At 58.7% G+C, this 461373-nt stretch carries 397 protein-coding genes, 4 tRNA genes, 8 pseudogenes and 1 riboswitch (2 of these 410 running past the window's edge); of the genes and pseudogenes, 208 read left to right on the top strand and 201 right to left on the bottom strand.

Features of this window, described 5'->3' with window-relative positions:
* From ACWGZX_RS17615 to ACWGZX_RS17590, 6 genes are all read left to right on the top strand, one after another.
* Positions 1–716 carry the 3' portion of a DUF3426 domain-containing protein gene (locus ACWGZX_RS17615; RefSeq protein ID WP_452624788.1) on the top strand. It extends 502 nt beyond the left edge of the window, so the window shows 716 of its 1218 coding nt (coding positions 503–1218); its start codon lies beyond the left edge, outside the window; its stop codon occupies positions 714–716.
* Positions 717–901: 185 nt separating this feature from the next.
* A complete protein-coding gene (dusB, locus tag ACWGZX_RS17610) occupies positions 902–1912 on the top strand; it encodes a tRNA dihydrouridine synthase DusB (RefSeq protein WP_223515170.1) in 1011 nt (336 codons plus the stop codon).
* Positions 1909–2229 carry a DNA-binding transcriptional regulator Fis gene (gene fis / locus ACWGZX_RS17605; RefSeq protein ID WP_007907419.1) on the top strand — a complete coding sequence of 107 codons (321 nt, stop codon included), beginning with the start codon at positions 1909–1911 and terminating at the stop codon, positions 2227–2229. The genes dusB and fis overlap by 4 nt, the downstream gene beginning before the upstream one ends.
* An 81-nt stretch (positions 2230–2310) precedes the next feature.
* Positions 2311–3918 (top strand): bifunctional phosphoribosylaminoimidazolecarboxamide formyltransferase/IMP cyclohydrolase, encoded by a 1608-nt coding sequence (gene purH, locus ACWGZX_RS17600; RefSeq protein ID WP_452624787.1) that lies wholly within the window; start codon positions 2311–2313, stop codon positions 3916–3918.
* A gap of 138 nt (positions 3919–4056) precedes the next feature.
* The gene (gene purD, locus ACWGZX_RS17595) at positions 4057–5352 is read left to right on the top strand and encodes a phosphoribosylamine--glycine ligase (RefSeq protein WP_452624786.1); all 1296 of its coding nucleotides are present in this window, start codon (positions 4057–4059) and stop codon (positions 5350–5352) included.
* Between the two features lie 100 nt (positions 5353–5452).
* Positions 5453–8227 carry a response regulator gene (locus ACWGZX_RS17590; protein WP_452624785.1) on the top strand — a complete coding sequence of 925 codons (2775 nt, stop codon included), beginning with the start codon at positions 5453–5455 and terminating at the stop codon, positions 8225–8227.
* Positions 8228–8249: 22 nt separating this feature from the next.
* Here the strand turns inward: ACWGZX_RS17590 and ACWGZX_RS17585 are convergent, their stop codons facing one another.
* From ACWGZX_RS17585 to ACWGZX_RS17575, 3 genes are read right to left on the bottom strand one after another with little or no spacing between them, the layout of a single operon-like run.
* Positions 8250–8891 carry a hypothetical protein gene (locus tag ACWGZX_RS17585; RefSeq protein ID WP_452624784.1) on the bottom strand — a complete coding sequence of 214 codons (642 nt, stop codon included), beginning with the start codon at positions 8889–8891 and terminating at the stop codon, positions 8250–8252.
* Entirely contained in the window at positions 8888–9616 is a 729-nt protein-coding gene (locus ACWGZX_RS17580) for a hypothetical protein (protein ID WP_452624783.1), read from the bottom strand. The genes ACWGZX_RS17585 and ACWGZX_RS17580 overlap by 4 nt, the downstream gene beginning before the upstream one ends.
* A gap of 58 nt (positions 9617–9674) precedes the next feature.
* Complete coding sequence (locus tag ACWGZX_RS17575; RefSeq protein WP_452624782.1) at positions 9675–10463, bottom strand: hypothetical protein; 789 nt, start codon at positions 10461–10463, stop codon at positions 9675–9677.
* Between the two features lie 253 nt (positions 10464–10716).
* Here ACWGZX_RS17575 and ACWGZX_RS17570 point away from each other — a divergent pair, with 253 nt between their 5' ends.
* Positions 10717–11313 carry a MarC family protein gene (locus tag ACWGZX_RS17570; protein ID WP_007945221.1) on the top strand — a complete coding sequence of 199 codons (597 nt, stop codon included), beginning with the start codon at positions 10717–10719 and terminating at the stop codon, positions 11311–11313.
* A 50-nt stretch (positions 11314–11363) separates the two neighbouring features.
* Here the strand turns inward: ACWGZX_RS17570 and ACWGZX_RS17565 are convergent, their stop codons facing one another.
* The 5 genes from ACWGZX_RS17565 to cobG form a co-directional block, all read right to left on the bottom strand.
* A complete protein-coding gene (locus tag ACWGZX_RS17565) occupies positions 11364–18482 on the bottom strand; it encodes a TcdA/TcdB pore-forming domain-containing protein (RefSeq protein ID WP_452624781.1) in 7119 nt (2372 codons plus the stop codon).
* Positions 18483–18751: 269 nt separating this feature from the next.
* On the bottom strand, positions 18752–20455 hold the full coding sequence (gene cobJ, locus ACWGZX_RS17560; RefSeq protein ID WP_452624780.1) for a precorrin-3B C(17)-methyltransferase: 1704 nt from the start codon (positions 20453–20455) through the stop codon (positions 18752–18754).
* Entirely contained in the window at positions 20455–21186 is a 732-nt protein-coding gene (locus tag ACWGZX_RS17555) for a precorrin-2 C(20)-methyltransferase (RefSeq protein ID WP_033049173.1), read from the bottom strand. Before ACWGZX_RS17555 ends, cobJ begins: the two co-directional genes overlap by 1 nt.
* On the bottom strand, positions 21186–21812 hold the full coding sequence (locus ACWGZX_RS17550; protein ID WP_310351673.1) for a precorrin-8X methylmutase: 627 nt from the start codon (positions 21810–21812) through the stop codon (positions 21186–21188). The genes ACWGZX_RS17555 and ACWGZX_RS17550 overlap by 1 nt, the downstream gene beginning before the upstream one ends.
* On the bottom strand, positions 21805–23112 hold the full coding sequence (gene cobG / locus ACWGZX_RS17545; protein WP_452624779.1) for a precorrin-3B synthase: 1308 nt from the start codon (positions 23110–23112) through the stop codon (positions 21805–21807). The genes ACWGZX_RS17550 and cobG overlap by 8 nt, the downstream gene beginning before the upstream one ends.
* A gap of 144 nt (positions 23113–23256) precedes the next feature.
* Between cobG and cbiE the strand changes: the two genes are divergently transcribed.
* The 20 genes from cbiE (at position 23257) to ureC (ending at position 43575) form a co-directional block, all read left to right on the top strand.
* Positions 23257–24468: a precorrin-6y C5,15-methyltransferase (decarboxylating) subunit CbiE gene (gene cbiE, locus ACWGZX_RS17540; protein WP_452624778.1), complete on the top strand. Its 1212-nt coding sequence runs from the start codon at positions 23257–23259 to the stop codon at positions 24466–24468.
* Positions 24461–25558 (top strand): cobalt-precorrin-5B (C(1))-methyltransferase, encoded by a 1098-nt coding sequence (locus tag ACWGZX_RS17535; protein ID WP_452624777.1) that lies wholly within the window; start codon positions 24461–24463, stop codon positions 25556–25558. The genes cbiE and ACWGZX_RS17535 overlap by 8 nt, the downstream gene beginning before the upstream one ends.
* A complete protein-coding gene (locus ACWGZX_RS17530) occupies positions 25555–26289 on the top strand; it encodes a cobalt-precorrin-6A reductase (protein WP_452624776.1) in 735 nt (244 codons plus the stop codon). Before ACWGZX_RS17535 ends, ACWGZX_RS17530 begins: the two co-directional genes overlap by 4 nt.
* 201 nt (positions 26290–26490) lie before the next feature.
* Complete coding sequence (locus ACWGZX_RS17525; RefSeq protein WP_452624775.1) at positions 26491–26889, top strand: DUF2946 domain-containing protein; 399 nt, start codon at positions 26491–26493, stop codon at positions 26887–26889.
* Positions 26890–26937: 48 nt separating this feature from the next.
* Positions 26938–27417 (top strand): copper chaperone PCu(A)C, encoded by a 480-nt coding sequence (locus tag ACWGZX_RS17520; RefSeq protein WP_452624774.1) that lies wholly within the window; start codon positions 26938–26940, stop codon positions 27415–27417.
* 20 nt (positions 27418–27437) lie between these two features.
* Positions 27438–27887 (top strand): DUF2946 domain-containing protein, encoded by a 450-nt coding sequence (locus tag ACWGZX_RS17515; protein WP_452624773.1) that lies wholly within the window; start codon positions 27438–27440, stop codon positions 27885–27887.
* A gap of 264 nt (positions 27888–28151) precedes the next feature.
* Complete coding sequence (locus tag ACWGZX_RS17510) at positions 28152–30269, top strand: TonB-dependent copper receptor (protein ID WP_452624772.1); 2118 nt, start codon at positions 28152–28154, stop codon at positions 30267–30269.
* A 130-nt stretch (positions 30270–30399) separates the two neighbouring features.
* Complete coding sequence (locus tag ACWGZX_RS17505) at positions 30400–31776, top strand: PepSY-associated TM helix domain-containing protein (protein WP_452624771.1); 1377 nt, start codon at positions 30400–30402, stop codon at positions 31774–31776.
* An 851-nt stretch (positions 31777–32627) separates the two neighbouring features.
* The gene (locus ACWGZX_RS17500) at positions 32628–32999 is read left to right on the top strand and encodes a DUF6124 family protein (protein ID WP_452624770.1); all 372 of its coding nucleotides are present in this window, start codon (positions 32628–32630) and stop codon (positions 32997–32999) included.
* A 314-nt stretch (positions 33000–33313) separates the two neighbouring features.
* Positions 33314–34579, top strand: a complete 1266-nt coding sequence (gene urtA / locus ACWGZX_RS17495; RefSeq protein WP_452624769.1) for an urea ABC transporter substrate-binding protein — start codon at positions 33314–33316, stop codon at positions 34577–34579.
* Between the two features lie 156 nt (positions 34580–34735).
* On the top strand, positions 34736–36238 hold the full coding sequence (gene urtB, locus ACWGZX_RS17490; protein ID WP_452624768.1) for an urea ABC transporter permease subunit UrtB: 1503 nt from the start codon (positions 34736–34738) through the stop codon (positions 36236–36238).
* Positions 36238–37317 carry an urea ABC transporter permease subunit UrtC gene (gene urtC, locus ACWGZX_RS17485; protein WP_452624767.1) on the top strand — a complete coding sequence of 360 codons (1080 nt, stop codon included), beginning with the start codon at positions 36238–36240 and terminating at the stop codon, positions 37315–37317. Before urtB ends, urtC begins: the two co-directional genes overlap by 1 nt.
* Positions 37314–38183 carry an urea ABC transporter ATP-binding protein UrtD gene (urtD, locus tag ACWGZX_RS17480; protein WP_452624766.1) on the top strand — a complete coding sequence of 290 codons (870 nt, stop codon included), beginning with the start codon at positions 37314–37316 and terminating at the stop codon, positions 38181–38183. The genes urtC and urtD overlap by 4 nt, the downstream gene beginning before the upstream one ends.
* A 130-nt stretch (positions 38184–38313) precedes the next feature.
* Positions 38314–39012 (top strand): urea ABC transporter ATP-binding subunit UrtE, encoded by a 699-nt coding sequence (gene urtE / locus ACWGZX_RS17475; RefSeq protein ID WP_008031204.1) that lies wholly within the window; start codon positions 38314–38316, stop codon positions 39010–39012.
* Positions 39013–39055: 43 nt separating this feature from the next.
* Positions 39056–39895: an urease accessory protein UreD gene (locus ACWGZX_RS17470; protein ID WP_452624765.1), complete on the top strand. Its 840-nt coding sequence runs from the start codon at positions 39056–39058 to the stop codon at positions 39893–39895.
* A 138-nt stretch (positions 39896–40033) separates the two neighbouring features.
* Complete coding sequence (locus ACWGZX_RS17465) at positions 40034–40336, top strand: urease subunit gamma (RefSeq protein ID WP_452624764.1); 303 nt, start codon at positions 40034–40036, stop codon at positions 40334–40336.
* A gap of 9 nt (positions 40337–40345) precedes the next feature.
* Positions 40346–40879, top strand: coding sequence for an N-acetyltransferase family protein (locus ACWGZX_RS17460; RefSeq protein WP_452624763.1), 534 nt, complete (start codon positions 40346–40348; stop codon positions 40877–40879).
* 6 nt (positions 40880–40885) lie between these two features.
* Entirely contained in the window at positions 40886–41419 is a 534-nt protein-coding gene (locus ACWGZX_RS17455; protein WP_452624762.1) for a GNAT family N-acetyltransferase, read from the top strand.
* Positions 41419–41724 carry an urease subunit beta gene (locus ACWGZX_RS17450; protein ID WP_452624761.1) on the top strand — a complete coding sequence of 102 codons (306 nt, stop codon included), beginning with the start codon at positions 41419–41421 and terminating at the stop codon, positions 41722–41724. The genes ACWGZX_RS17455 and ACWGZX_RS17450 overlap by 1 nt, the downstream gene beginning before the upstream one ends.
* 150 nt (positions 41725–41874) lie before the next feature.
* Positions 41875–43575 (top strand): urease subunit alpha, encoded by a 1701-nt coding sequence (gene ureC / locus ACWGZX_RS17445; RefSeq protein ID WP_452624760.1) that lies wholly within the window; start codon positions 41875–41877, stop codon positions 43573–43575.
* Between the two features lie 75 nt (positions 43576–43650).
* On the opposite strand, the gene ACWGZX_RS17440 is transcribed toward ureC, so the two are convergent.
* The 3 genes from ACWGZX_RS17440 to ACWGZX_RS17430 all read right to left on the bottom strand — a co-directional run bounded on the left by ACWGZX_RS17440 (position 43651) and on the right by ACWGZX_RS17430 (position 54967).
* The gene (locus ACWGZX_RS17440; protein WP_452624759.1) at positions 43651–49689 is read right to left on the bottom strand and encodes an NEL-type E3 ubiquitin ligase domain-containing protein; all 6039 of its coding nucleotides are present in this window, start codon (positions 49687–49689) and stop codon (positions 43651–43653) included.
* Positions 49690–49769: 80 nt separating this feature from the next.
* On the bottom strand, positions 49770–54725 hold the full coding sequence (locus ACWGZX_RS17435) for an NEL-type E3 ubiquitin ligase domain-containing protein (RefSeq protein ID WP_452624758.1): 4956 nt from the start codon (positions 54723–54725) through the stop codon (positions 49770–49772).
* Positions 54726–54790: 65 nt separating this feature from the next.
* Entirely contained in the window at positions 54791–54967 is a 177-nt protein-coding gene (locus tag ACWGZX_RS17430; protein ID WP_223515062.1) for a hypothetical protein, read from the bottom strand.
* Between ACWGZX_RS17430 and ACWGZX_RS17425 the strand changes: the two genes are divergently transcribed.
* Complete coding sequence (locus ACWGZX_RS17425; RefSeq protein WP_452624757.1) at positions 54966–56093, top strand: sensor histidine kinase; 1128 nt, start codon at positions 54966–54968, stop codon at positions 56091–56093. The two genes, ACWGZX_RS17430 and ACWGZX_RS17425, sit on opposite strands and share 2 nt — an antisense overlap.
* Before the next feature lie 80 nt (positions 56094–56173).
* Here ACWGZX_RS17425 and ACWGZX_RS17420 read toward each other — a convergent pair whose 3' ends face one another.
* Both ACWGZX_RS17420 and ACWGZX_RS17415 read right to left on the bottom strand, forming a co-directional pair.
* The gene (locus tag ACWGZX_RS17420) at positions 56174–56479 is read right to left on the bottom strand and encodes a chaperone modulator CbpM (protein WP_150779705.1); all 306 of its coding nucleotides are present in this window, start codon (positions 56477–56479) and stop codon (positions 56174–56176) included.
* A 23-nt stretch (positions 56480–56502) separates the two neighbouring features.
* Complete coding sequence (locus tag ACWGZX_RS17415; RefSeq protein WP_452624756.1) at positions 56503–57450, bottom strand: DnaJ C-terminal domain-containing protein; 948 nt, start codon at positions 57448–57450, stop codon at positions 56503–56505.
* Between the two features lie 293 nt (positions 57451–57743).
* Between ACWGZX_RS17415 and ACWGZX_RS17410 the strand changes: the two genes are divergently transcribed.
* The gene (locus tag ACWGZX_RS17410) at positions 57744–59018 is read left to right on the top strand and encodes an Hsp70 family protein (RefSeq protein ID WP_452624755.1); all 1275 of its coding nucleotides are present in this window, start codon (positions 57744–57746) and stop codon (positions 59016–59018) included.
* Positions 59019–59178: 160 nt separating this feature from the next.
* Here ACWGZX_RS17410 and ACWGZX_RS17405 read toward each other — a convergent pair whose 3' ends face one another.
* The 3 genes from ACWGZX_RS17405 to ACWGZX_RS17395 all read right to left on the bottom strand — a co-directional run bounded on the left by ACWGZX_RS17405 (position 59179) and on the right by ACWGZX_RS17395 (position 61583).
* Positions 59179–60192, bottom strand: coding sequence for an AI-2E family transporter (locus tag ACWGZX_RS17405; RefSeq protein WP_223515039.1), 1014 nt, complete (start codon positions 60190–60192; stop codon positions 59179–59181).
* Between the two features lie 226 nt (positions 60193–60418).
* Complete coding sequence (locus ACWGZX_RS17400) at positions 60419–60724, bottom strand: PsiF family protein (protein ID WP_452624754.1); 306 nt, start codon at positions 60722–60724, stop codon at positions 60419–60421.
* A 64-nt stretch (positions 60725–60788) separates the two neighbouring features.
* Entirely contained in the window at positions 60789–61583 is a 795-nt protein-coding gene (locus ACWGZX_RS17395) for an AraC family transcriptional regulator (RefSeq protein ID WP_452624753.1), read from the bottom strand.
* Between the two features lie 97 nt (positions 61584–61680).
* Here ACWGZX_RS17395 and ACWGZX_RS17390 point away from each other — a divergent pair, with 97 nt between their 5' ends.
* Positions 61681–62556, top strand: coding sequence for a DMT family transporter (locus ACWGZX_RS17390; protein ID WP_452624752.1), 876 nt, complete (start codon positions 61681–61683; stop codon positions 62554–62556).
* A gap of 129 nt (positions 62557–62685) precedes the next feature.
* On the opposite strand, the gene ACWGZX_RS17385 is transcribed toward ACWGZX_RS17390, so the two are convergent.
* The 3 genes from ACWGZX_RS17385 to ACWGZX_RS17375 all read right to left on the bottom strand — a co-directional run bounded on the left by ACWGZX_RS17385 (position 62686) and on the right by ACWGZX_RS17375 (position 64629).
* Positions 62686–63576, bottom strand: coding sequence for an esterase/lipase family protein (locus tag ACWGZX_RS17385; RefSeq protein WP_452624751.1), 891 nt, complete (start codon positions 63574–63576; stop codon positions 62686–62688).
* Between the two features lie 108 nt (positions 63577–63684).
* A complete protein-coding gene (locus ACWGZX_RS17380) occupies positions 63685–63990 on the bottom strand; it encodes a DMT family transporter (protein WP_452624750.1) in 306 nt (101 codons plus the stop codon).
* Positions 63991–64629: an FMN-dependent NADH-azoreductase gene (locus tag ACWGZX_RS17375; protein ID WP_452624749.1), complete on the bottom strand. Its 639-nt coding sequence runs from the start codon at positions 64627–64629 to the stop codon at positions 63991–63993.
* A gap of 120 nt (positions 64630–64749) precedes the next feature.
* On the opposite strand from ACWGZX_RS17375, the gene ACWGZX_RS17370 reads away from it, so the two are divergent.
* Positions 64750–65649 carry a LysR substrate-binding domain-containing protein gene (locus tag ACWGZX_RS17370; protein ID WP_452624748.1) on the top strand — a complete coding sequence of 300 codons (900 nt, stop codon included), beginning with the start codon at positions 64750–64752 and terminating at the stop codon, positions 65647–65649.
* A 127-nt stretch (positions 65650–65776) separates the two neighbouring features.
* Here the strand turns inward: ACWGZX_RS17370 and ACWGZX_RS17365 are convergent, their stop codons facing one another.
* A complete protein-coding gene (locus ACWGZX_RS17365) occupies positions 65777–67852 on the bottom strand; it encodes an AsmA family protein (RefSeq protein WP_452624746.1) in 2076 nt (691 codons plus the stop codon).
* Positions 67853–68239: 387 nt separating this feature from the next.
* Between ACWGZX_RS17365 and ACWGZX_RS17360 the strand changes: the two genes are divergently transcribed.
* From ACWGZX_RS17360 to ACWGZX_RS17330, 7 genes are all read left to right on the top strand, one after another.
* A complete protein-coding gene (locus tag ACWGZX_RS17360) occupies positions 68240–68584 on the top strand; it encodes a hypothetical protein (protein WP_452624745.1) in 345 nt (114 codons plus the stop codon).
* Positions 68585–68740: 156 nt separating this feature from the next.
* Positions 68741–69373, top strand: a complete 633-nt coding sequence (locus ACWGZX_RS17355) for a TetR family transcriptional regulator (protein WP_223518490.1) — start codon at positions 68741–68743, stop codon at positions 69371–69373.
* 206 nt (positions 69374–69579) lie between these two features.
* Positions 69580–70080, top strand: coding sequence for an urease accessory protein UreE (gene ureE, locus ACWGZX_RS17350; RefSeq protein ID WP_223518489.1), 501 nt, complete (start codon positions 69580–69582; stop codon positions 70078–70080).
* Positions 70077–70751, top strand: a complete 675-nt coding sequence (locus ACWGZX_RS17345) for an urease accessory protein UreF (RefSeq protein WP_452624744.1) — start codon at positions 70077–70079, stop codon at positions 70749–70751. Before ureE ends, ACWGZX_RS17345 begins: the two co-directional genes overlap by 4 nt.
* Before the next feature lie 23 nt (positions 70752–70774).
* Entirely contained in the window at positions 70775–71389 is a 615-nt protein-coding gene (ureG, locus tag ACWGZX_RS17340) for an urease accessory protein UreG (RefSeq protein ID WP_007947546.1), read from the top strand.
* A gap of 29 nt (positions 71390–71418) precedes the next feature.
* Positions 71419–71991, top strand: a complete 573-nt coding sequence (locus tag ACWGZX_RS17335; protein WP_452624743.1) for a HupE/UreJ family protein — start codon at positions 71419–71421, stop codon at positions 71989–71991.
* A gap of 343 nt (positions 71992–72334) precedes the next feature.
* Entirely contained in the window at positions 72335–73462 is a 1128-nt protein-coding gene (locus ACWGZX_RS17330) for an AGE family epimerase/isomerase (RefSeq protein ID WP_452624742.1), read from the top strand.
* Between the two features lie 22 nt (positions 73463–73484).
* Here ACWGZX_RS17330 and ACWGZX_RS17325 read toward each other — a convergent pair whose 3' ends face one another.
* The 9 genes from ACWGZX_RS17325 to amaB all read right to left on the bottom strand — a co-directional run bounded on the left by ACWGZX_RS17325 (position 73485) and on the right by amaB (position 84380).
* The gene (locus tag ACWGZX_RS17325; protein ID WP_452624741.1) at positions 73485–74252 is read right to left on the bottom strand and encodes an SDR family oxidoreductase; all 768 of its coding nucleotides are present in this window, start codon (positions 74250–74252) and stop codon (positions 73485–73487) included.
* A gap of 1041 nt (positions 74253–75293) precedes the next feature.
* Positions 75294–75599, bottom strand: coding sequence for an HdeA/HdeB family chaperone (locus ACWGZX_RS17320; protein ID WP_223518482.1), 306 nt, complete (start codon positions 75597–75599; stop codon positions 75294–75296).
* Between the two features lie 370 nt (positions 75600–75969).
* The gene (locus ACWGZX_RS17315) at positions 75970–76686 is read right to left on the bottom strand and encodes an ABC transporter ATP-binding protein (RefSeq protein ID WP_452624740.1); all 717 of its coding nucleotides are present in this window, start codon (positions 76684–76686) and stop codon (positions 75970–75972) included.
* Positions 76683–77558 carry an ATP-binding cassette domain-containing protein gene (locus ACWGZX_RS17310; RefSeq protein ID WP_452624739.1) on the bottom strand — a complete coding sequence of 292 codons (876 nt, stop codon included), beginning with the start codon at positions 77556–77558 and terminating at the stop codon, positions 76683–76685. Before ACWGZX_RS17310 ends, ACWGZX_RS17315 begins: the two co-directional genes overlap by 4 nt.
* Positions 77555–78838 (bottom strand): high-affinity branched-chain amino acid ABC transporter permease LivM, encoded by a 1284-nt coding sequence (gene livM / locus ACWGZX_RS17305; RefSeq protein ID WP_452624738.1) that lies wholly within the window; start codon positions 78836–78838, stop codon positions 77555–77557. The genes ACWGZX_RS17310 and livM overlap by 4 nt, the downstream gene beginning before the upstream one ends.
* 3 nt (positions 78839–78841) lie before the next feature.
* Positions 78842–79756 carry an ABC transporter permease subunit gene (locus tag ACWGZX_RS17300; RefSeq protein WP_452624737.1) on the bottom strand — a complete coding sequence of 305 codons (915 nt, stop codon included), beginning with the start codon at positions 79754–79756 and terminating at the stop codon, positions 78842–78844.
* Between the two features lie 241 nt (positions 79757–79997).
* Entirely contained in the window at positions 79998–81131 is a 1134-nt protein-coding gene (locus tag ACWGZX_RS17295; protein WP_452624736.1) for a branched-chain amino acid ABC transporter substrate-binding protein, read from the bottom strand.
* A gap of 364 nt (positions 81132–81495) precedes the next feature.
* The gene (amaA, locus tag ACWGZX_RS17290) at positions 81496–82779 is read right to left on the bottom strand and encodes an L-pipecolate oxidase (RefSeq protein ID WP_452624735.1); all 1284 of its coding nucleotides are present in this window, start codon (positions 82777–82779) and stop codon (positions 81496–81498) included.
* 110 nt (positions 82780–82889) lie between these two features.
* Positions 82890–84380: an L-piperidine-6-carboxylate dehydrogenase gene (gene amaB / locus ACWGZX_RS17285; protein ID WP_452624734.1), complete on the bottom strand. Its 1491-nt coding sequence runs from the start codon at positions 84378–84380 to the stop codon at positions 82890–82892.
* Positions 84381–84554: 174 nt separating this feature from the next.
* Between amaB and ACWGZX_RS17280 the strand changes: the two genes are divergently transcribed.
* Entirely contained in the window at positions 84555–85466 is a 912-nt protein-coding gene (locus ACWGZX_RS17280) for a LysR family transcriptional regulator (protein ID WP_452624733.1), read from the top strand.
* A gap of 96 nt (positions 85467–85562) precedes the next feature.
* Here the strand turns inward: ACWGZX_RS17280 and ACWGZX_RS17275 are convergent, their stop codons facing one another.
* Positions 85563–86372 carry a helix-turn-helix domain-containing protein gene (locus ACWGZX_RS17275; RefSeq protein ID WP_223518464.1) on the bottom strand — a complete coding sequence of 270 codons (810 nt, stop codon included), beginning with the start codon at positions 86370–86372 and terminating at the stop codon, positions 85563–85565.
* 177 nt (positions 86373–86549) lie between these two features.
* Between ACWGZX_RS17275 and ACWGZX_RS17270 the strand changes: the two genes are divergently transcribed.
* From ACWGZX_RS17270 to nadE, 5 genes are all read left to right on the top strand, one after another.
* Positions 86550–88007, top strand: coding sequence for an alanine/glycine:cation symporter family protein (locus tag ACWGZX_RS17270; RefSeq protein ID WP_452624732.1), 1458 nt, complete (start codon positions 86550–86552; stop codon positions 88005–88007).
* 125 nt (positions 88008–88132) lie between these two features.
* Positions 88133–88390, top strand: coding sequence for a hypothetical protein (locus ACWGZX_RS17265; protein WP_223518462.1), 258 nt, complete (start codon positions 88133–88135; stop codon positions 88388–88390).
* Between the two features lie 3 nt (positions 88391–88393).
* A complete protein-coding gene (locus ACWGZX_RS17260; protein ID WP_452624731.1) occupies positions 88394–88558 on the top strand; it encodes a hypothetical protein in 165 nt (54 codons plus the stop codon).
* Positions 88559–88682: 124 nt separating this feature from the next.
* On the top strand, positions 88683–89909 hold the full coding sequence (gene pncB / locus ACWGZX_RS17255; protein ID WP_223518459.1) for a nicotinate phosphoribosyltransferase: 1227 nt from the start codon (positions 88683–88685) through the stop codon (positions 89907–89909).
* A gap of 4 nt (positions 89910–89913) precedes the next feature.
* Positions 89914–90741: an ammonia-dependent NAD(+) synthetase gene (nadE, locus tag ACWGZX_RS17250; RefSeq protein WP_452624730.1), complete on the top strand. Its 828-nt coding sequence runs from the start codon at positions 89914–89916 to the stop codon at positions 90739–90741.
* A 167-nt stretch (positions 90742–90908) separates the two neighbouring features.
* On the opposite strand, the gene azu is transcribed toward nadE, so the two are convergent.
* Positions 90909–91355 carry an azurin gene (gene azu / locus ACWGZX_RS17245; RefSeq protein ID WP_452624729.1) on the bottom strand — a complete coding sequence of 149 codons (447 nt, stop codon included), beginning with the start codon at positions 91353–91355 and terminating at the stop codon, positions 90909–90911.
* A 344-nt stretch (positions 91356–91699) separates the two neighbouring features.
* Here azu and ACWGZX_RS17240 point away from each other — a divergent pair, with 344 nt between their 5' ends.
* Both ACWGZX_RS17240 and ACWGZX_RS17235 read left to right on the top strand, forming a co-directional pair.
* Positions 91700–92287, top strand: a complete 588-nt coding sequence (locus ACWGZX_RS17240; RefSeq protein WP_452624728.1) for an LOG family protein — start codon at positions 91700–91702, stop codon at positions 92285–92287.
* A gap of 68 nt (positions 92288–92355) precedes the next feature.
* The gene (locus ACWGZX_RS17235) at positions 92356–92544 is read left to right on the top strand and encodes a hypothetical protein (RefSeq protein WP_223518450.1); all 189 of its coding nucleotides are present in this window, start codon (positions 92356–92358) and stop codon (positions 92542–92544) included.
* Positions 92545–92766: 222 nt separating this feature from the next.
* Here the strand turns inward: ACWGZX_RS17235 and ACWGZX_RS17230 are convergent, their stop codons facing one another.
* From ACWGZX_RS17230 to rnr, 11 genes are all read right to left on the bottom strand, one after another.
* Complete coding sequence (locus ACWGZX_RS17230; RefSeq protein ID WP_452624727.1) at positions 92767–93657, bottom strand: transglutaminase family protein; 891 nt, start codon at positions 93655–93657, stop codon at positions 92767–92769.
* Positions 93657–96143 (bottom strand): circularly permuted type 2 ATP-grasp protein, encoded by a 2487-nt coding sequence (locus ACWGZX_RS17225; protein WP_452624726.1) that lies wholly within the window; start codon positions 96141–96143, stop codon positions 93657–93659. The genes ACWGZX_RS17230 and ACWGZX_RS17225 overlap by 1 nt, the downstream gene beginning before the upstream one ends.
* Before the next feature lie 88 nt (positions 96144–96231).
* Positions 96232–99507 carry a transglutaminase family protein gene (locus ACWGZX_RS17220; RefSeq protein WP_452624725.1) on the bottom strand — a complete coding sequence of 1092 codons (3276 nt, stop codon included), beginning with the start codon at positions 99505–99507 and terminating at the stop codon, positions 96232–96234.
* 375 nt (positions 99508–99882) lie between these two features.
* A complete protein-coding gene (locus ACWGZX_RS17215) occupies positions 99883–102186 on the bottom strand; it encodes a YgiQ family radical SAM protein (protein WP_033049522.1) in 2304 nt (767 codons plus the stop codon).
* A 273-nt stretch (positions 102187–102459) separates the two neighbouring features.
* Positions 102460–103854, bottom strand: coding sequence for a replicative DNA helicase (gene dnaB / locus ACWGZX_RS17210; RefSeq protein WP_452624724.1), 1395 nt, complete (start codon positions 103852–103854; stop codon positions 102460–102462).
* A 136-nt stretch (positions 103855–103990) separates the two neighbouring features.
* Entirely contained in the window at positions 103991–104437 is a 447-nt protein-coding gene (gene rplI, locus ACWGZX_RS17205; protein WP_003197251.1) for a 50S ribosomal protein L9, read from the bottom strand.
* Between the two features lie 19 nt (positions 104438–104456).
* On the bottom strand, positions 104457–105350 hold the full coding sequence (locus ACWGZX_RS17200) for a hypothetical protein (protein ID WP_452624723.1): 894 nt from the start codon (positions 105348–105350) through the stop codon (positions 104457–104459).
* A gap of 36 nt (positions 105351–105386) precedes the next feature.
* The gene (gene rpsR, locus ACWGZX_RS17195) at positions 105387–105617 is read right to left on the bottom strand and encodes a 30S ribosomal protein S18 (RefSeq protein WP_002551829.1); all 231 of its coding nucleotides are present in this window, start codon (positions 105615–105617) and stop codon (positions 105387–105389) included.
* A 28-nt stretch (positions 105618–105645) separates the two neighbouring features.
* Complete coding sequence (rpsF, locus tag ACWGZX_RS17190; RefSeq protein WP_003217491.1) at positions 105646–106068, bottom strand: 30S ribosomal protein S6; 423 nt, start codon at positions 106066–106068, stop codon at positions 105646–105648.
* Between the two features lie 306 nt (positions 106069–106374).
* Entirely contained in the window at positions 106375–107142 is a 768-nt protein-coding gene (gene rlmB / locus ACWGZX_RS17185; protein WP_452624722.1) for a 23S rRNA (guanosine(2251)-2'-O)-methyltransferase RlmB, read from the bottom strand.
* Positions 107139–109769 (bottom strand): ribonuclease R, encoded by a 2631-nt coding sequence (gene rnr, locus ACWGZX_RS17180; protein ID WP_452624721.1) that lies wholly within the window; start codon positions 109767–109769, stop codon positions 107139–107141. Before rnr ends, rlmB begins: the two co-directional genes overlap by 4 nt.
* A 226-nt stretch (positions 109770–109995) precedes the next feature.
* On the opposite strand from rnr, the gene ACWGZX_RS17175 reads away from it, so the two are divergent.
* The 4 genes from ACWGZX_RS17175 to ACWGZX_RS17160 all read left to right on the top strand — a co-directional run bounded on the left by ACWGZX_RS17175 (position 109996) and on the right by ACWGZX_RS17160 (position 113266).
* Positions 109996–110082 (top strand) — tRNA-Leu (locus ACWGZX_RS17175).
* A 166-nt stretch (positions 110083–110248) separates the two neighbouring features.
* Positions 110249–110335, top strand: a tRNA-Leu gene (locus ACWGZX_RS17170).
* Positions 110336–110690: 355 nt separating this feature from the next.
* Positions 110691–111701 carry an iron ABC transporter substrate-binding protein gene (locus ACWGZX_RS17165; RefSeq protein ID WP_452624720.1) on the top strand — a complete coding sequence of 337 codons (1011 nt, stop codon included), beginning with the start codon at positions 110691–110693 and terminating at the stop codon, positions 111699–111701.
* The gene (locus tag ACWGZX_RS17160; protein WP_452624719.1) at positions 111701–113266 is read left to right on the top strand and encodes an ABC transporter permease; all 1566 of its coding nucleotides are present in this window, start codon (positions 111701–111703) and stop codon (positions 113264–113266) included. Before ACWGZX_RS17165 ends, ACWGZX_RS17160 begins: the two co-directional genes overlap by 1 nt.
* 138 nt (positions 113267–113404) lie before the next feature.
* On the opposite strand, the gene ACWGZX_RS17155 is transcribed toward ACWGZX_RS17160, so the two are convergent.
* From ACWGZX_RS17155 to ACWGZX_RS17100, 12 genes are all read right to left on the bottom strand, one after another.
* Positions 113405–115339, bottom strand: a complete 1935-nt coding sequence (locus ACWGZX_RS17155; RefSeq protein ID WP_452624718.1) for a methyl-accepting chemotaxis protein — start codon at positions 115337–115339, stop codon at positions 113405–113407.
* Between the two features lie 150 nt (positions 115340–115489).
* A complete protein-coding gene (locus ACWGZX_RS17150; protein ID WP_452624717.1) occupies positions 115490–116782 on the bottom strand; it encodes an adenylosuccinate synthase in 1293 nt (430 codons plus the stop codon).
* Between the two features lie 54 nt (positions 116783–116836).
* Positions 116837–118024 (bottom strand): ATP phosphoribosyltransferase regulatory subunit, encoded by a 1188-nt coding sequence (locus ACWGZX_RS17145; protein ID WP_007945592.1) that lies wholly within the window; start codon positions 118022–118024, stop codon positions 116837–116839.
* 315 nt (positions 118025–118339) lie between these two features.
* Entirely contained in the window at positions 118340–119209 is an 870-nt protein-coding gene (gene hflC / locus ACWGZX_RS17140) for a protease modulator HflC (RefSeq protein WP_223520176.1), read from the bottom strand.
* Complete coding sequence (hflK, locus tag ACWGZX_RS17135; protein WP_223520174.1) at positions 119209–120384, bottom strand: FtsH protease activity modulator HflK; 1176 nt, start codon at positions 120382–120384, stop codon at positions 119209–119211. The genes hflC and hflK overlap by 1 nt, the downstream gene beginning before the upstream one ends.
* 96 nt (positions 120385–120480) lie before the next feature.
* A complete protein-coding gene (gene hflX / locus ACWGZX_RS17130; protein ID WP_452624716.1) occupies positions 120481–121782 on the bottom strand; it encodes a ribosome rescue GTPase HflX in 1302 nt (433 codons plus the stop codon).
* A 12-nt stretch (positions 121783–121794) separates the two neighbouring features.
* Positions 121795–122055 carry an RNA chaperone Hfq gene (gene hfq / locus ACWGZX_RS17125; RefSeq protein WP_007902656.1) on the bottom strand — a complete coding sequence of 87 codons (261 nt, stop codon included), beginning with the start codon at positions 122053–122055 and terminating at the stop codon, positions 121795–121797.
* A 95-nt stretch (positions 122056–122150) separates the two neighbouring features.
* Entirely contained in the window at positions 122151–123122 is a 972-nt protein-coding gene (miaA, locus tag ACWGZX_RS17120; protein WP_452624715.1) for a tRNA (adenosine(37)-N6)-dimethylallyltransferase MiaA, read from the bottom strand.
* Entirely contained in the window at positions 123122–125032 is a 1911-nt protein-coding gene (mutL, locus tag ACWGZX_RS17115; RefSeq protein WP_452624714.1) for a DNA mismatch repair endonuclease MutL, read from the bottom strand. Before mutL ends, miaA begins: the two co-directional genes overlap by 1 nt.
* The gene (locus ACWGZX_RS17110; RefSeq protein ID WP_452624713.1) at positions 125029–126459 is read right to left on the bottom strand and encodes an N-acetylmuramoyl-L-alanine amidase; all 1431 of its coding nucleotides are present in this window, start codon (positions 126457–126459) and stop codon (positions 125029–125031) included. The genes mutL and ACWGZX_RS17110 overlap by 4 nt, the downstream gene beginning before the upstream one ends.
* On the bottom strand, positions 126460–126930 hold the full coding sequence (tsaE, locus tag ACWGZX_RS17105; protein WP_452624712.1) for a tRNA (adenosine(37)-N6)-threonylcarbamoyltransferase complex ATPase subunit type 1 TsaE: 471 nt from the start codon (positions 126928–126930) through the stop codon (positions 126460–126462). It lies immediately after the preceding gene.
* Positions 126918–128417 carry an NAD(P)H-hydrate dehydratase gene (locus ACWGZX_RS17100; protein ID WP_452624711.1) on the bottom strand — a complete coding sequence of 500 codons (1500 nt, stop codon included), beginning with the start codon at positions 128415–128417 and terminating at the stop codon, positions 126918–126920. Before ACWGZX_RS17100 ends, tsaE begins: the two co-directional genes overlap by 13 nt.
* A 63-nt stretch (positions 128418–128480) precedes the next feature.
* On the opposite strand from ACWGZX_RS17100, the gene queG reads away from it, so the two are divergent.
* Entirely contained in the window at positions 128481–129545 is a 1065-nt protein-coding gene (queG, locus tag ACWGZX_RS17095; RefSeq protein WP_452624710.1) for a tRNA epoxyqueuosine(34) reductase QueG, read from the top strand.
* Between the two features lie 17 nt (positions 129546–129562).
* Here the strand turns inward: queG and ACWGZX_RS17090 are convergent, their stop codons facing one another.
* Both ACWGZX_RS17090 and orn read right to left on the bottom strand, forming a co-directional pair.
* Positions 129563–130174, bottom strand: coding sequence for a trimeric intracellular cation channel family protein (locus ACWGZX_RS17090; RefSeq protein WP_094469417.1), 612 nt, complete (start codon positions 130172–130174; stop codon positions 129563–129565).
* Positions 130175–130355: 181 nt separating this feature from the next.
* Positions 130356–130898 (bottom strand): oligoribonuclease, encoded by a 543-nt coding sequence (gene orn, locus ACWGZX_RS17085; protein WP_056746367.1) that lies wholly within the window; start codon positions 130896–130898, stop codon positions 130356–130358.
* Positions 130899–131005: 107 nt separating this feature from the next.
* Between orn and rsgA the strand changes: the two genes are divergently transcribed.
* From rsgA to ACWGZX_RS17065, 4 genes are all read left to right on the top strand, one after another.
* Complete coding sequence (gene rsgA / locus ACWGZX_RS17080) at positions 131006–132037, top strand: small ribosomal subunit biogenesis GTPase RsgA (protein WP_046028394.1); 1032 nt, start codon at positions 131006–131008, stop codon at positions 132035–132037.
* Between the two features lie 212 nt (positions 132038–132249).
* The gene (locus ACWGZX_RS17075) at positions 132250–132657 is read left to right on the top strand and encodes a TIR domain-containing protein (protein WP_452624709.1); all 408 of its coding nucleotides are present in this window, start codon (positions 132250–132252) and stop codon (positions 132655–132657) included.
* Positions 132658–132659: 2 nt separating this feature from the next.
* On the top strand, positions 132660–133619 hold the full coding sequence (locus ACWGZX_RS17070) for a caspase family protein (protein ID WP_452624708.1): 960 nt from the start codon (positions 132660–132662) through the stop codon (positions 133617–133619).
* The gene (locus ACWGZX_RS17065; RefSeq protein ID WP_452624707.1) at positions 133619–134104 is read left to right on the top strand and encodes a toll/interleukin-1 receptor domain-containing protein; all 486 of its coding nucleotides are present in this window, start codon (positions 133619–133621) and stop codon (positions 134102–134104) included. The genes ACWGZX_RS17070 and ACWGZX_RS17065 overlap by 1 nt, the downstream gene beginning before the upstream one ends.
* A gap of 252 nt (positions 134105–134356) precedes the next feature.
* On the opposite strand, the gene ACWGZX_RS17060 is transcribed toward ACWGZX_RS17065, so the two are convergent.
* From ACWGZX_RS17060 to motA, 9 genes are all read right to left on the bottom strand, one after another.
* Positions 134357–134998, bottom strand: a complete 642-nt coding sequence (locus tag ACWGZX_RS17060; RefSeq protein ID WP_452624706.1) for a hypothetical protein — start codon at positions 134996–134998, stop codon at positions 134357–134359.
* The gene (locus ACWGZX_RS17055) at positions 134999–135979 is read right to left on the bottom strand and encodes an ImmA/IrrE family metallo-endopeptidase (RefSeq protein ID WP_452624705.1); all 981 of its coding nucleotides are present in this window, start codon (positions 135977–135979) and stop codon (positions 134999–135001) included.
* Between the two features lie 253 nt (positions 135980–136232).
* A complete protein-coding gene (locus ACWGZX_RS17050) occupies positions 136233–136502 on the bottom strand; it encodes a hypothetical protein (RefSeq protein WP_452624704.1) in 270 nt (89 codons plus the stop codon).
* A 168-nt stretch (positions 136503–136670) separates the two neighbouring features.
* A complete protein-coding gene (locus ACWGZX_RS17045; protein ID WP_452624703.1) occupies positions 136671–137606 on the bottom strand; it encodes a hypothetical protein in 936 nt (311 codons plus the stop codon).
* The gene (locus ACWGZX_RS17040) at positions 137603–140296 is read right to left on the bottom strand and encodes a toxin VasX (RefSeq protein ID WP_452624702.1); all 2694 of its coding nucleotides are present in this window, start codon (positions 140294–140296) and stop codon (positions 137603–137605) included. The genes ACWGZX_RS17045 and ACWGZX_RS17040 overlap by 4 nt, the downstream gene beginning before the upstream one ends.
* Entirely contained in the window at positions 140293–140859 is a 567-nt protein-coding gene (locus ACWGZX_RS17035) for a DUF4123 domain-containing protein (protein ID WP_452624701.1), read from the bottom strand. The genes ACWGZX_RS17040 and ACWGZX_RS17035 overlap by 4 nt, the downstream gene beginning before the upstream one ends.
* The gene (gene tssI / locus ACWGZX_RS17030) at positions 140856–142949 is read right to left on the bottom strand and encodes a type VI secretion system tip protein TssI/VgrG (RefSeq protein WP_452624700.1); all 2094 of its coding nucleotides are present in this window, start codon (positions 142947–142949) and stop codon (positions 140856–140858) included. The genes ACWGZX_RS17035 and tssI overlap by 4 nt, the downstream gene beginning before the upstream one ends.
* Before the next feature lie 288 nt (positions 142950–143237).
* Positions 143238–144272: a flagellar motor protein MotB gene (motB, locus tag ACWGZX_RS17025; RefSeq protein WP_452624699.1), complete on the bottom strand. Its 1035-nt coding sequence runs from the start codon at positions 144270–144272 to the stop codon at positions 143238–143240.
* A gap of 162 nt (positions 144273–144434) precedes the next feature.
* Complete coding sequence (gene motA / locus ACWGZX_RS17020) at positions 144435–145286, bottom strand: flagellar motor stator protein MotA (RefSeq protein ID WP_223520138.1); 852 nt, start codon at positions 145284–145286, stop codon at positions 144435–144437.
* A gap of 166 nt (positions 145287–145452) precedes the next feature.
* On the opposite strand from motA, the gene ACWGZX_RS17015 reads away from it, so the two are divergent.
* From ACWGZX_RS17015 to asd, 3 genes are read left to right on the top strand one after another with little or no spacing between them, the layout of a single operon-like run.
* Entirely contained in the window at positions 145453–146997 is a 1545-nt protein-coding gene (locus tag ACWGZX_RS17015) for an HDOD domain-containing protein (RefSeq protein WP_452624698.1), read from the top strand.
* Positions 146998–147039: 42 nt separating this feature from the next.
* Positions 147040–147855 (top strand): rhodanese-like domain-containing protein, encoded by an 816-nt coding sequence (locus ACWGZX_RS17010; protein WP_452624697.1) that lies wholly within the window; start codon positions 147040–147042, stop codon positions 147853–147855.
* Between the two features lie 18 nt (positions 147856–147873).
* Entirely contained in the window at positions 147874–148734 is an 861-nt protein-coding gene (gene asd, locus ACWGZX_RS17005; protein WP_027922000.1) for an archaetidylserine decarboxylase, read from the top strand.
* Between the two features lie 141 nt (positions 148735–148875).
* On the opposite strand, the gene serB is transcribed toward asd, so the two are convergent.
* Positions 148876–150090 (bottom strand): phosphoserine phosphatase SerB, encoded by a 1215-nt coding sequence (serB, locus tag ACWGZX_RS17000; RefSeq protein ID WP_452624696.1) that lies wholly within the window; start codon positions 150088–150090, stop codon positions 148876–148878.
* A gap of 135 nt (positions 150091–150225) precedes the next feature.
* Here serB and ACWGZX_RS16995 point away from each other — a divergent pair, with 135 nt between their 5' ends.
* The gene (locus ACWGZX_RS16995) at positions 150226–151755 is read left to right on the top strand and encodes an AhpA/YtjB family protein (RefSeq protein WP_223520128.1); all 1530 of its coding nucleotides are present in this window, start codon (positions 150226–150228) and stop codon (positions 151753–151755) included.
* 246 nt (positions 151756–152001) lie between these two features.
* On the opposite strand, the gene ACWGZX_RS16990 is transcribed toward ACWGZX_RS16995, so the two are convergent.
* The 6 genes from ACWGZX_RS16990 to ACWGZX_RS16965 form a co-directional block, all read right to left on the bottom strand.
* Positions 152002–152715, bottom strand: coding sequence for a PqiC family protein (locus ACWGZX_RS16990; protein WP_223520126.1), 714 nt, complete (start codon positions 152713–152715; stop codon positions 152002–152004).
* A 176-nt stretch (positions 152716–152891) separates the two neighbouring features.
* A complete protein-coding gene (gene parC / locus ACWGZX_RS16985; protein WP_452624695.1) occupies positions 152892–155162 on the bottom strand; it encodes a DNA topoisomerase IV subunit A in 2271 nt (756 codons plus the stop codon).
* A gap of 7 nt (positions 155163–155169) precedes the next feature.
* The gene (locus tag ACWGZX_RS16980) at positions 155170–155694 is read right to left on the bottom strand and encodes a retropepsin-like aspartic protease family protein (RefSeq protein WP_452624694.1); all 525 of its coding nucleotides are present in this window, start codon (positions 155692–155694) and stop codon (positions 155170–155172) included.
* Positions 155691–156680, bottom strand: coding sequence for an esterase-like activity of phytase family protein (locus ACWGZX_RS16975; protein WP_452624693.1), 990 nt, complete (start codon positions 156678–156680; stop codon positions 155691–155693). The genes ACWGZX_RS16980 and ACWGZX_RS16975 overlap by 4 nt, the downstream gene beginning before the upstream one ends.
* Positions 156680–158584: a DNA topoisomerase IV subunit B gene (parE, locus tag ACWGZX_RS16970; protein WP_452624692.1), complete on the bottom strand. Its 1905-nt coding sequence runs from the start codon at positions 158582–158584 to the stop codon at positions 156680–156682. The genes ACWGZX_RS16975 and parE overlap by 1 nt, the downstream gene beginning before the upstream one ends.
* Before the next feature lie 54 nt (positions 158585–158638).
* Positions 158639–159247 (bottom strand): YqiA/YcfP family alpha/beta fold hydrolase, encoded by a 609-nt coding sequence (locus tag ACWGZX_RS16965; protein ID WP_223520117.1) that lies wholly within the window; start codon positions 159245–159247, stop codon positions 158639–158641.
* 316 nt (positions 159248–159563) lie between these two features.
* Between ACWGZX_RS16965 and ACWGZX_RS16960 the strand changes: the two genes are divergently transcribed.
* Positions 159564–160511, top strand: a complete 948-nt coding sequence (locus tag ACWGZX_RS16960; RefSeq protein ID WP_452624691.1) for an IS110 family transposase — start codon at positions 159564–159566, stop codon at positions 160509–160511.
* Positions 160512–160629: 118 nt separating this feature from the next.
* Here the strand turns inward: ACWGZX_RS16960 and ACWGZX_RS16955 are convergent, their stop codons facing one another.
* The 4 genes from ACWGZX_RS16955 to ACWGZX_RS16940 form a co-directional block, all read right to left on the bottom strand.
* Complete coding sequence (locus tag ACWGZX_RS16955) at positions 160630–160884, bottom strand: DUF6124 family protein (RefSeq protein WP_452624690.1); 255 nt, start codon at positions 160882–160884, stop codon at positions 160630–160632.
* Positions 160885–161724: 840 nt separating this feature from the next.
* Positions 161725–162540 (bottom strand): 3',5'-cyclic-AMP phosphodiesterase, encoded by an 816-nt coding sequence (cpdA, locus tag ACWGZX_RS16950; protein WP_452624689.1) that lies wholly within the window; start codon positions 162538–162540, stop codon positions 161725–161727.
* A 266-nt stretch (positions 162541–162806) separates the two neighbouring features.
* The gene (locus ACWGZX_RS16945) at positions 162807–163259 is read right to left on the bottom strand and encodes a DUF1249 domain-containing protein (protein ID WP_452624688.1); all 453 of its coding nucleotides are present in this window, start codon (positions 163257–163259) and stop codon (positions 162807–162809) included.
* Positions 163250–163867, bottom strand: coding sequence for an NUDIX domain-containing protein (locus tag ACWGZX_RS16940; RefSeq protein ID WP_007946986.1), 618 nt, complete (start codon positions 163865–163867; stop codon positions 163250–163252). The genes ACWGZX_RS16945 and ACWGZX_RS16940 overlap by 10 nt, the downstream gene beginning before the upstream one ends.
* 229 nt (positions 163868–164096) lie before the next feature.
* Here ACWGZX_RS16940 and ACWGZX_RS16935 point away from each other — a divergent pair, with 229 nt between their 5' ends.
* Positions 164097–164843, top strand: coding sequence for an RsiV family protein (locus ACWGZX_RS16935; protein ID WP_452624687.1), 747 nt, complete (start codon positions 164097–164099; stop codon positions 164841–164843).
* Here the strand turns inward: ACWGZX_RS16935 and cytX are convergent.
* Positions 164812–166104, bottom strand: a complete 1293-nt coding sequence (gene cytX, locus ACWGZX_RS16930) for a putative hydroxymethylpyrimidine transporter CytX (protein WP_452624686.1) — start codon at positions 166102–166104, stop codon at positions 164812–164814. The two genes, ACWGZX_RS16935 and cytX, sit on opposite strands and share 32 nt — an antisense overlap.
* 154 nt (positions 166105–166258) lie before the next feature.
* On the bottom strand, positions 166259–168148 hold the full coding sequence (thiC, locus tag ACWGZX_RS16925; RefSeq protein ID WP_416740561.1) for a phosphomethylpyrimidine synthase ThiC: 1890 nt from the start codon (positions 168146–168148) through the stop codon (positions 166259–166261).
* A gap of 168 nt (positions 168149–168316) precedes the next feature.
* Positions 168317–168422: riboswitch (TPP riboswitch) on the bottom strand.
* A gap of 193 nt (positions 168423–168615) precedes the next feature.
* On the opposite strand from thiC, the gene ACWGZX_RS16920 reads away from it, so the two are divergent.
* Entirely contained in the window at positions 168616–170055 is a 1440-nt protein-coding gene (locus tag ACWGZX_RS16920) for a TolC family outer membrane protein (RefSeq protein ID WP_452624685.1), read from the top strand.
* 45 nt (positions 170056–170100) lie between these two features.
* Here the strand turns inward: ACWGZX_RS16920 and waaA are convergent, their stop codons facing one another.
* Both waaA and ACWGZX_RS16910 read right to left on the bottom strand, forming a co-directional pair.
* Positions 170101–171378, bottom strand: a complete 1278-nt coding sequence (gene waaA / locus ACWGZX_RS16915; protein WP_452624684.1) for a lipid IV(A) 3-deoxy-D-manno-octulosonic acid transferase — start codon at positions 171376–171378, stop codon at positions 170101–170103.
* An 11-nt stretch (positions 171379–171389) separates the two neighbouring features.
* Complete coding sequence (locus ACWGZX_RS16910; RefSeq protein ID WP_223520101.1) at positions 171390–172286, bottom strand: LysR family transcriptional regulator; 897 nt, start codon at positions 172284–172286, stop codon at positions 171390–171392.
* 103 nt (positions 172287–172389) lie between these two features.
* Here ACWGZX_RS16910 and ACWGZX_RS16905 point away from each other — a divergent pair, with 103 nt between their 5' ends.
* The 4 genes from ACWGZX_RS16905 to ACWGZX_RS16890 all read left to right on the top strand — a co-directional run bounded on the left by ACWGZX_RS16905 (position 172390) and on the right by ACWGZX_RS16890 (position 175946).
* Positions 172390–172722, top strand: coding sequence for a DMT family transporter (locus ACWGZX_RS16905; protein ID WP_015093202.1), 333 nt, complete (start codon positions 172390–172392; stop codon positions 172720–172722).
* Positions 172723–172960: 238 nt separating this feature from the next.
* On the top strand, positions 172961–174136 hold the full coding sequence (locus ACWGZX_RS16900; RefSeq protein WP_452624683.1) for an NAD(P)/FAD-dependent oxidoreductase: 1176 nt from the start codon (positions 172961–172963) through the stop codon (positions 174134–174136).
* Positions 174133–174945 carry an aldo/keto reductase gene (locus ACWGZX_RS16895; protein WP_452624682.1) on the top strand — a complete coding sequence of 271 codons (813 nt, stop codon included), beginning with the start codon at positions 174133–174135 and terminating at the stop codon, positions 174943–174945. The genes ACWGZX_RS16900 and ACWGZX_RS16895 overlap by 4 nt, the downstream gene beginning before the upstream one ends.
* Before the next feature lie 32 nt (positions 174946–174977).
* Positions 174978–175946, top strand: coding sequence for a metal ABC transporter ATPase (locus tag ACWGZX_RS16890; RefSeq protein ID WP_452624681.1), 969 nt, complete (start codon positions 174978–174980; stop codon positions 175944–175946).
* Between the two features lie 108 nt (positions 175947–176054).
* On the opposite strand, the gene hldE is transcribed toward ACWGZX_RS16890, so the two are convergent.
* Positions 176055–177479, bottom strand: a complete 1425-nt coding sequence (gene hldE, locus ACWGZX_RS16885; RefSeq protein WP_452624680.1) for a bifunctional D-glycero-beta-D-manno-heptose-7-phosphate kinase/D-glycero-beta-D-manno-heptose 1-phosphate adenylyltransferase HldE — start codon at positions 177477–177479, stop codon at positions 176055–176057.
* A gap of 175 nt (positions 177480–177654) precedes the next feature.
* Positions 177655–179457, bottom strand: coding sequence for a lipid A export permease/ATP-binding protein MsbA (gene msbA, locus ACWGZX_RS16880; RefSeq protein WP_452624679.1), 1803 nt, complete (start codon positions 179455–179457; stop codon positions 177655–177657).
* A 156-nt stretch (positions 179458–179613) separates the two neighbouring features.
* Here msbA and ACWGZX_RS16875 point away from each other — a divergent pair, with 156 nt between their 5' ends.
* Both ACWGZX_RS16875 and ACWGZX_RS16870 read left to right on the top strand, forming a co-directional pair.
* A complete protein-coding gene (locus ACWGZX_RS16875; protein WP_452624678.1) occupies positions 179614–181476 on the top strand; it encodes an O-antigen ligase family protein in 1863 nt (620 codons plus the stop codon).
* Positions 181476–182693 (top strand): acyltransferase family protein, encoded by a 1218-nt coding sequence (locus tag ACWGZX_RS16870; RefSeq protein ID WP_452624677.1) that lies wholly within the window; start codon positions 181476–181478, stop codon positions 182691–182693. Before ACWGZX_RS16875 ends, ACWGZX_RS16870 begins: the two co-directional genes overlap by 1 nt.
* A gap of 62 nt (positions 182694–182755) precedes the next feature.
* On the opposite strand, the gene ACWGZX_RS16865 is transcribed toward ACWGZX_RS16870, so the two are convergent.
* The 16 genes from ACWGZX_RS16865 to ACWGZX_RS16790 form a co-directional block, all read right to left on the bottom strand.
* Entirely contained in the window at positions 182756–183640 is an 885-nt protein-coding gene (locus ACWGZX_RS16865) for a glycosyltransferase (RefSeq protein WP_452624676.1), read from the bottom strand.
* Entirely contained in the window at positions 183637–184791 is a 1155-nt protein-coding gene (locus ACWGZX_RS16860; RefSeq protein WP_452624675.1) for a glycosyltransferase family 4 protein, read from the bottom strand. Before ACWGZX_RS16860 ends, ACWGZX_RS16865 begins: the two co-directional genes overlap by 4 nt.
* The gene (locus ACWGZX_RS16855; protein WP_452624674.1) at positions 184788–186230 is read right to left on the bottom strand and encodes a PIG-L deacetylase family protein; all 1443 of its coding nucleotides are present in this window, start codon (positions 186228–186230) and stop codon (positions 184788–184790) included. The genes ACWGZX_RS16860 and ACWGZX_RS16855 overlap by 4 nt, the downstream gene beginning before the upstream one ends.
* 8 nt (positions 186231–186238) lie before the next feature.
* The gene (locus ACWGZX_RS16850) at positions 186239–187135 is read right to left on the bottom strand and encodes an antimicrobial resistance protein Mig-14 (protein ID WP_452624673.1); all 897 of its coding nucleotides are present in this window, start codon (positions 187133–187135) and stop codon (positions 186239–186241) included.
* Positions 187135–188265 (bottom strand): glycosyltransferase, encoded by a 1131-nt coding sequence (locus ACWGZX_RS16845; protein WP_223520079.1) that lies wholly within the window; start codon positions 188263–188265, stop codon positions 187135–187137. The genes ACWGZX_RS16850 and ACWGZX_RS16845 overlap by 1 nt, the downstream gene beginning before the upstream one ends.
* Positions 188249–190006, bottom strand: coding sequence for a carbamoyltransferase family protein (locus ACWGZX_RS16840; RefSeq protein WP_223520077.1), 1758 nt, complete (start codon positions 190004–190006; stop codon positions 188249–188251). The genes ACWGZX_RS16845 and ACWGZX_RS16840 overlap by 17 nt, the downstream gene beginning before the upstream one ends.
* Positions 190007–190169: 163 nt before the next feature.
* Complete coding sequence (locus tag ACWGZX_RS16835) at positions 190170–190505, bottom strand: YceK/YidQ family lipoprotein (RefSeq protein WP_452629029.1); 336 nt, start codon at positions 190503–190505, stop codon at positions 190170–190172.
* A gap of 219 nt (positions 190506–190724) precedes the next feature.
* Complete coding sequence (locus tag ACWGZX_RS16830; protein ID WP_452624672.1) at positions 190725–192176, bottom strand: lipopolysaccharide kinase InaA family protein; 1452 nt, start codon at positions 192174–192176, stop codon at positions 190725–190727.
* On the bottom strand, positions 192176–192928 hold the full coding sequence (locus tag ACWGZX_RS16825) for a lipopolysaccharide kinase InaA family protein (protein WP_452624671.1): 753 nt from the start codon (positions 192926–192928) through the stop codon (positions 192176–192178). The genes ACWGZX_RS16830 and ACWGZX_RS16825 overlap by 1 nt, the downstream gene beginning before the upstream one ends.
* Positions 192925–193659: a lipopolysaccharide kinase InaA family protein gene (locus ACWGZX_RS16820; protein ID WP_452624670.1), complete on the bottom strand. Its 735-nt coding sequence runs from the start codon at positions 193657–193659 to the stop codon at positions 192925–192927. The genes ACWGZX_RS16825 and ACWGZX_RS16820 overlap by 4 nt, the downstream gene beginning before the upstream one ends.
* Positions 193659–194465, bottom strand: coding sequence for a lipopolysaccharide core heptose(I) kinase RfaP (gene rfaP, locus ACWGZX_RS16815; RefSeq protein WP_452624669.1), 807 nt, complete (start codon positions 194463–194465; stop codon positions 193659–193661). Before rfaP ends, ACWGZX_RS16820 begins: the two co-directional genes overlap by 1 nt.
* Positions 194465–195586 (bottom strand): glycosyltransferase family 4 protein, encoded by a 1122-nt coding sequence (locus ACWGZX_RS16810; protein WP_223520064.1) that lies wholly within the window; start codon positions 195584–195586, stop codon positions 194465–194467. The genes rfaP and ACWGZX_RS16810 overlap by 1 nt, the downstream gene beginning before the upstream one ends.
* On the bottom strand, positions 195586–196647 hold the full coding sequence (gene waaC / locus ACWGZX_RS16805) for a lipopolysaccharide heptosyltransferase I (RefSeq protein ID WP_223520062.1): 1062 nt from the start codon (positions 196645–196647) through the stop codon (positions 195586–195588). The genes ACWGZX_RS16810 and waaC overlap by 1 nt, the downstream gene beginning before the upstream one ends.
* A 1-nt stretch (position 196648) precedes the next feature.
* Positions 196649–197683: a lipopolysaccharide heptosyltransferase II gene (gene waaF / locus ACWGZX_RS16800; protein WP_452624668.1), complete on the bottom strand. Its 1035-nt coding sequence runs from the start codon at positions 197681–197683 to the stop codon at positions 196649–196651.
* Positions 197684–197991: 308 nt separating this feature from the next.
* Positions 197992–200931: a bifunctional [glutamate--ammonia ligase]-adenylyl-L-tyrosine phosphorylase/[glutamate--ammonia-ligase] adenylyltransferase gene (glnE, locus tag ACWGZX_RS16795; RefSeq protein WP_452624667.1), complete on the bottom strand. Its 2940-nt coding sequence runs from the start codon at positions 200929–200931 to the stop codon at positions 197992–197994.
* Positions 200928–201320, bottom strand: coding sequence for a hypothetical protein (locus ACWGZX_RS16790; protein ID WP_452624666.1), 393 nt, complete (start codon positions 201318–201320; stop codon positions 200928–200930). Before ACWGZX_RS16790 ends, glnE begins: the two co-directional genes overlap by 4 nt.
* Between ACWGZX_RS16790 and aceE the strand changes: the two genes are divergently transcribed.
* The 5 genes from aceE to msrA all read left to right on the top strand — a co-directional run bounded on the left by aceE (position 201315) and on the right by msrA (position 211179).
* Positions 201315–203960: a pyruvate dehydrogenase (acetyl-transferring), homodimeric type gene (gene aceE, locus ACWGZX_RS16785; RefSeq protein WP_452624665.1), complete on the top strand. Its 2646-nt coding sequence runs from the start codon at positions 201315–201317 to the stop codon at positions 203958–203960. The genes ACWGZX_RS16790 and aceE overlap by 6 nt on opposite strands.
* Positions 203961–203971: 11 nt before the next feature.
* The gene (aceF, locus tag ACWGZX_RS16780) at positions 203972–205915 is read left to right on the top strand and encodes a dihydrolipoyllysine-residue acetyltransferase (protein ID WP_452624664.1); all 1944 of its coding nucleotides are present in this window, start codon (positions 203972–203974) and stop codon (positions 205913–205915) included.
* 271 nt (positions 205916–206186) lie between these two features.
* Positions 206187–207581 (top strand): alkaline phosphatase D family protein, encoded by a 1395-nt coding sequence (locus ACWGZX_RS16775; RefSeq protein ID WP_452624663.1) that lies wholly within the window; start codon positions 206187–206189, stop codon positions 207579–207581.
* Between the two features lie 192 nt (positions 207582–207773).
* Positions 207774–210461, top strand: a complete 2688-nt coding sequence (locus ACWGZX_RS16770) for a putative bifunctional diguanylate cyclase/phosphodiesterase (protein WP_452624662.1) — start codon at positions 207774–207776, stop codon at positions 210459–210461.
* A 70-nt stretch (positions 210462–210531) separates the two neighbouring features.
* Positions 210532–211179: a peptide-methionine (S)-S-oxide reductase MsrA gene (gene msrA, locus ACWGZX_RS16765; protein WP_452624661.1), complete on the top strand. Its 648-nt coding sequence runs from the start codon at positions 210532–210534 to the stop codon at positions 211177–211179.
* Positions 211180–211358: 179 nt separating this feature from the next.
* Here the strand turns inward: msrA and ACWGZX_RS16760 are convergent, their stop codons facing one another.
* The 7 genes and pseudogenes from ACWGZX_RS16760 to putP form a co-directional block, all read right to left on the bottom strand.
* Complete coding sequence (locus ACWGZX_RS16760; protein WP_452624660.1) at positions 211359–212198, bottom strand: 23S rRNA (adenine(2030)-N(6))-methyltransferase RlmJ; 840 nt, start codon at positions 212196–212198, stop codon at positions 211359–211361.
* A 307-nt stretch (positions 212199–212505) separates the two neighbouring features.
* Entirely contained in the window at positions 212506–212829 is a 324-nt protein-coding gene (locus tag ACWGZX_RS16755) for a hypothetical protein (protein WP_452624659.1), read from the bottom strand.
* Positions 212830–213187: 358 nt separating this feature from the next.
* Complete coding sequence (locus ACWGZX_RS16750) at positions 213188–213931, bottom strand: DUF4123 domain-containing protein (RefSeq protein WP_452624658.1); 744 nt, start codon at positions 213929–213931, stop codon at positions 213188–213190.
* A gap of 22 nt (positions 213932–213953) precedes the next feature.
* Positions 213954–214343 carry a hypothetical protein gene (locus tag ACWGZX_RS16745; protein ID WP_452624657.1) on the bottom strand — a complete coding sequence of 130 codons (390 nt, stop codon included), beginning with the start codon at positions 214341–214343 and terminating at the stop codon, positions 213954–213956.
* Between the two features lie 9 nt (positions 214344–214352).
* Positions 214353–214724 (bottom strand): hypothetical protein, encoded by a 372-nt coding sequence (locus tag ACWGZX_RS16740; RefSeq protein ID WP_452624656.1) that lies wholly within the window; start codon positions 214722–214724, stop codon positions 214353–214355.
* 1037 nt (positions 214725–215761) lie between these two features.
* Positions 215762–217771: pseudogene (locus tag ACWGZX_RS16735) on the bottom strand (type VI secretion system Vgr family protein); the annotation flags it as partial.
* 339 nt (positions 217772–218110) lie between these two features.
* The gene (gene putP / locus ACWGZX_RS16730) at positions 218111–219595 is read right to left on the bottom strand and encodes a sodium/proline symporter PutP (RefSeq protein ID WP_452624655.1); all 1485 of its coding nucleotides are present in this window, start codon (positions 219593–219595) and stop codon (positions 218111–218113) included.
* Between the two features lie 462 nt (positions 219596–220057).
* Here putP and putA point away from each other — a divergent pair, with 462 nt between their 5' ends.
* A complete protein-coding gene (gene putA / locus ACWGZX_RS16725; RefSeq protein ID WP_452624654.1) occupies positions 220058–224011 on the top strand; it encodes a trifunctional transcriptional regulator/proline dehydrogenase/L-glutamate gamma-semialdehyde dehydrogenase in 3954 nt (1317 codons plus the stop codon).
* A 239-nt stretch (positions 224012–224250) separates the two neighbouring features.
* A complete protein-coding gene (locus ACWGZX_RS16720; RefSeq protein ID WP_452624653.1) occupies positions 224251–226053 on the top strand; it encodes an acyl-CoA dehydrogenase in 1803 nt (600 codons plus the stop codon).
* A gap of 127 nt (positions 226054–226180) precedes the next feature.
* Here ACWGZX_RS16720 and ACWGZX_RS16715 read toward each other — a convergent pair whose 3' ends face one another.
* From ACWGZX_RS16715 to ACWGZX_RS16700, 4 genes and pseudogenes are all read right to left on the bottom strand, one after another.
* On the bottom strand, positions 226181–226888 hold the full coding sequence (locus ACWGZX_RS16715) for a methyl-accepting chemotaxis protein (protein ID WP_452629028.1): 708 nt from the start codon (positions 226886–226888) through the stop codon (positions 226181–226183).
* Between the two features lie 204 nt (positions 226889–227092).
* Positions 227093–227971: pseudogene (locus ACWGZX_RS16710) on the bottom strand (cache domain-containing protein); the annotation flags it as partial.
* Between the two features lie 263 nt (positions 227972–228234).
* The gene (locus ACWGZX_RS16705; protein ID WP_150778964.1) at positions 228235–228537 is read right to left on the bottom strand and encodes a cell division protein ZapA; all 303 of its coding nucleotides are present in this window, start codon (positions 228535–228537) and stop codon (positions 228235–228237) included.
* Positions 228534–228764, bottom strand: coding sequence for a hypothetical protein (locus ACWGZX_RS16700; RefSeq protein ID WP_007947124.1), 231 nt, complete (start codon positions 228762–228764; stop codon positions 228534–228536). The genes ACWGZX_RS16705 and ACWGZX_RS16700 overlap by 4 nt, the downstream gene beginning before the upstream one ends.
* A gap of 468 nt (positions 228765–229232) precedes the next feature.
* Between ACWGZX_RS16700 and ACWGZX_RS16695 the strand changes: the two genes are divergently transcribed.
* Genes ACWGZX_RS16695 through selO form a run of 3 tightly spaced genes read left to right on the top strand, consistent with a single transcriptional unit; the run spans position 229233 to position 235872 of the window.
* Positions 229233–230975, top strand: coding sequence for a potassium/proton antiporter (locus tag ACWGZX_RS16695; RefSeq protein ID WP_452624652.1), 1743 nt, complete (start codon positions 229233–229235; stop codon positions 230973–230975).
* Between the two features lie 34 nt (positions 230976–231009).
* The gene (gene mscK, locus ACWGZX_RS16690; protein ID WP_452624651.1) at positions 231010–234360 is read left to right on the top strand and encodes a mechanosensitive channel MscK; all 3351 of its coding nucleotides are present in this window, start codon (positions 231010–231012) and stop codon (positions 234358–234360) included.
* A gap of 48 nt (positions 234361–234408) precedes the next feature.
* Positions 234409–235872: a protein adenylyltransferase SelO gene (gene selO / locus ACWGZX_RS16685; protein WP_452624649.1), complete on the top strand. Its 1464-nt coding sequence runs from the start codon at positions 234409–234411 to the stop codon at positions 235870–235872.
* A 6-nt stretch (positions 235873–235878) separates the two neighbouring features.
* Here the strand turns inward: selO and ACWGZX_RS16680 are convergent, their stop codons facing one another.
* Both ACWGZX_RS16680 and ACWGZX_RS16675 read right to left on the bottom strand, forming a co-directional pair.
* Positions 235879–236280 (bottom strand): helix-turn-helix domain-containing protein, encoded by a 402-nt coding sequence (locus tag ACWGZX_RS16680; RefSeq protein ID WP_452624648.1) that lies wholly within the window; start codon positions 236278–236280, stop codon positions 235879–235881.
* Positions 236277–236573, bottom strand: coding sequence for a type II toxin-antitoxin system HigB family toxin (locus ACWGZX_RS16675; protein ID WP_452624647.1), 297 nt, complete (start codon positions 236571–236573; stop codon positions 236277–236279). The genes ACWGZX_RS16680 and ACWGZX_RS16675 overlap by 4 nt, the downstream gene beginning before the upstream one ends.
* 196 nt (positions 236574–236769) lie before the next feature.
* Between ACWGZX_RS16675 and trxC the strand changes: the two genes are divergently transcribed.
* Positions 236770–237204, top strand: coding sequence for a thioredoxin TrxC (gene trxC, locus ACWGZX_RS16670; RefSeq protein WP_452624646.1), 435 nt, complete (start codon positions 236770–236772; stop codon positions 237202–237204).
* A gap of 132 nt (positions 237205–237336) precedes the next feature.
* On the opposite strand, the gene ACWGZX_RS16665 is transcribed toward trxC, so the two are convergent.
* Entirely contained in the window at positions 237337–238107 is a 771-nt protein-coding gene (locus tag ACWGZX_RS16665; protein ID WP_223520015.1) for a ParA family protein, read from the bottom strand.
* Positions 238108–238463: 356 nt separating this feature from the next.
* Between ACWGZX_RS16665 and ACWGZX_RS16660 the strand changes: the two genes are divergently transcribed.
* The 22 genes from ACWGZX_RS16660 (at position 238464) to ACWGZX_RS16555 (ending at position 258092) form a co-directional block, all read left to right on the top strand.
* Complete coding sequence (locus ACWGZX_RS16660) at positions 238464–239189, top strand: beta-ketoacyl synthase chain length factor (protein WP_223520013.1); 726 nt, start codon at positions 238464–238466, stop codon at positions 239187–239189.
* The gene (locus ACWGZX_RS16655) at positions 239165–239974 is read left to right on the top strand and encodes a lysophospholipid acyltransferase family protein (protein WP_452624645.1); all 810 of its coding nucleotides are present in this window, start codon (positions 239165–239167) and stop codon (positions 239972–239974) included. The genes ACWGZX_RS16660 and ACWGZX_RS16655 overlap by 25 nt, the downstream gene beginning before the upstream one ends.
* Entirely contained in the window at positions 239955–240215 is a 261-nt protein-coding gene (locus ACWGZX_RS16650) for a phosphopantetheine-binding protein (RefSeq protein WP_452624644.1), read from the top strand. The genes ACWGZX_RS16655 and ACWGZX_RS16650 overlap by 20 nt, the downstream gene beginning before the upstream one ends.
* Before the next feature lie 9 nt (positions 240216–240224).
* Positions 240225–240479, top strand: coding sequence for an acyl carrier protein (locus tag ACWGZX_RS16645; RefSeq protein WP_007992314.1), 255 nt, complete (start codon positions 240225–240227; stop codon positions 240477–240479).
* Entirely contained in the window at positions 240476–241021 is a 546-nt protein-coding gene (locus ACWGZX_RS16640; RefSeq protein ID WP_223520008.1) for a COG4648 family protein, read from the top strand. Before ACWGZX_RS16645 ends, ACWGZX_RS16640 begins: the two co-directional genes overlap by 4 nt.
* Positions 241018–242697, top strand: coding sequence for an AMP-binding protein (locus ACWGZX_RS16635; protein ID WP_452624643.1), 1680 nt, complete (start codon positions 241018–241020; stop codon positions 242695–242697). The genes ACWGZX_RS16640 and ACWGZX_RS16635 overlap by 4 nt, the downstream gene beginning before the upstream one ends.
* Positions 242698–242860: 163 nt before the next feature.
* Positions 242861–243595, top strand: a complete 735-nt coding sequence (locus tag ACWGZX_RS16630) for a glycosyltransferase family 2 protein (protein WP_452624642.1) — start codon at positions 242861–242863, stop codon at positions 243593–243595.
* Entirely contained in the window at positions 243592–244539 is a 948-nt protein-coding gene (locus ACWGZX_RS16625; RefSeq protein WP_452624641.1) for an LpxL/LpxP family acyltransferase, read from the top strand. Before ACWGZX_RS16630 ends, ACWGZX_RS16625 begins: the two co-directional genes overlap by 4 nt.
* Complete coding sequence (locus ACWGZX_RS16620; RefSeq protein WP_452624640.1) at positions 244520–246064, top strand: HAL/PAL/TAL family ammonia-lyase; 1545 nt, start codon at positions 244520–244522, stop codon at positions 246062–246064. Before ACWGZX_RS16625 ends, ACWGZX_RS16620 begins: the two co-directional genes overlap by 20 nt.
* Positions 246057–246482 (top strand): acyl-CoA thioesterase, encoded by a 426-nt coding sequence (locus ACWGZX_RS16615; RefSeq protein ID WP_452624639.1) that lies wholly within the window; start codon positions 246057–246059, stop codon positions 246480–246482. The genes ACWGZX_RS16620 and ACWGZX_RS16615 overlap by 8 nt, the downstream gene beginning before the upstream one ends.
* Positions 246479–247138 carry an outer membrane lipoprotein carrier protein LolA gene (locus ACWGZX_RS16610; RefSeq protein ID WP_452624638.1) on the top strand — a complete coding sequence of 220 codons (660 nt, stop codon included), beginning with the start codon at positions 246479–246481 and terminating at the stop codon, positions 247136–247138. Before ACWGZX_RS16615 ends, ACWGZX_RS16610 begins: the two co-directional genes overlap by 4 nt.
* Positions 247122–249464: an MMPL family transporter gene (locus tag ACWGZX_RS16605; RefSeq protein WP_452624637.1), complete on the top strand. Its 2343-nt coding sequence runs from the start codon at positions 247122–247124 to the stop codon at positions 249462–249464. The genes ACWGZX_RS16610 and ACWGZX_RS16605 overlap by 17 nt, the downstream gene beginning before the upstream one ends.
* Positions 249461–250621 (top strand): cation:proton antiporter, encoded by a 1161-nt coding sequence (locus ACWGZX_RS16600; RefSeq protein ID WP_223519995.1) that lies wholly within the window; start codon positions 249461–249463, stop codon positions 250619–250621. The genes ACWGZX_RS16605 and ACWGZX_RS16600 overlap by 4 nt, the downstream gene beginning before the upstream one ends.
* A complete protein-coding gene (locus tag ACWGZX_RS16595; protein ID WP_452624636.1) occupies positions 250608–251855 on the top strand; it encodes an NAD(P)/FAD-dependent oxidoreductase in 1248 nt (415 codons plus the stop codon). The genes ACWGZX_RS16600 and ACWGZX_RS16595 overlap by 14 nt, the downstream gene beginning before the upstream one ends.
* A 49-nt stretch (positions 251856–251904) precedes the next feature.
* Positions 251905–252387 (top strand): hypothetical protein, encoded by a 483-nt coding sequence (locus ACWGZX_RS16590; RefSeq protein WP_223519991.1) that lies wholly within the window; start codon positions 251905–251907, stop codon positions 252385–252387.
* The gene (locus ACWGZX_RS16585) at positions 252384–253580 is read left to right on the top strand and encodes a beta-ketoacyl-[acyl-carrier-protein] synthase family protein (RefSeq protein ID WP_452624635.1); all 1197 of its coding nucleotides are present in this window, start codon (positions 252384–252386) and stop codon (positions 253578–253580) included. Before ACWGZX_RS16590 ends, ACWGZX_RS16585 begins: the two co-directional genes overlap by 4 nt.
* Positions 253577–254038 carry a hotdog family protein gene (locus ACWGZX_RS16580; RefSeq protein WP_452624634.1) on the top strand — a complete coding sequence of 154 codons (462 nt, stop codon included), beginning with the start codon at positions 253577–253579 and terminating at the stop codon, positions 254036–254038. Before ACWGZX_RS16585 ends, ACWGZX_RS16580 begins: the two co-directional genes overlap by 4 nt.
* On the top strand, positions 254035–254763 hold the full coding sequence (gene fabG, locus ACWGZX_RS16575; protein ID WP_452624633.1) for a 3-oxoacyl-ACP reductase FabG: 729 nt from the start codon (positions 254035–254037) through the stop codon (positions 254761–254763). The genes ACWGZX_RS16580 and fabG overlap by 4 nt, the downstream gene beginning before the upstream one ends.
* On the top strand, positions 254763–255989 hold the full coding sequence (locus ACWGZX_RS16570; RefSeq protein ID WP_452624632.1) for a beta-ketoacyl-ACP synthase: 1227 nt from the start codon (positions 254763–254765) through the stop codon (positions 255987–255989). Before fabG ends, ACWGZX_RS16570 begins: the two co-directional genes overlap by 1 nt.
* 127 nt (positions 255990–256116) lie before the next feature.
* A complete protein-coding gene (gene queC / locus ACWGZX_RS16565; protein WP_452624631.1) occupies positions 256117–256818 on the top strand; it encodes a 7-cyano-7-deazaguanine synthase QueC in 702 nt (233 codons plus the stop codon).
* Positions 256819–257389: 571 nt separating this feature from the next.
* Positions 257390–257764 carry a DUF6124 family protein gene (locus ACWGZX_RS16560; RefSeq protein WP_452624630.1) on the top strand — a complete coding sequence of 125 codons (375 nt, stop codon included), beginning with the start codon at positions 257390–257392 and terminating at the stop codon, positions 257762–257764.
* A gap of 37 nt (positions 257765–257801) precedes the next feature.
* Positions 257802–258092, top strand: a complete 291-nt coding sequence (locus ACWGZX_RS16555; RefSeq protein ID WP_452624629.1) for a hypothetical protein — start codon at positions 257802–257804, stop codon at positions 258090–258092.
* Between the two features lie 359 nt (positions 258093–258451).
* On the opposite strand, the gene ACWGZX_RS16550 is transcribed toward ACWGZX_RS16555, so the two are convergent.
* Complete coding sequence (locus ACWGZX_RS16550; RefSeq protein WP_007943750.1) at positions 258452–258739, bottom strand: addiction module antidote protein; 288 nt, start codon at positions 258737–258739, stop codon at positions 258452–258454.
* Positions 258740–258886: 147 nt separating this feature from the next.
* Positions 258887–259789 carry a LysR substrate-binding domain-containing protein gene (locus ACWGZX_RS16545; protein WP_452624628.1) on the bottom strand — a complete coding sequence of 301 codons (903 nt, stop codon included), beginning with the start codon at positions 259787–259789 and terminating at the stop codon, positions 258887–258889.
* 118 nt (positions 259790–259907) lie between these two features.
* Between ACWGZX_RS16545 and ACWGZX_RS16540 the strand changes: the two genes are divergently transcribed.
* Entirely contained in the window at positions 259908–261182 is a 1275-nt protein-coding gene (locus ACWGZX_RS16540) for an MFS transporter (protein WP_452624627.1), read from the top strand.
* Between the two features lie 184 nt (positions 261183–261366).
* Here ACWGZX_RS16540 and hemE read toward each other — a convergent pair whose 3' ends face one another.
* The 11 genes from hemE to ACWGZX_RS16485 all read right to left on the bottom strand — a co-directional run bounded on the left by hemE (position 261367) and on the right by ACWGZX_RS16485 (position 277432).
* On the bottom strand, positions 261367–262434 hold the full coding sequence (gene hemE / locus ACWGZX_RS16535; protein WP_452624626.1) for a uroporphyrinogen decarboxylase: 1068 nt from the start codon (positions 262432–262434) through the stop codon (positions 261367–261369).
* A gap of 222 nt (positions 262435–262656) precedes the next feature.
* Positions 262657–264075 (bottom strand): FAD-dependent oxidoreductase, encoded by a 1419-nt coding sequence (locus ACWGZX_RS16530; protein ID WP_223519965.1) that lies wholly within the window; start codon positions 264073–264075, stop codon positions 262657–262659.
* 33 nt (positions 264076–264108) lie between these two features.
* Entirely contained in the window at positions 264109–268554 is a 4446-nt protein-coding gene (gene gltB / locus ACWGZX_RS16525; RefSeq protein ID WP_452624625.1) for a glutamate synthase large subunit, read from the bottom strand.
* Between the two features lie 615 nt (positions 268555–269169).
* The gene (locus ACWGZX_RS16520) at positions 269170–270780 is read right to left on the bottom strand and encodes an AAA family ATPase (protein WP_452624624.1); all 1611 of its coding nucleotides are present in this window, start codon (positions 270778–270780) and stop codon (positions 269170–269172) included.
* Between the two features lie 10 nt (positions 270781–270790).
* Positions 270791–271891: a 3-dehydroquinate synthase gene (aroB, locus tag ACWGZX_RS16515; protein WP_084323151.1), complete on the bottom strand. Its 1101-nt coding sequence runs from the start codon at positions 271889–271891 to the stop codon at positions 270791–270793.
* A 151-nt stretch (positions 271892–272042) separates the two neighbouring features.
* The gene (gene aroK, locus ACWGZX_RS16510; protein WP_223519958.1) at positions 272043–272561 is read right to left on the bottom strand and encodes a shikimate kinase AroK; all 519 of its coding nucleotides are present in this window, start codon (positions 272559–272561) and stop codon (positions 272043–272045) included.
* A 4-nt stretch (positions 272562–272565) separates the two neighbouring features.
* Positions 272566–274644 (bottom strand): type IV pilus secretin PilQ, encoded by a 2079-nt coding sequence (pilQ, locus tag ACWGZX_RS16505; protein ID WP_452624623.1) that lies wholly within the window; start codon positions 274642–274644, stop codon positions 272566–272568.
* Positions 274645–274657: 13 nt separating this feature from the next.
* Positions 274658–275185 carry a pilus assembly protein PilP gene (locus ACWGZX_RS16500; RefSeq protein ID WP_452624622.1) on the bottom strand — a complete coding sequence of 176 codons (528 nt, stop codon included), beginning with the start codon at positions 275183–275185 and terminating at the stop codon, positions 274658–274660.
* Entirely contained in the window at positions 275182–275805 is a 624-nt protein-coding gene (gene pilO, locus ACWGZX_RS16495; RefSeq protein WP_452624621.1) for a type 4a pilus biogenesis protein PilO, read from the bottom strand. The genes ACWGZX_RS16500 and pilO overlap by 4 nt, the downstream gene beginning before the upstream one ends.
* On the bottom strand, positions 275802–276368 hold the full coding sequence (locus ACWGZX_RS16490) for a PilN domain-containing protein (protein WP_452624620.1): 567 nt from the start codon (positions 276366–276368) through the stop codon (positions 275802–275804). The genes pilO and ACWGZX_RS16490 overlap by 4 nt, the downstream gene beginning before the upstream one ends.
* Positions 276368–277432, bottom strand: a complete 1065-nt coding sequence (locus ACWGZX_RS16485; RefSeq protein ID WP_452624619.1) for a pilus assembly protein PilM — start codon at positions 277430–277432, stop codon at positions 276368–276370. The genes ACWGZX_RS16490 and ACWGZX_RS16485 overlap by 1 nt, the downstream gene beginning before the upstream one ends.
* Positions 277433–277651: 219 nt before the next feature.
* Between ACWGZX_RS16485 and ACWGZX_RS16480 the strand changes: the two genes are divergently transcribed.
* Positions 277652–280093 (top strand): penicillin-binding protein 1A, encoded by a 2442-nt coding sequence (locus ACWGZX_RS16480; protein ID WP_452629027.1) that lies wholly within the window; start codon positions 277652–277654, stop codon positions 280091–280093.
* Positions 280094–280363: 270 nt separating this feature from the next.
* On the opposite strand, the gene ACWGZX_RS16475 is transcribed toward ACWGZX_RS16480, so the two are convergent.
* The 3 genes from ACWGZX_RS16475 to rpmE all read right to left on the bottom strand — a co-directional run bounded on the left by ACWGZX_RS16475 (position 280364) and on the right by rpmE (position 282860).
* The gene (locus ACWGZX_RS16475) at positions 280364–281632 is read right to left on the bottom strand and encodes a malic enzyme-like NAD(P)-binding protein (protein WP_201115270.1); all 1269 of its coding nucleotides are present in this window, start codon (positions 281630–281632) and stop codon (positions 280364–280366) included.
* Positions 281633–281814: 182 nt separating this feature from the next.
* Positions 281815–282615, bottom strand: a complete 801-nt coding sequence (locus ACWGZX_RS16470) for a thermonuclease family protein (protein WP_223519944.1) — start codon at positions 282613–282615, stop codon at positions 281815–281817.
* Positions 282616–282629: 14 nt separating this feature from the next.
* Positions 282630–282860 (bottom strand): 50S ribosomal protein L31, encoded by a 231-nt coding sequence (gene rpmE, locus ACWGZX_RS16465; protein ID WP_007899231.1) that lies wholly within the window; start codon positions 282858–282860, stop codon positions 282630–282632.
* Positions 282861–283150: 290 nt separating this feature from the next.
* On the opposite strand from rpmE, the gene ACWGZX_RS16460 reads away from it, so the two are divergent.
* Positions 283151–285370, top strand: a complete 2220-nt coding sequence (locus tag ACWGZX_RS16460) for a primosomal protein N' (protein ID WP_223519942.1) — start codon at positions 283151–283153, stop codon at positions 285368–285370.
* Between the two features lie 106 nt (positions 285371–285476).
* Here ACWGZX_RS16460 and ACWGZX_RS16455 read toward each other — a convergent pair whose 3' ends face one another.
* On the bottom strand, positions 285477–285599 hold the full coding sequence (locus tag ACWGZX_RS16455) for a hypothetical protein (RefSeq protein ID WP_263288380.1): 123 nt from the start codon (positions 285597–285599) through the stop codon (positions 285477–285479).
* Here ACWGZX_RS16455 and argS point away from each other — a divergent pair.
* The 9 genes from argS (at position 285598) to ACWGZX_RS16410 (ending at position 296213) form a co-directional block, all read left to right on the top strand.
* Positions 285598–287334, top strand: a complete 1737-nt coding sequence (argS, locus tag ACWGZX_RS16450) for an arginine--tRNA ligase (protein WP_452624618.1) — start codon at positions 285598–285600, stop codon at positions 287332–287334. The genes ACWGZX_RS16455 and argS overlap by 2 nt on opposite strands.
* Position 287335: 1 nt before the next feature.
* The gene (locus tag ACWGZX_RS16445) at positions 287336–288046 is read left to right on the top strand and encodes an SPOR domain-containing protein (protein WP_223519938.1); all 711 of its coding nucleotides are present in this window, start codon (positions 287336–287338) and stop codon (positions 288044–288046) included.
* Positions 288047–288277: 231 nt separating this feature from the next.
* On the top strand, positions 288278–288808 hold the full coding sequence (gene hslV, locus ACWGZX_RS16440) for an ATP-dependent protease subunit HslV (RefSeq protein WP_046031180.1): 531 nt from the start codon (positions 288278–288280) through the stop codon (positions 288806–288808).
* Between the two features lie 55 nt (positions 288809–288863).
* Entirely contained in the window at positions 288864–290204 is a 1341-nt protein-coding gene (hslU, locus tag ACWGZX_RS16435) for an ATP-dependent protease ATPase subunit HslU (protein ID WP_452624617.1), read from the top strand.
* A gap of 119 nt (positions 290205–290323) precedes the next feature.
* A complete protein-coding gene (locus tag ACWGZX_RS16430; RefSeq protein ID WP_452624616.1) occupies positions 290324–290701 on the top strand; it encodes a gamma-butyrobetaine hydroxylase-like domain-containing protein in 378 nt (125 codons plus the stop codon).
* A 258-nt stretch (positions 290702–290959) separates the two neighbouring features.
* On the top strand, positions 290960–292639 hold the full coding sequence (phaC, locus tag ACWGZX_RS16425) for a class II poly(R)-hydroxyalkanoic acid synthase (RefSeq protein WP_452624615.1): 1680 nt from the start codon (positions 290960–290962) through the stop codon (positions 292637–292639).
* A gap of 229 nt (positions 292640–292868) precedes the next feature.
* Positions 292869–293729, top strand: a complete 861-nt coding sequence (gene phaZ, locus ACWGZX_RS16420) for a poly(3-hydroxyalkanoate) depolymerase (RefSeq protein ID WP_223519930.1) — start codon at positions 292869–292871, stop codon at positions 293727–293729.
* Positions 293730–293850: 121 nt separating this feature from the next.
* The gene (gene phaC / locus ACWGZX_RS16415; RefSeq protein ID WP_452624614.1) at positions 293851–295533 is read left to right on the top strand and encodes a class II poly(R)-hydroxyalkanoic acid synthase; all 1683 of its coding nucleotides are present in this window, start codon (positions 293851–293853) and stop codon (positions 295531–295533) included.
* 59 nt (positions 295534–295592) lie between these two features.
* A complete protein-coding gene (locus ACWGZX_RS16410) occupies positions 295593–296213 on the top strand; it encodes a TetR/AcrR family transcriptional regulator (RefSeq protein ID WP_452624613.1) in 621 nt (206 codons plus the stop codon).
* Between the two features lie 192 nt (positions 296214–296405).
* Here the strand turns inward: ACWGZX_RS16410 and ACWGZX_RS16405 are convergent, their stop codons facing one another.
* The 3 genes from ACWGZX_RS16405 to ACWGZX_RS16395 form a co-directional block, all read right to left on the bottom strand.
* Positions 296406–297221: a phasin family protein gene (locus tag ACWGZX_RS16405; RefSeq protein WP_452624612.1), complete on the bottom strand. Its 816-nt coding sequence runs from the start codon at positions 297219–297221 to the stop codon at positions 296406–296408.
* 10 nt (positions 297222–297231) lie between these two features.
* A complete protein-coding gene (locus tag ACWGZX_RS16400) occupies positions 297232–297654 on the bottom strand; it encodes a phasin family protein (protein ID WP_007948966.1) in 423 nt (140 codons plus the stop codon).
* A 229-nt stretch (positions 297655–297883) separates the two neighbouring features.
* On the bottom strand, positions 297884–298159 hold the full coding sequence (locus ACWGZX_RS16395; protein ID WP_452624611.1) for a polyhydroxyalkanoic acid system family protein: 276 nt from the start codon (positions 298157–298159) through the stop codon (positions 297884–297886).
* Between the two features lie 155 nt (positions 298160–298314).
* Between ACWGZX_RS16395 and ubiE the strand changes: the two genes are divergently transcribed.
* The 11 genes and pseudogenes from ubiE (at position 298315) to ACWGZX_RS16340 (ending at position 306507) form a co-directional block, all read left to right on the top strand.
* A complete protein-coding gene (gene ubiE / locus ACWGZX_RS16390; protein WP_007948968.1) occupies positions 298315–299085 on the top strand; it encodes a bifunctional demethylmenaquinone methyltransferase/2-methoxy-6-polyprenyl-1,4-benzoquinol methylase UbiE in 771 nt (256 codons plus the stop codon).
* Positions 299085–299708 (top strand): ubiquinone biosynthesis accessory factor UbiJ, encoded by a 624-nt coding sequence (locus ACWGZX_RS16385; protein ID WP_452624610.1) that lies wholly within the window; start codon positions 299085–299087, stop codon positions 299706–299708. The genes ubiE and ACWGZX_RS16385 overlap by 1 nt, the downstream gene beginning before the upstream one ends.
* Entirely contained in the window at positions 299705–301309 is a 1605-nt protein-coding gene (gene ubiB, locus ACWGZX_RS16380) for a ubiquinone biosynthesis regulatory protein kinase UbiB (RefSeq protein WP_452624609.1), read from the top strand. The genes ACWGZX_RS16385 and ubiB overlap by 4 nt, the downstream gene beginning before the upstream one ends.
* 81 nt (positions 301310–301390) lie before the next feature.
* Complete coding sequence (gene hisI, locus ACWGZX_RS16375; protein ID WP_452624608.1) at positions 301391–301792, top strand: phosphoribosyl-AMP cyclohydrolase; 402 nt, start codon at positions 301391–301393, stop codon at positions 301790–301792.
* Positions 301785–302117, top strand: a complete 333-nt coding sequence (locus ACWGZX_RS16370; protein WP_007899279.1) for a phosphoribosyl-ATP diphosphatase — start codon at positions 301785–301787, stop codon at positions 302115–302117. Before hisI ends, ACWGZX_RS16370 begins: the two co-directional genes overlap by 8 nt.
* Positions 302118–302142: 25 nt before the next feature.
* Complete coding sequence (locus ACWGZX_RS16365) at positions 302143–302415, top strand: twin-arginine translocase TatA/TatE family subunit (RefSeq protein ID WP_452624607.1); 273 nt, start codon at positions 302143–302145, stop codon at positions 302413–302415.
* A gap of 10 nt (positions 302416–302425) precedes the next feature.
* Positions 302426–302869 (top strand): Sec-independent protein translocase protein TatB, encoded by a 444-nt coding sequence (gene tatB / locus ACWGZX_RS16360; RefSeq protein WP_452624606.1) that lies wholly within the window; start codon positions 302426–302428, stop codon positions 302867–302869.
* Complete coding sequence (gene tatC / locus ACWGZX_RS16355; protein ID WP_452624605.1) at positions 302866–303660, top strand: twin-arginine translocase subunit TatC; 795 nt, start codon at positions 302866–302868, stop codon at positions 303658–303660. Before tatB ends, tatC begins: the two co-directional genes overlap by 4 nt.
* Positions 303657–304364, top strand: coding sequence for a 16S rRNA (uracil(1498)-N(3))-methyltransferase (locus tag ACWGZX_RS16350; protein WP_452624604.1), 708 nt, complete (start codon positions 303657–303659; stop codon positions 304362–304364). The genes tatC and ACWGZX_RS16350 overlap by 4 nt, the downstream gene beginning before the upstream one ends.
* Before the next feature lie 226 nt (positions 304365–304590).
* Positions 304591–305601 (top strand): annotated as a pseudogene (locus ACWGZX_RS16345) (methyl-accepting chemotaxis protein); the annotation flags it as partial.
* A gap of 33 nt (positions 305602–305634) precedes the next feature.
* On the top strand, positions 305635–306507 hold the full coding sequence (locus tag ACWGZX_RS16340) for a methyl-accepting chemotaxis protein (protein WP_452629026.1): 873 nt from the start codon (positions 305635–305637) through the stop codon (positions 306505–306507).
* A 157-nt stretch (positions 306508–306664) separates the two neighbouring features.
* Here ACWGZX_RS16340 and ACWGZX_RS16335 read toward each other — a convergent pair whose 3' ends face one another.
* The 19 genes from ACWGZX_RS16335 to hutC form a co-directional block, all read right to left on the bottom strand.
* Complete coding sequence (locus ACWGZX_RS16335; RefSeq protein ID WP_452624603.1) at positions 306665–307399, bottom strand: amino acid ABC transporter ATP-binding protein; 735 nt, start codon at positions 307397–307399, stop codon at positions 306665–306667.
* Entirely contained in the window at positions 307392–308351 is a 960-nt protein-coding gene (locus ACWGZX_RS16330) for an amino acid ABC transporter permease (RefSeq protein ID WP_452624602.1), read from the bottom strand. The genes ACWGZX_RS16335 and ACWGZX_RS16330 overlap by 8 nt, the downstream gene beginning before the upstream one ends.
* Before the next feature lie 143 nt (positions 308352–308494).
* On the bottom strand, positions 308495–309292 hold the full coding sequence (locus ACWGZX_RS16325; RefSeq protein WP_452629025.1) for a transporter substrate-binding domain-containing protein: 798 nt from the start codon (positions 309290–309292) through the stop codon (positions 308495–308497).
* A gap of 192 nt (positions 309293–309484) precedes the next feature.
* Complete coding sequence (gene mdoH / locus ACWGZX_RS16320) at positions 309485–312055, bottom strand: glucans biosynthesis glucosyltransferase MdoH (protein WP_452624601.1); 2571 nt, start codon at positions 312053–312055, stop codon at positions 309485–309487.
* Entirely contained in the window at positions 312048–313862 is a 1815-nt protein-coding gene (locus ACWGZX_RS16315; RefSeq protein ID WP_452629024.1) for a glucan biosynthesis protein, read from the bottom strand. The genes mdoH and ACWGZX_RS16315 overlap by 8 nt, the downstream gene beginning before the upstream one ends.
* A 321-nt stretch (positions 313863–314183) precedes the next feature.
* Positions 314184–314621 (bottom strand): D-aminoacyl-tRNA deacylase, encoded by a 438-nt coding sequence (gene dtd / locus ACWGZX_RS16310; protein WP_452624600.1) that lies wholly within the window; start codon positions 314619–314621, stop codon positions 314184–314186.
* A complete protein-coding gene (gene pip / locus ACWGZX_RS16305; RefSeq protein WP_452624599.1) occupies positions 314618–315589 on the bottom strand; it encodes a prolyl aminopeptidase in 972 nt (323 codons plus the stop codon). The genes dtd and pip overlap by 4 nt, the downstream gene beginning before the upstream one ends.
* Before the next feature lie 242 nt (positions 315590–315831).
* Positions 315832–316635, bottom strand: a complete 804-nt coding sequence (gene hutG, locus ACWGZX_RS16300; RefSeq protein ID WP_452624598.1) for an N-formylglutamate deformylase — start codon at positions 316633–316635, stop codon at positions 315832–315834.
* A 10-nt stretch (positions 316636–316645) separates the two neighbouring features.
* A complete protein-coding gene (gene hutI, locus ACWGZX_RS16295; RefSeq protein ID WP_452624597.1) occupies positions 316646–317851 on the bottom strand; it encodes an imidazolonepropionase in 1206 nt (401 codons plus the stop codon).
* 17 nt (positions 317852–317868) lie between these two features.
* Positions 317869–319278 (bottom strand): amino acid permease, encoded by a 1410-nt coding sequence (locus ACWGZX_RS16290; protein ID WP_452624596.1) that lies wholly within the window; start codon positions 319276–319278, stop codon positions 317869–317871.
* Between the two features lie 110 nt (positions 319279–319388).
* Positions 319389–320921, bottom strand: a complete 1533-nt coding sequence (gene hutH / locus ACWGZX_RS16285) for a histidine ammonia-lyase (RefSeq protein ID WP_452624595.1) — start codon at positions 320919–320921, stop codon at positions 319389–319391.
* Positions 320922–321055: 134 nt separating this feature from the next.
* The gene (gene hutH, locus ACWGZX_RS16280; protein WP_452624594.1) at positions 321056–322579 is read right to left on the bottom strand and encodes a histidine ammonia-lyase; all 1524 of its coding nucleotides are present in this window, start codon (positions 322577–322579) and stop codon (positions 321056–321058) included.
* 142 nt (positions 322580–322721) lie between these two features.
* The gene (locus ACWGZX_RS16275) at positions 322722–323552 is read right to left on the bottom strand and encodes a quaternary amine ABC transporter ATP-binding protein (protein ID WP_452624593.1); all 831 of its coding nucleotides are present in this window, start codon (positions 323550–323552) and stop codon (positions 322722–322724) included.
* Entirely contained in the window at positions 323549–324400 is an 852-nt protein-coding gene (locus ACWGZX_RS16270) for an ABC transporter permease (protein ID WP_223519887.1), read from the bottom strand. Before ACWGZX_RS16270 ends, ACWGZX_RS16275 begins: the two co-directional genes overlap by 4 nt.
* 70 nt (positions 324401–324470) lie before the next feature.
* On the bottom strand, positions 324471–325439 hold the full coding sequence (locus tag ACWGZX_RS16265) for an ABC transporter substrate-binding protein (RefSeq protein WP_007948994.1): 969 nt from the start codon (positions 325437–325439) through the stop codon (positions 324471–324473).
* A gap of 69 nt (positions 325440–325508) precedes the next feature.
* Complete coding sequence (locus ACWGZX_RS16260) at positions 325509–326981, bottom strand: purine-cytosine permease family protein (RefSeq protein WP_452624592.1); 1473 nt, start codon at positions 326979–326981, stop codon at positions 325509–325511.
* A gap of 133 nt (positions 326982–327114) precedes the next feature.
* Positions 327115–328803, bottom strand: a complete 1689-nt coding sequence (gene hutU / locus ACWGZX_RS16255) for a urocanate hydratase (protein ID WP_223519881.1) — start codon at positions 328801–328803, stop codon at positions 327115–327117.
* A 459-nt stretch (positions 328804–329262) separates the two neighbouring features.
* Entirely contained in the window at positions 329263–329832 is a 570-nt protein-coding gene (locus tag ACWGZX_RS16250) for a HutD/Ves family protein (protein ID WP_452624591.1), read from the bottom strand.
* A 9-nt stretch (positions 329833–329841) separates the two neighbouring features.
* Positions 329842–330552 carry a histidine utilization repressor gene (hutC, locus tag ACWGZX_RS16245; protein ID WP_178082336.1) on the bottom strand — a complete coding sequence of 237 codons (711 nt, stop codon included), beginning with the start codon at positions 330550–330552 and terminating at the stop codon, positions 329842–329844.
* 304 nt (positions 330553–330856) lie between these two features.
* Here hutC and ACWGZX_RS16240 point away from each other — a divergent pair, with 304 nt between their 5' ends.
* Complete coding sequence (locus ACWGZX_RS16240; protein WP_452624590.1) at positions 330857–332221, top strand: formimidoylglutamate deiminase; 1365 nt, start codon at positions 330857–330859, stop codon at positions 332219–332221.
* 123 nt (positions 332222–332344) lie between these two features.
* On the opposite strand, the gene ACWGZX_RS16235 is transcribed toward ACWGZX_RS16240, so the two are convergent.
* Together ACWGZX_RS16235 and ACWGZX_RS16230 are read right to left on the bottom strand one after the other, a co-directional pair.
* Positions 332345–332914: a lipocalin family protein gene (locus tag ACWGZX_RS16235; protein WP_223519875.1), complete on the bottom strand. Its 570-nt coding sequence runs from the start codon at positions 332912–332914 to the stop codon at positions 332345–332347.
* A 31-nt stretch (positions 332915–332945) separates the two neighbouring features.
* Positions 332946–333200 carry a hypothetical protein gene (locus ACWGZX_RS16230; RefSeq protein ID WP_059406430.1) on the bottom strand — a complete coding sequence of 85 codons (255 nt, stop codon included), beginning with the start codon at positions 333198–333200 and terminating at the stop codon, positions 332946–332948.
* Positions 333201–333483: 283 nt separating this feature from the next.
* On the opposite strand from ACWGZX_RS16230, the pseudogene ACWGZX_RS16225 reads away from it, so the two are divergent.
* The 4 genes and pseudogenes from ACWGZX_RS16225 to ACWGZX_RS16210 form a co-directional block, all read left to right on the top strand.
* A pseudogene (locus ACWGZX_RS16225) lies at positions 333484–334470 on the top strand (cache domain-containing protein); the annotation flags it as partial.
* A 141-nt stretch (positions 334471–334611) separates the two neighbouring features.
* Entirely contained in the window at positions 334612–335376 is a 765-nt protein-coding gene (locus ACWGZX_RS16220) for a methyl-accepting chemotaxis protein (protein ID WP_411741868.1), read from the top strand.
* A 223-nt stretch (positions 335377–335599) separates the two neighbouring features.
* Positions 335600–335872: a type II toxin-antitoxin system Phd/YefM family antitoxin gene (locus ACWGZX_RS16215; protein ID WP_223519872.1), complete on the top strand. Its 273-nt coding sequence runs from the start codon at positions 335600–335602 to the stop codon at positions 335870–335872.
* Positions 335869–336201 carry a type II toxin-antitoxin system RelE/ParE family toxin gene (locus ACWGZX_RS16210; protein ID WP_223519870.1) on the top strand — a complete coding sequence of 111 codons (333 nt, stop codon included), beginning with the start codon at positions 335869–335871 and terminating at the stop codon, positions 336199–336201. The genes ACWGZX_RS16215 and ACWGZX_RS16210 overlap by 4 nt, the downstream gene beginning before the upstream one ends.
* Before the next feature lie 18 nt (positions 336202–336219).
* Here ACWGZX_RS16210 and ACWGZX_RS16205 read toward each other — a convergent pair whose 3' ends face one another.
* From ACWGZX_RS16205 to ACWGZX_RS16185, 5 genes are all read right to left on the bottom strand, one after another.
* Positions 336220–336822, bottom strand: a complete 603-nt coding sequence (locus tag ACWGZX_RS16205) for a DUF924 family protein (protein ID WP_452624588.1) — start codon at positions 336820–336822, stop codon at positions 336220–336222.
* Positions 336823–336825: 3 nt separating this feature from the next.
* Positions 336826–337836: a class 1 fructose-bisphosphatase gene (locus ACWGZX_RS16200; RefSeq protein WP_223519866.1), complete on the bottom strand. Its 1011-nt coding sequence runs from the start codon at positions 337834–337836 to the stop codon at positions 336826–336828.
* A 155-nt stretch (positions 337837–337991) separates the two neighbouring features.
* The gene (locus tag ACWGZX_RS16195; RefSeq protein ID WP_452624587.1) at positions 337992–339365 is read right to left on the bottom strand and encodes a DUF3999 domain-containing protein; all 1374 of its coding nucleotides are present in this window, start codon (positions 339363–339365) and stop codon (positions 337992–337994) included.
* On the bottom strand, positions 339362–342940 hold the full coding sequence (locus ACWGZX_RS16190) for a DUF2339 domain-containing protein (protein WP_452624586.1): 3579 nt from the start codon (positions 342938–342940) through the stop codon (positions 339362–339364). Before ACWGZX_RS16190 ends, ACWGZX_RS16195 begins: the two co-directional genes overlap by 4 nt.
* A gap of 218 nt (positions 342941–343158) precedes the next feature.
* Entirely contained in the window at positions 343159–345609 is a 2451-nt protein-coding gene (locus ACWGZX_RS16185; protein ID WP_452624585.1) for a glycogen/starch/alpha-glucan phosphorylase, read from the bottom strand.
* Between the two features lie 259 nt (positions 345610–345868).
* Between ACWGZX_RS16185 and ACWGZX_RS16180 the strand changes: the two genes are divergently transcribed.
* The gene (locus ACWGZX_RS16180; RefSeq protein ID WP_452624584.1) at positions 345869–346309 is read left to right on the top strand and encodes a YkgJ family cysteine cluster protein; all 441 of its coding nucleotides are present in this window, start codon (positions 345869–345871) and stop codon (positions 346307–346309) included.
* A gap of 254 nt (positions 346310–346563) precedes the next feature.
* Here ACWGZX_RS16180 and typA read toward each other — a convergent pair whose 3' ends face one another.
* Both typA and thiI read right to left on the bottom strand, forming a co-directional pair.
* Positions 346564–348384 carry a translational GTPase TypA gene (gene typA / locus ACWGZX_RS16175; RefSeq protein WP_452624583.1) on the bottom strand — a complete coding sequence of 607 codons (1821 nt, stop codon included), beginning with the start codon at positions 348382–348384 and terminating at the stop codon, positions 346564–346566.
* Positions 348385–348523: 139 nt separating this feature from the next.
* Positions 348524–349978: a tRNA uracil 4-sulfurtransferase ThiI gene (thiI, locus tag ACWGZX_RS16170; RefSeq protein WP_452624582.1), complete on the bottom strand. Its 1455-nt coding sequence runs from the start codon at positions 349976–349978 to the stop codon at positions 348524–348526.
* 330 nt (positions 349979–350308) lie between these two features.
* On the opposite strand from thiI, the gene glnA reads away from it, so the two are divergent.
* From glnA to ntrC, 5 genes are all read left to right on the top strand, one after another.
* Entirely contained in the window at positions 350309–351715 is a 1407-nt protein-coding gene (gene glnA / locus ACWGZX_RS16165; protein ID WP_223519857.1) for a type I glutamate--ammonia ligase, read from the top strand.
* A 297-nt stretch (positions 351716–352012) separates the two neighbouring features.
* A complete protein-coding gene (locus ACWGZX_RS16160) occupies positions 352013–352522 on the top strand; it encodes a DUF4124 domain-containing protein (RefSeq protein ID WP_452624581.1) in 510 nt (169 codons plus the stop codon).
* Positions 352519–353139, top strand: a complete 621-nt coding sequence (locus ACWGZX_RS16155) for a DUF4124 domain-containing protein (RefSeq protein ID WP_452624580.1) — start codon at positions 352519–352521, stop codon at positions 353137–353139. The genes ACWGZX_RS16160 and ACWGZX_RS16155 overlap by 4 nt, the downstream gene beginning before the upstream one ends.
* A gap of 230 nt (positions 353140–353369) precedes the next feature.
* The gene (gene glnL / locus ACWGZX_RS16150) at positions 353370–354455 is read left to right on the top strand and encodes a nitrogen regulation protein NR(II) (protein WP_452624579.1); all 1086 of its coding nucleotides are present in this window, start codon (positions 353370–353372) and stop codon (positions 354453–354455) included.
* Positions 354452–355888, top strand: a complete 1437-nt coding sequence (gene ntrC, locus ACWGZX_RS16145; RefSeq protein ID WP_223518847.1) for a nitrogen regulation protein NR(I) — start codon at positions 354452–354454, stop codon at positions 355886–355888. The genes glnL and ntrC overlap by 4 nt, the downstream gene beginning before the upstream one ends.
* A 543-nt stretch (positions 355889–356431) precedes the next feature.
* Here the strand turns inward: ntrC and ACWGZX_RS16140 are convergent.
* Positions 356432–356872, bottom strand: a complete 441-nt coding sequence (locus ACWGZX_RS16140) for a hypothetical protein (protein ID WP_452624578.1) — start codon at positions 356870–356872, stop codon at positions 356432–356434.
* On the opposite strand from ACWGZX_RS16140, the gene trmL reads away from it, so the two are divergent.
* Positions 356871–357326, top strand: coding sequence for a tRNA (uridine(34)/cytosine(34)/5-carboxymethylaminomethyluridine(34)-2'-O)-methyltransferase TrmL (trmL, locus tag ACWGZX_RS16135; protein WP_223518844.1), 456 nt, complete (start codon positions 356871–356873; stop codon positions 357324–357326). The genes ACWGZX_RS16140 and trmL overlap by 2 nt on opposite strands.
* Before the next feature lie 167 nt (positions 357327–357493).
* Here the strand turns inward: trmL and secB are convergent, their stop codons facing one another.
* Genes secB through ACWGZX_RS16120 form a run of 3 tightly spaced genes read right to left on the bottom strand, consistent with a single transcriptional unit; the run spans position 357494 to position 358690 of the window.
* Entirely contained in the window at positions 357494–357979 is a 486-nt protein-coding gene (gene secB / locus ACWGZX_RS16130; protein WP_223518842.1) for a protein-export chaperone SecB, read from the bottom strand.
* A 26-nt stretch (positions 357980–358005) separates the two neighbouring features.
* On the bottom strand, positions 358006–358275 hold the full coding sequence (grxC, locus tag ACWGZX_RS16125; protein WP_223518840.1) for a glutaredoxin 3: 270 nt from the start codon (positions 358273–358275) through the stop codon (positions 358006–358008).
* Between the two features lies 1 nt (position 358276).
* Positions 358277–358690, bottom strand: a complete 414-nt coding sequence (locus tag ACWGZX_RS16120; RefSeq protein WP_452624577.1) for a rhodanese-like domain-containing protein — start codon at positions 358688–358690, stop codon at positions 358277–358279.
* Between the two features lie 153 nt (positions 358691–358843).
* Between ACWGZX_RS16120 and gpmI the strand changes: the two genes are divergently transcribed.
* The 4 genes from gpmI to ACWGZX_RS16100 all read left to right on the top strand — a co-directional run bounded on the left by gpmI (position 358844) and on the right by ACWGZX_RS16100 (position 364103).
* Positions 358844–360373 carry a 2,3-bisphosphoglycerate-independent phosphoglycerate mutase gene (gene gpmI, locus ACWGZX_RS16115; RefSeq protein WP_452624576.1) on the top strand — a complete coding sequence of 510 codons (1530 nt, stop codon included), beginning with the start codon at positions 358844–358846 and terminating at the stop codon, positions 360371–360373.
* Positions 360374–360675: 302 nt separating this feature from the next.
* Entirely contained in the window at positions 360676–361974 is a 1299-nt protein-coding gene (locus ACWGZX_RS16110; protein WP_452624575.1) for a murein hydrolase activator EnvC family protein, read from the top strand.
* A 31-nt stretch (positions 361975–362005) separates the two neighbouring features.
* A complete protein-coding gene (locus ACWGZX_RS16105) occupies positions 362006–363325 on the top strand; it encodes a S41 family peptidase (RefSeq protein WP_452624574.1) in 1320 nt (439 codons plus the stop codon).
* A gap of 1 nt (position 363326) precedes the next feature.
* Positions 363327–364103: a divergent polysaccharide deacetylase family protein gene (locus tag ACWGZX_RS16100; protein WP_452624573.1), complete on the top strand. Its 777-nt coding sequence runs from the start codon at positions 363327–363329 to the stop codon at positions 364101–364103.
* Between the two features lie 121 nt (positions 364104–364224).
* Here ACWGZX_RS16100 and ACWGZX_RS16095 read toward each other — a convergent pair whose 3' ends face one another.
* The 7 genes from ACWGZX_RS16095 to ACWGZX_RS16065 form a co-directional block, all read right to left on the bottom strand.
* Positions 364225–364980, bottom strand: coding sequence for a substrate-binding periplasmic protein (locus ACWGZX_RS16095; RefSeq protein ID WP_452624572.1), 756 nt, complete (start codon positions 364978–364980; stop codon positions 364225–364227).
* A gap of 77 nt (positions 364981–365057) precedes the next feature.
* The gene (gene hisF / locus ACWGZX_RS16090; RefSeq protein WP_007949037.1) at positions 365058–365828 is read right to left on the bottom strand and encodes an imidazole glycerol phosphate synthase subunit HisF; all 771 of its coding nucleotides are present in this window, start codon (positions 365826–365828) and stop codon (positions 365058–365060) included.
* Between the two features lie 9 nt (positions 365829–365837).
* Positions 365838–366575 carry a 1-(5-phosphoribosyl)-5-[(5-phosphoribosylamino)methylideneamino]imidazole-4-carboxamide isomerase gene (gene hisA / locus ACWGZX_RS16085; RefSeq protein WP_010464588.1) on the bottom strand — a complete coding sequence of 246 codons (738 nt, stop codon included), beginning with the start codon at positions 366573–366575 and terminating at the stop codon, positions 365838–365840.
* Between the two features lie 42 nt (positions 366576–366617).
* Entirely contained in the window at positions 366618–366875 is a 258-nt protein-coding gene (locus ACWGZX_RS16080; protein WP_050682512.1) for a DUF2164 domain-containing protein, read from the bottom strand.
* Positions 366876–367514, bottom strand: coding sequence for an imidazole glycerol phosphate synthase subunit HisH (gene hisH / locus ACWGZX_RS16075; RefSeq protein ID WP_223518823.1), 639 nt, complete (start codon positions 367512–367514; stop codon positions 366876–366878).
* Positions 367514–368107: an imidazoleglycerol-phosphate dehydratase HisB gene (gene hisB / locus ACWGZX_RS16070; protein ID WP_003218037.1), complete on the bottom strand. Its 594-nt coding sequence runs from the start codon at positions 368105–368107 to the stop codon at positions 367514–367516. The genes hisH and hisB overlap by 1 nt, the downstream gene beginning before the upstream one ends.
* 254 nt (positions 368108–368361) lie before the next feature.
* A complete protein-coding gene (locus ACWGZX_RS16065; protein ID WP_452624571.1) occupies positions 368362–370026 on the bottom strand; it encodes an OFA family MFS transporter in 1665 nt (554 codons plus the stop codon).
* 221 nt (positions 370027–370247) lie between these two features.
* Between ACWGZX_RS16065 and ACWGZX_RS16060 the strand changes: the two genes are divergently transcribed.
* From ACWGZX_RS16060 to ACWGZX_RS15975, 18 genes are all read left to right on the top strand, one after another.
* Entirely contained in the window at positions 370248–370661 is a 414-nt protein-coding gene (locus ACWGZX_RS16060) for an acetyl-CoA sensor PanZ family protein (protein ID WP_452624570.1), read from the top strand.
* A 71-nt stretch (positions 370662–370732) separates the two neighbouring features.
* Positions 370733–372964, top strand: coding sequence for an AsmA family protein (locus ACWGZX_RS16055; protein ID WP_452624569.1), 2232 nt, complete (start codon positions 370733–370735; stop codon positions 372962–372964).
* Positions 372961–374028, top strand: coding sequence for an A/G-specific adenine glycosylase (mutY, locus tag ACWGZX_RS16050; RefSeq protein ID WP_452624568.1), 1068 nt, complete (start codon positions 372961–372963; stop codon positions 374026–374028). Before ACWGZX_RS16055 ends, mutY begins: the two co-directional genes overlap by 4 nt.
* A complete protein-coding gene (locus ACWGZX_RS16045) occupies positions 374025–374297 on the top strand; it encodes an oxidative damage protection protein (RefSeq protein WP_452624567.1) in 273 nt (90 codons plus the stop codon). The genes mutY and ACWGZX_RS16045 overlap by 4 nt, the downstream gene beginning before the upstream one ends.
* Before the next feature lie 103 nt (positions 374298–374400).
* Positions 374401–374476: transfer RNA gene (locus tag ACWGZX_RS16040), tRNA-Phe, on the top strand.
* Between the two features lie 174 nt (positions 374477–374650).
* Entirely contained in the window at positions 374651–375871 is a 1221-nt protein-coding gene (locus tag ACWGZX_RS16035) for a tyrosine-type recombinase/integrase (RefSeq protein WP_452624566.1), read from the top strand.
* A gap of 122 nt (positions 375872–375993) precedes the next feature.
* Positions 375994–377004, top strand: a complete 1011-nt coding sequence (locus ACWGZX_RS16030; RefSeq protein ID WP_452624565.1) for a hypothetical protein — start codon at positions 375994–375996, stop codon at positions 377002–377004.
* Between the two features lie 160 nt (positions 377005–377164).
* Positions 377165–377389 (top strand): helix-turn-helix transcriptional regulator, encoded by a 225-nt coding sequence (locus ACWGZX_RS16025; RefSeq protein WP_452624564.1) that lies wholly within the window; start codon positions 377165–377167, stop codon positions 377387–377389.
* Entirely contained in the window at positions 377390–377683 is a 294-nt protein-coding gene (locus ACWGZX_RS16020) for a helix-turn-helix domain-containing protein (protein ID WP_452624563.1), read from the top strand. It begins immediately after the preceding gene.
* Entirely contained in the window at positions 377680–378153 is a 474-nt protein-coding gene (locus ACWGZX_RS16015) for a Rha family transcriptional regulator (protein WP_452624562.1), read from the top strand. The genes ACWGZX_RS16020 and ACWGZX_RS16015 overlap by 4 nt, the downstream gene beginning before the upstream one ends.
* A gap of 302 nt (positions 378154–378455) precedes the next feature.
* Positions 378456–378656: a hypothetical protein gene (locus ACWGZX_RS16010; RefSeq protein WP_452624561.1), complete on the top strand. Its 201-nt coding sequence runs from the start codon at positions 378456–378458 to the stop codon at positions 378654–378656.
* On the top strand, positions 378656–378898 hold the full coding sequence (locus ACWGZX_RS16005; protein WP_452624560.1) for a hypothetical protein: 243 nt from the start codon (positions 378656–378658) through the stop codon (positions 378896–378898). The genes ACWGZX_RS16010 and ACWGZX_RS16005 overlap by 1 nt, the downstream gene beginning before the upstream one ends.
* Positions 378895–379203, top strand: coding sequence for a hypothetical protein (locus ACWGZX_RS16000; protein WP_452624559.1), 309 nt, complete (start codon positions 378895–378897; stop codon positions 379201–379203). The genes ACWGZX_RS16005 and ACWGZX_RS16000 overlap by 4 nt, the downstream gene beginning before the upstream one ends.
* Before the next feature lie 3 nt (positions 379204–379206).
* The gene (locus tag ACWGZX_RS15995) at positions 379207–380169 is read left to right on the top strand and encodes a toprim domain-containing protein (protein ID WP_452624558.1); all 963 of its coding nucleotides are present in this window, start codon (positions 379207–379209) and stop codon (positions 380167–380169) included.
* Positions 380156–381961, top strand: coding sequence for a DUF927 domain-containing protein (locus tag ACWGZX_RS15990; protein WP_452624557.1), 1806 nt, complete (start codon positions 380156–380158; stop codon positions 381959–381961). Before ACWGZX_RS15995 ends, ACWGZX_RS15990 begins: the two co-directional genes overlap by 14 nt.
* A gap of 253 nt (positions 381962–382214) precedes the next feature.
* Positions 382215–383081 carry a hypothetical protein gene (locus ACWGZX_RS15985; protein ID WP_452624556.1) on the top strand — a complete coding sequence of 289 codons (867 nt, stop codon included), beginning with the start codon at positions 382215–382217 and terminating at the stop codon, positions 383079–383081.
* A complete protein-coding gene (locus ACWGZX_RS15980) occupies positions 383078–383440 on the top strand; it encodes a hypothetical protein (RefSeq protein WP_452624555.1) in 363 nt (120 codons plus the stop codon). Before ACWGZX_RS15985 ends, ACWGZX_RS15980 begins: the two co-directional genes overlap by 4 nt.
* A gap of 1228 nt (positions 383441–384668) precedes the next feature.
* On the top strand, positions 384669–385421 hold the full coding sequence (locus ACWGZX_RS15975) for a DUF2321 domain-containing protein (protein WP_452624554.1): 753 nt from the start codon (positions 384669–384671) through the stop codon (positions 385419–385421).
* Positions 385422–385537: 116 nt separating this feature from the next.
* Here the strand turns inward: ACWGZX_RS15975 and ACWGZX_RS15970 are convergent, their stop codons facing one another.
* Positions 385538–385762, bottom strand: coding sequence for a DUF2188 domain-containing protein (locus ACWGZX_RS15970; protein ID WP_452624553.1), 225 nt, complete (start codon positions 385760–385762; stop codon positions 385538–385540).
* Between the two features lie 1049 nt (positions 385763–386811).
* Between ACWGZX_RS15970 and ACWGZX_RS15965 the strand changes: the two genes are divergently transcribed.
* Positions 386812–386955, top strand: coding sequence for a hypothetical protein (locus tag ACWGZX_RS15965; protein WP_452624552.1), 144 nt, complete (start codon positions 386812–386814; stop codon positions 386953–386955).
* Positions 386952–390566, top strand: coding sequence for an SIR2 family protein (locus ACWGZX_RS15960; RefSeq protein ID WP_452624551.1), 3615 nt, complete (start codon positions 386952–386954; stop codon positions 390564–390566). The genes ACWGZX_RS15965 and ACWGZX_RS15960 overlap by 4 nt, the downstream gene beginning before the upstream one ends.
* 102 nt (positions 390567–390668) lie before the next feature.
* Here the strand turns inward: ACWGZX_RS15960 and ACWGZX_RS15955 are convergent, their stop codons facing one another.
* On the bottom strand, positions 390669–390917 hold the full coding sequence (locus tag ACWGZX_RS15955) for a hypothetical protein (RefSeq protein WP_452624550.1): 249 nt from the start codon (positions 390915–390917) through the stop codon (positions 390669–390671).
* A gap of 977 nt (positions 390918–391894) precedes the next feature.
* Between ACWGZX_RS15955 and ACWGZX_RS15950 the strand changes: the two genes are divergently transcribed.
* The 4 genes from ACWGZX_RS15950 to ACWGZX_RS15935 all read left to right on the top strand — a co-directional run bounded on the left by ACWGZX_RS15950 (position 391895) and on the right by ACWGZX_RS15935 (position 395616).
* On the top strand, positions 391895–392740 hold the full coding sequence (locus ACWGZX_RS15950) for a Panacea domain-containing protein (RefSeq protein ID WP_452624549.1): 846 nt from the start codon (positions 391895–391897) through the stop codon (positions 392738–392740).
* A complete protein-coding gene (locus ACWGZX_RS15945; RefSeq protein WP_452624548.1) occupies positions 392737–393153 on the top strand; it encodes a hypothetical protein in 417 nt (138 codons plus the stop codon). The genes ACWGZX_RS15950 and ACWGZX_RS15945 overlap by 4 nt, the downstream gene beginning before the upstream one ends.
* Positions 393154–393672: 519 nt before the next feature.
* Positions 393673–394752, top strand: coding sequence for a hypothetical protein (locus ACWGZX_RS15940; RefSeq protein ID WP_452624547.1), 1080 nt, complete (start codon positions 393673–393675; stop codon positions 394750–394752).
* 72 nt (positions 394753–394824) lie between these two features.
* Positions 394825–395616, top strand: a complete 792-nt coding sequence (locus ACWGZX_RS15935; RefSeq protein WP_452624546.1) for a TSUP family transporter — start codon at positions 394825–394827, stop codon at positions 395614–395616.
* Positions 395617–395740: 124 nt separating this feature from the next.
* Here ACWGZX_RS15935 and ACWGZX_RS15930 read toward each other — a convergent pair whose 3' ends face one another.
* Positions 395741–396187, bottom strand: a complete 447-nt coding sequence (locus ACWGZX_RS15930) for a carboxypeptidase regulatory-like domain-containing protein (RefSeq protein WP_452624545.1) — start codon at positions 396185–396187, stop codon at positions 395741–395743.
* Between the two features lie 264 nt (positions 396188–396451).
* On the opposite strand from ACWGZX_RS15930, the pseudogene ACWGZX_RS15925 reads away from it, so the two are divergent.
* The 4 genes and pseudogenes from ACWGZX_RS15925 to ACWGZX_RS15910 form a co-directional block, all read left to right on the top strand.
* Positions 396452–397051, top strand: a pseudogene (locus tag ACWGZX_RS15925) (DUF1016 N-terminal domain-containing protein); the annotation flags it as partial.
* Positions 397052–397111: 60 nt separating this feature from the next.
* Complete coding sequence (locus ACWGZX_RS15920; protein WP_452624544.1) at positions 397112–398086, top strand: alpha/beta hydrolase family protein; 975 nt, start codon at positions 397112–397114, stop codon at positions 398084–398086.
* A 29-nt stretch (positions 398087–398115) separates the two neighbouring features.
* Positions 398116–398532, top strand: a complete 417-nt coding sequence (locus tag ACWGZX_RS15915; protein ID WP_452624543.1) for a hypothetical protein — start codon at positions 398116–398118, stop codon at positions 398530–398532.
* A 6-nt stretch (positions 398533–398538) separates the two neighbouring features.
* Positions 398539–398991, top strand: a complete 453-nt coding sequence (locus tag ACWGZX_RS15910) for a hypothetical protein (protein ID WP_452624542.1) — start codon at positions 398539–398541, stop codon at positions 398989–398991.
* A gap of 92 nt (positions 398992–399083) precedes the next feature.
* Here ACWGZX_RS15910 and gabP read toward each other — a convergent pair whose 3' ends face one another.
* A complete protein-coding gene (gabP, locus tag ACWGZX_RS15905) occupies positions 399084–400475 on the bottom strand; it encodes a GABA permease (RefSeq protein WP_223518800.1) in 1392 nt (463 codons plus the stop codon).
* A gap of 564 nt (positions 400476–401039) precedes the next feature.
* On the opposite strand from gabP, the gene ACWGZX_RS15900 reads away from it, so the two are divergent.
* The 10 genes from ACWGZX_RS15900 (at position 401040) to ACWGZX_RS15855 (ending at position 410221) form a co-directional block, all read left to right on the top strand.
* On the top strand, positions 401040–401813 hold the full coding sequence (locus ACWGZX_RS15900; RefSeq protein WP_007897462.1) for an ABC transporter ATP-binding protein: 774 nt from the start codon (positions 401040–401042) through the stop codon (positions 401811–401813).
* A 13-nt stretch (positions 401814–401826) separates the two neighbouring features.
* The gene (locus ACWGZX_RS15895) at positions 401827–402573 is read left to right on the top strand and encodes an ABC transporter substrate-binding protein (RefSeq protein WP_223518798.1); all 747 of its coding nucleotides are present in this window, start codon (positions 401827–401829) and stop codon (positions 402571–402573) included.
* A gap of 78 nt (positions 402574–402651) precedes the next feature.
* On the top strand, positions 402652–403347 hold the full coding sequence (locus ACWGZX_RS15890; protein WP_027922191.1) for an ABC transporter permease: 696 nt from the start codon (positions 402652–402654) through the stop codon (positions 403345–403347).
* Complete coding sequence (locus ACWGZX_RS15885; RefSeq protein WP_223518796.1) at positions 403344–404033, top strand: ABC transporter permease; 690 nt, start codon at positions 403344–403346, stop codon at positions 404031–404033. The genes ACWGZX_RS15890 and ACWGZX_RS15885 overlap by 4 nt, the downstream gene beginning before the upstream one ends.
* Complete coding sequence (locus ACWGZX_RS15880) at positions 404014–405246, top strand: methyltransferase (protein WP_452624541.1); 1233 nt, start codon at positions 404014–404016, stop codon at positions 405244–405246. The genes ACWGZX_RS15885 and ACWGZX_RS15880 overlap by 20 nt, the downstream gene beginning before the upstream one ends.
* Before the next feature lie 345 nt (positions 405247–405591).
* Positions 405592–406416 (top strand): FkbM family methyltransferase, encoded by an 825-nt coding sequence (locus ACWGZX_RS15875; protein WP_452624540.1) that lies wholly within the window; start codon positions 405592–405594, stop codon positions 406414–406416.
* A 77-nt stretch (positions 406417–406493) separates the two neighbouring features.
* A tRNA-Thr gene (locus ACWGZX_RS15870) sits at positions 406494–406569 on the top strand.
* A gap of 164 nt (positions 406570–406733) precedes the next feature.
* Complete coding sequence (locus tag ACWGZX_RS15865; protein WP_024645034.1) at positions 406734–408062, top strand: tyrosine-type recombinase/integrase; 1329 nt, start codon at positions 406734–406736, stop codon at positions 408060–408062.
* Between the two features lie 906 nt (positions 408063–408968).
* Positions 408969–409949, top strand: a complete 981-nt coding sequence (locus tag ACWGZX_RS15860; protein ID WP_452624539.1) for an integrase domain-containing protein — start codon at positions 408969–408971, stop codon at positions 409947–409949.
* Positions 409946–410221, top strand: coding sequence for a hypothetical protein (locus ACWGZX_RS15855; protein WP_452624538.1), 276 nt, complete (start codon positions 409946–409948; stop codon positions 410219–410221). The genes ACWGZX_RS15860 and ACWGZX_RS15855 overlap by 4 nt, the downstream gene beginning before the upstream one ends.
* 228 nt (positions 410222–410449) lie before the next feature.
* Here ACWGZX_RS15855 and ACWGZX_RS15850 read toward each other — a convergent pair whose 3' ends face one another.
* The 3 genes from ACWGZX_RS15850 to ACWGZX_RS15840 form a co-directional block, all read right to left on the bottom strand.
* Positions 410450–410860: a hypothetical protein gene (locus tag ACWGZX_RS15850; RefSeq protein ID WP_452624537.1), complete on the bottom strand. Its 411-nt coding sequence runs from the start codon at positions 410858–410860 to the stop codon at positions 410450–410452.
* A 353-nt stretch (positions 410861–411213) separates the two neighbouring features.
* Positions 411214–412497, bottom strand: a complete 1284-nt coding sequence (locus ACWGZX_RS15845; RefSeq protein ID WP_452624536.1) for an ATP-binding protein — start codon at positions 412495–412497, stop codon at positions 411214–411216.
* Positions 412498–412633: 136 nt separating this feature from the next.
* The gene (locus ACWGZX_RS15840) at positions 412634–413038 is read right to left on the bottom strand and encodes a hypothetical protein (RefSeq protein ID WP_452624535.1); all 405 of its coding nucleotides are present in this window, start codon (positions 413036–413038) and stop codon (positions 412634–412636) included.
* 117 nt (positions 413039–413155) lie between these two features.
* On the opposite strand from ACWGZX_RS15840, the gene ACWGZX_RS15835 reads away from it, so the two are divergent.
* The gene (locus ACWGZX_RS15835) at positions 413156–415201 is read left to right on the top strand and encodes a P-loop ATPase, Sll1717 family (protein WP_452624534.1); all 2046 of its coding nucleotides are present in this window, start codon (positions 413156–413158) and stop codon (positions 415199–415201) included.
* A gap of 721 nt (positions 415202–415922) precedes the next feature.
* Entirely contained in the window at positions 415923–416135 is a 213-nt protein-coding gene (locus ACWGZX_RS15830; RefSeq protein WP_059181808.1) for a hypothetical protein, read from the top strand.
* A 150-nt stretch (positions 416136–416285) separates the two neighbouring features.
* Here the strand turns inward: ACWGZX_RS15830 and ACWGZX_RS15825 are convergent, their stop codons facing one another.
* Genes ACWGZX_RS15825 through ACWGZX_RS15815 form a run of 3 tightly spaced genes read right to left on the bottom strand, consistent with a single transcriptional unit; the run spans position 416286 to position 417913 of the window.
* Entirely contained in the window at positions 416286–416996 is a 711-nt protein-coding gene (locus ACWGZX_RS15825) for an SDR family NAD(P)-dependent oxidoreductase (protein ID WP_452624533.1), read from the bottom strand.
* Positions 416997–417038: 42 nt separating this feature from the next.
* A complete protein-coding gene (locus ACWGZX_RS15820; protein WP_452624532.1) occupies positions 417039–417695 on the bottom strand; it encodes a DsbA family oxidoreductase in 657 nt (218 codons plus the stop codon).
* Positions 417692–417913: a tautomerase family protein gene (locus ACWGZX_RS15815; RefSeq protein WP_059406388.1), complete on the bottom strand. Its 222-nt coding sequence runs from the start codon at positions 417911–417913 to the stop codon at positions 417692–417694. Before ACWGZX_RS15815 ends, ACWGZX_RS15820 begins: the two co-directional genes overlap by 4 nt.
* A gap of 221 nt (positions 417914–418134) precedes the next feature.
* Between ACWGZX_RS15815 and ACWGZX_RS15810 the strand changes: the two genes are divergently transcribed.
* Positions 418135–418458 (top strand): helix-turn-helix domain-containing protein, encoded by a 324-nt coding sequence (locus tag ACWGZX_RS15810; RefSeq protein WP_452624531.1) that lies wholly within the window; start codon positions 418135–418137, stop codon positions 418456–418458.
* On the opposite strand, the gene ACWGZX_RS15805 is transcribed toward ACWGZX_RS15810, so the two are convergent.
* Positions 418455–418697 (bottom strand): hypothetical protein, encoded by a 243-nt coding sequence (locus tag ACWGZX_RS15805; RefSeq protein WP_452624530.1) that lies wholly within the window; start codon positions 418695–418697, stop codon positions 418455–418457. The two genes, ACWGZX_RS15810 and ACWGZX_RS15805, sit on opposite strands and share 4 nt — an antisense overlap.
* A 494-nt stretch (positions 418698–419191) precedes the next feature.
* Between ACWGZX_RS15805 and ACWGZX_RS15800 the strand changes: the two genes are divergently transcribed.
* A complete protein-coding gene (locus tag ACWGZX_RS15800; RefSeq protein ID WP_452624529.1) occupies positions 419192–419485 on the top strand; it encodes a DUF3077 domain-containing protein in 294 nt (97 codons plus the stop codon).
* Between the two features lie 706 nt (positions 419486–420191).
* A complete protein-coding gene (locus ACWGZX_RS15795; RefSeq protein ID WP_452624528.1) occupies positions 420192–421118 on the top strand; it encodes a LysR family transcriptional regulator in 927 nt (308 codons plus the stop codon).
* On the opposite strand, the gene ACWGZX_RS15790 is transcribed toward ACWGZX_RS15795, so the two are convergent.
* The 8 genes from ACWGZX_RS15790 to ACWGZX_RS15755 all read right to left on the bottom strand — a co-directional run bounded on the left by ACWGZX_RS15790 (position 421035) and on the right by ACWGZX_RS15755 (position 429205).
* Entirely contained in the window at positions 421035–421352 is a 318-nt protein-coding gene (locus ACWGZX_RS15790) for an AzlD domain-containing protein (protein ID WP_452624527.1), read from the bottom strand. The genes ACWGZX_RS15795 and ACWGZX_RS15790 overlap by 84 nt on opposite strands.
* Positions 421331–422047, bottom strand: a complete 717-nt coding sequence (locus tag ACWGZX_RS15785; RefSeq protein WP_452624526.1) for an AzlC family ABC transporter permease — start codon at positions 422045–422047, stop codon at positions 421331–421333. The genes ACWGZX_RS15790 and ACWGZX_RS15785 overlap by 22 nt, the downstream gene beginning before the upstream one ends.
* Positions 422044–422457, bottom strand: a complete 414-nt coding sequence (locus tag ACWGZX_RS15780) for a GNAT family N-acetyltransferase (RefSeq protein WP_452629023.1) — start codon at positions 422455–422457, stop codon at positions 422044–422046. The genes ACWGZX_RS15785 and ACWGZX_RS15780 overlap by 4 nt, the downstream gene beginning before the upstream one ends.
* A 46-nt stretch (positions 422458–422503) precedes the next feature.
* A complete protein-coding gene (locus tag ACWGZX_RS15775) occupies positions 422504–423253 on the bottom strand; it encodes a 2OG-Fe dioxygenase family protein (protein ID WP_452624525.1) in 750 nt (249 codons plus the stop codon).
* Positions 423254–423542: 289 nt separating this feature from the next.
* Positions 423543–423755 (bottom strand): hypothetical protein, encoded by a 213-nt coding sequence (locus tag ACWGZX_RS15770; RefSeq protein WP_223514759.1) that lies wholly within the window; start codon positions 423753–423755, stop codon positions 423543–423545.
* 245 nt (positions 423756–424000) lie between these two features.
* Entirely contained in the window at positions 424001–425107 is a 1107-nt protein-coding gene (gene aguA / locus ACWGZX_RS15765; RefSeq protein WP_452624524.1) for an agmatine deiminase, read from the bottom strand.
* 5 nt (positions 425108–425112) lie between these two features.
* The gene (gene aguB, locus ACWGZX_RS15760) at positions 425113–425991 is read right to left on the bottom strand and encodes an N-carbamoylputrescine amidase (RefSeq protein ID WP_452624523.1); all 879 of its coding nucleotides are present in this window, start codon (positions 425989–425991) and stop codon (positions 425113–425115) included.
* Positions 425992–426292: 301 nt separating this feature from the next.
* On the bottom strand, positions 426293–429205 hold the full coding sequence (locus ACWGZX_RS15755) for an aminotransferase (RefSeq protein ID WP_452624522.1): 2913 nt from the start codon (positions 429203–429205) through the stop codon (positions 426293–426295).
* Positions 429206–429381: 176 nt separating this feature from the next.
* Between ACWGZX_RS15755 and rfbB the strand changes: the two genes are divergently transcribed.
* The 7 genes from rfbB to ACWGZX_RS15720 are packed head-to-tail and all read left to right on the top strand — an operon-like array spanning position 429382 to position 436473.
* A complete protein-coding gene (gene rfbB, locus ACWGZX_RS15750; RefSeq protein ID WP_452624521.1) occupies positions 429382–430464 on the top strand; it encodes a dTDP-glucose 4,6-dehydratase in 1083 nt (360 codons plus the stop codon).
* The gene (rfbA, locus tag ACWGZX_RS15745; protein ID WP_223514745.1) at positions 430461–431336 is read left to right on the top strand and encodes a glucose-1-phosphate thymidylyltransferase RfbA; all 876 of its coding nucleotides are present in this window, start codon (positions 430461–430463) and stop codon (positions 431334–431336) included. Before rfbB ends, rfbA begins: the two co-directional genes overlap by 4 nt.
* The gene (rfbC, locus tag ACWGZX_RS15740) at positions 431333–431878 is read left to right on the top strand and encodes a dTDP-4-dehydrorhamnose 3,5-epimerase (RefSeq protein ID WP_452624520.1); all 546 of its coding nucleotides are present in this window, start codon (positions 431333–431335) and stop codon (positions 431876–431878) included. The genes rfbA and rfbC overlap by 4 nt, the downstream gene beginning before the upstream one ends.
* Positions 431875–432744, top strand: coding sequence for a dTDP-4-dehydrorhamnose reductase (gene rfbD, locus ACWGZX_RS15735; protein WP_452624519.1), 870 nt, complete (start codon positions 431875–431877; stop codon positions 432742–432744). Before rfbC ends, rfbD begins: the two co-directional genes overlap by 4 nt.
* A gap of 36 nt (positions 432745–432780) precedes the next feature.
* The gene (locus tag ACWGZX_RS15730; RefSeq protein ID WP_452624518.1) at positions 432781–434589 is read left to right on the top strand and encodes a sensor histidine kinase; all 1809 of its coding nucleotides are present in this window, start codon (positions 432781–432783) and stop codon (positions 434587–434589) included.
* The gene (locus ACWGZX_RS15725; RefSeq protein ID WP_452624517.1) at positions 434586–435977 is read left to right on the top strand and encodes a sigma-54-dependent transcriptional regulator; all 1392 of its coding nucleotides are present in this window, start codon (positions 434586–434588) and stop codon (positions 435975–435977) included. Before ACWGZX_RS15730 ends, ACWGZX_RS15725 begins: the two co-directional genes overlap by 4 nt.
* A gap of 40 nt (positions 435978–436017) precedes the next feature.
* Positions 436018–436473 carry a thioesterase domain-containing protein gene (locus ACWGZX_RS15720; protein ID WP_452624516.1) on the top strand — a complete coding sequence of 152 codons (456 nt, stop codon included), beginning with the start codon at positions 436018–436020 and terminating at the stop codon, positions 436471–436473.
* A 100-nt stretch (positions 436474–436573) separates the two neighbouring features.
* Here ACWGZX_RS15720 and cysQ read toward each other — a convergent pair whose 3' ends face one another.
* The gene (gene cysQ, locus ACWGZX_RS15715; protein ID WP_452624515.1) at positions 436574–437401 is read right to left on the bottom strand and encodes a 3'(2'),5'-bisphosphate nucleotidase CysQ; all 828 of its coding nucleotides are present in this window, start codon (positions 437399–437401) and stop codon (positions 436574–436576) included.
* Entirely contained in the window at positions 437398–437964 is a 567-nt protein-coding gene (gene nudE / locus ACWGZX_RS15710; protein WP_223514711.1) for an ADP compounds hydrolase NudE, read from the bottom strand. Before nudE ends, cysQ begins: the two co-directional genes overlap by 4 nt.
* A gap of 88 nt (positions 437965–438052) precedes the next feature.
* On the opposite strand from nudE, the gene yrfG reads away from it, so the two are divergent.
* On the top strand, positions 438053–438715 hold the full coding sequence (gene yrfG / locus ACWGZX_RS15705; protein WP_452624514.1) for a GMP/IMP nucleotidase: 663 nt from the start codon (positions 438053–438055) through the stop codon (positions 438713–438715).
* 113 nt (positions 438716–438828) lie between these two features.
* On the opposite strand, the gene lysM is transcribed toward yrfG, so the two are convergent.
* Positions 438829–439269 carry a peptidoglycan-binding protein LysM gene (gene lysM / locus ACWGZX_RS15700; RefSeq protein WP_452624513.1) on the bottom strand — a complete coding sequence of 147 codons (441 nt, stop codon included), beginning with the start codon at positions 439267–439269 and terminating at the stop codon, positions 438829–438831.
* A 136-nt stretch (positions 439270–439405) separates the two neighbouring features.
* Between lysM and ACWGZX_RS15695 the strand changes: the two genes are divergently transcribed.
* The 4 genes from ACWGZX_RS15695 (at position 439406) to ACWGZX_RS15680 (ending at position 444327) form a co-directional block, all read left to right on the top strand.
* On the top strand, positions 439406–440293 hold the full coding sequence (locus tag ACWGZX_RS15695; protein WP_452624512.1) for a LysR family transcriptional regulator: 888 nt from the start codon (positions 439406–439408) through the stop codon (positions 440291–440293).
* Between the two features lie 94 nt (positions 440294–440387).
* Entirely contained in the window at positions 440388–441227 is an 840-nt protein-coding gene (gene fdhD / locus ACWGZX_RS15690; protein ID WP_452624511.1) for a formate dehydrogenase accessory sulfurtransferase FdhD, read from the top strand.
* Positions 441224–443572, top strand: coding sequence for an FdhF/YdeP family oxidoreductase (locus tag ACWGZX_RS15685; protein ID WP_452624510.1), 2349 nt, complete (start codon positions 441224–441226; stop codon positions 443570–443572). Before fdhD ends, ACWGZX_RS15685 begins: the two co-directional genes overlap by 4 nt.
* Positions 443573–443826: 254 nt before the next feature.
* Positions 443827–444327: a glycine zipper domain-containing protein gene (locus ACWGZX_RS15680; protein WP_452624509.1), complete on the top strand. Its 501-nt coding sequence runs from the start codon at positions 443827–443829 to the stop codon at positions 444325–444327.
* Positions 444328–444398: 71 nt separating this feature from the next.
* Here the strand turns inward: ACWGZX_RS15680 and ACWGZX_RS15675 are convergent, their stop codons facing one another.
* Together ACWGZX_RS15675 and ACWGZX_RS15670 are read right to left on the bottom strand one after the other, a co-directional pair.
* Entirely contained in the window at positions 444399–444818 is a 420-nt protein-coding gene (locus tag ACWGZX_RS15675; RefSeq protein ID WP_452624508.1) for an acyl-CoA thioesterase, read from the bottom strand.
* 30 nt (positions 444819–444848) lie between these two features.
* On the bottom strand, positions 444849–446075 hold the full coding sequence (locus tag ACWGZX_RS15670) for a 3-hydroxyacyl-CoA dehydrogenase NAD-binding domain-containing protein (protein ID WP_452624507.1): 1227 nt from the start codon (positions 446073–446075) through the stop codon (positions 444849–444851).
* 315 nt (positions 446076–446390) lie between these two features.
* On the opposite strand from ACWGZX_RS15670, the gene ACWGZX_RS15665 reads away from it, so the two are divergent.
* Positions 446391–446645, top strand: a complete 255-nt coding sequence (locus ACWGZX_RS15665; RefSeq protein WP_452624506.1) for a hypothetical protein — start codon at positions 446391–446393, stop codon at positions 446643–446645.
* Positions 446546–447365, top strand: a pseudogene (locus ACWGZX_RS15660) (Fic family protein); the annotation flags it as partial. The gene ACWGZX_RS15665 and the pseudogene ACWGZX_RS15660, both read left to right, overlap by 100 nt.
* 32 nt (positions 447366–447397) lie before the next feature.
* On the opposite strand, the gene ACWGZX_RS15655 reads toward ACWGZX_RS15660, so the two are convergent.
* Both ACWGZX_RS15655 and ACWGZX_RS15650 read right to left on the bottom strand, forming a co-directional pair.
* A complete protein-coding gene (locus tag ACWGZX_RS15655) occupies positions 447398–449326 on the bottom strand; it encodes a RecQ family ATP-dependent DNA helicase (RefSeq protein ID WP_452624505.1) in 1929 nt (642 codons plus the stop codon).
* A 429-nt stretch (positions 449327–449755) separates the two neighbouring features.
* Positions 449756–449908 (bottom strand): annotated as a pseudogene (locus ACWGZX_RS15650) (polysaccharide deacetylase); the annotation flags it as partial.
* Between the two features lie 248 nt (positions 449909–450156).
* Between ACWGZX_RS15650 and ACWGZX_RS15645 the strand changes: the two are divergent.
* The 9 genes and pseudogenes from ACWGZX_RS15645 (at position 450157) to ACWGZX_RS15605 (ending at position 455004) form a co-directional block, all read left to right on the top strand.
* Positions 450157–450429, top strand: coding sequence for a hypothetical protein (locus ACWGZX_RS15645; protein ID WP_452624504.1), 273 nt, complete (start codon positions 450157–450159; stop codon positions 450427–450429).
* 74 nt (positions 450430–450503) lie between these two features.
* Positions 450504–451631, top strand: a complete 1128-nt coding sequence (locus ACWGZX_RS15640; RefSeq protein ID WP_452624503.1) for a hypothetical protein — start codon at positions 450504–450506, stop codon at positions 451629–451631.
* A gap of 384 nt (positions 451632–452015) precedes the next feature.
* Complete coding sequence (locus ACWGZX_RS15635; protein WP_452624502.1) at positions 452016–452315, top strand: hypothetical protein; 300 nt, start codon at positions 452016–452018, stop codon at positions 452313–452315.
* A gap of 128 nt (positions 452316–452443) precedes the next feature.
* Positions 452444–452758: a type II toxin-antitoxin system RelE/ParE family toxin gene (locus ACWGZX_RS15630; protein ID WP_452624501.1), complete on the top strand. Its 315-nt coding sequence runs from the start codon at positions 452444–452446 to the stop codon at positions 452756–452758.
* A 2-nt stretch (positions 452759–452760) separates the two neighbouring features.
* Positions 452761–453048 carry a NadS family protein gene (gene nadS, locus ACWGZX_RS15625; protein WP_046031301.1) on the top strand — a complete coding sequence of 96 codons (288 nt, stop codon included), beginning with the start codon at positions 452761–452763 and terminating at the stop codon, positions 453046–453048.
* 65 nt (positions 453049–453113) lie between these two features.
* Positions 453114–453317: a YhfG family protein gene (locus tag ACWGZX_RS15620; RefSeq protein ID WP_452624500.1), complete on the top strand. Its 204-nt coding sequence runs from the start codon at positions 453114–453116 to the stop codon at positions 453315–453317.
* A 42-nt stretch (positions 453318–453359) separates the two neighbouring features.
* Complete coding sequence (locus ACWGZX_RS15615; RefSeq protein ID WP_452624499.1) at positions 453360–453713, top strand: DUF1493 family protein; 354 nt, start codon at positions 453360–453362, stop codon at positions 453711–453713.
* 231 nt (positions 453714–453944) lie between these two features.
* Positions 453945–454106: pseudogene (locus ACWGZX_RS15610) on the top strand (DUF1493 family protein); the annotation flags it as partial.
* Between the two features lie 43 nt (positions 454107–454149).
* A complete protein-coding gene (locus ACWGZX_RS15605) occupies positions 454150–455004 on the top strand; it encodes an EamA family transporter (RefSeq protein ID WP_452629022.1) in 855 nt (284 codons plus the stop codon).
* A gap of 62 nt (positions 455005–455066) precedes the next feature.
* Here ACWGZX_RS15605 and ACWGZX_RS15600 read toward each other — a convergent pair whose 3' ends face one another.
* The 3 genes from ACWGZX_RS15600 to ACWGZX_RS15590 form a co-directional block, all read right to left on the bottom strand.
* Positions 455067–456608 (bottom strand): phosphoenolpyruvate carboxykinase, encoded by a 1542-nt coding sequence (locus ACWGZX_RS15600; protein ID WP_452624498.1) that lies wholly within the window; start codon positions 456606–456608, stop codon positions 455067–455069.
* Positions 456609–456788: 180 nt separating this feature from the next.
* Entirely contained in the window at positions 456789–457691 is a 903-nt protein-coding gene (hslO, locus tag ACWGZX_RS15595) for an Hsp33 family molecular chaperone HslO (RefSeq protein WP_452624497.1), read from the bottom strand.
* 444 nt (positions 457692–458135) lie between these two features.
* On the bottom strand, positions 458136–458543 hold the full coding sequence (locus tag ACWGZX_RS15590) for an RNA-binding S4 domain-containing protein (protein WP_027922234.1): 408 nt from the start codon (positions 458541–458543) through the stop codon (positions 458136–458138).
* Positions 458544–458760: 217 nt separating this feature from the next.
* On the opposite strand from ACWGZX_RS15590, the gene rimB reads away from it, so the two are divergent.
* On the top strand, positions 458761–459240 hold the full coding sequence (gene rimB / locus ACWGZX_RS15585) for a retropepsin-like aspartic endopeptidase RimB (RefSeq protein ID WP_452624496.1): 480 nt from the start codon (positions 458761–458763) through the stop codon (positions 459238–459240).
* Positions 459237–460142 carry a 30S ribosomal protein S6--L-glutamate ligase gene (rimK, locus tag ACWGZX_RS15580; protein ID WP_007949201.1) on the top strand — a complete coding sequence of 302 codons (906 nt, stop codon included), beginning with the start codon at positions 459237–459239 and terminating at the stop codon, positions 460140–460142. Before rimB ends, rimK begins: the two co-directional genes overlap by 4 nt.
* Before the next feature lie 142 nt (positions 460143–460284).
* Here the strand turns inward: rimK and ACWGZX_RS15575 are convergent, their stop codons facing one another.
* On the bottom strand, positions 460285–461373 hold the 3' portion of the coding sequence (locus tag ACWGZX_RS15575) for an ATP-binding protein (RefSeq protein WP_452624495.1). It continues 225 nt past the right edge of the window; only the last 1089 of its 1314 coding nucleotides appear in the window; its start codon lies off the right edge, out of view; the stop codon is at positions 460285–460287.

The raw sequence follows: 461373 nt of genomic DNA, 5'->3' as shown, positions 1-461373 counted from the left end.
AGCCGGTTGATCTGGACGAAGAGCCCCAGGTGCCCCATCTGCGTCTGAACGACCCACTCGACGCCCCCCTCAACCACGAGCGCCTATCGGCGACCGAAGAACTCGACGACAACCTGCCATCCATCGAACCGTTGCGCAAACGTCGCGAGCGCAGTGAACCGGGCGTGCGCGCCGAGGTACTGCAGGACCTGACCGACGACCCACTGCAACTGGATTGGCAAAAGCGACGATCCCCCTGGGGCCGGCGGTTGTTCTGGTTGCTCCTGGTCTTGCTTGGCGCCGCCGCGCTTGCGGGCCAATACATTGCCTACCAATTCGACGAGCTGGCCCGCCAGGACCAGTACCGCCCCTGGTTCCAGCAACTGTGCCCGAAAATCGGCTGCACCGTGCCGTCCAAAGTCGACATTGCCAAAATCAAAAGCAGCAATCTGGTGGTCCGCAGCCACCCGGAATTCAGTGGTGCCCTAGTGGTCGATGCGATCATCTACAACCGCGCCGCGTTCTCCCAGCCTTTCCCGTTGCTGGAACTGCGCTTTGCCGACCTTAATGGCCATTTGATTGCCAGCCGTCGCTTCAAACCCGGCGAGTACCTCAATGGCGACCTCGAAGGCATGGCGGAAATGCCACCGCAAACGCCAATCCACATCGCACTGGATATTCTCGACCCGGGCGCCAAAGCGGTGAACTACAGCCTGAGCTTCCATTCCCCCGAGTGAAACGCTTTACCGTTACAGGCTTGGCGGCAGATTTCTGACTGGTACCGTCCATACCTAACTGCTGGTAATAACAGCATAACTGTTCAGATTTTGTTCAATTCAGCCTTTATCCAGTCATCGAGAGCGGGTATCATGCCAACCCTTTTTCGAACTCTAATGATCCGGCCCCACAACAGGGAAGTCCTATGTCGGCGGTACGCATCGGTCCATATACATTGCAAAACGGCTTGATTCTCGCCCCGATGGCGGGAGTCACCGACCAACCCTTTCGTCAGCTGTGCAAGCGATTGGGCGCGGGGCTGGTTGTCTCGGAAATGGTCACCAGCGACATGAGTTTGTGGAACACCCGCAAGTCGCGGATGCGCATGATTCACGAAGGTGATCCCGAGCCACGCTCGGTCCAGATCGCTGGTGGTGATGCGCAGATGCTGGCGGACGCGGCCCGGGCCAACGTCGAACTGGGCGCGCAGATTATTGATATCAACATGGGCTGTCCGGCGAAGAAAGTCTGCAACAAGGCTGCCGGTTCCGCGCTGTTGAAGGATGAAGCATTGGTCACCGAGATCCTGCAGGCCGTGGTGGCTGCGGTTGATGTGCCGGTGACCCTGAAGATCCGTACCGGCTGGGACCGGGACAACAAGAATGGTTTGACGGTGGCAAAGATCGCCGAGCAGGCAGGCATTACGGCGTTGGCGGTTCATGGCCGCACCCGTGCCGATCTGTACACCGGTGAAGCCGAGTACGACACCATTGCCGCGATCAAGCAGGCGGTGTCGATGCCGGTCTTTGCCAATGGCGATATCGATTCGCCCGAGAAGGCCCGGTACGTGCTCGACGCGACCGGTGCCGATGGTTTGTTGGTAGGCCGGGCTGCCCAGGGGCGGCCATGGATTTTTCGTGAGATCGAGCATTTCCTGCGTACCGGCGAAAAACTCCCGGCGCTGGAATTGATCGAGGTGGAACGCATTCTGCTAGAGCATTTGGCCGCCCTGCACGTCTTCTATGGAGATGTCATGGGTGTCCGTATCGCTCGAAAGCATGTGGGCTGGTATCTCGCAACCTTGCCGGGCGCCAGGGAGTTTCGCGCCCACTTCAATCGTTTGGAAGATACGGAAGCACAATGCGCCAACGTTCAGGGCTTCTTCGCTGAACGTTACAAGAGCCTGACAGGGGACGGAGAAGGGGTGGCCGCATGACGATGATGACCGAGACTTTAGTGAGTGGAACAACACCCGTGAGCGACAACGTAAATTTGAAACAGCACCTCAATACGCCCAGCGAAGAAGGCCAGACCCTTCGCGGGAGTGTCGAGAAGGCGCTGCACAATTATTTCGCCCACCTTGAGGGCGCTGCCGTCACGGATGTGTACAACCTGGTGCTCTCCGAAGTCGAGGCTCCCCTGCTCGAGTGCGTGATGAACTACGTCAAGGGCAACCAGACCAAGGCCAGCGAGCTGCTAGGGCTCAACCGAGGCACGCTGCGCAAGAAACTCAAGCAGTACGATTTGCTGTAAGCATTCAATCAAACCAGAAAGGCGCCCGCGTAAAACCGGTCGCCTTTTTTGCTGACTCCTTTGCTTTTGATGGAAATTGAAATGACCGACCAGACTACCCGCCTGCCGATCCGCCGCGCCTTGATCAGTGTTTCCGACAAGACCGGGATCCTCGAATTCGCCAAAGAGCTTGAAGCCCTAGGCGTAGAGATCCTCTCTACTGGCGGGACGTTCAAGCTGCTGAGCGACAACGGCGTTGCCGCAGTGGAAGTCGCGGATTACACCGGTTTCGCAGAAATGATGGACGGCCGGGTGAAAACCCTGCACCCGAAAATCCACGGCGGGATCCTCGGTCGTCGCGGTATCGATGACGCAATCATGAGCGAGCACGGCATCAAGCCGATCGACCTGGTCGCGGTCAACCTGTACCCGTTCGAAGCCACCATCAACAAGCCTGGCTGCGACCTGCCGACCGCGATCGAGAATATCGACATCGGTGGCCCGACCATGGTCCGCTCGGCGGCCAAGAACCACAAAGACGTGGCCATCGTGGTCAACGCCAGCGATTACGCCAGCGTTCTGGAAGGCCTCAAGGCCGGCGGCCTGACTTACGCTCAGCGTTTCGACCTGATGCTCAAGGCCTTCGAACACACCGCCGCCTACGACGGCATGATCGCCAACTACATGGGCACCGTGAATCAGGCTGCTGAAACACTCAGCACTGAAGGTCGCAGCGAGTTCCCGCGCACCTTCAACAGCCAGTTCGTCAAGGCTCAAGAAATGCGCTACGGCGAGAACCCGCACCAAAGCGCGGCGTTCTACGTGGAAGCCAAGCCTGCCGAAGTCGGCATCGCCACCGCAACCCAGTTGCAGGGCAAAGAACTGTCGTACAACAACGTGGCCGACACCGACGCCGCGCTGGAATGCGTGAAGAGCTTCGTCAAGCCGGCCTGCGTGATCGTCAAACACGCCAACCCGTGCGGCGTAGCCGTGAGCCCGGACGCCGAAGGCGGTATTCGCCAGGCCTACGAACTGGCTTATGCCACCGACACCGAATCGGCCTTCGGCGGCATCATCGCCTTCAACCGCGAACTGGATGCTGAAACCGCCAAAGCCATCGTCGAGCGTCAGTTCGTCGAAGTGATCATCGCCCCGAGCGTCAGCGAAGAAGCCCGTGCCATCGTGGCGGCAAAAGCCAATGTGCGCCTGCTGGCCTGCGGCGAATGGTCGGCTGATCGCGCCGCTGCCTGGGACTACAAACGCGTCAACGGTGGCCTGCTGGTGCAGAGCCGTGATATCGGCATGATCGGCGCCGATGACCTGAAAGTCGTGACCAAGCGCGCACCGACCGAACAGGAAATCAACGACCTGATCTTCGCCTGGAAAGTCGCCAAGTACGTTAAGTCCAACGCCATCGTCTACGCCAAGAACCGTCAGACCATCGGTGTTGGCGCAGGCCAGATGAGCCGTGTGAACTCCGCCCGTATCGCTGCGATCAAGGCCGAACACGCCGGTTTGCAGGTGCAGGGTGCAGTCATGGCATCAGACGCCTTCTTCCCGTTCCGCGACGGCATCGACAATGCGGCCAAGGTCGGCATCACGGCGGTGATCCAGCCAGGCGGCTCGATGCGTGATAACGAAGTGATTGCTGCAGCCGACGAAGCCGGCATCGCCATGGTATTCACCGGCATGCGCCACTTCCGTCACTGATAACACGCCCACTGTAGGAGCCGGCTTGCCGGCGAATGCGATCCGTCAGACAGACCGGGGCGCTTCGCTGGCAAGCCAGCTCCTACAAAAGCATCCCATGGGATGCTTTCCGAATTAGCGTCATCCGAGGTTTTTGAAATGAATGTTTTGATCATTGGCAGCGGTGGCCGTGAACACGCACTGGCCTGGAAAGTGGCTCAAGATCCGCGCGTGCAGAAAGTATTCGTGGCCCCCGGCAACGCCGGCACCGCCATCGAAGCCAAGTGCGAGAACGTCGCTATCGACGTGCTGGCCCTTGAGCAGCTGGCCGACTTTGCCGAGAAAAACGTTTCCCTGACCATCGTCGGTCCGGAAGTGCCGCTGGTTGCAGGCGTGGTCGATCTGTTCCGCAGCCGTGGCCTGGACTGCTTCGGTCCGACCGCTGGCGCTGCCCAGCTGGAAGGTTCGAAAGCCTTCACCAAGGACTTCCTGGCGCGCCACAAGATCCCGACCGCCGACTACCAGAACTTCACCGAGATCGAGCCAGCCCTGGCTTATCTGCGTGAAAAAGGCGCACCGATCGTGATCAAGGCCGATGGCCTGGCCGCCGGCAAAGGTGTGATCGTTGCCATGACCCTGACTGAAGCCGAAGACGCCGTGCGCGACATGCTCGCGGGCAACGCGTTCGGCGACGCCGGTTCGCGCGTGGTCATCGAAGAGTTCCTGGACGGCGAAGAAGCCAGCTTTATCGTCATGGTCGACGGCAAGAACGTGCTGCCAATGGCCACCAGCCAGGACCACAAACGCGTCGGCGACGGCGACACCGGCCCGAACACCGGCGGCATGGGCGCTTACTCCCCTGCCCCGGTCGTGACTGCAGAAGTGCACCAGCGGGCCATGGACCTGGTGATCTGGCCGACCGTTCGCGGCATGGCCGAGGAAGGCAACGTCTACACTGGCTTCCTGTACGCAGGTCTGATGATCGACAAGGCTGGTAACCCAAAAGTCATCGAGTTCAACTGCCGTTTCGGCGATCCTGAGACCCAACCGGTGATGCTGCGTTTGCAGTCGAGCCTGGTCTTGCTGGTTGAAGCCGCTCTGGCGCAAGCACTGGACAAAGTCGAAGCGCAATGGGATCCACGTCCGAGCGTCGGTATCGTGCTGGCCGCTGGTGGTTACCCGGGTGACTACGCCAAAGGTGTGGCCATCAACGGTCTGGATGCAGCCGCCGCGCTGGAAGGCAAAGTCTTCCACGCGGGCACTGCGCTCAAGGACGGTCAAGTGGTGACGGCCGGTGGCCGTGTACTTTGCGCCACCGCCATGGGCGCCAGCGTCGATGCGGCTCAGCAGCAGGCTTACAAGCTGGCGGCCAAGATTGATTGGGAAGGCTGTTTCTACCGCAATGACATTGGCTACCGTGCCATTGCCCGTGAGCGTGGCGAGAGCCAGGAATAAGGCCATTCATTCGGCCAGGCAAGGGCCGCTGGTCCTTGCCGGACTATTCCGGCACCGCGCATAGTTATAATCTGGCATCAACCTACGAAGGGATTTCGCCGTGCGCTGGCTCAGGATTGCCATAAGCCTCACCGTCACTCTGCTGACCTTGCTCTGCATGCTCCCGGCCCAAGCCGCGCAAGGCAGTGGCTGGGCGGTATTGCTTGATGAACAGGGCGACCTGCAGCTCAGCGACATCCGTTCCGCTCGCTACACCAATCAATTCAGCCCCATCGAACTCGATCGCCTCACGGCGGCCGAGCCCGATGGCGCGTTATGGCTGCGTTTCAGGCTGGCCCCCGGCAAGCATGAACAATTGCTGCGGGTGTTCGCACCCGATCTGTCGGCGCTCAACCTGTATGTACTCGACGGCGACACGCTGATCGATCATTTGAACACCGGTACCGGGCAGCCCCAGGCTGACCGCCCCCTGCCCAGCAGCGACTTCATGTTGCCGCTGCCGCAAAGTGACAACCCCCTCGACGTTTACCTGCGTCTGGTCTCCAACCATCAGTTGCGGCCTTACATCACCCTGCAATCGGCGATCACGACCGCGGCCGATCAGAACCAGACGTTGATCTACGGCCTGCTGTTCGGTTGCCTCGGCATGCTGATCCTGTACAGCTTCGTGCGCTACGCCTACACACGTTCGCGCAGCAGCCTTTGGCTGGCCTGGTGTGAAGGGTTGTTAATGCTTAGTCTGCTATTGCTGCTGAACCTGGCCGGACCATGGTTGCCGAACTGGCACGCCATCCAGGCGCCGGGCGCCTACATCGCGTTGTTGTTGACTGCGCCGAGCGGCCTGATGCTTGCCTGTCGCTTCTTCGCCCCGCTCGGCCCGCACCCGCTGAACAAACTGTTGCTGGCGGACATTCTGCTCATCGTCGCCTGCGGCCTGCTGTTGTTGTTCGTCAACACCTTGCCGCTGAACATCATTACCTACGCCCTGGTTGCTCTGGCAGGCCTGAGCATGTTGTTCGTCAGCGCCTATCACTGGCAAAAAGGCTATCGCCCGGCACGGTTTTTCGTCGCTGCGATGGTGGTGTTCAACATTGGCACCCTGATCATCCTGCCCGCCCTGTTGGGACTGACCCTGGTCGCCCCGCAAGGCCTGATTACTACGCTTCTGGTGTTCACCTGCATCAGCGGCCTGCTGATGAGCATCGCCCTGAGCGAACGTCAGCGCAGCATCACTGAAGATCGTTTCAGTGTCAGTCGCGACCTGGCCGCCAGCAACGCCGAGATCAACGCCAAGGCTGAATTCCTGGCGAAAATCAGCCATGAAATCCGTACACCCATGAATGGCGTTCTGGGCATGACCGAGCTGCTGTTGGGCACTCCCCTGTCGGTCAAACAACGCGATTACGTGCAAACCATCCACAGCGCCGGCAACGAACTGCTGACACTGATCAACGAGATTCTCGACATTTCCAAGCTCGAGTCAGGGCAGATCGAGCTGGACGACGTACAGTTCGACCTCAACGCCTTGATCGAAGACTGCCTGAGTATCTTCCGCGCCAAAGCCGAGCAGCAGAATGTCGAGCTGATCAGCTTCATCCAGCCGCAAGTGCCGCGCGTCATCAGCGGCGACCCTACACGCCTGCGCCAGACCCTGCTGAGCCTGCTGGAAAACGCACTGAAGAAAACCGACGAAGGCGAAATTCTGATCGTCGTCGCCCTCGATGAACGCAGTGCAAAACCGCGGCTGCGCATCGCCGTGCAAGACAGCGGTGTGCCGATGGAGGCCGAAGAGTGCGATGCCCTGATGCATGCCGAACTGCACAGCAAGCATTTCCTCTCGGCAACGAGTCTGGGCGGTAATCTCGGGCTGGTGATCGCTCGTCAGCTGATCCGTTTGATGCACGGTGAGTTCGGCATCAAGACCGGCGCCAACCAGGGCAGCACGTTGTGGCTGACGCTACCACTGGACCCAGACCGACTGGAGCACCCTACCAGCGACCTCGATGGCCCGCTGCAAGGTGCGCGCGTGCTGGTGGTGGACGATAACGACACCTGCCGCAAAGTGCTGGTGCAACAGTGCAGCGCCTGGGGCCTGAACGTCAGTGCCGTGTCTTCCGGCAAAGAAGCCCTGGCGTTGTTGCGCACCAAGGCCCACTTGCGCGATTACTTTGATGTGGTCTTGCTGGACCAGAACATGCCGGGCATGACCGGCATGCAACTGGCGGCCAAGATCAAGGAAGACCCGAGCCTCAATCACGACATACTGCTGATCATGCTGACCGGCATCAGCAATGCGCCGAGCAAGATCATTGCGCGCAACTGCGGGATCAAACGCATCCTCGCCAAACCCGTGGCCGGCTACACCCTCAAGACCACCCTCGCGGACGAGTTGAATCAGCGCAACAGAGGCCCGGCCGTTTCGCATCATCTGCCCACTGGCCCGACGCTTCCGGTCAAGGTCCCAAGCGATTTCCGCATCCTGGTGGCCGAAGACAACACGATCTCGACCAAAGTGATTCGTGGCATGCTCGGCAAACTCAACCTGCAACCGGACACCGCCAGCAATGGCGAAGAAGCCTTGCTGGCGATGAAAGCTCAACGCTACGACCTGGTGTTGATGGACTGCGAAATGCCGATCCTCGATGGCTTCTCTGCCACCCAGCAGCTACGCGCCTGGGAAGTCAGCAACCAGCGAACCCGCACCCCCGTGGTGGCATTGACCGCACACATCCTAGTCGAGCACAAAGAGCGTGCGCGCCAGGCGGGCATGGACGGGCATATGGCCAAGCCGGTCGAGCTGTCGCAGTTGCGTGACCTGATCGAGCATTGGGTTGCCCAGCGTGATCAGCAAAGTCGTACAGCGTCAACATTCTGAGCAACGTTGCGCAGCGAGCTCGTCAGAGTTCCAGATCGATCAGGTATTTCAAGGACTGGGATATGACCGACTGCTTCACCTTGTCCCGAAACTGGGCATAGTGAAGCGTGTTGAAGGTAATCAAAGCCATCTGTTCGATGCTGCTGTGCACGAGCGCTTGATCTTCGACAAACAGGAATCGAGAGACCTTTCGACGAATTTGAAACTGTCGGTGATAAATCCCCATATCAACTTTGTTCGGGCCGTTCATCACGCAAGGAATCATCTGGAAGTAACCGCCATCTGAGCCAAGGCTTGTCGAGTCGAAGACCTCGAGCGCCAATGCGTTGCGCTCCATCTGTGCCAGAGCCCGACTCATCGGCTGGGCGAATGCCTCGCCGAGACGTGTTGAGATACTTCGCATTGCCTGCCTGCCCATCAGACTGTCCTGTAGGGGCGATAATGTTTCAGGTTCTGGAACATCCCATCCGAGAAACCTCAGTTGATTGCGGTAGTAGTCAAACCAGTCACCCGACAATCCATCGTTAAACGCAGCACGGGTAGCGGATTGCGCAAATGCCGTGCTCATATAAATGTCTTCTCGGTGGGACGCAGGCAAACCACTGGCAAACGCCACGACGCTGCCGCCAACAACCGCAGCCGGTGGAGCAATCAATTGCGTCATGATTCAATCTCCTCAGGAACCTGCACGCCAGAACAGCTGTCGGTCAGGCTTAACAGCGCAACATTGCCCTTGAGCCTTTCCCTGACCTTCCAGGCGATAGCATCACGCGCAGGACCGTATAGGGTTTCGGACAGATAGACCCGGGCGTAACGCATGCTGACAGTGCCTTGTACATCTTCGGCCTGAAAGAGCTGTGCCAAAGGATTGGGGCTTATCTCTTGACGGGTTTTAAACTCCAGGTACACGCTTGTGACCGAGGTCGGAGCTCGCGCCAGAATTACAAGCAAACGCACGATCCTGGCTGGCGCAGGTACTTCAGTCGATTCATCTGCGGACGTTTTTTGCACATGGTTGCGCAGCAAGCTCATTGCAGGTTCAGTACCCGACACACTCGCCACCCGTGCCAATGTTGCGGCAGTATCTTGCCCTTCGTCTGGAGCACCTTTGGACATCGCAGCCGCAACCCATTCGATCACCGACTCGCCGCAGTTTTCGGTGATGAGCCTTTCCTCTCGCGCCTTTGTTTGCCGTAGCCAGAAGTCATCTAAAACTTCCACATAAGCGTCATACCAATTAATCTCTGGATCTTTTTCAACCTCTTTATTGGCAACCAATTGCGCCAGCAATACCGAATTGACCAAATCATCATGAGCTGCCAACCCATCAGCCCCAGGAACAATCACGATAGCAGCCCCAACCACCGACACTAAATAATCACAACCCATATCATTTTCTCGCCAATAGAAAAGAGCGATCGATACTCGACCGCCCTGCAAGATTCAATTAAATATCATAGTCTGCAATTTTGCCGGCGTGCACGATTAGTTTACTTGCAATAACCTCACGAGTAGCGGCAGCGACCAAATCATTTTTTTCAAAGAATGTTTCACCGCGATACAGTTTCACATCCCGAGTATCCACATCCACAAACAGCACTTTGGTCGACGTGTTAGTGCGTAAAAACCGCACCGCACCGAGGGCCATAATGGTTACGCCATTATGTTCAGTGCACGCACCGGCCGCTATTCCGCCTACGCCTTGCGCCAACAGATTTCGCTCATAAACAGTCAGTTCCGTATCACGCTTTTGCAGGGCTGCAATCGCCTCCCCCGCCACTTTCAGCATCAATGCAGTAGTCGGACCAGGCAGCGCAATGCCCGCGACCACCGAGCCAAGAATCTCCAACACCAGTTTATCCATGCGGACACTAGTTCCGCTGATGTGCAAGTCGTTGTAGTAGCTGCTGATATGCGTCCAGCCCGCCTTTCTCATGACGTCCCGAAACTCCGCATACCACTCTTTACCCTGGGACTCCTCTGGAAATGCTTTGTTCGCAACAAGGCTCGCAAAGAGAAAAGCATTCTGCGCATCCGAGCGATTCACACCACTGAGGCCACCGCTGAAAGACAATATACCTTCACCGACAATAGAGCCTTTCGACGGTTCTTCAACGGTGTCACCTAGCGTAAACATACTACGAGGGCGAATAGTAACCGCATCACTCAGCTCATATTCCTTCAGACTTTTAACACAGGCAGCAATATACTGCTCACTAACTACTAGGTTATTCATAACAAATTCCTTATTTACATTAAAGCAAGCTCTTCATGAACTCGCCGGAAAAACAATAACCAAATAATCGAACACTAACAAACCAAAATATGTAACACCATATCCGCCAACCTATAACAACCAACACCAAACACTTAGTTAAAAACACTCAAATAAAGACAAACAACAACCCGATCTTTGAAAGCCGATTCCCACACGCAATTGATCGACTGATAGACTTCACCTCACCCCTCTTTTGAAGCGAGCCAAAACCATGCTCCAAGTGTTATTCAGCGTTTACCTGAAGATGCTGGTGCTCTACAGCCCGTTCTTCGTGTTGTCCTGCTTCATCAGCTTGACCCGCGGCTATTCGCGCAAAGAACAACGACGCCTGGCTTGGAAAGTAGCGGTCGCCACGCTGGTGTCCAGCGTTTTGCTATACCTGTTCGGGCGGGTGATTTTCAGCGTATTCGGTATTACTGTGGATGCGTTCCGCATCGGCGCCGGCAGCGTACTGTTCATCTCGGCGCTAGGCATGGCCCAAGGCAAGTCGGCAGTGCAAACCGACAACGTGCAGCAGGACGTGACCATCGTCCCGCTGACCATTCCCCTGACAGTCGGCCCCGGCACCATTGGCGCATTGCTGGTGATGGGCATAGGCCAGCCGCATTGGGACGACAAGCTCACGGCCATACTCAGTATTGCCCTGGCGAGTTTCACCGTGGGCGTCGTGCTTTATCTGGCCAACCACATCGAGCGTATTCTCGGCGACCAGGGCTTGCAGATTGTCAGCCGTTTGATGGGGTTGTTCGTCTGCGCCTTGGCGGCGCAGATCATCTTTACGGGCGTGAAGGGCTATCTGGTTCCCTGACATTCAAGGCCGCAGATCTGAAAAGACCTGTGGCCTTGTGTCAACCGGACTCAGCTAACCCCGTTGTCGGAAACCTCCTCTGCGGTCGCAATCTCGATGCGCTGCGCCGGTACAAGCTCGCTCAGCAAGACGTTGTCCTTGTTTCCTTGCTTGATCAGCAAAGCGTTCACCAACGTGGACACGGCAAAGGATCGATACCCTTCTACGGCCAGGAACATTTCACCGCGTATGGTGACGTCCGCCGAGAACACGTCGCGAAGGATCAGGCTGTGCCCACAGTCAGGATCGACAATGACCAAGTGTTCCTGAACCTTGCTCAGCGTCAGTTTTTCCGAGGTGTCCAGCGCCCAGATCAACTTGCCGGGAACTGACACCGCACGTCCTGGTATCGGTCGGCAGTCGACAATGACCGACTCCAACCTGAACCAGGCGGCCTTCGATAAACGGTAAGTAACGGCACCCTGCCCCAGTCGAAGGATCAACGTGTTCACATCGTCAGGAATCAACGGCATCAGGTCACTGACTACCATCTGCCCTTCGATTGTCAGCACTTCAGCATTGCGCTGAACATAACGCACGGGCCCGGCCAGCTCCATGCCCGGGTAGATATGCAGCAACCCGCCCTTGCTTTCATGAAGCAACACATTGGTTTGCTGCTGGGTACCCAAGAGTTCGAAGTCGTCGGTTATCGACGCTTTCGAAACTCGAATCAATCGTCCGGTTTCGGACACATACCATTGCAGGCTCTCGGGCTCCTCAACCGAAAGGAACGCCGCGTGCCGGTGGTTCTCGACCAGCTTCTTAAGGCCGTCTTGCAACCGACCGTTCTGAACAGCCACCCATTGGCTATCGACCCCGGTGATCAACACCGGCTCCTGATAGCGCAACTCCACGTTGATCCCCTCAAGCGTTGTTGCGCGAAATCCTGCGCCTTCTGCCTTGACGTCGGCAAACCGCCAGGGCGCCCACTCACGCACAGGTGCCGGTATCGCGTCGGCCTGCAACAATCGTGAGCCCTGGCCAAATGCACTGGCGAGTTGCGCAGGATCGATAAAGGCCTGGCGATAGATTTCACCGGTTGAAAGCTCCAGCAACCAGGCACCAGTGTTGTCCGGCGTAACGCTCAGTAAGCGCACTTCCCCACCACGGCCCAGATCGGATAACAGCAACCGATTGTTCACGTACCAGGCACTTAGCCGCAGATGGCCCTGCAAGTGGGTCAATCCCACAATGGCAAAACTCGCGACGGGGTATTGGCCAGCTACTGTTTCGAGCGCCAACCACCAATGTGCTCGATCCTTGAGCCAGTCATCCGTCAGGCCACCCAACTGCAGGCGACCTTCGGCGGTCACATTGAAGAACAGGCCTTTATCTGTCAGCGCCAGATATTCCTCTTCAACGGCAACCACATTCACCAGCCCTTCGGGTTCAATCGGTTCAACGGACCAGGTCCCGTTGATTCGTTGCTGCCGAGACAGTCGCTTGGCAACCTTGTCGTAGACGACGAACACCTCACCCTCATTGTCCGCCGGCGGGACAAGTGTGAGTTCTTGCAGATTCTTGATCGAGTCCGGCCAGCCTCGTTCCCGGTGTCGCAGCGCGGTGGGGCGGACAATCAGGCGGTCACTGCGGCGAATCCAGGCCAGGTCGCGCAGCGTCGAATCCACCTTCCAGCAAATCGAGACGTACACCGCAGGCTGCCAGTCGACAGTGGTCACAACACCGTTTACCGGCGTAGGCGCAAACACAACATGCTCACCCAATACCTGAGCCCAGTCGCCGAGTGTCTCGTTTTTGCTCACGATCGCTTCCAGCGCCGGGTCCAGGTCTCGAGTCATCGAGCTCAAGAACACTTCGTCGTCATGCAACTGGTAGACAAACTCATCCACCGTCAGGTCTTTGCGAGTGACCTTCTGCACGAGGGTGATCACCCCGTGCGTCGTCTCTTTGAAGTGGGTAATGAGACTTTCGGCGGCCTCAGCGAGCAACAGTCGATAGCGTCGGTTGAGCAGGCCCGTCACTGCATCGACTTGCCAGACAAGGTAATTTCGCGGGTGATAGAAGTACGCATAACCGTCTACCACTGCGCCCAACAACGCCTCATCGGCTTCCCCCCGCTCATCGTCGCGAATGTATAGAAAGCGATCGACAGCCGAGTCGTACCAGGCGCTCGTGAACCTCGGTTCATCGGGTTTTTCGAACGGGACCGGAAACTGATGAACTGGCGTGTAGGGCATGCCCAGGCGATGGGCTCGGGCCAATGCCTTGAAGTGATCCTGCAATACTTGGGCATCCATGCCCGGGGTCGCGTCCTGCTCGATAACCGTCAATGTCGTCTTGGCAAAATCGACCTTGAAGACTTGATTCTTGCCGACCTTTATCAAGACCTCATGGCGCCCCCTGCCGCTCAATTCCACTTTGATGGCGCCAATAAAGAGTCCGCCAAAAGGCGCCACTCGAATATCGCTTTCCTTCGCCCACAAGGCTTGCAGCAACCAATGTGAGGTCTCCTGGCTCGGTGACTCCAGTTCAATCTTCACTCCGGGATTGAGCACGAGCGAGCAGTTCGCACCGGCGCCCTCGATTTTATAAGTGATCTTGCCGTGCCACGATTTCGGCAGCGCGGGCACCACCAGCGTACGCGCAATCGCGTCCAGCCGAACAGTGATCACCGTAGGCTGATAGACCGGGTTCAGGCGATAGACAATGTAGTCACCGGGAAACGAATAGAACGAAAACAGAAACTGACGCTGGTCATCCACTTTCCTCTTCTCCAGGCGGCGCGCCGTATCAAACCCGACATCGTGGCGCAGCGTCGAAAAAGGCAGCCATTTGTATTCATAACCGAACACCGTTTTAGGCGTGCATGGCAGCACGATGGGCTGACCGGCAGCGGGGGTAAACGCGGCGCGCCCTGGCAAACCGAGTTCGCGGCGAATATCAATCGCTCGCTCATAATCCACATCAAAGTCGGGGACCCCGAAATGATCACGCAGGGGGAACAGTTCAGGGCTGCCGAATGCCAGGGTTCGCGCCTTCAGGTCCAGCGTCTGGAAGACCACAGCCGATTGAGGCAACCAAGCGCTGGCCGCCTCATCAAACCGATAACCGCTTTCGCGATACGCTCGTTCCAACCCGTCAAAAAACAACCCTACCTGCTTGACCTCTTCGGCAATGACAGCAAACCCCTGGGCGAGCGCTGCTGCACCAATCGCCAGGCCTCCCAGAATCACACCGGCACCACCCAGCACTGCGGCCGCGGTGCTCGCCCCCACCACACCGGCACCGATCCCGGCCCCTGCCAGCAACACGCTGGCGGAATCGAATGCCAGTTGAGTACCGTACTGCGCACGCTCAACGTCGTTGTCGGCGGTGGACAATTGGTAAATATCGAAACCTGCGTTAGCCAGACCTAATACCGTACCCACGCCTTCATTGGCGACATGTCCCAACGCTTCGCCCACCACCGGCGCACAGGTTTGAGCGATCACCTTTTCTTCAGCCAGCGCTTGTCGTACCAGTTTGACCAGCCCCAGCACATCGACCACGTTGCCATGTACCAACTGCGCGTAATTGACGTAGGCGTGCAACCGAACAGCCATCGTCAATGGTCTCCCGGCACCTTCCTGATTGCGCAACGCGTTCATCAGCGCCTGTATTGTGAAACCCGCGTTCAAGGTATGAACGCTGCCGGCGCCTGTCGGATCCGGTTCATTGACCGGCGCCCGGGGTTTTGTGGCCAGCGCAGAGAATTGCTCTGACAGATACGTTTTGATGCGCAGGAAGCGCTGATCGTTGGTGATGACTTGCACCAGGTGCTCAGGCTTCTGGGGATCGATCAGGCTCAAGCGATACTCGCCGATCGGGGTAATTTCCAGTGTCTCGAACAACGGGACAAGCTCATGCGCCAGTTGATTTTTTTCCAGGAGCTCAGTGGTTGCCTCGTGTATCTGCTGGCTCCACCCATAGCTGTCGAGCTCCAGCAGGCTGCTGCCCAGCCGCGGATTGCTCATCAGCGATTCGCCGTAAGCACTGGTCAGACGCTGCCTGACCGCAGGCAGTGACTGTTCCTTCAACGGGCCTGGTTGCAGCAACTCCGACACACGAATACCGGAAGGCAACAACGTTGCGGACAGACGAGTACCGTCCAGTTCGATCAGGTCAAATGTAGGTCGGGATACCTCGCCATAGGCGGCGTATTGTTTGGCCATTTCATGTTGCAGAAAGAACTGCTCCAACGCTTCGCGAAACAGCAGCGGTTGCTCAAACTCGAACACACCGAAGTTCGGATCGTAAAAGTGATAGAGGCCGCGCTCGCCGACAAAGGTTTTCGCCACCAGCATCGAGTGGTTGTTGGAGTTAAGCATCAAGGTACTGGTGGAGGTCTTGGCTTCCAGTACCGCCACCATCTGCGCCACATCCGAGCGAGCGAGGGCGGTGCCCATTTCGTTGAGCTGCACGCCGCGCATTTCTTCCACGGCGTGCAGAAAGACCGCGGAGTCGTTTTCCTCAGGGTCAATCACCCCGAGGTAGAAACGTTCCCGCAGGGTATTGGCGGCGGCAGAACCGTGGACCAGCGCCGCGGCCATCGCCAGCGTCAACGGATAACAGCGGCCACCCACCCGCTCGCCGGCCCCCTGTAGCAGCAAATCCTGTGGTACCAGTTTCGTCGTACCCGCATGGAAGCTGTCCAGAACAATGCTCACTCGCTCGACAACCCGGTCACGGAACTCAAGCTTTGCGACCTGTTGGATTCGGGCGACGTGCTGCCCCCATTGTCGCAAGGTCAACGGTTGCGCGAGGGCATTTTTCTTGAGCTCCAGTGCGTGCTCGGAAAACGCTGGCGGTTCGCCGGGCGGACCGTCCACTCCAGCCACAAAGGCCGGCGCATTGTGTTTGAAGAGCTGACGTTCAATCGCCGCATACCGCCCCGAAACGCCCAGATCGCTAAGGGTGTTGGCCAGGTTATCCAGCTCGGCACTCACCGCCTCGAAGGTACGGTTATCCAGTGCTTTAGCTCCCAACAAAGCACCGAACAACAGGCGCTGAGCGGGGCTCAATTGCGTCGTCAGGAACGAGCCGCTGGCGATTCCGGTCAAGATTTCATCGACTGATAAACGTTGCGTCATCGTGTCGCTCAGCGAAGCAGGAGGTAGCGTTTTTGCGTCCTGGGCGAGGATCAATTGCCGGTCATCAAAGCTCAAAGGCACCGCCTTTTCAAACGTCACCGTATCGCTGCGCTGTTCATTCATCGTCTGCAGAAACGGCTCACCGAGTTCATCGGCCAAGTGCTGCAACAGACCGGTCGACAACACATGGCGCCCTTCGATGACCGGCCAGCCTTCCTCGAAATCAATGCTCTGAACCTTCAGTAACTCCCCCATGTCACCCATGAAGCGGTTTTTGAATCGCCCCTCTTGCCAACGCTTTTGCTCACTGATCAACCATTGGGAGGTGTCACTCGCGTTTTCTTTCCAGGAGTGATCCAGTTCCTCCTCGGTCGCCCGGTTGACGGTCGCGATGGGGGCAATAGCGACGTCCTCTCGCCAGACGTCAGCCGCCTGAGGGGTGAAGTGCATTCTGACGTAGGCCGTGATCGCATCACGCATCGCTGCAGGCCCGGTCAGGTAGATCGTCACTTCGCTCTGGGGGCGAATCCCATCGCTGAAATAGGTAGCTGCCGCTTCAATCAGAAAGCCGAGCGACAGATCTTCTTCCTCTGGCAGTTCGCGCAAGGGACCGAATTTTTTCTCGACGACCTCCTGCGCAATACCGCTCATGGCTTCGGCATCGATCAATGCAACCTTTCTCTGCATGGCCAACCGGGCCGTGGCATAGACAACTTCATAGTTGAGCCTGAAACGTTCGATAACTGCGTTCAGCATCGCCGAGTCGGGATGAGCCATCAGAAACGCATTACTCAAACTGCTTTGTTCAGCGACGGCTCGCAGTCCGCTCGCACGAACGAGGCGCTCGGTGGGCGGGCGAAAAACGCTGGTCAACGCAGGACGACTTTTGGCAAAACGTTCCAGCGCCGGACGATGCTCCAGGGGGATCACCTCAACATAGCTTGTGTACTTGCTGCGCAGCGCCTGGCGGCCCGGCATCCATTCGGGATTATGATCAAGCAACAACTGCAGCACGCCCAAGCGCGCATCAGTGCCAAAATGGCTGATGTTCACCTCACCCAGCACTTCCAGAAGAGGCGGCAGGTTATCGACATCCGCGTAACTGCCGCCTTCAGCGAGCAAGGCCTCGAGGCGTACAACATCGGAGGCGGCGGCAAAGTTGCCGCGCAGTCTGACTTCTCGGTCGTAAATAGCCTGCAAGCGTAGCGGCGTGCCACTGTTCGCCAGATCACGAAGTTCAAGAGCGCCTTCGGCCAGTGACGAAAGGCTCTCGCTGTTTTTTACCTTCAAGGCTTTCAAGTGCGCTTCGTTCTGCCCATAAGCGCGGACCAGAAGATCAATTCGTGCATCGTCGGCTTTTTCGCCGCGTTTTACCGCGCTAGTGATATGCGCGCTCATCTGCTGCTTGAGGACAATGGCTCGCTCTTCGTACTTGTCACCCAGTTCAAACGCTGTCTTGCTGGTCGCCCCGCCGTTGATCATCGCATCAGCCTTCGCGGCCTCGACAATGATCCGGTTGGTTTCGTAGGCCAGCAACGCGTCGCTGTCGTACCAGAGTTTGAGGTTATAGCCTTCCCCCGCGAGAGCCTGTTTCCAGACATTGATGTAATCGCGCTGGATATCCCCGACGCCACCGCCAAGCCATACAAAGTGCAGGTTCTTGGGCACTTCGGTGGGGGCGACCGTTAACTGTTCAACACTGTTGGACAAGCGCGTCTGAAAAGCTTCAACCCGGTCGAGAATATCCGTCAGGGTGGGGGACTGACCTTCACCCGGTTCGGCCAGCACCTTCACTTCCGCGGAACGTCGGCGTCGTCTTGTGGGTTCTATAAAAGATCCAAGTGCCTGAAGCAGCAATCCAAGCGGCACCCGCATCCGCGGAAAATCGAGTTGGCCAATACAACCGAAGTAATACCGAAACACCGCGTCGTATTCATCGGTGCCTTTATGTTCATGTAACGCCTGTTCAAGATCAGACAACTTGAAAAGATCGATAAAACTTACATACCCGTCAGTATGATGCTTATCTTGCTCATGCATAAATACACTTCCCTGTAGAGTAACAATTGACGATTAAATTAAAGCGTTAAATCAACACTAACCGAATTGATTTTCAGCCTCAAAAAATAAAACAGACAATTGATTACCAACAAAACATTCAGAAATGCAAGAGCACCGAAAACGACTAGATACGCGCAACCATTAAAACATCAACTTACATCAACACATGTAAAAATACCGTTGCAAAAATTTGATATTAATTAAATAGCGACAGATATAGAGCGGCCTCAGTACGAGGCCGCTGACTATCAGGAAGTTGGCTTGTCGCCATACCAGCGCGGCGTATAGACCCACTCGCCACCCTCGGCACGCGGGAACACACAGGTGGTAGAGGAGCCGATCAGCACCATGGTGCGCATGTCCACCTGATCCGGGGTCAACTGCCCCAGTGTGGTGACACGCAAGGTCTGGCCCGGGCGCCCAATGTCCCGCCCCAGCACCACGGGCGTTTCTGCGGTGCGGTGTTGCGCGACAATCTCCAGTGCCCGCCCCAACTGCCAGGGACGCGAACGCGAGATCGGATTGTAGAACGCCAGCGCCAAGTCAGCCTGAGACGCCAGATCCAGACGTTTCTCGATGATTGCCCAAGGTTTGAGGTTGTCCGACAGGGACATCACGCAGAAGTCGTGCCCCAACGGCGCACCGGCCTGAGCCGCTGTTGCCAGGGACGCAGAAACGCCCGGAAGGATCTCCAGATCAACGCTGTGCCACGTTGGCTCACTCGATTCGTGTAATGCTTCCAGCACCGCGGCCGCCATGGCGAACACGCCGGGATCGCCGGACGACACGACCACCACCGAGCGCCCTTGGGCCGCCAGTTCGAACGCATGGCGAGCGCGCTGCATTTCCTCGCGATTGTCGGTGCAGTGCAGCACCTGATCGTCGCGAAACGGCCCGGCCATGCGCACGTAGGTTTCGTAACCGAGCACATCATTGGCGCGCGCCAGCTCGGCCTTGACCGCCGGCACCATCAGCTCGGCAGCGCCAGGGCCCAGGCCGATCACCGCCAGGCGACCACGCGCACGACCGATCCGGGCAAGGTCCAACGGTTGGCTGGCCACGGCAATGGCAAGAACGGTGTCCGCCGAAACAACGGTAGCCTCCGGCACGGTGTGGCGGGCCAGTTCACTGACGCCGCCGCAATCCGACGCAAACCGCAGCGGCACACCCAGCTCAAGCGCCGCTTCGCGCAAGGCCGGGTTAGTCATGTGCAGATCGCTGGCCAACAGGCACGCCACCGATTGCACGGCGATTTTGGCCTGATGCAGCGCCGCGCGAATCGCATTCGGCAGATCCGCCACATCGGCGTTCACCGCCACCAACACACTGCGCGGGTAAATCAGCAACTCATTGGCCGCTGGCGTGCGTTCAGCACTGCCGACATGGATCGACAATTGCGCCTCGGGATCTTCCGGCAACTGAGCCTGCGCCAGCCACGGCGCCGCGCCTTCTATCCGCACGCTTTGACCGGCGAGCAAATCCGAGACAAAACGCTTACCCAACTCCAGATCAGCGAGTGCGTATCCACTCGGCGGATTAAGCAGGCAGGTGCCAAAGCGCAATTCACCGCTGGTGGTTATCGCCGCAGCGACCTCAAGACCGGCGGCAATCTCCCGAGCCATGACGTTCACGCCGCCCAGCCCGCCGAGCAGCGGCACCACGGCGCTGCCGTCTTCGGCCACGGCCAGCACCGGCGGCTCGGCGCCTTTTTCCAGCAACAACGGCGCCAGCGTGCGAATGACAATACCGGCTGCACACAGCGCGATGATCGGTGTGTCCTGCTGATAGAGCTCACGCAGGGTGGCACCAAACTCCTGATAAACAAGGTCCGCACTTTCAACCCGTTCGGCCAGGCCATGGATCATCGCACCGGGGTACAGCTGCTGGATCTTGCGCGCGGTCGCGAGGCTGCCATTGCCCAGAATGACAATCGCCGGAACTGGACGGGCCATCAGCCTTGCCACCTTTCGCCCGGAACGATGATCAACGAGAAGTACGGCGAGGACATCGGCTCGACCTCATTGAGCGGCACTATTTTCTGATTGGCCATGGTCGCGCGCTCGACATACAGCGCGCGCTCCGCCAGACCGAGTTCTTCCAGCACCTGACGGACTTTAGGGAAATTGCGCCCCAGCTTCATGATCACCGCCGCATCGGCATCGGCCAGTCGACGCTTGAGGTCGTCGTGAGGCAGCACGCCAGACAGCACCGACAAACTCTGATTGCGATACACCAGCGGCGCGCCCAGCACCGAAGCACCGCCGAGCATCGAGCACACGCCCGGCACGACTTCGGCTTCATAGCGTTCGGCCAGACGATCATGCAGGTACATGTAAGAACCGTAGAAGAACGGATCGCCCTCGCAGATCACCGCCACGTCACGACCCGCGTCCAGATGCGCGGCGAGTTCTTCGCCGGCCGCATCGTAGAAATCGCTGATCACTTGCTCATACGATAGCGGCGCCGGCAGTGCTTCGGTGGTCACCGGGTACACCAGCGGCAGCAGCGTTTGCGCGTCCTGCAAATGTGCTTCGATAATGCCGAAGGCATTGCCCTTTTTGCCCTTGGCGACGAAGTACGCCACCACCGGCGATTCTCGCAGCAGGCGCAGGGCTTTGACGGTAATCAGTTCCGGATCACCGGGGCCGACGCCCAGGCCAATCAAGCGTCCAGGTTGCTGCATCATTCGATCTCCGTGGCGAGGGCGTTAACGGCGGCGGCAGCCATGGCGCTACCGCCGAGCCGGCCTTGCATGATCACAAACGGCACACCGCGACTGTTGGCGGCAAGCGCAGCCTTGGATTCGGCGGCGCCGACAAAGCCCACCGGGAAGCCGAGGATAAGGGCGGGTTTCGGCGCGCCGGCGTCGAGCATTTCCAGCAGATAAAACAGCGCGGTCGGCGCGTTGCCGATCACCACCACGCTGCCTTCCAGGTGCGGGCGCCACAGTTCCAGCGCTGCGGCGGAGCGTGTGTTGCCCAACTCGCGGGCCAGGTCCGGGACGCTGTCATCGCGCAGTGTGCAGATGACTTCGTTGTTGGCAGGCAACCGCGTGCGGGTCACGCCTTCGCTGACCATCCGCGCGTCGCACAGAATCGGCGCGCCGGCGGCCAGCGCCTCGCGCCCGGCCTTGCCCGCACCTTCGGAAAACTGCAGGCCGTCGATGGCATCGACCATGCCGCAGGCGTGGATCACACGCACCGCGAGTTTCTCCAGATCAGCGGGAATTCGCGCCAGGTTGGCCTCGGCACGAATGATCGCGAAGGAGTTGCGATAGATCTCCTGACCGTCGCGGATGTAATCAAGCATCTAGGGAGCTCCGTGAGCGGTCGTCGAGCAAAGCTGCGACCGCTTCAATAGTAAGGTTGCGTGCGTGCAGCGCGCCGAAACCGGGCTGTGCTGCGTCGCGAAAATAGAGGTCGTAATGACCGACAGAAACCGCCAACAAGGTGATCGGCGCGATGTGCGCCGCCGCGCAGGAACGCGAGCAACCCGACAGGTGAACGTTCAACGCACGCCCGTGATGTTGCAGCAGAGCGGCCAGTTGCCGGGCATCGCCCTTGGTGTCGGCCATGCCTTTGCCGCAACCGGTGGAGCCGGTGCAGGCGATCAGTTGGGCCAAAGCATCATCGGCCGAGCAGCGCAGGCCGAGTTGTTCAAGGTTGTGGATAACGTGCGCTGCATTGTCGGCCTGCACACTGGGCAGCAACAGGCTTTGCCACGGCGTGAAACGCAGGCAGCCGTCGCCCTGCTCCCGGGCCAGTGTTGCGACACCCCGCAGCATCGCGGGATCAAGACGACCCAGTGGCGGCACTGCGCCGATGTACACACGTTCGGCGTCACGCTGCGGATGCGCGCCGATGTGAAAGAAATCCGGACCCGCGCTACGCTGCCAACCATCGATGGGGATCAGCGGCACACGTTCGGCCAGTCGAGCGAGAAACTCGTCGAGTGAACATTCGGCGAGCAGATGGCGCATGCGGGTCTGATCCGGGCGCGCTTGTTCGAGAAACAACTCAAGCACTGCAACGACCAACGCATGGCCTTGATCCAGCGACACCGAACTGGCGGGGACGTCTGTCGGGCACCCGGCCAGACCGAACGCCCACCGTTGTTCGCCGTCTCGCTCGACCGCTGAAAGCCACAGGTCATGCGGATGTTCGAGCATCGCCAGGCCTTCGCCGCCATCGAGCTGCACGGCAAATTTGGCGCTGAGGTCGTGCAAGCGTGCATCGCTTTGCAGCGTGGCGAGAATCTGCTCGGCCAACGGACGCGTGTCGAGCAGCCTCTGCCGATCGATCCCGGCGCTCGGGCTGAGCATCAGGTTGCGCACGTCATCACCAGCGGCGCTGCTCGGGCCCAGACCGGCCGCCATCAGGCTGTCGATCAACGTCGCGTGTTCACTGCCGATCCCGCGAATTTGCAGGTTGGCGCGATTGGTCGCCTCGATCACCCCCCCGGCGAAGTGTTCGGCGGCATCCGCCACCGCTTCGGCCTGATCGGCGCTGATCGAACCGCCATTCAATTTGATACGACAGATACCACCGTCCAGCGCCTGAACAATACGCAGCAACCCCGGGCAAGCCGAGGGGCGTAAGGCAGTGGACATCGGACGTTCGTTCAAGGGGGCGACCGGCTGTGTGGGAAAGGCGCTTCGCGGGCGAAGGCGCGGTATTATGCCTGCTTTGTCAGGCGGCATGAAAAGCCTGCCCGTCGGAACCGTCCGATTGAGGACTATTTTTAAGGACTGCAGATGTCACCCTGGCTGACAGTAGTGGGAATCGGTGAAGACGGCTTCAAGGGCCTGGGCAGAAACGCCCGGCACGCGCTGCTGCGTGCTTCGCGGATTATTGGCGGTCAGCGGCAACTGGATTTGCTGCCGGTGTGCATCCGTGGCGAACGTCAGCTATGGCCCAGTCCTTTTTCCCTTGAGCCGCTGTTGGCCCGACGCGGTGAGCTGGTGTGCGTACTGGCCAGCGGCGATCCGATGTTCTTCGGTGTCGGCGCCAGCCTGGCGCGGCAAGTGCCGGCTGATGAAATGCAGATCCTGCCGGCGCCCTCCTCTTGTTCGCTGGCAGCCGCGCGAATGGGCTGGCCGTTGCAGGATGTGGTGACGCTTTCAGTGGTTGCCCGGCCGGTCGCGGCCCTCAATGCGCAGCTGTTCAGCGGCGTGCGTCTGTTGGTACTGAGCAACGACGGGCAAAGCCCGGCTGCGATTGCTGCACTGCTGCGCGAACGCGGTTTTGGGCCGAGCCGCCTCACAGTACTGGAACATTTGGACGGTGCCGCCGAACGGCGCATCGATGGCGTCGCCAATGACTGGAACGATCCGCTGATCGCCGATCTGAACCTTGTCGCCATCGAGTGCATCGCCGAGCCGAACACGCCGAGCCTGTCACGACTGGCCGGGTTGCCCGATTCGGCCTTCAGGCACGACGGCCAACTGACCAAGCGTGACGTGCGCGCCATCACCCTGGCGCGCCTCGCGCCGGTGCCCGGTGAGCTGCTGTGGGATGTCGGTGCTGGCAGCGGTTCGATTGGCATCGAGTGGATGCGCGCGCACCCGACTTGCCGCGCACTGGCCATTGAAGCCGATGAAGGTCGACAGCTGCTGATCGAACACAACCGCGACGCCCTCGGCGTTCCCGGCCTGCAACTGATTCGCGGTAACGCGCCACAGGCCCTGGCCGGGCTCGAACGCCCGGACGCGATCTTCATCGGTGGCGGTGTCACTCGCGAAGGCGTGCTCGACACCTGCTGGGCGCAACTCAAACCCGGTGGCCGATTGATAGCCAACGCGGTCACGCTGCAAAGTGAAATGACCCTGATGGCCTGGCGCGAACGCCACGGCGGTGAACTGACCCGCATCCACATTGCCCAGGCGCAGCCGTTGGGCGAGTTCGACACCTGGCGTCAGGCGCTGCCCATTACCTTGCTGGACGTGACGAAGCCCTGCGATGCGTGACGAAACCGCCGAGCAACCCGCCCCGCTGCGCAGCGGCCTGACGACGGGCAGTTGCGCCACCGCCACCAGTCTGGCGGCGGCACGTCTGTTGTTGGCCGGTGTGGGTGCTGACGCGGTCGAGATCGTTTTGCCCAAGGGCAAGCAGGTGCAGATGCGCCTGGAGTTTTGTCGCCTGACCGACGACGGCGCCGAAGCCGGGACCATCAAGGACGCCGGCGATGACCCTGACGTGACCCACGGCGCCCTGCTGTACACACAAGTGCGCCTGAGCGCCGAGCCGGGCATTCGTTTCAAGGCCGGGCGCGGTGTCGGCACGGTGACGCGCCCCGGATTGGTGCTGGCCGTCGGCGAACCGGCAATCAATCCGGTGCCGCGCAAAATGATCACCGATCACCTGGCGTTGTTAGCCGCTGAACTCGGCTACAACGGCGGCTTCGAGGTCACCGTCAACGTCGAGGACGGCGAAGCTCTGGCGCTGAAAACCATGAATCCACGCTTGGGGATTCTCGGCGGGCTATCGATTCTTGGCACCAGCGGCATCGTCCGACCATTTTCCTGCGCGGCCTACATCGCCTCGATCCACCAAGGCATCGACGTTGCCAAAACCAACGGTTACCTGCACATCGCCGCCTGCACCGGCAACGCCAGCGAAGACACCATGCGCCGGGTCTACAACCTGCCGGAAATCGCCCTGATCGAAATGGGCGACTTCGTCGGCGCGGTGCTCAAACACTTGCGCAAAGTACCTGTGGATAAACTCAGCCTGTGCGGTGGCTTCGGCAAGATCAGCAAACTGGCGGCCGGGCACATGGATTTGCACAGCCGGCACTCCAGCATCGACCTGCCGCAACTGGCCGAATGGGCGGCGGCGGTCGGTGCTGACGAAGCGCTGCAACAGGCCATTCGCGAGGCCAATACCAGCCAGCAAGCCTTGGCGATGGCCAGTGCGGCGGGCATCGCACTGGGTGATGCGGTGTGTCAGCACGCCCTGGAATTTGCCCGCAGCGTGGTGCCGGCACAGGTTCAGGTCGAAGTGTTTGCTATTGATCGTCAGGGCGGGATTGTCGGCCATGCGGGAGTTTTTCAATGAAACGCGTTTTGCTGCTCGGTGGTGTGACGGAAGCGCTGGCCATCGCTCGAACCCTTGGGCCGCAACACATCTACAGCCTGGCCGGCGTGGGTCGCGTGCCGACCGATTTGACCTGCCAGGTGCGCGTCGGTGGCTACGGCGGAGCTGAAGGCTTGGCGCAATTCATTCGCGATGAAGGGATTGATCTGCTGCTGGACGCGACTCATCCCTACGCCGCACAAATCAGCCACAACGCCGCCACCGCCGCGCAATTGACCGGCATTGCCTGCTGGGCGCTACGACGGCCGGCCTGGCAACCTCAGTCTGGAGATGACTGGCGCGAAGTCAGCGACTGGGCCGAGCTGATCGAAACCCTGAAACCCTTCCACCGCCCCTTGTTCACCCTCGGCCGCGAACCCTTGCAACACCTGCACGAAATTCCGCCAGAGCAATTCTGGACCTTGCGTGCGCTGGACGCTTACCCCGGCAACGAACGCTGCGAAGTCATCGGCGCGCGTGGGCCGTTTGTGACCGAGGATGAGCGAGAGCTGTTTGAGCGTCGGCAGATTGATGTGCTGATCAGCAAGAACAGCGGCAGCACCGCGACGGAGCCGAAGCTGGAAGTCGCGCGGGAGCGTGGGGTGCCGGTGATTGTTTTGAAGCGGCCGGTGTTGCCGGGGGTTGATCGGGAGTTTGGGGCGGTGGCAGATGTGTTGGCAGCCCTGACAGCACAAACACCACATAACCCGTAGCAGCCGGACGCAGGCTTCGCCAGCTGCTACAAAAATGTACGCGACCTCAGCTGGACGGCAATGGCAATCTGAAATTCACGACTATCATGAGGTTTATGAAAGCGTGGCACTGCGACACCACACCGCACGCCGCTTTTTTACTTATCGGCCCTGATCAGGCTAAATAGCCGCGCTTGATCGCCCACCCAAACGGATTTCCCCATGTCCCGACATCGGCTTGCAATTGCCTGGATCGCCTGCTTCGCAGTGCTGTTCAACATGCTCGCCATGCCGATGAGCAATGCGATGGCGCAGTCGGCGAAATCGCCTGCCGAGCAATTGTTGTGGGGCAGTTTTTGCACCTCCAGCGGCACCAAGATGGTGGCGACTTCCCTGGGCGATATCGGGCAGAAGGCGCCGCAAGGCGACGATCATTCCAACATGCAGCATTGCTGGTGTTGCTCGGGCTCCGCCCCCTTGGTGGCACTGACAGGGCATGAGCCGCAGCTGTATTTCGCGCACTTCGAGAGTAATCGAAACCTGCCTGCCGCCACACTCGATACCCCCACACCGCGCCAGCAATGGCCGAGTCTCAACCCCCGCGCGTCCCCTCTGGTGTGATTCCTTCTCGCAATTGACCTGCGTTTTGAATCGTTCCGGAGAACTGCCATGTTGAACAAACTCATCGTTCTGGCTGCGTTGCTGCTGCCTGCCTGCTTTGCCAATGCCCACGAATACAAAGTCGGCGAGCTGGAAATCGCGAACCCGTGGTCGCAGGAGTTGCCGCCCAATGCGCCAACCGTTGCCGCCTATTTCGTGATTCACAACAGCGGTAAAACCGCTGACCGCCTGCTCAGTGTCGACTCGCCAATTTCGGGCGAGGCGCAGTTGCACGAGCACGTGATGCAGAACGATCTGATGAAGATGCAACACGTGCCGAGCGTTGAGATTCCCGCCGGCGGCAACGTCACGTTTGCGCCGATGGCCTATCACGTGATGCTGCTGGAGCTGAAAGATCGCAGCCTGCTGAGCGACGGCAAACACTTCCCGCTGACGATGCATTTCGAAAAGGCCGGTGATGTGACGGTCGAAGTCGCCGTGCAGAAAAAACCGCCTGAAGACACGCAGATGCACGTTCACACCCAGTAATTCGCTGAGCAGAAGCCGCCATGCGCCCGCTTAGCGCCAGGTCATCCGCGTCACGTCGTCAGTCATTGAGCCTGACGCGCGGCAGCTGGATCAGCCTGTTCGCCATGTTGATGATCTTTATCGGCCCGCTGATTTCTCAGTCGATGCCGATGGATCAACGCGCCTCTGCAATGACCATGAACATGTCGATGGACATGAGCATGGACATGTCGGCCATGGAGCACGCCGACCACGGCGCGCAACCCGCCGCCGAACACTGCCCGCCCAAGGCCTCACACCACGCGATCTGGGAAAAATGCGGCTATTGCAGCCTGCTGTTCAATTGCCCGGCACTGACCGGCGGTGTTTCGTTCACAGCCTTCAACACCCCGCCCGCCAGCACATTCACTACCCCGTCTCCCCGCCTGGGCCACGCCCGGCAACCTTTCTTCCCCGGCGCCCGAACCCGCGCCCCGCCCATCGTCGCGTAAACACCCACCTCTGATCTCACACGGTTTACAAGCCAGCCAGGCAAACCTGTGGGAGACAGCTTTTGTGGCGAGGGGGCTTGCCCCCGTTCGACTGCGTAGCAGTCGTAAAACATTGCACGCGGTGTACCTGATACACGGCGACTGCAGGTTTGGGGCCGCTTCGCAGCCCAACGGGGGCAAGCCCCCTCGCCACATAGCTCGCTCCCACAAGGATATTGCCTCGGCTGCCGGCCGTGTCGTTTATGCCGTTCGATGGAAATTGTCATGTCCAGGTTTTCTGCTGACTCACGCTTGCGCCCTGCCCAAGCTTCTTTAACCCTGAACGAACCCAGTGTTCGATTCAGGCACGCCACCGCATTCCTGTGTGGCGCTCTAATGACACCGCTGGCGTTGGCCGATGAACATTCCGGCCACAGTGAAGAACTGAGCCCGACGGTCATCACCGCGATCGCCCCCAGCTCCCCGCTGACCATCGTCACCAACCCCAAGGACCCGCGCCAACCGGTGCCGGCCAGCGACGGTGGCGACTATTTGAAAACCATCCCCGGCTTCGCCCTCGTGCGCAACGGCGGCACCAACGGCGACCCGGTGCTGCGCGGCATGTTCGGCTCGCGGATGAACATCCTCACCAACGGCGGCCAATTACTGGGCGCATGCCCTGGCCGGATGGACGCGCCAACCTCGTACATCTCGCCGGAAACCTACGACAAACTCACCGTGATCAAAGGCCCGCAAACCGTACTGTGGGGGCCGGGCGCGTCCGCCGGGACCATCCTCTTCGACCGAGAGCCGGAGAGTTTCGGTGAACTCGGCACCCGGGTGAATGCCAGCGTGCTGGCCGGCTCCAACGGCCGCTTCGACAAACTGGTGGACGCCGCTGCCGGCGGGCCGTTGGGCTACGTGCGGGTGATCGGCAACACCGCACACGCCGACGACTACCGGGATGGCAACAACGACACCGTGCCCTCGCGTTACGACAAGTGGAACGGCGACGTCGCGCTCGGCTGGACCCCGGATGCCGACACCCTGCTGGAACTGACCGCCGGCAAAAGCGATGGTGAAGCGCGTTACGCCGGGCGTGGCATGGACGGTTCACAGTTCCTGCGCGAAAGCCTCGGCCTGCGCTTCGAAAAATCGAACGTCGGCGACGTGCTGGATAAGATCGAAGGCCAGATTTACTACAACTACGCCGACCACGTGATGGACAACTACACCCTGCGCACGCCGTCCGGCACCGGGATGATGTCCGGCCCGAGGGCGTCGAACGTCGACCGTCGAACCATCGGCGGCCGGGTCAAAGGCACCTGGCGCTGGGGCGTCGTGCAGCTGATCAGCGGCATCGACGTGCAAACCAGCGAACACCGCCAGCGCGGCAGTGCGGGCATCAATACCTATAAGGACCTGCCGTACACCGAGGACGCCGACTTCCACAACTACGGCGTCTTCAGCGAACTGACCTGGTACGCCGCCGACCAGGACAGGCTGATTACCGGTGCGCGCCTGGACCGCGCCTCTGCCAAGGATTACCGGCAAACCATCGGTTCAGGGATGACGAAACGCCCTAACCCGACCGCCGACGATACCCGCGCCGACACCCTGCCAAGCGGCTTCGCCCGTTATGAGCATGACCTGGCCGACAGCCCGACCACCCTGTACGCAGGCCTCGGTCACACCGAACGATTCCCGGATTACTGGGAGCTGTTTTCACCCAAGAGCGGCCCCGCCGGTTCGGTGAATGCCTTCGATTCGATCAAGCCTGAGAAAACCACCCAGCTCGACTTCGGCCTGCAATACCGAACCGAAGACCTTGATGCCTGGGTCTCGGGTTACGTCGGGAAAGTGCACGACTACATCCTGTTCAACTACATCCCGACCCCGACGGGAACTCTCTCCCAGGCAAAAAACATCGACGCCCGCATCATGGGCGGCGAACTCGGTGCGGCCTACCGGTTGACCAACAACTGGAAAGCCGACGCGACCCTGGCCTACGCCTGGGGCAAGAACAGCAGCGACGGCAACCCACTGCCACAAATGCCGCCACTGGACGCGCGTTTCGGTCTCACCTACAGCGAAGACAACTGGAGTGCCGGGGCGCTGTGGCGGGTGGTCGCCGCGCAAAACCGCATCGATTTGAACAAGGGCAACGTCGTCGGCAAAGACTTCGACAAGACCCCGGGCTTTGGCGTGTTCTCGCTCAATGGTGCCTACCGGATCAACCAACACTGGAGGGTCAGCACCGGCGTCGACAACCTGTTCGGCAAGGCCTACGCCGAGCACTTGAACCTGGCCGGCAACGCCGGTTTTGGCTACCCGGCCCAAAACCCGCAGGCCATTAAAGAACCGGGGCGCACGCTCTGGACCAAGGTTGACATGAGTTTCTAACAAGAAAAGTCAAAAGATCGCAGGCTACGCCAGCTCCTACATTGTCACGCGTACACCCTGTAGGAGCTGTCGAGTGAAACGAGGCTGCGATCTTTTACAGACAATTGAATCGCCAAGCGGAGCACAACCAATGAAACAGCCCAAACCGAATTTCTACAACCTGGCCTGGCGCTGGCACTTCTATGCCGGTCTGTTCGTGGCGCCCTTCATGGTGATGCTGGCCCTGACCGGCATCATTTACCTGTTCAAACCGCAACTCGATCCGATGATGTACGGCAGCCTGATGAACGTCCCGGCCGGCCACCACACGGTGTCCGCCGACGACCTGCTCAAGCGGGTCAAAGAAGCGTATCCCCAAGCCACCATCAAGCAGTACCTGCCACCGGTCAACGCCGAGCGCAGCGCGCAATTTGTCGTGATCAATGCCGGCACCGAGCTCAACGTGTTCATTGATCCCTACCAGGGCGACATCCTCGGCGAGCAAGACGCGAAGAAGAACCTGCAAGCGGTTGCGCGATCGATTCATGGTGAGCTAATGATCGGCACCGTCGGTGATCGACTGATCGAAATGGCTGCCGGCTGGGGCATCGTGCTGGTCGTGTCCGGGGTGTTCCTGTGGTGGCCGCGCGGCCAGGCGGCGGGCATTTTGTGGCCGCGCCTGACCAGTCGCGGTCGTGTGTTGTGGCGTGACCTGCACGCGGTGACCGGGTTCTGGGGCGCGTCGTTGCTGCTGGTGATGTTGCTCAGCGGCATGACCTGGACCGGGTTCTGGGGTGAGAAATACGCAGGCGTCTGGAACGTGTTCCCGGCCGCCATGTGGGACAACGTGCCCAAATCCGATGTCGAGGCCCGCAGCCTCAACACCGCCACTCGCCAGACCGTGCCTTGGGCGATGGAAAACACGCCGATGCCGATGTCCGGCGACCACGCCGAACACATGGCCCACGACGGCACGCCAACTGGCCCGGCCGCGCCGACCATCAGCCTGCAAGACGTGCAGAACATCGCCGTACAACGCAAGGTCGAGCCGGGTTACAGCATCACCTTCCCGAAAACCGCCACCGGCGTGTTCACCATCGCCGTGTTCGCCGACGACCCGCGCAACGACGCCACGCTGCACGTCGATCAATACACCGGCGACGTCCTCGCCGATGTGCGTTACGAGCAATACGGCACCGTCGCCCGCGCCACGGAAATCGGCGTGATGTTGCACGAAGGCAAGATGTTCGGTGTGTTCAATCAGATCATCGTGTTGCTGATCTGCCTGATGATCCTGCTCAGCGCCGTCAGTGGCGTGGTGATCTGGTGGAAGCGTCGGCCACAGGGCAAATTCGGTGTGCCGCCGCTGCGCCACGACCTGCCGAAATGGAAAACCGCGATGGTCATCATGTTCGCCCTGGCGGTGATGTTTCCGCTAGTGGGCGCATCCTTGGTGGTGGTCTGGGTGCTGGATCGCGTGTTGTTGTCGCGCTTCAGCCGACAAACCGAATCGGCCTCAACTTTGTGACCACATTCTAATGTGGGAGCGGGCTTGCTCGCGAAGATGGCGGCACATCCAGCATCGATGTGACTGACCCACCGCTTTCGCGAGCAAGCCCGCTCCCACACGGGGTTATCGTCGTTCACTGATTCTGCATGCGCCATACATCCACTGTAGGAGCTGGCTTGCCAGCGAAGACGGCGGCACATCCAGCATCGATGTGTCTGACCCACCGCTTTCGCTGGCAAGCCAGCTCCTACAGGGGGGGTATCGTCGTTCACTGATTTTGCATGCGCCATACATCCACTGTAGGAGCTGGCTTGCCAGCGAAGACGGCGGCACATCCAGTATCGATGTGACTGACACACCGCTTTCGCTGGCAAGCCAGCTCCTACAGGGGGGTATCGTCGCTCACTGATTCTGCATGCGCCATACATCCACTGTAGGAGCTGGCTTGCCAGCGAAGACGGCGGCACATTCAACATTTTTGTGGCTGATACACCGCTTTCGCTGGCAAGCCAGCTCCTACAGGGATTGTGATTCTGGGGTTGTTTATGTGTGTTTATCTGAATGTGAAATGACCGGACGTTTCCCACGACTTTTTCAGGTTGTTCGTCGGACGTGGGCTGTCTAGTCTGGGGCTGTCACTGCAAATCAGTGATCGGGTGTGAGAACCCGGCAGCCCCTGTTAATCCAACATCAGTACCACCATAATTGCCGCCGGCTTATCCGCTGCCTGCAATGCTCTATGGCGGCTGTGTGCGGGCGGACTTCGGTCCGGCCGGGTTCGGGGTTACCGGTTTCTCACTCCGCACATAGCTGCCACCCCTTTATCGTGTGAGAACGATAGGTGGTGGCCCCAATTGAGATGACCCCAAATGAGCAAAAAGATTGTTCCAGATCCACCCATCGACACCACCACCCCCGATCCCGAAACATCTCGCGACGAAGACCTGCTCAGAGACCGCGACGCCATCAAGCGCGCCCTCGACTACTACCTCGATCCCCCGGCCCAATACACCGAAAAACCCCGCCGCCCCAGCACCATGTTCATGATCGCCCCAAACAACGACACCGAAAGCCTGTTGGTCAATGCCTGTGAATCCTTGGCATCAGCCAGTGTCCTGGCCAGCGATTTCGCCACCGAGTTGATCGGCCCGCAACGCCATAAGGCGATGGCGATTCAGCAGGTCATCATGCTCGCGGAACTGGCCGTGAACCGCGCGGTGGATAACGTCGTCCCCACCTAGAAACACTGCAGAAAAATGTGGGAGCGAGCCTGCTCGCGAAGACGGCAGCACATCCAGCATCAATGTGACTGGCATACCGCTTTCGCGAGCAGGCTCGCTCCCACAGGAGATCACCGTTGCTCGCCCCAATGTGGAGCACCTCGTCGCACCACCGCGCCGACCTCGTCCTTTCATGGTGCGCTGCCAAAACCGCACAACCGCTCTAACCCGTCATTTCCACGACTTTTGCCAACCGGGCACAGCCCTTGCAAAACACCCTTCAGTAGTCCGCATCTGCCAACCAAGAAAATTCATAAGTTCATGGAGATCGCACAATGAAGCGTCGTAGCTTGATCAAGGCTTTCACACTCTCGGCAAGCATTGCCGCGATGGGCATGACCTGGACTGTCCAGGCCGCCGAGACCATCAAGGTCGGTATTCTGCATTCGTTGTCCGGCACCATGGCGATCTCCGAAACATCGCTCAAAGACATGGCGCTGATGACCATCGACGAGATCAACGCCAAGGGCGGTGTCAACGGCAAGATGCTGGAGCCAGTGGTGGTGGACCCGGCGTCGAACTGGCCGCTGTTCGCGGAAAAGGGCCGTCAGCTACTGACTCAGGACAAGGTGGCCGTGGTGTTCGGTTGCTGGACCTCGGTGTCGCGTAAATCGGTGTTGCCGGTGTTTGAAGAGCTCAACGGCTTGCTGTTCTACCCGGTGCAATACGAAGGCGAAGAGATGTCGCCAAACGTGTTCTACACCGGCGCCGCGCCGAACCAGCAGGCTATCCCCGCCGTTGAATACCTGATGAGCGAAGAAGGCGGCAGCGCCAAGCGTTACTTCCTGCTCGGCACCGACTACGTCTACCCGCGCACCACCAACAAAATCCTGCGTTCGTTCCTGCATTCCAAAGGTGTGGCCGACAAGGACATCGAAGAGGTCTACACCCCGTTCGGCCACGCCGATTACCAGACCATCGTCGCCAACATCAAAAAATTCTCGGCGGGTGGCAAGACTGCCGTCATCTCGACCGTCAACGGCGACTCCAACGTGCCGTTCTATAAAGAACTGGCGAACCAGGGCCTGAAAGCCACCGACGTTCCGGTCGTGGCGTTCTCGGTGGGCGAAGAAGAACTGCGCGGCATCGACACCAAACCGCTGGTGGGCAACCTCGCGGCGTGGAACTACTTTGAGTCGGTCGAGAACCCGCAGAACAAGAAGTTCGTCGCGGACTGGAAAGCCTACGCCAAGAAACACAACCTGCCGGGCGCCGACAAAGCGGTGACCAACGACCCGATGGAAGCCACCTACGTCGGCATTCATATGTGGGCGCAAGCGGCTGAAAAAGCCAAATCCACCGACGTCGACAAAGTTCGCGAAGCCCTCGCCGGCCAGACCTTTGCCGCACCGTCCGGCTACACCCTGACCATGGACAAGACCAACCACCACCTGCACAAACCCGTGATGATCGGCGAGATTCAGGCCGACGGTCAGTTCAACGTGGTGTGGCAGACCGAAGGGCCGATCCGCGCCCAGCCGTGGAGCCCGTTCATTCAGGGAAACGACAAGAAACCGGAGTATGCGGTGAAGAGCAACTAAGCCCCGCGATGCCGGGCCCGGACGCTCACCCTGGGCCCGACACAACACCTGTAGGAGCTGGCTTGCCAGCGAATAGCATCACGCGGTTTGCCTGATGAACCGCCTTCGCTGGCAAGCCAGCTCCTACAAGGTCCGCGTATGACCAGGACGTTCGACATGCTCACTGCCCTTTACCGCTTCATTCTCGCCATCGCGCTATTGCTGCCGATGGCCACCCACGCCAACGAGGCCGAAGACTTCGTCGCCGCGAACCCCGTGCAGCAAGCCAAACGGCTGGAAGCCTGGGCCGCACAGCCCGACCCGGCCCGTATCGAGCTGATCAACGCCCTGCAACAAGGCGAACTGACCGTCGATGGCCAACCGAAAACCCTGCGCCTGAACAATCGCCTGCGGGGTCTGATCGACACCGCCTTGGCCAGTCACCAACTGTTCTCCGCCGACGCCAAAACCCGTCTGGCCGCCGCGCAGCAATTACAAAAAAACGCCAAACCCGCGCAGCTGAAATTCCTCGACCAGCAACTGGCGGGCGAAAAAGACGAAAGCGTCCACGCCGCGCTCAGCCTCGCATTGGCCAATCTGCAACTGGTCGACACCGACCCGGCCGTGCGTCTCGCTGCTGTGCGCTTGCTCGGTGAAACCGGCGACCCACTGGCCCGCACCCGCCTCGAAAGCCTGCTGGCACCGGGCGTCGAAGCCGATACCACGGTGCGCACCGCCGCCGAAACCAGCCTCGCCCAAGTCAAACGCAAACTGCTGATCGGTGAGCTGCTCGGTCAGGCGTTCAGCGGCATGTCCCTCGGTTCGATCCTGCTGCTCGCCGCCCTCGGTCTGGCGATCACTTTCGGTCTGCTCGGCGTGATCAACATGGCTCACGGCGAGATGCTGATGCTCGGCGCCTACTCGACGTATGTGGTGCAGATGATATTCCAGCGCTACGCCCCTCAGGCCATCGAGTTCTACCCGCTGATTGCATTGCCGGTGGCGTTTTTCGTCACCGCCGCCATCGGCATGGCGCTGGAGCGCATGGTGATTCGTCACCTCTACGGCCGCCCGCTGGAAACCTTGCTCGCCACCTGGGGCATCAGTTTGATGCTGATTCAGCTGGTACGCTTGTTGTTCGGCGCGCAGAACGTTGAAGTGGCCAACCCGGCGTGGTTGTCGGGCGGGATTCAAGTGCTGCCGAATCTGGTGCTGCCGTATAACCGCATCGTCATCATCGCCTTCGCGCTGTTCGTGGTGGTGCTGACCTGGCTGCTGCTGAACAAGACCCGCCTGGGTTTGAACGTGCGCGCCGTCACCCAGAACCGCAACATGGCCGCGTGCTGCGGCGTGCCGACCGGTCGCGTGGACATGCTCGCCTTCGGCCTCGGCTCGGGCATTGCCGGCCTCGGTGGCGTGGCGCTGAGCCAGATCGGCAACGTCGGCCCGGACCTCGGCCAGAGCTACATCATCGACTCGTTCCTGGTGGTGGTGCTCGGCGGTGTCGGCCAGTTGGCCGGTAGCGTGCTCGCCGCGTTCGGCCTCGGTATCGCCAACAAAATTCTCGAACCGCAGATCGGCGCCGTACTCGGCAAGATCCTGATCCTCGCGCTGATCATTCTGTTCATCCAGAAGCGTCCGCAAGGCCTCTTCGCACTCAAAGGACGGGTGATCGACTGATGAACCAGCCCCTGCTCGTTACCGCCACCCAAAAAGCCGGCCCCAAAGCCACGATTGCCGTCGGTGCGGTCATCCTCGTTCTGTTGCTGGCATTGCCGCTGCTGTCGTTGCTGCCGGCAGACAGCACGTTGCATATCTCGGCGTACACCCTGACGCTGGCGGGCAAGATTCTTTGCTACGCCATCGTCGCCCTGGCACTGGATCTGGTCTGGGGTTACGCCGGTTTACTGTCCCTCGGCCACGGCCTGTTCTTCGCCCTCGGCGGTTACGCCATGGGCATGTACTTGATGCGCCAGGCCTCGGGCGATGGCTTGCCGGCGTTCATGACGTTCCTGTCGTGGACCGAATTGCCGTGGTACTGGACCGGTACCAGTAGCTTCCTCTGGGCCATGTGTCTGGTGGTATTGGCGCCGGGATTGCTGGCGCTGGTGTTCGGCTTCTTCGCCTTCCGCTCGCGGATCAAGGGCGTGTATTTCTCGATCATGACCCAGGCCCTGACCTTCGCCGGGATGCTGCTGTTTTTCCGCAACGAGACCGGATTTGGCGGCAACAACGGCTTCACCAACTTCCGTAGCATTCTCGGTTTCGGCATCACCGAACCCGGCACCCGTGCGGTGTTGTTTTTCGCCACGGTGGTGTTGCTGGTGGCGAGCCTGTTCATCGGCTGGCGCCTGGCGCAGAGCAAGTTCGGTCGGGTGCTGACGGCGCTGCGCGATGCGGAAAACCGCCTGATGTTTTGCGGCTACGACCCGCGCGGTTTCAAGCTGTTTGTCTGGGTGTTGAGCGCGGTGTTGTGCGGCTTGGCGGGTGCGTTGTACGTGCCGCAAGTCGGGATCATCAACCCGAGTGAAATGTCGCCGACCAACTCCATTGAAGCGGCGGTTTGGGTGGCCCTCGGTGGTCGCGGAACCTTGATCGGCCCGCTGCTCGGCGCCGGTGTGGTCAACGGCATGAAGAGCTGGTTCACCGTGGCGTTCCCGGAATACTGGCTGTTCTTCCTCGGCGCGCTGTTCATCATCGTGACTTTGTATCTGCCTAAAGGCGTGATCGGTCTGCTGAAAAAAAGGGGTGAGCAATGAGAGTTACTGCGACGGCTGAATTCATGCTCGAACCGGCCTTTTTCCCCGTGGAACCGAATAAGGACGCCGGCACCAGCCGCGATGCCATCAGCCACGGCCAACGCGTCAGCCCCGGCCTCGATACCCGCCACGGCACGATCCTGACCCTGGAAGACATCAGCGTCAGCTTCGATGGCTTCAAGGCACTGAACGACTTGAATCTGTACATCGGCGTCGGCGAACTGCGCTGCATCATCGGCCCCAACGGCGCGGGCAAGACCACGCTGATGGACGTGATCACCGGCAAAACCCGCCCGAGTCACGGCAAAGCCTGGTTCGGTGAAACCCTGGATCTGACGCAGATGAGCGAAGTGCAAATCGCCCAGGCCGGCATCGGTCGCAAGTTCCAGAAGCCGACCGTGTTCGAGGCCTTGAGCGTGTTCGAGAACCTGGAGCTGGCGCAGAAAACCGACAAGTCGGTGTGGGCCAGCCTGCGGGCGCGCCTGAGTGGCGAGCAGAAAGATCGCATCAGCGAAGTGCTGGAAACCATTTGCCTGACGACGTCGGTCAATCGCCCGGCGGGGTTGTTGTCCCACGGTCAGAAGCAGTTTCTGGAGATCGGCATGCTGCTGATGCAAGACCCGCAATTGCTGCTGCTCGACGAGCCCGTGGCGGGCATGACCGACGCCGAAACCGAATTCACTGCCGAGCTGTTCAAAAGCTTGGCGGGCAAGCATTCGCTCATGGTGGTGGAACATGACATGGGGTTTGTGGGTTCGATTGCCGACCACGTCACCGTGTTGCACCAGGGCAGCGTGCTGGCGCAAGGGTCGCTGGAACAGGTGCAGGACAATGAGCGGGTGATTGAGGTGTATCTCGGTCGCTGAACCTGCATAAGAACAACCTGTAGGAGCTGGCTTGCCAGCGAAAGCGATGGACCTGTCAGCATTGATGTTGAATGCGCTGACCTCTTCGCTGGCAAGCCAGCTCCTACAAGGATTTGAGGGGAATTTGAACATGCTGCAAGTCGACAAGCTGCACCAGTACTACGGCGGTAGCCACATCCTGCGCGGCCTGACGTTTGACGTGAAAGTCGGTGAAGTCACCTGCCTGCTCGGGCGCAACGGTGTGGGCAAAACCACATTGCTCAAGTGCCTGATGGGTTTGCTGCCGGCCAAAGAAGGCGCAGTGAACTGGGAAGGCAAGCCGATCACCACGTTCAAGCCGCACCAGCGCGTGCATGCGGGGATCGCGTATGTGCCGCAGGGTCGCGAGATTTTCGGTCGGCTGACCGTGGAAGAGAACCTGCTGATGGGCCTGTCACGCTTCCCCGGCAGCGAAGCCAAGGAAGTCCCGGCGTTCATCTACGAGTTGTTCCCGGTACTGCTGCAAATGAAGCAGCGGCGCGGCGGTGATTTGTCGGGTGGTCAACAGCAGCAGCTTGCTATCGGCAGGGCTCTGGCCAGCCGTCCACGGTTGCTGATTCTCGACGAGCCTACCGAAGGCATCCAGCCATCGGTGATCAAGGAGATCGGCGCGGTGATCAAGAAACTGGCGGCCCGGGGTGACATGGCGATTTTGCTGGTGGAGCAGTTCTACGATTTCGCCGCCGAACTGGCCGATCAATACCTGGTGATGTCCCGCGGCGAGATCGTGCAGCAAGGTCGCGGCGAAAATATGGAAGCCGAAGGTGTGCGTGGGCTAGTCACTATTTAAGGCTACGATCTAATTTGTAGCGTCCTAACGATAATTAGAAATCATGAATTTACCTGCCCCTATTGTCCTGTTTACGCCGAGCTGGCACGCCGAGCTGGAGCTGGGCTACGCCCGATTCGGCGACAGCACGCGCCCGGTCCAGCGCCGCCATAAAGGCCCGCTGCGGGTGCAAAAGCACCTGTATGCCGAAGGCCCCGAGGTGTGCCAGCACATTATCATTCACCCGCCCGGAGGGATTGCCGGCGGTGATCGGTTGGACATTTCGGCCAGCGTCGGCACCAACGCCTGGGCACAAATCACCAGCCCCGGCGCGGCCAAGTGGTATCGCGCGGCGGGCCCGGCCTACCAGACACTTGATTTGAGGGTGGCTTCGGGCGCGACACTGGAGTGGTTGCCGCAAGAGACGATTATCTTCAGTGATGCGCAGGCCGAATTGAGCACCTCGATTGAGCTGGAAGGCGATGCGCGGTTGTTCTACTGGGACGTTGTGGCGCTGGGTCGACCGGCCAGTGGCGAGCGTTTTAACCTCGGGCATTTTCAGGCGCATCTGGATATCCGCCGTGACGGCCAGTTGCTCTGGCACGAACGCCAGCGCATTGTCGGGAATGACGGCTTGCTGGATTCGCCCATCGGGCTGGACGGGCAACCGGTGTTTGCGACATTGCTGGTGACCGGAGAGATCGACAGTGCGTTGCTGGAAACCTGTCGTTCGCTGCCCAATGATGTACGCGGGGATTTGACCCAGCTACCGGGGCTGTTGGTTGCACGTTGTCTGGCCAGTGAAGCGCTATTGGCGCGGGGCTGGTTGATCGATTTGTGGCGACTGCTCAGGCCGGCACTGCTCGGTCGCGAAGCCGTCCCCCCCAGAATATGGAGCACCTGAACACCGTCCCCCTGTAGGAGCTGGCTTGCCAGCGAAGCCTTTGGCGTCAGTGAGTACGCCTTCGCTGGCAAGCCAGCTCCTACAGGTTTTGTATTTACAGATCCGAATATTTTTTATCTGCCCAGATGGATTCCAACAATGGACCTGACCCCACGCGAAAAAGACAAGCTGCTGATCTTCACCGCCGGCCTCGTGGCCGAGCGTCGTTTGGCACGCGGCGTGAAACTCAATTACCCGGAAGCCATGGCCTACATCTCCGCTGCGCTGCTCGAAGGCGCGCGGGACGGCCAGACCGTGGCCGACTTGATGCACTTCGGCACGACCTTGCTGACCCGCGAACAAGTCATGGAAGGGATCGCGGAAATGATCCCGGAGATCCAGGTTGAAGCGACGTTCCCCGACGGCACCAAACTGGTCACCGTCCACCAACCTATCGCCTGAGGCCCCGCCATGACTTACCACATTCGCGAAGCGGTACTGGCCGACCTGCCGGCGATCCGCGACATCTACAACGACGCCGTGCTCAACACCACGGCAATCTGGAACGAACAAGCCGTAGACCTCGGCAACCGCCAGGCCTGGTTCAGTGCCCGGCAAGCTCAGGGCTACCCGATTCTGGTGATCGTCGACGCTGACGACAGTGTGCTGGGTTACGCGTCCTTCGGTGACTGGCGGCCGTTCGATGGCTTTCGCCACACCGTTGAGCACTCGGTGTATGTGCGCAGCGACCAGCGTGGCAATGGACTCGGCCCGCAACTGATGACGGCGCTGATCGAACGCGCCAAAGGCTGCGACAAACACGTGATGGTCGCGGCCATCGAAAGCGGTAACGCGGCCTCTATTCGTCTACATGAACGCGCCGGTTTCATCACCACCGGGCAAATGCCCCAGGTGGGCACCAAGTTCGGTCGCTGGCTGGACCTGACCTTCATGCAACTGACCCTCAATCCTGGCGCGGAGCCGCCAATCGCCCGCAAGGAGTAACTCCGGATGAACGCCGCCCAGCTACGCCGCGTCAATGTTGAAAGCTTTGCACACTACCGTCAGGGCTTGATTGATCTGCTGCTCGACGCAGTCGGTTATGGCGCCAGCGTCGGGTTCATGGCTGATCTTGATGCCACCCAGGCCCGCGCCTATTTCGATGACGTTCAGGAGAACCTGAACAAGGGCAACGTGTTGCTGTGGGTGGTGGTCAAGGACGAACAAGTGCAGGCCAGCGTACAACTGACCCTGTGCCAGAAAGCCAATGGCCTGAACCGCGCCGAAGTGCAAAAACTCCTGGTTCGCGAACACGCACGTCGGCGGGGGCTGGGCCAACAGTTGATGAGCGCTTTGGAACAGGCCGCTCTCCAGCACAAGCGCGGCATGCTCTACCTCGACACCGAGGCGGGTTCACCCGCTGAAGATTTCTACAAGGCGCTGGGTTACACCCGGGCGGGGGAAATCCCCGACTACGCCTGCGACCCGAGCGGCCGCTACAAACCGACTGCGCTCTACTACAAAATTCTGCAAGGAGCCCACTGATGATTCCCGGTGAATACCAGATCCAGCCCGGCGATATCGAACTCAACGTAGGCCGCCGCACGGTCAGCCTGAAAGTGGCCAACTGCGGCGACCGGCCGATTCAGGTCGGCTCGCATTACCACTTTTTTGAAACCAATGACGCCCTGACTTTCGACCGCGCCGCCAGCCGCGGCATGCGCCTGAACATCCCCGCCGGCACCGCCGTGCGCTTTGAACCGGGGCAGAGTCGTGAGGTCGAGTTGGTGGATCTGGCCGGGCATCGCCGGGTGTTCGGGTTTGCCGGGCGGATCATGGGTGACCTTTAAGTTTTGTGGCGTCTGAACCGGCCCCTTCGCTGGCGAGCCAGCTCCTACAGGAGATCGCATGTGGATGCGATTCCCCTGTAGGAGCTGGCTTGCCAGCGAAAGCGAGCTACGCGAGCGGTCTCAAACCCAATTGAATCCCAAGGCAAGCACATGAAAATCTCAAGACAAGCCTACGCCGACATGTTCGGCCCCACCGTCGGCGACAAGGTTCGCCTGGCCGACACCGAGCTGTGGATCGAAGTCGAAAAAGACTTCACCACTTACGGCGAAGAAGTGAAATTCGGCGGCGGCAAAGTCATCCGCGATGGTCAGGGCCAGAGCCAACTGTTGGCCGCCGAGGTCGTCGACACCGTGATCACCAACGCGCTGATCATCGACCACTGGGGCATCGTCAAAGCCGACGTCGGCCTCAAGGACGGCCGCGTCGCCGGCATCGGCAAGGCCGGCAACCCGGACGTGCAGCCGAACGTGACCATCGCCATCGGCGCCAGCACCGAAGTCATCGCTGGCGAAGGCATGATCCTCACCGCTGGCGGCATCGACACGCACATCCACTTCATCTGCCCGCAGCAGATCGAAGAAGCGTTGATGAGCGGCGTCACCACCATGATCGGCGGCGGCACGGGACCGGCCACCGGCACCAATGCCACCACCTGCACGTCTGGGCCATGGCATCTGGCGCGCATGCTACAGGCGGCCGACGCGTTCCCGATGAACATCGGCCTCACCGGCAAAGGCAACGCCAGCCTGCCGGAGCCGTTGATCGAGCAGGTCAAGGCCGGCGCCATCGGCCTCAAGCTGCACGAAGACTGGGGCACCACTCCTGCGAGTATCGACAACTGCCTGAGCGTCGCCGACCAGTACGACGTGCAGGTGGCGATCCACACGGACACGCTCAACGAATCCGGTTTCGTCGAAACCACCCTCGCCGCCTTCAAGGGCCGCACCATCCACACCTACCACACCGAAGGCGCGGGCGGCGGTCATGCGCCGGACATCATCAAGGCCTGCGGCTTTACCAACGTGCTGCCGAGTTCCACCAACCCGACCCGCCCATTCACCCGCAACACCATCGACGAACACCTCGACATGCTGATGGTCTGCCACCACCTGGACCCGAGCATTGCCGAAGACGTGGCCTTCGCCGAAAGCCGCATCCGCCGCGAGACGATTGCCGCCGAAGACATCCTGCACGACCTCGGCGCGTTCTCGATGATCAGCTCCGACAGCCAGGCCATGGGCCGCGTCGGTGAAGTCATCACCCGCACCTGGCAGACCGCCGACAAGATGAAAAAACAGCGTGGCCCACTGCCCGGTGATGGCGAAGACAACGATAACTTCCGCGCCAAACGCTACATCGCCAAGTACACGATCAACCCGGCAATCACCCATGGCATCAGCCATGAAGTGGGTTCGATCGAAGTCGGCAAATGGGCCGATCTGGTGCTGTGGCGCCCGGCGTTTTTTGGGGTCAAACCGACGCTAATCCTCAAGGGCGGTGCCATCGCGGCCAGCCTGATGGGCGATGCCAACGCCTCGATCCCGACACCGCAACCGGTGCACTACCGGCCGATGTTCGCCAGCTACGGCGGCTCGCTGCATGCCACCAGCCTGACCTTTATCAGCCAGGCCGCTTCGGACGCCGGGCTGCCCGAAGCCTTGGGCCTGAAGAAGAAAATCGCGGTGGTGAAAGGTTGCCGTGAGGTGCAGAAAACCGACCTGATCCATAACGATTACCTGCCGAACATTGATGTCGATCCGCAGACGTATCAGGTCAAGGCCGACGGTGTGTTGCTCTGGTGTGAACCGGCAGATGTGTTGCCAATGGCGCAGCGCTACTTCCTGTTTTGATCGCTTGAGCGGCACAAAAAAGGCCTGGATGCTTGCGCAGATCCAGGCCTTTGTTCATCGGTTAGCAGCGTTTGTTTAGATCGGGTGTTTGACCAACTCCTCGCGAGAGAACTTCTCGATCAGCACAGCTTCCTCAATCTGCAACTGAGCATCCAGGTCAGCGGATTGCACTTTGAATTGCGCCTCTGATAATTCGCCTGCCTGCTGGCGATCACGCAGACTGGCCAGGCGAGCCTGATAGGGTTCGCGCTGTGCTTCAAACCGCGCCCGGTACTTGTTGGTGACGAAGTCTTTCCAGAAGTCTTTTGCTACCAGCGACTGAAACTCTTCAGGCGAACCGTCCAGCGCCACCACCTTGGCGCAGGCCTGATCAAGCATCGCGGGGGTGACTTTGCCCATGTGGACGAAACGGACTTGTCGAGGCTGCCCCGGTAATTCGAGCCGGTCCTTGAGCCCGTAGCGATAGGCGAGTTTGATCTCGACCTCTTCCAGAAATCTGAGCTGCTGTGTCTTGAGGCCTGCCGATAAACCCGGCGTGTTATTGATTGCGATTTTGCGGTGCTCGATATCGGCCAGCGCGATTTTCTCGAGCTCGTCCAGCCGGAACAAGCCTCTGGACAGTTTCAGCAGGGCTGCACTCTGCTCGCCGTCCATGGCCAGCGTCCGCGCCCGGTACACCAGCGCCATGATTTCCAGGTTGCTGAATGACAACGCGGCACGATCACAACAGGCAGGCCTGCCGGCCCACTCGAACATCTCCTGACGTAACGCCACTGACTCGGGGTTGACCTCGGTGAGGGTGTCGATGACCTCCCATACGCGTCGCTGAAGGTCAGCATGGCCGGCGCCGGCATTCTCGAGATCGTTGAGCACGTGGAAAAACCCTTGGGACCCCTCCTGTGCGGACAGTGATTGCCATTGCACCTGCCTGTCCGGAATCTGGTCAGCGGGCAGGTCTTTGAGCCAGCGCTGAAGCGAGGTCAGTTCCCGACCTCCCACTGTCGCGCGTTCGGCTGGGGCTTGATACTCAAAGACTCTCGGTCGCATGGCACCCTCCCCATCCAGACCCTCACGCTCAAGTCGACTCCAATAATCGCGCAATTGTTGCTGGGCGACCTCGGACAGCGGGTTGCCGCCGATATGGATGAGGTTGTTGCGGCGCGCCACCCGTGCCAGCTGTTCAGCAGGCGGTGCGATAACCGCCTCCGGGATCGTCGTGATCCGGTTGTTTCTCAAATCGACGACATCCAGCAAAGGCTGTGCCTCCAGCCCCTCCGGCCACGTTTCAATATCGATCGAATTCAGGCCGAGCGAACGCAAGTCCGTAATTTGAGTGAAGTCCGGCGCCATGCCCAACGGATTTCGCCCCAGGTTGATCGCCCTGAGGGTTGTCCGTCGCGAAAGGATCCCCGCCGTTTCCGGCGTCAGGCGAATACGGTTGCGCTGCAAAAACAAACGCGTCAATCCGTGCATGTCGTCCAGCGCCGGTGGTATCGCCGTCAGCTGGTTGTTCGACAGGTCCAGCCAGCGCACGCCTTTGAAATGCGCCAGAAAACCCTCCGGCGAAACGCTCAGGCCCATGTTGTTGAGTTTTAGCGAACCCACATGACTGAAATCGGCCTCAAGGTCCGGCACGCTGTCGAGCGTCTGGCCACTCAAGTCGAGCTCAAAACCGATCGGGCTACCGTCGGCCGCGTTCCTTTGCGGGGATTGCCGCCGCCAGCATTCTCGAATACGGTCTGCGGCGGTGTAACGCTCTGCCCGCTCAGACAAACCAGCGGCCATCTGCCCCGCCCGAATATAGCGCGAACGTGCGCCGCCCCCGGAAAACGCCCAGGCCGACAGCTGCTGATTCAACGTTTCGTACTCACGCTCGAGGCGAGCCAGCTCGGTCTGGGCCGCGAGCCCGTGGGTTTGCAGAAATTCCTCAACATCGAATTCGTCGAAGCCGGGGTACAGCTGGCGAACCCTGGTGCTCATTGTGTCCTGAACTTTGAAGGCATCCGGCAGGCTTCCCTCCAGGAGCTCAGGCCTTAGCACTTGCAGACGATCCCGATAGTCCTTGAGCTGCTGCCAGCCCTGACGAGTAAACGGGTTGCCCTCAAGAAGGGTGACGCGATTCACCCTGGCGTTTGCTTCAAGATGATCATCCGCCGTAGAGAGCATCTCTTGGGGCAGTTCGGTCAGGTGGTTCTCGCGCAAGTCCAGCACTTGCAAATCGGGCAGATTCTCCATGCCCAAGGGCCATTGGTCGATGCCCGTGCCGCTGAGGTTGATGTTTTTCAATCGAGTCATGGTGCTGAAGTCAGGTGCGATACCCAGCGGGGTTTTCAACAAGTCGAGCGTCTCAAGCGCACTCAATTTCCCGAGCACGGCAGCCGTGTGTTCATTCCATCGAACCCTGCTGCCTCTGAGGCTCAAGCGGGTCAGACCTTGCATTTCACCGACTGTCTCGGGCAATTCGCTGAGCCGGGACATGCCCTCCAGACTCAACGCCTTGAGTTCGGTGAACCCCTTGAGAAACGCATTGAGGTTACGCACACCTGTACCGGTCAGCGCGAGCGTCTCGACATGCTCGAATCGGGCACTCAAGGACGGCAGCTCAACGGTCGAGTCTATCCTCAGTGTCGAGCCAGTCTGCCGACGCCAGCAGCGGGTGATATTGCTGGCTATCTGGCGCTCACGCGCACCCGGGAACCGCCCAGCTACAGCGGGGCTGCGCTCTGCCGTGACGCGGGACTGAACCCAGGTATCCAACTCTTTTTTGAGGGTTGTGCACTCGGCTTCACGTCGAGTCAATCCACCACGAACGTCGTCGCCCAATGAGCGCAGGACGGATTCGACCTCGGCCTCACTGAAGTCCGGATAGAGCTTGAGCACCCGCGCACGCGGCGTGCGGAAAAAACTGGCCATCTGCTGCCCCGACGGCAACGGGCCAACGCCACCAAGCAACTTCATGCCTGGCTCGACACTTGGCTTGAGCACTCGGTGCTTCTGAAGCACCGCCCGCAACTGATCTCGCGGCAACGGCGAATGTTGCACCGTCATTTTCAATCGTTCGGCCTCTTGCAGCGTGAAGCCCAATGCCTGGCGTTCCTCTGCCGTCAGGGCCTGCAATACAGACGAATAGAGGCTTGCAGAAGTCGATTGAGCAAACCGGGTGTTCGCATCAACCGCCATCACCGCTCGGACCGGACTCTGCACAGGACCGATTGCGTCCAATAATTTCCCTTGTGCCCCGTACTCGCGCAGCTCGAAATGCGCGTCCTTCGGCCAGCCAGGCAGCGCTTCAAGACTGTGCAGGGCCAACCGTTCGCTGTCGATGCTGGAGGAGGACTCGATATAGAGGCCTTCATAGGCATGAGCCACACGCAGCTCCTGCCGGGCCCGTTCGGCCTGCTCGTAAAGGCGCTGAGGCAAGGGTCCGGGTTTGTCCAGGGCCAGCCGTTCTGCCTGAGTCGCGCCTTGCAGTATCTCTTGCACAACGACGCTGGGCAGCTGCGGGAAAAACACCTTTAGTCGCGCCTTTAAACCCTGGGCGTTGGCATCCTGTTCTCGATACAGAGACTCGAACAATGAGTATTTCCTGTTCTGCACGGCGCGTGAGATTTCCTTGCGCAACTCAGCGGCGCGTTGTTCCAGCGTCAAATCCGCTGTTCCCGGAACACGTACGATATCGACCCGTTGCGCTTTGAACAGGTCCAGCAGCGACGTGAGCACCGTGCCGTTCGCCACTTCGCGATCACTCACGACGAACGTCAACCGGCGTGATTGCCCGGCGCCTGTTACCGGGTCTTCCCAGATAGTTTTTGCCTTGCTGTCCAGGACTTTGATCGAGGGTGTAGCGGGCAACAACTCCTGACTGCGCATGAGCCTGAATTGCAGGCGTAGATCAGCCTTGGCGTAAACCTCAGGGTCATCGCTGCCGATCTGTTCCCCGAAGCTTTCAATGTCCCGGTCGATTCGAAAACGCGTGAGGGTGTCGGACAGCTGCGCCCCTGGTGGCTGTTGTTCGACATGCAGGCGACGCAGCTGATCGTGCTCAACGCCACTGGCGATGCGCACCTGCTCCAGTTGCGCATCCGTGAAGACCTGCGTGCGATAGCCCAACCGCCGCATCAGGACCGAACCGTCCCAGCTCAAGGGTTCTTCACCTTCGTGGCTCCATGCGCCCGCACCGTTATGGTCCAGGTGCGGTGCATAGGCCTCGGGCCGGCGCGGGTGCTGGATGCAATATTCACCGCTGGCGGGATCTTGCCTGACCAAAAAGCGCGCCTCATCGAGCGGCAGAATGACCTGGCCGTTGACCGAGTGCAGCCCCAGTCCGTCAGGCTGCGAATCCGCCGGTAACGTAATGGCAGACTTGTAAGGGCCAAGGTCCGGTTTCCACAGCCGTTCTTGCCCTGTGGGCAGCGTGACCGGTTTCAACTCCTCGACCACGGGTTCGGGCTTCACCGCTGCCAGTTTGCCCAGGCCTTTTCCCGCCCCGTGCAGCACGGCAATCAGCGCGAGGTTTTCCGCCACGTCGGTCAGGTGAGCCCAGGCGGCCTTGCGATCACCTTCGCTCCACTCAATGACCCCTTCGAATGTCTCGTACAGCATCTGGCCGGCCATTACCCCCATCATCACCTCACCCAGCACCGGTACGAACATCGAGGCGACGTTCAATACCAGCATGCCGACTTCAAGCAAATGGGCGATTTTTTCCGCTCGGACCCTGGCATCGACATCGGCAGAGGGAACTGCGTGACTGCGGGCATCGGCAATTATTCTGTCTCGATGTTTTGTGTAGGTATCCTCCCAGAGATCGATATTCGGAGCCCATAATCCCCGCGGCGTTCTGCCCGTTACATGCAGATAGGGATCGTCGATCGGCACTTGCCGGCCCGGCGGCCTGGGAGGCAGCTCATTGGGTTTGGTAAAGACCGAAACCGGGTTGAGCACTTCAAATATTGCCCCAAAGGGAGAACGCAGAATTGCCAGAGGGTCACGCGGTGAATCGGCTGATGGCTGCGTGAACTGACTGAAGTAATACGGTCGATCGGCATAGGCGACGAACCGGCTGAAAAAGCGTTGATAAGCCGTCGGGCCGCCATCGCCGGACAGTGAAGCGTCTGCGGCCATGAAACGGCGTTTGAGGGATGCCTCCATCTCGCGGCTGTTGTAGCGCTTTAACGGATGTTCCGGATCATGGGGAATGTAGAGAATGACTTCATCGGTGTATCGATACTTCTCGCTGATCACAAACAAGATGCAGCCGGTCATGGTGCACTTCATCAGCCCCATGTCGCGAAACCAGACTTGCTTGTTGCCCATTCGAGGATTGATTTCTCCATCAATGACCGAAAGGATCATCGAGTAATCCTTCGGTTCGATGTCCTTCTTCAGCAAGGCGAGCTCGGCAGCCGCGCGCATCGCATCCTTTTGACTGTTCACAAACCGCTTGCGCAGCACGGCTTCGGCCACGGGATCCGACGGTTGCAAAAAGTCCTTCAGGTACGCCTGATACTTCGCACCGATGTCCAGCTCCCGACACAGCTTCAGGTACTGCATCACCGTCAAGGCAGTAGTCACCTTGCTGAACTGGCCCGGGTTCGATTCGACAACAAAGCCTGAGGAAGAATGAAAGTGCGCGGGAGCACACTCCTGCTCTTCGAAGTTGTGCAACGCGGCTTGCAGCATAGGCAATTTCAACACCTCGAAGGTGCCGACCTCTATGTCGAAAATGCCCAACTCCAAGGGCTTTATCAGTTGCAGGAAAGTTTTTTTGACGTCCAACTCAACGGCGAACTGATCCTTGAGCGCCTTGACCAGTAACGGCTGCGCAAAAGCATCAATGTCCTGCAGGCGCGACATGGTTTTATCCAGCAGGTTCTGCGACGTCACACTCGCCACAAAACTCGCGTTCAAGGCCTGACGCTGCGCCTGCGATGCCGCCAGATACCAGTCGGGAAGAATCAGCGGAGCGTTTTTCAGCGCCTCTCGCCGTTCGGACGAAGCATTCACCAGCCAGGCCGGAATGGCATTGGCGATGAATTCGGCGTGAGCACTTTGTAGCTCGGCAGCGGGTGATTGCGCTGCATTGTTGTCGTTGCTTTCGTGTTTGTTTCGCAAGGTACATATCCTTATGTACGAGGTAATAGGCGGGCACGAAAACCGTCGGTTTTCGTGCCGTAGTCAACATCCAGGTCGATTCAGGTTTCCAGAGTGAGAGGGGTTTCGACCCGCTGCAGTTTTGCCCGGTCCATCGCTTGCCGGGTCAGCGTCTTAAGCAATGTTTGCGTCTGGGCATTGAGCCGGCTCATTTCGCTTTCATACTCTTCGGCGCTCATGACACGTCCCGGGGCGAACTCGCTTTCCGGTAGGCCAAGCTCGGCGGCGAGTACCCGGATCTCTTCTTTTAATTGCGCTTTTTCCGGCAAGGAAAGTGATGGGGTTGCCCGTTTTTCCAGCGCCATGTAAAAATCGGTGGTCGCATCGATACGGCGCCGGATGGCTTTGAATGCACGACGGTTGGAGCCCTGGATATAAGAAGCCCAGAACGGCTGTTCGCTGATCGAATCACGCAGCAGCTCCCCGGCCTCCAGATCCAGCACACGCTGGCAAGCTGCTTCGATCATCTCTGGCGTGACCGCGGCGATTGCTCTGAACTGCATTTTTCGAGACTGCCAAGGCAGTTCCAGTAGGTCGGCCAGGTCCGTCATGTACGCCAGGTGCACCTCGACTTCATCAATGGTGCCCGTGACTTCACCCGTCGCATTGACACGCCTGAACTGCTCGCCCTGGCTCGTTCGCTCACCAATGACCCTGTGGGCGATTTTGCTCAGTTCATCCAGACGGGATTTTCCCTGCGCCAGCTGCACCAGCTCGGCTTCAACCAGATTCGGACTCGTCAGTTCATAGGCTTCGTGGATCAGCACTTCCACACCCATGGCATTGAACAGTTGAGCCCCGCCATCGACACACTGCGTAGGCGCCGTGGACATCGTAAACAGTTTTTCTCGCAGCACAGTGTCCTTGGCCATGGCGTCGAGCATGCGCCAGACCTTGGCGGTCATGTCCACTCGAAAGGCGATGTCGTGTTTGAAGTGATACGACTCGGTCAGTTTGCGGATCTCGTTGAAAAACGGCACTGAACCGAACTCATCTTCAACCTCATTCCATATCTGCTGCCGGGCGACCCACTCAGGTCGAGTCAGCCCTTGCTCCCAATCGAGGCTATCGCGTACGCCACGGGGCGGATAAGGTCGATCAGGGTCCATACCCACGGACTGAATGTATTCGCGCAGCGTTTGTAGATTGGCCTCCGGTAACCACCGCGGATTGCGACTCAACACCGTGCGCGCCAACAGTTCCGCGTCGACGCTGCCACGCGCAACCGAAGGGACCTCGAGGATCCGGTTGTATTGAATATCCAGATAAAAATGCCGGAACCTGGGCAGCGAAAACAATCCGACGGGCCAGGTGAAAATGCCCGTATCAGTCAACAGCAGCGTATGCAGCATGGGCATGCGGCCGATATCGGGGACGCGTCCCAAAGGGTTGCCCATCAGGTCCAGGCTTTCCAGGCGCACAAGCCCGCCCAGATCGGCCACCGACGGTGCATCCAGCACGATTCGATTGCCACGCAAATTCAACTCCGTCAGCCCGCGCATCCGGCCCACCACGCGAGGAAACTGCGTGAGCAGGTTGCCGTTGAGGTTCAGGTGGCGAAGCCTGGGAAAGTGATCGAGCAGCGACACCTGAGCATCGGCCAATTCGGTGCTCATCAGATTCAGGTGGGTGACATGTCCGAAATCCCCCTCCAGGGCAGGCATCGTCGCCAAATGCCTTCCCAATGACATACCGTTCAGGTCCAGTGTTATTCCGTGCACATTGCCGAAGACATCCACATCCCTTGGCCCGGTGTGCTGCCAGCATTGCCTGATCGCGTTGTATAAGGCGTTTCTTGACTGCCATTCGGCTCTTCCTGCGGCGCTGAACCTGAAAGTGTCGGTGGGTGAATTCAGCCAGCGCTGGAAGTTGGCGTTGAGTCGATTGAACTGCGACTCAAGTTCACTGGCCCGCTGCTGCGGGCTGCCTTCGCGACCGGCGCCCTCCAGATAGACCCGGGCCTCGGCGTCTGTCCAGCCGGGACGCACACTCCTGACCCGTTCCAGCGGGGTCAATTGTCCTGTGAGGCGTTGAAGGCCTTGCGCAGCACCGGGCATGCCACCGCGTAGTTTCATCGTTTGGGGGGCATAAAACGGCTTGCGAATCGGGTTGTCGGCCAGCATCGGCAGCAACCTGTCCCGCGCCAGTGGTGTCCTTTGAACCGCCTGCCTGAGTGCGTCTCCTTGATTGATCTCATAACCGAGCGCGTTACGTTGCGCGTCGGGCAGCGCATGCAGCACCGAAGCAAACAGATTGTCGGCACCATGCAGATGATGATCGGCAGCGTCCCGCGCTTGATAGTCACCGTCGCCACTCACCAGCACTTTTCGCACGCTTGCGTGTTGCGGGCCAATGCTGTCTCGCAGGGGACCTGTGAATGAATGCTCACGGATTTCGATGCGCACATCGCCAGGCCAGTTCGGCAATGTTTCCAGGGTGTGCAACGCCAGTCTTTCGGTATCCGCCGTGTGCAGAAACTCAAGGAAAAGCCCTTCATAGGCACGCGTCGTACGCACCTCCAGTAAGGCTGCACGTATCTGTTCCTTGAGCTTCAAGGGAAGACGTTTGTTCTGCGCAACTACACGCAGGTCTTCAGGCGCGGCGGCGGCCAGTAACTCTTCGGCAAGGTTGGCCGGGCAGTGCGAAAAGGCGTCCTGTATCACCCGCACACCGGCATGCTCTGAAAGTTGATGGGCGTTGTAGAGCGCATCGAAACGGGTCTTGCGTTGCAGATAGGTCAACGGGCCTTGCTGTTTTTCGGTTTCAGCCCATGCCTGGAACCGTCGTATCGTATCGACGAGTAACGCCGGTGGTGCGGCGTTTTCCACCTGCAATCTGCGCAGTGCGTTTTCTTCGACACCACTGGCAATTCGGATTTGTTCCAGCGTCGCCTGATCAAAACCGTCGACCATCGGCCCCAGACGTCGCATAAGGTTGGTCTTGTCCCATTCGACAGGGCGGTCGAGTTCGGTCTGCCAGGCACCGACACCGTTGTGTTTCATTTTCGGTTGGTAGGCCGTCGATCTATTCGGGTGCTGCAACCGCGGCTGGCCGGTCTGCGGATCCTCGGTGACCGCGAAGTGCCTGCCCTCCCGTGAAAGAAAGTCCCTGCCATTGTGTCGATGAAGGCCTCGCTCGTTCGCCACCGCCTCCTGGGGCAGGGAAACCGCGTGCTCATAGGGTTTCAGGTCGGGGTTCCAGAGACGGGTAGCCCCATCGGGGAGCTCAACCTTTTTCAGCTGATCGACAAACGACGATGCCTTGACCGGCGTCGGGAGGTGTACAGGCAATACGTGCCCGGCCATCATCAGTGCCAGTTGGGCCGCATTGATCATGACCCCGACCAGCAGACCCGATGCTTCCTCCCGGTCCCCTTTGCTCCAGTCTTCAATGCCCTCCATGGTTTCGAGCAGCATTTGCCCGACCATGATGCCCAGCATGGCTTCGCCCAGCCCCGGCACCAGCAGGGCGCCAAAATTGAACACGTTCCAGCCCAGACTCAAGTAACTGGTCAACCGCGCCCAGCGAGCGGCAGCATCTTCATCATCAGTGGGCACGGCAATTTGTCGCGCGTCGGCGATGGCTTTCTCTCTGCGACAGCCTGAGATATGACGCCAGATATCGCCCGTGACGGGGTTGGTGATCGGCTCCGCATCGGGGTTTTCCGTGGCGGTTTCCCTCCACCACGGGCCCATGTCCAGAGGCTCGCGTTGATGCCAGGTAAAGGTAGTGAGCCGTTCGTTGACTCGCGAGAAGAAACGGCCTTTGTCTTTTTGCGCCACGAACCGGCTGAAAAACTGTTGATAGGCCGGCGAACGCAACTGGCTGACCAGCGCCTTCATGAAATCAGTGAACGATGCATATTCCTTGAGCGGGTGCTCAGGGTCGTCCGGTACATAGGCGATCAATGTGCCGTCCAGACGATTTTGCTGGTAGATATCATCCCGACGAAGCATCTCATCAAACACGCCATTGGGGCCGTTGGCGAAAAACGCCTCGAGCAGCTTGAACTGCTCAAACTCCTGGCCCGGCAATATCGACAGGCGCTGAGACCAGTCCGTCAACAATCGCTGGTGCGCCGGAATCAGACTGTCATAGGTTCTTTTAACCAGCGAGGGGTCCGCCACCGCACTGAACAATACAATGCCGGTCAGCTTGAATCCCATGAGTGACAAGCGATGACATTGCAGCGGTCGACTGCCCAACATGATGTTGCTTTTACGATCCCGCACGTCCTGCAACTTGCCATATGAATAGTAAGAAATGTCGTTCTTTAAATACGCAATGAGTGCTGATTCATTGAAAGCCGCTATTTCGCAGGCGACGGCATGCTGTTCAAGCGTTGTCCTGATATCAACGGTTGCTGGCTTGAGCTGTTCGGTGATGTGTTTCTGATACTGTGCGCCGATATCCAGCGTCCGGCACAGGACAGCAAACCGCTCGACTGTCAGCGCCTGGCGTTGCAATTCCCCCGCGGCATCCTTGGTGAAAATACCGGAGCCATCGCGAAAGGCGCCAGCCTGTGTTTCCGGCTCTTCAAAGTTGTGCAGAGCCGCCTCCAGCAACGTGTGTTGTCTGAATCGACTGGCGTGAGTATCGATGCCAAATGTCAGTGTGGCGGGAACATAAAGCCGCACTAACGTTGTATTAACGTCCAGTTCAAGATCCAGCTGATCTTTCAGGGCTTGAACAAGTAACGGTTGCGCAAACGCCTTGATGTCCTGTTGCAAATCATTGAGTGTCTTTTCCAAAGGGCCCTGCAATCGCCAGCGCTCATCGATAAGCCCTTTCAAGTACTGGCGATCCATGGCGCGCGCACGGCCATACCACTCGGGAACAGCCGGGCTCTGGTTGACGAATGATTCAAGCCTGTCAGCCGGCACGGTCTTTATAAACGCCGGGACTTTTTGTGTGAGGTATTCCAGATAGATGTTCTCCCCCTCATCGGACACCGCTGGCGATGTTTCCAATACAGTTCCTTCTGATGACGCTTCCATTTCGAAAAAATCCCTATGCGACGACAAGAGCAACCAGCTTATGCAACGACGAAAAAAACAAAAGATTAAATAACTGCTGACAAACCGCTTGAAAACAGCGACTCACATTCAACTTTAAAACCTGAAAAATAATTAATTACCACCCTGACCGTCTCGCCCTCTGAACCTGCGCGTGAACGGTAGTATTGGGCCGCCGTCAAAAAGACTAAGCTGCCCAGACCTTCAGTCAGGAAACCGGCCATGCGCTTATCCGAATTCATCAGGCAACACGTGGACCGTATCGTCGATGAATGGGAGCAGTTCGCCAGAACCATTACGCCGGCGGCTGAAAATATGGATCGTGCGGCCTTGCGTGATCACGCCAAGGCAATCCTGTTAGCGGCAGCGCGGGACATGACCACTGCGCAAACCGCCGACGAACAGAGCGCCAAGGCCAAGGGGGAAGGGCCGGAGAAAACGCCAAGCCTGGACGAGGCCGGCGCCAGCCATGGTGAACTGCGCCATACCGTGGGCTTCGATCTGGTGCAGATGACAAGCGAATTCCGCCACCTGCGAGCCTGTGTGATTCGCTTGTGGGTCAACAGCCTGGAATCACCGGACCTGACCTACTTCCAGGACATGATCCGCTTCAACGAAGCCATCGACGAAGCCCTTGCCGAATCCACTGCGGCCTATGCCGAGCGGGTCAATCACTCACGGGACATCTTTCTCGCAATCCTCGGGCATGACCTGCGGGCCCCGCTGCAAGCGGTGAGCATGTCTACCGAACTGTTACTGCGCAAAGCCGCGCTTGAAGGCGATGCACTGACCTGCGCGATCAACATAAAGCGTGGCGCACGACACATGGCGGTGATGGTCAGCGATTTGCTGGAGCTGGTGCGCAGTCGTTTGGGCAAGAACCTGCCCATTGAACCGGCACCCATGGACCTGGCGGATGCAGCCCATGCCGCGATTGCCGTAGCCTGCGCCGGTAACCCGGAGTGCGATCCAACGGTGAACGTCGTGGGCGATACCCGAGGCGTCTGGGATGCAGGACGACTTGATCAGCTGCTACAGAACCTGATTGGCAATGCGTTGCAGCACGGTTTAAACAAACAGGATGTCAACGTCACCGTGAGCGGCGAGCCGGACGCGGTTCGCCTGACGGTGCACAACTTTGGCGTTCCGATTCCCGAGGATGCCATCGGCACCATCTTCGACCCGCTGGTGCGCAGCGCCGACGAGGAACTCGGCCAGCCAACGACCAGCCTTGGCCTGGGGTTGTTTATCGTCAAGGAAGTGGTGAATGCGCATGGCGGGACGATAGAGGTCAGCTCCAGCGAGGAAGATGGGACGCTGTTTACTGTGGTGTTGCCGAGGAAGATGTGAGAAAGGGAGACCGCGTTACCGTTCTTCGCGAGCAGGCTCGCGAATGCTGCCTCACAAACACCACAAAAACCTCAAACCAACTACTCAACCACCAACCGCCCCAACCGTTGCTTGAGCATCCGGTTCTCGGCCCGCAGTTGCTGCACCTCTTCCAGCAGGTCCAGCGCCAAAGCAACGCCTTCCCATTCCAGTTCCAGGTCGTGCCGTAGCTTGGCGGCGCGCTTGGCCAGCGCCAGTTCGTAATCGTTGAAGCGCCAATCCTTGGGCTGTGTGCCCTGAGGTTCGAGGATGCCGTGTTCGACGATTTCGATCACGTAGACGTCCGACAGGTCGGTCGCCTCACAGAATTCTGCCAGGTCCAGGTGAACGATCAGGGGGTTGCTCATGATGGGCTACTCCGTCTCTTGGATCAGAAATGTACTCTCGGGTTGAACTCAGCTTTTTTCGCCAGTTCCTGCCACAACGCCTTGACTTCATCGCTCGACGCTTTTGGCATGACGGCCTTGAGTTGAACGAACAGGAAGCCACGCTCGCCCGTCTTGTTCAGCAAGCCATGGCCCTTGGCGCGCATGCGCTGGCCGTTCTGGCTGCCGGCCGGCACCTTGAGGTTGATCTTGCCGGTCAGGGTCGGCACGGCAACTTCTGCGCCCAGCGCCAGCTCCCACGGCGCCAGAGGCAACGTGATGATCAGATTCTCGCCTTCGACATCGAATTTGGGGTGCGGCGCAAAACGGATCGTCAGGTACAAGTCGCCATTGGCACCGCCACCGACACCTGGAGCCCCCTGGCCTTTGAGGCGGATGCGCTCGCCGTCGGTCACGCCGGCCGGGATTTTCACGTTCAGACTTTTGCTGGTATTGCTGACATGCTGGCCGGCAGCGTTGTACTGCGGCACCTGGAAGGTGACCTTCTTCGATTCGTTCGAGAGGGTTTCTTCCAGAAAAATCCCGAGTTCCATTTCCACGTCTTGCCCTCGACGTCCGGTGCTGCGACGCGACTGTCCACTACTAAAACCAGGGCCACGATTGCCGAAAATCGAACTGAAAAAGTCCGAGAAGTCGCCCGCGTCCTGACCACCACCGAAACCGCCTGCGCCACGCCCTTGCCACCCTGGCGGGCCCTGGAACGGTTGGCCGTGCTGGCCATATTTGCGCAAATCGTCATATTCGGCGCGCTTGTCGGCGCTTTTCAGCGCTTCATAGGCTTCCGAGGCGTCCTTGAACTTGGCCTCGGCGTCCTTTTCCTTGCTGACATCGGGGTGGTATTTGCGCGCCAGCTTGCGATAGGCGGCCTTGATCGCCTTATCGTCAGCAGTCGGCTCCACACCGAGAATCTTGTAATAGTCTTTGAAGTCCATCTAAGAATCACCATCCGTTATCAAATCGCGTCGCCAGCCACAGCATGCTCTTGTTTGCAGCGTTTGGTTTGACCGATCTCAATTTTGTGACCGGGCAGCGCGTCAGAAGTTTATCGGCAGCGGACGACGGTTCTTGCGACCGCCGGTTGGCTACCAGGCCCATGCCAGCAAGTTTGGGGCAAAGCTGAGTCTTTCAAGCGCTAATGCCTGCGAATTAGCAGATAGTCGGCCTTCGATTATTCGTCGCACTGGCATACACTGCGCGGCCGTTTTTTAACCGGAACTTGAAAGACATGAAAAACGCATCTCCAGCCCGTGCCTGTGGTATCGACTTTGGCACGTCCAACTCCACCGTCGGCTGGCTGCGCCCCGGCATGGAAACGCTGATCGCGCTGGAGGACGACAAGATCACCCTGCCCTCGGTGGTCTTCTTCAATATGGAAGAACGCCGCCCGGTGTACGGCCGGCTGGCGCTGCACGAGTACCTGGAAGGCTACGAAGGCCGGCTGATGCGCTCGCTCAAGAGCCTGTTGGGCTCCAAGCTGATCAAGCACGACACCAGCGTTCTCGGTACGGCGATGCCGTTCAAGGACCTGCTCGGGCTATTTATCGGCCAGTTGAAGAAGCGCGCCGAAACAGCCGCTGGTCGGGAGTTCGAGGAAGTGGTGCTGGGCCGTCCGGTGTTTTTCGTCGATGACGATGAACTGGCCGACCAGGAAGCCGAAAACACCTTGGTCGACGTGGCCCGCGCCATTGGCTTCAAGGATGTTTCGTTCCAGTACGAACCGATTGCGGCGGCATTCGACTATGAGTCGACCATCGAAAAAGAAGAGCTGGTGCTGATCGTCGACATCGGCGGTGGTACGTCCGACTTCTCGCTGGTGCGTCTGTCGCCTGAACGCCGCAACCAAGACAACCGTCACGACGACATCCTCGCCACCGGCGGCGTGCACATCGGCGGGACCGATTTCGACAAGCAACTGAGCCTGCAAGGCCTGATGCCGCTGTTCGGCTACGGCAGCCGCATGAAGAGCGGCGCCTACATGCCCACCAGCCACCACATGAACCTGGCGACCTGGCACACCATCAACTCGGTGTACTCGCAAAAGTCGACCCTGGCCTTGGGCAGCATGCGTTACGACATCGAAGACACTGGCGGCATCGATCGCCTGTTCAAGCTGATCGACCAGCGCGCTGGCCATTGGCTGGCCATGGAAGTGGAAGAAACCAAGATTCAGCTGACCCACGCCGATAGCCGCCATGTGCCGCTGGACCGCATCGAGCCGGGGCTGAGTGTTGAACTGAGCCGGGCGTTGTTCGAATCCGCCATCGAAGCGCTGCTGGAGCGCGTGCGCACCAGCGTGACCCAAATGCTCAACGACGCGGATGTGCGGGTCGATCAGGTGGATACGGTGTTCTTCACCGGCGGTTCAAGCGGGATTCCAGCCTTGCGCAATAGTGTTTCGGCGATGTTGCCAAATGCGCGGCATGTGGAAGGGAACATCTTCGGCAGCATTGGTAGCGGGTTGGCGATTGAAGCAGCCAAGCGTTACGGCTCGATGGACTGATCAGAAACCCTGTGGTGAGGGGGCTTGTCGGAACGCCGCATCGCCCCGTTGGGTCGCGTAGCGGCCCTTTGCTCCAAAAAGGAGGGGGACTGCTGCGCAGCCCAACGGGGCGATGCGGCGTTCCGACAAGCCCCCTCACCACAATCAGATCAACAGCAGATCAAACCATCCCCACCTGCTTCAACTCACTCTTCAAATACGCGTAATAAATCGGCCCCGCCACCACTCCCGGCAGGCCAAACGCGGCTTCGAACACCAGCATCGCCAGCAGCAACTCCCACGACTTGGCACTGATCTGCCCGCCGACAATGCGCGCGTTGAGGAAGTATTCGAGCTTGTGGATAAAAATCAGATAACCCAGCGCTGCCACCGCGACCCAGATCGACAGCGACAAGCCAACGATGGTGATCAGGGTGTTCGACATCAGGTTGCCGATCACCGGCAGCAGGCCGAGCAGGAAGGTCAGCACGATCAGGGTTTTGGTCAGCGGCAGCTTGATGCCAAACATCGGCAGGACCACCGCCAGGAAAATCCCGGTGAAGAAAGTGTTCAGCAGCGAAATCTTGATCTGCGCAAACACGATGTTACGAAAAGCCTGGACCAGCAGGTGCAAGCGGTCGAACAGTGCGGCCGCCAGAGGCTTGCGCTTGGTCACGTCCGGCGCACGCTGCAAGGCAATGATCGCGCCCAGCACCATACCGATCAGCAGCGTCACAAACATGTGCGCCGCATCCTTGCCCACCAGCTGCAAGTCGCTCAAGTGCTTGCTGATCCATTCGCCGATGGCCACGCGGAATTCACCGGCACTGGCGGGCAGATAGGCGTCGATAAACGGCGGCAATTGCCCGCGCGCCCGGTCGACCACACCCATGAATTTATCGAGGGAAGCGCCGGGGTTTTCCGCTTCGTGCAGCAGGAAACTGAAGGCGCCGGCAAAGATCAGCGCCAGCACACTCACCACCAAGGTCCCGAGCAACGCCACCGCCAGCCAGCGCGCACGCCGCCCTTCGATCAGCCGCTGCAATTGCGGCGTGAGCATATTGACCAGTTCGAACACCAGCAGACCGGCCAGCAGGCTTGGCAACAAGCGCAGCGGGATCACCAGTAGCAAACCACCAAAAATGATGAACCAACTGATCAGCAGCAAAACGTGGCGTTGAGAAAACGTTGGCATACAGCCTCAAAACGAACAGCGTAAAAGGATTGGCAGTCTGCCAGCGTTCCGGTGGCAGCACTAGGAATTGTGTAGCTCGACTTTGGTCGGGGTTCCGCGTTTTTTTGCAGTGCCCTGACTGACCCCTTCGCGAGCAGGCTCGCTCCCACTTTGGTCCTGCGAACATAGATCCATTGTGGGAGCGAGACTGCTCGCGATCAGGCCCCCACATTTCCCGAACCGGGACTTAATTGTTCCTCAGGCAATCACTCATGAACGCCTTGCGCTCATCACCTTTGAGTAATTTGGTGGTGGCATCGGCGTTGCAGGTTTTCATTTTCTGTTGCTGAGGGGTCAGGGTTTTTATGTCAGGGACGGCCGGCTCGGTTTTGAGGCAGTTACTCATGAACATTTTGCGTTCATCACCTTTGAGGCTTTTGGCCGTCGCATCGGCGTTGCAGACAGTCATCTTTTCCTGCTGGGGTGTGGTCGCGAAGCTTTGGAAGCAGAGCAGCAAGCCGATCATCAACAAAGGGACACGCAACATCGTCATGGAGTTTTCTCCTTGTTGCCGTACCGATGGGCACGGCCTCGTTCTGGAGTGTAGACAACCCCTGTCACACCTTCCTGCTCTGCAGGTGACTGCGTCGGTACTGCTCCGGTGTACATCCGGCCTGGCGTTGAAACATTGCGATAAAGGCCGAACCCGTGCTGTACCCCATGTCGAAGGCAATGTCCTGAATGCTTCGATGGCTGTCCAGCGCCTCAATCGCCGCGAGGAACCGCAGCCGTTGCCGCCACTCACCGAAACTCATGCCCAGCTCGCGAACAAACTGCCGCGCCAGGGTGCGTTCGCTGACGTGGATCTGCGTCGCCCAGTCGGCCAAGGGCCGGTTGTCTCCGGGCTCGGCTTGCAACGCTTCCAGTATCCCCAACAGTCCCGGACTGCTGGCGTAGGGCAAATAGCATTCATGCACCGGCGCCAGTCGCAGTTGATCCACCAATACCTGACCTAAACGAATGTCTGTCTCGTGCTCGGGAATCTTCACGTCTCGCGTAGCAAAGTCCTTGAGGATCGCTTTGAGAATATCGCTGATCGCCAGCGTGCAGGCCTGTTGCGGCAACTCGCGGCACAGCGACGGCGCCAGGCAAACCGCACGGTAGTTGATCGGCTGGTTGCTATAGAAGCTGTGCTCGGTCTCGGGCGGCACCCACACCGCGTATTGCGGCGGCGACATGAAACGGCTGTTGCCGATTTCCATGTGCAACACGCCGTTGGCCGAATACTCGAGCGTGCCCCACGGATGCCGGTGAGCCGAGGCGTACTCATGGGTGTTGAAATCGGCGTAGCGGAAATAGACCGGGGCCGGCAGCTCGGCGAAGTCCAGCAGGTCAATGTGTTTACTGTTCATGCTGTCCGTAATCTGGGGCAGGTTGTCTGGATCGAAGTATAGGCTTGCATCCAGACAAGCGGATAATTGCCCCTCATTAACGTTCTGGTTTTTTCTGATGCAATACGCTTATCCCCTGCTGGCCATTTTCATCTGGGCTGGCAACACCGTGATCACCAAAATGTCAGCCGGGGCGATCTTCCCCGCCGAGATTGGTTTCTACCGCTGGTTGCTAGCCGGGATTCTGTTCACGCCGTTCATGCTCAAACCGGTGATCGCGCATTGGCCGCTGATTCGCCCGAACCTGGGCAAGATTTTTGTCCTCGGCGTGCTGGGCATGGCGGTCTATCAGAGCCTGGCCTACTTCGCCGCGGCACTGACCTCCGCCACCAACATGGGAATTATCCTGTCGCTGATGCCGTTGATGTCGCTGGCCATGGCGATTGTCAGCCTCGGCCAACGCCTGACCGCCGGCGCATTGGCCGGCGCGGTACTGTCGTTTGCCGGCGTATTGGTGGTGGTGTCGTCCGGCAGCCTCGGCGCGTTACTTGAACACGGCGTGAACATGGGCGATGCGATGATGCTGGTCGCCACCCTTGCCTATGCGATTTACAGCACGCTGCTGAAAAAATGGCAGCTGCGATTGCCGCCTCTGGTGTTGTTGTATTTGCAGGTGTTGGTGGCGGTGGTGGTGCTGTTTCCGCTGTTTGTCGCCTCGCCGAAGATCGGTCCGACACTGCAAAACATTCCGCTGGTGCTTTACGCCTGTCTGCTGGCTTCGATGCTGGCGCCATTGGCGTGGATGCAGGCGGTGGTGCGCTTGGGGCCGAGTCGGACCACACTGTTTTTCAATTTGCTGCCGTTGATTACCGCGCTGATTGCGGCGGTGGTGCTGCATGAGCAGTTGGCGATGTATCACCTGGTGGGCGGTGTGTTGACGTTGGGTGGGGTGGTGCTTTCGGGGCGTTGGACCACAGTCTTGGGCCGTACTTGATTCCTTGTGGCGAGGGGGCTTGCCCCCGTTGGGCCGCGAAGCGGCCCCGGCAATCTTTCAGGTTCACCGAGTTAACTGGTTTTACGACTGCTGCGCAGCCGAACGGGGGCAAGCCCCCTCGCCACAGGGTTAAACGCCGGCCGCTTTAAGCCGGGCCGCATGCTCTACAAACAACCGGATCGGCTCGGCGCCCTTCCCGACCAGTCCCAGCGACTGATTGACGATGTCGAAGTGATCCAGCGGATACTCATCGCCAATCACCGTCCCCAGGTGCGAGCTGTACCGCCCGACCATCCCGTCGCAATGCCCGACTTCGTTCACAAAGGTTTTGGCAAACAGTCGGCAACTGCGATTGGTCCCGTCAAACAGGTTGCGCCCACTATCCGTCTTGCCCGGCTGCAACGTCCCGGACCACGAGTAATAGCGCACGCCGTTAACCTCTTCCGGCCCGTGCCCGCCCCAGGTTTCAGGCAGGCCCTGTGGATAACGCTGATTGAACAGCGCCACACCTTCGGTGGTGAGTGAATGATGGGATGCGTGGATATCCACCGGCAGCTTCGGCCCGCGATAACCGGTTTCGAGCAAGCTCATCAACGCGGCGATTATCCGAAACAGAAAGCTCAGCAACCGGCCCTTGGCGCTGTCATGCGGATAGTGTTTGTGCAGGTAATCGGCCAGCTCCGAGCCGTGATTCGGCCCGGCCACCGAGGTCACCGACGCCACGAGGTCCGGGCGTTTGGCCGCCGCATAGCGGGCAGTGAGCGACCCCTGGCTGTGGCCGAACAGGTTGACCTTCTCGGCTCCGGTCTCGCGCAGGATTTCCTCGATCCGCGCCAACAGCTGTTCTCCGCGCACTTCACTGGAATTGAGCGGCGAGACCTGCACCGCAAACACGGTCGCGCCACCTTGGCGCAACGCCGAGACGATACCGTACCAGTACGGATAGAGCACAAGACGGATAAACCCGAGCATCCCCGGGACCAACACCAACGGGTAACGCGTGGCGGAACCTTGCGACATGGGCGAACGTCCTTGTGATCGGTGAGATGAAGCAAGGCGCGATGCAAGACGTCAGCCGAGCATCGTCACCGAAGATGACAACTCGACGACCAGTCTATGACATCCACCCTACTTCAGCCCCACTACTCCCGCCACGATCAACCCGACCGACGCCAGTTTGATCGCCGTCAGGCTTTCGCCCAGCAGCACAAACCCCAGAAACACCGTGCCCAGTGAACCGATGGCGGTCCAGATCGGGTAAGCAATGCTCACCGGCAGCTCGCGCATGGCCAGGGTCAGGAAGTAAATCCCGCCCACGGCGGCGACCACGGTGATCAGCGACGGCCAGAGCCGGGTGAAGCCTTCGGCGTATTTCATGCCCATGGCAAAGGTGACTTCAAACCCGGCGGCGATCAGCAGAAACAGCCAGGCCATCTAAAACTCCCTGGCCAGCGCCAGCAGGCGCTGCTCGGCCTCGGCGGCAGAGATCTGGAACGTGCGCGCCTCGGACTCTTCGCCCTCGGCGGCCACTACGGTGATGTCGGTGATGCCGATGAATCCCAGTGCCGTGCGCAGCAATGGATCAGCGTGGTTCATGGCTTCCAGCTCACCGCCCGGGCCGAAACCGAAACCGCCGCGACTGGTGACGATCAAGGCTTTTTTGCCTTGAACCAGCGGTTCGTACTGGGCTACGCCATTGTCCAGGGTGTGATTGAACGTAAGGCCGAGCCGCACAATCTGATCGATCCAGGCCTTGAGGCCGCTGGGTACGCTGAAGTTGTGCATCGGCGTGGAAATCACCAGCAGATCATGGCCGAGCAACTCGCCCACCAACTCATCGCTAAAGGCCAGATCAGCCTGCATCGTCAACGGTCGCGCATCGGGCTCGGGGTAAAACGCGGCGGCCACAAAGGCTTCGTTGACCGGCGGAATCAACGCCCGGCCAACTTCGCGACGAGTCAATTGCGAATGAGGATTGCGCGCCTGCCAGGCCGAAAGAAACACTTCGGCCAAACGGCGGGAGTGCGAGCGCTCGCCACGGGGGCTGGCGTGAATGGCAAGAATTTTACTCATCTGAATCTCCTTGGGATTACACTCAAACGACTTGTGGCTTGCAGCTTGAAGCTCACAGCCAACCGCTTCAAATGAGCAGAAATCAGTCTGGATGAATCTATTTCATCCATGGAGAATTGAATGTTTGCCTCACTGCCGCTGACCGCCCTGCGCGCTTTCGAATCCGCCTCGCGCCTGTTGAGCTTCAAGGCTGCGGCCGAAGAGCTCTCGGTGACGCCGACGGCGGTGTCCCATCAGATTCGCTCCCTGGAAACCTGGCTCGGCGTGCCGCTGTTCGAGCGATTGCCACGGCAAGTGCGCCTGACCGAGGGCGGTGAGCGGTTATTTCACAGCCTGCACGGCGCCTTTCTGGACGTAGCGCAAAGCGTCGACACCTTACGTCCGCAACGCAGTGGCACCAACCTGACGGTTTCCACCACTGCTGCGTTCGCGGCCTTGTGGCTGGTGCCGCGCCTCGGGCGCTTTTACGCGCGCCACCCCACCATCAGCCTGCGCCTGGACACCCACTGCGAAGTCATCGATTTGCATCAGGACGCCAGTGTCGATCTGGTGCTGCGCTACAGCCTCGACACCTACCCCAACCTCTATGGTTTGTGCCTGTTCGATGAGTCCTTCGGCGTGTACGGCTCGCCCGAGCAAGTCACGCTGGCGGCCACTCACACGCCAACGCTGATCAGCGTGCACTGGCACAACTCCAGGCTGTACGCCCATGGCTGGGAGGCGTGGTGCGCGCAGTCAGGCGAGTCATGGTTGGCGGGCAAACCGGCGGTTCGTGAATACGACGAAGAGCATTACGCCCTGCAAGCGGCGATTGCCGGTCAAGGCTTGGTGCTGGCGAGCAATATTCTGGTGTCGGAAAGCGTGGCCAGCGGTTTGCTGGTGGCTTATCGCGGCGAGATTCAGGTCGATGGCGCCGGTTACAGCGCGCTTTGCGTGCCGGGGCGCGAGCGACATCCGCCGGTCCGGGCGTTTTTTGCGTGGTTGCGCGAGGAGGCGTTGCTGTCCGGGCATACATTCTGAAAGATCTGTAGTGCCTGTCACGCCGTCTTCGCGAGCAAGCTCGCTCCCACATTGGTCCTGCGAACAATGATCCATTGTGGGAACGAGCCGGCTCCGGGCGGCGTTCCGACGAAAGCGTCGCCGCAATTTATCGGGTTGGTTTAACAGTCACTGGCGCCTTCCCCGCCTTCATCTGTTCCAGCAACGGCGCACACTGATTTGGCTCACCACCACTGGGCGCTATCAGCGCCAGCAACCCCGCCGCCGGTGCCGCAATCACGCCCAACGCCACCATCCCCGCCCCACGCAGCATCAGCGGCACGGCTTTCACACCGGCATCCGGCTTGATGAACTTGCCCCGCACGTAGAGTGGCGAGCGCAGCGAAATCAAGCGCCAGCCTTTCGACTCCGGCGTAATGGTCAGGTCCAGTTGTTCGGTCGCCATGTTCACGGTGCCATCAATGTAGACAATCGCGTTCTCGGTATCGAAGACGAACAGGCGCGTGGTCGCCAGCCCGGTCTTGATGTCGAAGTCGGCCGCCGCACAATTGATCTTCACTTCCTTGTCGCCAAAGATTTTGCCGACCACATAGTTACCGACATTCAGCCCGGCCAGCTCCATCAACTCGCGGCTGATCGCGCCGTCGTTGATGAGCATTTTCAGAGTACCGTTGGCGCTGCCCAACAGCTTGCCTACTGAGTTGCCGCGCCCCGAAATATCGGCATCGCCATTGAGCTCGCCGAAGCTGGTTTTCATCGGTTCGAAGGTCGGGAACAGTTGCTTGAGCTTGAATCTGCGCGCGGTGAGTTTGGCCTGGCCTTCCAATGGTTCGGTACGGCCATTCAAGCGAATCTGTGCCTCCAGATTGCCGCCCGCCACGCCAAAGCGCAGCGGTTCCAGGCTGAGCACGCCGTCGTTAAGTATCAGGTGCGTAAAGAGGTCGTTGATCGGCAGTTTTTCGCTGTGGACGATGCGCTTGCCGGTGAACTCGACGTCGGCGTCCATGTCACGCCAGCGTTCAGTCTTGAACTCTTCAACCGGCAACACTTTGTCCGTCGGCTGCTTGCTGTCGCCGCCACGGGCCTGTTGCCTGGCGTTGGAGTCGGCGCCAATCAGCGGCGCCAGGTCGGCGAACAACAGTTGCTCGGAGAGTAATGAACCATTGAGTTTCGGCCTTGGCTGACTGGCGACGTAAGTCAGGCTGCCGTGAATGTCACTCTCGCCGATCGTGCCGTTGAACGCTTCATAGCGGAACACCGCGCCACTGGGCTCATGCAGCTTGGCAATCAGGTGCCCGTCGGTTGCGTACGGCGATGTGTCCGGCAGTATCACACCGGTCAGCGGATAGAGATTGCCCAGGCTGCTGCCCGCCAACTTCAGTCGCAAGTCCAGCGCGCCAAGGTTCAGGGGATCGGTCAGGGTGCCGGCCAGCTCTATGCGGGTGTCGGCAATATTGACCTGAGCCTGCAGCGGAAACGGCTTGGCCGCGTCCTGCAGCGCCAACAAGCCGCCGATCTTGCCGGTGCCTTCGAGTTTCTGCGCGTGGTATTGGCCTTTGACCTTGAGGGCGAAGGCGTAATCCTGTGGTGCACCACCCTTTTCCAGCGCGGTTTTCGCCGCCTTGTCGCCGACGATGTCGCTGAACGGAATCGGTTTGCCCAGCGGATCGATGAGCACATCGAGCTGTGTCTTCAGGTTCTGATCGTCAAGGGTGACGTGGCCCTTGTCGAAGCCGATGGCGCCGATGTCGACCACCCAGTTCGACGGTTCGGCGTTGGGGTCTTTCGGGTCGAATTTGAACGTCCAGTTGGCGCGGCCATCAGCCAGACGCTGAAGGTCGGCGTTCGGTTCGGTCAGGTCGATGCGCGGGATCACCACCCGCTGAGTCAGCAAGGCCAGCGGTGAAATACGCAGTTCGACGCGTTTGAGGGTGACCATCTGCGGCTGTTTCGACCAGTCCGGGTTGCCGAGGCTCAAGTCTTCGGCCACCACGTGCGGCCACGGCACCCAAGCCCGCCAGCCGCCCTCGTCAGGCTCGCGCTGCCAGACCACCGCTAGGTTGCCATTGATGGCGAACGGACGGTGCAGCTCTTCGGAGACTTTGGTATTAATCGTGGGTTTGATCCGGTTCCAGTCGAAAAACACAATGATCAAAACGAGTATCGCCAGCAGAACAACCAGACTGGCAAAGCTCCAGGCAAATATCTTTGGGGTGCGCGTCATTGCACAGGACTCCTGAATACGACTGCGCGCCCTGACTGCGACGCACGTGTGAAACGTTAGGCCAGAACCGACCTGCCATGACACCTAGGACTGGGAAAAAGCGCGCAGGTTTAACCGAACAGCCCATTAACGTTCAAATAATCGATCGGGGTCACCGTGCTCACTCCAGACAGCGTTACCGAACGGTTTTTTTGTGCGGCGCGAGTGGGTCAAAACCACCCATTCCAGGGCAAAAATACTCGCCGAAAACGCCCGTTCTAGAGCCGCTCAGCAGAACAATCAATTCTGTTGATTATTACCATTGCGTTTATGAACTTTCATATCGACTTATCGAGAGTAGCATTGCTCTCGTACCCACTTGATCGCCCTCCCAAGGAGCAACCCATCATGAAACGCCAACTACTGCTTAGCCTGACCCTCTCGATGCTAGCCAGCACTGCTTTCGCTCTGCCAGCCCCTGATCAGACCGCTCCGCAAGTCAAAGACAGCCACTCGGCGTTCAGCCAAACCGTCGCTGAAGGTGGTTCCGACCGCACTCCACAAGGTCAGACGCTTGCCGAAGGTGGTTCTGATCGCACTCCACAAGGCCAAACTCTGGCTGAAGGCGGCTCCGACCGCACTCCACAAGGCCAAACTCTGGCTGAAGGAGGCTCCGACCGTACCCCACAAGGTCAAACCCTTGCCGAAGGCGGTGGTGACCGTGTGATCGAACGCAACAGCACTACGAGCTAAGCCCCATGGCCGCCCTGAAAAAAGCCCGATCCCCGGATTGGGCTTTTGATTTATACAGAACTGCATTTCCCCGCCTGATCCCCCGATAGTCGTTCGACGCCAGCGAAGCCGATTTGCTAGAGTGCGCCGCTGTCCTGTCCAGAAAACACTCTTGCGATGCTGCCCCGCGCCGAACAGAAACAACAAACCCGCAACGCCCTGATGGACGCTGCTCGCCATCTGATGGAGTGCGGCCGAGGATTCGGCAGCCTCAGCCTGCGCGAAGTGGCGAGAACCGCCGGCATCGTGCCCACCGGTTTCTACCGGCATTTCGCTGATATGGATGAACTGGGCCTGGTGCTGGTGAGCGAAGTCGGTCAGACCTTCCGCGAAACCATTCGCCTGGTGCGCCACAACGAATTCGTCATGGGCGGCATTATTGATGCGTCGGTGCGGATCTTTCTCGACGTGGTCAGCGCCAATCGCTCGCAGTTTCTGTTTCTTGCCCGCGAACAGTACGGCGGATCGCTGCCGGTGCGACTGGCGATTGGGCGGTTGCGAGAAGACATCAGCTCGGATTTGGCGGCTGACTTGTCCTTGATGCCAAAGCTTCAGCATCTCAACATCGCTGGTTTGAGCGTGATGGCTGATCTGATCGTTAAAAGTGTGTTCGCGACCTTGCCGGACATTATCGATCCGCCGGCCGAGGCGCTGCCCGAGCATTTGACTCCTCAAGCAAAGATCACTCAGCAGTTGCGCTTCATCTTTATCGGCCTCAAACACTGGCAAGGACTCGGCAGCACCGAGTAACCGTGTGGGAGCGAGCCTGCTCGCTCCCACAAAAACCTGTCAGCGCATCAATTCGGTGCAACTCAAACATCCTCGCACCACTCCCGCTCAAAATTCTGCAATAGCCCGAAACCCCCACCAAGCTCCGAAAGGTATTTCCTACGTATCGCCCGATTGGCAAGCCCCTTGCTCTAGCCTGAGCATTGTCCATTGCTGGAAGCCTTCCGATGCTGGTGATTCATCGCAGAATCGACCCTCAACCCGTCTGGGCCGCCGTATTGCTCCTGACCTTCGAAGCCCGGAGTAAAAGCCGTTTGCGCTGTTTCAGTGCCGAAGGTGAAGACGTCGGGTTGTTTTTGGAGCGCGGTCAGCCGCCTCTGTATGACGGCGAATGCCTGCAAGCCGAAGACGGACGCATCGTGCGCGTCTGCGCCCGCCCCGAACAATTGCTGCACGTCACCTGCGCCAATGCCTTCGAGCTGACACGGGCCGCGTATCACCTCGGCAACCGTCATGTCGCCCTGCAGATCGGTGATGGCTGGCTACGCCTGCTCGACGATTACGTGCTTAAAGCCATGCTCGAACAGCTGGAAGCCAAGGTCGAAAACATTGAAGCGCCCTTCCAGCCGGAACACGGTGCCTATGGTGGCGGCCATCACCATTCGCGACACGGCGACGAAGACTTCAACTACCCGCCGAAACTGCATCAGTTCGGCGTCCGACTATGAACCCGGCCTGGGCGCTGCTGCGTCTGGCCAGCCCGCAACTGCCGATTGGCGGCTACAGCTATTCCCAAGGCCTGGAAATGGTGGTGGATAACGGTCGAGTGTGCGATTCGGACAGCGCACGACGCTGGATCAGCGATCAGCTACTGCTGAACCTGGCACGGTTCGAGGCGCCGCTGCTGCTCGCCCATTGCACGGCGGCGGCCGAAGAAAACTGGCCAACATTGCTGCAGCGTTGCGAGGAACACCGGGCCAGTCGGGAAACCCGCGAGCTGCATCAGGAAAGCCGGCAGATGGGTTATTCGTTGCAGCAACTGCTCAACGGCTTACCGGAGCTGGATGCGCCCGCCCGCGCCTTCCTCGAACAACTCCCCGAACCGCACCTGGCCCTCGGCTGGGCGCTGGCCGCCCGGGCTTGGGGGATCAGTCCGCTGGATGCGTTGGCGGCGTGGCTCTGGAGCTGGCTGGAAAACCAATTGGCGGTGTTGATGAAAACCTTGCCACTGGGCCAGCAAGCCGCTCAGCGCCTGACCAGCGAACTGCTGCCGCTGTTGCAACAAGCCCAGCAGGACGCCACCCGAATCAACCCCGAACACTATGGCAGCGCCGCGTTTGGCCTGTCCCTGGCGTGCATGGCCCATGAGCGCCAGTACAGCCGCCTGTTCCGTTCCTAGGGCCTTTTAATTTGGAGAACCACATGAACACACAACCCCTGCGTGTCGGCATCGGCGGCCCGGTCGGTTCCGGTAAAACCGCTCTTACGCTGGCCCTGTGCCTGGCCCTGCGCGAGCGCTACAACCTGGCCGTCGTCACCAACGACATCTACACCCGCGAAGACGCCGACTTTCTGGTGCGCAACGAGGCCCTGGCGCCCGAGCGCATCATCGGTGTGGAAACCGGCGGCTGCCCACACACGGCGATCCGCGAAGACGCCTCGATCAACCTCGAAGCCGTGGATCAACTGAACCGCCGCTTTCCGGGGCTGGACCTGATTCTGGTGGAGTCCGGTGGCGACAATCTGTCAGCAACGTTCAGCCCGGAATTATCCGACCTGACCATCTACGTGATCGACGTTTCGGCCGGCGACAAACTGCCGCGCAAGGGCGGGCCCGGTATCTGCAAATCCGATTTGCTGGTGATCAACAAAGTCGATCTCGCACCGCTGGTGGGGGCGTCGCTGGAGATGATGGACAGCGACACCAAACGCATGCGCAACGGCAAACCGTTTGTCTTCAGTAACCAGAAAACCGGTCTCGGACTGGAGGAAATCATCGCCTTCATCGAACGCCAGGGCCTGCTGACAGCGGCCTGATCACGACTTATCAACAAGGAAGCTTACCCATGACACTGAAACGCATTCTGGGCGCCGTGGCCCTGCTGCTGACCCCGGCCATCGCCTTCGCCCATCCGGGTCATGGCAACAACGGCTTGATCGCCGGCATCAGCCACCCGATTGGCGGCCTCGATCACTTGCTGGCGATGATTGCGGTCGGTCTGTGGGCGGCACAGCAAAAAGGCGCAGCGCGCTGGGCGCTGCCGTGCACGTTCGTAGGCACGATGCTGATGGGCGGGTTACTGGGGTTTGAAGGGCTGAACCTGCCGGCGCTGGAAGGCGCGATTGCCGCGTCGGTGCTGGCGCTGGGCCTGGCGGTGGCGCTGGCAGTGCGTCCGCCGTTGAGCGTAGCGATGGGGGCGACTGCGTTGTTTGCGCTGTTTCATGGTGTGGCGCATGGATTGGAATTACCGGACATGTCGAGCCCTTGGGCGTATGCGGCCGGGTTTGTGGCGGCGACGGCAGCGTTGCATGGATTGGGTTATGCCGTGGTGCGGGTGTTGCCGCAAGCGGCGGTGCCGTTGGTTCGACTGGCGGGTGCAGCGTCGGCGGCGACTGGCGTGTGGTTGTTGGCGGGCTGATTTTTTATCGCCTGTGATGGCCTCATCGCGAGCAAGCTCGGCTCCCACAGTGGAATGCGTACTCCTGTGGGAGCCGAGCTTGCTCGCGATAGCGGCCTGACAGACATCGCATCTCTCCGGCCGGCCTCTCTCCCACAGTGGCATGCGTACTCCTGTGGGAGCCGAGCTTGCTCGCGATAGCGGCCTGACAGACACCGCATCTCTCAGGCCGGCCTCTCTCCCACAGTGGCATGCGTACTCCTGTGGGAGCCGAGCTTGCTCGCGATAGCGGCCTGACAGACACCGCATCTCTCAGGCCTGCTAACATGTCGCGCAATCAACCCTGCCGTGACGACGCCAGCCAATGCCGCCTGTTTCCCGCTCCGCCTCCCTGCCTGAATTGACCGCCCTGTTCGCCTCGGTGCAACAGCACTTCCAGGACGTGATCGTGCCGCTCTGGCAAGGACCCGGCTGGAATGCCAACATGGCACTGCCTTATGAAGCACTGGACGCGGAACATCAACCGCTGGCCCCTCAACGCTACCGGGCCATGGCCTGCGCACGGCAGCTGTATGTGTTCTCCAGCCTGATTGGCCAGGTTCCGGCTGCCCAAGAGCGTGCTGCTGCGCTATTCCGCTCCCTGCAGCAGCATTTCCACGATGCTGAACATGGCGGCTGGTTCTACAGCATCGACCCCCACGGCGCACCGCTCGATCAGCGCAAAGACCTCTACACCCACGCGTTCATCCTGTTTGCCTGCGCCCATTACTGGGACAAGGTGCGCGAGCCGTTGGTGGAATCGGCCCTCAATGCGACGATGGAAGTGATCGCTCAGCGTTTCGCGACAGGCGACGGCCTGTACGAAGCCAGCCTCGACCGTGACTGGTCATCGCTCAACTCCGGGCCGCTGCAAAATCCCCTGATGCACTTGGCCGAAGCCTTCCTCGCCACCCTGTCGGTGCGCGAAGACATCGCCGTGCAGCGCGCGCTCGTTGAGTTATGCACAGCCATGCAGAAGCGCTTCATCGACCCACAACAGAGCGTGTTGATGGAGAAACCGCTAGGAGCTGTGGATAACTGGTTTGAACCGGGGCATCAGTTCGAGTGGTATTTCCTGCTGGAGTCTTCGCCGTTGCTGCGCGATTCCACACTGCATGCTTCGCTTGAGCGTGCATTTGCGCTCACCGAGCAACTGGGCGTTGATCCATGCACCGGTGCCGTCGTGGCGATGCTTGATCTGGATGGCTCTGCAAAGGATGCCACCCAGCGCATATGGGCACAGGCTGAATACCTGCGCGCCCTGACCTTGCGGCCAAACAGCGAGGCCTCTGTGCAGCGCCAGTTGCAGGCGCTGCAACAGCGCTTTTTGCATGCGGGCGGCTGGTATGAGTGTCGCGATGAACAAGGCGAAGTGAGCCGCAAGGACATGCCGTCGACCACGCCTTATCACTTGGCGACCTGTTATCGCGGGTTGGTCGACTATCTGCGCTGACTGACAGATTGCTATCGCGGTCTTAAGCCTTGGCATTACGCTCGATTGAGAAACCAGCCCAGGTCTGACTCACCGGCATCAACTCCAGGCTGTTGATGTTGATGTGCGCCGGCGCGTTAAGCACCCAGAAAATGGTCTCGGCGATGTCTTGCGGCTGAATCGGCTCGGCCCCCGCGTATGTCGCGTTGTAACGCTCCTGGTCACCGGCGAAACGCACCAGCGAGAACTCGCTCTCACACAGGCCCGGCTCGATGTTGCTGACACGCACGCCAGTGCCTTGCAGGTCGCAGCGCAAGTTCAGCGAAAACTGTTTAACGAATGCCTTGCTCGCGCCATACACGTGGCTGCCCGGATACGGATAGTTGCCGGCGATAGAACCGAGGTTAACGATGCCGGCGCCACGGCCATGGGCAATCAGGCGCGGCAGCAACAAACGGGTGCTGTACATCAAGCCTTTGATGTTGGTGTCGACCATGGTGTCCCAATCGTCGAGATCGCACTTCGGCGCAGGATCCACACCGAGTGCCAGGCCGGCGTTGTTGATCAACCCGCGCAGCTTCGAGAAGGACGGTGGCAGGTTGGCAATCGCTTCCTCCATGGCTTTGCGATCACGCACGTCGAGCACCAGGCCATGTACCTCGGTCTGCTTCGACAACTCGGAGCACAGGGCAGTAAGGCGCTCTTCACGACGGCCTGTCAGCACCAGTTTCCAGCCAGCCTCGGCAAAACGGCGGGCACAGGCTTCACCAAAACCGGAAGTCGCGCCGGTAATAAACAGGGTGTTGGACATCGTGTTCTCCTTGCTTCGGCTGACGGGCAGCCCTTGGAATTGAAAGTCAGCTGGCAGCATGCCCGGCCTTGCTCACAGCGGCAACCACCGCAAAGCTGTGCAAAAAACAACCAACGCTGTTAGCACCATACGCCCCGTGGCTTGCAGCCATGTACACGCACGTTATCCACAGGTCGGTCCACAGTTTCCGGGGGCAAGTGGAAATGCTGGAGGCCGCTGTGTACAAGGCTTTGCGGGGAGTTTAGAAAGTTTTTCGCTTGACCCTCGCAGGCTCACTGTGTAGCCCAGGGCATTTTGCACGATTGACCCCGCAAACCAGCGATGGCGCCAAGCCAGTAACGACGGCCCTTAGCCGAGTCTTTCCAGAGTTTAACCACAGACTTATCCACAGGCCGCTACTGCCCGTTTCACCCTGCTTTAATCGCCAATAAAAAGGTTGACAACGCCGTCCTCCAGCCTCGCAAAAACGACTGATCAAAAAACAACCACGCCGCTGCAAGCCACGTATTTAAAGGCGTACAGCCAGCTACTCCCACGTTATTCACAGCCAGTTCCACAGCAAACGGGGACAAGTCAAAACAGTGACAAAACAACAATTTACAGCGGCTTTATGTCGCGCTTTGAGAGCTTGTGAATATTGTTTTCCACAATTTCAAGAATGCGCCCGACAGTCCCTGTGGGAGCGAGCCGGCTCCGGGCGGCGTTCCGACGAAAGCAGTGGGTCAGAGAAAAGCTTGCCAACTGACACTTTGCTATCGTCGGAACGCCGCCCGGAGCCGGCTCGCTGCCACAGGGAATGGTGGTGAATTGGGAATCGATCATGAGGTGATTTACATCCGCCGTCCTAATTACACCCGGGATGACCACGGAGCGCACACCTTGTGGGGGGATACTCGCCGGCCAGCAACCGGTTCTTGAGAATCGGACCAGAGAAATGGTTCAACCAACTATGCGCATCATACTAATCGGACTCAAAAAAACGGCAAAACGCTCGCCGGCATTAAAATACCGACAAGCGCCACTAGTTCGTGATTACATTACTCAGAACAACTTCTTCAGTTCCTCTGAGAAACCAGATACTTTTTTCTCGGGGTTCTTCTGGCAAAGTTTTACAAACTCTGGAAGAACCTCTGCTTTAACTTTTTCTTTAGTGAAAGAACCCCCATTTGAATTAATATTCTCGTCGACTGAAACCCAAAGCAAAACTGGGGCCTGAGCTGGAGGGGGCGTTACAAGGAACTCCTTACACGTCATATCATCGGTACTAGTCGACGCGGCATAAACACCGCTGACAGATGAGAGAATCAAGCTAGCCAGGGCCATTTTGCAAAAGGCTTTATGAGTCATTTTAAGCATCTCCACAGACTTTGATTATACCTCTGTATATAAGAGGCAATATCGTGTATTGATTTGCGCTAAAAATAAGAACTTAATTTTAGCGGCATTACAAGCGACACGCCGGATGAGTATAGACGCTTTCACGCGGTGTCAATGTCTATTTTTAGCACATGACAATAGCGCAAAAAACAACCAAATAGCGCTTGTAATCAAGATTGATTTTTCTGCACTAGCTTAGAGCCAACTTATAGTTTCACCGTCTAATATCAGATTTGCGCGGGCCCGCGCCTGAACACTTAAAATTCAACCAACACTTCTCTTTCCAACACAAAAAAGCCCCGGCGATTGCGCGCCGGGGCTTGTGCATAACAACGCAGACTCAATGGCCGCCGAGATAAGCGTTACGCACCTCTTCGTTAACCAACAGCTCCTTGCCGGTGCCCGTGAGGCGTATCTCGCCGTTGACCATCACGTACGCCCGGTCCGACAACCTGAGGGCATGGTTGGCGTTCTGCTCCACCAGGAAGATCGTCATGCCGGTCTTGGCCAACTCCCGCAGTGTCGCGAAGATCTGTTTCACCACAATCGGCGCCAACCCCAGGCTTGGCTCGTCAAGCAACAGCAGCTTGGGCCGGCTCATCAGCGCGCGTGCGATGGCGAGCATTTGCTGTTCGCCGCCAGACATGGTCATCGCCCGCTGGTTGCGCCGCTCTTCAAGTCGCGGGAACAACTCGAACATGCGTTGCATGTCTTCCTTGGCGTACTTGTCACCGATAGGGATGGTGCCCATCTGCAGGTTTTCTTCGACAGTCATGTCGGGGAACACCCGCCGGCCTTCCGGCGATTGCGCGATGCCGTTGGACGCGATGTAGTGCGATGACTTGTGGGTGATGTCCACGCCCTGATAGATGATCTGCCCGTCAGCCGCGCGCGGCTGGCCGAAGATAGACATCAGCAGGGTCGACTTGCCGGCGCCGTTGGAGCCGATCAGGCTGACCGTTTCACCTTCATTGATGTGCAACGAGACTTTCTTCAGGGCCTGGATCGGCCCGTAAAACACGTCCAGTTCCTTGAGTTCGAGGATCGGTTGACTCATAACACCACTTCCTCTTCATCGGCGCCCAGATAGGCCGCAATCACTTTCGGGTCGTGGCGGATCGCGTCGGGGCCGCCCTCGGCAATGACGATGCCGTGGTCCAGCACCACGATGTGGTCGGAAATACTCATTACCATGCCCATGTCGTGTTCGATCAGCACCACGGTCAGATCGTGCTCGTCACGCAGCAGCCGGATCATCGCGCTCAGCGCTTCGGTTTCCTGAGGGTTGAGGCCGGCGGCCGGTTCGTCGAGGCAGATAATTTGCGGACGGGTGCACATGGCCCGGGCGATTTCCAGGCGACGTTGCTGACCGTAGGACAGTTCACCGGCCAAACGGTTGGCGCAATCCACCAGGTCCACCACTTCCAGCCAGTAGAAAGCGTGGTCCAGCGCATCGCTTTCAGCCTTGCGGTAGCCCTTGGTGTTGAGGATGCCCGCCAGCATGCTGCGGTTGACCCACATGTGCTGTGCCACCAGCAGGTTTTCCAGCACCGACATTTCCTTGAACAGGCGAATGTTCTGGAAGGTCCGCGCCAGGCCGGCACGGTTCACCAGGTGGGTGCCGCCGAATGCCTTGTAGAACAGCCGACTGGCGAAGGATTTCGGCGAAACGAAATCGGTCGGTTTGAACGGTTCGCCCAGCAATTTGATGACGTTGGTCTGTTGCCCACGGATGTTGAGTTCGATCTTGCCGCCCGAGGCTTTATAGAACCCGGTCAGGCAGTTGAACACGGTGGTTTTGCCGGCGCCGTTGGGGCCGATCAGGGCGAAGATCGAATTGCGGTGGACTTTCAGGCTGACATCGTTCAGCGCCTTGATGCCGCCGAAGTGCATCATCAGCTTCTCGACCGAGAGTACGACTTCGCTCATGGCGCTACTCCTTTACGCGGGGTCACACCGGTACGGCTGATCCGAATCAGGCCGCGCGGTCGCCAGATCATCATCAATACCATCAGGATGCCGAACAGCAGCACGCGGTATTCCGCGAAACCGCGCAGCAGTTCCGGTGCGACGGTCAGCACAAAGGCTGCAATCACCACGCCGATGGTCGAGCCCATGCCGCCGAGCACCACGATGGCGAGGATCAGGGCCGATTCGAAGAAGCTGAACGAGGTCGGGTTGACGAAGCCCTGGTAGGTGGCGAAGAACACACCGGCCAGACCGGCCGTCGAAGCACCGATAGTGAACGCCGAGAGCTTCACCAGCACGTGGTTCAGGCCCATGGAGCGGCAGGCGATTTCGTCTTCACGCAAGGCTTCCCAGGCGCGGCCGACCGGCATACGGGTCAAGCGGTGCTTGATGTACAACACGGCCAGCACGACCATGAACAATACCGCGTAAATGAAGTAGTACTTCACGTCGGGGTTGTAGGCGATGCCGAAGAACTCGTGAAACGGCACACCACCGTCTTTCGCCCGTTTGCCGAACTCCAGACCGAAGAACGTTGGCAGCGGCGCCGGCATCCCGTTCGGGCCACCGGTCAGTGACAGCCAGTTGTTGAGGATCAAGCGGATGATTTCACCGAAGCCCAGGGTCACGATTGCCAGGTAGTCACCGTGCAGACGCAACACCGGGAAGCCGAGGATGCATCCGGCAAGTCCGGCAGTGATCGCCGCCAGCGGCAGCACCGTCCAGAAGCCCAGGCCGAGGTACTGGTAACCGAGCGCCAAACCGTAGGCACCAATGGCGTAGAACGCCACATAACCCAGGTCGAGCAGGCCGGCCAGGCCGACCACGATGTTCAGCCCCAAACCCAGCAGCACGTAGATCAACCCGAGGATGACCACGCCCAGCAGGTAGGAGTTGGAGAAAAACGGAAACACCACGGCAATGACGATCATCAGCGGGATGATCCAGCGCAAGCGGGATTTGTAATCGGGTGGCAGTACATGAACCCCGGAGCCCGTGGTTTCAAACCCTTCGAGAATTCTCAACCCCTTGGGTGTTTGCAGGAACAGGCTCAGAGCAAAGCGGCCAGCCATGACGATGGCGACAATCCACGCCACTCGCGTTGGTTGCAGATTGAAGCCATAGCCGTCGAGGACGATGCCGACAATCGGACCAAATACGATGAGCGCTACAAGGCCGGCAAGAATCGCGTCAACCAGGCTTCTTTTGATATCAATGGTTTTTTTAGTGGTTGAAGACATCGCTTACACCTTCGACACAAGAGGACGGCCGAGCAGGCCTTGAGGCCGAAAGACCAGAACGAGAACCAGCAACGAGAAGCTGAAAACGTCTTTGTAGTCGGAGTTGACCAGACCGGAAAACAGCGACTCGGAGATCCCCAGTATGATCCCGCCAAGCATCGCACCCGGCAGCGAGCCGATCCCGCCGAGTACCGCTGCGGTGAACGCTTTGATGCCGATGACGAAACCTGCGTAGAAGTCGAACGTGCCGTAGTTCATGGTGATCAGCACGCCGGCCAGGGCCGCCATCGCTGCACCGATGATGAACACGTAGGAAATGACGCGGTCGGTGTTGATCCCCAGGATCGAGGCCATCTTGCGGTCTTGTTGGGTCGCGCGGCACATGCGGCCGAGCTTGGTGTACTTGATGACGTAGGTCAGCAGGCCCATCCCGACAAACGCGGCGATCAGAATGAAGATCTTGGTGTAGGTGAGCTGGACGAAGCCAGTGCCTACATCAACGCGCCATGCACCGGTCAGCAATGTCGGAACACCTTGTTGGCGGGCGCCCTGAGCGATCTGTGCATAGTTTTGCAGGATCAGGGAAATACCGATGGCGCTGATCAGCGGTGCCAGTCGAGTGGAGTTACGCAGCGGCTTGTAAGCGACGCGCTCGATGACCCAGCCATACACCGCCGTGACGATGATGGTGAAGATCAGTGTGCCGAGCATCAGCAGAGGGAAGGATTCAATACCGAAGTAAGCCAGCAGAGCCAGACTGATTGCCGCGAGGTAAGCGGAAATCATGTAAACCTCGCCGTGGGCGAAGTTGATCATGCCGATGATGCCATAGACCATTGTGTAGCCGATGGCGATCAGGCCATAGACCGACCCGAGGGTCAGGCCGTTGACCAGTTGCTGCAGGAAAATACCATCCATAACGCAATCTCACGCAATGAGAACCTGCACACCTGTGGGTGTGCGGTTCTTCTAGGAAAATACAGATATACGTAGGAGCAATGTCAACCACGATCAGGCATGCCACCACCGCCCCCTGTAGGAGCTGGCTTGCCAGCGAAAGCGGTGTATCAGCCAACATTGATGTCGACTGATCTGGCGCATTCGCGGGCAAGCCCGCTCCCACAAGGGATCTATGGGGATCACCTCATCGAGTCAGCCCTTACTTCTGCTTTTCCAGCTGGTGGTATTTGCCGTCCTTGTCCCACTGGTAAACCACGTAGTCGGAGACTTTCAGGTCGCCCTTGCCGTCCCAGGTCTTCTCGCCCATCACGGTTTTTACCGGATTTTTCTTCAGCCACTCGGCAGCTTTTTCGCCACTGTTGGATTTGGCGCCATTGAAGGCTGCAGCCAGGGTTTGAACCGAAGCGTAGGCGTACAGGGTGTAGCCTTCAGGCTCGGTACCGGCCTTGCGGAATGCGTCTACCACGGTCTTGCTGTCTGGCAGCAGACGTGGGTCGGCACCGAAGGTCATCAGCACGCCGTCAACGTATTGCGGGCCGCCAGCGGTGGTCACCAGTTCGTCGGTCACGATGCCGTCGTCGGACATGAATGTCACGTCTTTGAGGCCTTCGGTACGCAGTTGTTTAACCAGTGGACCGGCCTCTGGGTGCAGACCGCCGAAGTAGACCACGTCGGCACCGGCCGCACGGATCTTGGTCACCACGGCGCTGAAGTCTTTCTCGCCACGGGTCAGGCCTTCATACAGCACTGGTTTTACGCCGCGTTTTTCCAGTTGCGCCTTGGTGGCGTCAGCCAGGCCTTGGCCGTAGGTGTCTTTGTCGTGCAGCACGGCGACTTTCTTGCCCTTGAGCACGTCGACGATGTAGTCGCCAGCCACAATGCCTTGCTGGTCGTCACGCCCGCACATACGGAACATGGCGCTCAGGCCGCGCTCGGTCACCTTTGGGTTGGTGGAACCCGGGGTGATCGTGATGATGCCCGCTTCGTCGTAGATCTCGGAGGCCGGGATGGTCGACGAGGAGCAGAAGTGACCGACCACGCCAGCGACTTTCTGGTTGGTCAGGTCCTTGGCGACCGTCACAGCCTGTTTCGGTTCGCAGGCGTCATCGCCCTTGACCAGTACGATTTTTTCCCCGTTTACGCCGCCCGACGCGTTGACCGCGTCGGCTGCAGCCTGTGCACCCTTCATGTACTGCTCACCAAATGCCGCGTTGGCACCTGTCATCGGCCCCGCCACACCGATTTTCACATCAGCCTGTGCAAACGCAGAAACACCCAACGCAGCTGCCACTGCGAGGGCCAGAAAGCCTTTCTTGTAAAACGTCTGGGACATGAGGTGGTGCTCCAAGGTTTTTTTTTAGTTGGCACTGCGATTTCTCTGAATGCTCAGAGCAAGGGCCGTGCCATCGGTTTTTTATTCTGAAAAAAGTCGCTGCCTTATTGTTTTTTCGACTGTTTCGATCCCATTTTCATTGGGTGTGCAACCGTCTAAACCGCGGAAGGTAAAACCATTTATTTTTAAAGGCGCAACCCGCATGCGCCATCATTGCAACCGCGGCGTCAAACGACGTGCAACCAGCCTGTAACACCGTTCGTCACCGAAGTGCACACTGCTGGTGCGGGACTGCTACAACCCGCACCATCACAGGCTAGACGCTGCGCCGAAAAACGCCGCTTCCAGCAACAAATTTCAACAATCAAATAACGATCCGCAAGCACTGGCCTGCGTGATACAGCGAGAATCCAGCCTCATAAAGACAACTGCGCAACCCTACTCCCGCCAGGGGCTGCATCGGTGCGAACGGAATCGGCAGCGCTTGAGGATTTCCGTTACACAAATAATCGGCAAAGGCTTTGCCGACTACCGTACCCGTCGTCACGCCACGACCGTTGTAACCGGTAACGGCCACTAAACCGGGCGCTGGCTCGAACAGACGCATCAAATGGTCAGGTGTGAAAGCGATGCGACCGGTCCAGGTGCATTCCCATTCCACCGGTTTAAGGTAGGGAAAATAATGCTGCTGAACGCGATCGGCCCACGCTTTCAGGAACCAGGCCGGCTTCTGATTGCCATTACCGAGACTGCCGAGCAACAGACGCCCGTCCTTGTCGCGTCGAATGCTGCTGAGCACCTGGCGGGTGTCCCAGGAACCCTGGCCACCGGGAAGAATCTGTTGCGCGGCGTCTTCGGTCAGCGGCACCGAAGCCACTTGATAGTAGTAACCGGGGAAAAAGTTGCGCCGCAGTTCCGTCCAGTCGCCTTCGGTGTAAGCGTTGGAGGCGATCACGACTTTCTCGGCCATGACCGAACCCTGAGCGGTTTGCACCGACCAGCGTTGACCCTGACGTTCGAGCCGGGTGACCGCAGAATGATCGAACAGTTGGCCGCCCAGGCCGATGGCCGCGTTGGCCAGCCCGGTGGTATAGGCCATTGGATTGAGGGTGCCGGCACGTCTATCGAGCAAGGCGGCGGCAATTTTTTTAGTGCCCGTCGCCTGCTCGCAGGCTTGCCCGGTCAAGAGCTCGACCGGCGCTCCGCGACGTTTCCATTGTTCTTCACGACTGCGCAAATCCGCTTCGCCGCGGGCGTTATGCGCCATGTGCAACGTGCCTTCACGGCGTAATTGGCAATCGATGTTGTATTTGTCCACAAGGCTGAACACCAGGGACGGTGCCGCGCCAAGCATGCGATTGAGCTGACTGCCCACCGCTTCGCCGAATCCGGCCTCGATGTCGTCCGGCGCAATCCACATGCCGGCGTTGACCAATCCGACATTGCGCCCCGAACCACCATGGCCGGCGCGATGAGCTTCCAGTACACACACCGATTTACCTTGCTCCAGCAGATGCACCGCCGCCGACAAACCGGTGAAACCGGCGCCGATGACGCAGACATCGACTGTCACTTCACCCTTGAGCGCCGCGTTGTCGGGCCTTTGCGGCGTCAGTTTTTCCCACAGACACTCTTCGCGTAACGGCATTGCCAGACTCCAACAGAAACCTAACAAACAACAAGAGCTTCGCTGGCAAGCCAGCTCCTACAAAAGTTTGCAATGCTCTGTAGGAGCTGGCTTGCCAGCGAAGGGGACCATCAGTCGAACGTGATGCCCTGAGCCAACGGCAGCTCCAGCGAGTAGTTCACGGTGTTGGTCTGGCGACGCATGTACCCGCGCCACGCATCGGAGCCTGATTCACGACCACCGCCGGTTTCTTTCTCGCCACCAAACGCGCCACCGATTTCTGCGCCACTCGGGCCGATGTTGACGTTGGCGATGCCGCAGTCGCTGCCCACCGCCGACATGAATTGCTCGGCTTCACGCACATCGGTGGTGAAGATGCAGGACGACAGGCCTTGTGGCACGGCGTTGTTCAGGCGCAGGGCTTCGTCGAAATCCTTGTAACCGATCACGTACAGAATCGGTGCGAAGGTTTCGTGGCACACCACGTCGCTCTGCTCCGGCATTTCAACAATGGCCGGCGCGACGTAGTAAGCATTAGGGAATTTGTCTTCCAGTTGGCGCTTGCCGCCAAACACTCGGCCGCCTTCGCTCAGGGCCTGCTCCAGCGCGTCCTGCATGTTTTCGAAGCTGTGTTTATCGATCAGCGGACCAATCAGGTTGCCTTCCAGCGGATGGCCGATGCGCACTTTGGAATAGGCGGCTTTCAGGCGGGTGACGATCTCTTCCTTCACCGATTCGTGCGCGATCAGACGACGCAGCGTGGTGCAACGCTGACCGGCGGTGCCGACGGCGCTGAACAGGATGGCGCGAACGGCCATGTCCAGGTCGGCGCTTGGGCCGAGGATCATCGCGTTGTTACCGCCCAATTCCAGAATGCTACGGGCGAAACGCGCGGCGATTTTCGGCGCCACTTCGCGGCCCATGCGGGTGCTGCCGGTGGCGCTGATCAGCGCGACACGCGGATCATCGACCAGTGCTTCGCCGGCATCGCGGCCGCCGATGATCACTTGGCTCAGGTGTGGCGGTGCATCGCTGAAGTTTTTCAGGACGCGATCGAACAGCGCCTGGCAGGCCAACGCGGTCAGTGGGGTTTTCTCCGACGGCTTCCAGATCACCGGGTTACCGCACACCAGCGCCAGCGTGGTGTTCCAGGCCCAGACTGCGACCGGGAAGTTGAACGCACTGATGACGCCGACGACACCCAGCGGGTGCCAGGTTTCGCGCATGTGGTGGCCAGGACGCTCGGAAGCGATGGTCAAGCCGTACAACTGACGGGACAGGCCGACGGCGAAATCGCAGATGTCGATCATTTCCTGAACTTCGCCCAGGCCTTCCTGAGTAATCTTGCCAGCTTCCCAAGACACCAGTTCGCCAAGGTCGGCCTTGTATTCACGCAGGATGTCGCCCAGTTGGCGCACCAGTTCGCCACGACGCGGCGCCGGGACTTTGCGCCACAGTTCGAACGCATGATCGGCACGACTGATGTGCTGCTCGACTTCAGCAGCACCTTCCCAATTTACGGCAGCGATCTGGCTGCCATCGATTGGCGAATGCACCGGCACTTTGCCGTTCTGGTACAGGGCCGGGTTTACACCAAGACGATCAAGCAATGCGGCAACCATGGGTCACTCCTCAAGCAAAAAACAGAAAACGTGCAGCCGCAATATCACGGCTGATCAGACCTGTAGTTTTAGCTCCCCGGAGGTTACCCAACAAACGACGATTAAGAGAGATATCATTCCGTTTATTCATGCTGCGAATTGCTGAAAAGAAAGAAACAAGAAAAAGGACAGACAATGCTGAATAAACGCTACCTGCCGTCGATCACAGCACTGCAGTGTTTCGAAGCCGTGACCCGGCATTTGAGCTTCACCCGGGCCGCCGAAGAGCTGAACCTGACCCAGAGCGCCGTCAGTAAACAGGTCGCGCAACTTGAAGAATTGTTGCAGCACTTGTTGTTCCGCCGCGTGCGCCGACGCCTGCAAATGACCCCGGCCGGTGATTTGTACCTGGTGGAAGTACGAAAAATCCTCACCCAAGTCGAGATGTCGACCCATTACCTGCGCTCCTACGGCGGTGAAACCGAAGTCTTACGCGTTTCGACCCCGCCGACTTTCGGTGCGCGCTGGCTGGTGCCCCGCCTGAAAGGCTGGCGCCTGCGTCATCCTTCGATCCATCTGGACCTGTGCAGCGAGCAGGAAGCCGACGATTTACTGCAAGGTCGCAGCGATCTGGCGTTCTACTTCGGCCAGGGTTCACGGCCAGGCACCGAATGCCTGAAACTGTTCAGCGAAGAGCTGGTGCCGGTCTGCGCACCGGGCAGCCTGCCGGACACGCCGTTCACCGATCCGACGCAACTCACCGACCTGGTCCTGCTGCAAAACGCCTCCCGCCCACAGGCCTGGCACGACTGGTTCGATAGTCAGGGCTACCACACCGAGCACAGCTACCACGGCCCGCGCTTTGAAACCTTTTACATGTGCATACGCGCCGCTCAGGTCGGCTGCGGTGTAGCCCTGTTGCCGAAGTTTCTGGTGGAAGAGGAATTGGCTGACGGCAAACTGGTCATACCGTGGAAACACGCGATGCCCAGCACGGATGCCTATTACCTGGCGTATCCCGAGCATTCGGCGGAAGTGCCCAAAGTGCGCGATTTTGTGAAGTGGATGCTGGAGCAGATTGATAGCCCGGACATGTCACAAATTTAGGAGCGCGCTCAGTCCCTGTGGCGAGGGAGCCTGCTCCCGCTCGGCTGCGCAGCAGCCCCAAAACCGGCAACACGGTTTATCAGGCTCTTCATGGCGTCACGCAATAACAAAGAGGCCATCAACGACTTTGGTTTGAGCGAGGCGCCCGCGCAGATCATCATCAATGGCGGGATCATCGATGTTGTACAGTCGCAACCTGCGATATGCATTTATTCGATTGATCTCCGGCCCGAGATACTCCCAAACAACCCTCGAACAGGCAGGAGTACGATAGTCCGCAGCGGAAACGCCCATTTTCAAGCCATTAAGTCGAGTAATGCAGCTTTTGAAGCTCGGGATAAGAATGGTTTGGCTAATCTCGTTGGACGTCAGCGATTCGTAATCGATGAGAAACAAGCGATCCTGTAGGTAGTAGGCAACCCCCACATATCGATACCGCTCAAATTCCCCATCCGTCCCAGCTATCTGCAGGCGTTCATTTCGTTCGTATACGAAATGCTCCCCCTCCTCGTGTATATGCACCAGGGAACACAGAATGGAACCTGGCTCTGTCATTGCATGGTAGTACTCGTAGTAGTAGCCCGTGTGAGCTCTGAGCTGCGACGAAGACTGTTGACGAAGGTGATCAAGCATCCGCTGCGGTGCCGTCATCTCGTTGGCAGGACTAATTCGTCTCGTTTTAACACCAATAAGAATGACGAATTGATCTGTCGGCAAAAATATTTCTAATTCTTCCACTCCAAAAAAATCACAAATCCTCTTTAGGTTAAAAGCCGTGGGGACGCTACTTCCACATAGGTATTTATTAAATTGGCCACGATTAATCCGAAGTTTCCTACAGACCTCAGAGACCGATCGGTAGTGACTGCATAACAGTCTTAGGTTAGCAGGTAGAAAATTGTGCATATCAACCCATCACAACAGCGTCAGGAGGCACAACCATAGCAGCAACTCGCATCACATTTAAGCAACTTGCGAAATTGCGCAAATTGATAGATGACTTGATATTACGGGACCTGAAGGATTTCAGGATCTTGTACACCCTCGATTCGCCAGCACTCTTAAAACAGCAAGGAGCTTTGAATGCTTGACGTCATCAATGACTTTCTCTCTGGAAAGGTTTTGATACCTTTGGTTCTTGGACTTGGAACCTACTTCACCATCCGCTCGCGATTTGTACAGTTTCGATACTTCGTACACATGATTTCTGTTTTACGTGGCAGTTCGCACACCGGCAATAACCACTTGAGTTCATTGCAGGCATTGACGCTCAGCCTGGCCGGACGGGTCGGAACCGGCAATATCGTGGGCGTCGGCATTGCCTTGAGCATGGGCGGACCCGGTGCAGTGTTCTGGATGTGGATGACCGCTCTGTTGGGGATGTCGAGCAGCTTTTTCGAATGCTCACTGGGTCAACTCTACAAACGCTGCGATGCAAACGGTCAATATCGAGGGGGCCCATCCTGGTACATCCAACATGGTCTGGGCAAACGCTGGCTCGGCACGATTGCTGCGCTCCTGCTGTTGGTGACCTTTGGGTTTGCCATCAATGGCCTTGAGTCTCATGCCGTATCACACTCTCTCAACAATGCCTTTGGTTTATCGACGACGTGGTCCGGATTCACGCTGTCGTTGTTGCTGGGCATAGTGTTCGTGGGCGGCATAAAGCGAATAGCGGCCGTAGCCGATCTATTGGTTCCCCTTAAAGTTATCGCCTACATCGTCGTGACGCTTTACGTCATCGTGTTGCAAATTGACCAGGTCCCCGGCGTGCTGATCAGTATTGTCAAAAGCGCTTTCGGACTGGATCAGGCGTTTGGCGGGCTCGTCGGCAGCGCAATCATTATGGGGGTGAGGCGCGGTGTGTTCTCCAATGAAGCAGGACTAGGCAGTGCGCCTAACGTCGCATCCACGGCAAAGATTGCCCATCCGGTGGCACAAGGCGTGGTGCAGGCGTTCAGTGTCTTCATCGATACCATCGTTATTTGCACGTGTACTGCGCTGATCATTTTGCTTTCCGGTTTTTATGCCCCCGGTTTCGAAGGCGACGGCATTGCGTTGGCACAAAACTCGCTGGCTGCGGTGGTAGGTGATTGGGGCCGGATGTTTATCAGCGTGGTACTTGCACTGTTTGTGTTCACGGCAATGCTCTACAACTACTACCTGGGAGAGAACAGCTTACGGTTTATCATTGCTGCCCCTCGTAAATCATTAATTGCGTACCGCGCATTAGTATTGACGCTGGTCTTTTGGGGTTCGGTTGAAGACCTCTCAACGGTGCTTGCGTTTGCCGACATCACCATGACACTGCTGGCCCTAGTCAACCTGATAGCGATGACATTGCTATTCAAAGTCTGCATGCGAATTCTGGGCGACTACGACGAACAACGTCGCGATGGCAACAAAACGCCCATTTTTGACTCAAGCAAATTCAGTGATCTGGATCTCGACTTGAGGGCCTGGCCTGCGGTGACAGCTCCTCTTCCACCAATGAGTCCTGTATGTGCGGATCGCCGCCCAGCTAAAGTACAGGTCGCGTAAATTCCGAATGAACTCTGAACCATTGCGCATCTGCGATGGTTCAGCCCTTAAGCAATGCCTTCGCACCATCATCAGTAAAAAGTACTCGCGCCTTCCAAACCCAAGCGCGCTCAAGGAGTTCGTCTGTGAATCGCTATCAACCGCTTAAAGCCAACGCATCAAACAATCCAACTTTCTATATAGACACGCATGCTGCACCTCATCTGTTATTTGAAGATGCTTGTTTCAGAATACGCGCTGCCACCAGCCTTTTAGAGACACTGACGTCCGTAACCCTTAAGCATACTAATGACGCTGACTTTTTCCGGCTGATACTTCCAGCCTATTTATTGTTACAGGACGGTGTCGACGCACTGGATCAAATAACATTTAAAGGACTGTAAATCATGGCCAAATCAGCGACCCATGAAATGATAAAAGCGGCAATGATCAAGGCAATTGAAACCGGGCTTATTCCCCGCCACCCCCACCTTGATGGCTATGTAAAAAGTTGGGAGAGCCTGGCGCTTGTCATCCAGGCGGCGCTTGAAGCAACGTCCGGTAACTCATGAACCACAGGCGTTTGCGTTTGAGGGTCCGGTAACATGTGATTAATCCATCATGAACGCAAAAAAAACTGGCAATTCACACCACCGATATGCGCCACTATCCCCATTCAATGCGGAGAACCCCGTTATGAGCGAGAGCGTGTTTGGCGATCGCATCGTGCAGAACCTGCTCGACACCGACTTCTACAAACTGACGATGATGCAGGCGGTGCTGCACAATTACCCGAACGTCGAAGTCGAATGGGAGTTTCGTTGCCGCAACAGTGAAGATTTACGCCCGTACCTGGCCGAGATCCGTTTCCAGATCGAGCGCCTGGCAGAGTTGAGCCTGAGCGCCGATCAACTGGGTTTTCTGGAACGCATCAGTTTTCTGAAGCCGGATTTCCTGCGCTTTCTCGGGCTGTTCCGTTTCAACCTGCGTTACATCCACACCGGCATCGAAAACGGCGAGCTGTTCATCCGCCTGCGTGGGCCGTGGCTGCATGTGATTCTGTTCGAAGTGCCGCTGCTGGCGATTGTCAGTGAAGTGCGCAACCGCTATCGCTACCGGGAAATAGTCCTGGAGCAGGCGCGAGAACAGCTTTACCGCAAGTTCGACTGGCTGACCGCCAACGCCAGCAGCGACGAATTGTCCGAGTTGCAGGTCGCCGATTTCGGCACGCGCCGTCGCTTTTCGTACCGCGTACAGGAAGAAGTGGTGAACGTGCTCAAGCACGACTTCCCCGGGCGCTTCGTCGGCACCAGCAACGTACACCTGTCCCGAGAACTGGACATGAAACCGTTGGGCACCATGGCCCACGAATGGATCATGGCCCACCAGCAACTGGGGCCACGGCTGATCGACAGTCAAATTGCCGCGCTCGACTGCTGGGTGCGCGAATACCGCGGCCTGCTGGGGATCGCCCTGACTGACTGCATCACCATGGATGCCTTCCTCGGTGATTTCGATCTGTTTTTCGCCAAACTTTTCGACGGCCTGCGCCACGACTCGGGTGATCCGGTGGTATGGGCGGAAAAAGCCATCGCCCACTATCACAAGCTCGGTATCGACCCGTTGAGTAAGACGCTGACATTCTCCGATAGCCTGACACTGCCCAAGTCACTGGAGATATTCCGCGCGCTTCGGGGTCGGATCAATGTCAGCTTTGGCATCGGCACTAACCTGACGTGTGATATTCCAGGTGTTGAACCCATGAGCATCGTGCTTAAAATGGCAGCCTGCAACGGTCAGCCCGTCGCAAAAATTTCCGATGAGCCTGGCAAGACTCACTGCAAAGACCCGAATTTCGTCGCCTATTTGCGACACGTTTTCAAAGTACCTGCCGCCCTTTCAAGCACATCTAGCAAGGAGTGAATTCATGCAAGCCGTACAGCGTGAGATTGCTGAGCAGCTCAAGGTTCAACCGCCGTTTGCCGACGAGGCCGCCCTTGAGGCAGAAGTCGCTCGGCGAGTCAGCTTCATTCAGGATTGCCTGGTCAATTCCGGACTCAAGACCCTGGTGCTGGGCATCAGCGGTGGCGTCGACTCGCTGACGGCCGGCCTGCTGGCCCAACGCGCCATGCGCGAATTACGCCAACGCACCGGTGACAAGAGTTATATATTCATCGCGGTACGTCTGCCGTACGAGACCCAGTTCGATGAGCACGACGCTCAGGCCTCGGTGGATTTCATCGCCCCGGACGAGCGCCACACCGTGAACATCGGCCCGGCGGTCAAATCCCTGGCCAATGAAGTCGCCGCCTTCGAAGGCAAGCACGCGGTCTCGGTAGATTTCGTGCTCGGTAACACCAAAGCACGGATGCGCATGGTCGCTCAGTACACCATCGCGGGCGCCGCCCACGGACTGGTGATTGGCACTGACCACGCGGCGGAAGCGGTGATGGGGTTCTTCACCAAGTTCGGTGACGGCGCGTGCGACCTGGCACCGTTGAGCGGACTGGTAAAAAACCAGGTTCGGGATATCGCTCGCAGTTTCGGTGCGCCGGAATCGCTGGTAGAAAAAATCCCCACCGCCGATCTGGAAGACCTGTCGCCGGGTAAACCGGACGAAGCGTCACACGGCGTGACCTATGCCGAGATTGATGCGTTTCTACACGGCGAAGCGGTGCGTGAGGAAGCGTTCAAGATCATTTGTGATACGTATAAAAAGACTCATCACAAGCGGGTGATGCCGTTTGCGCCTTGATTTCAAGCGGCGTTCTTACGGGCGCCATCGCTGGCAAGCCATGCTCCTACGGTTCACGACGCCAACCCTGTAGGAGCAAGGCTTGCCCGCGATGAACGATGACTCGGTTTAATGCCGGGCACAAAAAAAGCGTCCCCAGCGGACGCTTTTTTATGAGCTCGATTTGATTACTTCAGGGTAACCGTACCTTTCATCATCGAGATGTGGCCCGGGAACGAGCAGAAGAACCCGTAAGCTTCACCCGCCGCCAGCTTCGACACGTCAAAGGTCACCGAATCTTTTTCGCCAGCACCGATGATTTTGGTGTGAGCGATGACGCGCGCATCACCTTCCGGCAGGTAGTTCTTGTCGATGCCTGCGGCCAGGCCAGCGGTAGCAATCGGCTGCATGTCAGCCTCTTTGCTCAGGACCCAGTTATGGCCCATGACGGTTTTCGGCAGGCTGCCAGAGTGGGTCAGCTCAACGGTGAAGGTCTTGCAGCTCTTGTCGATTTCAATGGCCTTGCTGTTGAAGGACATCTGATCAGTGGAATCGATAGTTGTCTTGCACTCGGCAGCCATCAATTGACTGCTGGCCAGTGTCAGCAGGGATACCGCAACAAGTTTGGCGAACATGGTGAATCTCCAAGGCAGGGTTAACAAAAGTGCGAATGGACAGAAGACTGCCTGAAATCTTCGCAAGTTCCTATGACCTGAATCAAAAATTGTATACAACTTTTGGGCTATGACCCCTATCGAAACAATCTACCAGCCAGGCGTCTGGCACGGCCCTATCATCAGGCCGTCATCCTTCATATGGAGCGCCTCTCATGTCCATGAATAGCCTGTTGTGCAGTTTGCTTGCCGCCTACGCCTGTGGCGCCAGCGGCACCTGTGAAACACCCCAGCGCGAGGTTTAACCCTTGGAGCGTAGCTGACCTGCCTTTATTCTGTTGGCCATCCTGACCCTGGAGTAAGGCATGTCTTTATCGTCTGTTTGTGTATTTTGCGGCGCCAGCACCGGCACCCACCCAGCTTATCGTGAAGCGGCTGTGGCCTTGGGGCGCGCCTTGGCCGAACGCAAGTTGACCCTGGTTTATGGCGGCGGTGCCGTGGGCTTGATGGGAATTGTTGCCGATGCTGCGCTGGCGGCCGGCGGTGAAGTGATCGGGATCATCCCGCAAAGCCTCAAAGACAAGGAAATCGGCCACAGCGGCCTGACGCGTCTGGAAGTGGTCGATGGCATGCATGCGCGCAAGGCGCGGATGGCCGAACTCAGTGACGCGTTCATCGCTCTGCCCGGAGGCCTGGGTACCCTGGAAGAATTGTTCGAAGTCTGGACCTGGGGCCAGCTCGGCTACCACGGCAAGCCGCTCGGTCTGCTGGAAGTAAACGGGTTCTACAGCAAATTGACCGGTTTTCTTGATCATATCGTCGGCGAAGGCTTCGTTCGCGCACCGCACCGTGACATGCTGCAAGTGAGCGAATCACCGCAAACCCTGCTCGATGCACTGGACGCCTGGAAACCCTCGGTCCTGCCAAAATGGACCGATCAAAAACCCAGCTAACGGCTCGGCACCGATACAGGGCAGAATATGCGCCGCTCAACCTCACCTTCGACCCCAGAGGATCGCCCATGGCTAAACCTAATTATTCCTTCGCCAAACGTCAGAGAGACTTGGCCAAGGAGCAGAAGAAAGAGGAAAAGCTTCAGCGCAAGAAAGCTACAGCTGAAGAAGAAGCAGCAGCACTGAACCCGGATGCTGAAGGCGACGTGGCTACAGACGAAACTGAAGCACCGAAAGATCAGGCGCCCGACGCCTGAGACCCTCAGGGCCGGATGATCTGATCAGGCCCACCGGATCTGTGTCCAGGGTCAGCAGTCACTTTGCTGACCCTCACAGTCCCCTCTGAAATATCCCTATCTGAAGAACGCACACAGTCCCCTGTGGGAGCGAGCCTGCTCGCGATTGCGGCGTTACATCCAACCTCCATGTGACTGTCAGATCGCTATCGCGAGCAGGCTCACTCCTACAGTGGATCTTTGTTAATCCAGTGGCATCACGGTGACGCTGACTTCCGGGTCATTATTGCCCCCTCCCAGAATCACCCCCCGCAATGGCGAGACATCGGAGAAATCCCGGCCCCAAGCCAGGGTGATGTGTTCGAGTGCCGGTTGTACGTTGTTGGTCGGGTCGAAATCGACCCATCCCAGCGCCGGGCAAAACACCGAGACCCAGGCATGGGACGCGTCCGCGCCGATCAACCGGGGCTGCCCGGGCGGTGGCTGAGTCAGCAGATAACCGCTGATGTAGCGAGCGGCCAGACCACGGGAACGCACGCACGCAAGCATCAGGTGAGCGAAGTCCTGACAAACTCCGCGTCGGCGCTCCAGCACTTCCACCAAAGGCGTCGCCACTTGGGTCGCTTCGGCGTCGAAGGTGAACTCGCTGAAGATCTTCTCCATCAAAGCCTGAACACCCCACAGCAATGGCCGCCCCGCCGGAAAGCAACTCTCGGAGAAGTCGACGAAGTTGCGCTTCAAATGCACGTAAGGCGATTCGAACCGATACCGACAGGCTTCAAGAACTTCGGGTGACAGCGGCAGGCTGCTGTAGGTCAGCGCGTTGCGGGTGTCTTCCCAGGCCGGCGATTGATTGAAATCCAGCGTGGGCCGGGCGAGGACTTCGACTGTGAGGCTGGCATTGACCAGCAACTCATCGTGCGGGCGCTCAAAGGCCAATCGCGTGAGCGGATTGCCAAACACATCCAGCTCATCCCGGCGCACGGTCGGGTCGGGACTGATCTGCAATTGTCGAGCGGTGCAGCGCTGCCACGCGCAGGGCCGCGGCCAGAGATGCGCGAGCTGCTGGGCCAAAGAGACCGGACTGTCATAGTGATAGTGGGTGTCGTGGGAAATCTGGTAGTGAGCACTCATCAGACGGATACCGTGCGCTGGCTGACATCATCGACATGGGCGAAATGGCGCAAGGCCAGGCGATCCGACACTTGCCCGCTGGCGTCGGCGATTTCTTGCAGCAAATCGGCCAGCCCATTGAGCGCGGCGCGGACGCTGGTTTCGCCGAACAAAGCGTTTTCCAGGCAACCCAGATCGAATTGCGCCAGTCGCTCCACCAACAACGGCAAACCCGCTTCGCGAGGCACACCAAAGTCGTCATTCAAGCGTTTCAGGGTTCGAGTCACCAGCTTCAACTGGAACAGCACGGCGTGAGGGTTTTGCTCATCGAGCAGCAACAGGTCCAGCACCGGCAGCAGTTGCGCCACCGCCAGATACCGCGAACGGTAGGTGATGCTGCTGTTGCCCAACTCCAGCAGCCATTCCAACCTGGCCTGATCGAAGGCCCCGGCGCCGCGCAAAAATGCTGCCAGACTGCCGCTGAGAAATTGCAGGCGTTCGATCCGCCGCCCGATCATCAGGAAACGCCAGCCTTCGTCACGGGTCATGTCGTCCAGGGCGAAGCCAGAAAGCGCCGCCAGCGACATCACCAGACGGTTGAGAAAATCCAGCAGCTCGCCGAAATCCGGCTCTTCGGTTTCCAGCTCCATGGCCTCGCGCTGCAACTCCACCAACGCCTGCCAGTTTTCCCGCGAGAGTTTGCCGCGCACTTGCGAGGCCGCCCACTGCAAGCGCTGCAGATTGGAGCGAAGGCTGAATGGCCAGTCTTCGCCGAGCAATGCGGCCAACAGACGCTCTGGCAACTCGCCTTCATCAGGCAACAGGTTCAGTCGTTCACCGAGGTCGACAGCCGCCTGCAAGGCTTGCGGATCGTCGCCGTCCACGTAGCGCGCCAGCATGATGCGCAGCAGTCGCGCGCTGTCATCACAGCGCTCGCAATAGCGGCCGAACCAGAACAGGTTTTCCACCACCCGCGAGGGCAAATAAGGATCTCGCCGAACCAGGTCATGCACACCAATCGTGCGCTGGGTTTTCCATTGCTCGCCGCTGGGCGGTCGATCACCCAGCACCCACGTGTCCTTGCTCGCACCGCCGCGCTGCATCGACACCACTTCGGCGTCTGCCTCGGCGGCCACTCGGGTCAAGCCGCCCGGTAAAACCCGGTAGCCGTCATGGCTGGCCACTGCGTACACGCGCATGCCGATGGCACGCGGTTGCAACTGACCGTCCTCGGCCTGCCAGATCGGCGCCTGGGACAACTGAGCCATTTCTTGCGCAACATAGGCATAAGGGCGTGCCTGCATGCGCGACGCAAGGGCCAGGCGCTGTTTTTCACTCAAGTCACGGCCAAACACCGGTGCAAAGCTTTGCGACGGGAAAGCCGGCTTGATCAATAGCTCCGGCAGTTTTTCCAGCGCTTGAGCCAGCACCGGCGCCTCACCGCACCACCAAGTAGCGATAGATGGGAGGAGCAGTTCTTCGCCAAACAGGAACTGATTGATCTTCGGCAAAAAGCCCAGTAACCCCGGCGACTCCAGCACGCCGCTGCCGAGAGCATTGGCCACCAGCACCCGGCCCTGTCGCACGGCTTCGAGTAGCCCCGGTACGCCCAATGCGGAATCGGTGCGCAATTCCAGCGGGTCGCAGAAATCATCATCGAGCCGGCGCATGATCGCGTGAACCCGGCGCAATCCGCTGAGGGTCTTGAGGTAGACCGTGGCATCCCGCACCGTGAGGTCGCCGCCTTCCACCAGCGGGTAACCGAGCTGACGCGCCAGATACAGGTGTTCGAAATAGCTTTCGTTGAAGCGTCCCGGCGTGAGCAACACGATTAGCGGTGCTTCATCATCGCGGGGCGCCTGACCAGCCAGTGTTTCCTGAAGCGTGCGGAAGAACCCGGCCAGATGCTGCACTTTTAAATCGCGATACAGCTCGGGAAAGGCCCGGGAGACGATGGTGCGGTTTTCCAAAGCGTAACCGGCGCCGGACGGTGCTTGAGTACGGTCCGCCGTGACCCACCAACGACCATCGGGCGTGCGCGCCAGATCGACGGCATACAGATGCAGAAACGCCCCGTCGGGCGGTTTGATGCCCTGACAAGGCCAGAGGAAGTTGTTGTGACCGAATACCAGTTCTGCCGGCAGCAGACCTTCGGCGATCAATCGTTGCGGGCCATACAGATCCGCCAGTACCGCGTTCAACAGACGCGCCCGTTGAGCGATCCCGGCGGATAACTGCGCCCACTCATCCGCGGCAATCACATGCGGAAGCAGGTCGAGTTCCCACGGCCGGTCTGCGCCCTTGGGGTCGGCATAGACGTTGTAGGTCACGCCGTTTTCCTGGATCTGCCGGGTCAACAAGGCCTGACGCTGCACCAACTGCGATGGCGTACTGCGCTGCAATTGGTCGATCAACCGACGCCAGTGCGGGCGTACGCCGCCACTGTCGTCGAGCAGTTCGTGATATGTGCCCGCCGTCAGCGGGTAGCGATCAAGCAGATCAGGCATGGAAAGCTCGGCAGACTGCAAAGAACGGTCAGACTAACGCACGCTCATGACACCCGGATATACGAAAAATCCGAGCGTCGCGTACGATTTAGAAACGTCGCAAATCGAGCGTCATCGGTAGCTCGTCGTTAATTTCCATCTTCGGCACAGGAAGCTTCCCCGGCGTGTGTCCGATGCGGAAAAACCGCGCCATTCGCCGGCTCTCGGCCTCATTGGCGTTCACCGGCAGGCTGTCGTAGTTGCGCCCGCCCGGATGGGCCACGTGGTATTGGCAGCCGCCCAGCGAACGTTGCATCCAGGTGTCGAGCAGGTCGAACACCAGCGGTGCATGGACCGGGATGGTCGGTTGCAGGCAGTTGGCCGGTTGCCAGGCGCGAAAACGCACGCCGGCGACAAACTCGCCGACCCGCCCGGTGGGTTGCAACGGCACCGGAACGCCGTTGCAGGTCAGCAAGTAGCGCTGGGGTGGCAGGCCGGTGAGCTTGACCTGCAAGCGCTCCAGCGACGAATCCACATACCGCACCGTGCCGCCGACCGCGCCCTCCTCGCCCAGCACATGCCAAGGCTCCAGTGCCTGACGCAATTGCAGCTCAATGCCACTGACTGCGTAATCGCCCACCTTGGGAAAACGGAATTCCAGATGCGCGGCGAACCACTCGGCCCGAACCGGATAACCGGCCGCATTGAGATCAACGATCACATCGGCGAAATCTTGCTCAATGAAGTGCGGCAACAAGAAGCGATCATGCAATTCAGTGCCCCAGCGCGCCAGTTTCGGCGGCGCGTAAGGCTCACGCCAGAACCGCGCCACCAGCGCCCGCAACAACAACTGTTGAACCAGGCTCATGCGCGCGTGCGGTGGCATTTCGAACGCACGCAATTCCAGCAAACCAAGGCGTCCGGTTGCACCGTCCGGCGAATAGAGTTTGTCGATGCAGAACTCGGCGCGGTGCGTGTTGCCGGTCACGTCGATCAGCAGATTGCGCAGCAGCCGATCCACCAGCCATGGCGCGCATTCCTCGCCAGGTTCTGGCATCTGAGCGAAAGCGATTTCCAGTTCATACAGCGCATCGTTGCGCGCTTCATCGACGCGCGGCGCCTGGGACGTCGGGCCGATGAATAGTCCGGAAAACAGGTAGGACAAGGATGGGTGGTTATGCCAGTAGCTAATCAGGCTGCGCAGCAAGTCGGGACGGCGCAGAAACGGTGAGTCGGCCGGAGTCGCGCCACCCAACACAAAATGATTACCGCCGCCGGTGCCGGTGTGCCGACCGTCGATCATGAATTTTTCGGTGGTCAGTCGGGTCTGGCGCGCTTCTTCATACAGAAACTCGGTGCGTTCGACCAACTCGTCCCAGGTCGCGGACGGCTGCACGTTGACCTCGATCACGCCCGGATCCGGGGTGATACGGAAGTTGCTCAGGCGCGGATCGCTCGGTGGCTCATAGCCTTCCAGCAACACCGGGCAATGCAGTTCCTGAGCGGTGGCCTCGATAGCGGTGACCAGTTCCAGATAGTCCTCGACCCGCTCCAGCGGCGGCATGAACAGGTACAACCGCCCTTCCCGGGCTTCGGCGCAAAACGCGGTGCGCGTCAGCCAGTCGGCGGACTCGTCAATTTTTGGTTCACGCTCCACCGCTTCGGCTGGCGTGCCCGGACTGTTCAACGCAATGGTGTCGGGCAGAGCGGCGAACGCCTGATTCGGATCATTGGGATGAATGAACGGATATTCCGCCGCTTTCACCCAAGGCTGCGAGCCCAGCGGCAAGCGATAACCCAGTGGCGAATCCCCCGGCACCAGCCGGCAATGCTCGTCACGCAGATACCAGCGCCCGCTTTGCCATTGATCACTCTTGGCGGTGCGCGCCAGCGGCAGGACCTGACCGATGACTTTATCCAGACCCTGGCTGAAGACTTTACGCAGACGCGCACGCTCCAGCGGTTCTTCCAGACGTGAGTCTTCGGCGCTGACGTTCTGCGGCAACGTGCCTTCGCGCCAAAGGTAATAGAAATTGTCTTCGTAGGCTGGGAACACAAAGCGTGTAGGAATCTTCAGCCGTTCGGCGACACTTGCCAGAAAACGCCCGGCCAGTTCGCCATCGGCGCCGTAGTCTTCCTGCTCATCGGCGATAAGGGCGCTGTTGTGCCAGATCGGCACGCCGTCGCGACGCCAGTAGCAGTTCAGTGACCAGCGCGGCAATTGCTCGCCGGGGTACCACTTGCCCTGACCGAAATGCACCAGGCCTTTGGGGGCGTAGTGTTTACGCATGCGCTGGAAAAGTTCGGCGGACAGTCGACGTTTGTCCGGTCCCAATGCGGCAGTGTTCCATTCGGCGCCGTCCGGGTCGTCGATAGAAACAAAGGTCGGCTCGCCGCCCATGGTCAGGCGCACATCGTCTTCCAGCAGGTCGGCATCGATCTGCCGGCCCAGCGCCTGAATCGCCTGCCACTGATCTTCGGTGTAGGGCTTGGTGACGCGCGGAGCTTCCCAAATCCGCTCCACGGACATTTCGTGGGTGAACTCGCACTCGCACGGTTCCACCAAGCCACTGATGGGTGCCGCAGAGCCGGGATCGGGGCTGCACGCCAACGGAATGTGACCTTCACCGGCAAACAGCCCTGACGTCGCGTCCAGGCCGATCCAGCCGGCACCGGGCAAATAGACTTCGCACCAGGCGTGCAGGTCGGTGAAGTCCACGTCAGTGCCCGACGGACCGTCGAGGCTTTTAACGTCGGCGGTCAGCTGGATCAGGTAACCGGAGACAAAGCGCGCGGCCAGCCCGAGGTTACGCAGCAGTTGCACCAGCAACCACGCCGAGTCGCGGCAGGAGCCGGAAGCCTGTTCGAGGGTGTGCTCGGGCGTCTGCACGCCCGGCTCCATGCGGATCAGGTAACCGATGTCTTCGCTCAGGCGCTGGTTGAGCGCGACGAGGAAATCCACGCTCGGCAGCGGCGTGCGGTCGATGCCGTCCAGATAGGCCTTGAACGTCGGCGTCAGGGGCAAGGTTTCCAGATACGGCGCCAACTCCTTGCGCTCGTCCGCGGCGTAGGCAAACGGGATCTTTTCCGCGTAAGGCTCAAGAAAGAAGTCAAAGGGATTGAAGACCGCCATCTCTGCCAGCAGATCGACTTCGATCCGCAGCTCATCGGTTTTTTCCGGGAACACCAGCCGCGCCAGGTAATTGCCCTGGGGGTCTTGTTGCCAGTTGATGAAGTGCTGCTCGGGCGAGACTTTCAGCGCATACGACAATATCCGCGTGCGACTGTGAGCGGCCGGACGCAGGCGAACGATCTGCGGACCGAGCTCGACAGCGCGGTCGTAGCGGTAATGTGTGACGTGGTGCAATGCGACATGAATCGACACGGCGTGCCTCCTGCGAGCCCTAAGCGTTATCGAAAGCGCGCAAGACTTATGCCATCGCGGCAACGCTGGCGCTTTCTCCGTTTGCTTGAGGCAGTACAGCACCAAAATCGGGCGATGCGAGAAATTGGTTGGGGGCAGTTGCACGCAAATGTTGCGAGCGGGGGGCTGCCAGCCGGGTTTTGTAGCGGCTGAATTGGCCTCTTCGCGGGCAAGCCCGCTCCTACAGGGATCTGCTGTGAACACAGAATCCGGGCGCGATCTCGCGAAGAGGCCAGTTGCCCCAACACAGCTTCCGACTCGGCGCCCCGTTTTCTGTGGCTCAGAAACGCAAAACGCCAACCCGAAGGTTGGCGTTCTGTTCAGCTCAAGCGAAGCTTAGCGCGGTACAACCGGCTTGCGGGCGGGTTTAGGGCCTTTGCCTTTGGCCGCGTCCTTGCGCTCCTTGGCCGCTTGCTGGTTGCGGGCGAACGCCGCAGCCTTGGCTTGTTCACGCTTGTCCCACGGGTTACCGCCATCGCTGGCACGCGGCGGCAAGCCGGTGTGCTGGGTCAGGATCTTGGTGGTCTTTTCCCCTGCAACCTTGTGGCTGCCGGCCGGTGTCGAGTTCTTGCGGCGGGCGCTCTGGTAGCTGTCGGTCGCTGGCTGATGCAGCGGGATCAACTGGTTCTTGCCCGGCCCGATCAGGTCGGCGCGGCCCATGCGGGTCAGCGCTTCACGCAGCATCGGCCAGCCTTTCGGGTCGTGATAACGCAAGAACGCTTTGTGCAGGCGACGCTGCTCTTCGCTCTTGACGATGGTCACGGCGTCGCTCTTGTAAGTGACCTTACGCAGCGGGTTTTTGCCCGAGTGATACATCGCGGTGGCGGTGGCCATCGGCGACGGGTAGAACGCCTGCACCTGGTCGGCACGGAAGCCATTGCCCTTGAGCCACAGGGCCAGGTTCATCATGTCTTCGTCGGTGGTGCCCGGGTGGGCGGCGATGAAGTACGGAATCAGGTACTGCTCTTTCCCGGCTTCCTTGGAGTACTTCTCGAACATGCGCTTGAACTTGTCATAGCTGCCGATGCCCGGTTTCATCATCTGGTTGAGCGGACCTTCCTCGGTGTGTTCCGGGGCGATCTTCAAGTAACCACCGACGTGGTGGGTCACCAGCTCTTTGACGTATTCCGGCGACTCGACCGCGAGGTCGTAGCGCAGGCCGGAAGCAATCAGAATCTTCTTCACACCCGGCAAGGCTCGGGCACTGCGGTACAGCTGAATCAGCGACGAGTGATCGGTGTTCAGGTTCGGACAGATGCCGGGGAACACGCACGATGGCTTGCGGCACGCGGATTCGATTTCCGGGCTCTTGCAGGCGATGCGGTACATGTTCGCTGTCGGGCCGCCGAGGTCGGAAATGACGCCGGTGAAGCCTGGGACCTTGTCACGGATCTCTTCGATTTCGCGAATGATCGACTCTTCGGAACGGTTCTGGATGATCCGGCCTTCGTGCTCGGTGATCGAGCAGAAGGTGCAGCCGCCGAAGCAGCCACGCATGATGTTCACCGAGAAGCGGATCATGTCGTAGGCAGGGATCTTTTCCTTGCCGTACGCCGGGTGCGGAATGCGCGCATAAGGCATGCCGAACACGTAGTCCATTTCTTCAGTGGTCATCGGAATCGGCGGCGGGTTGAACCAGACGTCGACTTCGCCATGCTTCTGCACCAGCGCGCGGGCGTTGCCCGGGTTGGTTTCCAGGTGAAGTACGCGGTTGGCGTGAGCGTAAAGCACCGCGTCGCCACGGACTTTCTCGACCGACGGCAGACGGATCACGGTCTTGTCGCGCGTCATCTTCGGGCTGGCGAGGATCTGCACGACCTTGGCTTCAGTCGGATCCTCAACCGGACCTTTTTCCTGCTCGATTGCGCAGGCCTGGGTGTCTTGGGTGTTCACGTACGGGTTGATGATCTTGTCGATCTTGCCCGGACGGTCGATGCGCGTGGAGTCGACTTCGTACCAGTCTTTCGGCGTGTCACGACGGATAAACGCGGTGCCGCGCACGTCGGTGATGTCTTCGATCTTGTGACCATAAGACAAACGCTGGGCGACTTCGACGATTGCACGCTCGGCGTTGCCGTAGAGCAGGATGTCGGCGCAAGCGTCGATCAGGATCGAGTTGCGTACCCGGTCCTGCCAGTAATCGTAATGAGCGATGCGGCGCAGGGAGGCTTCGATGCCACCGAGAACGATTGGCACGTTCTTGTAGGCTTCTTTGCAGCGCTGGCTGTAAACCAGGCTCGCGCGGTCCGGACGTTTGCCCGCCAGGCCACCAGGGGTGTAGGCGTCATCGGAACGGATTTTCTTGTCGGCGGTGTAGCGGTTGATCATCGAGTCCATGTTGCCGGCCGCGACACCGAAGAACAGGTTCGGCTCACCGAGCTTCATGAAGTCGTCTTTGGACTGCCAGTTCGGTTGGGCAATGATCCCGACGCGGAAGCCTTGCGACTCCAGCAGCCGACCGATGATCGCCATACCGAACGACGGATGGTCAACGTACGCATCACCGGTGACGATGATGATGTCGCAGGAATCCCAGCCAAGCTGATCCATCTCCTCCCTGCTCATCGGCAGGAATGGCGCTGGACCGAAGCATTCGGCCCAGTACTTGGGATAGTCAAATAACGGCTTGGCTGTTTGCATGACGATGACCGGTGTTGAGATGAAAAATCGCGGGCGCGGAATATAGCACAAAAAATAACCAATTCCGACGGCTATGGTCGGAAATTGGTCAGCTTATCCCAAGGAAAAATTCTGGGGCTTGATACAACCCATGTGGCGAGGGGGCTTGCCCCCGTTCGGCTGCGAAGCAGTCGTAAAACCTGAGAGCTTGTTTCAACTGGATAAATACTGGGGCCGCTTCGCGACCCAACGGGGGCAAGCCCCCTCGCCACAAAAGCTCGCTCCCACAGGTTTTTATTCGTCGTCGAAGTTATAGCTACCCGGTGCGAGGTTTTCGAAGCGGGTGTATTTACCGATAAACGCCAGTCGTGACGTGCCGATCGGGCCGTTCCGCTGTTTACCGATGATGATTTCGGCGATGCCTTTATGCTCGGTTTCCGGGTGATACACCTCATCCCGGTAGACGAACATGATCACGTCAGCATCCTGCTCGATCGCTCCGGATTCCCGGAGGTCGGAGTTGATCGGGCGTTTGTTCGGCCGTTGCTCCAGGGAGCGGTTGAGCTGGGACAACGCCACCACCGGGCAGTTGAATTCCTTGGCCAGGGCCTTCAAGGAACGGGAGATCTCGGAAATCTCGTTGGTCCGGTTGTCGCCGCCGGAACCTGGAATCTGCATCAATTGCAGGTAGTCGATCATGATTAGCCCGACATCGCCGTGCTCTCGCACCAAACGTCGAGTCCGAGCACGCATTTCCGATGGACTGATGCCCGCCGTATCGTCGATAAACAGCTTGCGATCATTGAGCAGGTTGACCGCCGAGGTCAGGCGCGGCCAATCGTCGTCATCCAGGCGACCGGCCCGGACCTTGGTCTGGTCGATACGGCCCAAGGACGACAACATACGCATGATCAGCGATTCACCTGGCATCTCCAGCGAGTAAACCAGGACGCATTTGTCGCTGCGCAACACGGCGTTTTCCACTAGGTTCATCGCGAACGTGGTTTTACCCATGGACGGACGACCAGCGACGATAATCAGGTCGGACGGTTGCAGGCCGCTGGTCATGCCGTCCAGGTCGGTGTAACCGGTGGACAAGCCGGTAATCGCATTGTCGGTGTTGAACAAGGTGTCGATGCGGTCGATGGCCTTGGTCAGCAGGTCATTCACGCTCACCGGGCCACCGGTTTTTGGCCGGGCCTCGGCGATCTGGAAGATCTGCCGTTCAGCTTCGTCGAGAATCTCTTCTGCCGTGCGGCCTTCCGGATTGAAGGCGCTGTCGGCAATCTCGGTGGCGATGCCGATCAACTGGCGCAACGTCGCCCGTGCACGAACGATCTGCGCATACGCCTTGATGTTGGCGACGGACGGAGTATTTTTCGCCAGTTCGCCGAGGTAACCGAGGCCGCCGACCTGCGAGGTCTGACCTTCCTTGTCCAATTGCTCGGCAAGGGTCACGACGTCAATCGGGGAGTTCTGGTCGGCGAGCTTGGCGATAGCGCGGAAGATCAGGCGGTGGTCATGCCGATAGAAATCGCCATCCGACACTTGATCGAGCACGCGTTCCCAGGCGTTGTTGTCCAGCATCAAACCACCGAGCACGGCCTGTTCGGCCTCGATGGAGTGCGGCGGCACCTTCAGGGAAGCGGTTTGCAGATCGTATTGCTCGGGTGCGGAGATATCGTTCATGGCCACTTGGTTATTTTAAAAAAAGCAGGGGTTATGAAAAGCAGGGGGTACAGAAAGACAAAGGGCACGACCTGTAAACAGGATCGTGCCCGATGTTACCGGCAAGCACCCGAGGGTGCCAGCCGACAAGTACTACTTAAGCTGCTACCACGACAACGCGTACGGTGGCTTCAACTTCGGCGTGCAGGTGCACGGCTACGTCGAATTCGCCTACGTTGCGGATGGTGCCGTTCGGCAGACGAACTTCGCTTTTTGCAACTTCAACGCCAGAGGCGGTCAGTGCATCAGCGATGTCGTGGGTGCCGATCGAACCGAACAGCTTGCCTTCGTCACCGGCGGTGGCAGTGATAGTCACTTCCAGCTCAGCCAGTTGGGCGGCACGGCTTTCAGCCGAAGTTTTACGGTCTGCTGCGGCTTTTTCCAGCTCAGCGCGACGCTCTTCGAACGCAGCCAGGTTGGCAGCGGTCGCAGCGGTAGCTTTGCCGTAAGGCAGCAGGTAGTTACGACCGTAACCAGCCTTAACGTTCACTTTGTCACCCAGGTTGCCCAGGTTGGTGACTTTTTCCAGAAGGATCAGTTGCATGTGAAAATCCTCTTAACTTTTAACCTTCACCGTTCGCGTTATCGGCATCTTTCGGTGCCGAACGACCGCGAAAATCAATCAGGCTGTCGACGATGGCCAAGACCACCAGCAACGGATAGATCAGCTGCATGAACAGCAACAGCGTGACGTACAACCCCACCAGCCAGAACCTGGCCAGTCGCTTTTGCGCCACCAGCCCGTGAATCAGGGCCAGCCCGGCGAACACCAGCGGTACGCTGCACAACGGCGTTAACATGGCCATCTGTGGACCGATGTTCGGCCCCAGAAGCATGCACGCCAGCAGCAACATCGCTGGCAAAAGCGGGAATCGGATGGCGCGAAACTCGCGACCAAAACCACCCGGGTTGTACAACAACGCCTGCCAGTAGCGCCCGACAAGCAGGCTCAGCACACTGACGATTTGCAACAACGCCGCAATCAGGCCGGTCAGGACCGGTGCAATCAGGGACGCAAAATGCGCTTGCTCGTCTGCCGATAACTTCTCGTAGACATCACCGAGTAGCGACGGCATGACTTTTATCAAAGCCTGCGCCAGCATCTCGATTTGAGGAGCAAAAGTCGCCCCCAGCACCACTGAAAACACCACTCCCATCGCTATGCTGACCAGCAGCACGCGGACCCAGGACTCGCTTGCGCGCAAAACCAACGCAAGGCTCGAAGAACCCAACAGCACCAGAAGTGCCCGAGGGTCGTCCGAGTAAAGCCACCAGATCAACGCCGGCAGCATTCCCAGGGCAAGAACGCCAAGGGCGTCCTTCAATCCGCGCCGCAGAAGCACAAGGCATCCAGCGGCAGCACCCAACCAATACAACAACGGCAATATTACGCATCCAGCCACTACGAGAGTGGCCTGCATACGGCCGCGCATGATGAACTCAGCTATGGCACGCATGCATTCAATCCTTTGCTACGAGTCGACTGCCCGGTCTCAGCGGCCGTGGCTGTCGGTGTAGGCCAGCAGGGCCAGGAAGCGGGCGCGCTTGATAGCGGTGGCCAGCTGACGCTGATAACGTGCTTTGGTACCGGTGATGCGGCTTGGAACGATTTTGCCGGTCTCGGATACATAAGCTTTCAGAGTGTTGAGATCTTTGTAATCGATCTCTTTCACGTCTTCAGCGGTGAAGCGGCAGAATTTACGACGACGGAAGAAACGTGCCATGTAATAGGCTCCTCAAAAGGTCCGTGGATTACTCGTCAGCGTTATCGCTGTTGTCGCTGTCATCACTATCAGCGCTTTCAGCGCCTTCGTGCTCAGGACGGTCGCGACGCTCACGGCGCTCACTGCGGTTTTCTTCAGCCTTGAGCATCTCGGATTGGCCGGTAACGGCTTCTTCGCGACGGATGACCAGGTTACGGATCACTGCATCGTTGTAGCGGAAGTTGTCTTCCAGCTCGGCCAGGGCCTTGCCAGTGCACTCAACGTTCAGCATCACGTAGTGAGCCTTGTGAACATTGTTGATTGCGTAGGCCAGTTGACGACGGCCCCAATCTTCCAGACGGTGGATTTTGCCGCCGTCTTCTTCGATCAGCTTGGTGTAACGCTCAACCATGCCGCCGACTTGCTCGCTTTGATCCGGGTGGACCAAAAAGATGATTTCGTAATGACGCATGAATGCTCCTTACGGGTTGTAGCCTGCCGCTCAAAAGCGGTCAGACAAGGAGTGAATGACACTTATGGACTTGCTTGCGATAGACACATGCGTGCCTGCCGTCACAGCAAGGGGCGCAATTGTAGAGAAGGGACAGGAGAGGCGCAAGGCAATTGGTGATTATTTGAACAATCATCGATCTTTGCCCAAGGCACAAAACACTGTGGGAGCGAGCCTGCTCGCGAAGGGGGCATAACTTTCAACATTGATGCTGAATGTTACTCCGCTTTCGCGAGCAGGCTCGCTCCCACAGGGGTTGCGTACAAATCAGGACTTTTTGTTGGTCCCGGCTGCTTTAACGCTGCGCTGACGCTGCGCCTCGAACAGGCAAACACCGGTCGCCACGGACACGTTGAGACTGCTGACGCTGCCAGTCATTGGCAAATGCACCAGGTAGTCGCAAAGATCGCGGGTCAGGCGACGCATGCCACTGCCTTCTGCGCCCATGATCAGAATGGTCGGGCCGGTCATATCTTGCTGATACAGACTCTGCTCAGCCTCGCCCGCCGTACCGACAACCCACAAACCACGCTGCTTGAGTTTTTCCAGGGTGCGCGCCAGGTTGGTCACGGCGACCAACGGAATCACTTCCGCCGCGCCACAGGCCACTTTACGGACCGTCGGGGTCAGCGTGGCTGACTTGTCCTTCGGCACGATCACCGCCAGCGCACCGGCCGCATCGGCCGAACGCAGGCAAGCGCCGAGGTTGTGCGGATCGGTCACGCCGTCGAGCACCAGCAGCAGCGGTGCGCCTTCAGTACGGTCCAGCAGTTCGTCGAGCATCGCCTCACCCCAGACCTGGCTAGGACTCACGTCCGCCACCACGCCCTGGTGAACACCCTCAACCCACGCATCCAGCTCACGACGCTCGGCCTGACCGACCGCAACGCGGTTCTGGGCGGCGAGTTCGATCAGCGTTTGCACGCGAGGATCACTGCGACCTTCCGCCAGCCAGATCTGCTTGACGCGTTTCGGGTGGTGACGCAGCAATGCTTCTACCGCATGCACGCCGTAGATCTTTTCCAACTGACTCATGGTTTGGCCTTAGGTTTACGCGCCCCGCCGCTTCTGCCGGCTGGAGCAGCACCCGCTTTTGGCGGGCCTTTACGATGTTTGCTCGGTTTTGCTGGCTTGCCGCCGGGAGCCTTGTCAGGCGCCGACCGCCCGGCCTTTCCCCCAGACGCCGCTTTACCGCCGCTTTTCGCTTCAGACAGCAACGCCTGCTTCATTTCACGACTTTTACGCAGTTCGGCATTTTTCGCCGCGGCATCGCTTGGACGATAGGCTTCGACAGCCTTTTCCTTGGCAGGACGACGACCGGTTTTTGCCGGTGCCGGTTCTGCGGCGGTTTTAGCGGCAGGAGCGGTTGTTTCGGCTCCGCGCTTCTTGCGGCCAATTGGCGCGCTGATGGTTTTTTCAGCCATCTCGAAGTCAATCTTGCGTTCGTCTAGATCAACGCGCATCACGCGCACTTCAACGGTATCGCCCAGACGGAAGCTGCGACCGGTACGTTCACCGGCCAAGCGGTGGTGCACAGGATCGAAGTGGTAGTAATCGCCCGGCAGCGCGGTGACGTGCACCAGGCCTTCGACGTAGATATCGGTCAGTTCGACGAACAAGCCAAAACCGGTCACGGCGGTGATCACACCCGGGAACGATTCGCCCACGCGGTCTTTCATGAACTCGCACTTGAGCCAGTTCACCACATCGCGCGTGGCCTCGTCGGCACGGCGCTCGCTCATAGAGCACTGCTCGCCGAGTTGCTCCAGCGCCGCTTCGTCGTACGGATAGATGCGCGCTTTCGGAATGGTCATCGCGCCAGCACGGCGAACGTGCGGCGTGTTCTGCTTGGAATGGATGACGCTGCGGATCGCCCGGTGCGTGAGCAAGTCCGGGTAGCGGCGGATCGGCGAGGTGAAGTGGGTATAGGCTTCGTAATTCAGGCCGAAGTGGCCCTGGTTATCAGCGCTGTACACCGCCTGGCTCAACGAACGCAGCATGACGGTCTGGATCAGATGGAAATCCGGACGGTCCTTGATGCTTGCCAGCAAGGCCTGGTAGTCCTTCGGCGACGGGCCATCCTTGCCTTTGTGCAGGGACAGGCCGAGCTCACCCAGGAAGGCGCGCAGTTTTTCCAGACGCTCCGGCGGCGGACCATCGTGGACGCGGTACAGCGCCGGGATTTCATGCTTTTTCAGGAATTCGGCGGTGGCCACGTTGGCCGCCAGCATGCATTCCTCGATCAGCTTGTGCGCATCGTTACGAACGGTCGGGCGGATTTCGGCAATCTTGCGCTCGGTCCCGAAGATGATCCGGGTTTCCTGCGTTTCGAAGTCGATCGCGCCACGCACGTGACGAGCGGCCAGCAGCACTTTGTACAGCGCGTAAAGCTGCTTGAGGTGCGGCAGAACGTCGTTGTACTCGCCACGAAGCTGACGCGCCTCGGTGAGTTTCGGCGTTTCCAGCATCGCGCTGACTTTGTTGTAAGTCAGGCGGGCGTGGGAGTGAATCACCGCTTCGTAGAAGCAGTAGTCGGTCATTTCGCCGGACTTGGAGATGGTCATCTCGCAAACCATGGCCAGACGATCGACGTGCGGGTTCAGCGAGCACAGGCCGTTGGACAGCTGCTCAGGCAGCATCGGCACAACGCGCTCGGGGAAGTACACCGAGTTGCCGCGAACCTGGGATTCGTTGTCCAGGGCCGAACCGATTTTCACATAGCTGGAAACGTCGGCAATCGCCACGTACAACTTCCAGCCACCGGAGAACAGGCGCAGCTTGCCCGGCTTGGATTCGCAGTAAACCGCGTCATCGAAGTCGCGCGCGTCTTCACCGTCGATGGTCACAAACGGCAGATGACGCAGGTCGATGCGCTTCTCTTTGTCTTTCTCTTCGACTTCCGGCTTGAGCTTGGCGGCTTCTTTCAAGACCGCTTCAGGCCAGACGTGAGGAATGTCGTAGGTGCGCAGGGCGACATCGATTTCCATGCCCGGCGCCATGTAGTTGCCCACGACTTCGACCACGTCGCCTTGCGGCTGGAAGCGTGGTGTCGGCCAGTGAGTGATCTTCACCTCAACGAATTGACCGATCTGGGCATTGGCATTGCGGCCCGGGGTGACCAGCACTTCTTGCTGGATTTTCGGGTTATCCGCAACGACGAAGCCGATGCCGCCTTCTTCGAAGTAGCGACCGACGATGGTCTCGTGAGCACGGGAGACCACTTCGACAATCATGCCTTCGCGGCGACCGCGACGGTCGAGGCCGGAGACACGGGCCAGGGCACGGTCGCCGTCGAATACCAGGCGCATTTGCGCCGGGCTCATGAACAGGTCGTCACTGCCGTCGTCCGGAACCAGGAAGCCGAAGCCGTCACGGTGACCGCTGATGCGGCCCAGGATCAGGTCGAGCTTGTCCACCGGCGCATAGGTGCCGCGACGGGTATAGATGAGTTGAGCATCGCGCTCCATGGCGCGCAGGCGGCGACGCAGGGCTTCGATCTGGTCTTCTGTGGTCAGACCAAACTCTTCGACCAGCTGCTCGCGGTTAGCAGGCGAACCTCGATCAGCAAGGTGCTGAAGGATCAGTTCGCGGCTAGGAATAGGGTTTTCATATTTTTCCGCTTCACGAGCGGCCTCGGGATCGAGGGACTGCCAATCGGCCATTAGAGAGTTTTCACCTTGTCTATATGCGGGTTAGTTTGGCATAGGCGTAATGAAACGGGAAATTTCAAGCTATGACAGCCCTTCTAAAGCCCTTTATCGACATCGCAACGCTGATTTGAAGACCACTGGCGAAATTTTCCAGGTTTTTTTGATATCGGGGGTTTACAGTTAAAAAGACGCTCCGTATAGTGCGCGCCATCGACGACGCAGACGCGCTGCCGATACTGCCCAGATGGTGAAATTGGTAGACACGCCAGCTTCAGGTGCTGGTGACCGCAAGGTCGTGGAAGTTCGAGTCTTCTTCTGGGCACCAATTTCGAGCTTGAGATTAGTTCAATTTCAAGGCTCACACAAAAACCCGCGAAAGCGGGTTTTTGCATTCTAAGCATCTGATTTAATAAATCTAAATCAGGGGTTTACAGATCAAAACGCTCTCCGTATAGTGCGCCACATCAACAGCGGCAACGCTTGCGATGAATGCCCAGATGGTGAAATTGGTAGACACGCCAGCTTCAGGTGCTGGTGACCGCAAGGTCGTGGAAGTTCGAGTCTTCTTCTGGGCACCAATTCAAATTCAAGGTCACGATCTTGAATTTCACAGAAACCCGCGAAAGCGGGTTTTTGCGTTTCTGGCTTCCGAAAACCAATCCCCCTCTTAAGAAACACACGACCTGTAACAGCTGGCGAAGCCTGCGTTCGGCTGCGCAGCAGTCGTGAAATCAGGCGATGCGGTGTTTCAGGAAATCCGCGCATTCAGGATTTACGACTGCTTCGCAGCCGAACGCAGGCTTCGCCAGCTGCTACAGGTGCTGCGCCTGCCGCTCTAGCAGACACTTCCCAGGCCAGCAAGGCGCACTTGAGAAACAATATCGTTTATCATTGTTGCAAGTTTTTGCAATGCGACAGTGAGGAACCTTGCGAATGATGTTTCGAAATACCCTGCGCCGCGGCCTGACCTTCACCCTCCTCGGCCTGGTACTCGCCACTCCCCTCACCCAGGCTGCCGACCCGGTTTCCCTGACACTCTATAACGGTCAACACAAGGAAGTCGGTGACGCCATCGCCAAGGCTTTCGAAGCCAAGACCGGCATCCACGTCAACGTGCGTAAAGGCAGCAGCAACCAGCTCGCCAGCCAGATCGTGGAAGAAGGCGATCGCTCCCCCGCCGATGTGATTTACACCGAAGAGTCGCCGCCGTTGAACAAACTGGGCGAGCAAGGCCTGCTGGCCAAGACTGACGACGCCACACTGGCGGTTTTACCCAAGGAATATGTAGCGAGCAACGGCACCTGGATTGGCATCACGGCTCGGGTGCGGGTCGTTGCGTTTAACCCCAAACTAATTGATGAAAAGGACCTGCCCACGTCGGTGATGGATTTCTCCAATCCAAAATGGCAAGGCAAGGTCGGCTTCGTGCCTACCAGTGGCGCCTTTCAGGAACAGGCCGTCGCGATCATCAAAGTGCACGGCATGGATGCGGCCGAAGAATGGCTGACCGGCCTGCGCGCGTTCGGCAAGACCTACAGCAACAATATGGTCGCCCTGAAAGCCGTGGAAAATGGTGAAGTCGCCACCGTACTGGTGAATAACTATTACTGGTTCGCCTTGCAGCGCGAGAAAGGCCAGCTCGATTCGAAACTGCATTACTTCACCGGCGGCGACGTTGGCGGGCTGATCACCGTTTCCAGCGCGGCCGTGCTGAAATCCAGCAAACACCCACAAGAAGCCCAGCAATTCCTCGCCTATATGGCCAGCGAAGAGGGTCAGCGGGTAATCACCCAGACCACCGCGGAATACCCGCTGCACAAAGGCATGGAATCGGATCGCGGCCTCAAGCCGTTCAGCGAACTGCAAGCACCGAACGTCACGCCAGCGGATCTGGGCAATGCCGAACAAGCCCTGGACCTGGAACGTGACGTTGGCTTGAACTGATGAGCGCATCGTTATCTACCCCCGCCTCGCGCGGGGGTTACGTGCCACGGCGCAAGCGGCCATCAATCTGGCTGCTGCTGCCGGTTCTGCTGCTGGTCGTGCTCAGTCTGTTGCCGCTGATGTACGTCGGGCTAAAAGCCTGGCAAGCCGGCTGGGCCGAGGCGCTGCATCTGCTGTGGCGGCCTTATGTGTTTGGACTTCTGCGCAATACGTTGGCACTGATGGCCGGCGTGACACTGGCCTGCGGCGTGATCGGCCTGTCACTGGCCTGGCTGCTGGAACGCAGCAATCTGCCGGGACGGCGTTTGTGGGGTGTCATCCTCTGCTTGCCGTTCGCCGTTCCGGCGTTTGTCAGCAGTTTTACCTGGGTTTCGCTCAGCGCTCACTTCGAAGGCCTGGGTGGGGCGATTCTGGTGATGACGCTGTCCAAGTACCCGCTGATCTTTCTGCCGGTTGCGGCAACGTTACGCAACCTTGATCCCTCTCTTGAAGAGTCCGCCCGCACGCTTGGACAGAATCGCTGGGGCGTGTTTTTCAGAATCACACTGCCGCTGCTCTGGCCATCATTGCTGGCGGGTTCACTGCTGATCGCACTGCACATGCTGGTGGAGTTCGGCGCGTTGTCGATCATCGGCTTGCAAACCTTTACCACGGCGATTTATCAGCAATTCGAACTGGAATTCAGCAACGCCAACGCGGCGATGCTTTCGGCGGTGTTGCTGGCGCTGTGCCTGGTATTGCTGTGGCTGGAACTGCGGGTACGCGGCAAGGGCCGGCATGTTCGTACCGGCCAAGGCGCGGCGCGGCAGGCGGAACAGGTTCAATTGGGTCCTTGGGCAGGTGTCGGACAGCTTTACTGCCTGACCCTGGCGATCATCGGCAGCGGCATACCACTGGGAATGCTGGCGTACTGGCTGGCGGTCGGTTCCTCAGCCGCGTTCCCGGTAGCCGCAATCAGCGAGGCGCTGCTGTCATCTCTTGCGCTCTCCCTCGGCGGTGCAGCGCTATGCCTGGTGTTGGCCGTGCCGGTGGGATTGCTGGTGGTGCGCTACAAAGGTCAATTGGCGATCTGGGCCGAGCGTTTGCCGTATCTGCTGCATGCGCTGCCGGGCCTGGTGATTGCGCTGACGCTGGTGTATTTCGCGCTGCACTATGTGCCGGCGCTGTACCAGACATCGGCATTGCTGCTGATCGCTTATGCACTGCTGTTTCTGCCGCTGGCACAGGCGCCGATTCGAACGGCCTTGAACAAGGCTGCGCCGCAATTGGAAGAGGCAGCGCGCACGCTGGGGGCTACGTCGTTCACTGCGTTTTGCCGGATTACGCTGCCGATTATTTTCCCAGCGTTGGGCGCCGCGTTTGCGCTGGTGTTTCTGGATGCGATGAAGGAGCTCACGGCGACGCTGCTCCTGAGTCCGACCGGGCTCAATACCTTGGCGACTGAGGTTTGGGCGCATACCGCGAATGTGGAGTTTGCGGCGGCGGCGCCTTATGCGGCGCTGTTGATTTTGGTGTCTGGAGTGCCGGTTTATTTGTTAACAACTCGGATGTATTTGAGCCGTTGAGACCGCTTTCGCGATCAGGTCGAATCGTCGCACCGTCGCCCCCACAGTGGTTGTTGGTGAACACAAAATGTGTGAACACCTCAATCAACTGTGGGAGCGAGCCTGCTCGCGAAGGGGCCAGACCAGCCAATACAAATCTTACGCCCTGAACTGCCCCAGGCTCGCCTTCAATTGCGCCGCCAGCCCATCCAGCACCTTACCACTGGCCGTGGTTTCCACCACCGCCTGAGCAGCCTTTTCAGCCTGTGCATGAATGGTTTCAACCCGCCCCCGCACCGCCTGCGCGCCTTGCGCTTGATGCGCAGCGGCCTGAGTCGCCAGACCAATCGCCGCATGCACCTGCTCGACCGACGCCTGCACCGACTGCTGCAACCGCGCACTGTCGCGCAATACCAGCAAACCTTCGCTGGCCTGGCGTCCCGCCTGACCAATCGCAGCCACCGCTTCACGCGCGCCTTGTTGCAAGGCAACGATGTGCGCCTGAATGTCGCCGGTCGAACTCTGGGTCTTGCTCGCCAGCGCCCGTACTTCGTCAGCCACAACGGCAAACCCGCGACCGGTCTCGCCCGCACGCGCCGCTTCGATGGCTGCGTTCAGTGCCAGCAGGTTGGTTTGCTCGGCGATCCCATGGATCACCGTCAACACCACTTCAATCTGCTCACTCTGCTGCGCCAGCCGCTCGATGACTTTCGCACCGGTATCGACCTGCCCGGCCAACGCTTCGATCAGGCTGCCGACTTTCGCCGAGGTCCGGGTGTTTTCATCAGTGGCCGAACGAATGTCCACCACCTGCTGCAACGCAGCCTGCATGGCGTGGCTTTCAGACAGGGCTTCATCAGCCATCCGCGACAACGCGCGTAAACTCTCGGCCACTTCATCGCGCTGCATGCCCGCCGCCTTATCAGCCCCGGCATTACGCAGGGTCATGGCGCCGATTTCCACGCCGGTACGCTGAGCCACATCGCCCGCTTCGCGCACAATCGGCTGCAACTTATCCACAAAGCGATTGACCGCCGAGGCCATGTCGCCGATTTCGTCCTTGCTGTTGATCTGCACGCGCTTGGTCAGGTCGCCCTCGCCCGCCGCCAGGTCATCCATGGCGCTGATCAGCAGCTTCAAGCGGTTGACCACTCGACGTCCCAGCACCACGGCCAGCAACAGCAGCACACCGCAACCGACCAGCGCCAGGCCCATGCCGATGCGCCAGCGCAAAGTCGCCGCCGCTTCCTGCACAGTGCTCGCGGTATTGGCTTTCATTTCAGACGCCGTGGACTGCGCCGACTGCAAACGCGCGCCCATGGCCGCGGCACTGTCTGCGGCCGCACCCTTGAGGCTATCGCCGACCAGTTGATCACTGCTGGCAATCAGCGCCGAGAAACGCTTGTCCAGGGCCACCAGGTCGGTTTCCACCGAGGCGGTGGAGACCCCCATCACAACCTTGCCGATTTCCACGCCATTAGGGTTGATCGAAGCCTCAAGGTAATAAACCGATGGATCGTTCTTCGCCGCATCCAGCACCTTGTCCAGCGCGCGCTCGCCCTGACCTTTTTCCAGCAAGGCCTTGTTGATCGGGTTTTCGCGATTCAGATAACGCGTCAGGTGCTGCCCCGCTGCATCGTCGTAAACCACGAACAACACATTGGGATTACGCTGTGCCCGACGGGCAAATTCAGACAGGGTTGGAACGTCGCTGTCCCACATGGCGCGGGGGGCGACCGAGGCCAGAAGCTGCGCCATATCATTGGCGGAGTCCTTCAGGTCTTTTTCCAGCATGGCACGCAACTGCGCCTGTTCATCCTTCAAACGCGAGGACAAACCGGCCGTGAGGCGTTGACGCGTGCTGCTCGAGAGGCTGTCGAGGCTCGACGTGACTTCACGCCCTGCCTGCTCAAGCTCGCCAGAGAGTTTTTGACTGTCGGCGCCAAGGCGCACACCCAGATCGGCTTCCAGCGCAGTCACTGTGCTCCGGGTCAGGGCAACTGCCACCAGCACCTGCACCAAAAGGGCGATACCCAAGGTAACGAACACAGGCCGCAACAAACGGCTTTGTAACAATGAGAGAACGGCTGACACTTAAAATCCCTCTGCTTGGGCGCCATTAAATTGATGGCGCGCTGGAAGCGATGCTTTTAATCAAGATCACAGCAAAGGTCATGCCGTCCGACAGGCATAAACGACAAAGGCCCCAATTAAGGGGCCTTTGTGTTGTACATCAACGACTTATCAGGCGAACGGGTGACGCAGAACGATGGTTTCGTTGCGGTCCGGGCCCGTCGAAATAATGTCAATCGGCGCACCGACCAACTCTTCAACGCGTTTGATGTAGTTGCGAGCGGCTTGCGGCAGCTCTTCCAGCGTCTTGGCACCAACGGTGGATTCGGTCCAGCCCGGCATCACTTCGTACACCGGCTCCAGGCCGATGTAGCTGTCGGCGTCAGTCGGTGCGTCGATCACTGCACCATCCTGGTTCTTGTAGCCAACGCAGATGTTGATGGTTTCCAGACCGTCCAGCACGTCCAGCTTGGTCAGGCACAGGCCCGAAATGCTGTTGACGTCGATAGCGCGACGCAGGATGACGGCGTCGAACCAGCCGCAACGACGGGCACGGCCGGTGGTAGCACCGAACTCGTGGCCACGCTTGGCGAGGAACGCGCCAACGTCATCGAACAGCTCAGTCGGGAACGGACCCGAACCGACGCGAGTGGTGTAGGCCTTGGTGATGCCCAGGATGTAATCCAGGTACATCGGACCAAAACCCGAACCGGTGGCGATGCCGCCCGCAGTGGTGTTGGAGCTAGTGACGTACGGGTAGGTACCGTGGTCGATGTCCAGCAGGGAGCCTTGAGCGCCTTCGAACATGATGTCTTTGCCAGCGCGGCGCAGCTCGTGCAGCTCGGCGGTGACATCGAGCATCATCGGCTTCAGCAGCTCGGCGTACTCCATGCACTCGTCCAGAGTCTTCTGGAAATCGATCGCTGGCTCTTTGTAGTAATTGACCAGAACGAAGTTGTGGTAATCCAGCAACTCGCCCAGCTTGGCGGCGAAACGCTCACGGTGGAACAGGTCACCGATGCGCAGACCGCGACGTGCAACCTTGTCTTCGTAAGCCGGGCCGATGCCGCGACCGGTGGTACCGATCTTCAGCTCGCCACGGGCTTTTTCACGAGCCTGGTCCAGCGCTACGTGGTAGGACAGGATCAGCGGGCAGGACGGGCTGATACGCAGGCGCTCGCGCACCGGTACGCCTTTCTCTTCCAGCTTGATGATTTCCCGCAGCAGAGCGTCGGGTGCAACCACCACGCCGTTACCGATCAGGCACTGCACGCCTTCGCGCAGCACGCCAGACGGGATCAGGTGCAAGACGGTTTTCTCGCCGTCGATCACCAGAGTGTGACCAGCGTTGTGGCCACCCTGGTAGCGCACTACGGCGGCAGCATGTTCGGTCAGCAGATCAACGATCTTGCCTTTGCCCTCATCACCCCATTGGGTGCCCAGGACTACGACATTCTTACCCATAACACTTGTCCTCATTCGCGCAAACTTGGTGCCGGCGGCGGCCGGCAGGAAAACTCAAGAAGCCAGCGGCAATACTTGCCAAAGCCCGTTCTGCTGAATCAATTGCCGGTCGCAGTCCGCTTCACGGGCGGCGGCCAATGGTTGCCCAGGCAATGCCTGAACGACACGCTGACCCTCACTGCGCAACTGGCAAACCTGCTGCCAGAGTGCCGCATCCGTACTGTCAGGCATCCAGATACCGCCAGACGGTAGCTCGATTTCAGCACGCCCCAGGGTCACCAGGGTTTTCAAATCGGTAGAGAAGCCAGTGGCCGGACGAGCGCGACCGAAGTCGGCGCCGATGTCGTCGTAACGACCGCCCTGGGCAATGGACTGGCCAACACCCGGCACGAACACCGCGAATACCACACCGGTGTGGTAGTGGTAACCGCGCAACTCACCCAGGTCGAAGTACAGCGGCAGTTCCGGGAAACGCACGGACAAACGTTCGGCAATCGCCAACAGGTCGTCCAGAGCAGCCAGAACAGGGGCCGGCGCATTCGCCAGACGCTCGCGGGCAGCGCTCAACACTTCACGGCCGCCACACAAATCAACCAATGCGCGCAGCATGCCCGACAGATCGGCAGGCAGGCCTTCGGTCAAGGTAATGACCTCGTCGATGGCCTTACGTTGCAACGCATCAAACAATTGTTGCTCGACTTCGCCGGACAAGCCGGCGGCGCGGGCCAGGCCACGATAGATGCCAACATGGCCGAGGTCCATGTGCACATCCGGCACATCGGCCAGTTGCAGCATAGCCAACATCAGGCTGATGACTTCCACATCGCTGCTCGGGCTGCCATCGCCATACAACTCGGCACCCAACTGGATCGGGCTGCGCGAGGACGACAATGCGCGAGGCTGAGCGTGCAGCACGCTACCGGCATAGCACAGACGGCTCGGGCCTTCGCGGCGCAAGGTGTGCGCATCGATGCGCGCCACTTGCGGCGTGATGTCGGCACGGAAACCCATCTGCCGGCCCGATTGCGGGTCGATGACCTTGAAGGTACGCAGATCGAGGTCCGAGCCCGCGCCGGTCAGCAGGGATTCCAGGTACTCGATATGGGGAGTCACGACAAACTCGTAACCCCAGCTCTGGAACAGATCCAACACCTGACGACGCGCCACTTCAATGCGCGCCGCTTCTGGTGGCAGTACTTCTTCGATGCCATCTGGCAGCAGCCAGCGGTCTACCGTTGCCATTACGCCATTCCCCTATGATCCGGGCGGCAAGCCGTCGGGCGAGCCTTGAGTGAAGCAGAAAATGATCGGTTCATGTGCAAACCACGCGCATGAACAACACGGCGAAAAGCCTCAAACCGGCTTCGCCAACCACTTTCCTCGAAAATCCTGTCGAGTCATTCAACTCGGTCTTCTGCCTGAAAACAGCAATCAAACGTGCAGACGCAAAAAAGCCGGGAATTTCCCGGCTGCCGCATCATACACACGTTTTCCCAAAGGATCACCCCGCCCGAGGCTTTAGCCGCCAGGCGGGGGATGATTCAGGTCAACGCGGTATCAAGGCTTGGCTTTTTCCAGGTAACGGAAGAAGTCGCTGCTTGGGTCCAGGACCATGACGTCGGATTTGTTCGCGAAACTTTCACGGTAGGCACGCAGGCTACGGTAGAACGCGTAGAACTCCTGGTCCTGGCCGTAGGCCTTGGAGTAGATGGAAGATGCCTGGGCATCACCGTCACCTCGAACCTCTTCAGATTCACGATAGGCTTCAGCCAGCAACACGCGGCGCTGACGATCGGCGTCGGCACGGATGCCTTCTGCCAGCTCGTTACCCTTGGCGCGGTGCTCGCGAGCTTCACGCTCACGCTCGGTGCTCATACGCTCGAACACGCTGCGGTTCACTTCTTTCGGCAGATCGATGGCCTTGACCCGAACATCGACGACTTCGATGCCCAGTTCTTTTTCCGCCATCTTGTTCAGCGAAGCGGTGATGTCAGCCATCAGCGCGTCACGCTCACCAGAAACCACTTCATGCAGCGTGCGCTTACCGAACTGGTCACGCAGGCCCGATTCCAGACGACGGGACAGACGCTCGTCGGCGATCTGCTTGAGCCCGGAAGTTGCGGTGTAGAAGCGCTCGGCGTCTTTCACGCGCCACTTGGCGAAGGCATCCACCATGACGGCTTTCTTTTCCAGCGTCAGGAAGCGTTGCGTCGGTGCATCCAGCGTCATCAGGCGTGCGTCGAATTTACGCACCTGGTTAACGTAAGGCACTTTCACATGCAGGCCCGGCTGAACATCGGCCTGAACCACGCGACCGAACTGCAGCAACACCGCACGCTCGGTCTGAGCCACGATGTAGAAGCAGTTCCAGGCCGCGATCGCCACGACGACGCCGACAATAAGGGCGATCAGCGATTTATTGCTCATCAGCGACTCTCCCTGGTACGTGCTTGCTGTTGTTGCAGATCAGCTGCTGCACGCGTATTCGCTTCATTGCTGCTGGCTGCCGCGCCCGAAGCCGGAGCGCTGCTGGTGGTGCGACCACTTTCGACCATCTTGTCCAGCGGCAAGTACAGCAGATTGCTCTGGCCATTCTTGTTGCCGGTCACGAGTACCTTGCTGGTGTTGGTGAAGACTTCCTGCATGGTGTCCAGGTACAGACGCTCGCGGGTAACTTCAGGAGCCTTGCGGTATTCATAGACCAGTTTGGTGAAGCGATCAGCCTCACCCTTGGCGCGCGAGACGGTTTCGTCACGGTAACCATTGGCATCCTCGAGGATACGCTGGGCCTGACCACGGGCTTCCGGCACGACGCCGTTGGCATAGGTCTCAGCCTGGTTGCGCGAACGTTGCTCGTCTTCACGGGCACGGATCACGTCATCGAAGGCTTCCTGGACTTCACGCGGTGCCGCTGCGTTCTGAACGTTGACCTGGGTAACGGTGATACCGGTGCGATAGGTATCCATGAAGCGTTGCAGACGCTCCTTGATCTCGCTGGCCATCAACTCACGACCTTCAGTCAGTACCTGGTCCATGGCGGTAGAACCCACCACGTGACGCAAGGCACTATCTGTCGCTTGCTGCAGGCTGATTTCCGGCTGATCGACATCCAGTACGAAATCCTGCAGGTTGCTGATCTTGTATTGCACGGTCAGCGGCACTTCGACGATGTTCTCGTCTTCGGTCAGCATCTGCCCCTGCTTGGTGTACGAACGCTCACGCGTAACGTTTTCCAGGTACTTCTTGTCGATCGGCGGGAAATAGATGTTCAGGCCCGGGCCGACGGTTTCGTAGTACTTGCCGAAGCGCAGCACCACGGCTTGCTCCTGCTCGTCGACGACGTATACCGCGCTGTACAGCCACACGGCCGCCAACACGACAAGGCCGATGCCAAGAATGCCGCCGAAGCCGCCGCTCTTGCCCGAACCACCGCCGTCATCACCGCGTTTCTTACCACCACCGAACAACCCGTTCAGGCTTTCCTGCAGCTTTCGGAAGGCCTCGTCGAGATCCGGTGGTCCCTTGCGGTCGCCGTTATTGCGGCGCTTGCCACCCCAAGGATCCTGATTATTCGAGTTGCCACCCGGCTCATTCCAAGCCATAGCGCTCTCCATCTGATAAAGCAAAGACGCACCCACGGCGCGCCGACCAATGCTACAGAATGCCTGTCACCACGACACAACCGCTTTCTCAGGCTTTTATTGCAAAGTGTGTTGCTCGATGAAGTCATTCGGCTGCAAACCTTCGCGGCTCACCAATCGATTCAATTCGATCCGTGGCAAGCGAACGGCCAGCAAGCTGATGCCTTCTTCGTCGTGTTCTTCTTTCTGTACCGCACCGACTTCAAAAAATTGTGCACGCAGTCGAGCAAAACGTTGCGGCAAGCGCAAGGTACCAACAAACAAATCATTCCCAAGCAACTCGGCCAGGGCCTGCTTGAGCAGGTCCAGGCCTGTACCGTCCTTGGCCGACAACCAGACCCGCAGCGGTTTGCCATCGGCATCGCGCTGGATCTGCGGCTCTACGCCCTCGAGCAAATCGAGTTTGTTGTATACCTCAAGGATCGGCAAGTCTTGCGCCCCGATCTCCCCGAGCACCACCATGACCTGTTCAATCTGGGCCATACGCTCGGGTTCATGAGCGTCGATCACATGCAGCAGCAAGTCAGAGTTGCTCGACTCTTCGAGCGTAGCTCGAAATGCCTCGACCAGCTTGTGAGGTAGATGACGAATGAAGCCCACTGTATCGGCCAGCACGATCGGCCCGAGGTCATCGAGCTCGAGTCGACGCAAGGTCGGGTCGAGGGTCGCGAAGAGCTGATCAGCAGCGAAGACGTCGGAATCGGTCACCGAGTTGAACAGCGTCGATTTGCCGGCGTTGGTATAACCCACCAGTGAAACCGTCGGAATGTCAGCGCGTTTGCGCCCGCGACGAGACTGCTCGCGCTGGCTGCGGACCTTCTCCAGACGCCCCTTGATTTGCCGCAGGCGAACCCGCAACAGGCGTCGGTCGGTTTCGAGCTGGGTTTCACCCGGACCGCGCAGACCGATACCGCCTTTCTGCCGCTCAAGGTGAGTCCAGCCACGAACCAGCCGCGTACTCATGTGCTCAAGCTGGGCCAGTTCGACCTGGAGCTTGCCTTCATGGGTGCGGGCGCGTTGGGCGAAAATATCGAGAATCAGACCCGTGCGGTCGATCACGCGACACTCGAACACACGTTCAAGGTTACGTTCCTGACTGGGCGTGAGGATGTGATTGAAAATCACCAGATCTACCTGCTCGGCGTTGACCAGGTCGCGTAATTCCTCGACCTTGCCACTGCCAATCAGGTATTTGGCGGTTGGCCGATGACGCGGCACGTTAAAAAACGCGACGGTCTCGGCACCTGCCGATATTGCCAATTCCTGGAACTCCTGCGGATCTTCGCGCGCCTCAGGGTCCTGACCATCCAAGTGAACGAGAATGGCTCGTTCACCACCACCGTGGCGCTCAAAGAACAAAGGAGACTCCTATCAGGCGTTACCTGGCTCAGCGTCACCTGCTTCGGATTCGGTTGCGCTAGGCAGACGAATTGGACGAACCGGCACCACTGTAGAGATAGCGTGTTTGTAAACCATCTGGCTCACGGTGTTTTTCAGCAGGATAACGAACTGGTCGAAAGACTCAATCGTGCCTTGCAGTTTGATACCGTTGACCAGGTAGATAGACACCCCAACTTTCTCTTTACGTAAAGTATTCAAGTAAGGGTCTTGTAGCGAATGCCCTTTTGACATGTGCCGCACTCCTTTAAGGATTCAAAATAAAAAAAATAGGTAAACAGATGGCTTTAGCCGTCACACCCCCTAGGATAGACGGCAATTGCAAGGTCTCACCTCAATATGGAGATGGACCCCAAGTATTTCAAGGCGCGCGGCAGATTGTCGCAATCGAGGCTGTCCAGCCAGTGTAAATCAGCCCAACTGCGCAGCCAGGTGAACTGACGTTTTGCCAATTGGCGCGTGGCAATGATTCCACGCTCCTGCATCTCGGCTTGCGTCAGCTTGCCATCCAGGTAATCCCAGACTTGTCGGTAGCCTACTGCACGTATAGACGGCAACCCGGAATGCAGGTCACTTCTCTTACGCAGGGCTACGACCTCGTCAATGAATCCCTGTTCCAACATATTCGTGAATCTTTGTTTAATTCGCTCGTGCAGTACCTGGCGATTTGCCGGAGCAATGGCCAAGTTCGCGACAGTATAGGGCAATTGTTGCAGTCCCGAAGCGGCTGCTTCAGTACTTTGCGCAGTTTGTCTCAGTCGCAGCTCGGTCATGCTCTGACCGCTGACGCGATAAACTTCCAGTGCTCGACTGAGTCGCTGCGGATCGTTCGGATGAATACGCGCCGCCGATTCCGGATCGATGACCGCCAATTGATCGTGCAGCGCTTGCCAGCCAAGGCGCGCAGCTTCTTCCTCGATCTGCGCACGCACATCCGGATCAGCCGCCGGCATGTCCGCCAGACCTTCGACCAACGCCTTGTAATAGAGCATTGTGCCGCCCACCAGCAGCGGGATTTTTCCCCGCGCAGTGATATCGGCCATCGCTTCGAGGGCATCACGGCGAAAATCAGCGGCCGAATAGCTTTCGGCCGGGTCAAGAATGTCGATCAATCGGTGCGGGAATTGGATGAGAATTTCTTTCGATGGCTTGGCAGTGCCAATGTCCATGCCACGGTAGACCAGTGCCGAATCGACACTGATCAGCTCGCACGGCAGGACTTTGCTCAGTTCGATGGCCAGGTCGGTCTTGCCCGCAGCGGTCGGGCCCATCAGAAAAATCGCTGGAGGGAGCTGGCTCATCAACGACCGCGCAAGAAGAGTTTGTCCAGATCGTCCAGGCCCAATTGGGTCCAGGTCGGTCGGCCATGGTTGCATTGACCGCTGCGCTCGGTGTTTTCCATGTCGCGCAGCAGACCGTTCATTTCCGGGATCGCCAGGCGCCGATTCGCACGAACCGCGCCGTGACAGGCCATCGTCCCGAGCAGTTCGTTCAGATGAGCCTGAATCCGGTCGCTGGAGCCGTATTCCATCAGGTCCGCCAATACATCACTGACCAGTCGATTAGCTTCAGCTTGCTTGAGCAAGGCCGGGATCTGCCGGATGGCCAAGGATTCAGGCCCCAGGCGCTGCAATTCAAAGCCCAGACGCTGGAACCACGCGACGTGCTCTTCGGCGCAATCGGCTTCGCGCTGACTGACGGCCAATGACTCGGGTACCAGCAGCGGCTGACCGCTCAGGCCTTCGCTGGCCATGGCGATTTTCAGGCGTTCGTACATGATTCGCTCGTGAGCCGCATGCATGTCCACCAGCACCAGCCCCTGGGCGTTTTCCGAAAGGATGTAGATACCTTTGAGTTGCGCCAGTGCATAACCCAGCGGCGGAATGTCGTCCTGCCCGGCCGGCAGTGCGACCGCGTTGGCCTCGGGCAGCGGTGCAAAAAACTCGCGGTAGGCGGCCTGAGCTTCGGCGACCGGCACCCCGGACTGAGGCCGCGGCGTGTATTGATACTGATAACCGGCGCCAGCGCCCGAGCCAGCCGGAGTATTGAACGACGGCTGCGCCTGAGGCTGCTCCAGCAGCGCATTGGCCGCCAGGCGCATCTCGCCCTGAGGGCCGAATTCACCGGCGTCCAGGCCGGTCGGTCGCACGATGGCCGTCGCCACCGGTGCGGCCAGATGATCTTCCGGTCGGACATCGCCCAAGGCGCGGTGCAAGGTGCCATAGAGGAAATCGTGAACCATGCGCCCGTCACGGAAGCGAACCTCGTGTTTGGTCGGGTGCACGTTGACGTCGACGCCCGCCGGATCGACTTCGAAAAACAACACGAACGTCGGATGCCGGCCATTGAACAGCACGTCGCGATAGGCCTGGCGCACCGCGTGGGCCACCAGTTTGTCGCGCACTGCACGGCCATTCACAAAGAAATACTGCAAGTCTGCCTGGCTGCGATTGAACGTCGGCAAACCAACCCAACCCCACAAATGCAGGCCATTGCGCTCGATTTCGATTGGCAGCGCCTGTTCGAGAAAACCAGAACCGCAAATGGCTGCCACACGCCGGGCACGGGCCGCGTCGTCATGGGCTTCGTGCAGGCTAAGGATGGTTTTGCCGTTGTGACGTAAATGGAACGCCACGTCGAACCGCGCCAATGCCAGACGCTTGATCACTTCTTGCAGGTGATCGAATTCGGTTTTTTCGGTCTTGAGGAATTTGCGCCGCGCCGGGGTGTTGAAGAACAGGTCTCGGACTTCCACCGAGGTGCCGACCGGGTGAGCGGCTGGTTGCACACGAGGCGCCATGTCCCGGCCTTCGGTCTCAACCTGCCAGGCCTGATCGGCATCGCGGGTGCGGGACGTCAGGGTCAGGCGCGCCACGGAGCTGATCGACGCCAGGGCCTCACCACGGAAACCCAGGCTCATGACCTGTTCCAGGTCCTCAAGGTTACGAATTTTGCTGGTGGCGTGTCGGGCCAGGGCCAGCGGCAGGTCATCAGCAGAAATACCACTGCCGTCGTCGCGCACCCGCAGCAGCTTGACGCCACCCTGCTCGACATCGACATCGATGCGTTTGGCGCCAGAATCGAGGCTGTTTTCCAGCAGCTCTTTAATCACCGAAGCCGGGCGTTCAACCACCTCGCCGGCGGCAATCTGGTTCGCCAGTCGCGGGCTGAGCAGCTCGATGCGAGCGCTATTGATCACCACCTGATTCATTCTTTAGCCGCCAACTCAGTGCCTGGAATGGTCAGGTGCTGACCGATCTTCAGCTCATCACTCGACAGGTTATTGGCGTTGCGCAGCGTCGCTGGCGACACCTGATAACGCACGGCAATCATCGCCAGGGTCTCCCCCGGATTGACCCGGTGATCACGTGGGCCCTGAGCGATTTTTCCGGAATCACGCAGCCACGCAATGTAAGTGCCCGGCGGCGGATTCTGTTGGAAGAACTGGCGTACGCCGCTGCTGATCGAACGCGCCAGCGCCTGTTGGTGATTCGATGCCGCAAGCTTTGAGGCTTCGTTGGCGTTGGAGATGAACCCGGTTTCGACCAGGATCGACGGGATGTCTGGCGACTTCAGCACCATGAACCCGGCCTGCTCCACACGCTGTTTGTGCAACGGAGTGACACGACCGATATTGCTCAGCACTTTCTGGCCGACGTTCAGGCTGGACGTCAGCGACGCCGTCATCGACAGGTCGAGCAGCACGCCTGCGAGCATGCGGTCCTTGTCATCGAGGCTGACGTTGCCGGCACCGCCAATCAAGTCGGAGCGGTTTTCACTGTCCGCCAGCCAGCGGGCAGTTTCCGATGTAGCGCCACGATCAGACAAGGCGAATACAGAAGCACCGAAGGCGGCGCTCGAAGGCGCGGCGTCGGCGTGGATCGAAACGAACAGGTCGGCGCCTTTCTTGCGGGCGATTTCGGTACGGCCGCGCAGTGGAATGAAGTAGTCGCCGGTGCGGGTCAGTTCGGCGCGGAAGCCTTTCATGCCGTTGACTTGACGCTGCAATTCGCGGGCGATGGCCAATACCACGTCTTTTTCCTTCTGACCGCGAGAGCCCGAGGCGCCTGGGTCTTCGCCGCCGTGGCCAGCATCGATCACCACAAGGATGTCGCGCTTGCCGGCCGGTGCCGGTGGAAGCTTGATCGCCGGTTCAACAGGCGTGACCGGCACTGCCGGCACCGTGGCGACCGAAGGCGTTGGTGCTGGCGACGGCGAGGCATCGGCGGCGCTATCAAACAGGTCAACCACCAGTCGGTTGCCGTATTGGGCGTTCGGGGCCAGGGAGAAACTTTTCGGGGTAACAGCCTTTTTAAGGTCGATGACCACCCGCAAGTCGGTCGGCGTGCGTTGAGCCGAACGCATGGCGGTGATGGGGGTATTGGAGGTGTTGACGTTCAGCGGCGCACCGAGTGTCGCCCCATTGATGTCGATTACCAGCCGATCCGGAGCGGTCAGGGTGAACACGCTGTGTTGCACAGGCCCGGTCAGGTCGAACACCAGCCGTGTGTTGTCCGGCGCCCGCCACAGGCGAACGCTATTGACCTTCGTGTCGGCCACAGCGTCGACGGTTACCGCCAAAAACAACAATCCTACGGCAGCTACCATCGCGCGAAAGCGCATACCAAACCCCATCATTTAATTGGTTTCCAATGCCAAAGCGGCACACCAGGCCTCGCCACGCGAGCCCTGGGATAAAATTTTCAGCGAACGCCCGCTGTCTTGCGGGCTAATGGTAATGGTCAGGTCGGGCTTTGGCAAAAAGCCTGCACCTTTATCGGGCCACTCAATCAGGCACAGGGCATCGTCGTCAAAGTAGTCGCGAATGCCGAGGTACTCCAACTCTTCCGGATCGACCAAACGGTACAGGTCGAAATGGAAGGCGCGGATCTCGCCGATCTCGTAAGGCTCGACCAGCGTGAATGTCGGACTTTTTACCGCCCCATCATGCCCCAACCCCCGGATGATGCCCCGCGACAGCGTGGTTTTCCCCGCCCCCAAGTCCCCTTCCAGAAAAATCAGACCGTGCCCTTGGGTGGTTTTTGCGATATGTGCGCCAAAGGCGGTCATCGCCTCTTCATCAGCCAGGTACAGGGTTACTTCAGACACGGTGCTTGCTCCTCCAACAACTGACGAATGGCCGGGATCAGATCACTGGCCGCCAGCCCACGGCCCTCTTTACCTTGTTGCTCACCCGCATTGGCGTGCAGCCAGACGGCCAGACACGCAGCGTCGAACGCCTGCATGCCTTGAGCCAACAGCGCACCCACCAGGCCGGCCAGTACGTCGCCCAGACCGGCGGCGGCCATGGCCGGATGACCTTGATGACACAACGCCAGACGCCCATCGGGGCTGGCTATCAGGCTGCCGGCGCCTTTCAACACCACGACAGCTGTGTATTTTTTGCTCAATGCATGCGCCGCTGCCGGGCGATCCGCCTGCACCTGAGCAGTGCTGATCCCAAGCAACCGCGCCGCTTCGCCCGGATGCGGCGTGATCACGCAATCCTTGGGCAAATTCACGCGCTCTTCGGCCAGCATGTTCAACGCATCGGCGTCCCAGACTTGCGGCAACGGTGCATTGGCGGCCGCCGACAGCAAACTTTGCCCCCAGGAAGCCTGCCCCATGCCGGGACCGACCACCAGTACGGAAACTTTTTGCAGCAGTTCCATCAGTTGGTTGGCCGATGACGTGCCCAGCACCATGGCTTCAGGGATTCTAGCCAGCGCGGCGCCGACATGCTCACTGCGAGTGGCCACGGAAACCATGCCGGCCCCGCTGCGCAGAGCGCTTTGTGCACTCAGCAGGATCGCACCACCCAAACCGCGATCACCACCGATCAGCAACACATGGCCGAATTTGCCTTTGTGGGAAGTCGGCATTCGGGGGGCAAGTTGCGGCAAGTTACGGGCCGTCAGGCGACGAGCGCTGACCAACGCGGCCTCAATTAACTGCGGATCAGCGTGTAAATCGTTGAAAACCAGTTCACCGACGACGTCTGCGGCATCACCGGTGAACAGCCCCAGCTTCAACCCGATGAAAGTCACAGTGAGATTGGCATGCACCGCCGCACCGAGGACGCGACCGGTATCGGCGCAAAGGCCCGAAGGGATATCCACCGCCGCCACCGGTAAACCGCAGGCGTTGATCGCTGCAATGGCGTCAGCGTAAGGCGCTCTCACCTCACCCGTCAGACCGGTGCCCAGCAACGCGTCCAGCACGATGCCGCGCAGTTGGGTCTGCGCAGTCCAGGACTCAATCAAGACATTCTCGGAAACGGCCTCCGCATGGGCCAACGCCGCGTCGCCCTGCAAACGCGGGGGATCACCGACCGCCAGCACCCGCACCGACCAACCTGCACGTTGGGCCAGTACCGCCACCAGATATCCGTCACCAGCGTTGTTGCCGTGACCGGCCAGCACACTCAACTCATTCGCCGACGGCCACTGCCGGACCAATGCACGCCAGGTCGCCCGCGCCGCGCGTTGCATCAATTCGAAGCCCGCAGTGCCGCCCGCAATCAGGCTCGCATCGAGCCCGCGGACCTGCGCAGCGCTATACAGCGCGTCGGGTAAATCATCTTTAGTGTGCGGCATGCGTCTTCGAGCTCCGATGTCTGGCAGAATTATACGCACCTCAGCTCCGGTTTCTCTCGTCTCATGCCTGCTATTACTACAGACCTGCCCGCCCTCGCCCAATCCATCAAGGACTGGGGACGCGAGCTGGGCTTTCAACAAGTCGGCATCAGCGGCCTGGACCTGGCCGAGCATGAGCAGCACCTGGAGCGCTGGCTCGCCGCTGGCTACCACGGCGAAATGGACTACATGGGCGCCCACGGCAGCAAACGCTCGCATCCGGAAGAACTGGTTCCCGGCACCTTGCGCGTGGTTTCCCTGCGCATGGACTACCTGCCGGGTGACACCCAAATGGCGCAATTGCTGGCTCAGCCGGAAAAAGCCTACGTGTCGCGTTATGCCTTGGGCCGTGATTACCACAAGTTGATCCGCAAACGCGTGCAACAACTGGCCGATAAAATTCAGGGTGAGATCGGCCCGTTTGGTTTCCGCGCGTTCGTCGACAGCGCCCCAGTACTGGAAAAAGCCATCGCCGAACAAGCCGGTCTTGGCTGGATCGGCAAAAACACCCTGGTTTTGAATCGCAAGGCCGGCAGTTACTTCTTCCTCAGCGAACTCTTTGTCGATCTGCCGCTGCCGGTCGATCCACCTCACACCACCGAACATTGCGGCCGTTGCACCGCGTGCCTCGACATCTGCCCGACCAACGCCTTCGTCGGCCCTTACGTACTGGACGCCCGGCGTTGCATCTCGTACCTGACCATCGAACTGAAAAGCGCGATCCCGGAAGATTTACGGCCACTGATCGGCAACCGGGTGTTTGGTTGCGATGACTGCCAAATCGTCTGCCCATGGAACCGCTTCGCCCGTCCGTCCGGCGAAAGCGACTTCAAGCCACGGCACAACCTGGACAATGCCGAATTGGCCGAGCTGTTTATGTGGGACGAGGAAAAATTCCTCAGCAGCACCGAAGGCTCGCCGTTACGCCGCGCCGGTTATGAGCGCTGGCTGCGTAATTTGGCGGTGGGGCTGGGTAACGCGCCGTCGAGCATTCCGGTGCTGGAAGCGTTGAAGGCGCGCAGGGATTACCCGTCGGAGCTGGTGCGTGAGCATGTCGAGTGGGCACTGAAACAACACGGACTCCTGTAGCAGCTGCCGTGTAGACGTCAGGCTTCGTCGTTGTAAACAAACTTCGGCATTTCCCAGTGAAAACGAATCGCCAGCAACCGCAGCAGGAAGCCACCAAACAGCGTGATCAAAATCGCCTGTTCACCAGGTAATTGCAGGTAGATGCAGAGCATGTAGCACCACGCCGCCGCGAACGAGACACTGGCGTAGAGCTCTCGGCGAAAGATCAGCGGGATGTCGTTGCAGAAGATGTCGCGCAGGATACCGCCGAATACGCCGGTGATCACGCCACTGACCGACGCCACCAGCATGCCGTGGCCCATTTCCAGCGCGGTCATGCAGCCGATCAGGGTAAACGCCACCAGACCCACGGCGTCGAGCACCAGAAATAACGAGCGCAGGTGGCGCATCCAGCGCGCAGCGAAGACGGTGAACATCGCTGCGATTGAGGTCAGCACCAGGTATTCCGGGTGTTTGACCCAAGTCAGCGGGTAGTGCCCGAGCAGCACATCGCGCACCGAACCGCCGCCCAACGCCGTGACACAGGCGATCAACACCACACCAAACCAGTCCATGCCGCGGCGGCCGGCAGACAGCGCACCGGTCATGGCTTCAGCGGTGATGGCGATCAGGTAGAGCATCAGCAACATGGCGGCGGTCCTTGCAGAAAGGCGCGCAGTCTACTCACTTCATCGACGCCCCAAAAGAGGGCGATCATTGCGCAGGACCGCGTTGCCTGTATCGCGGGCAAGCCATGCTCCTACAAAAACAGGGCACACACCGCTTCTGTAGGAGCATGGCTTGCCCGCGATGGCGTCACCCAAGGCGCTATCAGAACTTGATGAAGTGCTTGCGGTAGTGCTGCAGCTCGGCGATGGATTCGCGGATGTCGTCCAGCGCCAGGTGGGTGCTACCCTTTTTGAAGCTGTCGCGCACGTCCGGCGCCCAGCGAGCGGCCAGCTCTTTAAGGGTCGAGACGTCGAGGTTGCGGTAGTGGAAGAAGCTTTCCAGGGATTTCATGTGCGTATAAAGGAAGCGACGGTCCTGGCAGATGCTGTTGCCACAGATCGGCGACTTGCCCTTGGGCACCCACTGCTCCAGGAAGGCGATGGTCTCAGCTTCGGCTTCGGCCATGCTGATGCGGCTGTCGCGCACGCGCTGGGTCAGGCCCGAGCCGCCGTGTTGACGGGTGTTCCACTCGTCCATGCCGGCGAGGATTTCGTCGCTGTGGTGGATAGCGATCACCGGACCTTCGGCCAAGGTGTTCAAATCACTGTCGGTGACGATGGTAGCCATCTCGATGATGACGTCGGTATCAGGGTTCAGACCGGTCATTTCCAGGTCGATCCAGATCAGATTCTGCGGGTTTTGCATGTGTCGGCTCCTAGGCAATGCTGCGCAGTTTAGCCTAGGCAACCGGCGGGGCGTGCTAAACTCGCGGCCGTTTTACCTAATCGCTGCATTCTTGATACGGAACACCCATGGCCAAACGCCAACTCAATCGTCGTCAAAACTGGCGCATCGAAAAGATTCAGGGCGAACGCGCTGCCCGCGCCGCCAAACGCGAGTCCTCGGCTGTCGAGGCACTTGAGGGTGGCGACCTGGGTCCGGAGCAGACGGGCCTGGTGATCGCGCACTTCGGTGTCCAGGTCGAAGTCGAGGCCCTCGATGGCGAGCTGGCTGGCCAGGTGTTCCGCTGTCACTTGCGTGCCAACCTCCCGGCGCTGGTGACCGGCGATCAGGTAGTCTGGCGTGCCGGCAACCAGGGCATCGGCGTGATCGTGGCGCAACTGCCGCGCAAAACCGAACTCTGCCGTCCGGACAGCCGTGGCCAGCTCAAGCCGGTAGCGGCCAACGTCGACATGATCGTCATCGTCTTCGCCCCGCTACCCGAGCCTCACGCGAACCTGATCGACCGTTATCTGGTCGCTGCCGAGCACGCCGGGATTCGTCCGCTGCTGCTGCTCAACAAATTCGACCTGATCGACGAGCAAAATGCCCCGGCGCTGAATGCCTTGCTGGCGGTGTACCGCACGCTCGGTTACCCGGTGCTGGAAGTCTCGGCACATCACGGCAACGGTATGGAGCAACTTCAAGAGCAACTGGACGGACGCATCAGCGTATTCGTCGGCCAGTCCGGCGTCGGCAAGTCGTCGCTGGTCAACAGCCTGCTGCCGGAAGTCGAAGCCCGTGTCGGCCCGCTGTCCGAGCTGTCCGGCCAGGGCACCCACACCACGACCACTGCGCGGTTGTTCCACTTCCCCGGTGGCGGTGAGTTAATCGACTCCCCGGGTATTCGTGAATTCGGTCTGGGCCACGTCAGCCGTGCCGACGTTGAAGCCGGCTTCATCGAGTTCAACGACCTGATCGGCACCTGCCGCTTCCGCGACTGCAAGCACGACCGCGAACCGGGTTGCGCCCTGCTCAAGGCCCTCGAAGAAGGCCGCGTGCAGCAGCAACGGATGAATAGCTACCGCTCGATCATCGCTAGTTTGCCGGAAACCAGTTACTAAACAGACGCGCCCACCGCCCCGACACTGACGGAACGGTGGGCCGCTTGTTGCGACCTACACATGCCCCCACTGATTAAACGTCAGACACCTCTGTAAGACTTCCGCGCGCCCGCTTGAAGGACCCGTCTCTTTAACCGCGCAGGCCTTGTTGCGGCCATTCAAGTGCATACATTCAAGCCCTCTTCGCATTCCGGCGATACCGAGGGACAACCATGCAAACCTATCATTTGTTCATCAGCCATTCGTGGAACTACCCCCACGCCCACGACAATCTCGTGCGCCTGCTGAACGCCAAACCCGGCTTCACATTCAAAAATTTTTCAGTGCCGACGGACAACCCGATCACCGACGCGCAGACCGACAAACAACTGGCAGCCGCCATCGAAAACAAGATCCGGCCCTGCTCGGCGGTGCTAATCATGGCGGGGATGTATTCGACCTACAGCAAGTGGATCAACAAAGAAATCGAGATCGCCAAGCGGATGGGCAAGGTGATCATTGCGGTCAAGCCGTTTGGGGCAGAGCGGATTTCCACGGTGGTGCGTGAAGCGGCGCACGCCGAATGTGCGTGGAATACCAACAGCATCGTCAACGCCATTCGCCTGCACACGGCGGTGTAACCATGCGCAAGGGACTGTTCATCGGCATCAACCACTACACCTACGTCTCCCCATTGAGCGGATGCAATAACGACGCGATGGCCATGGCCTCGGTGCTGGAGCGCCACGCCAACGGGCGTCCGAACTTCAACAGCAAGGTTCTGACATCGGCGGAGGAAAACCTCACTCACACGAACCTCAAGCAGCAGATCCAGAGCCTGTTTTCCGGCGATTGCGATGTGGCGCTGCTGTATTTCGCCGGTCACGGCCAGTTTGATACCAGCATCGACGAAGGCATGCTGATCCCTCAGGATTTCGGTCAGGGCGTCGAAGGCATCCGCATCAGCGACATCCTCAACTGGGCGGAACACGCGACCCACATCAAGAACAAAATCATCATCCTCGACTGCTGCCAGGCCGGCGCGGCGTCCGCCATGCGCGGGTTGCGCGGTGGCAGCAGCGTGATCAGCGAAGGCCTGACCATTCTCACTGCCTGCAAAAAAGACCAGGTGGCGCTCGAGGGTCGCGGCCACGGCGTGTTTACCGACCTGTTGCTGCAGGCACTGCACGGCGGAGCCGCCAACGTCTTGGGCAAAGTCACGCCCGGCAGCGTGTATTCGTTCGTCGACAACGCGCTTGGGGCATGGGAGCAACGGCCGGTGTTCAAGTCCAACGTCTCGCAATTTGTACCGCTGCGGGAAGTTACGCCGCTGATTGCCGAAGAAACCCTGCGCAAGCTCAAGGACTGGTTCCCGGAACCGAGCTACGTGTTCCCGTTGGATCCCAGCTACGAACCAACCGAGGCCACGTTCGATCCCGACAACGGCGACATCTTCAAGCAACTGCAAAAGTGCAATCGCCACAGCCTGATCGAACCGGTGGACGCCGAGCACATGTACTACGCCGCCCTCCACTCCACCGGCTGCCGCCTGACCGCCCTCGGCGCCTATTACCGCGAACTTGCGATCAAAGGACATTTCTGATGCCTGTGTTTATCAGCTACCGCCATACCGATCGCGCCCATGCGATGGCCATTAACACACGCCTGACGCAGGCAAACATCAAGACCTACCTCGATGTGCTGGACCCGGAATCGCAGACCACTGAAGACATCACCACCGTCATCACCCGCAACATCACCGAATGCACACACCTGATGGCCGTGGTCTCGGAACAGACCGCGCAATCGTGGTGGGTGCCGTTCGAAATCGGCGAGGCCACCATCAGCAACCGCCGGATCTGCTCGTACAAGATCGGCCCCAGCGCGCTGCCGCTGTACCTCGACAAATGGCCGAAATTGAGCGGCGAGAACGACATCAACTTCTTTATCGATGCCTATCGTGAGGAGGTGGTCTCCAAACGCTCAATAGGGCTGGAGTCGTTCAGCGAATCCGTTCGCGGCACTTACCGGCGTGATGCCGAGCTGTTCCACGACCAGCTCAAGAACCGCATTCGACGGGGCTTCTGACAGGTACAAAAAAGCCGCGATCATTTCGCGGCTTTTTTGTGGGTCACTGCTTCGGTGGTTCCGCCGGTTTCGGTACCCGGTCCGCGAACGTTGTGGCGCCCAAGTGCATATATTCAAACCCTCTTAGCAGTCAGGTAATGCCGAAGAAAAGCCCTCTAGCCTACTGCTATTCTTTTGACTGATTAATTACATGCATCGAACAGGTCCTCTCAATATCTAACCTTCTGGCGGACTGTCGAGTTCGCAGACATGTCAGGGCTTGATGAACTGACCGACGGGTGCGAGATATTGAGAAAGACAGATATTAGAGTGATGCTCATCACGCCCCACACCGAAAGCCATTCTCAGAACCTTGTCATACTTTTCTGCAGCAACGAGAGCCTGTGCCTGTATCAGTTTCGTACTGATATGCGTGAAACCGTATATTTGAATTGCTTTCAAAACAATTGACTCCACACACTCCACTCGCTGGAAAAGTATTTGCTTGGCCCTATCTGACCCCGACATCAAAATACCAACGAGCGCACGCTTGTCGCCTGTAGTAAATGAGTAAGGCTGTTGATTTTTATAGAGGGAAAAAGCATGCATCAACAGCAAAAGCTCACCATCGTCGATGCTGTCGATTTGAAGCAATTCATCCATGAAGTCAAAATCTTCATCGGCAGCTCCAAGCACACGGCATGACTGGACGAGATTACAAAGTCGATCGTAGGACTGGTAGCTACCGACACGCCTTGACACGCATTTATCAGCGTCATTTAAGTAGAGAGAATGCTTGGCACTATCTAAAACGTAGCAATCACCAAGTCCGCACTGAAAAACCGCCAAAGCCTCATCAATCAAGTCACATTGAGCAAGTTTTACTAATATGTCGTTGTCGGTGAGGAGAATCATTTATGCGATAAGCTTCCGCAGCAAATGCTCGCTGTCGTGCTTTAGGTTTCCATGCAGCTGCCGAAAAACAAAGTCTGATACCAGCGACTGATCTGTGCTTTCTCCAGCAATAAGATTTGCCGCAGAGACACACAAAGGGAAAAGTCGTTTGTTGTTATGGGCGCAATTTAAAACGATATGTGTAGGATCGATCTTATGGTCTTTCCCATACTGTACAGCTTGACGTGCCAGCACAGGTGCTTTGATCAACTGCTGAAGCGTTAGATTGCCGTGAGCATTGCCAGTCAGTAACTGGATAGCAAACTGGTCCGCTGCAAGCTCATCGGTATCTTTGCCTAGATCATCATCTTTTTTGATTTCATCATCAACAATCGTTCCATTTGCGCCCACATGCCCCAAGGCAATATGCCCAAGTTCATGTGCCAAATGGAAAAGCAAGAAACCACTTTTTCGATTGTTGGAAAGGACGATCGATGGCCGGCCATTAATCGCCATGGCGATGCCATCCATTTTTCGGCCGAGTAGAGGCGTAGCCAAGTGGATGACTGGGATGCCAATGCTCCAACAATAATCGAGCAACGCAGACAAGCCCACCCAGGGAGCCCCCGACAAAAGCAAGTGCTCGCGAATCGCCAGCGCGTCCGGTGGAGGCGGAGCGAATTGAGTATCGAGTGCAGAAAGCGCGAGACGCGAGGCGCTGCGAGCCAAAGCAACCGCAAGATTCACATCTGCTTCAGAGGTTTTGGCAGACATTTTGAATCGTTTATCTGCCGGTAAGTCGAATTCAATCCGGGGAGGCGTCTCACTGAAAGGACGCATACGCAGACTCAGTGCTTTGGCCAAATAAACCTTGGCTTGTTGCACACCTGACGGTGAAGCCTCTACCTCATCTGTCCACCAGTCAGGCAGCAGAAGTGCGAGCTTTCTTTTCGAGATGCCCTGCTTGTCTAAGGCGGAGTAAAGGTTCTGAATTGTGGTCATAGATCCCTCCTCCCTAGAATGGCATCACATGAAATGGGTAGCTCTCAAGCAGTAGACATCATGTCTTACCGCAAAACTCACGGGACAGTATAGATTCTTTGTAGCAGTTGCAAGTTATGCAGAGAAGCAGACCGTGCTGCTTGTCGGGGTCAGCCAGCGCCCTCCAGGAACACAGGTTCTAGTGGCTCCGCCCCCTCATTTAGCCGGTTTCCACAGCTCAAAAAAAGCCGTGAATACCGCGGCTTTCTGGTCTTCATCGTGCGGCTTTTTCCAGCCTCCAACCCAAGGCGTCCAAGGCGTCACAGCCATCCTGAATCAATATATGTGCAGCATTGGCGAAATGCTCCAGATCGTGACCTTCGGCGTCTTTGACGCACAGGCAGGTGACGCTGTTGAGCAGATTCCGGCCGGCTTTGATTCGGTGAACGGCGGTTTCAAGAAGATCAGAAGCGCGGGCTTCTGTGTCTATGTACAGCGTCGGGCCGACGCTGAAGTTGCCTTGGAGCGGGTGGTACTTAGCCATGGGTCAAAATTCCAGATAATTTCGTGAGGTTTCATCTTTGTTTCGACCGGCTAAGATCGGTCACCAGGTTGGCAGCGACGGCGGAACTATAGGCTGATGCTTGCACGAGGGAGAACCCCAGCGCGAAAATTCAGATCGTTCCTACAGCCGTTACCAACGCCCCCCCCTTCAGACACTGTCTTTTTGCTCGCATTCAAGATCGACAAGCCGTGTGATGGGGCCATTGGCTTTCAGGCGTTCAGTGACAACTTTCGGCCACAAGTTGCGGGAGCGGCGCTTGGCGAGGCTGTAGGTGAATTCCTGGATTCGATCCTGGGGGTAAAACATTGGCTCGAGTATCAGCACTGCAACATCACTGGCGCCTAAGTAATTCTTGCCGCCCGCCTCCTTTTTCGCCTGTTTTAACCGAGCCAGTGTGTGCTTGAAGCTATCACTCATTTTGAATCGCACGGCTAACTGGCTTTTTACGAATGCATCGGACTCACTGTGATTGCCCTGTTCGTCGAAATAAGGGCCATTGTTCATATAAGAACGGATGTACTCCCAAAAGCCTTTTTGCATTGCCAGTGATTTCCCAAAGGGCGCACCGAGGCTGATCATCAGAGCCGTTTCCGGCTCTTCAAATTTCCACACCCTAATTTCCAATGAAGCGTTTTGCATGCCCCCGATTTGGGTGCCGACCAGTTGAAACTCATTGGCTACAGCAGAGATGCCATCCCACGGGGCGTGGAACAACTCGCCTTCGTGATCGAAATACACTTCGCGGGTGCGGCGGTTGAACAGAATGGGCAAAGGTAACGGGCGTAGGGTTTCCCACAAGAACGGCACCAGAAATAATGAAATCCCAAGAGCAAGCATGTAGAAATCGAAAACACCTTGCACCGCCAGCATCAAAGTAAGCCCCACCGATGCGCAGCCACCTATTCCACCCAATACGCCAGTAAGCTGTCCTCGATCAGAGTCGCCACCTGCTTGTAAAGCCAAGTAGTGCTCGGTGTGATCATCGGTAATGAACAATTCCATCGGCTGTTCACCCGTAGGCTTGTTCGCTTCAAGAATTGCCGTAGGTGTAGCACTGAAGTGCGATTGTTCTGGTGTATTCATATCCAAGCTCGTTCCATGATTTTGACCGCTGGCAGCATCAGTCCTTCTTGCGGGGAATAGATCAACTCACCCTCGATACGCTGCAGGTCCCTCACACCATCCTCATGGTACACACGACGGTAAGGCGTGGTGCCAGCTGGTACAGGAATGCGGGTGCCGCTATGGAGAGCAAAGTCCTTGCCGGTCCATTCGACCTTTTTAATCCGTTCGGAGTGGTAGCCGAGTGTATCGCCCCAGACTTCCTGTCCCTTGAAGTGAATCATGGCGTCTGTCAACGGCACATTCTCTCCGGGGAGATTCAGCATCAGATAGGTGGAGGTGACTTGGCCTTGGTAGGGGTGCATTTCTGCCAGCCGGCGGGCATCAAAACTGATGGGGAACAAAATGGGGTACAGATTCTCCATGGACAGGGCATAGCTGTTGGACCAAGTGTCGTCCGGACGGATACCAAAGTGGCTGTTTTTCACCCACTTCTCCAGCCGCGAGTCCGCAGTGTGTAGACGGGCAATGACCCCACCTACAATCACAACCGTCAGCCCCAGCAACTTGACTCCCAGGTGCGGCACTGCATTTAGTCCCTGAGCAATCGTCGCTGCATTCCCAGCTAACACCGCAGCCCGAGCGATTCGCAATGCACGAAAAGCCTCGACATGGAGCTTGATACTGGCCAGCGAAGCACCGACTACTGCCAGGTTGGCAGACATAGTGTCGAAGTCACCCGCTTGGTACGCCTCGAAGGCGTCTATCCCATAAAGTACGACGTCAAAGGCAAGGAAAGCACCTTGTGCCAGTGCAGCAGTGGCTGCTCGGCCTAACGCTCTGGCCAAAAGCAGACGAGATGAAATTGACGTGCTTCCGCTATGGCGCACAGCCGAAGCCCAGTTAACCTCTGCAACTCGCTGAACGACCGCTGCGCCCGCCGCACCAATGCCAAACGCAGCCCCAGCTGCACTAAATCTGGTTTTGAAGGTTTGCTCGTCAGACAGCTGATTCATTGACCAAACAAAGTTAACCCCAGCAACCAGCGTCACAATCGACTTGATCGGCGCCTTGCTCAGCGCACTTTTCAAATCAAACACGCTGCCCAATTCAATACCTACCACCAGATTCACCGGCAACGGCGGTAGCTTGGTGTTGGCCGGCACTAAATGCATGAAGGGGATACCGTCAGCCACCCCGCTGGCCACCGGTGCAACGTTCAAAGCAGCAGGCAATGTCTGGCGTGTCCCCATCAAATCGCTGTACCACTCGCCCATTTGGCGTGGCGTGACGCCGGAGGTGAGGATACGTTGGTCGCTGCGGGCAAGGGCTGCCGCCATGTACACCCGCCCGACGTTGCTAGCGGCGTTGTCCGCCTGATGCAATTGCAGCGCCGCGACGGGGGCGATGGCCAGAAATAGCGCTTCGAGACTGGTTGCAGGCTTGTGTTGCTTCAGTTTGTCGGCGGTTTTGTTCAGCGCATCGGCATAACCGAACGCTCTGGCGAGTTTGCTGGCGCCATCTTGCACAGCAGCCTGGTTATCGCGGGCCACATCACTGAAGTCCACAAGGTATTTGATTTCTCCAACACCCAGCCGTAACGGCAACCCAAGCAACGCCCAAAGCAACCATGGCTTACCGGCCCTGTCACCATCCAGACTGAGGGTAATGGCCTCGGCCCCGACACTGGTGCTGGCCGGTCCGAGGCAGGCTTCAGCAAAATGCAGTTCCAATGCCTCACGGGCAATCGGTTGGGTAATGTCGAAATGACCACAAGCCGTGTCCAAACTCGACGGACCAGTGACATGCTGGGTGTTGAACCACGCCACCCAGAGTTGGGCCAGGCGACGCATATCGGCGGTGTACCGATCATTCTGGATGTCTTGATCTTTCCATGCCCGCTGGAGTTCGTCATAGCGAGTGATAGACGGCAGTTGTGCACTCAGTTGCCGGTCGCCTTCGCTCAATGACTTGAGGACACTGGCCATCGCCCACTTTTCAGCGTGATGTTCCTGATAACTGTCAAACCCAGCCTTGCGAGCGCGCATCAACGCGGCAAGGTCGAGCAGTACGCCCCAAGCATCATCAATGTCGGCGTAAGCCTGTTGTTCACAACGTGCCATCTGCTTGAGTACGCTCAGCCAGTCGGGTGCGTGCTCCGTTTCAGGCTGACCGCTCCAGCCATAGCGTGTCGCATCGGTGTATTCGCCAATCTGCTCGGCGAGGGTGTCGACCTTGCCACTGAACGGTGCAACTCCCGGCACAAAACTGCGCATGATGCGTTGGCGCACGGCAGGGTCCGTTTTGGCGGCCAGATACTGCGGTTCACTCCAACGAATGGGCGACCAAACCAATCCGGCAGGATCGCCCGCTCTCAACACCAAGTGAGGTTTGACCCGATCATCAATGACCTTGCCAGCACGGGGCGTTTGCTTGAACTGAGCCACTTCGACTTGATACTCCACCAACCTGGGCGGGTTGCTTTCCCAGACGTACAACCAACCATCGCGCAGTAAGCGGCAGGTGTAATTCAGCGAGTGTTGGCTCAAGTCAGGATGACGGGGCCCGAGTTCGGGAAAGTTGCCCTCCAGCGCAGGCAAATCATAGGCACTGGTATCGACAGCGGTTGTTGGACCGAGGGCATATCGAAGTGGCAAAACGGCGGCGAAAATCGGGCAGGTTCCGAAGCGCGCGGGATCGGGGGTGCTCATGCATTGTGCTCCATGCAGGCTGGCAGGCTGAGGGCCTGCAAAAGCGCCTCGGGCAGGGTGATTTGTGCGGTCACCCCGTTATTGGCCGGCGCCAAGTCGTATTCAGCCCTTTCGTTTTTCCAAGCGCACACCGCCGAATCCGAATGCCATAACCAGACGCTATCAACGCCACACCAGAAACCCGCCGGCCACTGCGCGCCTGCCATCCAGGCACGGTTCAGTGCGGCACCATCGGCCAGACGTAACCAGAACTCCCGTTGCTGTTGATCAAAAATACGCAAGCGACGTTGCAGAACCGGAAGCAGTTGTTGGGCACTTTTAGAAGTGGCCAACCACACTCCTCGCTGCAAATCCCTACCGCCCCACCACGCGGTATAGGCGACAGTACCCAATGAGGCATTCAGTAAAAATGGCCCCGCCCTGGCAATCGGTTCGTACGCCGTACCTTTGAACAGCGATTGGGGAGTGTCCGGGCCGTAGTGTTCGCCAAGCCAATCGATAGCGTCGTCATACTGAGCGCCATCCAGTAAAAGCAGGCCCTTTTCCATAGTTTCGGCGGTCATGCTTGAGCCTCCTCGGCGTCCTGAGTCTCTTGAGCGGCATCACACACCGGACAAATCCCCGTGCTGGCTTCACGAAACACGATGTTTTGTTTGAGCAGGGTTTCGCTGGGAAGGGTGTTAATGACCAAGACTTCGGCTGCAAGGGGATTCGCTGACAGCGCCGATTGCGCTGACACACCGGCCACCGGCGCCCCACCCTGAACAATGGCCACGCTGCTGAAAATGCCGGCGGCGTTGATCACGATGTGCTGACCGCCACACTCAAGCGTCAAGCTCGAATCGCCCTTGATCACCACATGGCTGGCGGTGACATGAGCGTGAGGCCCTGCCTGAATTACCAGCGTGCCCTCTGCCGTCGTGCTGCTGTTGCCGCTGATGGTGATCAATTCATTGCCGCCGATCACGGTGTTGCGCGCACCTTCGGTGGTGTGCAACTCGTCGCCCTTGATCAGGCTGGCGCTATGGTGGTCGACCTGTTCGAAGCGGTCGTTGCTGATCAGGCTGTGGCTGTCACGGGTGATCTGTTCGCGGCGGTCGTTACCAATGTTGGTATCGCTGTCGTTGAGGATCAGTTGTTCGAGGTCGCGTTGGGCGCGCAGGTAAATCTTCTCCTGCCCGGCGCGGTCTTCGAGCGACAGTTCGTTGTAACCACCGCTGTACGGGGAGCTTTGGCTGCGCAAGACGGTTTTGGTTTTGTTTTCGGGCAAGGGGTATGGCACCGCATTGACCTTGTTCGGCGCGCACCCGGTAATGAACGGATGATCGGGATCGCCGTCCAGAAAGGTGACGACGACTTCCATGCCGACACGCGGAATCGTCATCGCGCCGAAATGTGGACCCGCCCAGTGCGTCGAGACGCGCAGCCAGCAACTGCTTTTTTCACTGTTGAGTTCGGCCCGGTCCCACGGCAGTTCGACCTTCACGCGACCATATTCATCACAGTAGATCTCTTCGCCGGCAGGTCCGGTGACGCGGGCGGTCTGGCTCACCAGCAGCGTTTTGCGTGAGCGCATCGGCGGCCGGTAAATCACGTCCCATGGCAGGACGCTGAAGCGGTTGCGATAGCCTTGGGTAAAGCCGTCTGCGGGTTGGACGTCGCTGGTGATGGCCTCTTCCAGTGACTGAGGCTGTTTTCCGCAGTGCGTCACGCTGAGCAACAGCCACAAGTCGTTGCAGGCTTTGCGGGGGTGATCGGTCAGGTCAAAAAAGTGCCCACTGCGCAGGCTCGGCTGATCGCTCCGACCCTCGATCAACTGGTAATCGGCACGGTGCCGCTCCAGGGCCTGGCGCACGAGCTGTTTGCCGCGCTGTTCGTTATCGATCAAAGCCCGGTAACGGTAGTCTTCAAGCTCAGGAGTGAACTCGGCCGTGAAGCGGTTTTCCAGCAGAAGATTCGGGCGTTGGAAGTCGTAGTGCCGGCGCGTGGTCGTGCTGGTGCGGGTGCTGAAACGCATCGAGAACTGGCTGACGACCGGTTGGTCCGCCACCATGCCGGAGTCTTGTTGATAAGCGGTTTCGCCCAGTTTGGGAAACCAGGTCTGGTCATCGGTGAACACCAGCACATGGCCTTGCGGCGAATGCTGGTAATGCCACGCGATGCCGTCTTCGGCGCACAGACGCTGGACCAGTTCGTAATCACTTTCCCCATATTGCGTGCAGTACTCGCGCTCGGGGCTGGTACTGACATGGAAGGTAAACGCATCGGCCTGAATGCCGTGACCTTTGAGCACCTGAGCAATGATTTGCGGCACGGTCAGGTGCTGGAAAATCCGTTGGTCGTAGCTGAACTGCAGATAGTGCAGCGCGGGCACCAAGGTCAGTTGATAGCGGGTCAGGCGTTTGCCGGACTCACCGACGAGCACGCCTTCGATGCGGCCATGAAGACCTTCGCCGTGATGACCGAACTCTAGAAAGGCGGGCTGGCTGAGCAGGCTCTCGAGATCGACATCCGGGTTTTCGCTGACCAACTCGACCTGGATCGCGTACAAGGCGCTGATGGCTTCGACACCGTCGAAGGCGAGGACTTTGAAATCGTTGCGAACCGTGGGGATGTGCAGCGCGAAATGCGCCGTGTTGGCCAAACCGAACATACGCTTATCCTTAAGCAAAGAGGAAATGAAGCGCGATGTCCAAACCGTCCATGGTCTGTGCACGCGAAATGGGCGCGCACGGTACCAACGGGGGGCAATGAATTGATGCCGGACAACTCCACAAAACGCGTAAGATCTTTCCCGACCTCAGATCGACGCGGGAGAATGGCCGACAATCTCCCTCACAAACGACAGGCACAAAAAAGCCGACATCACTGTCGGCTTTTTTGTACTGCTTTTCTGATCCCGATCATTTTCGTGACGCCACGAAAATGATCGGTAGCATGGTCACTGTTTCGGTGGCTCACCCGGTTTCGGTGCCGGGTTTTCGAAGATGTTCAAACGTTCGCGAAGCTCATGGGCCGGCAGCGGTTCTTTATCCGCCGGCAATGCGTTCGGATCGACTGGCTTGGTCGGCACTTCGCCCGGACCGCCCTGCCCTGGTGTTGGCGCCGGCTCTGGCGCGGGTTCTGCACCTTGCGAACCTTCGATGGCACGCTGGGCTTTCTTGGTCAGCACCACAATGTCGATCCGGCGGTTGACCGGATTGAACGGGTGCTCACGGTCGAACAGCGCCGACGAGGCATAACCGACCACCCGCGCCACCTGTTGATCCGGGTAACTGCCGGCGACCAGCGCACGGCGAGCAGCGTTGGCACGGTTGGCCGAGAGTTCCCAGTTGCCGAAGTCACCGGTGCCCGAGTACGGTTTGGCATCGGTGTGGCCGCTGATGCTGATCTTGTTCGGCACCGCTTTGATGGTGTCGGCCATGGCCAGCAGGATGTCTTCGAAATACGGCTTCAGACGCGCACTGCCGGAATCAAACATCGGGCGGTTTTCGGCGTCCATGATCTGGATGCGCAAACCGTCTTGAGTGATCTCGAACAGGATCTGGTCCTTGAATTTCTGCAACTGCGGATTTTCATCGACCTTGTTCTGCAACTCTTGCAGCAACAACTCCAGGCGCTCTTTCTCAACCTGCTCGGCCAAGCCTTCGACCTGTTCGGTGTCGATGGTGACGCGGTCTGGCTGCGGCTGCGACTTCACTTCGGGGTTGAGGGTTTTCTCTGGCGCCAGGGTCGGCGAGCCGCCCAGATCGATGATGTACGGCGTGCCACTTTCGGTAAAGCCGACCGGGTCTTTGAAGTAACCGGCGATGAGGATTTTCTGTTCCGGTGTTGCGGTGGACAGCAGCCACAGCACCAGGAAGAACGCCATCATCGCCGTCGCGAAGTCCGCGAAAGCGATTTTCCAGGAACCGCCGTGATGCCCGCCCGCGTATTTCTTGACGCGCTTGATGATGATCGGCTGGTTATTTTCCATACAGAGTGCTCTGTCTCACAAATACTGTTCCTTTTTGACGGTGCCTGTTGTCGCCATACGGCGTTGCCGCTCCTCGCCATAGCGAGCTATGACTCGTCGCGGCGCCTTGTCTGGCAACAACAGTCACTCGCCAAAAAAGGAACGTATTTGCAAAACAGAGCACTATCGACCGCGAACCGCTTGTTCCAGCTCAGCGAAGCTAGGACGGTGCGCCGGGTACAGAACCTTGCGACCGAATTCCACGGCCAGCGATGGTGGCATGCCGGACGCCGAGGCCACCAGCGACGCCTTGATGGCTTCGTAGACGTTCAGCTCTTCCTTGGCATCGTGGGCCAGAGCATGGGCCAGCGGGCCAAAGAATCCGTACGCGGCGAGAATACCGAAGAAGGTACCTACCAGTGCCGCACCGACGTGCACGCCGATCATTTTTTGATCGCTATCACCCAGGGAGGCCATGGTCACCACGATACCCAGTACCGCCGCGACGATACCGAAACCCGGCATGGCGTCAGCGATGCCGTTTACCGCGTGGGAAGGGTGATCCAGATCTTCCTTGAGGCTGGTCAGTTCCATGTCGAACAGGCCTTCGAGCTCATGGGGTGCCATGTTGCCGGAGGACATGATGCGCAGGTAATCGCAGATGTACGCGGTCATGCGTTCATCTTTGAGCACCGCCGGGTACTTGGCGAAGATCGGGCTCGCCGCGGCATCTTCGATGTCGCCTTCGATGGCCATCATGCCTTCGCGGCGGCTTTTGTTGAGGATCTCGTAAATCAACCCCAGCACTTCAAGGTAGAAGGTGTGGTTGAAACGCGAACTGAACATCCCGAAGGCTTTCTTCAGAACGTGCTTGACCATATGGCCAGGGTTGGCCTGCAGGAATGCGCCCAGGGCCGCACCACCGATAATCATCACCTCGAAAGGCTGAATAAGGGCGGCAATCTTGCCGTGGGAGAGCACGTATCCGCCAAGCACGCTTGCGAATACGACGATGATGCCGAGAATTTTAGCCATAGGTAGGAAAACACTTACTGAGTCGGGTTCAAGGTCATATTCGGAAGTTGAAAAATCTCTACTTCTCCTTATCGGCAAAACTGCGCCAGACTATAGCCCGTTCAAGCGAAAAGCTAATTTAGCCTACTCCGGGCATAGGTAAGGCAGACGATGATTGCGTCCAACCATGGCTAACCAAACGAACATTGCAACTCAAAAACCGACCACGCTTGAAGGCTGGGTCAAGCTTCTCGATGGCGTGCGCCTGCCGGTTCCGCAAGTCAGCCATGACCGTGTCTGCAAGGCCATCGCCGATAACCGCAGCTCGCTTCGCGATATCGCAGAGCTCATGCAAGACAGCCCGGCCCTGGCCTTGAGCATCATTCGTGAAGCCAATCGCCACACCCATGGCAGCATGACCGAGCCTGCGGAAAACCTTGAAGTAGCGATCAATCGCCTCGGTTTGAAGCGCACCGAAGAACTGCTCGCCCGCCTGCCCGTAGAGCCCCTGTCACAGATCCCGATTGCGTTGCGCCAGTTGCAGTTGCAGTTGATCAGCCAGCACGCGACGCAACAGGCCAATGGTTTTTTTGCCAGTCGCCTGGCGCGGCTGTGGCAGGACATTCACTGGGGCAGCCTGCTGTTTCTCTCGCCACTGTGGCCCATGGCGCTGACCCATCCGCAATTGCTTGAAGAGTGGGAGCTGCGGGTCATCCATAAAGGCGAATCGGCACGCAACGTCGAAAAGCAGTTGTTTGGTGTGCGCCTGCTGGATATTTGCCAGACCCTGGTGAGCCTCTGGCGCCTGCCGATCTGGGTGGAACAGGGTTATCGCCTGCTGCTGACCGAGCAGCGCGAGCTGGTCAAAGTCCTGCGCATCGCCCGCGACAGCGATCATCCCTTGCGCCAGCAAAACCGCCTCGATGACGATCCGACTCTGCGTCGCTGGCTCAATCAGCCGGCCAATACCGTGCTATTGGCCAACGGCCTGGCGCTGTCGGCACAACAGGCGTGGGACAGCCCTCACAGCGCGCGCTGGCAATACCTGACCAGCCTTTACCTGCAAATGCCCATGGCCGAGGTGCAGCAGCAATTGCACCAACAGGCGGCCAACAGCGCCCGGCTGCATGCCATGCCGGAACTGTGGCACCCCGCTGTATCGCTGCTCTGGCCGCCTGGCATGAACCGTGTCCACGCCGGGCTGCTACCAGCACCGGCGCCGACCACCGAAGACCTGGCGAAGTGGCGCAGCCAATGCGCCGAGTTGCTGGTGGAGCCAAGCCCCTTCACCAACGCCATGCACTTGACCACCTCCGCCCGGGACGCTCTGGTCGCGTGCGGCATGCGCCGAGTGATGATCTTGATGGCTGACCGCACGCACGCCAATCTGCGGGTGCATCAGATTGCCGGATTGCCGAAAGAAACGGCCGGGCTGAATTTCGTGGTGAACCAAAGCAACGTGCTGCAACGTTTGCTCTCGCAACAAGCGCAGGTGCGCCTGACACCGGCCAACAACGCCCAGTTTTCGGCCTTGTTGCCTCCCAGCCTGCGCGCGCAGTTCCGTGGCGAACACCTTTTGCTGCGCTCGCTGATCAATAATGGTCGGGTGATCATGGTGGTGGTGGCGGATCAGGGCGGCGGACCGTTCTCGGAAATCACCGTGCAAGCCTTCGGTAAAACCGCGCAGTGCATCGAGAAATCCCTGCACACCTTTAGCCACCGCGGCCAATGACGCTGCGCTACAATCTTCCCTTTTGTGCTCTGGAGACCTCACATGTCTGACTTCTCTGGCTTGCCGCTGGTGATCGAGCCGAGCGACTTGCTCCCTCGCCTTGAGTCCCGCGATCTGATTCTGGTGGACCTGACCAGCAGTGCCCGTTACGCCGAAGGGCATCTTCCCGGCGCGCGCTTTGTCGATCCGAAACGCACGCAACTCGGCCAGGCGCCTGCGCCGGGGCTGATGCCACCGAAAGCGTCACTCGAAGCGTTGTTCGGTGAGCTGGGACACAATCCCGACGCGGTGTACGTGGTGTATGACGACGAAGGCGGCGGCTGGGCCGGGCGTTTTATCTGGCTTCTGGACGTCATCGGTCACCGTAAGTACCACTATATCGACGGTGGCCTGCCAGCCTGGCTGGCAGAAGGCATGCCCATGTCGATCCAAATCCCGCCCCCCGTTGGCGGCCCGGTGGCATTGACGCTGCACGACGAACCCACCGCTACCCGCGAATACCTGCAAAGCCGTCTCGGCGCCGCCGACCTGGCGATCTGGGACGCACGCGGGCCGCTGGAGTACTCCGGCGAGAAAGTGCTGGCGGCCAAGGGCGGGCACATTCCCGGCGCCGTCAATTTCGAATGGACCGCAGGCATGGATCAGGCGCGCAACTTGCGCATCCGCACGGACATGCCGCAGATCCTCGAACAGCTCGGCATCAGCAAAGACAAAGAAGTGATTACCCACTGCCAGACTCACCACCGTTCTGGCTTCACCTATCTGGTGGCCAAATCCCTCGGTTATCCGCGGGTCAAAGGCTATGCCGGTTCCTGGGGCGAATGGGGCAACCATCCCGACACGCCCGTAGAGATTTAAGGTTTTTAAGGACAGTTAATGAATAAGCGTCTGTTTATCCTCAGCCAATACCTGTTGCCTCATCACTTGCTCTCGCGACTGGCCGGCTGCATTGCCGAATGCCGCGTGCGCTGGTTCAAAAACGCCTTTACCGCCTGGTTCGCCAAGCGTTATCAGGTGGACATGTCCCAGGCCCTGGTCGAAGACCTGACCGCCTACGAGCACTTCAATGCGTTCTTCACCCGCGCCTTGAAAGACGGCGCTCGCCCGCTCGACGAAACTCCGGGCGCCATTCTCAGCCCGGCCGACGGCGCAGTCAGCCAGCTCGGCCCAATCGAACACGGTCGCGTGTTCCAGGCCAAGGGCCACAGCTTCAGCGTGCTGGAGTTGCTGGGCGGCGACGCGGCCAACGCCGCACCGTTCATGGGGGGTGATTTCGCTACAATTTACTTGTCGCCGAAGGACTACCACCGCGTGCACATGCCGCTGGCCGGCACCCTGCGTGAGATGGTCTACATCCCGGGCCGAATCTTCTCGGTCAACCAGACCACCGCCGAAAACGTTCCGGAGCTGTTCGCTCGTAACGAGCGTGTGGCATGCATTTTCGACACTGAGCGCGGGCCGATGGCCGTGGTGCTGGTAGGCGCGATGATCGTTGCGTCGATCGAAACCGTCTGGGCCGGGCTGGTCACGCCGCCGAAACGCGAGCTGAAAACCTTCCGCTACGACGAAGCCGCCCGCGCGCCGATCCACCTGGAGAAAGGTGCGGAATTGGGTCGCTTCAAACTGGGTTCGACCGCTGTCGTGCTGTTCGGGCCAGACCAGGTGAAATGGGCCGAAGAACTGGCGGCCGGTTCGCCGGTGCAGATGGGCCAGGGCATGGGCCTGCCAAAGGCCTGATCCGCTGACCCAGAATCACTTTAACCTGTGGCGAGGGGGCTTGCCCCCGTTGGGGCGCGTAGCGCCCCCCCTAAAATCGGTGGCCGCTGCGCAGCCAAACGGGGGCAAGCCCCCTCACCACAAAGACCGACTCAGACGATTTCAGAGCTGTCCGTCGCGATCGCGGAAGCCCAGCAGATACAGCACGCCATCCAGCCCAAGGGTGGAAATCGCCTGCTTCGCCGACTGTTTCACCAGCGGCTTGGCCCGGAACGCCACACCCAACCCGGCAATCGCCAGCATCGGCAAATCATTGGCGCCGTCACCGACCGCAATGGTCTGCTCCAGTCGCAATCCTTCCTTATGGGCCAGCTCACGCAGCAAGTCAGCCTTGCGCTTCGCATCGACAATCGGCTCGACCGCAACACCCGTGACTTTACCGTCGACCACTTCCAGTTCGTTGGCAAATACGTAGTCAATGCCCAGCTTGGCCTGCAATTGCTTGGCGAAGTAGGTAAAGCCACCCGACAGAATGGCGGTCTTGTAGCCCAGACGCTTGAGTTCGGCGAACAGGGTTTCAGCACCTTCGGTCAAGCGCAGGGAAGCACCGATCGAATCCAACACGCTGACATCCAGACCTTGCAGCAACGCCAGACGTTCTTTGAAGCTCGCGCGAAAGTCCAGCTCGCCGGCCATCGCTCGCTCGGTGATTTCCGACACCTGATCGCCGACACCCGCCGCCTTGGCCAGTTCGTCGATCACTTCAGCTTCGATCAGGGTCGAGTCCATGTCGAACACCGCCAGGCGACGGTTGCGACGGAACAGCGAGTCTTCCTGAAAGGCGATGTCGACGTTCAGTTCCTGCGCAACGCTGAGGAACTCGGCCCGCAGCGCCTGCGGATCAGCCGCTTCACCACGCACGGAAAACTCGATGCAGCCCTTGCCCTTGTCAGCCGGGGTGTCCAGCGGCATGCGTCCGGACAGACGATCGATGTGATCGATGTTCAGACCATATTTGGCGGTGATCGAGCTCACGGCCTGCAATTGCCCGGCAGTCACTTTGCGGGTCAATAACGTCACGATGTGGCGTTTCTTGCCCTGATTGCCGACCCACTGCTGATAATCCTCTTCGGACACTGGCGTGAAACGGACCTGCTGATCGAGCTTGTATGCCGTGAACAGGATGTCCTTGAGCACTGACTTGCCTTGCTCGGTATCCGGAATTTCAACCAGGATGCCAAACGACAGAGTGTCGTGGATCACCGCCTGACCGATGTCGAGAATGTTCACACCACCCTGGGCCAGAACGCCGGTAATGGCCGCAGTCAGACCCGGACGGTCGACTCCCGTGATGTTTATCAGGACGATTTCGCGCAAGGCGCACCCCCGCAGGTGGAAAAAAACCGCATTCTACCCACTTTCAGTGACCATCGGGCACCGTGAGCGCTTTGACGGTCTAGGGCCTGTCGCTATACTGCGCGTCAACTCCACGGACAAAAGAGCCGAGCTCAAGTGAACCGGCCTACGCCAGTAAAAACCGACAACTTCTTTCTGCTGATCTTCCGGGCACTGCGCCACCGCCGTGTACCGATTGCATTGCGCATCGCCAGCCATAACGTGATCCTGGTCGCCCTGGCCCTGGTGATCTACGCCGGCGTGATGGGTTTGCAGTTCAAGCAGGCCATGCACGAGCAGGCAGATGCGCTGGGCGAAAGCCTGACCACGCAGACCGCCACCTCCGCTACGGAGCTGTTGGTGTCCAACGACATCCTCAGCCTCAATGTGCTGCTCAACAACCTGACCAAGAACAAGCTGGTGGCCCACGCCGCTATCTATAGCGTGGATAACCGCATCCTCGCCGAGGCCGGTCAGCGTCCCAAGCACAGCCTGCTGGGCGAAGCCGAGGGCATGTACCAGAGCAAGATCACGTTCCAGGACGTGACCGCCGGGCAACTGCGCATCAGCCTGGACATGGACCAATTCCAGCAGCCAATGACCATCAGCCTGCAAAGCATGGGCATTTTGAGTGCGATCCTGTTGGCGTTGTCGCTGGCCCTGAGCCTGCGCCTGGGTCGGCACATCTCTACGCCGCTGCTGCAATTGCGCGTATGGCTGCGCAATATCGACGAATACACCCCGGCCACTGAGCGTCAGGACGAGATCGGCGACCTGGCCCGTCAACTGCACGCCAATTTCGCACCGGAGCCCGCCGAGCCGGAACCGGCGCCGGAGCCTGAGTACGACGACAGCGATGAAGACGCGGACGACAACGAGCCGACCTTCGAAGTACGCAACTTGCGTGACCCGAGTTTCGATGAAACCAAACCGGTCGCCAGCCTGAAACCAGCGCCACGACACATTGTCAGCACCGTTGAAGACGACGATGACGATGATGCGTTTGCCGACCTGCGTGACGAGTCGGTCGCCGTCGCACCGAAACCGGCAGCAAAACCGGTGATCTCGAACGTGCCACAGCACAGCGCCGTCCTGGCCGTGCAACTGGGCGCTCAGGACCAACTGCGTCGCCTGCCCCGCACGCGCCTCGAAGAATTGCTGAAACGCTATCGCGACTGCCTTGATCAGGCTGCTTCGCTCTACCAGAGCGAACTGCACACACTGAACGATGGCAGCACGCTGATGCTGTTCCACACCGAAGACAGTGGCGACGACTACCTGACCAACGCCATCTGCTGCGGTGAATTGCTGCGAGCCTTGGGCCATCAGTTGCAGATTGAAGTCGCGGACAGCGGCATCACCCTGCAATTGCAGTTGGGTCTGACGCTGGGTGAGGAGTTGTTCGGTATGAGTCAGATCGATTTGCTGCTGACCGAAACCGCTCAGGACGCCCTGGCCCTGTCGCAACACAGCCGCAACCTGCTGCTGGTGCAGCGCAAGATCGGTGACGACGTGCTGATTCGTCAACGTGCACGGATTCGCCCTATTGCGAGCCCTGAAGGCGCTTGCTGTGTGGAGCGGTTGATGGAGCCCTATCCGTCGATGCTGGAACGGCAACTGGCGCGGATGCATGAGCGCCGGGCGTAAGCCCCCGCTGTAAAGAAGCCCGCAGACAAGAGATTGTCTGCGGGCTTTTTGTTGTCTGTTCTGGCCCCATCGCGAGCAGGCTCGCTCCCACAGGGATCTTCTGTGGACACATCCTCTGTGAGCATCAGAGATCCCCTGTGGGAGCGAGCCTGCTCGCGAAGGGGCCTTCAGCAGCGCTACAGATATCCAACCTGCTGAAACAACAAAGCCCGCACAAGGCGGGCTTTGCTTTGGATCAGTCCTGGTTTAGAACCTGAACACTTCCATATCGGTCCGGATCGGCAAAGCCATCGGGATTTTCGGCTGTTTCTCTTGCTCGGCCGCCGGCGCGACAGGTTTTGCCGCAGGTTTACGCGGCGCGTCAGCAATCGCTGGCTGGTTGGCCAATGGCTTGAGCGCCACCGACAACTGCTCCGCCAGACGCTGCAACAACACACCTTGCGCCTGAACCTGCGCCGCTGTGCTGCCCGCGTGCTGTTCTTGCAGGTGAATGATGCGGTTATCGCGAACCTTTCCACGACGGTCGATCAATCGCCATTGCGCATCCAGGACTGCCGGTTGCGACACACCCGAGTCCAGGCGAGTAATCGTCAGCAGTACCTGAACATCCGGGGTAAAGCCCGCTGTGGCAGGCGCCAGCACAACGCGCTGACTGTCCAGTCGACCGGCTACCTGACGCAGCAACAGCTGATCAATGTCGGAAGACAGGCTGCCCGCCCAACGACCGTCGGTGGCAGCTTGCAGACTGCCATCGGGCTGTCGCTGCAACAGGGTTTCGCGTTGCAGGTAATCGGCAACCGTTACCGGGCCCAACAATACCGCCATGCCCGAGCTTTGCGCAGGCGCAACCGGGCTTCCGCTGTCCAGTTGATACAGCGACACCGGCTGGTGAACGCTGCAACCCGCAAGGCCTAGCAAGCCAGCGAGCATCAAAATAAAAGGAAGGCGCAGAGCAGTCATCGTCCCATCCAGGTGGCCGCCACAAGGCTAACCACAGTGAAAATACTCAATAAATATGAAGAACGCTCGACCACGCCGGCGCTTGAAAGGCCATATCATCCGTGAATATGCGTTCCGACTCCAGCGCCAAAGCGTCGATCTACGTGTTAAATCGCAGATCGACCGCTCTAGGACGCTTAATTATTGAGGTTTTCGACGAGCAGCGCATCCACCCTCTGAAAACCACGTGGCAACTTGTTACCACGACGCCCACGCTCACCTTTGTAGTGTTCGAGGTCGTCTGCTTTCAGTGACAAGGTACGTTTCCCGGCCTGCAACACCAAAGTGGCACCCTCCGGCAATACGGCGATGTCCGTCACATACTCTTCGCGATTGGCCACACGCTCACCCGTGATGCCGATGATCTTGTTGCCTTTGCCCTTACCTAATTGTGGCAGGTCGCTGATTTTGAAGATCAGCAAGCGACCTTCGGTTGTCACCGAAGCCAGCCAGTTGTTCTCGCGATCAGCCACCGGGCGCGGGAGAATGACTTTCGAGTTGCTCGGCAGGCTCAGCAGCGCCTTGCCGGCCTTGTTCTTGGCCTGGAAATCTTCACCTTTGACCACGAAACCATACCCGGCGTCGGAAGCGATCACGTACAGCGAATCGTCTTCCGGCATCAGCACGCATTCAAAACTCGCGCCCGGCGGAGGCGTCAGACGACCGGTCAACGGCTCGCCCTGGCCACGGGCCGATGGCAACGTGTGCGTCGCCACCGAATAACTGCGACCGGTGGAGTCGATAAACACCGCAAACTGGTTGGAGCGGCCGGCCGCCAAGGCCTTGAAACCGTCTCCGGCCTTGTAGGAAAGTCCAGTGGCGTCGATCTCATGCCCTTTGGCAGAGCGAACCCAGCCTTTTTCCGACAGCACAACCGTCACTTTCTCATTCGGCAGCAGATCGTGCTCGGTCAGGGCCTTGGCTTCGGCGCGCTCGACAATCGGCGAACGGCGATCGTCGCCATAGGTTTCGGCGTCCTTGATCAGCTCGGTGCGTACCAGCTTTTTCAGCTTGGCTTCGCTGCCCAGCAGGGCCTGCAGCTTGGCTTGCTCCTTGAGCAGCTCATCCTGCTCGGCACGCAGCTTCATCTCTTCCAGTCGCGCCAACTGACGCAAACGGGTGTCGAGGATGTAGTCGGCCTGGATTTCACTCAGGGCGAAACGCTCGATCAGCGCGGCTTTCGGGTGCTCCTCGGTGCGGATGATGTGAATCACTTCATCCAGGTTGAGGTAGGCAATCAACAAACCGTCCAACAGGTGCAGGCGACGTTCGACCTTATCGAGGCGGAATTGCAGGCGGCGACGCACGGTCTGCACCCGGAACTCCAGCCACTCGACCAGCAGCGCCCGCAGGTTTTTCAGCTGCGGCTTGCCGTCCAGACCAATGATGTTGATGTTGACCCGGTAGCTCGACTCCAGCTCGGTGCTGGCGAACAGATGCTGCATCAGCGCATCGTGGTCAAAGTTTTTCCGCGCACCCGGAATGATCACGATGCGGCATGGGTTTTCGTGGTCGGATTCATCGCGCAGGTCAGCGATCTGCGGCGCCTTGGATGGCTTGGCCTGCATCATCGCCGCGATCTGTTCCAGCACCTTGGCACCCGACACCTGGTGCGGCAGCGCGGTGACAATGATGTCGCCGTCTTCGATGTGGTACACGGCGCGCATGCGCACCGAACCACGACCGGTTTCGTAGATTTTCAGCAGATCGGCGCGCGGGGTGATGATTTCCGCTTCAGTCGGGTAATCCGGGCCCTGGATGTGTTCACAGAGCTGTTCGACCGTGGCTTTTGGCTCATCGAGCAAGCGCACGCACGCCGTCGCGACTTCGCGCAGGTTGTGTGGCGGTACGTCGGTGGCCATGCCCACGGCGATGCCGGTGGTGCCGTTGAGCAGGATGTTCGGCAAACGCGCCGGCAACACCAGCGGCTCGTCCAGCGTGCCGTCGAAGTTCGGGCCCCAGTCCGCGGTGCCCTGGCCCAACTCGCTGAGCAGCACTTCGGAATAACGCGACAGGCGGGCTTCGGTGTAACGCATGGCGGCGAACGACTTGGGATCATCCGGCGCACCCCAGTTACCCTGACCGTCGACCAGCGTGTAGCGATAGCTGAAAGGCTGGGCCATCAAGACCATGGCTTCGTAGCAGGCCGAATCGCCGTGCGGGTGGAACTTGCCGAGCACGTCACCGACGGTACGCGCCGATTTCTTGTGCTTGGAGTCGGCGTCCAGCCCCAACTCGCTCATCGCATAGATGATGCGTCGCTGTACCGGTTTCAGGCCGTCGCCGATATGCGGCAAGGCACGGTCCATGATCACGTACATGGAATAGTTGAGGTAGGCATTTTCGGTGAAGTCAGCCAGTGACCGGCGTTCTACACCGTCCAGGCTGAGATCAAGGGAGTCGCTCATGCGGGCCTCATTGGTTCGTTGTCTGGCGCAGCAGCATGGTGCCACCGCGCTGGGTAAATTCAAGTTTGTTCAATGCGCTCATGCCGAGCAGCACCTGTTTGCCTTCCAGGCCTGGTGCAACCAGCGCGCGAACATCACGCAACACAATGTCGCCCAGTTGCAGCCGGTCGATGCGGGTTCGATAGCCCTCGCTCAGACCATTGGCCGTGCTCAGGGTCACCCCGAAGCCTTGTTCCAGTTTCAACCCCTTGGCCACACTGGCCGGAATTGACACATCCGTTGCTCCAGTATCGAGCATGAAATCCACCGGGTGGCCGTTGATAGCACCGCTGACGACAAAATGTCCCTGGCGGTTGCTGACCAGTTTCACTTCGATAAACCCTTCACCCTGCTCCGAGGTGACGACGACATTGGGGTTTTGCTGACGCGCCTCCCATTGCCCGAAAAACCGTGTTGCCAGAAACAGCGCGGCGCACCAGGCCAATACCAGCATGACCCGGCCGGCGCGTTTGCCCGGCGTTTGCTGGCTCACGGTTTGGCGCTCCAGCCACCTTCAGGCGCGGCGAAACGCCAGACAACCGGGCGACTTTCACCATCGGCACGGGCACCGTTGTTGTTATCGACACCGATCCACGCGCCGTCAGCGTCCACGATCAATGCTTCTTCCAACCCGTAGTTCTGCGGATAACGACGGTTTTCCTGCAACAGCTCGGCCGCATACGACCAGCAGCGCTCGACTTTGGCCGCCTGCGGGTCACGGCGACAAATCTGATACGCGTTGCGCTCAAGGGTGAACAGTTTGCCGTTGAACAACGACACGTCGGAAAAATCCCGGGGCACCGGTTTGGCCTTGGGAAATTGCGGTGGCTGCATTTCCATGCCCGCTTCGCTTAGCAGCACACAGCCACCGTCGCAGTCCCACACCGTTTGTTTACGCTTGATCGTCAACAATCCGCGGCTTTGACGCTCGGCAGCGAACCACAGCTGATCACCCGCCGGATTGATCGCCAGGCCCTCAAACAGTGCATTGAATTGCAACAGCATGCCACTGGCCCGCGCTTCACGAACCAGCATTGGCGAGATTTTCAACCAGGTCGCAGGCCCCGTCAGCGGTACTTGCAGGACGGCCGCATGGGCTTCGCTGACAATGTAGCGATTGCCAGCGCCGTCACAGGTAATGGCTTCGAAATCCAGATCGCCGCCCCGCACGAACGATGCCGCCCAGGCTCGCGAACGCAAACCCCAGGGCAAACCACTGTCCGGTACCGCAGGCACACCGATGCCCACGGCTTCAGCCTGCCAGACCGTGTCGCGAGTATCGAGGCGGTAGATTTGATCGTCGTCGCGATCGGATACCGCCCACAAGTCCTTGCCGCACTGGCCAAGTCCCGACAGATTGCCGCCGCGCATGCCGTCAACCGGATGCTCGGCTACCACGCGCAATTCTGGTGCCGGTTCAGCAAACGCCAGAACCGGGGCCAGAAGTAAACAACATGCCAGGGCAAAGCCACGCGGCATCAACCAAGAACCTCGGCCAGGTTGCCCTTGGATTCCAGCCAGGATTTGCGATCACCGGCGCGTTTCTTCGCCAGCAGCATGTCCATCATTTCCGACGTCGCTTCGAAATCGTCCAGCGTCAACTGCACCAGACGCCGGGTATTCGGGTCCATGGTGGTTTCGCGCAGCTGTGGCGGGTTCATTTCACCCAGACCTTTGAATCGGGTGACCTGCGGCTTGCCGCGTTTTTTCTCGGCGACCAGACGATCCAGAATGCCATCGCGCTCGGCCTCGTCCAGGGCGTAGTAAATCTCTTTGCCCAAGTCGATGCGGTACAGCGGCGGCATGGCGACATAGACGTGACCGGCATCCACCAACGGGCGGAAATGCTGGACGAACAACGCACACAGCAACGTGGCGATGTGCAGACCGTCGGAGTCGGCGTCGGCGAGGATGCAGATTTTGCCGTAACGCAGCTGGGCGATGTCCGCCGAGCCCGGGTCGACACCGATGGCCACGGCAATGTTATGCACTTCCTGGCTGGCCAGCACTTCGCTGCCGTCGACTTCCCAAGTATTCAGAATCTTGCCGCGCAACGGCAGGATCGCCTGAAACTCTTTGTCCCGTGCTTGCTTGGCGGAACCGCCGGCGGAATCACCTTCCACCAGGAACAGCTCGGAACGCATCGGGTCCTGCCCGGCGCAGTCAGCCAGTTTGCCCGGCAGCGCCGGCCCTGCGGTGATGCGCTTGCGCTCGACCTTCTTGCTCGCCTTGAGGCGGCGGCCGGCGTTGTTGATCGCCAGCTCGGCCAGCAGCATGCCGGTTTCCGGGTTGGCATTGAGCCACAGGCTGAAAGCGTCCTTGACCACACCGGAAACAAAAGCCGCCGCTTCACGGGACGACAATCGTTCTTTGGTCTGACCGGAGAATTGCGGCTCCTGCATCTTCATCGACAGCACGAAGGCGATGCGTTCCCAGACGTCTTCCGGCGCCAGCTTCACACCACGCGGCAGCAGGCTGCGGAATTCGCAGAACTCGCGCATGGCATCGAGCAAGCCCTGACGCAAACCGTTGACGTGTGTACCGCCCTGGGCCGTCGGGATCAGGTTGACGTAGCTTTCCTGCACCGCGTCGCCACCTTCCGGCAACCACAGCAGCGCCCAGTCGACCGCTTCTTTATTACCGGCCAGGCTGCCGCAGAACGGCTCGTCCGGCAGGCGTTCGAATTCGCTGACCGCGTCTACCAGATAGGAGCGCAGGCCGTCTTCGTAATGCCACTCGACTTTTTCACCGGTGGCCTTGTCTTCAAAACTGACCAGCAGCCCCGGGCACAGCACAGCCTTGGCCTTGAGCACGTGCTTGAGGCGGCTGATGGAGAATTTCGGTGAATCGAAATATTTCGGGTCCGGGGCGAAGAACACGCTGGTACCGGTGTTGCGCTTACCGACCGTGCCGATCACTTCCAGCTCGGTTTTTTTGTAACCGTCGGCGAACGTCATCTGGTATTCGTTGCCGTCACGCTTTACGCGCACCCGGACTTCGGTCGACAAGGCGTTGACCACCGAAATACCCACCCCGTGCAGACCGCCGGAGAACTGGTAGTTCTTGTTGGAAAACTTGCCACCAGCATGAAGCTTGGTGAGGATCAGCTCGACCCCGGAAACGCCCTCTTCCTGGTGAATGTCCACCGGCATGCCACGGCCGTCGTCGCTGACTTCCAGGGAGTGGTCGGCGTGCAGGATGACCTGCACCGATGTCGCATGCCCGGCCAAGGCTTCGTCGACGCTGTTGTCGATGACTTCCTGGGCGAGGTGGTTCGGCCGACTGGTGTCGGTATACATGCCGGGGCGCTTGCGCACCGGGTCGAGGCCCGAGAGGACTTCGATGGCGTCTGCGTTATAAGAGCTAGCGCTGGGAGTGGCCATGGGGTCTCGTCGTCCGCCTGTAAAAAAAGTATTCGGTGAAATAGAGACGACGACTCACAGTGCAGTGAAATCGATCGCCTGATACAAATCTGCGCCGATGCCGGCAAAACTCAGCATGGCCGGCAGTTGCGCGGCAAACCCTTGGAAACTATGGTCGCCGCCGGCCTGGATGCGCAAGGCACAGGCCCGGTAATACTGCTGGGCCTGGCGATAGTCCAGCGTTTCGTCGCCGGTCTGCAACCACACCTGATACCGCTGCGGATCCTGGGGCGCCGGCACTTCCAGCTCGGCCAGGGCCGTCACATGGTCGTGGGTCAACTCCCAAGCCTCATCGGTATACAGGTTTTTCTGCGTTCCCAGGAACCCGTCGAACATCCGGTGCGGACTGACGGCCGGGTTGATCAGCAAAGCCTTGAGGCCATGGCGCTCGGCCAAGAGAGTCGCATAGTAGCCGCCGAGTGAGCTGCCGACCAGCAGTGGCCGTTGCAGCTCGGCAATCGCCTGCTCCAGCTGACCGATGGCCTCGCGAGGGTGGTGATGCAAGGCTGGCACGCGCAACTGATCGCTCAAACCCAGACGGTCCATCACTTGCATCAACTGCGTGGCCTTTTTCGACGCAGGCGCGCTGTTGAAACCGTGGATATAAAGGATCGAACCGGACATTTTAGCTCCCTTTGCGTCGGGTAAAGAGGCGCAGTTTACAGGGAGATGGGGGGATCGGGGATATCCTCGGGATTACAGGCGCCTGAACTGACGCTTTCGCGAGCAGGCTCGCTTGTATGGTAGGACTTGAAGGGAGGAGGAGGGACAAGGCTCGTTTCTGACTGTTGACGCAGTACAGACCGTGGGAGATTTCGCCCCTCCTCCTTTCACCCAAGCGCCGATAAAGAATGCTTCTGGCTAGACCGACGATAGGAACAAGCCTGCGCCTCTGGGTGAGCCCTTCAAGTGCTTAAAACCTTATCCCGGAGGAAATCCAATGGCAATGCCGGTTCTTGTTTCAAAGCCGATCGTGGGTGTGGATGTCGCCAAGAATGAATTGGTGATTTATCAGGCAGAGTTCGATTTGCTCGAAGAAATCCCCAACACCAAAGCGGCCATCAAGCAGTGGTTGAAGGCCTTGCCGGGGACAGTGGCGATCGCCATTGAGGCCACCAACATCTATCACCTGGAGTTTGCTGACTTGGCCTATGAGGCCGGTTGCACTATTTACATGGTGGGCGGCTATGAACTCAGTCATTACCGAAAAGGTGTCAAAGTTCGCGCCAAAACTGATGCGCTAGATGCCAAGTTACTTGCCCGTTATTTAAAGAACGAAGCTGAGGAGCTTCATCCGTGGACCCCGCCGTCACCGCTGTACCGCCAGCTCTTGAGCCTTTTCCGCCGCCGGGCGGCTTTGGTCCAGGCGCGAGTTGGCCTGGTGCAAAGCTGGGCGAATGAACCGTTGCTGAAAACCGCTTTCGCCGAGCAAGTGAAATCCATGCAGCAACTTGAAGTGCTGGTCGAAAAGACGATTAAGGACCATCTGAAAGAAGCCGGCTTGCTCGGCCAGTTAAAGCGGTGTCTGAAAGTTGAAGGTATTGGTTTTTTGACCGGAGCTCGCTTGATTGCGGCTTTTCAGCGGGGTGACTTCAGAAACGCGAATGCCTTTATCGCCTTCTTGGGAATGGATTTGCGGGGGGCGAAGTCAGGACAAAAAGATTGTCGCCGGAGTTTGAGCAAGCGAGGTGACCCAGAGGCCCGGCGCCTTTTGCACAATGCAGCGATGTCGGCCAGCCGAACGGCGGCCTGGAAAGGATTTTACGAAGCGCAAAGAGCTCGGGGCTTCAGCACCACTCAGGCGCTGGTAATGCTGGCTCGCAAGCTTGCTCGGGTTGTATTCGCCCTGCTGAACGGGCAAAGCGAATACCAACCGAAAACCAATTGAGGGCTTCCCCTCAACCATAGAATCTCCCACATTGGATCTGCGTCGCTGACAAATCCCCTGCGGGAGCGAGCCGGCTCCGGGCGGCGTTCCGACGACGAACGATGACTCGGTCTAACAGCTATGTCGGATCGACATTATCCAGCGCCCGATTCACCGCCAGTTCAGCCAGCATGACTATCTGTTGAATCGCCATCGCTGTATGCCGGTCCGGCCCATGCAGGCGCGCAGCGAAATCACTGGCCATGACACTGGCAGAGGCAAGGGACTCGCAGGAATGGGCTAACAGGCTTTCTATGTCTATGTCGGGGGCGACCATAAACATCGTGCTGGGTTTGCGGGCAGTATCTGGGGGATTTGGTGTTGGTTTGAACATGGTGACACCTCAGTTCATTGATATGGAGCCACCCCCAATTGCCGCGATGCAATGTAAGGGTGGCAGCTGTACGCGGGTTCGCGGACCGAGAACTGAGAATCGGCATACCCGAAGGTATCCCACGCACAGCCGCCATGAAACAAAACGACAAGCACTCAAAGGTGCTGTTGTAAGGCGCGGCGATTATGCCTCAGTTCAGTGGGCCGCGAAGCCCGGACGCTGAATGTGTCAGCGACAGACCAAAGGCTAGAGATGCCACGTCCGACGGGCAACCTGAAAATATCGTGGGAAGGTTCCGAAATTTCTGCTGACCATTAAACAGTGTCGTCGGTGAGGACGCCTTCGCTGGCAAGCCAGCTCCTACAGGGGAATGGTGTGCATCTGCTGGAAATTGGTCGGCTGTCAGGCCGCCTTCGCTGGCAAGCCAGCTCCTACAATAGATCGGCGTACACCCGCCGCTCTTCACCACTCAACAGGCCGAACGTTAGCTCGCCTGCAGCTTTTGATCTTGATCTACCCGCCCCTTCGGGAGGCTGAGTGGAGGTGTTCATCCGGGGAGTGGCGCGCAGCGCCGTTCGACGTAGTCGAACACGCTGCATGTAGGTCGAAGCGAAGCCGACCGGAGGGCAGTGTCCCCGGATGGATACCGGAGCGAAGGAACGCCGAGCCCAGGCGAGGGGCCGGACGCTCGGGGCGAGACCTTTGCTTCCTTTGGGGCGTTTGCCAAAGGGAGTCGACCGTCAGGGCGAAACCGCCAGCCGCCGTTACCGCAGAAACGGATATGTACCCGGCAAGCAAGAACCTGGTCGGCTATCAGGCCGCCAAGATCAAGATTAATCGTCAGTAACCGTCAGAACCGTAATCGACCTGAAAATCGAACCCGGTCACACGCTCCACGCCGGTTTCGATCCGGCCATCGGGCAACAACCGCAACCACCGATACCCCGGTGCCTGCTCCCCGACCTTGAAATCCTCGCTGCCCGGCTCGAACTGAATGCAGGTCGACGGTGAGGCAATCAGGCGCACGCCGTTTCGCACCTGATCAATCTCCTGATGCACATGCCCCCATAAAACCGCCCGCACCTGCGGAAAACGATCGAGTACCGCAAACAGCGCCTCAGGGTTGCGCAACCCGATCGGCTCCATCCACGCACAGCCAATCGACACCGGATGATGGTGAAAACACACCAGATGATGCCGCTCCGGTGCCTCACTCAGTGATCGAGCCAACAACTGCAACTGTTCATCCTGCAAATACCCCGGCACCGAACCCGGCACGGCGGAATCGAGCAACGTGACCCGCCAGTTACCGACATCCACCACCGATTCCAGCAACGCACTCTGCACTGCGGCCTCGGCCATGACCTGTGGCTCATCGTGATTGCCGGGAATCCAGCGCGCCGGCGCATCGAGCTGACGGGTCAGCTCGCGGAACTGCTGGTAGGACTCCAGCGTCCCGTCCTGAGACAGGTCGCCACTGGCGATGACCAAGTCAATGTGCGGCTGCTGAAGCTGCACCAACTCGATGACTTTTTGCAGGCTGTCCCGGGTGTTCATGCCCAGCAACGTCCCGCCCGCTTCGGCGAACAGATGACTGTCGGAGAGTTGCACCAGCAACGCCGGATCGGCGGTGGTCAATGTGGATACGCTCGGCAAGGCGTTCTCCCAGGACTGAATCACGGGTGTGGATGGGTGCTGCAATTATGCTGGGGGACGCTCAAAAGGGGAAATTTGTGAACCAGACACAGTTCACAACTAGCGCCCTATCCCCCAAATATGCTCTTTTTTTGGCGAGTGGTCATTGTCGCCAGGCAAGGCGCCGCGACGACTCATAGCTAGCTATGGGGAGGAGCGGCAACGCAGCATGGTGACAATGAACACCGCCAAAAATGAGCATATTTGGGAGATAGGGCGCTCAGCGCTCAACGCACAACGGCGTACTCGTGTCCGCAGGCCAGGCAATGGCTCAGCCATTCGCCCAGAAACATGTTCAGCTGGGCCTTTTCGTCCGGCTGATGCATCGACGCGTTCGGGTAAGGATAGATGCCGCGAAAACGCCGTGCATGTTCGGCGCTGACGACTTCGGCCATGCAGGCGTCGTGATAGACCTGCACTTCCAGCTGCGGTATCGGCAGCCAGGGCAGGCTGTGCTCCTGGCGCACTTGCAGGGTCGTGGTGTACGGACAGACCTGCAACACTTCCAGCGCCAGCACGCCGAGCATCTGTTCGCCATGGGTGACGGCAATGCGCCGCGCCGCCGGCTCGTCGCGCATGTCTGGCAGCAGTCGCATCAAGCGCGCGTAGTTCGCCTCGCAGGAAGCTTGCAGCCCCACAAGGTCCACCCTATAACGATCGCGCAGCTTGTTTACGACCATAACCCCCTCACTTCAGCACGGTTTAAAGCTAACCATTGCAAGGCAATGATGCTGGCCGCGTTGGCAATTCGTCCGTCACGTACGGCTTGCAAGGCATCTTCGAACGCCCAGACCGTGACGCGGATATCTTCAGCTTCTTCCTCCAGCCCATGCAGGCCGCCAACCCCGTTCGTGTCGCAACGCCCCAGGAACAGGTGCACGAATTCATTGCTGCCGCCCGGCGACGGGAAATACTTGATCATCGGCCAGAGCGCCCCGAACACAAGCCCAGCTTCCTCCTGCCCTTCGCGGTGAGCAACTTCTTCCGGCACTTCTTCCTTGTCGATCAGACCAGCGACCAGTTCGATCAGCCAAGGGTTGTCGGTCTTGCCCATGGCTCCGACACGAAATTGCTCGATCAGCACCACTTCGTCGCGCTGCGGGTCGTAAGGCAGCACACACACTGCATCGTGGCGCACGAACACTTCACGATTGATCTCGCGACTCATACCACCGGCGAACAGTTCGTGGCGCAAGTGCACGCGGTCGAGCTTATAAAATCCCTCATAGCACTTTTCGCGCCGAACGATATCAACGGCGGTCGGAATGGCGTTGGCAAAATCAGTCATGACAATCCTCTTTACTGCAAATCCATTACGAGGCTCCTTTTTGTTACTTGCAACCTCGACTTCGCGCCATCCTAACGCGCCTGCGACATTTGATGCAGCCCCTTTCCCGTCAGCGGGATAGACGGTGAGGGCGAAACCAACTCTAATTAGCTTAGTGGCGAACTGACTGCTTCGTTGATAGTCGAAGCGGATAACTTTTTTGCCTTCCCCTGTTTTGCAAAGGACGCCCATGTCGCTTTTTAAAATCGCCTCCGTGGCCGCTATCGCCCTGACGCTGAGCGCCTGCCAGAGCCTGTTTCAGCCCAGCTACCGGGCACCTCTGGAAACCACCCGCGACGCCACCGAAACCCTGAAACCGGGTTGCACCACATCCGAATGCCCGCTGGTGAACATCGATACAGTGCACTTTCCTGCCGAACCCGCGCTGGACGGCATCGTCGAAAAACGCCTGCTGCAATTGACCCGCACCTCACCGGACGCCCCAGTGGCACCCACGCTGACGGCCTATCGTGACGAGTTTTTGCGCACGGCCAGTCCGCGCTCCAGCAGCTACCTGCAAGCCAAAGTACGTGAACAGCATGACGGCTTGGTGATCGTCGAATTTTCCAGCTACCTGGACACCGGCGGCGCTCATGGCACACCGGGCCGCGGCTTTATCAACTATTCACGCCAGCAACACAAAGTGTTGACGCTGTCGGACATGTTGGTTCCCGGTCAGGAAGAAGCGTTCTGGAAGGCGGCGCAAGTCGCGCACAACAGCTGGCTGATCAGCACCAAGCTCGATCAGGAACCGGAGTTCGTGAAGAGCTGGCCGTTCCAGAAAACCCAGAACGTGGCGCTGACCTACGGCGGGGTGATCCTCAAGTACGAAACCAGCACTATCGCGCCTTACGCGCTGGGCCATATCGAACTGAAGATCCCTTACCCACGCCTGAACGGCATCATCAAGCCCGAGCTGTTTCCCGGCCGTAGCTGAAGGCCCGACCGAGCACCAACTGCAGCAGCCCTGCCAGAATCAACGACGGCAGGGTTGCGCCGATGTCCGGATACAGATTGGCCAACAAATGATAGGTGCTTACCCCACCCAACCAGGCGAGCAATGCCGGCCAGCGCAACGCGGCTGACGCCACTTGAGCCGAACGTTTGCGCAAGATGAAGTGATCCACCAGCACCACGCCGAACAGCGGCGCAAACACCGAACCGATCAACAGCAGGAAGTTCTGGTACTGGGCCAGCGGTGCCAGGCACGCGATCAGTGTGCAGATCACGCCGATGGCCAGCGCCAGATGCTCGACTTTCAAGCGCAACAAAATTCCGCTGGAAACGGCGGCCGAGTGAATATCGGCGAAGGCATTTTCCGACTCGTCCAACAGGATCAGCAGCAGCGGAATGCCCAGACCGGCACCGGCCAGCGCCAGCAGCAAGGCATTCACTTCACCGCTCGGCGCGAACGCCAGGGTGTAAGCCACGCCCAGGCTCATCAGCCAGAAATTACCGATAAAGAAACCTAGCGCCGTACCACCGAAGACGTTTTTCGCACGCTTGCCGAAACGCGAATAGTCGGCGATCAGCGGCAGCCAGGACAGCGGCATCGCGATGGCAATGTCGAAACCCACGGCGAACGGCATCGAACCATCACCGGCCTGCGCCCACAACGTGGCCAGATCGGCTTTGGCAAACAGGTTCCAGGTCAGCCAGATGCACGCGGCCAGCAACAACCAGATGCCCCACTTGCGCAGGATTTGCCGCACGAATGTCAGGGGACCGCTGATGGCAAGCAAGGTCGCCAAACCACCGAAGAAAATTGTCCAGAGCAGCGGATTCGACAGCAGGCTGCCTTCGCTAAATGCCCGCGCGCCCAACAGGCTGGCAGCGTCGCGCATGACTATGATTTCGAACGAGCCCCAACCGATCAGTTGCAGCAGGTTCAGCACGGCCGGCAAGCTCGCGCCACGTTTGCCGAGGCTGAGTTTGAGTGCGGCCATCGACGACAGACCGGTGTCGCTGCCGATCACGCCGACGGCGGCCAGCAGCAAAACGCCGACCAGGGTGCCGAGGAAGATCGCCAGCAACGAACCGGACAGGCCCAAGCCTGGCGCGAGCAGTGCGCCAGTCTGCAGCACCATCAGGCCGATGCCGAGGGAGAACCACAGGGAAAACAGATCGCGACCGCCGAAGACACGTTTGTCGGTCGGCACCGCGATGTCGGGTGAATAAGTACTCGGTTGAATGCTCAAGGGTGTTATCTCAGAGGGACATTTGTTGTTGTGTTGACCTTCACTTTCTGTAGGAGCAAGGCTTGCCCGCGATGGCGATCTCAAGAGCGCTATCGCGGGCAAGCCTTGCTCCTACAAAAGCTACGCCAGCCTGTAAGGACTGGCGCGGGGTCGATCAAACCTTCTTGTACAGCTGACTGCCTTCCTGTTTGAACCGTTCAGCCTGTTCCGCTAATCCCTGGGCGACCTCGGCATCTACGGTTTCGATCCGCTGGTTGGCCGCGTATTCACGGACTTCCTGAGTGATCTTCATCGAGCAGAATTTCGGCCCGCACATTGAGCAGAAGTGCGCGACCTTGGCCGAGTCCTTCGGCAGGGTCTCATCGTGATACGAACGGGCAGTGTCCGGATCCAGACCCAGGTTGAACTGGTCTTCCCAACGGAATTCAAACCGCGCCTTGCTCAAGGCATTGTCGCGAATCTGCGCGCCCGGATGCCCTTTAGCCAGATCAGCGGCATGCGCGGCGATCTTGTAGGTGATGATCCCGGTCTTCACGTCATCCTTGTTCGGTAGGCCCAAGTGCTCCTTCGGCGTCACGTAGCAGAGCATGGCGCAACCGAACCAGCCGATCATCGCCGCGCCGATCCCCGAGGTGATGTGGTCGTAACCCGGTGCGATGTCAGTGGTCAGCGGGCCGAGGGTGTAGAACGGCGCTTCGTCACAGCATTCCAGCTGCTTGTCCATGTTCTCTTTGATCAACTGCATCGGCACGTGACCCGGGCCTTCGATCATGCACTGCACGTCGTGTTTCCAGGCGATCTTGGTCAGCTCGCCGAGGGTTTCCAGCTCGCCGAATTGTGCGGCGTCGTTGGCGTCGGCAATCGAGCCCGGACGCAGGCCATCACCCAGCGAAAAGCTGACGTCGTAGGCCTTCATGATTTCGCAGATGTCTTCGAAATGGGTGTAGAGGAAGTTTTCCTTGTGATGCGCCAGGCACCACTTGGCCATGATCGAACCACCACGAGAAACGATGCCGGTCACGCGCTTGGCGGTCAATGGCACGTAGCGCAGCAACACGCCGGCGTGGATGGTGAAGTAGTCGACGCCCTGCTCGGCCTGCTCGATCAGCGTGTCGCGGAACAGCTCCCAGGTCAGATCTTCTGCAGCGCCACCGACTTTTTCCAGGGCCTGGTAAATCGGCACCGTACCGATTGGCACCGGTGAGTTACGGATGATCCACTCGCGGGTTTCGTGAATGTGTTTGCCGGTGGACAAGTCCATGACCGTGTCCGAACCCCAGCGAATGCCCCAGGTCAGCTTCGCCACTTCTTCTTCGATGGACGAACCCAGCGCGCTGTTGCCGATGTTGCCGTTGATCTTCACCAGGAAGTTACGGCCGATGATCATCGGTTCCAGTTCGGTGTGGTTGATGTTGGCCGGAATGATTGCGCGACCGCGGGCGATCTCGTCACGGACGAATTCGGGGGTGATGATTTTCGGCACGCTGGCGCCGAAGCTGTGGCCGGCGTGTTGCTGGTCCAGCAGGCCGGCGGCGCGGGCCACTTCCAGCTTCATGTTTTCGCGGATGGCGACGTATTCCATCTCGGCGGTGATGATGCCTTTGCGGGCGTAGTGCATCTGGCTGACGTTAGCCCCGGCCTTGGCGCGGCGCGGATTGTTGACGTGGGCGAAGCGCAGTTTGGTCAGCTCGGCATCAGCGAGGCGCTCCTGACCGAAGTTCGAACTCAAGCCAGGCAGGCGTTCAGTGTCGCCACGGGACTCGATCCACGGTGAACGCACATCGGCCAGACCTTTGCGCACGTCGATGATGACATTGGGGTCGGTGTATGGACCCGAGGTGTCGTACACAACTACCGGCGCATTGATCTCGCCGCCGAAATCGGTCGGAGTCACATCCAGGCTGATTTCGCGCATAGGCACGAGGATGTCGGGACGTGAGCCCTGAACATAGATTTTTTGCGAGCGGGTAAACGGCTGAACCGACTGTTGATCGACTTGGGCCGAATCACTCAGGTTCGTCGTATTTTTTAGTTTTATCGTCATCACGGGCTCTCCAGACAGCATCCAGGCAGTGGGATTTTGTCGGAGTGAACCTGTAACGAATGGACGCAGCCAATCAGCCATAACGGCGCTGTTGGTGCTGTGCTCAGTGCTCGAGGGGTGTTCGATTGTCGAACAACATCCCGGACGAAGCACAAGAGGACTCGCCGGGTGACGAGAAATCTTGTTCCCTACGCAGGCGCTAACCTGATCAGGTTCAACGGGATCCGAAATTATTCGATCTCAGCCTCATAGCAAGGCACCCCGACAAGAACCCGGCCAGTCTAGACACAACTGGCAGAGAACGCCAATACCGCTGCAAACACCATGATGAATGGCGCATTCCGGATTGTTCCCGCCCTCTTGCACAACTACACTCGCAACGCCAAGCCACGCATTGACGTGGTACGTGCCGCGCCTTAGCCTTGGCGCTCAAATTATTTGTGTAATATTTATTCTAGGGAACGCCTATGCTGCGCAAACTCTCACTGGCCATTGCCGTGTCTTGTGCGTCCAATGGAATGGCCTGGGCAGCAGAAGCGCCCTTATCGACCAAAAATGACCTGGTCAGCGTCTACCAGGAAGCGAAGGCCAACAACGCCGACCTCGCTGCGGCCATCGCTCAATACGGCGCACAGAAAGAAGTCGTGCCCCAGGCTCGTGCCGGCCTGCTGCCCAATCTTTCGGGCGGTGCCGAACTGGCTAACGTGCGCACCTCGATCGATCAGCCGTCGTCGACGGCCAATCGCGCTGCAAATTCGTATCAGGCCACCCTGGCGCAGCCGCTGTTCCGTGCCGATCGCTGGTTCCAGTTCCAGGCCGCCAAGGACGTCAACGAACAGGCTGCCCTGCAACTCTCGGCCACCGAGCAAAACCTGATCCTGCAGACCGCTGAAAATTACTTCAACGTGCTGCGCACCCAGGACAACCTGGCGTCGACCAAGGCCGAAGAAGCGGCGTTCAAACGCCAGCTCGACCAGTCCAACGAACGTTTCGATGTCGGCCTGTCGGACAAGACCGACGTGCTCAACTCTCAAGCCAGCTACGACACCGCACGCGCCAACCGGATCGTTGCACAGCGCCAGGTAGATGACGCGTTTGAAGCCCTGATCACTCTGACCAACCGTCAGTACAATTCGATTTGGGGCGTCACCCATAGCCTGCCGATCTTGCCACCGTCTCCGAACGACGCCAAAGCCTGGGTCGATACGGCGGCCAGACAGAACCTGAATTTGCTGGCCAGCAACTACGCGGTCAGTGCCGCCGAACAAACCCTCAAGCAGCGCAAGGCCGGTCATCTACCGACGGTCGACGCTGTGGCGAAATATGAAAAAGGCGACAACGACGCGCTGGGGTTCAGCAACCCGAACAACCTGCCTCAGGCGTACGGTGGCAACGTCGAGCAAACGACGCTGGGCCTGCAACTGAGCATCCCGATCTACAGCGGCGGCCTGACCACCTCCCAAGTGCGCCAGTCGTATGCACAGCTGGACCAGACCGAGCAGCAACGCGAAGCGCTGCGTCGGCAGATAGTGGAAAGCACCCGCAATCTACACCGCGCAGTGAACACTGACGTTGATCAGGTTTCGGCGCGCAAGCAATCGATCATCTCCAACCAGAGTGCGGTAGAAGCGACCGAAATCGGTTATCAGGTGGGGACACGCAACATCGTCGACGTCCTGGATGCGCAGCGTTCGCTGTACACCTCAGTACGCGACTACAACAACACCCGCTACGACTACATCCTCGACAACCTGCGCCTCAAACAGCAGGCCGGCACACTGAGCCCGGGAGATCTGGAAGACCTGAAGCGTTACCTCAAGGCTGACTACAACCCCGACAAGGACTTCCTGCCACCGGGCCTGGCGAAGGCAGCGGAAGAGCAATTAAAAGCAAGACCTGAGCAGTAACAGGTCATCACTGTGGTGAGGGGGCTTACCCTCTCACCACATTTATTAGCGATCGATCAACCGCCCCAGCCCATCCAGCAACCGCTGCAACGCCCCTTGATTGGTGCGCATCACCTTAAGCCCCGCCTCTGCCATCCGCTGCGCATCGCGCGGCAACTCGAACAGCCGCTGCACCGCCAGCGCCAGGCCTTCGGCATCCTCCACTTCCTGCAACGCCCCGGCGCTACGCAATTGCGTGGCGATTTCGAGGAAGTTGAACAGGTGCGGGCCGCTCAGGACTGGCTTGGCCAGCGCGGCCGGTTCCAGCAGGTTATGCCCGCCGTTCGGCATCAGGCTGCCCCCCACAAAAGCGCTGTCGGCCAAGGCGTAGAGAAACAGCAACTCGCCCATGGTGTCCCCCACCAGAACCGAGGTGGCCGAGGTCACTGGCTCTCCTGTAGAACGACGCAGTGTGGCAAAACCCTGTTGCTGACACAGTTCGAACACCGGGTTGAAACGCTCCGGATGGCGCGGCACCAGAATCAGCAACGCATCGGGATGATCGGCCAGCAACTGACGATGGGCCGCGAGGACCACTTCGTCTTCGCCTTCATGGGTACTGGCGGCGATCCACACCGGTCGCTCAATTGCCTGCCACTGAGTGCGCAGTTCGACGGCACGTTGCAGCAGTTGCGGGGCGATGGTCAGGTCGAACTTGATTGAGCCGGTGACCTCTACGGTTTCAGGACGCGCACCCAACTCTTGGAAGCGCTGGGCTTCGGCCTCGGTCTGTACCGCGAACAGGCTCATCTCGGCGAGCATCGGCTGCGTCAGTTTACTGAAGCGACCATAGCCCTTGGCCGAGCGTTCGGACAGCCGCGCATTGGCCAGTGCCACGGGAATCCCGCGCTTGGCACATTGGTGAATGTGGTTGGGCCAGAGTTCGGTTTCCATGATCACCGCCAGGGTTGGCCGGACCCGATCCAGGAAGCGCGCAGCGGCGCATGGCAAATCGTAGGGCAAGTAGCAGTGCTGAATGCGCGGCTCATTGGCGAACAAGGCCAGGATGCGCTCGGACCCGGTCGGGGTCATGCAGGTCACGGTAATCGGCAACTGTGGATAACGTTGCAGCAAGGCGCGAATCATCGGCGCTGCGGCAATGCTTTCGCCCACCGACACCGCGTGCACCCAGATACCGCCCGGCGTCATCACCGGCAGTCCGACGGAGAAACGCTCGCCAATACGCTTGGCGTACGCCGGCGCCTTACGCGCCCGCAGCCACAGCCGAATCGCTACCAGTGGCAGCCCCAGGTAAAACAGCGCGGTATAGAGAGTTCTATTCATGGCGGCGGAGTTTATCGGCTTTTCTCGCCGATCGCCTGCAAGTGCACGGCAAAACGTTCCGCCAGCCAGCGAGCCGCCGGGCCCAGCGGTTCATCACGACGCCATACCAACTCCACCACCAGCGCCGGCGGGGTCCATTCGCTGACCAGTTCAACCATCAAGTCCTGATACGCCGGGTATTGCACCACATGCCGTGGCAACCAGGCCCAACCGAGGCCGCGCACCAGCCATTCGGCCATCACGTAGAAGCTGTCCGCGCGCCAGACTTGTGGGCTGGCCGGTTCGCTACCGGGATAGACGCTGGACTGTGTGGACATCAGCAACTGGCGATGCTGCGCCAGAGCCTGACAATCGACGTGTGCCTGTTTCGCCAGTGGATGCCCGACGCCGCACACCGTGACCATCTCGACGCGCCCCAGTACTCGTCGCTCAAGGGCCTCGGGGATTTGGTCGTGATAAAACAGCAACCCCAGGTCGGCCCGGCGCTCCACCAGCTTGCGCGCCACATCGCCTTGGGCGGCGCTGGTCAGTTGCACTTCGAGGCTGGGAAATTTTTCGGCCAGAGCTTCGAAGCTTTCGATGATCGGCTGATAGGGCATGGCCTCATCCTGCGCCACGCGCAGACGAGCTTCCTGGCCGCGCATCATGGCCAGCGCACGGCCATTGAGGCGCTCACACTGACGCAACACTTCCCGCGCCTCTTCCAGCAAGGCATTGCCGGCCTCGGTGAGTTTCGGCTGACGGCCACTGCTGCGGTCGAACAGGCTGACGCCCAGGTCTTCTTCCAGCAGTGCAATCGAACTGCTGACCGCCGACTGCGCCTTGCGCTGATTGCGCGCCACGGCAGAAAAAGAACGCTGCTCCGCTACGCTGACAAACAACCGCAGTTGCTCAAGATCCCATTGCATAGGCCAACCCATCTTCATGGCAGATAGGTAATGACTTTACCGCATCTGAAGAGCCTCTAAAATGCCGACCTCAGAAAGCAACACTTCACACGAGGATGCACCCATGACCGCCTACTACTACCTGGCCATCGCCATCTGCGCCGAAGTGATCGCGACCGTTTCAATGAAAGCCGTCAAAGGCTTCAGCACGCCCCTGCCTCTGGTGCTGGTGATAGTCGGCTACGGCATTGCTTTCTGGATGCTGACCCTGGTGGTGCGCAGCGTTCCGGTCGGCGTCGCTTACGCGGTGTGGGCCGGAATGGGCATCGTGATGGTCAGCGTCGCGGCGCTATTTATCTATGGGCAGAAGCTGGATGTGCCGGCGATGCTGGGGATGGCGTTGATTGTGCTGGGCGTTGTTGTCATCCAGCTGTTCTCCAAAACCGCAGGCCACTAAAGCCCGAAGGTCAATCTCCTGTGGCGAGGGGGCTTGCCCCCGTTGGGCCGCGAAGCGGCCCCAAAACAGGCGACCTGATTTTGTCTGACACACCGAGACAACTGATTTTACGACTGCTTCGCAGCCGAACGGGGGCAAGCCCCCTCGCCACAGGTTGCGCGTTCGCCCTTGATCCAATAAATCCCCTCCACATTGAGTCTGTATACTGCGCCCTCGTATTGAACACTGAGGTCGCCGCATGCCATCCGTTATTTCCACCGACGTTCTGATTGTCGGCGCTGGTGTCGCCGGCCTCTGGCTGAATGCGCGTCTGCGCCGCCAGGGTTTTTCGACCGTGCTGGTGGAAAGCGCCAGCCTCGGTGGCGGGCAGAGCGTGAAGTCCCAGGGCATCATTCACGGCGGCGCCAAGTACGCGTTGCATGGCGCCCTGACCGGGGCGTCGGAAGCCATTGCCGACATGCCCCGCCGTTGGCGTGAAGCGCTGGCGGGCGATGGCGAACTGGACCTGTCCGGCGTGCGCCTGCTGTCCGAAGCCCACTACCTCTGGTCCCCCGGCACGCTCGCTGGCAACCTCACCAGCTTCTTCGCCAGCAAGGCCGTGCGCGGCCGTGTCGATCAGGTCAAGGGCGAGCAACTGCCACCGGCCCTGCAAGACAAACGCTTCAAGGGCAAGGTCTATCGCCTGGCAGAGTTGGTGGTCGATGTGCCAAGCCTGATCCAGCGCCTGGCAGATCTCGCCGGTGATGGCCTGCTCGCAGGACAGAAGATCGAACCGCTGCTGGAAGGTGGCGTACTGGTCGGACTCAAGGTCGACGAACGCGAGATTCACGCCCAGCGCATTGTCCTGAGCGCCGGTGCCGGCACGGCGGCGTTGCTCGAAGCGTTGGGGCAGAGTCAGCCCGCCATGCAGCGCCGGCCGTTGCACATGATCATCGCCAAGGGCCCGGGCCTCAAACCGCTGTACGCCCATTGCCTGGGCGGCGGCTCCAAACCGCGCCTGACCGTGACCACTCACCCGGCGGCCGATGGCCAGTGGGTCTGGTACATGGGTGGCGACATTGCCGAAGCCGAAGGCGTTGCTCGAGAACCCGCTGAGCAAATCGCTACGGCCCAGCAAGAGCTCGGACAGTTACTGCCATGGATCGACCTGAGCACCGCGCAATGGGCCACCTTGCGCGTGGACCGCGCCGAGCCGTTGCAATCGGGACTCACCCGCCCTGACAACGCTTTTCTTGCCGAACAAGGTCGCCTGCTGGTTGGTTGGCCGACCAAACTGGCGCTGGCACCGGACTTCGCCGACCGGGTTATTGCCAGCCTGTCGCGCGACGGCATCCAGCCAAGCCAGACTGAGCCGCTGCCGCCGCTGCCAAAACCACCGATGGGCGTACCCGCCTGGGATCAACTGCTGCCATGAGCCAACCAACCCTGCACGAACTGCACCGCCCGCTGGGCAGCACCGGCCTGCTGGTTTCACCGCTGGGCCTGGGCACGGTCAAACTCGGCCGCGACCAAGGCGTGAAATACCCCAACGGCTTCCAGATTCCCGACGACGACGATGCGCGCAGGCTGCTCAAACTCGCCCGCGACATGGGCATCAACCTGATCGACACCGCACCGGCCTATGGCCGCAGTGAAGAACGCCTCGGCCCACTGTTGCGTGGCCAGCGTCAGGACTGGGTGATTGTCAGCAAGGTCGGCGAAGAGTTTACCGACGGCCAATCGAGCCATGACTTCAGCGCCGCCCACACTCGACTGTCGGTGGAGCGCAGCCTGCAACGCCTGGAAACGGATTTTATCGACCTGGTGTTGGTGCACTCCGACGGCAACGATCTGGCGATCCTCAATGACAGCGAGGTCTACGCGACCCTCGCCAAGCTCAAGGCCGAAGGCAAGATTCGCGGCTTCGGTTTTTCCGGTAAAACCGTCGAGGGTGGTTTGAAGGCTCTGGAGCAAGGTGATTGCGCCATGGTCACCTACAATCTGAACGAGCAGAACGAGAAGCCCGTCATTGACTATGCTGCTGCTCACGGCAAAGCCATCCTGGTCAAAAAAGCCCTCGCCAGTGGTCATGTGTGCCTGAGTCCAGGCGTGGACCCGGTGCGCGCCAGCTTCGAATTGTTGTTTGAACATCCGGGTGTTGCCAGTGCTATTGTCGGGACCATTAATCCGCTGCACCTCGCCCACAACGTTGCGACCGTTGCCCAGGTCCTCCGTAGAAACTGATGCCGCCCGCGCGGCCTTAAGCAGGAGCCGACATGCCGCGAACGCTCATTAGAAAGAACCCGAGCAACTTCAAGACTCTGCCGTTGTACGTCGAAGCGACCCCCGAAGGCTTGAGCTATCAGAGCGTCGGGATGCCGCTCAATTTCTCCCAAACCCTGCAACGTCGCCGCCTCGTGTCGGTGGCCAACACCGAGCGGTTTGCGCTGGAACTGGCCAATCTCGGCGTCTCGGTGCGCCTGACCTTGCATTGGCAAAATCGCGATTACTGGGTGCTGGTGCGTCAGCGTCGGCAAGACCGTGGCGACGTGGTGCTCAAGCTGATCTCCGGCTACGTACCGGCCCATGAGCTGAACCTGCCACTGCACACCGCGATCCAGGAAATTGCTGAGGAATGCCTGCTGGAAACCCCGGAAGGCTGGCTCGGCGGGCGTTTCAACGACACATGGCTGCCGGCGCCCTACGCCAGCGCCCTGCATTACCGCGAGGCGCTGCCGTTTCGCCTGACGCCGTTGTCCGGTTCGGCGCGGCCGGTGCGCTGCGCCAAGCTTCAGTTGATCGAACGGCCGCGCGCTTACGTGCATCTGCCCACCGCGTCGTTGCAATTGATCTATGACTTGCGCCTGGACGTGCCTAAAGAAGCCAAATCCCTGAGTCTTTTTCACGTCGACGAGCGACTGGAAGGCGATCAACTGGTTGCCCGTCTCGACCGCAAGCGCCCGGACTTGTACCTGATGCCATTACAAGACGGCCAGCCGATGGCCGAGCTCTATACCTTGAAGAAAGATCAACTGTACCCGGCGAGTACTCGTGGCTTGTTTCTGGCGGAGAGCTTTGCCCGGCAAGAAGGCTGGGTAGTGCGTGATGAGCGGATTCGCTGGAAGGATTGGGTGCGCCAGCAAGGGTTGAGTCCACCGGGGAAGGACTCGGGTCTGGCGCGATTACGCGGGAAGGCGAAGCAATTACTGAAAAAAATCGTACCTCGTAAAAAAGTCAGCTCTTAAAGCAAAAGGTCAAAAGATCGCAGCCTCGTTTCACTCGACAGCTCCTACAGGGAATCGCATTTCAATGTAGGAGCTGTCGAGTGAAACGAGGCTGCGATCTTTTAGGCTTCACTCGGATTGGCGGATTTTTTCGACAATCGCCGTGGTCGAGCTGTTGGCCACCAGCCCCAGCACTTTCACCGTGCCGCCGTAAGCAGTCACGATGTCCGCGCCGACCACCTGGTCAATCCCATAATCGCCACCCTTGACCAACACGTCCGGCTTGACCGCGCTCAGCAGGTTTTCCGGGGTGCCTTCAGGGAAGCTGATCACCCAATCCACTGCGCCCAATCCGGCCAATACCGCCATGCGACGGTCGACGCTGTTGATTGGACGACCCGGACCTTTCAAGCGGCTGACCGAGGCATCGTCGTTGACTGCAACGATCAGACGATCGCCCTGGGCCCGTGCCTGCTCAAGGTAGGTCACGTGGCCGGCATGTAGAATGTCGAAGCAGCCATTGGTGAAGACGATCTTCTCTTTGTGCGCACGCGCATCGTCGACCGCCAGCAATAGCTGCTCAAGGCCCAACACACCGCGCTCCGACCCTTCTGCACGCTGGATGGCGCGGCGCAGTTCCGGCGCGCTGATGGCCGCCGTACCGAGTTTGCCGACCACGATGCCCGCCGCCAGATTGGCCAGGGCCACTGCGTGCGGCAATTCTTCGCCAGCGGCAATCGCGGCTGCCAGGGTAGAAATCACGGTATCGCCGGCACCGGTCACGTCAAACACTTCACGGGCGCGGGCCGGCAAGTGCAGCGCCGGGTGATCAGGGCGCAGCAACGTCATGCCGTGTTCGCCACGAGTCACCAGCAAGGCGCCGAGGTCGAGGTCGTGCATCAGCTGCGCGCCCTTGCTCACCAGCTCGTGCTCATCGGCGCAACCACCGACGATGGTTTCGAACTCGTTGAGGTTCGGGGTGATCAGGCTTGCGCCACGGTAGATCGAAAAATCCTTGCCCTTGGGATCCGCCAGCACCGGAATACCACGGGCACGTGCGGCCTGGATCAGCACCTGATGGTTTTTCAGTGCGCCTTTGCCGTAGTCGGACAGCACCAGCACCTTGATGCCTTCGAGCAATTCATCGACTTGCTCGCCAAGCGCCAACGCATCGGTGGCGAAGGGTTCTTCAAAGTCGATACGCAGCAGTTGCTGGTGACGACTCATGACCCGCAGCTTGACGATGGTCGGCTGGTGCGCAATGCGCTGGAATATCGCCCGAACGCCAGCACCCTTGAGGCTATTGGCCAGGCTGTCGGCAGCTTCGTCGTCGCCGGTCACGCCGACCAGCGAGGCCGGGGCACCGAGCGCGGCAATGTTCAACGCAACGTTGGCGGCACCGCCCGGGCGGTCTTCGATTTGCTCGACCTTGACAACCGGTACCGGCGCCTCAGGGGAAATCCGTGAGGTACCACCATGCCAGTAACGGTCGAGCATGACATCGCCGACCACCAAGACAGGGGCTTGATCGAATCGCGGCATGGACAACTTCATGGAGCAACCCACATACAAAATGAACAGGGGCGCGATATTACCACAGGGTTGGCGTGCCCTTGCGCATGGCATGAACGAGGTCGTAAAAAGCAAAAAAAAAGCAGCCTGGTCAGATTCAAAGAACCTCAGGCTGCAATTTTTTCAGGCTGTCATTAAAACTGACGGATGCCGAGGGTCAGGCGATGTCTTCAGCCGGGGCGTCGAGGCCCATGGCGTTCAAGCGGGCGTAGTAACCGTTTTGCGCCAGAAGCTCGGCATGGGTGCCGCGCTCGACAATCCGGCCCTGATCCATCACCAGGATCAGGTCAGCCTTTTCGATGGTCGACAGACGGTGAGCGATTACCAGCGTCGTCCGGCCTTTCATTACTTGGTCCAGCGCCGCCTGAATGTGGCGCTCCGATTCAGTGTCGAGCGCCGAAGTGGCTTCGTCGAGAATCAGCAACGGTGCGTTTTTCAGCAGGGCCCGTGCAATGGCCAGGCGCTGGCGCTGACCGCCGGACAGCAGCACACCGTTCTCGCCGACCTGGGTGTCCAGGCCTTCGGGCAACTGCGCGATGAAATCCATTGCGTAGGCATCTTTCGCGGCTCTTTCGATCGCGTCACGAGGTGCACCAGCCAGGTCGCCATAAGCAATGTTATTGGCCACCGTGTCACTGAACAACGTCACATGCTGGGTCACTTGGGCGATGTGCTTGCGCAGGTTCAGCAGTTTGTAATCCTCCACCTCAACATCATCAATCAGGATCTCGCCCTTGTCGTGGTGGTAGAAGCGTGGAATCAGGTTGGCCAGGGTCGACTTGCCGCTGCCGGAGCGTCCGACAAGCGCTACCATTTGCCCAGGCTCGGCCGAGAAACTGATGTCATTGAGTACCTGGCGATCGGTGCCAGGGTAGGTGAAGCTCAGATTGCGCACGTCCAGGCGACCGCTGACGGCATCGCGTTCCACAGTGCCGGTATCGACTTCAGGCTCGACGTCCAGCTGTTCGAAAATACTCTCGGCGCCCGCCACACCTTTCTGGATGGTCGAGCTGACTTCGGACAATTGGCGGATCGGTTTGGGCAACAGGCCGGCCAGGGTGATGTAGGCAACCATGTCACCGGCCGACGCATCGCCGCGCAGGAACAGCACCAGGAACATCAACACCGCCATGGCGCTGTAGATCACCAGTTGCAACAACGGCGTGTAAATGGCACCGGTGCGTGTCATGCGCAGTTGTTTGTCGGTGTTGCCCTGACTGGCTGCGAAGAAACGCTTCTCTTCGTAGGCTTCACCGCCAAAGCTGCGCACCACGCGATACCCCTGGATGGTTTCCGACGCCACGTGGGTCACGTCGCCCATGGCCACCTGGATTTTCTTGCTCTGCTTGCGGAATTTTTTGCTCGCGGTGCGCACCATGATGGCGATCAGCGGCAGGATGGCGATCATGACCAATGTCAGACGCCAGTTCATGAACAGCAGCGAGGCAAACAGGAAGATCACTGTCATGCCTTCACGGATTACGACCTTGATCGCATCTGTGGCCGCCCCGGTGACCATCGTCACGTTGAAGGTGATGCGCGAAATCAGATGACCCGAGTTATGCTTGTCGAAATAGCGATTGGGCAAAACCAGCAGGTTATTGAACAGCTGCACCCGCAAGTCATGGACGAGCCCGAGGGAAACCTTGGCCAGAAAGTAGTTGCCCAGATATGATCCGAGCCCCTGCCACGCGGCGATCAAAATGATCAGCAACGGCACAGCCTGCAACAGTTGCAGGTCGCGCAGGTAAGGCACAGTGGGGAAAAGCACTGCCTCAGGATTGGACAGGCCATCGACAAAGTATTTGAGGATGTAACCAAGCATCGGCTGGGTCGAAGCGAAAATCAAAAAGCCGACGATGCTGATCAGAAACAGACTGATGTACGGCCGGACATAGCCGAGCAGGCGGAAGTAGATTTTCAAGCTCGATGGGCTTGCGGAGAGACTGGAGTCGGCCATATCACGCGTTTGTCGATAAAAAGGACGCTGACTTTAGCACAGCTTCTTCAGGGTTCTGGCAATCGACTAAAGGCTGTTATTGTTAGGCATCGAATTGAGTATCAAATAGCCATCACCCCGGAATGCCCGATCAACTTCAGGATTGAATCTCTCAGCATGCAACTCAGCGGTTTCAATAGTGCGTCAAGTCGAGTTTTCGATTTCATCTGCCTCTGGATTCTTCCACTTGGCTATCTCTTGCTTCTATGCGCATTGTTTTTCTTGCCGGGCCGGAGTCTGCACCACAAACTTTATTATGGCCTGTTCAGCATTCCGGTGCTGATTGCCCTGTGTCTGCGTCCCCGCGAACTCAAGGAATTGTGCCGCGAGCCGATCTTCATTGCCGTGGTGGTGTTCGCGGCCTGGGCGCTGGTGAGTTTGTCCTGGGCACCGGGAAAGGATAGCTTCTTCAGTCAAGTCAAAGCGCCGCTGCATATCCTGATGCTGTTCGCTGGCTGCTACTTGCTGGTGCGCTATCGCAGCGAAATCATTCATCCCCTGCTGTTCGCCGCGGCATTGATCGGACTGGTCGGCACCGTCCATAACCTGTTCGTTTTCGCCCGCATGTACGAGCCGGGTATGCGTTTGATCGGTGGCGGTGCGTTCGACAACCCACTGCTGAGCTCTCACATCTATGGCTTTTATGCTGCCTACTGGCTGAGCATGAGCATGATCTGCAAGCGCCGCCTGATGCTCTGGTTGAGTCTTCCGGCGATGGCAATCATGTTCGCCGCCGTCATCGCCACTGGCTCCAGAACGCCTCTGGCTGCACTGACGATGGCGGGGCTCTGGCTGGGCTTCATTTGCTGGAACCGCCGCTCCGTCATATTGCTGGGCGCATTGGTTGCCAGCGGCACCGCGCTTTATGTGCTGTTTGCGCGAATGATCATCGAACGCGGCGATTCTTATCGCTTCGAAATTTGGCAACTGGCCATCAATCAAATAGCCGATCACCCATGGATCGGTCATGGTTATAGCGCCAACCTGGCCATCGACCCCGGCGTCGGCGTCAGCTTTCAGGAGCCCCACAGCTTTGTCCTGGGCGTGCTCTTTTACGTCGGTGTTGTGGGATTGCTGCCATGGTTGTTTTTCCAGGCCTGGAGTTTGCTCAGCAGTTGGCGAAATCGCGTGCAACCACTGTTCATCATCGCCTCGACCTGGCTGATATTCGGCATCGGCGCAGGCTTGACCGAGGGCGGCGGCATCATCTCCCGGCCCAAGGAGCACTGGTTTCTGCTGTGGATTCCGCTGGCGCTGATCGCCGCGCTTTGCATTAATCAACGCGCCAGACGCTTGTTGGCGATGCCCATCAAGACACTGACGCCAACGGCCCAGCAACAATTGACCGCCAATGCGCAGGTGATCGAAGAAGATGGCCTGGGCCCCAAAGTCTTGCGCCTGCTCGATGGCAGCTTCCTCAAGCTGTTCCGCTGCCGTCGCTGGTACACCTCAGGCAGTTTCAACCCCTACTCCGAACGCTTTGCCGTCAACAGCGAGCAGCTGCGCAACATGGGGGTTGCGACCCCGCCGATTCTTGACCTTTATCGCCTGGCAGACGGCAGCAGCGCCGTGCACTATTCACCGCTGCCCGGCAATACGCTGCGCCAGGTCCTGCAAGGCATAACCGCACCCGCGGTGCGTGAGGCGCTGGTGGAGCGATTCGGCAAGTTCATGGCTCAACTGCATGAACAGGGCGTCTATTTCCGCTCGCTGCACCTGGGCAACGTTCTGGTGCTTGAAGATGGCGAGTTCGGCTTGATCGATGTGGCCGACCTGCGCATTTACCCCTCTTCGTTGAGCCTGGCCCTGCGTCAGCGCAACCTGCGCCATATGCAGCGTTACACCGTAGACAAGCGCTGGCTGTTCCAGGAACACTTTGAAGCACTGCTTCAGGGCTATGCCATGACGGCATCGAAGTCCGCTGTCGATAACCTGCACAGACTAGTGCTGACCGGGAGCTCCCCGGTCAAGGCTCATTGATGACTGAAACCAATCCTCTCATTGCGCTGGCAGCTTATCTGCTGGCCATTGTGACCGCCGCCCTGCTGTTACGCGCCGTACCGAAAATCGCCCGTCAAATCGAACATTCCAGTGAAAGCCGTTATGCCAGCATTGATGGGCTACGCGGTTATCTGGCGTTCGGCGTGTTCGTACACCATGCGATCATTACCTTGATCTTCCTGCGCACGGGTGTGTTTGATTTTCCGCCGAGCAATTTCTACTCACAACTTGGCCAAGGCAGTGTCGCGCTGTTTTTCATGATCACCGCTTTCCTGTTTTGGAATCGACTACTCACCCAGGGACGTCAACACGACTGGATGGCTTTTGCAGTATCGCGGCTGTTTCGCCTGTACCCGTTGTACTTGCCGCTGATGCTGATCGTGTTTGTCACGGTGTTCTACCTGCAGAACTGGGAACTCAAGGACTCAGGGATCCAGTTCTTCGGCCAGATCCTGGCCTGGTTGACCTTCGACCGGCCGGACGTCAACCAGTACTACCAAACCGGTGTGCTGATCTCCAACGTCACCTGGACTTTGGGTTACGAGGTATTTTTTTATCTGGCATTGCCCCTCGCCGCCTTGGTATTTATCTACCGAGGCAGCTGGAAGCAAACGGTGTTGTGCCTGATCGGCATTTACGCCCTGTATGAACTGGTCGGCCTGGAGCACTCGCTGAAAAAACATTTTCTCGCGAGCTTTCTCGGCGGCATCGGCGCTGCGTACTGGGTTCGCCAACCGAAACTGGTGGCCTGGGGTCAGACTCGAATGGCGGGGATTATCGCGCTGCTGGCGTTGGCAATTGCCTTCACGGCATTCAACCGTGCTTTCAGCCCGAAGCCACTGCTGCTCATGTCGTTGTTTTTCGTGATTGTGGCGTCCGGAAACACCCTGTTCGGCGCGCTGAAACCACGCAGCATCCGTTGGCTCGGCGAAATCAGCTACAGCACCTATTTACTGCACGGCTTTGTGCTGTGGGTGTTCATCCAGCGCCTGCCGCTGGTGCTTGATCTGGATGCGCGTGACATCTGGACCTTTCTGCCGCTGCTGGCCCTGTGCAGCTGCCTGCTGATCGTCATCAGCAGCCTGACGTTCCTGTACATCGAGAAACCGGGCATAACGGCCGGCAAGAAGGCCTTGCTGTGGCTGCGCCAAGGCAAACAAGCCAACAGGATTCTGACAGAGAAGATCGCAGGCTGAAGCTGACGCATCCCTTGTAGCTGCTGGCGAAGCCTGCGGCTATAAGGCGCATGGAGGCTGGGTCAGTCTTTTTCCAGCGGCGAGAAGTACAGCCGCCCCAGACCGCGCCAGGTCTTCTTGTTCCAGGCCTTGAACGGGATCTGCGCCAGCAGTTCGCGGGCCAGCTTGCGGTCACGGTTGGCGGTCTTGAGGAACATTGAGCTGAGGAACTTGTAGCGAACCTCGTCGTACAGCGGATGGTCGCTGAACAGCGCGTAGGTACGCAGGATGCTGTCGATCATGAAGCGGTGGTTCTTGTAAGAGTTGGTGGCGTGTTTGCGATAGCGCGCCATCAGCACATTCAGTCCATCGATAAAGTAACCGGCATGGGTCACCTTCAGTTCGATCAGCAAATCTTCCAGGCGAATGTTCGGATCGAACCCACCCACCTTATCCAGCGCCTCCCGACGGATCATCAGGGTCGGGGCGGGTGGATAGGGTTTGCGCTCCAGAAACATGTCATCGAAATCCAGACGACGAAACGGCACATCACGACGCTGACGCTTCTCCGGGTACAGATTACCGTCGGCGTCGATCAGCTCGATATTGCCGGCGCAGATACCAACCTCGGGCTTGCCATCCATGTGCGCCACCTGAGTGGCGATGCGCTCTGGCAGCATGATGTCGTCAGAACCGAACGGCACAATCAGACTGCCCCTTGAACGGGCGATGGCGCCGTTGAGGGTATTGGTCAGCCCCTGGTTCTGTTGAACCCGGAAATCGAAACCGTGTTGCGCCTGCAAAGCGTTGATCCGTTCAACGCTGTTGTCGCTGGAACCGTCGTCGACCACCAACAATTCGATGTTCTTATACGTCTGGTTGAGGACGCTGAGAATGCTTTCCTCGATGTAGCGAGCGTGGTTATACGACGCAATGATGACCGTGACGAGAGGTTGCGCGGCGCTCATGGTTGTTCCTTGCGGGCCTGTTCCAGGCCGGAGTCAATCAGGTTCAGGTATTCCTGACGGAACACCTCGATGTCGTGTTGTTCCTGCAGATAACGGAAGGCCTGCTCGCCCTTGGCCTTGAGTTCGTCATCCGACAGCCCGAGGTAGTTATCCAGCGCTGCGACCAGGCTCGGCACTTCCTTGGGCGTAATCGCCAGCCCGCCCGCCCCTTCAATCAGCGGCAACATGGCGGGTACGTTGGAGGCGATAACCGGCAGATGACCGCTCATGCCTTCGAGCAGCGCCAACCCGAGGCCTTCAGCCAGGGACGGCATAGTCCAGATGTCGAAGGCGCGAATGTACTGCAAGGCGATTTCCTTGAAGCCCAGAAGGTGTGCGCGCCCGGTCAGGCCCAAGCGTTCGATCTCGGCATTCAGGCGCGACTCTTCGCGGCCGGCACCAATGATCGCCAACTGGGTATTCGGGTACTTGTCCTTGAGCGCGGCAAACGCCTGCAACAGATAGGTGTGACCCTTGACCGGTACAAGACGCCCCAGAGCACCAATCAAGCGCACCGACGGATCGATCCCCAACAATTCGCGGGCACGCTCGCGGCTATGCTGCAAACCTTCGGCCTGCTCAATGTCGATGGCGTTGGTGATCGCGTAAGTATTCTGATCGGTAAAACCGCAGTCGCAGTCCAACAGGTACTGTTTGACCGCCGGCGATACGCCGACAAAACGCCAGTGACGATCGATCAGGCGCTGGGTCTGGCGGCGCCGGTAAAACCGGTCGTACTCACCAAAACCGTGAGAAATGCCGATGCACAGCGGCACTTTCAACCAACGGTTAAGCGTCAGCATCATGTTCACGGGCTTGAAGCGGTTACAGATCACCACGTCGAATTTTTCCGCGCGGCAAAACTTGTACAGCGTCCACATCGCCCGCAAGCGCATGCCTTTGAGAGACTTGTCGGAAAACTCGAAGTACACCGAACGGTCCGCCCGGCTTATAGCCTCACCCGGCCCGGGCTTGCCGCGCAGGAACGCCGCCGTCACTTCGTAGCGATCACCGGGCAGCGCCTTGACGATCTGCTCCGCGAGGTCGGCAAAATCATGGGCTTTGACGTTGTAGTCAGGCTGCAATTGCAGAACCTTTAGCCGCTGGCTCATAACTCTCCCCGCTGCGAAGCGTTGATTGGTGTGTGCTTGAGTATCCACAAGAGCTCGTGACGCCGAACGGCCTTGCGAAAGAATTCGTTTTCACCGTAGGCCGGTGGCTTCCGCCTGGCCAGCAACCGCTGGATTAACCGGCGCAGGCGTCGCTTGAACGGCATCGACGGTTGCAGGTCATGCATCATGCCCAACGCCATGGCTTTGTCGCGCTGAAGTTCCAGCGACAGCGGCAGGCAGCAAGGCTGCATAGGCGTCGCCGCGTCGAAGGCTGGCGGCAACGCGATACCATGACCGGCATCGCCCATTGGCCAGCGGTCGTTGTCGTGCAAATGGTTGGCGTAGCCGAGCAGTGTGGTCGGCTGCCATTCCAGGCCTTTCAAGGCTTCGAGAACCGCTTGCTGGGCACAGATATGATCGGGATGCGGATCGAGGGTCGGGTGTGGCAGTACGATCACGTCAGGGCGCGCACGCAGCAGTACTGCACGCAGATCGGCCAACAGGTTGTTCCAGGTCGGCGCACCGTCGGCATCGCCCGGCAGGGCAAACGGGTTCAACTGGCGGAACAGGCGAGTGTCGCTCAAATCCGCCTCTCGCGAGGCGACCGGTTGCGTCGGCGAGGCCTGCATCGCCGCCAGTTGCAGACAGAAGTAACCCAACTGCACGCAATGAGCCTGCGGCACACCAGCCCAACGCGGCACCGCGATGCTGTCCCAAGCGCGCAAACGGCCCTTGAGCCGCGCCGCCTCGACCTTGTTCAGGCCGATCTGTTGGTAGTGTTCGGCTTCGATTTCACCGGCTGTCAGTGTCACGATCCAGGCTTCATCGGCCTGGCTGTACAAACCATAGGCAGCCAGCTCGGCGTCGTCGGCGTGGGGCGCGATCACCATCACCCGTTGCCGGCGGAAGTCGGGTTGTTCCAGTGCCCACAATACCGGCTCGCCGAACAGGCGGCAGTAGCGTCCACGCAGGCGCAACTCACCACGCGACAGCACTTGCGCATGACCACTGAGGTTCAGGTAACGCAGGCCATTCGCGCCGCGTTCAAAGGTTTGCCGGTCCGGATTGTCACCACCCGACAACTCCACCAGCGGGTCGATAAAGCGCCCCAGCCAGGTGCTTTTCACCCGTAGCGCCAACACCAGCGTGGCGTCGTCGACCAGCATCACGCCTTCGTCCAGGCGCAAGCGCTCGCCGTCCAGATGCACCTTGGGTTGTGGGGTGTAGGGCGGGAAGCTGTATTGGTAATCGTCTTTTGGGGAATAAAACAGGTGGTCAGCGAACCAGGCCTCGTGGGCAATCCAGCCCAGCACCGCACACACCAACGGCAACCACCAGGCCACCAGCACGCCGATGGCAATCAACAGCATCAGCGCGATCAACAGGCTGATACGTTTGTTGCGCCGATGGCGCTTAAGCAGTTGCTGTTTGCGGCTCATGGGTTCACTCACACGGTAAAAACCGGCACAGGATTGCACCAGCGGTCCTTGTATTCCCGGTCGGCACGACCGAAGGAAAACCGCAAAGGCTTGTCCAGGGCGCGAGCGTGTTCCCAGGCACTTTGGGTGTTGAGAAAACTCAGCACGCTACCGGGGCTGAACTCGCGGGTTTCAGGATCGACGCCACCGTTGATGTATTCAACGCTGATCCATTCCGGCGCTTCAACGCGGTAGACCAGTTGAATGGCGATCGGGGCATCGTTGAGGAAGATCACCGAGCCGATCAGCAAGTCGCGCAGCAATTCGACCACCTCGCCCATGCGCTCGGCACCCGTGGCCGGGAACCCCCAACGGCGCTGGAACAGATCGCAATAAATCGCCGCTAGCTCAGCACTGGAAAACTCGGAGACCGGACGCACAATGCCACCGGCTTCTTCCAGCAGACGCAATTCACGGCGCTGGTTGTAGCGGAATTTTTTCGACAGTTCTTCGGGCGTGCGCGCCATGGCCAGTTGTTCGGCCTGTAGCTTGATATCGGTGAATCGGCCTTCGCTCAGTGCCGACAAATAACGTCCGCGATGGCGCAGCGCTGCTTGTGCATCGGCGGCAGCCGGCAGAATCACCTCGGCATTGCCGAGGTCGAACAAGCCTTTTTTTCCACGGCGCTTGAGCACGTCTTTGGACAGCGCCAGATCGCGCCCCCAGGTCGGGATGGCGGCTTTCACTTCACCGTTCTGCTCCCAGGCCAGGTAACGCACCGGGATCTCGGCCAACTGCGCCAGGCGCTCAACCACCATGGGATGAGTCGCGACGCTACCGCCAAAACGCTGCCAGGCCTGTGCATAAGTCGAGGCGTCGACCGGCGTCCAGCCACGTTCGCGCCAGCCTTGAAATCGGTTGAGCATCAGCCCCTCGGTGCCAGTTCTGTGACGTGTGGCAAATGCCAGAAAGCATCGCGCACTGCGCGGTCGGAGAAATGCTCACGCAAGCGGTCGAGCATCATCTCGGCACACTGGTGACGTTGCTGCTCGTCCATCGCGGCCAGATGTTGCAGCCCTTGAGCCAGACGCTCGGCATCGCCCAACGGGAACAGGATGCCGACCCCTTCAACGACTTCCCTCGCGCCACCGCAAGCGGTCGCGAGCAACGGCACGCCAGCGGCCATGGCTTCCAGCAGCACCATGCCGAAAGGTTCGTGATCGGAGCTCAAGGCAAACACATTGAAGGCACGGAAGTAGCGACGGGCGTCCGGCACTTGGCCGAGGAACAGCACCCGATCACCAATACCCAGTTCGCGGGCCAGTTCCTTGAGGTCCTGTTCCAGCCGACCACTACCGAGAATCACCAGTTGGCTGTTGGCCGGCAATTGCGGCAATGCCAGGGCAAAACCGTGCAGCAGCGTGGTCTGGTCCTTGTCCGGATGCAGCCGCCCGACGTTGCCGACAATCCAGGCATCCGCTGACAGACCCAGGGTTTCCCGGGCTTCGCGAGCCGAGACCTGACTGGTCTGCATGGCCGGCACATCGATACGGTTATAGAGCGTCTGAATCCGCCCGGCCGGCCATTTCGGCAGGCAACTGCGCATGTCGTCACGCACCGCATCGGAGACCCCGAGCAGGCTGAGGCGCTTGCGGAAAATATGGGCGAACAGTTTGCGAGTGCCGCGTTGGTAATCGCCAAACGCGTGATGCACACCGATGACCGGCAGCGAGGTGCCGAGCAAGGCGATGTAGATCGGCTTGAAACGGTGGGCAATGCAGAAGCTGAAGTTGCGCGAGGCGGCGATCTTGCGCAGATCGCCGATGGCGCCCAGCTTCAGGCCACGAATGGCCTTGGAGCTGTACTCCATGAACAGCACTTCATCGGAAGCGCAGCCCGCAGCGACGTCGCTGTCGGCGGCCCCGGTCAGAAAGACCGTGGTCACTCGATAGCCAGTCCCCGCGAACAGGCTGGCGTACTGCCGGGCACAGTCCAGAAACGGGCCGTCATAGCCGTGACAGAACTGCAGCACATGGCGTTCAGCCGAGCGAGTCATATGCGTCCGCGCCCTCTTTAACCACCAGGATGTCTTCCATGATCAAGTACTGTAGATCGGAACCGAAGAACATGTTCAGGGCATCGGTCGGCGAGCAGATCATCGGCTCGCCACGACGGTTCAGCGAGGTGTTCAGCGACACGCCGTTACCGGTCAGCACTTCCAGCGCTTTCATCATGTCGTAGTAGCGCGGGTTGTACTCACGCTTGAGCACCTGGGCGCGGGACGTACCGTCTTCGTGGACGACTTCCGGCACGCGGGTCTTCCACTCTTCAGCCACTTCAAAGGTGAAGGTCATGAACGGCGCCGGGTGATCGATCTTGATCATCTGCGGAGCAACGGTGTCAAGCATCGACGGGCAGAAAGGCCTCCAGCGCTCGCGGAACTTGATCTGGTGGTTGATACGGTCAGCCACGCCGACGGCGCTAGGGCAACCGATGATCGAACGACCACCCAAGGCACGCGGACCGAACTCCATGCGCCCCTGGAACCAGGCGACCGGGTTGCCGTCGACCATGATTTTGGCGATGTTTTCCGGCATGTTGTCGAGCTTGCGCCAGACCGGTTTGCTCGGGTGACGGGCGCAGGCAGCGAGCACGTCTTCGTTGGTGTACGACGGGCCGAGGTAGACGTGTTCCATTTTCTCGACCGGCACGCCACGGGCGTGAGACACATACGCAGCCGCGCCGACTGCGGTGCCGGCGTCACCGGATGCAGGCTGTACAAACAGCTCTTTGACGTCATCGCGAGCGATGATTTTCTGGTTGAGTTTGACGTTCAACGCACAGCCACCGGCGTAGGCCAGTTTGCCGGTTTCCTTGAGCACGTCGCCCAGGTAGTGGTCGATCATCTGCAACGAGATCTTTTCGAAAAGCGCTTGAATGCTCGCAGCGTAGTGGATGTAAGGTTCGTCGGCGATGTCGCCTTCGCGCTTGGGACCCAGCCACTCGATCAGCTTCGGCGAGAAGTAGTAACCCTTGCCCTTCTCTTTGTAACGACGCAGGCCGATGACGTTGGCGTAGTCGGTGTTGATCACCAGTTCGCCGTTTTCGAACGAGGCCAGGCGCGAGAAATCGTATTTGCTGGCGTCGCCGTACGGCGCCATGCCCATGACCTTGAACTCACCGTCGAGCATATCGAAACCGAGGAACTCGGTGATCGCGCCATACAGGCCGCCGAGGGAGTCCGGATCGAAGAATTCCTTGATCTTGTGGATCTTGCCGTTCTCGCCATAACCGAAGAAGGTCGTGGCGTACTCACCCTTGCCGTCGATCCCCAGGATCGCGGTTTTCTCTTTGAAACCGGAGCAGTGGTAGGCGCTGGAGGCGTGGGCCAGGTGGTGTTCGACCGGCTCGATCTTGATTTTCTTCGGATCGAAGCCCAATTGCTCGAGGCACCAGACAATCTTGTTGCGATAGCGCTTGTAGCGACGGTTGCCCATCAAGATCGCATCGAGAGCGCGGTCCGGGGCGTACCAGTAACGCTTGGCGTACTGCCAGCGAGCCTTGCCGAACAGGCTGATCGGGGCGAATGGAATTGCTACCACGTCAACGTCGGATGGCTTGATGCCCGCCTGTTCCAGGCAGAACTTCGCCGATTCGTAGGGCATGCGGTTCTTTGCATGTTTATCGCGCACAAAGCGCTCTTCTTCAGCCGCCGCGACCAGCTTGCCGTCGATGTACAAGGCTGCGGAAGGATCATGGCTAAGGGCGCCGGACAGGCCAAGAATCGTCAATGCCACAGGGGTCTAGCCTCTTTAGTCTGCATGCAGGCGACAAGCGCCTCAAAAATTAATGTGCCCTCGCAAGCAGCGAGAGACAGCTAAAGGGCGGGATTATAGCTTAAAGATGACGGGAATGACCCAGCGCTTATTGCCTCACCTGGACGACAGCGTAACGCCCGGCTTATCCATGGCCCGCTTGCCAGTAAATACCGAGATTGCCCTCGGTAACCTGGCGGTAAAAGGTGTAGGGCAGGCAAACAGTGTCGAGGACACCGGACAAGGCCAGGTCCAGCAGTACGAAGGATGCAAGGTAGCCACCGGGTTCAGGCGGGGCATTCAAGTAGCAAAAATCGTAGGACAGGCCGCTGTAAATGCGCGGAATGGTCTGACAGTAGGTTTTTTGTTTTCTGAGACTGTGCGCTACGTCTTCGTCAGATTGCAGCACTGTGGCAGCGGTCCCGCAGCCGGTTAGCGCGAGTGAGAAAGTACTGATCGCAATAGCCATTTTTATGGTCAAAATCTGCCCTCCGTGAACGTCAGGCAAACTAGCATCGCGGCTATTCAGGGCACAGTTCATGGGCTCTGTAGATCATGTAGGACGATTCATAAAAACTTGTCCCCTAACCTCGGGTGACTGATCTGACCCCTTCGCGGGCAAGCCCGCTCCCACATTTGATCTGCTGTGAATACAGAACCAGTAGGAGCGGGCTTGCCCGCGAAAGACCAAAGGTCCGATTCAGGCAGCGCCGGAGATGTCCTTGGGAAGTCGCTGATCAATGACCTGATACAGCGCACTACTCTCAGGCCAGTTTCGCATAAACCGCGCCCGATCCCGCGCATACGCCGGAGCGAAGCTGCTCACCGAGGCATGCTGACTCATCGAATCCAGATCAATCAGCGCCCAGCGATCGTCCTGCCAGAACAGGTTGTGGCCCTTGAAGTCACCATGGCTGATGCGCTCGCCGATCAGTTCGGCAAACAGCTGGTCCAGCGCCAGCAGCTCCGCCTCAGGAGCGTCGCCGCTTTCTACGTAAGGCGAGAAGCGCTCGATGATGTCCGGCCCCGGCAAATACTCGGTCACCAGATACGCCCGACTGCGCAGCCAGAGAAAGCGCTTCTCCAGTAACGCCAACGGCTTGGGCGTGGCGATGCCGAGGAACGCCAGGCGATTGCCTTCGTGCCACGAGTGCCAGGCTCGGCTCGGGCGCCAGAAGCGCTTGAGCCAATGTGCAAAACCCTTGATGTTGTAGCGTTTGATCACCAGCGTCCGACCGTCAACCTCGACCTTTCCTACACTCGCGGCACCGCCAGTCTTGTACAGATGACCTTGATCGAGCAACGCGTCGGCCTGTTCCAGTACCGGCAACATCGCTGCTTCTTCCTCGCGACGAATCGCGCGCAAGGAAAACGCTCCGCGTTGGACGCTGAACAGCGTGCATTCGCGGCCGACTTTGATCAGGAAGTCCTTCAAACGCCAGGCGCGAACCTTGTCGATCTGCTTCTGCAAGGCTTCCATCGGCAGGGCGTGCTCGCCGTTGCTCAACAGGTAATACACCAGCAATTCTTCAATGAATGGTTCCAGCGTCTTGGGCAGCTGCGCAAAAAACACGCCGAGGTTTTCCAGGACTTTGTTTCGTGACAGCGGCTGTCCCGGCGTTTGCGCACAGACGCCGCCGCCATCGATCAGGTACAACCGACCGCGCTGGCGCAACAGGTTGTCCAGATGCAGGTCTTCCTGCCAGAGTCCCTTGCGATGCATTTGGCCGATAGCACCCAACGCCTCGGCCAGCACGGCGCCTTGCATATCCGCCAGCACCGGCAAGTGTTCGACTTGTTTCCAGGTATCCCCCAGGCTCTCGGCGCCTTCGAGGAAATCGAACAACAGCCAGCCGCCCTCGCCTTCCTTCAGGCCATCTGCCAGTAATTGCGGCGTGGTCAGGCCTTGATCGGCGAGCAAGCGCACACCGCTCAGTTCACGCTGAAAATGCCGCGCCGCTTTGCTGCCGACCAACAATTTGGCCAGCACCGGCCGGCCGCGCCAGACACCGGCACCGACGTAACGCTGCCCCGGCAGGACCCGCAACAAACTCAGCAGCTGCAAGTCGGCGGGACCCGCGGCATCGGCCAGCGAAATGTTCATCGGCAGGCTCGGGCTGCGGCCGGCGCCTTTCAGTTCGGACAAGCGCATCAACGCTTCTCCTTGTGACTGCGCCGCGCGGTCAGACGCGAAACCCAACTGTCCACCAGCGAACTGTTCTGCGACTGATCGACATAGACCGCCAACAACTCGCGCAACTGCGCTTCGGTCCATTCCGGCGCGCGGCGCAGCAAAGGTTCCAGGTCCTTGACCCGGTCACGTTGACCAAACAGCAGCGGCCGAGTCTTTTCCAGGTCGATCAACTGCGCCTGATAACCGTCGCCCGCGGCTTGCAGAAAAATATGTTTGGGATAGAAGCAGCCATGAACCTGACGCACGCCATGCAGCCGTCGCGCCAGAACGCCACAGGCTTTGAGAATGGCCGAGTGTTGCACCTCGCTCAGGCTCGACCAGCGCTGCAACAGCGAATCGAGATCATCCCAACCGTCCAGCGCGCGAGTCAGCAGCACCGCGCGGACTTCACCGTTGACTTTGCGCTCACCAAAAAACACCGCTTGCAGTGCCGGAATTCCCAGCTTTTTATAACGGCTGATGTTGCGAAACTCACGGGCAAAACTCGGCTCACCGAAGGGCGCATGAAAGGTACGCGTCAGATAGTTGCTCTGGCGCTTGAGGTAGTAACCACGACCTTCCAGATCCAGTCGAAACACGCTGCTCCAGCCACCGCCGACGGTGTTGGGCTCATCCACGGCGTCGAGCTGTTTGGCCCAGAGCGCATCGAACGTGCCGAGGCCATGGCGCTCAAGCAGTGCACGGTCTTCAGCGGCCAGAAAATCAGTCATTCGCGTCCCTCGAAAAATCTCACTACGTGCCGGATCCGTTTCTTGTCGGCGGCATTAAGCCGGTCACGCTGGCGATATTGCAGATAAAAGCGCAGGCGCTGGGTGGCCGACAGGTGGTATTTGGCTACCTTGTCGAGGCAGGCCAGGTCTTTGGTGATCCGGTATTTAAGCCAGAAACCGTGCCAGAAATCACCATTGGGGCAATCGATCAGGAACAGCCGGGCTTGATCGTCGATCAACAGATTGCGCCACTTCAAATCGTTATGCGTGAAACGATGGTCGTGCATGGTCCGGGTATAAGCGGCCAACTGCCGGCTGACCGAGTCGACCCAGGCGCGGTCCGACAATTTGGGATCGTGCCGTTCCGCGAGGGCCGACAGGTCTTCAGTCTTCGGCAGTTCGCGCGTGATCATCGCCCCACGATTGTAGGCCGCGCCGCGCCGCTCCAGCCCCCAGGCCACCACTTCGGCGGTGGGAATGCCCCACTTGGCGAAGCGTTTGAGGTTCTGCCATTCGGCCTTCACCCGGGGTTTTCCCAGGTAACGGCGCAGGCCTTTGCCGGCGCCGGTGTAACGTTTGACGTAGTAATTGACGCCGTTGCGATTGACGCGGATGACCTCGGACAACAGGTCGTGAGTCAGCCGCTCACCTTGCAGCGCGAACACCGCCTCAAGGTTGCCGAAATCTTCTGCCAGATCGCTATAAGCGGGCTCCAGTTTCCAACCCGCCATCAGAGTGCATCCCCATATCGCTGTTTACGGTCATAAAGTTTATTGGCCTTGCCTTCAAGCCAGGCGAGCAGCGATGCTTCCTGGGCCAGAATCTGGCGCAGCGGCTGCTGGAAGTAACCCTTGAGGAAACGCAATTTGTCGCGCCGGGTCAGGCCAATGTCCAGGGCCGAAAAGTACAGGGCCGCCAGATCTTTGTTGCGCCAGCGTTGAGTGATCGCCGGGCGGGTCTGCGCACGATGCAGGTCGATCACCGAGAGTTTGAAATCGTCAGCGGTTACCGGTTTGTCGGTGTGCAGAAGGAAGTGGCAGATGTAGCAGTCGCGATGGTTGACCCCGGCGCGGTGCATCATGCCGGTCATGCGCGCGACTTCGGCGATCAGCGCACGCTTGAGCTTGGGCTCGGGCGGATTTTTGATCCAGTCGATGCTGAAGTCTTCAAGGCTGACAGTTGGCGCCAGCTCTTCGGTGACGATGAATGAGTGCTGGTCCGCCGGATTGCTGCCCTTCTCGCCGTAAGCGACGGCGGTCATGGTCGGCACACCGACTTCTTTCAGGCGCTGAATAGCTTTCCATTCCTGACCCGCGCCGAGGACCGGCAGCTTGGCCGTCAGCAGGTTTTTGAAGATCTCGCCCCAGCCGATGCCACGGTGAATCTTCACGAAAAAACCATTGCCGTTCACTTCAGTGCGCAAGGTCCGGCGCGCTTCCAGTTCACGGTAAACCTCGCCTTCGAGGCCTTCGACTTCGGTGAACGCATCGCGTCCGGCCCAAAGGCTCTTGAACGGTTCAGCCAGCATCAACTTCATTAAGCGTGCTCCGCCAGAATCACATCGGCCGCGTGCTGCGGCATGCTGTAGAGGTCGGCCGTCTCGGCGAAGGCCAGACCGTTGCGGCTCCAGGCCGCCCGTGCTTGAGCGTCGTTCAACATGCCGGTCAGGTACTGGGTCAGTTGTGCCTGATCGAACGGCTCGTCCAACACCAGACCGGCGTCGGCCTCGGCGATGTAATGGGCATAACCGCACACCGCGCTGACCAACACCGGCAGCCCGGCCACCAACGCTTCGAGCAACACAGTCCCGGTGTTTTCGTTATACGCCGGGTGGATCAACAGATCGGCACCGAGCAGGAAACGCGGGATATCGCTACGACCCTTGAGGAACGTCACGTTGTCGCCGAGCCCCAAGGTGGCGCTCTGCATCTGGAATAATTTGGGGTCATCCTGGCCAATTACAAACAGCCGGGTGCGTTTCTTCAGATCAGCGGGCAATGCGGCCAGCGCCTTGAGGCTGCGATCCACGCCCTTGGTCTTGAACCCGGAACCGATTTGCACAAGCAGTAACTCATCGTCTTTCAGGTTGAATTCGTCCCGAAATCCGGCACGAATCTCGGCGGCATTGGCCGGCGCGCGACGGTCCTGGGAGATGCCCGGTGGCAGCAAATGAAAACGCTCCAGCGGCGTGTCGTAATGCTTGATGAACAGCGGCTGCTGCACTTCGGAAATCATCAGCACTTCGGTCTTGGCGTCCTTGGCGAACACCGCGCGCTCGTATTCGGCGAAGTGCCGGTAGCGGCCCCAACGGCGGTACAGCGAATGACGCAGGTTTTGCGCCTTGTCTTCGAAGCAGCCGTCGGCGGCGTAGTAAACGTCCAGGCCCGGCATCTTGTTGAAACCGATCAGGCGATCCACGGGACGCTTGGCCAGATCCGCTTCCATCCACTCGCTGAGCTTTTCATTGCGCCGATGGTTGAAGAACGCCTTGACCGGCGCCACCAGCACTTCGAAACCCGGCGGAACGTCGCCTTCCCAGATCAGCGTGTAGACGCGAATCTGATGGCCGCGCTGCTGGCATTCCAGGGCGATGCGCATGAAGTCGCGCTGCAAGCCCCCGAACGGAAAGTATTTGTACAAAACGAATGCCAATTGCATCAGCGCAGCTCCTCAGCCAGTAACAACGTGCTCAGTCGGGTCGCGACACGCTCGGGATTCAGACGCGTGAAGCACAGGGGCCACTCGCGTTTCAGGTCAAACTGACGGGCATCCTGGTCCGTCGGTTGGTACGTACATTTTTTTTGCAGGCACGGTGCGCAGGGGAAGTCGCTGGCGATGTGAATCTGCGCTTTACCATAGGCACCGGTCAGGCCCGGATTGGTCGGACCGAACAGCGACAAAGTCGGGACGTCGAGCGCGGCGGCCAGATGACCGAGTCCCGTGTCCACCGCCACGCAAGCCTGTGCGCCGGCCAATACCTTGCCGACACCGGCCAGGTTCAGTTTGGGCAGCACTTCAACATGACGCAAACCGGCGGCGATGCGCTCGGCCCGGGCCTTCTCGATTGGATTGCCCCACGGCAGCTTCACAGCAACGCCCAGATAACCGACGCGCTCGGCCAGCTCACGCCAGTAGGCTTCCGGCCAGTGCTTGGTGTCCCACGTGGTGCCATGCAGGAACAGCACATACGGATTCTTGCGCGGCAGTTCCACCAGTCGCTCGACATTCAGGCCGTAATCGCCCAAGCCTTTTGGCAAGTCGTAGCCCAACGCCAGGGCGAACAATTGACGCACCCGCTCTACCGCGTGTTGTCCACGGCCCACCGCCAGGCGACGGGAGTAGAAGCGCGCCGCCATCGGCTCACGTGCCGAATCCTTGTCCAGCCCGGCGACCGGCGCCTTGACGTAGCGCGTCAGCCAGGCACTTTTCAGCAGGCCTTGGGCGTCGATCACCAGATCATATTTTTCAGCGCGAACGCTTTGTTTGAAGCGCTTCCACTCGCCACTCTTGATGGTTTGCCAGATGTTCTTGCGCCAGCGGCGGATCGCCACCGGGATCACCTTGCCCACGGCCGGGTGCCAGGTCGGGATCTCGGCAAAGCCTTCTTCCACCACCCAGTCGAACGTGATGCCGGGAATCGCCCGTGCCGCGTCGGTCAGTGCCGGTAGCGCGTGAATCACGTCGCCCAGCGAGGAAGTCTTGATCAGCAGAACCCGCAAACTATTTGACCTCGACCACAGTGCCCTGCAACCGCTGCAAGGCTTCGTTCACGGCTTGCGGCATGAGCTGGCGCAAGCAGTTGTAATGACCGAAACGGCAAGTGCGATCGAAGCATGGGCTGCATTCGATGCCCAGGCGCACGATTTCGACGTGTTCGGCCAACGGCGGGGTGAAACCCGGCGACGTCGAGCCGTAGACCGCCACCAACGGGCGGTTCAACGCGGCAGCGACGTGCATCAGGCCGGAGTCGTTGGACACCACCGCGTCGGCGCAGGACATCAGATCAATGGCTTCGGCCAGCGAGGTGCCACCGCTAAGGTTGACCGCCTCTTCACGCAGACCGGGAATCAGCCGAGCGCGAATGTCTTCGCCCACCGCGTGATCGTTTTTCGAGCCGAACAACCAGACTTGCCAGCCTTCGCGAATCTTCGCTTCGGCGACCTTGGCGTAATGCTCGGACGGCCAGCGCTTGGCCTCACCGAACTCCGCGCCGGGGCACAGCGCCAACACCGGACGGTCGAGGGCCAGGCCGAATTTAGCCAGCGCCGCTTCACGGGTGACCGGGTCGATCTGCAAAGTCGGGCGTGGATAAGGTGTCGGCAGTTCGGCGCCAGGCTCGTACGCCAGGGCCATGAAACGCTCGATCATCAGCGGATAACGTTCTTTATCCAGCGTGCGCACGTCATTGAGCAGGCCGTAGCGGAACTCGCCACGCCAGCCAGTGCGTTTCGCAATACCGGCGAAGAACGGCACCAGCGCCGACTTCAGCGAATTGGGCAGCAAAATCGCCTGGTCGTACTGGCCGGCCAGGGATTTGCCGATGCGCCGACGGGTCGCCAGCTCCAAAGCACCGTGGCCGAGCGGAAAGCTCAAGGCCTGCCGGACTTCGGGCATGCGCTCCAGGATCGGCCGGCTCCACTCGGGGGCCAGGACGTCGATTTCGCATTGCGGGTGGCGCTGCTTGAGACACTGAAACAGTGTCTGCGCCATCACCATGTCACCGACCCAACTGGGCCCAACGATCAGAATTTTCATGTGGTTTCCAAAAACGAACCGGGGAGGCATACGCCTCCCCGCCTCGATAATCACAATGGGAACAGGGCCTCTTGCGATGGGTCATCACTTTCAACATTACTGTCGACTGTAACTCCGCTATCGCGAGCAGGCTCGCTCCCACAGGGTTTGTGCGCCAGGCCTCAAATCTACAATCAACGCCAATCTACTGTAGGAGTGAGCCTGCTCGCGATGAGGTCGTCACATCCAACATTGTGGGCGACTGACACTCCGCTATCGCGAGCAAGCTCGCTCCTACATTGGGTATTGAGTGTTGCAACTATCCTGTTTCAGCTTAGCCCCAGCTCACGCCAGATTCGCATGACCTGTCGCCGTTCATCCGCGAACTGGTCGCCTGGTATCACCCCGGCGTCCTTCTGCAAGGCCTGCCGGTGAGCGGCGGAGCGGTAGGCTTTATAGGCCTCGCGCAACAGGCTGGCGTCTTCGGCGGGCATCAGCCCTTCCTGTTCCAGCTCTTCCAGAATGCGGAAATTATCAGACCAGCGCAGCAATGACGGGCACCTTTCGGACCACGCCAGGGCCGCGTATTGCACCATAAATTCAATATCGACGATACCTCCGGCGTCCTGCTTGAGATCGAACGGCGCCAAGGCTTCGAAGGCATTTGCCCCGGTCCCGGCCGCCGTACTCTTGGTGCCAAGGTTATCGCGCATCTTCGCGCGCATCTCACTGACCTCCTGGCGCAGGATCGCCAGGTCTCGCTTCTTGCCCAGTATCGCCGCGCGAACCTGCTCGAATGCCCGGCCGACATCCTCGCTGCCCACCAGCACCCGCGCCCGTACCAGCGCCTGATGCTCCCAGGTCCAGGCCTCTCCCTCCTGATAACGGGCAAATGCACCGAGTGAACTCACCAGCAACCCCGATACACCCGAAGGTCGCAAGCGCATGTCCACTTCATACAGCTGACCGGAGTTGGTCTGGGCCGTGAGCAAGTGAATGATCCGCTGCCCGAGCCGGGTGAAAAATTGCGCGCCATCGATCGGTTTCGGTCCGTCCGTTTCTGCCAGCGGATCGCCATCGTGGATAAACACCAGATCCAGGTCCGAAACATGCCCGAGTTCCAGCCCGCCAACTTTCCCATAACCGACAATGATGAAGCCGGGATCGCACAACGTACCGTCAGTGCGCAATGGCGTGCCGTACTTGGCCACAGTCTGGCGCCAGGCCAGGGCCAGCACTTGTTCAAGAATCGCTTCGGCGAGCCAGGTCAGGTAATCGCTGACTTTCATCAGCGGCAGGCTGCCGGCAATTTCCGAGGCGGCGACCCGCAAGCGGTGCGCCAATTTGAAATGACGCAGGGCTTCCATCTGCTGTTCGAGGTCGTCCTCGGGAATCCGCATCAGACGTTCGCGTAATTCGGCTGTCAGTTCCGGCGCCAGGGGCGGCTTGAACAGCCGGCCTTCGTTGAGCAATTCGTCGAGCAGCAGCGGGAAACGGGTGATCTGCTCGGCGATCCACGGGCTCGCGGCGCACAAGGTCAATAAACGCCGCAGCGCACCAGGGTTTTCGGTCAGCAACACCAGATACGCGGATCGACGGGCTACGGCTTCAACCAGCGGCAGCACGCGTTCCAGTACCAGATCGGGATTGGCATGTTCGACGGCCTGCGCCAGCAAGCGCGGAATAAAAGCATCAAGGCGCTCACGCCCCAAACGCTGCATCGCCCGAAGTTGCGGACTGCCGCGCAAACCGGCCAAGGCTTTCAGGGCCTTGGTAGCCTCCTTGAAACCAGCCTCTTCCAACTGACGGCAAGCCGCGTCTTCGTCTTGAGCTTCTTCCCACAGCGGCAACCATTCCCCGCCCACCACCACTTCGCTTTCGGTGCCTTCTTCTTCGTCCGGATCGGCGATCACCTGAGCGAAGTGCCAGGCCACGCGGCCACGCCAATACATCAGCTGCTCATGGAAAGCGTCCCAGTCGGCAAACCCCAACATAAAGGCAATGCGCGCCTGATCTTCCGCGCCATCGGGCAACATCTGGGTCTGGCGGTCGGCAATCGCCTGGATCGCATGTTCGGTGTAACGCAGGAATTCGTAGCCTTCGCGCAACTCGCTGATCACCGCCGGCGGCAGATAGCCTTGCCCTTCCAGCGTGTTCAGTACTTTTAATAGAGGGCGTTGCTGCAAGCTCAGGTCGCGACCGCCGTGGATCAGCTGAAAGGCCTGGGCGATAAATTCGACTTCGCGGATGCCGCCGGACCCGAGCTTGATGTTGTCGGCCATGCCTTTGCGCCGAACTTCCTGCTGGATCAACTGCTTCATGGTGCGCAGCGCTTCGATTGCCGAGAAGTCCAGGTAACGCCGGTAAACGAACGGGCGCAGCATGTCCTGCAATTGCGCGCCGGCCACTTGATCGCCCGCCACCACCCGCGACTTGATCATCGCGTAGCGCTCCCAGTCGCGGCCCTGATCCTGGTAATACTGCTCCAGCGCATTGAAGCTCAGGACCAATGCACCGGCCGAACCGTAAGGCCGCAAACGCATGTCGACGCGGAACACGAAGCCATCGACGGTCATCGGGTCCAGCGCCTTGATCAGGCGTTGGCCCAGACGAATGAAGAACTCCTGATTATCCAGCGAGCGCTTCACGCCGACGGTTTCGCCGCCCTCGGGGTAAGCGAAGATCAGGTCGATGTCTGACGAAAGATTGAGCTCCACAGCGCCCAGTTTGCCCATACCGAGGACGACCATCTGCTGCGGCTCGCCGCTGCGCCGGCCGGTCGGCACACCAAACTGCTGACAATGACGCGAGTACAACCACTGATAGGCCTGATCGATACTCGCATCGGCCATGTCCGAGAGGTCGCGGCAGGTCTGGATCAGATCGCACTGACGCGTCAGGTCGCGCCAGATGATCCGCACTTGCTGGCGCGTGCGCTGACGGCGCAGGGCGCGGCCGAGTTCGTCTTCGGTTTGCGCCGCATCCACCGCCGCCGCAATCTGCCCGCACAACTCGCCGTAGGCGAAACTGCGGTCCAGTTCACCGGACTGCACCAGCGCCAGTAACATCAAAGGGTCGCGCACACATTGTTCAGTCACGAAGTCGCTGGCCGCAGTGACGCGGGCAAATTGTGCCCAGCGTTCAGGCGTCCAGGCCGACAGGCCATGGTCGTCTTCAAGTGCCGCAACGGCGGTACGGAACGACTGCTCGGCGCGGGTGACAGACGGCAGGAGAATGCCGGGCAGTTCGGCAAGCGTAGGGAGGCTCATGGTCTATCCTTGATCGGCGTGGAGACGACTGCATGTAGTGATTTGTGAAAACCCACTACCTGAAGGAGTGTCGAACAAAAGTTAGAAATAGCTGAAAATTCTTTATTTTTGGCAGCGAACATCAAGCTTTCACCTTTTGTGGTTGGCAAAAGACCAACCTTAACGATTATTCTCACAACGCAGCCGGAGGCCACAAGCCATTCATCTGTAGTTTTACTACTCGTATATACATTCGAAAGGCTGAAATGCCCGATGATTTGTAGTAAAACTACACGCCGCCGGAACAACCTCTCGGCAATCCAAGAATTTATATCGTCTGCCCACAAGGCCAGTCGCAAACTCAGGCAACCGATTCTGGAAGCCTTTCCGCCCTGGAGCAAGCCATGCAAGACCTCGATCCCGTCGAAACCCAGGAATGGCTGGACGCCCTGGAATCGGTTCTCGACAAAGAAGGCGAAGACCGCGCTCACTATCTGATGACCCGTATGGGCGAATTGGCGACCCGCAGCGGCTCGCAACTGCCTTACGCCATCACCACGCCATACCGCAACACCATTCCCGTTACCCACGAAGCACGCATGCCTGGCGACCTGTTCATGGAACGCCGCATTCGCTCGTTGGTACGCTGGAACGCGATGGCCATGGTGATGCGTACGAACCTGAAGGATTCTGACCTGGGCGGTCACATCTCCAGCTTCGCCTCCAGCGCAACCCTGTATGACATTGGCTTCAACTATTTCTTCCAGGCCCCGACCGACGAACACGGCGGCGACCTGATCTACTTCCAGGGCCACACCTCGCCAGGCGTTTACGCCCGTGCATTCATGGAAGGCCGCATCACCGAAGACCAGATGAATAACTTCCGCCAGGAAGTCGACGGTCAGGGCCTGTCGTCCTACCCGCACCCTTGGCTGATGCCTGATTTCTGGCAGTTCCCGACCGTATCCATGGGCCTGGGCCCGATCCAGGCGATCTACCAGGCACGTTTCATGAAGTACCTGGAAGCCCGTGGCTTCATCCCTGAAGGCAAGCAGAAAGTCTGGTGCTTCCTGGGCGACGGCGAGTGTGACGAGCCGGAATCCCTGGGCGCGATCTCGCTGGCTGGCCGCGAGAAGCTCGACAACCTGATCTTCGTCATCAACTGCAACCTGCAGCGCCTCGACGGCCCGGTTCGCGGCAACGGCAAGATCATCCAGGAACTCGAAGGCGTGTTCCGTGGTGCTCAATGGAACGTGACCAAAGTCATCTGGGGCCGTTTCTGGGACCCACTGCTGGCCAAAGACGTCGACGGCATCCTGCAACGTCGCATGGACGAAGTCATCGACGGCGAGTACCAGAACTACAAAGCCAAAGACGGCGCGTTCGTGCGTGAACACTTCTTCAACTCGCCAGAACTCAAGGCGATGGTTGCTGATCTGTCCGACGACGAGATCTGGAAACTCAACCGTGGCGGTCACGACCCGTACAAGGTCTACGCGGCGTACCACGAAGCGGTCAACCACAAAGAACAACCGACCGTCATCCTGGCCAAGACCATCAAAGGTTATGGCACCGGTGCCGGCGAAGCGAAGAACACCGCGCACAACACCAAGAAGGTTGATGTTGAAAGCCTGAAGCTGTTCCGCGATCGTTTCGACATCCCGGTCAAGGACGAAGAGCTGGAAAACCTGCCGTTCTTCAAGCCAGAGCCAAACAGCGCCGAAGCCCGCTACCTGAGCGAGCGCCGCACTGCACTGGGCGGTTTCGTGCCACAGCGCCGCGCGAAGAGCATCAGCGTGCCAACGCCGCCACTCGATACCCTCAAGGCAATCCTCGATGGCTCGGGCGACCGTGAGATTTCCACCACCATGGCTTTCGTGCGGATCCTCGCCCAACTGGTCAAGGACAAGGAAATCGGCTCGCGCATCGTTCCGATCATCCCGGACGAAGCCCGTACCTTTGGTATGGAAGGCATGTTCCGTCAGTTGGGCATCTACTCGTCCGTCGGCCAGCTCTACGAGCCAGTCGATAAAGACCAGGTGATGTTCTACAAGGAAGACAAGAAGGGCCAGATCCTCGAAGAAGGCATCAACGAAGCAGGCGCCATGAGCTCCTTCATCGCTGCCGGTACTTCGTACTCCAGCCACAACCAGCCAATGCTGCCGTTCTACATCTTCTACTCGATGTTCGGCTTCCAGCGTATCGGCGACCTCGCATGGGCCGCTGGCGACAGCCGTACCCGTGGCTTCCTGATCGGCGGCACCGCCGGCCGTACCACCCTGAACGGTGAAGGCCTGCAACACGAAGATGGTCACAGCCACATCCTGGCTGCCACCATCCCGAACTGCCGCACCTATGATCCGACCTACGGCTACGAGCTGGCGGTGATTATTCAGGACGGCATGAAGAAGATGACCGAAGAGCAACAGGACGTCTTCTACTACATCACCGTGATGAACGAGTCTTACCAGCAGCCAGCCATGCCGGCCGGTGCCGAGGAAGGCATCAAGAAGGGCATGTACCTGCTTGAAGAAGACACCCGCGAAGCGGCGCACCACGTTCAGCTGATGGGCTCCGGCACCATCCTGCGTGAAGTCCGTGAAGCAGCGAAGATTCTGCGTGAAGAGTTCAACGTCGGCGCTGACGTATGGAGCGTTACCAGCTTCAACGAACTGCGTCGCGATGGCCTGGCCGTCGAGCGCACCAACCGTCTGCACCCGGGCCAGAAGCCTAAGCTGAGCTTCGTCGAAGAGTGCCTGAACGGCCGTAAAGGTCCGGTCATTGCCTCTACCGACTACATGAAGTTGTTCGCTGAGCAAATTCGTCAGTGGGTCCCGTCCAAGGAATTCAAAGTCCTGGGCACCGACGGTTTCGGCCGCAGCGACAGCCGCAAGAAACTGCGTCATTTCTTCGAAGTCGACCGTCATTTCGTGGTGTTGGCAGCCCTGGAAGCATTGGCTGACCGTGGTGACATCGAACCTAAGGTTGTGGCTGAAGCCATTACCAAGTTCGGTATCAACCCGGAAAAACTCAACCCACTGGACTGCTGAGGAGAGATTCTGTGAGCGAACTCATTCGCGTACCTGACATCGGCAGCGGTGAAGGTGAAGTAATTGAACTGTTTGTGAAGGTCGGCGACCGTGTCGAAGCCGACCAGAGCATCCTGACGCTGGAGTCGGACAAGGCGAGCATGGAAATTCCTGCGCCTAAAGCCGGCATCGTCAAAAGCCTGAAAGTGAAGCTGGGCGATCGCCTGAAAGAAGGCGACGAACTGCTCGAGCTGGAAGTCGAAGGTGCCGCAGCTGCGGCCCCTGCGGCTGCCGCTGCGCCGGCGCCGGCGCCAAAAGCTGAAGCCAAACCGGCTGCCGTGCCTGCCGCCGCGCCGGCTGCTGCCAGCGTTCAGAAAGTGCACGTGCCGGACATCGGTTCGTCGGGCAAGGCCCAGATCATCGAGATCCAGGTCAAGGTCGGCGACACCGTTGCGGCTGATCAATCGCTGATCACCCTGGAATCCGACAAGGCGAGCATGGAAATCCCGTCGCCTGCCGCTGGCGTGGTCAAGGCCATCAGCGTCAAGCTCAACGACGAAGTCGGTACCGGCGACCTGATTCTGGATCTGGAAGTGGCAGGTGCAGCTGCACCGGCTGCTGCACCGGTCCAGGCTGCTGCTCCGGCACCCGCCGCTGCGCCTGCTCCTGCGGCAGCTCCGGCTGCTCCAGTGGCCGACAGCGTTCAGGACATCCACGTTCCGGACATCGGTTCGTCGGGCAAGGCCAAGATCATCGAAGTCCTGGTCAAGGCCGGCGACACCGTTGTAGCCGATCAGTCGCTGATCACCCTGGAATCCGACAAGGCGAGCATGGAAATCCCGTCGCCTGCCGCTGGCGTGGTGGAAAGCGTTTCCATCAAGTTGGATGACGAAGTCGGTACTGGCGACCTGATCCTCAAGCTGAAAGTCAAAGGCGTTGCACCTGCTGCGGCCCCGGCTCCGGCCGCTGCTGCACCGAGCGCTCCGGCCCCAGCCGCTGCGGCGCCTGCTGCTCCGGCAGCTGCCGCACCTGCCGCTGCACCGGCCACGCCGGGCGCCAAGGTTCACGCTGGTCCGGCGGTACGCCAACTGGCCCGTGAATTCGGCGTCGAGCTGAACGCCGTCGGCGCCAGTGGCCCGCACGGTCGCATCCTCAAAGAAGACGTGCAGGTTTACGTCAAAGCGATGATGCAGAAAGCCAAGGAAGCACCGGCCGCTGCTGCTGGCGTAACCGGCGGCGCGGGCATCCCGCCGATTCCGGTCGTGGATTTCAGCCGCTTCGGCGAAACCGAAGAAGTGCCGATGACTCGCCTGATGCAAATCGGCGCGTCGAGCCTGCATCGCAGCTGGCTGAACATTCCACACGTGACTCAGTTCGATTCGGCTGATATCACCGAGCTGGAAGCCTTCCGCATTGCTCAGAAAGCCGTTGCAGAGAAGGCTGGCGTCAAGCTGACCATCCTGCCGCTGCTGCTCAAGTCCTGCGCGCACTTGCTCAAGGAACTGCCGGACTTCAACAGTTCGCTGGCACCAAGCGGCAAAGCGATCATCCGCAAGAAGTACGTAAACATCGGCTTCGCCGTCGACACCCCTGAAGGCCTGCTGGTACCGGTCATCAAGAACGTCGACCAAAAGAGCCTTCTGCAGCTTGCGGCTGAGGCGGCTGCGCTGGCCGCCAAAGCCCGCGACAAAAAGCTCACCGCTGACGACATGCAAGGCGCCTGCTTCACCATTTCCAGCCTCGGCCACATTGGCGGCACCGGCTTCACGCCGATCGTCAACGCGCCGGAAGTGGCGATCCTCGGTGTTTCCAAGGCAACCATCCAGCCAGTCTGGGACGGCAAAGCCTTCCAGCCAAAACTGATGCTGCCGCTGTCGCTGTCCTACGATCACCGCGTGATCAACGGCGCCGCTGCTGCACGCTTCACCCAGCGTCTGAGCAGCCTGCTGGCGGACATCCGCACCATCTTGCTGTAACACCGACCGGCCCTTCTTCACCGAAGGGCCGTTCGCGTTCCACGTTTTCCGAGCGCCACGCTCGTACCTCAACCCCGCCAATTTGGCGGGGCTTTTTTTGCCTTGAATAAAACTTCTTCCTACATTCGTGGCTGACATCGGCCACAACTCAAGTCCACTTCCTCCCGATATTTTTCGCGACGCAGTAACTACGCTTAGTCCGACTGATATTTAATAAAACTGCATCAGTCACTTTTTGCTTAGTTAGCACTTACTTCGAATGGATTCGAACATGTTCAAACCGACTGTCGGCCCGATTATTGGCCACACTACAACTAACCACGCGCGCATCTTTCTGCGAGGCGAACTTCAAGACAATTCTTTGGTATTTGCAGGCATTCGTTATCGGTGCCTGGGTGAAGAGCGTTGGTCCCGAGGCGCGTTTGTAAAACTGACGATCTTGTGCGACATGTCCGATGTGATTGCGCTCAATGAGCTGTCCAGCGACACCGAGTACGAATACCAGGCCGGCTGGTTCAGCCCGATGAGCCCGGTGCATACCGTGGAGACGGTGCAGGAGCTACCGCTGCAATGGCCACGGGAGATTTACCGGTTCCGCACCCGTTCCAGCAAGGCCACCACGCCACGGGCGTATATAGTCGGCTCATGCCGCTACCTGCGCATGACAGCGGGCATACCGTCGGCACCGCAACAGGGCGACCGGATTTTTGCTTCGATCTCCAATCTGGCGCAGCAGGCAGACCCGCCTGTCAGCGCGATGCTGATGACCGGCGACCAAATTTATGTCGACGACCTGAACCTCATTGCTCCCGACCGGGAATACAAGGAAATACTCAGCAAGTATCGCGCATCTTTTTCCCAGCCGAACATCACAACATTAATGTCTAACCTGTCCACTTACATGATCCTCGACGACCATGAAATAGAAGACAACTGGCCAGCCAACGAAAGCAAGGGCGATACTTATTTATACAAAAACGCCATCGCGGCCTATGAGCTATATCAAGCCAGCCACAGTCCGGCGCATGAACTTCTAGTCAACGGACAAATCAGCAGAAAACTTGAACAGTATTGGTATCAGTTCGCCGAAGGCGATATTGCATGGTTTGTTACCGACAGCCGCACTCGACGCAACCTGTCGGCCGATGATCGCCGTATCCTCGATGAAGAGCAGGAACAGGCACTGCTCAATTGGCTGATCCACAGCCCGGCAAGGGTCAAATTCGTGGTCACCAGCGTGATGTTCTACCCCGACCGCAAACTCCATGGCGATGACGCCTGGAAAGCCTTCCCGGAGCAACGCCTACGGTTGCTGGAAACGATTCGAACGCAGCGCATCAAGAATGTTGTCTTCATTTCCGGCGACGTCCACGGTTCCCTGACCAGCCGCCTGACCCACAGCGAAGACCCGGACTTCGAGGTGCACACCATCGTCTCCTCGCCACTGTGCAACAGCAAACTGCTGCCATATGCCAAGGCCTCCACGTTCATCCTGGATCAGGCGTTGGCGCAAACGGCTGCGGGGGACTACCGTCATGAACTGACCAGCCAGGTGGTCAGCGAAGACAATTTTGCCCATCTGGTCGTTGACAGGGAGCACCTTCAAGTCAATTACCACGACCGGGACGGCAAGCCATTACAAACGATCAATATCCCGCTGGCTTAAGGTAATGAAGGCCAAATGCATAAGTTTTAAGCCCGCGCTGGAGAAAACTTCACGCCTGCCGACATATTCTTATAGCACTTGGCCTTCATGTCTCTTGTCAGTCGGGGCCGCAATGATGCAACCTTGCCGCAGGCAACAGTTAAGAGGGCGAGAGCCCGGCGCGATCAGCACATTCGAAGCGAGTTCCCCTCAATGAAAAGCCAACCCGATGCCGCCAGCCGTATGGTGGCCGAGGTAGTGACGCAGTTGCCTGTGCCCTCGCGGCTCGGCATGCTGCGTTTCGAACGGCTGAATGAACCTAGCTGGGCGCTACTGTTTCTGGATCCTAATTGCGAACGTCATTTCGGCTTGCCGGCCGTAGACCTGTGTGCGCTGGTCGACTCTCCCTACGCCAGCCTGATGGAGCCCGAAGCGCGCTATCAGCTGCATGACGCGGTCCAGCAGCAACTGACCGACAGTCCGAACTACCAGATCCGCTACACCTTGCACACCGCCTCGGGCGCCTTGAACCTGCTGGAACTGGGCGAAGCCTATAAACAGCACAATCGGCACTTGTTGCGCGGCTATCTGCTGGTGGTCGACGACCTGTTGGAAAGCAATCAGCTATTGCCCGACCTGGAATCCCAGAACTCGCGCCTGCAAATCGCCCTGGAACTCAATCAGCTTGCCCAGCAGGTACAACTGCAGCATCTGGAACGGGTGCGCGCCCAGCAGGACCTGATCTTGTTGCTGACTCGCCAGCGCTACAGCAGCAACAATTCCCTGCAAGAAGCCGCCGAACTGATCACCCGTAGCGCCTGCGATATCTACGAAATTGACTGTGCCAGCCTGTGGAACCTCGAAGGTTCGATGCTGGTGCCGATTTCGGCCTATCACCGCGCCTGCGGGGAATACCGGCTGCCGGAGCCGATCGACGTCAGCAGCTTCCCTGATTACCTGGAAGCCTTGCACAGCAGCCGCGCCATCGATGCCCATAACGCCATGCGAGACCCGCGCACCCGGCACATGGCCGAGAGCCTGCGCCCACGCGATGTGAACGCAATGCTCGACGCCAGCATCCGCGTCGACGGTCAAGTGGTCGGCGTGCTGTGCCTGGAACAGACCGGTGCGACCCGTGCCTGGCAGTCGGACGAAATCGCTTTTGCCGGCGAGCTGGCGGATCAGTTCGCCCAGGTCATCAATAACCACAACCGCCGCACCGCCACCAGCGCCCTGCACTTGTTCCAGCGTGCGGTCGAGCAAAGCGCCAACGCCTTTTTGCTGGTCAATTGCGACGGCGTGGTGGAGTACGTCAACCCAAGCTTCACCGCGATCACCCAGTACAGCACCGAAGAGGTCCACGGTCAGCGGCTGTCGGAACTGCCGGCACTGGAGAACCTCAGTGAACTGCTGTTCGACGCGCCCTCGGCGCTGGCCAAGAGCAACAGCTGGCAGGGCGAGTTCAAGAGCCGACGCAAAAACCTCGAACCCTACTGGGGGCAGCTGTCGATCTCCAAGGTGTACGGCGATAACCGCGAATTGACGCATTACATCGGCATTTACGAAGACATCACCCAGACCAAACTCGCCCAGCAGCGCATCGAGCGCCTGGCCTACACCGATAACCTGACCAACCTCGGCAACCGCCCGGCGTTCATCCGCAACCTCGACGAACGCTTCGCACGAGACACAGACACCCCGATCATCTTGCTGCTGGTGGACATCGACAACTTCAAGCGGATCAACGACAGCCTCGGCCACCAGACCGGCGACAAACTGCTGATCAGCCTGGCCCGACGCCTGCGCAACAGCCTGAGTCCGAGCGGCAGCCTGGCACGCTTCGCCAGTAACGAATTCGCTGTGCTGCTGGACAACACCGACCTGCGTACCGGCCAACAGGTCGCCCACCAGTTGTTGATGACCCTCGACAAGCCGATGTTCGTCGACAACCAACTGATCAGCGTCACCGGCTCCGTGGGCCTGGCCTGCGCGCCGCTGCACGGTCGTGATCCGCAAACCTTGATGCGCAACGCCGGTCTGGCGCTGCACAAGGCCAAGGCCAACGGCAAGCATCAGGTCCAGGTGTTCACAGAAGCGTTGAATGCCGAGGCCAGCTACAAGCTGTTCGTCGAGAACAACCTGCGCCGCGCACTTACCCAGAACGAGCTGGACGTGTTCTATCAGCCCAAGCTCTGCCTGCGCAGCGGCCGTCTGCTGGGGATGGAAGCGTTGCTGCGCTGGAACCATCCTGACAAAGGCATGATCCGTCCGGACCAGTTCATCAGCGTCGCCGAAGAAACCGGCCTGATCATCCCCATCGGCAAGTGGATCGCCCGCCAGGCCTGCCGCATGAGCAAAACGCTGAGCGCCGCCGGCCTGGGCGATCTTCAAGTCGCGATCAACCTGTCGCCCAAGCAGTTCTCCGACCCGGATCTGGTGACGTCCATCGCCAACATCCTCAAGGAAGAAGCGCTGCCGGCCAACCTGCTGGAACTTGAACTAACCGAAGGCCTGCTGCTGGAAGCCACCGAAGACACCCACTTGCAGCTCGACCAGCTCAAGCGTCTGGGCCTGACGTTGGCAATGGATGACTTCGGTACCGGATACTCGTCGCTCAGCTATTTGAAAAAATTCCCGATCGACATCATCAAGATCGACCGAAGTTTCATCCACGAAATCCCCGACAATCAGGACGACATGGAAATCACCTCCGCGGTGATCGCCATGGCCCACAACCTGAAACTCAAGGTCGTGGCTGAAGGCATCGAGACCGCCGAGCAGCTTGCGTTCTTGCGGCGCCACCGCTGTGACGTCGGTCAAGGCTACCTGTTCGACCGACCGATTCCCGGCGCCGAGCTGATCGAAAAGCTCAAACGCTATCCGCGTGGCCCAATCGCCTGACAGCGGCCTGACACTCGGGCAAACTGGCGGTCTGATTCCCTACATCCCAACCTGACTGAGAGGACTGATCATGGTCTTGCGCTCGGAAATCCTGGTGAACAAAAACGTGCTTCCAACCAAAGAACAAGCTCTGCCTGGCCGCGAAACACCAATGAAGCTGCCGGAAAAACATTTCGTCCACGACTCCCCGCTGCTGGGCCCGTTCCTCACCAATGTCGACTTCGCAATCTTCGGCCTGGGTTGTTTCTGGGGCGCGGAACGTCGCTTCTGGCAGCGTGAAGGCGTAGTCAGCACAGTCGTGGGTTACGCCGGCGGTTTCACACCGAACCCGACCTATGAAGAAGTCTGCTCAGGCCTGACCGGCCACAGCGAAGTGGTGCTCGTGGTCTACGAGCCGGAAAAAGTCAGCTACGACGAGCTGCTGAAGATGTTCTGGGAACTGCACAACCCGACTCAGGGCATGCGCCAGGGCAACGATATCGGTACTCAGTACCGTTCGGTGATCTACGCCACCAGCCCGGAGCAACTGGACGCCGCCGAACACAGCAAAGAAGTGTTCCAGGCCGAATTGACCAAAGCCGACAAAGGCACCATCACCACCGAGATCGACCAAGCCCCGACGGTTTACTTCGCCGAGGCGTATCACCAGCAGTACCTGGCCAAGAACCCTGAAGGGTATTGCGGGATTGGCGGCACAGGCGTGACCTGCCCGATCTGATTTCAGATGCTGAAAAGCATCGTCGGATCGCCGCCCGGACCAAGCCCACTCCCACAATGTTCCTGTGTTGCCCCGTATCTTGAGGCCAATCACAAAACCAATGTGGGAGCGGCGGTGCGACGATTCGACTTGCCCGCGAATGCGCCCTCTCAGACGCTATCAATGCATCTGACTAAAAATCAACTCTCAGCAATCAACCAATCCATCTGCCACCCACCCTGGGTTTGCCCAAGCTTCTTGGACAACCACGGCAGCAACTCACGCAGTTCCTCTTCCAGCCCCCACGGCGGATTCGCAATCGCCAACCCGGACCCGTTCAAACTGTTCGGCGTATCCAGCGGATGCACCAGCAACTCAACGCGCAACAACTTCGGCGCGCCACTGCCCGCCAGATCCTGATAAAAGCGCCGCAACATGCGCTGATCCTTCACCGGGTACCAGATCGCCGCCACGGTTTGGCGCATCCGGCCAATCGCCTCTTTGAGCGATGCCGCACAACGCTGCATCTCATCGAGCTGTTCAAACGGCGGATCGATCAACATCACCGCCCGTTTCTCCTGCACCGGCAACATCGCGCGCGGCACATGCCAGCCTTCGCCCAGATGCACCTTCACCCGACGGTCGCCGGCCATGTTGTCCTTGAGCAGCAAACCGTCTTCCGGATGCTTCTCGTTGAGCATCACCCGATCCTGCGGCCGCGTCAGACGCCGCGCCAGCTCCGGCGACCCCGGGTAATAGCGCAACTGGCCATCCGGGTTCATGTCGTGCAGCACTTTCATGTAATCGGCGGTTAGCGCCGGCAAATCCGGCTGATCCCACAGACGCGCAATACCTTCCAGGTACTCACCGGTACGGCTCGCCTGATCACCCAGCAGGTCATACAGACCAATGCCGGCGTGAGTGTCGAGATAGGCAAACGGCTGCTCCTTTCGCGACATCAGGGCGATGAGGCGGGTCAAAGTCAGGTGTTTGAACACATCGGCGTGATTGCCGGCATGGAAGGCGTGACGATAATTCATGATTGCTCCTGCGAAGGCCGGGAAGTTTACCTTGTACCGAGGCGAACGTCAGGGCTTCGCAGCCGAGCGGGTACTTACAGTCCCACAAACCCTGTGGCGAGGGGGCTTGCCCCCGTTGGGCTGCGCAGCAGCCCCAAAATATCCCGCCACATCACAAAACCTGTGGCGAGAGCTTGCTCCTGCTCGACTGTGAAGCAGTCGCCAAACCAAGCTCTTGGTACAACTGACATAACCGGATTGCAGGTTTTGGGGCCGCTGCGCAGCCCAACGGGGGCAAGCCCCCTCGCCACAAAAAGCCGTTCGGCTCTTAGTCCGAAGGCCGAGCCTGCAACCGCCGCCCAATCACATCCAGCACATCGCACCCATCGCGCAACGGGATGGCGCACAGCAAAGCGAAATCACTGAGGATGAACGACTCACACTCGACAGAACCGCGCATGGACATGTTCTCCAGCACCTGCGTGACAGCGCGAATTCGATAGTTGGCCGCGTCATACAACACATCGAGCGGCGCGTGGGTATCGACGAACAGCGTGGGCATATCGGTGCAGTTGCTGGTGAGCGCCATGAAGCGGCTTTTGGGGTGGGGAATGGGTTTTACGTAGGGTGGATCGGGTGTCAACGTCGTCATTATTTGATAGGCCTTTAGCTATTAACTCAAAAAGCTACCAACGGCCTTCCTACGGGCTTTGGGTGGCAGCCGTGCGCGGGAGTAGGAAACTGAGGGCCGTCAAACTCAGCCACGTCGAAACGTGTCCCGCACACAGCCGCCGCGAACGATATTACGGGCACGTTTTAAGTGCCGCAATCAAACGACAGTACTGATGCGCGAATGACCTTCAAGGGTTCCTACACCCTGCCACCACTTGCGCGGTGACAGCCAAAGACTATCCCTGCAACCCATTGCCCACCAGTTCACGAAAACCGACACAACTTGAAGGAAACGTCCGACGACCTTGCCCGGAAATTTCGCCTGGCCCTACACCCGATCAATCCAGCTCTGCAATCAAGTGCTCCAACAACTCAGCTTTTGGCCCAGGCGGCAGGTCAGGCGTCGCAAGAAACATCCCAACCTTCCTGCGCAAAACGCTTTCTGAAAACGCCTCGAACAGACCCGGATGCTCTTCACTCAACCACCTCACCAGATTGTTGATCAGGGTTGAAGCATCTTCAGCACCGAGGTGTTGCAGCAGGGATTGAGAAACCTCCCACCACGGGAAAACCTTCGACGTTTTCAGCGCGCTGCCACCGATGTCGATCGACTGCCCATTGATCAAACACCTCCCAATCACCGACAGCAGCTCTGCAGCTTTCACATCAGCGGACTGCAAAATCGGCAGCAAATAACGCCCATCCCAAAAACGGAAAAACACCGCTTTACCATTTGGCAGCATGACTTGAGTGAGGCTGCGCAAATGCTCAACCACCGCTTCAAGGCTCGCCGAAGACACCGCCAGCCAACCCCAATCGCGAGATTCGGTGGTGGCCACCCAATCCAGAAACCCACTGTCAGCGCCGACAACTCCCACATAGGGCATCACCGCTTCCCACTCGGAGTAAATCGTGTCAGCCCAAATCGGGCTCGGCGCTTGAGCTTTCAATGAGCGCTGCCAAGCCTTGAACGGCTCAGCCGCGCTGGTGTTGCTGAAAATGGCGAAGAGTTGTTCGGTGTTGTTAAGGGGATAGTTTTGTAGCCAGTTTCTGATGTAATCGCCGCTCAAGACAGCCTCCACCTATGTTTCCTGCAAGACAAAATCATTCAATCCACCCCATATATTTCCCACCAAATAAGAGTACAAGCATTGCTACTCCCCCTCCGAGTGCCGTGACATAGAAAAACCGAATCAACCTCAGTAATCCGCGAGGAAAATTCAAATAATCCCCTTCGTCCAGTTCACCGCACTTGATCGCCTTAGACGGCAACAGCAGGTATGAACCTATGCACACCAACATAAAGTAGGTTCCATACAGACCATCACTAAAAGGCATTCGAACCAAAACCCCTGAAGAGTTACTGAGAGAGTGCAGGATCGTCTTCATCCTAAATAAACCAAGATAAAAATGACCGGCAATTGATACAAGCGAAAGTAAAAAAAATAACCCACCGAAAGTTAAAACAAACCAGACCTCATCATCATTTGTCATATACATCAGTCAACGATACAACGCGTACATAACTGCAAGCAGCACAAACAACAGCCAAGCGGAACCATTACAAAATTGAATAAAAGCCTTTAGTCGACGCGGAAACCGCTCATAATCTTTCGCATCCAAAAGCCCCTTATGTATTGAGCGCCGAGGAATAGTCAACATCATACTCACATGCCCAAGCAGTGAAAACCTAACAAGCGGATCCAAACTTAAATTCACCGACCTGCCAATTACAGCAGGAGAATTACCCAAGTAGCCCAACACCTCTTTCATGCGAAAGTACGCAAGGTAAAACATCAAAATTACGTTCAACAAAACCAATCCAGCTAAAGCTAGCACTACCCAAACATATATATCGTCCAATCCAATTTTCATTCCATAGCCTCATACAACAGTTCGCCCACCCACTCACCTACTGCGGCCCCACCTTCCCCACCCAACAATGTACCCACGCCTGTCAATGCAATGGCGCAAGCAATCCCTCCGACCCCAACAGTCCCAATACCGATGCCGGCGCATACGACGCCGCCAGCCCAAGCGCCCCCTAAACCCCCAGCAACATTTCCCCCGAACTTTCCTGTTTCAGTAAACTTCACCTTTCTGCAAGCCTCTTCCGCTCCGACACTACAGGTTTCCCTGACCTTAAGCCCCGAAGCAGTGGCACTCAAACTGATCCCAACCCAACCACCCAACTTGATCACCTTACTGGCCTTGCTCACTCCCTCAATATGCGTGGCATACCCCGGAATCCCGCCCGATGTGCCGGCCTTGCTCCAGTGATGAACAAGGCTGCGACTGGAAACACCCAACGCGTTTTTAAGGTTCGGATGTACAGGAATACCCACTCCTTTGCGCACCAACGGGCCAAGGCTGTTATCAAGTTGCGTCATCAACTGTTTGCGCTGAGTAAAGAAGTCAGCTCCCTGGAGTTTTCCGTACTTGTCGAAGGTGCGTTTATGCAGCGTTTCCAACTCACCCAAGGTTCCTGCCAGGTTTTTCAGGTGGAAGCCAAACATCGCCGAACCAATCCCCACCCCCGTCGAACCTTGAGACAAAAACGACTGTATTTCCCCGTGATGACGCGCCATGAACTCAGCTTCCGCATCACTCAACGGCTCAAGAGCCGCGTCGACTTTTTGCGCAGCCTCCATCAGCAGGGCTTCTTCACGCGTGCATTGCGTATTACGTGGATCACTCAAGACGATCAATTGACCAGGCTTGGCGTATTGAGTGAGCTTCGGATTCAGGCTTCGAAATTTTTCCAGTACTGCCGGGGCCGGCTGTGGAAACAATATTGATTCGAGCGCAGACCGAGACATCCCCTGTTCGACAATATGGAAACCAGGTTCAACAGTTGAAGCAGGTGTAACAGATGACGCCTTGGGCGCACCGCTTAAAGTATTCGGCGTCGGACATAGTCCATCCTTACAACGCTCACACTCCTCACAAAAAGGCGCATCGCTTTTCAGGCTCATGATCTGCGCAGCACTCAGCAAAGCTGCCGGGGCGGAGGCAAGTTTCAGCGGCGTATCGGGCGACACGGGCGCAGCCGCCATCGCCGGCATCAATGCCCCGCCCACCTGAATCGGCACGCTGCTGAAAATCCCGCCCGGACCAATGTTAATCCACTGTCCACCGGCCTGAATCGTCGCGCTGGCACCGCCATCGATGACCACTTGCTGGCCGGCGCTGACGTGGAATTGCTGGCTCGCGCAGAGCACCTGACTGGTCACACGGATGTGCCGGTCGCCCACCACCACCAAGTGATCGTCGCGCTTCACTTCAGCCTGGCGCTGACCGTGGGTGATGCGCTGCTCATCAGCCTTCAACTCATGGCGAGCGGTGCCGGTGACGACGATGCTGCGCTGGTTATCGACCTGTACCTGTTGATCATTCAACACGTGCTGGGTCCAGTTTCGCTGGGCGCGCAGGTAGATTTCCTCGGCGCCTTTGCGATCCTCGATGCGCAGCTCGTTGTAGCCACCACCTCCCGGACTGCTCTGGCTGCGGAAAATGCTGCGGGTCTTGTCGGCCGGGAGGTCCAGCGGAACGGGAGTCGCCGCGTTAGGCAGGCAACCCATCACCAGTGGATTGTCGGCATCGGCGTCGATGAACCCGACCAGCACTTCCATGCCGACTCGCGGGATCAGCACGCTGCCATAACGGTCATGCGCCCAACCCGTGGCGACGCGCAGCCAGCAACTGGAATGCTCATTGAGCTGACCGTCGCGGTCCCAGGCGAGCAGAACCTTGACTCGGCCGAACTCGTCGCAATGGATTTCACTGTCGGCCGGGCCGGTGACCACGGCGGGTTGATAGCCAAGCATGCGAGGCTTTTGCGGCCCCAGCGGCGGGCGAAACGAAACGTCCCACGGCGTCGCCAGAAACGTATTGCGATAACCCTGGAAATCATCCGGGTCATCGCTGGTGGCCGACTCTTCCAGCACCTGCGGTTGGCGGCCGCGATGTTCGATTTCAGTGATCAGCCACAGGTCATTCCACGCCTGACGGGGATGCTCGGCGAGGTGCAGGAAATGCCCGCTGACCATCGCAGAATCATCACCTTTTCCTTCAGCCTGACGGAAGTCGGCGTTGTGGCGTTCGAGTGCGCGCTGAGTCAGTTGCTTGCCGTGTTCGCGATCCTTGAATTGGCCGGGAAATTGGTAGTCCTCCAACACCGGGCGTTGTTCGCTGTCGAGACGGTTTTCGAGTTGCAGGCGAGGTTTTTGAAAGTCGTAATCGCGGCGGGTGACCGCGGTAGTGCGGGTTTCCAGGCGTACGTTGAAACGCTTGATGGCCGGAGCATCCGCCACCATTCCGCTGCCGGGAAGGTATAACGTCGGCTCGGGCAGACGAGGGAAAACGGTCTGGTCATCGCCGAACACCAGCAGATGCCCGTCGGGGCTGTGCTGGAAGTGGTAGTGAATGCCGATCTCGGCACACAGCCGCTGGATAAACGCCAGATCGCTTTCGGCGTACTGCACGCAGTACTCCCGAGCCGCGTAGTCGCTGCCGAGTTGAAACTCGAATGCATCGCGCTGAATGCCATGATCCTTGAGCACCTGCGCGATGATCGCCGGTACGTTTTTGTGCTGGAAGATTCGCTGATTGATGCGCTGACCGAGGTAAGCCAGTCGCGGTACGAGGCTGATTTGGTAGCCCGTCAGACGTTTCCCGGAGTCGCTTTGTCCGACGCGAAAAATCTGACCGTGAATACCGGCCCCATGTGCATCGAAACTCAGAAAGGCCTGACGATGCAGCAGGCTTTCAAGCTCGATGTCCGGCCGATCGCTGACCAGTTCCAGGTCAAAACGGTAGGGTTGGCTGATGGCTTCCGTGCCCGTGAACTCAAGGACCTTGAGCTCATTCTGGACGCCGTCGAGGGTCAACGTGAAACGCGGTTGATTGGCAGGCGCGAACATCCGATGTGTCTCTGCAGAATGAAGGCGGGCGATTCTGCATGAGCGACAAGGGGTGTTGAGGGAGGGACAAGAAAATCAGATTCTCCCTGCTTTTTTAGAGATTTTTCCTTCAAGAATAAGTGTGTTCAGCTACAGACATATCCCTCAAAACCACCACCTACCCCTGTAGGAGCGAGCTTGCTCGCGAAAGCGGTGGGTCAGTCGCCTAATGTGTTGAATGTGACGCCGCCTTCGCGAGCAAGCTCGCTCCTACAGGGATTGGGCAAAAAAACGGCCCGCCTCCAAAAGGAAGCGGGCCGTTTTCATATTCAGCAAAAGGTCAGAGCCGAAGCTCCCCCATCACTTGTTCAGGCGGAAATCTGCCTCGGCAGCAGCGAAACGCTGCAGCATGCCGTGAGTCGGCGCGCCCAGTTTGCTGACGATGTAGATGGCCAGGCTGGCGAAGATGAAACCAGGAATGATTTCGTACAGGCCCAGCAGTTCGAAGTGTTTCCAGACGATCACGGTGATCGCGCCAACCAGGATGCCGGCCAGTGCGCCGTTGCGGGTCATGTCTTTCCAGATCACGGAGATCAGCACCACCGGACCGAACGCAGCACCGAAACCGGCCCAAGCGTAGCTGACCAGACCCAGTACGCGGTTTTCCGGGTTAGCGGCCATCGCGATGGCGATCAGGGCAACCACCAGGACCATGGCGCGGCCGACCCAGACCAGTTCGACCTGGGAAGCGGATTTACGCAGGAAGGTTTTGTAGAAGTCTTCGGTCAGGGCGCTCGAGCACACCAGCAATTGGCAGCTCAGGGTGCTCATTACGGCAGCCAGAATGGCCGACAGCAAGATACCGGCAACCCATGGGTTGAAGAGAATTTTCGCCAGTTCAATGAACACGCGCTCGTGGTTCTCGCTCACCGGCATTGCAACAGCTGGGTTCGCCGAGAAGTAAGCGATACCGAAGAAGCCCACCGCCACGGTGCCGCCCAGGCACAGGATCATCCAGGTCATGGAGATGCGACGGGCGTTGGCGATCGACTTGACCGAATCCGCCGCCATGAAACGCGCGAGGATGTGCGGCTGGCCGAAGTAACCCAGGCCCCAGCCCATCAGCGAGATGATGCCGATGAAGGTGGTGTTTTTCAGCATGTCGAAGTTGCCAGGGTCTTGCGCTTCGATGGCCAGGAAGGTGGTGTCGACGCCGCCGGTCGCCAGCAGCACGATGATCGGCGTCAGCAACAGGGCGAAGATCATCAGCGTGGCTTGTACGGTATCGGTCCAGCTCACGGCCAGGAAACCGCCGACGAAGGTGTAGGCAATCGTCGCCGCAGCGCCGGCCCACAGCGCTGTCTCGTAGGACATGCCGAAGGTGCTTTCGAACAGACGGGCACCGGCGACGATGCCGGATGCGCAGTAAATGGTGAAGAACACCAGAATCACCACCGCAGAAATGATCCGCAGCAGGCCGCTTTTGTCTTCGAAACGGCTAGAGAAATAATCCGGCAGGGTCAGGGCATCGCCGTTGTGCTCGGTCTGCACACGCAGACGGCCAGCGACGAACAGCCAGTTCAGGTAAGCACCGATGATCAGGCCAATGGCGATCCAGCTTTCGGACAGGCCGGACATGTAGATGGCGCCCGGCAGGCCCATCAACAACCAGCCGCTCATGTCGGAGGCGCCAGCGGACAAAGCCGTCACGACGCTACCCAGGCTGCGACCGCCCAGAATGTAGTCAGAAAGGTTGTTGGTGGAGCGATAGGCCATCAAGCCGATCAGCACCATTGCTGCGATGTAGATCACAAACGTGATCAGGGTTGGATTGCTTACGCTCATTAAGTGATGCCCTGGCTTTGTTTTTATGTAGCGCCAGCGTGTGAACCCGCCGACAAACGACAACGTTTGTTCAGACGATTTCGCAGCTCGCGCATTTAAGACTGATGTTTCCCCAGGAAAGCCATCAGCCGGCGCACCGGCTTTTCATCCGGTTGCACCTTGGGGCGCGAATCCTATTCAACAACACAAATAAGGTGCAACCCATTTTGTGAGAATAAGTTGCACCCAGTCGGAAATATAATTAAAAACCACGTTTTTGCTCCTTTTCGGAGCAAGCGCGAATGCCGACCGCTCTAAAAAGCACCCACCCGATGCAGCACTGCCGTACCAGAATTTATTTCCTGACGAGCTGCCTGTTATTCCGACAAAAAAAGGGTTGCACCCGGTTGCACCTCGACAGTTGCACGGCTAATCTTGCCGCCAGCTGATGCCACGCAATCGTGGCAAACATGAGGATAAAAAATGGCTACCACCACCCTTGGGGTCAAACTTGACGACCCGACCCGCGAGCGCCTCAAGGCTGCCGCGACCTCGATTGATCGCACGCCGCACTGGCTGATCAAGCAGGCAATTTTCAATTACCTGGAAAAACTCGAGGGTGGTGCAACCCTGTCCGAGCTGAGTGGTTTGATCAGCAAAGACGCTGACGACGCCGGTGAAGTCCATGCCGACCACGCGCACCAGTGCTTCCTGGAGTTCGCCGAAAGCATCCTGCCGCAATCAGTGCTGCGTGCTTCGATCACGGCCGCCTACCGTCGCCCTGAGCCGGAAGTGGTGCCGATGCTGATCGAACAGGCTCGCCTGCCGGTCGCCATGGCCGAAGCCACGAATAAGCTCGCCGCGTCGATTGCCGAAAAACTGCGCAATCAGAAAAGCGCCGGTGGCCGTGCCGGGATTGTTCAGGGCCTGCTGCAGGAATTTTCTCTGTCGTCCCAGGAAGGCGTAGCACTGATGTGCCTGGCCGAAGCGCTGCTGCGCATCCCGGACAAAGGCACCCGTGACGCACTGATCCGCGACAAGATCAGCACCGGCAACTGGCACCCACACTTGGGCAACAGCCCGTCGCTGTTCGTCAACGCGGCCACTTGGGGCCTGCTGCTGACCGGCAAACTGGTCGCCACGCATAACGAAGCAGGTTTGACTTCATCCCTGAGCCGCATCATCGGCAAAAGCGGCGAACCGATGATCCGCAAGGGCGTCGACATGGCCATGCGCCTTATGGGTGAGCAGTTCGTCACCGGCGAAACCATCGCCGAAGCCCTGGCCAATGCGAGCAAGTTCGAAGCCAAAGGTTTCCGCTATTCCTACGACATGCTCGGTGAAGCGGCACTGACCGAGCACGATGCACAGAAGTACCTGGCCTCGTACGAACAAGCCATTCACTCGATCGGCAAAGCGTCCCACGGTCGTGGGATTTATGAAGGCCCGGGCATTTCGATCAAGCTGTCCGCTTTGCACCCGCGCTACAGCCGCGCGCAGTACGAGCGCGTGATGGACGAGTTGTACCCGCGACTGCTGTCACTGACCTTGCTGGCCAAGCAGTACGACATCGGCCTTAACATCGACGCCGAAGAAGCCGACCGCCTCGAGCTGTCGCTGGATCTGCTGGAGCGCCTGTGCTTCGAGCCGCAACTGACCGGCTGGAACGGCATCGGTTTCGTGATTCAGGCGTACCAGAAGCGTTGCCCGTACGTGATTGACTACGTGATCGACCTGGCTCGCCGCAGCCGTCATCGCCTGATGATCCGTCTGGTAAAAGGCGCGTACTGGGACAGCGAGATCAAGCGCGCCCAGGTCGAAGGCCTGGAAGGCTATCCGGTCTACACCCGCAAGGTGTACACCGACGTTTCCTACATCGCCTGCGCACGCAAACTGCTGTCGGTGCCGGAAGTCATCTACCCGCAATTCGCCACGCACAACGCCCACACACTGTCGGCCATTTACCACATCGCCGGTCAGAACTATTACCCGGGCCAGTACGAGTTCCAGTGCCTGCACGGCATGGGTGAACCGCTGTACGAACAGGTTGTAGGCAAAGTTTCCGAAGGTAAGCTGAACCGTCCGTGCCGCGTGTACGCTCCGGTCGGTACTCACGAAACGCTGCTGGCGTACCTGGTGCGTCGCCTGCTGGAAAACGGCGCGAACACTTCGTTCGTTAACCGTATCGCCGACCAGTCGATTTCGATTCAGGAGCTGGTGGCCGATCCAGTGGCCAGCATCGAGCAGATGGCTACGCTGGAAGGCGGCTTCGGCTTGCCGCACCCGCGTATCCCGCTGCCGCGTGACCTGTATGGTGCCGAGCGCGCCAACTCCAGCGGCATCGACATGGCCAACGAACATCGTCTGGCTTCGCTGTCCTGCGCCCTGCTGGCCACTGCTCACAACCACTGGAAAGCCGCGCCGATGCTCGGTTGCGCTTCCAGCACTGAAACCCCTGCGCCGGTGCTGAACCCGTCCGATCTGCGTGACGTGGTCGGCCATGTGCAGGAAGCCACCGTCGAAGACGTCGATAACGCGATCCAGTGCGCCCTGAACGCCGCGCCGATCTGGCAGGCCACCCCGCCCGCCGAACGCGCCGCGATTCTGGAACGTGCCGCCGACTTGATGGAAGGCGAGATCCAGCCTCTGATGGGCCTGTTGGCTCGCGAAGCTGGCAAGACTTTCGCCAACGCCATCGCCGAAGTGCGTGAAGCCGTGGACTTCCTGCGTTATTACGCGGTGCAGGCACGCAACGATTTCACCAACGACGCCCACCGCCCATTGGGCCCGGTGGTGTGCATCAGCCCATGGAACTTCCCGCTGGCCATCTTCAGCGGCCAAGTCGCGGCGGCACTGGCGGCCGGCAATCCGGTTTTGGCCAAACCTGCGGAACAAACTCCGCTGGTAGCCGCTCAAGCCGTGCGTTTGCTGCTCGAAGCCGGAATTCCGGAAGGCGTGCTGCAACTGCTGCCGGGCCGTGGCGAAACCGTCGGTGCCGGTCTGGTCGGCGACGATCGCGTCAAAGGCGTGATGTTCACCGGTTCCACCGAAGTCGCTCGTTTGCTGCAACGCAATATCGCCGGTCGCCTGGACAGCCAGGGCCGTCCAATTCCGTTGATCGCCGAAACCGGTGGCCAGAACGCGATGATCGTCGACTCTTCAGCACTGACCGAACAAGTTGTGATCGACGTAGTGTCTTCGGCCTTCGACAGCGCCGGTCAACGTTGCTCGGCACTGCGCGTGCTGTGCTTGCAGGAAGATTCCGCTGACCGTGTCATCGAAATGCTCAAAGGCGCCATGGCTGAATGCCGCCTCGGCAATCCGGAGCGTCTGTCCGTGGACATCGGCCCGGTGATCGACGCCGAAGCCAAGGCTGGCATCGAGAAGCACATCCAAGCCATGCGCGACAAAGGTCGCAACGTGTACCAGGTGGCCATCGCCAACAGCGAAGAAGTCAAACGCGGCACCTTCGTGATGCCGACCCTGATCGAACTGGAAAGCTTCGACGAGCTGCAACGGGAGATCTTCGGTCCGGTGCTGCACGTGGTTCGCTACAAGCGCAAAGACATCGATCTACTGATCGGCCAGATCAACGCTTCCGGCTATGGCCTGACGCTGGGCGTGCACACGCGCATCGACGAAACCATCGCCAAGGTGATCGACAACGTCAACGCCGGTAACGTCTACGTGAACCGCAACATTGTTGGCGCTGTGGTTGGCGTACAACCGTTCGGGGGCGAAGGTTTGTCGGGTACTGGTCCGAAAGCCGGTGGTCCGCTGTACCTGTACCGCCTGCTGTCGACGCGTCCTACCGATGCCATCGAACAATCCTTCGCTCGTGGTGACGCCATCGCAGCGCCGGACGTTCGTCTGCGCGACGCCATGAGCAAGCCGCTGACCGCCCTGAAAGCCTGGGCCAACAGCAACAAATTTGCCGACCTGAGCACCCTGTGCGTGCAGTTCACGGCGCAATCGCAAAGCGGGATCACCCGTGTTCTGGCCGGTCCGACCGGCGAGCGCAACAGCTACGCCATCCTGCCGCGCGAACACGTGCTGTGCCTGGCGGAAGTCGAAGGTGATCTGTTGACTCAACTGGCGGCGGTGTTGGCTGTCGGTGGTTCGGCGGTGTGGCCGGAATCTGACCTGACCAAGGCGTTGTTCACACGCCTGCCGAAGGATGTTCAGGCACGCATAAAGCTGGTGTCCGACTGGAACAAGGATGAAGTGGTGTTTGATGCAGTTCTGCATCATGGCCATTCGGACCAGTTGCGTGCGGTGTGCCAGCAAGTGGCCAAGCGTGCTGGCGCCATTGTCGGTGTTCATGGTTTGTCGCAAGGCGAGACCAACATTGCGCTGGAGCGTTTGGTAATTGAACGTGCGCTGAGCGTCAACACCGCTGCAGCGGGTGGTAATGCCAGCTTGATGACCATCGGCTAATTAGCGATGCAGTCACTGTAAAATGGGCGCCCTCATCGGCGCCCATTTTTTTTGCCATACCCTGTAGGAGCCGGCTTGCTGGCGATGGCGGCGCATCAGGTAGACCGCGCTGCATTGATCGCTGGCAAGCCAGCTCCTACAGGTCGGTGTTTTTCCCTTCTATCACCGGCATCAATCATCCTGTTCAGCCTTTATTTCCACGCCTAGACTCGGTCCAATCCAAAAAAAGGTAGGCCGCCATGTCCGAGACGTTGCTCAGTTCCCGCAATCTGGCTTTCGAGCTGTATGAAGTCCTCGATGCCGAGGGCCTGACCCAGCGTGAGCGTTTCGCCGAGCACAATCGCGAGACCTTCGATGCCGCCATCGGCACCGCTCGCAATATCGCCGAAAAATTCTTCGCCCCGCACAACCGCAAGGGCGACGAGAACGAGCCGCGCTATGAGAACGGTCAGGCGATTCTGATTCCGGAAGTGAAACCGGCGGTGGATGCGTTCCTCGAAGCCGGCTTCCTCAATGCTGCGCGCAGTTTCGACGCGGGCGGCATGCAACTGCCTACCCTGCTGTCCCAGGCCTGCTTCGCGCATTTTCAGTCGGCCAACGCGGCGTCGACTTCGTACCCGTTTTTAACGATGGGCGCGGCGAATCTGATTGAAAGCTTCGGTACCGAGGAGCAGAAACAGCGCTTCCTACAGCCGATGATCGACGGCCGCTTCTTCGGCACCATGGCCCTGACCGAGCCGCATGCCGGTTCGTCGCTGTCGGATATTCGTACCCGCGCCGAGCCTGCGTCTGACGGCACTTATCGCCTCAAGGGCAACAAGATTTTTATCTCCGGCGGCGACCACCCGCTGTCGGAAAACATCGTGCACATGGTGCTGGCCAAGCTGCCGGACGCACCAGCCGGGGTGAAGGGGATTTCGCTGTTCATCGTGCCCAAGTTTCTGGTCAACGATGACGGCAGCCTCGGCAAGCGCAACGATGTGTTGCTGGCCGGGTTGTTCCACAAGATGGGCTGGCGCGGCACCACGTCCACCGCGCTGAATTTCGGCGATAACGGCGAGTGTGTTGGTTATCTGGTGGGCAAGCCGCACCACGGTTTGAGCTACATGTTCCAGATGATGAACGAGGCGCGAATTGGCGTCGGCATGGGCGCGGTGATGCTCGGTTACGCCGGTTATTTGTATTCGCTGGAATATGCCCGCGAGCGCCCGCAAGGTCGCGTGCCGGACAGCAAGGACCCGAACACCGCGCCAGTGGCGATCATTCAACACGCCGACGTTAAACGCATGTTGCTGACCCAGAAAGCGTACGTCGAAGGTTCGTTCGATCTCGGCCTGTATGCGGCGCGATTGTTCGATGACACCACCACGCTTGCGACCGAAGCCGAGCGTAAGCAGGCCCATGAACTGCTGGATTTGCTGACGCCCATCGTCAAATCCTGGCCGTCGGAATTTTGCCTGAAGGCCAACGAACTGGCGATCCAGATTCTCGGCGGCCACGGTTACACCCGTGAATACCCGGTGGAACAGTACTACCGCGACAATCGTCTGAACCCGATTCATGAAGGCACGCACGGGATTCAGTCGTTGGACTTGCTAGGGCGCAAGCTGGCGCAGAACGGTGGTGCCGGGCTCAAGCAATTGATCCGACTAATCGCCGACACCGGCGCGCGGGCGCAGGCATATGAATCCTTGACCGCGCTGCGTGAACCGCTGGAAAAACTGGTGGCACGCCTGCAAACGGTGACCATTGGCCTGTTGACTGATCTGGCTCAAGGCAAGGTCAGCAGCAGCCTGGCGAACTCCGCGCTGTACCTGAAAGTGTTCGGGCACACGGTGATTGGCTGGCGCTGGCTGGAACAGGCGATTCGTGCTGAGGAAGGGTTGGCCAAGGGTAATGCGGCGGATGTCAGCTTCTATAAAGGCAAGCTGCAGGCGGCGCGGTATTTCCTGACCTGGGAAGTACCGGGTTGCCACCATGAGCTGGCGATTCTTGAGGCGCGGGATGATGTTTGCCTGGGCATGCAGGATGAGTGGTTCTGATCCCGAACTTGTGCTGCAGCTGAAATCCATTCGCTGGCAAGCCAGCTCCTACAGGGTTTGATGTAAACGCACCGGCCTTGTAGGAGCTGGCTTACCAGCGAAGGCGTCAGCACTGCCAACGCATTTTTCAGCTCAGTTTGAAACTGCTCATCTGCCGCGCCAAATCATCCGCCAAGCGCTGCAACGTCTGACAGTCTTCACGACAAGCCCTGACCTCCCCCGCCGTCGCCCGGGCCAAATCCGAAATCCCCTGCACATTGCGGTTGATCTCTTCCGTCACCGCTGACTGCTCTTCCGTCGCCGTCGCCACCTGATGGTTCATGTCACTGATCCGCTCCACCTGCCCTGTAATCGCCGTCAACGACGCCCCGGTGCGCTGGCTCGACTCGACACCCGTGCCGGTCGCCGCTTGCCCGCTGTGCATCGATGACACCGCATTCTCCGCGCCTTGCTTGAGGCTGCCGATCATCTGTTGAATCTCATCGGTCGACGACTGCGTGCGTCGCGCCAAGGTGCGCACTTCATCCGCCACCACCGCAAACCCACGGCCCATGTCCCCGGCCCGCGCCGCTTCGATGGCGGCGTTCAGCGCCAGCAAATTGGTCTGCTCGGATATCCCGCGAATCACGGCCAACACTTGATCAATCGACGCCACCTGATTGGCCAGCTCACCCACGGCACCCGCCGCGATGCCGATTTCGTCGGACATGCTTTCAATATGCCGGATCGAGCCGCCCACCACTTCGCGAGCCTGCATCGCCTCATCGCGAGCATTCTGCGACGCGATCGCCGCGTTGCCAGCGTTCTGGGCGATTTCCTGCACGGTCAGGCCCATCTCATGAACAGCGGTGGCCACCATGTCAGTCATTTCCTGCTGACGGCCAGAACGTTCCGCGGTGTTGTCCACCACCTTTGCCACTTGGCCAACAGCGGTGCGCAGTCGTTCGCTGGTGGTCAGCACTTCGCCGATCATCTCGCGCTGGCTGTCCAGAAACCGATTGAAGCCGCGCGCCAGATCGCCCAGCTCATCGGCACGACTGGCATCCAACCGATGGGTCAAATCGCCACCACCGCTACCAATGGCTACCAGCGCCGCTGTTACCTGACGGATCGGACGCACCAAACCACGAGCCAGCAATACCACCAGCAACAGGCACACCAGCGCTACCGCCAGGCCGATGCCGCTGCTCATCCACATCGCGCGACGCGCTTCGGCGTAGATCTGCGACTGTGGCACTTCGGCCACCAGCGTCCAGCCCAGGTCCCGAAGCGGCAGGCTCAACGCGAGGAAGTTTTCGCCATCGCGCACGAAACTGCTGTTGGTGGCAGACGCTGTGGAGGTAGAGAGTTGACCCATGACGGCCTGCGCTGCCGGCGCGCCAATCTGCTCGGCGAGGGTGCGTTTGCCACTGAATTGCGCTTCGGGATGCACCTGGATCAAACCGTCGGAACGCACGAGATAGACCTTGCCGCGCGCTCCGAAGCTGAAGTTGTGGATCAGCTCCGACAACTCTTTCATGCTCAGGCCAAGCCCGGCAACGCCCACGACTTTACTGGCATGCTCGACTTTGAAGTCGATAAAAAGCGCCAATTCTCCGGTCGCCGTATCGTTATCGATATTGAGGGTGCGCGGCTGGTTGCTGTCGAGAAATGAGTAGAACCAGGCGTCCTTAGGATTGGTACGGCTGAGGGTCCGATCCAGGCCTTTTTCGGTGAAGTAATGGTTGGACGCGGTGCCGACGATAATCGCGGTAAAGGCTTTGTGCTCGGCGCGGATGCCTTCGAGATAGGTCGTAAACGTGCCGGCCTGGGCACTGTCCTCACCCCCGGCCAACCAGTCGCGCACCATGCTATTGCTGGCGATGTCCTTGGCGGCGGTGAGGGGTTGAACGAGGATGCGCTCGATGTCGTTGCGCATCGCTTCGATGCTCGACGGCAGGGCTTGTTCGACCAGATAGCTCTGGGCGAGACGGTTAACCACAAGGGTATAAATGCCCACCACGATCAGAATACTGACCAGCAGGGCGGTGCCCATGCTCAGGATTAACTGCCATTGAATACTGCGTCGCCAAAACTGCATGGAACACCCCCAAAGAATAAGAGGCTGAAACACTGCAACAGCCGTGCCGATTGTATACAACACATATCGACAATTTATTCTTTGGTTGTGCGCAAAGCCGATCAGGCCTGATTGATCGTCTTGGAGATCACTTCAACCGTGGCGCTGACTTGCTCTTGGTAACGGTCGAGTTCCTGCTTGTGCTGCTTTTGCATTTCGATCTGCTGCGAGCACAGATTCATCGCGGCCAGTACCAACAGGCGGTCACCGATCAATGTCGGGTACTTTCTTTTGGTGTCGGCCAAAGCAGCCTTCAACATCATTGCGGCGTCCAGCAGGGTTTGCTCCTCCCCGGCCGGCGCCTTGATCGAATAGTCCTCCCCCAGGATCGAGACGACTTTTACCCCTGCGGCGCCTTGATTCATGCGCTGACCGGACCGGCGCTGACGCGCTCAACCAAGGCCTGGATGCGTGCGGCGGTAGCGCCTTGTTTCTCTTCCTGTTCCATCAGGCTCAGTTGCAGGCTTTCGTTTTCATCCTTGGCCTGAGCCAGTTCTGCACTCAGGGTCTGGTTGCTGCCGAGCAGTGCCTGGTTCTGTTGCACCAGGTCATTTACCAGCTGTTCCAATTGGCTAAGGGATGCTTCCAACATTTTGATTTTCCGAGCATTTTCAAAGGGCGCGTACGATAAAGAAAAGTCACCACGCACGCCAGGGTTATTCCGGGCCAAGGCCTTGGCTTTCCTGGCGGGCAACCTTTCTCGCGAGCAGTAAAGACTATGATTGGCGGATGGGGTTCCTGCACTTCGTCGCCGGGAGCCCTTGTGCGACAAATCTGTGGCGAGGGGGCTCGCCCCCGTTCGGCTGCGCAGCAGTCGCAAATCGGCATACGCGATTCAACCGGGTAAACGCGGTTGTCGGTTTTGGGGCCGCTGCGCGACCCAACGGGGCGGTGCGGCGTTCCGACAAGCCCCCTCGCCACAGTCACTCGCACTAGCGTGACGCGACAAATCGCTCGCAAAACCTTTTTGACAGCATCACATTTCAACAGGTTAGAATCGCTGGCACGCAGACTGCATGGTCAGTTTGTGCCCGCCTTTCAGTTTTTTGGAGTAACGCCTTTGAATGCAATCACCATCAACAGCCTGTTTCTGATCGGCGCGTTGCTGGTAGGTGCGAGCATTCTGGTGAGCTCACTTTCGTCGCGCCTCGGCATCCCGATTCTGGTGATTATCCTGGCCGTGGGCATGGCCGCCGGTGTCGACGGTGCCGGCATTATTTTCGATAACTACCCCACGGCTTATCTGGTCGGTAACCTCGCGTTGGCGGTGATCCTGCTCGACGGTGGTTTGCGTACCCGGGTCGCGAGTTTTCGCGTTGCGCTGTGGCCTGCACTGTCGCTGGCCACGGTCGGGGTGTTAATAACGACCGCATTGACCGGCATGGTAGCCGCCTGGCTATTCAACCTGAGCATCATTCAGGGTTTGTTGATCGGCGCGATTGTCGGCTCGACTGACGCCGCAGCGGTGTTCTCGCTGCTGGGTGGCAAAGGCCTGAACGAACGGGTCACCGCCAGCCTCGAAATCGAATCCGGCAGCAACGACCCGATGGCGGTGTTCCTCACCGTGACCCTGATCGACATGCTCGCCAGCGGGGAAACCGGCCTGCACTGGAGCCTGCTCGTGCACTTCATGCGGGAGTTCGGAATCGGTGCCGTCGTCGGTCTCGCAGGTGGCTGGGTCATGCTGCAACTGGTCAATCGCATCAATCTGGCCAACGGCCTCTACCCGATTCTGGTGATTGCCGGCGGCCTGGTGGTGTTTGCCCTGACCAACGCCCTGCACGGCAGCGGCTTCCTCGCGGTGTATCTGTGTGGCTTGGTCATCGGCAACCACCCGGTGCGCAGTCGGCACGGCATTTTGCACATGCTCGACGGCATGGCCTGGCTGGCGCAGATCGGGATGTTCCTGGTGCTGGGCCTACTGGTCACACCGCATGACCTGCTGCCGATTGCCCTGCCCGCGCTGGGTCTGGCGTTGTGGATGATTCTGTTTGCGCGGCCGTTGTCCGTGGTGGTCGGTTTACTGCCGTTCAAGGCGTTCCATGGCCGCGAAAAAGCGTTCATTTCCTGGGTCGGCTTGCGCGGCGCGGTCCCGATCATTTTGGCGGTGTTCCCGCTGATGGCCGGTCTGCCTAACGCTCAGCTCTATTTCAACCTCGCGTTCTTTATTGTGCTGGTGTCGCTGCTGGTGCAGGGCACGAGCCTGCCGTGGGTGGCCAAACTGCTGAAAGTGACGGTGCCACCTGACCCCGCGCCGATCTCGCGTTCCGCCCTGGAAGTGCATGCCACCAGCGAGTGGGAGATGTTCGTTTATCGCCTCGGCGCCGAGAAATGGTGCATCGGCTCACCCCTTCGCGAACTGAAAATGCCCGAAGGCACGCGCATCGCCGCGCTGTTTCGTCGCCAGCAATTGCTCCATCCGTCGGGTAGTACGGTGCTCGAAGTCGATGATTTGCTGTGTGTTATTGGCCATGAACACAACCTACCGGCCCTCGGAAAACTCTTCAGCCGGGCACCGCAACGGGGTCTGGATCTGCGCTTCTTCGGCGACTTCGTGCTCGAAGGAGACGCCCAGCTGGGTGCGGTTGCGGCGCTATACGGGTTGAAAGTCGAAGGCATCGATCCGGACATGTCGCTCGGCCACTTCATCGCCCAGAAAGTCGGGGGTGCGCCTGTTGTCGGCGACCAGGTGGAGTGGAACAACACCATTTGGACCGTCGCGGTCATGGAGGGGAACAAGATCGGCAAAGTGGGCGTCAGATTCCCCGAAGGAAGTCGCCCCGGTCCGGGCCTCTTCCTCTAAACTCCATTCTTCGTCTCGTTTTCGATCGGTCTCTATGTCAACCCTGCGCACCTTTTTCATCATGGCCCTGCTGGGCCTGAGCCTCTCCATCGGCACGCTGCAAGCGGCCGAACCGCCGTCCAGCGAAGCCGTGCAGGCGAGCCTGGACAAGATCGCCGACCGCAAATTGCCGGAAGCCGATCAGAAAGCTCTGCAAGCCATTCTGCAAAACACGCTGACCCAGCTCAACAACCAGCGTGACTACGAGCGGAAACTGGCCGATGTCAAACAACAACTGGCCGCCGCGCCAAAGCAAATCATCGAGAATCAACGTGAACTGGCGCGCCTGAAGACCAGCAAAGTGCAGCCGGTGACACAACGCTATGCCAACCTGTCGATCCCGCAACTCGAGCAAATGCTCACCGAGCGCTCGACCCAGCAAAGCGATCTGCAAAGGGCCCTGACCGACGCCAACACCCTGGTGATTACCGCCCAGACTCGCCCGGAACGCGCCCAGGCCGAAATTTCGGCCAGCCAGACGCGCATTCAACAAATCAACAACGTCCTCAAGGCCGGCAAAGATGCCGGCAAAACCTTGAGCGGCGAACAGCGCGATTTGCTCAATGCCGAACTCGCCGCTCTGAACGCACTGATTCCGCTGCGTCGCCAGGAATTGGCCGGCAACAATCAGTTGCAGGATCTGGGCAACAGCCAGCACGATTTGCTGTCGGAAAAATCCGATCGCCTGGATCAGGAAATCCAGGAACTGCAAACCCTGATCAATCAGAAACGCCTGGCCCAGTCCCAGGAAACCGTGACCCAGCAGTCCATCGAGGCGCAGAAATCCGGCGGAAGCAGCCTGTTGGCCACGGAAAGCGCAGCCAACCTGAAGCTCTCCGACTACTTGCTCAAAAGCACGGACCGCCTCAACGAAGTCACCCAGCAAAACCTGCAAACCAAGCAGCAACTGGACAACGTCACACAAAGCGATTCGGCGCTGGACGAGCAGATCAACGTGCTCAAGGGCAGCCTGCTGCTCTCCAAGATTCTCTACAAACAGAAACAGTCCCTGCCGCGTTTAAGGCTCGACCGCAACCTGGCGGACCAGATCGCCGACATTCGCCTCTATCAGTTTGAAGTCAGTCAGCAACGCGAACTGCTGAGTAACCCGGCCACCTATGTTGACAACCTGCTGTCGACTCAACCGCCGGAACAAGTTACCCCGCAACTGCGCAAGAGCCTGCTGGAACTGGCCACGACCCGCGCCGACCTGCTGGACCGACTGAACCGCGAATTGAGCGCCGTACTCAACGAATCCATCACCCTGCAACTCAATCAGAAACAATTGCTGAGCACCGCGCAAAGCCTGCGCGCGACCCTCGACGAACAAATGTTCTGGATTCCCAGCAACAAGCCGCTGGACATGGAATGGATACGCGCGGTACCGGAACGCTTGCAGCGCCAGATCACTACCTTGCCGTGGTTCTCCAGCCTGAGTGAATTGAGCGATGGCCTGATTCAACGGCCACTGTTGTTTCTACCGCTGGTACTGCTGATCGGCGCCCTGCTGTGGCGACGCAAAAGCCTGTATGCCCGACTGAACAAGGTTCACAAGGACATCGGCCACTTCAAGCGCGACAGCCAGTGGCACACGCCGCAGGCCATTCTGGTCAATATATTGCTGGCAATGCCGGTCGCGCTGGGCCTGGCCTTATGCGGCCTCGCCCTGCAGATCGACGCCCGCGGGCAGAACGCCAACATGGGCGCCGCGTTGCTGCAAATGGCCCAGGCTTGGCTGGTGTTCTACACCGCCTACCGGATCCTCGCGCCGGGTGGCGTGGCCGAACTGCATTTCCGCTGGGAAAAACCTCAGGTCGAATTCCTTCAGGGCTGGATCCGTCGACTCGGCCTGGTGGTGATGGCGCTGGTGGCGGTGGTCGCCGTCGCCGAACTGCAACCGGCGACTCTCGCCGATGATGTACTCGGCATGCCGGTGGTGTTGGCCTGCTACGCCTTGATGGCCTGGCTGCTCAGCCGCTTGTTGATGCGCAGCCCGACGCACGAGAACACTTCGCTATTCCGCAAAATAGTGGGGATCCTGTTTACCGCCCTGCCGATCGCGTTGTTCGTGGCCGTGTGCTTCGGCTATTACTACACCGCGCTCAAGCTCAGTGACCGACTGATCAATACCCTTTACCTGCTGATGTTCTGGCTGGTGATCGAAGCCACTTTTGTCCGCGGGCTCAGCGTTGCAGCCCGCCGCCTGGCGTACCATCGAGCCCTGACCAAACGTCTGGCTGCGAAAGAGGCCGGTGACGGCGAAGCCGTGATCGAAGAACCGACGCTGGACATCGAGAAGGTCAACGAACAGTCCCTGCGCTTGATCCGTCTGGCGCTGCTCGGCGCTTTCATGGGCGCACTGTACTGGGCCTGGTCCGATCTGATTTCGGTGTTCTCGTACCTGGACAACATCACCCTCTACGAATACACCAGCGGCACGGGTGCGACCATGAGCATGGTGCCGATCAGCATCGGCGACATGCTGGGTGCGCTGATCATCATCGGCATCACCTTCGCCCTCGCCCGCAACTTGCCGGGTCTGTTGGAAGTGTTCGTGTTGTCCAAGCTCAATCTGGCGCAAGGCAGCGCCTACGCCACGACCACGCTGCTGTCTTACGTGATTGCCGGGGTCGGTTTCGTCACAACCTTATCCACGCTCGGCGTGAGCTGGGACAAGTTGCAATGGCTGGTGGCAGCGCTCTCGGTCGGTCTGGGTTTCGGGATGCAGGAGATTTTTGCGAACTTCATCTCCGGCATCATGATTCTGTTCGAACGTCCGGTGCGGATCGGCGACACCATTACCATCGGCAACCTGTCGGGCACGGTCAGCAAGATCCGCATCCGCGCCACGACCATCACCGACTTCGACCGCAAGGACATCATTGTCCCGAACAAGACGTTCATTACCGGGCAACTGATCAACTGGTCCCTGACCGACACCATCACCCGGGTAACACTCAAGCTCGGCGTCGATTACGGCTCGGACCTGGACCTGGTAAAAGAGCTGCTGCTCAAGGCCGCCCGGGATAACCCGCGTGTGCTCAAGGACCCGGAACCGCACGTGTACTTCCTGAACTTCGGCGAAAGTACCCTCGACCACGAATTGCGCATGCACGTGCGCGACCTTGGCGACCGGAACCCGGTACTCGATGAGGTCAACCGCTTCATCAACCGCGAGTTCAAGAAGCAGCACATCAACATCTCGTTCCGGCAGATGGAGGTCTACCTCAAGAACCTTCATGGCCAAGAATACAAATTGGTGCCGATCGAGCCAGAAAGCAAAACCATCGTGCCGATGGCCGATGGTAAACCGCTGCAAGAACCGCCAGCCGCCAAGCTCGACTAACTGCCCTATCCCTAGCAGAATGCTCGGACATTCTGCTGGAGATGGCCGTTGAAAGCCCTCGACGAACTGACCTTCGATAATCGTTTTGCCCGCCTGGGCGATACGTTTTCCGCCCATGTGCTGCCCGAGCCCATCGATAACCCGCGCCTGGTGGTGGCCAGCCCTGCGGCCATGAAGTTGCTGGACCTGGACCCGGACGTGGCCGAAACCCCGGAGTTCGCCGAGCTGTTCAGCGGCCACAAGCTCTGGGCCGACGCAGTGCCACGGGCGATGGTCTATTCCGGGCATCAGTTCGGTTCCTACAACCCACAGCTGGGCGACGGTCGCGGTTTGTTGCTGGGCGAGGTCTACAACGAGGCCGGTGAACACTGGGACTTGCACCTCAAGGGTGCCGGCCAAACGCCTTTTTCGCGTATGGGCGATGGCCGCGCGGTCTTGCGCTCCTCGATCCGCGAATTTCTCGCTTCTGAGGCGCTGTACGCGTTGAACATCCCGACCACCCGCGCACTGTGCGTGATCGGCTCCGACACGCCGGTCTGGCGCGAGAAGCAAGAACGCGCGGCAATGATCCTGCGCCTGGCACCCAGCCATGTGCGCTTCGGGCATTTCGAATATTTCTACTACACCAAACGCCCCGAGAAGCAGAAAGAGCTCGGCGAACATGTGCTGGCCATGCATTTTCCCGAATGCCTGGAACAACCGGAACCGTATCTGGCGATGTTCCGTGAAATCGTTGAGCGCAACGCCGAGCTGATTGCCAAGTGGCAGGCTTATGGCTTCTGCCACGGGGTAATGAACTCCGACAACATGTCGATCCTCGGCATCACCTTCGACTTCGGCCCGTTCGCCTTCCTCGACGACTTCGACGCCCACTTCATCTGCAACCACTCCGACGATCAGGGCCGGTACTCCTTCAGCAACCAGGTACCGATCGGCCAGTGGAACCTCAGCGCCCTCGCCCAGGCCCTGACGCCATTCATCAGCGTCGAAGCCCTGCGCGAAACCCTCGGGTTGTACTTGCCGCTGTACCAGGCCCATTACCTGGACCTGATGCGCCGTCGCTTCGGTTTCACCACCGCTGAAGATGATGACCAGAAACTGCTGGAACAGCTGCTGCAACTGATGCAGAACAGTGGCGTCGACTACAGCCTGTTCTTCCGCCGACTTGGGGATGAATCACCTGAACAGGCCGTCGCCCGATTGCGCGATGACTTCGTCGACATCAAAGGCTTCGATGCCTGGGGTGAGCTTTACATCGCCCGGGTGGCTCGCGAGGGCGTGGTTGATCAGGAACAGCGCCGAACACGGATGCACGCGGTCAACCCGTTGTACATCCTGCGTAATTACTTGGCACAAAAGGCTATCGATGCGGCTGAGAGCGGCGACTATTCAGAGGTTCGTCGGTTGCACGCGGTGTTGAGTAATCCGTTTGAGGAACAGCCGGGGATGAAGGGTTATGCCGAGCGGCCGCCGGAGTGGGGGAAGCATTTGGAGATTAGTTGTTCGTCGTGAGGCGTGTCAGATAAAGACGTCTACCGGCACATTGAATCGCTCGGCCAACCAGCGGACCTGCCGCAGGTTGAGCTGACGCTTGCCGCTCAGGATCTCGGAAACGACCGACTGAGTGCCGACGCCAGGCAGGTCGCTTTGAGTCAATCCATGTTCGCGCATCATGTAACCAAGCACTTCAGCACCCGTGGCTTCGGGCATGGGGTGATGTTTGTAGTCCCATTCCTCAATCCAGTCACCGATGATGTCCACCAGACCCATCAGAGGATGCGACTCGTCAACTCCGGTCATCTCGAGTAACTCGTCGAGTGCCTGCACCAGCATGTCATAGTCGTCTTCGCTCTTGGGTTTGCGTAGCAATGGCGATACGAACTCCCAGTGCTCGGCCGCATTTTTGATAAGAACGCTCATACTCTTCCCTCCTTCCATTTACCGCGGTCATATTCGCGGTGATCCAGCACATGCTTGATGTAGATTTTTTGATGCTGATATCGAACATAGGCGATCAGACGTAATTTGTTTCCGCCAATATCGAAAACGTGAAACTCACCGACCTTGTCGGTCGCGGGAAATGAAGATTTCATTGCCGCAAAATCACTTGGCTTGACGCGCTTTACCATTCGATACCACTGGTCCAGTGCGCTGGCCACCTGCGGCCACATTTCCTTGGCGTCCCAGATTCGTTTTTCGGAAAACACTCGCATGCAACATCCTTATCGCATTCTGCTATGGATGAGTTAATCACAGGAATTTTTTATCGCAAGTTGCGATACATCTAAGCAGACCAACGGTCTCAATCGGATCCTTTCCCTCAGCCTAGTTTCAACGTCAGCCACTGCATGATTGAAAATATGAGCAAACGTCTCCAACTAGGTGTTAGCTCCCCATTGGATCTTGCTCATGACCGACCCACTCCTCATTCCCTGCCCCCACTGCAACGGCCTCAACCGCATCCCCGCCGAACGCCTCAACGACCATCCAAAATGTGGTCGCTGCAAGGTCGAGGTTTTGCTGAGCAAGCCGTTCGAATTGAAACAAGGCGATTACGCCAGTCAGATCAAAGGCGATCTGCCGTTGCTGGTAGACGTGTGGGCGGAGTGGTGCGGGCCGTGCAAATCGTTTGCGCCGGTGTTCGAGCAGGCGGCCGGTCAGTTGGCGGGCAAGTGCCGGTTGGCGAAACTGGACAGCGAGGCGAACCCGCAGTTGTCGGCGCAGTTGGGGATTCGCTCGATACCGAGTTTGATTCTGTTCAAGAACGGCCGGGAAGTGGCGCGCCAGAGCGGGGCTTTCCCGTTACCGCAGTTGATGAGCTGGTTGCGTAGCCAGGGGATCTAAAACCACCACCATTCAAAATGTGGGAGCGAGCCTGCTCGCGAAAGCGGAGTGTCAGTCGATATCAATGTTGACTGTTACATCGCCTTTGCGAGCAGGCTTGCTCCCACAGTGGTTCGGTGGTGTTAGAAGGAATCAGGCACTTTCCAGCAGTTTGTGCAGCTCGACGAATTGCTGGGTCAGCTTGTGCCGTGGGTCGAGGTGGATCAGTGGCGTGTTGGCCTGGTGGGATTCGCGCATGCGCACTGAACTGGCCAGATACACCGGCAATACCGGCAAGCCTTCGGCAATCAATTCGTCGAGGATCTGCTGGGGCAGGCTCGCGCGGGCCTGGAACTGGTTGACCACGATACCTTCGACTTCCAGGCCTTCGTTGTGGTCTTCCTTGAGTTCTTCGATTTCCGCCAGCAAGCCGTAGAGCGCCTGACGCGAGAAACTGTCGCAGTCGAAGGGGATCAGCACACGATCCGCGGCAATCAACGCCGATACCGCATAGAAGTTCAGCGCGGGCGGTGTATCCAGATAGATCCGGTCATAATCTTCCCCCAGCTCCTCAAGCAACTTACGCAGCTTGTTGATCTTGTGTTTGGCCTCAAGCTTGGGCTGCAAATCGGCCAGCTCGGCGGTGGCGGTGACCACGTGCAGGTTGTCGAAGGGCGTTTCGTAGATGTCGACCTGGTTTTTCTTCGAAAACGGCCCGGAGGACAGGGTTTGCTTGAAGAAGTCGGCGATGCCCATCGGAATGTCACTGCCGGTGAGGCCTGTCAGGTATTGAGTGGAGTTGGCCTGGGCATCGAGATCCACCAATAGGGTGCGATAGCCCTCACTGGCGCTGACCGCCGCCAGATTGCAGGCAATACTGGATTTGCCCACGCCACCTTTTTGATTAAACACCACGCGCCGCATGTCAAAACCTCTCCGTGTATCAAAGAATGACCGAGTGTAGTGTTCCAGAGCATCGCTTAGCTACCTCGACGGAAAAGGACTACACAGTCAGTTCCAATCTCCTTATGAAAAAACAGAAATAACTTCCATCGATCCGGGAAAAGGCCGACAGCCATGAACTTCACACTGTGGATAATGGCTAATCGATACTTTTTGCCGAACCGGACGGTACATTTCATTGCGCAAAATGTAACCAGCATTTGCTACGCACCCGTAGCACCGGGATAATGCGCGCCACTCGGCGCTACGCGTCACGTAAGGTCTGTCGCTGTCTGTGCGACTCACCGCGTCAAAGAAGCCCCGCTGGGGCGGGATGTATGTCTGTGATCAACTTCAACATCGCCCAATGGCGCGCGTGGGCTCCCGGGCTCGAAAGCGTGGACGATTGGCAGGCATGGAGCCGACAGCCGGTCGTGCTTGCGAGCAGCGATGCCGCCCCCGATGTGTCGTTCCTGCCCGCCATGCAGCGCCGACGCCTCAGCCGTTTGGCGCGAATGGCATTCAGTGTCGGCTGGCCCTTGGCCGATGGCCGCCTTGACCTACCGTTGGTCTTTATTTCCCGCCATGGCGAAACCCCGCGCACGTTCGAAATCCTCAGCGATCTGGCAGCCGACCAACCGTTGTCGCCGACTCACTTCAGCCTGTCCGTGCACAACGCCGTCATTGGCCTTTGGTCGATCATGCGTGGCGAAACCAGCGAAATGACGGCCCTCGCCGCAGCCGGCGACGGGCTTGAACACGGCATGCTAGAGGCCGCGGCGATGCTGGACGAAGGCGCACCTGCCGTCCTGCTGATTGTCACCGAAGAACAGCCGCCCAGCGCCTACGAGACCTGGATCGATGATGTGCCGTTTCCCTATGCCGTCGCTCTGTTGCTGACCCCCGGTACCGACTGGCAACTGTCCCTGAACAGTACGACGCAAAGGTTGTCCAACGCCCACTGGCCCCATGCCCTGAATCTGTTGCGTACCCTGCTCGGCCAGCAAACCACCTGCCAACATGCCTGGAAGAATCGTGTATGGACCTGGCATCGCACCCGGTAACCGAAAAAAACCGCGACGCTTATTACTGGCGTCTGCTGGCCACTGCAGCAAGCTTCACCCTCTTCGGGTTGGGTGGCCTGTGCCTGCGGCTGGTGGTTTTCCCGTTGCTCAATTGGCTGCCCGGTGATGCCCAGACCCACCGTCTGCGCGCGCGACAAACCGTCAGCCGCTGCTTCTGGCTTTTTGTCCGGTTCATGGCCCGCACCGGCGTTTTGACCTACGACATCCAGGGTGCGGAAAAACTTGGTCGCCCCGGGCAAATGATTCTCGCCAATCACCCGTCGCTGATCGATGTCGTGTTTCTGATTGGCCTGGTACGACACGCCAACTGCGTCGTCAAACAAAGCCTCTGGGAAAACCCCTTTACCCGCGCCCCGCTACGCCGCACCGAATACATCAGCAACGACGGCAGCATGGACATGCTCGACGCGGCTGCCGACGCGTTGAAAAGCGGTCAGACCTTGATCATCTTTCCCGAAGGCACACGCACCCAGCCTGGCGAGGCGCCGGCCTTTCATCGGGGGGGCGCGGCAATCGCCCTGCGAGGTGCGAAAATCCTGACCCCGGTGATCATCAAGGTCAGCCCGACGACATTGACCAAGGCCGAGCCCTGGTATCGGATCCCGAAACGCCGCGTGCACTTCAGCTTCCGCGTCGGGGCCGATATAGACCCACAGGCTTTCGCCGCGAGTGGCCCGCCTCCACAGGCTTCTCGCAAGCTCAACGATTATTTGCATACTTACTTTATTAAGGAGCTCGCCGAAGATGAGCGATCTAAACCGTGACATCAAACTGCTGATCATTGATGCCCTTGGCCTCGAGGACATCGGCGCCGAGGACATCGGCGATGACCAGTCGCTGTTCGGCGAAGGCCTGGGTCTGGACTCGGTGGATGCTCTGGAACTCGGTCTGGCGATTCAGAAAAGATACGGCATCAAAATCGATGCCGACGCCAAAGACACCCGCAATCACTTCACCAACGTGGCGAGCCTTGCGGCGTTCGTCACTGCAAAACAGGCAGCTTGAGACCGGACCATGCAAACTCGTGACGACATTTTCAACACCCTGCGTGATGCCTTGGTCGAACTCTTCGAGCTGGACCCGGAACGCGTGAGCCTGGAATCGAACCTGTATCAGGATCTGGAAATCGACAGTATCGACGCCGTCGACCTGATCGATCACATAAAGCGCCAGACCGGCAAGAAAATCGCCGCCGAAGAATTCAAATCGGTGCGTACTGTCAGCGACGTGGTCGAGGCGGTCTATCGCCTGGTTCAACCTGCCGCATGAGCCGACTGATCGGCCTTGGCCTGCTGCTCGCGGGCCTGTTGTACCCCTTCGCGGTGTATTTCGGCATGGAACATTTTGCTCCATGGCAATTCGGCCTGCTGTTGGGCAGCCTGTGGCTGGCTCGGGCGTTGTTCGGCACTCGCCGTCCCGGCAGCCTGTGGATGGCGACCATCGCGATAGTTTTTTGCCTGTTGCTGGCGCTGTTCGACAGTCCGCTGTTGCTACGCTGGTACCCGGTGCTGATCAGCGCGTTCATGCTTGGGCTATTTGGCCTGAGCCTCAAATTCGGCCCGCCGATGGTCGAACGCCTGGCGCGCCTGCGTGAACCGCACCTGCCGGCCAGGGCCATTATTTACACGCGCCAGGTGACGATTGTCTGGTGTGTGTTTTTCATCTTTAACGGCTTGCTCGCCGCCGCCCTGACCCTTTGGGCGCCGCTGAGCTGGTGGATGTTGTACACCGGCCTGATTTCCTACGGATTGATGGGCCTGCTGTTTGCCATTGAATGGCTGATACGACAACGGGTACGAGGCCACTCATGAATTGGATAAAGCTTGAGCAGTTGTTGCTCAAGGCTCAGCCGGAGCGTGCCGTAACGGCAGAACCGGCGTTGAATCATGCACAACTGTGCGATCAGGCCCTGCGCCTGGCGGCCGGCCTGCAAGCCCAAGGTGTGCAGCGCATCGCCGTGCACCTTGAAGACGCCGCCGACCTGGCGATTGCCCTGCTCGGTGCCTGGCGTGCCGGCGTCAGCGTGCTGCTGCCTGCCGATCTGCAATCGCAGACGCGCCAGCGCTGGTCCGCTGAAGTCGATCTGTGGCTGACCGATCTGGCCGATGACGCACACCTGAGCGATTACCGCCATCCGCCTCTCGCGGGTGCCGCACTGGATTTAGACACCTGCCAGCTGAGCCTTTGCACCTCTGGCTCCAGTGGCGAACCCAAGCGTATCGACAAAACCCTGCGCCAACTGGCCAATGAAGTTCAGGCGCTGGAGCAGCTCTGGGGCGCGGACCTGGGCGAGGCGTGCATCATCGGCAGCGTCGCCACCCAACACATCTATGGCCTGTTGTTTCGGGTGCTGTGGCCCTTGTGCGCCGGGCGCCAGTTCGCGTGCAAGCAACTGGCGTTCCCCGAGGACTTGCAGCGCGCCAGTCGTGAACACCCGGCCTTCGCCTGGGTCGCCAGCCCGGCGCTGCTCAAACGCATGGGTGACAACCTCGACTGGCCGGCCTTGAGCGCCGTACGACGGGTGTTTTCCTCCGGCGGTGCGTTGCCTGCCGAGGCTGCGCAGAGCCTGCACCAACGCCTGCAACAATGGCCGACGGAAATCTTCGGCAGTTCGGAAACCGGCGGCATCGCCTGGCGTCAGGGCCCCGATCTCTGGCAGCCGTTTGCTGGCGTCGAGTTGAGCCAGGACAGCGACGGCGCGCTGCTGATCAAATCTGCGTACTTGCCAGCCGGCCACCTCGAACACACAGCCGACGCCGCACGAATCACCGCCAACGGCCGCTTCGAACTGCTGGGACGACTGGACCGGATTGTCAAACTGGAAGAGAAACGCATCTCGCTGCCCATGCTGGAAAAAGCGCTGATGGACCATGACTGGGTCGCGGAAGCGCGCCTCGGCGTGGTCCAGGAGAACCGCGCGTCGCTAGGTGCGCTGCTGGTACTGAGCGAATCGGGTCTGCATGCCCTGCGCAATCAGGGGCGACGCACGCTAACGCAAGCACTGCGTCAGCACCTGAGCCAGCATTGCGAAACCCTCGCCCTGCCACGGCGCTGGCGATTGTTGCGGCAATTGCCACTTAACGCTCAGGGCAAACTGCCTCAGGCCGATGTCGAGGCCCTGCTGCTGGCGCCTCGCGTCAAAGCGCCCGAAGTGCTCGAACAGGTCGAAGTCGAGGGCGAGTGGAGCCTGCAACTGGCCGTCCCGCCGGACCTCGCTTATTTCAGCGGCCACTTCCCGCAAACGCCGGTACTGCCCGGCGTGGTGCAGGTGGAGTGGGCGTTGAGCCTCGGCCACCAATTGATGGACCTGCCGGCCAAATTCGCCGGCATGGAAGTGCTGAAGTTCCAGCAACTGGTGCGCCCGGGCGACGAAATCCAGCTGCACCTGCGCTTTGACCCGGAACGCAGCAAATTGTATTTCGCTTATCGCAATGAGACTGCTACCTGCTCCAGTGGGCGGATTTTGCTGGAGGCTGCTTGTGGATAAGTTGAAGTCCCCTGTAGCAGCTGCCGAAGGCTGCGTCCGAGTGCGAAGCGCTCGCATCGACTCCACCCCCCATATTCCGAGAAACCGCAAGTACCGGTTTACGACCGCTTCGCGGCCGGACGCAGGCTTCGCCAGCTGCTACATAGGCGAGGTGTGACTCGGTATGCATAACCCCTGCGCCATCATCCCGGTCTACAACCACGAAACCGCAATCACCACGGTGGTCGACGCGCTGATCGCCAGTGGTCTGCCGTGCATTCTGGTGGACGATGCCAGCGATCAAGCCTGCGCCAGAGTCCTCGATCAACTCGCCCAACGCGAAAGAGTCAACTTGGTCCGCCTTGCCACCAACCAGGGCAAGGGCGGCGCCGTCATGACCGGCCTGCGCGAAGCTTCACGCCTGGGTTTCAGCCACGCGTTGCAAGTGGACGCCGACGGTCAGCATGACCTGCAAGACGTACCGCTGTTCATTGAACAATCACGCATCCACCCGGACGCGATTATCTGTGGTTACCCGCAATATGACGCCAGCGTGCCCAAAGGTCGTTTGTACGCCCGCTACCTGACGCACGTGATGGTGTGGATCAACACGCTGTCCTTGCAGATTCGCGACTCCATGTGCGGCTTTCGCGTCTATCCATTGCCACCCACCCTGGCGCTGGTCGACTCGGCGAAAATCGGCAAGCGCATGGACTTCGACTCGGACATCCTCGTGCGCCTGGCCTGGCGCAATCAGACGATGCAGTGGTTGCCGACCCGGGTTCATTACCCGCTGGACGGCGTCTCACACTTTCGCCTGTTTCACGACAATGTGCTGATTTCCAGCATGCACACGCGGCTGTTTTTCGGCATGTTGCTGCGGGCTCCGGTGATCCTCTGGCGACGGTGGCGAGCATGAGCAGTGACGTAGACAAGAAGCACTGGGCTGACCGCGAGGAGCGAGGCAGTTTCTGGCTGATGAAGCTCACCGCGTTCGGCGCCAAAGTTCTGGGGCGGCGGCTATTGAGTCCGATTTTGTACGGCATCGTCCTGTACTTTTTCCTGTTTGGGCGCAGCGCTCGCCACAGCGCCTGGCAATACCAACAACGTCTCGCCGACTGGAGCGCTCGCCCTGAGTTGCGCCCTAGCCATTGGCGCGTGTTCGGCCAGTTCATGGCGTTCGCCGACTCCATGCTCGACAAGCTCGACGTGTGGAACGGCAAGCTGAGCATCGACCAGATTGAAATCATCGACCCGGCACTGCTGCGCAATCAACTGCGTGGCAGCCGCGGACAGATGCTGGTGGGCGCGCATTTGGGCAATCTAGAGGTCTGCCGCGCACTGGCGGAAATCGGTGAAAAAGTCACGATGAACGTGCTGGTCCACACTAAACACGCCGAGCAGTTCAATCGTTTGCTCGGCGAGGCCGGCGCGACCAATCTGCGGCTGATCCAGGTCAGCGAACTGGACCCGGTGATCATGCTTCAATTGCATGAGCGCCTGGAACGCGGTGAATGGCTGGCGATTGCTGGCGACCGCGTGCCGCTGCACGGCGCACGCACAGTGACCGTGGATTTTCTCGGCCATCGCGCTGCGTTCCCTCAGGGGCCGTGGTTGCTGGCCGGTTTGTTGAAATGCCCGATCAATCTGTTGATGTGCCTGAAGAAACCGTCGGGTGAATATCGCGTGAGCCTCGAACCGTTTGCCGAGGCCGTGGTCTGGAAACGTAGCGACCGTGAACAGGTCATTCATCAGTGGGCGTCCCGCTACGCCGAGCGCCTGGGTCACTATTGCCTCGTAGCGCCCCAACAATGGTTCAACTTTTACCCTTTCTGGAAGACCGATGACGACGCCAACGCATGAGCCGGTAACCTTCGGCGAACTCCCTTTGCGCATCGAAGACGTACTGGCCCTGGCCAACCGTCAGGTGCCGACGCAGTTGCAGGGCGATCCCGCTTACCGCGAGCGCATCGCCAAGGGCGCGCGATTCCTCGACTCCCTGCTGGACAAGGAAGGCGTGATCTATGGCGTGACCACCGGTTATGGCGATTCCTGTGTGGTCGCAGTGCCGCTGCATCACGTCGAGGCGCTGCCACGTCATCTGTACACCTTCCATGGCTGCGGTCTGGGCAAATTGCTCGATGAACAGGCCACTCGCGCGGTGCTCGCGGCGCGCTTGCAGTCGCTGTGTCATGGCGTGTCCGGTGTGCGCGTGGAGCTGCTGGAACGCCTGCAAGCCTTCCTCGAACACGACATCCTGCCGCTGATCCCGGAAGAAGGCTCGGTGGGCGCCAGCGGCGATCTGACGCCGCTGTCCTACGTCGCCGCGACCCTGTCCGGCGAGCGCGAAGTGATGTTCCGTGGCGAGCGCCGACACGCGGCCGACGTCCACCGTGAACTCGGCTGGCAGCCGCTGGTGCTGCGCCCGAAAGAAGCGCTGGCCTTGATGAACGGCACCGCCGTGATGACCGGCCTTGCCTGCCTGGCCTTCGCCCGCGCTGATTATCTGCTGCAACTGGCCACGCGCATCACCGCGCTGAACGTGGTGGCTTTGCAGGGCAATCCTGAACACTTCGACGAACGTCTGTTCGCCACCAAACCTCACCCGGGGCAGATGCAAGTCGCCGCGTGGCTGCGCAAGGATCTGGCGATCGACGCGCCGACCGCGCCACTGCACCGCCTGCAGGACCGCTATTCCCTGCGTTGTGCACCCCACGTGCTCGGCGTGTTGGCCGACAGCCTGAATTGGCTGCGCTCGTTCATCGAAATTGAACTCAACAGCGCCAACGACAATCCGATCATCGACGCCGAAGCTGAACGCGTGCTGCACGGCGGGCATTTCTACGGCGGCCACATCGCGTTCGCCATGGACAGCCTGAAAAACCTGGTGGCCAACGTCGCCGACCTGCTGGACCGTCAACTCGCGTTGCTGGTGGACGAGCGTTACAACCATGGCTTGCCGAGCAATTTGTCCGGCGCCAGCGCTGACCGGGCAATGCTCAACCACGGCTTTAAAGCCGTGCAGATCGGCACCAGCGCCTGGACCGCCGAAGCACTGAAAAACACCATGCCGGCCAGCGTGTTCTCGCGTTCCACCGAGTGCCACAACCAGGACAAAGTGAGCATGGGCACCATCGCCGCTCGCGATGCGATTCGCGTGCTGGAGCTGACCGAGCAGGTCGCCGCCGCGACCCTGCTCGCCGCCAACCAAGGCGTGTGGCTGCGCAGTAAGGCCGAAGACGCTCGCCCGTTGCCGCCGGCCCTGGCCGACATGCACGAACAGCTGGCCAAGGACTTCCCGCCGGTCATCGAAGATCGTGCCTTGGAAGGCGAATTGCGCCTGTGCCTGAAACGAATAGCCGAGCAACACTGGAGGCTGCATGCGTAGCAAGGGAGTGCTTCACACCGATACGGAAATCCTCGTGCCGTTCTTTGACGTCGACACCATGCACGTGGTCTGGCACGGCCATTACGTCAAATATCTGGAAGTTTCCCGTTGCGCGCTGCTGGACAAGATCGGCCACAACTACACGGCGATGGCCGAGTCGGGTTACGCCTGGCCGGTGATCGACTTGCAACTGCGGTACGTGCGCGGCGCGATGTTCGGCCAAAAATTGAACGTGCGCGCCAATCTGGTGGAGTGGGAGAACCGGTTGAAGATCAACTACCTGATCAGTGACATGGAAACCGGCGAACGCCTGACACGTGCCAGCTCGGTGCAGGTCGCCGTCGACATGGCCAGCCGCGAAATGCAGCTGGCGTCACCAAAGGTCTTTACTGACGCCGTCGAAAGGACGCTCGCATGAACCTGCTGAAAACCTTATGTAGCAGCTGGCGACGGCTTCGCCGCCGGACGCAGCCTCGCGGGCTCGGCAGCTGCTACCTGTTTGTGGTGATACTGAGCTTTTCTTCGTGGGCGCAGGCGTTTGATTTGCAGCAGTTGAGTGATCAGTTGGCCAAACCCGATGTGATCCACGGCAACTTCATCCAGGAAAAACACCTGCGCGCCCTGCCCCAGCCGCTGACTAGCAAGGGCACGTTCGTCCTCGTGAAAAATCATGGCCTGCTATGGTTGCTAAGAACCCCGTTGCAACAGGATTACCGAATCACCTCCAAAGGCATCGCCCGACGTGACGTCAGTGGTTGGCAGATGCTGCCGAGCAAGAGTGCAGGCGCCGAGCAGAACCGTTTGTTCCTGGCCGTTCTGCAAGGCGACAGCAGCGGCTTGCAGCGTGACTTCGAGCTTTCATTGAGTGGCGATGCGCAGAACTGGAAGTTGACGTTGCTTCCGCATTCGCTGTTGCTCAAGCAGGTGTTCAATCAGATCAACATTACCGGTGGCGAATTGGTGAACACCATCGAGCTGCTGGAAACCCAAGGCGACAGCACGCTTTTGCGTATGCAGGACAGCACCAGCGCCCAACCGTTGAGCACTGCGGAGCAACATGACTTTGCCGAGTGAACGCAGGCTGCCATGGCTGTTCCTGATCCTGCTGCTGGCGGTGTTTGCGCTCGCCGGTTGGCAATGGCGTGACGGCGCACCGCTGTCGGCCAACCTGATGGAACTGGTGCCGGGCACGGCGCCGGACGCGCTGGAACTGCGTGCAGAACAACGCATGCAAGAACCGCTGAACCGCGAATTGCTGATGCTGGTCGGCCATAAAGATCGTGAGCAAGCCATCGCCATGGCGCAGAAACTCGGCGAACAATGGCAGGCCAGCGGTTTGTTCGAAAAGGTCCAGTGGACTCTGCAAGCCGACTTGCCCGCGCTGCGCACGCAACTGCTGCAAGGCCGATTGGCCATGCTGTCCAAGGCGGATCGCCAGCAACTGATTGAACATCCCGACGCCTTCATCCAGCAGCGGGTACAGGCACTGTTCGACCCGTTCACCGGGTTCAGCCTGGTGCCGAGCCAGGATGACTGGCTGGGACTGACCGGGCGCATCCAGAACAGCCAGCCACAACGCGGCACCGTACAACTGGACATCGGCAGCGGCGCCTTGATCGCCGATGCCGACGGCAAGAACTGGGTGTTGCTGCGGGCAAAAACCACCGGCAATGCCTTTGACATGAGCCTGCCGTTGCAAGTGGCCGACCTGCTTGAACGCAGCCGAGAACAAGCGGCTCCGTTCGACGTGCAACTGCTGGCCGCCAGCGGATTGCTCTACGCCGCCAGTGGTCAGCAACAAGCCACCCGCGAGATGACATGGGTCGGTGGCGGCGCCACGCTGGGCATTCTGGCTCTGCTATTGCTGGCCTTCCGGCGCTGGCGGGTATTGCTCGCGTTTGTTCCGGTATTGGTGGGCATGCTGTTTGGCGCCGTGGCCTGTGTGGCACTGTTCGGCCATATGCATGTGATGACACTGGTGCTCGGTTCCAGCCTGATCGGCGTGGCCGTCGACTATCCGCTGCATTACTTGTCGAAAAGCTGGAGCCTGAAACCCTGGCACAGCTGGCCAGCATTGCGGCTGACGCTGCCGGGCCTGACGTTGAGCCTGATCACCAGTTGCATCGGCTACCTCGCGCTGGCGTGGACACCGTTCCCGGCCCTGACCCAAATCGCCGTGTTCTCCGCCGCCGGTTTGCTCGGCGCCTATCTGTCCGCTGTCTGCCTGCTGCCGGCACTGCTCAAAGGCGTGGATATACGTCCGGCGCAATGGCCACTGCGCGTCTGTGAATCGTTGCTGAGTCTGCGTGAGGCACTGCTCAGTCATTTCAACACGCCGGTACTGCTGGCACTGCTGATTGCCTTCTGCGTGGGCGGTCTGCTCCAACTCGAAAGCAAAAACGATATTCGCCAGTGGATCGGCGCACCACAGCAATTGACGGACGAAGCCCGGACCATTGCGCGCATCACCGGTTTTCAACCGACCAGCCAGTTTTTCCTGGTGCGCGGTGCGAATCAGCAGGAGTTGCTGGAGCGTCAGACTGCGTTGAGCGAGCGCCTGGATCAGTTGGTCGGCCTGGAAAAACTCCAGGGTTACCTGTCGCTGAATCAGCTGGTCAGCCAGCCAAGCGATCAGCAGCAAGTGCGTGACGCGTTGAGCAAACTGCCGCAGTTCTGGCAGCCACTGCTCGACGTCGGCGTACCGGCAGAAGCGCTGCACGCAGAACTGACGAAATTGCAGGCCTTGCCCGCCGAAGACATCGACGCCGCACTGCTCGGTCCGCTGGCTGAGCCCTATCGCCCACTGTGGCTGGGGCCGACCGATGACGGTGGCGTGGCGGCGATGGTCAGCTTGCAAGGCCTGAACGACCCAAGCCTGTTACGCGTTCAAGCGTTGGACTTGCCAGGCGTCGAACTGGTCGACCGTCTCGGTGAATTGAACAGCGTTTTCGCGGCAACACAGATCAGCGCAGCAGAGCTCAAACTCGCCTCCTGCGCGTTAATCGTACTGGTGTTGATGCTGCCATTCGGTCTCGGTGGCGCCCTGCGCATCGTCGCCCTGCCATTGCTCGCCGCGCTGTGCAGCCTGGCCAGTCTCGGCTGGCTGGGGCAACCGTTGACGCTGTTCAGCCTGTTTGGCTTGCTGCTGGTGACGGCGATCAGCGTCGATTACGCGATCCTCATGCGCGAACAGGTCGGCGGCGCGGCAGTGAGCCTGCTGGGCACCTTGCTGGCGGCGCTGACCACCTGGCTGTCGTTCGGTTTGCTCGCCGTATCAAGCACGCCGGCCGTGAGCAATTTTGGCCTGTCAGTGAGCTTGGGCCTGGCCTTCAGTTTCATCCTGGCGCCGTGGGCGGGACGACATGTCCACAACGTTCCGGTCGCGGAGCCGGCAGCATGATGACCGCCCTGTTTTGGCTGATGGCCCTCGCGTTGTTCGCCGTGGCCACCCGTGTCGGTCGTCATTTCGGCCTGATCCCTATCGTCAGCCAGTTGCTGTTGGCAACTTTCGGCCTGCCGCTGCTGATGTACTTCTGGATCGAACCCGGTTGGCAGCTCAGCGGCGCTGAACTGATCTCGCCGACATGGCTGAAAAATCTCTACAGCCTGAGCTTTGCCTTGCTGCTGGGGCACATTCTCAGCGACGTGATCGACCTGCGGCTGGATCGCCAGAGCCTGAAAATCGCCCTGCCGAGCTTTTGCATTCCGTTCGCGGGCGGGCTGGCGACGGCGGTCTGGTTGCTGCCAGCACAGCCGTGGATCAGTTCATTGGCGGTGGGTCTGGTATTCGCCATCACCGCGATCCCGGTGTTGTATTTGTACCTGCGGCACATCAATTACCCGCCCGACGCCACCCGGCGCCTGGTGCAGACCGCGATCCTCATCGACCTGGCGTGCTGGACGCTGTTCGGACTCGCTCAGGGCAGCCTGCACGTGAGCAGCCTGCTGCTGCCATTGGCCGGTGCTTGTCTGCCGGTGCTGCTGCGTTTGCTCGGTTTGCGTCAGGCGTTGCTGCACAGCGGCTGCTTCTTCGCTCTGCTGGTGGTCGCCGAGCACTTCAAGCTCAATGCACTGATTTTCGGCATCGGTTATCTGCTGTGCATGGCCGCGTTGAAAGTGCCGCTGGTGTGGCCAATACCTGCGCTCTGGATGAGCCGTTTACAAACCTGGATCGCCATTCCGCTGATCCTCACGTTCGGCATCGTGCAGATCAACGTACACGCCGCCATCACCAGCCTGAGCTGGCTACAACTGGCCGCCCTGCTGCTGTTTCCGATTGCCAGCAAACTGCTGGGCAACTGGCTGGGTCTGGGTTGGGCCGGTGCCTCCTTTGAAGGCGCCAGCCGTTGGCGGGAAAGCCTGCTGCTGAATATTCGTGGCTTGAGTGAGATCGTTTTTCTGAATCTGTTGCTGCAACTACAGCTCATCAGCCCCGCGCTGTACTTTGCGCTGATGGTGATGGGCCTGATCGCGACATTACTGCCGGCACTGGCCGGCATGCACACTCCCCCTTTGAACATCGCCGCCCCGGCAAGGAGCCCTCGTGCCAACAGTTGAAATGCAACGTCGACAAGTCGTTGTCATCGGCGCGGGGCCTTCGGGTGCCATCGCTGCCGCGCTGCTCAAACGCAACGGTCACGATGTGCTGATGATCGAACGCCAGCACTTCCCACGGTTTTCCATCGGCGAAAGCCTGTTGTCACATTGCCTGGATTTCGTTGAAGAAGCCGGCATGCTCGATGCTGTGAATGCTGCCGGATTCCAGTTAAAAAACGGCGCCGCATTCGCCTGGGGCGATCAGTACAGCGCCTTTGATTTCGGCGACACGTTCAGCCATGGCAAGCCGACCACGTTTCAGGTGCAGCGCGCCGATTTCGACAAGCTGCTGGCCGATCAGGCCGCGCGACAAGGCGTGGAAGTTCGTTACGGCGAAGCCATCGTCAGCGTTGATTTCGACTTGCCGAAACCGCAACTCGACGTGCTGCGCGAAGACGGCAGCCAGTACCGTATCGAAGCCGATTTCGTGTTGGATGCCAGCGGCTATGGTCGTGTGCTGCCGCGCCTGCTGGACCTTGAAGCACCGTCGAACTTTCCGGTGCGCCAAGCCGTGTTTACCCACATCGAAGACCACATCGACAGCCCGGCCTTCGAGCGGGAAAAAATCCTCATCACCACCCATCCCATCCATCGCGACATCTGGTTCTGGACCATCCCGTTCAGCAACGGCCGTTGCTCGGTGGGGGTGGTCGCGGCCGTCGAACATTTCGAAGGCCGCATGGAGAATCTGGACGAATGCCTGCGCGGGTTCATCGCTGAAACCCCAAGCCTGGCTGGCGTACTGAAAAACGCTGTGTGGGACACACCCGCACGGACCATCGGCGGCTACTCGGCCAACGTGAAAACGCTCCACGGCCCCGGCTTTGCGTTGCTCGGCAACGCTGCGGAATTCCTCGACCCGGTGTTCTCTTCCGGCGTGACCATCGCCATGCGTTCGGCGAGCATGGCCGCTGGCGTGTTGCATCGCCAACTGCAAGGGGAAAGCGTCGACTGGCAGACCGAGTTCGCCGAACCGCTCAAGCGTGGCGTCGATACCTTCCGCTGCTACGTCGAAGGCTGGTACGCCGGGACCTTCCAGGATGTGATCTATCATCCGGGCAGCTCACCGGACATCCGCCGTATGATCAGCGCGATTCTCGCCGGTTATGCCTGGGACGAGCGCAATCCGTTCGTCAGTGAACCCAAACGTCGGCTGCGGGTGCTGTCAGAACTCTGCGCAAAAGATGTCACATGAATGACAGAACCGCCTGTTTGCGGCGCAACACCCTTGAAGGTAATGCCTGATGACCCGTTTTCTGCTCCTTGGGTGCCTGCTGTTGCTGAGCGCTTGCGCCAGCCGGGCACCGCTGCCCGAGCACCTGCCAAACCTGACGTTGCCCCTGCAAATGCACATCCAGCGCCTGGTGGCCGACCAACGTCAGGACTGGGTATTGGTGATCCAGCATGAAGACACGGGCCTTCGCTGGTCGATGATGGACTTGCTGGGCATTCCACAGGCGCGTCAGGTACTGATCGATGGCAAGTGGCAAGCCGACGGTCTGTTGCCGCCCAACCCGGAAGCCCGGGAGCTGTTCGCTGCATTGCTGTTTGCGCTGACCCCCAAAGATCAACTGGCGGGCAACTATCCCACCGCTTGGCAGCACGGCCGGCAACGTTCCCTGCCCAAGCGCTGGGATGTCAGTTATTCACAACCCATGAGCTTTGAATTGAACCTGCCCAAGGGGCCCCGGTATCAAGTCACGCCGCTGAGTGGGGAAACGCCATGACGGCTTATCTGAACGCCCTCGGTGTGATCTGCGCGTTGGGGCGTGGCAAACGCGAAGTCGCCGCCAATCTGTTTGCTGGCGATTGCTCAGGTCTGCGTACCGAAACCGGCTGGGTACCGGAGCGTGCCTTGCCAGTGGCGGCGGTGAGCGGCGAACTGGCACCAATCCCGGTTGAGCTGAAAAAGCAAAACACCCGCAACAACCAGTTGTTGCTGGAAGCCGCGCTGCAAATTCGCGAAGAGATTGACCAGGCGATCCAGACTTATGGCCGCGATCGTATCGGCGTGATTCTGGGCACCAGCACCTCGGGCATCGATGAGGCCAGCCGTGGGTTGGCCCATTACATCCGCGAACATGAATTCCCTGCCGAGTACGACTATCAGCAACAAGAGCTCGGCGCGCCGGCCAACTTCCTGGCTGACTGGCTGCAATTGAGTGGCCCGGCCTATGTGATTTCCACCGCGTGCACCTCCAGCGCACGGGCGCTGATGAGTGCCCAGCGCCTGCTCGATCTGGGCCTGTGCGACGCGGTGTTGTGCGGCGGCGTCGACAGCTTGTGCAAACTGACCCTCAACGGTTTTTCGGCCCTGGAAGCGGTGTCCGGGCAGCGCTGCAATCCGTTTTCGATCAACCGCAACGGCATCAACATCGGCGAAGCAGCCGTATTGTTTCTGATGAGCAAAACCGCCGGGGATGGCCAGGCCATTGCCTTGCTCGGCAGCGGCGCCAGTTCCGATGCGCACCATATCTCTGCGCCGGAACCGACCGGCCGGGGTGCCCTTCAAGCCATGAACAAAGCCCTGAACCGGGCCAACCTGCAACCGCAACAGATCCATTACCTGAACCTGCACGGCACCGCGACCCAACATAACGACGCGATGGAAAGCCTCGCCGTGACGGCGCTGTTCCCGCAAGGCGTGCCCTGCTCGTCGACCAAGCCGATGACCGGTCACACCCTCGGCGCTGCCGGCGCCCTGGAAGCCGCGTTCTGCTGGCTGAGCCTGAGCCTGGACAATCGCGACCACGCGCTGCCACCCCACATCTGGGACGCCCAGCCCGACCCGCGGCTGCCCGCCTTGCTCTGGGTGACCCCGGCCGATCGCCTGACGTCCATTGCACCTCGCTATTTGATGAGCAATTCCTTTGCCTTCGGTGGCAACAACGTCAGCCTGATTATCGGAGACGCACCATGATTGACTGGCCGCTCGCCGAGTTGCTACCGCACGCTGGCGACATGATCCTCATCGAGCAAATCCTGGCGTTCGATGAAGAGCAGATTCACACCCGCCTGACCGTCAGACCCGGCGGTCTGTTCAACAATTCCGATGGCAGCCTGCCGGCGTGGGTCGGAATTGAAATAATGGCCCAGAGCGTCGCCGCCTTTGCCGGTTGTCGTGCGCGCCAGCGCGGTGATGCGGTGGAGTTGGGCTTTCTGCTCGGCAGCCGTAAATTCGAATGCAACGTCGAGCAGTTCCCGGCCGGCACCGAACTGACCATCCACGGTATTCGCTCGCTGGAAGACGACAATGGCATGGGCGTGTTCGAATGCCATATCAACGCCCCCGGCATCCACGCCAGCGCTCGCCTGAACGTATATCGTCCGCCTCAGGCCGCTCAATATCTTCATGAACCCGAAGGAGTCCAGGCATGACTGAATCCGTACTGGTCACCGGTTCCAGCCGTGGCATCGGCCGCGCCATCGCCTTGCGTCTGGCCCAGGCCGGGCATGACATCGTGCTGCATTGCCGCAGCGGTCTGGCGGACGCCATCGCCGTGAAAGGTGAAATCGAAGCCTTGGGCCGCAACGCGCGCGTCCTGCAATTCGATGTATCCGACCGCGCCAGCTGCAAAGCCATTCTCGAAGCCGACGTAGAAGCCCACGGTGCCTATTACGGCGTGGTGCTCAACGCCGGCCTGACGCGTGACGGTGCTTTTCCGGCGCTGAGCGAGGATGATTGGGATGTGGTGATGCGCACCAACCTCGACGGTTTTTACAACGTGCTACACCCGGTGATGATGCCGATGATCCGTCGTCGCGCCGCCGGGCGAATTGTCTGCATCACCTCGGTTTCCGGCTTGATCGGTAACCGCGGCCAGGTCAACTACAGCGCCTCCAAGGCCGGTCTGATCGGCGCGGCCAAGGCGCTGGCGATCGAATTGGGCAAGCGCAAAATCACCGTCAACTGTGTCGCGCCCGGCCTGATCGACACCGCCATGCTCGATGAAAACGTGCCCGTGGAAGAACTGATGAAAATGATCCCAGCACAACGCATGGGCACCCCTGAAGAGGTGGCCGGCGCGGTGAATTTCCTGATGTCGGCGGAAGCGTCGTACATCACCCGGCAGGTTCTGGCCGTCAATGGAGGCCTGTGCTGATGAAGCGCGTTGTCGTCACCGGCATGGCCGGCATTACCTCGTTGGGCAACGACTGGGAAACCATCGCCGGCCACTTCGCCGCTAACCACAGCGGCATTCGCCGCATGGACGAGTGGGATCGTTTCACCGAACTCAACACGCGCCTGGCCGCCCCCATCGATGACTTCAAGGTCCCGAGCCACTGGACCCGCAAGCAACTGCGCAGCATGGGCCGGGTGTCGCGGCTGGCTGTGGGCGCTGCTGAACAAGCGCTGGCCGATGCCGGACTGCTTGGCGACGAGTCGATCAAGGACGGACGCATGGGCGTCGCATGCGGCTCATCCACCGGCAGCACCGACGAGATCAAGGCGTTCGGCAACATGCTGCTCAATTCAGTGGCTGAAGGCCTGAACGCCAATTCCTACGTGCGGATGATGCCGCACACCACGGCCGCGAACATCAGCATCTTCTTCGGCCTCACCGGTCGGTTGATCCCGACATCCAGCGCCTGCACCAGCGGCAGCCAGGGCATCGGTTACGCCTACGAGTCGATCAAGTTCGGCCGCCTGCCACTGATGCTCGCTGGCGGCGCTGAAGAGCTGTGCCCGACCGAAGCCATGGTCTTCGACGCGCTCTACGCCACCAGCCTGAAAAACGACGCCCCGCACACCAGCCCACGCCCTTATGACAAGGGCCGCGACGGCCTGGTGATCGGCGAAGGCGGCGGCATGCTGGTGCTGGAAGAGCTGGAACACGCCCTGGCTCGCGGTGCGCGTATCCACGCCGAACTCGTCGGCTTCGGCAGCAACGCCGACGGCCAGCACACCACGCGTCCGGAGCTGCTCACCATGCGCCGAGCCATGGAACTCGCCCTGGAAGACGCCGGGCTTCAGCCTTCAGACATCGGCTACGTGAATGGCCACGGCACCGCGACAGAACAAGGCGACATTGCCGAAACATTGGCAACCAGCGCGTTGTTCGGCGAACACATGCCAATCAGTTCGCAGAAAAGTTTTCTCGGCCACACGCTGGGTGCCTGCGGTGCGCTGGAGTCGTGGTTCAGCATCGAAATGATGAACCGCGATTTGTATGCACACACCTTGAACCTCGACGAGGTTGACCCGCATTGCGGCAAGCTGGATTACTTGCGCGGCGAGTTTCGGCAGATGAGTAATGAATACGTGATGAACAACAACTTTGCTTTTGGTGGGGTGAATACTTCGCTGATTTTTCGGCGGTGGTCATAAGCAACGAACAGACACAAACGGAAGGTGGAGTACTCCATTTCGGAAACGTCCCACAACCAGAATTGAGGCTTTTGCGCTAGGTTCAATGCCCCGTGATATGTCGGGGCATCACAAGGACGAACGAACCATGACTAAAAAGGCCGTTATCGTTTTCAGCGGTGGGCAGGACTCCACCACTTGCTTGATCCATGCGTTGCCGCTCTACGATGAAATCCACTGCATTACGTTCGACTATGGCCAGCGCCACCGTGCGGAAATCGAGGTCGCGCTGCAGCTGTCGAGAAAACTTGGCGTAACCGCGCACAAGGTACTGGACACTACGATGTTGAATGAACTGGCAATCAGTAGTTTGACGCGTGACAACATCCCAGTACCTGGTGTGAGTAGTTCTGGAAATAGTCTGCCAAGTACTTTCGTACCGGGTAGAAATATTCTGTTTTTAACCTTGGCCTCTATTTATGCCTATCAAATTCGCGCCGAGGCTGTCATCACAGGTGTTTGCGAGACGGATTTCTCTGGCTACCCGGATTGCCGTGATGAGTTTGTCAGGGCTTTGCACAAAGCCATTGAACTGGGCATGGACTACAGGTTGCGGATTGAAACGCCACTCATGTGGTTGAACAAGGCAGAAACATGGGCTCTTGCCGAGCAGCATGGAAAGCTTGAATTGATTCAGCATCAGACACTGACTTGCTACAACGGAATAATTGGCACTGGATGCGCGAATTGCGACGCGTGCAATCTTCGAGCGAAAGGGCTGAATGAGTTTTTGGAGAACAAGTCAGCAGTTATGAAAAGCTTGGAAAACAAGGGAAAACCTAAACTGTAAAACAGCAGGGGAAGTCAAGCCACTTCCCCTTTTTATATGTCTTAGCTGCTAACCACGCACCTTTTAAACAGGGGCCCGGCTCCAATTTTCTGCTTTTTCTTTCTTGTACATTTAACAGCCACCATTTGTTTACAATCACAAAGAGCCGCATCAGAGTTGAATACCTGTAGTCATGCTTTACTCGAAATCCGTCCTCCACATCCTAGCTGCTGTACAAATGGCAACACCGCAAACAAGATAAACACTCGTTAGATAATGTTTCGCAGTCAAAAAATCTGCAGGACTATCGACAAACTAAATAATTTTCTTACAGAAACAAAGAAGACCGAATGCGTATGATCGGCGTATTCCACACAACCAAAGTCACAAGCTTTCAACAGTGTCTTTTGCGAAAAGGCATGAGCACCCCAAAAGAATCATTTAATTAAGCAAATGTTTAATAGTTTGATTAACTAATTGAAATTTATAACAAACAGCTTTACCGGCTAGAAAACTTAAGTACAGTGACCAACCAGTTCCATTTTATAAAAATTGAATTAGCACTTTCTTAACTCTTGCAGGGAGCATCATCATGAAAAAAAACAAACCTACCTCCCAGGAATCGGCAGACCTTTCATCCGACGATTTATCCAAACTCTCCGAAACCACCGAGCGCACCGTCAGCGCGCGCCTGCGTAATCCAAACCGCCCCGACCCTGTCAGCCATGTGTTCAGCATCAACCCGAACGTCGATACGGAGTCCTTGCTCTGTCACGCCACTGAAACCCTCGCCTCGCTAAATGTGATGACCACCGACCTCGCCTGCGAGCTCGAAGGCTCGCGCCGCAACGAGGCATTGGCCATTCAGCAACTGGTCGTGCTGGCCGAGCTGATGGTCAACCGGGCCCTGGACATTCTTGACCCTCCCTGTGGGTTGTCTATGGCTCCATCCAGCAGTCACCAATAAGTAATCACGCTCTCTTACGCAATGGAGGTTTTTTGTCATGGATAGATACATGCCTATCACCGGCATCGATTGCACCATCGCATCGTTGGTGATCGACACCGAAGCACCACTGGATGTATTGCACGAAACGGCGGCCTACCGCATCCGCACTGCGACCCAGCTGCTTGAAAGTTTCGCGTTTGGCGAGGGCGTTCACAGTGAGCTAGCGCGGGTGTTGGTGACGTCATTGCGCGATGGTTGTGATTTGCTGGATGTCGTCGGGCGACGATTGCAGGGGCAGGTTTCGGCGCAGCAAAGCAAATCAAGACAAGCGCCTGCTGCGTCGTAACGGCGTCAGTGGTGTGGACACCAGCGCTTCCAACAAGTGTGAAGACGGCCCCGCGCTTAGCGCAGAGGCCGTTCAAACGCTTACCGAGCTTGAATCAACTTGCTTTCAGCAACGCCTGCGCGACCGGTCTGGTCGTCGATAACTTGCAGGCTACTTCGCGTCTTGATGAGGGGATAGGGGGTTGACTGAACCGGCTCACGCTAGAACGACAAAGGGCGCCTTTCGGCGCCCCTTCACAAACAGGTCGGCTTGTCATCGCCCTGTACCTGCCTGGCTCTGCGACGGCTGGTTACCCAGGATCCTCAGAGTCTCACAAGCCCCTTTCGGGAACGGGGGGAGTATCGCTCAAAACATTCAGTTCAGGTACTGGCATGTAGCTTCAATCCTAAAGCTTTCACGACTTTGAGGATCGTGCCGAACTCTGGATTCCCTTCCCCTGACAGTGCACGGTAAAGGCTTTCCCGAGAGAGTCCTGCATCCCGGGCGACTTGGGTCATGCCGCGAGCCCGCGCAATGGTTCCGAGTGCTTTGGCAATAAACGCTGGGTCATCTCCCGCTTCTTCCATGCACGCGTCAAGGTAATTAGCCATGTCCTCTTCGGTCTTGAGGTACTCGGCAGAGTCCCAGCGAGTGAATTGTTCGGTCATGGGTTTTGCTCCTGCCAGGCTCTTGCAATTAGCCTGGCTTGTTTGATGTCACGTGTTTGGCTGCTTTTGTCACCTGCGAATCATTCGGCGAGTGTAGCTCTTGAGCTACATCTGATCACCTAAGAATTCTGATCAGTCGATATTCAATCACGCCTTCAACGGCTCAACCTTGCGCGTCAACAACTCAACAAACGCCTTTGCCATCGGCGATTTCTGATCCTTGCGCTGCACCAGCCACACCGCCGACACCGCCGCGGGGTCCAGCAACGGTCGATACACCACACCGTCAATGCGCATCCGCTGATACGACGCTGGAAGCACCGATACTCCCAACCCCGCTGCAACCAACCCGATAATGGTCATCGCCTCGCCCGCCTCTTGCGCAAAGTGCGGACTGAAACCGGCATCGCGGGCCAGGCTGAGCAATTGTGCGTAGAGACCGCTGCCGTAGCTGCGTGGGAAAAACACGAAAGGCTCGAGTGCCAGTGCCGACAGAAACAGTCCGTCTTCGCTGTCATTAACCAGCGGATGCTTGGAGCTGAGCACCGCCACCAGTGGCTCGCGCATCAGCTCCACGACACTGAGGGAATCCGGTAACACCAACGGTCGCATGATGCCGACCTCTATCGACTCGTCGACCAATGCATCGGCGACCTGGGTGCTGCTCATCTCCCGCAGGTTCAGGTGTACCGCCGGGAAGCGCTGGCGGAAGGAAAATATCGCTTGGGGAATGGTCGAGTTGAACGGTGCCGATGAGGTGAAGCCGATCTTCAATTCGCCCAACTCTCCAAGCTGTGCACGCCGCGCCACATCGGCGGCTTTGTCGACCTGCGCCAGCGCCAATCGCGCCTCTTGCAGAAACAATCGACCGGCTTCGCTGAGTTCGACCCGACGATTGGTTCGCTCGAACAAGCGTGCGCCAACCTCGGCTTCCAGTGCCTGAATCTGCTGGCTCAGCGGCGGCTGTGAGATGCCCAGCACCTGAGCGGCACGGCCGAAGTGCAGTTCTTCGGCGACGGCGATGAAGTAGCGCAGATGACGCAATTCCATGAAAACCCCATTAGGTCGTAAAAGCTCTCAAACAGGTCGAACAATATATTGGATTGAATCATTAGGCAGCTATATGCTTTTTTCATTGCCTGACCGGCTGCGTTCTCCGAGGTCTAACGTGAAAACTGCTGTTGCCCCTCTTGCCCACGAAGTTCCGCCCGCTGCGGCGGACGAAGTCGTCGCCGAGCTGAAAGAGATTTACATCGAAAAAGGCACGCCGATGTTCATGCGCACAGTGCTGGCGCTGTTCTCCGGCGGCTTCGCAACCTTCGCGTTGCTCTACTGCGTGCAACCGATGATGCCGCTGCTGTCTCACGAATACTCGATCAACGCGGCGCAGAGCAGCCTGATCCTGTCGGTCGCGACCGGCATGCTTGCCATTGGCCTGCTGATCACCGGCCCGATCTCCGACCGTGTCGGACGCAAACCCGTCATGGTCGCCGCGTTGTTCGCCGCCGCGCTGTGCACCATGGCCAGCGCGATGATGCCGAGCTGGCAAGGCGTGCTGGTGATGCGCGCACTGATCGGGTTGTCGTTGAGCGGCCTGGCGGCGGTTGCCATGACTTACCTGAGCGAAGAGATCCACCCGCAGCACATCGGCCTGGCCATGGGTTTATACATCGGCGGCAACGCGATTGGCGGGATGTCCGGACGTTTGATCACCGGCGTGCTGATCGACTTCGTCAGTTGGCACACGGCGATGCTGGTGATTGGTGGCCTGGCGCTGATCGCGGCGGCGGTGTTCTGGAAAATCCTTCCCGAGTCGCGCAACTTCCGCGCCCGCTCGCTGCACCCGCGCAGCTTGATTGATGGCTTCACCATGCACTTTCGCGATGCCGGTTTACCGTTGTTGTTCCTTGAAGCCTTTGTGCTGATGGGCGCGTTCGTCACGCTGTTCAACTACATCGGCTACCGACTGCTGGCCGAGCCTTATCACATGGAGCAAGCCTTCGTCGGACTGCTGTCGGTGGTGTATCTGTCGGGGATCTACAGCTCGGCGAAAATCGGTTCGCTGGCTGACAAGCTGGGACGCCGCAAAGTGCTCTGGTCGACCATCGTGCTGATGCTCGCCGGCCTTGCCCTGACCATGTTCACGCCGCTGCCGGTGGTGATCATCGGCATGCTGATCTTTACTTTTGGCTTCTTTGCCGCGCATTCCGTGGCGAGCAGCTGGATTGGCCGTCGGGCGATCAAGGCCAAGGGGCAGGCGTCATCGCTGTATCTGTTCAGCTATTACGCCGGGTCGAGCATTGCCGGGACGGCGGGTGGGGTGTTCTGGCACTTGGGCGGGTGGAACGGGATTGGGGTGTTCATTGGTGCGTTGCTGGTGATTGCGTTGCTGGTGGCGTTGAAGCTGGCGAAATTGCCGCCGTTGGAAAATCTGAAGGCCTGATTTAGGTCCACCACAAAACAACTGTGGGAGCGAGCCTGCTCGCGAAGGGGCCGGTACATCCAACATTGATGCTGGCTGACCCACCGCCATCGCGGGCAAGCCCGCTCCCACAATGACCGAGTACTACCTGAAATCTCATACAAAAACGCCCGGCATAAGCCGGGCGTTTTTTATTGGGCAGCGATCACTCGTGATACTGCGCCGACAGTTCATGCACCGCGCTCAGGAACGCACCCGCATGTTCCGGGTCAACTTCCGGCGTGATGCCATGGCCGAGGTTGAACACGTGGCCGCTGCCCTTGCCGTAGCTGGCGAGGATGCGGCCGACTTCGGTGCGAATGGCTTCTGGCTTGGCGTACAGCACCGTCGGGTCCATGTTGCCTTGCAGCGCGACTTTGCTACCGACCCGATCACGGGCGCTGCCGATGTCGCAGGTCCAGTCCAGGCCCAGTGCATCAGCGCCGGCGTCGGCGATGCTTTCCAGCCACAGGCCGCCGTTTTTGGTGAACAGGATGACTGGCACTTTGCGGCCTTCATGTTCGCGAATCAGGCCGCTGACGATTTTGCGCATGTAAGCCAGGGAGAATTCCTGGTACGCCGCCGCCGAGAGGCTGCCGCCCCAGCTGTCGAAGATCTGCACCGCTTGCGCGCCGGCCATGATCTGGCCGTTGAGGTAGCTGGTGACCGTCTGCGCGAGCTTGTCCAGCAGCAGGTGCAACGCTTGCGGGTTGTCGTAGAGCATGGTTTTGGTCTTGCGGTAGTCTTTCGACGAGCCGCCTTCGACCATGTAAGTGGCCAGGGTCCATGGGCTGCCGGCGAAGCCGATCAGCGGTACGCGGCCATTCAGTTCACGGCGGATGGTGCTGACCGCGTCCATGACGTAGCCGAGGTCTTTGTGCGGATCAGGAATCGGCAGGGCTTCGATGTCGGCCATGGTGCTGACGACTTTCTTGAAGCGCGGACCTTCACCGGTTTCGAAGTACAGGCCTTGGCCCATGGCATCCGGGATGGTCAGGATGTCGGAGAACAGGATCGCAGCATCCAGTTGTGGATAGCGGTCGAGCGGCTGCATCGTGACTTCGCAAGCGAACGCCGGGTTCATGCACAGGCTCATGAAGTCGCCGGCCTTGGCACGGCTGGCGCGGTATTCAGGCAGATAGCGACCGGCCTGACGCATCATCCACACAGGGGTGACGTCTACGGGTTGCTTGAGCAGGGCGCGAAGGAAACGGTCGTTCTTCAGGGCAGTCATGTCGGCATCCGGAAAAAAAGTGCGGGTATTTTCTCAGAGCGCGACGCAAAAGGCACGGATAGAGCCAAGCCTTTTGTCTATCGGGTCAATTTGTCGCGGGTGACAGGCCACACAACCTTCTGTAGGAGCCGGCTTGCTGGCGATTCAGACGACGCGGTTTATCAGGAAAACCGCGTTATCGTTCATCGCCAGCAAGCCGGCTCCTACAGGGTCACGCGCTGATCAGACGCCCAGGTAATCCAGGATCCCTTCAGCCGCATTGCGGCCTTCGAAGATCGCCGTCACCACCAGGTCAGAACCGCGAACCATGTCGCCACCGGCGAAGATTTTCGGGTTGCTGGTCTGGTGCTTGTATTTACCTTGCTCCGGGGCCACAACGCGGCCCTGGCTGTCGGTCTGGATGTCAAACTGTTCGAACCACGGCGCCGGGCTTGGGCGGAAACCAAACGCGATGACCACGGCGTCGGCCGGGATGATCTCTTCGGAGCCCGGGATCGGCTCAGGGCTGCGACGGCCACGGGCGTCCGGTGCGCCGAGACGGGTCTCGACCACTTTCACGCCTTCGACGCGGTCTTCACCAACGATAGCGATTGGCTGACGGTTGTAGAGGAATTTCACCCCTTCTTCCTTGGCGTTCTTCACTTCTTTGCGCGAGCCCGGCATGTTCGCTTCGTCACGACGGTACGCACAGGTCACCGACTTGGCGCCCTGACGGATCGAAGTGCGATTGCAGTCCATCGCCGTGTCGCCACCGCCCAGCACCACGACCTTCTTGCCTTTCATGTCGACGAAATCTTCCGGCGACTTTTCAAAGCCCAGGTTGCGGTTGACGTTGGCGATCAAGAAGTCGAGTGCGTCATGCACGCCCGGCAGGTCCTCACCGGCAAAGCCGCCCTTCATGTAGGTGTAGGTGCCCATGCCCATGAACACGGCATCGTATTCTTCGAGCAGTTGCTCGACGGTCACGTCCTTGCCCACTTCGGTGTTCAGGCGGAACTCGATGCCCATGCCGGTAAAGACTTCGCGACGATTGCTCAGCACAGTCTTTTCCAGCTTGAACTCGGGGATGCCGAAGGTCAGCAAACCACCGATTTCCGGGTTCTTGTCGAACACCACCGGGGTTACGCCGCCACGTACCAGCACGTCGGCACAGCCCAGACCGGCCGGGCCGGCGCCGATGATCGCGACACGTTTGCCGGTCGGCTTGACCTTGGACATGTCCGGGCGCCAGCCCATGGCGAACGCGGTGTCGGTGATGTACTTCTCGACCGAACCGATGGTCACCGCGCCGAAGCCATCGTTGAGGGTGCAAGCACCCTCGCACAGACGATCCTGCGGGCACACCCGGCCGCAGACTTCCGGCAGGGTGTTGGTCTGGTGCGACAGCTCGGCGGCCTGGAGGATGTTGCCCTCGGCCACCAGTTTCAGCCAGTTGGGAATGAAGTTGTGCACCGGGCACTTCCATTCGCAATACGGGTTACCGCAACCCAGGCAGCGGTGGGCCTGATCGGCCGAATGCTGGGGTTTGAAGGGTTCGTAGATTTCCACGAACTCTTTCTTGCGTTGACGCAACAGTTTCTTCTTCGGATCTTTGCGCCCGACATCGATGAACTGGAAGTCGTTATTCAGACGTTCAGCCATTGTTAAAACCTCATCAAACTCTTCAGGCGCATATCACTGCGGGTTGGCACGGGTGCTGGAAAGCAACGATTTCAGGTTGGCAGCCTTGGGCTTGACCAGCCAGAAACGACGCAGGTAGTCGTCGAGGTTTTCAGCGAGGTTACGACCCCATTCGCTGTCGGTTTCCTCGACGTATTCGTTCAGCACGCGTTGCAGGTGGCTGCGATAGGCTTCCATCGCTTCACCGCTGATCCGCTGGATTTCCACCAGTTCGTGGTTGACCCGGTCAACGAAGGAATTGTCCTGGTCGAGCACGTAGGCGAAACCGCCGGTCATGCCTGAGCCGAAGTTGTAACCGGTCTTGCCCAGGACGCAGACGAAACCACCGGTCATGTACTCGCAGCAGTGATCGCCAGTGCCTTCCACAACCGTGTGAGCACCGGAGTTACGCACGGCAAAACGCTCGCCCGCGGTACCAGCGGCGAACAGCTTGCCGCCCGTGGCGCCGTACAAGCAGGTGTTGCCGATGATGGCACTGTCCTGAGTCTTGTAGACACTGCCCTTCGGCGGAACGATGACCAGCTTGCCGCCGGTCATGCCTTTGCCAACGTAGTCGTTGGCGTCGCCTTCCAGGTACATGTTCAGCCCGCCGGCGTTCCACACACCGAAGCTCTGACCGGCCGTCCCTTTGAAGCGGAAGGTGATCGGTGCGTTCGCCATGCCTTGGTTGCCGTGCTTGCGAGCGATTTCACCGGAGATCCGTGCGCCAATGGAACGGTCGCAGTTGCAGATGTCCAGGGCGAAGTCAGCGCCGCTCATGTCGTTGATGGCCGAAGTGGCCAAGTCGACCATTTTCTCGGCCAGCAGGCCTTTGTCGAACGGCGGGTTGCGCTCCACCTGGCAGAATTGAGGCTTGTCTGCCGGGATGTGATCGCTGCCGAGCAACGGGGTCAGGTCCAGGTGTTGTTGCTTGGCGGTCTGGCCTTCGAGGACTTCCAGCAGATCGGTACGACCGATCAGCTCTTCGAGGGAGCGCACGCCCAGCTTGGCCAGCCACTCACGGGTTTCTTCGGCGACGTAGGTGAAGAAATTCACCACCATGTCGACGGTGCCGATGTAGTGATCCTTGCGCAGCTTCTCGTTCTGAGTCGCGACGCCGGTGGCGCAGTTGTTCAGGTGGCAAATTCGCAGGTATTTGCAGCCCAGAGCGATCATTGGCGCGGTGCCGAAGCCGAAGCTTTCAGCGCCGAGAATGGCCGCTTTGATCACGTCGAGGCCGGTTTTCAGGCCACCGTCGGTCTGCACCCGGACTTTGCCGCGCAGGTCGTTGCCGCGCAGGGTCTGGTGGGTTTCAGCCAAGCCGAGTTCCCACGGAGCGCCCGCGTATTTGATCGAGGTCAGCGGCGATGCGCCGGTGCCGCCGTCGTAGCCGGAGATGGTGATCAAGTCCGCATAGGCCTTGGCCACACCGGCGGCGATGGTGCCGACGCCCGCTTCTGCAACCAGCTTCACCGAAACCAGCGCCTTCGGGTTGACTTGTTTCAGGTCGAAAATCAGCTGCGACAAGTCTTCAATCGAGTAGATGTCGTGGTGCGGCGGTGGTGAAATCAGGGTCACGCCCGGCACTGCGTAACGCAGCTTGGCGATCAAACCGTTGACCTTGCCACCTGGCAGCTGACCACCTTCGCCGGGCTTGGCGCCCTGAGCGACCTTGATCTGCAGCACTTCAGCGTTGACCAGGTATTCCGGGGTCACACCGAAGCGGCCAGTAGCAACCTGCTTGATTTTCGAGCTCTTGATGGTGCCATAACGCGCCGGGTCTTCGCCGCCTTCGCCGGAGTTGGAACGCGCGCCGAGGCGGTTCATGGCTTCGGCCAGGGCTTCGTGAGCTTCCGGTGACAGGGCGCCCAGCGAGATACCTGCGGAGTCGAAGCGCTTGAGCACCGATTCCAGCGGTTCGATCTCGCTCATGTCCAGCGGCGTGTCGAGGGTTTTGACGTTGAACATGTCGCGGATCATCGACACCGGACGGTTGTCCACCAGCGACGTGTATTCCTTGAACTTGCTGTAGTCGCCCTGCTGCACAGCGGCTTGCAGAGTGCTGACCACGTCCGGGTTGTACGCATGATATTCGCCACCGTGGACGAACTTCAGCAGGCCGCCTTGCTGGATCGGCTTGCGCGGACTCCAGGCTTCGGCAGCCAGCGCTTTTTGCTCGGCTTCGATGTCGACGAAACGCGCGCCCTTGATGCGGCTTGGCACACCACGGAAGCTCAGCTCGCAGACTTCTTCGGACAGGCCGATGGCTTCGAACAACTGCGCGCCGCGATACGACGTGATGGTCGAGATACCCATCTTCGACAGGATCTTCAGCAGGCCTTTGGTGATGCCTTTACGGTAGTTCTTGAACACCTCATAGAGGTCGCCCAACACTTCACCGGTACGGATCAGGTCGCCCAGCACTTCGTAGGCCAGGAACGGATACACCGCCGAGGCGCCAAAACCGATCAACACGGCAAAGTGGTGCGGATCGCGAGCGGTCGCGGTTTCCACGAGGATGTTGGAGTCGCAACGCAGGCCTTTTTCGGTCAGGCGGTGGTGCACCGCGCCGGTGGCGAGCGAAGCGTGGATCGGCAACTTGCCCGGGGCAATGTGACGGTCACTCAGCACAACCTGAGTACGACCGGCGCGCACGGCTTCTTCAGCCTGATCGGCAACGTTGCGGATCGCCGCTTCGAGGCCGACGCTTTCGTCGTAGTTCAGATCAATGATCGCGCGCTCAAAGCCCGGACGATCGAGGTTCATCAGCGAGCGCCACTTGGCCGGGGAGATGACCGGCGAGCTGAGGATCACGCGCGAGGCGTGTTCCGGCGACTCCTGGAAGATGTTGCGCTCGGCACCGAGGCAGATCTCCAGCGACATGACGATGGCTTCACGCAGCGGGTCGATCGGCGGGTTGGTGACCTGCGCGAACTGCTGACGGAAATAGTCGTACGGCGTACGCACGCGCTGGGACAGCACGGCCATCGGCGTATCGTCGCCCATCGAGCCCACGGCTTCGTAGCCCTGCTCGCCGAGCGGACGCAGCACCTGATCACGCTCTTCGAACGTGACCTGGTACATCTTCATGTATTGCTTGAGCTGATCGACGTCGTAAAACGCCGAACCATGGTCGTTGTCTTCCATGGTCGCCTGGATGCGCAGGGCATTCTTGCGCAGCCATTGCTTGTACGGATGGCGAGACTTCAGGCGGTTGTCGATCGCATCGGTGTCGAGGATCTGACCGGTTTCGGTGTCCACGGCAAAGATCTGGCCCGGGCCAACACGGCCCTTGGCGATCACGTCTTCAGGCTGGTAGTTCCAGACACCGATTTCCGAAGCCAGGGTGATGAAACCGTTCTTGGTGGTGACCCAACGCGCCGGACGCAGACCGTTACGGTCGAGCAGGCATACCGCGTAGCGACCGTCGGTCATTACCACGCCAGCCGGGCCGTCCCACGGCTCCATGTGCATCGAGTTGTACTCGTAGAACGCACGCAGATCCGGGTCCATGGTTTCGACGTTCTGCCACGCAGGCGGAATGATCATCCGCACGCCACGGAACAGGTCGATGCCACCGGTCACCATCAGTTCGAGCATGTTGTCCATGCTGGAGGAGTCGGAACCGACGCGGTTGACCAGCGGACCGAGTTCTTCCAGGTCCATCAAATCGTTGGTGAACTTGGTGCGACGGGCCACGGCCCAGTTGCGGTTACCGGTGATGGTGTTGATCTCGCCGTTGTGCGCCAGGAAGCGGAACGGTTGAGCCAGCGGCCATTTCGGCAGGGTGTTGGTGGAGAAACGCTGGTGGAACACGCAAATCGAAGTTTGCAGGCGCTCATCGCTCAGGTCTGGATAGAAGGCGGTCAAGTCCGCCGGCATCATCAGGCCTTTATAAATGATGGTCTTGTGCGAAAAGCTGCAGACGTAGTGGTCGACATCGGCGGCGTTGGCCACGGACGAGCGACGACGGGACGTGAACAGCTTGACGGCCATGTCCTGATCGCTCAGGCCTTCACCGCCGATGAACACTTGTTCGATCTGCGGCAGGCGCTCAAGGGCCAGACGGCCGAGGACGCTGGTGTCGATCGGCACTTTGCGCCAGCCGACGAGGGTCAGGCCGGCCGCCAGAATCTCGCGGTTCATGTTCTCGCGAGCGGCTTCGGCTTTCACCGGGTCCTGGTTGAAGAAGACCATGCCCACTGCGTATTGCTTGGGCAGTGCGACGCCGAAGGTTTCCTGGGCGATGGCTCGCAGGAACACATCCGGCTTTTGAATCAGCAAGCCACAACCGTCACCGGTCTTGCCGTCGGCGTTGATCCCACCGCGGTGGGTCATGCAGGTCAGGGCCTCAATGGCCGTTTGCAAAAGGGTATGACTGGGCTCGCCCTGCATATGGGCTATCAGGCCGAAACCGCAGTTATCCTTGAATTCATCTGGTTGGTACAGACCTGCTTTCATAGACACTTTCTCACCAGGCTGCCTCTTACCGAGGCAAATTTCTTTTCAATTCAACCACTTGCATTCCACGCCGAACGTACGCCGGCTTAGCGGGGGCAAAAGGGTGGTCATTGTACACAGCGACACAGAGGCTCACAAATTTGACGACGAAATGTCGCAAATTCATGTCGCATTTGTGAAAGGTTTAAAGCGATCTGCTGTGCTAGTCAAAACTTTTTTTAATTTTGACCGCAACGACTCAAAGACTACTGTAACGCAGACACCACAAGGCACGCGGTCGCAGGGACGGTTGGCGCTTGCTGGCGAACCGCGTTGCGCGCCAACGTGCGCGAGGCAAGGCGCGGGATGCTGCCAATGGTTGTCCCCTTGGCAAATCCCGCAACGCAGCCTCGCGCACGTTGGCACGCAACCCGAAGGGACGCGCCCCATTTTTTGCTGGGCTGCGTTGCTCGGAACTTATTTGGAAAAACCAAACTGCGTTCCTCGCGCCTTGCCCAGCAAAAAATGGGGCGGCGTCGCGGTCGTCAGCAAGCGCCAACCGTCCCTGGAGACGGCGCGCACTTGCAGAAATTTTGAGGTGCTTGGAGAGGCGGCCTGGGTAAGGCCGCCGAATCTTCAGCGAGTTGTTGCCAGTTCCTGTTGGACGCTGGCGACAGTGCGAGGCCAAGGTTTACCAGCCTGAACCTTCGCTGGCAAGGCCTTGATGGCAGAAACGGCTGCATCACGATTAGCGAAGTTGCCATAGGTGATGACATACAACGGCTTGCCGTTGAGGACTTTCTTGAAATAACGGTACTCGCCGCCCTGCTCTTTCACGAAGTTTTGCGCAGACGCTTCGGAGCTGGTGCCGAGAATCTGCACCACGTAATTGCTCGTAGGTTGTCCGGCGTACCAGGTGCCGCCAGCGGCTTTGGCTGTGGGAGCTGGCTTCTCGGCAGGCTTGGCGGCTGCCACGGCGGCAACCTTGGCTGGCGCTGGAACCGGCTTCGCGGCAGGTGCAGTCGGAGCTGGCTTGGCGGTTGCGACCTGCGTCGGCGCGGGAACAGGTTTGGTGGCCGGTGTCGGCGCTGGGCCCGGCTGAACGCCCGCTGGCGGCGCGACGGTGGTCACAGTAGGCGGTGTAGCGCTGGAACCCTCGACCGGCACGCCATCGTCGCCTTCGGTGATGCCACCGGCGGCTTCAGCCAACGGACCGCGCATGACCGGTTGCGAGTTGCCGACCAGCGGCAATGGCATCGGCTGCGAGTTACCGGCGAATTCGACGGAAGGTGCACCGCCGTTAGACTGTGGCGAACCTTGACCGAGCGGCAGCTGTGCCTGTTCGTTGGCAGGTGCGCCGGTGGTCGGTGCTTTGCTGCGACCCGGAATCAACCAGGCGGCGGCTACCGCGACCACGACAACGGCGGAAATCGCCAATACGTGTTTCTTCGGCATGTTGAACCCCATTTTTGGACGCTTCACCGCTGAGCGGCTGGCAATCATGGCTTCGATCATTGCATCGCGGGCAACCTGGTTGATGTTGCCAGGCCAACCGTCGGAGCTTTCGTGAATATCAGAGATCTGATCTGCGGTGAAAAGTTCGATACCCCGACCAGCGCCTTCGAGCCGCTGGTCCAGATATTCGCGGGTTTCTTCTTCGGTGTAAGGCTGCAGTTCGATCACGTGGAAACGCTCTTCCTCAAGGCTTAGCGCCTCAAGCTGAGCGATCAGCGACGACTCGCCAAACAGGAACACATGCGGGCGACCTTCCGGTGCGCCGGCGGCCAGGGCCATCAGGGCTTCGAGCGCGGATTCGTCGAGCTGCTCGGCGTCATCCACCAGCAAATAGACTTCCTGGCCGGTCAACGCCAGTTGCACCACTTGCGCCAGGATGGCGCCGATTTCGGCCTGTTCGACGTTCAGCGCTTGAGCCACCTGCAGCGCTTGAGCCACCTGGCGCAAGATGCCAGCCGAATCGCCAGCGCCGCGAGCGGACACCACCACGCTCTGCACCGACTGCTTGTTGGTGCTGGCCACCAGAGCCTGACGCAACAGGGTCTTGCCACTGCCCTGCGGGCCTGTGACCACCAGCAGCAACTGGCTATAGCGCGCCAGGTGATGCAGTTGCCCCAGCACCGGTTTGCGCTGGGCCGGGAAAAATTTGAAGCCAGGCACCCGTGGAGCAAAAGGGTCATGACTTAACTGGTAATGGCCGAGGAAAGCCTCGTCGGCATGCAAACTAGTCATCGGGATCTTATTAACCTTTAAGCTGAGCCAGGGCGCGGTAATCCGCTCCCAGCGTGGCCTGTAAAACCTCTTTCGGATAATCGTCGGTCACCACCGCTTCGCCCATGTGGCGCAGCAGCACCAGGCGCAAACGACCGTCGATCACTTTCTTGTCAATCGCCATGTGTTCAAGGAAATCGGCTTCGGTCATCTCTTCAGGCGGGATGACCGGCAGTCCGGCACGCTGGAACAGGCGAATACCGCGATCACGCTCTTGTTCACTGATCCAGCCCAGTCGGGCCGACATTTCCAAAGCCATCACGGTGCCGGCAGCGACGGCCTCACCATGAAGCCAGACACCATAGCCCATGTGGGTTTCAATGGCGTGGCCGAACGTATGACCGAGGTTCAATGTGGCACGAACGCCGGTCTCTTTTTCGTCGGCACCGACTACCGCAGCCTTGGCGGCGCAAGAGCGCTCAATGGCGTAGGTCAGGGCGACCTGGTCCAGAGCGCGCAGGCGATCGACGTTTTCTTCGAGCCAGGTCAGGAACGGCTCGTCGCAGATCAGCCCGTACTTGATGACTTCGGCAAGCCCGGCGGACAGTTCGCGGGCCGGCAGTGTATTGAGGGTCGCGGTATCGATGAGCACTACGTTCGGCTGATAGAACGCACCGACCATGTTCTTGCCCAGCGGATGGTTGATACCGGTCTTGCCGCCCACCGAAGAGTCGACTTGCGACAGCAACGTGGTCGGCACTTGAATGAAATCAACGCCGCGCTGGTAGCAGGCGGCAGCAAACCCGGCCATGTCACCAATCACACCGCCACCAAGGGCGATCACGGTGGTACGGCGGTCGTGCCGTGCGGTCAGCAGGCCGTCGAAAATCAGTTGCAGGGTTTCCCAGGTCTTGAAGGCTTCGCCATCGGGCAGCACCACGGAAATCACCGAGAACTGCGCCAGGCTGCGGGTCAGGCGTTCGAGGTAGAGCGGTGCAACGGTCTCGTTGGAGATGATCGCTACTTGCCGTCCGCGAATATGCGGGGCCAGCAGCTCAGGCTGATCCAACAAACCTTCGCCAATGTGAATCGGGTAGCTGCGCTCGCCTAGATCGACCTTGAGTGTCTGCATGTGTCCCCGCAATGAAGATGAAATCAGGCGTCCCGCCTTGAGTTATCGAATGTCCACGGTGCCTGCTGGTGTAATGCCGTTCGGTAGCCATCCGCCACAACCTTGAGCAGTCATGACAGGACGCCGAGGATAGCGCATTTCGCGCCGCGCATTAACGGGGAGGTAGCTGTTGCAAGCGTTCGAGAATGTCGAGCACTACCATTCGCGGCGGCCGCTCATCGGTTTCAACCACCAGGTCGGCAATTTCCCGATAGAGCGGATCGCGGATAGCCAGCAGATCCCGCAGGGTCTTGGCCGGATCGGCGGTACGCAACAGGGGGCGATTGCGGTCACGGGCAGTACGACCCACTTGCTGCTCGACGGAAGCATGCAAGTAGACCACCCGACCACCGGCATGCAACGCCCGACGATTGGCTTCGCGCATCACCGCGCCACCTCCGGTCGCCAGCACCACGCCATCGCAGCCGCACAGTTCGGCAATCATCGCCTCCTCGCGGTCACGAAAGCCTGGTTCGCCTTCTTTATCGAAAATCCACGGGATATTGGCGCCCGTGCGCAATTCAATTTCCTTATCGGAATCTTTGAACGGCAGGCGCAGCTCTTTGGCCAGCAACCGGCCGATGGTGCTTTTACCAGCGCCCATCGGTCCAACAAGAATCAAATTTCGCACAGAATCAATGACTCACAGCAATCGCCTGATTGTTCATGATACGCGGAGTGAGAAATACCAGCAGCTCGGATTTTTTCTCCGAAACCACGTCACGCCGGAAAAGGCGGCCAAGATACGGCACATCGCCGAGAAATGGCACCTTATCTACAACCTTGCTCTGAGTATTTGAGAAAACTCCGCCAATGACGATGGTCTCGCCGTCATTGACCAGGACTTTGGCATTGACCTCGTTTTTCTTGATCGGCGGCACATCCTGCACCTTGTTCAGAAAGTCCGGCTCGTCCTTGGTGACCTTGACCTCCATGATGATCCGGTTATCCGGCGTGATCTGCGGCGTGACTTCCAGCGACAGCGCGGCCTCTTTGAATGACACCGAGGTCGCGCCACTGGAGCTGGCTTCCTGGTAGGGAATCTCTGTGCCCTTGAGGATTTTGGCGGTTTCCTTGTCGGACGTGACCACCTTGGGCTGCGAGACGATTTCACCGTTGCCGGTTTTCTCCATCGCCGTCAGCTCAAGGTCCAGCAACACGTTGTCGGTGATATAGGCAATGCCGATTCCCGACGTACTGCCCGCCGCCCCCAGGTCGACAAACGGCGAGTTGGTATCGCCACTGCCCGGTGTACCTATGGTCGTCGAACCATTGCTGACCCCGGACGTGTTCCAGTTGCCCTTGTTCTGCACTGAACCACCCCAGCGCACGCCGAGGCTTTTGTCATAGTCGACGTTGGCTTCGACGATTCGCGCTTCGATCATCACCTGACGCACCGGAATGTCCAGTTGCGTGACAATGCGGCGAAGTTCATCGAGGTTGTCCTGGGTCTGGTAGGCAATGATGTTGTTGGTCCGCTCATCCACCGTGATCGACCCACGCTCGTCGTCTTTAGCCTCGGCGCTGGTCACCGACTGAAACAGCTTGGCGATGTCGGCAGCCTTGGCGTAGTTGACCTGCAAGAGCTCTCGACGCAACGGCGCCAATTCGGCGATCTGCTTCTGCGATTCCAGTTCCTGACGTTCCCGGGCAGCGATTTCATCGGCCGGCGCCACCAACAGAACGTTGCCGATCTTGCGCTTGTCCAGCCCTTTGGTTTTCAGCACCAGGTCGAGCGCCTGATCCCACGGCACGTTTTGCAGCCGCAAGGTGATGCCGCCCTGCACCGTGTCGCTGGCCACCAGATTGAGGTTGGTGAAATCGGCAATCAGTTGCAGCACCGAACGTACATCGATGTCCTGAAAGTTCAGCGAGAGTTTTTCGCCGGTGTAGGCGAAACGCTCTGCATTGCGCTTTTGCAGATCGTCGGGGGTCACCGGCCGGATGCTGACGGTCAGCTTGTTGTCGGTCTGGTAGGTCGAATAGTCGAAAGTGCCGCCAGGCTCGATACTGATCGTGGCCCGGTCGCCCGTGGCGCTGGCATTGACGAATTGCACCGGGGTGGCGAAATCCTTGACGTCCAGTCGCACGCGCAACTTTTCGGGCAATTGGGTCCTGGCGAATCCGAGAATGATCTTGCCTTCGTGTTCCTGGATGTCCGGGGCAATGGACGGATCCGATAAATCGATGACCACATTGCCTTCACCCTGGGTGCCGCGCTGGAAGTCGACGCCGCGAATGGCCTTACTCACAACAGGGTAGGTTTTTGCCGGCGCTGGGGTTGTCCGCTCGGCACGAGGTTCGCTCGCCGCCGGTTTCAATGCCTTGCCATTGGCCCCCTGCCCGATCACCACCAACAAATTGTTGCCTTCGACTTTTGCGCTATACGGAGTCAACTGCGTCAGGTTAATAATGAGCCGCGTGCGGTCCTTGGCTTCCACCACCGTTGCGCTGCGGGCATTACCGCCGCCCAGGTCGCGATTTTTACTCGCCAACTGACTGACCACGCCGGGCAGGTCCAGCGCAATCCGCGCCGGCTGTTCGGTCGTGTAACCGTGGGGCGCAGGGGGCGGCCCATCGAAAGACAACTTCAACTCGATGCGATCACCCGGCAGCGCGGCAACATCCAGCGCTTTGAGGTTGGTCGCCAGCACCATCGGAGACATCAACGCTATCCATAGCGAAATACCGAGGGTTGAGAAAGTCCTGTTCATTATTCGAGTTCCACTATGAGTGCTCTTTCAAAGGAAGGGTCCGTGGTCGCTCCAGCCAGGCACCCTCGCCATCGGGAACGATTTCGACTACATCGACTTGTGAACCGCTGATGGCGACGATCCGTCCATCGTTACGCCCCAGGTAATCGCCGACTTTCAGCCGATGCACCCCGCCCGCTCCGCGTAACAGCGCAAAGGAGCCGGTGGCATTGGAGATCGTGCCGACCATTTCAAACTGCTCGATGTTGAATCCTTCGAGGTATTGCTTGATCCGATTGTGGTCAGGGTTGACGTTGTGTGAACCGCGCTTCTGGCCGGCCAGGTCCACTCTGACCTGTCGGGAAAACGGGCTTCGCAGGTTGGCGGCGCTGTAGGTGAACGCTGGGTAAGACCGAAACGTCGGCGTTGGTTCAATTCTGCCTGGGGCACGCAGACGCATTTCGTTCAAATAGGCATCCAGGTCGCCGACATCGTTGCCACCGCCACACGCGCTCAGGCTGGCGAACAACAACACCATCGATAAACAACGGACCGGGCTCATTTCTGCACCCCGGTGTCGTTGTAGCGGTAGGTCTTGGCGAGGATGCTCATGCGCAACTTCGGACCTCCTTCAGGATTGGCCGGCGCAAGCTTGAAATCATGCAGCGTCACGATCCGGGGCAGCCCGGCCACACCGCTGACAAAGGTCGCCAGGTCATGGTAGGCGCCGGTTACCGTGATCTGGATCGGCAGTTCGATGTAGAACGGCTGGGCGACTTCCGGCAGCAGTTTGATCTCTTCGAACTCCAGCCCGCTGCCAAGGCCCGTGCGGGTAATGTCCTCCAGCAGACCGGGGACCTCGGTGTCGCTGGGCAACTGCCGTAGCAGCACGCCAAAAGAGACCTCCATTTCCTTCATTTGTTGGGTGTACAACTCCAGATTCGCCGCCATGCGGGCTTTAGTCGAGAACTGCTCCTTGAGGGTCGACTCTTCCTCGCGCTTGAGATGGAGTTGGTCCTCCAGTTCACCGAGGTGAAAGGCGTACCCGAGCGCCAACACCAGCACCATCAGCAGAACACCTGCCATCGCCTTGATCGCCGGCGGCCAGGAACCCATGTTGCTGGTGTCCAGATCGTTGATATCGACATTGCGCAGCCCTTCTAACCATCGGGACGGGCTCATTGATCGTCCCCCACGGCAGTGGGCTGCGTCAGACGAACGGTCAGTTGAAAGACATTGGCCTGATCCAGCTGACCGACGGTCGTCGCTTTGACCTCTGTAAGACTCGGGGCATCGAACCAGTCGGACGCATCCAGATTGCGCATCAAATCCGACACACGATTGTTGGACTCCGCAGCGCCAGTGATGGACAGGGTTTTGCCGAGCATTTTCACTTCGGTGAAATACACACCATCCGGCAACGTGCGCGCCAATTGATCGAAGATCCGACCACTGATCGGCCGGTTGCCTTGCAGGTCCTGAATAATGCGCATGCGTTCGACCAACTGCTGGCGACGGGCTTTCAGATCACTGATCTGTGCTATCCGCTCGTCGACCACTGCAATCTGTCTAGCGATGTAATCGTTACGGGCAACCTGCCGATCGATGGCGCGGTTAATGAACTGATCCGCGACCAGCACCGCCCCCACGGAGCACAGCAGCACGCCGACCAACGTCACCAGAAAACGCTTGCGGCGTTCTTCTCGTCGCTCCTCGCGCCAGGGTAAAAGATTGATCCGCGCCATCAGTCGAAACTCCTGAGAGCGAGCCCGCACGCAATCATCAGAGCCGGCGCATCACTGGCCAGCGCATCGGCGTTGACCTTGCTGCTCAAGGCCATGTTGGAGAACGGGTTAGCCACCTGAGTCGGCGTGCCCAAGTGCTGCTCGATCAATCGATCAAGCCCCGACACCGACGCTGTGCCACCGGCCAACAGAATGTGATCGACCTTGTTGTACTGGCCAGAGGCAAAGAAGAACTGCAACGAGCGTGAAACCTGTTGCACCAGCGCCTCGCGAAACGGTTGCAAGACTTCGCTGACGTAGTCATCCGGCAAACCGCCCTGTTTCTTCGCCAGCCTCGCCTGTTCAACCGTCAGGCCATAACGGCGCTGAATGTCCTCGGTCAGTTGCCGACCACCGAACAATTGCTCGCGGGTATAGATGATCTTTCCGTCGTGCAGCACGCTGAGGGTGGTCATGGTCGCGCCGATGTCCACCACCGCGACCGTCAGCCCCTCCTGAGAGGCGTTCAGCTGCGCTGATAGCAACCCGAAAGAACGTTCCAGTGCATAGGCCTCGACATCAACTACGCGCGCGGTCAGGCCGGCCAGGGCCAGGGCCGCTTCACGGACCTCGACGTTTTCCTTGCGACAGGCGGCCAGCAGTACCGTCACCCGCTCGGGGTTACGCGCGGACACGCCCTGGACTTCGAAGTCGATGGCGACTTCATCCAACGGATAGGGGATGTACTGATCGGCCTCGATCTTAAGCTGGTTTTCCAACTCGTCGTCGGAAAGACCGCCGTCCATCTCTATGGTCTTGGTGATCACCGCCGAGCCGGCCACTGCCACCGCCACGTTCTTGAGGCTGGTTCTGGCCTTGAGCAGCACACGAGCGAGCGCATGCCCGACGCCTTCGAGTTCGGCGATGTTTTTTTCGACCACGGCATTAGCGGGCAACGGCTCTACAGCGTATGCCTCGACCCGATAGCGGCCGCCCTGGCGGCTCAGTTCCAGAAGCTTTACCGACGTCGAACCGATGTCGATTCCCAACAGCGAGTTGGCTTTTTTATTGAAGAGTCCTAGCACTACCAATTCCCTATGACTTTCCGTGTCTTACGGACTCTGTAATATCCGTTGCGTTCATTACCTCCCGTCTTGACAGAAGCGCCCATGACGTTCCCTGCGGAAAAATGCTTATAATGCCCAGCGTTTTTTTCCGGTTTTTACTTCAAGCGCGGGCCGTTCCCTGTTTATCTGAACCCTGATGCCTCATTCATTCTTTGCCCTGGATGTCCAAAAGCCTTGATTCGTCTGCTGAAATTTTTCGGTTGGTCCATCGTCGCCGTTTTCTGCGGACTGCTCCTGGGTCTAAGCGGCGCCTTTCTCTACCTTAGTCCCGGATTACCCTCCGTGGAGGCGCTGAGAAGCATCCAGTTGCAGATTCCTTTGCGGGTCTACAGCAGCGATGACAAGTTGATCGCAGAGTTTGGCGAAATGCGCCGTACTCCGATCCGTTTCGCCGACATTCCCCCCAATTTCATTAATGCGTTACTAAGTGCTGAAGACGACAATTTCGCCAACCACTACGGCGTCGATCCCAGCAGCCTGATGCGTGCCGCCACCCAGCTGGTCAAAAGCGGACACATTCAGTCCGGTGGCAGCACCATCACCATGCAGGTGGCGAAGAACTTCTTCCTGACCAGCGAACGCAGCTTCTCGCGCAAAACCACCGAAATTCTCCTGGCCTTGCAGATCGAACGGCAGCTGACCAAGGACGAGATCCTTGAGCTGTACGTCAACAAGATCTACCTGGGCAACCGCGCCTACGGCATTGAGGCGGCAGCGCAGGTCTATTACGGCAAATCGATTCGTGATGTCAGCCTCGCCCAGATGGCGATGATCGCCGGCCTGCCCAAAGCCCCGTCGCGCTTCAATCCGCTGGCCAACCCGGCCCGCAGCAAAGAGCGCCGCGACTGGATTCTGGGGCGCATGTACAAGCTGGGGAAAATCACCGAAGCCGACTACACCACGGCGATCAACGAGCCGCTGAACGCCAGCTATCACGTACCGACACCAGAAGTGAATGCGCCGTACATCGCCGAAATGGCCCGGGCTGAAATGGTCGGCCGCTACGGCAGCGACGCCTACACCGAAGGTTTTCGCGTAACTACGACCGTGCCGAGCAATCTGCAGGAAATGGCCAACACCGCTGTTCACGATGGCTTGATCACGTATGACCAGCGCCATGGCTATCGCGGCCCCGAGTCGCGCCTGCCGGGCAAGACCCGTGAGGCCTGGGCAACCGAACTGACCAAGCAACGCACCATAAACGGCCTGGAACCCGCCATTGTCACTCAGGTCGACAAAAACGGCCTGCAAGTGATGACCCGCACCGGTGAAGGACACCTCAGCTGGGACAGCATGAAGTGGGCGCGGCCGTTCCTGAACACCAACAGCATGGGGCCCAATCCGAAGCAGCCGTCGGATGTGGCTCAGGTCGGTGACTTGATTCGCGTGCAGCGTCAGCCGGACAACTCGCTGAAATTCAGCCAAATCCCGCAGGCACAAGGCGCACTGGTTTCACTGGATCCGCAGAACGGCGCCATTCGTGCGCTGGTCGGCGGTTTCGCCTTCGAACAGAGCAACTACAACCGCGCCATGCAGGCCAAGCGCCAGCCTGGCTCGAGCTTCAAGCCGTTCGTCTACAGCGCCGCACTGGATAGCGGCTACACCGCCTCCAGCCTGGTGAACGACGCGCCGATCGTGTTTGTCGACGAATACCTGGACAAGGTCTGGCGTCCGAAGAACGACACCAACACCTTCCTCGGCCCGATTCGCCTGCGTGAGGCGTTGTACAAGTCGCGCAACCTGGTGTCGATCCGCCTGCTGCAAGCGATGGGCGTCGGCAAGACCATCGACTACATCACCCGCTTTGGCTTCAACAAGCAGGACCTGCCGCCCAACCTGTCGCTGGCGTTGGGCACCGCAACCCTGACACCGATGGAAATTGCCACCGGCTGGAGCGCTTTCGCCAACGGCGGCTACAAGATCACCCCGTACATCATCGACAAGATCGAAAGCCGTAAAGGTGACACGCTGTTCGTCGCCAACCCGCCGAGCGTTCCTCAGGGCGACGTAGCGACCAGCGGCATTGCTGTGCCGGCCGCACAGTCATTTACAGTCAACGCGATCCCGGCCGAGGCACCCGCCGCGCCGGGTATTGCACCGCCAACGCCAGCCGTTGCCGAGCGCATCATCGATGGCCGCACGACCTACATCCTCAACAGCATGCTGGAGGATGTGATCAAGCTCGGTACCGGCCGTCGCGCTCTGGCTCTGGGACGTAGCGACATCGCGGGCAAGACTGGTACGACCAACGAATCCAAGGATGCGTGGTTCTCCGGCTATAACGCCGATTATGTGACCACCGTCTGGACCGGTTTCGACCAGCCGGAAAGCCTGGGTCGCAAGGAGTTCGGCGGTACCGTCGCGCTGCCGATCTGGATGAACTACATGGCTGCGGCCCTTAAAGACAAGCCGCCGCATACGCAACCAGAGCCCGAAGGCATCCTGAGCCTGCGGGTCGACCCGGTCAGTGGTCGTGCCGCCAGCCCAGGCACGCCTGGCGCGTACTTCGAACTGTTCAAGGCCGAAGACACGCCACCATCGGCGGATGAGCTGGGTAACGGCAGTGCGCCGGGCAGCCCGCTGCCAGCGGATGAAGCGGCGCCGATCGATTTGTTCTGATCGCGTAGCGCAACGCAAAAGCCCCGCCTTCGGAAGAAGAACGGGGCTTTTTTGTGCCTGCAATCTCTACAATGTCTGTGATGGCCTCTTCGCGAGCAGGCTCGCTCCCACAGTGGATTGGGGTGTACTCCAGATTCATGTACACATCGGACAAATGTGGGAGCGAGCCTGCTCGCGAAGAGGCCATCACAGTCACCCACAAACTTGCGGACATAAAAAAGCCCCGACTCAATAAGAGCCGGGGCTTTTGGGTTGAAGCGCTACAACGGCTTAGCCGTTGAACACGTCATCCACGCTTTTCAGCGGGTAGTTCTTCGGATACGGCAGGGTCGCTACGCCGGTCTCGATAGCAGCCTTGGCCACGGCATCGGAGATCACGGTGATCAGACGGGCATCCATTGGTTTCGGAATGATGTACTCACGGCCGAATTCCAGTTTGATGCCGCCGTAGGCGTCGCACACTTCCTGAGGCACTGGCAGTTTGGCCAGTTCACGCAGGGCGTTGGCCGCAGCCACTTTCATTTCTTCGTTGATGCGCTTGGCGCGAACGTCCAGGGCACCACGGAAGATGAACGGGAAGCCCAGTACGTTGTTCACCTGGTTCGGGTAGTCCGAACGGCCGGTGGCCATAATTACGTCGTCACGGGTGGCGTGAGCCAGTTCCGGGGAGATTTCCGGATCCGGGTTGGAGCACGCGAACACGATCGGGTTGGCCGCCATGGACTTCAGGCCTTCAGCGCTCAGCAGGTTCGGGCCGGACAGGCCCACGAACACGTCAGCACCGGTCAGCGCGTCAGCCAGGGTGCGTTTGTCGGTCGCGTGAGCGAAGACAGCCTTGTACTGGTTCAGGTCGTCACGGCCGGAGTGGATCACGCCAGTACGGTCAACCATGAAGATGTTTTCGATGTTGGCGCCCATGCTCACCAGCAATTTCATGCAGGAGATGGCGGCCGCACCGGCGCCCAGGCAGACGATCTTGGCGTCAGCGAGGGTTTTGCCAGCGATTTCCAGGGCGTTGATCATGCCGGCCGCGGTAACAATTGCGGTGCCGTGCTGGTCATCGTGGAATACCGGAATGTCGCACTGTTCGATCAGAGCGCGTTCGATCTCAAAGCACTCAGGTGCCTTGATGTCTTCCAGGTTGATGCCACCGAAGGTGATCGAGATGCGCTTGACGGTGTCGATGAAGGCTTGCGGGCTTTCGGAGTCGACTTCGATGTCGAAAACGTCGATGCCGGCGAAGCGCTTGAACAGCACGCCTTTACCTTCCATCACAGGCTTGGAAGCCAATGGGCCGAGGTTACCCAGGCCGAGAATCGCGGTGCCATCGGAAATGACTGCCACCAGGTTACCCTTGCCGGTGTATTTGTAGGCCAGTTCAGGATCGCGGGCGATTTCGCGTACTGGTTCGGCTACGCCGGGGCTGTAAGCCAGCGACAGGTCGCGGGCGGTAGCGGTGGCCTTGGTGAGCTCGACACTCAGCTTCCCTGGACGAGGATGGGCGTGATATTCGAGAGCGGCAGTTTTCAGATCAGACATTTTGGCATTCCGCTTTTACTGTGGGACAGACTGGTCAGCGAGGATACGCGCCTCGCAAAATCCCCACAAGACTGACCAGTCACCCCTGTCAAGCGCCCGGCCTTACGACTTTGGGCCAAGAGCCACGGAACACAAGGGATTGACTGTTCACAATCGACAACAAAAATGTCTACAATTCTTTCTTACTGCGCCGTCTGCAACATCGACGGATCGGTCAGCGGAAGAAGCCAGCGTGCCTGTCCGGATATCAATTCGCCGTGACGCGAACGATCCAGCACCCAGCCACGCGCCTCAATCTGCTTGCCCTTGAGCTTTTCCAGCGCAGAAACATCGAATTGCCCGAGCACATTGGGTGCAACGCGCAATACAACCGAGTCCTGCAACTCGATCCAAACCCCACCGCGATTGCGCTGAACATTGCTCACACGACCGCTGAGCACGGCGAAACCAGAAACGCTGATCTGCTCCGTTTTCAGTACAGGGGATTGCCGCCATACGCCAAGGCCGGCCTCCCGGGCGCTGCGTTCGGCGGCTTGCTGGCAACTGACCAAATCAACATTGGGTGCCACCGCTACTTGAAAACCCAAGCCTTCGGCAAGCATCTGCGCTTCGAGGTTGGCACCGTCAGCGCCATAGACATGGGCCAGCGTGCGACCGTAGCGATCCTTGTTTTCTTTACCCGGCAGCAAATCGACGCGCCCATTGCTGGCCGCCACCAGCGCTTCAAGACGTTTGCGCGCGATCACGGCAAACGGCTCGTCGGAACGGCCCTGTTTGGCCAGTTCCGGTGTATTCAAGCCGATCATGCGCACACTGCGGCCATCGCTCAGGCGCAATGTGTCTCCATCCACCACCCGCTGCACCGTGACCGATGTCAGCCCGCTCGGCGTCGGGCAGAAGGCCTGGGCGCCGGTCAGCCAAATCGCAGACACAAAAAAGGCGCCCGCAAGGGACGCCTTTTTCAACAGCAAGGAAAAGCCCATCGGGCCCTTCAACCTTACTCTGCAGCAGCTGGAGCTTTCTTGCCGAAAGCGCCGAAACGGTCTGCGAAGCGCTGTACACGACCGCCAGTATCCAGAGTCTTCTGCTTACCGGTGTAGAACGGGTGGCACTCGTTGCATACGTCGATCGCCAGAGGCTTGGCCAGGTTCGAACGAGTTTCGAACTTGTTGCCACAGCTGCAGGTAACTGCGGTGATTTCGTATGTTGGATGGATATCGGCTTTCATGATGATTCCTCAGGCTAGCGTGCCGCCACTCAACACTATTGTTGAATACCGCACGTAATTAGGCCGCGGATTCTACCAGACATCGCCAATCACGCAAGCTGTCCCTCAAACCAGTCGTCTGCTAGGCTCCCGACCCAAAGCATCGTCCCTGTAGGAGCGAGCTTGCTCGCGAAGAGGGTGTGTCAGTCAGCATTCATGTCGTCTGACACAACGCTTTCGCGAGCAAGCTCGCTCCTACAAGTAATGCGCCCGGTTTTTCATTTTTTGCCCGCCCAAAGAGATCCCCCCGCGTGCCCGACGCCATTTTGCGCCTCGCCCTGCCTTCGCCCCTGCGCCGCCTGTTCGATTACCGTGCCCCGGCCGGGATCCTGCGCGCCCAGTTGCATCCCGGCATGCGCTTGCGGGTGCCGTTCGGACGACGGGAAATGATCGGGATTCTGGTGGAGGTCACCGATACCAGCGAAGTGCCGGTGGAAAAGCTCAAACCCGCGCTGGCCCTGCTCGACGCCACGCCACCGCTGCCACCGGCGCTGTTCAAGCTGTGCCTGTGGACCTCCCAGTATTACCAACACAGCCTCGGCGATACCTTGAGTTGGGCGCTACCGGTGTTGCTGCGTCAGGGCGAACTGGCTGAAGCGCGCCAGGAACGCTTCTGGTCTGCCGCGCCGGGCGCCAGCCTGGATGATCCGCGCATTGCCCGCGCACCGCGCCAGCGCGAAGCATTGGCGACGCTGGCCCAACATCCCCACGGCGTTGCTCATCAATTGCTGAGCAAGCTGATGTTGAGCAAAGACAGCCTGGATTTGTTGCTGGCCAAAGACCTGGTGCAGGTAGAAATCCGCAAACACGCCCCCGGCGCGCGTCACGAGCACTGGCTGGCGCAACCGGAATTACCGCTGAACCCGGAGCAGCGCGCGGCGTATGAAGCCATCCGCGCCGGGTTCGACAGTTATCACGCATTTTTGCTGGCCGGCGTCACCGGCAGCGGCAAGACCGAAGTCTATTTACAGCTGATCCGCGAAACTCTTGAGGCTGGCAAACAAGCGCTGGTGCTGATCCCGGAGATCAACCTCGGCCCGCAAACCCTGGCGCGCTTCGAACAGCGCTTCAATGCGCGCATCGCCTTGATCCACTCAGCGGTCAATGATCGCGAACGCCTCGAAGCCTGGCTCGCCGCTCGGGACGGTGACGCCGACATTATTATCGGCACCCGCTCGGCGCTGTTCACGCCGATGAAAAACCCCGGCCTGATCATCATTGATGAAGAACACGACGGCTCCTATAAACAGCAAGAAGGCTTGCGCTATCACGCCCGCGACCTTGCATTGGTCCGTGCCCGACAGGAAAACATCCCGATTGTCCTCGGGTCCGCCACGCCCTCATTGGAAAGCCTGCACAACGCCTACACCGGCCGTTATGGCCTCCTGCGGCTGAACGAGCGGGCGGGTGGCGCAAAGCAACCGCGCTTCCTGCGCCTGGATGTAAAAAGTCGCCCGCTGGACAGCGGTATTTCTGGGCCGATGCAGCAAGCCATCGGCCAAACGCTGGCCGCCGGCCAGCAAGTCTTGGTTTTCCTCAACCGTCGCGGCTTTGCGCCGACACTGCTGTGTCACGACTGCGGCTGGATGTCTGAATGTCAGCGCTGCGATGCGCGGATGACCGTGCACCAGCGCTCCGGCGAGCTGCGTTGCCACCATTGCGGCTACGTCGAACGCGTACCCCGGCGCTGTCCGAAATGCAGCAAAGTCGACTTACGGCCCGTGGGCGCCGGCACCGAGCGCGCCGAGGAACGGCTGGCGATTTTATTCCCGGACGTCCCGGTGCTGAGGGTCGACCGTGACAGCACCTCGCGCAAGGACGCGATGAATCAGCTGTTCGCCACCATTCAAAAAGGCCAGCCGTGCATTTTGGTAGGCACGCAAATGCTTGCCAAAGGGCATCACTTTCCACGGGTGACGCTGGTGTCGATTCTCGATGCCGACGGCGGGCTGTTCTCCGGCGACTTCCGCGCCAGCGAGCGCATGGCGCAATTGATTGTTCAGGTCGCCGGTCGCGCCGGGCGAGCGGAAGAGCCGGGCAAAGTGATCATCCAGACGCACCTGGCGGACCATCCGCTGCTGGTGCAACTGACCGAGCAAGGGTATTTCGCTTTTGCCGAGCAAGCGTTGAGCGAACGCCGCTCCGCTGGATTACCACCGTTTGCCCATTTGGCGCTGCTGCGCGCGGAAGCGCACAAACCGGGGCAAGCCGAAGGGTTTCTTGATGAAGCGTGCAGCGAGGCCGAGCGGTTATTGGCCGAGCAAGGCCTGACCGGAATCGAGCTGCTGGGGCCGGTGCCCGCACCGATGGAGCGCCGCGCCGGACGTTATCGTGCACAGTTGTTGTTGCAGGCTACGGCACGGGCGCCACTGCATCGGTTGTTGAGCAGTTGGTTGCTGGTGCTGGAGCAGATGCCGAGCGGACGGGCGGTGCGTTGGTCCCTGGATGTCGATCCGGTGGATTTGTATTGATAGAAAGATCGCTATCACCTGTAGGAGCTCGGCTTGCCGGCGATAGCACCCTCGAGATCGCCATCGCCGGCAAGCCGTGCTCCTACACGCGATAGCGGTCGATTTGTCACCACATATCCATAACCAGCCCGCTATAGTTGGCAAGCCCGTCTTCGCCACGGATAATGCCCAGTTTTTCCACCAGCGCATCGAAGCGCGTACCGCGCTTGCGGTCGAAAGAGACCACCATGAAAGACACCATTCGCCAGCTGATCCAACAAGCCATCACCCAACTCGTCAACGAAGGTGTGTTGCCTGAAGGCCTGTCGCCGGCGATCCAGGTGGAAAACTCCCGCGACAAGAAGAACGGCGACTTCGCCAGCAACATCGCCATGATGTTGGCCAAACCGGCCGGCATGAAGCCGCGTGACCTGGCGGAAAAAATCATCGCCGCGTTGCCGGCTGATGAAAACGTCAGCAAAACCGAAATCGCCGGTCCAGGCTTCCTGAACTTCTTCCAGAACACCCAGGCCCTGGCCACTCGCCTTGACGCCGCACTCGCCGACAAACAAATCGGCGTGCGCAAGGCCGGCCCGGTGCAGCGCACCGTGGTCGACCTGTCGGCGCCGAACCTCGCCAAAGAGATGCACGTCGGCCATTTGCGCTCGACCATCATCGGTGACGGTGTTGCGCGAGTACTGGAATTCCTCGGCGACGAAGTGATCCGTCAGAACCACGTGGGCGACTGGGGCACCCAGTTCGGCATGCTGATGGCGTACCTGCAGGAAAACCCGATCACCAGCGACGAGCTGTCGGACCTGGAAAACTTCTACCGTGCGGCCAAGCAGCGCTTCGACGAATCCGAAGAGTTTGCTGATCGCGCCCGTGGCCTGGTGGTCAAGTTGCAAGCCGGCGACCCGGACTGCCTGGCGCTGTGGACCAAGTTCAAAGACATTTCCCTGTCGCACTGCCAGAAAATCTACGAACTGCTGAACGTCAAACTGACCATGGCCGACGTGATGGGCGAAAGTGCCTACAACGACGACCTGATCAACGTAGTCAACGACCTCAAAGCCGCCGGCATGCTGGTCGAGAGCAATGGCGCCCAGTGCGTGTTCCTCGACGAGTTCAAGAACGCCGACGGCGACCCGCTGCCAGTGATCATCGTCAAGGCTGACGGCGGCTACCTCTACGCCACCACCGACCTGGCGGCCGTGCGTTATCGCAGCGGCAAGCTCAAGGCTGATCGCGCGCTGTACTTTGTCGACCAGCGTCAGGCCCTGCACTTCCAGCAAGTGTTCGCCGTGGCACGCAAGGCCGGCTTCGTGACACACCCGATGGAAATGGAACACATGGGCTTCGGCACCATGAACGGTAAAGATGGCCGTCCATTCAAAACCCGCGATGGCGGCACCGTGAAGCTGATCGACCTGCTGACCGAAGCCCAGGAGCGCGCCTACACCCTGGTGAAGGACAAAAACCCGGAGCTTGCCGATGACGAGTTGCGCAACATCGCCAAGGTGGTGGGCATTGGCGCAGTGAAATACGCCGACCTGTCCAAGCACCGCACCAGCGACTACAGCTTCAACTTCGACCTGATGCTGAACTTCGAAGGCAACACCGCGCCGTACTTGCTGTACGCCTACACCCGCGTCGCTGGCGTGTTCCGCAAACTGGGCAAGGACTTCACCGAAGTCGAAGGCCAGATCGTGCTGGAAGCCGCCCACGAACACGAACTGGCCGCCAAACTGGCGCAGTTCGGCGAAATACTGAACAACGTGTCCGACAAAGGCACGCCGCATATCCTCTGCACTTACCTGTACGATGTGGCCGGCCTGTTCTCCAGCTTCTACGAGAACTGCCCGATCCTCAGCGCTGACACTCCGGCGCAAATGCAGAGCCGTCTGCGCCTCGCCGCACTGACCGGCCGCACTCTCAAGCAAGGCCTGGAACTCTTGGGTCTGGAAACTCTGGAGCGTATGTAAGTTGGCTGCCAAGAAAAAACCTGCACCCAAGCGTGGCGCCAGCCGTTACCAAGCCCCTGCAAAACAGCCGATTCCGGGCTGGCTGTGGATGGCCATCGGCCTGACGGTCGGCGCGTTCATCGTCTTCCTGATGAAACTGGAACCCGGCAAAGGCAGCGACACGGTCAAGCGCGAGAAGGTGGAGCAGCAACAGAAAGCCACCAAGATCGCCGAGGCCAACAAGACCCCGCCGAGCCCGACGCAACCGGTGAAGCCGAAGTACGACTTCTATACCCTGCTGCCGGAATCGGAAGTGATCGTGCCGCCGGATGCCGTGCCGGAGAAAACCCTGCCGACGCCGCAAGTGCCGGCGATTCCGACCACGCCGGTGACGCCTGCGGAAGCGGCGAAGATCGATACAGCGCGGGCTCAGGCTGCACTGGCCGGGATTACACCGCCGCCAGCGCCACCGGTGTCGAAAGCAGCGCCAGTGACCAAGTTCTTCCTGCAGGCTGGTTCGTTCCGCAAACAAACTGACGCAGACAAGGTTCGGGCGCAGATCATTCTGCTGGGTCAGTCGGTGGCGGTTGAGTCCGGCACAGTAAAGGATGAGACCTGGTATCGCGTTTTGGTCGGGCCGTTCAGCAACCGCGAACAACTGACGACGGCGCAGAAACAACTGGCCGGCGCAGGGTTTAGCAACCTGTTGTTACAACAACGCCAGAGCCGCTGATCCCGCCAGGGATACCGCGTCATCGTTCATCGCTGGCAAGCCAGCTCCTACAGAATGTTCGTCAATCCCTGTAGGAGCCGGCTTGCCGGCGAAGGCGCCCTTCCCGACAACACATCCATCACCCGCCGCCAACCGCTCGTCCCTCGCCTCACCTCACAGTTGAAATACGCTCCACCACCCCCATATGAGTTGGCATAAGGCATTTTCGCCCCGCTGCGTGGAGACTCTCCCTTGACCACCATCGTTTCAGTTCGCCGCCACGGCAAAGTCGTCATGGGCGGCGACGGCCAGGTTTCTCTCGGCAATACCGTGATGAAAGGCAACGCGAAGAAAGTTCGCCGCCTGTACCACGGGCAAGTGATCGCCGGTTTTGCCGGGGCCACGGCTGACGCCTTCACCCTCTTCGAACGTTTCGAAGGCCAGCTTGAGAAACACCAAGGTCACCTGGTTCGCGCCGCCGTCGAACTCGCCAAAGAATGGCGCACCGACCGCTCCCTCAGCCGTCTCGAAGCCATGCTCGCCGTCGCCAACAAAGACGCCTCCCTGATCATTACCGGCAATGGCGATGTGGTTGAGCCTGAAGAAGGCCTGATCGCCATGGGTTCCGGCGGCGGTTACGCCCAGGCCGCTGCCAGCGCGCTGCTGAAGAAAACCGATCTGTCGGCCCGGGAGATCGTCGAAACCGCTCTTGGCATCGCCGCCGACATCTGCGTATTCACCAATCACACCCAGACCATTGAGGAGCAGGACTGCGCCGAGTAAGCCCGTGTTGGCCATCGCGCCACGGCTCATTCTTGCTTGAGGTCCGCTAAATACTATGTCCATGACTCCCCGTGAAATCGTCCACGAACTCAACCGCCATATCATCGGCCAGGACGATGCCAAGCGCGCCGTCGCCATCGCGCTGCGTAACCGCTGGCGCCGGATGCAGCTGCCTGAAGAGCTGCGCGTTGAAGTAACCCCAAAGAACATCCTGATGATCGGCCCGACCGGTGTCGGTAAAACCGAGATCGCCCGTCGCCTGGCCAAACTCGCCAACGCGCCGTTCATCAAAGTCGAAGCGACCAAGTTCACCGAAGTCGGCTATGTGGGCCGCGACGTTGAATCGATTATTCGTGACCTGGCTGACGCTGCGATCAAATTGCTGCGCGAACAGGAAATCACCAAGGTGCGCCACCGCGCCGAAGATGCCGCTGAAGAGCGCATCCTTGATGCCCTGCTGCCACCGGCACGCATGGGTTTCAGCAACGAAGACGCTGCACCGTCGGCTGATTCCAACACCCGCCAGCTGTTCCGCAAGCGCCTGCGCGAAGGTCAGCTGGACGACAAGGAGATCGAAATCGAAGTCGCCGAAATGGCCGGCGTCGACATCTCTGCGCCACCGGGCATGGAAGAAATGACCAACCAGTTGCAGAGCCTCTTCGCCAACATGGGCAAGGGCAAGAAGAAAAGCCGCAAGCTCAAGGTCAAGGAAGCGCTGAAACTGGTGCGTGACGAAGAAGCCGGTCGCCTGGTCAACGAAGAAGAGTTGAAAGCCAAGGCGCTGGAAGCAGTCGAGCAGCACGGCATCGTGTTCATCGACGAAATCGACAAGGTGGCCAAGCGCGGTAATTCCGGTGGCGTCGATGTGTCCCGTGAAGGCGTACAGCGTGACTTGCTGCCGCTGATCGAAGGCTGCACCGTCAACACCAAGCTGGGCATGGTCAAGACCGACCACATCCTGTTCATTGCTTCCGGTGCGTTCCACCTGAGCAAGCCGAGCGACCTGGTGCCTGAGCTGCAAGGCCGCTTGCCGATTCGTGTCGAACTCAAGGCGCTGACACCGGAAGATTTCGAGCGCATTCTCAGCGAGCCGCATGCATCGCTCACCGAGCAATACTGTGCCCTGCTGAAAACCGAAGGCCTGGGCATCGAGTTCCAGCCGAGCGGCATCAAGCGCATTGCCGAGATCGCCTGGCAGGTCAACGAGAAGACCGAGAACATCGGTGCCCGTCGCCTGCACACCTTGCTTGAGCGCTTGCTTGAAGAGGTGTCGTTCAGCGCCGGCGATCTGGCCAGCGCCCATGACGACAAGGTGATCATGATCGACGCCGACTACGTCAACAGCCACTTGGGCGAATTGGCGCAGAACGAAGACCTGTCCCGTTATATCCTGTAAGCCAAGCGACCCTCTGTAGGAGCACAGCTTGCCGGCGATGGCGCACTTGAGATCGCCATCGCCGGCAAGCCGTGCTCCTTCAGGAGTCAGACCACGCGCCTACAGACGGACTCCAGGTCATGACCCAACTCCCCACCGACATCAAACTGCACAAAGCCTCGAAAACCCTGTCGCTGAAATACGCGTCTGGCGAGGAATATCATCTGCCCGCCGAGTTCCTGCGCGTGCACTCTCCCTCCGCCGAGGTCCAGGGCCACGGCAAACCCATCCTGCAATTTGGCAAGATCAACGTCGGCCTGACCAAGGTAGAACCGGCCGGTCAGTACGCACTGAAATTGACCTTCGACGACGGCCACGACAGCGGCCTGTTCACCTGGGAATACCTTTACGAACTTGCGCGACGTTATGACGCACTCTGGGAAGACTATCTTGCCGAGCTCAAAGCCGCCGGAAAAACCCGCGATCCGAACGAATCCATCGTCAAGCTGATGCTCTAAATCGGCCCTCTTGCTCTTTAGAAGGCATTTTCTAATTTCATCTGTTTGAATGCTCGGCTCAAAGGCCAATGATTGGCCTGCTTGCGAAAAAAATTAAACTCGGGTAACCAATGGAACTGGCAAGTTCCCTGCAATGCTCTCTGAACTAAAAAGCAGCGATGCAGAATTATCGGTCACCCGAGTAGCAGTACCTGGAATTGGCTTTTTGACTATTCAGTCAACCCCAGGTACTCGTCTTAAGGCAATGGAGCGTCGTAGATGAGTAACAAGAATAACGATGACTTGAAATCACAAGCCTCGGAAAACACCTTGGGGCTGAATCCAGTCGTTGGGCTGCGCGGAAAGGATCTTTTGGCTTCTGCTCGCATGGTGCTCAGACAGGCCATCAAACAACCGATTCACAGTGCCAAGCATGTCGCCCATTTCGGCCTTGAACTGAAGAACGTGGTATTCGGCAAATCCGAGCTTCAACCGACACCCGAAGACCGCCGCTTCAACGATCCGGCCTGGACTCAGAACCCGCTCTATCGACGTTATTTGCAAACGTACCTGGCCTGGCGCAAGGAGCTCCACGAGTGGATCGGCGACAGCAATCTGTCACCCAAAGATGTCGCTCGCGGGCATTTCGTGATCAACCTCATGACCGAAGCCATGGCCCCGACCAACTCGGCGGCCAACCCGGCGGCGGTCAAACGCTTCTTCGAAACCGGCGGTAAAAGCCTGCTCGACGGCCTCTCGCATCTGGCCAAGGACATGGTGCACAACGGCGGCATGCCGAGCCAGGTCAACATGGGCGCATTCGAAGTTGGCAAGAGCCTGGGCGTAACCGAAGGCGCCGTGGTGTTCCGCAACGATGTACTGGAGCTGATCCAGTACAAGCCGACCACCGAGCAAGTGCACGAGCGCCCACTGCTGGTGGTGCCGCCACAAATCAACAAGTTCTACGTATTCGACCTGAGCCCCGATAAGAGCCTGGCGCGCTACTGCCTGCGCAGTAATCTGCAGACCTTTATCGTCAGCTGGCGCAACCCTACCAAGGAGCAGCGCGAGTGGGGCCTGTCGACCTACATCGAAGCGCTCAAGGAAGCGGTCGATGTGGTCAGCGCCATCACGGGCAGCAAAGACATCAACATGCTCGGCGCCTGCTCCGGTGGCATCACCTGCACCACGCTGCTGGGCCATTACGCGGCAATCGGCGAGAAAAAGGTCAACTCCCTGACGCTGCTGGTCAGCGTGCTGGATACCACCCTGGACAGCGACGTCGCCCTGTTCGTCGACGAGCAAACCCTGGAATCCGCCAAGCGCCAGTCCTATCAGGCCGGTGTGCTGGAAGGCCGCGACATGGCGAAAGTCTTTGCCTGGATGCGCCCCAACGACTTGATCTGGAACTACTGGGTCAACAACTACCTGCTGGGCAACGAACCGCCGGTGTTCGACATCCTGTTCTGGAACAACGACACCACACGGTTGACGGCCGCGTTCCACGGCGACCTGATCGAGATGTTCAAAAGTAATCCACTGATCCGCCCCAATGCACTGGAAGTGTGCGGTACGCCGATTGACCTGAAACAAGTCACCGCCGACATCTATTGCCTGGCCGGCACCACCGACCACATCACCCCATGGAAGTCCTGCTACAAGTCAGCGCAACTGTTTGGTGGCAAGGTCGAATTCGTGTTGTCGAGCAGCGGGCATATCCAGAGCATTCTGAACCCGCCGGGCAATCCGAAATCACGCTACATGACCAGCAGCGAGATGCCGGTCAAGGCCGAAGAGTGGCAGGAGAACTCCACCAAGCACACCGATTCCTGGTGGCTGCACTGGCAGGCATGGCAAGCCGAGCGTGGGGGCAAGTTGAAAAAGGCGCCAGCCAGCCTGGGCAACAAAACCTACTCCGCCGGCGAAGCAGCGCCAGGCACTTATGTCCATGAGCGGTAACTGACACACCTCGCGCCCCTGTAGGAGCCGAGCTTGTGTGGTGAGGGGGCTTGCCCCCGTTGGGCGCGAAGCGCACCTAAAACCAGTCAGCGCGATCTAGATTAGAACGCGGCGACGAGTTTACGACTGCTACGTAGTCGAACGGGGGCAAGCCCCCTCACCACGCAAGCTCAGCTCCTACAGGGGATCGGGGGGTGAAATTGAGATAGCGACCCACAAGGCCTGAAGCATGCCGCAACCGTTCATTTTTCGTACCATCGACCTGGATGGCCAGACCCTCCGCACGGCGGTACGCCCCGGCAAGCCTCACTTGACGCCCTTGCTGATTTTCAACGGCATCGGCGCCAACCTGGAGCTGGTGTTTCCGTTCGTCGCGGCGCTGGACCCGGACCTGGAAGTGATTGCTTTCGACGTACCCGGTGTCGGCGGCTCGTCGACACCGAGTCGACCTTATCGCTTTCCGGGCCTGGCGAAACTCACGGCGCGGATGCTCGACTACCTCGACTACGGACAAGTCAATGTGATTGGCGTGTCCTGGGGCGGCGCCCTTGCGCAGCAGTTTGCGTATGACTATCCCGAGCGTTGCAAGAAACTCGTGTTGGCGGCCACGGCAGCTGGCGCAGTGATGGTGCCGGGCAAACCGAAAGTGCTATGGATGATGGCCAGCCCACGGCGCTACATCCAGCCGTCTCACGTGATCCGCATTGCACCGATGATCTATGGCGGCGCGTTCCGTCGTGATCCGACCCTGGCGGCCAGCCACGCGGCGAAAGTCCGTTCGGCGGGCAAGCTCGGTTATTACTGGCAACTGTTTGCCGGCTTTGGCTGGACCAGCATTCACTGGCTGCACAAGATCAATCAGCCAACCCTGGTGCTGGCCGGCGACGACGATCCGCTGATCCCGCTGATCAACATGCGTTTACTGGCCTGGCGAATTCCCAATGCCCAGTTGCACATCATCGATGACGGGCATCTGTTCCTGATTACTCGCGCCGAAGCGGTAGCACCGATCATCATGAAATTCCTCGAAGAAGAACGTCAGCGTGCCGTGATGCATCCGCATCCACATCCGTCGCCGTCACGCGGTTAAAGGACGCAGGCTTTTGCCTGGTGGCCGGCAGGACGCCGCGCCGCGCAACAACCCACAACAGCGTCTATGGTGAACGGTTCAGTGTGTTTGTTTTTGGCTTGAAACGAAGGAGTGTTGAGACATGCGCGACAAACCAGCGAGAGACCATTTACCCACTCCCGCCGCGTTCATCAACGCACAGAGTGCAATTACCGGCCTGCGTGGCCGGGATCTGTTTTCGACCCTGCGCAGTGTGGCGGCCCACGGCTTGCGCAATCCGGTGCACAGCGCCCGACACGCCTTGAAACTGGGCGGTCAGTTGGGCCGCGTGTTGTTGGGTGAAACCTTGCACCCGACCAACCCGCAAGACAGTCGTTTCAACGACCCGGCCTGGAGCCTCAACCCTTTTTATCGCCGCAGCCTGCAGGCTTACCTGAGCTGGCAGAAACAGGTCAAAAGCTGGATCGACGAGAGCGCGATGTCCCCCGATGATCGTGCCCGCGCGCACTTTGCGTTTGCCTTGCTCAATGACGCGGTGTCGCCGTCCAACACCTTGCTCAATCCGCTGGCGATCAAGGAAATCTTCAATTCCGGTGGCAACAGCCTGGTGCGGGGTATCAGCCATCTGGTCGACGACCTCTTGCACAACGACGGCCTACCCCGGCAAGTCACCAAGCAAGCGTTCGAAGTGGGTAAAACCGTTGCCACCACGAGCGGTTCCGTGGTGTTTCGCAACGAGCTGCTGGAACTGATCCAGTACAAGTCGATGAGCGAGAAACAGTATTCAAAACCGCTGCTGGTGGTGCCGCCGCAAATCAACAAGTACTACATTTTCGACCTGAGCCCGCATAACAGCTTCGTTCAGTTCGCCCTGAAAAACGGCCTGCAAACCTTCATGATCAGTTGGCGCAATCCGGATGTGCGCCATCGCGAATGGGGACTTTCCACGTATGTTGAAGCCGTGGAAGAAGCGATGAATGTCTGCCGGGCGATCACCGGTGCGCGCGAGGTCAACCTGATGGGCGCGTGCGCCGGTGGGCTGACCATCGCCGCGCTGCAAGGTCACTTGCAGGCCAAACGGCAGCTGCGGCGAGTGTCCAGCGCGACCTATCTGGTGAGCTTGCTCGACAGTCAAATGGACTCCCCGGCGACGCTTTTTGCCGACGAACAAACCCTTGAAGCGGCCAAACGCAAGTCTTATCAGAAAGGTGTGCTGGAGGGTCGCGACATGGCGAAGGTGTTCGCCTGGATGCGTCCCAACGACTTGATCTGGAGTTATTTCGTCAATAACTACCTGCTCGGCAAAGAACCGCCGGCGTTCGACATCCTCTATTGGAATAACGACAACACACGACTGCCGGCGGCCTTTCATGGCGATCTGTTGGACTTCTTCAAACACAACCCTTTGAGCCATCCGGGCGGCCTTGAAGTGTGCGGTACACCCATCGACTTGCAGAAAGTCACCGTCGACAGCTTCAGCGTCGCGGGCATCAACGACCACATCACGCCATGGGATGCCGTGTACCGCTCGACACTGCTGCTGGGTGGCGAGCGACGCTTCGTGCTGTCCAATAGCGGTCACGTGCAGAGCATTCTCAACCCGCCGAGCAACCCGAAAGCCAACTACGTCGAAGGCGCGAAATTGAGCAGCGATCCACGGGCCTGGTACTACGACGCCAAGCAAGTCGACGGCAGTTGGTGGACGCAATGGCTGGAGTGGATTCAACAACGCTCTGGCGCGCTAAAAGAAACCCACACGGCCCTTGGCAATCAGAACTATCCACCGCAGGAGGCGGCACCCGGTACTTACGTGCGTGTGCGCTGACGTTCAACTCACCACGGCCGACGCTGGCCGTGGCCTGACTCGACCATTAAGAAGACTGGATGAAAACCCGCGACCGGATTCTCGAATGTGCTTTGCAGTTGTTCAATCAGAAAGGCGAACCAAACGTTTCCACCATGGAAGTTGCCAACGAGATGGGCATCAGCCCCGGCAACCTCTACTACCACTTTCACGGCAAGGAGCCGCTGATTCTCGGGTTATTCGAACGCTTTCAGTCTGAACTGGCACCGTTGCTCGACCCACCCTCCGATGTCGAACTGACACCGGACGACTACTGGCTGTTCCTGCACCTGATCGTCGAACGTCTGGCGCATTACCGGTTTCTGTTCCAGGACCTGTCGAACCTCGCCGGGCGCCTGCCAAAACTGGCCAAGGGCATACGCAACCTGCTCAATGCGCTGAAGCGCACACTGGCGTCATTGCTCGCGCGGTTAAAGGCTCAGGGGCAATTGGTCAGCGATACGCAAGCGTTGGGGCAGTTAGTAGAGCAGATCACCATGACGCTGCTGTTCTCGCTGGACTACCAGCGGATTCTTGATCGCGAGGGTGAGGTGAGGTTGGTGGTGTATCAGATCATGATGCTTGTGGCGCCGCACTTGTTGCCGCCGATCAAGGTCGCGACCGAACAGATGGCACTTCAATACCTGGAAGCACACGAATAACCCTGACTACAAATAACCCTGTAGGAGCGAGCTTGCTCGCGAAGGCGGTGTATCAGTCGACATCAATGCTGAATGATGTACCGCCATCGCGAGCAAGCTCGGCTCCTACAGAGGGCTGCGTCGCTCATTGAACCGAGTACAAACAAAAACGCCCGACCTTTGCAGGCCGGGCGTTTTTTTGAGCCCTAAAAATCAGGACTGACTGGTTGGCGTCGTTGCTGGCGCTACAGTCGGGGTTACAGCAGGGGTTGGCGCGGTAGCAGAGTTCGATGCGCTGACCGGGGCGGCCGGAGTTACCGGAGATGCCGGTTTGGCAGCAGCCACTGCTGGTTTTGGTGCGGCAGCTTTCGGCGCTGCCGGTTTTTTCACCGCTGGCTTCTTCGCGGCAGCAGGTTTTGCTGCTGGCTTGGCTGCCGGTTTGGCGGCTGCGGTTTTGGCCGCAGGTTTAGCAGCAACCGGTTTGGCCGCTGGCTTGGCTGCGGCAGTTTTGGCAGCAGGCTTGGCCGCTGGTTTAGCAGCCGCTTTTGCCAGTGGCTTGGCAGCGGTTTTAGGCGCTGGTTTTGCCGCTGCGGTTTTCGCCGCAACAGGCGCAACCTTGGCACCAGTGAGTTTTTCGATTTGCTTGGTCAGGGTGTCGACCTTGCTGTGCAGTGCTTTCACTTCGTTGCGGCTCGGTACACCGAGGCGCGAAATAGCACTGTTCAGACGCTTGTCGAAAGCCCCTTCCAGCTCGTCCCATTTGCCCAGTGCACGATCTTTAACGCCACTGATACGCGACTTGGCCGAAGTAGCAGAATCCTTGGCAGCGTCGACTTTCTTGCCGACAGCGCTCTTGGTGAGCTTCTCGGCTTTCTCGCCGTCTTTGACCAATGTATCGAAGAGCTTGCTGCCGTCAGTGTCGATCTTCGAGTACACACCTAAACCAGCCAGCCAGATTTTGCGGGAGTAGTCTTCGACTTTCCCAATCCACGAGCTGCCTTCTTTTTCGGTGTTCTTTTTACCAGCCATCCCGTTCTCCTTAAGATTTACGCGCGACGCGTTCGAGCAATGCCGTCAGCTCATCGAGCTTAGCAGAGAGTGTCTCAACGTCATGTTTAGACGGAATGCCGATACGATTCAAGGCACTTGCGACACGCGAGTCAAAAGCCTTCTCGACCTTGTCGAGTTGAACTTCGACCTTGCCTTTGAAAGTACTCACTTCGCTCTTGGCTTCAACGATCTCGGCATTAGCGGCTTCAAGTTTTTCGGCTACTACTTTTTTGCCTTTCTTTTCAACAGTTTGACCAGCCTTGATCAACTCTTGAAAGTACTCGCCACCCTCTTGACCGACCTTGGTGTAGGCACCCAGGCCTGCCAGCCAGATCTTGCGGGCATAGGATTTAACGTCGCCCAGAGCAGTGGTCGATGCGTCGATTTTTTTCTTCAAAATTACTTTAGCCATGGTGCACCTCACGCGCAGAAGGTTTGAGGAACTGCCCGCGCAAGTGTCGGGCTCAGGCACAAAGTAGGGAGAAAAATTAGAAACGGCACCCTAACAACTGACATAAACAGGTGGTGGCCTCACCACTCACTGTAGGAGCAAGCTTGCTCGCGATGCAGGCACCTCGGTATTCCAGTCACACCGTGTAGATGCCATCGCGAGCAAGCTTGCTCCTACAAGATCGCGCGCCTTATGCCAACGCTTTATCGAGGGCCTTTTCGATTTCCGATTTGATCATGCCGCTCATGGCCGACATCATCAGCCCTAATTCCACATCAACGCGTATCGAATCTTCGCTGACATGCACCGCGCCTTTCACGCCGGAGCGCTTGAGGTTCAATGTGTCGCCGGACCACTGCGGCTCCAGGCCATATTGATCGGACAGTTTCTGCGCCAGCTTGTCGGCCTTCTCGCGGGCCGCTTCCTTGCCCAGGCCGTGGGCACGTTCAACACTAATACGGGCCATCGAATGACTCCTGCTTTATGGATACTTTCCTGAAGCATCTTGAGCATTACTGCGTCAAAACGCCCCGGTGGTTGCCCATCTTACCTTCAGCCTTGCCAAGACAAAGCATGCCTTGGGGATTAGAATGTCCCGCATTCTCTTCTGGTGACAGCGATATGACTGATCAGCGCAAAGGCAGCGATGCCGAACCCACCACTCACTTCGGTTTCAAAAACGTTCCGGAAAGCCAAAAAGCGGAAAAAGTCGCTGAGGTTTTCCATTCGGTAGCCGCCAAGTACGACTTGATGAACGACCTCCTGTCGGGCGGCATGCACCGCTTGTGGAAGCGTTTCGCGATCGAGCTTTCGGGCGTGCGCACCGGCAATCGCGTTTTGGACATCGCAGGCGGTACGGGCGACCTGACCAAAAAATTCTCGCACCTCGTCGGCCCGACCGGCCAGGTGGTGTTGGCCGACATCAACGAATCCATGCTCAAGGTCGGTCGTGACCGCCTGCTGGACCTCGGCGTGGCCGGCAATGTCGAATTCGTTCAGGCCGATGCTGAAAAGCTGCCGTTCCCGGACAATCACTTCGACTGCGTGACCATCGCCTTCGGCCTGCGCAACGTGACGCACAAGGAAGACGCCCTGCGCTCGATGCTGCGCGTACTCAAGCCTGGCGGTCGTCTGTTGGTATTGGAGTTCTCCAAGCCGACCAACGCGCTGATGTCCAAAGCCTACGACGCCTACTCGTTCGCCTTCATGCCGCTGATGGGCAAGCTGATCACCAACGACTCGGAAAGCTATCGCTACCTGGCCGAATCGATCCGCATGCACCCGAATCAGGAAACCCTGAAGTCGATGATGGTCGAGGCCGGTTTCGACCGCGTGACCTACCACAACATGACGGCAGGCATCGTCGCCCTGCACCGCGGCATCAAACCCTGATGTTGCTGGCCGGTCTGCTTGCCAGCGTTGAACTCGGTCTGAACCGGGTGTTGCGTCTCGACAGCACGGCGCTGCCACGGCTGGCGCATTTGAGCGGCCGGGTGATTGCCGTCGATTGCCGCAGCCCGGCGCTGCAACTGTTCATCCTGCCCAGTGACGAAGGCCTGATGCTGGCCGCTCATTGGGAAACCGGCGCCGACTGCACGTTGCGTGCTCCGGCCTCCAGCCTGTTGAAACTGGCGATGAGCAAGGACAAGACCTCGGTGCTGCATGGCCCTGAAGTCGAACTCGACGGTGACAGCGGCGTGCTGCTGGAACTGGCGGCGATCCTTCAGGACCTGGAGCTGGACTGGGAGTACGAACTCTCGCGCTGGCTGGGCCCGGTGGCCACGCAGCTGGTCGGCGGTCACCTGCGCAGCCGCGCCCGCTGGTATCAGCAAGGGTTTGCCAGCCTGGGGCAAAACCTGGGCGAATACCTTGCAGAAGAGTCGCGCACCCTCGTCGGTCAGCGTGAAGCCGAAGCCCGTTTCAGTGAACTGGACCAGATCAAACTCGATCTGGAACGTCTCGAGGCGCGCTTCGAGCGCCTTTCCCGATCCCTCGACCCAAGCGATAACGCATGAAGCTGCTTGCCGTCCGCCGTTTATTGCGCATCCAGCGCGTTGTGATTCGTTACCGCCTCGATGACCTTCTGTTTGCCCTGCCGCTGCCGTGGTTTCTGCTGGCATTGCGTTACGCGCTGCCGTGGCGCTGGTTCCCGCGCAAGACGCTGGACCTGAGCCGTGGCGCACGATTGCGCCTGGCGTTGCAGGACCTTGGGCCGATTTTCATCAAGTTCGGGCAGATTCTGTCCACCCGCCGCGACCTGTTGCCGGAAGACATCGCCGATGAGCTGATGAAGCTGCAGGACCGCGTGCCGCCGTTCGACTCGCAAGTGTCGGTCAAGCTGATCGAAGACCAGCTCGGCAAAAAGATCAGTGAAGTGTTCAGCCGCTTCGACGTTGAGCCGCTGGCTTCCGCCTCGGTGGCGCAGGTGCATGCCGCGCAGTTGAAAACAGGCGAAGAAGTGGTGGTCAAGGTGATCCGCCCGGGCCTCAAACCGATCATCGCCCAGGATCTGGCGTGGCTGTTCATTCTTGCCCGCGCCGCCGAAAAGCTCTCGGCCGACGCGCGTCTGCTGCACCCGGTGGACGTGGTCAGCGACTACGAAAAAACCATCTACGACGAACTCGACCTGCTGCGCGAAGCGGCCAACGCCAGCCAGTTGAAGCGTAACTTCGAAGGCTCGCCGCTGCTTTACGTGCCGCAAGTGTATTGGGATTGGTGCCGGCCGAAAGTGTTGGTAATGGAGCGCATCTACGGCATTCAGGTCACCGACCTGACGACGCTGGCCGACCAGCGCACGGACATGAAAATGCTCGCCGAACGCGGCGTGGAGATCTTCTTCACCCAGGTGTTCCGCGACAGCTTTTTCCACGCCGACATGCACCCCGGCAACATCTTCGTCAGCACCGTCAACCCGTGGAGCCCGCAGTACATTGCGATCGACTGCGGTATCGTCGGCAGCCTGACCCCGGAAGACCAGGACTACCTGGCGCGCAACCTGTTCGCCTTCTTCAAGCGTGACTACCGCCGCGTGGCGCAATTGCACATCGATTCGGGCTGGGTACCGGCGGAAACCAAACTCAACGAATTCGAAGCGGCGATCCGCACAGTGTGCGAACCAATTTTCGAAAAACCATTAAAAGATATCTCCTTCGGCCAGGTACTGATGCGCCTGTTCCAGACCGCTCGGCGCTTCAACATGGAAGTGCAGCCGCAGCTGGTACTGCTGCAAAAAACCCTGTTGAACATCGAAGGCCTGGGCCGTCAGCTGTACCCGGACCTCGATCTGTGGAACACCGCGCAGCCATTCCTTGAACGCTGGATGCGCGAGCGCGTCAGCCCCAAAGCCTTGCTCGGTAACGTGCAGAGCCAGTTCGAACAGCTGCCGCATCTGGCCAATATGGCCCGTGATCTGCTCGAACGCATGTCCCAACCCCACGCCTACGACCCGCCGCCACTGTGGCATCGGCGCCGGGACGACTGGTTCCTGCGGCTGCTCGGTACGGCCCATCTGGCCGGTGGCGCGATATTGGCCGCCGGGGGGCCGCTGAACCAACTGGCTTATTGGCCAGCCGGAATCATGATGGCTGTCGGTTTGTATCTGGTCGTTCGCCGATAGCCAGTCACGCAAGTCGCTGGCACACTGTCCGAACGCTTGGGTTCGACTAATGAAGTGTTGAACCCGCTGTCGGAGTCGAAGATGAAAAACTGGCTGGACGAGATCAAGTGGGACGCTGATGGCCTGGTGCCCGCGATTGCCCAGGATCACAAAACCGGGCGCGTCCTGATGATGGCCTGGATGAACCGTGAAGCGCTGGAACTGACCGCTTCCGAGAATCGCGCCATTTACTGGTCACGCTCCCGTGGCAAGCTGTGGCGCAAGGGCGAAGAGTCCGGCCACGTGCAAACCCTGCATGAGATGCGCCTGGATTGCGACGCCGATGTGATCATCCTGATGGTCGAGCAAATGGGCGACATCGCGTGCCACACTGGCCGCCAAAGCTGCTTCTACCGTGTCTTCGAGAACGGCGACTGGAAAACTGTCGACCCGGTGCTCAAGGACCCGCACGCCATCTACTCCGCAGGACACACCCATGAGTGACACGTTGACCCGTCTGGCCCAAGTGCTGGAAGAGCGCAAAGGCGCCGCCGCCGACAGCTCGTATGTCGCCAGCCTGTACCACAAGGGCTTGAACAAGATTCTGGAAAAAGTCGGCGAAGAGTCGGTCGAAACCATCATTGCCGCCAAGGATGCCGCCATCAGCGGCGACTGCAGCGATGTGATCTACGAGACCGCCGATTTGTGGTTCCACAGCATGGTCATGCTCGCCCAACTGGGGCAGCATCCACAGGCTGTACTTGATGAACTGGACCGTCGTTTCGGTCTGTCCGGACACGCCGAGAAAGCCTCGCGCCCGTCCGCCTGAATAACTATTAGAGAGGAGCAGCAACATGGGCATTTTTGACTGGAAACACTGGATCGTCATCCTGGTTGTTGTCGTATTGGTATTCGGCACCAAGAAACTGAAAAACCTCGGCACTGACGTGGGCGAGTCGATCAAGGGCTTCAAGAAAGCCATGAACGACGACGAAAAACCCGCCGATCCAAGCGCGACGCCGTCCCAGCCGGTACCGCCGGTTCAGCCACAGGCCTCGGTGAACCAGCCGCACACCATCGACGTGCAGGCACAAAAAGTCGAAGAGCCGATCCGCAAAGACGTGTGAGCACTGACTAATGTTTGGTATCAGCTTCTCTGAACTGCTGCTCGTCGGCCTCGTAGCCCTGCTGGTACTGGGCCCCGAGCGCTTGCCGGGTGCTGCGCGCACCGCCGGCCTGTGGGTCGGACGCTTGAAGCGCAGCTTCAACGCAATCAAACAGGAAGTTGAACGGGAAATCGGCGCCGACGAGATTCGTCGGCAGCTGCACAACGAGCACATTCTGTCGCTGGAGCAGGAGGCGCGGAAAATCTTCTCGCCGACCCAGCAGGAACCAACGCCGGTGGAACACGTGGGGGCGCAGACGATTCACGCACCTGCCGCTGCCACTGAACCAACGCCAGCGCCTGTTGTAGCGACTGCGCCGGTTGTTCCGGCAACGCCGGTTGAACCCGCTGCTCCTGCCGCCGTGCCGACAACGCCGGCCCCTCATGACCCAACATTGCCGCCGCGAGCCCCATGAGCGATCTCCCCGAAAACGACCAGCACATGCCGCTGGTTTCGCACCTCACCGAGTTGCGTACCCGCCTGCTGCGCTGTGTAGCGGCGATCTTTATCATCTTCGCCGGGTTATTTGCCTTCACCCAGCAGATCTACACCTTCGTCTCCACGCCGCTGCGCGCGTACCTGCCTGCCGGCGCGACAATGATCGCCACCGACGTGTCGTCGCCGTTCCTGACGCCGCTGAAGCTGACCATGATGGTTTCGCTGTTCCTGGCGATTCCGGTGATCCTGCATCAGATCTGGGGCTTCATCGCACCGGGTCTGTACAAGCATGAGAAGCGCATTGCAGTACCGTTGTTGATGTCCAGCATCGTGCTGTTCTACGCCGGTATGGCGTTCGCCTATTACCTGGTGTTCCCGCTGATCTTCAAGTTCTTCGCCTCCGCCACCCCGGCTGGCGTGGAAATGATGACCGACATCACCAGCTACCTCGATTTCGTCATGACGCTGTTCTTCGCCTTCGGCGTGGCGTTTGAAATTCCGGTGGCCGTGGTGCTGCTGGTGTGGATCGGTGTGGTCGACGTCAAATACCTGAAGAAAATCCGCCCCTACGTGATCATCGGTTGCTTCGTGGTCGGCATGATTCTGACGCCGCCGGACATCTTCTCGCAGACGCTGCTGGCTGTACCCATGTGGTTGCTGTTCGAGATCGGCATCCTGTTTGGCAGCCTGATCAGCAAACGGGGCGAGCATCCGGACGATCAACCGGTTGACGATCACAACGACCAGCCGCCAGCGACCCAACCGTGAACCTGTTGCTCCTCGAAGAAGCTGATTTCATTGCAGCCGACCGAGTGATCCTGCGTGATCGCCGGTTGACGCACATGCAGGAAGTCCACCGCTGCGAAGTCGGTGACAGCATGCGCGTCGGCAGGATCGGCGGGTTGATGGGTTCGGCAGAAGTACTGCGTCTGGACGCCGGTGAAGCCGAACTGCGCGTCACCCTCGACCAACCGCCCCCGGCCAAGCTGCCGTTGACCCTGGTTCTGGCCCTGCCACGCCCGAAAATGCTGCGCAGGGTGTTTCAGACCGTGGCTGCCATGGGTGTGCCACGTATCGTGCTGGTGAACAGCTATCGCGTCGAGAAGAGCTTCTGGCAAACCCCGTTTCTGGAACCCGAGGCGATTCGCGAGCAACTGATCCTCGGCCTCGAACAGGCCCGGGACAGCGTGTTGCCGGAAATCGTTATCGAGAAGCGCTTCAAGCCGTTTGTTGAGGACCGTCTGCCAGCGATCACCGAGGGCACCCTCGGTCTGGTCGGCCATCCCGGTCATTACCCGCCCTGCCCCCGAGGCCTGGACGAACCGGTGACCCTGGCCATCGGCCCTGAAGGTGGCTGGATTCCTTACGAGATCGACCTGTTGGGCAAATCCGGCCTGCAACCGGTGCAACTCGGCGAGCGCATTCTGCGCGTCGAAACCGCCGTCACCGCGCTGCTCGCCCGCCTCTTCTAACTTCAAACACGGTCCATTGTGGTGAGGGGGCTTGCCCCCGTTGGGTGGCGAAGCCGCCCCCCCCGATGTTCACTTCAAATTTTGCGGCTGCTGCGCAGCCGAACGGGGCGATGCGGCGTTCCGACAAGCCCCCTCGCCACAGGTATTTATCCAGCGCCTACAGATTCTCTCCCGCCTGCCGATACAGTTCCCATAAAACCAAATCAGTGGTCCAGGGAGTTGCAGCATGTACCAATGGCTAGCCGAGAATCTGGGAAACGTCAGCGTCAATCGCAAACTGGGGATCGGTTTCGGCCTGGTGCTGCTGCTGACCTTATTGATCACCTTCACCGGCTGGACCGGTCTGAGCGAAGTGACTAGCCGCGGTGATAAGTTGGGCTTCATTTCCAGCATCAATGACCTGACCAGAGACCTGCGCATCGCCCGCCTGGACTATGAAATTCGTCGTGGTGAGCAAGGCCCTGACGCCGTAAACGATATGTTGAGCAAGCTCGAAACCAGCCTGCAAGCCGCCCGTCAGATGATCGAGCAGCCCACAGACGTGGCCATGATCGACCAGCAATTGGCCGCCGTCAGCCAATACAAGCAAGCCTTTGTCGCCCTGACCCAGGCCGGCGCCAACCGCGAAAACGCCCGCAGCAAATTGGGCGCCACCGCTGACAATGCCGTGGCCAAGGTTGCTGAAGTCGAAAAAACGATGCTGCAGGGCGACAGCGTTACGCAATTCAACAGCGTGATCGAACTGAGCAAACTGATTCAACAAGCGCGCTTCCAGGTTCGCGGTTACACCTACAGCGGCAAGCCAGAAGCCGAGCAACCCGCGCTGGACGCCATCGACAACGCCCTGAAAAACCTGGAAAGCCTGCCGTCCGAACTGTCGGAACAACACGCCACCCACCTGCAACAGGCCGCCGAATCGCTCAAAGCCTACCGCGCGGCTGTCAGCCAGTTCCGCGACTCCCAGGTCGCCAGCGCCGACGCGATCAAACGCATGGCCGCGCAAGGCGAAATCCTGCTCGGCGCCAGCAAAAAGCTCACGATTTCGCAAACCGTCGTGCGCGATACCGATGCCGCACACGCCAAGAACATGCTGCTGATGGCCACCGCTCTGGCCTTGGCCTTCGGCATGATCGCTGCCTGGGCGATCACTCGTCAGATCGTCATCCCGCTGACCCAGACCCTTAAAGTGGCTGAACGCGTGGCAGCTGGCGACCTGACTCACAACCTGACCTCCAAACGTCGCGACGAACTCGGCCAACTCCAGCGCGCCATGCAAAGCATGACCGTGGGTCTGCGCGAACTGATCGGCGGTATCAGCGACGGCGTCACGCAAATCGCCAGCGCCGCTGAAGAGTTGTCAGCGGTCACCGAGCAAACCAGCGCCGGGGTCAACAGCCAGAAAGTCGAGACCGATCAGGTAGCGACCGCGATGAACGAAATGACCGCGACCGTGCAAGAAGTCGCGCGCAATGCCGAAGAAGCCTCCGAAGCCGCTGTCGCCGCCGATCTGCAAGCCCGTGAGGGCGACAAAGTGGTCGGCGAAGCCATCGCCCAGATCGAGCGTCTGGCCCTCGAAGTCGGCAACTCCACCGCTGCAATGGGCGATTTGAAACGCGAAAGCGACAAGATTGGCAGCGTGCTCGACGTGATCAAATCCGTCGCCCAACAAACCAACCTGTTGGCCCTCAACGCCGCCATCGAAGCCGCCCGCGCCGGTGAAGCGGGACGTGGTTTTGCGGTGGTTGCCGATGAAGTTCGCAGCCTGGCGCAACGCACCCAGAAGTCCACCGAAGAAATCGAAGAGCTGATTGTCGGGTTGCAAAACGGCACCCAACAAGTCGCGACCATCATGGACAACAGCCGCGCCCTGACCGACAGCAGCGTCGAACTGACCCGCCGCGCCGGGGGCTCACTGGAAAGCATCACCCGCACCGTGTCGGCGATTCAGTCGATGAACCAGCAGATTGCCGCCGCAGCCGAGCAGCAGACGGCGGTGGCCGAGGAGATCAATCGCAGCGTGCTGAATGTGCGTGATGTGTCCGAGCAGACCTCGGCAGCCAGTGAAGAGACGGCGGCGTCCAGCGTTGAGCTGGCGCGGTTGGGGACGCATCTGCAGATGCTGGTGGGCAGGTTCAAGGTTTGAGGTGATGCTTTTGCCTCGGTTCACTCAGAACCGAGGTGATGCATTCGCGAGCAGGCTCGCTCCCACAAGGATTAGGTGTCAGACACAAATTTTGTGTGCTCCACCGACCAATGTGGGAGTGAGCCTGCTCGCGATTGCGGTCTAACAGACGCTGAAATTAAAGGACCTGACGCAAAAAGGCCTGAGCCCGTGGATCCTTCGGCGCATCAAAGAACTCCGCCGGCGAAGCATCTTCCAGCAATTTGCCGTGATCGAAAAACAGCACCCGATCCGCCACTTCCCGCGCAAAGCCCATTTCGTGGGTGACGCAAACCATGGTCATGCCTTCCACAGCCAAGGTTTTCATCACGTCCAGCACTTCACCGACCATTTCCGGGTCTAGGGCCGAAGTCGGCTCATCGAACAGCATTACCTTCGGCTCCATCGCCAAGGCCCGGGCAATCGCCACACGCTGTTGCTGGCCGCCGGACAAGCGCGATGGAAACTCGTGGGCCTTCTGTGCAATGCCGACCTTTTCCAGCAACGCCAAAGCCTTGGCCTCGCGCTCTTTCTTGCCGCGCTTGCGCACGACTTTTTGCGCCAGGCAGAGGTTTTCCAGCACGGTCATGTGCGGGAACAGGTTGAAATGCTGAAACACCATGCCGACTTCGCGGCGGTAGGCGTTCACGTCGGTCTTGGAGTCGGCCAGTTGCAGGCCGTCGATGCTCACCGAACCGGAGTCGAATTCCTCCAGGCCATTGAGGCAGCGCAGGAAGGTCGACTTGCCGGAACCGGACGGGCCGATCACCACCAGCACTTCACCCTTGGCCACTTGCGTGGTGACGTTATCCACCGCACGAACCACTTGGCCACGGGTGTCGAAGACTTTTACCAGATCGCGGACTTCAATCACTTTGCGCGAGCCTCCGCTCAAGCCGGCTGGCGATTTTCGACAGCGGCAGGTTGATCAACAGGTACAACCCGGCCACGCAGAACAAAATTTCGAACGGCGAGAACGAGGTGGTGATGACTTCGCGACCGCTTTTAAGCAGTTCGGTAATCGCAATCACCGAGACTAGAGAAGTGTCCTTGACCAGACTGATGAACTGTCCGGCCAAAGGCGGCAATACTCGCTTCAAGGCTTGCGGCATCACCACGTGGCGCATCGACTGGCCAGCGCTCAGCCCCAACGAACGCGCGGCCTCGTTCTGGCCCCGGGTAATGGACTGCACGCCAGAACGGATGATTTCCCCAACGTAGGCGCCGGTGAACAGCGACAGCGCAGCGATCCCGGCGAATTCCCGGGACAGGTTCATCACGGTGCCGATGAAGAAGTAGAAAATGAAGATCTGCACCAGCAGAGGCGTGCCACGGACCAGTTCGACGTAAATCGTCGAAAGATCGCGCAGGGTCGGGTTATTCGACAGCCGGCACAGGCCGGTGGCGAGGCCGATCAACAGGCCGAGAACGCCAGACACCACGGACAACCACAACGTCGTCCACAGTCCCCAAAGCAGTGGACCGGCGGCCCAATGTCGTGTCACGCCAATCACATCACCTTCGGCCACATCATCGCCTTGGGCGACTTGCAGGCTGTTGTCATCGACCGTCACGCGTTGCTCATCGCCCGCGTCGTTGCGCAGGATGACTTCAGCTTTATCGCCTTTGCGCACCAGTTCGCTGACGGTCGAGATGTCAGCGGCGCGCTGGGATTCTTCGGCGTGGTAGGCGAAGTACTGCGGCACGCGGTTCCAGCGCCATTCGTAAGACATCAGCGAGGTGGCGTAATACAACGCGCCGGCCAGGCCGATCAGCACCAGCACGGTTAATACGTGCCAGGGCCATTGGGATTTTTTCTGTTTCATCGCAGGTTCCGGAATTTGTGTTGCCTGGGAGTCCGCCATCGCGGGCAAGCCCGGCTCCTACAGGGGATCGTGTGATCAACACTGTCCCTGTAGGAGCCGGGCTTGCCCGCGATTGAAGCGACGCGGTCTATCTGACCGAGTCCTTATTCCATGTCCTTGAGCCAAGCGGTGTCTTTGAACCACTTGTCATGGATGCGATCGTAGGTGCCGTCTTCGTGGATCTGGTGCAAGAAGTTGTTGATGAAGTTGATGCTGTCGTAGTCACCTTTCTTCAGGCCGAAGGCCAGCGGCTCGTAGGTGAACGGCTTGTCGAGAAACACCAGTTTGCCGGCGCCAACCTTGTTCACGGCCACCACGTTGTACGGTGCGTCATAGATGAAGGCGTCAGCCTTGCCGTTGACCACGTCCAGCACCGCTTCCTGCTCATTGTCATAGCCGTGGTACTGGGCTTTGGAGATCAGCTTCTTGGCGACCATCTCGCCGGTGGTGCCGAGCTTGGAGGTGATGCGGTAGTCGGCAGTGTTCAGGTCTTTATAGGACTTGATGGTGCCTTCCAGCTCCTTGCGGATCAGCAGCGTCTGGCCAACCACAATGAACGGTTCGCTGAAGTTCAGGCGCAGGTTACGCTCCTGAGTCAGGGTCATGCCGCTGCCGATCATGTCGAACTTGTCGGTCATCAGGGCGGGAATAATACCGTCATAGCCGGTGGACACCAGTTCCAGCTTGACGCCCATGGCCTTGGACATGGCTTTTAGAATATCGACTTCGAAACCGATGATCTCGCCGCGCTTGTTGGTCATCTCGAACGGCATGTAGGTCGGGTCCATGCCGACTTTCAGCGTGCCGCGCTTGACCGCGTCATCGATGGCACCGGCCTGCGCCGCGCTGACTGCAACCAGCGCCGTGACGCCGACCAGCAGCATCGAGAGATACTTCTTCATCATCATGTCCCCAAAACCATTGCGGTGTGACGCGCGCAAAACGGCGGTTTCTCTCAGGAAACGCACCAATACGGACAAAAATTATCCGGGCGCACCAATTCGGGGACGGATCCTAACGCACTCGCCCGTTTGCACAAGGGTTTGCAAACGATCAAACAAAAAAAAGCCCCGCTCAATCAGCGGGGCTCTTTATCAGGCCAGTTGTGCTTGCGCACTCAGCGGCTTGAGCGGCAACAGCGGCGCGTGGGGATCGGCTTTCACCGATGTACGCCAGGCTTGCAGCCATTCGGGGTGACTTTCGCTCCAGATCTGCTCATGCAGTCGAGCCAATGCCACCGGGTCACTCAGCAGTTGCACACGCTCATTGTTGTTCAAGCCGTGAGGCCCGACTTTCAAGGCGTGACGAACCCGCTCTACCCGCAACCACTCGATCGGCTCGGCCTGACCGTGACGCGACGTCGCCAGCGAGCACGCCAAGGCGTTCTGCTGCGGGTCGACCACCGAACGGATGAAGCCGTCGTTCAGTGCGTGATAGCGGTTTTCGTGGGTGTACTGGTCAGTGGCCAGCAAGGCCTGTGGCGGATTGTATTCCTCGGGGATCAGGAACAGGCTCTCGTCACGGGATTTCAGGCCCAGACCGACACGGCTGGAGATCACCGACACCGGGATCGACAGCATCAACGAACCGACGATCGGCACCAGCCACCACAGGAAGCTCGGGTTCAGCCAGATCACCAGCAAGGCCCAGAAGAAGCCCAGCAAGGTCTGCGGACCGTGGCGTTTGACCGCTTCGCTCCATGGCGTGGAGTCGTCGTCACGTTGTGGCGAGTTCCAGGTCGCGGCCCAGCCGAGGAACGCGGCCAATACGAAACGGGTGTGGAAAATCATCCGCACCGGCGCCAGCAGCATGGAGAACAGCACCTCCAGCAACATCGACAACGTCACCTTGAACTTGCCACCGAACTCTTTCGCGCCTTTGGCCCAGATCAGGAGGATGCTCAACAACTTCGGCAGGAACAACAGCACGATGGTCGTGGAGAACAGCGCGACGGCCTTGTCCGGATGCCATTGCGGCCACAGCGGATACAGTTGACGCGGTTCCATGAAGTATTGCGGCTCCATCAGCGTGTTGACCGCCAGCAGCGCTGTCGACAGCACGAGGAAGAAGAACCACAACGGCGCCGACAGATAAGACATCACGCCGGTCAGGAACACCGCCCGGTGAACCGGGTGCATGCCTTTGACCAGGAACAGGCGGAAGTTCATCAGGTTACCGTGGCACCAGCGACGGTCACGCTTGAGTTCGTCCAGCAGGTTCGGCGGCAGTTCTTCGTAGCTGCCCGGCAAGTCATAGGCAATCCACACGCCCCAACCGGCACGGCGCATCAGCGCTGCTTCAACGAAGTCGTGAGAGAGAATCGCACCGGCGAAAGCACCTTTACCCGGCAACGGCGCCAGGGCGCAGTGCTCGATAAACGGCTTCATGCGGATGATCGCGTTGTGGCCCCAGTAGTGGGATTCGCCCAACTGCCAGAAGTGCAGACCAGCGGTAAACAGCGGACCGTACACACGAGTCGCAAACTGCTGCATGCGCGCATAAAGAGTGTCCATGCCCGAGGCACGCGGCGCGGTCTGAATGATCCCGGCGTCCGGTGTGGCTTCCATCAAGCGCACCAGACTGGTCAGGCATTCGCCGCTCATCACGGAGTCCGCGTCGAGCACGACCATGTACTTGTAATCGCCACCCCAACGACGGCAGAAGTCGTCGAGGTTACCGCTTTTACGTTTCACGCGACGGCGACGGCGACGATAGAAGATCTTGCCGAAGCCCTTGGCTTCGCGACACACGTCCAGCCAGGCTTGCTGCTCGGCAACGCAGATGTCGGCGTCGTTACTGTCACTGAGGACGAAGAAGTCGAAGCGATCCAGGTCACCCGTGGCCGCAACAGACTCGAACGTCGCGCGCAAACCGGCAAACACCCGTGGCACGTCTTCGTTGCAGATCGGCATCACCAGTGCGGTGCGTGCGTCCTTTGGAATCGGTTCATTCCCGGCGCTTTTACCGGAAATGCGGTATTTATCGTGACCGGTGAGCAACTCGAGGAAGCCCATCAGCGCGGTCCAGAAACCGGCCGACACCCAGCAGAACAGAATCCCGAACAGAATCAGGATGCTGGTTTGCAGCGCATACGGCAGCACCTGCGTGGCGGTTTGCAGCAGCGGTTGATGCAGCACTTCGTTGAGGTCGACAAACGACCAGCCCTGATACGGCATGATGCCTTTCATGTACCAGCCGGCCACGATGGTCTGGCCGAGCATCAGCACCAGCAGGATGTAGCGACGGATCGAACCCACGGTGCGCCAGCGGGCAGCCGGCAATACGCGCTCATCTTTCGGCGGAGCCGGCGGATTGGTGCGACCGGTCAGGCGACGCCAGCCACGCACCAGAATGTTGGTGCGCCATGGCTCCGGCACGACTTTGGTCCGACGGATCGGCGGGGTCGCCTTGAGGCAAACCCGACCGCTGGCGTCGACCGCCAGCATTTCCGCTTCTTCCAACTCCTGCGCCGTGCTCAGGGTCAAGCGACGGCCTACCGAGGCTTGGGCGGCCTCGGCAGGCGCGTCGAACGTTGAAGACGACAGACGCTGGTGCAATTCGCTAAAGGACTGGCAGCCCGCGAGTTCCGCGCGCTGCTGGTCGGTCATCGGTAGATGCGCCAGATACTCGGCAAGCGTCTCTGGCTGTACTTGAGAATTACTCATCGGCAGGCAACTGGTAGCTCCAGGTCTCGGTCAGGACTTCTTCAGTCGGCGCCGATTCCGGTGTGGCTGGGGCCGCGTCGGCAGCAACAGGCTGCTTGGCGTCTTTGTTGGGCTTGTCCTTGGTATCTGAAACCGGCTTGGCATCGGCCTGCTTGGCCTCTGCTTGCTTGGCTTCCTTGTCGGCTTTTTCCTGCTGCCTGGCGGCAACCTTGTCGGCTTTGGCAACAGACGAATTCGACACTGGAAGCGATGTCTTGGCCAGGTCGGCCGGCACGATGTTTTGTACCAGTGCCGCACGCATTTCGGTGGCTTTGCCCGGGTCCTTGATCTTCATGCGCAGCGTCAGACGCCAGCCCTTGGTCTCAGGGTTGTAACGCACGCTGTTCTCGACCAGTTCGGCGTTGTCACCCACGCTGACCTGGCTGCGAACGTCCGCATCCGCTGGCAAAGCCGCGAGGGACGGGCCTTCGAAGTCCACCAGATAAGCAACGCTACCGTCCGGCTGACGAATCAGGTTGGACTGTTTAACGTCACCGGTTGAACGCAGGGTCTGTTTGACCCAGGCGCTGTCGGGGGCGTGAATCGTGTCTTCGTCCATGGTCCAGTGCATGCGATAGGCAACATCGAGCGGCTGGCCCGGCTCCGGCAGTTTTTCCGGGTTCCAGAAAGCAACGATATTATCGTTGGTTTCGTCAGCGGTCGGAATCTCGACCAGATCCACGGTACCCTTGCCCCAGTCACCCTTCGGCTCGATCCAGGCGCTTGGGCGCTTGTCGTAGCGGTCATCGAGGTCTTCGTAGTGGTTGAAGTCACGACCACGTTGCAGCAAGCCGAAGCCTCGCGGATTTTCGACCGAGAAGTTGCTCACCGACAGGTGTTTCGGGTTGTTCAATGGGCGCCAGATCCATTCGCCATTGCCGGCATGGATCGCCAGGCCGCTGGAATCGTGCAGTTCACGACGGTAGTTCAGCACTTTCGATGGCTGGTTGGCGCCGAACAGATACATGCTGGTCAATGGAGCGATACCCAGCTTGCCGACCTTGTCACGCAGGAACATCTGCGCCTTGACGTCGACAATGGTGTCGCTGCCCGGACGCAGGGTCAGGCGGTAGGCACCGGTGGCACGTGGTGAATCCAGCAACGCAAAAATCACCAGATGTTTGTCGCCCGGCTTTGGCTGTTGAATCCAGAACTCGGTGAAACGCGGGAACTCTTCGCCGGATGGCAACGCGGTATCAATCGCCATGCCCCGAGCAGACAGACCATAGACGTGACCCTTGCCGACGACGCGGAAGTAGCTGGCGCCGAGCATGGTCATGATTTCGTCTTGCTTGTCAGCCTTGTTGATCGGGTACAGCACCCGGAAACCGGCATAACCCAGTTGTTCGGTAGCTTTAGGATCGAACTTCACGTCGCCGAAATCGAAACGACCAGGGTCGTACTTGATCTCTTCGACGGAGTTAGCCGTGATTTCGTTGATTTTCACCGGCGTATCGAAATGCATACCCTGGTGATAGAACGACAGCTTGAACGGGGTTTTCTGGTCCGCCCATTCGGCCTTTTCGGTCAGGAAACGAATTTTCTGATAGTCCGCGAATTTCATATCGCGGAACTCGTTCGGCAGGTTACTGCGCGGAGCTTCGTACTTTTGCGCGGCCAGCTCTTTTGCCTTGACCGACACATCCTCCAGATTGAATGCCCACAGCTGGCCGGCGCTGAACAGGCAGAGCAGTGCAGAGCCCGCCACCAGAGCGCTTCGGAACCGTTTGACAGTCAATTTTGGTGCATTACAGGGACTAACAATCACGAGCAACCCTCGCCGAAAACAGATCAAAAAACCAACGGCCAGTTGAAGGGTCTGCACGGTCAACGGCATGAAAAAACCGACCTTGCAAACCACTCTTGCCAAGTTGGCGAGCATTGTTCCGACTCCGATGGGGCTAAATGATTCCCCAAACGGTCCAGGACAAGTCTCTACCTAAGTCAAAATGGACCAACGAACGCCGATCCCCGTAGCGCGCGATTATCTAGCAGGCCGCGTTACAACGCATCATGCGCAACAAAGTATTTCTCGCGAAAAACGCCTGTTTGCAGTCGAAAAGCCCTTAAAAAGTTGTTTCAAGTGCTTTCAGGTCTGTAACAGGAAGGTTACCGGGCCATCGTTGACCAGGTGCACCTGCATATCCGCGCCGAATCTACCTGATGCCACAGTGCCATGCACCTGTTTCGCTTTACCTAATAGATAGTCGAAAAGTTCCTCACCCAAGGCCGGAGGGGCCGCGGTGGAAAAACTCGGGCGCAGCCCGTTTTTGGTGTCGGCGGCCAAGGTGAACTGTGAGACCAGCAGCAACCCGCCACCGACATCTGCCAAGGACAGATTCATCTTGCCCTCGGCATCGCTGAATACCCGATAGTTAAGCAGCTTATTCAGAAGTTTGTCGGCACTGGCCCGAGTATCCCCGGGCTCAACGGCGACCAGTACCAGCAACCCCTGATCGACCGCCCCCACCACTTCTCCCGCTACCTCGACTCGCGCACCACGTACGCGTTGCAACAACCCCTTCATGCTTCTTCAGGCGGCAAGTCGAGCAGGCGGCGCGCCATCTGGCCGGCGGCGCGCACCAATGCATCGGTGATGCCCGGTTCGGAGGCCGCATGGCCGGCGTCACGGATAACCTGCAACTCACTGTTCGGCCAGTTCTGGTGCAATTCCCAGGCATTGTCCAACGGACAAATCACATCGTAGCGTCCGTGGACAATCACACCGGGCAAATGGGCAATCTTGCCCATATCACGGATCAGCTGGTTGGGCTCAAGGAAGGCATTATTGGTGAAGTAGTGACATTCGATGCGTGCAATCGACAGTGCGCGCTGAGGCTCGGAGAAGCGATCGACCACCAGTGGATTCGGGCGCAGGGTCGCGGTCCGGCCCTCCCAGAGAGACCAGGCCTTGGCCGCGTGCATCTGGGCAATTTGATCGTTGCCGACCAGACGTTTGTGGAAAGCGCTGAGCAAATCCTCACGCTCCTCCATCGGGATCGGTGCAACGTAGTCCTGCCAGTAATCAGGGAACAGGCGGCTGGCGCCGGCCTGGTAGAACCACTCGATTTCCTGCGGACGGCAGAGAAATATCCCGCGCAGAATCAGACCGTGCACACGCTCCGGGTGGGTTTGCGCGTAGGCCAACGCCAAAGTCGAACCCCACGAACCGCCGAACAGCACCCATTTGTCGATGCCCAGATGCTGGCGAATTCGCTCAAGGTCGGCAACCAGATCCCAGGTGGTGTTGTTTTCTAGGCTGGCGTGGGGGGTGGAGCGACCGCAACCGCGCTGGTCGAAGGTGACGATGCGATACAGGTTGGGATCGAAATACCGACGGCTTTGAGCATCACACCCGGCGCCGGGGCCACCATGAATGAACACCACCGGCAAACCTTCCGGAGAACCGCTTTCGTCGACGTAGAGGGTGTGGGTGTCATCGACGGCCAGATCGTGCCGGGCGTGGGGTTTGATCTGCGGGTACAAAGTCTGCATTGCGCGCTCCGTAAGGGGTCGAGGTCATCCCTGGGGGGACTTCTATTATTCTGCCGTCCGGCATCATAAACCCGAATTACGTCAATGAGCATGCCCCTTGCTGCGTCAGCGTCTGTCAGCCAAAAACCCCAGCAGCGTTTCATAGCGCGCGTCGACCTCGGCGGCCTGACTGAGCGCACGCAAACAGCCGAGCGGGACGGTGCGGCGTTCCGACAAACGCCCTCACCGCCCTTGCCACCGGGTTAGGCGTTGTAGTGCTTTTCGCCCCAGCTCAGCAGCCCTTGCAGCAGTTCCTTGAGCACCACTTGCGTCGGCGCAGCCAGGTCCGGGCGATAGCGGAACGGCTCGAACTCTTCCATATAAGTGCACTGTCCCAGTTCCAACTGCACGGCATGAATGTTCTCAGCCGGATTACCGTAATGCCGGGTGATGTGGCCGCCCTTGAAGCGGCCATTCAGCACATGGCTGTAATCGCCGTGGCGCGCGCAAATGGCTTCCAGCTGGCTGGCCAACTCAGGATCGCAACTGGCGCCATTGAAGGTGCCAAGGTTGAAGTCTGGCAGTTTGCCGTCGAACAGGTGCGGGATGATCGAGCGGATCGAGTGTGCGTCGAACAACAACGCATAACCGAACTCGGCTTTCATTCGCGCCAGCTCGTTCTGCAAAGTGCTGTGATACGGCGTCCAGATCTGCTCCAGATAGGTCGCGCGTTCTTCTTTCGACGGCTCCAACCCTTCGCGGAACAACGGTATGCCGTCGAACAGCGTCGCCGGGTACAGACCGGTGGTGGCGCCGACATACAAAGGCTTGTCGTCGGACGGCCGGTTCAGGTCGATGACGAACCGCGAATACTCGGCGGCCAGGGTGCTGGCACCCAGTTCGGCGGCAAAATCGTAAAGCTGCGGAATGTGCCAGTCGGTGTCCGGCAGGCTTTTCGCATCGGGGATCAACCCGGCTTCGACTGCCGGAGTCAGGCGCACGCCAGCGTGGGGCATGCTGATCAGCAGTGGCACGCGGCCTTGTTTGAAGTTCAGAACCTTATCCACAACTGCTCTCCTAAATGCTTGTCTCGACGCCGTGACGCACGACGCGTTTTTCCAGGTCACCGCCCAGCCAGTACGACAGGTCGGCCGGACGATCGATTTGCCAGGCGACAAAATCCGCGACCTTGCCCGCTTCAAGCGAACCGTAGGTGTCGGCCATGCCCAGTGCAGTGGCGGCATGAAGGGTCGCGCCAGCCAAGGCTTCTTCCGGGGTCATGCGGAAACAGGTGCAAGCCATGTTCAGCATCAAGCGTAGCGACAGCGCCGGCGAGGTGCCGGGGTTGAGGTCGCTGGCAATGGCGATTTTCACCCCATGTTTGCGCAGGGCCTCCATCGGCGGCAATTGGGTTTCCCGCAGGAAATAGAACGCGCCGGGCAGTAACACGGCGACGGTGCCGGACTTGGCCATGGCGATGGCGTCGTCCTCGGTCATGAACTCCAGGTGATCCGCCGACAGCGCGTGATAACGCGCCGCCAGGCTCGAACCGTGCAATGACGACAGTTGCTCGGCGTGCAGTTTCACCGGCAAACCGAGCTCCTGTGCGGTGATGAACACACGCTCGACCTGCGCCGGCGAGAACGCCAGGTATTCGCAGAATGCGTCTACCGCATCCACCAACCCTTCGGCCGCCAGGGCCGGGAGCATTTCGGCGCAGATGTGATCGATGTAGTCGTCAGCACGATCGGCGTATTCCGGCGGCAACGCGTGGGCGGCCAGGCAGGTGCTGCGCACGCTAATCGGCAGTTCGGCGCCGAGACGACGAATAACCCGCAGGATCTTGCGCTCGCTGGCCAGGTCGAGGCCGTAGCCGGACTTCATTTCGACCGTGGTCACGCCGTCACGCATCAGACTTTTCAGACGCTTGGCGGCACTGGTGAACAGTTCGTCTTCGGTCGCCGCGCGGGTGGCGCGCACGGTGCTGGCGATGCCGCCACCGGCCGCGGCGATTTCCGCGTAGCTGACGCCTTGCAGACGCTGTTCGAATTCGCCGCTGCGGTTACCGCCAAACACCGTGTGGGTGTGGCAGTCGATCAGGCCCGGCGTTACCCAGGCTCCTTGCAAATCGTTGACGGCCGGGTATTCGCCCGCCGGCAGGTCAGCACGCGGGCCGATCCACTCAATGAGCGCACCTGACGTCACGATGGCCGCGTCTTCGATGATCGAGTAGACGCCTTGTGCCATGGTTGCGACGTGGCAGTGTTGCCAGAGAGTTTTCATCCGTGGCCTCCGTTAGGTTATTGATGTGAAAAAGAAGGTTCCTGCTCTACCAGTGCCGCCCGGCCCGCCGCCGGTTTCACCCACGTCAGGTAGGCCAGCACCAGCAGCACGATCCAGACCACACCGACGATCAGCGCCGCCTGGGTGTCCGGGAAATAACCCAGCACGCCGAAAATGAACAGCATGAAGGCAATCGCCGCCATCGGCGCATAGGGCCAGAACGGTACAGGGAACTTCAGTTGTGCGACCTGCTCGGCACTCATGGAACGACGCATGGCCACCTGGGTACACAGAATCATCAGCCAGACCCATACCGTGGCAAAGGTCGCGATGGAGGCGATCAACAGAAACACGTTTTCCGGAATCAGGTAGTTCAACAGCACACCCAGCAGCAGCGCGGCACTCATCACCACCACGGTCATCCATGGCACGCCATTACGCGACAAACGGGCGAAGCCCTTAGGTGCGTGCCCTTGCTGGGCCAGACCGTACATCATGCGGCCAGCGCCGAAAATGTCGCTGTTGATGGCCGAGATCGCCGCCGAGATCACCACGATATTGAGGATGGTCGCCGCCGAGCTGATGCCCAGGTTGTCGAAAATCTGCACGAACGGACTGCCCTGGCTGCCGATCTGCTGCCATGGAAAGATCGACATCAGTACGAACATGGTCAGCACGTAGAACAGCAAAATACGCAACGGTACGGCATTGATCGCTCTAGGCAGCACATGCTGCGGATCTTTGGCCTCACCGGCGGTCACGCCGATGATTTCAATCCCGCCGAATGCGAACATCACCACCGCGAACGAGGCGATCAGGCCACCCACGCCATTAGGCATGAAACCGCCATGGCTCCAGAGGTTGCTGATATCGGTCGCTTGGGCGCCGGGGGCCGTGCTGATGCCGAACAGCATGATGCCGAAGCCACCCAGAATCATCGCGACGATGGCTGCGACCTTGAGCAGTGACAGCCAGAACTCCATTTCACCGAAGACCTTGACGTTGCACAGGTTCAAGCCGCCGACCACCGAAACGATGCCCAGCACCCAGATCCAGCGGGAGACTTCCGGGAACCAGAAGCCCATGTAAATACCGAACGCGGTGACGTCGGCCATGCCGACGATGACCATTTCGAACGCGTAGGTCCAACCGAGGATGAAGCCCGCCATCGGCCCCAGATAGGTGCTGGCGTACTGACCGAAAGAGCCGGCCACAGGATTGTGCACCGCCATCTCACCGAGGGCGCGCATAACCATGAACACCGCTGCGCCACCGATCAGGTAGGCGAGCAATACCGCGGGCCCGGCCATTTGAATGGCCGAGGCAGAACCGTAAAACAGCCCGGTGCCGATCGCCGACCCCAGCGCCATGAAGCGAATATGTCGGGCAGAAAGCCCGCGTTTTAAACCTTTTGCTGGCTGTTGCATTTCTCGTCCTTAATTATTCTTATTCGACGCAAAATCGATTCGCCGGCAAGCCGGCTCCTACAGGGGTCATGCGATCCACTGTAGGAGCTGGCTTGCCAGCGAAGGCGCCATTACAGGCTAGGCAGCAACTTCGCCATCACCAGCTCGTTCAGGCAACGCGAGGCCAACAATTCAGTCGCCGCATTGATGTCCGGCGCAAAGAAGCGGTCCTTCTCATAAAACGGCACTTCGTTACGCAGGATGGCGCGAGCCTTTTCCAGTTTTGCCGAGCTCTTCAGGCCTTCACGCAAGTCCAGGCCCTGAACCGCCGCCAACCATTCCACCGCCAGCACACCGCGGGTGTTTTCCGCCATTTCCCACAGACGCTTGCCCGCCGCCGGAGCCATGGACACGTGGTCTTCCTGGTTCGCCGAGGTCGGCAGGCTGTCCACCGAATGCGGGTGCGACAGTGCCTTGTTCTCGCTGGCCAGTGCCGCTGCAGTCACCTGAGCGATCATGAAACCGGAGTTCACGCCACCGTTAGCCACCAGGAACGGCGGCAGTTGCGACATGTGCTTGTCCATCATCAGCGAGATGCGGCGTTCGCTCAGGGAGCCGATTTCCGCGATGGCCAGTGCCATGTTGTCAGCGGCCATGGCCACCGGTTCGGCGTGGAAGTTACCGCCGGAAATCACGTCACCTTCAGCGGCGAACACCAGCGGGTTGTCGGAGACGGCGTTGGCTTCGACGGCCAACACTTCGGCGGCCTGACGGAACTGGGTCAGGCAGGCGCCCATGACTTGTGGCTGGCAGCGCAGGGAGTACGGGTCCTGGACCTTTTCGCAGTTCTCGTGCGAGTCGGACACTTCGCTGCGTTCGCCCAGCAGATCACGGTAAGCGGCAGCAGCGTCGATCTGGCCTTTCTGGCCACGCGCGGCATGGATGCGTGCATCGAACGGCGAGCGCGAGCCCAATACCGCTTCAACGGTCAGCGCGCCCAGCGCGACAGCGCCAGCGAACAGGTCTTCGCCTTCGAACAGGCCGCGCAAGGCGTAAGCGGTCGACACCTGAGTGCCATTGAGCAGCGCCAGGCCTTCTTTCGCGGCCAGGGTCAGCGGAGTCAGACCGGCGATTTTCAGCGCTTCGGTCGCTTCCATCCACTCACCTTTATAGCGAGCCTTGCCTTCACCCAGCAGCACCAACGACATGTGGGCCAAAGGCGCCAGGTCACCGGAAGCACCGACCGAGCCTTTCAATGGAATGTGCGGGTAAACCTCAGCGTTGATCAGGGCGATCAGTGCGTCGATGACCACGCGACGAATACCGGAGAAGCCACGGCTCAGGCTGTTGACCTTGAGCACCATGACCAGGCGCACCAAGGCGTCGCTGATCGGCTCGCCGACACCGGCGGCGTGAGACAGAACCAGCGAGCGCTGGAGGTTTTCCAGGTCTTCGCTGGCGATGCGGGTCGAGGCCAGCAGGCCGAAACCGGTGTTGATGCCGTAGGCGGTGCGATTCTCGGCGAGGATCTGCTCCACACAGGCAACGCTGGCTTCAATCTGTGCCGAGGCGCTGTGGTCGAGGGTCAGTTTCACCGGCTGCTGATAGACATCACGCAGTTGGGCGAGGCTCAGTTGGCCGGGAATCAGGTTTAGGGCTGTCATTTTGTGCTCCTTTTGAGAGTTGTTAATGCTCTCTGTTTAGAGAGGCAGACCAGACGCTCCGGAAGTATCCGTTGTCCGTCGCTTCCCCCTTCATGAGGGGGCTGGCGCCTTGGCACGCTGGTTTTTATTGGAAGTCAGTTCAGGTTCGGTACAGCGTTGTGCAGCAAATTCTGTTCTTTCAATACAGCGGCGGCCGCAGCGATGTCCGGTGCCAGCCAGCGATCCTGATCGTAGGCAGGAACGCGCTCACGCAGCAGACGCCACGCCGCATCGGTGCCAGCGCCGAAGCGCTGTTCTTTGAGGAACTCGAATGCCTGAGATGCCAGCAGGTACTCGATGGCGAGGATCTGCGTGCAGTTTTCCAAGGCACGATGCAGCTTCAGCGCGGCGTTGGTGCCCATGCTCAAGTGGTCTTCCTGCAGGCCGGACGTGACGTAGTTATCGAGCACCGCCGGTTGCGCCAATTGACGGTTTTCCGCGCACAAGGAAGCGGCGACGTACTGGACGATCATCATCCCGGAGTTCACCCCCGGATTGGCCACCAAAAACGCCGGCAGTCCGCTGACGTGCGGGTTGATCAGGCGATCGAGGCGACGCTCGGCGATGGAGCCGATTTCTGCCATGGCGATGGCCAGCAGGTCCGCCGCCAATGCCACGGATTGGCCGTGCGGGTTGGCCTGGGAAACGACGCGGTAGTTCTCCGGCGTGCCCAGCACCAATGGGTTATCGGTGGCGCCGTTGAGTTCGTTTTCAATCTGTCTGGTCGCGTGAACCAGCTGGTCACGGGCAGCGCCGTGGACCTGCGGGATCGAGCGAATGCTCAAGGCGTCCTGGGTGCGAATGCCTTTGCTGCTGGCGATCACTTCACTGCCATCGAGCACGGCGCGCAGGTTGATGCCGACTTGCTGCATGCCCGGGTGCGGCTTGAGCGCGATGATCTCGGCGTCGAACGCGTCGATCTGACCACGCTGGGCCTCGAAACTCATGGCACCGATCACGTCGGCCCACTGCAGCAAATGCGCGGCCTCGGCAATCGCCAGGCAGCTGAGGCCGGTCATGCACGGTGTGCCGTTGACCAGGCACAAACCGTCCTTGGCGCCGAGCTTGACCGGTTGCAGGCCTTCTTCGGCCAGGGCTTGCTGAGCGGAAACGATTTGCCCGCGATAGCTGACATTGCCGACACCCAGCAGCGCAATGCCGATGTGCGCCATGTGCGTCAGGTAGCCGACGGATCCCTGGGACGGCACTTGCGGGGTGATGCCACGGTTGAGCAACGCCAGCAAGGCTTCGACCACTTGGCGGTGCAGGCCGGATTTGCCGTGGCTGTAGTTGACGACGGCGGCGCACATGATTGCGCGAGTCTGCTCGTTGGTCAGCGGCGCGCCAACACCACAGGCGTGACTGAGCAAGGTGTTGCGCGACAACTGGCTGAGCTGCTCATCTTGAAGGGAGACGTTGCACAACGCGCCCAGCCCGGTGTTGATGCCGTAGGCGCGCTCGCCGCTGGTGACGATGCGCTGGACGATGGCCTGCGCGTTTTCGATGCGCGCCCAGATCGGCGCCGACAGCTCAAGCTGTGCGCCATGACGGGCGACGGCGACCACGTCCTGCCAACTGACCTGCGCCTCGGTGATAACGATTTTTTCAGCCTGGGACATCTTCAACCTCATCGTACAAACCTGAATGTTTGTGCGGCATTGCTGACGCCTTCGCTGGCAAGCCAGCTCCTACAGGGGGACGCGTACACCTTGTAGGAGCTGGCTTGCCAGCGAAGGGGCCAGCTCAGTCACCGCAAATCTCTTAAACCACCGCAGCCCGACGCTGCACAAACCGGTCGACATACTCATCCGCCGGCGAATGCAGGATCTCGCGCGGGGTGCCGACCTGAATCAGGCGGCCGTCCTTGAGGATCGCAATGCGATTACCGATACGCACGGCCTCGTCGAGGTCGTGGGTGATGAAGACGATGGTCTTGTGCAGGGTCTTTTGCAGCTCCAGCAACTGGTCCTGCATCTCGGCGCGGATCAACGGGTCAAGGGCGCTGAACGCTTCATCCATGAGGATGATGTCGGTGTCCGCCGCCAATGCACGGGCCAGGCCCACACGTTGACGCATGCCCCCCGAAAGCTGATGCGGGTATTTGTTTTCGTAGCCCTTCAGGCCCACGGTGTTGATCCAGTGCAGCGCACGCTCGGCGCACATTTGCTTGCTCTCGCCGCGCACTTTCAGGCCGTAGGCAACGTTATCGACCACGGTCTTGTGCGGCAGCAGGCCGAAGCTCTGGAACACCATGCTGATCCGGTGCCGGCGAAATTCGCGCAAGGCTTCCATGTCGTATTGCAGGATGTCCACGCCGTCCACCAGGATCGCGCCGCTGGTCGGGTCGATCAGGCGGTTGAAGTGGCGCACCAGGGTCGATTTACCCGAACCCGACAGGCCCATGATCACGAAGATCTCGCCAGTGCCGATGCTCAGGGACAAATCGTTCACGCCGACCACACAGCCGGTTTCGGCCAGCACCTGATCTTTGGTTTTGCCCTGGCCAATCATCGCCAGTGCATCCTTGGAACGGTTGCCGAAAATCTTGAAGACGTTTTTGACTTCGATCTTGCTCACGGTCGCGTTGTTCATTTACTCACCTCATGCCGTGCCCGACCGTACGCCTGTGTAATGCGGTCGATCACCACAGCCAGAATCACGATCGCCAGACCGGCTTCCAGGCCACGTCCGACGTTGAGGGTTTGAATCCCCACCAGTACGTCTTCACCCAAGCCACGAGCACCGATCATCGAGGCAATCACTACCATCGACAGCGCCATCATGGTGGTCTGGTTGATCCCGGCCATGATGCTCGGCAGGGCCAGGGGCAGTTGCACGCCAAACAATTGCTGCCAGCGGTTGGCACCGAAGGCGTTGATCGCTTCCATCACTTCACCGTCGACTTGGCGAATACCCAGATCGGTCAAGCGAATCAGCGGTGGCGCGGCATAAATCACAGTAGCGAAAATCGCCGGAACCTTGCCCAGACCGAACAGCATCAGCACCGGAATCAGGTACACGAAGCTCGGCATGGTCTGCATGATATCCAGCATCGGCATCAGCACCGAACGCAGGCGATTGCTGCGTGCCGAGAGAATTCCCAGCGGAATGCCGATCAGCACCGAAATGATCGTCGCGACCATCATCAGCGCCAGGGTTTGCATCAACTTGTCCCAGAGGCCGACCGCGCCCACCAGGAACAACAAGCCGACAATCACGCCCGTGGTCACGACTTTGCGGGTCGCGTGCCAGGCAACGCCCGCGACGATGGCCAGCATCAGCCACCAGGGCGCCGCGCGCAGCAGCCCTTCAAGATTGACGATGGCCCACAGCAGCGTGTCAGAGATCTGCCGGAACACGTCGCCGTAGTTGGTGACCAGCGTATCGACCCAACTGTTGACCCAGTCGGCGATGGAAAAGGTAAAGCTTTCGGGAAACATAAGAGACTCTCAATCAAGGGGTTGCGATCAAGCGTCCGACTGCCGTTGCCGACAGTCGGAGAGGCCCAACCTACAAGGCCGCGTCGATTTTCTTGGCTGCGTCTTCGCTCACCCACGCGTGCCAGACTTCAGGATGTTCCTTCAAGAAGATCTTGGCCAGTTTTGGTGACTCGATCCGCTCTTTGGTCATGCGCCCAAGGTTCTGGTTGAGGATGTCAATCGGCACGTTGACCTTTTCCAGCACGGCCACCAGTTCCGGGGCTTCGTCGTGGAACGTCTTGGACAGGCCGACCTTGATATCCACGGTCTTGTTCACGCCTGGTTTCTCTTCGAGCTTGACCAGGTCAACCTGGCCCATCAGCGGGGTTGGCGACCAGTAGTAGAACAGGATCGGCTCGCCACGCTTGTAGCTCGAGAGCACGGCGGCATCCAGCGCCGGGCCGGTGCCTGGGCGGAAGTTGGTGTAGGTGCTTTCCAGGCCGTAGCTCTTCAGCATTTCGCTGTTATCCAGCTCGCAAGTCCAGCCAGCCGGGCAGTTGTAGAAACGGCCCTTGGAAGGCTCTTCCTGGTCCTTGAACACGGAGGCGTATTTGCCCAGATCAGCAATGGCTTTCAGGTCCGGGGCTTTAGGCTCCAACTTGCGCTTGGCGTCGCCTTCGACCACATAACGTGGCACATACCAGCCTTCTACCGCGCCCACGACAGGAGCGCCGACACCAACCACTTTGCCGGCCTTCTCAGCCTTGTTCCAGACTTCACTGCGGCCGACCCACTCTTCGGCAAACACTTGAATGTCGTTGCTGCTCAGGGCGTTTTCCATGGTGATGGAGTTGCCCGGCAGGCTGTCGGTCTTGCAGTCGTAGCCTTTCTCCAACACGACTTGCATCACGTCGGTCAGGAGCATGGCGCTTTCCCAGTTCAGGCCGGCAAATTTCACCGGTTTGCCCGACTCGCACCAACCGGCAGCCTGAGTGGCGCCGGCACTGGCGAGCAGGCCCATGGAAAGCAATGTGGTCAGCAGGGTCTTGTTCGATTTCATTGTTGTGACGCTCCTAATCATGAATTGGCTTACGGCAGTCAAGAGGCATCCAGCCCTGTCCACGTCCAATCAGGCCTGCGTCGCAACGCGACCGGTCCCGCTTGTTTTAGGTTGTACATCGCTGTTCTGCTCGACCGGCAGAATCAGTTGATCGGGCACTGTGCCGTGCCATTTTTTCGCGCACACGTAATACAGGCCTGCTGGAAGCACCAGACCGATGATCCAGGAAATATCCACACCACCCAGGGCGTCCACCAGCGGACCGGTATAGAACTTGGTAGAGATGAACGGCAGTTGCACCAACACACCGAAGACATAGACGCTGATACCGAGGGGGTTCCAACGGCCGTAGCGACCGTTCGGATCGGCCAGCGCCGGCACGTCATAGCGCTCGCGGGTGATGCAGTAGTAGTCCACCAGGTTGATCGCGCTCCATGGCGTAAAGAACGCCAGCAGGAACAGGATGAAGGACTTGAACGCACCGAGGAACGAGTGCTGACCGAGCAACGCCATCAGGGTCGCAGCACCGACGATGACCAGCACGAACACCAGACGCTGCAAGCGCGTGACCTTCAGGTCACCACGGAAACCGCTGATGATGGTCGCAATGCACATGAAGCTGCCGTAGGAGTTCAGCGTGGAGATGGTGACCTTGCCGAACGCGATGCTGAAGTACAGCAGCGCAGCGGTGGCACCGGTACCACCCAGACCCACGATGTAGGCCACTTCGTGGCCGGCGTATTGCCCGTTGGCCGAAGCGGCGGCTAACACGCCGAGGACCATCGCCACCTGTGCACCAATGACCGAACCTGCGCCTGCGGCAAAAAAAGTTTTCACCGAGGAAATCTTGCTCGGCAGGTAGCGAGAATAGTCAGCCACATAAGGGCCGAAGGCGATCTGCCAAGACGCCGCGAGCGACACCGCCAGCAGGAAGCTGCTCCAGCTGAAGTGGCGGATTTGCAACAGTGCGCCAACGTCAACTTGGCTCATCAGACGGCTGAACAGATAAACAAAGGCAATCACGCCAATGACACTGGCAACACGGCCGATCCAATGGATCACCCGATAACCGAGCACCGTGACCAGCACGATGACACTGGCGAAAAGGAGGATACCGACGGTGTCGCTGACGCCAAACAACTGGCCCAGCGCTTGACCGGAAAGCACGGTTCCCGTTGCGGTGAAACCGAGGTACATCAAGCAGACCAGCACGATCGGGATGGCCGCGCCATAAACGCCGAATTGCACACGACTGGAAATCATCTGTGGCAGGCCAAGCTTCGGCCCTTGCGCCGCGTGCAGCGCCATCACGCCACCGCCCAGCAATTGACCGATCAACAGACCGATCAACGACCAGAACACATCACCACCCAGCACCACGGCCAAGGCCCCGGTGACAATCGCGGTGATTTGCAGGTTGGCACCCATCCACAGGGTGAACTGGCTCAACAGACGACCGTGTCTCTCCGCTTCCGGGATGTAGTCGATCGAACGTTTCTCGATCAACGGTTTACTACCTGCACGATCGCTGTTAACAGCCATGATTCAACCTCTGTGGATTGTTATTTGGGTTCACTCAATCCCTGTAGGAGCCGAGCTTGCTCGCGATGGCGGCGTATCTGATACACCGCGTTATCGTTCATCGCGAGCAAGCTTTGCTCCTACAGGTTTTGCGTTATTTGCCGGTGATCATCGGCAGGTTCAGCCCTTGTTCCTTGGCGCAGTCGATGGCGATCTGGTAACCGGCATCGGCGTGACGCATTACGCCGGTCGCCGGGTCGTTGTGCAGGACGCGAGCAATTCGCTCGGCCGCTTCGTCCGTACCGTCGCAGACAATCACCATGCCCGAGTGCTGGGAGAAGCCCATGCCGACACCGCCGCCGTGGTGCAGGGAAACCCAGGTCGCGCCGCTCGCAGTGTTGAGCAGGGCGTTGAGCAGTGGCCAGTCGGACACAGCGTCGGAACCGTCCTGCATCGATTCGGTTTCGCGGTTCGGGCTGGCTACCGAACCGGAGTCCAGGTGGTCACGACCGATCACGATCGGTGCCGACAGTTCGCCGCTACGCACCATTTCGTTGAACGCCAGACCGAGCTTGGCACGCAGGCCCAGACCTACCCAGCAAATACGCGCCGGCAGACCCTGGAAGCTGATGCGCTCGCGGGCCATGTCCAGCCAGTTGTGCAGGTGGGCGTCGTCCGGGATCAGTTCTTTGACCTTGGCGTCGGTCTTGTAGATGTCTTCGGCGTTGCCCGACAGTGCAGCCCAACGGAATGGACCGATGCCACGGCAGAACAGAGGACGGATGTAAGCCGGTACGAAGCCTGGGAAGTCGAATGCGTTTTCCACGCCTTCTTCCTGGGCCATCTGACGGATGTTGTTGCCGTAGTCGAAGGTCGGGATGCCCATTTTCTGGAAATCCAGCATCGCTTTAACGTGTACGGCCATCGATTGCTTGGCGGCTTTGACCACGGCAGCCGGCTCGGTCTTGGCGCGAGCGCGGTACTCTTCCCAGGTCCAGCCGGCTGGCAGGTAACCGTTGAGCGGGTCGTGGGCGCTGGTCTGGTCGGTGACCATGTCCGGGCGCACGCCACGACGAACCAGTTCCGGCAGGATTTCTGCCGCGTTACCCAACAGAGCGATGGAAATCGCCTTGCCTTCTTTGGTGTATTTGGCGATGCGGGCCAAAGCGTCGTCGAGGTCAGTGGCTTGCTCGTCGACGTAGCGGCTGTTCAGGCGGAAATCGATGCTCACCTGTTGGCATTCAATGTTCAGCGAGCAGGCACCGGCCAGAGTTGCGGCCAGAGGCTGAGCGCCACCCATGCCGCCGAGGCCTGCGGTCAGGACCCAACGACCTTTCAGGTCATCGTTGTAGTGTTGGCGACCGGCTTCGACGAAGGTTTCGTAGGTGCCCTGGACGATGCCCTGGCTGCCGATGTAGATCCAGCTGCCGGCGGTCATCTGGCCGTACATGGCCAGGCCTTTGGCGTCGAGTTCGTTGAAGTGTTCCCAGCTCGCCCAGTGTGGAACCAGGTTGGAGTTGGCGATCAGCACGCGCGGTGCGTTGCTGTGGGTCTTGAACACGCCGACCGGCTTGCCGGATTGCACCAGCAGCGTCTCGTCGTCGTTCAGGTTGGTCAGGCTTTCGACGATCTTGTCGTAGCATTCCCAGTTACGTGCCGCACGACCAATGCCACCGTAAACCACCAGCTCTTTAGGGTTCTCGGCGACTTCCGGGTCGAGGTTGTTCATCAGCATGCGCAGTGGCGCTTCGGTCAGCCAGCTTTTGGCGGTCAGCTTGTTACCGCGAGCGGCACGAATTTCTACATCACGAAACTTGGTAGGTTTCTGGGTATTGTCAGTCACGAAAAAGACTCCTCAGCGATCAATTCAAACCAACCCGGGCAGTGGGCAAGCCAGCCTGTGCGCATCGTCGCGCCACAAGCGAATCAGTGGACGCTGCGGAGAGTCTCGATCGACTCATACGCATACGTCTTTACTTGTACATACAAGCATATGCAATCAAGCGGCCAACTTGTTGGATGGGTGTTCAAGAAAAGTTTTTTGGAGGCAGGAAAGCCTGTAAAACAAGGGTTTTGAGGGGGATGAAATTTTTCGGGGGGATTTTGCGTAAGGGGGAACGGCTGTTACCTGAGCGTGGTTTTGCGCCACACTGGGGCGTTCGGTAACAAATTAGTGCGCGATGGGGAACAGTATGAGTAGCGGATTTGAGGCGGGGTGAATCGCTTTTGGTAGGAGTCCGGCTTGCCGGCGATAGCGTCCATCGGATCGCCATCGCCGGCAAGCCGGGCTCCTACAGGGAAATCAGTTTGCAGTTAATTCGATGATGCAGCATGTGTTGTCAACGGCGACTTCCAGCAACCCGGCGTTTGCGTCGAGTTGCAGGCAATCATGGCGACCCAGTTGCTGGGTGCTGTTACCGACCTGCACTTCCAGCGTTTCACTCACGCTGAACACCAACACCGTGCCCGCTGAACTGAAAAACCGCTGCTCGCCTGTCAGCCACTGCAACCGCGCGCTGTAACGCTGCGGCGCGTAAATCAGGTTGAAATCGCGGATCGGCCCGCCGAGCAGGGTGCACGACACCTCGCTCTCACCGCTGAAAGCAAACGGGGTCAGCGGTAACAGTGGACGCGTGTCCTGACCATCCACCCGCAGGGTCATGCCGTCACCTTGCAGCACGGTGATGACGCGCTCATAACCGGTGAACGTCGAAAAACCACCCGACTCGCCGATGTCGGCAATCGACAGGCGCCAGCCGAAACCATCAAGGCCGACGCCTGCGTCGCGGGTAATTTCTTCAGTGCTGCCACCGCCGTTTTTCCACGGCATGCGCGGGTAATCGATAGCGCGTAAAACCTTCAAACCATTCATTTATGCTCTCTATTTATGGAACCGTCCTTCCAGACGATGACGGGAACCGGGGTGGATCAAACGGGCGGCGGTCACTGGCTGACGACCGGACCAGGTGCGGCGACGAATCAGCAGGCACGGCTCGCCCTTTTCAATCTGCAACAGCTTGCACTCGGACGCCTCGGCCAGAATCGCCTCGACCACGTGCTCGCCTTCGGTCAGCGGCGCTACCTGGTTCAGGTAGGCGTAAGGCGTTTGCAGGGTGAAGTCTTGCTTGAGGTAGTCCGGGGCTACCAGCGCGTTGACGAAACGGTCTTCGATTTGCACCGGGATATCGTTTTCGAAGTGCACGATCAGCGAGTGGAAAACCCTCTGCCCTTCGCGCATATCCAATGCCAGGGCGCGCTCGGAACCGGCGGCCTCTTCTTCGAGGGTGATCACCTTGCAGGTGTGGCGATGACCACGAGAAGCAATCTCGTCGGCGATGTTGTGCACTTCAAACAGCGCGGACTGGCTTTTTGGCTCGGCAACGAACGTACCCACGCCTTGCATGCGCACCAACAGACCGTCGGCGGTCATTTCGCGCAGAGCGCGGTTGATGGTCATGCGGCTGAAACCGAGTTGGTTGACCAACTCGCTTTCCGACGGCACGCGGTAATGTGGCGGCCAGTTTCCACTGTCGATTTGCTGGGTGATCATCTGTTTGACACGGGCGTACAAGGGCGCCGGACTGTCGCCCATGTTCGCGGCCAACGGTGACACTTGGGGCGGAGTCGGCACGGTTAATCCTTGTTCGTTTGATAAGAGAAAGTGGCCCGTATGGTCAGTTCCGTCAGTCAATTTCGGCGCCAGAAATCCAGATCCTGCGTTGCTGCTCCTCGCCATAGCAAGCTATGACTCGTCGCAGCGCCTTGGCTCTGAATTTCTGGCATCCGAACTTGAACTGACGAACTAACCACACGAGCCACATAGCTTGCCGGAGTTTACCGAGCAGGCAAACGTCTGTATATGTATATACAAATAACACACGATGGGGTGCTGAACCATGTCCGCCTTCTTTGCCGAACGCGCGCTACTGCCTAGTGGATGGGCCAACAATGTACGTCTTGAGGTCAACGCCGAGGGCGTATTGACCCATCTCCAGGCCGATTCCCACGCAGATGGCGCCGAACGGCTGAGCGGCCCGCTGCTGCCGGGTATGCCGAATTTGCACTCCCATGCCTTCCAGCGAGCGATGGCCGGGCTCGCGGAAGTGGCGGGTAATCCGAACGACAGTTTCTGGACCTGGCGCGATTTGATGTATCGCCTCGTCGGAAAAATCAGCCCGGACCAACTCGGTGTCATCGCCCGCCAGCTGTACATCGAAATGCTCAAGGCCGGTTATACCTCGGTCGCGGAATTTCACTACGTGCACCACGACACCAGTGGCCAGCCTTACGCAGACCCGGCCGAACTGGCGCTGCGCATCAGCCAAGCCGCCAGTTCCGCCGGTATCGGTCTGACCCTGTTGCCGGTGCTCTACAGCCATTCCGGTTTCGGTGGCCAGACGCCGAACGACGGGCAGCGCCGCTTTATCAACAGCACCGAAAACTACCTGAAACTTCAGTCGCGTTTGCAGCCGATTCTGGCCCGGCAACCGGCGCAGTCGCTGGGTTTGTGCTTCCACTCGCTACGCGCGGTCACGCCACAGCAAATCAGCGAAGTGCTGGCCGCCAGCGACAAACAATGCCCAGTGCACATCCACATTGCCGAACAGCAAAAGGAAGTCGATGACTGCCTGGCCTGGAGCGGTCGTCGCCCGCTGCAATGGCTGTACGAAAACACTGAGGTCGATCAGCGCTGGTGCCTGGTTCACGCCACTCACGCCAACGCGGAAGAAGTCACGCTGATGGCCAAGAGTCGCGCCATTGCCGGTCTGTGCCTGACCACCGAAGCCAACCTCGGCGACGGGATTTTCCCGGCGGTGGATTTCCTCGCTCAGGGCGGGCGTATGGGTATCGGTTCCGACAGCCATGTGTCCTTGAGCGTGGTGGAAGAATTGCGTTGGCTGGAATACGGCCAGCGTCTGCGCGATCAGCGGCGTAATCGCTTGTATGGCGCAGATCAACCGATGGTCGGCCGCACGCTGTACGACGCGGCGCTGGATGGCGGCGCTCAGGCCTTGGGTCAGCCGATTGGCGCGTTGGAAGTGGGCAGGCGTGCGGACTGGCTGGTGCTGGACGGCAACGATCCGTACCTGGCAACGGCCAGTGGCGACGGGATTCTGAATCGCTGGTTGTTTGCCGGCGGCGATCGCCAGGTTCGCGATGTGCTGGTCAATGGCCAGTGGGTTGTGCGTGACGGGCGCCATGCCGGGGAAGAAGAAAGCAATCGCGCGTTCACCCAAGTCCTGCGCGATCTCCTGGGCTGACACCGGAAACAATTGTGGGAGCGAGCCTGCTCGCGAAAGGGCCGTCACATTCAACAGAGATGTTGACTGACAGTCCGCCTTCGCGAGCAGGCTCGCTCCCACAGGTTTGCTTTGCGGTGGATGTTAGTTCGAGGTCTTGGCCATCTGCGTCTCCGACGCACGCCAGATCAGCCGCGAGGTGTCGTAACCCTGCTGACGCGCCTTGCTCAGCAGTTCCTCTCGCACCACACCATTGACGGTCGGGGTCCGCGCCAACAGCCACAGGTACTTGCGACTCGGGTCGCCAACAATGGCCGTCTTGTAGTCGTCGCTGACGTACAACACCCAGTACTCGCCCTTCGCCACACCCGGAATCAGACGAGAAAGCCAGGTATCGAACTTGACCCACAACTTGTCGGCTTTGCCTGGCACCTGTGGATAAGCCGTGCCCTTGACCTCTTCCCACTGCCATTGCGCCGTCAGGCAGCGGTTCAATATCGCCATGTTACCGTCAGGCTTGAGGGTGTAATGGGCTTCGGATTGGGCGCAGTCGCGCTGGAAATACATGGGCATGCGAGCCAACTCATACCAGGTCCCCTGGTAACGCTTGAGGTTGACGCTGTTGACGGTTTTTGGCGCCAACGGATCTGGGCCAGAAGTGGCACAACCAGCCAATACCAGGCCGGCAAAAAGTACGAGTAATAACCGCTTCATTGTTTTTCTCCCGTGGGCACATCGCCCCGGTTTACTTCAGGCCTTGGCCAGAAAACATCAATACTTTGTCACCGGCATACTGCACGCTGATAAAGCTGTTTTTGTCGCCCCAGGTGCAACTGGACATACCCAGTGCGCCCGAGCAATCAGCAGGCTTACCCAGCAACGTTTCAACCTCGGCCTTAGGCATGCCGGTCGATAGCTTCGAGTAGTTTTCCTGATTGACCTTGCTGCATGCGGCCAACAACACGCAGAACGACAGCAAGGCGATAGATCGCAGCGACATGGTGAAACTCCTGGGACGAAGGGGAATGGCATGGCTGCCAAGCAGAACCTTAGAAGAGAAAACCCCCATCTGGTTCCCCGACCTTCGTGCTATTTATCGGGCCGCTCGTCTGCCTTTTTTCGAAAAATCAGCCACTTTCCTGAGCCTATGAGTATTTCGTCAGTTTTTGCAATAAGACGCCTAATCTTTCGCGCTGGCCAGTCGACATAGAAGGAGTGTAAAGCCCTCGACTGTGGCAATTCACGCTCCCTCGCTGACAAGTCCCTCCGCGGTAGTGCACTTAATGACCAGAAACATGAAATTCAGCCACAAGATCCTGCTGGCAGCCGCCCTCGTGGTCGCCGTTGCGTTCGCCTGCTTTATCCTGTTCAACGACTACCGCCAGCGCCAGACCTTGCGCAGCAGTACCGAATCCTCGATGCAGGAACTCGGCAGCCTGACCACCAGCAACATCCAGACCTGGCTGGAAAGCCGCATCCAGTTGCTGCAATCGTTGTCCCAGCAGATCGCCGTGGACGGCAGCGCACAGGCCAGCCTGAAACGCGCCATCGACCTGCCGGCCTACATCAGCAACTTCCAGCTGAGCTATTTCGGCGGCACTGACGGTGTGATGTTTTCGGTCCCGGCCGGCAATCGTGCCGCCGACTACGACCCACGCGCCCGTGGCTGGTACAAGGCGGCCAACAGTGCGCAACAGACCATCGTCACCGAACCGTACATCGCCGCGTCTTCCGGCAAACCAGTAATTACTGTTGCCACACCCGTGAAGTATCAGGGCCAGATGATCGGCGTCGCCGGCGCGGACATCGACCTGTCCAGCGTCAGCGCGATCATCAACTCGCTGAACTTCGGCGGCCACGGCCATGCGTTCATCGTCAGCGCCGACGGCAAGATCCTGATCCACCCAGACAGCAAACTGGTGCTCAAAGGCCTGGCAGACGCCTACCCGAACGGCGCACCGAAAGTCAGCCCGGGCATGAAAGAAGTCGAGCTCGACGGCAAAACCCAGTTCATCTCCTTCACCCACGTCAACGGCGTGCCGTCGGCGGACTGGTACGTGGCACTGGTGCTGGATCAGGACACCGCGTTCTCGATGCTCAGCGAATTCCGCACCTCGGCGATCATTGCCATGGTGATCGCAGTGGTGATCATCATCGCGTTACTGGGCATGTTGATCAGCGTCCTGATGCAGCCGCTGCTGATCATGGGCCGCGCGATGCATGACATCGCCGAAGGTGAAGGTGACCTGACCAAACGCCTGACCATCCACGGTCAGGACGAGTTCGGCGCGCTGGGCACCTCGTTCAACCGCTTTGTAGAGCGTATTCACACCTCGATTCGCGAAGTGTCCTCGGCCACCGGCCAGGTGAACGAAGTGGCGCTGCGCGTCGTGGCCGCATCAAACTCATCGATGTTCAACTCCGACCAGCAAGCCTCGCGCACCAGCAGCGTTGCCGCAGCGATCAACGAACTGGGCGCCGCCGCCCAGGAAATCGCCCAGAACGCCGCCCTCGCCTCGCAGCACTCCAGCGATGCCCGCTCCCTGGCCGAAGACGGCCAGCAAGTGGTGGATAAAACCATCGCCGCGATGCAGCAGCTGTCGGCGAAGATCAGCGATTCGTGCGGCAACATCGAAACGCTCAACAGCAACACCGTGAACATTGGGCAGATTCTGGAAGTGATCACCAGCATTTCCCAGCAAACCAACCTGCTTGCGCTCAACGCAGCCATCGAAGCGGCCCGTGCCGGTGAAGCCGGTCGCGGTTTTGCCGTGGTCGCGGATGAAGTGCGCAACCTCGCCCACCGCACTCAGGATTCGGCGCAGCAAGTGCAGAAGATGATCGAAGAACTGCAAGTCGGCGCCCGCGAAGCGGTGAGCATCATGACCGACAGCCAGCGCCAGAGCGAAAGCAGCGTCGGCATCGCCAACCAGGCCGGGGAACGCCTGGGTAGCGTGACGCAGCGTATTGGTGAAATCGACGGGATGAACCAGTCGGTGGCGACGGCGACGGAAGAGCAGACCGCGGTGGTGGAGTCGATCAACGTCGACATTACCGAGATCAATACGCTGAACCAGGAAGGCGTGGAGAACTTGCAGGCGACCTTGCGCGCATGTGCTGATCTTGAGCAGCAGGCGGCGCGGTTGAAGCAGTTGGTGGGTAGTTTCCGGATCTAAGGCGCTCTTGCGGGCCCCTTCGCTGGCAAGCCAGCTCCTACGGGATCTTTGTCGCACTGGAGATCCGATGTAGGAGCTGGCTTGCCAGCGAAGGCGGCATCAGCCGCAATGAATCTCTAAAACCTGGATCAATGCCCGTTGAGAAAACGCCGGTCGGCAGCACCTGACGCAGGACTGAATTAAGACTAAACTCGGTCCTACTCAACCTGGCGAGGCTCACCCCATGAAGCTTTCATCTCAAATCAAGCCAATCAGCTACCTGAAAAGCCATACAGCAGAAATCGTCAAAACAATTACAGAAAGCCGTGAGCCCTTGGTCATCACCCAAAATGGTGAAGCAAAGCTCGTGGTAATGGACGTGAAAAGCTTCGAAGAGCAAGAAGACACGATGGCCCTTTTAAAACTCTTGGCAATGGGTAATCGTGAGATTGAAGAAGGCAAATTTCGCGATGCCGAAGACGTCTTCGCGGAACTGGACGAGGCTGACCATCAATGAGTTTAAAGGTCGTCATTCTTCAGTCCGCCGAAACAGACTTAAAAGAACTTCGTACCTATCTCATCAAACAGTTTTCCATCCAAACCTGGCAAAGCACCTACACCTCTTTGAAATCAGCCATCCGCCACTTGGGAGCGCAACCCTATTCAGGATCAATCCCTGAAGAAATAGAGAAGCTCCACCTCAGTCAGTACCGACAAATACTTTCAGGAATGAACAGGATCATTTATGAAGTACGAGACCAAACGGTCTATGTCCACATCATTGCCGATACTCGGAAAAACCTGCCAACACTGCTGATGAAACGCCTGTTTCAAGGGAATCCGTAAGTTCGAGGCCCATCGCGTCTAAAAACGCGAGCCTGGCTTGCGGAGAAACTCCAACTCCTCAGCCGTAGACTCCCGCCCCAACACCGCATTGCGATGCGGAAACCGCCCAAACCGCGCAATCACGTCCCGATGCCGCTCGGCATAATCCAGATTATCGGCAAACACAGCCCGATCAGCCTCCGGCTGCTGCGCCATCAATTCGATGAACCGCGAAACGGCTTCGCTCTGTACTGCCAGATGCTCGCAATGCTCCATCACCAGGTAGATAAAGACCCGCTGAACAGGCCTCAACTGCCGATCAAAATCCGCAGCAATGCCTTGCGCCACCAGTGCCTGAGCCCTGAGATCGCCGGAAAAGGATTTGGGAGTGTCGCGATAGATCATTCGCGGGAGTTGATCGAGCAGCAGCACCAGAGCCAGCCAACCTTCGGGGCATTGCGCCCAGTCAGTCAGTCCGCCGGCCAGTGCCTGCTCGACCCGGTCCCCGAAACGCGTCTGCGCTTCGAGGTCCTGGCTGTCGCGCTTGCCGAACCATAACTTGCCCTTGTCAGCCGCCACTTCATTAGGCGATTCGGCATTACCGAACCACCAATCGAGCAACGGCTGCCAGGGCGCGGTCATAGTTTATTCCTTGTGGTAAGCCGTAACACGTTCGACTTCTTCTTTCGAACCGAGGAACACGGCGACACGCTGGTGCAGGCCGTCAGGCTTGATGTCGAGGATGCGCTGATGGCCATCGGTGGAGGCGCCGCCAGCCTGTTCAACCAGGAACGACATCGGGTTGGCTTCGTACATCAAACGCAGCTTGCCCGGCTTGGACGGCTCGCGGCTGTCGCGTGGGTACATGAACAGACCGCCACGGGTCAGGATGCGGTGCACGTCTGCGACCATCGCGGCGACCCAGCGCATGTTGTAGTTCTTTTTCAGCGGGCCTTCTTCGCCAGCCAGCAATTCGCTGACGTAGCGTTGTACCGGAGCTTCCCAGTGGCGCTGATTGGAGGCGTTGATCGCGAATTCCTGAGTGGAGGTCGGGATCTTGATGTCTTCATGGGTCAGCACGAAGCTGCCCATTTCACGGTCCAGGGTGAAGCCTTTTACGCCGTCGCCCAGGGTCAGGATCAACATGGTCTGTGGACCGTAGATCGCGTAACCGGCAGCCACTTGCTCGGTGCCTGGCTGCAGGAAAGCCTTTTCGTTCAAGGGCTCATTCTGGCTCAGGTATTCGTTCGGGCAACGCAGCACCGAGAAAATCGTACCGACCGGCGCGTTGATATCAATGTTCGACGAACCGTCCAGCGGGTCGAATACCAGCAGGTACGCGCCTTTCGGGTATTTGCCCGGGATCTGGTAGGCATTGTCCATTTCTTCGGACGCCATGCCGGCCAGGTGACCGCCCCATTCGTTGGCTTCGAGCAGGATCTCGTTGGAGATCACGTCGAGTTTCTTCTGCACTTCACCTTGGACGTTTTCAGTGCCCATGCTGCCCAGAACACCACCGAGGGCGCCTTTGGACACGGCGTGGTTGATCTCTTTGCAAGCACGCGCCACCACTTCGATCAGGAAACGCAGATCAGCAGGGGTGTTGTTGCTACGGGTCTGCTCAATCAAATAGCGACTCAGGGTAACGCGGGACATGGAAGGCTCCGGTGGAATGGGGGGCTAAAAACCCGCGCAGTTTAACGCGAGTCGAGGCGCATTTCCTCCTATCAGACGTGATACGCCCAAGAGAGTTCATGCGCCGGGATGAGCGTAGTTCGAATCGGGCACTTTTACCGACCGATAAACCGCTTTCAGGGTTTGACGGGGGGCTTGCGCAGCAAGCTGAACGCCATCGCCGCCAGAACCAGCACGCTCAGCAACAGCACCGCCCACAACCCGAATTTCTTCCAGTTCATGCCAGCCGTCGCAGGCGTTACTGACGTAGACACCGGCGAAACCACGCCATCGCTCGCCACCACGGCCTTACCCAATGTCGCCAGCTTCTGCGCACTGTAATCCGGAATCAGCGTCGACAACGGCAAGCTCGCCGCTTTCACCGTCGCATTCCCCAGCGCCAGCGTATAAGGCCCTGGCCCGCGCGCGAGGAAGACCAGAAGTGTCGGACGCACGGCATACTTCAGCGTCAGTGCTTCGGCGCCCAGGCCGCCACCGCGTTCGTCCACGACCAGCTTCAACTGCTGCAGGGTTTGCCCCGGCAGCTGCAATTCGTTCTGCACCACGTCCTGGTCATTCTGGGTCAGGCGATACAGCAAGCCGCTGCCCAGCGGCTGCCACGGCAAGCTGCTCTCGCGGCGACCGGACAAAGTGACCGGTGCCAGACTGTTGGGCTGGCTCAGTTCGACCTGAACCCGCTCGACATTCAGCCCCATCGGCAATTGCCAGGTGTATTCACCGGTCTTCACGCTGCTGCCGGCCAACGGTTGCGACCAGACCAACGGCAGCGGCAAGCTGCGGATGCTCGCGCTTTCCAGCTGCGCCGAGGTCAGCGCTGGCGCCGGTTGTGGTGAGCTCCATAACAAGCGCAGATAGCGCGCCGATTGCCCCGGCAGGCTGACTTCATGCTGCTCGACCCGTTCGTCGGCAAACGCCAGCCGTGCGACCTGTCCCTGGCCCCACGACTGCCAATGCTGCAAGTCGTCGCTGGCTTCGATGCTGAACTGCTGGAAGCCGTCGCGCTCGCTGGTCCAGTCGAGGACCAATTGCTGCAACGGAGCCTTGATGGCGCTGGCATCGAGCAACCAGCCGCGCAGCACTTCTTCGCCCGCTTCCAGCTGACTGGACGGCTGTACTTCGACCAGCGCGCCGCTGGCACTCGACTGCACCCGCACGCCAGGCGCGCGCTCGGTAGAATCTGCCGAGGTGTACAACGGGAACCACTTCACGTCGGTCAGCGTGCGATTTTCCCGGGTTTGGGCCGGTTCTCTCGCCAAGGCATACGCTTGAACCTGACCGGCGGCGTTGAAGACACGCACATCACTCAGGTCAGTTTGCCGCGCATTCAACTGCACGCTCAACGGCAAATCGAGGCGATACCACGGGCCTTCGCCGCTCACGGACAACGGCACTTGAGTGGTGAAATCCGCCGGTTGCTCCTGCGCGCTGACCGACAGCGTCACACCCAGCGCCACCGCGCCCAACCAGCCCAGGTTCAGCTTCTGACTCAAGACGACACTCCTTCGGTTTCCGGTGCCGGTTTTTCAGACTCCGGCGCAGCCTCGGCACGCTTGGGCGGCAGCGGCGCGAAATAGCCCACCACCAGCAGCAACACGCCAACGCCGATAAACGACACGATCCGCGCGAGCCCGCCGCGGTTACTCAATTCCACAAAGAACAGCTTGGCCACCACCACGCCGATCAACGCCGCACCGATCAGCCAGACCTCGCGACGATGGCGCAAATGACCGCCGATCATCAGGCTCAGCGCCATCAGGGTCCAGACGATGGACAGGCCGGCCTGCACCAGCATCGATTCAAGCAACGCATCGAACTGAAACGGCACACCACCCCAATGGTGCGCGGTGCGCATCACCAACGCGGTAAAGAACATGAACAGTGAAACCCCGGCGATCAATTGCGTGGCGGGTTCGGCGTAGTCCTTGCGGATCGCCACTTGCGTCACGGCGCTGCGCGACCATGCGTAGACGCCGAACAGCGCAAACAGCAGGCCCAACTCCAGCGGGTTGATCAACGGAACATACGGCAGTGGTTCGGCGGTGCCGTCGCTGGCGAAATTCGCCAGCCAAAACCAACCGAGCATCAGCAGCGCCAGCGGTGCCGCCGCAAACAGTCGGTATTCCTTGGGATACGCCGACACCGGCCACGGCCAATTGCGCGGCGCAGCCATCAGCACCAGATACAGGCTTGGCAGAATCGCCCAGCCCAACCAGCGCCAGGCGTTGTATTGCTCGGACAACAGCAGCAAGCCGTAACGCAGCTCCAGCGCCAGCACACCGATCAACAGCCAGCAGCCGAGCACATGCGCGGTGCTCACAGCGCGCGCCGGTAACATGGGCGCCAGTCGCTTCAGCGAGATGGAATGCACGACGAACACCGCCGCCCAGGCCAGCCAACCAAAATTGGCCGCAGGGTGATATCGCGAGTGCCACGCCGCAAGCAACACCACGCCGGCCGCCGGCATCAGCAAGGTGCACAGCAGCCCCAGCGACGACCATTTCAAGCGCAGCGCCAACGCCGTCCATAGCGCCACGCTGACTGCCGCGACCGCCAGCAACAACGTCGCTTGCAGAGTTACCGGCGCAAAACGCAATACTTCACTGACCCACGCCAGCGCCCACCAACCCGCGCCCCACACCAGCAGCACTTCGGACAAACGCTGCAAGCTCAGCACATCGAACGCCGAAGCGTGGTTGCCAAGCTGCAATCGCCAGGCCCCGACCAGCGCTGCCAAACCCAACACCAACGGCGTCCAGAAACCGCTGTGCGCCAGCGGCTTCAGTCCTTCGCTGGCCAAAGGTCCGAGCAGGTCCGGCCCGGCAAACAGGAACGCCGCGCCGCCGATCACCTGCAACAGCAAACCGAAGACAAAACTCACGCGCTGTTTCAGATACAGGCTCAACCAGATGATGAACAAACCACTGGCCGCCCACACCGCGCTCGCGGTCTGCCACGGCAGGACGAACAGCACGGCCAGATTGATCAGCACCAGACCGGCCAGCAACACCACCGACAACCCACGTAACAGTCGCACGTCGCTGCGCACCATCTCATCGCGCGCTGCCAGCAGCATGCCGGCGATCAAGGCCAGACCAATCAAGGACGCGCTCAGCAAACCGCTCCAGCCCGCGCTGAACACCGCCGTAGACTCACCACCGGCGCCTTGCAGCCGCAGCAGGAACAACGCACCGCCGAGCAACTGCACGGCAAACGCGGTGAACAGGAACGTGCGTGATTGCAGACGCAGACCGACAAACAACGTCGCCAGACCGGCCAGCGCCCAACTGATCGCCGTACCGTGGGTGAAGAAAAACAACGGCGCCAACAGATAAAGGAACGTCAGGCCGAGGCAAGCCAGAACCGGCAGCCCTTTGCGCTCCCATTGCGCGATTTGCTCCGGCAAGGCTTGGCGCAATTGGTAGAAGCTGAACAGCAACGCCACGCCGAGCATCAACGCGCCCAACGGTGAGCCATCGAGCAGGCTGCTTTCGCCGATCCGCAACTCGCTGAGAAACGCCAGCGCCGAGCCCAGTTGAAGCAGCAAGGCAAAGGCCCTGGCCAACGGACGTTGCTGACGCAAGCCGAGCCAGAAAATCCCGGCGCCTTCGACGGCCCAAGCCGCAGCTGTCCAGCGCGCATCAAGGCCCAATGGAATGGCGAGACTGGCGAAGATCACGCCCAGTGCCAGACAGGTTTCTGCCAGCAACAACGCGCGGCCACCCATCAGTAAACGGGCCAGGCCCATGTAGATCATGCCCAGCGCCAGCGCGCTGAACGCGGCGGCAAACTCAAGGTGCTGGACCAGCGCGAATTGCAAACCGAAGCCCACCAGCGGCGGACCAAACAGCATGGTGCCGTCGACGTAATCACCTTTGCGCGCCGACCAACGCAGCAGCGCCTCGCGGCTGTCGTCCTCGGGCGCATCGCTCATTTCCAGCAACTTGCGCCGGGCGAACAGCAGGCCGATGGCCAGGTACATCAGGAAAAACACAATCAGGAACGGCTCAGTACTCCACAGCAACTCCGGCGTGTAGGAACGCAGCCCCCAGGCGAAACCGATGCCGAACGTGCCGACAAAACCGATCAGGTTGAGCAGGCGCCAGGCCTTGAACCAGGCGATGGCGAGGATGCCTGCGTTGAGCAAGGCGAAGTAGCTGAACAGCGCGACGTGGTTGCCGGCGCCAGTGGACGTCAGGATTGGCGCGGCAAAACCGCCCAACGCGGCGGCGCAGGCCAGCGCCAGTGAATCCTGGGTGATTGCCAGAATCGCTGAGAACGCCGTGACCGCCACCAGCAAGCCAAGCGCCGCCGTCGGATCCAGCAGCGGATGTAAACGCATGGCGGCGAACACCGTCAGGTACAGCACGGCAATGCCGGTGCCTTGCAGCATCAATGCGTAATTGGTGTTGCGATGACGCAGCCACCAACCCAAACCGAGCAGCCCCAACGCAGCCGCCGCGACGCCGGCGTAACGCAGCTCAATCGGCACGACCATGCCTTCGGTCGCATACCGCAGTAAAAAGGCCAGACCGAGGAACAACAGCACCACGCCGACCCGCAGCACAGTGTTACCGCTGAACAGCCAGGCGCGCGCGCCGCTGATGGCGCGATCAATGCGGTTGGGGCCGCGCGGGGTGGCAGGCTCACGAGCGACCGGCTCGGGTTTCCAGGCGTCGGCAGGCAGTGGCCGGCTGGTTTCAGCCGCCACAGCGGTGATTGGTTCGAGTTCGGGGGGCAGGTCCCAGATCAGTTCCGGGGTTTCGACAGGGATTTCGTCGAGGGTAAATTCAGGAGGCCCAACCGGTTCGCTGGCAACCGGCTCACTGGTTTCAGGCGTTTTGACACCAGACACCTCCAGCAAGGCCAGGCGTTGTTGCACTGTATTCAGCGCTACCTGCGTCTGCTCCAGTAGAAGGTGCTGCTCGGCAGCTTGTGAACCTAAACGGGCGATACGAATGGCCTGGCCGATACCCAAGCCGAGCAACGCGCCTAACAGCGCATCACTGAACGACTCGTCGAGTATCCAGCCGAGCACCAGCCCAATCAGCATGAAAATCCATTGCATGGTCGATATCCCTAAACGGCCCATTGCCTTGCGGCGCCTGCACGGACGTCATCGCGGGCAAGCCACGCTCCCACAGGTCATGAGCCATCAGAACGACGCATGACCTGTGGGAGCATGGCTTGCCCGCGATAGAGTGCGCAGCGATCACTGAAACTGGTGCTTAGTATATCGACCAGGCCCGACACCGTCGGGCCGTGCACGCAAATTATTGCGAAACGTTACTCCAGCGCCTTCCAGATTTCCGTGGCGTACTCGCGAATGGTCCGGTCTGAAGAGAACCAACCCATCCGCGACGTGCTCAACACTGCCGAACGCCACCACTCCTTGGAATCGTGCCAATGGGCTTCGACGCGCATCTGCGCATTCCAGTAAGAGTCGAAATCGGCGCACACCAGGAAGCGGTCGTAATCCACCAGCGAATCAATCAGCCCGGTGTAACGGGACGGATCATCCGGCGAGAACACCCCGCCGCGAATCGCTTGCAGCACATCATTGAGTCGATGAGACGCCGCGATGTCCGGCGTCGCATTGAACTCGTGGTTCTGTTTGCGCGCCTCGACCTGCTGCGCACTGAGACCGAAGATGAACATGTGTTCGACCCCGATGCGCTCGGACATTTCTACGTTGGCGCCGTCCAGGGTGCCGATGGTCAGTGCACCGTTGAGGCCGAACTTCATGTTGCTGGTGCCGGAAGCCTCGAAGCCTGCGGTGGAAATCTGTTCCGACAAATCCGCCGCCGGAATAATGCTCTCCGCCAGGCTGACGTTGTAGTTGGGCAGGAACACCACTTTGAGCAGGCCGCGCACGGTCGGGTCGTTGTTCACCACCCGGGCAATATCGTTGGTCAACTTGATGATCAGCTTGGCCTGGTGATAACTGGCGGCGGCCTTGCCGGCGAAGATCTTCACGCGCGGCACCCAGTCGATTTCCGGTTCGGCCCGAATTGCCTGATACAGCGCCACGGTGTGCATTAGATTGAGCAACTGGCGTTTGTATTCGTGGATCCGTTTTACCTGCACGTCGAACATCGCCGCAGGGTTGACCGCCACTCCCAGCCGCTCGTGAATCAGGTACGCCAAGGCTTTTTTGCTCTGTAGTCGCTGCTCGGCGAACGCCTTGCGGAACGCAGCTTTCTCGGCGAACGGTTCCAGGCCGAGCAAGCGCTCCTCCGGGTTATCCAGCAAATCAGGCCCGAGGGCATCGACCATCATCGACGTCAGTTCGGGGTTGGCCTGGTAGAGCCAGCGGCGGAAGGTGATGCCGTTGGTCTTGTTGTTGATCCGGTCCGGGTAGAGCTTGTGCAGTTCGGAGAACACGGTTTTGCGCATCAGCTGCGTGTGCAGCCCGGACACGCCGTTGACGCTGTGCGAGCCGAGGAACGCAAGGTTGCCCATGCGCACACGGCGACCGTTGTCTTCTTCGATCAGCGACACAGCGCGCAACACGTCGAAGTCATGAATGCCCTTGGCCCGCAGGGAGTCGATGTGTTGGGCATTGATCAGGTAAATGATCTGCATGTGCCGTGGCAACATCCGCTCCATCAAACCGACCGGCCAGGTTTCCAGCGCTTCGGGCAACAGCGTGTGGTTGGTGTACGACAACGTATCGACGGTAACTTGCCACGCCGCATCCCACGCCACGTCGTAGACATCGACCAGCTGGCGCATCAATTCGGCGACGGCAATCGAAGGGTGAGTGTCGTTGAGCTGGATCGCTGCGTGTTCGCCCAGGGTCAGCACCGAGGTGTGCATGTTGCGATGGCGGCGCAGCAAATCTTGCAAGGATGCGGCGACGAAGAAGTATTCCTGGCGCAGGCGCAGTTCCTGACCGGCTTCGGTGCTGTCCGCTGGATAAAGCACGCGAGAAATACTTTCGGCCCGGGCCACTTCCGCTACCGCGCCCAAGTGGTCACCGGCGTTGAAGCGCTCCAGATGCAAATCTTCCATGGCCCGGGCACGCCACAGACGCAGCGTGTTGACGCTCGCCCCGCGCCAGCCGACCACCGGGGTGTCATACGCAATGGCCCGGACGGTTTCCACCGGGGTCCAGACTTGCTTGGATTTGCCGTTTTCATCGATGACGGTTTCGACGCCGCCGCCGAAGCCGATCGGGTAAGCGACTTCTGGTCGCTCGAATTCCCACGGGTTGCCGAAGTCCAGCCAGTGTTCAGTCTGCTCCTGCTGCCAGCCATCGACGATGGCCTGGCGGAACAAACCGTGCTCATAACGAATGCCGTAACCATGGCCGGCGATGCCGAGGGTCGACATGCTTTCCATGAAGCACGCCGCCAGACGACCGAGGCCGCCGTTACCCAGCGCCGCGTCGGGCTCCAGCAGGCGAATGCGTTCAAGGTCGACGCCGAGCTCGGTCAGTGCTTCACGGGCGACGTCGAGCAGGCCAAGGTTGCTCAGACTGTCGTAGAGCAGCCGGCCGATAAGGAATTCCAGGGAGAGGTAATAAACCCGTTTCTGCCCTTTGCGGTAGATCTGCCGGGTGTGGTCCATCCAGTGCTCGACCATGTGGTCCCGTGCCGCCAGGGCGATGGCTTCGAACCAGTCGTGGTCGAAGGCATGATCCGGGTCTTTACCCACCGCGTAGGTGAGCTTGGTCAAGACGGCGTCGCGGAATGCGGCCACCTCTGCTTCGCGAACAAGTGGTTCTTGAGTCATCGATAGGACCTCGGGCGAGCGTGGAATTGTTGAGCCTAGACGGTCTGACAGACGGTGGGGGCTCTGGTTCGGCAGTTTTTCCTGAGAGTGCGAGATAGGTCGGCATTACATTGTCGTGTGCCTGAATCAATGCAGGGGCCGTGCCGGATTAACGGTGCTATTGAGGTGGTACAGAAAAAATCTGGCGAAAGGTTGTTCAAAAATCCACCAGTCCCGGTATGATCGCGCGCCCTGATACACGTGCTGGTAACAACCGATGATGAAGCCCAACCTGATCGCTGCCGCTGAGATCGATCGCCTCGATACCTGGGCCAAGTACTCTGCGCCGATGTGCGGTTCCTGCATATCCAGCTGCTGCACGCTGCCGGTCGAGGTCAAGATCAAGGATCTGATCCGTATCGGCATCGTCGACGAGTTCGAGCGCGGCGAGCCAGCGAAAAACATCGCCAAGCGCCTGCAGAAGGAAGGGATCGTCGAGCGCTATAGCCAGAAGACCGAGATCTTCACCCTTCAGCGCATGAGCAACAACGATTGTCTCTATCTGGATCGTAAGAGCCGTCTGTGCACTATTTATGAAAAGCGCCCGGATACCTGCCGTAATCACCCGAAAATCGGGCCACGGCCGGGGTATTGCGCGTACAAGCCAAAGGAAGTGGCGCGCGAGACCAGCGCCAGCCGCCGGCCGCTCGAGAAGTTCTGACCCCCCATCTATCCTCCGTAGCAGCTGTCGAGCCCCAGCGAGGCTGCGTCCGACTGCGCAGCAGTCGTAAACTCTGTAAATGCGGTGCACATGACTCACCGAGGCGCATGGTTTAACGACTGCTGCGCAGTCGGACGCAGCCTCGCTGGGGCTCGACAGCTGCTACAAAGACGAACGAGTTGCTACAGCCAGACAAACAAAAACGCCCCCGACCTTGCGGTCGGGGGCGTTTTTTTGTCAGCTAACTAAAGAACTTAGTTACCGGACTTCTTCGCAGCGCGGGTACGCTCGCTTTCGCCCAGGATCTTCTTGCGAAGACGGATGGACTTAGGAGTGACTTCGCACAATTCGTCTTCTTGAACGAATTCCAGAGCCTGCTCCAGAGTGAAGCGGATAGGCGGAACCAGAGCGATGGTTTCGTCTTTACCCGAAGCACGCATGTTGTCGAGCTTCTTGCCTTTGGTTGGGTTAACGCCCAGGTCGTTGTCGCGGCTGTTGATGCCGACGATTTGACCTTCGTACACGTCTTCACCGTGACCCAGGAACAGTTTGCCGCGAGCTTGCAGGGTTTCCAGCGAGTAAGTCAGAGCCTTACCGGTAGCAACCGAAACCAGCACGCCGTTCTGACGGCCGGACATGTCGCCGGACTTCATCACGTCGTAACGGTCGAAGATCGAGGTCAGGATGCCTGCACCGGAGGTCAGGGTCAGGAACTCGTTACGGAAACCGATCAGGCCACGAGCCGGGATGTTGTACTCAAGGCGCACACGGCCCTTGCCATCCGGAACCATGTTGGTCAGGTCGCCCTTACGGATACCGATCTGCTCCATGATCGAACCTTGCGATTCTTCTGGCAGGTCGATGGTCACGTTTTCGTACGGTTCGTGCTTCACGCCGTCAACCATGCGGATGATCACTTCCGGACGACCAACACCCATTTCGAAGCCTTCGCGACGCATGGTTTCGATCAGTACCGAGAGGTGCAGCTCACCACGGCCGGAGACTTTGAACTTGTCGGCGCTGTCGCCTTCTTCAACGCGCAGAGCAACGTTGTAGAGCAGTTCTTTGTCCAGACGCTCTTTGATGTTACGGCTGGTGACGAACTTGCCTTCACGACCGCAGAACGGCGAGTCGTTTACCTGGAAGGTCATGGAAACGGTTGGTTCGTCAACGGTCAGCGGCTTCATCGCTTCGACGTTCAGTGGGTCGCACAGAGTGTCGGAGATGAACAGCTGGTCGAAGCCGCTGATGCAGACGATGTCGCCAGCAGCTGCTTCTTCAACGTCGATACGGTGCAGACCGTGGTGACCCATCAGCTTCAGGATACGACCGTTACGGCGCTTGCCGTCAGCGTCGATAGCCACAACTTGAGTGTTCGGCTTGACGCGACCACGGGCGATACGGCCAACGCCGATAACACCCAGGAAGCTGTTGTAGTCCAGTGCCGAGATTTGCATCTGGAACGGACCGTCACGGTCAACTTTTGGAGCCGGTACGTGGTCAATGATCGCCTGGTACAGCGGGGTCATGTCTTCAGCCATGTCGGTGTGTTCCAGACCGGCAATGCCGTTCAGGGCCGAGGCGTAGACGACTTTGAAGTCCAGCTGTTCTTCGGTAGCACCGAGGTTGTCGAACAGGTCGAAGATCTGGTCCAGAACCCAGTCCGGACGCGCGCCTGGACGGTCAACCTTGTTGATGACCACGATTGGACGCAGGCCGGCTTCGAAAGCCTTCTTGGTCACGAAACGGGTTTGCGGCATAGGGCCGTCTTGAGCGTCAACCAGCAGCAGAACGGAGTCAACCATCGACATTACGCGTTCAACTTCGCCGCCGAAGTCGGCGTGGCCCGGGGTGTCCACGATGTTGATGTGGTGGCCGTTCCAGTTGATGGCGGTGTTTTTCGCCAGAATGGTAATACCGCGCTCTTTCTCCTGGTCGTTGGAGTCCATCACGCGCTCGTCGTTGAGCTCGTTGCGCTCCAGGGTGCCGGATTGACGCAAGAGTTTGTCTACCAGGGTGGTTTTACCATGGTCAACGTGAGCAATGATGGCGATGTTGCGTAGATTTTCGATCACTTGTGTATCTCGATCAGAGGATTCGGTGTGCTGACAAGTCTTGGCAGCGATTTACAGTAGAGTCAGGCCTTGCCGTTACAGCTTGACGGCAGAGTCGGGGGGCCGGTGACGCAGGCCACAGGCATACAGCCCCGGGCTCTTAGCTCGGTCGATAAACGCGCACATTGGCATGCCCCTCACTGAGCAAATGGTGGGCATGCAGGCGACTCATCACGCCTTTGTCGCAATACAGCAGGTACTGGCGAGTAGGGTCCAGTTCCTTGAAACGAGCGTTCAATGCATAAAACGGCATCGTTTGTACCTCAATGCCAACGAGGCCCAGCGGGTCATCTTCAGCGGCATCCGGATGACGGATGTCGATGACGATCTGACCAGCCAGCGCCTCGCTGACTTCTTCGATCTGCAAATCCTGGCCCAATTCGTCGATCACGCGATCGATCGGCACCATTTTGGCGTTCTCGAGCGCACGCTCAAGTACTGCCATGTCGAACTGTTGTTCTTCGTACTCCACGCGTGGACGCTTGGCGTGGGTCTTGGGGTTCACCGAGATGACCCCGCAGTATTCCGGCATATGCTTGGCGAAGTCGGCAGTACCGATTTCGTTGGCCAGGTCGATGATGTCCTGCTTGTGACTGGCGATCAGCGGACGCAAGACCAGCTTGTCGGTCACGCAGTCGATCACGGACAGGTTCGGCAACGTCTGGCTCGACACCTGGGAAATCGCTTCACCGGTGACCAGCGCTTCAATGTCCAGCCGATCAGCAATACGGGAAGCAGCGCGCAACATCATACGCTTCAAAACTACGCCCATATGACTGTTATCGACTTTCCCGAGAATTTCTCCCAGTACTTCCTCGAACGGCACACTGACAAATAACACGCGCTGGGAGCTTCCGTACTTCTTCCAGATGAAGTGCGCGACTTCCATGACGCCCAGTTCATGGGCCCTTCCGCCCAAATTGAAGAAGCAGAAATGGCTCATCAGGCCACGGCGCATGATCTGGTACGCCGCCACGGTGGAATCGAAGCCGCCGGACATCAGCACAAGCGTCTGTTCCAGGGCACCCAGCGGATATCCACCGATGCTGTTGTGCTGGCTGTGGATCACGAACAACCGTTTGTCGCGAATTTCGATGCGAACTTCGATTTCCGGCTCTTTGAGCGAGATTCCGGCGGCGCCACATTGACGACGCAGTTGGCTGCCGACGTATTTTTCGACATCCATCGAGCTGAATTCGTGCTTGCCGGCGCGCTTGCAGCGCACCGAGAAGATCTTCCCGGCCAGTGAATCACCGAAGTGCTGCTTGCACTTGGCGACGATGTCGTCGAAATCGCCCAACAGGTACTCATCGACCTGCAGGAAATGCGCAATGCCCGGCATGCAGCTCAGGCGCTCGGTCATCTCCTTCAGGGCTTTCGGCTCGCTGACGCGGGTTTCCAGCTCGAGATTGTCCCACACACCGTTCACCACCACGGCCGGGTCCAGGTCGCGGAGCACGGTGCGGATGTTTTTAGCCAATTGGCGGATGAAACGCATCCGTACCGGGCGGCTCTTGATGGTGATCTCGGGGAAGACTTTTACGATTAGTTTCATGAAAACAGCGCGCGCTGGGCCAGCCGAAAAAGGGGGGCGCGGATTATAGCGGAAATTGCTCAAGGTTTAACCAGTTAATGTGCAGAAGGTTTTTCGCGCACCAAAACAGGTCATTTCCAGATTTTAACGCTACATTGTAGGGCGAGATTTACCACCTAAAGACCCTTTGTTCCTTTATAAGCGTGAAATTGGGGCAAAAAACCCATGGTGGGGCACTGGCATGCAATTTGCTCCCTTGTGAGGCAGGTTGCCTTGGCAGAGTATTCGCGCCGGCATCACCCACATTCTAAGGGCATCCACTACTAAGCCCGAAGCCACCCGGAGGACACTATGTCGAAGTCGGTTCAACTCATCAAAGATCATGACGTCAAATGGATTGATCTGCGCTTCACGGACACCAAAGGCACTCAGCACCACGTGACCATGCCGGCTCGCGACGCGCTGGATGACGCTTTCTTCGAAGAAGGCAAAATGTTCGACGGCTCCTCCATCGCTGGCTGGAAAGGCATCGAAGCCTCCGACATGATCCTGCTGCCGGACGACAGCACTGCCGTTCTCGATCCGTTCACCGAAGACCCAACGCTGATTCTGGTCTGCAACGTGATCGACCCTTCGACCATGCAAGGCTATGACCGTGACCCACGCGCCATCGCCCACCGCGCCGAGGAATACCTGAAGTCGACCGGTATCGGCGACACCGTATTCGTAGGTCCAGAGCCTGAGTTCTTCATCTTCGATCAGGTGAAGTTCAAGTCCGACATCTCCGGCTCGATGTTCAAAATCTTCTCCGAACAAGGTTCCTGGATGTCCGACCAGGACATCGAAGGCGGCAACCATGGCCACCGTCCAGGTATCAAAGGCGGTTACTTCCCGGTTCCACCGTTTGACCACGACCACGAAATCCGTACCTCCATGTGCAACGCCATGGAAGAAATGGGCCTGGTAATCGAAGTTCACCACCACGAAGTGGCGACTGCCGGCCAGAACGAAATCGGTGTGAAGTTCAACACCCTGGTCGCCAAGGCTGACGAAGTTCAGACCCTGAAGTACTGCGTACACAACGTTGCTGTCGCTTACGGCCGCACCGCGACCTTCATGCCTAAGCCTCTGTACGGCGACAACGGTTCGGGTATGCACGTTCACCTGTCCATCGCCAAAGATGGCAAGAACACCTTCGCTGGCGAAGGCTATGCCGGCCTGTCCGACACCGCTCTGTACTTCATCGGCGGCATCATCAAGCACGGTAAGGCCCTGAACGGCTTCACCAACCCGTCGACCAACTCCTACAAGCGTCTGGTCCCAGGTTTCGAAGCTCCAGTAATGCTGGCCTACTCGGCTCGCAACCGTTCCGCTTCGATCCGTATTCCTTACGTGTCCAGCCCTCGCGCTCGCCGTATCGAAGCTCGCTTCCCGGATCCAGCAGCTAACCCGTACCTGGGCTTCGCTGCACTGTTGATGGCTGGCCTGGACGGCATCCAGAACAAGATCCACCCTGGCGACGCAGCTGACAAAAACCTGTACGACCTGCCGCCTGAAGAGGCGAAAGAGATCCCACAAGTTTGCGGCAGCCTGAAAGAAGCCCTGGAAGAGCTGGACAAAGGTCGTGCGTTCCTGACCAAAGGCGGCGTTTTCAGCGACGACTTCATCGACGCTTACATCGCCCTGAAAAGCGAAGAAGAAATCAAGGTACGTACCTTCGTACACCCACTGGAATATGAGCTGTACTACAGCTGCTGATCCGGTAGCGCTGCGGCACGCGGCGTGACAAAAAAGAGGCCTTCTTCGGAAGGCCTTTTTTGTGCCCGCGATGCCACGACCGATGAAAAACCCTGTGGGAGCGAGCCTGCTCGCGAAAGCGTCGTGCCAGTCAGTATCAATGTTGAATGATAAATTGCTTTCGCGAGCAGGCTCGCTCCCACAGGGTTTGTGGTGTCTGAGAGAAATCAGTAAATCATTCACAAATGTTAACGGCTTGGGTCAATCACCGCCCCTGACCTATGCTGCACCCCAACGCTTTCGTTTCCGGTCGATTTTATGGGTCGTGGTTTGCTTTTGATGTTGCTGCTGATCGCCCTGCCCGCCGCAGCGCAGATTTATAAATACACCGACGCCGACGGCAATACCGCCTACAGCAATCAACCACCCGACGGCGTCACGGCCCAGCCGGTTGAATTGCCGCCGCTGAATAGCGTGGCACCCCCAACCCCTCCCGCTCCCTCTTCCGAAAGCACCAGCAATGAGCCGCCGCACAGTGCCTATGAGGCGCTGCAGCTGACCGGCCTGCCCACCGGTGAGGCCCTGCGTGCCAATAACGGCACCTTCACCGTCAGCGTTCTGATCAAGCCGCGCCTGCAAGCGCCGCACCTGTTGCGATTGCTGCTGGATGGCCGACCCTACGGGCAGTCGAGCAATGTGCCGATCCTGCAACTGGTGAACGTCGACCGCGGCGAACATAGCCTGGCGGTGCAGGTGATCAATGGAGAGAACGTCCTTCAGCAAAGTCCCACCGTGACGTTCACCGTGCAAAGGGTGCACAAGCCATGAGGCTGTGGCTGCTGATCGCCTACTTGATCGCCTTCCCTGTGTCGGCCGAGGTATTCACCTATGTCGATGCTCAGGGCAATCGCGCCTTCACCGATCAGCCGCAGCATGGCAACGCCAAACGTGTGCCGCTGGCGACCAGCAATCGCATGACTGCCCAGCCCACCGCTGCGAAGCCATTGATTTCCGCGAACCCGCCCGAAGAACAACCGCTGTTCCACTATGACTTGCTTCGCATACTGGTGCCGGAGCCGGACGCGACGATCCGTAGCAATACCGGCGAAATTATCGTCAGCGTCACCAACGAACCCCGCCTGCAACCGGGGCACCGCTACCGACTGCTGCTCGATGGCCAACCCACCGCCGAGCCCGGCCTCAGTCCGGTGTTCCCGCTGAGCAACATCGACCGTGGCAGTCACAACTTGTCCGTTGAAATCCTCGACGAGCAAGGCCGCACCGTCGAACGCACCGCCAATCAGCCGTTCCACATGCTGCGCACATCCCTCGCGCAAAAACGCCAGGTCAAACCCTGCGCCCTCGTCGACTACGGCAAACGGCCGGAATGCCCGCTCACAGACAAACCGAAAGAAGAAATAAATCCTTTCTTGCGTTTGTTCTAACGCCGTTCAGCTTTACGCACTACATTGGTGCGATAGGTTGCACCGTACCCATATCGCAACCCATTTTGGTTCGAAAGTACCCGTGAAAACTGGCAGAACGCCGCGCTAATGAGCGTCAAACGCCCGTTTCAGGCCTTAAACGCTTCTTTTCGGAGCCTTGGTTTGGTTTTTGCATTTTCCCAGCATCAGCGCTTGGTTCTTGCGCGCGCCCTGCTCCAAAAGAGGTCCTGATGACCATTAGCGACGCACTGCATCGACTACTACTCGACAACCTGACCACTGCCACCATCCTGCTCAACGCCGAATTGCGCCTTGAGTACATGAACCCGGCGGCGGAAATGTTACTGGCCATCAGCGGTCAGCGTAGCCATGGGCAGTTCATCAGCGAGTTGTTCACCGAATCCACCGAAGCACTGAATTCCCTGCGCCAGGCAGTCGAGCAGGCGCACCCGTTCACCAAGCGCGAAGCGATGCTCACCGCTCTCACCGGCCAGACCCTGACTGTCGACTATGCGGTAACGCCGATCCTGGCCAACGGCGGCACGATGCTGTTGCTGGAAGTCCATCCCCGTGACCGCTTGCTGCGGATCACCAAGGAAGAGGCACAGTTGTCGAAGCAGGAAACCAGCAAAATGCTGGTGCGCGGTCTGGCCCACGAAATCAAGAATCCACTGGGCGGGATTCGCGGCGCCGCACAATTGCTCGCCCGCGAACTGCCGGAAGAAAGCCTGCGCGATTACACCAACGTGATCATTGAAGAAGCCGACCGCCTGCGAAACCTCGTCGACCGCATGCTCGGCTCGAACAAGTTGCCGTCGCTGGCCATGTGCAATATCCATGAGGTGCTGGAGCGTGTCTGCCAACTGGTGTCAGCGGAAAGCCAGGGCTGCATCACCTTGGTGCGCGACTACGACCCCAGCATTCCTGACGTGCTGATCGACCGCGAACAAATGATTCAGGCGGTGCTGAACATCGTGCGCAATGCGATGCAGGCCATCAGCAGCCAGAACGAACTGCGCCTGGGTCGCATCAGCCTGCGTACCCGCGCCATGCGCCAATTCACCATCGGCCACGTGCGCCATCGCCTGGTGACCAAGATCGAAATCATCGACAACGGTCCGGGCATTCCCGCAGAACTTCAGGAAACCATTTTCTTTCCCATGGTCAGTGGTCGTCCGGACGGTACCGGGCTGGGCCTGGCCATTACCCAGAACATCATCAGCCAGCACCAGGGCTTGATCGAATGTGACAGCCACCCAGGCCACACCACTTTCTCGATCTTTCTGCCACTGGAACAAGGAGCCACATCGACATGAGCCGTAGTGAAACCGTGTGGATCGTCGATGACGACCGTTCTATCCGTTGGGTCCTGGAAAAAGCCTTGCAGCAGGAAGGCATGACCACGCAAAGCTTCGACAGTGCCGATGGCGTGATGAGCCGCCTGGCGCGCCAGCAGCCAGACGTGATCATCTCTGACATCCGCATGCCCGGCGCCAGCGGCCTGGAACTTCTGGCACGGATTCGCGAACAGCACCCGAGGCTGCCGGTCATCATCATGACGGCTCACTCCGACCTGGACAGCGCTGTCGCGTCCTATCAGGGTGGCGCGTTTGAATACCTGCCCAAGCCGTTCGACGTCGATGAAGCGGTCTCCCTGGTCAAGCGCGCCAACCAGCACGCCCAGGAGCAGCAAGGCCTGGAAGTCCCGGTCGCCCTGACCCGTACGCCAGAAATCATCGGTGAAGCACCGGCGATGCAGGAAGTGTTTCGCGCCATCGGGCGCTTGAGCCACTCCAACATTACCGTGCTGATCAATGGCGAATCCGGGACCGGTAAAGAGCTGGTGGCCCACGCCCTGCACCGTCACAGCCCACGGGCGGCCTCGCCGTTCATCGCACTGAACATGGCGGCGATTCCAAAAGACCTGATGGAATCCGAGCTGTTCGGCCACGAGAAAGGCGCGTTCACCGGCGCGGCCAACCTGCGTCGCGGACGTTTTGAACAGGCGGACGGCGGCACGCTGTTCCTCGATGAAATCGGCGACATGCCGGCCGATACGCAAACCCGCTTGCTGCGAGTACTGGCCGACGGCGAGTTCTATCGCGTTGGCGGTCATGTGCCGGTGAAGGTCGATGTGCGAATCATCGCCGCAACGCACCAGAACCTGGAAACCCTGGTACACGCTGGGAAATTCCGTGAAGACTTGTTCCACCGCCTCAACGTGATCCGCATTCACATCCCGCGCCTGTCGGACCGTCGCGAAGACATCCCGACCCTGGCCAAGCACTTCCTCAGCCGCGCTGCGCAGGAACTGGCGGTCGAGCCGAAGCTGCTGAAAAGCGAAACCGAGGAATACCTGAAGAACCTGCCGTGGGGCGGCAACGTGCGCCAGCTGGAGAACACCTGCCGCTGGATCACGGTGATGGCATCGGGTCGCGAAGTGCACATCAGCGACCTGCCGCCAGAGTTACTGAGCCTGCCGCAGGATTCGGCGCCCGTGACCAACTGGGAGCAAGCGCTGCGCCAGTGGGCCGATCAAGCGTTGGCGCGTGGTCAGTCGAGCCTGCTGGACACCGCTGTGCCGGCCTTCGAGCGGATCATGATCGAGACCGCCCTCAAACACACCGCCGGCCGCCGCCGCGATGCTGCGGTCTTGCTGGGTTGGGGGCGTAACACCCTGACACGCAAGATCAAGGAATTGGGGATGAAAGTGGATGGTGGGGATGATGATGAGGGGGATGAGGGTTAAGCAGCCTGCAGTTCTTCACTGACAGTTACATCCAATCGCGGGCAAGCCTTGCTCCTACAGGTCATATGCCAATTTTGACATTGCGCATGAACTGTAGGAGCAAGGCTTGCCCGCGATGCTTTTAGGGCCAGAGTGCACCGCCGCAATGCACTGTGAACCGCAATCGCGCACAAAAGCACATTCAAAACCCCGCCTGTATTCGCAATCGAACCTCTATCGAAAAAACACGAAAGCCCCGGAATACGGGGCTTTTGGCGTTTTAAAGCGATTTTCTGTACCAATTTGTTAAAACCTGGCACGCCCCCTGCAATAGTCCATTCAGTGATTCAGTTCACTACCCGGTTTCGGGGACCTTGGTACAGGCAGGCCGGGGATTCCCCTCTTTACATCGGGCTCACACCGCTTACGCGACGAGCCCACCCTGTTTTGGGGCCCTTGATACAGGCAGGTCAGGGGTTCCTTCTTTACACCAGGCTCACGACGCAATGCGCGAGCCACGCCGTTTTGGGAGCCTTGGTACAGGCAGGCCGGGGATTCCCTCTTTTATTGCTCCCGGAGATGGATCTCCAGCCGCCAGCGATCATCGACCTCACTACCGGCCCATTCGCCTTGCAGTGGCCGGGCCGCCACTACCGACAGCAACAACCCCCCATCACTCAAACGCACCCGCCAGTTGACGCTCTTGTCGTTGAGCTTGAGCTGACCTTTCTGCGCCTGGCCTTCGGCCTCGAACAGCAATGCGAGGCTACCGTCCACAAACTCGCCGTGGCTCTTGGGTTCGTTGTTGAACCACACCACCAGCCCGTCGCTTGTAACCTCGACCTGCTGCAAAACTGTCGGGTCGGGCGCGGTCAGGCGACCGATCATCAGCCCCACCATCATCCCGACAATTGCCAACGAACCGAGCACTCGCGGGAATAGTTTCGAACGGGGATCCTTTGGCGGCGTAGAATGCCCGTCATCTTTACCTTCGGAGCCGTGCATGTTTCACGTCATCCTTTTTCAACCAGAAATTCCGCCGAATACCGGCAACGTTATCAGGCTGTGCGCCAACAGTGGCTGCCACCTGCATTTGATCGAGCCGCTGGGCTTCGAGATGGACGACAAACGTCTGCGCCGGGCCGGCCTCGACTACCACGAGTATGCCACCCTGCAACGCCACGCCGATCTCGCCAGTTGTCTGGAGAGTCTTGGCCATCCCCGGTTATTCGCCTTCACCACCAAGGGCTCGCGACCGTTCCACGATGCCAGTTTCGCCGAGGGCGACGCCTTCCTGTTCGGCCCGGAAAGCCGAGGCCTGCCGGCTGAAGTGCTCGACGCCCTGCCCGGCGAACAACGCCTGCGCTTACCGATGCGTGAAGGCTGCCGCAGCCTGAACCTGTCGAACACCGTGGCCGTCGCCGTGTACGAGGCCTGGCGCCAAAACGACTTCAAATAACACCGCCGTCCTTGTAGGAGCTGGCTTGCCAGCGAAAGCGGTGTAACAGCCAGCACAGAGGTTGAGTGTGATGGCCCCTTCGCTGGCAAGCCAGCTCCTACAGGTTTCGTTTGCTCCATGAAAAAAGCGCCTTCAGAGGCGCTTTTTTCATGGAGCAAACGAAGCTTTTATTGAACGGTCGGAGTCTCGCCAGCCGCCTGCATGCGTTGCAGTTCTTGTGCGTACAGCGCGTCGAAGTTCACCGGTGCCAGCATCAGGGCCGGGAACGAGCCGCGGGTGACCAGGCTGTCCAGGGTTTCGCGAGCGTACGGGAACAGGATGTTCGGGCAGAACGCGCCGAGGGTGTGGCTCATCGAAGCGTCGTCCAGGTTCTTGATCAGGAAGATCCCGGCCTGTTGCACTTCAGCGATGAATGCCACTTCGTCACCGTTCTTCACGGTCACGGACAAGGTCAGCACGACTTCGTGGAAGTCGCCTTCCAGGGTCTTTTGACGGGTGTTCAGATCCAGACCGACGCTCGGCTCCCACTGCTGGCGGAAAATCGCCGGGCTTTTCGGGGCTTCGAAGGACAAGTCACGTACGTAGATGCGCTGCAAGGAGAATTGCGGTGCGGTTTCTTCTTCGCTAGCTGCAGTGTTCTGTTGGTCAGTCATCTCAGATCCTTTCTGATCTTGGGGTCTTATAGGGAAGGCATACAGGCCTTGAGCATTGCGTCGAGCTTACCGGCGCGCTCAAGGGCAAACAAATCATCACAACCACCAACGTGGGTGCTGCCGATCCAGATCTGCGGCACGGACGTACGTCCGGCTTTCTGAGCCATGGCGGCGCGCACCTGCGGCTTGCCATCGACCTTGATCTCTTCGAAGGCCACGCCTTTGTTCTCGAGCAGGTACTTGGCTCGCGAACAGTAAGGGCAGTAATCGCTGGAATAGACGACGACGTTGCTCATATCACTTCACCAGCGGCAGGTTGTCGCCCTTCCAGCTGGAAATACCACCGGAGAGCTTGGCGGCGGTGAAGCCGGATTTCATCAGTTCACGCGCATGCGTACCGGCGGTCTGGCCCAGGGCGTCGACCAGGATGATGGTCTTGGCCTTGTGCTTTTCCAGTTCGCCGATGCGAGCGGTCAGCTTGTCGTGAGGAATGTTCAACGCACCAACGATGTGACCAGCGGCGAAGTCCTTGTTCGAACGGATGTCGATCACTACGCCGGCGTCTTTGTTGACCAGGCCAGTCAGTTCGCCGGTGCTCAGGCTACGGCCGCCGCCCTGCATCTGATAGGCAATCAGCAACGCCAGCAGTACGACGAAGATACCGACGAGGATGTAGTGGTTAGTGGCAAATTGAATCAGGTTAGCAACCATCGAAGGAGGTTCCAGGGCGTTAAAATGTCGGCCAGTATACACAGCCACTATGGTGGGCCAAACCCCGTCCGGCGGTGACGTGGCCGGAACTTCGCTTTAAACTGCCACTCCCTTTTTAATCGCCCTCTTTTAACTCAGCCACGAGTGGAATCCATGACTACCACGCCTAAACCTTTGGTCCTGATTATTCTCGATGGCTTCGGTCACAGTGAGAGCCCTGAGTCCAACGCTATCTATGCGGCGAAGAAGCCCGTGCTGGACCGTCTGTGGGCCACCGTGCCGAACGGCCTGATCTCCGGCAGCGGCATGGACGTCGGCCTGCCGGATGGCCAGATGGGCAACTCTGAAGTCGGCCACATGAACCTCGGCGCCGGCCGCGTGGTGTATCAGGACTTCACTCGCGTGACCAAGTCGATCCGCGACGGCGAGTTCTTCGAGAACCCGACCATCTGCGCCGCTGTAGACAAAGCCGTTGCAGCCGGCAAGGCCGTGCATTTCATGGGCCTGCTGTCCGACGGCGGCGTTCACAGCCACCAGGACCACCTGATCGCCATGGCTGAACTGGCGTTCAAACGCGGCGCTGAAAAAATCTACCTGCACGCCTTCCTCGACGGCCGCGACACGCCACCGAAAAGCGCACAGTCGTCCATCGAATTGCTCGACGCCAGCTTCCAGGCGCTGGGCAAAGGTCGTATCGCCAGCATCATCGGCCGTTACTTCGCCATGGACCGCGACAACCGCTGGGACCGTGTGTCCCAGGCCTACAACCTGATTGTCGATGGCCAAGGCGAATTCAATGCCGCCACCGCCCAGGAAGGCCTGCAAGCCGCTTACGAACGGGGCGAGAGCGACGAATTCGTCAAAGCCACCTCCATCGGCGAGCCGGTCAAGGTCGAAGACGGCGACGCTGTGGTGTTCATGAACTTCCGCGCCGACCGCGCCCGTGAACTGACTCGCGTGTTCGTCGAAGACGATTTCAATGAATTCGAACGCGCGCGCCAACCGAAACTGGCCGGTTTCGTCATGCTGACCCAATACGCCGCGAGCATTCCTGCACCGTCGGCGTTCGCCGCCGGTAGCCTGGAAAACGTGCTGGGCGATTACCTGGCGAAAAACGGCAAGACCCAACTGCGCATCGCCGAAACCGAAAAATACGCCCACGTGACCTTCTTCTTCTCCGGCGGTCGTGAAGAACCGTTCCCGGGCGAAGAACGCATCCTGATCCCGTCGCCAAAAGTCGCTACCTATGACTTGCAGCCGGAAATGAGCGCACCGGAAGTCACCGACCGCATCGTCGATGCCATTGATAACCAGCGTTACGACGTGATCGTGGTCAACTACGCCAACGGCGACATGGTCGGCCACAGCGGCGTGTTCGAAGCAGCGGTGAAAGCCGTTGAATGCCTGGACCAGTGCGTCGGCCGCATCGTCGAAGCCTTGGAAAAAGTCGGCGGCGAAGCGCTGATCACTGCCGACCACGGCAACGTCGAGCAAATGTCCGATGAAGCCACCGGTCAGGCGCACACCGCTCACACTACGGAGCCTGTGCCGTTCATCTATGTCGGCAAGCGTGACCTCAAGGTCCGTGAAGGCGGCGTACTGGCGGATGTGGCGCCGACCATGCTGATGTTGATGGGCCTGGAAAAACCGGCGGAAATGACCGGGACATCGATTCTGGTGTAATCCGCGTCATCAAACACCACTGAAACCCTGTGGGAGCTGTTGTGGCGAGGGGGCTTGCCCCCGTTTCGGCTGCGTAGCAGTCGTAAAACCATTGCATGCGGTGTACCTGATATACCGCGATTGCAGATTTTGGGGCCGCTTCGCGGCCCAACGGGGGCAAGCCCCCTCGCCACACAAGCCCGCTCCCACATTGGTTTGTGGTGTTTTTTTGTCCAGTTATCACACAGCTCCAATTGGGCATTTTTTTTGCCACGCATGGCGGGCATACTAGGCCGTCCCTTTCCCTGGTGCCGCCCGCCTCTATGCTCCGCGTCCTGATAGCCCTAGCACTGACTTGCCTGCTCCAACCGGCCTTCGCTGACGAGCGCGAGCAAACCCAACAACAGTTGGACGCCACGCGTCAGGACATTGCCGAGCTGAAAAAACTGCTGGGCAAGTTGCAGGAAGAAAAATCCGGTGTGCAAAAAGAGCTCAAAGGCACCGAGACCGAGATGGGCAAGCTCGAGAAACAGGTCGACGCCCTGCAAAAAGAGTTGAAGAAAAGCGAAACCGAGCTACAGCGACTCGATGCCGAGAAAAAAAAACTCCAGAGCGCGCGCATTGAACAGCAACGACTGATCGCCATTCAGGCCCGCGCGGCCTATCAAAACGGCCGTCAGGAGTACTTGAAGCTGCTGCTGAACCAGCAGAACCCGGAGCAGTTCGCCCGCACCCTCACCTACTACGACTACCTGAGCCAGGCCCGCCTGGAGCAGCTGAAGAATTTCAATGAAACCCTGCGCCAACTGGCCAATGTCGAAAAAGACATAGACGCACAGCAGGCGCAGTTGCTGGTGCAGAAGAGCAGCCTCGACAGCCAGCGCGATGAACTCGACAAAGTCCGCAAGGAGCGCCAGCAAGTCCTGGCCAAGCTCAACGAAGACGTAAAGGCTCGCGACCAGAAACTGGCCTCCCGCGAGCAGGATCAGGCAGACCTGTCTAAAGTCCTTAAAACCATTGAAGAAACCTTGGCTCGCCAGGCCCGTGAGGCAGAAGAAGCGCGGCAAAAAGCACTGATCGCCCAGCAGGAAGCCGAAAAAAAGCGTTTACGTGAGGCTCAGGCTGCAGCAGATGCAGAAACCACCGATGCCCCACGCAAACCCGTGAGATCGACACCTGGCGCGCTGGTTTCAAGTTCAGGCGAAACCTTTGGCGGCCCCTTTGTGTCAACTCGGGGAAAACTTCCCTGGCCGGTTGATGGTCGACTGTTGGCACGCTTTGGCGAGTCTCGTGGCGACGATGCACGAACCAAGTGGGACGGCGTGATGATCAGCGCCTCCGCCGGCAGTCAGGTGCATGCCGTGCATGGCGGGCGCGTGGTGTTTGCCGACTGGTTGCGTGGTGCGGGGCTGCTGGTGATTCTCGACCACGGCAACGGTTTTCTGAGTCTTTATGGTCACAACCAGACGTTGCTCAAGTCTGCGGGTGACGTAGTAAAAGCCGGTGAGTCCATCTCCACTGTCGGCAACAGTGGCGGACAGGACACACCAGCACTGTATTTCGCTATTCGTCAGCAGGGTCACCCGAGTGATCCGGCGCAATGGTGTCGTGTGCAAGGATAAGCACGCTACCTAATTCAGGAGTTCGTTTGACATGCTGCATTTGTCCCGCCTTACCTCGCTGGCCCTGACGATCGCCCTGGTGATCGGCGCGCCTCTGGCGTTCGCCGCTCAACCAGCGCCGGCTGTCGCGCCTGCGGGCACTGCCGCGACGACCAAGGCCCCGTTGCCTCTGGAAGAGTTGCGCACCTTTGCCGAGGTCATGGACCGGATCAAGGCCGCCTATGTCGAACCCGTAGATGACAAGACCCTGCTGGAAAACGCCATCAAAGGGATGCTCAGCAACCTCGATCCACACTCTGCCTACCTGGGCCCGGAAGACTTTGCCGAGTTGCAGGAAAGCACCAGCGGTGAATTCGGCGGCCTGGGCATCGAAGTTGGCGCCGAAGACGGTTTCATCAAGGTCGTTTCGCCGATCGATGACACTCCGGCGTCCAAGGCGGGCATTCAGGCCGGTGACTTCATCGTCAAGATCAATGGCCAGCCGACTCGCGGCCAGACCATGACTGAAGCCGTGGACAAGATGCGCGGCAAGATCGGCCAGAAAATCACCCTGACCCTGGTGCGCGATGGCGGTACACCCTTCGACGTAACCCTGTCCCGCGCCATCATCCAGGTGAAGAGCGTAAAGGCGCAGCTGCTGGAAAACGGCTACGGCTATATCCGCATCACTCAGTTCCAGGTCAAGACCGGCGAAGAGGTCTCCCAGGCCCTGGCCAAGCTGCGCAAGGAAAACGGCAAGAAGCTCAAAGGCATCATCCTCGACCTGCGTAACAACCCGGGTGGCGTGCTGCAGGCTGCGGTGGAAGTGGTCGATCATTTCATCAAAAAGGGCCTGATCGTCTACACCAAGGGCCGTATCGCCAACTCCGAGCTGCGCTTCTCCGCGACCGGCAAGGATGAAAGTGAAGCCGTGCCAATGGTCGTGCTGATCAACGGCGGCAGCGCCTCGGCTTCGGAAATTGTCGCCGGTGCCTTGCAGGATCAAAAACGCGCCGTGGTGATGGGCACCACCAGTTTCGGCAAAGGCTCGGTACAAACCGTGCTGCCACTGAACAACGACCGCGCCCTGAAGATCACTACCGCGTTGTACTTCACCCCGAACGGTCGCTCGATTCAGGCCCAGGGCATCGTCCCGGACATCGAAGTGCGCAAGGCCAAGATCACCAACGAGCAGGACAGCGAGTACTTCAAGGAAGCCGATTTGCAGGGTCACCTGGGCAATGGCAACGGCGGCGCCGACAAGCCGACCAGCTCCAGCGGCAAAGCTAAGGCCATGCCGCAGGATGATGATTACCAGTTGGCCCAGGCCTTGAGCCTGCTCAAAGGGTTGAGCATCACGTCCGGCCGCTGAGATGCTCCAGCGGTTTATCCTGTGTTTATTGCTCTGCCTGGCGGGTGTTGCTCACGCAGCGCCCGTCGAGACGCCCCCTCAAAAAGCCTATCTCAGCCTGATCATCGATGACCTGGGGCAGAACCTGCCCCGGGATCGCCGCGTGCTGGCCCTGCCCGGCCCGGTGACCGCGGCGATCATGCCCGACACACCCCACGCCACCGAATTCGCCCGCGAAGCCCATCGCGCCGGCAAGATCGTCATCCTGCACATGCCCATGGACCCGGCCACGGGCCCCTTCGCGTGGCACCCGGACTTGTCCATCGAAGAGCTGGAAAAACGCCTGAATGCGGCGTTCAAGGTCGTACCCTATACCGCCGGCATCAACAACCACATGGGCAGCCGAATGACCGCTCAACCGGCCGCCATGGCCTGGTTGATGGCGGATTTGCAGCAGCGGCACAAATTCTTCGTCGACAGCCGCACCAGCGCGCAAACCGTTGCTGCCGCCCAGGCGCAGAAGATTGGCTTGGCCAGCGTTTCGCGGGATGTGTTTCTGGATGACGAGCGCACCGAAGCGGCAATCTTCACCCAGTTACAGACGGCGATCAGCCTGGCGCGCAAGCAGGGTTCCGCGGTGATGATCGGGCATCCGTATCCGCAGACGCTGGCGGTTATGGAGCGGGAGTTGCCGAAGCTGAAGGCTCAGGGGATTGAGTGGATTGATATCAGGCAGATGATCAGTGTGCGTGGCAACCGTGCAACAGCGGCCCATGGAAAGGATGGGGTGTACCGATAACTTGCAGTTGAACCAACCCCTGTAGGAGCCGGCTTGCCGGCGAAGCGGTCTTGAATATCACGCTGCCTGTGCGACCGCCTTCGCTGGCAAGCCAGCTCCTACAAGGGGTGCGGTGGCGCCATTAGAGATACCGCGCCATGATCTCGTCCACCTTGCCTTCCTTGCGCAGTTGATCCAGCGCGGCCTGAAGTTTGGCCACCGTTTCGTCCGGCACGTCTTTGTTCAGTGCCAGATACAGCTCGGCGCTGTTGAAGCGCAATACGGTCTTGAGCCCGCTCACACCTTCCTGACGCGCCAGATAACGCCCAGCGGGATCGCCGGTGGCCCACAGATCGATCTGCCCGCTGACCAGTTTCTTCGCGTTGTCCTGATCGCGCAGGACAACCACCGGTTTCAAGCCTTGCTTGGCCAGTGTCATGGCAATGGCGTCGCCCTTGTATGCGCCGATCTTGTACTTTCGCGCGTCATCCAGTGTTTCGAGGGTGATATTGCTGTCAGCCTTGGCCAGCATGATCCAGTCGTCCGGACCGATCGGCCCGACCCACTTGAAGAGTCTCTCGCGGTCCGGCAACCGCGCCATCACGAATGCACCGTAACCGGGGTTTTCCAGAGCGAGTTTGTAGACCCGCTCCCAAGGGAAGCGCAGCGTCAGGCTATAGGTAATGTCGGTACGCTTGAACATCTCGCGGACGATGTCCACGGCGATGCCATCGATGTTCTCGCCCTGAGCAAAGTTCTTGCCGTTCTTGGCCATGTTGTACGGCGGAAAATTTTCTGTCAGCAACACCAGGTCGGTGCTGGGACTTTCTGCGGCGCGCGCTCCATTGATAAACAATAGGGAGGCGCTGGCGAGGACTAGAAGAAGGCGTTTGAGCATGTCTGGCTACCGAAATCCATGGCGTACCCAAGAGTGCCTTGAGCCCGCCATGATGTCCACTGGCCTGTATTGTTTGTTTAGCGCATGACGATGCCGCGATGCGCCATGTAGGCCTTGGCTTCCTGCACGGTGTATTCGCCGAAGTGGAAAATACTCGCCGCCAATACTGCGCTGGCGTGACCTTCGAGGATGCCGTCAGCCAAGTGCTGCAAGTTGCCGACTCCACCGGAGGCGATCACCGGAATCCCCAAGGCATCGCTGATGGCACGGGTCACACCGAGATCGAAGCCGTTTTTCATGCCGTCCTGGTCCATGCTGGTCAGCAGGATTTCACCGGCACCGAGGCCTTCCATTTTCTTCGCCCATTCAACAGCGTCGAGACCGGTAGGTTTGCGACCGCCGTGGGTGAAGATTTCCCAGCGCGGGGTTTCGCCCGGCAGTGAAACCTTCTTGGCGTCGATGGCGACGACAATGCATTGCGAACCGAAATGCTGCGCCGCTTCGCCAACGAACTCTGGATTGAACACCGCTGCGGTATTGATCGACACCTTGTCCGCACCGGCATTCAGCAAATTGCGAATGTCCTGCACGGTGCGCACGCCACCGCCCACGGTCAGCGGGATGAACACCTGGCTGGCCATGCGCTCCACGGTGTGCAGCGTGGTGTCGCGACCGTCGACGCTGGCGGTGATGTCGAGGAAGGTAATCTCGTCGGCACCCTGCTCGTCGTAACGACGGGCGATTTCCACCGGGTCACCGGCATCGCGAATGTTCTCGAACTTCACACCTTTAACGACCCGGCCGTTATCCACGTCCAGGCAAGGGATGATGCGTTTGGCCAGCGCCATGGTCAGTCCTCAGCCTTTGTACGAATCGCAGAAAGCTTGCGCTTCAGCGACGTCGAGGGTGCCTTCGTAGATCGCCCGGCCAGTGATTGCGCCGATGATGCCTGGCGCCTTGGCGTCGAGCAGCGATTTGATGTCACCGAGGTTGTGAATACCGCCGGAAGCGATCACCGGAATACGCGTGGCAGCGGCCAGGGCGGCGGTGAACGGTACGTTGCAGCCCTGCATCATGCCGTCTTTGGCGATGTCGGTATAAACGATCGCGGATACGCCGTCGGCTTCGAATTGCTTGGCCAGGTCAATCACCTGAATGGTGCTGATTTCAGCCCAGCCGTCAGTGGCGACAAAACCGTCTTTGGCATCCAGACCGACGATCACTTTGCCCGGGAACGCGCGGCAGGCTTCGGCGACGAAGGCCGGGTCTTTCACGGCTTTGGTGCCGATGATCACGTAGCTCACGCCGGCTTTGACGTAGTGCTCGATGGTTTCCAGCGAACGGATACCGCCGCCGATCTGGATCGGCAGGTTCGGATAACGCTTGGCAATCGCAGTGACCACTTCGCCATTGACCGGCTGGCCTTCGAAAGCGCCGTTCAGGTCGACCAGATGCAGACGACGGCAACCGCCTTCCACCCACTTGGCAGCCATGCTCACCGGGTCATCGGAGAACACCGTGGAATCTTCCATGCGGCCCTGGCGCAGACGAACACAGGCACCGTCTTTGAGATCGATAGCGGGAATAATCAGCATCTGGCAAACCTTCAAATTCGAGTATTCAGCTTCGCTCGGAAATCAGTTTTTCTCGAGCGCCCACAAGTCGCTTTCGATGCTTTCGAACCTCTCTTTGAGGTGCGTCTGCACATCGAAAATCGCCCTGTTGTAATAGTGCGGAGCAATTTCACGGGTAAACAGCTCAAGGATTTCGGCCGCTTCGAACGAACCCAGGTCCAGTTCGAAGCGATCCTCCATGAAGCGTTTGATCTTCTGGTTGGCCTCGTTCTCCTGTTCAGGAGTGAGGGTCAGGATCGGTGGCTTCTTCTTGACGGCCATTTACCAGCGACCATCCCACGCGGCGAAGTTCTGCAGCAATTGCAGGCCATGGGTATGGCTCTTCTCCGGGTGGAACTGCACGGCGAAACGCGAGCCTTCGGCCAGCGCCGCAGCAAAATCGACACCGTAGTGACCGCCGCCCACCACCTGCCGCGCGTTGCCGGCGGCGATGTAGTAGCTGTGCACGAAGTAGAAACGCGCCAGGTCCGGAATGTCGTGCCACAGAGGATGTGCAATCGTCTGCTTCACTTCGTTCCAGCCCATGTGCGGGACTTTCAGGTGCTCGCCGTCTTCGTGCAGGTCTTTGCCGAAGAACTTCACCGCGCCCGGAAACAGGCCGATGCAGTCGACGCCATCGTTCTCTTCACTGCTGTCGAGCAAGGCTTGCATGCCCACGCAAATGCCGAGGAACGGACGGTCCTGGCTGACTTCACGCACCAGCGAATCGAAGCCCAGGCGACGGATCTCCGCCATGCAATCGCGAATCGCGCCGACGCCGGGAAAAACCACCCGATCGGCTTCGCGAATCACGTCGGCATCGCTGGTGATCAGGACCTTACCGGCACCGACGTGCTCGAGGGCCTTGGCCACCGAGTGCAGGTTGCCCATGCCGTAATCGATAACCGCGACCGTCTGCATTACAGAACGCCTTTGGTCGATGGCATCTGACCGGCCATGCGGTCATCGAGCTCTACGGCCATGCGCAGTGCGCGGCCGAATGCCTTGAACACGGTTTCGATCTGGTGGTGGGTGTTGGTGCCACGCAGGTTGTCGATGTGCAGGCTGACGAGCGCATGGTTGACGAAGCCCTGGAAAAATTCCTGGAACAGGTCAACGTCGAAACCGCCGACGGTAGCGCGGGTATACGGAACATGCATCTGCAGGCCTGGGCGGCCGGAGAAGTCGATGACCACACGCGACAGCGCTTCATCGAGCGGCACATAGGCGTGGCCGTAGCGACGGATGCCTTTCTTGTCGCCAATGGCTTTGGCGAAGGCCTGACCCAGGGTGATACCGACGTCTTCCACGGTGTGGTGGTCGTCGATATGCAGGTCGCCCTTGCTGACAATATCCAGGTCGATCAGCCCGTGACGGGCGATCTGGTCCAGCATGTGCTCAAGAAAAGGAACACCGATATCAAATCGGGCCTTTCCGGTGCCATCCAGGTTGATCGAGGCTTTGATCTGGGTTTCCAGAGTGTCGCGCTCGACTGACGCCTTACGTTCGGCCATCACCAGCTCCGCAAAATCATTGGGCGAAAAAGGCAGCCATTATAGGGGCGCGGGCGCGAAACAGAAACACGAGAGGTGATATCACTGACGGAGTGAACTCTGAGCCATCAGCGATGTACATGTCAGTACAAGCCTGCATTCATTGCGAATGCACGGCTTTTGTAGGAGCTGGCTTGCCAGCGAAGGCGGCCGGGCGAAGTGCAGCGGCAATGAGGACGCCTTCGCCGGCAAGCCGGCTCCTACAAGGTTTGGCGTTAGTGGAAAAGGATCGCCGTTTTCTGCAGGGTCACCCACACACCCCACGCCAACGGAATACCCACCACCAGCCACGCCGCCACCGCCAAAGGCTTGGTGCCCGCGTCCGCTTTCCACTCCAGCTCGGTGCTGCTGTCAGCACCTTTGTCGTGACCCAGCGCCTGTTCGGCAGCCAGCTCAGCATCGGTCATGAAGTACTTGTCAGCCACCGGACGCACCAGCAGGTTACACAGGAACCCCAGCACCAACAGGCCGGCGAGAATGTACAAGGTGATGTCGTAAGCGGCGGCGCGTTCAACGCCGATGCTCAGCTGGTACTCACGCAAGTAGTTCACCAACACCGGACCCAACACCCCCGCTGCCGCCCATGCCGTCAACAGACGACCGTGGATCGCACCGACCATTTGCGTACCGAACAAGTCCGCCAGATAAGCCGGAACCGTCGCAAAACCACCGCCGTACATCGACAGGATGATGCAGAACGCCGCCACGAACAGCGCAACGTTGCCCAGGTGACCGAGGTTCGGGATCAACGCGTACAGGGCAAAACCAAGAGCGAAGAACACGAAATAGGTGTTTTTGCGGCCCAGGTAATCCGAGAACGAGGCCCAGAAGAACCGGCCACCGATGTTGAACAGGCTCAGCAAACCAGTGAAACCGGCAGCAATCGCCGCAATCGAAGCCAGTTGCCCGGCGCCCAGTTGACCGAATGGCAGGTCCACACCAATCAATTTGCCGCCGAACACTTCCTGCAACAGCGGCGACGCCATGCCAAGGATGCCGATACCGGCCGATACGTTCAGGCACAGCACCAGCCACACCAGACGGAACTGTGGAGTTTTCCAGGCGACATTCACATGAACGTGGCGGTGGGTGATCATCGCGTTAGCGGTTTTTTTCGCCGGCGCGGTCCAGCCCTCAGGCTTCCAGCCGGTTGGCGGAACGCGGTAGGACAGTGCGCCACCGATCATGAACACGAAGTAGATCGCGGCCATCACCAGGAAGCTCTGCCAGACGCCGACGCTGGTTGGCGAAGCGAAATGGCTCATCAGGGCTGCGGCCAGCGGAGCACCGACCATCGCGCCACCGCCAAAACCCATGATCGCCATACCGGTCGCCATGCCGCGCTTGTCCGGGAACCACTTGATCAACGTCGAAACCGGCGAGATGTAACCCAGCCCCAGGCCGATACCGCCAATGACCCCGGAGCCGACCCACATCAGCCAGATCTGGTGGGTATAGATCCCCAGTGCTGAAATCAGCAGACCACCACACCAGCACAGCGCCGATACAACGCCAGCCTTACGCGGCCCGGCGTGTTCCAGCCAGCCACCCCAGATCGCTGCCGAGCAGCCGAGGAATATGAAGAACAGGGTGTAGATCCAGCCGAGCATCGAGATCGGCCAGTCGCATTGCGACGAGAAAATTTGCGAAATGAAGCTCATGTCCGGCGCGCAGGCCACTGGAGCGGTCACGCCCAGCGCCTTGGACAGTGGCAACCAGAACACCGAAAAACCGTAGGCCATGCCGATGCAAAGGTGGATGGCCAAAGCGGCCGGTGGTACCAGCCAACGGTTAAAACCGGGCTTGGCGATGATGCGTTCCTTGGACAGGAACGCAGGCTGGCCGGCTATGAGGCCGTCCGCCGTGATGCTCGTGGTCATTGTGTATCCCCCAATTATTAGTAGGGTTCGCCAGCCACTCCTCACCCCCGGCTTCTATGCGCACGCGTGACCGTTTTGTTAGGTGAAGCTGCTTTTTGTGCGGCATCTCGTCGCAGCAGGACGGACGAACGGGCAAAGGTTACCATTTGAGCGTGGCAGAAAAGCCAAACTGATATCACCATTTGTATGTCATCCGTTCTCGTACCTCTTAAGGAGTCGCCATGCCGATCATTGTCGAACCGCTAAACGAGGCCACTTACCAGGATCAGCAAGACTTGCAGAAAATTTACCGCGACGCCCCGGACTGGCTGTACGCCCCGTTTTCAGGGGATATACAGCTGATCGAAGGCTGCCTGCGGGACGGTTCGCTGATCGCCGGACGCTTCAATGATCGACTGCTCGGCGCGGCTCGCTTGCAACGGCATCAGGACGTTTGGCACTTGTCCCAACTTTGCGTACGAAAAATTACCCGTCGGCGTGGCGTCGCCGAGCGTCTGGTGAACGAAGCGCAGAAAATGGCCTCTGAGTCGGGCGCCACACTTCGCTTGCTGGCCCCCGCCGGGCATCTTGAAGCCCAGGCACTTGCAGCCAAGCTGAAACTGCCACTGGATGTACTGCCCGCAGTTATCGCCTGACCGGTCGTCCACTTCAGAGCGCTATACTCCCCGGCTAAATTTCGAATTCGACTATCTACAAGGACTCGCCCATGAAAGCGTTCGGCAAAATCCTGGGTCTGGTACTTCTCGGGCTGTTGCTGATCATTGTGGCGCTGGGCTTTGCCCTGACCCACCTCTTTGATCCCAACGACTATAAAGACGAGATTCGCCAGATTGCCCGCGACAAGGCCCACATCGAGCTGACGCTCAATGGCGATATCGGCTGGAGCCTGTTCCCTTGGCTGGGCCTGGAATTGCACGAGGCCAGTGTCGCGACCCTGGCCAAGCCGACGGAGCCGTTCGCCGACTTGCAGATGCTTGGCCTGTCAGTGCGTGTGCTGCCGCTGCTGCGCCGTGAAGTGCAGATGAGCGATGTGCGTGTTGAAGGCCTGAACCTGCGCCTGAACCGCGACAAGGACGGCCATGGCAACTGGGAAGACGTCGGCAAGGTCCCGGCGCCAGCCACTCCGGCCACGCAACCAGCCACTCCTGGCGAACCTGCACCGGCGCCGGAAACCACCGTTCAGGTAGAAAAACCGGCCCAGCCGATTCGCCTGGACATCGACAGCCTGACCGTGAACAACGCCCGCGTTGAATACAGCGACGAGAAGACTGGCAGGCAGTTCAGCGCCGAAAGCATCCAGCTGAGTACAGGCCCGGTGCATGACTCGACCAACATCCCGGTCAAACTCACCGCGTTCCTCGGCACTAACCAACCGGTTCTGCGGGTGCGTACCGAGCTCACTGGTGAGCTGCGTTTCGAACGCGCGCTGCAACGCTACAAATTCGAAGACATGAAAATGTCCGGCGAAGTCGCCGGTGATCCGCTGCAAGGCAAGACCATGACCTTCGCAGCCCAAGGGCAATTGCTGCTTGATAAAGCTGCGAACGTCGCCGAATGGACCGGCATCAAGATCTCTGCCAACCAATTGCGCGCACTGGGTGAACTCAAGGTCAACGACCTCGACAAGACGCCGCAGATCAGCGGCGGCATTTCGATTGCCCAGTTCGACCTGGCAAAATTCGTCGACAGTATTGGCCAGAAGCTTCCGGCCATGGCCGAAGGCAGCCTGAGCAAAGTCGAACTGGTGAGTCGCGTTGCCGGCACGCCGACCAGCGTTTCGTTCGACAACATCAACCTGAAAGTCGATGACAGCAGCTTCAGTGGCCGCATCGCCGTCGAGGATTTCGCCAAACAATCGCTGCGCGCAGCCCTGAAGGCTGACACGTTCAATGTCGACCGCTATCTGCCACCCAAATCCGCCGAAGCCAACAGCGCGACACAGGTGCGTCAGGCTGAAGTCGCCAGCACCGAGGCCAATGCCATAGCCGGCGCGGGCAGCACACCGCTGCCGGAGTCACCGACCAAGGACGCGTGGAGTACCGAACGCCTGCTGCCGGTTGAACGCTTGAGCAAACTCGACGTGGACGCCGACCTGACCTTTGACCAGTTGACCCTCGACAAGCTGCCGATCCACAACGCCGCGTTCAAGGCCACTGGCCTGGGCGGCCTGTTGACTCTGGAGAAACTGCGCGGCGATCTGTACGACGGCAACTTCGAAACCAAGGGCACCCTCGACGTGCGCCAGCAAGTGCCTGCGCTGAGCCTGCAGACGCAGATCAGCAAAGTGCCGGTGGAAAAAATCCTCGAAAGCCAAGGCAAAAATCCACCGGTCAAAGGCCTGGTGACGCTCAACAGTGCGCTAACCGCCAGCGGCAACAGCCAGAAAGCGTTGATCGACAGCCTCAACGGCAACGCCAGTTTCGTCGTCAACAATGGCGTGTTGCTCAACGCCAACCTCGAACAACAACTGTGCAAAGGCATCGCCACCCTGAACCGCAAAACCCTCAGCGGCGAGCCACGGGGCAAGGACACGCCGTTCCAGGAACTCAAAGGCACCCTGACTTTCCATAACGGCGTGGCCAGTAACCCGGACCTGAAAGTGCGCATCCCGGGTATGACCGTGAATGGCGACGGCGACGTTGATCTGCGCGTGCTGGGCATGGACTATCGCGTGGGCATCATCGTCGAAGGCGATACGAGCGCCATGCCGGACCCGGCTTGCCAGGTCGGCGACAAATATGTCGGCATCGTCTGGCCGCTGCGTTGCCGGGGGCCGCTGGAACTCGGCGCCAAAGCCTGCCGTCTCGACAATGAACGCATGGGACAAGTCGCGAGCAAACTGGCTGAAGATCGGATCAGTGAAAAAATCGACGAGAAGTTTGGCGATAAAATTCGCCCGGAACTGAAAAACGCGTTGAAGGAGCTGTTCAAGCGATGAAAGCCGAGCAGTTTTCATCGGCGGTGCTGGACTGGTACGACCGCCACGGCCGCCACGATTTGCCTTGGCAACAGGGCATCACCCCGTATCGGGTGTGGGTCTCGGAAATCATGTTGCAGCAAACCCAGGTCAGCACCGTGCTCAATTACTTCGACCGTTTCATGGCCTCGTTGCCAACGGTCGAAGCCCTGGCCGCCGCGCCGGAAGACGAAGTGCTGCACCTGTGGACCGGCCTGGGTTATTACACCCGCGCGCGCAATCTGCAGAAGACCGCGAAAATTGTCGTGACTGAATACGACGGCGAGTTTCCACGCGATGTTGAAAAGCTGGTTGACCTGCCGGGCATTGGCCTGTCGACGGCGGGCGCCATCGCCAGCCTGAGCATGGGCCTGCGGGCGCCGATCCTCGACGGCAACGTCAAACGCGTCCTGGCGCGCTTTACCGCGCAAGAGGGTTACCCGGGGGAGCCGAAGGTCGCCAAACAGCTCTGGGCCAACGCTGAGCGCTTTACGCCGCATGATCGGGTCAACGCCTACACTCAGGCGATGATGGATCTGGGCGCCACGCTGTGTACCCGCAGCAAGCCGAGCTGCCTGCTCTGCCCGCTGGAAAAGGGTTGCGAAGCGCACATGCTCGGCCTGGAAACCCGCTACCCCGTCCCCAAACCGCGTAAAACCGTGCCACAGAAGCGCACGCTGATGCCCATGCTCGCCAATAGCGAGGGCGCGATTCTGCTTTACCGTCGCCCTTCCACGGGCCTGTGGGGCGGTCTATGGAGTTTGCCGGAGCTCGATGACCTCGATGACCTGCAACATCTGGCCTCGCAGCACTCACTGGAACTGGGCAGCCAACAAGCGCTGCCAAGCCTGGTGCACACCTTCAGCCACTTTCAGTTGTCCATCGAACCCTGGCTGGTCCATGTCCAGGAAGCCGGCCATCACGTGGCCGAGGCCGACTGGCTCTGGTATAACCTCGCCACCCCGCCGCGCCTGGGCCTTGCCGCCCCGGTCAAAACCTTGCTCGAACGCGCGGCCGCCGTATTGAACGCAGGAGAGTCGTCATGACCCGCACCATCATGTGCCGCAAGTACAAAGAAGAATTGCCCGCCCTGGAACGCGCTCCCTTCCCGGGCGCAAAAGGTCAGGACATTTTTGACCACGTCTCGGCCAAGGCCTGGGCCGACTGGCAAAAACACCAGACCCTGCTGATCAACGAAAAACGCCTGAACATGATGAACGCCGAAGATCGCAAATATCTTCAGGGCGAGATGGACAAGTACTTCTCCGGCGAGGATTACGCCAAGGCTGACGGCTACGTTCCGCCGACTGAATAATCCCGATTTCTCGGGGGTCGGATCGTAAGCGACGGTAATAATTAAAATTTTTTTGAAAACTTTCTTGACGACCCCCTGAAAAACCAGTTTAATGCGCCCCGTTGCCCAGATAGCTCAGTCGGTAGAGCAGGGGATTGAAAATCCCCGTGTCGGCGGTTCGATTCCGTCTCTGGGCACCACTAATTAATTTCAGGTGGTGCCAAAACCACCCGAAAGCCCACAAGAAGCCCGCCTAGTGCGGGCTTTTTGTTGTCTATGGTTGCCGAAACCGACCTAGGCAGCCCAAAGTTTTGGGGGCAGAGTTGGGGGCATGGCCGGTTCGGTCATCTCGCATGCCCCCAAAATGGTGCTTCATGGCCCTGAAAGTCACGCCCCTGAGCGATTCCGCTCTCAAAGCAGCCAAGCCCAAGGAGAAGCCATACAAGCTTGCCGACGGCGAAGGTTTGTATCTCGAAGTCATGCCCACCGGCTCAAAGCTCTGGCGTCTCAAATATCGTCACCTCGGCAAAGAAAATCGATTGGCATTTGGCTCATACCCGGAAGTGTCGTTGGTGCAAGCTCGCAAAAAGCGATCTGAGGCACGACAACTGATTTCTGAGGGTAAGGACCCTTCGCAAGAACGAAAATCCACCAGACGAGCGCAGAAGGTGGAGGGACTGACATTTGAGACGCTTGCACGGGAGTGGTTTGCCTATAACGCACCCCGCTGGGCAGAAAGCACCACCTACAAGGCCAAGCTGTACCTAGAGAATGATTTGATCCCCGGAATTGGTTCCCGCACGCTGAAAAGCATTTCTCGACCCGATTTGGTGGAACTGGTTCGCAAAGTCGAGGCCAGGGGGACGCTGAACGCAGCCGGGAAAATTCGCCAGTGGCTGCACCAGATATTCCGTTATGGATTGGCCAAGGGTGTCGTAGAGTCGAACCCCGCCACCGATCTGGACGTGGTAGCCGCTCCCACGAAAGCGCCCCGCCATCATCCTCACGTCGCCATGGACGAGCTGCCCGAACTGCTGACCAAGTGCGACAGCGCCAATATCAACCTTCTGACCCGCTGCGCCATTCGCCTGCTGGTGCTTACCGCTGTTCGTCCTGGTGAGCTGCGAGCCGCGCCTTGGGCAGAGTTCGACTTGGATGCTGCGACCTGGACAATCCCCAAGGAACGCATGAAGGCCCGCCGCCCGCACGCTGTACCCCTGCCGAAACAGGCTGTCGAGATCCTGCGCCAACTCCAACCGATTACGGGCGAATACCCGCTTGTATTCGCTGGCCAGCAAAACCCAGATCGCCCCATGAGCGAGAACACGATTAACAAAGCGCTACGTGTGATGGGTTACGAGAATCGCCAAACCGGCCACGGCTTCAGACACCTGTTATCCACTGAGTTGAACGGACGCGGATACAACAAGGACTGGATCGAGCGCCAGTTAGCGCACGGTGACTCTGATGGCATTCGCGACACGTACAACCATGCCAACTACTTGGAGCAACGCCGGGGGATGATGCAGAGCTGGGCTGATTCGATTGATGCGCTACTCATCGGCGTCGACGTAGTGAGCATTAAGCGAGCTTGATACATTGTGATTCATATAATCATTCCCAATGAGTTCTCAGGGTTCCTTTTTCAAGTGCAAGGCAGTTAACATATTGCTACCGCTGGATATTCATACAGCGAATAAATTAATGAGCTAGTCAAATGGTGAGAGCTGGTACGGACGAACAGTTAGGTCCTTTCGGGCGTATAAAGCTCGACGGGATCTATGCCGATTGGGCGTCGAACCATCATTTGAACCCTCGCTTACTCGCTTCTGAACTCGCAGCAACTCTCGCAACCTTTGCTCCACTAGAACAACCAATCCAGACCTTTCATGCATGCGTCTTTTCAGAAGGTCGATCAGATAGGAGCATCCAAGTTACCCACGGGGCGCTCGTTGATTACTTTGAAGCCGCTAGTACTGGCCGACAAGCCGCAACAATCGAAACCAGCTTCGGACCGATACCGGCAGCGAACATACTGATATGGCGAAAATGGATCGAGCGTCTCGTAGATGAAGCTACCGCCCGAACTGAGCTTGCAACAGGCCTCGCTCAACCTGCAAATGACAGTTGGACGCTCTCCCAGACCGTGCATGGGGCCGCCACAACGAACTGTGCACCATCTTCCTACCTCCCAAGCAGCTCCCCAGTCATTCTAAAAACGCAACAAGCGCAGTTGCGTCGTGAAGGTGAAAAGAGCGCTAGCGAACAGCTTGACGAACAACAAATCGCACGCCAAAAAGCAGAGCAAAAGGTTGTTGAGCTTTCAACGCAACTTGAAATTCAAGAGACTCAAAATCGACTACTTCAGGAAGAACTCGAACTTCAACGCCGCGAGCTTAACGAAGAGCGTAGGGCTAAGCGTGAAGCGGAAGACGAAGGCATCCGCATGGAAGAACAGTTGGAACAAGTCATGGGGCTTGTCGAATTTATGAATCAGGATAATCAGCTTTCGCCACCTGATGGGCGTTTGATTGTTCAATGCTGGTGTGAAGTTACGCAGAACGGAACCATGGTTCCGGCCACTGGTTGGAGCTCGATTATCATCAAATGGTTTAAGGCCCGAGGGACAGTTCTCCCCGCAGTAAAAGTAAGGTTGTTCGTCACTGCTTTGACGGGATCTGATCGAAAAAAAGGCGGGGCCATAGCAAGAGCGAATAATAAGGGGTGACAGGTTACAGCCCTTGCCCAGCCTAGCCTGCAGAAAATCCCTCCGCAGAAAACCTAACCACCTGTGACACGTTAACTCCCACCTGTTACCTATTCCACATCAGCTTCAACCGCCAACATTTCCATCGTCACTACCCAAACCGCCTTAGGAGGCGCAGACGATGGCAAACGCTACCAACCCCCCTACTCCCGCTCGGCGGTTTATCAAGCGCCAGGAAGTGGAATCGATCACTGGCCTGTCGTGCACGGAAATATATCGCCGCATCGCTGCCGATATCTTCCCAAAGCAAATCAGCCTCGGCCCCAAGTGTGTCGTCTGGATCGAGGCCGAGGTTCTGGCCTGGTGTGATGAGCGCATCGCCGAAAGTCGTGGGGAGGCCGCCTAAATGTCCGACGCTGGAAAGGACAACCAGAACAATCTGCACCTCAGTGAAAACAGCCTTTCGGCACAGCGCCGCTGCCTGCTCGACTGGATGCGTAACAGCGGCCCAATCGACACCCTCACCGCCCGCCGCGACCTCAATATTCTGATGCCTGCCTCGCGCATCAAGGAGCTGAAAAACCAGGGTTACACATTCCACACCCGGCGCATCACGATCACTGACGAGCATGGCCGCTCCCACAGCAATATCGCGCTGTACGCCCTTATCGGTGAACCAGCACAGAAGGTGGCAGCATGAGCGCAATTACCCTGACCCAATCCCAAGGCGAGCCCCGTGTGGATAGTCGCGTGCTGGCCGAGCAGTTGGGTACGCAGCACAAAAGCAGCATTGAGCTGATCGATAAATACGCCGACAAGATTCGGCAGTTTGGCCATCTTCCGTTTCAAACCGAAGTTGGTAAACGCGTGCAAGGTGGCGGCAAAGCCGAACGCTTCGCCCTGCTGAACGAGGATCAGGCGTTCCTCCTGCTGGCGCTGTCTCGCAACACTGATCGCGTTGTAGAATTGAAGTCGAGTCTGGTCATGGCGTTTCGCGAAGCACGTTATGGCATGGCCTGCCAAACGCTGCAGGCTCGCATACGGGAAGCAAGCCAGAGCGGTCGCCGGCTGGCTCACTGGCGCTATGAAAAGCCGGGGGCCTATCAGCATGTCGCGCACTTGCGGGAACAACTACAGCTCACCCTCGGCCTGGAGGATGTGCGCCCTTGAACACCGCGCAGCCATCCCTTTCCCTTGCCATGCATCCCCGTAAGCGTTATGGTTTGCCCGTCGCTGCAAAATCAGCGACCGACCTTGGCGGGTCGAACAGTAAACGGCGCAACAGCGCCCCCATTACGATTGCAGGCGCTTTTTTTGTGCCCGCATTCTCGTGTTATGGCGGGTTGCGCAGGAGCACCTTCGGGTGCGCCGGGTTCCGTTTGCCCCGGTCCGCCAATCCTGTGCAACTCGCCACCCATCTCTGCTTGGCGGCAGACTGGAGTGGCTCCGATGAAGTAAACGGAGCTCCACCCATGAAACACGCCCTCATTTCGTCTAGCAACAGTCTGGCCATCGCCATCATCGGCGCCGAACTGATTGCCTATCGCGTCAACCGCTTACCCGAACAACGCGCCCACCTTCTTGGCTTGGTGCAGATGGCCGATACCCTTGGCGCCCTCAGCAGCACCGACCGCGCCACCCTCGCCACTTCCCTGACCGTCGCGGAGGTGTAATGAACAACCTCCGCCAAATCACCGACGAAGCGCTCGACCTGATTGATGCCACCACCGATCACATCGGCTGGTTGACTGCCCTGATGACGGCCATTCGTGCCGACGCGAAACACAACAAGGGCCGCGACCTGGAAAAGCTGACCGGTTTGGGCCAGTACCTGAGCAGCGATTGGGATCACTATCTGGACGGGCAATCCAAGCGCCTGCGCGGTCAGTTGGATGTGATGGAGGTATCGCTATGAACACCTTCATCTGCATGCCCGACACTCCGATTGTCGACCTGAGCACTGACCAACGCCGCACGCTGATTGACCTCATTGAAGTCGAGCGCACTCACGCTTCCCATTGGTGGACGATGCTCAACGAAATGCGCTGCCGTGGTGAGTTGCCGCATTGGGTGAAAGAACAAGCCGTCGGGTCTGCCCCGGATCATGACCGTTGGCTAACTGATTGCTACTCCACCAACAAAGCGTTGTTCGGGCGCGCCTCTGTGCGCGGTGAAGCCAGCCAGCAGATGTTTCGCTGCCACCCTGATCTGAGGGGCTAAATCATGACGAATTTTCAACACTGCCAAACGGCGGTGACGCCCTCGGCTTGCCTGAAGAAAGTCACCCAGCCATCTAGCGTCCCTCCTCACAAGGCCGCGCCGGTCCTGTTTCGCGACGCCCTTCAGTCTGTTTATGGCCCACTCGATTGGCTGCCGGAGCCAGATGGTCTGATTCATCGCTTTCACGTTCCCGGCGATAGACAAGGCAGCGAAAACGGCTGGTATGTCTTGTACCTGGACGGGATTATTTCGGGCGCGTTTGGCAGCTGGAAAGCTGGTGCTACTCACACCTGGTGCAGCCGTGAACCTGCCGATCCGCGTGAAGCCGAGCAAGTGCGCCAGCACATCGAGCAGGCCAAGCGCCAGCGCGAAGCCGAACAGCAACAGCGCCAGCTCAAGGCGGCGATCCGTGCTCAGCGTTGGTGGCGCGATGCGCGGCGCGCTGATTCTGCCCACCCGTACCTCATCGCCAAGGGTATTCGTCCGCATGGCTTGCGCCAGAGTGGTGACGCCTTGCTGGTGCCGCTGTACGTGACGGGTGAGTTGGTCAACTTGCAGCGCATTGCCCGCGACGGCAGCAAACGCTTTCTGGCGGGTGGCCGGATCAAGGGCAGCTATTCGCCCTTGGGCGTCATCGTCCCGGGCCAGCCGCTGTGCATCTGCGAAGGCTGGGCCACAGGTGCCACGCTGCACCAGCACGGCTACGCCGTGGCCTGCGCCATGAACAGCGGCAACCTCAAGCCGGTAGCGTTCGCCCTGCGCGCCCGTTACCCCGAACAGCCAATCCTCATCGCCGGCGACGACGACCGGCTCACTGATGGCAACCCCGGGCGTACGGCTGCCAATGCCGCCGCCGCGCTCGTAGGTGGCCAAGTGGCGTTCCCACAGTGGCCAGAAAACGCCCCCGCAGACCTCACCGACTTCAACGACCTCGCCAACTGGAAACGCGCCCATGTCCCTGCCTGACAGCAACGTCATCAGCCTTCGGCCTGATGCGCCGACCGTTACGCCTGAGCGTCCCTGCTGGGCCGTGTACGAACACTGGGTCACCAATGAAAAGGGCCGCAAGCTGCGCCCGGGTGTGTACCGTCACGGCTTCAAACGTGCAGCGGGCCAAGATGAGGATGACGCCGACAGCGACACCCATGATCGCCCGATCATTGATGAATGGATCGCCAGCCCGGTGACCGTAACAGCGCGGACCACCAACAGCGATGACGGCAGCGAGGGACGTTTGCTGCGCCTGTTCACCGACAGCGGCATCAAGGAATGGATCATTCCCATGGAGGTGTTCGGCGGCAGTGGCGAGGATGCCCGCCGCCAGCTGTTCGGCATGGGCGTCATCATCGCGCTGAAAAAGCGCGCTGCCTTTATGGAGTACCTGCTGGAGCAGCGCCCGGAAGAAGTGTTCGCCACCACGGGTCGTCCGGGCTGGCATGAGTCGGGCGCCTTTGTCTTGCCGGGGCGCACCCTCGGCAGCGACAAGGTGCGTTATCAGGCCAGCGGTAAAGGCCAGAACCTGTTCAGTGTGCGTGGCGAGCTGGCGCTCTGGCAAAGCGAAGTCGCCGCCAAGTGTGCGGGCAATCCGGTGCTGACATTGGCGATTGGCTGTGCGCTGGCCGGACCACTGCTGAGTCTGGTTGGCGTACTCGGTGGCGGCGTGCACCTGGTGGGCGACAGCTCCAGCGGCAAGTCACTGGCGCAGTTGATTGGCTCGTCGGTGTGGGGTGACCCTGGCGTGTTCGCCGCCAGTTGGGACATGACCAAGGGTGGCTTGGAAATCGAAGCCGCCGGGCGCAATGACACCCTGTTACCACTGGACGAAATCAAGCGCGCCGACCCGAAGCGTGTGCAGGAGATGGCCTACTCACTGGCCAATGGTCAGGGCAAAGGCACCATGACCCGCGAGCGTGAAGGTCGGGCCAAATTGAGCTGGCGCCTACTCACCCTGTCGAGTGGCGAACGCTCCCTTTCCGAGCACGCCGCCATCTCCGGCAATGCCGCCCACGCCGGTGCTGAACTGCGCATGGTCGACGTGAATGCTGGCACTCGCGCCCACCGTGCTTTCGATGAATTGCACGGCCTGGAAGGGGCCGACTTTCACCGTCTGCTCACCGTAGCCGTGAGTGCCCACCATGGTCATTTGGGTTCAGCGTTCGTCGAGCAACTGCTCGCCAGCGATGACCGCCCCGGACTGCTGGAACACTTCGCCAACGTGCGCGCCAAATTCGTCGAGGACAACGCACAGGCTGGCCGGGTGGCCGACCGCTTCGCCGTGATTGCCCTGGCCGGGGAAATGGCCATCGCTTACGGCCTGTTGCCCTGGACACCGGGTAGCGCCCTGAGCGACTGCCAGTTGCTGTATGGCGAGTGGCTGGCCCGGGTCGGCGGCGGCAATGCCGAAGACCGGCAGATCCTCGCCGGCATCCTCGACTTCATCGACAAACACGGCAGCAGCCGCTTCTCCGATGTGGATGACCACACACCCGACTCCAAGGTGTTCAACCGGGCCGGGTACTGGGAGTTATCCCTGGGTAAACGGCTGTACTTGTTCAACAAGTCGGCGCTGGTCGAAGCGGCCAATGGCTACGGCCTCAGTCGTGTGGTCAAGGCGCTGGACGGGGTGGGCGCGTTCGCCAAGCGCGACACCGACCGAGACAGTCGCAAGACCAAGAAATATCGCCTGCCCGGGGGTGGGTCGGCGCGCCTGTATGTCGTCGACGCCGAAGCCATGGACCTGGAAGCCGCCAGTGTATGACCACTCAACACCAATGGCCGACTTCACAGGAACCTAGTTTTGTGGGGAACGCGGGGAACAGTGGGAACAGCCAATGTTTCCGGGGCCTTGGGGTGTTCCCCCTTATAGAGATGTTGGGGAACAGGGGGAACACACACCTGTTTTTCTATAAACGACCCCGCTTCTGCCCAGCGATCTGGCGGGAGGTGCTCGGCACATAAGGCGTGGCCAGCCCGCTGATCCACCTAACTTATTATTTTTTGGAGAATCACCCATGACTGACCACACCCAAGTCACCAAACCCAACAACGCCAAATTGCTGAAGGAGCTGGAGAGCAAGAAAGCCGAGTGGAAGCGGGAAATTAAAGTGCTCGAGGAGCAGAGCGAGCCGTTGCGGGAGATGCTCGATGGCATACCGTTGCGCATTGAAGACTGTACGCAAGAGCAGTGGCAGCAACGATGCCAATTACAGAATGAGGCGTTCAAACTGGAGCGTCCCGCTTCAAGTCTCAAGACGCAATTGGTGTACCTGGACAAAGATATCGAGCGCCTGTCCACGCTGCTCAATGCTGACAAGCAGATTGTGGCCAACAACAAGCGGGACCAGGAACTCACGTCAGAGGTTGGTCGCCTGCGGGACGGTGCCGAGCGTGTGCAGAGCGCCATGAAGGACATTGAAGCCAGGCACGAAGACGCTGGGACGAACGTTGACATGGGGTTGCAACTCGCTGTGCAAGCGCGTGCTCGAGCAACGGCCACGGGTGACTTTCTCGCCAGCACCGCCGCGGAGAAGGCAACGCAGGAAGCGACGACAGAGCGACAGCGGGCCCATCAAGCCAAGGAGCATGACGAGCCTCTGCTGACCGCATTGCGGGCCGAAGCCGAAGCAATTGATGCACAGATTGTGAGCGCGCTGAAGGAGCAAGACATTGCCCGCGAAAAAGTCCGGACGTCGCAGATCGCGAAGCTGGAGGACGCCTGGGATCAACAGGTGCAGGCACTGGTTACCATTGGCAGCCACCTGGTGAGCCTCGGCAGTAACGAAGCTTTTCGCTCTATGAAAATTCCCCATATGGCAGACCGCACCCACTCAGTTAGCTATCGCGATCTGCTCGATGACCCCTCGGTGCTACTCGGGTGAAGCCGGCCGTAGAGAAGTTGAACCCATACCGCACGTGGGTTGCCAATGCCGTCGAGCGACCGATGTGCCGCGGCTTTGAAACCGTGGGCAAGAAGGTCGTGTTTTGGTCGGCGGTCTGCTGGGAGGCGGTCAAGTCAGCGGGCGAGCGGAGCATTGTTCGACCGTTCGCCACCGAGCAAAAGGCGCAATGGGCGGCGCAGGTACTGACCACGCATTACCCGGGCCGAGTGTATGCACTGCTCCACCAGGTCAGTGAGAAGGACGTCGAGACGGCTCAGATGGAGGTCTTCGAGCGTTCGGTGATGGATGACGTGGTGGCCTTGGAACTGGCCGCCAAGTACGCGACAGCGCCGGATTAATCCCCTGGCTTTGAGGAGACCGTAGGCCGCTGGGTTAAACCCCGGCGGCCTTTTTCATTTGCACACCGCACACACCGACATCGACGCATCGAGCCGCCCGCCTGCACTCATTCAACGAGGTGGCCAGGCGGGCTGTTTTTTATTGGTGCCGTTAGATAGGGGGTAATTCGGTCACGGCTCAGGCAGACAGGCGTTAGATTTAAAGATTCGCAAACCAGCCCGCACGCCGCGAACGGCGGGGCCTGCGAGTCAATTCCGCAAATTGTTAAAGCCGAGGTTTGAATATGGCGCCTGGGACCGTTTTCAGCGTGTTGGCGAGGCTCAACTATGAGGAAAAACAACCGTTAACGGGATGCAGCTGCTGCCGGGGGTAATGGCGCAGATCTGCTCCATCCACCACTGGTGGTTGGACCTCAGATTGAGGGTGGAGAGATGCATCCAGATTTGGACGCATCTCTACTTGAGGTCGAAAAGCCTGCGCAGTAGATACCTCAAATCCAGGGTATGTAGATCCCACTCACAGTTGGTGGATGGACCGGGCAGTCGACCAGCGAAATTCTGAGGGTTAAAGGTGGGATTTTCCCACTTTGGGTAACGCTCGCACCGTTACCTGATCGTTATCGGCGATGCGCTCAAATCTGAGCGTATCACCTCACGTTCGTGCTCTCGCGAAACATATGCCTGCACGAACCGAAGGACTGCCATTCAGACGGCAAGGGCTTTGCGGTTCCTCGTGGGTTGGAGGAAGGTAGAAACGAAAATTCGGGTAATCCTCTGGAGGCCACGCCGCGTAAGGGCTGCAAGGCCTTTCAAGAATCAACCACAGTCGAGGAATCAATCCGTAGAAAAAGCCCATTGCAGAGCAAGACAGGAGCAAGACGGCCGACGAGACCGAAAGCGCCGTAGACAGCGCTGTGTCAGGGCTGGAGCCGCAAACCGAAATTAATCTTATAAGAGGATTTAAAGCGACGAAGCGAGTGAACCAGAGACAGACTCGGGCCTCACCAGCGTGCATTTCATCGGCAGACTAAGCCTCTGCTGGGCGCGACCAAAACTACACTATGGCCGACAGCAACCTGCAAAAAGCTGACGTTCGCCCTAAAGCGGCCTACGGTTTAAACGTAGCTGCTAACCCCAACGCCGGTTCTTTAGTTGCATGTCGACAGGATAAGTTTTAACGTGTGTTTAGTTTAACAAGTGCGGTATAAATTACTGTAGGGATAAAGTGATGGGCCAATACGATACGCAACAAGTTTGCTTAAATGGGCATCAAATTACGGACAATTATCATAGCTCACCAGAGTTCCGCAAAAAATTCTGCGCCACGTGCGGTGAATCAACAATTCATACCTGCCCAGATTGTAATCATGAAATACAAGGGAAGTATCACGTACCTGGAGTTATTTCCATAGGGTTTGGTACAAGCGTGCCCACCCATTGTGGGAATTGCGGTGCGACCTTTCCATGGACAGCAGCAAAGGCGTTGTTGGTCACAACGGAAAGCGAGACCTCCGATATAGACTATTTCGCATTAGTGGAAAGAATCTGTGCGCGCTTTCATCTCGTCGCCAAACAGTTGAAATCTCGCCACGCAGATCGCGACAGCCTACATATTAACGATGAGTATGACACTCAAGACCTGCTGCACGCACTATTGCATGTTTACTTTGATGATATTAGACCTGAAGAATGGACGCCTAGCTATGCTGGTGGTGGATCTAGAGTAGACTTTTTATTGAAAGATGAAAAAATCATTATTGAAGTCAAAAAGACCAGGCCCACTCTAAAGGCCAAGGACGTTGGCGCGGAATTAATCGTCGACTCGCAGCGGTATAGAGCTCACCCGGACTGTAAAAAGCTTCTTTGTTTCGTATATGACCCTGAGGGCTGGATTTCTAATCCTAGAGGCCTTGAAAATGACCTTAATAAAAAGCAGGATGATTTTGAAATAAAGGTACTAATCGTACCAAAGGGCCATTGAAAGTCTCGAGTAGACGAATAAATTCGGAGGCGTGGCCAAATGCGAATACTTATATGGAAATAGCATTTGGCCTCGCCGTCCTACATTTATAAAGTCGGCAAGTCGGGCTGATACGATTAACCTTTTGAGTTTTTCGGATCATCTTTCCGCTGATAGGTTCGCTCCTCTTGAAATTTCCCATCTTCTTTATGGATTTTCACGGAGCCCGTTTTGTCAGACATGAACTCTCTTGTTTTTTCAATAATTTCTTGCTTGGTTTCCGCGCTCTTCGATGGGCGTTCATTCCCTTCTTTGGTAAGATTCCACTTATCACCGTTTTTTGTAATGTGATAATTATCCATAACGCCTCCAAGTTTTTACATCCGGAAGTTAGTGAAATTTAATGCTAATCGAGTTTCAGGTACAAAGTTAGTGCACGAAAGGTTGGTTGTCCAATTTCGATGTATTGGCTACGATCTTTCTCACCCTCTTGATCTATGAATGAGCCTGTGGATGCAAAGTGCGGCCGCTACGGTTTGCCTAAATATGTCTTGCTCAACGTTCACTGATAGCGAGAGACAGACCGTAGCGAACGTCCGCTCTGGCCGAGCTCTGACTTTCACCACCGTCAGCTTTGTGTCGTTTTTGGCCCCTCATTAGCTGTTTTTGGTTGTGAGTGATGCACAACAGCAGAGGCAGCTTCGAAAGCCATCCGCCCTTACAAAACATGTCGGACCATTCAGAAATCAATGGGTCCTCCCGAAGGGGTGGGCCTAGGGGGTAATTCGGGCCCCGCGTCTTCGGTATATACGACCCTTTTTCGGCGGTTGGTTGTTGTTTAGTCCTGACGCTCTGGACAGAAAGTTATAAGGCTGTAAGCCGCGCCCATAGGCCATTCCCATCTATGCGTCGTTTCGATCTGATTACGTCGAAGCGACAACTGATGGCGGACATTAGAGCTATACGACAACCAAAGCCGACTTCTGAACGGGTGCAAAAGCTGCCACCCGTCCCCCCGTCATCTCACGTTCGTTTCTCGAGAAACATACGCCTGGACTCATTTATAGAGGTGGCCAGACCTGAGCGTTTTTCGGTGAGGCTGCTAGACAGGGGTTCAATTCGATCACAGCTCAAGTTGACCGGCGTTAGATTGGGAGATTCTGGTAATCCTCTGGAGGCCTTACAGAACAAGGCCTGCAAGGTCTTTCGAGAAACAACCATAGGTGAGGATTTAAAAGCGCATATTGATGAGTGCCAGACTCCATCGGCCAGTCCAAACCTCTGCGGCTTATGACCAAAATTTACATCACAAGCGATTACAGGGTATGCCTTTAATTGGCCATCTTTCGTTTGCCAAATCACTCTTCCGCCAGAGATCATAATTGCTATTCATTTAGGCAAAGGATTTGACATGCCAACCATCATCGATTTCAGTCGTGTATTGTCGAATCGGGAGCAGGCCATCCTGCAAGGTTTCAAACAGGGTTCCACTCCGAAGGCATCTGACGATGAAGAAGACGGGACATCACGCGTCGCCAGAGTACGCTTGTCGTGAGTCTCAGTTTTTCTAAAGAAGGTCCGGTATTCCCGGAACATCTAGTCAATGCTTTGCTTACCGGCGACGTAGTTTTTCTGTGCGGTGCGGGTGTCAGTGCGCCGCAGCTTCCAGGATTTGAAGGTTTGGTCAAACAATGTTTCGACCGGCTCAATCTGGAAATGAGTACATCCGAGCAAAAGTCGTTTGTAGACGGTCGATTCGAAGAGGTTTTGGGGTCACTCAGCCGCCGGATTGTCAATCCTGGCGATATGATCCGCACGGTGGCGGAACTACTGCAACCTCCGACGCAGCCCGACCTTACCCATCACCGCACTATTTTAAGGCTTTCTCGCAACCTCGATAACCGGCCGGTTATCGTCACGACCAACTTTGACACGATGCTTGAAAAGGCACTTCTCGAGGTCGATGGTGCCAAGCAGGTTCGGGCTCTCAGCTTTGCAGGGCAAGATCTACCCTCCCCAGGAAGCGCTGGCTTCGGCGGGATCATCCATCTCCACGGCCGTGTAACCGACGAACATATCGAGTTGGAAGAGACGCCGCTTGTCGTGACAAGTGCGGACTATGGCGACGCCTACATGCGCTCGGGTTGGGCGTCTCGTTTTCTGTTCGACCTGTGCCGCTGCAAGACTATTGTGCTTATTGGCTACAGCGCCGGCGATGCGCCAGTCCGTTATTTTCTGAATGTTCTCGAAGCCGATCGACAGCGATTTCCTGATTTACGCCCCGTCTATGCGCTAGATGCGGTCGATGCGCGGGAGGAGGCGGACGTTCGCTGGGGTGCACTTGCGGTCGAGCCGATTGTGTATGAACGCGTAACCGATTCTGCAACCGGTAAGAAAAACCACAGCGCACTCTGGCGTGACCTCGATCAACTCGCCGACGTTGTGGAGCGCCCTCGAACTATCCGGCGTACCTGGGCTCAAGCGATCCTCGTCAAATCCTTTGCTGCTGCTGAGCCGGCCGAACTCGATCGCGTTTTGTGGCTACTCAGCGGCCACCAAGACCTGTGGTCAGTCGCGATAACCACAATTGAAGATGCAACCTGGTTCGATTTTTTCGTCGACCGCAAACTCTGGAGCGACCAGGACACGGCCCGGATCGCTGCTACTTGGCTTGCCCGCGACTTTGAATCAGTGCACCGGTTCAGATTAGCCATCACATGGTTGGAGCGGTTCGGCCAGCCGTTCGCTAACGTGATCGCTAACCGTGTTATCCATACCAAAGGCTTACCGGATTTTTGGCTCCGTGCCTGGCGCCTGCTTGCAATCAGCCAGCCGCATCGTGACATGAAACTGGATAACCAATCTTACGTCATCCAGAACAGGCTTCGTGGTCCAGTCGTGCTCAATGCCGATCTTCATATGGCCGTGGGGCTACTTACACCAGCTCTCAGACTCAAGGCCAACTTTTATACGCTTCATAGCGAGCGCGAGCTCAATTTTCCCAATCGGCTCACCGACTTATTTTGGCCGAACTGGACGGTTCAGGACATGGGCGGGGCTTCGGGGCTTGTCGACGCACTTATCGCGGTGCCACAGCCGGGTGTCATCATGGCTATCGCAATGGCGAAGCTTCAAGAGGTCGTCGGAATGTCTCTCGACATCGATGGGATCGGCGAAGACTTCGATATCAACGACTCCTCTGTGCCGTCGGTCGAGCCTCACATGCAAAATGAACATCATGATGGAGTGGTCTTTCTCATCCAGCTTCTTTCGCAGCTACTTCCTGCAGTCGCCCGAGCCGATAGAGGTGAAGGCCGCTCGCTGGCGGAAACTTGGCGTCATATGCCAGGAGTTCTTGGGAGCCGGCTGTGGTTGCACGCTTTGCGTAACGCGACGCTCTTCGCGGCGGACGAGGCAATCACCGGGCTAGAGACACTACCGCTCAATATTTTCTGGAGTATCCGGCGCGAGTTCGCAATGGTGTTGCGCGATCGTGCAGCCGACGCAGATCCGGCGCTGGTGACACGGATCGAGCGGCGTATTCTTACTGAGGGAAACGCTTATTACACGCGTTACACCATCGAGGAAGGACAAGTTGATTGGCGTAGTCATGCGCGCGATGCCGAGGTATGGCTAAGACTCAACATGCTCGGCGCAGCCGGCGTTTTGTCTGAAGCGGGTGTCGCTGAACTCGCAGCTATCAAGGGGCGTCGCGATTATCTTGATCGTGAAGTAGAAGAGCGGGACTTTTTCAGATCTTACTCAACCGGCGTTCGAACGGTGATCGGTAACGCCCTGCCGATCACCGACGCGGCGGATGATAAACGTCTTGAGGTGGCACACGCGATCATCCACAGTCCTGATGTCGAGAAGCAACTGGGTTGGAGTGTCTATTGCCGGACTGATCCGAGCGGCGCCTTCGACACGCTAAGGAAAGCATCGCTCGATGCTTCAAACGCGCCACTGTGGAGTGATCTCATTGGATCTTTGTCGTTTCCGCAGGAAGAACGCGATTCGACGACCCACGGGCTCGTCATCAGCATTTTTGTAGCGCTCGAGCCCGCGACCGAATCCTTCCTCGCCCTCATCATCGGCCGATTATCAGACCTTTATTCAAGTTCTCCACGGCAAGCGGTACCTAAGATCGCCGCTTGGTGGCCACGGCTGTTTGCTAGTGCCATAGCTCACGACGACTCACCGCTCGACGAGAGCCGCAAACTATTTGACGATGCGATCAATTCGCCAGGCGGGAAGCTAACTGAAGCAGCGCTTGTCGACATCGAGCAGAGCCGGCAAGCGAATGAACCAATTAGTCAAAATCTACTGGATGCTATCGCGCAGGCAGCTGCCGCCGAAGGCCGACAGGGCACGCTAGCGCGTGCTGTTCTTGTCAATGCGGCCGGCTTTGTTCTAACAATAGAAGGGCAGAATGTGGCCGGGATGCTTGACGCAGCACTCGGTGGTGCTACTGCCGAGGGAGTGGCGCTGCGAGCAGTTCTGGTCAACCAAGCGCGCCTGTCTGTAGTTGCATCGCAGGCATTCGGGAAGCATATCTTGCGTGGCGTTATCGAAGTTGACGGTCGGGGGCAAGCCGCAACCTCCGCAGCGGCTAAAATCATGGCTCCGGCGCTATCGATCATTCGCAAAGAAAAAGATGCCGATTGTTGGGGTATCACGCTTGCAGATACTGCTCAGGGGCTTCGGAATGGCCCACCAGCCTTGCGCGAGGGCGCTGCTAATGTCCTCGTGCAATGGATCAACCAGATCGAGGGTGGCCCCGCCGCGGCATGGCGTACTAGTATTGGTCCTCTACTTGCCAAAGTTTGGCCGCGTGAGCGTGCCTTGCGCGAGAAAGAGTTGACGCGCCATTTCTCTGGCCTAGCGGTCAATTCGGCAGATGCGTTTCCCGAGGCGTTAGAACAACTGCTCCCCTATCTTACGCGGCTGGAAGGGCATGGAAACCTCTATGCAATCGAACAGTCCACTTCGCCTGAGCAGTTTCCTCGCGAGACCCTGACTCTGCTATGGCAGCTCTTTGGCCCGGGCACCACTAGTAATCTCTACGGTGTGCCCAATATCCTTGAACGGATGATTGGGTCAGAGCCATCAATCGAGTTCGACCGCCGGCTGCAATGGCTCGACCAGCGGGCTGTTCGCTATGAATAAGTGAACCGACCGCGGCTTCGTAAAATCTACGAATGACTGCTCTGGCCGATATCTGCCCGTCACCCCAAGGGCTCGAATCGACCAGTAGCGGATGGCGCTCGCTCACTTCACAGACCAGGGGGCGGTGGTCAGTGCCGCGCCGAAAATGCAGAAAAATGCGACGATTGGGATCGTGAGTACTGAAATGACACCAGTACCGACGATGTATCCGATTACATTTGCAGCGCCCTCGCTAACGGTCATCCCCCACGTAAATTTAATCAGCTGTGCAGTAGAAGTTACGCAGCCTATGGCCCCGAAGAGGAACCCAACACCAAGGGTGCTTACCGCAATTTTCGCTTTGTCGTCCATTTGAAACGCTCATGGCTGTGGCTCGGTTACGATTATCGAAACACAAGCCAATTTGTTTCGCGAGCGAAGTCAGCGTACTTAAGCCTGTTCGCTATAAAGTCGATCACTGGTCACCCGTAGCCGGCTGCACAGAAAGCCTTACAACCTAGCGACAACGCATTTGGACGATCAAGTGCAATGTAACTACATAGTGCCTCACCAAGAGATGGCCTCCCATCTCCAGAAACACGCCGGGGACCCTGGCATTTTGGGCGAGGAACGGGTGCGAAGACTCGCGCAAACTCGTTAGCGGCACCCCGTCAAAGTTAGTTAACTGGTTAACTCGGTTGGTTAACTGGGCTGAAAGCCTTACGGGCCGTGGCTTGTAGCCCGGTTAACTAAGCATTTGAGCTGGTTAACTCGGCTATCCTTCGTTCGCCTGAGAGCCAAGCGGGCCGTGGCTTTCAGGGCGGTTAACTAAGGAGTTAACCGACTAAATTACTCGGTTAACTGGTTAACCGCCCGAACTGATGGGCTAAATCGGCTGAGAGCCTGCTGGGTTGGGGCTTTCAGGGCAGTTAACCAAGAGTTAACCGACTAAATTACTCAGTTAACTCTTGGTTAACTCAAGTGACTGCCTCCTAGAGGGCAGTCTCTGTTCCCCCAAAAAAACACTGGGGTACAAGTTCCCCCGCCAAAGGCCCCGGAAACATTGGTTGTTCCCACTGTTCCCCCGTTCCCCGGTTTTTTGAAATCAGTCACACATTGGATGATGGCAAATCGCGGAAAGTGGGGTGGTCGTTTGGCGCCTTAAGCGAGGGACTGCAATCGACCCGAAGCGATTAATCCTGTGGGGGGACTATGGCGGGAAGCAAGGTGAATGACGTGGGCTACAATTTTTCGAGATGAGGCTGATGAGACCATGCTTGACAGATAGCGAATGCTTACACACGATGCTACGACGATCTATGGCCTGAAATAAGCGCCAACAGGACTATATGCCCACTATTTTTGATATTGCTGACCACATTCTCGCTCAGACTCCTGCTCCTCATAGCCTGACGAACCGAGAATTACAAAAGCTACTGTACCTTGCCCAAGGCTTTCATCTTGCGCAGTTTGGAGAGGCTTTGTTCCAAGAAGACTTTCAAGCTTGGAAGCATGGACCGGTTAACTCTGGAATATTCCACAAATATAAACATCTTGGCTATCATAATATTAACAAGCCAAAGAATGAGATTCTCAAGCCCATTACCGAAAATACGGCTGCTTTCCTATTAGCGCTAACACTGACATTTTGCGCTATCGGCTCATATAAACTCATCGAGTACTCACACGCAGATACTCCATGGGCTTCGAAATACATCCCTGATCAGAATGTTTATCTATCCAAGCCCGAGTTGAAAACCTACTTCGAAAATTTTTCTTCATTTGAAGATTACAAAACGGCTGCAGAACAAAAACTTCAGTTTCATGAGCTTATTCTATCTCGCCTTAAATATTTGAGAGATCTTCCTCTGATTGGGAATGCTTGGATCTCGGGACAAGCGGCAGCGCCTACAGAGCGTACGAGCGAAGTAGCAGTCGGATTTCTTTCGGGCTTAGAAAGGCAACTATTTTCTAATCACGCAAAACCAATTTATCCAAAGTTAATCATGGGCCCGATCCCTACCGGAGGGATCAGCCTGGAATTTGTATCAGACAATTCAACATACTTAAATTTTCACAACTCTGAGATAGTAGAAGTAGAGTTCGAAAAAGACGGCAATTTTGAGGAATACGAAATTCCCTTGGGCCAGTTCGAAGAGAACTTTGCGGAAGTTTACGGGAAGATGTCGGTATGAGTAATATCTTGGACGGAGAAGTGCTCTACCGCTACGCTGACCCACGGGTTTTTCCAGACGGACAGACTGAACTTCCTACTTCAATTTTTAACGACCCTAATCTATCTTGCGATTGGCAAAAAATTCAGCTTAATCCAGAGTTATCGCCGCATGTTGCGAACGGCCGAAATATGATTGTTTCGATTGCTGTTTGCGATAGCATTCGGAATCCAACAAATCCAAAGAGATCGACCCAATTAGTGCCCGACTGGAAGCAAGATATCTTGCACGATCCGCTGCCTGCACAACAAGGGGATGCATTCACTCCAAATCCTTCGCATGCATTGATCCGCGGAAAAAAGAAGGGGGCGGTCACTACTGTGATTCGCGACAATTCGACCTATACGATCATCGAGCGCGAAGCCAAAGCATAATCTCCAATGTAGGCGCTTGCTTCTATAGGGTGTCGTTTGAAGAAACGACACCCAACGTGTCATGGGTCTACGTCAGGCATTGGCATATTTCTTTTTGGGGGCAGATTTGGGGGCAAGCAAATCACCCAAACCACACGAGCCCTTTACCTACAAGGCCTACAGACATTGGTTCTATTCCGTCTCTGGCACCAAATACCGAAAACCCTGAATCGCAAGATTCAGGGTTTTTTTATGCCCGGGATTTGATGAGGCACTGTTCCAGTCACCCTCGAAGCGCCGGACTAAGCATCCCCCCTCCTCCTCGCGCCACGCCAGCAAGCACCTGCAACGCCTTCCGAAGCCGAGTCCCGAGTGGCATCAAGCATTGGTGATCGGCCCTTCTCGCAATCTCTCGGGTTTGTCGGAACGCTCCGTATGCTTTAACGGAAGTGGATGACATACGCTGATCATCGGCTTGGGCAGAATCGTGGGAGGAGCTGCCGCATAACCGGGAGCAGATACACAACAGGGATGTAGACAATGACTGACGCCATCAAACGGGATGTCGAAAACGTTGAGCTTTTTACTGGACAGGACATCAGAATTTTGAGCTTTGATATTCGGCAGTCAACATGGCTTCACAAGTTCGCCGAAGAACTGGCCTCCATCGGCGGGCCGCAGGCACCAGGAGCCAATTTCAAAGCATCTCTGGCAGCCACAGAATTAAAGTTCTCGTTTTCGAAAGACCAATGCGAACTGCTGGCGGCCTACTCCAATGGCCTTATTTGCGTGCTGATCTTTGAAGGGCTGCAAAAAATCACCGATGGCAGCCCTCCAAATGAACTACCCAACCTGACATCCCTGGAAAATCGCTACGACGTCCTTTGCCTGGCCGCCCGTAATCAGATCTTGTTGAAACTGGTGGATAACAACTCCTTTGCCTATGACATGGACAACGAAGGAAAGCTGGTTCGATTGGTGGCCAACTTCAAGGGTGGCGGACTCGTCAAAATCAATGCCGAGCCGGACATCAAGGAACTGAGTTCCCATTCCGGCCTCGCGCTTGGCCCGCATACCGAGGCGCCTTACTGGTGCGCCGTGAACGCGAAAGACGGGCACTCGCCCTCTCCGTCGTCGCTCATACTTTCCGCCCTGTGGAACCCGGGCCTGGAACCTACGCGGGTGATTCCGCTGCCTCCCCTACTGGAAAAAATTGGCGTTACCCACTGCCTCGCACTGACCACGGGCAACTTCCAATTCACTCGTAGCGACTCCTTTGTCAGTGGCAAAGGGGAGGATGGTCGCAACGTTTCGATTCTAGAGTTTGACGACAAGGTCGGGGTCGCAGCCCGCTTCAACTCGTATCGCTTTTCGGTCAACGACAACGCCTCGAATTTTGTCAAAACGGCCTACGCCGCCCTTTGCCAGGGGGTAAGCGAAGCAACTCCATTCAAATACACGCTGACGCAAGAGTCGGCCATGGTCATCAATAACGTCCGATCCCTGCACTGTCGCGATGTCATCAAAGACAACAGACGGGTCCTGGTACGTATTTTCGGGCTTTCAAAATTTTCTTCCCCTGTCGTTATTTCAGAGGACCCGTTACTGCTGCAGGGCTGATTTTTTAAGCATTCAAGCTGCGGAAGGACCAGTCATGTGATTACTGGCCAATAACTATAAAGAGGGAATGTTATGTCTTGGGATTTAATAGGCATGTTGGCGCTTGTCGCTTTTTTCGCCGGTTTTTTTGATGCGATTGCCGGCGGTGGGGGCTTGATTACCTTACCTGCATTGTTTCTGGCCGGTATAGATCCGATCAGCGCAATTGCAACGAACAAGTTCCAGGCCGCGTCGGCAACTGTTTCGGCCACTGTGACCTTTGCTCGTAAAGGAATGATCGAGTGGCGCGAAGGTCGTTTCCTGGTGATCTGCGGATTTATTGGCGGCGCCAGTGGTGCCTTGCTGGTCAGCTCTATTGATAAGCACTATCTGGAAGTTTGCGTGCCTATCATGCTGATTCTGGTGGCTATCTATTTTGCTTTCTCTCCCAAGCTGGCCAATGAAGATCGACGCAAGAGAATCGGCATTCTGCTTTTTTCGTTTACCTTCGCGCCGATCCTGGGCTTTTACGACGGTATATTTGGCCCCGGTGTGGGCTCTTTCTTTATTGTCGGGTTTGTACTTCTCTGCGGCTTGGGCATGATGCGGGCCATGAGTTTTACCAAACTTGCCAACGCCTCATGCAACCTGGGTTCTTTGTCGGTCTTCATTACCAAAGGTGTGATTATTTGGCCGATTGCCATAGCCATGGCTTTGGCGGCCTTCATCGGCGCTCAATTGGGTGCACGAGCCGCTGTTCGCGTCGGTCCACGCTTGATTAAACCCATGTTGATCGTGGTCTGCTGCGCCTTGGCCATCAAGCTGCTGAGCGTAGAAAGCAATCCCTTACGCGTCGCGATCCTTGAAACTTTGGCTTCGCTATGATTGCCGGTGCGACTCTGACCAGTTCTTGCCTTCAACTTTGATCGCCGCCGACCCACCCTGCGCAGGGTCGGCGGTTCGATGCCGTCTCCGGTACCAAATACCGAAAACCCTGAAACCAACCCCCTCATTCGCTACTGTTCCAGTGGAACACCAGATTCCTCGCGCCAGCACTGGCGATATCTGTCGTGTCACGCTTCGCTTCACCATTGCGCGTTGCCACGACCGTGTACTTGCCAGGAGGCAATTGGACGTAAACCAAAGGGCCTGCCTGCCTGAGCGTCAGCACCGGACCTTGAGCGTTCTGGACAAGCAGTTCCACGTCTGGAATGTATTCGTCTTTCGGACCGACAGAGAAGGTCATGTGCAGGTTATAACCAGTGGTTTGCTGGATAGCCTTCGCTTCATCCTCGCCAATACCACCGGACAGGTAAGCAATCCCGTTTTGCTCCTGCTGCTGAACTTGCACGCCTGAACTGTCGACGGGCTCAAGACTGGCCGCATTCAGCATCGCTGGAAACGCCAGAGCGCCGATGGCAACAAGGGACAACATGAATGCATGGACGAATTTCATGATGACGACTCCCGGGCTTCTCAGAACCCTTTCACTCCCTTGAATTTTGATTTCCAGTACACCGGTCGAGTTTTAGATTGATTCGATCTTGGGTTCACTGCGAAACGGACTACACCCTGTATTCCACAAATACGTCCCGCCGTCGGCCTGGTCCTGCAAAACGAATCCGGCAATTCCTTCCGGCTTACCAGCGGCGTACTGCATCGCCACCCCACGCTCTCTTGTCATCCTCTTTCGCCTGCTCCTCCAGCCACGGAAGACTTCATGACCATCGTCAAAACCGATAACACTCAAGATCCACAACTCGCCTCTCTGGTGAGCAACCTTGGAGATCTGATCCGCCAGGCACGCCTTAAAGTGCTTCGAGCGGTCGATACGGCTCAAGTGCAAACCTGTTGGCAGATCGGGCGGCATATTGTCGAGTTTGAGCAGGAGGGGGCTCGTAGGGCGGGGTATGGGAAGCAGTTGTTGGCGACGCTGGCGAAAATTCTGACAGCCGAGTTCGGGAAAGGCTTTGACGCTTCCAACCTTCGCTACATGCGCCAGTTCTATCAAGCCTTCCCAATTTGTGACGCACTGCGTCACGAATTGAGCTGGACCCACTACCGCAGACTACTGCGGGTCGACAACGACCATGCACGCCATTGGTACATGAACGAGTCAGCCCTTCAGAATTGGTCGAGTCGCGCCCTGGAGCGTCAGATCAATACGCTCTATTACGAACGTCTGCTCGCGAGTCGCGACCGGTCTGCGGTCAGGGAGGAAGCCGCCACCAATATCCAGAAAATGGCCGCTAGCCCCACTGACCCTACACGGAGTTCAGAGGTATTGGAGTTTCTCGGCCTGCCTGATACGGCCTCAGTAGATTGTCCCCACGCATCATGAAGACTATCGTTGGCAGCTACGCGCAAAGGTCCGTCACCGATGAATTTCAAGGACACGCCTGCACAGGCACCCGCTCAGATCGAGCTGCCATTGCCTGCCACCACACCCGGCGCCCCCTTCGAGGAGCCCGCCGCAGACGGCTTCACCCTCGGCGGGTTCACCTGGCGGCACACTCTGCAAGACCCTGCGCGCCCCGTCGTGATCATCAACGCTGCTACCTCCGTGCGCTGCCGCCATTACTCACGATTCGCCGATTACCTGTTCGCCAACGGGTTCGATGTCATCACATACGATTACCGTGGCATCGGCGAATCACGTCCCGCCTCGCTCAAAGACCTCGACGCTTCATGGACCGACTGGGGCGCGCTGGACTTTGAAGCGATGCTAAGGCGCGCTGAGCGTGAATTCCCCGGGCAGCCCATCGACGTCGTCGGCCACAGCTTTGGCGGCTGTGCAGCAGGCCTGGGGGCGTCCGGGCGTGTCATTCGACGGATGGTGACGGTCGGTGCGCAATTCGCTTACTGGCGTGATTACGCGCCCGCCCATCGCTGGCGGATGTTCGGCAAGTGGCATGTGGTGATGCCGTTGATGACGATGTTCCATGGCTATTTCCCCGGCAAGCGCCTCGGCTGGCTGGAGGACACACCGGCCGGCGTAGTTCGCGACTGGACTACACCGACAGCCCGTTATGAAACGCGCCCCAGCGGTCGACGCCTCCATGGCGGAACCGGTCGACTGCCCTTTGAGCGTGTCAGCGCGAAAATCCTGGCGATCAGCATCAGCGACGATCCTTACGGCACGATTTCGGCCATCGAACGCCTGCTCGGCTACTTCACCCACAGCACCAACACCCACTTGCGAATCGCCCCCGAAGACATCGGCGAAGAAGAAGTCGGACATTTCGCCTTTTTTCGCAGCGCATACCAAGCCACACTATGGCCCATTGCATTGTCCTGGCTGCAAAACGCCGAACTGGCCCCCGGCACACCCGGGCGGCAAGTCCCACGCAGCTGAGCCCTCTCAACGATTACGGAACGACACCCATGGCCTCCGCCAACAAGCAGCACAAACGCGCCACTCGCGCCAAAGCCAAGGCCAAGCAGAACCGCACTCAGCGTGCCGCCGCGCCGGTCGAGCTGGACCCGAACGATGATCGCATCGACTTCGAATCGGTGGACCTGACCGAGCTGTTCAAGAAGATGATCGACGCCGAAAAGACCAGCCAGCAAGCGATGTGCCTGGCGTTCCTGGAAGACCCGCTGCTGGAATTGGTCTATGAACAGGAAGGCGAAGAAGGCGCGATGGACTTCATCCTTGCCGCGCTGATCGAGTACCGCCAATGGTCGACCGAAGTGGACGAAGCCGGCGCCCTGGCGTGGATCGAATCACCGGCCTTCCAGGCTGACTATGTGGCAGCGTCCGATATCATCGCCGCCCAAACCCAACAGAAAACAAACTGAGCTCCCATGGCATCCCCGAACAAGCAACAGAAACGCGCCAAACGCGCAAAGGCCAAAGCCAAGCAAATCAACATCCACGGCAGAAAACCCGCTGCGCTGGACGATGACCTAGGGGAAATCGGCGAGCCGATCCCGGAATACACTCTGGCGATGTTCAGCAAGATGCGTGATGCAGAGGCCGTCAGCCGTAACGACATGCTTCAGGTCCTGCTGTCAGATCTCGCCGGGATCATCAGCGACCATCCAGAATTGCTGGACATGGAAAACGCCGACAACGAAGCCATGGCCGCCACTCACCTGGCCGCCGACATGCTGATCGACTACCGCATGTGGGCCGATGGCATGGACCGGGAAACGGCTCAAGCCTGGCTGACCGATCCGCAGTTCATCACCGACTTCGGCGATGCGCTGGACAGCTATCGTCAGGCGCTGGATGCACAAGAAGTAAAAAGCGAGTAAACGCTATTGGCAGAAACAAAAACGGCCGCTTGTCATCACTGACAGCGGCCGTTTTCGTAGGTATCAACAACGATTGCCTTGGGTCAGAACCCTCAGCGTGCCAACACTGCGCTCAGCTTCTCATTACGACGACGGCGAGCTACCAGCACGCCAGCCGCCACCACCAGCAGGGCCAACAGGCCGGTCGCGAGAATCTCCACGCGATGCGCTTCCTGGAACAACATGATGGTCAGGGCTGCCACGATGAAAATGATCACCGCGTAGGTCAGGCCCGGGAACAGCCACATGCTGAAGGCGATTTTTTCACCGCGAGCCATGCGTTGTTTACGCATACGCAGTTGTGAAATGGCGATCACCAGGTACACCAGCAGCGCGATGGCGCCGGAGCTGGCCAGCAGGAATTCGAACACGGCGGCCGGGGCCACGTAGTTGGCGAACACCGCGAGGAACGCAGCGCCGGTGGACAACATCACAGCCCAGTACGGCGTGCCGCTCTTGTTGGTGCGTTGGGAAACGGCCGGTGCATCACCGCGCTTGCCCAGGGAGAACATCATGCGCGATGCGGTGTACAGCGCCGAGTTCAGGCAGCTGGTCACAGCAACCAGTACCACGATGTCGACGATCAGCTTGGCATTCGGGATGCCCATGCGCTCAAGCACAGTCTGGTACGAACCAACGCTGGCCAGGATCGGGTCGTTCCACGGCACCAGGGCCACAACGATGAAGATCGACACGAGGTAGAACAAGCCAATCCGCCAGATCACCGAGTTGGTGGCCTTGGAGATTTGCTGGCCAGGGTTCTTCGACTCCGCGGCCGCGATAGTCACGATCTCAGTGCCCATGAAGGAAAACATGGTGGTCAGGATCGCGCCCAGTACCGCGCCCATGCCGTTTGGCAGGAAGCCCTGGGTGTCGAACAGGTGCGAAACGCCGCTGACCTGACTGGTCGGCATGAAGCCGAAGATCGCCATAACGCCGAGGACAATGAAACCGATGATCGCCACGACCTTGATCAGGGCGAACCAGAATTCGAACTCACCGTAGTTTTTTACACTGAACAGGTTAGTCACCGTCAACAGCAGGGTGATGATCAGCGTGAAAGCCCAGATCGCCACATTCGGGAACCAGGCATGCAGGATGGTTGCGGCGGCGTTGGCTTCCAGCGGGATGACCAAGACCCAGAACCACCAGTACAACCAGCCGATGGTGAAACCGGCCCAGTGACCAATCGCGCGATCGGCGTACGTCGAGAAGGATCCGGTATCCGGCGAAGCAACGGCCATCTCGCCGAGCATGCGCATCACCAGCACGACCAGCATACCGGCGGCAGCGTATGCCAACAGCACGGCCGGGCCTGCGGCGGCGATGGCGTGACCCGAGCCAACGAACAAGCCGGCGCCGATAACTCCGGCAATCGACAGCATGGTCACATGACGCGGTTTGAGCCCCTGTTCGAGGCCATTGGAGCTTGGGGTACTGCTCATTGAAACTACCTTTGTAAGGAAAAGCGAATGCGTGCATCCCGCTTTGAATTCTTTCTCGTAAAAAGAAACCAACGGGGCGTTCTGGATTCTGTACGCAATAATTGCGCCAAAATGTTTCAAAACCGTCTACCACGGTGATCTCGTCCCGACCGGACGGTCATCGCAAGTCATTGAAATTAATGGCACTTTGCCAGAACGTTACCCTGCGACTCACTTTTAGAACGAATGCGCGCACCGGAAACACACCCGAAAAAGGCTCGAAGCACTATAAAAGTGCGGATCAGGGACGATTGGCCGGTTAGCGCTTCCAACACCCCGTCAAAGCTGGCAACATCGCGCCTTTTTTTACGCGACACCCACGGCTGCTTTGTATTTAAAAGCAGGTTCAAACGGCTGTTCGGTTGATAGCAGCGCGACAGTCTGCTGTAGCGATGCGACAACCTGCTACATCACTTCCGTTTACCGCCCGTAGCGCTGTTGGCTGCCATTCAAACGCTATGCTAGCTTGGCCGCCTCGCCAGGAAGGCCGCCAACAGCAGGAGCGAAACACTATGAGGAACGCACATGGCTGAGGCCACGCCCGCGCTTGAAATCCGCAATTTGCACAAACGCTACGGACAGCTTGAGGTGCTCAAAGGCATCTCGCTGACCGCCCGCGACGGCGACGTGATCTCGATCCTGGGCTCTTCCGGTTCCGGCAAATCCACGTTTCTGCGTTGCATCAATCTGTTGGAAAACCCGCACCAGGGTCAGATCCTGGTGGCCGGCGAAGAACTCAAACTCAAGGCCGCGAAAAACGGTGAACTGGTCGCCGCCGACGGCAAGCAGATCAACCGCCTGCGCAGCGAGATTGGTTTTGTGTTTCAAAACTTTAATCTCTGGCCGCACATGAGCGTGCTCGACAACATCATCGAAGCGCCGCGCCGCGTCCTCGGTCAAAGCAAAGCCGAAGCCATCGAAGTCGCCGAAGCCTTGCTGGCCAAGGTCGGCATCGCCGACAAGCGTCACGCGTACCCGGCGCAACTGTCTGGCGGCCAGCAACAGCGCGCCGCCATCGCCCGTACCTTGGCGATGCAGCCCAAGGTGATCCTGTTCGACGAGCCTACTTCCGCCCTTGACCCGGAAATGGTCCAGGAAGTACTTAATGTCATCCGCGCACTGGCCGAAGAAGGCCGCACCATGCTGTTGGTCACCCACGAAATGGGCTTTGCCCGTCAGGTGTCCAGCGAAGTGGTGTTCCTCCACCAGGGCCTGGTAGAAGAGCAAGGATCACCACAGCAGGTGTTTGAAAACCCGCTTTCGGCACGCTGCAAACAATTCATGTCCAGCAACCGCTAACGGAGCTTCCCGCATGCAGAACTACAAAAAGATCTTCCTGGCTGCCGCCGTCACCCTGGCGTTCAGCGCCGGCGCCATGGCCGAAACCCTGAAGATGGGCATCGAAGCGGCCTACCCGCCGTTCAACAATAAAGATGCCAGTGGCAATGTCGTCGGCTTTGACAAGGAAATCGGCGACGCCCTGTGCGCGAAGATGAAAGTCGAGTGCACCGTGGTCACCTCCGACTGGGACGGCATCATCCCGGCCCTGAACGCCAAGAAGTTCGACTTCCTGATCTCCTCGATGTCGATCACTGATGAGCGCAAGGGCGCGGTGGACTTCACCGACCCGTACTACTCGAACAAACTGCAGTTCATCGCCAAGAAAGACGTCGACTTCAAAACCGACAAGGCTTCCCTGCAAGGCAAAGTGATCGGCGCACAACGTGCGACCCTCGCCGGTACCTGGATGGAAGACAACATGGACGGCGTCGAGATCAAACTCTACGACACCCAGGAAAATGCTTACCTGGACCTGACTTCCGGTCGCCTGGACGGCATCCTTGCCGACAAGTACGTCAACTATGAGTGGCTGAAAAGCGACGCTGGCCGCCCTTACGAATTCAAAGGCGATCCGGTGGAAGAAAGCGACAAGATCGGTATCGCGGTACGTAAAGGCGACCCGATCCGCGCGAAGCTGAACCTCGCCCTGAAGGAAATCGTCGAGGACGGCACCTACAAGAAAATCAACGACAAGTACTTCCCGTTCAGCATCTATTGATTCTGACCTGCCGGACCGGCGCCGTACTCTGACGGCGCCAGTCCATGGCATTGCCTGCCGCGACTTGAAAAGAAACCCATGACTATCGATCTCTACGGATTCGGCCCGGCGCTCGCCGCTGGCGCGCTGATGACTGTGAAACTGGCACTCTCAGCCTTGTGTCTTGGGCTGGTGCTCGGTTTGCTCGGCGCCTTGGCCAAGACATCCCCGTACAAGCCGCTGCAATGGCTTGGCGGCACTTATTCGACACTGGTTCGCGGCATTCCGGAATTGCTCTGGGTGCTGTTGATCTACTTCGGCACGGTCAACCTGATGCGTGCCCTGGGCGAGTTTTTCGGCAATCCCGACCTCGAACTCAACGCCTTTGCCGCCGGCGTAATTGCGCTGGGCCTGTGCTTCGGCGCGTATGCCACCGAAGTATTTCGGGGCGCGATTCTGGCGATTCCCAAAGGTCACCGTGAAGCGGGCGTGGCGTTGGGTCTGTCGAAATTTCGCATCTTCACCAAACTGATCATGCCGCAAATGTGGCGCATCGCCCTGCCGGGTCTTGGCAACCTGTTCATGATCCTGATGAAAGACACCGCGCTGGTATCAGTCATCGGCCTGGAAGAAATCATGCGTCATGCGCAAATCGGCGTGACCGTGTCCAAGCAACCGTTCACCTTCTATATGGTGGCCGCGTTCATGTACCTGGGCCTGACCGTACTCGCCATGAGCGGCATGCACTTAATGGAACGTCGTGCCGCTCGCGGCTTTGCGAGGAGCACCCAATGAACTGGGACATCATCATCAAGTGGCTGCCGAAGCTGGCCCAAGGCGCAACGCTGACCCTGGAGTTGGTGGCCATCGCTGTAATCGCCGGGTTGCTGCTGGCGATTCCGCTGGGCATCGCGCGTTCGTCGCGACTCTGGTATGTGCGGGCATTTCCCTACGGCTACATCTTCTTTTTCCGTGGCACGCCGTTGCTGGTTCAGCTGTTTCTCGTCTATTACGGGCTGGCGCAGTTCGATGCAGTTCGTAACAGCTCGATGTGGCCATACCTGCGCGATCCGTTCTGGTGTGCCACCGCCACCATGACCCTGCACACTGCGGCCTATATCGCCGAGATCCTGCGCGGTGCGATTCAGGCGATTCCTCCGGGTGAGATCGAAGCAGCGCGAGCGTTGGGCATGTCTCGCGCGAAAGCACTTTTCTACATCATCCTGCCGCGTGCCGCGCGCATCGGCCTGCCGGCGTACAGCAACGAAGTGATCCTGATGCTCAAGGCCAGCGCCCTGGCCAGTACCGTGACCTTGCTGGAACTCACTGGCATGGCCCGCACCATCATTGCCCGGACTTACCTGCCGGTGGAGATCTTCTTCGCCGCGGGGATGTTCTATCTGTTGATGGCTTACGTGCTGGTTCGCGGCTTCAAGCTGCTGGAGCGCTGGCTGCGCGTCGATGCCTGCCAAGGGCGTTGATGCCTCCTGCGTGCTGACGGGCGAGGACCTGCTCGCCCGCTTCATCGCGCTGGATGCTTTTCTGATTGAGCATCAGGCGCTGTGGAAGCCACGACCGTTTACTCATCTGCAACTGCCTTGGGAAGCGTCCTATCCAGAACTGGCGCTTTGGTTGCGTGGGCGGTCGCTGGAAGACGCGGAAGTTGCTCATAACCAACCTTGTTTGCTGGATGCGCCGGAGCCGTTTGCTTCATTGGCGACGTTGTCGGCTGCGCTGAGCACCGTCGGTAAGTTGCCGGCGCACGCACTGGAAGCCGCCGGGCATCGGCTGAATGTCGATGTGCCTGGGCGCAAGTGGCAACAAATTGAGGCGTTTGCCAGTCGCCTGTCGTTTGCTGCACCGCCGAAGCATTGGCTGGACTGGTGCTCGGGCAAGGGCCACTTGGGGCGGCGTTTGCTGCAAACCGGGCAACAACTGACCTGCCTGGAATACGACCCGGCGCTGGTGGCCAGCGGACAGGTACTCAGCCAGCGCCATCAATTGCATGCCCTGCATGTCGAACAGGATGTGCTCGCTCTTGGCGCCGCGAGTTTATTGAATGCTGACCACTCGCCGGTGGCGCTGCACGCCTGCGGTGATCTTCATGTGCGATTGATCCAGCTCGCCAGCGCGGCAGGCTGCAAACAACTCGCCATCGCGCCGTGCTGCTACAACCGCATCGGTCTGACCGAGTATTCGCCGATATCCCTGGCCGCAAAAGGCTCCGCCCTGCAACTTTCCCTCGACGACCTCGCGCTACCGATGAGCGAGACCGTCACCGCCGGTGCTCGTGTGCGACGTCAGCGAGACACTTCGATGGCCAGGCGTCTGGGTTTCGACTTGCTACAACGACAACTGCGCGGTGTTGATGAATACCTGCCCACCCCTTCCCTGCCGAGTGCCTGGCTAGACACATCCTTTGCCGAGTACTGCCATCATCTGGCCGCACTAAAAGAGTTATCCACAATCGGTCCGCAAGACTGGTCCGCATTCGAAGCCGCAGGCTGGCAACGATTGGCGCAAGTGCGCAATCTGGAGCTACTACGCGGACTTTTTCGACGCCCGCTGGAGCTTTGGCTGGTACTTGACCGAGCGCTCTTCCTGAGAGAGCAAGACTATACCGTTCGTCTGGGTACTTTTTGCGAAACCCCACTCACGCCGCGCAATTTCTTGCTCTTGGCGGAGCGTGCGTAAAAAAGTCGCAGCCTGTGGATAACTCTGTTGATGGAATTTCCTTGGATCCAATACCTGAGCGTGTTTCAGGGGTAAAACGACACTGTTCATTTTTTATACACTTGCAAAAAAATCCGGAAAAACAGCGATTTGCGGACAAATGAGAACTGGTCCACAAAAACAGTAATGAACGAGGCAAAGCACCAACCCCGTTGTGCATAAGCATTTAACACAAACGACATAAGCGCCTAAACCCGGACGTCACGCGGGGAAAATTGCACCGCTTCCCGACTCTTGTTATACAAACACGCAAGGGCGCCGACAGCGCGCCCACGAACAAGAAAATTCGACCGACAGGATGCGACAGTGACGTTCATTTCTTACGCACAGAATTTCGAAGACATACGCCTGTGGCGCGCCCTCAAAACCGTCGAGAACGGCTTCTATATCGACGTCGGGGCCAACGATCCCACCCACGACTCGGTCACTAAAGCGTTCTACGACCACGGCTGGACCGGCATCAACGTCGAACCGATGCCCAATTACTATGAAGCGTTGTGCCAGCAACGCCCCAAAGACACCAACCTGCAATGCGTGGCCGGTGAAAGCGCCGACAACCTGACCTTCTACGGCATCGCCGGCACCGGCCTCTCGACCGTTGACCCGGCCATGGCGCAAATGCACAAAGACGCCGGCATGGACGTGCGCAGCCAAACCGTCCAATCCCGCACCCTGACCTCCATCTGCGAAGAACACGCCCAGGGCCGCCCCATCCACTTCTTGAAAATCGACGTCGAAGGCCACGAAGAAACCGTCCTGCGCGGCATGGACTTCACCCAATGGCGGCCATGGGTCATCCTCATCGAAACCCCGTGGGACCGCGACCAGACCTGGGAAACCCTCGTCACCGGCGCCGGCTACCAATCCATCCTGTTCGACGGTATCAACACCTACTACCTCGCCGAAGAACACCTGAACCTCAAACCCGCCTTCGACATCCCGCCCTGCAACCTGGACGAATTCCAGTTCTGCAAAGGCCACAACTTCAGCCACCCCATCGGCGACGCCGACCACCAGCTGGCCGCAGCCTTGCAACGCGCAGAACAGGCCGAAGCACAGCTGCGCGCAATGCAAAACAGCCGGACCTGGCAGGCCATTCAGAAACTCAAGAAAACCCTGCTTCGCGCCTGACCTGAAGCCTGCGCAAAAATAGTCTGAATTCAGGGGTTTACAGAACCAATCCAATCGCTATAATCGTCGCCCAACACGCCGGTATAGCTCAGTTGGTAGAGCAACTGACTTGTAATCAGTAGGTCCCGGGTTCGACTCCTGGTGCCGGCACCACATTAGGTTCCATCGCATTCCACCGAATGCCTTGGAAGCCCCGAAAACCCGCCTTCTGGCGGGTTTTTTCGTTCCAGGACCCTCTGTCGGGATCCAACAAAATCCCCCTTCCCCGAGGGTATGTTAGGGGTACTGCGATTTTCCGGTCAGGAGCGCGTACCCCTATGCCACGTCTAGCGATCCCTCTCAGCGACCTGCAATGCCGCACGGCCAAAACCCGCGAGCGCGCCTACAAACTGTTCGACGGCGGCGGCATGTACCTTTTCGTCAAACCCAATGGCGTGAAGACCTGGCGCTTGAAGTACACCAAGCCCAGCGGCAAGGAAGGTACGCTCATCATCGGCAATTACCCCATCGTTACCCTTTCCGTCGCACGACGTAAGCGAGACGAAGCCAAGGCGTTGCTGCTCGACAACCTCGACCCAATGGAAGAAAAGAAGAAGGCCAAGATCGTAGCCCAGCGGGCGGCACTGCTTTTCGAAACCGTTGCTCTGGAGTGGCACGCCGACATGTCCCGCCGCTGGACTGAAGGCCACGCAAAAACCGTAATGAGCCGACTGCGCACCCACGTCTTCCCGCTGATCGGCCAACGGCCCATCGCCGAACTCGATACCCACGACCTGCTAGAGATCACCCAGCGCATCAAGGAACGCGGCACCATGGATGTGGCGTTAAGGGTACAGAACTACTTATCCACCATCATGCGCGGGGCCAAAAGGGCTCGGCAGATCACCATGAATCCTGCACTGGATCTGGCAGGCTCGATTCACGCGCCGCGCACAGTCCATCGCCCAGCCCTCTCCCTCAACCGCCTACCCGAACTGCTGCACCGTATCGACAACTACAACGGCCGCGAGCTGACACGCCTTGCCGTCCTACTCACGCTGCATGTATTCGTCCGCTCCAGCGAACTGCGCTTCGCGCGATGGAGTGAGTTCGACCTCCAACGCGCCATGTGGGAAATCCCCGATACACGCGCACCGATTGAAGGGGTACGCAACTCCACGCGCGGGACCAAGATGAACGGCGACATTCAAATGGTTCCGCTATCGCCGCAGGTCATCGAAATACTGGAGCGCCTGCGCAGCCTCAGTCGTTTTTCAGAGTTAGTGCTACCGGGAGACCACAAATACTGGAAGCCCATGTCCGAGAACACGGTGAACACCATGCTCCGCAACGTCGGCTATGACACCAGCAAGGACGTGTGCGGCCACGGCTTCAGGACCATGGCCTGTAGCGCCCTACTGGAGTCCGGGTTATGGACCGACGCAGCCATCGAAAGACAAATGAGCCATAAGGAACGCAACCGCGTGCGTGCCGCGTATATCCACAAGGCCGAATTCCTCGAACAGCGCAGGCTGATCATGGCGTGGTGGAGCAACTACATCGACGCCAACCGCCATGGGCATGTGACACCCCACGAATTCGCTCACCCTGTCGGCGACAACATCACGGCCCTACAAAATAGCCGTGGCGCATCCAAACGTGGGTAAGCCTATGAGATCACCGTTGTCCGCCCTTCCACGCGGGTCCATCCAAGCGGGGCTGCAAAGCCGCCCTGCTTGGATGGACCTCATTTAAAAAATCTAAAGCCCACGCAAATTGTCTGTGGAAAACCATAGATTTCCACCGGTGGATAATTTCATCCACAGCCGCAGAATTCCCGAAAATTCGAGCCTTGACCCGAATTACCCACAGGCGTAGAAAAGATCGGGCAAAGCGCTGTCGTTGACAGCAACCCAGGTAGCCAGAACCTCTAAGGCTACGCCACACCGTGGTGGTTCACCCAAAGTGCGATTAGCGTCCGGCGGCTCGCACGGTCACAGCGATGTGATGGATGCCTACTTTTACTAGTGTGCCCACTGCGGCAACTCATCCCCTTTCATAGCTGCCCTGCAGCAACCTATCCGCTTGGCCATTTCCTTGCGCCAACCTGCGCCCGTCTCTTTCTCCCGGAAAGAGACGGGCGCTCCTACCGCTGCTGCAGCCCAACTCGTACAAGGCATTGCGGCATTTCCCCTCGTGACAATCGGCGTGACAAACACCGAAGTCACCAGCAACAGCGATGCAGATGATGGAGCCGCAGCTCACGGAATGGACTGCACCTGACTGACAGTCAGGTATGCCCCAGTCATCGCATCACTGCCTTCACCCGTCTCAGGATCTCGCGGCATTGGTCTCGTCAGCCAGAGCAGCCTCCACCCGCCCACTTCTTCGGAAGTGCTCAGGAGGCCAGATCATGAAATGCCCTAGCTCCCGGCTGTAAGGAGCCGTCGGTCCCGCGTAAGTGGACAACCCTCACAGGTCGCAGGGGCCTTGATCCCTGATAACACTCAACATTCTTGGCGGGATGACGTGAGGAAGGTTTGAAACGGTTTGGCTTCGAGAGGAGTTTGATCATGGCATTGGTAGGCAGACGGGATGGGCGGAATTTTGGCTATGGCCGGCAATTGAGTTATGCCGGGCCCCAGGCGTTGCGGGACATGTTTGGCGGCGGGCATTACGGCACGGTCAAAGCGCACAGTGATCGATGGCAGGCATTTGTACGTTGGTGCCGCTCGAAGGATGGGCCGGGGTTTAACGATGCGCGGCAGATTGATCGGAAGACCTTGTTGGACTATGCCGGACATCTGCGCCAACAAGTTGAAAAAGGTGAGCTCGCCATCGCCACTGCGCAAAACCGATTGTCCAGCGTCAACCGTACCTTGGCAGCGCTTCGCGGTGATCAGTATGTGAAAGTACCAAGTCCGAGCAAGGCGCTAGGAATGCGGCGCACCAGTGTTCGTCGTTCGGTGCCGCAAAGCCAAGAACGCGAACATGTGAAGAGGGTCGTAGAGGTGCTTTGCGCACACCAGCAGCCGCGTGCCGCGGCCATCGCTCAATTAGCGCGAGCCACCGGCATGCGCTTACGTGAGGCCATTTTGGCCGACCTTCCGCGCTTAAAACGTGAGGCCGAACAATACGGCAAGATCAACATCCAGGATGGCACCAAGGGGGGCCGCTCAGGTGCCTCGGCACCTCGCTGGATCAGGGCGGATGATCATATTCGCGAGGCGCTGAGATTCGCCGAACAGATCTCACCCGACGGTAGCCGCAACCTACTTGCACCGAACGAAACCTACCTCGATTTCCAACGGGGAATCGTCCGTCCTGCACGGGACATCCTCCATCAGTACAACCTCAAAGGCTTCCACGAATTGCGGGCAGCCTATGCGTGCGAACGCTATGAGCAAATCACCCACCATCCCGCCCCCATCAACGGTGGCCATTGCTATCAACTCGACCGACGTCTCGATCAGGAAGCCCGAGTACAAATCAGCTATGAGCTGGGGCACAACCGTATCGTCGTGGTGGCCGCTTACATTGGTGGTCGCGCATGAGCACGGTATTCGATATGGATCTGTTCCTGACGGGCGTCCTGACCGGGTCGCATACCACGCGCCAACGCCACCTGCGTCAGGCGAAGGCTATCCAAACAGCAATCGCTGAGCGCTGGCAATGCGACAATCCATGGACTTGGCAGAGAAAACACCTTGCGTGGTTTTTGAATCACCACCTAAACAAGCACACTGAATCGACGCGCTATTACTATTTGCTGACCATGCAATTACTCACTCATCGCTTAGGAAAACCCTGGCAGTTCAACCGCTAGACGAAGGTCAGAAAACGGCCGATTCTGTTGAAAAAATCGGTTCGCCCAAACAGCCTGGTCATTGACTGGTTAAATCGCCTTTTTGCACACTGCTACGTGAAATCTGAGTCCGGAGGCCTCTGCCGAAAGTAAGGATTTCAATCTCGGACGCATACTTTTCTGCTGCGCAAACCATGGTCGACTTTTTCAACAGAATCGGCCAAAAGCATTCACCGAGCTGACAGTGATCTAGCTCTGAATGGTCTTTCTGTTTTTATATGCCTTAAATTTTCTTGAAACCCAAGGTAAGGCCATTTTTTCCAGCTCTTTTGTAAGCTCACTATGTGCGAGTCCGTAAATTAATGACACCACATTTGTAGTTCTGCTTACCCAGTCCTTGAATTGTTCTTTCGACATTATCGGCTCATTATAGCCCGGCTTAGCAATAATTTGCCAAAATGTATTGTTAAGCACATCAACAGATGAGCCAAAATTTGAACCTTTTATCTTATGCATCAGAATCAGTCCTTCATGAAAATATTCGCGCGAGTATTTTCTTGACGCAATAGGTACTTCATCACCAACAAACTCAAAATTTGCGTTATAAACGCTCGCCGATAAACTTTTCAATATCAACCAGTACAGAGTTACGCCGCTCAATTAACATCTCAAAAGTCTTAAGCCTCAACTGATTTCGATATGTTAAATAAGCTACAATTATGGCTGTCAATATAGTGATATATGGTGCAATTTCCGCGATCATCCGAAGCCCCTTTTAGCTAACCCTCACATTAAGGGCAGTTAACATACTTATTCAAATAGTATGAGCAAATATTGTCTAGATCGCATGTTAGGTACCTTCTACTTCGGAGGTGACTAACTATTCGGCCTACATTAATTACTCGCTTGCGACTCAAACGTTCCTGGCAGAAATTTTGACCAATAGTTGTCGGTCATAAGCACGAAAAGTTTCAAAAAATCAGAACTTCCGCCCTACCCTGACAGACCTAAGACTATCTTGGTTTTTTATTAATGCCAGCAAGTAAAGCCTCGATCACACTGCTCAGACTGATCTCTAAAGTAGTCTTCGGCTCATCGGAATTTAATGCCATTGCAAACGCACGATATAGTGGGTCAATGAACGAATATTTTCCAGAATTTTCATCAAACCGAACCAGAGGAGTCGGTTGAACCAAACATAGTTTTTCGATTCCATTCGTTAGATTCCTCTTGCTGTAGCTTGACTCTTTGTTTTTTACTTTTTGAAGAATCTGATCAGCTGTCGCCCCTTCTTGAGCCAACTGAGCTAATGCATGGATTATAAGTTTTGAATGAGCGTATTTGGTTTTTCGATTTTGCTTTAATGATGCCTCAAACGCCATTTTCAGCGAGTCCGAAGTATTAGATAGATACTTGTTCAAAGCAGGTTCAAGATGCTCAACGGAAAGTGTTACTAGAGTTGTCAACTGATGACTGACAGAATTTTCATGACATATATTTAAGCACAACGTGTGGCAGATCGCAGGCAACCCATTAGCATAATGACTAATTTTATTTGTAAGCGACGGACTAAATCTAATATTTAAAAGTTTGGTTCCAAGATTCACGATCTCCTGAAGCTCGTGAGGTTCCATAAGCGGAACATGAATTTCTGCAATACGAGTACGCATCTCTGAATCATATTGCACCACTTGCCTTGCCGAATCCACCGCACCAATTGCAATAACTTTTACATTTCTGTAGTCATCCGCCATATCCATGAATACTTTCATGGTCTGAGACAGCTGGGTACGTTCAACCTCATCTATTTTATGAAAATCCTCAAGTACCCAACAGCAATTAGCTTCCCCCATCAGTCTCGCCAAATTCTGGGCCGTTAGTTGAGGAGGGATTACTCTGATCTTTTTATTTGATACTTCGCTAGATGCTGCCGCCGCTAGCTGAGTCCTAATAGCAGCCAACGTTGAATGTGCAGATGCCGAGATGGAGCTTGTTTTTTTATCTAACTTTTCAGAAATATAGTAAGAGTCCAGATCATCGAAAGCGCTAAGCATAAGCTGGTCAAAACTAGTAGAGGAAGTGCAGCGCGTAGTGATTTCACGCTCATATAGCTGCCGGAGTTTATTCCTCAGAAGTGTAGACTTCCCCGACCCAGAATATCCGTATACTACCAGTTGCGTGCCGGGGGTCATTAGAGCTTCCACCAGTTTATCATTGACCTCCTCTCTTTCGATGAATGATGCCCTGGCCGGTGTGGTTGGCGTAAAAACCTCATAAACACTTATTGGTGAGCTCATTACTAAATACTCAATTATTAAAAATAAAAATACTATCTTGTTTTATAAACAACTTTAATCGTAACGCATTAGCTTCAAGATACCACTACCCATTACTCGAAAAAAACATTCTTGAAAAACTGCAATCTAAAATCGACTACTGCAACAATTGTTCATGAAGTTTTGCGACATCAAAAAATATCTTTTCATAAAAATCCCTTTTGATTATTTGTTCAGCATCGCTGATGCGGAGACGCTCTAATTTAGCCATCATAATGCCAGCCTCGTGTACCTTGCGCCAGCCAGGAGAGGCAGAGAGTCTCAAATGTGGAACAAACAAGCGCATCGGGAAGGAAACTGATTGAATGGCCGTTTTCTGCCTGTTGCCGAGGTCCGAATCGCCCCATAGATGGGAGTGGTTGCAGGTACAGATCGTCCCAGTGCGGACCTCGACGTTGACGGAACATGACCCACGCTCATAAGAGAGTGATGCCAAAAATAGGCTGAATACGGTCAGCTTATGAGCGAGACCGTTGGAATTGGTAAAAAATGAGTCTGGCATCCGACCAATAACCGCCCGTGGATGGAGATTTCGCCGAATTCAGCTACTCTCCGCTGCGGAGCGTTAGAGCTATTTATCCCTTTATATGCGTCTCTGATAAGCACAAGGATGTTACCTTTGGCTAAAATCCAGTTACCTAAAGATGCTTTGCAACGAGTAAAGCTGGGCCAGGCTTTTGCAGAGTACGATATAATTAGAAGTGATCATGAATTATTCGTAACTACACCGGCGACTCTCTCTGCGCTCAATCCGGATAGCTCTAACTGTTTTTTTATAGGCCGTCGCGGCGCCGGGAAAACCGCTATTACGTTTGAAGTTGAGCGGCGTTTCCCCCGAACGATCAATATTGTTCCACAGATATTTGATCTCTTACGGCTCCCACTAGAGCAAGAGTTGTTTCTAGACACTAGGCAGCGTCCTTTCAAATCATTAATGCACTCGATGGAAAGGGCTTTGATCGATGAGGTGATCAAGATATGGGTCATGGAAGGGCGTTTAAGTTTCGACAAAGCGCCAGATACTATCCGACGAGAAAGAGGCCTGATTGAGGATTGTGATTTTGATCAGCGTATCTTGAATTTGACCGAAGAGATTTTTGATGCATATACCAAAGACAATGATAAGTTATGGCTTCGCCAGATAAGTCGAAGCAAAAACCTGCTGGCGGAAATTAATCAGATCTCATTTTCTTCACCAATGAGTTATATCATCCTAATTGATCGACTGGATGAGTCCTGGGATGGTTCTGGCTCAGCTATAATATGCCTCATGGCATTGATGCATGCCACGGTTAGATTAATCGCGTCAACTCAACACGTAAAGCCCTATGTCTTCATACGCGAAAATATCTATGACAGAATTCGCTCCCTCGATAATGAGTTTGCGAGGCTTGAGACGTCAGTGGTTTTTCTTGATTGGTCCTCTGAAAAACTTACCGAGCTTGTAGAGCGTCGATTGGTAAAGCCTTTTACTACTAAACCAAAACTAGGAGGAGAGGCATGGAATTGTTTTTTCGAGGAGGAAGACTCAAAAACTAGCGTGCCCTCGGTGATGAGCCTTTGTCAGCATCGGCCTCGGGATGTACTGATGTTAACTAGCTATGCAATAGACTCAGCCATTAATCACGGAAACCAAAAGGTTAGAGACGCAGACATGGATGTCGCGTCCAAACGCTATAGCACAAGTAGACTCAAGGATTTGGGTGACGAGTATGCTGAGAATTATCCAAATATTAGTTTAATTCTCGAGTACTTTTTTGGCTTAGGTAATGAGTATACCTTGGTGGCAATTGAAGACTTTATTCAAAAGTTGCTGGTTACGGAATCCATTAACAAATACTGCAATGGTTGGTTTTACGACTACACAACGCCTTTTCGTTTCGTCGAAGTTTTGTATGGAATCGGTTTTCTTGGTATTCGACGAAAAAAAACTGTGGAGTATAAAGAGTCTGGCAAAGACTCAAATGCCAAGCCATCATTTGATAATAGCTCAACCTTCTATATTCATCCCACCTACCACGAAGCGCTAAATCTTCAACCACTGCTGTTGAAGGATTTGCGCGACGAAACGCAGCTGAAGAATGAAGGCATCTTAGAGGAGCTGCCCGACACCTTTAACTTGGACGACTATAAAGGTGCGTTGCAGGACACATTAGATAATTTGCGTACCTTGCCCAAGGGACCGTCGGGGGCTGCTGGATTTGAAGAAATTGTAGGCAATATCATAAAACTTTGTTTCTTTCGGTCTTTGACGAATGTTCAACCACACGAGCGAAGTCACGATGGCGCCTCAATACGTGATTGGATAGCGTCAAACCGAGCGCCTGACGGATTTTGGGAAGTCATAAGGAATAAATACGGTTCTACCCAAGTCGTATGGGAGTGTAAAAACTACGAAGACCTAAGCGCAAGTGATTTTCATCAGATCAACTATTATCTTAATGACACTTTTGGACGATTTGGTATCCTTGCCTTCCGTGGCGAGGAGGTAAAAAACAGTTATTATCGTCACATCTCTAACATAATAAACCGAAACAAATCAGGACTGGTTGTGTTGTTGACGCAGAAAGACTTGGAGGTTTTTCTACGCCAAGCAATCAAGGGGGCTTTCAAGGAATCACACTTACAAGACAGATATGATCAAACGATTCGCCAGATATCATAGCGGAAGAAAAAACGGTGTCTAAATTAGTGCAAATCTTTGACGTTCTAGCCGGTTGCTCCCGGCCGCTCTCTGAATCGCCCCCAATTTCTTGCACACATCTGACCGACTACTTTTGGCCGTCTGCTGCCTGTCGCCACGGCAGCTTTTGGCGGGTTTCTGCCTATTCTCTACGAAAAATATGATCGACAACGTTCAAATTCAGGGGGGTTACCATTCGTATGCGGCTCTGAATTACTTACAGACCGACAATGTGCTCACATCTAAAAAATCCCGATTCGATTCCACCGAACGCCATAACTAGCTGATTTATTTATAGTTACTTGTCGGGGTACGCCAAATTTTCCACAGACTTCCAGACCCGCAGAAAATCTAGCCCCGCCGACCACTACCGTTCGTCTGGTGCCGGCACCATATAGAACAACGAAAAAGGCTCACCTTGCGGTGGGCCTTTTTCGTTTATGGGTCTTTCGCTCCTGAGTTTCCCCCCGTTCGTTCCCCATTTCGTGTTTGCCCCCCTCTTCCGGTCTCTTTCGCCTCTCGCTGAGGGGGTGGTGATATTCAACACAGGTGCGCAATCGACGTATCCAATTCTGCTACCGCGTGTCTGCATACCTCACCGAAACGATGAGCGGTTACGGTCGAAAATCAGTGAGGCGGCATAATGGCGGCAGTGCTTATGCACAATCTGCCACTTCACTCCGCCGTTGCGAGCCCCTTTGTAATGAACACCGAACGACGTTACTCGATCATCTTGGAGCACAGCGCGGAGGTGCTGCTTGAGCATGCACCCATGGCGCAGATAGAGGCATTTTGGGACGCCAACGATACTCGCTACTTCGGATTGCGCATGGAGGACGAGCACAGCGCGCACGCACGAGTGATTGTTACGGACGAAGTCCCCGACGACGAAGATGTGGAGCTTTCTTGTCTGTAGCGAATGGAATCACTCGCCACCTACGTGAGGTGGGGAGGCCGGCCAGATGATTCCCAGATCTATTTTTCAATCTGGTGCCGGCACCATACAAAACAAAGCCCTCGTAGAAATACGAGGGCTTTGTTGTTTCTGGCGTTTGTAAACCAGGCCTTAGTGACCAGCGCTCTGCCCACCATCCACATGCAGAATTTCTCCGGTGACAAAGTTGGCGCCATCCAGATAAACAACCGCCTGAGCAATGTCGCTGATCTCGCCCATGTGCCCAACCGGGTGCAGATTCCCCAGCGCTTCATGCGTTTCCTCGCCATGCATCGGCGTCTTGATGATGCCTGGGGAAACCGCATTCACCCGAATCCCACGCTTGGCGTACTCAATGGCCAGGGACTTGGTCGCTGCGTTCAAACCACCTTTGGTCAGCGAAGCCAATACCGACGGCACACCATCAATCGCGTGGTCCACCAGGCTGGTGGTGATGTTGACGACGTGGCCTTTGCCTTGTTTTTCCATCTCGGTGATCGCGAGTTGGGTGATGTAGAAGAAGCCATTCAGGTTCACCGACAACACATTGGCATAGTCTTCAGCGGTGTACGCGGTGAACGGTTTGGCGATGAAGATCCCGGCGTTGTTGACCAGTGTGTCGATGCGGCCAAAACGTGCGATCGTTTCACGGATCACTTGCTGCGCAACAGCTGGGTCGCCAATATCGCCCGCCACGGTGAGGATATCCGGGTCGGTGGACGGTTTGATCGAACGCGAAGTGGCGACAACCTTGTAATCCAGATCACGGAAAGCGTTGACCATGCCCGCGCCGAGGCCTTGGGATGCGCCGGTAATGACGATGACTTTTTTCGAATTGCTCATGATGAACCTCTGCTAATAAAAGATGATTTGAAAAGTAAGTAATCAGGCTTCGGCGGGGGCCTTTGCCATCTGCCTCAGCATTTGTTCGTAGTACTCGACCGACTGCGATCCGGACACCAGGTGACGACCGTTGAGGATCATGGCCGGGACAGAGTTGATGCCGTGCTGGCGGTAGAACTCTTCAAGCTCGCGCACTTCTTTCGCGAACGCTCCGGACGCCAACACTTCTTGCGCAGCTGCCGCGTCGAGCCCGGCTTCACTAGCCAGACGAGCCAGAGTCTCGCGATTGCTCGGGTTCTGGCCGTCGGTGAAGTAAGCGCGCAACAGGATCTTCTTCAGCTCGATCTGCCGCCCTTCCTGCAACGCCCACAACAGCAACCGATGCGCATCAAACGTGTTGTAGAAGTGGGTGCGCTTCTCCAGATCGAACGTGAAACCGATGGCCTCGCCACGAGCGATCTGCATCGCTTTGCCGGCGGCGACGTCCTCGGCGGTGCGTCCATACTTGCGCATCAAGTGCTCTACAGCTTTTTCGCCGACCGCTGGCATGTCCGGGTTCAACTCGAAGGGCTTGTAAGTGAGCTCCACCGAGACTTCACCGGCCACGTTCTCGATCGCCTGCTCCAGCGCCGTAGCGCCTAATGCGCACCACGGGCACACCACGTCGGAGACAAAGTCGATAGATACGGACGCGGTCATGACTTGCCCTCCGCCTCGGCCAGTTGCTTGCGGTACTGGGTGGTGGTGATGCCGGCGTAACCCCAGTTATCGGTGTCGACTTCTTCGATCACGATGTGGGTCAGGTGCGGATCCTTTTTGAGGACGCGTTCCAGGGTTTCAGTGATTTCGGCGATCACCTGAGCTTTCTGCTCTGAGGTAACGCCATCGCGGGTAATGCGAACGCTGACAAAAGGCATGAGGAATCTCCAAGTGACCTGCCCTTCGGAATGAATGGGTAGGCGTTGGAGCTCAATGTAGGGAGTTAGCTGGAGGGGATAAAGGTGGGGACGGGAACATCATTAGTTACTTGGTGTAATGAGTAATGTCTCGCAGACACAATACGTTTGCATCAAAAACGATCAATCGACTAACCTGCATTTATCGCAAATTTTAGATAACTCAAAGGAAGGAGACGTTCATGGCGGTTCAATTTTTCGACAGCCCATTCCATGCCACGCATGACAGCGAAGTCGCCAGCAAACAAGCTTTGAAGATGGAGCTATCGATCTTCATCACTGACTACATCAAAACCCTGGGCCTCAAACAAAGTGAGGCTGCGACCAGGTTGAACGTGACCCAATCACGCGTCTCAGAGCTCACCACTGGCAAGATCGAGAAATTCACGATCGATGCAATGATGGACATGCTGGATAAACTCGGCTTTCGAACGACTTTTACGTTGCCATCCAACGATGCCGGGGCTTTGCCTCAGATCGTAATTTCACAAGCTAACGCCTGCTAGATGTTGTGCGATTTTGCAGTAGGACTCAGCCCCTTCTGATGTAGTCCGTCTTGTAACGTGTCGCTTTTTTTCACTTTCTGCGACACGTTATTAGAACGTGTCGCTGGAGACGACATGTGCGAGTCGATGCGTTCCTTCGTTAACGGCCTCCCCTCAGTAATTGGAAGCGCTTCGCTCTCATTCATTTCGCGTACAGATTCCAGCAAATCCTTTTGAAACTGATCCAATTCGATATCCATTTCTGATGCCTTCTTCAGCAAGTCGGGGGCTTCAGCAAGCCTTTTTCAAATTATGAAAATTATGGCTGGGCAATAATTATTGCCCAGCCATAAAAATCACTAAAACGTTCCCCCACGCCACCACCTAGCCACGATTGCGCATCCTTCCCTCTCAAGCTACCTTCAAGTCGTCGCTGCCAATTCAGCGACCGGGCCTGAGAACCCGAGTAAGATACAGGCGCACAAGCGCCCATAATCACGATTGTTGGCGTTTTTTTGTGCCTGCATTTCCGTGTAATGGCGGCTGTGCGTGGGAGACCTTCGGGTCTGCCGGGTTCCTGTTTCTCCGGTTTCTCAGCCCGCGCATAGCTGCCACCCATTCGCCTGAGAACGAACGTGGTAGCTCAAACTTTGATTCAGGAGTTTTTGCTAATGCCCGCTATCAGTCCATCCAAAATTTGCGCTACTGCTCCACCGGTTCATACCCACCACCGCCCAAAAACCGGAGGTGCCCAATGACCAACCCTCAAGACCTCAAAACCATCGGCCTCACCCCCTTCTCCTACCACGCCAACGAAGCACTGTTCCGCATCAACGCCGGCGTCCCGGTGATCCAGGCCCTCTCCCACGCTTCCGATCTGCTCCACATCGCCAAACTCCTCGCATCAGATGCCGCGATGGTTCGCGATACCGACCGCCATGCCTGGGCATCGCATTATTTGCAGGACATGAGTAAAGCGATCATCGATGACGTGGTGAAGGTGCTAGCCGCACCGTGTAACAACCGAGCCAATAGCGTCGCCTCATGATTTAAACCACACACAAAAAAGCCTCGAATTGCTCGAGGCTTTTAGCGTGAGGAACATCGTTAGAAATTCAGGTCTTCTGCATAAAAACGAGTTTTCGTGCACAAAAACGATCATAAAATTGACCTTTTGCATAAAAACGGTTCGAAATCGGCCAAATCACTCTGAAGTATTAACAAACGTTGCATACCCGCTCAGTTCTCACTCACTTCTGAAAACTAGCGTTTATAGCCTGGAGTTGACACAAGCCCCACTTGTTGCTGAGACTGGCCTCCAAGAGCGCGAAACCGACTGCCTTCAAGTGGCGATAGTCGGCGTTAGGAACCCCGTTGATGACTTGAACATCAGCGCTCGGGTGAGACCTCTTGTTTTTGAAGCAGCCTGATCGGCTGCTTTTTTTATGCTTGAAAATAGCAGTTTGACGAGTTGAGCCCGATCCACCCGCAGGCAGAAACCCGCACCGCTACCCCCCCCTTCCCGCCCAAAAAAATGCCCAAACCTCCCGGTCCGAGCATTTTTTGACCCCTATCACCCACCCGCCCCCAAAACCCCCGACCCTACGTAACCCTCCAACTATCGGACGCCAACATCATTTCGCTACTAAACTCGGGACAAGCGGGTTCGGGTGCAGGATTATAGCCAACACGTATCGCCCAACCGACGGCCAGGTACTCAACAATAGCCAGCCCACTTTAGAGGGCATTACCCCATGGATAGCAGAACCCTACGCAACCTCATGCGCATAGTGCAGACCGGCTCTTTGTCGGCGGCGGCAGAGCATTCCTGTTTAACGGTGCAGGCATTGGCTGCGCAGTTGAACAAGGTCGAAGAGCAGTTTGGTTTTCGGTTGTTTCGTCGCTCCAACAAGGGATTGACCCTGACCGCGCAGGGCTCGGAACTCACGCCTTACATGGACAAGGTGTTGCTGGCCACGCGGCAACTCGAAGAAAAAGTAGCTGCGCTGAAGGTGCCTGGGCAGCGCACGCTCAAGGTGGCGCTGAACACCACGCTTTCGTCTGACTTCAATCGGAGAATGATCGGACGCCTGATTGAGGTATTTCCCGACTATCAGCTGGAATTCAGCTACGCCGAGTCGATGGAAAACCTCAGCAAGCTGAAGAATGAAGATTTCGACCTGGCCGTGTTGATCGGCCCGCAGCAGCCGGGGTTGCCGAGCATTATCCTGCCCGAAGTTCAGGTGCAGGTGGTCGGTGCCCATTGTGGTCAGGAAAACGATCCGTTGGTGATGCTCGGCAACAAGTTTCAGGTGCGGCCGGCCGGCGATTGTCCTTACTCCCACAGTTTTTTGCGTTTTCTCGACGCCGGCCTTGGCAATTACGAGTCGAGCAAACGGATGGTCTATTCCTGCAGTGAGACGCTGACGCTGTCGCTGATCACGCAAATGGATGGCCTCGGCATGGTGTCCCGTGACGCAGCCCAACGTAATGGCTTGACCATTTTCCCTGGCTTCGAGGATGCCCTCGAAGTGCGGTTGGCGGTCAATAACCCTGAGTTGTCGGGCCAGGCTCTGCAAGACGTGGTCGACCTTCCGCTACATGAACGAGCCGAGCGCAATGTACGCAGCCGTTCCCACCGCAACGGAGAGAAAGAGGTTTTTGCTGAAGTACGCACATAACAACGTCGGAATCGCGGCATAAAATTCCGGGCGATCGAGCTGCAGGTGTTGATCCTTGATCAACAACGGCGTGAGGCTGATGGCAGCGACGATCGCCACCGGCAAGTATTCCAGCGCCCGGGCGACGAAGGGCGGCCAATGGTCGGTGTTCACTTGCAGCGGCAATGCTCGCGGCAAAAATGTAACAGCCATCATCAATACAACGACCAGAATCAGGAACGTTTGGTCAGGCATACACCCACCCCGCAGCCCACAAAGGTGGCGATAAACACGTTAAACGGCGAGCTGCCGGCCAGGCTCAGCGCGCCCATGCAAGCGACGGCGGCCAGTGCGGCGATGAGTTTGTTACGGGTATTGCACAGTGAAACCAGCACGTAGAGCATCATCGCCGTCAACGCGTAGTCGAGCTGATACTTGATCAAGTTCGCCGCGTACTGCGCGCAAATCGCCCCGAGCAAACCGCCGAGCACCCATGAGGTGTGGCAATACAGATTGAAGCCGATCAGGTAACGCACATTGACCGGCGCCCCCTTGCCCAGTTTGACGCTGTGGAAAGCGAACGATTCATCGGTCAACCCACCCGCATAACACCAACGCTCAAGTCGACTGAGCCCCATCGCCTGCAACGCCTTGGCCATGTAGACCGACATCAGCATGTGCCGCGCGTTGATCAGAAACGTGGTGAGGACAATGGTGGTCAGCGACGCACCACTGGAAATCAACGCCAGGGCGGCAAACTGCGAAGCGCCAGCGTAAACGAACAGGCACATGGCGACCGGCAACCACACAGGCATCCCGGCATTGACCGCCATCAGACCGAACACAAACGACACCGTGAAATAACCCGCCACTACCGGGCTGGCTTCGGCAAAGGTGCGCGAACGCCGGGGCCCGACCATCAGCGGCTGGCTGCTGGACGTCTCATTCATAGATCTCTCTCAAATGTTCTTTCGCCGCGCGGTTCGCAAAAACCCTGGGCACTCCAAAAACGTTTGCCGGCGAGGTTCGTATCGTCAACAAACAGGAACATCCTCAGCACGCCCACGCGTTTCATGTCCGCAGATGCCGCTTCAACCAGCCGTTGACCAACGCCCTGGCTGCGGTACATCGGGCTGACCGCCAAGTGGTTGATGGTGCCGCGACTGCCGAGCATGCCACCCAGCACCGCGCCAACGATTTCGCCACTGAGGTCCAGCGCGATAAACGAGGTGGTGGTTTTTTGCACCAACACCCCGCGCAGGCATTTGGCGTCCTGCCATTCACAGAAAGACACCTCTTCGAATTGCCGAAAGAAGCGTTCCAGGCGCTGCGCATCTTTGGTCGTCGTGCGCCGCAACATCACCGGTGCAGGGCACTCGGCGAGGCTCATCATGGGGTCGAGCTGTTCAGCGAACAATGTCAAAAGCGGTCCCGGGCCGCGAGAAGGAGATCGCCAGAATTTGTCGATAAGCCATGTTGTGGGAATGGGTATTGCGCGCCGGTGTGACGTAGTGGCGCATGTCCCGATCAAGGAAGTAAGTGGTATCGAGAATCTCCTCGTACGTTGTCGACGCCAAATGCTCTTGTTCATGGGCGCTGTACAAGCGGCTCTCCGCCCCCTCCACGTTATTACGCCCCCAAAAATGCACACCGCTGAACGGGTAGCCGTCGCAGTGAATACCTTCCGGGGTAATCTCCAGTTGTTTGCCTGGCTTGATCTCGATACGGATCTGGTGAATTTGGCATTGCCAGATTTCGTTGTGCAGTTCCGGTGGCAGAACGTTTTTGTACACGTCGAAATCCGTGTCAATCAGGCTGCGCATCACCGGTGAATGGATGATTTCATCGGAGAAGTCCTGGAAGTGCCGCACCATTCCGCCCACATAGCTGTTGTTGGCCTTGGACTGAACGTAAGCGCGGTGTTCCAGCTGTGTCAGTTCACGCGTCACCGGGTTGTACTCGAAATCGCTGTAGCGACGGTACCGATTGCCCGCCTCGGCCTGACCGTAGTAACTGTCAGGCTCCATGTTTTCCCAACTTCTGGTCAATCTGACGAAGTCGGAGAAGTGACCGAATAAATTGAAGTCGCTACTTTTGACGTTGACGTATTTATCGCGCCGTAGCGATTCGCCCACTTCTTTGTTCAAAACGAGCATTTTTTAAATCTCCGTGCATTTAGCAACCTAATCTAGAGAGCACAGGATTTGCGTCCATGAGAAAGAATTTCAGGCATCTCAAGCACGGCTTGAAACGGCGTTTGAAGTGGCTTGAATTCGACTTTTTACGACTGAGAACAGCCGTTTTTAGTGCTTTTTTACTGTAATGAGGCAAAAAACCCACCGAACCAGTCCGGGGGTTTTCGATTTTTTGTCGCTCATAAAACCATCGCCCATAAAAAAGCGCCGCCATCCCGGCAGCGCTTTATCAATCCTTTGTTTTTTCTTCTTATCCTTCCATCACATCCCACAACGCTTCCAGTTCCGCCTCACTGAATAAACCAGCGGGGTAGCGCTCGATCATCGTCCGACGCGGATCAGGTTCACTGATCTGACGCATTCCATTGGACTTCAACCAGTGCGCAAGGTCCTGGAGCGATTCGCCATTTATTGCCAGGGGATGCAACGCCCGCTCGCTCACTACGTTTACTTCGGCGTTCATTTCAGCGCTCTCTCCTGGTTCGTGAGCGGCTAACTTATCCAAGGTTTATGACAGAACATCGCAGTTCTCCCCCTCCCTGTTTCGCGCGGTGATAGATACAAGAGCTGTGCCAATGTTTCGGTACTTTCGACAAGCGGATACAAAAAAGCCCGCAGTCCTTTAGGGCTGCGGGCTTTTCATATAGAAGGGAGGATTAACATCTGCTCAACAGTTTTTGCAATTGACTCAAGATGTTACAACCTCACTCACTCCTTGTGCGGCGCGGGTTGCTGTTGGGTAAGGCAGTGGATGTTACCGCCTCCCAGTAACAGTTCCCGGCCTGGCACCATCACCACTTCATGTTGCGGGAACAGCGTCTGCAAAATTTCTTTTGCCGGGCCGTCCAGCGGGTCATCGAAGCTCGGCGCAATAATCCCGCCGTTGACGATCAGGAAGTTCACGTAAGAACCGGCAAGACGAACAGTCGGATTGCGCTCCTGAGTGCCGTCTACCGGGTCAACACCGGCGCACTCTTCTTGCGTCGCATACAGCGGCCCCGGAATCGGCATCTTGTGCACCGTGAACGGGCGACCCTTGGCGTCGGTGCTGTTTTGCAGCACGTTCATTGCCGCCTGGCAGCGCGGGTAGTTCGGGTTTTGCGGGTCATCGGTCCAGGCCAGCAATACTTCACCCGGACGCACGTAGCAGCAGAAGTTATCCACATGGCCGTCGGTTTCGTCGTTGAACAAACCGTCCGGCAGCCAAATGATTTTATCCACAGCCAGATTCGCGCTGAGCACCGCTTCGATCTCTGCACGATTGAGGTGCGGATTGCGATTGCGGTTGAGCAGGCATTCTTCGGTCGTGATCAGGGTGCCTTCGCCATCGACGTGAATCGAACCGCCTTCGAGCACGAAGCCTTCGGTACGATAACGCTGGCTGCGCTCGATCTCGAGGATTTTGCCGCCGACTTGCGAATCTCGGTTCCACGGCGAATACAGGCCGCCGTCGAAACCGCCCCAGGAGTTGAAGTCCCAGTTCACACCCCGGACTTCACTACGGTTATTGATGACAAAGGTCGGGCCTGTGTCGCGAACCCACGCGTCATCGCTGGACATTTCCACCACACGAATGTTCGGCACGTCGAGACGTGCGCGAGCGTTTTCGTACTGGCCAGCGGAAACACCGACGGTCACCGGCTCGAAACGCGCGATGGCTTTTGCCACCGCCACGTGTGCGGCTTGCGCCGGTTTGCCACCCAGGCGCCAGTTGTCCGGGCGCTCGGGCCAAATCATCCAGGTCTGGGTATGTGGCGCCCATTCGGCCGGCATATAGAAGCCGTCGGCGCGAGGCGTGGTGTGCAAAGTGGTCATGACAATCAGGACTCCAGGGAACCGTCGAGAGTTTTCAGTGCGCCGTACAGGTTCGGGCGACGATCACGGAACGAACCCCACGCGCTGCGAATATGTTCCAGCTCGTCGAGGTCGAAAGTGTGCACCAGAATACCTTCTTCGGTTTTGTTGAGCTCCTGAACTTTTTCGCCGAACTGATTGGCGATGAACGACGAGCCATAGAAGGTAATGTCGTAGCCGTCCTGCTCTTCGTTGCCGATGCGGTTGCTGGCGATCACCGGCATCAGGTTGGCGCCGGCATGACCCTGTTGTACGCGCTGCCAGTGATCACGGGAGGAAATTGTCTTGTCGTGCGGTTCGCTGCCGATGGCGGTCGGGTAGAACAGGATTTCCGCGCCCTGCAACGCCATGCTGCGCGCGCACTCCGGGAACCACTGATCCCAGCAGATGCCCACGCCGATTTTCGCGTAACGGGTGTTCCACACTTTGAAACCGGTATCGCCCGGGTTGAAGTAATACTTCTCGTGGTAGCCAGGGCCGTCCGGGATGTGGCTTTTACGATAAATCCCGAGGTTGGAACCGTCGGCATCGATGATCGCGATGCTGTTGAAGCGCGCGCGTCCGGCCAATTCGTAGAAGCTGATCGGCAGCACCACTTGCAGCTCTTTGGCGACTTTCTGGAAGTGCTTGATGGCAACGTTGTCTTCAACGGTCGTGGCCAGTTGCAGGTAATCCGGGTTCGGCTTCTGGCAGAAGTACGGGGCTTCGAACAGTTCCTGAATCAGGATGATCTGCGCGCCTTTGGCCGCAGCCTCACGGACCAGCTTCTCAGCGGTTTCGATATTGGCTTCAAGGTCCCAGGAACAGGCCATCTGGGTAGCGGCGACGGTAACGATACGGCTCATGAATCGGCTCCTGAGCAAAGGCTTGGGGTCGAGTGTGGCATCGACCCATGACAGAAATGAGAAGCACTGGGCGTGGTTCGTCCACACCGAGGCAGCGGTGACTTTATAGCCGATAAATATCGGCTTTAGAAGCCACTAACAAACCTTCCGTCATTTTTTTTTGCTGAAAAGTCGATATCTATCGAATTAACTCCGTACCAATGTAGGAGCGAGCCTGCTCGCGAAGAGGGAGTGTCAGCCGACATCAACGTCGACTGACATACCGCCTTCGCGAGCAAGCTCGCTCCTACAGGGGATGGGTTTATAGGCCTTCTGCGAGCACCTTGGAGAGCATGTCCACGAAGAAGTCCACGCTCTGCCGCGAGGTCACCATCGGTGGTTTGATTTTGAGAACGTTGAGGAAGTCGCCGGTCGGCTGCATGAAAATCCCCAGCTCTCGCAGACGATCACACAGCACGGTGGTTTCTTCGGTCGCCGGTTCCAGGGTGTCGCGGTTGCGGATCAATTCGACACCCAGATAGAAGCCAGAGCCGTGCACCGCGCCCACCAGCGGATGAATATCGATCAGCGCTTCCAGTCGCTCCTTGAAATACCCGCCCACCACCTGAGCGTTTTCCCAGAGCTTTTCCTCTTCCATTACGTCCAGCACCGCCATGCCGATCTGGCAACTGACCGGACTGCCGCCCGCCGACGAGAAGAAATAACCTTCAGCCTCCAGCGCTTCGGCAATTTCCCGCCGCGTGATCACCGCGCCCAACGGCTGGCCGTTGCCCATGCCTTTGGCCATGGTGATGATGTCCGGCACCACGCCCTGCTCTTCAAAGCCCCAGAAGAAATGGCCCATGCGCCCGTAACCGACCTGCACTTCGTCGGCGATGCACACGCCACCCTGCGCGCGAACTATCGCGTAGACCTGCTGCAAATAGCCCGGTGGCAACGAGATCCCACCGGCATTGCCGTACACCGGCTCGCAAATAAAACCAGCCAACTGACGCTTTTGCCCGGCGATTTTCGCCAGGTTGTGTTCGACGCTGCGCACGTAGTCTGGCGCGCTGTCCGGGCCACGGAATTCGCCGCGATACGTGTTCGGCGCGATGACCGGATGCACCCAATCGGGACGGCTGCTCAAGGCCTTGGGATTGTCGGCAATCGACGTCGACACCGCATCGGCGCCCACGGTCCAGCCGTGATAGGCCTCAAGCACACTGAGCATGTCGCGCCCGCCGCTGTAAGCCCATGCCAGGCGAATCGCCAGATCGTTGGCCTCGCTGCCGCTGTTGACCAGGAATACGCGGTCCATGGAGTCCGGCGCCAACTTCAGCAAGCGTTCGGAAAACTCGGCAACCGCCGCATAGTTGAAGCGCGAGTTGGTGTTGAGCAGCGACCACTGACGACTGGCGACCGCCGCCATGCGCGGATGTCCGTGGCCGAGTACCGCGACGTTATTGAGCATATCGAGGTAGGAGCGGCCCTGCATGTCGATCAGGTGGTTGCGCCAGCCGCGTTCAATGCGCGGCGGGTCGACGTAATAGTGCTTCTGGGTTCGCGCGAAACTGGCGCTACGGCGCGCCAGCAGCGTCTGCGAATCGAGTTCCTCTTCAGCGTCACAGGCCAGTCCCAGCAATGCCGCCGGCGATGGGCACAAGGCTTGCCACGCCAAGGCGCGCGAAGGTGTGCAAAACAGCGGAGCATTGAAAGCCGTGCCTCGGCACAACTGCACGATCAGAGGCCCGCTGACCGTGCCCAATACCTGACCTTTGACCAGCGCCGCACCGGTGTGTAGCGACGGCGTTACGCCCCACAACCGCACGCTCAGTTGTGGGCCGTCGAGCTGCAGAACACCCGCCGCCGGCTGATGAACCACACCAGCAAAGGGCGATTCAACCGCCGTGCCGTGGGGCACTCGCAACTCGACATGCAACGGGCATGTGTCCGGTTCGGCCGCACTGTCTGGACGAGTCCGCGACAACCGATATTGCCCATATCGACTGGCTGCCAGGCCGTGGGTCGCCGCGGCTTCGGTCAGAAGTCGCTGATCGATTCCTTCTTGCTCCCAGTTACCCGCCTCGAAATGCGGGCTGAGTACGCCCAGATCGATCAGCGCAAACTCGCGCCCCACCAGACTTGGCAGCAACGGAGCGAATCCTTCACTGCCGATGCTCGGCAGGCTCTGGCCAACGCACGCCAGGATCACCGCTTCCATCAATTCCAGCGGCACCGACGTGGCCACGCGGAAAATTTCCCACTCATGGTTCAGGTTGTCGCGACTGTACTGGTTGCCCGGATCAATACTGACCTGCTGCTCGCCGCTGAGCACCAACACCGCCGCACGCGCGACGATCAGCGGCCAGAGCGCCAGCAGTTCTGCATGCTGCAAAGGATTGACCGCGTGATAGGCCTCAATCGCCGGCAAAATGTAGAACGGATCGCCGTTGGCGTGGTGCAGTAATGCCGCGCAGGTCACCGAAAGATCGGTGATGCGCCAGGTGCGGACCAGGTCGCCGAAATCAATCACGCCCTGCAATTGCCATTGACGTTGCAAGTCGCGCTGCCAGACCACGTTGTCGTCAGTGATGTCCATGTGAATGGCCTGCACCGGCAACCTATCCACCAGCGGTTGCAAGTGACGTTCGGCACGTTCGGCGGCAACGGCGATCAACCTGCGTTGCGCGTCATCCTTGATGACCGGCAGCAAATGGCCGATCAATGCGTTGGCGTGACGGGCATCCCACTGCAACGTGCGCACAAGGCCCGGATGGTCAAAAACGGCCAGCGCCAGGTCCATTTCGCCGCACAGCTGACCGAAACCGGCGACCACGGCTCCCGGCAGGTGATCGAGGTGGGTTAGCGACTGACCTTCGATGTAGTCGAGCAGACGCACGTGCACCGATTGCCCCGCGACTTCCAGCGTGAGCAGATCAGCCCCGTTTTTGGCGGGGATCACTCGCGGCACCTTCACGCCAGAGTGCTCGCCCAGATGCTTGAGCCCCGCGTGCTGGGCTTGCAGCTCCAGCGCCGCATAATCACCACGGCAGATTTTCAGGACGAAACGCCCCTGGTCGCTATCGACGCGAAAGTTGAGATCCTGCTGGCTGCCAAGAGCCTGCAACTTCCCGCTCAGCCCGTAATGCCCTTCCAGCAGCTCAAGCGCTTGCTGCGCAGACACTTGCGGGCTGGGCAAACTGGCGCGGTGAATCAACGTGGCGAGCGGCATACAGCGACCTCTGAAATGTTATTAGGCGCTTATATCGCCACTGCATCGGTCGATAATCAACCCCCCGTTGACGCTGTAAATCCCAAATACGACCAACAACCCTCTTGCACCACCCCGCTCCTGCCGACAAGCTATGCTCATTCGTTCTATCGTCTTACGGAAAAAGGCTGGCCAACATGCGTATTCTCATCACCGGCGGTGCCGGTTTCATTGGCTCTGCCCTGATTCGTCACCTGATCCGGCACACTGGGCACGAAGTGCTCAACCTGGACAAATTGACTTACGCCGGCAATCTTGAATCGCTGACCAGCATTGCCGCCGACACCCGCTATGAATTCGTGCAAGCCGATATCGTCGACCAGGCGACCGTGAGCGCAGTCCTGGCGCGCTTCCAGCCGCACGCGATCATGCACCTGGCGGCCGAATCCCATGTTGACCGCTCCATCGACGGTCCGTCGGATTTCATTCAAACCAACATCGTCGGCACCTATAGCCTGCTGGAAGCGACCCGCGCCTACTGGCAGACCCTGGCCGAGCCTGAGAAAAGCGCCTTTCGCTTTCATCACATCTCCACTGATGAGGTCTACGGCGACTTGCACGGTGTCGACGATCCGTTCACCGAAACCACGCCCTACGCGCCAAGCTCGCCGTATTCCGCCAGCAAAGCAGCGTCTGATCACTTGGTCCGCGCCTGGCAGCGCACCTACGGCTTGCCGGTATTGCTGACCAATTGCTCGAACAATTACGGGCCGTTTCACTTCCCCGAGAAGCTGATCCCGCTGGTGATTCTCAACGCCCTGGCAGGCAAGCCACTGCCCGTGTACGGCAACGGCCTGCAAGTGCGTGACTGGCTGTTCGTCGAGGATCACGCCCGCGCGCTGCTCAAAGTGGTCACCGAAGGAGTGGTCGGCGAGACGTACAACATCGGCGGTCACAACGAACAGAAGAACATCGACGTGGTGCGTGGCATCTGCGCCCTGCTCGAAGAACTGGCCCCGCAAAAACCTCAAGGCGTGGCGCATTTCGCCGATTTGATCACCTTCGTCCAGGACCGTCCCGGCCACGACCAGCGTTACGCCATCGACGCCAGCAAGATCGAACGCGAACTTGGCTGGGTACCCGAAGAAACCTTCGAAACCGGCCTGCGCAAGACCGTTCAGTGGTATCTGGATAACCTGGAGTGGTGCCACCGTGTTCAGGACGGCAGCTATCAGGGTGAACGACTGGGCGCCATCAATACCAAGGAGCTTCTCGAATGATGAAAGGCATAGTGTTGGCGGGCGGCTCGGGTACGCGTTTGCACCCGATCACGCTTGGCGTGTCCAAACAGCTGTTACCGGTTTACGACAAGCCGATGATCTACTACCCGATCTCGGTACTGATGCTAGCCGGCATCAAGGACATCTTGCTGATTTCCACACCTCAGGACCTGCCGCAGTACCGCAACCTGTTGGGTGACGGCAGTCAGTTCGGGGTCAATTTCAGCTACGCCGAACAACCGTCGCCAGACGGTCTGGCCCAGGCCTTTTTGATTGGTGAAGAGTTTATTGGCGACGACCCCGTCTGCCTGATCCTCGGTGACAACATCTTCCACGGTCAGCACTTCGGTGATCAGTTGAAAAACGCGGCAAAACGCACTTCTGGCGCGACCGTGTTCGGCTATTGGGTCAAAGACCCGGAACGCTTTGGCGTAATTGATTTCGACAGCGAAGGCCGTGCCTTGTCGATCGAAGAGAAGCCGAAACAACCGAAATCCAGCTACGCCGTCACCGGGCTGTATTTCTATGACAACGACGTGATCGACATCGCCAAGGCCGTGAAACCCTCGCCTCGCGGCGAACTGGAAATCACCGACGTCAATAACGCCTACCTCCAACGCGGCGATTTGCAGGTCGAGCGCTTCGGTCGCGGTTTCGCCTGGCTGGACACCGGCACCCACGACAGCCTGCTCGAAGCTTCTCAGTACGTGCAGACCATCGAGCATCGCCAAGGCCTGAAAGTCGCCTGCCTGGAAGAGATTGCCTACGAAAATGGCTGGATCAGCCGCGAGCTTCTGCTCGAGCGCGCCAGTTATTTCGGCAAGACCGGTTACGGCAAATACCTCTTCATGCTGGCCGGGGAAGAACAATGAAAGTGATTGAAACCGGCTTGCCCGGTGTACTGATCATCGAGCCCAAAGTCTTCGGTGACGAGCGCGGCTTTTTCTATGAAAGCTTCAATGCCAAGGCGTTTCAAGAAGCGACGGGGCTCAACACACAGTTCGTTCAGGACAACCACTCCCGATCCCAGAAGGGCGTGCTGCGTGGCCTGCACTACCAACTGCAAAACACCCAGGGAAAACTGGTGCGGGTGACCGTCGGTGAAGTGCTCGACGTCGCAGTGGATATCCGTCGCAGCTCGGCGCATTTCGGCCAGTGGGTGGCGGTGCGGTTGTCCGCCGACAAACATCGGCAACTCTGGGTGCCCGAAGGCTTTGCCCATGGGTTTGTAGTACTCAGCGACTTCGCCGAGTTCCTCTACAAGACTACGGATTACTACACACCGTCTGCCGAACGCTGCATTCGTTGGGACGATCCGACCCTCGCCATTGATTGGCAACTGCAAGAAGCCCCGCAGTTGTCGGCCAAGGATCAGAACGGTCAGCTCTTTTTAGAGGCTGATCTGTTTCCATGAGAATACTCATCAGTGGTCAAAACGGTCAGGTCTCCCGTGAGTTGCAGCGTCGCCTGGGTGATGTCGGTGAATTGATTGTGCTGGGGCGCGATCAGCTTGATCTGGCTCAACCGGAACAGATTCGTCGGCAGGTCCAGCGCGTTTGTCCCGACCTGATCATCAACGCAGCGGCTCACACGGCTGTCGATCAGGCGGAGAGCGAACCTGCGCTGGCATTTGCCATCAATGCGACCGGCCCGGGCGTATTGGCCGAAGAAGCGCTGGCGCTGGGTATCCCGCTGATTCATTACTCGACCGATTACGTGTTCGACGGTAGCAAGACCGCGCCTTACAACGAAGACGATGTGCCCAATCCGCTCGGTGTCTACGGCAAGAGCAAATTGGCCGGTGAACAGGCGATCACGGCCGTTCAAGGCCAGCACCTGATTTTGCGCACCAGTTGGGTTTACTCGACCCATGGCCGCAACTTCCTGCTGACCATGCAACGCCTGCTGCAAGAAAAACCGGAATTGCGCATTGTCGCTGACCAGATCGGCGCGCCCACCTGGGCCGGCACGATTGCCGGCAGCACCGTCGCGCTGATTGAACGCTGGCAAGCGGGACAGGCCGGTGCCTGGGGCACGTATCACCTGACGGCTCAGGGTGAAACGTCATGGTTCGGCTTCGCCCAGGCCATTGGCGATGCGCTTCGGGAACAGGGCAAGCCGTGCGCTAACCTGCTGCCGATTCCGTCCGCCGACTACCCGACACCGGCGGCCCGGCCGCTGAACTCACGCCTTGACTGCAGTCGTCTGCAGCGCGAATGGGGCGTCAGTCAGTCTGACTGGCAAAGCGCGTTGCGCGAGTGTCTTGCCGAGCAAGCCTAGGCATAATGCGCCTGTACCCACAGGCGCCCGATGCTCATGACTCCGACCCTCCCTCGCAGACCCCGCTGGCGCAGCCTCGCCCTGCTGGCGTTGTGCCTGGCGCCGTTACTGTGGCCGCTGGAGCACTTGGCCGAGCGTTACTACCGCAGCGAACTGGCCGGGCAGAACCGTCAGACCCTCGACCTGTACGTCGCCAACCTGCTGGGCACGCTGCACCGTTATGAGGTCTTGCCGCAAATCCTCGGCGACTTGCCGGCCCTGCGCGCCGTACTCGGCGCGCCCGATGATGGCGTCACCCAAGGCAATGCCAACCGCTTGCTGAAAAATATCAGCACCCAAACGGGCGCCGAAGTCATGTACTTGATGGACACGAGCGGCAAGACGCTGGCGGCGTCCAATTGGGATAAGCACGACAGCTTCGTCGGGCGCAATTTTTCTTTCCGACCCTATTTCAGCGAAGCCATGGCCGGGCGACTCGGACGGTTTTTCGGCCTGGGCACGACCTCGGCCAAACGCGGCTACTTCTTCGCCGCCGCGGTACGCGATGGCGAAAAGGTCATCGGCGTGCTGGTGGTCAAAGTTGACCTGGACCACACCGAAAGCCTCTGGGGAAAAACCCCGGAACAGCTGCTGCTGACCGACCAAAACGGTGTGGTCATTCTCACATCGCGACCGGAGTGGCGCTTTCGCTCGACCCGCCCGTTGAGCGATGAAGAAAACAAAGCCATTACCGCGATTCAACCGTACCCGACCCGCGATCCAAAGCCGTTGAAACTCAACCCCAATGCCTGGCTGACACAGACCCAGCCAATCGCAGAAACCGGCTGGAACGTCAGCATCCTCGCCCCGCGCACCCTGATCGACCGCCCGGTGCGCACGGTGGTCGCCATCGGTGGCGCAACGCTGTTGGTGTTGATGCTGCTGCTCGGACTGATGATGCAGCGCCGCCGTCATTACCTCGAACGAATCGCCTTCGAAGCCAAGGCCAGGCGCGAACTGGAAGGCCGGGTCGCCGAGCGGACCAGCGACCTCGAAGGCCTCAATCGGCGCCTGAAACAGGAAGTGCTGGAGCGCGAACACGCCCAGCAGGAGCTGGTGCGCGCGCAGGATGATCTGGTCCAGGCCGGTAAATTGTCAGCGTTGGGAACCATGTCGGCGAGTATCAGCCATGAGCTCAATCAGCCACTGGCGGCGATTCGCAGCTACGCGGAAAACGCCGAAGTGCTGCTCGATCATCAACGCACCGACGATGCACGCGGCAACCTCAAACTGATCAGCGAACTGACCGGGCGAATGGCCTCGATCATTGCTCACCTGCGCGCCTTCGCCCGCCGTGATCGTCACGCGCCGGAAAGCGTTGCGCTGCAACCGGCGCTGGATGACGCGCTGGCATTGCTGGCCAAGCGCCGACGCAGCATGGAAGTCGAGCTGATCCGCGACTTGCCGGCCGCCACGTTGTGGGTCGAGGCCGGGGAAACCCGTCTGCGTCAGGTACTCGGCAATCTGTTGGCCAACGCCCTCGATGCGCTGACCGAGAAAGGCCCACCGCGTAAACTCTGGTTGAGTGCCCAATCCACCGCTGACGGCGTCAATCTGTACATTCGTGACAATGGTCCCGGCTTTTGCATGGAAGCCCTGGGGCGCGCCAGCGAACCGTTCTACACCACCAAGACTCGCACACAGGGACTTGGACTGGGGTTGGCGATTTGCGAAACCCTGATGCGTGCCTTCGGAGGTGAACTGTCGTTCGCCAACCACAAGGAAGGCGGCGCCGTGATTACCCTGAAACTGCGCGCAGGCGCGCCGGGCGTGAGCCTGCAACCGTCCGAGGACCGAAGTGCATGACCATCGACAGCCGCATTCAGGTCGTGTTGATCGACGATGATCCCCATCTGCGTCAGGCCCTGAGCCAGACCTTGGACCTCGCCGGCCTGAAAATCCTGCCGCTGGCGGAAGCCAAAGGCCTGGCCGCACAACTGGAGCGTGACTGGCCCGGCGTGGTGGTCAGCGACATTCGCATGCCGGGAATGGACGGCCTCGAACTGCTGACCGAACTGCATGCCCAGGACCCGGAGCTGCCGGTGCTGCTGATCACCGGCCACGGCGATGTGCCGCTGGCGGTGCAAGCCATGCGCGCCGGGGCTTATGACTTTCTCGAAAAACCTTTCGCCAGCGACGCCCTGCTCGACAGCGTGCGCCGCGCTCTGGCCTTGCGCCGGTTGGTGCTGGATAACCGCAGCCTGCGTCTGGCCCTGAGTGATCGCAATGAATTGAGCACTCGGTTGGTTGGGCAATCAGCGCCGATGCTGCGTCTGCGCGAGCAGATTGGCGCACTGGCCGCGACCAGGGCCGATGTATTGATTTTGGGTGAAACCGGCGCAGGCAAGGAAGTCGTGGCCCGTGCGCTGCACGATTTGTCGAACCGTCGTAACGGTCCGTTCGTGGCAATCAATGCCGGCGCACTGGCCGAGTCCGTGGTGGAAAGCGAGCTATTCGGCCATGAGCCCGGGGCGTTCACCGGCGCGCAAAAACGTCGCATCGGCAAGTTCGAATTCGCCAACGGCGGCACGCTGTTCCTCGACGAAATCGAAAGCATGAGCCTGGACGTGCAGGTGAAACTGCTGCGCTTGCTGCAGGAACGCGTCGTCGAGCGTTTGGGCGGCAATCAGTTGATCCCGCTGGATATCCGCATCATCGCCGCGACCAAGGAAGACCTGCGCCAGTCCGCCGATCAAGGGCGTTTCCGCGCCGACTTGTATTACCGCCTGAACGTCGCGCCGCTGCGTATTCCGCCGCTGCGCGAGCGCGGTGAAGACGCGTTGGTGTTGTTCCAGCATTTCGCCGATGAAGCCAGCGCCCGCCACGGTTTGCCGCCCCATATGCTGCAACCGGGGCAACGCGCCCTGCTGCTGCGCCACACTTGGCCCGGCAACGTACGCGAACTGCAAAACGCCGCCGAACGCTTTGCCCTGGGCCTGGAACTGGCGCTGGACAACAATACGCCAGAGGGCGGAACCAGCACGCCGGCTGAAGGGTTCAGTGGCGGATTGAGCGAGCAAGTGGAAAACTTCGAAAAGAGCCTGATCGCCGCCGAACTGGCGCGTTCTCACAGCTCCGTGCGCAGCCTCGCCGAAGCGCTGGGCATCCCACGCAAAACCCTGCACGACAAGCTGCGCAAACATGGGCTGAACTTCGCCGGCGGCGCCAGCAGCTCTGCTGACGATCTCGATTGAGCGACCGTTAAATCATCACCTTCAAACAAGAGGCCCGCGCATGAACCGCGACAGTCGTCATCTGGAATCCATTCTCCATCACGACATCCCCCTGACGCAGGCCATGGGCATCAAAGTGCTCGACTGGCACGATCAGCAACTGCGCCTGTACTTGCCGCTGGAAGCCAACGTTAATCACAAAAGCACCATGTTCGGCGGCAGTCTGTATTGCGGCGCGGTTCTGGCGGGTTGGGGCTGGTTGCATTTGCGCTTGCGTGAGGAAGGGATTGAAGACGGGCACATCGTGATTCACGAAGGGCAGATCAGCTATCCGCTGCCGGTGACCATGGACGCGACGGCGATTTGTCAGGCGCCGAGTGCCGCGGTGTGGAAGAAGTTTTTGGCGATGTATCAGCGCTATGGGCGGGCGCGGTTGACGCTGCATTCACGGATTGTGAATGTCGGCAGTGATGACGATGCGGTGAGGTTTACGGGGCAGTACGTCCTTCACCGTTGAAGCAAAAATTCGCCGCCTCGTTTCACTCGACAGCTCCTACAGAGAATCGCGCCCCCCTGTAGGAGCTGTCGAGTGAAACGAGGCGGCGATCTTTTGATCTTTACGCCCGTGCCAACGCCAACAATTTTTCACGCCACACAGCCTTGGCCGGCAGCGCCAAAAAGAACTCATTCAACAACGATTCCCGCGCCGGATAACAAAACGGTGCACCGCTCAAGTCCAGCACCTCGCCGCCCGCACCTTCCAGCACGCCTTGCGCCGCCGCCGTGTCCCACTGCGAAGTCGGCGCCAGCCGCGGATAACAATCCGCCGCCCCTTCCGCCAACAAGCAGAACTTCAGCGAACTGCCGATATTGGCCAGTTGCAACTCGCCCAGACTGTCGCTCAACCCCGCCAACAAGCGCTCCTGTTCCGGGCTCGAATGCCGACGACTGGCAACCACGGTAAACGCCTCTCCCGCAGCAGGCACTTCGCGAACCTGGATCGGCAATGGCTGGCTGTCCTTGTCGCCGCGCCAGGCGCCCAAACCTGTACCACCGACGTAGAAACGCCCGTTGGTCGGCATCGACACCACACCAAACACCACCCGCCCCTGCTCGATCAGCGCGATATTGACGGTGAACTCTTCACTGCCGGAAATGAATTCCTTGGTTCCGTCCAACGGGTCCACCAGCCACCACCGCTGCCACCCGGCACGCACGCTTTGCGGGATGTTGGCGTCCTCTTCGGACAGCACCGGGATGCTTGGGTCAAGCGCGATCAACCCGGCCAGAATCAAATGGTGAGCCGCCAGGTCGGCAGCCGTCACCGGCGAATCGTCAGCCTTGGCAGTCACGGCGGTGCCGGTACGCCAGAACGGCAGAATCGCCTCGCCAGCCTGCAATGCCAGTTCAACCACCGGCGCCATCAATGGATGCGGCAAATTCATGGCAGAAATACCCCGCGCTGGGTCAGCAGATCACGGGCCAGATACAGCGCCGCCAAGGCACGGCCCTCGGTGAAGCGCGGGTTCTGCGCCAAGGCGGACAACTCACGCAGATTGATCTTGTCCACACCCATCGGCTCGGGCTCGTCACCCTCAAGGCTTTCTTCATACAGATCGGTGGCCAGCACCACCTGGATCTTCTGGCTCATGTAACCGGGCGATAACGACAACTCGGTCAGATGCTCCAGCTGCCGTGCGCCATACCCGGCTTCTTCCTTGAGCTCACGCACAGCCGCCGCCAGCACGTCTTCACCCGGCTCGATCAGGCCTTTAGGCAAAGACAGCTCATACTCATCAGTGCCGCCGCAGTATTCCTCGACCAACACCGCATGATCCGAATCGAGCATGGCCACGACCATCACCGCGCCATACCCCGCGCCCTTGCCGACCAAACGCTCGTACGTGCGCTCCACGCCATTGGAAAAGCGCAGTTTCAGCTCTTCGACACAGAACAAACGGCTGGTGGCGACGATCTCGCGGGCAAGTATGGTGGGTTTCTGGCGCATGCAAAGCTCCTTGGCGTGAACGCGTTACTATACCCGGCCTATCCTGATTGTTGACCTCGGATATCTCTTTTACCGCTGGAGAGTTTTTATGTCCCTGCTGCCCTGGCGCGACATCGACACCGTTCTGCTGGACATGGACGGCACGCTGCTGGACCTGCATTACGACAACCATTTCTGGATGGAGCACTTGCCACAGCGTTACGCCGAGTTGCACGGGGTGAGCCGGGCCATGGCCGAGATGGAATTGCAGCCGCTGTTCGAGCGCAACGCCGGCCAGTTGCAGTGGTACTGCCTGGATTTCTGGAGCGCCGAATTGAAACTGCCGGTGCGTGAACTGAAACTGGAAACCGCGCACCTGATCGCCTTGCGCCCGGATGCGGATACGTTTCTGGCGGCGATCAAACAGGCCGGCAAGCGTGTGGTGATGATCACCAATGCCCACCGGGATTCGCTGTCATTGAAGCTGGAAAGGATTGAACTGGCGCCCTACTTCGAGCGCTTGATCAGCTCGCATGATTACGGCTTTCCCAAAGAGAATGCGCAGTTCTGGGAGGCGTTGCAGGCGGACATTGGCTTTGATCCGGCGCGTAGTTTGTTTATTGATGACACGTTGCCGATCCTGCGCAGTGCGCGCCGTTTTGGCGTAGCGCATTTGTTGGCGGTGAGCGAGCCGGACAGTCGCAAAGGGCCCAAGGACACGGCGGAGTTTGCGGCGCTGGGGGATTATCGGGATTTGATTGCAGGGCTCTAACTTATGTTGCGGACATTGTGGCGAGGGGGCTTGCCCCCGTTGGGTCGCGAAGCGGCCCTAATCTTTACGACTGCTGCGCAGCCGAACGGGGGCAAGCCCCCTCGCCACAAGGCTTATTCAGGAATCCGCAATGTTTGCCCCGGATAGATCTTGTTCACATCCTTGAGCATCGGCTTGTTGGCCTCAAAGATTTTTTGATACTTGTTAGCGTCATGGTAAACGCGCAACGAGATCGCGCTCAGGGTATCGCCCTTCTCTACAACGACGAACCTCGCGGCCACAACCACCGGCCCGGTCACCGTAATCTGGTCATCAACACTGCCGACACCGGCAATATTACCCACCGCCAGCAGAATCTTTTCCTTCTCTTCCTGACTGCCGACTTCCCCGGTCACGGTCACTTTGTCGCCATCCACCGTGGCCTGCACATTCGGGTTACCCAGGCCAACCTTGCTGATGTGGTCCTTCAACTGCTCGCTGGCATTGGCGTTGCCAGGGGTCAGCAGATCGAGCAGTTTTTCGCCTGCTTCTTTCACAAAGCTCAAAAGACTCATGGTGCGTTCTCCTTGGGTTTAGGTTCCAGAGGCAAGAGACTAGACCAAGCTGGCAACCCCCGGTTCCAACCCGACCAATGACGTTGATCTGGCGCAAGCGCTAGAATCCCCTCCTTCACCGCGCCCTGGAGCGAAGATGGACATCAAGCAACTGAAATTCCTCATCGCCCTCGACGAAACCCGGCACTTTGGCCAGGCCGCTGCCCGCTGCCACATCACCCAGCCGACCCTGTCCATGCGCCTGCGCAGCCTCGAAGAAGAACTCGAGTTGCCGCTGGTCAATCGTGGTCAGCGCTTTGAAGGGTTTACCGCACCTGGTGAACGCGTGCTGGCCTGGGCGCGCACAGTGCTGGCGGCTTACGACGGCTTGCAGGCTGAAGCCGCGGCCTGTCGCGGCAACCTGGTCGGTACGTTGCGGTTGGGCGTGGTGCCGCTGTCGAGTTTCGATCCGCTGCCGCTCATGCAACGCCTGCACGCCGAACACCCGAACCTGCGCTTCGAACTTTCGGCGTTGAGCTCCGAGCAAATCCTCGAGCAGCTGTCGAGCAACCGTCTGGACCTCGGCGTGTCTTATCTGGAGCGTCTGGACAACGAGCGCTTCGATTCACTGGCGTTCAGTGAAACCCACATGGGCCTGCTCTACGATCAGCGCTTTTTCAGTTTCGGCGAAGCGCCTTTGAGCTGGGAGTCGCTGATCGAACTGCCGCTGGGCATGCTCACCAGCGGCATGCACTTTCGCCAGTCCATCGACCACAACTTCCACAGCCGCGGCCTGTCACCTCAGCCTCTGCTGCAAACCGATGCAGTGCACCAATTGTTACAAGCGGTGCACGGTGGCATGTGCTGCGCGGTAATGCCGCTTGAAGGCGGCCTGGAAAACCTCACTGATCACTTGCGCCTGCAACCCATCGAAAACGCGCAAACCGTCGCCCGGCTGGGGTTGATCATGCGTCGCAGCGCCCCACGCTCGGCCTTGGCGGAAGCCTGTTTTGCGATCTATCAGAAATCACTGACAGCCTCTTGATCGACGTCATCTATCGGCAGATCAGTAATAGCGATTAGACGTGACCTTTTGACACGCCTAGGCTTAGAGCTGACCAGACCGTCGGTGATACCTCATGAACACCAAGCGCCCCGGCTGCGCGGCGCCCGCACTCGAAACGCCCGCGCCAGACGCAAGCCAGACCTACAGTTTCTGTGACCTTCAATTCACCGAATCGGCCAGCACAGCGCTGGCCGAGGAAGTTGCGTTGGCGATTGCCTACAACGGCATCAGCCAGGCTGTGATGTTGGTGACGCCGACTGACCTTGAAGACTTCATCGTCGGCTTCAGCCTCGGCAGCGGAATTATCGAAGACGCGACCGACATCTATGACCTGCAATTGACCGGCGAAGGGTCGGCGCAGTACGCGCAAGTGACCATCGCCAACCGCGCCTTCTGGAACCTCAAGCAGCAGCGTCGGCAACTGGCCGGCACCAGCGGTTGCGGGCTCTGTGGCGTGGAAGCGGTTGAACAGGCATTGCCCGACCTCAAGGTGTTGCCGGGCGCACCGCTGCCGCCCGCCGAATGGCTCGATGGCCTGCGCCAACGCATCGGCGCGTTCCAGCCGCTGGGCCAACATTGCGGCGCGGTGCACGCAGCGGTGTTCATGAACGGTCAGGGCGAGTTGCTGCTGGGCCGCGAAGACATCGGCCGGCACAACGCCCTCGACAAATTGATTGGCGGGTTGATCCGCCAGAAGATCCCGACGACTGGCGGCCTGGCGATTGTCACCAGCCGGTGCAGCCTCGAATTGATCCAGAAAGTCCTGCGTGCCGGCATCCAGACCCTCGTCAGCCTGTCGTCGCCCACAGGCCTTGCCGTGCAATGGGCCCGTCGTCACAACCTCAATCTCATCCACCTGCCGCAGAAAAGTGCACCGCGGGTCTACAGCCCAGCGTTGGAGAATCAAGCGTGAGTCAACACCGTCAAGCCGACCAGAAACCCGTCCCCCGCTACAAGCCCTACAAAGGCCCAGCCGGTGGCTGGGGCGCGCTAATCAGCGTCGCCCAAGCCTGGTTGACCAGCGATAACGCGCTGAAAAACCTCCGCATAATGCTCAAGACCAACCAGAACGGCGGTTTCGACTGCCCCGGTTGCGCCTGGGGCGATTCTCCGGAAAAGGGCATGGTGATGTTCTGCGAGAACGGCGCCAAAGCGGTGAACTGGGAAGCGACCAAACGCCGTGTCGACGCTGCATTCTTCGCCAAACATAGCGTCACCTCGCTGCTGGAGCAGAGCGACTACTGGCTTGAATACCAGGGCCGTCTGACCGAGCCGATGAGCTACGACGCCGAGACCGATCGCTACAAACCTATCAGCTGGGACGCGGCCTTCACCCTGATTGGCAAACACCTGCAAGGGCTGTCGAGCCCGAATCAGGCCGAGTTCTACACCTCGGGCCGCGCCAGCAACGAAGCGGCGTACCTGTATCAATTGTTTGTGCGCGCCTACGGCACCAATAACTTCCCTGATTGCTCGAACATGTGCCACGAGGCCAGCGGTGTGGCCATGGCGCAAAGTGTCGGCGTTGGTAAAGGCACGGTCACCTTCGACGACTTCGAACACGCCGATGCGATTTTTGTCTGGGGTCAGAACCCTGGCACCAACCACCCACGGATGCTCGAACCGTTGCGCGAAGCGGTGAAACGCGGCGCTCAGGTGGTGTGCGTCAACCCGCTGAAAGAGCGCGGCCTGGAACGCTTCCAGCATCCGCAGCACCCGTTCGAAATGCTCACCAATGGCGACAAGCCGACCAACACGGCGTTCTTCCGTCCAGCCCTCGGTGGCGACATGGCGATCCTGCGCGGCATGGCGAAATTCCTGCTGCAATGGGAGCGCGACGCGCAGAAGACGGGCGCTGAAGCGGTGTTCGATCACGATTTCCTCAATGAACACAGCGTCAACGTGCTGGAATACCTCGGTGCCATCGACGATACACCGTGGGAGCAAATCGTCGAGCAGTCCGGTCTGCCGCTGGTGGAGATCGAGCAAGCGGCGCGCATGTACGCCAAAGGCAAGAACGTGATCATGTGCTGGGCGATGGGCATCACTCAGCATCGCCATTCGGTGGCAACCATCCAGGAAATCGCCAACCTGATGCTGCTGCGCGGCAACATCGGCCGGCCGGGCGCCGGTCTGTGCCCGGTGCGTGGCCACAGTAACGTGCAGGGCGACCGGACCATGGGCATCAACGAGCGTCCGCCGGTGGCGTTCCTCGATTCACTGGAACGTCGTTTTCAGTTCAAGGTGCCGCGTGACAATGGCCACAACGTGGTCGAGGCAATCCACGCCATGGCCGAGGGTCGCGCCAAAGTTTTCATCGGCCTGGGTGGCAACTTCGCCCAAGCAACTCCGGACAGCTCGCGCACCTTTCAGGCGTTGAGCAATTGTGACCTGACCGTGCAGATCAGCACCAAGCTCAACCGCAGCCACTTGGCCCACGGTAAAGACGCGCTGATCCTGCCCTGCCTGGGCCGTACCGACATAGACATCCAGACCGATGGCCCGCAAGCGGTGACCGTGGAAGATTCGTTCAGCATGGTCCACGCCTCCAACGGCCAGTTGCAGCCGCTGTCGAACCAGATGCGTTCGGAGCCGTCGATCATCGCTGGCATCGCCGCCGCGACGCTGGGCAGCAAACCGGTGGACTGGAACTGGCTGGTGGCGGATTACGGCCGTATCCGCGATCTGATCGCCGACACCATTCCGGGCTTTCGCGATTTCAATGAGAAGGTCAATAATCCGGGCGGTTTCTATCTCGGCAGCAGTGCCGGTGCGCGTAAGTGGAACACGCCGTCAGGCCGGGCCAATTTCCGCCCGAATGCCCTGCCTAAAGACCTGGTGCACGAGCGCACGCGCGCGACCGGCGTGTTGCCGGATTTGATCATGCAATCGATGCGTTCTCATGATCAGTACAACACCACGATTTATGGTCTCAACGACCGTTACCGTGGGGTGAAAGGTCAGCGCGATGTGTTGTTTGTGAACGAAGCCGACATCATTCGCCTGGGTTTCAAACCGGGGCAGAAAGCCGATATCGTTTCAATTTGGGATGACGGGCGTGAGCGTCGCGTCAAGGGTTTCACGCTGCTGGCGTTTGATATCCCGGCGGGGCAAGCGGCGGCTTACTACCCGGAAGTGAATCCGCTGGTGCCGCTGGAAAGCATCGGGGATGGCAGCCATACGCCGACGTCGAAGTTCGTGGCGATCCGGTTGGAAATGGCGAGTGAGACAGGATTGATTTTGGCCAAGTCGGCTTAGCTCCCTTGCCACAGGACCCTGTCCACTTTAAGTTTTTTTTCGGCGAGCCACTTTCCAATCGCCCACAAAAAAGGCCGTTCCTGTATAGAAACGGCCTGTCCGAAGTAACTAAAGACCGGCGAAAAACAGTTAAGTTCCGTCTAAAAAACAGTAACTTATAGATTTGTGCTCAAGTCGTGTTACTCGTCGGATTTCGATTGTCACACCTCTGACACAGCCTCAGGATCGCGTCGTCATCCCCTTGAGGTTCCTCCATGAAGTTCTCCTCGATTCTCTTGTTGTCCCTTGGCTTGTTCAGTGGCATTGCTTCTGCTGGCGGCAACACCGAAGCCGGTGTGGGCGGCGCATTGGGCGGGGTTCTTGGCTCGGTCGTCGGTCAGTCGTTAGGCGGCAATACAGGTTCCACCATCGGCGCGGCCCTGGGCGGCGCGGGTGGTAGCGCAGTCGGCGCAAACAAACACAGCCGTGGCGAAGCCGCCATTGGCGGTGCATTGGGCGCAGCAGGCGGTAACGTGGTCGGCCGCAGCATGGGCGGCACCACCGGCAGCCTGATCGGCTCCGCAGCAGGCGGCGGCGCCGGTGGCGCGCTGGGTAACTACATGGGCAACAAATACGATGATGAGGGCGGCGACAACGATGGTCACTACTATCGTGGCCATGGTGATCGTCGCTACTACCGCGATGGCCATCCAGGTCGTGGCCATGCCTATGGCCATCGCAAGCATCACCACAAGTACTACCGCGACCGCGACTGAGGCTTCAATCGCCTCGTTAGCCGGTACGTCAAAAAATCGCAGCCCTTGGGCTGCGATTTTTTTTGCCTGGTCTAAACCACCAGGCGCTCCAGCGCCCCCCGCAATCCGGTCGGAATCGATACAGGCTGATTCGAAACGCGATCTACAAATACATGCACGAAGCGCCCGGCCGCGCAGGCTTCGTCTTCCCCTTGCTTGAACACGGCCAACTCGTATTGCACCGAACTGTTGCCCAGCTTGCCTACTCGCAGACCGATCTCGATCCGGTCCGGAAAGGCGATGGAAGCAAAGTAATCGCAAGCCGAACTCACGACAAAACCCACCACCTCGCCGTCATGGATATCCAGGCCGCCGACTTCGATCAGGTAAGTGTTCACCGCCGTGTCGAAGAAGCTGTAGTAGGTGACGTTGTTGACGTGACCGTAGGCGTCGTTGTCGTGCCAGCGGGTGGTGATGGGCTGGAAGTGTGGGTAGTCGGTGCGTTGGTTCATGCGCAGCTCTCGTCTTGAAGTGGCTGAAGTCTACCGATCCGCAAACCCTTTACCCACCACTGCCAATTCGCCGATCAAGCGTGCCGGACGCCAGTGGTCACCCTGCCGGGTTTCCAACGCCATCAAGCGTTGATGAATATCCGCCAATCCTTGCTGATCCGCCCACGCCATTGGCCCGCCCTTCGCCGCCGGAAAACCATAACCGTTGAGGTACACCAGATCGATGTCGTGCGCCGACGCAGCAATGCCTTCTTGAAGGATCTTCGCCCCTTCGTTAACCAGTGCCAGCAGGCAACGCTCAAGAATCTCCTCAGCGCTTATCTCGCGACGCTGGAAGCCCAACCCTTCGCTGACCTGCAACACCAGCGCATCAACCTCTACATCGTGCTCAGCCTGACGGCTGCCGGGCTCATAGTGGTAATAACCGTTGCCACTCTTCTGACCGAAACGCCCGAGTTCGCACAGCCGGTTATCCACCTGAACCTGCGGCGCATCCTGTCCTGTGCCCGCCAGTTCCCGAGCCCGCCAGCCCAGATCAACGCCAACCACGTCGTACATGCGGAACGGCCCCATGGCAAAACCGAAACCTTGCAACGCCGCATCCACCTGATAGGGATAAGCCCCCTCCAGCAGCATCTTGCGCGCTTCGAGCACGTAGGTATTAAGCATGCGGTTGCCGATGAAACCGTCACAGTTGCCGGCAACCACACTGACCTTGCCCATGCGCTTGCCCAGTGCCAGCGCAGCGTCTAGCACTGCCGGTGCAGTCTCGGCGCCACGGACAATTTCCAGCAGTTTCATGATGTGTGCAGGACTGAAAAAGTGCAGACCCAAGACTTGTTGTGGACGGCGAGTTGCCGCAGCGATGGCGTCGATGTCCAGCGCCGAGGTGTTGCTGGCCAGAATCGCTTCGGGTTTGAGCAGCCCGTCCAGTTCGCGAAATATTTTCTGTTTCAGCTCGAGGTTTTCGTAGACCGCTTCGATGACCAGATCGACGTCGCGGATCGATGCATAGTCCGCCGCTGCGGTCACTCGCGCAATGCGCGCGTCAGCCTCGGCCTGATCGATGCGCCCTTGGCGCATATTGCGAGCGTTGGTTTCGGCTACGGTGGCCAACGCCTGTTCAAGCATCTGCGGATTGTTATCCACCCACTGCACCGGCACCCCGGCGTTCGCCAGACACATGACAATGCCACGGCCCATGGTGCCTGCACCGATGACGGCGGCGCGCTGAATGTTGAATGGCGTCTGGCTCATGATTTGCTCTCTTGTTGGCGATCCAAAGACAGCCCCCACCATAGTCAGCCATTACGCGTTTTTGAAATTTATTCCTGTGATGAGCAACATTCAGCAGATGGATGAGTTATTCGTGGCGGCAGCCAATTTCCACAACGGTTAACAGCTAGTTGAGGTTCAGGCTCTGTAAGGACCCTATCAGGTGTGAAATGAACGCTGGCCAAAAGCTCGAACCAAGTTAAAATTTTCTTTCGGTATTTTCCGATTTTAAAAAAAAATCTTGGCGTGGTAAAAAAAATCTAACCGGGATGGGGGGGAACTGCGATGGGAAACAGAGTGGGCTACGCCCATTTGATTGATGCGCTGGATCTGAACGCGATCGAAGTGAAGCGGCCAGCGATCATCCAGCCGGTTACCCGCCTGGAGAAAATCGGCGGTGCATTGTCAGTTCCGCAGAGCGTTGCGCCAGCGGAAGATGACTATCTGGCGCACAGCCGCTTACCGAAGATTATCTTGTCGCGTTACAAAATAGCGCGATCTCTAACCCCTTTGATCGCGCAGCCGCATTCCGTCACGAACAGAATCACCTGAGTAATTCATTTCGCGGCGCAGCTGGCGTGACCTACGTGCCACCCAACCCAGAGCTTTGTCGTGAGTTGATGGAAGAGTTGATGACGTTCGCCAACAGAGCGCCAGAGCAACTCGATCCCCTTGTGGCCGCCGGCATCGCCTCTTTTGGCTTCGTCTTTCTGCACCCTTTTATGGATGGCAATGGCCGTCTTTCACGCTTCCTCATCCACTTGGCTCTGTGCCGAAGCGGCGCTCTCGAAAACGGTCTCTTGCTACCTGTTTCGGTCGCCATGAAGCGCGAAGAACAACATTATCTGGAAGCGCTGCAATCTTTCTCAAAACCCGTTCGTGAATTCTGGAATGTTCGCTGGATTGATGCGGAAACAATGAGCTTCAACTTCGTTGGTGACGCCAGCATCTACCGCTACTGGGATGCAACCGATTACGTAGCGTTTACGATGGAAATGGCCAAACGAGCCCTAGAGGTAGAGCTGAGAGAGGAAACCGACTTTCTTCAGCGGTTCGATACGCTCGTGAAGCGTTGTGAACGAAAACTACGACGTTCGAGGCAATCTTTTGTCCAGGTTAGTCATGCAGTGCCTGGATCAAAACGGCATCGTGTCCAAAGGCCGACGCAAGCAATACCAAGGATCGATTCAGGAGGAGGTCTTCGACTTTCTCGAGCAACAAGCACAGTCACTATTGGCCGACGCTTACGGTGAGCCTCATGAAGATGTTTGAACGACCGCTGTGGAAGCGGTCGTACTTCAACTTCACAGATTTGTCTCGGCCCAACCGCGTACTTCGGCGTACGGATAATTTTCCAACGCCGCAAACCCAGAAATAGTCCGCGCCTTCAGCTTGGTAAACAGCGGCACACTGATCCCACAGAGGAACCGAGTCACGCGCTCAGCTGACGGAGCGTTGCCAGTATGTTGCTCATGCCTGTGGATAAAATCACCGCACAACGCTTCAAAATTTTTATCCACAAGCGCTGGCAATTCCGGTGGTGCCGGCAGTCGCGCAACCTGACCGTGACACACCGAACAATGCCCGCATTGTCGAGGTGCGTTTTCGTCGCCGAAGTACTCGGCCAGGCGATAACCCAGGCAATGGTCGGTGGCGAACAAGTCCAGCATCGCGTGAATACGAGCGATCTCGGTACGTTCGTGCTGGGTGAAATAAGCATGTAACTCGGCACTCAACGCCTGACTGTCAAAGCTCGTTTGCAGCAAGCTGTAGACCTCAGTCATCTGCTTGCTTTCAAGTTCGACCCAGCCTTTCTCCTGAAAATAATCCAGTGCCTTGACCACCCGATTGCGCTCGGCCTGATGCTGCTCATACAGCGCATCGAAATTCACTGTGGCCCAGGTTCGCGCGCGGCTGGAGGTCTGGATGATTGCGGCGACGAAGTCCTTGCGCTCGCCCTCGAAGCGCGCGAGCAAGGCTTCCGGCTCCTGCAAGTACTTGAAACGGTATTCGGCGTAATAGGCGTAACGCGGGGCGATCAAGCCGCGCAGCTCCAGCTGAACCAATAAGGTCTTGAGCGGCAATTGGCGAATATTGCTCTGATCCGCCAGCGGTCCCAATAAAAACTCCCACTGCCCTTCAGGCGCGGCGGCGAGCATTTCATCGAGCACGCAGCGGATACCGTCCAGTTCGGGCGTGTCGCCGTAGACGAAGTTTTCCAGCACATTGAGGCTATCGCGGTTGGCCAATACCAGACAGTCGGAGGGTTGCCCGTCACGCCCGGCACGGCCGATTTCCTGGCTGTAGTTTTCGATGGATTTGGGCAGGTCGAAATGCACCACGTTGCGGATGTCACTCTTGTCGATGCCCATGCCAAACGCGATGGTGGCGACGATGCAATTGGACTGTCCGCCCATGAACCGTTTCTGGATGGCTTCGCGCTGATCGTTGGGCAAACCGGCATGGTAAGCCTCGGCTTGAATGCCGTTGCGCCCCAAGTGTTCGGCGATATGTTCAGCGGTTTTTTGCAGCGTAACGTAGACAATGCTCGGCTGATGGGGGCGCTCGCTCATCCACTCGACCAGCCGTCGACGTTTGTCCTGACCGCGTACGGGCTCAACTAACAAGTTTAGGTTGGGCCGGTAGAAACCGGTGGTCACTACATCTTCCGGGGCGATGGCAAACTTGGCCTCCATGTCCGCGATCACCTTGGGCGTCGCGGTGGCGGTCAGCAGCAGCGCTTGTGGAATATTGAACTGGCGCTGGTAGTCGGGCAGCTTGAGGTAATCGGGGCGGAAGTTGTGGCCCCACTCGGAAATGCAGTGCGCCTCATCTACCACCAGCAGCGAGATGGGGACTTGCTGCAAGAAATTACGGAAGCGCTCGTTCTTCAGGCGCTCCACCGAAATCATCAAAATCTTCAACTCACCGGACTTGGCCCGAGCCATCACATCACTGGCGTCGTCACGGCTCTGCGCCGAATCGATACTGCCCGCCGCAATGCCGTGGCGTTGCAGGAACGCCAATTGATCCTGCATCAGCGCGAGCAACGGCGAGACCACCAGCGTCAGGTGCGGCAGCAACAAGGCGGGAAGTTGATAGCAAAGGGACTTGCCGGAACCGGTGGGGAAAATCGCCGCCGCCGAGCGCCCGGCCAGCACCGCGCTGACCGCCGCCTCCTGACCCGGTCGAAACTGTGGATAACCGAAAACCTGTTCCAGGGTGTTGTGCATAAGCTGTCACTCCGTTGACCGCTGCGAAGCCCAAAGCCTAGCCGGCAAACGCCGCGAGTCGAGAAAAGGTCGGGGACCAAAACGATACGGGATGATACCGCGTCACCCTATGGAGCTTTGCCACAGGATGAAACAAACGAAACACTTTGTTCCTCGCGGTGCCGCTCAATCTGACGGTAAGGTCTTTCTCGCAAAACAACCGTCCGCGCACTTCACATCACGGCAGGACGCCTGATGGGCGCGGCATTTGAACAAGGAACGACCATGTTTCAAAAACCGATTGTTGCCATTGCGCTGATCCTGACATCCCTGCTGCTGAGCGCTTGCGACGGGGCTCCCGTAGAGCCACCGATACTCGCTACATGCGACACCCTGGAGTGTTCCGCCCAACAGGCCTGGCGAACATCCTGACAACTGCGGGTCAAGTGGCTACAGCACCCACACGGCCACCCGCAGTTGCTCGTTCAACCTTTGCTCCTGAAACACCCGGCTCTTGCTCGCCCATGCAGCAAGGGCCGGGCTGATTTCGCCCGTGAAGGCTGTCGCTAGCTGACGCAAATCGGTGACGCTACGCATACGGGGCCAGGACGTTTTTGAAACGTCCTACAGATTCTGGCGCGCACCTTACAGAGACTTGAGACTCTGCGCCTGACAAACCCGTAGGAAATTCGCCCCTCAAGGGTAATGCTGAAAATAACCTCGGCGCCCACGTAGGCAAAAGGCGACACCGACAGTAAATACCCTACAAACCCTGTCCATTTGCGCGGTATTGCGACCCTTGGCCACGCGCCCCTATAGTTTGCCGCGCCGCTGAAAACAGGACGGACCTCATGCAAGATCGCTATCGCCCACTCAAAACCAGTTACAGCGAAACTCCCGTGTTGGTCATTGATACCGCTGCCAGTACCGGTGCGGTCCTTGACGCCGCGCAGCAACGCTTGCGCGCGGCCAGTGACTTGCTCGAAACGCTCTATTGCTTGTGCTTCAAACAGGCTGATGTAAAAGACATCCCAAACATAGTGAATGCACTTTATTTATTAACGCAAGACGGCTGCGAACTTCTCGACATTGCAAAACAAAGAATCCCTTCATCACAAATGTAGAAACAACTAAGCACTACCAATACTCCAACAACAAACACTAGTCTGCCAGCTCTCAAATCAAACAGAGCGAAACAATGACTACCTTAACTATTTTCTTTTGCGGCACCGGCTCGACCAAGTTCGACAGCGAAAACCCGACTTACTGGGATGGCGAACTGGTTTCCACCCTGGCTTCCCATCATGGCGGCCGCGAGTTTGCCGAATGGATCGTGATTGATGGTCCAGGCACCAGCAACCTGCAAGCTGATGAGCTGTTTACCAAATCCAAGGACTACGGCCTGAGCGGAACATTGTTCGGCAAAGGCTGGGAAGAGAACGTCCAACACGCTCTCAATATCATCAAAGGCAAATGTGACTGGCAGCGGGAACAACTGACCGAAGCCGAATATAACCGCCTCAAGGCTGCCGGCATTCCCATTGAAGACGTGAAGGTGGAAGGTTCCTGGTTGTGGCGGAAATACAACTATGGTGACCGTAGCGTGACTCAACAAAAACTACAGGAGCAAATTATTAGAACGTTCCGTAAAGATGGCATTCTCCCGACCAAAGTTAATTTGGTGGGTTGGAGCCGTGGTGGTATCAGTTGCCATATGCTGGCCAATGCGATGTTTAATGATGCGCCATTGAAAAATATTCCGATCAGTATCTTTGCGATTGATCCGGTACCGGGTATCGGTAACTTTCAGGAAGATAAAGTTAAACTGAACTCCAATGTAAAAGAATACGTCGGCTTCTACGCCCGAGACGAGCGCTCCAAAGGCTTTAGCTGCGTCATCCCGCAAACGGCCACCGGCACCCGAACCCACATTTACCCCATGCCCGGTCGCCATGGCACGCTGGTCGGCAACGCCTCAGCCGATGGTGTCAGCGGCCCAAAAACACTGGCCGAACCGGGTCTGATCGTGCGCCACTTCGCCGAAGTGTGTCTGAAGCGCTGGGGCGTGGTGCTGAACAAAACCCTCAACCTAACCCCGGCCGACCTGCAAAACCACCACAACGCCATGGCCAACGCCGACGCGAAATACAAAGCGATGGAAAAGTGCTCATACACCTACTTTACGGAACTGGACCAAGGCGAGCGGTACGTTTCGCTGGGGAGTAATGGGGTTAGATTCTCGGCGGTGAGGGGCACGATCTACGCGCCGACGACCGGGTTGAACACAGGCTTGGCGGATGTGGATTCGTATCAGCATATTCGTTGATAAGGTGGGCGCGGGATCCAGGAAACGCGAAAGCTTGCATCGCGGAAAATTCCTATAGAAAGGGACTAGTCGAGGTTCGGCCGGTTCCTACAGGCCTGGACTCTTTGTCGTCTATCGCTGTTTGGTGGCTCGCACCTATAGTCGTGACCGTCGCTGCAAAATCAGCGACTCGGGCTTGGTCACCTAAATTTGAGAGAAAACTTGCGCATGCCCTTGTATGCTGCCGACGTCTTTAATGCCGGCACACTTTATGGCGGCTGTGTTTGGGACGCTTCGGCGTGCCAGGGTTTGTCTCTCCCCAGGTTGACCAACCCGAACACAGTCGCCTCCATCGCTTGGTCACGATGGTAGCGGTCTTTCGGAAGCATTAAAGAGAGCAAACCAATGAAGACATGTAACCCCCTCACAGCCAATCGTTATCTCCCGCTCCAAACCAACCTCACCGATTCCCTGCCCCTGATCATCGACACAGAGGCCAACCCCCAGGACATCCTCGAAGCTGCCATGCAGCGCATCCGGGCCTCCAGCGACCTCCTTAAAACCCTGCACTGCATCTGCTTCAAACACGGCGACGTCGAAGACATTCCCCACATCACCCACGCGTTATACCTGCTGACCCAGGACGGCTTCGACCTGATGCAAGTCGCCCAACAACGCATGATGGGCTGGAAAGCGCCTGCCTGACACCGAGTGAATAGATCGTTCTCTCGCTCGACGTGAGAACGATCAACTACAGTCGTGGCTGATCAAATGAAAGGCATTTCAAGTCAGATCAGCGTTGCCCTAAAGTAAGCCAGTGGCGTACATTACCGATGATTTTCGTTGAGACCCCGATTTTCACCCGTCGAGCCAAAGAGCTAATGGATGATGATGCCTATAGCGCCTTACAGAAGGTTTTAGTGGTGAACCCTTCGGTTGGAGACATAATCGAAGGAACAGGCGGAATTCGCAAAATGCGGATCGCGGCCAAGGGGCATGGAAAACGAGGCGGAGCCCGAGTGATTTACTACCATTTCGTCTCCGCGTCGCAGATCGCGTTGTTGATGATCTACCCTAAAAATGAACAACACGACCTAACCGCCGATGAACGCAAAGCGTTGAAATCAGTAATCGAACACTGGAGATAACCGTGAGCAAGTTTTTTGATGAGTTAATGGAAAGCGTGCAACAGATGGACGAGATCGTACGGGGTGAGCGTCGGCCTTCCCGCGAATTCCATGTGGATGCGTTGCAAGTCAAAGAGATTCGCAAGGCTACTGGACTGACTCAGGCAAAATTCGCAGCGTTGATCGACGTCCAACTCGGCACTCTACGCAACTGGGAACAGGGTCGCCGTGAGCCAACAGGACCCGCCAAAGCGCTGCTGAAAGCCATACATAACGACCCTGTCCATGTTTTGAACGCGCTAGCCGGTTGAATAGCGCAACACTGTTGAACAGCTCCGTCCCAGCATTCAAGCATTCGTAGCCCGAGACAATTGTGATGACTGAATTAACGTTCAAACATAAACAAGCTCACTACGAAAAGGTCCGTCGCTCAAATTACTTGGCCAGCTTGCATCTCTCAGGATTCGACACCTCACCGGCGGACCTCGACAGACCACTTCCTACACGAGAAGAAGCGCTCGCCAAATACCGACAAGGCATTCCGCCACAATCTGCTCCCGCTCTTCCCCCCCAAGCCTAGCGAACAATAAGATCCATCCAAGCCCAACCAGATGCCCTCGCAATGAACCTCGCCCCCAACTTCCCCGACGACCACACCATGCACCTGCTCATGCAGCTGCTGCACGAAGAACTCGGCCTGCCCGAACGCAAAACCATCAGCCTCACCACCTCGATCAATTTCGACCTGGGCTGCGACGGCACCGATGCGCGGCATTTGATAGAAGCTCTGGAAGAACAGTTCGCGATCGACTTCATCGACTACGACGCCTATCGCTACTTTCAGCCGGAAGGGTTTGATATGCATCTCAAGCGAAGGGCAAAGGGTCGCGGTGACAAAATTCCGCTGACAATCGGCATGCTCTATCAAGCCATCCACGCCCAACGCTGGGATACACAGGCACTGGAAAGCCAATAACGCAGATACCGTGTCTGAAACGGCACGCACAACTGCAATTATTCTGGCGCTATCACCTCAGAAGTGAAGGAATATTAGCTTCATGGCTAGAAAAACAGCGTCCCTCCTACCGTGTATTGCATGACTGCTTACTGACCTCGGCGAACGCCTGAAACCAGCTCGTTTACCCAACACATAGCGAGTTAGGTCGGTTGTGGTGCGTACATGTGTCTAACACTTTGAAACCTCTCCATCGATTACGACACCTATCGCCACTTCCAACCCGAAGGCTACGATGTGTTCCTCAAACGTAAAGCCAAGGGACGTGGCGACAAACTGCCACTGACCGTCGCAATGCTCTATCAGGCCATTAAGGCCCAACGCTGGGACAAGCAGACGCTGGAAGGCCTCTAACGTCCGCAGCGCGCACCTATAAGGACATAGCATGGACGTATTGATGGGTTTACTGGCTGCCGTGCTTTGGGGCGGCACGGATTTTCTAGTGGGTTTGAACGCCCGTGCGGTCGGCGTCAAACGCGCAGTGTATTTCGGTCAAGCGCTGGGCTTCAGCATCATGAGCATACTGCTGATCGCCTTTCCTGCCTTTCTTCTCAAATCGCTGTCGGCATCGCTCGATATCTGGCTGTTCGGCATTGCCGCCGCCGTGCTCACCGTGTCCGGTGCCTTGGCATTGTCCAAGGCATTCGCCCTCGGCAAAGCGTCTATCGTCGCGCCGCTCGTGACCTCCTACGGTGTAGTCACTACGTTGCTGTCCTGGGCGGCCGGTGAACAGATCAATCTGATCCAATTATTGTGCATTGCAATCTGCGTGATCGGGGTCATCCTTTCCAGCATCCACGCCGATTCGAAGCTTCCACACACCACTCAGGCCAGCAGCTCGATTGCCTATGCGCTTCTGGCGGCTGTTTTATATGGCACCAGTTTCTGGTTGCAAGGCCACTTCGTACTTCCTGTGCTAGGGCCGGTGACGATGCTTTGGCTTGCCTATCTGGTGGGACTGGTCGTTCTGGTTTTGATGGTGTTGAAGGTCAAGGACGACTTGAAAATTCCGCCGTTGAAAAACTGCATGACGTTAACCGGTGCCAGCCTGATGAACCTCGGTGGGTTCTCCTCATTCGCTTGGGGCGCAGTGGCGGGATCGGTTTCGGTGGTGACGGTGATCAGTACGTTATCCGGCGGTATTGCCGCAATTCTGGGATATGTGTTCTTCAAGGAAAGACTGGCGAAGGTGCAAGTGCTGGGAGTCGTTTTGGTCTTGGTCGGCGCGTTCGTGCTGCATCTAAAAACCTGAATTCAAACGCCCACAAAAAAGCCGCCCCAAAGGGCGGCTTTCTCTTTCCATCAATCCAACACTTACAACTTCGGCCCAGCAGCCTTGATCGCGTCGCTCACTTCGAACTTCTTGAAGTTCTCAACGAACAACCCGGCCAGCGCCTTGGCAGATTCATCATAAGCAGCCTTGTCAGCCCAGGTGTTACGTGGGTTCAACAGGCCAGTCTCAACGCCCGGCACAGCCAATGGCACGTCGAGGTTGATGGTGTCGAGGTGCTCGGTTTCAGCACCGATCAACGCGCCACTCTGGATCGCAGCGATAACGGCACGAGTGGTCGGGATGTTGAAGCGCTTGCCAACGCCGTAGCCACCACCGGTCCAGCCGGTGTTAACCAGGTAAACCTTCGAACCGAAGCCGCGGATGCGTTTGATCAGCAGTTCTGCGTATTCGCCAGCCGGGCGCGGGAAGAACGGTGCGCCGAAGCAGGTGGAGAAGGTCGACTTGATGCCGCTGCCGGAACCCATTTCGGTCGAGCCCACCAGTGCGGTGTAGCCGGACAGGAAGTGGTAAGCCGCTTGTTCTTCGCTGAGGATCGACACGGGCGGCAGTACGCCGGTCAGGTCGCAGGTCAGGAAGATCACAGCGTTTGGCTCGCCACCGAGGTTCTTCTCGGAACGCTTGGCAACGTGCTCCAGCGGATAGGCTGCGCGGCTGTTCTGGGTCAGGCTGACGTCGTCGTAGTCGGCGTGCTTGGCGTCATTGATAACGACGTTTTCCAGGACTGCGCCGTGCTTGATGGCTTTCCAGATGACTGGCTCGTTCTTCTCGGACAGGTCGATGCACTTGGCATAGCAACCGCCTTCGATGTTGAACACCACGCCCTCGCCCCAACCGTGCTCGTCGTCACCGATCAGGTAACGGCTTTCGTCGGCGGACAGGGTGGTTTTACCGGTGCCGGACAGACCGAAGAACAGGGTCACGTCGCCCTCTTCACCGATGTTGGCAGCGCAGTGCATTGGCAGCACGTCGGCGGCCGGCAGCAGGAAGTTCTGCACCGAGAACATGGCTTTCTTCATTTCACCGGCGTAGCGCATGCCGGCGATCAGCACTTTCTTCTGTGCGAAGTTGATGATCACGCAACCATCGGAGTTGGTGCCATCACGCTCTGGAACGCATTCGAAGTTGGCGACGTTGAGCACCTGCCACTCATCACGACCAGCCGGGTTGTACTGGGCCGGGTTGATGAACAGGCAACGACCGAACAGGTTCTGCCAGGCAGTCTGCGTGGTCATTTTCACGGCCAGGTAGTGATCGGCAGCCGCACCTACATGAACGTGGGAAACGAAATGCTCTTGCGCGTTGTTGAACGCCTCAACGCGGTCCCACAGGGCATCGAACTTGTCGGCCGGGAACTTGCGGTTGATCGGGCCCCAGGCGATAGCGGCCTGAGTGGTCGGCTCTTCAACGATGAAACGGTCGACTGGCGAACGGCCGGTACGGTGACCGGTACGAACAACCAGCGCGCCGGTATCGGCAAGCTCGCCTTCACCGCGATTCAGGGCTTCTTTAACCAGATCATCAACACTCAGATCGGTGTACACGGCGTTATTGGCTTGCGTCATGAGGTTCCCCATCGGCCAGTGGCCGAGTGCTCCAAACGTTTTGTAGTAGAAAGTTGTGCACTACTACCGCGAGAAAAAGTGGGCCGGATTATGCCAGAAAAGCCCAAAAAAAGTAGGGCCCTCCCGTCGTTACGGCGTAATACCGGCACTAACCAGTGAATTTACCTGCGCTGAACCGTTTTAGTGACGGGTATCTGACGGCGTGTCGACGCCCGCTCCGGCGAATAATTGGGCGATATCGGCGGCATCGAACAGGTAACGTTGATTGCAGAACTGGCAATCGATCTCGATGTTGCCACCGTGTTCGACCACCAGATTTTGCGCATCTTCAACACCCAAACTGACCAGAGCATTGGCCGAACGTTCACGCGAGCAGCTGCAACGGAAGCGCAGCTTCTGCACGTCGAACAGACGCACCTGCTCTTCGTGATAGAGGCGATGGAGCACGGTTTCGTTGTCCAGTCCCAGCAATTCATCAGCGGTCAGGGTGCTGCCCAGCGCGGTGATGTGCTGCCAGCTGGCGGCGCGTTCTTCTTCGTCTTTCAAGCGGTCGGCGGGCAGTTGCTGCAGCAGCAGGCCACGGGCGCGACGGCCATCGGCGTACAGCCAGAAGCGGGTGCCTACCTGTTGGGACATGACGAAGTAATTAGTGAAGCACTCGGACAGGGTTTCGCCGTCGAGGTCGACGATGCCCTGGTAACGCTGACCATGGGTCGGGTCGACCGTCAGCGCCAGGACGCCGTTGGGCATCAGGTCGGCGAGCGTCGCATCGGGGGCGATCTGGTCGGCCTCGTAACGGGCCAGGCCGCGGATATCACGCTCGCTGGAGCACTCGATCATCAGCAACGGGATCGGACCGTCGGAACGGGCCTGAAGGATCAGCAAGCCATCGAACTTCAGCGCGCCGACCAGCAGCGATGCAGCCGCCATCAGTTCGCCAAGCAATTGCGCGACCGGCTCCGGGTAGGCGTGTTTGGCCAGGACTTCGGCGTAGCTGAGCTCCAACGAGACCAGCTCGCCACGGGTGTCGCTGTCATCGAAGATGAAGCGTTGGGTGAAGTCGTTATCCGGTAGGTCGGTCATAGGTCTGGGTATCTGAAGTGGTGACAATGGGTTTCAACGGTCAGGATCGCGTGCCTGCAAGCACCCTTGGATGCGCAACGCTCGGCCATGGCCGGCATTTTATGAACAATCCGGGCTTGTTCCAAGCAAGGTGCACAGTGCGCGATCCTTGGCCACTGACGCCGTTGGCCTTCTGGTTATGGCCCATGGCGCAGAGGCTGTGGTGATTTTCGACGAGTGGCTGTATATCCGCTCGATGCGCCGCTGGCGAATCACCCGATATGGTTGCTCAACCGGGTAATTGCAAGTCTTCCCCGGAGATCCGGTGGCATCTGGCGAGTGCTGCGCACTCGATCGCGGGCAAGTCGAATCGTCGCACCGCACGCTCCCACAAAAAACGCATACCCTTGTGGGAGCGGGCTTGCCCGCGATGACGGACTGAAAATCGCCCGAGAGTTTTCCGCCCTACTCATCATTGCTGCTGCCACGAAACTTGAACAAATCCCGCCGCTGTTTCTTGCTCGGTTTGCCATCGGTGGTCATCCCCAGCGCACCCGCTTTGCGCTGGGCGGCGGCGTTTTCGCGTTTGGCGATGCTGGCTTCGGTTTCGGCATACAACGTCTGAGCCTCCGGCGCGCCACGGCGAACAATGGATAACGCTTGAACCACCACCGTACGCTCTTCGAAACCGGCGCGGATCACGAACTCATCACCTACTCTTGGCTCCTTGCCTGGCTTACAACGTTCGCCCCGGCAATGCACCTTGCCGCTTTCAATCGCCGCCTTGGCCAGGGCACGGGTTTTGTAAAAACGCGCGGCCCATAACCATTTATCGAGACGGACTTTGTCGTCCTCTTCGTTTTTTTGTGCCATGGAATTTCCTCACTCTGAAATATTGCTGAACTGTACTACCGTTTCAGTCGTACCAAGAATTGCACCGGCTCGGATTACAATGCACGCATTCCAGAACCTCCCCCGAGGGGCTGGAAATCCGGGCCGTAGATATCTGTCGCCTTTTAACCATTATTCTGCGTGAATACCGCGAATTCGGCCGCTTGCGGGCCGAGCGGTTTCTACCGGTTGAGCAACTTTGAAGACATTTGACCATTTGACCGTTGTCGGTCTGCGCGAGTGGGTGGCGCTCCCGGATTTGGGAGTCGCGGGCCTGCGGGCAAAAATCGACACCGGTGCCAGCACTTCCAGCCTGCATGCCACCGACATCGAGCTGTTCGAGCGCGATGGCGAGCAGTGGGTACGCTTTACCGCGCACTTGGGCACGGTGGTGCAATTGCGTCATCGACGCTGCGAAGCGCCGCTGGTGACGATGAAAACCATTAAAAGCTCCAATGGTCAGGCGCAGAAGCGATACGTGGTCAGCACCACCCTGGCCCTCGGTGATCGGGTCTGGCGGGTCGAGTTCACGCTCGCCTGCCGCAAATCCATGCGTTATCGCCTGTTACTCGGCTCCAAAGCCTTGATTCACGGCCAGTTGGTGGTCAATCCAGGCATTAAGTACGTACAAGACAAGCCGGTGTTCCCGGTATCTACCTCCTCCACAGGTGTTGCATGAAGATCGCTGTGCTGTCGCGGAACCCGCGTCTGTATTCCACTCGTCGTCTGGTTGAAGCCGGTACCGAGCGTGGCCATGAAATGGTGGTGATCGACACCCTGCGCGCCTACATGAACATTGCCAGCCACAAGCCGCAGATCCACTACCGCGGCAAGCCGCTGGAAGGTTTCGACGCGGTGATCCCCCGGATCGGTGCGTCGGTAACGTTTTATGGCTGCGCTGTGTTGCGTCAGTTCGAAATGATGGGCGTATTTCCGCTCAATGAATCGGTGGCCATTGCCCGTTCGCGGGACAAACTGCGTTCGTTGCAATTGCTGTCACGTCGCGGGATCGGTTTGCCGGTCACCGGGTTTGCTCACTCACCGGACGACATTCCCGACCTGATCGATATGGTCAACGGCGCTCCGCTGGTGATCAAGGTGCTGGAAGGCACCCAAGGCATTGGCGTGGTGCTGTGTGAAACGGCGACGGCGGCAGAGTCGGTGATCGAAGCGTTCATGGGCCTGAAGCAGAACATCATGGTTCAGGAGTACATCAAGGAAGCCGGCGGTGCCGACATTCGATGCTTCGTAGTCGGCGACAAGGTGATCGCAGCGATGAAGCGCCAGGCCAAGCCTGGAGAGTTCCGCTCCAACCTGCATCGGGGCGGCAGCGCCAGCCTGATCAAGATCACACCGGAAGAACGCATGACCGCGTTGCGTGCGGCGAAGGTGATGGGCCTGGCAGTGGCGGGGGTGGACATCCTGCGCTCCAATCACGGGCCGCTGGTGATGGAAGTGAACTCGTCACCGGGTCTGGAAGGTATTGAAACCACCACCGGGAAGAATGTGGCGGGGATCATCATTGAGCATCTGGAGAAAAATGGTGGGCCGAATATGACTCGGACCAAAGGCAAGGGTTAACCCAGACTTATGTGGCGGCAGGGAGGCCGCCTTCGTCGGAACGCCGCCCGGACCAAGCCTGCTCCCACAGTTGACCGCGTACTTATTGTGGGAGCGAGCCTGCTCGCGAAGGGGCCATCAGCCCCAGCCAAAATGTCAGCTGTTAAACCGCATCCCGAGGCAACATCAACCCCAACGGCAACCGCACCCGCGCTTCCAGCCCGCCTCCGGAACGATTGCGCAACTCAACATTCCCGCCATGCATCGAAGCAATCCGCTTCACGATCGCCAGCCCCAAACCAGTCCCCTTCCCGCCCCGGGCGCGATCACCCCGAGTGAACGGGTTGAAGATTGCTTCAAGTTCAGCAGGATCAATCCCCGCCCCACGGTCCATGACACTCAGCACCACATACGGCGCGCTGGTATCACCAGAGACATAGGCCGCCACCTCAACGCCGCTGCCCGCGTGATGCAAGGCATTGCCGATCAGGTTGTTCAACAGGCGCTTCATCGACACCCGGCGCAATGGAAACGGCTGGATCGGTTCCAGGCGCAGACGGACCTTTTCTTCATTCTGGTTGTACGGCGCAGCGACTTCGCGAACCAGGTCGCTCAAGTCCACCTCTTCCACCGATTCGTCACGGCCATCGCGAATGAACGCCAGGAACTGGTCGAGGATCGCGTCCATGTCTTCGATGTCGCGCACCATGTCGTCGGTGAGATCGGTGCGATCTCCCATCAACTCCAGGGACAGGCGCAAACGGGTCAAGGGGGTCCGCAAGTCGTGGGACACACCGGCCAGCATCAGCTCACGTTCGCGGCCGGCCTGCTCGACGTCTTCTGCCATCTGGTTGAAGGCGCGATACACCTCGGTCATTTCACTTGGGGTGTCGCTTATGGGCAATCGCACACTGCGCCCCTGGCCGAGTTGCCTTGCGGCATACACCAGACGCTTCAACGGTTGATTGAGTTGACTGACGAAGATCCATGCCGATGCGGTCGACAGCAAGCCAATGGCGAGGAACCAGCCGAGCACGTTCCAGATTTTCTGGCCACGCAGAGGATGCGGGTACAGCGGCACTTTCAACCAGCCATCGCCCAGGCTTGGCGCCCGGACCCACAGCGCTGGCGGCGAGTGCATGCGTAATCGCACTTCGGTGTCGGCACCCAGTTCGGCCTGCATCTGCCGCTGGTATATCTCGCTGTACGGCCAATGGTGCTCACCTTCCGGCACACCGGCCCCCACCACCCG

The sequence above is a fragment of the Pseudomonas sp. CLCA07 genome, from assembly GCF_053615335.1.
This window is presented reverse-complemented; position numbering and strand designations above follow the sequence as displayed.

What these genes read in the sequence shown, in the direction of transcription:
- ACWGZX_RS15840 (WP_452624535.1), bottom strand. Translation starts at nt 413,038, where the DNA reads ATGCCAGACTCATTTTTTACCAATTCCAACGGTCTCGCTCATAAGCTG.
- ACWGZX_RS16845 (WP_223520079.1), bottom strand. Translation starts at nt 188,265, where the DNA reads ATGACTCGCTCGGCTGAACGCCATGTGCTGCAGTTCTGTCACGGCTAT.
- putP (WP_452624655.1), bottom strand. Translation starts at nt 219,595, where the DNA reads ATGAGCGTAAGCAATCCAACCCTGATCACGTTTGTGATCTACATCGCA.
- ACWGZX_RS17060 (WP_452624706.1), bottom strand. Translation starts at nt 134,998, where the DNA reads ATGATTCTCCTCACCGACAACGACATATTAGTAAAACTTGCTCAATGT.
- pncB (WP_223518459.1), top strand. Translation starts at nt 88,683, where the DNA reads ATGAGCGAGAGCGTGTTTGGCGATCGCATCGTGCAGAACCTGCTCGAC.
- ACWGZX_RS16990 (WP_223520126.1), bottom strand. Translation starts at nt 152,715, where the DNA reads ATGACTGCTCTGCGCCTTCCTTTTATTTTGATGCTCGCTGGCTTGCTA.
- ACWGZX_RS15910 (WP_452624542.1), top strand. Translation starts at nt 398,539, where the DNA reads ATGGCATCCCCGAACAAGCAACAGAAACGCGCCAAACGCGCAAAGGCC.
- ACWGZX_RS17385 (WP_452624751.1), bottom strand. Translation starts at nt 63,576, where the DNA reads ATGTCGCAAGGTTCCGCCACGCGTTACCCGTTGGTGTTGGTCCCGGGG.
- ACWGZX_RS15820 (WP_452624532.1), bottom strand. Translation starts at nt 417,695, where the DNA reads ATGACCGCGTCCGTATCTATCGACTTTGTCTCCGACGTGGTGTGCCCG.
- ACWGZX_RS16560 (WP_452624630.1), top strand. Translation starts at nt 257,390, where the DNA reads ATGAAAAAAAACAAACCTACCTCCCAGGAATCGGCAGACCTTTCATCC.
- queC (WP_452624631.1), top strand. Translation starts at nt 256,117, where the DNA reads ATGACTAAAAAGGCCGTTATCGTTTTCAGCGGTGGGCAGGACTCCACC.
- ACWGZX_RS16455 (WP_263288380.1), bottom strand. Translation starts at nt 285,599, where the DNA reads ATGGTGGTCTCTTTCGACCGCAAGCGCGGTACGCGCTTCGATGCGCTG.
- ACWGZX_RS17400 (WP_452624754.1), bottom strand. Translation starts at nt 60,724, where the DNA reads ATGACGATGTTGCGTGTCCCTTTGTTGATGATCGGCTTGCTGCTCTGC.
- ACWGZX_RS15950 (WP_452624549.1), top strand. Translation starts at nt 391,895, where the DNA reads ATGCCCACTATTTTTGATATTGCTGACCACATTCTCGCTCAGACTCCT.
- asd (WP_027922000.1), top strand. Translation starts at nt 147,874, where the DNA reads ATGAATAAGCGTCTGTTTATCCTCAGCCAATACCTGTTGCCTCATCAC.
- ACWGZX_RS15955 (WP_452624550.1), bottom strand. Translation starts at nt 390,917, where the DNA reads ATGGACGACAAAGCGAAAATTGCGGTAAGCACCCTTGGTGTTGGGTTC.
- ACWGZX_RS16705 (WP_150778964.1), bottom strand. Translation starts at nt 228,537, where the DNA reads ATGAATCAAGGCGCCGCAGGGGTAAAAGTCGTCTCGATCCTGGGGGAG.
- hfq (WP_007902656.1), bottom strand. Translation starts at nt 122,055, where the DNA reads ATGTCAAAAGGGCATTCGCTACAAGACCCTTACTTGAATACTTTACGT.
- ntrC (WP_223518847.1), top strand. Translation starts at nt 354,452, where the DNA reads ATGAGCCGTAGTGAAACCGTGTGGATCGTCGATGACGACCGTTCTATC.
- hutH (WP_452624595.1), bottom strand. Translation starts at nt 320,921, where the DNA reads ATGACAGCCCTAAACCTGATTCCCGGCCAACTGAGCCTCGCCCAACTG.
- ACWGZX_RS16555 (WP_452624629.1), top strand. Translation starts at nt 257,802, where the DNA reads ATGGATAGATACATGCCTATCACCGGCATCGATTGCACCATCGCATCG.
- ACWGZX_RS16265 (WP_007948994.1), bottom strand. Translation starts at nt 325,439, where the DNA reads ATGAAATCGAACAAGACCCTGCTGACCACATTGCTTTCCATGGGCCTG.
- parE (WP_452624692.1), bottom strand. Translation starts at nt 158,584, where the DNA reads ATGGCCACTCCCAGCGCTAGCTCTTATAACGCAGACGCCATCGAAGTC.
- ACWGZX_RS17260 (WP_452624731.1), top strand. Translation starts at nt 88,394, where the DNA reads ATGGCCAAATCAGCGACCCATGAAATGATAAAAGCGGCAATGATCAAG.
- ACWGZX_RS17315 (WP_452624740.1), bottom strand. Translation starts at nt 76,686, where the DNA reads ATGAGTCAACCGATCCTCGAACTCAAGGAACTGGACGTGTTTTACGGG.
- ACWGZX_RS16645 (WP_007992314.1), top strand. Translation starts at nt 240,225, where the DNA reads ATGCAAACTCGTGACGACATTTTCAACACCCTGCGTGATGCCTTGGTC.
- ACWGZX_RS15825 (WP_452624533.1), bottom strand. Translation starts at nt 416,996, where the DNA reads ATGAGCAATTCGAAAAAAGTCATCGTCATTACCGGCGCATCCCAAGGC.
- gpmI (WP_452624576.1), top strand. Translation starts at nt 358,844, where the DNA reads ATGACTACCACGCCTAAACCTTTGGTCCTGATTATTCTCGATGGCTTC.
- hutI (WP_452624597.1), bottom strand. Translation starts at nt 317,851, where the DNA reads ATGAAAACTCTCTGGCAACACTGCCACGTCGCAACCATGGCACAAGGC.
- mdoH (WP_452624601.1), bottom strand. Translation starts at nt 312,055, where the DNA reads ATGAGTAATTCTCAAGTACAGCCAGAGACGCTTGCCGAGTATCTGGCG.
- ACWGZX_RS16810 (WP_223520064.1), bottom strand. Translation starts at nt 195,586, where the DNA reads ATGCAATTGGCATTCGTTTTGTACAAATACTTTCCGTTCGGGGGCTTG.
- ACWGZX_RS17160 (WP_452624719.1), top strand. Translation starts at nt 111,701, where the DNA reads ATGAGCGCATCGTTATCTACCCCCGCCTCGCGCGGGGGTTACGTGCCA.
- ACWGZX_RS16395 (WP_452624611.1), bottom strand. Translation starts at nt 298,159, where the DNA reads ATGGCCCGTATTAGTGTTGAACGTGCCCACGGCCTGGGCAAGGAAGCG.
- hflK (WP_223520174.1), bottom strand. Translation starts at nt 120,384, where the DNA reads ATGGCTTGGAATGAGCCGGGTGGCAACTCGAATAATCAGGATCCTTGG.
- ACWGZX_RS15915 (WP_452624543.1), top strand. Translation starts at nt 398,116, where the DNA reads ATGGCCTCCGCCAACAAGCAGCACAAACGCGCCACTCGCGCCAAAGCC.
- tatB (WP_452624606.1), top strand. Translation starts at nt 302,426, where the DNA reads ATGTTTGGTATCAGCTTCTCTGAACTGCTGCTCGTCGGCCTCGTAGCC.
- ACWGZX_RS16675 (WP_452624647.1), bottom strand. Translation starts at nt 236,573, where the DNA reads ATGCGAGTGTTTTCCGAAAAACGAATCTGGGACGCCAAGGAAATGTGG.
- ACWGZX_RS16680 (WP_452624648.1), bottom strand. Translation starts at nt 236,280, where the DNA reads ATGAGCGTTCTTATCAAAAATGCGGCCGAGCACTGGGAGTTCGTATCG.
- ACWGZX_RS16015 (WP_452624562.1), top strand. Translation starts at nt 377,680, where the DNA reads ATGAGCGCAATTACCCTGACCCAATCCCAAGGCGAGCCCCGTGTGGAT.
- ACWGZX_RS16920 (WP_452624685.1), top strand. Translation starts at nt 168,616, where the DNA reads ATGCTGCGCAAACTCTCACTGGCCATTGCCGTGTCTTGTGCGTCCAAT.
- ACWGZX_RS17570 (WP_007945221.1), top strand. Translation starts at nt 10,717, where the DNA reads ATGCTCCAAGTGTTATTCAGCGTTTACCTGAAGATGCTGGTGCTCTAC.
- ACWGZX_RS17550 (WP_310351673.1), bottom strand. Translation starts at nt 21,812, where the DNA reads ATGCTTGATTACATCCGCGACGGTCAGGAGATCTATCGCAACTCCTTC.
- rfbB (WP_452624521.1), top strand. Translation starts at nt 429,382, where the DNA reads ATGCGTATTCTCATCACCGGCGGTGCCGGTTTCATTGGCTCTGCCCTG.
- hutC (WP_178082336.1), bottom strand. Translation starts at nt 330,552, where the DNA reads ATGGGCGACAGTCCGGCGCCCTTGTACGCCCGTGTCAAACAGATGATC.
- ACWGZX_RS16325 (WP_452629025.1), bottom strand. Translation starts at nt 309,292, where the DNA reads ATGAAGAAGTATCTCTCGATGCTGCTGGTCGGCGTCACGGCGCTGGTT.
- ACWGZX_RS16965 (WP_223520117.1), bottom strand. Translation starts at nt 159,247, where the DNA reads ATGTCCGGTTCGATCCTTTATATCCACGGTTTCAACAGCGCGCCTGCG.
- ACWGZX_RS16545 (WP_452624628.1), bottom strand. Translation starts at nt 259,789, where the DNA reads ATGGAATTGCGTCATCTGCGCTACTTCATCGCCGTCGCCGAAGAACTG.
- amaA (WP_452624735.1), bottom strand. Translation starts at nt 82,779, where the DNA reads ATGCCGTTACGCGAAGAGTGTCTGTGGGAAAAACTGACGCCGCAAAGG.
- livM (WP_452624738.1), bottom strand. Translation starts at nt 78,838, where the DNA reads ATGTCTTCAACCACTAAAAAAACCATTGATATCAAAAGAAGCCTGGTT.
- ACWGZX_RS16580 (WP_452624634.1), top strand. Translation starts at nt 253,577, where the DNA reads ATGATTGACTGGCCGCTCGCCGAGTTGCTACCGCACGCTGGCGACATG.
- ACWGZX_RS16250 (WP_452624591.1), bottom strand. Translation starts at nt 329,832, where the DNA reads ATGAATGGTTTGAAGGTTTTACGCGCTATCGATTACCCGCGCATGCCG.
- waaA (WP_452624684.1), bottom strand. Translation starts at nt 171,378, where the DNA reads ATGAATAGAACTCTCTATACCGCGCTGTTTTACCTGGGGCTGCCACTG.
- ACWGZX_RS16740 (WP_452624656.1), bottom strand. Translation starts at nt 214,724, where the DNA reads ATGAAAATTGGATTGGACGATATATATGTTTGGGTAGTGCTAGCTTTA.
- ACWGZX_RS16850 (WP_452624673.1), bottom strand. Translation starts at nt 187,135, where the DNA reads ATGCTCAACCGATTTCAAGGCTGGCGCGAACGTGGCTGGACGCCGGTC.
- ACWGZX_RS15670 (WP_452624507.1), bottom strand. Translation starts at nt 446,075, where the DNA reads ATGAGCCAGACGCCATTCAACATTCAGCGCGCCGCCGTCATCGGTGCA.
- mutY (WP_452624568.1), top strand. Translation starts at nt 372,961, where the DNA reads ATGAAAGCCGAGCAGTTTTCATCGGCGGTGCTGGACTGGTACGACCGC.
- hldE (WP_452624680.1), bottom strand. Translation starts at nt 177,479, where the DNA reads ATGAAGTTGTCCATGCCGCGATTCGATCAAGCCCCTGTCTTGGTGGTC.
- ACWGZX_RS16585 (WP_452624635.1), top strand. Translation starts at nt 252,384, where the DNA reads ATGACGGCTTATCTGAACGCCCTCGGTGTGATCTGCGCGTTGGGGCGT.
- ACWGZX_RS16530 (WP_223519965.1), bottom strand. Translation starts at nt 264,075, where the DNA reads ATGGCTGAACGTCTGAATAACGACTTCCAGTTCATCGATGTCGGGCGC.
- ACWGZX_RS17515 (WP_452624773.1), top strand. Translation starts at nt 27,438, where the DNA reads ATGCGCCCGCTTAGCGCCAGGTCATCCGCGTCACGTCGTCAGTCATTG.
- argS (WP_452624618.1), top strand. Translation starts at nt 285,598, where the DNA reads ATGAAAGACACCATTCGCCAGCTGATCCAACAAGCCATCACCCAACTC.
- urtC (WP_452624767.1), top strand. Translation starts at nt 36,238, where the DNA reads ATGAACCAGCCCCTGCTCGTTACCGCCACCCAAAAAGCCGGCCCCAAA.
- ACWGZX_RS17365 (WP_452624746.1), bottom strand. Translation starts at nt 67,852, where the DNA reads ATGACGCGCACCCCAAAGATATTTGCCTGGAGCTTTGCCAGTCTGGTT.
- ubiE (WP_007948968.1), top strand. Translation starts at nt 298,315, where the DNA reads ATGACTGATCAGCGCAAAGGCAGCGATGCCGAACCCACCACTCACTTC.
- ACWGZX_RS15895 (WP_223518798.1), top strand. Translation starts at nt 401,827, where the DNA reads ATGCAGAACTACAAAAAGATCTTCCTGGCTGCCGCCGTCACCCTGGCG.
- rpsF (WP_003217491.1), bottom strand. Translation starts at nt 106,068, where the DNA reads ATGCGTCATTACGAAATCATCTTTTTGGTCCACCCGGATCAAAGCGAG.
- ureC (WP_452624760.1), top strand. Translation starts at nt 41,875, where the DNA reads ATGAAAATCTCAAGACAAGCCTACGCCGACATGTTCGGCCCCACCGTC.
- ACWGZX_RS16405 (WP_452624612.1), bottom strand. Translation starts at nt 297,221, where the DNA reads ATGGCTGGTAAAAAGAACACCGAAAAAGAAGGCAGCTCGTGGATTGGG.
- ACWGZX_RS15770 (WP_223514759.1), bottom strand. Translation starts at nt 423,755, where the DNA reads ATGAACGCCGAAGTAAACGTAGTGAGCGAGCGGGCGTTGCATCCCCTG.
- ACWGZX_RS17500 (WP_452624770.1), top strand. Translation starts at nt 32,628, where the DNA reads ATGAGCAAAAAGATTGTTCCAGATCCACCCATCGACACCACCACCCCC.
- ACWGZX_RS17040 (WP_452624702.1), bottom strand. Translation starts at nt 140,296, where the DNA reads ATGAGCACCCCCGATCCCGCGCGCTTCGGAACCTGCCCGATTTTCGCC.
- ACWGZX_RS15930 (WP_452624545.1), bottom strand. Translation starts at nt 396,187, where the DNA reads ATGAAATTCGTCCATGCATTCATGTTGTCCCTTGTTGCCATCGGCGCT.
- ACWGZX_RS15635 (WP_452624502.1), top strand. Translation starts at nt 452,016, where the DNA reads ATGAAGACATGTAACCCCCTCACAGCCAATCGTTATCTCCCGCTCCAA.
- ACWGZX_RS15655 (WP_452624505.1), bottom strand. Translation starts at nt 449,326, where the DNA reads ATGCACAACACCCTGGAACAGGTTTTCGGTTATCCACAGTTTCGACCG.
- aguB (WP_452624523.1), bottom strand. Translation starts at nt 425,991, where the DNA reads ATGAGCCGTATCGTTACCGTCGCCGCTACCCAGATGGCCTGTTCCTGG.
- ACWGZX_RS15780 (WP_452629023.1), bottom strand. Translation starts at nt 422,457, where the DNA reads ATGTTGCGGCGCACGACGACCAAAGATGCGCAGCGCCTGGAACGCTTC.
- rfbD (WP_452624519.1), top strand. Translation starts at nt 431,875, where the DNA reads ATGAGAATACTCATCAGTGGTCAAAACGGTCAGGTCTCCCGTGAGTTG.
- ACWGZX_RS17380 (WP_452624750.1), bottom strand. Translation starts at nt 63,990, where the DNA reads ATGGCCTGGCTGTTTCTGCTGATCGCCGCCGGGTTTGAAGTCACCTTT.
- ACWGZX_RS17580 (WP_452624783.1), bottom strand. Translation starts at nt 9,616, where the DNA reads ATGGGTTGTGATTATTTAGTGTCGGTGGTTGGGGCTGCTATCGTGATT.
- ACWGZX_RS16400 (WP_007948966.1), bottom strand. Translation starts at nt 297,654, where the DNA reads ATGGCTAAAGTAATTTTGAAGAAAAAAATCGACGCATCGACCACTGCT.
- dtd (WP_452624600.1), bottom strand. Translation starts at nt 314,621, where the DNA reads ATGAAGGGGTTGTTGCAACGCGTACGTGGTGCGCGAGTCGAGGTAGCG.
- rplI (WP_003197251.1), bottom strand. Translation starts at nt 104,437, where the DNA reads ATGCAACTGATCCTTCTGGAAAAAGTCACCAACCTGGGCAACCTGGGT.
- aroB (WP_084323151.1), bottom strand. Translation starts at nt 271,891, where the DNA reads ATGCAGACACTCAAGGTCGATCTAGGCGAGCGCAGCTACCCGATTCAC.
- ureG (WP_007947546.1), top strand. Translation starts at nt 70,775, where the DNA reads ATGAACACACAACCCCTGCGTGTCGGCATCGGCGGCCCGGTCGGTTCC.
- ACWGZX_RS15620 (WP_452624500.1), top strand. Translation starts at nt 453,114, where the DNA reads ATGACTGAATTAACGTTCAAACATAAACAAGCTCACTACGAAAAGGTC.
- cysQ (WP_452624515.1), bottom strand. Translation starts at nt 437,401, where the DNA reads ATGAATTTGCCGCATCCATTGATGGCGCCGGTGGTTGAACTGGCATTG.
- ACWGZX_RS16120 (WP_452624577.1), bottom strand. Translation starts at nt 358,690, where the DNA reads ATGGTTGCTAACCTGATTCAATTTGCCACTAACCACTACATCCTCGTC.
- ACWGZX_RS16370 (WP_007899279.1), top strand. Translation starts at nt 301,785, where the DNA reads ATGAGTGACACGTTGACCCGTCTGGCCCAAGTGCTGGAAGAGCGCAAA.
- hslU (WP_452624617.1), top strand. Translation starts at nt 288,864, where the DNA reads ATGTCCATGACTCCCCGTGAAATCGTCCACGAACTCAACCGCCATATC.
- glnE (WP_452624667.1), bottom strand. Translation starts at nt 200,931, where the DNA reads ATGAGCCTCCCTACGCTTGCCGAACTGCCCGGCATTCTCCTGCCGTCT.
- thiI (WP_452624582.1), bottom strand. Translation starts at nt 349,978, where the DNA reads ATGAAACTAATCGTAAAAGTCTTCCCCGAGATCACCATCAAGAGCCGC.
- ACWGZX_RS15675 (WP_452624508.1), bottom strand. Translation starts at nt 444,818, where the DNA reads ATGAACCAACGCACCGACTACCCACACTTCCAGCCCATCACCACCCGC.
- ACWGZX_RS17235 (WP_223518450.1), top strand. Translation starts at nt 92,356, where the DNA reads ATGGCTAAACCTAATTATTCCTTCGCCAAACGTCAGAGAGACTTGGCC.
- secB (WP_223518842.1), bottom strand. Translation starts at nt 357,979, where the DNA reads ATGACTGACCAACAGAACACTGCAGCTAGCGAAGAAGAAACCGCACCG.
- ACWGZX_RS17415 (WP_452624756.1), bottom strand. Translation starts at nt 57,450, where the DNA reads ATGGACTTCAAAGACTATTACAAGATTCTCGGTGTGGAGCCGACTGCT.
- ACWGZX_RS17420 (WP_150779705.1), bottom strand. Translation starts at nt 56,479, where the DNA reads ATGAGCAACCCCCTGATCGTTCACCTGGACCTGGCAGAATTCTGTGAG.
- yrfG (WP_452624514.1), top strand. Translation starts at nt 438,053, where the DNA reads ATGTCCCTGCTGCCCTGGCGCGACATCGACACCGTTCTGCTGGACATG.
- hisF (WP_007949037.1), bottom strand. Translation starts at nt 365,828, where the DNA reads ATGGCGCTGGCCAAACGCATCATCCCTTGCCTGGACGTGGATAACGGC.
- tatC (WP_452624605.1), top strand. Translation starts at nt 302,866, where the DNA reads ATGAGCGATCTCCCCGAAAACGACCAGCACATGCCGCTGGTTTCGCAC.
- hisH (WP_223518823.1), bottom strand. Translation starts at nt 367,514, where the DNA reads ATGCAGACGGTCGCGGTTATCGATTACGGCATGGGCAACCTGCACTCG.
- ACWGZX_RS16945 (WP_452624688.1), bottom strand. Translation starts at nt 163,259, where the DNA reads ATGGTCGTAAACAAGCTGCGCGATCGTTATAGGGTGGACCTTGTGGGG.
- mutL (WP_452624714.1), bottom strand. Translation starts at nt 125,032, where the DNA reads ATGAATCAGGTGGTGATCAATAGCGCTCGCATCGAGCTGCTCAGCCCG.
- hisB (WP_003218037.1), bottom strand. Translation starts at nt 368,107, where the DNA reads ATGGCCGAACGTAAGGCGTCAGTCGAGCGCGACACTCTGGAAACCCAG.
- ACWGZX_RS15730 (WP_452624518.1), top strand. Translation starts at nt 432,781, where the DNA reads ATGACTCCGACCCTCCCTCGCAGACCCCGCTGGCGCAGCCTCGCCCTG.
- gabP (WP_223518800.1), bottom strand. Translation starts at nt 400,475, where the DNA reads ATGAGCAGTACCCCAAGCTCCAATGGCCTCGAACAGGGGCTCAAACCG.
- ACWGZX_RS15680 (WP_452624509.1), top strand. Translation starts at nt 443,827, where the DNA reads ATGAAGTTCTCCTCGATTCTCTTGTTGTCCCTTGGCTTGTTCAGTGGC.
- ACWGZX_RS16660 (WP_223520013.1), top strand. Translation starts at nt 238,464, where the DNA reads ATGTCTGTGATCAACTTCAACATCGCCCAATGGCGCGCGTGGGCTCCC.
- urtA (WP_452624769.1), top strand. Translation starts at nt 33,314, where the DNA reads ATGAAGCGTCGTAGCTTGATCAAGGCTTTCACACTCTCGGCAAGCATT.
- ACWGZX_RS17470 (WP_452624765.1), top strand. Translation starts at nt 39,056, where the DNA reads ATGAATTTACCTGCCCCTATTGTCCTGTTTACGCCGAGCTGGCACGCC.
- rimK (WP_007949201.1), top strand. Translation starts at nt 459,237, where the DNA reads ATGAAGATCGCTGTGCTGTCGCGGAACCCGCGTCTGTATTCCACTCGT.
- ACWGZX_RS16100 (WP_452624573.1), top strand. Translation starts at nt 363,327, where the DNA reads ATGCTCCAGCGGTTTATCCTGTGTTTATTGCTCTGCCTGGCGGGTGTT.
- ACWGZX_RS16105 (WP_452624574.1), top strand. Translation starts at nt 362,006, where the DNA reads ATGCTGCATTTGTCCCGCCTTACCTCGCTGGCCCTGACGATCGCCCTG.
- ACWGZX_RS16855 (WP_452624674.1), bottom strand. Translation starts at nt 186,230, where the DNA reads ATGAGCCGCAAACAGCAACTGCTTAAGCGCCATCGGCGCAACAAACGT.
- ACWGZX_RS15985 (WP_452624556.1), top strand. Translation starts at nt 382,215, where the DNA reads ATGACTGACCACACCCAAGTCACCAAACCCAACAACGCCAAATTGCTG.
- hslO (WP_452624497.1), bottom strand. Translation starts at nt 457,691, where the DNA reads ATGACCGACCTACCGGATAACGACTTCACCCAACGCTTCATCTTCGAT.
- ACWGZX_RS17375 (WP_452624749.1), bottom strand. Translation starts at nt 64,629, where the DNA reads ATGAGTAAAATTCTTGCCATTCACGCCAGCCCCCGTGGCGAGCGCTCG.
- ACWGZX_RS15945 (WP_452624548.1), top strand. Translation starts at nt 392,737, where the DNA reads ATGAGTAATATCTTGGACGGAGAAGTGCTCTACCGCTACGCTGACCCA.
- ACWGZX_RS17200 (WP_452624723.1), bottom strand. Translation starts at nt 105,350, where the DNA reads ATGCGTGCCATAGCTGAGTTCATCATGCGCGGCCGTATGCAGGCCACT.
- ACWGZX_RS16720 (WP_452624653.1), top strand. Translation starts at nt 224,251, where the DNA reads ATGTCCGAGACGTTGCTCAGTTCCCGCAATCTGGCTTTCGAGCTGTAT.
- ACWGZX_RS17395 (WP_452624753.1), bottom strand. Translation starts at nt 61,583, where the DNA reads ATGAACAGTAAACACATTGACCTGCTGGACTTCGCCGAGCTGCCGGCC.
- cobJ (WP_452624780.1), bottom strand. Translation starts at nt 20,455, where the DNA reads ATGGCCCGTCCAGTTCCGGCGATTGTCATTCTGGGCAATGGCAGCCTC.
- ACWGZX_RS16630 (WP_452624642.1), top strand. Translation starts at nt 242,861, where the DNA reads ATGCATAACCCCTGCGCCATCATCCCGGTCTACAACCACGAAACCGCA.
- ACWGZX_RS16865 (WP_452624676.1), bottom strand. Translation starts at nt 183,640, where the DNA reads ATGAGCGCCGCGCAACCTCTCGTCACGGTCATCATTGCGTCGTATAAC.
- ACWGZX_RS17565 (WP_452624781.1), bottom strand. Translation starts at nt 18,482, where the DNA reads ATGCATGAGCAAGATAAGCATCATACTGACGGGTATGTAAGTTTTATC.
- rfbC (WP_452624520.1), top strand. Translation starts at nt 431,333, where the DNA reads ATGAAAGTGATTGAAACCGGCTTGCCCGGTGTACTGATCATCGAGCCC.
- ACWGZX_RS16700 (WP_007947124.1), bottom strand. Translation starts at nt 228,764, where the DNA reads ATGTTGGAAGCATCCCTTAGCCAATTGGAACAGCTGGTAAATGACCTG.
- ACWGZX_RS16185 (WP_452624585.1), bottom strand. Translation starts at nt 345,609, where the DNA reads ATGACTCAAGAACCACTTGTTCGCGAAGCAGAGGTGGCCGCATTCCGC.
- trmL (WP_223518844.1), top strand. Translation starts at nt 356,871, where the DNA reads ATGTTTCACGTCATCCTTTTTCAACCAGAAATTCCGCCGAATACCGGC.
- trxC (WP_452624646.1), top strand. Translation starts at nt 236,770, where the DNA reads ATGACCGACCCACTCCTCATTCCCTGCCCCCACTGCAACGGCCTCAAC.
- ACWGZX_RS16240 (WP_452624590.1), top strand. Translation starts at nt 330,857, where the DNA reads ATGTCCGCCTTCTTTGCCGAACGCGCGCTACTGCCTAGTGGATGGGCC.
- ACWGZX_RS17045 (WP_452624703.1), bottom strand. Translation starts at nt 137,606, where the DNA reads ATGAATACACCAGAACAATCGCACTTCAGTGCTACACCTACGGCAATT.
- cbiE (WP_452624778.1), top strand. Translation starts at nt 23,257, where the DNA reads ATGTCACCCTGGCTGACAGTAGTGGGAATCGGTGAAGACGGCTTCAAG.
- ACWGZX_RS15845 (WP_452624536.1), bottom strand. Translation starts at nt 412,497, where the DNA reads ATGAGCTCACCAATAAGTGTTTATGAGGTTTTTACGCCAACCACACCG.
- ACWGZX_RS16635 (WP_452624643.1), top strand. Translation starts at nt 241,018, where the DNA reads ATGAATTGGATAAAGCTTGAGCAGTTGTTGCTCAAGGCTCAGCCGGAG.
- ACWGZX_RS16260 (WP_452624592.1), bottom strand. Translation starts at nt 326,981, where the DNA reads ATGGCTGTTAACAGCGATCGTGCAGGTAGTAAACCGTTGATCGAGAAA.
- ACWGZX_RS15995 (WP_452624558.1), top strand. Translation starts at nt 379,207, where the DNA reads ATGACGAATTTTCAACACTGCCAAACGGCGGTGACGCCCTCGGCTTGC.
- ACWGZX_RS17450 (WP_452624761.1), top strand. Translation starts at nt 41,419, where the DNA reads ATGATTCCCGGTGAATACCAGATCCAGCCCGGCGATATCGAACTCAAC.
- ACWGZX_RS15790 (WP_452624527.1), bottom strand. Translation starts at nt 421,352, where the DNA reads ATGCCTGACCAAACGTTCCTGATTCTGGTCGTTGTATTGATGATGGCT.
- aguA (WP_452624524.1), bottom strand. Translation starts at nt 425,107, where the DNA reads ATGACCACTTTGCACACCACGCCTCGCGCCGACGGCTTCTATATGCCG.
- ACWGZX_RS15885 (WP_223518796.1), top strand. Translation starts at nt 403,344, where the DNA reads ATGAACTGGGACATCATCATCAAGTGGCTGCCGAAGCTGGCCCAAGGC.
- ACWGZX_RS15815 (WP_059406388.1), bottom strand. Translation starts at nt 417,913, where the DNA reads ATGCCTTTTGTCAGCGTTCGCATTACCCGCGATGGCGTTACCTCAGAG.
- ACWGZX_RS17575 (WP_452624782.1), bottom strand. Translation starts at nt 10,463, where the DNA reads ATGAATAACCTAGTAGTTAGTGAGCAGTATATTGCTGCCTGTGTTAAA.
- pilQ (WP_452624623.1), bottom strand. Translation starts at nt 274,644, where the DNA reads ATGAACAGGACTTTCTCAACCCTCGGTATTTCGCTATGGATAGCGTTG.
- ACWGZX_RS16975 (WP_452624693.1), bottom strand. Translation starts at nt 156,680, where the DNA reads ATGCCGCGTGGCTTTGCCCTGGCATGTTGTTTACTTCTGGCCCCGGTT.
- ACWGZX_RS16365 (WP_452624607.1), top strand. Translation starts at nt 302,143, where the DNA reads ATGGGCATTTTTGACTGGAAACACTGGATCGTCATCCTGGTTGTTGTC.
- ACWGZX_RS17435 (WP_452624758.1), bottom strand. Translation starts at nt 54,725, where the DNA reads ATGGAAGCGTCATCAGAAGGAACTGTATTGGAAACATCGCCAGCGGTG.
- glnL (WP_452624579.1), top strand. Translation starts at nt 353,370, where the DNA reads ATGACCATTAGCGACGCACTGCATCGACTACTACTCGACAACCTGACC.
- ACWGZX_RS17280 (WP_452624733.1), top strand. Translation starts at nt 84,555, where the DNA reads ATGCTGAATAAACGCTACCTGCCGTCGATCACAGCACTGCAGTGTTTC.
- ubiB (WP_452624609.1), top strand. Translation starts at nt 299,705, where the DNA reads ATGAAGCTGCTTGCCGTCCGCCGTTTATTGCGCATCCAGCGCGTTGTG.
- ACWGZX_RS16020 (WP_452624563.1), top strand. Translation starts at nt 377,390, where the DNA reads ATGTCCGACGCTGGAAAGGACAACCAGAACAATCTGCACCTCAGTGAA.
- ACWGZX_RS15775 (WP_452624525.1), bottom strand. Translation starts at nt 423,253, where the DNA reads ATGCTCGTTTTGAACAAAGAAGTGGGCGAATCGCTACGGCGCGATAAA.
- ACWGZX_RS17335 (WP_452624743.1), top strand. Translation starts at nt 71,419, where the DNA reads ATGACACTGAAACGCATTCTGGGCGCCGTGGCCCTGCTGCTGACCCCG.
- motA (WP_223520138.1), bottom strand. Translation starts at nt 145,286, where the DNA reads ATGGCTAAAATTCTCGGCATCATCGTCGTATTCGCAAGCGTGCTTGGC.
- fis (WP_007907419.1), top strand. Translation starts at nt 1,909, where the DNA reads ATGACGATGATGACCGAGACTTTAGTGAGTGGAACAACACCCGTGAGC.
- ACWGZX_RS16590 (WP_223519991.1), top strand. Translation starts at nt 251,905, where the DNA reads ATGACCCGTTTTCTGCTCCTTGGGTGCCTGCTGTTGCTGAGCGCTTGC.
- ACWGZX_RS16820 (WP_452624670.1), bottom strand. Translation starts at nt 193,659, where the DNA reads ATGGCGGGTTGGAAACTGGAGCCCGCTTATAGCGATCTGGCAGAAGAT.
- ACWGZX_RS17410 (WP_452624755.1), top strand. Translation starts at nt 57,744, where the DNA reads ATGAAAAACGCATCTCCAGCCCGTGCCTGTGGTATCGACTTTGGCACG.
- ACWGZX_RS16500 (WP_452624622.1), bottom strand. Translation starts at nt 275,185, where the DNA reads ATGAGCCCGGTCCGTTGTTTATCGATGGTGTTGTTGTTCGCCAGCCTG.
- ACWGZX_RS16875 (WP_452624678.1), top strand. Translation starts at nt 179,614, where the DNA reads ATGCAACTCAGCGGTTTCAATAGTGCGTCAAGTCGAGTTTTCGATTTC.
- ACWGZX_RS17010 (WP_452624697.1), top strand. Translation starts at nt 147,040, where the DNA reads ATGTCTGACTTCTCTGGCTTGCCGCTGGTGATCGAGCCGAGCGACTTG.
- lysM (WP_452624513.1), bottom strand. Translation starts at nt 439,269, where the DNA reads ATGAGTCTTTTGAGCTTTGTGAAAGAAGCAGGCGAAAAACTGCTCGAT.
- ACWGZX_RS15865 (WP_024645034.1), top strand. Translation starts at nt 406,734, where the DNA reads ATGCCACGTCTAGCGATCCCTCTCAGCGACCTGCAATGCCGCACGGCC.
- ACWGZX_RS16210 (WP_223519870.1), top strand. Translation starts at nt 335,869, where the DNA reads ATGAGTTTAAAGGTCGTCATTCTTCAGTCCGCCGAAACAGACTTAAAA.
- purH (WP_452624787.1), top strand. Translation starts at nt 2,311, where the DNA reads ATGACCGACCAGACTACCCGCCTGCCGATCCGCCGCGCCTTGATCAGT.
- ACWGZX_RS16190 (WP_452624586.1), bottom strand. Translation starts at nt 342,940, where the DNA reads ATGCAATGGATTTTCATGCTGATTGGGCTGGTGCTCGGCTGGATACTC.
- ACWGZX_RS16650 (WP_452624644.1), top strand. Translation starts at nt 239,955, where the DNA reads ATGAGCGATCTAAACCGTGACATCAAACTGCTGATCATTGATGCCCTT.
- parC (WP_452624695.1), bottom strand. Translation starts at nt 155,162, where the DNA reads ATGAGCGACTCCCTTGATCTCAGCCTGGACGGTGTAGAACGCCGGTCA.
- ACWGZX_RS16605 (WP_452624637.1), top strand. Translation starts at nt 247,122, where the DNA reads ATGACTTTGCCGAGTGAACGCAGGCTGCCATGGCTGTTCCTGATCCTG.
- ACWGZX_RS15800 (WP_452624529.1), top strand. Translation starts at nt 419,192, where the DNA reads ATGACCAACCCTCAAGACCTCAAAACCATCGGCCTCACCCCCTTCTCC.
- ACWGZX_RS15880 (WP_452624541.1), top strand. Translation starts at nt 404,014, where the DNA reads ATGCCTGCCAAGGGCGTTGATGCCTCCTGCGTGCTGACGGGCGAGGAC.
- ACWGZX_RS15900 (WP_007897462.1), top strand. Translation starts at nt 401,040, where the DNA reads ATGGCTGAGGCCACGCCCGCGCTTGAAATCCGCAATTTGCACAAACGC.
- rfbA (WP_223514745.1), top strand. Translation starts at nt 430,461, where the DNA reads ATGATGAAAGGCATAGTGTTGGCGGGCGGCTCGGGTACGCGTTTGCAC.
- ACWGZX_RS15640 (WP_452624503.1), top strand. Translation starts at nt 450,504, where the DNA reads ATGACTACCTTAACTATTTTCTTTTGCGGCACCGGCTCGACCAAGTTC.
- ACWGZX_RS16385 (WP_452624610.1), top strand. Translation starts at nt 299,085, where the DNA reads ATGTTGCTGGCCGGTCTGCTTGCCAGCGTTGAACTCGGTCTGAACCGG.
- ACWGZX_RS17520 (WP_452624774.1), top strand. Translation starts at nt 26,938, where the DNA reads ATGTTGAACAAACTCATCGTTCTGGCTGCGTTGCTGCTGCCTGCCTGC.
- ACWGZX_RS17330 (WP_452624742.1), top strand. Translation starts at nt 72,335, where the DNA reads ATGCCGCCTGTTTCCCGCTCCGCCTCCCTGCCTGAATTGACCGCCCTG.
- ACWGZX_RS16330 (WP_452624602.1), bottom strand. Translation starts at nt 308,351, where the DNA reads ATGAAACAGAAAAAATCCCAATGGCCCTGGCACGTATTAACCGTGCTG.
- ACWGZX_RS16055 (WP_452624569.1), top strand. Translation starts at nt 370,733, where the DNA reads ATGAAAGCGTTCGGCAAAATCCTGGGTCTGGTACTTCTCGGGCTGTTG.
- ACWGZX_RS16080 (WP_050682512.1), bottom strand. Translation starts at nt 366,875, where the DNA reads ATGGCCGTCAAGAAGAAGCCACCGATCCTGACCCTCACTCCTGAACAG.
- rpsR (WP_002551829.1), bottom strand. Translation starts at nt 105,617, where the DNA reads ATGGCACGTTTCTTCCGTCGTCGTAAATTCTGCCGCTTCACCGCTGAA.
- ACWGZX_RS16205 (WP_452624588.1), bottom strand. Translation starts at nt 336,822, where the DNA reads ATGACCGCGCCCTGGCAGCCGTTGCTCGATTGGTGGTTCGGTAATGCC.
- ACWGZX_RS17370 (WP_452624748.1), top strand. Translation starts at nt 64,750, where the DNA reads ATGTTTGCCTCACTGCCGCTGACCGCCCTGCGCGCTTTCGAATCCGCC.
- ACWGZX_RS16160 (WP_452624581.1), top strand. Translation starts at nt 352,013, where the DNA reads ATGGGTCGTGGTTTGCTTTTGATGTTGCTGCTGATCGCCCTGCCCGCC.
- ACWGZX_RS15970 (WP_452624553.1), bottom strand. Translation starts at nt 385,762, where the DNA reads ATGGATAATTATCACATTACAAAAAACGGTGATAAGTGGAATCTTACC.
- ACWGZX_RS16960 (WP_452624691.1), top strand. Translation starts at nt 159,564, where the DNA reads ATGGCAATGCCGGTTCTTGTTTCAAAGCCGATCGTGGGTGTGGATGTC.
- ACWGZX_RS17455 (WP_452624762.1), top strand. Translation starts at nt 40,886, where the DNA reads ATGAACGCCGCCCAGCTACGCCGCGTCAATGTTGAAAGCTTTGCACAC.
- ACWGZX_RS15830 (WP_059181808.1), top strand. Translation starts at nt 415,923, where the DNA reads ATGAACACCGAACGACGTTACTCGATCATCTTGGAGCACAGCGCGGAG.
- hemE (WP_452624626.1), bottom strand. Translation starts at nt 262,434, where the DNA reads ATGACTGCCCTGAAGAACGACCGTTTCCTTCGCGCCCTGCTCAAGCAA.
- ACWGZX_RS15890 (WP_027922191.1), top strand. Translation starts at nt 402,652, where the DNA reads ATGACTATCGATCTCTACGGATTCGGCCCGGCGCTCGCCGCTGGCGCG.
- nadE (WP_452624730.1), top strand. Translation starts at nt 89,914, where the DNA reads ATGCAAGCCGTACAGCGTGAGATTGCTGAGCAGCTCAAGGTTCAACCG.
- tssI (WP_452624700.1), bottom strand. Translation starts at nt 142,949, where the DNA reads ATGTTCGGTTTGGCCAACACGGCGCATTTCGCGCTGCACATCCCCACG.
- ACWGZX_RS17405 (WP_223515039.1), bottom strand. Translation starts at nt 60,192, where the DNA reads ATGCCAACGTTTTCTCAACGCCACGTTTTGCTGCTGATCAGTTGGTTC.
- rsgA (WP_046028394.1), top strand. Translation starts at nt 131,006, where the DNA reads ATGGCCAAACGCCAACTCAATCGTCGTCAAAACTGGCGCATCGAAAAG.
- ACWGZX_RS16140 (WP_452624578.1), bottom strand. Translation starts at nt 356,872, where the DNA reads ATGCACGGCTCCGAAGGTAAAGATGACGGGCATTCTACGCCGCCAAAG.
- ACWGZX_RS16905 (WP_015093202.1), top strand. Translation starts at nt 172,390, where the DNA reads ATGACCGCCTACTACTACCTGGCCATCGCCATCTGCGCCGAAGTGATC.
- ACWGZX_RS17055 (WP_452624705.1), bottom strand. Translation starts at nt 135,979, where the DNA reads ATGACCACAATTCAGAACCTTTACTCCGCCTTAGACAAGCAGGGCATC.
- ACWGZX_RS15725 (WP_452624517.1), top strand. Translation starts at nt 434,586, where the DNA reads ATGACCATCGACAGCCGCATTCAGGTCGTGTTGATCGACGATGATCCC.
- ACWGZX_RS17425 (WP_452624757.1), top strand. Translation starts at nt 54,966, where the DNA reads ATGCGCTTATCCGAATTCATCAGGCAACACGTGGACCGTATCGTCGAT.
- ACWGZX_RS17345 (WP_452624744.1), top strand. Translation starts at nt 70,077, where the DNA reads ATGAACCCGGCCTGGGCGCTGCTGCGTCTGGCCAGCCCGCAACTGCCG.
- rfaP (WP_452624669.1), bottom strand. Translation starts at nt 194,465, where the DNA reads ATGAAGTTGATGCTGGCTGAACCGTTCAAGAGCCTTTGGGCCGGACGC.
- phaC (WP_452624615.1), top strand. Translation starts at nt 290,960, where the DNA reads ATGAGTAACAAGAATAACGATGACTTGAAATCACAAGCCTCGGAAAAC.
- ACWGZX_RS17070 (WP_452624708.1), top strand. Translation starts at nt 132,660, where the DNA reads ATGCGCAAGGGACTGTTCATCGGCATCAACCACTACACCTACGTCTCC.
- gltB (WP_452624625.1), bottom strand. Translation starts at nt 268,554, where the DNA reads ATGAAAGCAGGTCTGTACCAACCAGATGAATTCAAGGATAACTGCGGT.
- ACWGZX_RS15755 (WP_452624522.1), bottom strand. Translation starts at nt 429,205, where the DNA reads ATGCCGCTCGCCACGTTGATTCACCGCGCCAGTTTGCCCAGCCCGCAA.
- ACWGZX_RS17275 (WP_223518464.1), bottom strand. Translation starts at nt 86,372, where the DNA reads ATGCACAATTTTCTACCTGCTAACCTAAGACTGTTATGCAGTCACTAC.
- ACWGZX_RS16030 (WP_452624565.1), top strand. Translation starts at nt 375,994, where the DNA reads ATGGTGAGAGCTGGTACGGACGAACAGTTAGGTCCTTTCGGGCGTATA.
- ACWGZX_RS16010 (WP_452624561.1), top strand. Translation starts at nt 378,456, where the DNA reads ATGAAACACGCCCTCATTTCGTCTAGCAACAGTCTGGCCATCGCCATC.
- ACWGZX_RS16180 (WP_452624584.1), top strand. Translation starts at nt 345,869, where the DNA reads ATGAAGCCCAACCTGATCGCTGCCGCTGAGATCGATCGCCTCGATACC.
- ACWGZX_RS17050 (WP_452624704.1), bottom strand. Translation starts at nt 136,502, where the DNA reads ATGGCTAAGTACCACCCGCTCCAAGGCAACTTCAGCGTCGGCCCGACG.
- motB (WP_452624699.1), bottom strand. Translation starts at nt 144,272, where the DNA reads ATGGAAAATAACCAGCCGATCATCATCAAGCGCGTCAAGAAATACGCG.
- ACWGZX_RS15855 (WP_452624538.1), top strand. Translation starts at nt 409,946, where the DNA reads ATGAGCACGGTATTCGATATGGATCTGTTCCTGACGGGCGTCCTGACC.
- ACWGZX_RS15630 (WP_452624501.1), top strand. Translation starts at nt 452,444, where the DNA reads ATGATTTTCGTTGAGACCCCGATTTTCACCCGTCGAGCCAAAGAGCTA.
- ACWGZX_RS15695 (WP_452624512.1), top strand. Translation starts at nt 439,406, where the DNA reads ATGGACATCAAGCAACTGAAATTCCTCATCGCCCTCGACGAAACCCGG.
- rpmE (WP_007899231.1), bottom strand. Translation starts at nt 282,860, where the DNA reads ATGAAAGCCGATATCCATCCAACATACGAAATCACCGCAGTTACCTGC.
- ACWGZX_RS17510 (WP_452624772.1), top strand. Translation starts at nt 28,152, where the DNA reads ATGTCCAGGTTTTCTGCTGACTCACGCTTGCGCCCTGCCCAAGCTTCT.
- ACWGZX_RS15785 (WP_452624526.1), bottom strand. Translation starts at nt 422,047, where the DNA reads ATGAATGAGACGTCCAGCAGCCAGCCGCTGATGGTCGGGCCCCGGCGT.
- ACWGZX_RS17215 (WP_033049522.1), bottom strand. Translation starts at nt 102,186, where the DNA reads ATGCAAACAGCCAAGCCGTTATTTGACTATCCCAAGTACTGGGCCGAA.
- ACWGZX_RS16935 (WP_452624687.1), top strand. Translation starts at nt 164,097, where the DNA reads ATGTCGCTTTTTAAAATCGCCTCCGTGGCCGCTATCGCCCTGACGCTG.
- azu (WP_452624729.1), bottom strand. Translation starts at nt 91,355, where the DNA reads ATGTTCGCCAAACTTGTTGCGGTATCCCTGCTGACACTGGCCAGCAGT.
- ACWGZX_RS17465 (WP_452624764.1), top strand. Translation starts at nt 40,034, where the DNA reads ATGGACCTGACCCCACGCGAAAAAGACAAGCTGCTGATCTTCACCGCC.
- pip (WP_452624599.1), bottom strand. Translation starts at nt 315,589, where the DNA reads ATGCAGACTTTGTACCCGCAGATCAAACCCCACGCCCGGCACGATCTG.
- ACWGZX_RS17300 (WP_452624737.1), bottom strand. Translation starts at nt 79,756, where the DNA reads ATGGATGGTATTTTCCTGCAGCAACTGGTCAACGGCCTGACCCTCGGG.
- ACWGZX_RS16035 (WP_452624566.1), top strand. Translation starts at nt 374,651, where the DNA reads ATGGCCCTGAAAGTCACGCCCCTGAGCGATTCCGCTCTCAAAGCAGCC.
- ACWGZX_RS16110 (WP_452624575.1), top strand. Translation starts at nt 360,676, where the DNA reads ATGCTCCGCGTCCTGATAGCCCTAGCACTGACTTGCCTGCTCCAACCG.
- hflC (WP_223520176.1), bottom strand. Translation starts at nt 119,209, where the DNA reads ATGAGCAATAAATCGCTGATCGCCCTTATTGTCGGCGTCGTCGTGGCG.
- ACWGZX_RS16470 (WP_223519944.1), bottom strand. Translation starts at nt 282,615, where the DNA reads ATGGGCTTTTCCTTGCTGTTGAAAAAGGCGTCCCTTGCGGGCGCCTTT.
- ACWGZX_RS16940 (WP_007946986.1), bottom strand. Translation starts at nt 163,867, where the DNA reads ATGACTGATTTTGCCAACGCCATTCCGACCGCCGTTGATATCGTTCGG.
- ACWGZX_RS16910 (WP_223520101.1), bottom strand. Translation starts at nt 172,286, where the DNA reads ATGCAATGGGATCTTGAGCAACTGCGGTTGTTTGTCAGCGTAGCGGAG.
- ACWGZX_RS16000 (WP_452624559.1), top strand. Translation starts at nt 378,895, where the DNA reads ATGAACACCTTCATCTGCATGCCCGACACTCCGATTGTCGACCTGAGC.
- ACWGZX_RS15615 (WP_452624499.1), top strand. Translation starts at nt 453,360, where the DNA reads ATGAACCTCGCCCCCAACTTCCCCGACGACCACACCATGCACCTGCTC.
- ACWGZX_RS16520 (WP_452624624.1), bottom strand. Translation starts at nt 270,780, where the DNA reads ATGACTAGTTTGCATGCCGACGAGGCTTTCCTCGGCCATTACCAGTTA.
- ACWGZX_RS16825 (WP_452624671.1), bottom strand. Translation starts at nt 192,928, where the DNA reads ATGACTGATTTTCTGGCCGCTGAAGACCGTGCACTGCTTGAGCGCCAT.
- ACWGZX_RS15810 (WP_452624531.1), top strand. Translation starts at nt 418,135, where the DNA reads ATGGCGGTTCAATTTTTCGACAGCCCATTCCATGCCACGCATGACAGC.
- dusB (WP_223515170.1), top strand. Translation starts at nt 902, where the DNA reads ATGTCGGCGGTACGCATCGGTCCATATACATTGCAAAACGGCTTGATT.
- ACWGZX_RS16230 (WP_059406430.1), bottom strand. Translation starts at nt 333,200, where the DNA reads ATGTCGCTGCGATCTATCGCCTTGCTGTCGTTCTGCGTGTTGTTGGCC.
- ACWGZX_RS15965 (WP_452624552.1), top strand. Translation starts at nt 386,812, where the DNA reads ATGCCAACCATCATCGATTTCAGTCGTGTATTGTCGAATCGGGAGCAG.
- ACWGZX_RS17505 (WP_452624771.1), top strand. Translation starts at nt 30,400, where the DNA reads ATGAAACAGCCCAAACCGAATTTCTACAACCTGGCCTGGCGCTGGCAC.
- ACWGZX_RS16625 (WP_452624641.1), top strand. Translation starts at nt 243,592, where the DNA reads ATGAGCAGTGACGTAGACAAGAAGCACTGGGCTGACCGCGAGGAGCGA.
- ACWGZX_RS17555 (WP_033049173.1), bottom strand. Translation starts at nt 21,186, where the DNA reads ATGCAGCAACCTGGACGCTTGATTGGCCTGGGCGTCGGCCCCGGTGAT.
- ACWGZX_RS16215 (WP_223519872.1), top strand. Translation starts at nt 335,600, where the DNA reads ATGAAGCTTTCATCTCAAATCAAGCCAATCAGCTACCTGAAAAGCCAT.
- ACWGZX_RS15975 (WP_452624554.1), top strand. Translation starts at nt 384,669, where the DNA reads ATGGGCCAATACGATACGCAACAAGTTTGCTTAAATGGGCATCAAATT.
- ACWGZX_RS16005 (WP_452624560.1), top strand. Translation starts at nt 378,656, where the DNA reads ATGAACAACCTCCGCCAAATCACCGACGAAGCGCTCGACCTGATTGAT.
- ACWGZX_RS15720 (WP_452624516.1), top strand. Translation starts at nt 436,018, where the DNA reads ATGAACCGCGACAGTCGTCATCTGGAATCCATTCTCCATCACGACATC.
- ACWGZX_RS16430 (WP_452624616.1), top strand. Translation starts at nt 290,324, where the DNA reads ATGACCCAACTCCCCACCGACATCAAACTGCACAAAGCCTCGAAAACC.
- hisA (WP_010464588.1), bottom strand. Translation starts at nt 366,575, where the DNA reads ATGCTGATTATTCCCGCTATCGATCTCAAAGACGGTGCCTGTGTTCGT.
- ACWGZX_RS16760 (WP_452624660.1), bottom strand. Translation starts at nt 212,198, where the DNA reads ATGAATTATCGTCACGCCTTCCATGCCGGCAATCACGCCGATGTGTTC.
- ACWGZX_RS16640 (WP_223520008.1), top strand. Translation starts at nt 240,476, where the DNA reads ATGAGCCGACTGATCGGCCTTGGCCTGCTGCTCGCGGGCCTGTTGTAC.
- ACWGZX_RS16860 (WP_452624675.1), bottom strand. Translation starts at nt 184,791, where the DNA reads ATGAGCCAGCGGCTAAAGGTTCTGCAATTGCAGCCTGACTACAACGTC.
- ACWGZX_RS16890 (WP_452624681.1), top strand. Translation starts at nt 174,978, where the DNA reads ATGCCGCGAACGCTCATTAGAAAGAACCCGAGCAACTTCAAGACTCTG.
- hisI (WP_452624608.1), top strand. Translation starts at nt 301,391, where the DNA reads ATGAAAAACTGGCTGGACGAGATCAAGTGGGACGCTGATGGCCTGGTG.
- fabG (WP_452624633.1), top strand. Translation starts at nt 254,035, where the DNA reads ATGACTGAATCCGTACTGGTCACCGGTTCCAGCCGTGGCATCGGCCGC.
- hutH (WP_452624594.1), bottom strand. Translation starts at nt 322,579, where the DNA reads ATGTCCCAGGCTGAAAAAATCGTTATCACCGAGGCGCAGGTCAGTTGG.
- phaZ (WP_223519930.1), top strand. Translation starts at nt 292,869, where the DNA reads ATGCCGCAACCGTTCATTTTTCGTACCATCGACCTGGATGGCCAGACC.
- ACWGZX_RS17150 (WP_452624717.1), bottom strand. Translation starts at nt 116,782, where the DNA reads ATGGGTAAGAATGTCGTAGTCCTGGGCACCCAATGGGGTGATGAGGGC.
- urtD (WP_452624766.1), top strand. Translation starts at nt 37,314, where the DNA reads ATGAGAGTTACTGCGACGGCTGAATTCATGCTCGAACCGGCCTTTTTC.
- ACWGZX_RS16410 (WP_452624613.1), top strand. Translation starts at nt 295,593, where the DNA reads ATGAAAACCCGCGACCGGATTCTCGAATGTGCTTTGCAGTTGTTCAAT.
- msrA (WP_452624661.1), top strand. Translation starts at nt 210,532, where the DNA reads ATGGTCTTGCGCTCGGAAATCCTGGTGAACAAAAACGTGCTTCCAACC.
- aceE (WP_452624665.1), top strand. Translation starts at nt 201,315, where the DNA reads ATGCAAGACCTCGATCCCGTCGAAACCCAGGAATGGCTGGACGCCCTG.
- ACWGZX_RS15920 (WP_452624544.1), top strand. Translation starts at nt 397,112, where the DNA reads ATGAATTTCAAGGACACGCCTGCACAGGCACCCGCTCAGATCGAGCTG.
- ACWGZX_RS16200 (WP_223519866.1), bottom strand. Translation starts at nt 337,836, where the DNA reads ATGTCCCGCGTTACCCTGAGTCGCTATTTGATTGAGCAGACCCGTAGC.
- ACWGZX_RS17535 (WP_452624777.1), top strand. Translation starts at nt 24,461, where the DNA reads ATGCGTGACGAAACCGCCGAGCAACCCGCCCCGCTGCGCAGCGGCCTG.
- ACWGZX_RS17360 (WP_452624745.1), top strand. Translation starts at nt 68,240, where the DNA reads ATGAAACGCCAACTACTGCTTAGCCTGACCCTCTCGATGCTAGCCAGC.
- ACWGZX_RS16615 (WP_452624639.1), top strand. Translation starts at nt 246,057, where the DNA reads ATGCGTAGCAAGGGAGTGCTTCACACCGATACGGAAATCCTCGTGCCG.
- ACWGZX_RS16060 (WP_452624570.1), top strand. Translation starts at nt 370,248, where the DNA reads ATGCCGATCATTGTCGAACCGCTAAACGAGGCCACTTACCAGGATCAG.
- ACWGZX_RS16270 (WP_223519887.1), bottom strand. Translation starts at nt 324,400, where the DNA reads ATGTTTCCCGAAAGCTTTACCTTTTCCATCGCCGACTGGGTCAACAGT.
- ACWGZX_RS15795 (WP_452624528.1), top strand. Translation starts at nt 420,192, where the DNA reads ATGGATAGCAGAACCCTACGCAACCTCATGCGCATAGTGCAGACCGGC.
- ACWGZX_RS16770 (WP_452624662.1), top strand. Translation starts at nt 207,774, where the DNA reads ATGAAAAGCCAACCCGATGCCGCCAGCCGTATGGTGGCCGAGGTAGTG.
- pilO (WP_452624621.1), bottom strand. Translation starts at nt 275,805, where the DNA reads ATGAGCCCGTCCCGATGGTTAGAAGGGCTGCGCAATGTCGATATCAAC.
- ACWGZX_RS16655 (WP_452624645.1), top strand. Translation starts at nt 239,165, where the DNA reads ATGGACCTGGCATCGCACCCGGTAACCGAAAAAAACCGCGACGCTTAT.
- ACWGZX_RS16665 (WP_223520015.1), bottom strand. Translation starts at nt 238,107, where the DNA reads ATGCGGCGCGTGGTGTTTAATCAAAAAGGTGGCGTGGGCAAATCCAGT.
- ACWGZX_RS16065 (WP_452624571.1), bottom strand. Translation starts at nt 370,026, where the DNA reads ATGACCACGAGCATCACGGCGGACGGCCTCATAGCCGGCCAGCCTGCG.
- ACWGZX_RS15940 (WP_452624547.1), top strand. Translation starts at nt 393,673, where the DNA reads ATGACTGACGCCATCAAACGGGATGTCGAAAACGTTGAGCTTTTTACT.
- mscK (WP_452624651.1), top strand. Translation starts at nt 231,010, where the DNA reads ATGTCAACCCTGCGCACCTTTTTCATCATGGCCCTGCTGGGCCTGAGC.
- ACWGZX_RS17240 (WP_452624728.1), top strand. Translation starts at nt 91,700, where the DNA reads ATGTCTTTATCGTCTGTTTGTGTATTTTGCGGCGCCAGCACCGGCACC.
- ACWGZX_RS16715 (WP_452629028.1), bottom strand. Translation starts at nt 226,888, where the DNA reads ATGGGCCTGACCGTGCAGGAAATCGCCCAGAACGCTGGCAACGCGGCG.
- ACWGZX_RS16745 (WP_452624657.1), bottom strand. Translation starts at nt 214,343, where the DNA reads ATGACAAATGATGATGAGGTCTGGTTTGTTTTAACTTTCGGTGGGTTA.
- ACWGZX_RS17585 (WP_452624784.1), bottom strand. Translation starts at nt 8,891, where the DNA reads ATGACGCAATTGATTGCTCCACCGGCTGCGGTTGTTGGCGGCAGCGTC.
- ACWGZX_RS16475 (WP_201115270.1), bottom strand. Translation starts at nt 281,632, where the DNA reads ATGTCTGATCTGAAAACTGCCGCTCTCGAATATCACGCCCATCCTCGT.
- purD (WP_452624786.1), top strand. Translation starts at nt 4,057, where the DNA reads ATGAATGTTTTGATCATTGGCAGCGGTGGCCGTGAACACGCACTGGCC.
- ACWGZX_RS16095 (WP_452624572.1), bottom strand. Translation starts at nt 364,980, where the DNA reads ATGCTCAAACGCCTTCTTCTAGTCCTCGCCAGCGCCTCCCTATTGTTT.
- ACWGZX_RS17530 (WP_452624776.1), top strand. Translation starts at nt 25,555, where the DNA reads ATGAAACGCGTTTTGCTGCTCGGTGGTGTGACGGAAGCGCTGGCCATC.
- waaF (WP_452624668.1), bottom strand. Translation starts at nt 197,683, where the DNA reads ATGAAAATTCTGATCGTTGGGCCCAGTTGGGTCGGTGACATGGTGATG.
- ACWGZX_RS15605 (WP_452629022.1), top strand. Translation starts at nt 454,150, where the DNA reads ATGGGTTTACTGGCTGCCGTGCTTTGGGGCGGCACGGATTTTCTAGTG.
- ACWGZX_RS16220 (WP_411741868.1), top strand. Translation starts at nt 334,612, where the DNA reads ATGTTCAACTCCGACCAGCAAGCCTCGCGCACCAGCAGCGTTGCCGCA.
- queG (WP_452624710.1), top strand. Translation starts at nt 128,481, where the DNA reads ATGCCTGCTATTACTACAGACCTGCCCGCCCTCGCCCAATCCATCAAG.
- ACWGZX_RS16755 (WP_452624659.1), bottom strand. Translation starts at nt 212,829, where the DNA reads ATGACGACGTTGACACCCGATCCACCCTACGTAAAACCCATTCCCCAC.
- urtB (WP_452624768.1), top strand. Translation starts at nt 34,736, where the DNA reads ATGCTCACTGCCCTTTACCGCTTCATTCTCGCCATCGCGCTATTGCTG.
- ACWGZX_RS17100 (WP_452624711.1), bottom strand. Translation starts at nt 128,417, where the DNA reads ATGCCGCACACTAAAGATGATTTACCCGACGCGCTGTATAGCGCTGCG.
- ACWGZX_RS17295 (WP_452624736.1), bottom strand. Translation starts at nt 81,131, where the DNA reads ATGTCCCAGACGTTTTACAAGAAAGGCTTTCTGGCCCTCGCAGTGGCA.
- ACWGZX_RS17075 (WP_452624709.1), top strand. Translation starts at nt 132,250, where the DNA reads ATGCAAACCTATCATTTGTTCATCAGCCATTCGTGGAACTACCCCCAC.
- ACWGZX_RS17460 (WP_452624763.1), top strand. Translation starts at nt 40,346, where the DNA reads ATGACTTACCACATTCGCGAAGCGGTACTGGCCGACCTGCCGGCGATC.
- msbA (WP_452624679.1), bottom strand. Translation starts at nt 179,457, where the DNA reads ATGGCCGACTCCAGTCTCTCCGCAAGCCCATCGAGCTTGAAAATCTAC.
- thiC (WP_416740561.1), bottom strand. Translation starts at nt 168,148, where the DNA reads ATGACGATAAAACTAAAAAATACGACGAACCTGAGTGATTCGGCCCAA.
- ACWGZX_RS15860 (WP_452624539.1), top strand. Translation starts at nt 408,969, where the DNA reads ATGGCATTGGTAGGCAGACGGGATGGGCGGAATTTTGGCTATGGCCGG.
- ACWGZX_RS17270 (WP_452624732.1), top strand. Translation starts at nt 86,550, where the DNA reads ATGCTTGACGTCATCAATGACTTTCTCTCTGGAAAGGTTTTGATACCT.
- ACWGZX_RS17225 (WP_452624726.1), bottom strand. Translation starts at nt 96,143, where the DNA reads ATGCCTGATCTGCTTGATCGCTACCCGCTGACGGCGGGCACATATCAC.
- ACWGZX_RS16895 (WP_452624682.1), top strand. Translation starts at nt 174,133, where the DNA reads ATGAGCCAACCAACCCTGCACGAACTGCACCGCCCGCTGGGCAGCACC.
- rlmB (WP_452624722.1), bottom strand. Translation starts at nt 107,142, where the DNA reads ATGAGTCAGTTGGAAAAGATCTACGGCGTGCATGCGGTAGAAGCATTG.
- ACWGZX_RS16620 (WP_452624640.1), top strand. Translation starts at nt 244,520, where the DNA reads ATGACGACGCCAACGCATGAGCCGGTAACCTTCGGCGAACTCCCTTTG.
- cobG (WP_452624779.1), bottom strand. Translation starts at nt 23,112, where the DNA reads ATGTCCACTGCCTTACGCCCCTCGGCTTGCCCGGGGTTGCTGCGTATT.
- ACWGZX_RS16275 (WP_452624593.1), bottom strand. Translation starts at nt 323,552, where the DNA reads ATGAACAACGCGACCGTGAGCAAGATCGAAGTCAAAAACGTCTTCAAG.
- ACWGZX_RS17310 (WP_452624739.1), bottom strand. Translation starts at nt 77,558, where the DNA reads ATGAGCGAAGTCGTACTCTCGGTCGAGAAGCTGATGATGCACTTCGGC.
- glnA (WP_223519857.1), top strand. Translation starts at nt 350,309, where the DNA reads ATGTCGAAGTCGGTTCAACTCATCAAAGATCATGACGTCAAATGGATT.
- ACWGZX_RS16610 (WP_452624638.1), top strand. Translation starts at nt 246,479, where the DNA reads ATGAACCTGCTGAAAACCTTATGTAGCAGCTGGCGACGGCTTCGCCGC.
- ACWGZX_RS17355 (WP_223518490.1), top strand. Translation starts at nt 68,741, where the DNA reads ATGCTGCCCCGCGCCGAACAGAAACAACAAACCCGCAACGCCCTGATG.
- ACWGZX_RS15935 (WP_452624546.1), top strand. Translation starts at nt 394,825, where the DNA reads ATGTCTTGGGATTTAATAGGCATGTTGGCGCTTGTCGCTTTTTTCGCC.
- ACWGZX_RS17065 (WP_452624707.1), top strand. Translation starts at nt 133,619, where the DNA reads ATGCCTGTGTTTATCAGCTACCGCCATACCGATCGCGCCCATGCGATG.
- ACWGZX_RS16045 (WP_452624567.1), top strand. Translation starts at nt 374,025, where the DNA reads ATGACCCGCACCATCATGTGCCGCAAGTACAAAGAAGAATTGCCCGCC.
- orn (WP_056746367.1), bottom strand. Translation starts at nt 130,898, where the DNA reads ATGCAAAACCCGCAGAATCTGATCTGGATCGACCTGGAAATGACCGGT.
- ACWGZX_RS17165 (WP_452624720.1), top strand. Translation starts at nt 110,691, where the DNA reads ATGATGTTTCGAAATACCCTGCGCCGCGGCCTGACCTTCACCCTCCTC.
- ureE (WP_223518489.1), top strand. Translation starts at nt 69,580, where the DNA reads ATGCTGGTGATTCATCGCAGAATCGACCCTCAACCCGTCTGGGCCGCC.
- ACWGZX_RS17110 (WP_452624713.1), bottom strand. Translation starts at nt 126,459, where the DNA reads ATGATGGGGTTTGGTATGCGCTTTCGCGCGATGGTAGCTGCCGTAGGA.
- ACWGZX_RS16830 (WP_452624672.1), bottom strand. Translation starts at nt 192,176, where the DNA reads ATGCGCTTGTCCGAACTGAAAGGCGCCGGCCGCAGCCCGAGCCTGCCG.
- ACWGZX_RS15990 (WP_452624557.1), top strand. Translation starts at nt 380,156, where the DNA reads ATGTCCCTGCCTGACAGCAACGTCATCAGCCTTCGGCCTGATGCGCCG.
- ACWGZX_RS16340 (WP_452629026.1), top strand. Translation starts at nt 305,635, where the DNA reads ATGCAAAGCATGACCGTGGGTCTGCGCGAACTGATCGGCGGTATCAGC.
- ACWGZX_RS17230 (WP_452624727.1), bottom strand. Translation starts at nt 93,657, where the DNA reads ATGAGTGCTCACTACCAGATTTCCCACGACACCCACTATCACTATGAC.
- ACWGZX_RS15645 (WP_452624504.1), top strand. Translation starts at nt 450,157, where the DNA reads ATGCAAGATCGCTATCGCCCACTCAAAACCAGTTACAGCGAAACTCCC.
- phaC (WP_452624614.1), top strand. Translation starts at nt 293,851, where the DNA reads ATGCGCGACAAACCAGCGAGAGACCATTTACCCACTCCCGCCGCGTTC.
- rnr (WP_452624721.1), bottom strand. Translation starts at nt 109,769, where the DNA reads ATGGCCGATTGGCAGTCCCTCGATCCCGAGGCCGCTCGTGAAGCGGAA.
- ACWGZX_RS16775 (WP_452624663.1), top strand. Translation starts at nt 206,187, where the DNA reads ATGTTCAAACCGACTGTCGGCCCGATTATTGGCCACACTACAACTAAC.
- miaA (WP_452624715.1), bottom strand. Translation starts at nt 123,122, where the DNA reads ATGAGCCAGCTCCCTCCAGCGATTTTTCTGATGGGCCCGACCGCTGCG.
- ACWGZX_RS17035 (WP_452624701.1), bottom strand. Translation starts at nt 140,859, where the DNA reads ATGACCGCCGAAACTATGGAAAAGGGCCTGCTTTTACTGGATGGCGCT.
- ACWGZX_RS17390 (WP_452624752.1), top strand. Translation starts at nt 61,681, where the DNA reads ATGCAATACGCTTATCCCCTGCTGGCCATTTTCATCTGGGCTGGCAAC.
- ACWGZX_RS17430 (WP_223515062.1), bottom strand. Translation starts at nt 54,967, where the DNA reads ATGGCCGGTTTCCTGACTGAAGGTCTGGGCAGCTTAGTCTTTTTGACG.
- ACWGZX_RS15600 (WP_452624498.1), bottom strand. Translation starts at nt 456,608, where the DNA reads ATGACGCAAGCCAATAACGCCGTGTACACCGATCTGAGTGTTGATGAT.
- ACWGZX_RS17320 (WP_223518482.1), bottom strand. Translation starts at nt 75,599, where the DNA reads ATGACTCATAAAGCCTTTTGCAAAATGGCCCTGGCTAGCTTGATTCTC.
- ACWGZX_RS17090 (WP_094469417.1), bottom strand. Translation starts at nt 130,174, where the DNA reads ATGTTGCTGATGCTCTACCTGATCGCCATCACCGCTGAAGCCATGACC.
- ACWGZX_RS16025 (WP_452624564.1), top strand. Translation starts at nt 377,165, where the DNA reads ATGGCAAACGCTACCAACCCCCCTACTCCCGCTCGGCGGTTTATCAAG.
- ACWGZX_RS16870 (WP_452624677.1), top strand. Translation starts at nt 181,476, where the DNA reads ATGACTGAAACCAATCCTCTCATTGCGCTGGCAGCTTATCTGCTGGCC.
- ACWGZX_RS16155 (WP_452624580.1), top strand. Translation starts at nt 352,519, where the DNA reads ATGAGGCTGTGGCTGCTGATCGCCTACTTGATCGCCTTCCCTGTGTCG.
- ACWGZX_RS16490 (WP_452624620.1), bottom strand. Translation starts at nt 276,368, where the DNA reads ATGGCGCGGATCAATCTTTTACCCTGGCGCGAGGAGCGACGAGAAGAA.
- ACWGZX_RS17325 (WP_452624741.1), bottom strand. Translation starts at nt 74,252, where the DNA reads ATGTCCAACACCCTGTTTATTACCGGCGCGACTTCCGGTTTTGGTGAA.
- urtE (WP_008031204.1), top strand. Translation starts at nt 38,314, where the DNA reads ATGCTGCAAGTCGACAAGCTGCACCAGTACTACGGCGGTAGCCACATC.
- ACWGZX_RS16570 (WP_452624632.1), top strand. Translation starts at nt 254,763, where the DNA reads ATGAAGCGCGTTGTCGTCACCGGCATGGCCGGCATTACCTCGTTGGGC.
- ACWGZX_RS15805 (WP_452624530.1), bottom strand. Translation starts at nt 418,697, where the DNA reads ATGGATATCGAATTGGATCAGTTTCAAAAGGATTTGCTGGAATCTGTA.
- ACWGZX_RS17145 (WP_007945592.1), bottom strand. Translation starts at nt 118,024, where the DNA reads ATGGCAACGGTAGACCGCTGGCTGCTGCCAGATGGCATCGAAGAAGTA.
- nudE (WP_223514711.1), bottom strand. Translation starts at nt 437,964, where the DNA reads ATGCGCCAGAAACCCACCATACTTGCCCGCGAGATCGTCGCCACCAGC.
- ACWGZX_RS16235 (WP_223519875.1), bottom strand. Translation starts at nt 332,914, where the DNA reads ATGAAGCGGTTATTACTCGTACTTTTTGCCGGCCTGGTATTGGCTGGT.
- ACWGZX_RS16900 (WP_452624683.1), top strand. Translation starts at nt 172,961, where the DNA reads ATGCCATCCGTTATTTCCACCGACGTTCTGATTGTCGGCGCTGGTGTC.
- amaB (WP_452624734.1), bottom strand. Translation starts at nt 84,380, where the DNA reads ATGGTTGCCGCATTGCTTGATCGTCTTGGTGTAAACCCGGCCCTGTAC.
- ACWGZX_RS15590 (WP_027922234.1), bottom strand. Translation starts at nt 458,543, where the DNA reads ATGGCACAAAAAAACGAAGAGGACGACAAAGTCCGTCTCGATAAATGG.
- fdhD (WP_452624511.1), top strand. Translation starts at nt 440,388, where the DNA reads ATGAACACCAAGCGCCCCGGCTGCGCGGCGCCCGCACTCGAAACGCCC.
- grxC (WP_223518840.1), bottom strand. Translation starts at nt 358,275, where the DNA reads ATGAGCAACGTCGTCGTCTATTCCAGCGATTACTGCCCTTACTGTTCG.
- ACWGZX_RS16600 (WP_223519995.1), top strand. Translation starts at nt 249,461, where the DNA reads ATGATGACCGCCCTGTTTTGGCTGATGGCCCTCGCGTTGTTCGCCGTG.
- ACWGZX_RS16550 (WP_007943750.1), bottom strand. Translation starts at nt 258,739, where the DNA reads ATGACCGAACAATTCACTCGCTGGGACTCTGCCGAGTACCTCAAGACC.
- ACWGZX_RS16290 (WP_452624596.1), bottom strand. Translation starts at nt 319,278, where the DNA reads ATGCAACAGCCAGCAAAAGGTTTAAAACGCGGGCTTTCTGCCCGACAT.
- ACWGZX_RS17525 (WP_452624775.1), top strand. Translation starts at nt 26,491, where the DNA reads ATGTCCCGACATCGGCTTGCAATTGCCTGGATCGCCTGCTTCGCAGTG.
- dnaB (WP_452624724.1), bottom strand. Translation starts at nt 103,854, where the DNA reads ATGAACGATATCTCCGCACCCGAGCAATACGATCTGCAAACCGCTTCC.
- putA (WP_452624654.1), top strand. Translation starts at nt 220,058, where the DNA reads ATGGCTACCACCACCCTTGGGGTCAAACTTGACGACCCGACCCGCGAG.
- ACWGZX_RS17015 (WP_452624698.1), top strand. Translation starts at nt 145,453, where the DNA reads ATGGCTAACCAAACGAACATTGCAACTCAAAAACCGACCACGCTTGAA.
- ACWGZX_RS16955 (WP_452624690.1), bottom strand. Translation starts at nt 160,884, where the DNA reads ATGTTCAAACCAACACCAAATCCCCCAGATACTGCCCGCAAACCCAGC.